The following is a 461,373-nucleotide window of genomic DNA, read 5'->3' as shown; positions in this document are numbered from 1 at the left end:
CTGTTTTAGTTTTGCTGGGTTACTAGAGCGTGGGGGGAACACCGGACCTCATAAGGACGGCTGGGGTATTACCTTTTATGAAGGCAAGGGATGTCGCACCTTTAAAGATCCAGAACCGAGCTGCCAGTCAGAAATCGCAAAACTGGTTAAAGCCTATCCAATAAAAAGTGTCTCAGTGATCAGTCATATTCGACAAGGCAATCGAGGTCGTGTGTGCCTAGAGAATACTCACCCCTTTACCAGAGAGCTATGGGGCAGAGAAATTACTTATGCCCACAATGGCCAACTCTCTAACTATAATGATTTGAAACCCCAGTTTTATCGTCCTGTGGGTAATACCGACAGCGAACTGGCTTTTTGTTGGTTGCTAGATAAAATTCGCCAGAAATATCCTAAACGCCCTTCAAATATGGCTGTGGTATTTAGATATGCAGCAAAGCTCGCTGATACCTTAAGAGCCAAAGGGGTGTTTAATATGTTACTGACAGATGGCGTATATGTGTTGGCATATTGCACTAATAATCTCCACTGGATCACGCGCAGAGCACCATTTGGCAAAGCAACGTTGATTGATGCGGATATGGTGGTGGACTTTCAAAAAGAAACTACGCCAAATGATGTGGTGACCGTCATCGCGACTCGCCCTTTAACTAATGATGAGCAATGGCAAAAAATGTCGGAAGGGGAGTTTGTGCTGTTTAAAATGGGTGAGAAAATTTAACTCTGTTAATGGATTTAAAAGCTGGGTAGCAAGGCTTCGGGACTTGCTACCCAATGAATTTACATTGCTGAGTGCTTTTCGTACTTGGTTAGCTGAACTTGGAATTGCTCAACGCCTTCTTTGCCTTTGTACATCTTCACAACCATGTAGTCGTATTCAGGGGCAAGCCAAACGGTTGCTTGACGCTTATCGTTGTCATATAAACGCTTAATTCGAACTGTTTCGACATTTCCTACAGGTAATGTAATGGTTTCCATGCCATCCACAACAAAGTTATAAATACGCTGGTTGCCTTTATTATCTATGATTGGATAGCTGAACTTCTTCTTGCCAGCTTTAAGCTCGCGGCGCAGTTGCAGTTGGTATGTGAGCAAATCTTGCTGGTCAGCTATCCACTTAACGTCTAACGGATATTTTTCATTACTTGATGTGATCACTTGGTTGATGCGATCAAAAGTGATTTGCTGGTTGATGTCTCTGCCAGTGCCTGTGCGCACCATGCTATAAGATAATGGAACGGGCTTGCCATCCTCAAGGGTAAACGTCGATACCTCTTCACGCTCATCAGAGAAAATGAAAATTTCGATATCACTTTGATATTTTAATTGATAGGTATTTTGATCGAGTAGCTTTAGCTCACGGTAAGCCGCACCTTTCACAGAGCCTTTACGAGAAACTTGGTATTCAGCATTGTAAGGAACAAGGGGATTGGCAATGATAGAGCAAGAGAAAATAGCGCTTAAGCCAAGTAGCCAAGCGCATATTTTATTATTTTGGGTAGGCTGCGCCTTGAGCTGGAAGGGGTTGGTTATCAAAAACGGCATAATCTGCTTCCATAGTTAGTCTGTGTTCGCTGAACCACTGGACCACCAAAGGATAGATAATATGTTCTTGTTCGTGAACCCGTTGTGCGAGCGTCTCTGCGGTATCATTAGCCAAGATTGGAACCTGTGCTTGTAATACTACCGGACCGCCGTCCAACTCTTCCGTCACAAAGTGTACGCTAACACCGTGTACGTCGTCCTTTGCATCTATCGCTCTTTGGTGGGTGTTCAGCCCTTGGTACTTAGGCAACAAAGAAGGATGAATGTTCAACATTTTTCCTTTAAATTTTTGCACTAAGCCAGGAGTTAGAATACGCATAAATCCAGCTAATACAACTAAATCTGGATTAAAAGAGTCAATTAAAGAAGCCAACTCGACGTCATAATCTTCACGTGTAGCAAATGCTTTGTGGCTTAACACCTTGGTTTCAATGCCAGCGTTCGCGGCACGTGTTAAGCCATAAGCTTGTTCTTTGTTACTGATAACAGCAACTACCTCGCCCTTTATTTGATTGCTCTGACAGGCATCTATGATGGCTTGCAGGTTTGAACCACTGCCAGAGATCAATACCACTAAGCGAGTGTTAGACATTAGGCCTTACCACCTAAGATCTCAACTTGCTCCTCACCAGAGACTGCGTCTTGAATCTCACCTATGTGCCAAGCTTGTTCACCTTGGGCTGATAGAATTTCAAGACTTTGTGCCAGCTTATCTGCAGGGACAACCAAAATCATGCCAACACCACAGTTAAATGTGCGATACATTTCGTGGGTACTGATATTACCGTTTTCTTGTAGCCAGTTAAAAATAGCTGGCCATTGCCAACTGTCGCCCTTAATAACGGCCTTTGCTGACTCAGGTAGTACACGAGGAATATTTTCCCAGAAACCACCACCGGTGATGTGAGAAAGTGCGTGAACGTCTACATCTTTAAGTAGCTCAAGGATTGATTTAACGTAAATACGTGTTGGCTCAAGTAAGTGATCACCCAGAGTTTTACCTTCAAACTGTGAGTTTGTATCAGCGCCTGATACTTCTAATACTTTACGAATAAGTGAATAGCCATTTGAGTGTGGACCGCTTGAAGCTAATGCAATCAACTGATCGCCTGCGGCAACTTTAGAGCCATCAATGATTTTCGACTTTTCAACGACACCAGTACAGAATCCAGCGATGTCATAGTCATCACCTTCATACATGCCCGGCATTTCAGCAGTCTCACCACCGATTAGCGCACAACCCGACAATTCGCAGCCTGTGCCGATACCTGTCACAACATCTGCGGCAACATCGACATCTAATTTACCAGTTGCATAATAGTCCAAGAAAAATAGGGGTTCAGCACCTTGGACGATTAGATCATTTACACACATTGCAACTAGATCGATACCTACTGTATCGTGTTTTTTCAAATCGATAGCGAGACGAAGTTTAGTGCCCACACCATCTGTGCCAGCAACTAATACAGGCTCTTTGTAACCAGTTGGAAGTTCGCATAGTGCACCAAAACCACCAATTCCGCCCATCACTTCTGGACGACGAGTTTTTTTCACTACGCCTTTTATGCGCTCTACCAATGCGTTACCCGCATCGATATCTACGCCTGCGTCTTTGTAGCTAAGAGACTGTTTTTGTTCGCTCACAGGTTTTCCTCAAAATTGCTTTATGGGTTGCTTAGAAACGCGCGTATTTTACAACAATTGCCTATATGGGGCTAGTTGAAATATCACTTAATCGTATGTGATAAAGATTAGCAGGGTGTGCAGGGGGTGACCAAAGATGGCCCCTGCACAGTTATGACGGACGGTTATGCTTTAGCTGTTAAAATTGCACGCAGTGGTGCAGGGTAGCCTTCAATGGTTTTAGTGGTATCTTTTGGGTCTAAGAAGTCAGCTAGCGATTCGGTTTGCATCCAAGGTGTACGACGTTGTTCATCAAGTGATGTCACATCCTCATTAACCACTTTAATGTCTTTGAAACCAACACGTTCAAGCCATAAAGTCAGTGCGGCGGTGCTGGGAATAAACCAGACATTGCGCATTTTTGCGTAGCGGTCAGTGGGTACAAGCACCGTATTGACATCACCTTCGATGACTAGAGTTTCAAGTACCAGCTCGCCACCAGCTCGAAGTTGTGCTCGAAGTTGTGCTAGAAAATCAATTGGTGAGCGGCGGTGATAAAGTACGCCCATAGAAAACACGGTATCAAACGCTTTTAACTGTGGTAGTTGTTCCACACCAAGTGGAAGAAGATGCACGTTAGGGTCTGGATTAAAATGCTTGATGGCCTGAAACTGAGATAAGAACAGATCCGAAGGGTCAATTCCCACTACAAATTCAGCGCCAGCTCCCCGCATACGCCATAAGTGATAGCCAGAGCCACAGCCGATGTCCAAAACGGTTCGACCATGCAGATCACTGATATGGGGCAAGAGTCGCTCCCACTTCCAGTCGCTACGCCATTCAGTATCAATGTGAATGCCATGGATATGAAATGGACCTTTACGCCAAGGCATCATACGCTGAAGTAAGTGAATAAGCTGTTTTTTATGACCTTCGGAAAGCTCATCCGCAAGTCCAAACTCTACCTTATCAACAATATTAATATGTTGAGTATTTGACTCAGGTAAATTTTTTAAGACTTTTTCCCATTGCGGCCAATCGCCATGTTGGGCCTCATTTTGCCAATGTGTTAACTGAGCGGGTAGGGTGTTTAGCCAGTGGCTCAGTTGGTTTTTTGCGATGGCAGCATAAAAGTCGGTAAACCAGTTGTTCATCTTTTCTCCGTTATTTAATGGCTATCATTGAACAAAAGTTAAAACACTGATACCAAACTTGTGTTTGTTTAAAACCAATGTCATTTAATCGAGTTAAATGCTTGCTCAAATTATCAGGACGCATGACATTTTCAATTGCGGTGCGTTTTTGGCTAATCTCAAGTTCCGAATAACCGTTGTGACGTTTGAAGTCATGATGTAAATCGATCAGCAGGTTATCTTGCTCATCATTTTCACCTTTGATTTTTTCACTTAACAACAATATGCCACCCGGTTTAAGGCCATTGTAAATATTTTGCAAAACGGCCAAACGTTGATCTTGTGGAATAAACTGTAGGGTAAAGTTCATCGCGACAACACTGGCATGGCTAATTTCTAGCTCGTTAATATCTCCCAGTTGTACATCCACCGGCACATCTGATTTGAAGCCACTGAGGTGCATTTTGCAGCGCTCCACCATGGCTTGTGAGTTGTCCACAGCGATGATCTGGCAGTTTTCTTTTACAATGTTTCGGCGCATACTCAGCGTTACGGCACCCAAAGAACAGCCAAGATCATATAAATTAGAGTTACTCTGGGCGAACTGCCCCGCGAGTTTACCCATGGTACTTACGATGGTGGCGTAGCCTGGAACCGAGCGCTGAATCATGTCCGGAAAAACTTCAACGACATTGGCATCAAAGCTGAAATCTTTTACCTGTTGCTCAGTGGCATAAATACTGTCTTTGCCAGTCACATTTTATCTCTCTTACCAAATAATCGTGCTATTTTACCATTTTATGCTGGATAGTCAGTGATAAATTGAGTAGCTTGGCTACTATTAATGATAAGAAGTAAAAAAGAGACAAATAATGGCGAGAAATAAAGTAGTTAGTACTGAAGACATATTATCGACTTTGTGTCGTTCTGTGACCGAGGTCCTCTCTTCGGCAAGTGGTAATCAAATTGCATATTCAGCGATGGTACAAAAAATTACCCGTACTTGTATGCGTCCAGATATTGGATGTTTTGTATTGTTTGACGGCGGGTTTACTGGTCTGGTTGTGACCAACTTTACCGCACAAGCTGCGATGGAAATCTATCAAGACTACATGCGCAATATGGGTATGCCAGAAGATGAGATAGCGAATAGTCACTTGTCTGATGATGTATCCAATGTGATGGGCGAATTGATGAACCAAATTGTGGGTGACTTTACCAGTAAAGTGCGCGAGCAGTTGCACACCTCAATTACTCAAAACCAGCCTAAGATGATGGCAATTAATAAGCAAGTTCAGATTTCAGTAGACACCACGATGGACCGCCCACAGGCACGTCGAGTCACGTTTACTACACAAAATCAAAATATCTTCTATCTTGAGCTGGCGATGGACAAAACCGAGTTCATTAAACTGCATGACTTTGATATTGCAGAGTCGGTGGACCCAGATACGATCATTGAGCGTCAGGCTTCGAAAAATGAAGAACAGAACAAGAGTCAAAAGCAAGCTGCGGATGAAGCAGATGCAGCAGATGATGATTTTATGTCGGAGCTAGGTCTTTAGCATTATTTTCCCAACATGGACGTTTTAAAACACGTTTTATCACTCGGCACCTTTACTGGGCTTAATCATATAAGTAGAGTTATCATGACTTTGCTGTTAGCTCGTTTTATGGGTGCCGAACATTTTGGCACGTTTGCGGCCTTACTGGCGTTGTGCGAAGTGCTACTATTACCTGCCAGTATGGGCTTTGTGTCATCACTCATGCGCATTGCGCACCCTCTTTATGAAAGCCAGCAACATGCACTATTACAAGGATTAAAACGGGTTTACTTTGCGGTAGCATTGAGTTTTGGGATCATTTTTGTGGCTGTTGTGTTGTTTGGATATGCGTTGTTTTCTCCACATGCGCTGGCCAATGAACATTTAGAATATTTGCTTTTTATCGTCCCGCTTGGTGCTCTTATGCAATGTCAGGCCAGCTTTTTGATTGCACTTGATGCGAAACGACGTGGCTTGCTAACACAGCAATCATTGTTCGAAATATTTACGGCCGCAAGCTGCGCGTACTTGTATTTTCAGCATGGGCCATTGCAACTTGAAATGGTCTGTCAAGCATTGATAGCTAGTATCAGTATTGTGGTTATCTTGCAGTTTGTATTGATATTTCCATTGCTCGAAAAAGACAAGCCAGCTTATCAAACCGCGCACTGGTGCAAATCATCCTTGCGGTTGCTTGCAAGTGGTGCGGGGGTTGCTTTGGTCGCGAAACTCGATGTCTTGCTCGTACATCATTGGTTAGGCCCAAAAGCTGTAAGCGTGTTTTATCCTGCTGTGGTAATTGCAGGATTAATGGCCATCTTATCCAATGCTTTTGGTTTGGTACTCAAGCCTATGTTACTAAAGAAACAGATAGATAGCTTCGAAATAGCCCGTGTTATGCGACTGTTTTGGGTATGTAACTTAGTTTTTGTGCTCGTGCTTGCTGTTGCGGCTTACCCGTTGTTAGCACTTTACCAAGAGCCTGAAATGGAGTCCGGTCATACGTTATTGTTAATATTACTACTGGCGCAGTTGATCACTCCCTTGAGAATATGTGCCAGCAGTGTGATAAACCTGATTGGTGAGCCACTGTATAATCTATGGGTATTACTGTTTGCAACGGCGGTCACGGTGTTGCTAGCGTGGTATTGTCAGGCTCAGTTTGGTTTGTTAGGGATAGCATGGGCATTTTGCTTTGGCTTTGTACTTGGCGCGGTGCTTCGCGCTTGGCTGGTGATCAAGCTTGGTTATCTTGATAGTATTGAACATCTGTTTGGACTTTTTAAGCCTTCAATAAAAGCTCAGTTGTAGCTGTTGAAGCACCAAAAACAACCGTAAATCTAATTCAAGCTGGTGATATTCAGGCTCCATATGACAACAAAGTTGATAGAAAGCTTTGTTGTGATCTTTCTCTTTAAAATGTGCAAGCTCATGTACAACTAACACCTTAAGCAATGCTTCTGGGGCGTTTTTCAGTTGTTCTGCAATGGCAATTTCATGCTTTGCTTTTAACTTTCCACCGTGTTGATGGCTTTTAAATGTATGGGTTCCCAAAGCATTTTTTACTAAGTCACTTTGTTTTTTATATCTTACACTGTTTAGTTTTGGCGCATTCTTTAAATAGCGTTGTTTGAGCGTATTGGTAAACTCATACAATGATTTTTCACTTTGTAGTTGATGTGCTTCTGGGTACTTTTTCTTAAAATACGGCTCAATCTGGCCCGATGCAATAAGTTGCTGAACCTGAGTTTGAATATGTTCAGGGTAATGAAAAAAGTAATGTGAAAAGTTCATATGGCTTAGTTTTTGGTACATACTACGGCGACTCATTATACTCACAATTGAGCAATAAACGCATCATAGCAAGGAGAATCAATGTATAAAGCCAGTTGTTTGTGCGGAACAATCCAATTGCGCATTACAGGGAAGATCAGTGACATCATTCATTGTCACTGTTCATTATGTCGGAAATCTACAGGTACGGCGTTTGCAACAAACGGCTTTGTGAACCGTGACGAAGTGCACGTTATTAGCGGCCAAGACGCCATCAAATACTTCGAGTTTAAGCCCGGGCGAAAGCGACATTTTTGTGTGCATTGTGCAAGTCCCTTATTTAGCTCCAACGCTGATTTGCCCAGTAAGTTGAGAATACGTTTGGGAATTTTGGACTCAGACATTGAAGAGCGGCCAATATCACATAATTTTGTGACCAGTAAAGCAAACTGGGAAGACCTGGATGCTACGCTCCCCAGATATGAAGGATTTGAGCCAAGCAGAGGCAAAGTCTGACTATAACTCCTCAATAAACGTCTACAACAGACTCGTTTGCTGTGGTTGCTGTTGAGCAGGAAAGACGCCTAGCTTAACATCTGGGCGTTTAAGGTCTTCAATAAATTGTTTGGCCAACAGCGGCGCGTCATAATTATCCGCAGTATGAAAAAACACATAGGGTGTTTTGCCTTCATCTAACCAGTGATTAATTTTTTTAAGCCAAGGAGCGTAAAACTGACGGTTAGCTTGCAAGTCAGAACATCCAACATAGCGTAGAATCGGCGCGTTACTTGTGGCGATAACATGCAATGGTACACGCGGCTTTTTTCTTTGCGCGTCAGCTATGGCTGGGGTTGTTGCGGCTTCACTGAACAAAGGTCGCGTATCCATCATAATTCTATTGTATTGATTTTGAATCAAAAACTGATTAAATCGGCGTTCGTTATCCGCTTTATCGAAAAATGCGAGATGACGGATTTCAATACCTAGTGGCAGCGCCTTTGGTAGTTGAGCACAAAACGCGGTGATGAGCGGTAAAAACTGCGGGCTACAGGCCTGGGGCAGTTGTAGCATCACCTGTCCAACTTTATCAAAAATTGGTTCAAACAAGGTCAACCAATGCTTGAGTTCACGCTGACAATTTTGAAGTGCCAACTCATGAGAAATACGCTTGGGAATTTTAAAGGTAAATCTAAAATCTTCGGGTACATCACTACGCCATTTCGCGATTGAGCTGGGTTTTGGGTCAGCGTAAAAGCTGGTATTGCCTTCAACAGAATTAAAAATTTGCGCATATTCTTGAAGCATCTGATTGTGTTGGCAATGGGAAGAAAAAAAACGACCCTTCCAATGAGAAGCACTCCACTGTGGGCAGCCAAGGTATAGCATGTTATCGAGTTTAATGTGTTTGTTGATGGTGACAGTGTAATAAAGATGGCGAATTTTAGAAACTAAATCGGATCTAGGATGACATTCAGACAAGGAATTTTATATAATCGCCGATAATTTTTCATATTAATGCCAGTTACCAGCCTTGTGTAACTGAGACACAGGAATACTATGCGCTCTATATACTGCGGAAATTTAAACAAAAGCCATGTTGGACAAGAAGTAGAACTATGCGGTTGGATCAATAAACGCCGCGACCTAGGTGGCTTGATTTTTATCGACCTGCGCGACCGTGAAGGGTTGGTGCAAATCGTTTTTGACCCGGAAGTTGAAGGGTTAATGGATACAGCAAACACGTTGCGTCAAGAGTTCTGTGTGCAAGTTAAAGGTACTGTTCGCGCTCGTCCTGATAGCCAGATAAATAAAGATATGGCTACAGGCGAGGTTGAGATCTTAGGCACGGCGTTGACCATTGTTAACCGCTCTGAACCGTTACCGCTGGACTTTAATCAGCAAAACTCTGAAGAGCGTCGCTTAAAGTATCGTTATCTTGACTTGCGCCGCTTGGAAATGAGTGACCGTATTAAATTACGTGCAAAAGCCAGTAGCTTTGTACGTCGTTTCTTGGACAACAATGACTTTTTAGATATTGAAACACCAGTACTGACCAAAGCTACTCCAGAAGGCGCGCGCGATTATTTAGTGCCAAGTCGAGTACACAAAGGTAGTTTTTATGCTTTGCCTCAGTCTCCACAATTATTCAAGCAATTGTTGATGATGTCGGGTTTTGACCGTTATTACCAAATCGTTAAGTGTTTCCGTGACGAAGACTTACGTGCAGACCGTCAACCAGAATTTACGCAAATCGATATTGAAACCTCGTTCATGACGTCTGATCAAGTGCGCGGAGTGACTGAAAAGCTAATTCGTGAAATGTGGCAAGAGTTGTTAAGTGTCGACTTGGGTGAATTCCCAGTTATGGCGTACAGCGAAGCGATGCGTCGCTTTGGTTCAGACAAGCCAGACTTACGTAACCCGATGGAATTGGTTGACGTTGCTGATTTAGTGAAAGATGTTGAATTTAAAGTACTATCTGGCCCTGCAAATGACGAGAAAGGTCGCGTTGCAGTGTTGACTGTTCCAGGTGGTGCATCGTTATCACGTAAGCAAATTGATGAATATACCAAGTTTGTTGGTATATACGGTGCTAAAGGCTTGGCATGGATGAAGGTTAATGATCTTGCCGCTGGTGTAGAAGGTGTGCAATCACCAATTGCTAAGTTCTTAAATGAAGACGTGATCAAAGCATTACTTACGCGTACCAACGCACAAACAGGCGACATCATTCTGTTTGGAGCTGACAAGCGAAATGTTGTTAATGAAGCAATGGGCGCTTTACGTTTGAAAGTGGGTCTTGATCTTGAACTAACAGACTTGAACAAGTGGGCACCGCTTTGGGTTGTTGACTTCCCAATGTTTGAAGAAGATGACGAAGGCACGTTACACGCGGTACACCACCCATTCACTGCGCCGAAAGATATTTCAGGAGCAGAACTGGAAGCAAACCCAGCAGGTGCAATATCTGACGCATACGATATGGTGTTAAATGGTTATGAAGTTGGCGGCGGTTCGGTGCGTATTCATAACAATGAGATGCAACAGGCTGCGTTTAGAATTTTGGGCATTAACGAGCAAGAGCAGCAAGACAAATTTGGGTTCTTACTGGATGCATTGAAGTACGGCACGCCTCCACATGCTGGTTTAGCGTTCGGCTTAGACCGTTTAGTCATGTTATTATGTGGTACTGATAATATTCGTGATGTTATCGCCTTCCCGAAAACAACTCAGGCGTCTTGTTTAATGACTAACGCGCCGAGCGTGGCTAACCCTGATGCTCTTAAAGAGCTAGCCATTAGTGTGGAACAAGCAAAAATTGACAGTGAATAATTATTGCGATTGTTGAAAAAGGCGGCCTTTAGGTCGCCTTTTTTATTTGTGTTGTGCAAGGTTCCTACGACAAATAACTGTTTACATATGTTCCTAAATAAGGTTCTGTTTTATTGCTAGATATTACTTGTATTAGTCATCAATTCATTATTAATATTTGTTATAAGAAAAGTGTTATCAAGTTATGACTTAGCGTGGTGACGTTTTGCCTTCACATTCTATAAGCGTACAAGGAGAGAGCGCATGAAATACCAAACTATTGACTCAACCAAATCTGAACAAATTGCGATGCTTGCAGTTTGTCTTACCAATGAAATTACTGAACGAACAGGCACAAAGCACTTCAGCGTAGATGTGCCGCTTGCGATTGATCTATGCAAAAACTATGTTTCCAACGGTATTTATCAGGTGATGGCAGCCTTTGATGCTGACCAGATTGTTGGCTTTGCATCGGTATGCCAAAGCTATTCGCTGTACGCAGAAGGTCAATTCGGTATTATTCAAGAATTTTATGTGATGCCAGAGTATCGCTCTAAGGGTATTGGACAGGAGTTGTTAAAGTCGGTTGTAAAACTTGCCAAGCAACAGGGATGGAAGAGGTTAGAGTTGTGCACACCACCGTTACCACAGTACAAAGGCACGGTAGAGTTTTACAAATCTAATGGGTTTGAAGTAACCGGTGGTCATAAAATGAAACATGTGATTGCTTAAACAGTGCTTACATTTTTAGGCCAGTTACACCGCAGAGTCTATGTTTGAGCATTCTCTGCGAGCGCAAAAAGTCACATCTATAACAGTTGAAATAATGGGTAACTTTAATGGTTATAAGGGAACTTTCACACGATGATTGCGATGAAGTCAGTAAAGTATGTATGTCATCATTTATGAATTCAGTGGCTGACACTTTATCTGAACAAGGAATTGTGACATTTAAACGAATAGCCAGTGGTACAGCGCTTTCTGAGCGCATGGCGCAGGATAACTTAATGTTGGTTGCCGTCATTAATGGCCGTGTGGCAGGCTACGTAGAACTTAAGCAAGGTCAGCATATCGCTATGCTGTTTGTGGCACCAGAATACCAAAAACAAGGGGTCGGTCGCAGGTTGCTGTCTTCACTCAAACGTGGCGCGTCAAATACTAAGCTTACGGTCCACGCATCCACGACTTCTGTGTCGGCATATGAGCGGTATGGTTTTATTAGTGTCGGCGATATTGCAGTATCTGAGGGGTTGGTATATCAGCCCATGGAAATCAATATTAACAATTTTAGTGAATAACGCGGTTATTTTAGACGTCGCGAAGGATAAGTAGTGTTTATTGGTGAAGTAGCAAGGCAAACAGGCTTGTCGGTAAAAGCTATCCGCTTTTACGAGCAAAAGGGCCTTATCAAAAAGCCCTTAAGACAAGGGCGGTATCGTGTATATACGGCAAGCGATGTGGAAGTATTAAAGCTGATCCGAGAAGCCAAGGAGCTTGGTGTGACGTTGGCGAAATTAAAAGGCGTGATTGTCTATCAAAATGATCAAGTAGACTGGGAACGGATCAATCTATTTTTACAACAGCTAAAAATAGAGATGCAAGAGCAAGTGCTACGTATTAGCAATAATATCGCTAAGGTGAGTCAATGTATTAGTGCCATAGAGTCATGTCCAAAAGTACTTGACTCTGCCGTTAAGGGGAGAGCTTAAACTCAGCATCGTTTTCTAATCTAAATAGAGAGTAACGATGAAACATATATTATTGCTAAATGGTAACCCAAAAGAAAAGAGCTTTTCAAAGCAGTTGAGCGACCGTTACGAAATAGCGGCAACAGAGTATGCACAAGTACGACGCTTTGATCTATCCACTATGGAGTTTAATCCCAACCTAGTAGCAGGGTATGATCAAAAGCAGTTTCTAGAGCCTGCTTTGGTGCAGTTTCAGCAAGCGCTATTATGGGCTGAACATATCGTAATCGTCTCACCAATTTGGTGGGGCGGTTTACCAGCAAAACTCAAAGGACTATTTGATAGGACCTTTTTACCTGGGTTTGCGTTTAGCTATGAGCAAGCTAATCCATTACCGACTCCACATCTTTGTGGTAAGTCAGCCCGTATAATTTTAACTATGGATGCACCGAGCGACTTCATGCAGGTGCAGGCCAAGCCTGTATTAGAACAACTAGATTTATTTACATTGCAATTTTGCGGTATTGAAAAAGCTGCGGTAAATTTGTTTGGTGGGGTGATAGTGGCAGATGAAGCGCAGCGTAATACTTGGCTGCAAGATGTGAGCAATTTTGCATCTCATGGGGGTTAAGTATCACTGATAAAAGGTGAAAATCACCAGATGTGGTTTTCACCTCAAAACATTGAAAGTCCAAAACGACAAGGAACAACAACGTGGATATTTTATTTTTAGCTGACAAGGTAGAGCTGAAGCCGCTGGTGGCCAAATGGTATTTTGAGCAATGGGGAGATATTATCGACAATGCATCAATAGCGTTATTTGAGCAACAACTCGATGAGTACCTCAATCGTGACTGTATGCCACTTATCGTTGTTGCTTTGGAAGGCGAACAAATGATTGGTGTTGCGCAGCTTAAGTACCGAGAAATGTCTATTTACCCAGACAGAGAGCATTGGCTCGGAGGGGTGTTTGTGGCACCCAAATGGCGCGGGCAAGCAGTGGCTACAGCCTTGGTTGATAGTGTTGAACAAGTAGCAAAATCATTTGGTATCAAAGAGTTATTTTTGCAAACAGAAGCGCTAGAGGGGGGCCTGTATAGGCGCGTGGGATGGCAAAGCTTGGAGCGCGTGACTTATTGCGGCGTAGATGTGCAAGTCATGTCTAAGAGATTAACACCCTAGTTTTAAGGTTTACAGCGAGCAGTTCTAGGCTCACAGCTGTTTAAGAATGTTTTTAGGAGTTGAAGTGAGTGAGCAGATTGTGATTGGCTTGGCACAGTCGCCGGTTGTAAAAGGTGATGTCACCGAAAATTTAAAGACTCACATGGCCATGATAGCGCAGGCATCAGAGCTCGGGTGCGATATTGTCGCTTTTCCTGAGTTATCGCTTAGTGGTTATGAATTGGAATTGTTGAATACGTTGGCTGTTGAGCCAGAGGCGGAAAATTTCAAGGGGCTATCACAGGCGGCAATGGCAAATAATATTATGGTGATTGCTGGCTGTCCGTTAAGTAGTCAGTCATCAGAAAAACCGACTATTGGTGCGGTGATTTGTTTTGCAAATGGTGACGTTGAGTTTTATTCGAAACAGTTTTTACACTCTGGTGAAGAGCGCTATTGCAGTGCAGGTTCTATAGACTATGTGTTTAATTGCAAGCAATATCGCATAGCTTTGGCCGTCTGCGCTGATTTTTGTGCGCCTGAACACAGTCAAAACGCGGCAAAAGCAAACGCCGATGTATATCTTGTGAGTGCGCTAATCTCTCAAGCGGGCTATATGCCAGACAGCAAACTTTTAGCGCAGATAGCTACAACAAATCAGTTTCCTGTACTGCTTAGTAATCATATTTCCGTTACAGGTGGATGGACTTGTGCAGGGAAGAACGCTATATGGGATGAGACGGGACGAATGTTGGCGTGCACGAACACCAAGATGCCAAGTTTATTAGTGTGCTCTATTTCTGACGAAGGTGTAAGCGCAATTAAAAAGGACGTTAAACTCTAAGACTTATAACTGGTAATTCATACAGTATTTTGGCATTATGCACAAAACCTAATGACTGAGTAAGTATATTGGCAATTATTTTAGGCATAGACCCTGGTTCCCGTTTTACTGGCTATGGTGTGATCTCTCACCAAGGTTCAAAGTTTCAGTATTTAGGCAGTGGTTGTATTAAACTTGGAGAGCATGAATTTCCTATTAGGTTGAAAATGATTTACCAAGGGGTAAGTCAGTTAATCGAACAATTCTCTCCAAGCAGCTTTGCTATCGAGCAAGTTTTTATGGCGCACAACCCCGATTCTGCTCTAAAGCTTGGCCAAGCCAGAGGCGCGGCGATTGTTGCCGCAACTATGCAAGATGTGCCTGTGAATGAGTATTCTGCTCGGCAGGTTAAACAAGCCGTTGTTGGTACTGGAAGCGCGCAAAAAACTCAAGTACAAGAGATGGTTAAGCGAATCCTCAAACTACCGGGTACGCCACAGGCGGATGCTGCCGATGCCCTAGCTATTGCAATCTGCCATGCTCACTCAGAACAAAATTTAATTCGTCTTGCTGGCAGTGCAACCAAAACGGTAAGGCGCAGACTTAGATAGGAAAACGCATGATTGGACGACTCAGTGGTACATTATTAGAAAAACAACCACCGGAAATCTTACTTGATGTTGCAGGAGTGGGCTATGAAGTACAGATGCCGATGACCTGCTTCTATGAACTGCCTGCTATAGGCGAGAAAACAGCAGTCTATACACATTTTGTGGTGCGTGAAGACGCACAGTTACTATTTGGTTTTAACCATAAAAAAGAGCGGGCATTATTTCGCGAGTTGATAAAGGCCAATGGGGTTGGCCCTAAACTAGGATTAGCTATTTTATCTGGTATGTCAGCCGAACAATTTATACAGTGTGTAAATAATGAAGATGCGACAACGCTGGTTAAAATCCCCGGAGTTGGGAAAAAAACCGCTGAACGTTTAGTATTAGAAATGAAGGATAGGTTGAAGAATTTTGGCCATGATCTGCTAACGCCATTTAGTGATGCTGCGGTACTTGAACCAATGCAAAACCCAACAGTTGCAGATACTCCAGCGGATGATGCGGTTGCTGCTTTACTTGCATTAGGCTATAAACAAGCACAGGCATTTAAAGCGGTTAAAAATGTATCGCAACCAAATATGAGCACTGAGACGCTGATCAAAGAAGCGCTCAAATCTATGATGTAAGCCATTATGATAGAAGCCGACAGATTAATAGAACCAGAAGTACAGGGCAATGAAGATGTTGTCGACAGGGCAATTCGTCCTAAGTTACTGGCTGATTACACCGGGCAAGCGCATGTAAAGAAGCAGATGGAAATATTCATTCAGGCTGCTCGCACACGTGACGAAGCGTTGGATCACTTATTGATATTTGGGCCTCCGGGACTGGGTAAAACGACCTTAGCTAACATCGTTGCCAACGAACTTGAAGTGAATATTAAAACAACCTCTGGACCAGTGTTGGAAAAGGCGGGAGACTTAGCCGCCTTACTGACTAACCTTGAAGAGGGGGATGTTTTATTTATAGACGAGATCCATCGCCTAAGCCCACAAGTAGAGGAAATTTTATATCCTGCGATGGAAGACTATCAGTTGGATATTATGATTGGTGAAGGGCCGGCAGCACGTTCAATTAAGCTCGATTTACCGCCTTTTACTCTAATAGGCGCAACAACTCGTGCAGGCTCGTTGACGTCACCCCTGAGGGACAGATTTGGTATCGTGCAGCGCCTAGAATTTTATTCGGTGGCAGATCTTGCCAAGATCATTTCCCGTTCTGCATTTTATTTAGACCTAAGCATTAGCCCAGAAGGTGCTGATGAGGTTGCCAGACGCTCAAGAGGCACTCCTCGTATCGCCAATCGCTTGTTAAGACGGGTTCGCGATTTTGCACAAGTAAAAGGGGATGGGAAGGTGTGTGTAGACATCGCGCAACAGGCTCTGGAGATGGTGGATGTAGATAAATGTGGGTTTGATTATATGGACCGTAAATATCTGTTGGCCATCATTGAAAAGTTTATGGGTGGCCCTGTCGGTTTAGACAACTTGGCTGCAGCAATCGGTGAAGAACGTGAAACGATAGAGGACGTTATTGAACCATTTTTGATCCAGCAAGGTTTTATACAAAGGACTCCCCGAGGTCGTATTGCTTCTAATGCGGCGTATCTTCATTTTAACTTAACACCGCAAGCCTAGTTCTTACCTAGGTTTGCAGCTTCTCTCTGTGCAATAAATCTGTTCACTTTCAGTCAAGGTTAAGGCTTTGCCGATACACTGTCACACAAATTCAAGACAAAAAAAAGCCCGCTAAGATAGCGGGCAAAACAACAAGTTGAAGGAAGTAATCCAGGGAACTGATAAATGAACAGTGGTTTTATCCAATATGCATTTATCAACAGTAATACGACAAATCAGAAATCATATTACTAACAACTGTGCTTGTGCATTCATCATGCTGTGTGCTCAGTACAGGGTGTATATTAAAGATGTTTTTGCATTTCATCAAACTAGAAAAATTTTATTTTCAGATAAAAAAAACTAATATCAGGTTTTGTTGTTATCTCAATGAGTGTTGTTTTTTTGTGCTTAATGAGTATGTAACATATTGTTTTTATTGGTATTGGCTTGTTTTTGCACAATTTGTGAGTATTAGTTTATTTGTTGTTAATTGGTCTTACCAATATAAATATGTTACTTTATTCGCGATTTATGCATAAAGCGTTTGATTTATGCATAAATTAGTAATAAATACGCATTTTATGTGTAGGCTAAAAATGCGTCTCTAATCCTTTAGGGTTGTTTTTTTTGAGAGGGAGAGAGAGTTGTTACATTTTTGCGCACTTTGTCGCCAAATAGCTGTAATTCACGGTAATGAGATTGTAAGCGCTGGCATGTGTGAGTAAACTAACTGAACATTTATAGTCGCTTACAGTCAATTGAGTGAAGTAGCAGGCCATCGGCCGAAACACAATCGTTAGGAGTATAAAAAAGTGGAATCGGGACTCAATTTTATTGATCTAATTTTAAAAGCAAGTTTATTAGTACAGCTTGTGATGCTAACACTGGTTGGGATGTCGATTGCCTCTTGGGCCATTATTTTTCAGCGTAAAGGAATTCTTGGCCGGGCTGTATCTGAAGCGAGAGAGTTTGAACGTAAGTTCTGGTCTGGTATGGACCTCAGTAAATTATACGGTGAAGTAAGTGCCAAAACAGTACCCGCATCAGGATTAGAAGCACTATTTGCGGCAGGTTTTAAGGAGTTTGCCCGTCACAAAAAAAGTAGTACACCTTCTGCGGTGATGGTGATAGAAGGCACACACCGTTCTATGCGCGTTGCCTTATCACGTGAAATTGAAAAACTAGAATCTGGTTTATCTTTTTTGGCAACGGTGGGTTCAATCAGTCCTTATATCGGTCTATTTGGTACTGTTTGGGGGATCATGAATGCGTTCATTGCTTTGGGCGAGGTAAAGCAGGCAACTTTACAGATGGTTGCGCCGGGTATCGCAGAAGCTTTGATAGCAACTGCAATGGGTTTGTTTGCCGCGATTCCAGCAGTTATGGCTTACAACCGTTTTGCGAAAGATGTAGAGCGAGCTGAAACTCAATACGTTAACTTTATGGAAGAGTTCTCAAATATTCTTCACCGTCAGACCGCAAATTCTGCAGAGGCGAAGTAATATGTATGTGCGGAAGAAACGCCGCCAAATGGCGGAGATAAATGTTGTACCCTACATCGATGTCATGTTGGTGTTGTTGATCATCTTCATGGCTACGGCACCGCTCATCACTCATGGGGTAAAAGTTGATTTGCCACAAATGCAGGAGTCTGATCTAGTTGAAACTAAAGATGCGCCCCCTATTATTGCTAGCATTGACTCACAAGGGCGATACTATGTGAGTGTGGGAACAGATCCCGAGTCACCGATGGATGCGGTTGAGGTTGCTGCGGTTATTAAGCTTAAGCTGCAACAAAACCCAGAAACTCCGGTGATGATTAAAGGCTCAGGCAAAGTGTCATATCAAGAAGTTCTACTTCTAATGGACTTTTTAAAGAATGCGGGTGTGCCGTCGGTGGGTTTAATGACGAAATCATTTGAGGAATAGCCATGGGCTCACTACAAAGCGGATTGTTAAAATCTTTACTTTTACACCTTGCGATTGCAGGTTTTCTTTTTGCCAGTGCAACTTTTAAAGTGCCCACGCCCACGGTAATGCAAGTCACGCTTAATGTGCCCGAAACACCCCAATCGGAAAAGGTGGTTTCGGCGATTTCAGTTGATCAAAATGCAGTAGAGAAGAAAATTGCAGAACTAAAGCAAAAAGAAGACGCGCAGAAGAAGGCGGAAGAGAAGCGTATTCGAGATCTCGAAAGACGTGCGCAGCAAGCTAGACAAGACCGTGAAGCGGAAGCTCGTCGGATTGCCAAGTTAGAGCAGCAACGTAAAGCAAAGGAAGAAGAAAAACGTCAAGCTGAAGCACAAGCCAAAAAAGCGCGTGAAATTGAGAAAAAGCAGCGTGAAAAAGCGCAAAAAGCTGAGCAGGAAAAACTAGCGGCTGAAAAAGCAGCTAAGGCAGCCGCCGATAAACGTAAAGCGGAAGAAGATGCGTTACGTAAAGCAGAAGAAGCCAGAAAACGTCGAGAGGCGGAAGAGAAGCGTAAGGCTGAAGAAGCTGAAGTTGCACGTCAAAAAGCCCTTGAAGAAAAAATGTTACAAGAGCAATTGGCTAAAGAGCAAGCGGCAAGAAACCGCATACGTCAGCAACAAGTGCTTACAGAGGTAGAGAAATATCAAGCATTGATCACACAGCGGATCCAACAGAATTTGCTAACGGATGAAAAGATGCGCGGTAAAGAGTGTCGAGTTAACATTCGCTTAGCGTTCAACGGTCTGGTGACGAGCGTCACCTCCTTAGGCGGTGATAAGCTAGTTTGTGATGCTGCACTTAGAGCGGTACGAATGGCCGATACGTTGCCGGTATCAAAAGAAAAAGATGTGTTTGAAGAACTAAAAAATATTAATTTAACCATTAAACCCAATTTATAAAGGAAACTTATGTTTAACCGATTGAGAAACTTGTTAATCATAGTTGCTTTTGGCATTCATGGTGTGGCTAACGCTGCACTTGAAATTGTCATAACGGAAGGCATAGACAGTGCCAGACCGATAGCTATTGTGCCATTTAAGTTTGACGGGGTTGGTCAGCTACCATCACAGCTCAGCGACGTGATTGCTGCTGACTTGATGCGCAGTGGTAAGTTCAAGCCTCTAGCGCTTGCAGACATGCCACAGCTACCAACCAGTGATGAAGATGTGGACTACAACGCCTGGGTAGAAAAGGGGGTTGAGGCCATAGTTGTTGGGTCTGTACAGCAGCAACCTGGCGGAAGATATTTAGTAAAGTATGAGTTAATTGATGTTATTCGTGCCCAGATAACAGGGGGCGAAACGCGCATGATGAGTAATGGCAAGCTGATGAAAAGCCAAGACCATATTCAAGAAGCCAGACAAAGTATCATTACGAGCGAAGGGTTTAGACGTTATGCACATCAAATCAGTGATGTGGTATATGAGTCGTTGACCGGCGAACGTGGCGCATTTCGTACCAAAATTGCGTATGTTATTGTACGTGATGGCGAAGATAAACCTTATCAATTAGTTGTAGCGGATTACGATGGCTATAACGAACAAGTTCTATTGCGTTCAAAAGAGCCGCTGATGTCGCCTGCATGGTCACCAGATGGTAACAAGTTGGCTTATGTGACCTTTGAAAACCGTCAATCGCAAATTATCATTCAAGATCTCTACACCGGAAAGCGAGAAGTGATGACTAGCTTTCCAGGTATCAATGGCGCACCTCAGTTTTCACCGGATGGGACACAGTTACTTCTTGTGCTATCAAAAGATTCTGGGGGCGCCACAGAAGTCTATCTTATGGACCTTAAAACCAAACAAACAAGACGTTTAACTAAGCACCGTAGTATAGATACTGAGCCATCTTGGCATCCAAATGGTAAAGAAATTGTGTATACGTCTGAAAGGGGTGGTAATGCCCAGATATATAAGTTAAATTTACAGACTGGTAGGTCAAAGCGTATTACCTTTGACGGCGATATGAACCTTGCTGGATCTATTAGCCCTGATGGTCAACAATTGATTATGGTGAATAGAACGCTTGGCAAATATCATATTGCTAAAAAAGAATTAGAATCGGGGCTGTTTCAAGTATTGACGAGAACGCGTTTAGATGAATCTCCCAGTATTGCACCAAATGGCTCAATGATCATTTATAGCACGCTACATAACAACGAGCAGGTACTGGCTTTGGTGTCTATGGATGGTCGATTTAAAGCGCGACTTCCCGTTTCGGATGGACAAGTAAAGGCTCCGGCCTGGTCGCCATTTTTATAACAATTTTGCTGGTTTGAATTTTACAAATAGGAATATACTCGATGCAACTTAATAAAACTTTAAAAGCGCTATTGGTGGCTTTACCAGTAATGACGCTAGCGGCATGTAGCTCTTCTTCAAGTGTTGATGAAGGTGCAGCAAATGAAAGCAACCAGGCTGCAACTAATGATGCGAACAATCAAGTAGACGTAAATACTATTTCTCGTGAAAAATCAGCAGAAGAGAAGTTACGTGAAAAGTATGAAGCGTTGCGTCAAGAGCAAATCGTTTATTTTGACTTTGATAAGTCAACGATTCAAAGCCAGTACGCTGAGCTATTACAAGCTCACGCAGATTTCCTAGTTAAGAACCCAAGCGTGAAAGTACTGATTGAAGGTCACGCGGATGAGCGTGGTACGCCTGAGTACAATATCGCACTAGGTGAGAGCCGTGGTAAAGCGGTTGAAAAATATCTACAAAGTTTAGGTGTTTCAGACAGCCAAATTTCTGTTGTTAGCTATGGTGAAGAAAAGCCAATGGTTAAATCACGCACAGAAGAAGCGTTTGCTAAAAACCGTCGCGCGGTGCTTGTATACTAATAAGTAAGAGAGATTATGAAGCCGAATAATATTCTGGCAGCTCTACTATTACTAAGCGGGAGCACCCAAGTCTGGGCTGCTCCCGCTCCTGTTTCTGAAGCTGCAAATAACCCAGGTTCTTTAGAGCAACGTATTGCGCAATTAGAGCGCATGATGCAAACACGTAATATGTTGCAAATAGAGTTACAACAACAGCTCAATTTATTGCAAGACGAAGTGAGTCAAGTTCGTGGTGTGACAGAAGAGCAAAGCTACAAGCTTGAGAAAGTGCTTCAGCGTCAACGTGAACTGTATCAAGAAATTGAAAATCGGGTATCTAAGGTATATGAGCAATCAAATAGTACTTCGGTTGCAACGACTGTAGACAGCTCACAAGCCATCAGCAATGACTTAAATGAGAATGAAGCATATGACCGTGCTGTAGCGTTGATCATGCAGGACAAGCGATATGATGCTGCGATCCCTGAGTTTCAGAACTTTTTAGCAACTTTCCCACAATCGGTGTATATTCCAAACGCACATTACTGGTTAGGGCAACTACAGTCGATAAAGAATGATGACGCAAATGCTGTGATACATTTTAAAACAGTTGTAGAGCAGTTTCCTGAATCGAACAAACGTCCAGATGCGATGTTAAAGTTAGGTGCCTTGTATCAAAAGCAGGGTAACTTGGATTTAGCTAAGCAAATCTTAAATACTTTGATCTCGGAATACCCAAGTACGACTGCTGCTAAATTAGCCACAGAACGTCTTGCGAAGATCTAAATGGCGTGATTTTTTGCCACAATGGTTTAAAATTAGGCGCTTAGACACAAAAACTGAAAAAAACTACGTATTTCAGTTGCACTCATTTTTTAAATAAGTATTATAAGCGCCCGCAGCAGGCGATTGGTTCAAATCAAACTGCTGCACTAAGTGGGTCATTAGCTCAGTTGGTAGAGCAGTGGACTTTTAATCCATTGGTCGATGGTTCAAGTCCATCATGACCCACCACTTATTTTGTAAATGTTATCCGAGCGGGTCATTAGCTCAGTTGGTAGAGCAGTGGACTTTTAATCCATTGGTCGATGGTTCAAGTCCATCATGACCCACCATTTACAGATATGTATTGATATTAGAGCGGGTCATTAGCTCAGTTGGTAGAGCAGTGGACTTTTAATCCATTGGTCGATGGTTCAAGTCCATCATGACCCACCATCAATGCAATATTTAGGATAACCCGAGCGGGTCATTAGCTCAGTTGGTAGAGCAGTGGACTTTTAATCCATTGGTCGATGGTTCAAGTCCATCATGACCCACCATTTACAAAATTAGTTTTGAATTCAGAGCGGGTCATTAGCTCAGTTGGTAGAGCAGTGGACTTTTAATCCATTGGTCGATGGTTCAAGTCCATCATGACCCACCATTCAAAACCTATTCTCTTTTTTTGAGCGGGTCATTAGCTCAGTTGGTAGAGCAGTGGACTTTTAATCCATTGGTCGATGGTTCAAGTCCATCATGACCCACCATTCAAAAAAACTATTCTCGATTTTAGAGCGGGTCATTAGCTCAGTTGGTAGAGCAGTGGACTTTTAATCCATTGGTCGATGGTTCAAGTCCATCATGACCCACCATTCCCAGATACTCCCCTTTTAATATATTCTTAATTATTCTTTCTTATGGTCGTCATTGACTAGGATTCTTGCGCTCGTTTACGTATAATTCGCTGCAATTATGCAATATGACTACAGTGGTCGAAAAATGAGTTTAGCTGAACAAATCATGCCCGAGGATTATATTTTTCCTCCTAAGCCTGCCCCTTTGTCTGATGACGAGAAGCTGGCATATAAAGCGCGCATCAAATCTTTGTTAAAAGAGAAAAATGCAGTTTTGGTTGCCCACTATTATACAGATCCAGAGATCCAAGCATTGGCTGAGGAGACTGGTGGTTGTGTGGCTGATTCGTTAGAGATGGCGCGTTTTGGTGCTAAGCACGATGCGGATATCATCGTCGTCGCAGGTGTGCGTTTTATGGGGGAGACCGCAAAAATCCTAACACCGAACAAAACTGTGGTGATGCCAACACTTGCCGCAACCTGTTCATTGGATGTCGGTTGTCCAATCGATGAGTTCTCAGCGTTTTGTGATCAACACCCAGATAGAAAAGTTGTGGTTTACGCTAACACATCAACAGCTGTTAAAGCTCGTGCTGATTGGATTGTGACCTCATCGTGTGCACTTGAAATTGTTGAGCATTTGGATGAACAAGGTGAGAAAATCATCTGGGGCCCAGACAAACATTTAGGGTCATATATCCAAAAGAAAACGGGCGCAGATATGATCATGTGGAACGGTGCCTGTATCGTTCATGACGAATTTAAAACCAAAGCGTTAAAAGACATGAAAGCGTTATACCCTGACGCGGCCGTGTTAGTACACCCTGAGTCGCCTGCGGAAATTGTTGAGTTAGCTGATGCGGTTGGTTCCACCAGCCAGTTGATTAAAGCTGCACAAACGATGGCAAACAACAAGTTCATTGTTGCTACAGACCGTGGCATATTCTATAAAATGCAACAGCTATGTCCTGAGAAAGAGTTTTTTGAAGCACCCACAGCTGGTGAGGGCGCGACATGTAAGAGTTGCGCACACTGCCCTTGGATGGCAATGAATGGCTTAAAAGCGATAGAAGAAGCCCTTGTTGACCCACAAGGAAAAGAAGTGTTTGTGGATATGGACTTGCGTGAAGGAGCATTACGCTCGCTGAACCGTATGCTGGATTTTTCAGCAAGCTTGCAAAGATAACGCTCGATAGTTGAGCAACTGATTGTTTAGAGCCAAAAACTGCTTGCTAAAGTGCGTTGCTTTTCATAGTATTAGCCCCGCACTTTAGGTGCGACGGAGAGGTGGCTGAGTGGCTGAAGGCGCACGACTGGAACTCGTGTATAGGCTAACCCCTATCGAGGGTTCGAATCCCTCCCTCTCCGCCATGCTTTCGTGCTATAACAGAATGACTAAAAAAAGCGCTCATAGGCGCTTTTTTTGTGTTTGAATTTTGGCTTTGTTAGTAGCCTAGCGAAGGACGTATTCCAGCAGTTGTTCGCTGAGGCGACTAAGTGCTTGTGTATCGTTGCCTGTGCTGGCATAGGTTCGTAAACCATAAATACCCATCACTAAAAACTGAGCGCGTTCTTTAGCGCTGGGTTTTGAGCTTATCTCACCTTTATCCATTGCTTTATTTAAAACACTTTCTAATGAACGTTCAAAGGCGCTTAGGTTATTTGAGAGTACTTGGGTGACTTCTTCATCTTGCCCATCGATTTCAGACAAAGTTCTAGTGAGTAAACATACTTTGGTCGCTTCACTGCTTGCGCATGGGTGTGCAATGTCGGCTAGAAATGCGTGTAAGGCCGACTTTATATTGTTGTGACTAGCACACAATTGAGCAAATTGTTCGTTCTTATCTTTTTGATACTGTTCAACAGACGCCAGCAATAGCCCTTTCTTATTGTTAAACGCACAGTAAATTGACCCTGGGTGTAATCCCGTGGCTTGTGTTAGTTTTTGCATACTCGTCTTGCTGTAACCATGCTGCATAAATGTTGTCATGGCCTGACGTAATACGTGTTCTCTGTCGAATTCAGCACTTCTCATAGGGGCGTGTAATCTAACTTAGGTCCGCAAATAGTAACCTAATTTGATTGGCTATTCAAAAATAGTTCTTGAATGTATGTTCAAGTATGTGTATCTTGAACGCATATTCAAGATTGAAGCTAAGCATACCAGAGAGGATTTATGACATCTATTTTATTTGAGCCACTGACACTCAATGACACACTGACTTTAAACAACAGAATTCTAATGGCACCTTTAACGCGTTGTATGGCTGATGATGAGCTTGTACCCACACAGGCAATGGCAGCTTACTATGCGCGAAGAGCTGATTCGGGCTTAATCATCAGTGAAGCAACAATTATTCGCCCCGATGCTCAGGGTTATCCTAACACGCCAGGGTTGTTCACTCAGGCGCAAATAGATGGCTGGAAAAACGTGACAACAGCTGTTCACAATGCCGGTGGTAAGATTTTTGCCCAGTTATGGCACGTTGGCCGCGTGGCCCATCCGTACTTTTTTGGTGAAGGCGACGTACTCGCGCCCTCAGCAATAGGCATCGAAGGAACGGTACCAAGAATGCGTGACTTGAGTTATCAAACACCAAAAGCTGCAACAATCGAAGACATTAAACAGTTGGTGGCGGATTACGCTCAAGCCGCTAAAAATGCCATTGAAGCAGGCTTTGATGGGGTAGAAATTCACGGCGCTAACGGTTATCTGATAGACCAGTTTATGCATTATGCTTCGAATCAGCGTCATGATGAATATGGTGAAACGCCTGAAAATATGTCGCGTTTTGCTCTTGAGGTGGTTGATGCAGTGGTTGCCGCAATTGGTGGTGAGCGTGTTGGTTTACGTTTGTCACCAGGCGCATATTTCAATATGGAGCCTGACGCACGAGATACACAAGTGTTTGATTATTTACTTGAGCAACTTAACACGCGAGAGTTGGCATTTGTACACGTAGGTATTTTTGACGATACCATGGAATTTGAGCACCTAGGTGGTCGAGTTTCGGATTATATGCGCAAGCACTACAAAGGAACTCTTGTTGGTGTGGGTGGTTTTACACCAGATACCGCGCAATTAGCACTGACAGAAAAGCGTTTTGACTTAGTAGCGATAGGGCGTCCATTTATTGCCAACCCTGACTATGTAAGTAGAGTAAGAAATCAGCAAGCGCTGGAACAATACACGGAAGAAATGCTGGCTGAATTGGTTTAATACACTCAAGCCGCTTCAGTGTTTATAAAGGGAGAGCTAAGTCTCCCTTTATAATGCCTGACATGTGAAAATTAACCAAAAACAATACTTACTTAACATCAGCAAGCTCAAAAAATCTGTCTATACTTGCCTTATGTCTAATTTGAGTTAACCCCAACTTAAACTAGTGATTAAACCGACGATTCTGTCGCCTAAGTTTTAGGGCAAACCATGCAAGAAGAGCTACTCAACTCTGTTGTTAAACTAACCAAAACACGAGATGTCGACTCCCTTGAGTCAAGCTTACTGTCTACTATTCACGAATTTATTGGTTGTCAGCAAGTGTCCATTTACAAGTCTGTAGCAGGAAAAGATGGGCTTGTGGTTGAATGTAGTTTAAGCCTTGAAGTGGTTGAAGAGAAACAATACCGCTGGAAAGAATCAGAGAAAGTAACAAGCCCAAGCTCAGAGCTTTTATCCTGCTTGCATTCTGCTTGTATCATTGCCATTCAAAGTCACGATGGCGTTGAAAAAAGGTGGATCCCAATTACATTATCCGATCAACCCATAGGTGCCATTACGATTGTCAGCCGGGGCCTCAGTAGTGCTGATCAGGTATTGCTCAATGCATTTTGTTGTATTTATGAAAATTACCTTACCATTCTTAATGAAAACGAAAGAGACAAGCTGACAGGGTTATTGAATCGGCAAACTTTTGATAAAAAGTTAAAGCAGCTAGTGGAAAAGCAGGTTATAAAGCACCACAAAACACTCAAGTCCAACAAAGACAGGAAAGAGCACAAAGAAACGGTTTCTTGGTTAGCGATGTTGGATATAGATCACTTCAAGCAGGTGAATGACAACTATGGTCATGTATGTGGTGACGAGGTGTTATTAATATTAGCGCAGACCATGGAACGATTTTTTAGCCCAACAGATTTATTATTTCGTTTTGGTGGAGAAGAGTTTGTGCTGGTGTTTGAGCCAGTTACATCTGAGGAGATTGAAAACTTACTCAGTGACTTCGTTGCTTTAATACGGCGAACAAAGTTTCCGTTTGTTGATAAATTAACGGTGAGTATCGGAGTATCCAAGGTGGGGCCTTATGATTTCCCGATCCATGTGCTAGAAAATGCGGATAGGGCGCTGTACGCAGCAAAAGACAATGGTCGCGATCAAATTTGTTTCTTTGATAGCCTCATACATAGCCATGAACAACCAAAAGACGATGGAGGTGATGGGGTGGACTTATTTTGAGTCTATCTTCAAACAAGTAAATATCTTACACTGTCCAGTGCATATAAAAACTCAAATTCAGCTGGTTCAATCGCTTATTCTGGTTGTAAAAAGCTCGGAAACACATAATGTTGCACATCATTCAATCTAACCGCATGGAAGTTCTACAGGCGCAGTTCCACACTTTGCTCAAAAGTGCGCCATTAAGTTCACCCTTTAGTAAAGAAGTGGTGTTGGTGCAATCGCCAGGGATGTCACAGTGGCTGAAAATAGGCCTGAGCGAAGCACTGGGAATAGCAGCACAAGTAGACTTTCCATTACCATCGAGTTTTATTTGGAAACTGTATCAACAGTTTTTACCTGATGTGCCTAGTGAATCACCTTATAATAAGCCCAACATGACATGGAAATTGGTGAGTATCTTACCTTCGTGCTTGGAAGAACCGAGTTATAGGCAGCTACAACAATATTTACAACACGACTCCGACGGCCTAAAACTGTTTGCGCTATGTGAAAAGATAGCCGATGTATATGACCAATATTTAATGTATCGACCACATTGGATTGCGCAATGGGACGATGGTGTGGACGAGCTAGATGATGTCGATGTAACAATCGCCCCTTGGCAGCCAGACCTTTGGCGGCGGTTGGTAAAGCACACTCAATCGCTGGGACAAAGTGACTATCATCGCGCAAATATGCACCAGTTACTCGTCAGAGCGCTTGAAGATGCAGATGTGGGTACATTACCGGAGCGAGTATGTATTTTTGGCTTATCTGCTATGGCATCAAGCCAGTTAGAAATATTCCAAGCGCTGGCAAAAAAAACCTCCGTACTGCTGTTTTTTTGTAATCCTAGTGAGCACTATTGGGGCGATCTCGTTGATGAAAAAACTCAGGCGAAAATCGCTGCTAAATACGTGAAAATGCCAGAAGTTGAAGCCCAACAGCAACAGCAGGACTACTATTTTATTGGTAATCCATTGCTATCATCTTGGGGTAAGTTAGGTCGTGATTATTTTGAGCAATTGGTACAAGTTGACGCTCAATGGATAGATGGTTTTGTTGAAGATTTTGATGATACTTTGCTTGGCAAGATTCAACAGGAAATATATCAACTCGCATTTAAGGGCAAGTCGTTAACACCTGATAAGCAATGGTTTATTAGTGAGCAAGGGAAGTTAGCGATTGACCTGAACGATAGGTCATTGCAGCTACAAGATTGTCATACGCCGCTGCGCGAAGTCGAATGTTTACATGACCATTTGTTGCGCTTGTTTCATGCCAACCCGAGCCTAACACCGAAAGATATTATCGTCATGATGCCTGATGTCGGTGCATACAGCCCATACATTGAGGCGGTATTTGGCTCTGCAACTGCACAGCGCTATATTCCGTATGCACTCGCTGACCTATCCATCGAACAAGAAAAACCAATACTGAGTTCTTTTGTTAGCTTAGTGAATTTACCCTTTAGTCGCTTTGGTGTGTCTGACATACTTGATTTATTAGCGGTGACGCCGATAGCAAGTCAATTTAATGTTGAAGAGCATGAGTTTACTCAATTGAAATACTGGCTGGAGCGAGTCGGGGTGAAGTGGGGACTCGATGCCAACCATAAGCTGGATCATGACTTGCCTGCATTGTCATTGAACACTTGGCAGCACGGCTTGAATCGATTATTGCTTGGTATTGCGTCAAGCGATGAACAGCATGAGTTCAATGATGTTTTTCCTGCTGACTTGGTTGAAGGAATGGCCGTAAATAGCTTGAGTAAACTGCTGATTTTGTCAGCACACTGGCCATATTTAAGCGCAAACTCAATAAAGAGGCGCGGTTATACGATAAAGCACAGTTACTTCGACAAATGATTGCCCAGTTCTATGATGCACAAACGGAACAAAGTTGGGATCTACTTATTCTTGAGCGTGTGATCGATGATTTGCAAAAGCATGATGACAATCTAGATATGCAATCAAATGTTTCGGCTAGAGTGTTAAGTTATTTAGTGAAGCAAGGCGTGCAAGAAAAAGGAGTTGGACAAAGGTTTTTAGTTGGGCCAGTTAACTTTTGTACATTGATGCCTATGCGTGCGGTACCTTTTAAGGTGGTATGTTTGCTCGGGCTCAATGACGCTGATTATCCAAGAACTGTACAACCAATTGGCTTTGATCTGGTTCAATACTCTAGACGTCAAAAAGGCGATCGTTCACGTAAGTTTGATGACCGCTACTTGTTTCTTGAGGCATTGCTCAGTGCGCGTGAACATCTTTATCTTAGCTACATTGGACGTTCATGTTTTAACAACGAGCCGCAGATGCCATCAATTTTGGTTAGCGAATTAATGGAATATGTCGATCGTAGTTTTTGTTATTCCGACCCCAAACTCAAGCCATCTGAGCATCTTTTGCAGCAAGCGTCTTTGCAGCCGTTTAACGCCAGAAACTATGATGAACATAACGCGCTACAGAGTTTTAATCCCATATGGTTGGTAGAGGATAGTGAGGTTGAGCTTACTCCAGCGACAGCGCTTGAAGTAGTGAGTGATCAAGAAATCGATATTACTCAGTTTATGTTTACCGTCCTCAACCCACAAAAAGCATTTTATACTCAAACGCTTGGCTTAAGGCTGCATGAGCAAGCCTTGATAGATAAAGATGAAGAGCCCTTTATACTCGATACGTTGGAACGTTACTTCTATCTTGACGAGTTGCTTGAGTGTCAGCTCAGAGGCGATACAGTGAACCTAAAACAAATGGTGCAGCGTGGTAACTTACCTCAAGCGGCGGTTGGTGAAATTCAGTTGGCCAAAATGCAACAACGTGTACAACCTATGGTTGAGCAACTACATCCACATCTTCAACAGCATAAAGAGCCCGTTGAAGTGCGCCTCAAGTTAGGTGAGCAAGTACTCCTTGGCTGGTTGGATAAGTTATACGACGATAAACAAATTTTTTATCGCAGCGCCAGTATTAAAGCCAAAGATAAAGTGAAGGGCTTTTTAATGCACTGTATTGCCCAGTGCACTCAACACCCTGTTTATACGCATATCTATGGATTAGACGAGCGAGTAAGTTTTGCGCCAATAGAAGAAGCAATTGCACGTCAATATCTGACCGACTGGCTTGGTTTTTATCAACAATGTTTATCTCAGCCAATGCCATTTTTTGTCAGTACCGCATATGAACTTATCGCCACTGGAGATATCAACAAGGCCGCTGCAAAGTTTAATGGCGGACAATACATCGGGTTCGGCGAAAGTGAAGACCCATATGTGGCATTAAACTTTAGCAATTTAGATGAGGTGATTGAGCAACTACAGGCGATTAGCGACCATTTACTTAGCGATATTATCGAGCTAGCACAGGAGCAACGTTATGCAGACGCTTAATCCGCAAAGTATGCCCTTGGTTGGTGCCAATCTTATTGAAGCGAGTGCGGGTACCGGGAAAACCTATACGATTACTGGTCTATATCTACGTTGTTTGCTTGGCTTACAAACACCATCACAGCAACAACCACCATTGAGCGTAGAGCAAATACTGGTTGTGACATTCACAGAAGCAGCAACTCAAGAAATTAAAGACAGAGTACGGTCAAGGATTTTGTTAGCCAGAGACGCACTATTGGGTGCCCAATGTGATGACTTGTTGATCAACAACGTTTTATCGCAAGTTGAAGACACTCATCAGGCGTTTACATTATTGGATGCTGCCGCGAAATCCATTGATGAGGCCGCTATTTTTACCATTCACGGCTTTTGTCAGCGTATGCTCAAACAGCACGCTTTTGAATCGAATGTTGCGTTTAATTTGGAGTTTGTCCTCGATGAGTCAGAACTCATTCTAGAGGCCATTAAAGATCATTGGCGCAGCTTTGTTTATCCGCTGGACAAAGACACCACTCAAGCGGTGATAGAACACTTTGCAAGCCCACAGGCGTTGGCAGCAAGTGTTATAAAGTTACTGAGCAAAGAGCAGGCTTTGATCACCCCTAAGTTTAACCTAAACGATGTGCTTCAAGCACGAGAGACTTATCAGCAGCAAGCAAGCTTATTCAAGCAATCATTACTAGAGAGCGATTTTTTCACTGTGTTGTCGCAAAGCGGCTTGGCAAAAAATAAAGCACCTGGAAGGGTTGCGAATATAGAAGCGTTGATAGCGTATTGTCAAAGCGAAGAGTGGTATTTCGAGTTTGGCAGTGCTAAGCATTCATTCTCTTTATGGGGAGAAGCCTCGTTATCGAATACCAGTCATTACAAAAAAGGGGCGGCAATCGTTGAGCATCCTCTGATCGCAAAGTTTGATGACATGGCCCGGTTGCATGACACGGTGAGTAAGGGGATGCCGCTGGCTATTTTACAACATAGTGTGACTGAGGTACGACAATTATTGCAAGCACACAAAGCGCAGCATGGATTGATTAGTCCAGATGATTTGCTAAGCCAACTATACAGGGCATTACAATCTGAACAAGGTGAGGTGCTAAGACAGAAGATAGCGCAGCTATTCCCAATTGCGATGATTGACGAGTTTCAGGACACGGATCCTGTTCAATATGGCATTTTTGATGCAATTTATGGTGAAAACCCTAATACCACCATGACCATGATTGGCGACCCCAAGCAGGCGATTTATGGTTTTCGTGGCGCTGATATATTCACTTATATCCATGCGAAGCAGCAGGTAAACACACAGAACCAATATACTCTAGGCACCAATTTCCGCTCTGCAACGGGTATGGTCAATGCGGTCAATGCGATTTTTTCATGTCACGAACACAGCTTTATTTACAATCAGGCAATTCCGTTTGTTGGAGTAGGAGCAAAAGGCAAAAGTGCAGAGCACAGCTTTTCACGCACTTCAACGGATCAGACATCACTGGTTTTTAGTGTTTACAAAGATGAGGCTGTTGTTACCAGTAAAGCTCAAGCATTACCCGTATTAGCGCGTGCCTATGCAGATAAAATCGTAAACTTGCTACTCGAAGCCGAAAATGGGGAGGCGAGAATTGGCGAGCACAAGGTTAAAGCAGGTGATATTTGCGTACTTGTGCGGGATCGAAATGAAGCCAGCATTATCAAATCGGCATTAGCGCAATGCGCAGTGCCCAGTGTTTATCTAGCCAGAGACAGTATATTTAGCCAGCCTATAGCGCATGCAATCCTTAACTTTTTGGAAGTGTTGCACGGTAAGTATGATGAAGCTGCGCTGCGAGGGATCTTAGTCAGCCCGTTGTTTGCACTCAATTATCAACAGATTTATCAGCTTCGTACACAGGAGCAACAGTGGCAAAACTATCTTGACCAGTTCAGTCAGTTGCAGAAGTTGTGGTCCAAGCAAGGTGCTATGGCCATGCTAGAGCAACTTTTAGTTCAGAATCGGCTACCAGCATTATGGAAAGCCAAAGGCTACAATGTTGAACGCTGGTTAACGGACTATCGACATTTGGCGGAATTATTACAGCAAAAGCAGATAGAGCTTGATGGTACTTTACGGGTGTTGCGATGGTTTGCAGGGCAGTGCCAACAAACGCAGCAAGACAGTGCTCAAGTGCGCCTAGAAAGTGATGCTGATTTAGTAAAAATTGTTACGATGCACGCGTCAAAGGGGCTAGAGTACCCTATCGTTTACATGCCTTTTGCTAGTAGCTATCGAGAAACCAGCGACGCCATATACCATCAAGATGGCCAGCTTATCTATAATCTTGATGCATCTGAGGATGAACAAGCTTTGGCGCAGCAAGAGCGTTTGGCAGAAGACATCCGCCTGTTGTATGTTGCCTTGACCCGAGCGATTCATTTTTGCGATGTTGGACTGTTTAACATTGCCGCAGGGCGTAGTAAAAAACCAGGTATGACACAAACGGCGATAGGTTACGTACTGTTCGGTAACCAGACTTTTGCAGATGCGCAAAGCTGGCACCAGAGGTTACAAACTTTTTGTGATGGGCATGAAGACATTGGACTAAGTTGGATATCTGCACAAAACAGTACATCGAGCATCATGAGTATTGAACATAATGAAGCATCTAGCATGGCGGTCAAGCCTGTCACTATCAAGATTGAGCGGGACTGGCGTACCACCAGCTTTAGTCAGTTGAGCTATCACAGTCATTCAGATGAGCGGCCTGCGGGTGCTTTGGATGAAAACCACCAACTTGATTTACCCGAGCATATCGCCAGTGTCACGCAGCAAGTGCTTAATTCATATACCTTTCCCAAAGGGGCAAAGCCAGGGAGTTGCTTACATGAAATCTTTGAATTGATTGACTTTAGTGCCCCTGATAAGCCAAGCATAGAGCAGCTCCCACTCCTTGAAGCAATTGCAAAAAGCTTGACCAAGTATCACATTGATGAGCAGTGGCAGGAGCCAGTTAAAGATTGGATCCTCGCTTGTTTAACATGTCAGTTAGATAAAGACAACGGGCTTAGTCTTTGCCAATTAGCGCCCGCAGAATGTTTGGTGGAGATGGAGTTTCATCTTCCACTTGAGCCGCTGCGCTCGGGACAATTGAATCGTCTGGTGAGCGACATAACAGGGCAACATAGTCAACTTCAGTTTGAGCAAGTTAAGGGGCTACTCAAAGGCTTTATAGACTTGATTTTTGTTTACCAAGAGCGGTATTACATTTTAGATTATAAGTCGAACTATTTGGGTGACAAGGCCAGCGATTATGATCAAAGCAACTTACAGTTGGCTATGGATGCGCACCAGTATCACTTACAGTACATGATCTATTCAGTTGCTTTACATCGACTGTTGTCACAGCGACTAAGTAATTACGACCCGAACAAGCACTTGGGTGGCGTATATTATTTATTCCTACGTGCGCTTCCTGATGGCGCTGGGGTGTATTTTAACCAGTTAACTCTGGAGCAGCTGTTAAAGCTCGATGCATTGTTCACACAAGGTAGCGTGTTATGAGCCAGTTAGACTTATTCGACGACACGATACAAAACAATTTTGATCATGAAGCGTTCATCGAGTTATTACTACAAGAGTCGAGAATTCGTCACGCTGATGTCGCATTAGCGAGATTGCTAAATAAACAATCTATTGATGATATCTTTTATCTCATTTTACTGTTACTCAGAGCTGAGCAGCAACAACATAGTTGCTTGGCATTTGAGGATGTAAATTGGCAAGACCCGTTTGCAATGCAGGCGCATTACCAGCATGGCAGTGCTGCGCCTTGGCAAGAGGAATTGCCTCATAAAGTCTGGCAAAAGTTGCAGCAACACCCAGCGGTAGGTGAAGATAAGCCACTGACACTATTTGCGCAAAGACTGTATTTGTCGCGTTTGGCAAACTATGAAGCGCTTTTAGCAGAGCGCTTCTTGGCTATGCAAAATCAACACTTAGTGGTGGATGAAAGTCGCTTGAGCGCTTTGCTAGATGAGTACTTTCCAACTCAGAATAATCAGAATACAGAAACACTTGATTGGCAAAAAGTCGCTTGTGCTATGGCTGCAACGAGAGGATTTTGTGTGATCACCGGAGGCCCCGGTACAGGTAAAACGACAACGGTGACTAAGCTATTGGCTATTTTACAGTCGCTTTATATCAAGGCACCATTGACCATAAAACTGGTAGCACCCACTGGTAAAGCCGCCGCTCGGCTAAGTGAATCGATACTCGGAGCCAAGGCCAAGCTTGGACTCGATACACAGCTAAGTGAACTGATCCCAGATCACGCACAAACCATTCATCGCTTGTTGGGCGTAATTCCGCAAAGCAACCAATATCGTCATAATCAGCATGATCCACTGCATCTTGATTTGCTGATCATCGATGAGGCTTCCATGGTCGACCTATCCTTACTTGCTAAGTTGGTACAGGCGCTGCCAAGCCATGCCCGACTTATTTTGCTCGGAGATAAAGACCAGCTTGCATCGGTAGATACTGGCAGTGTACTGAGTGACTTGTGTCAGGAGTTGACGTTGGGAGCCATACCTCGTTACAGCCAGACTTTGTGTGAGCGTTTAAATCGTCTTTGCTTTGCCTCGCAACCAAAGTTAGTAGGGCAGGAAAGTGATTTTGTATTAACAGACAGTGTGGCATTTTTGCAAAAAAGTCACCGTTTTGACAGTCAAAGTGGCATTGGCCAACTTGCATTGGCCGTGAATACCAATGATCGTAAATTGCTCGCCCAAACCCTACAAAATGGCTTTGAAGATATCGCGGTGAGACCTTTAAACAACGAGCAGTATCAAAGCTTGATTCAGCGTGTAGCACAGCACTACAGTCGTTACTTAACGCTTATGCATAACGGTGCATCCGTACAAGAAATACATCATGCTTTCTTAGAGTATCAGCTATTAGCAGCATTAAGAGAGGGCCCCTATGGAGTTGAGCAGCTAAATAAGCGTATAGAGCAGGCGCTTTACGCAAAAAATTTGATTCAGCCGCTGACTCGTCATTATGCTGGCCAACCTATTATGGTCGTAGAGAATGACTATCAGCTAAAGTTGTTTAACGGTGACATAGGTATTTTGCTTGTCGATGAGCAAATGCAGCTCAAGGCAACGTTTATTGATGAGCAAGGGAACTTACGTTCATTTTATCCAGCACGTTTACCAAGACACGAAAGTGTCTATGCGATGACCATACATAAATCCCAAGGATCAGAGTTTGCACATACCGCAATGCTCTTACCTCCGGTGCAGCGCGCTTCTGTAGGTATTAATAGACAGTTACTCTACACAGGAATAACAAGAGCTAAGCAATATTTCGAGCTGGTTGCGCAAGAACAAGTGTTATTCAATGCCATGGCTCGATCCGTATCAAGATGTTCAGGATTGAGAGAAAGGTTAATGAGAAATTAACAAGTTGGTGTTGTGTTGAATTTTTTGTAAACTACTCTATAGTTTTAAGGTAAGTTTTGCACATTGAACCTGTGACAAATACTTACCTTCCCTAAGTACTCCACTGCCCAGTGGTCAGCACGCCGCCACAATAACCTGTGGCGGCTTTTTCATTATAGGCTTAGTGATTGCTCGTGTAATCTTGTACTAAACTCGTCAGGGTTGATACGCCAACCGCCAGTGCGCTTTCGTCGACGTAAAATTTAGGGGAATGATTACTGGCAGCCTCGCTCAGAGGTTTATCCTTGGGCGTGACCCCAAGCATCAAAAATAAGCCAGGGGTTTGTAGGGCGTAATATGAGAAATCTTCAGCACCGGTGATCAAACTCAACTCTTTAAGGTTGTCTTTACCAACAATGCCCTCAAGCGTTGGTAGCATTTTTTGTGTGAGAGCGGGGTCATTAATGGTGACCGGATAGCCGGCATCGATATGTGTGACAGCGTGCGCGCCGGCAGACTCAGCAATCAGTGATGCTGTGCTTTGCAAGCGGGTCTTGATATCTGCGCGCATAGTTTGATCAAAACTTCTTATGGTGCCAATCAGTTCGACTTGTTCCGGAATGATATTCGAACGTATGCCGCCATTAATTGCACCAAAAGACAACACCGACGGGGCTTTGGTGACATCTATTTGTCGCGATGCAATGGTTTGTGCAGACATAATAATTTGTGCAGCAGTGACTATCGGGTCAACACCGTTCCATGGCCTTGAGCCATGGGTTTGTTTACCTTTGACAGTAATTGCAAATGAGTCTTCACTGGCCATCATTGGGCCACTGCGGTAACCAATCTGGCCTACTTTTAAATGGCTTGTAGAGTGCAGGCCAAAAATAGCTTCTGGCTTTTGCTTAGCAAATAAACCTTCTTTGAGCATTAGTTCTGCGCCACCCTCTTCACCATCCGGTGCGCCTTCTTCTGCTGGCTGAAAGATAAACAACACTGAGCCTGCAAGTTGTGCCTGATGTTGCTTTAATACCGCCGCAGCGCCCATCAGCATAGCCACATGGGTGTCATGGCCACACGCATGCATGACGCCAACTTCAGTGCCTCTGTATTGTGTAGTTTGCTTTGAGGCAAAAGGCAGGTCGACTTGTTCAGTAACTGGCAGTGCATCCATATCTGCACGTAGTGCCACCAGCGGGCCAGGTTTGCCACCAACCAGTTTAGCCACCACTCCTGTGTGTGCAATACCCGTTTCTACTTCAAGGCCAAGCGCGCGTAGATTCTCAGCGATATACTTTGCGGTTTTAAATTCTCTATTACTTAGTTCTGGATACTGATGAAGGTGACGACGCCACTCAATCACCTTTTGATTCACTTGTTCAATAGTGGCGGAAGTATCTGAGTTGGCCGCACTGATGAAGCTAAGAGGTAAGCTGAGGCAAGTTGCCAATACCGTGAGAATACGCATGAAAGACGTCCTTTTTTAGTTTCTTATTATCTTTTGGCTAGCCTAACTTAGTCAGAACGCTTATTCCATTGCTTTGAGATAAAGGTCGAAATTGACAAAATTTAGCCAATGTGGTTTAACAGGTTAAAGTAAATACTTTAATTTGGCGGTCGCGATGCAAACGTTAGAACAACAATTAGTCACCTATGCTAGATATCACCGTGATAGACGTAATATCGCCACACATTTTTTGGGTATTCCCCTTATTGTCTTTGCTGTTGCTTTGCTCCTATACGTCCCAATTACTCAGCTTAGTACCCTAATGCTGACCCCAGCTTTGTTTATTGCGGTGATTTTGAGCATATATTATCTATGCTTAGATTTTCGCTTGGGGGCATTAATGTCGCTACTTTTAGCCTTGTCTTACACGGGTGCGAAAAGTATCTATCATAGCTGGCCAATGGACTATGTTTGGTACTATATTGCTGGCATTGCGCTACTTTTAGTAGGGTGGGTGATTCAGTTTATCGGACATTACTATGAAGGTAAAAAACCAGCATTCCTTGATGACTTAAGAGGCTTAGTGACGGGTCCATTGTTCGTGGTTGTTGAGTTGCTGTTCTTGATGGGGCTATGTAAGTCGCTGGAGCAAACGATTGTCTCTCAAGCTGGTGAATATCGTTAACAGAAGTAGACCGAGCAAAAAACTCAGTCTACCTATTTCATTTATAAAGAGATTCGAGTCTCAAGTTTGTGACCTTTGATGATGGTAATATCTTGACTGTTTAAGCGTAATTTACCGTTATTTGTTTCAATCAGGTAACCAAGCTCTGGAAAGTCCTCTCCTCCGGCATCAGTCAATTGCTTGCGAGCTCGGTGAACCATAATATTCATATGATTCATCTGTACGCCTAACGCTTTAATTAGATCTTCTCGATAGATCCAACCTTGTTGGTCTAACTCTACACCATCGTCTTTATCTTGTATGCGAAGGCGTGCCAACAGCAATAATAAATAATGGTGGCTACGAACACCCAAATCAATCATATTTCCGTTAAGTGTAACGGACAGTTGTGTTGCTTCTTCGTCCTGACTCACTGAAAAGGATAAACCGCACGGTTTTACAATGGGCTGACTGTCTAGGTGCTTTGTCATTGGTGCTGCACCCGCCGAATAAAATACCCACTGATTATTGAAGATGCTGACCAAACCACCGTCAATAAGTGCTTGACGATCATTGTTGTTAAGATCTTCTAAAAACCAATAGTTAAGCATTTTATCAAAGTAGATAATGTGGGTTGGATTTTCTTCATCAGGAAGCAGCAATTGATCTGAGACTTCAATAACCTGCTGGTTATCGGATTGAGATACTAAGTATTGGCATTCAGCGTTTAAGTTACCAACAACAAATGAGTTTTGTCCGGGGGCTGCAAAGTCCAGCTTATCGTTTTCAGATAATTGATAAGGAAGGTTTTTATCAATTTTTTTATCGTTGAGCCAAATTCCGTTGGTGCTCACGTCTCTAATGAGCCACTTGCCTTGCGCAAGTTCAATAATAGCGTGATGACGTGAAACACCAGGCTGGTCAATCAGTGTATCGACATTAAATTTGTAACGGCCGATCGTATGATAGCTTTTCAAATATATTTTTGTGAGTTTCTGTTCATCAATAAGATAAGCCATGAATATGTCCTTACATTAACATTTACTGTTGTCATTAAGCGCGACACTAGTCTAAAAAGCTCAGATTCCTACTTCATTTTAACTGCGTCATTTACCAATACTAAAGTCCCTTTAACTTGAATTTTGGTTACTTCAACGGGTTCCGTGACAGGTTGTAACATAGCAGAAACAACTTCAAACCCTTGTGAAAAAAAATCAACGTCAGTTACTTTTAGAGAGTTAAAAATTATTGGCCAAACATTTATTTTAATCTTTACATTAAGTAGTTTAGAGAATTTAGGCATGCTCGCCAATTACACGGTATTACATACGCACCTTAATCCCGTCTTGCGCATTATTGCAGAGTAGACCATATTTTAAAACACAATTTGGCTTGTCATTTGCGAGGGTAAAATGGGCGAGTTCAGAAAAATGAATACGGTAAAGTTGGCGGGTGTGTATAACTTTTGCGACTACATTGATTGTGAGCGTTTAACATTGGACTCCAGTGCAGAAAATGTGGTGACAGATTTTACTCGCAGAGCGCCACAAGTGATCTTAAAGGATGTTGATATTGATCATGCGTTGTACATGATGATCAATGGACATGTCCGTTCAAAGTTAGTTATAGATCATGATGATACGTTTTTGGGTGTTGTTAATTCTCGTGATTTGACAGGCCGAAAAGTGTTGAGTGTCGCGCAAAAACGCAGTCAATCCAGAAGTGACCTAACCGTTGAAGATGTGATGACAAGTAAAGCTGATTTACATGCACTGCCATATAGTGCGATTGAAGAGGCAAAAATTGGTGACATTCTTGAAACGCTCAAAGAAATAGGGCAGCAGCACGTGCTATTAGTGGGCCAGGATGGGGGATTACGGGGGATGATCTCGGCCAGTGATATCGCAAAGGCACTCCATATACCCGTCAATATATTTCAGAAAGCTCATTCATTTAAAGAAATATTTGCCATTATTCACGAACATGAAGAAATGTCGGCGTAATCAGCACCATGAAACAACGGGCTCGCTGGTGGGCCAGCGCACCCGTTTAGCAGTAACTTGCTAGGCGTTGAGTTCAATTAGGTAGTCTAACGCGCCTTTTACCGCTGCAACTTGGCCATCAATGCAGTTTTGTGGGGTTGCCGAGCGCCCATCAGGGTAGACCTCAGTGGTTGTCACATAAGGTGCGTCGGTCATGCCCATACACAAACCCAGCGCAGTACCATCATAATTAATAACGCCAAACTGCTCTAATGGCACGCCGATAAGCTTACCTTCATCGTCCGCAGGTGCAATTTGTGTCACTTTAGCCACATTGTTAATAATTGCTGTTTGGAAGTCAGGCTGTGGCTTTTGTGTATGTCCAACCAAATAGAACCCATCTGGAATATTCCAGTTATGATTTTGCACACCATCTCGTGCTGCGAGCGCAGGCCTAAATTCACTGTTATCAGTGTCGGTTGTTTCATGCAAGTCAACGTGACAGAGGATGTTGTGGTTGTGCGCTTGAATGAAGTCCATCGCAAAGCGGGATTCGCGAGCTGGCGAATTTGCATAGAATGAGCGGTTCGGGTCTATCGCATCGGGGTTCCAGCGGTTAATTGTTTCATATCCCCATGGGCTAATACACGGTAATACTATGACGTTAAAGTGTTTTTCGTATTGCTGTGCGTCATGCTGTGCGAAGGCTAACGCGCCATGTACGCCACTTGTTTCATAACCATGTACGCCACCTGTAACTAATATTGTAGGCTTATGCTCTTGCCAGCTTTTGCTTTTAATGGCGAATAGAGGGTAGGTGTGATGGTCATATTCTAAAACGCCATATTCGACAATAGAAAATGCATCTGATAAGTGTTGGATCCTCGTTACAACATCATCGGCATAACTGCGTTTTATTTGTTGCTGAGCGAGCCACTGCTGTTTATGGTGCGCTTGCCAAGGTTGATTAGCTTCACCAATAGGATAGGGTTTTGACATAAGAGCCTCAAATAAGAGAACAAAACCCAATCCTAAGTACTTTATTTGTTGAGCGCAAACTACTGCGCCAGATAACCGAACTTTCTTAGTTTGTTTTCTTGATTGTTAGAAAACTGCATAGTTAAGAAGTGTACGTTACCTTCTATGGTCGAAACCTTAGTAATTTTAATCCCACAAAGTTTGCGAACCTGAATATGTGTTATTCCCTCAACAGGAATGTATACATGGCGACCAAACGTCGAGGTATAGTACAAGCCATTGACACACATACTCGCATGACGCTTTCCTGAAAGTGTCATTAGTAAGTTTAAGTTAATTGCGCCAATTAGGATAAAAGATAAAATCATTGCGCTTTTTAGTAAGCTGTCGTTGTGACCTTTTGTGACAAATAGCGAGATCGTTAGTAGACTCATCACCATAATAGCCACTGTTGCGTAGAAGGTCACATTAATTTGTAGCCTAAGCTCTCTCATTGTTCTATTTACCATTTTAATTTGCTGATGGGTTGTTATTAAGTTCGTTTAGAATAATGAAACAAAGTGGACGAAATATGGAGGTGGTAAAATTTATCATCCTTTTTGCTGAGAAAAGCACAATTGACCGCCCTAGAGCAGTAAATATGGGACATTAATAAAGTGTGATAGTGCTCGCTCATTCGCTCCAGAGCGATTATTCAGGCAGGTGTATCAACTGAGTGAGTTCTCTATGAAGCACATTTTCATCACCAACATTAAGCTGTATAAGACGTTTGAGGTGTGTGACGCTATCTAAGTCAATCTGGCTACAGTGTAAACCTAAATGATCATGTTCAACGTGTCTGACTTCTACTTCCATAGAGATGACAATGTCACTATCTGGCAAGGCAACTTTTATACTGGCCAGTTCGTCTTTGAGGGGTACATAACCCTTTGGCAGCGTAACCAAGGCTCCCTTAAGTGATAAATCAAGCAACTGACAATGATAGTCGCCACTTGCTGTCATTAATAACGCAGGTGTTGAAAATAGCACTCGTGTAAACTTTCTACGCTCTTCCATTACAACTCCAAAGTGACATGTTTATGCTAAGCATAGTTGCATATTGTAACCAATACCAAATATAAAAAAGCCCCGAATCATCGGGGCTTAAAGGTAAAGTTAGCCTATCTTTTTATATTTGATGCGTTTTGGTTCTGCAGCTTCAGCACCGTAGGTCTTTTTCAGCCACTCTTCATATTCTGTATAGTTGCCATCGAAGAAGTTCACTTGGCCTTCGTCACGGTAGTCAAGAATATGTGTTGCAATTCGGTCTAGGAACCAACGGTCGTGGGAAATACACATTACGCAGCCAGGGAATTCCAAAATAGCATTCTCTAATGCACGCAGAGTTTCTACATCAAGATCGTTTGTAGGTTCATCCAGTAGGATAACGTTACCACCCGCTTTTAATAATTTGGCTAGGTGCAGACGGTTACGCTCACCACCAGAAAGTTCTTTAACAAACTTTTGCTGGTCGTTACCTTTGAAGTTAAAGCGTCCTACATACGCACGGCTTGGGATCTCAAAGTTACCAATTTTCAAGATATCCTGACCATCAGCAATTTCTTGGAAAACAGTGTTATTCTCACCCATATTGTCGCGGAATTGATCAACGGTAGCCAGTTCAACGGTATCGCCAATGACAATTTCACCGGCTGTTGGTTGCTCTTGGCCACATAACATTTTGAATAGTGTTGATTTACCAGCACCGTTAGCACCAATGATGCCGACAATCGCCCCTTTAGGTACGGTAAAGCTTAAATCATCAATCAGTACACGGTCTCCAAAGCGCTTATTAAGATTACTTACTTCAATGACCTTGTCACCTAAGCGTGGACCAGGTGGAATGAATAGTTCGTTAGTTTCATTACGCTTTTGGTAATCAGATTGCTGTAATTCAGTAAACTGAGCCATACGTGCTTTAGATTTAGCTTGGCGACCTTTTGGATTTGAGCGAACCCACTCCAATTCTTTCTCAATTGATTTTTGGCGCGCTTTTTCTGATTTCTCTTCTTGCTTTAAGCGTGCATCTTTTTGCTCAAGCCAAGATGAATAGTTGCCTTCCCATGGGATCCCGTGTCCACGGTCAAGTTCTAATATCCAGCCAGCCACATTGTCTAGGAAGTAACGGTCGTGGGTAATCGCAACAACAGTACCCTCATAGTCATGTAAGAAACGCTCAAGCCAAGCGACAGATTCAGCATCCAAGTGGTTGGTAGGCTCATCCAGTAGTAACATATCTGGCTTTTCTAGCAATAGGCGACAAATCGCAACTCGGCGGCGTTCACCACCTGATAAATGCTCGATTTTTGCGTCCCACTCAGGTAGACGTAGGGCATCAGCGGCACGTTCAAGCACATTGTCAATGTTGTGACCATCGTGTGCTTGGATAATCGCTTCTAATTGACCTTGTTCTTTAGCTAGTGCATCAAAATCTGCGTCTTCCATTGCGTACTCAGCGTACACTTCATCCAATCGAGCCAGTGCATTTTTTACTTCGCTGACCGCTTCTTCAACGGTCTCACGTACCGTCTTACTTTCGTCTAGTACAGGTTCTTGAGGAAGGTAACCAATTTTAGTGCCAGGCTGCGGACGTGCTTCACCTTCAAATTCTTTATCAATACCTGCCATGATACGTAATAGGGTTGATTTACCCGCACCGTTCAAGCCTAGAACACCAATTTTGGCGCCTGGAAAAAAGCATAAAGAAATGTCTTTTAAGATAGTTCTTTTCGGTGGCACAACTTTGCTCACCCTTGACATTGTATAAATATATTGAGCCATGAGGTTCCAATTATTTGATTGTATTGTTTGGCGTTATTTTAGTGAATGCGAAGCGTTGGAGCAATGTTTTAGCTCAATTACTCTGCCAAAGGTATTACAGAGGCTGAGTAAATCTAAGTCAACATTATTATTTTACAAATGTGTATTAGTTGTGTGTTTTATCGCCAAGCATGAAAGCAGGGCGTTATAAGCTGTAACTTAATAATAATAGGTCATATTTGACCTGTTTTAGGGGCAATAAAACGGTAAGATTAGCCTACATTGAGAACAATTGTTTAGACAAATTGTAAATAAATACCAAATAGAGCAAAACGAAATTCAGACGGAAATAGCAGTAATTTATATTTATTAAATTTTGCGAATCATTTTCATATTTTTACGCTCCAAGGATTTGGTACACGGCCAATAGTAAATTCTGTTTAGTAGGCACTCAGGGATAGTGCTTAAAAGAGAAACGGCTTTTACTGAGGTTTGGCTACCGCTCAATTGTACGGTCTCGCTTTACGTACTCAGCTTGATGCACAGAACCGTAGCAAGCACACGTAGCCAGCGATGATTTAGTTAATTAAGAAATTAAAGGGAACAGTACAGTAATGAATCAATCACCTTCCAAGCCCGCAAGAATCTTTACAACCAGAAAAACCCCCCGTGGCGGAGAAATCTTGCGCTTTGCACGCCAATTGCGTGGGTACACCCAAGCGGAGTCTGCGGCGAGCTATGGTATTGAAGAACGTACATTAAGGCGTTGGGAGAACCGTGAGTTTGACCCCAAATGGAACGACGTTATTGGTCTTGTTGAAGACGTGTATTTACTAGATATTTTGGAAGTTATAGGAAAAATTAACCATGACGACACACATAACGATTAAACAAGTTCGCAGTGCTTTGAAACGTTGGGGTAAATTCTGGCAATCCAGAGAATATGGAAAAGGTTTTAAGCGCAGCTCGATGAGTGATTCGTCGGGTCGACCCACGGGCGGTGCTATGGGGGCTGATGCAATGTCAGTACCTCAGGAAATTGAGTTAATTACCCAGCTAATAGCAGCCCTTAGACCAGAGTGTATACGTGCCATTCGCGCACGCTACTTAATGTCTGGCACTTTGACCGAGGCTGCAAAGTTAGTTGGCTTTGACTCAAAACGTTCAGCAGAGTTTTGGTTAGTCAAAGCTGAACGCAGTTTGTTGGTTGAATTCTCGACCAACCTTAATAGTGTATAAGGGGTAACTATGTCGCTGATGATCACGGTCGAACAGATCAAAAAGCACGAAGGGTACAAGCAGTACCCTTATTATTGTACAGGAGGCAAACTGACTATCGGGTATGGTCGTAATCTTGATGATAATGGGGTCGGTGAGGAAGAAGCCGAACAGTTATTAGCACATGACGTACAAGAAGCCAGAGCGGGTGTAAAGCGTCGCATTGATGTTAGCAAGTGTAATGAAGCGCGTGTAGCGGTATTGATTAACATGGCATTTAACTTGGGGCTGAATGGATTAATGGGCTTTAAGAAAATGATTACACATGTTGAGCGAGGCAATTACGAGCAAGCGGCTTTAGAGATGCTTAACAGCCGCTGGGCAAATCAGGTGCCCAATAGAGCGAACGAACTTGCCAAGCAAATGTTGACAGGGGAGTGGCAATAATGGGGTTATTGGCAACGCTATTTGGCAGTACGACACAAGATCCTATCCAGACGGTCGGCAATATTCTTGATGAGCTGTTTACCAGCGAAGAAGAAGTGCTTAAACAAGATTTACTTAAGGCGCGATTAGTCGCTAAGTCAGCTCAGGTTCAAGCCAAGATAAACGCACTTAGTGCGTCTCACCGCAGTGTTTTTGTCGCTGGTGCAAGGCCTTTTTTACTTTGGGTCTGTGGCTTGGGCTTTTTGTTTTCATTTGTAATTAATCCAATATTGCAATGGCTTTGGCCTGATGTTGGCGCACCGCAATTGCCTTTAGACGTCATGCTTGAGCTGACTTTAGGGATGTTAGGGCTGGCTGGGTTGAGAACTTTCGAGAAGGTGAAGGGAGTTGCCAAGTGAGTCAACCAGAACATTGGCAAATGAAAAAGGAGCTCAATTTAGCCCATATCATTACGACGGTAACATTGTTGGTATCAGGAATTCTTTATCTGGGAGATTTAGATAAGCGTATTACCACCAACACGCAAGAACTGGCCCATTTAAAGCAGATCCGCAATGAAGACCAGAAACGGATTGAAAAACGATTAGATTCAATAGATAAGAAACTTGATACTTTGCTCGGTAGCAACCTGCGAAAAGACTAAGTATCTACTTGGTGTTCCACCACTAAACATCACCCTGTAATTTTTCTCACACTAGTGTGCAACACAAGCACACGGCACCGAGTTTTCCATTAAGGAGTAATCTGTGAACAATGCAATTGAGCTATCACACTTGGCGGTGCCAGATGTGATCGAAAGCTTAGAATTTGAAACTATTTATCAGCAAATGCAAAACGCGCTCCAAGAGGCGATACCAGAGTATACACAGTTGGAATCAGACCCAGCCACCAAGCTACTAGAAATAGCTGCAACCAGAGAGTTACTGCTGCGCCAACGCATTAATGATGCTGCACGTTCAGTCATGGTTGCTTATGCAACGGGCAAAGATCTTGACCACTTGGGCGTACTTTTTGGCGTACAGCGTTCAGACAATGAAAGTGATGAGCGCTACCGTGCTCGTATTCCTCTGTCGTTAGAAAGCCACAGTATGGCGGGCACCATGGGCGCTTATGAATATCAAACTATGGCCGCTACGCCGGATGTAAAAGATGTTTACGTGTACTCAAGTCAACCTGGAGTGGTGGATGTAAAAGTACTTGCACAGCAAGATACAGATCCCATCGAGGTGATCAGTCAGGTTCGAACGCATCTTAATGATGAAGATATCAGGCCGCTGACAGATTTGGTCCGTGTACACCAAGTTGTGCCAAAGAAATATCAGGTTTCAGCCCAAGTTTACCTAAATGAAATCGCCGACAAAGCAAAGGTAGACGAACAGATAAATAGCAAGTTAAAGACCTTTATCGTTGAACATTACAAACTGGGGCAAGAAGTGCCGCATTCTGGGATCATTGATACGTTACATCAAGACGGCGTTCGCAAAGTGAAGTTACTCGCCCCCTTTGATGACATCACATGCCAGATTGACGAAGCGGCGATTGCAGATTCAATCAATATTGAATATTTGTAGGAGTGACTGATGTCAAAAACGCAAACGGTTGATGAGTTTAAGTCTCTACTTCCGCCAAACGCCAGCAAGTTTGAACAAGCACATGAGCGTGCAAGTCACTTTGGAACCACAAAATCAATTCCTGATTATGTGGCAAAACATTGGCATCCGGCGACGTGTCCCCAATCGCTACTACCTTGGCTTGCTTGGAGCTTATCGGTTGATGAGTGGGATGAGCAATGGCCAATCGAGACAAAACGCACACTGATCCAAAACTCGGTGACTATACACAAGCATAAAGGCACGGTGGGGGCGGTAAAACGCGCTTTAGCATCACTGGGTGTGGTAATGGAGTTTTTCGAATGGTTTGAAGATGTTGATGATGCGGTACTGGTACCCATACACAGCAAAGAGCCCAATACTTTTACCTTCATTGCTTGGGCCAACGACAGTGCGTACACCAGCCAAAGCGTCACGCTATCGAAACAGCTGTATGACGACATTTATCGCGTAACGAATCATACCAAGCCTCAGCGTGCTCACTTTGACTTTTTAGTTGGCGTAAAGTTGAGCAGTGGTTTAGCCGTTGCATCAACCAGTAGTGCCTTACAAGTCGGGCGATTTAATTATGATACCGTTCCGGTAAAAGCTGCGCCTAGTGAAATAACGGCAGGTCTAACGGTGGCGAGCCAAAGACGCTTTGGCGTAAATCGACAACATGGATTCACGCAGGCCGTAGAAGGCAGACTAGGAGCTGAGCTACGAGCACACGTACATCTAAATAATCAGCGCATGAGCGTTGGGCGCTTTTATCTACATCCAACTAAGTAGTTACCACTTGGCAACAGACATTTGGTTTACTCACACACATCGCCTAGCGGCACTCAAATTCAGGTGTAATTGACCACAGGTCATGCCGTGTAACTGCTTTTATTTCTATCGTAAAAAGGAGTAAGTGCAGTGAGCACAATCTTACGGCCAACCATAACCACCGCAGGATTAGAGGCGGTGTTTAATTCAGACAAAAACGGCTTTCAAGCCAAAATTAGCAAAATCGGTTTAGGGACGGGTAATTATACCCCAGATCAAAGCCGCAGCGCGCTGCAAGCTGAGGTACACCGTATTTCAGTGGCCAGCGGTGAAGACAAAGGCAACGCGCAAATTCATATGAGCGTGATTGACGACACCAATCACAACTTTTGGGTGAATGAAGTCGGCTTCTACCTTGAAGACGGTACTTTATTTGCGGTGTATTCAAACCCAGACAAGCCCATCGCTTATAAATCTGCCGAAGTGGACTTACTGCTGGCGTTTGACTTGGTGTTAACTGGGGTACCAGCAGACTCGATTACCGTCATTGACCAAGGCGTTAATCTCAATATTTTAATAGCCCCAGAACTTGCCAAGTTAGGTGCAGCGCAAATCGGCAATATGGTCCGCCACCTCAAGCAAAAATTTGCTTTGATGGATGCGGGAATTTTGAAATAACAGGACTTTTAACATGGCATTAGAACAAGATATCGCAAAACTCGTCGACCGTGCCGACGAACTTACAAACATAGTTGATAACAAAGCAACCTTGATTGATAACAAAATGGTTGAACTGGATAACCGCGTCAAAGCAAAAGAAGCACAGGTAGATCAGTTTATTCAGGACGCAACCCCAGAAAGTCGCTATGTACAAACCATCACCATAGGCGGTTCAAAGGATTATTTATATCCAGTATGGTGGAGATTTCCTGATAACAGTTTTGGTACCGGAAAATTAACCATTCACAGAAACTACGCTTGGAACGGCGGTGTAAGTGAGCGGCCGCTTAATTCGACATCTGCTCACCAAGCAGCCTTGTTATTGGAACTAGAAGGTAATGCATCAGTATGGAGTGGTGACGCTAATTATATGAATATCAAGCGTTTTCACGAGAGGTACAATAACACTGTGAGCCATGTTGATTACCGTCTACAGTGTTATGCAGAAAAAATGGATCCAGCGAAAAGCTTTTATGGGGGCGGCGAAGATGGCAGTTTGGGCCCATGGCACTGTACACGAAGTGGCCTGTATCTGCGTGGTGGCGGTTTAACCTATCGCATTACTAAAAATTGGCAAGGTGATGTGGATTTCCACGATGGTAGTGATATGGAGCGCCGCGATACTTATTCAAGTGCGCAAGGTGACTGGACAGTACGATGGTTTGTAAAGCCAATAGAGTTTGCAGCACGTAAAGCACCAATCGCCAATACTATTCCATACGTAAACCATCCATACACACCACCAGTGACTGAATAATCAAGAGAAGGAAAAACAATGTTATTAGATAAATTAACCGTTGCAGGTAATGAGTTAGTGAATGTACCAGCGGACGAAAAAACGCTGCTAGATTTAGGGGTATCAAAAACGGATATCTCTGCGCTACTTGCACAAGCAAAACAAGCACAGCTTGAAGCACAGTGCCAACATGCCAGAACCTATGCCTACCACTGTGAATCAGATGGCTTAGCGTTTGATTATTTAGCCGCTCAAGCTGAGTTTGGTAAAGACAGCGCAGAAGCCGAAGCGACAAAAACAGCTTGGCTTGCAGCGCGAAACGCCATTAAAGCACGCTACCCAAAACCTGAATAATTCATTTTTAAACCGAACGAAACCCGCTTTATGGCGGGTTTTTTTATTTTAATCCTGCCAGTTTAGCAGTATGGCAAACCCATTAGTTGGAGAACAAAATGGCTTTAGAACAAGATATTGCCAAATTAATCGAGGCGTCAAATGACCTCACCACAGTTGTAGATAATAAAATCGTTGATATAGACGCGAAAGTTGCTCAATCAAAAACCAAAGTCGACGGCTATATCAATCAAGTAAACAACTACATTAACTCAGCTAGAGATAAGCAATCCCACTTTAGAGTGACTATGAATCAAGCACTGGTTCCAAATGATGAACAAACATTTCCTAAGTACTGGAGTGGTGGTTTTGTTAAAAATGCCAAAGTGATAGAGACTGTGACCACAGGTGTGGAACCCGAGCAACGTTCGGCGCTGGCTCGAGAGTTTCTGCAAGCGATAAACTCTGATCGCAAGTATTTTGCAAATAGCTTTCACATTTGGGAGTTGGAATATTATCCAAACAGACGTGGCGAACAAAGTAATTTAAGTGCGTACCTCATGTATCAATATTTTAGAGCGCCGACTTATATGACAAGTGCCGCGGTGGTTAAGCATATTAAAGGTATTGTGCCAAATGGCTGGTGGTGTCAAGGATTAAAAGCTGGAGAAGTTGCCAAGTTATGCGGTCAAGCTTTTAGTGTCGATAGTACTCGGAACATATATTCGCATTGCCATCCGTACGTGCATGGTGAAGATAAACCCGAAACCGAAACAGGTATTATTCAAGTCGCATTACCGGCGGTTGTAACCGGCGATGTAGATTTGTCCAAAGGGCAGTGGGGCCAGTTCCCATATCTTGGCGACGCTGACCAAAACGCATATGACTAAGGAGAGTAACCATGGCTAAATTAATCGTAAATAATCAACAAGTAGACCAGTTTTATAACGCAAACACCCCAGAGCATGTCACTGCACAGTTGGTGTTAGAGCAGTTTGGCGAGTCAGCAACATTTGAGGTGCAACTCACGGAAACTGAGCAGGCGGAGCAAACGCGTATAGCGTCGCGCCACTCAATTAACCAGCAAGTGGCTGATAACGCTTCATTACTTGGCACAACATCAGATACCACCCATGTTTTGCTCAACGAGCTAAGTGGCTTTATCAACAAGCTAAGCCAAGCGCAAAGCCTTGCGGAAATGCGCGCCTCGACCGAGTCGTTAAAAGCAGCCATTGGCAGCATTGAACAGCAAGTGACAGCTGGCAGCTTAGAGTTCCCTTATCAGGTGAAAGGGCAAGCTCAGGTTATGGATGAAATCTGCCAGCGTGCTCACGGCATAAGCCAAGTGCTTAAACAAAGCTAATTCTTCGTTGGTATATGGGCGGCAAGGTTATCACTTGCCGCAAATATCTAATACAACATACCTCTATTATTACCAACCTCCAAACCAACCCGTCTAGCAATTCTTGCCAACTTCGAGTGTTTTATGAGCTTAACGAATTTTAGCGCCATTGATTTTAAACAACTTCCCACACCAGAACTGATTGAACCCCTTGATTTTGAGACAATTAAATCGGCCATTTTGGACGATTTTAAATCTCGCTATCCAGCCTTTGCATTGGATATGCCCAGCGATCCGGTGATTAAGCTCATAGAGTCATTTGCCTATCGTGAGCTTTTATTACGTCAGCGAGTAAACGAAGCAGCCGAAAAAGTGTTGCTGGCTAAAGCAACAAACACTGAGCTTGATCATTTAGGTACACGTTTTGGCGTAATACGTGAGCAAAACGAGCACAATGAACGTTATCGTTCACGTATTCAGCTGGCATTAGAGGGATTTAGTACAGCAGGCCCCGCTGGAGCATATGTTTTTCACGCCTTGCAGGCTTGTGAACATGTAAAAGATGTGCATGTGGATGCACCTGAATTTGAATATCAGCCAGTACCGAGTGAACTTGTACAGCACGTGCCAAAAACGGCAATGCTACTGAACACCGTCAAAAGCGCAGGGCTTGAAAAACCGCAACCGGGTGATGTGGTGATCACGATTTTAAGTGATGAAGGTAACGGTACAGCGAGTGGACAAGTCATACATGAAGTTAAATCGCACTTAAGCAGTGACGACATTCGGCCATTAACCGACATTGTGAACGTTAAATCGGCCGCTATCAAAGAATTCAAAATTGACGCAAAGCTTACGCTTTACTCTGGGCCTGAAGAGCAAGCGGTACGAAGCCAAGTAGAGCAAGCATGTCGTGACTGGCTAAAAACCCAATATAGACTTGGCCACGATATTTCTCTTTCAAGTCTTTATGCCGTGCTGCATGGCGCGGGCGTACAAAGAGTTGAACTAATCAGTCCCACTAGTGACATTGTGGTTGCTGCCAACCAGGCACCATACTGCAATTCGCTGAAAGTGACGGTTGGAGGGCGTCATGTCTGATGACTTGTTGCCCTTCAACAGCAGCCAATTAGAGCGCACCATCATACAAAGCGCTGCGCGAATTGAACAAACACCTATTTTAAATGGCTGGCTGTGGAACCCTGATAAATGTCCTAAAGCATTTTTACCTTGGTTAGCCCATGGATTAAGCGTAGATAGTTGGAACAATCTCTGGAGCGAGCAAACTAAGCGCCAAGTGATCAAAGACAGTGTGCCGATGCATCGTATCAAGGGCACGGTCAAGTCCATTGTTTCGGCCATTGAGGTACTGGGAGTTGATGCCCAGCTAGATGAAGATTGGCAATCGGGAGGGGTGGCACATAGTGCAAAAATAGTGGCCTCAAACAAGGAAAACCGTGATGAACAAGGCCAGCCGTCACTTACCCCAGCATTACAAGCGCAGTTATGGCGTGCTATCGAAACAACAAAACCACTGCGCACACAGATGCGCTTTGAAATCACCAATAATCAGAAAAGTACCTCAGAAATCGCTGCAACCTCGTCGCATACGCAACTGCAACGTGGGCAATGGCAACAAAATCCAAGTTTTAACTTTGCACTCACGCAAATGACAGCGGTGGCATCGACACATTCGGTGTCAGTGCAGCGCAGCAAAGTAGCATTTGCGCCAGATATAGCGTTGGCAAGTGGCCTCAATGCGCAAAGCGCCCAATCCGTTATTTTTCTCAATCACACAACTATGGTATGTCAATGAACAACTACACACCCATCATCACGCAGGCGGGGCTAAATGCTGCCGTAAACGCTAAAACCAGCGACATAAAAATACAAATTTCCCATGTTGCGGTGGGCACGAAAGGGTATGAACCCACACGGGAACAAGTTGCCTTAAAAGCATTGAAAAACAAAGTGCCAGTAACAGGCGGTAAGAACATTGCAAAGGGCCAGCTACATGTCACCGCAAAGTTCAGTAGTGACGCTGAATATGCGGTGCGCGAGGTGGGCTTTTATCTTAGCGACGGCACCTTATTCGCGGTTTGGTCACACCCAAGCGATGTACTGTTTTACCAAACCCCACTTGCGCAAGTTATTCAAGGGTTTGATTTGGTGCTCAGCGCTGTGCCAATTGACAACATAACAGTGAACAACAGTGGCGACCTAAACCTATTTTTAGGTGAAGAGTTTATGGCAATCACGCTCTCTCAAGCACAAATTGCCCAAGCGCAAATTGCCGCCAACTATCGCCAATTACAATTCAACGACCGACTTTTATCACTAGGAGTATAATTTAATGCCAACTTTTGAAGAGCACTTGGTGAGCTTACAGCAAACCAATGCCGATTTGGTCACCTCAAACAATGAGTTGACAAAAAATGTTATCGATAAGCTCGCCCACATCAACCAACGGGTTGATAGCGCCGAACAGCAAATGAATGGTTTTGCCCAAGACTTGCTAAAACACCGAATCGTCGGGGGCAACCTGCTAATGGATCCGTGGCTGATGAATACCACGCTTGAAACGGTTGATGGGGTAGAGAAACTGGTGCCAGCAACGCCGCCATTCTTACCAAGTGGCGATGCCAAAATGGAAGTAGTGTCACAGGATACTTACGCTTTTGGTACTCGCTATGCGCATGCCAATGTAAAAGAGATGCAGTTGTCTCAACCTGACAATTACACAGATGATCCTTGGCAAGCAACGCCTGAAAAGCCAATTTACGCACATATGAGCGACAAGCACATTATGAGCTATGGAGCTTTATCTGCCCCTGAGTGGAGTGGACTTAAAAAGCGTGGTTACATCACAAAATTAAGTATTGATAAAAAAACAGAGCAAAGCGCAAAGCATGCATCACTTAATTTACATGTGGGGCAAAATCGTGCTTTTGCTGGTGGCTTGTTCTTATTTAGAGCTTGGGTTTATTTAAAGCAAGGCACACTGATTTTTGGTGATCATGCAGGTTATAACAGGAGCACCAATGGCCAGTTTAAGATTGATTCAGATAGTTTTAGCAAAGAGAATGCTAATCATCCATATCAGCTAATTGAATTCTTTGTGAAGCCATACAGATACTGTGGTAATGGGCTCGCTTCTTTAAACTTCGCCTCCGGTGACAACAACAGCTACCTGGAATGTTATATCGCATCCCCACAACTGTTTGCCCTTGATCACCCAGATGATAAGAAAAAGCCTATGAGTGGCGAAACCTTTGGAGGCCATTATGCTTAAAATTGGCGAATACGAATATTATGACATCACTAGCTTGCTTGATATTGAAACTCAACAACCAGTGGTTGACGGTGCGGTAAAAGGTTATGGCGTTCACCATGGCATTGACGCGCAATCTGTAGCACAGGCGCTTGAACAATACGCAAACTTACAAATTAAGCTAAAACGAAAAGCTGCTTACAAAGACGAGTCAGACCCACTTTATATGGAATACTTGTTTGATGAGTCAGAGCAAAAGCTTCAGCTATGGAAAGACAAAGTCGCTGAAATAAAACAGCGCTATCCATTTAACTAATCCCCTTTGCGCATTGGCGCACATCACGCCCCAAATTCTATTTCAAAGTTTTAATGAATTGGCTCAGCACCTTTGTGTTGGGTGGGCGTGCGTGCGCCAAAAAGCAATTAAACCGAGAGGGTTTACATGACTTACACAGTCGGAAAAATCACCTTAGCCAAAGGCAGTGACTTAGTAAAAGGCACCTCCACACGCTTTATCGATGCTGCTAAAGTGAAAAAAGGTGATTTGCTCTATCACCAGGCCGATAGCAAAGACACCCTGTTGCAAGTAGCTGAGGTGATAGACAACACCACTTTGCGGCTATCGCACCTAGATGGCAGCGCCTACAAACCGCTACACAATCACCGTCAAATTGCCTATGGCCTAGTACAAGACTTTGGTGAAGGACTCAGCAATGAACTTGCCGTTGACTTGGCTGATTTACAACGCAAATGGCACAAGCGTGAAGACGAGTTAACCGGTTGGTTTGCAAGCGATGAACATCAGCACATCATTACCAACTTTACAGGCGAGCAAACGCAGGTTCCCACGCCCAAAGGGTTGAAAAATCTAGCGCAAGTTGCAACTGATGCAAGTGAGCAACTTAGCCAGTTTGAGCAAGATATTGCTCGCAACGCTGCCAGCTTAAGCCAAGTATCCCCAAAGCTGGATGAGTTTGACGCCAATGTAGACCGTATGGCGCTTGCCCACAAAGAAGTGAGCGAAAAGCACCTAGATGTGGTGAAAAAGCATGAGCAGGTGGTCAATGCGGCAACGGTGGTTGATGAGCAAACCAAGCAAGTAGCGACACAAAGCGTACAGGTGGCAGAAGATACTTGGCATACTCACCTCGACCGCCAAGCCACGGATGCACAAGCGGCAGCGACGGCGATGTTAACGCGCCATGCGGAAGAAGCAGAGCAAGTAACGCAGGCGCACTTAGCTGAGTCAAAGCACATTGCCGTACAGGTTAAAAATGACAGCAGCAAAGCGCAAACGGCACAGGCTTATACCCAAGCACTTGCAGATAAAGTAAGTACGCAACATAAAGCCGTGAGTGAACACAGCCAAGTGGTGTCTGAGCACGCTTTTAACACCAAAATGGCTAAGAAAGCGGTGGATGCACAGGCAGCCGCGTCATCTATGCAGCTGTTTAATGCCGAACTTGCATCGAGTGCAGCTGAGCGGTTTAAATCTCAAGCTGAACTGTTAAAAGACCAAACCGCACAATATACGCAGCAAGCTGATGATGCTTGTGAGCAAGCAAAAACCGCAGCTGTCAATGCAGGCAATGCGAAAGATCTTGCCGGCGCTGAAGCGCTAATCGCAACGCAAGCTTCTTCACATGCAGCTGAACATGCCAGTCAAGCTCAGCAATCGGCCAACCTTGCAGCAAAGATAACCAGCGATTATGGCGCGACGACCATCCCTGAGGCCGGTAAGGTGCCAATTGCACTGGATGATGGGCAGATTGATGAGCAATGGCTCAATCTTGAGCGTAGCATGAGCCAACTGGCCAATGGTGTTTTGCACAACAACTTGAGCCGACATGAAAAAGGTCAGTTGATTAGCAACTTAAAACGCCAAGTTGAAACTCTGTCAAAAGACCTTGATAACACGAAAGCCCGTGTAGAAGAAGTGGCGAATACACCAGATAATTCGGTTAATCGCGACTATTTCGACGGTGTTCATAGTAAAAATGGCAGTCATGAATTGCCAGTATTTAACATGGTTGAGCGCGGTTGGCTGTCTGATGCCAGTTATCAAGAAGGCATGGCTGAGTTTGTACGCATGAACGGTGGTAGCGGTGTGGTAGGGACGCGCCAGTATCAGGCTGATAAAGGGTTTGAAGTGGGGCACCGTGTGGTGGATGCCAGCTATGCCACGCTGAATATTCACAACCATCCCAATTACAAAGCGATGCCGGGCATGGCGGAAATCGCCGCCTGTATCAACGGTTATTACTTTCGAACTCGTCACAACGATTACCGTTTAATGCATGCCACACCAGGTAACTATTTAGCGCGCATGCATTCGACTGCGGCGCAAATTCCAGCTCATGTGCAAGCCTTGCCAACGGGCTGTAATAATGATGGCAGTATTGATTTTAATAATACTCAAGCGGGTTATATGCGCGATGTAAAAACCCGAAATCCGCAAGACTGTATTTGGGAGCTAAGCTATTTAGAGTGCTGGATTGAAACCTTTCAAGATGAGCTAAATGACCCGACCGACAGCTTCCGTCATTCAAACGATGGTGCAAGGCTCAAGAATATTTTTGATAAAGGTCGCTATTTGAATTATTCGGGCCATAAGAACCGCTTAGAGAACATTCCTTATCACCCCATGCGTATCAGTTTTGTGGATGAAAACGGCGTGCCGCAGTATGGTTTATTGCAATTTAGAATTAGCAGCATGCCCGTGGCCACCTTAGCACCGCGCCTTGGCACTAGCGGTGCGAAAGTGATCATCGGCAATGCTGCTAGCCATTATCATAGTTTTGATGCAGGGCTTACTAGCGAGCAAGTGGAGCAGTTAAAAACGGGCGCAGTGAATGACATCATAGTACGCAGCTCAACCGATTTTAGACACGGTCATGACATTCGTATCACTTGGCAAAACAGCCAACTGGTAGGGGAAGATTTACATGCCTCACACCAGCATCCCATTACCATTATTTATGGTGATGCCAGTCAACTGCCATACGATGAAGAAAAAGCCTTAAAAGGGATCATTGATCATACCAACCGCTTTAAGTTAGTGAAAGATTTACGTTCGCGCGCCCGTGTTGGCAATAACCAAAAACTGATGCGTTCACGCATGGCTCGTTTTGAATGTGTTGACCTAGCTCGCCTTTGTGAACAGCTACCCGGTTTGGAAGGAGCAGGTGCCGTATTGGAAGAAAAATATGACCAATATGGCTTAGAGGATACCTTACAAAACTGGCAAGGCGGTAGCCTTAACGCGGCGTACTACAACCGTCGCTATCGTTTTGCCCGTAACGACGCGTCTGGTCGTGTCTCAGCTAACCGTGGTTTTAACGACCCAACATTGTTTAGCGCCAAAACCAGCCACCCGCAAGTGGTTGGGGGATTTAGCTGGATGATACCGCTGGAGCTAATATTGCGTACTCCGCGTGAGCATTGGAACCCCTATGGCTGCGAAACGGTTGAAAATAACCAACTGCGTACAGAAGATAGCAACAACGGCGGTACTAGTGCCGATAAAGCTTATTCTGGCATTCATGAACAGCACTTTTATTTTGGTACTCCAAAAGCGCTGTTAACCGAGCAAGTTTCTGGTTCAGACCCCGCTGACACCGCCAACACTGCATGGGTAAAAGGTGCAGATGGCACCCCAAGGCTACTGTATGGCAATGGTATTCGCGTTCATGACTATGATGGTCACCGCCAGCGCTTTCCTGTTTATCCGCTTTATTTTGAGCACAGTCACGATGCCAACCAGCAACATTGGTTGCGCGACAACTTAAAAACTCTTTTAAAACAAGCCGTCAGCGGCACGCTGACAATCAACGACATTGATGAAATGCTATAGGAGCAAATATGGCAACTAATACCGAGCTACTGGCTCAGGTGGTACAAACCAATACCGATTTAACCAACACCATTGAGCAAGAAGTGGGGAAGTGGCAGGGCGAGCGAGATAGGCTGGCAAATGAAGCAAATGAGATCTTATCTTCAGGCCTAGCAGGAGGTCACTTAGCTTTTTACCTTGATCAGAACGCAGCTGATGGAGGTAACGGACAACGAGATACGCCATTCAATACCTTCAAAGCGTTTAGGCACACGATTGGAAAAATTTCTACAGCTGGGTCAATTACGCTCGTACTCCTAAGTGATTATGAATTAGAAGTTGGAGATAGAGGTTACTTAGGACCTGAAAAGGTAATTTGGGCCAGTGCACATATCCCAATTACTCTGGACTTAGCAGGGCATACATTTAGATCGCCAATGCTGGCACGAAGTGCGACAAGTTCATCAGACTCAACCGGTTTAGTTTTGCATTATTTGGACGTTGATACAACGCTACTCAATGTTTACAACGGCGTTATTCAATTTTTTGCTGAAGGCGTTCATGATGACACCAGCAAGCATAATTGGTACTTGCGCAACGAAGCGGCAATGTTTCGAGCAATGGCGAGTTTGTATCGAAACCAAACATTTAGATTTTCAAGAGTGCGTTTCGAGCCAATTGATCAGGCTGGACAAATAAGAGATTTTGCTACCCAAAACAGACACCTTGTTGTGGGTAGTGCAAATAGTGTCCATTCGTATGCACAAGAGGCGCAGGATTGTCGAGTCATCTTTAGGGACTGTACGTATCGCCACTTGGATAGTGAGACAGGTGAAGTAAAACATTCCTACCTTAATGATGCTAGATATCATTCCCTAGGCCACTCGTTAATGCAATACCGAAACCATTACCATGGTGATGCTCTTAAATGGACCAAATTCGGTTTAACTGACTAACCCAATAAGGAGCTAATATGGAACAAGTAATTTTAAATAATGAGCAAATGGCGGCTGAGGCACAGGTACTGAAACTCGTTGAGTTACGTGCAGAACTTGAAAATCAATTTACACAATCAAGCATATTGGGTACAACTTCTGACACAGCACAGTTGGCAATTGTATTACTGCACAAACTGGGTCAGTCACTACAAGAGGCCAACAGTTTTGAAGAGTTTAAACAACAAGGTGGCGCGGTACTTGAGGGCTTATCGTTGTTGGAGCAACTGCGTAATGATGAGTTAACCGTTGATGTTAAACCAATGCACACGGTGTTAGCTGAGATGGTAGAGCGCAGCGAAGCTGTTGCAACATTACTCAAAAAATACCAACGTGTATAACTGGCTCTGACAAGTCTCATTTTTACAATGTTATTTTTTTAACCTGCCATTCTACAGAGCGGTCAAACTTGACCGTTTTCATTTCTAAATACTTGCTACTATTTCGCTAAATTTGAAAAAGTAGTCTTTCCCGTACTAAGTGGGCATAGGGTTAACACCTTATGCCCATTTTTTTGATCTGGTTTGATGGCCGATACGGTTTCTCTTTGTATCGAGCTTTGTGTCTTATGCTCACTAGATCACGAAAGATCCGTCGCGCTATTTTTTTGCGTATCGTTTTTTGTTATCCATTGTATCCGTTATCTAAGAAGACCTATGTCAAAATCTCAACTTATTGATTTATCTAAATTGCCGCCACCTGATGTGCTGGAAAAAGTAGATTATGAGCAGCTACTGAGCACACTCAAACAAGATTTAATTGCGCGTAGCCCTGAGCTTGAACAGGTATTGTCACTTGAATCTGAGCCTCTGACTCAACTGCTCAACAGCTACGCCTATCAGGCCATGTTATTGCGCGCGCGAGTCAATGATGCGGCTAAATCGACCATGCTAAGTAGTGCGACTGGCAACGACTTGGAGCATATTGCCAGCCGTTATCAGGTTGCTCGGTTAGCGGATGAGAGCGATCAACGTTTGCGTGAGCGGGTGCAATTGGCATTTCATAGTCTCAATACGGCTGGAACAGAAAAAAGTTATATCTATCATACTCTCACTGCAGACCCAAGAGTGAAGGATGTGCGTGTTAGTAGTCCATCGCCGTGCCATATTGTACTGACAATTTTGAGTAATGAATCACCTGACGGCCAACCCTCAACTGAACTAATAAATAAGCTGGAGTACACATTTGGCTTAAAACAGGGCGATCAAAGTTCAGTGTCTGAAATACTTGAAGCGCAAAAAGTCCGTCCTATTGGTGACCGAGTAGAAATTGTACCTGCGAAGGTCAGGGAGTTTAACTTACAAGCACACGTAAAATTGGAGTTAGGTCCAGGGCACGCACAGGTAAAACAGCAAGTCATTGATAAAGTCACTGACTATCTCGCTGAGCGCAGCGGTTTGGGTAAACACATTAAACGCTCTGCACTTTTTGCCATGTTGCACCAAGCGGGTGTGGAAGAAGTCGAGCTGGTTTCACCAGCAGACAATATTGTTGTCGCAGATGACGAAGTAGCTTGGTGCCAAAACGGTTTGGATAATCTCACCTTTGGGGTGTTGATATGAGTGAACTTCACCGCGGCAGCGAACTGCAAGATACCTTGCAACAGGCCTCAAATCGGTTATTGACGCCGCTCGACAGTGGTGTTGAGGATATAGCAAGGTTATGGACACCAGACACATGTCCGGAATCGTTATTACCTTGGCTTGCATGGAGTCAGGGGGTTCAGGAGTGGGATGAAACATGGCCAATTGACTTAAAGCGTCAGGTGGTTGCCAATAGCTTTGATCAGCATCGTCATTTAGGGACTCGCTATGCAATCACCAAAGCACTACAACCATTTAAGCTAGGCGCACAGATCACCGAATGGTTTGAACACAGTCCGATGCGTGAGGCTGGGACGTTTCATGTTGATGTGTACGTCTCTGAACAAGGCATTGATTTACCCTTAATTCAAGAAACCCGCAGAAGGATAGACAGCGTTAAACGCAAGTCTATTGATTACAGCATACAAATGCACTTGCAGGGGAATTTGGGGATAGCCACTTCAGGCGTATTTTGTTCCTCGACCATGACCACGATTTTTCCACTTTCTTAATCTTACAAGTAGTTATATATGTCAAATACACAATATTGGACCAAGCTCACCGCTGCTGGTCGTGAAAAAGTGCTGGCCGCCATTGCCAACAAGCAATCCATTCATTTGAGCGAATTTGCGGTAGGTCAGGGGAGTATTACTGAACATGACACTGACCTGCGTCAGCCTGTTTACCGTAGTGACCTTAATTATCTCAAACAGCTACCAGAGCAACCTTTGGTGGAAGTCGTGGGGGTAGTACCAGCTAGTGAAGGCGGTTTTTACGTTCGCGAAGCCGCTTTTTATACCGATGATGGTAAAGCCTTTGCCATCATCAAATACCCAGAAACTTACAAGCCGGCGGCAGCTGACAATGCAGCCGCAGAGTTGGGTATTAAAGCTGTTATTGATGTTATAGATGGTCAGGTTCTTAGCGAGAAAATCGATCCATCAATGATCTATGCCACCAAAGAGTGGGTGAGCGAGCAATTCTTTACCCATGTGATAATGCCGCTGGAGGCGCGCACGCATAGCAAACTATTGGTGTTGATTTAACTGGGCAACTGCAAAAAAAATCGTACAGACGAAGCGTAATCGCGTTGTGCGAATTGAAAGTTACGGAATGGGGCTGGGATTCATGGGCGCATTGCAGACTCTCATTTCATAGAGTTAATAACATCATAAGCCCTGTGATTGCAGATGTGGCGGTCGGCTATGTTCATAATTCACCAAAAATGCGAGGTTTCATAAAAACAATAGGGCATAAAAGCGCCGCAAGGTTGTGCACGTTCATGTACAACGGTAAAAAATATGGTGGGGTTGAGTTCTATTTTTCAGCATCAGAGCACAACAATGTTACGTGTAATGGTGTTGGAACGTTTACACCGTTTGGCCTAGATTACTTTGACACACAGAATAATGCGGCACTCAATGATGAAGTTGCGGATTCACTCGATTATGATAGTTCTATCATTTTTGAAAATAATATGGCGCTAAACGGCAGTAACATACTGACTGATAAGCGACTTTGCGAAGATGATGATGTAATCACAGGGGAAAATGCAGACTTAGTTGTCACACCTAAAGCCGCAGCAGCAGGAGACAATAAAGTTCGTGAAGAAATGGCACTTCACGGTGTGGGAAGTAGAGTTAGTCATCAGTCTGCGCACTTTTTGACGCGTTCATTTGACTTAGCAATGAATGCTAATACTCCGCGCGAGTTTCCAGATCTGCCGTCAGACGCATCGGACATACTGATCTTTGGCATGACTCAAGGGACGTATACTGATACAAATTTAGTTGCTCGATTCTATAAACAAAATGGCGAGTGGCAATCTCAGCATATTTATACGAATGATTTAGTATCGAATCGCCCCAGCGTTTCTATTATAAATGGTACGCCGCATTTTATAAGTTTTCATAGTTCAAATTATATTTACGGTTTTTATTGTCAAATAGCATTACAAACGTATGGCAGGGCCAAGCCATTTGAGTTTTATGCAAATGCTTACACTTCATACAACAAACCTGCACCGTCTGAAATAGGCGCATTAGCTGAAAATACAGACATCACCATCAACAAAAACAACCCATGGCTGACGTTGGATAGCCCCACTACTGGGACCGAAATAAACGAGCAAGCCGCAGGTATCTCTATGGGGGAGTCTGGTCGAGAGAGCGGTGGTGCGTCATTTCATCTTAGTTATATCGGTAATGGCTACTCCTATATCGGCATGGGCAGCTTGGGAAGTGACAACATACCCGATAACTGGGCCATGCAAATGCATTACCAAAGTAATTGGGTGAAGTTTCGAAGCAGCATTCATCTAGCAGACTCAAACACGCAGCTAGCAAAAGGGAATAATAATACACTTAAAGTACAAACAAACTTAGGCTACGTAGAAATTGGCCCGCACAACACAGATTTTTGTCACTTTTACACATCTCTACCCGCGTATTTTTTCAGTGCATCAGCGCACTTCAGAGGAGAGATTTACGCAGGTGCCGACTACAAGCAGCGCGTTTACCACACAGGAAATAAGCCAACCCCAAGCGAAATAGGCGCAGTAGCTGAAAATACAGACATCACCATCACCAAAAATAACCCTTGGCTGACGTTGGATAGCGCTAATGCTGGGAGTGATAACAGTGAACAGGCCGCAGGTATCTCCTTGGGTGAATCGGGTCGCACTAATGTTGGCGCATCACTTCACCTTAGCTATATCGGCAATGGTTACTCCTATATTGGCATGGGTGGTTTGGGTGAAGACAACATACCCGATAACTGGACGATGCAAATGCATTACCAAAACAATTGGGTGCGTTTTCGCAGTAGCATCTATTTGCAAGATTCTGGTACCCAACTATCCAAGGGAGACCATGACTCAGTAAAAATTCTAACTAATTCTGGTGCGCTTCACATTGGTTCGCGAAACCCTAGCTTCTGCCATTACGTTACGGACAGGCCGAGTCACTGGTTTAATACCAATGTAAAGGTTAGCGGTGAGCTATACGCAGGTGCCGACAATAACCAACGCGTTTACCACACAGGCAATAAGCCCAGTGCGGCAGAGGTAACGGGCGGCACTTTTCCAGATGACGTTTTTGCATCGCAAGCTCGTAGCTGGAACTGTAGCCTAGCCTCAGCTCAAAACGCAGTGGGTCTGCAAGTGTGGTCACACACAAAGCAGCAGCGTGTTGGGGGGATTGGTGTATACAGTAACAATGGCACCGAAAGTGGTAATGCATTTGCGTATATTGGATTGGGTGAAAGCCCATGGAATAGAACTGATGGGCTGCGCGTTAGTCGTCAAGAATTTACCTATTTAGGTCAGAATGTTTATCACAGCGGTAACATTGTCAGTGCCTTACAAACCGAGCGCCGTAGCTCTTCTTCATCTAATCAACTCAACGCTCATGAAAAACGTTATTTAACGTCTGAGGGGCCATTTACGCTACCCGCGACTACAGGCTTGGCCGCAGGCACAACGGTGTCACTGAATAAATGTAATGGTATTTGGCCCGTTATTAAAACCGCTGATGCGCAAATTCATGTGAGTAAACGCAATGGCCGAGCCGTACAAACCGGGAATGAGTTTATGTACAAAGCAAATCGTGAAATTTTAGTGGTGTTTAATGGTACACATTGGGAGGTCCAATAATGATAGCAGTATCTGATAGCGGAGCCGCAATAGGCTCGCTTGTTCTTTATCACAAAAGCCATGTAATGCCCGATAATGTGCTGCCGCTTGGCGGTGGCGTTGTTAATCGAGCAGACTATCCAGAATTATCAAATGTTATACCACGCCATTTGAGTTTTGGCATGTACGCCTTTTCTGATTTAAATAATACAAATGACATCCAGCCAATCGGTACGGCCACAGGCAAAGGAAATGAGGGGTACATCCGAGTCAAAAACAACGAGTACTACACAAGCGAAGACGGTCTGAATTATCAGCAACATACACTACCAAACGGCGTGACTGTATTAAACAATAATAATGGGGTTGCCAGTGATGGTGCCAGAACGTTTGTGAGCGTAGCACGTACTGACAGCGAGAAATACGGCATTGTTGTGACAAAAGACCATGGCAGTAGCTGGCAGTTTATCTCGATGCGTTCATTTATCCCGCTCGATCCCAAACGCGCTGAATCGGATGCGACATGGCAGCAACTTGTCGACAGATGTATACAGCGTTCACAGGTTTTGTATAGAAATGGCACGTTTTACATGTGTCTGATGGTTCCCCCTTTTGTTGATTACAGCTTTTTCAGAACAAACTTATTAAAAAGCACGGACGGTGTGAATTGGCAACAAGTGGGCGGGCATGGCTCAGCGGGTTTATGTCCCACTGGCACAAATCACTATGCGCCCAGTTTAACGATGTGTGAGAACAGCACAAAGCTTTATTTTATGCACTCTTACGACAATTTGTTTTATTACAAAACGATGGCGCTATCGAACGAGCTAATTTCCGACCAAGGCAGCTTTTCTCTAGATATCGGCGAAGATAACGTTAGCAGCGGTATTAGCGCTGTAACCGATGATTATTGCTGTATTGCGGTGCAGTATACAAACGGTAAAAGCCTATTAATGATGCCAATTCTGAGTGATTCAAGCATTGATCACACAAAAATAGGACGATGCGCAATCAACAGACTAGCAAACATAGGTTCGCTGGTTTCTAAAGGTGATGAGATTTTCTTTAGTTACAATACCCAAGGTAATTTATTTAGATTGTCTGATTCATTCATTCCGCCATCGAGCGATGGGATTCAAACCATTGTAAATGGGCTTGAAAACTATATCGGAGCGACTGTATCACCACTCACATTTATGCATTTACTGTTCGACGGCGACCTAATTCACACGAGCACAGGATTTCTTGATGTGCTGGTAAATCCAGACACAGAAATGGTACTTGAAAGGAAAGATTCGGGCGACCTAGATTTGAAATATGGAATTATTGCGGAGTAAAAATGCAAACAGTTTATTTATACGATGAGCAGCGCCAATATGCGGGGATGCAAGTTTTAGAGCATGATAATTTTCGCCCAGCCCGTTCAACACCTGTGGCCCCTCCCGAGCTAAACGAGCATGAAATAGCGGTATATGCGGGAAATGGCCGTTGGTGTAAGCACGTTAAACCTAGCGTATTGACAGCGGTGCTCTCCGATGTCGAGGTGGCCTGCGAACATGCGCAGTTGGTGGGTAACATCTGGTGGTTACCAAGAGGCGAGGCCTTCACGCTCAGTGCCCATGTGGGCGATTTACCAGACACTCAGCTAATGGTGATGGTAGAGCGGGTTGTTAACGCAGAGCAACCGGTGGATGACATGCGTTTTGTGGCAAATGTTGCCAATGGGGTGTTGACCATGCAGGGATGTTTTGAGCTCAGCGGCAACTACCTGATCACCGCACAGCGACTCAACGCGGGGCTTGAACGTATTGGAGCATCATACCGCTTCGCCTTTGATGCGTTAGAATTTGACGCTTATGTACCACAATAACCCAATTTAGTTTGCTTAAACACACAGTATTTCAACTCGTCACAATGGGTTGAATCAAATCTTAGGAGTCTAATCGATGAGTACCCATATCGATTTAAGCAAACTCCCTGCTCCCAACATCATCGAATCACTTTCTTTTGAAGATATTTACGAAACGCGCAAAGCGCGCTTTATCTCACTGGCGCCTGAATTTGCTCAGGCGCTTGAACTTGAAAGTGATCCCCTTAATGTTTGGTTGCAGGTAGAGAGCTATCAAGAACTATTGCTACGTCAGCGGATCAACGAAGCGGCGCAGTCAAATTTATTGGCGTTTGCTAAAAGCGCCGATTTAGAGCACCTCGGTGCGTTTTACGGTGTTGAACGTGTGGCAAACGAGCCTGACGATGGATATCGCACACGAATTCGTAACAATACCATCGCGTCCAGCACCGCTGGCAGTGCGGAGCACTATCGCAATCACGCAATCAATGCCGCGCCCAGCGACATTAACGATGTATCGGTATTTAGCCCTGGCAATGGCGTGGTGATCATCACCATCTTAGCCAAAGACCCAACCAAGGCTGCTGCAACGCTTGAGAAAGTAAAAACAGCGGTTACCGATGATGCGGTAAAAATGTTGACTGACAAACTCGAGATTAACTCGGCGCAATTGGTTGAGATTGACGTCACAGCAGATATCTATCTCCAAGATGACACGCCACGCTCGGTGTTTGATGAACTAGAAAGTGCCCTTCGTACCGCTTGGCAACAGCAAGCCCGCCTGGAGTGGGATTTAGCGCCCAGTTGGATAGCCGCTCAGCTACATAAAAAAGGGGTACGGCATGTTGATATTCACAGCCCTTCGGGTTTACAAAAAATGAGCCATGCCCAGTGTGCTGTGCCGGGGAATATAACGCTCACATTACGCACATGAGGTAGTGATGCAACAACTGTTACCCCCCAATCATAGCCCGCTGCAACTAAAAGGCTTGCAAAGCCAGTTTTCGGTCGATGAATATAGTAAGGCCATCAAGCAGCTTACCAGTAACAAAGCGCATCCACATGATGCGCAGCTCATGTGGTTAGTGTGGGAGTATGGCCTTGAAAGCATTTTGCCTTATAGTCAGGACTTAAGACAAACTCTCAAAGATGGTATCGCTTGGCAGCGAATTCGCGGTACACCGAAAAGTCTAACAACGGCGCTCGGTTGGCTAGAGCTAAATAACGCTCAGATTGAAAATACGCCTCCAGAGCGACATTACTATACCTATCAAATAAACAGCGGCGATATACCCGGTGATGATAGGTTAGCCAAAGTGGTTAAGCTCGCACAGTTGTCTGCGCCTGCACGTAGCCAGTTAACGCGTGTTTATCACGATTATGATGTGCGTAACCAGACACTTTCTGGACCACGGTGTGGATTTGGTCATATTCTCAGTGATTACTCTGGTGTGGTGTTTACTCATCAAGACAATCAATTGGTTAAGGCCAGCTTTGGTCGCACCTTGCAGGTAACCCATGATGCCAGCCCCGAGCAAATCGCTTTTGGTCATCAGCGCAAACGCAGCCAGATCAGTGAACACCTAGATAAGTTAGAAGAGGGTCGTTACTGCTTAACCACCAGCGAGCCTTCCAAATTACCGACTACTTTGGTGCATGGTCGCATTCATGCTTATCAGCGCACGCTTGCGCAGCGAGTGTGGCTTGGCCCTTGGCATGATCGTTGGCAAAACGCGCAGTGGCAATCGCAACAACTGTGTAGCGTACAGATTAACCACATACGCACATTAAATGTGCCATCTCTTGCCTTTTCTGGCGCCAGTACGGGGCGCTTAAACTTCGGTCGCTTAAACCTTAACGGCACGTCATCCAGTTAATTTCAACGGATAACCTATTCTCGCTGAGCTTAGCTAGCGCTTTCTTATCCTAGTCATCTTGCAACTGAATTAAGTTGCCAACCTTTATTGGAACAAACTATGAGCAACCCAACCACATTTACCCCTGTAGTGTGGACTGAGCAAGGCTTGAGTAAGTTACTCAGCGCCTCGCAACAGGGTATTAGCATGGCAATCACCCATGTATCTGCGGGTGATCAAAGCTATACCCCCAGTACCACCCAAACTGCGCTGCGCAACGAGCAACAAAGAGTGCTTATTGGTGGCGCGGAGATTTTAAACAACACCCAGCTGCGCTTTAGTGCGTTATTCGATGGCCCGAGTGAATATCCGGTCAAAGAGGTGGGTATATGGTCAGATTCCACCTTGGTGGCTCTCTACAGCGTCGCCAACGAGCAGTTGAACTACAAGGCCGCCGATGCGGCTTGGTTGGAAGTTTTTACCCTCAATGTATCGACTTTACCCAGCCAAAACGTGACCTGTTCGGTCGGGGTTAACAACGCCAATATCTTCTTAACCGAAGAGCTGCTTACCATGACCTACGCACAAACCCTGCAAAGTAAAAACCTCATTAAACAAGCACATCAAAATATGCTGCTCAATTTACGCCTTCGAAAAGCTGGCTTGTAAGGAATCAATATGACTTTAGAATCAAAAATTGCTGATATTAATAAGCTGGTGGCCGAGCAAACTGCCGAATACTCTAAGCTAACCAGTGAGATCACCGCAGGCTTAACGGAAATCGACACTGTTGCCCAAAATATGGCTGCGACCCATACCCTTATCAAAGACAATCATCAAGCGATTAATGATTGGCAAACCAAAACCGGTAAAGTCACCTTAAAAGACTTAAACGGTCAAAGCTATCAAGTTGATACTTTGCCAAGCCTGATTGGTGAGGCACAAAAAATCAATCCCCACCCTGAGGTGATGACTAAGGCCCAGTTTGATGCACTGCGTGAAATGCGTAAGCAGCAATATGCAGGCTCAGGGTTTGTGGAGTGGGGGTTTGGAGATTCTTCTTCAAATGCGATAAACAATGGCATGTGGGCATACCAAGAAAAGCTCAACTTGGGTCGTTCAGGAAAAACGAGTGGCTGGGTAGGACAAGATAAATCGTCAACCCCGTTCCCTAAAGTTGTGATGGATGGAGTATCACATGAGTTACAATCGGTTGATTATCCATATGGCATTGCAAGTACCAAGTTTCCACCAGCCCCCGATGGCACCAAAACCTATGACTCAGCAACCGGTATATTGACTGAGCATGACAGTCCAGCCAGTGCCTTTGAAGGGCGGTTCGTTAATGGCTCACTACGTCTAGGGGATACCACTGGATGGAAAACCTACAGTACATCTTCAGAGCTAAGTATTGTTGATGGTAGCTTAAAAAGTGTATCAACGGGCAACCAATATCCAGCGGCTGCCATTAATGAAGTAGGGCTTAACTTTCCTGTTGGTACTCGGGTGCGTTTTGAGTTTAGTGTGATATCAGGGCAGGTTAAAACACTTCGCTACTCATCATCAAACTTAGGCCATCAAAACATCAAAACCTTGCTGACAGATAAAGGAGTGGGGCGATACACGGTTGAGTATATTGTTGATCATAGTACTCACTACATCTGGTTTGAGCATGACAGTGCCCCAGGCAATGTACTACAGATCAATAATGTATCGGCAATGCCTGTAACCGAACAAGTTGTTACCTCACGCAAAGACTTGGTGTTTTTAGAGTCATGGCATGAAAAAATTGCTGATAAAGATGTGGTGTATCCGCTGGGCAATGTACAGTATGGCGCTAGCGCCTACGAGGGCATTACCCTTGCCAATACGCTTGTTGCTCAAGGTTATTCAGCGTTCGGCCAGTGGGATAGCATGACCAAAGGCTATGGCGTCAAATGGTCAACACTTTCTGATGCTAATCGCGTTAAGTTTTTAAAAAATCCTGAGCATAATATTTACTACGACCCAGAAGCCAAAGCCTATATTCAGGTGCGGTATCGTATTCGTGTCATTGAAGGGCATGGCGATAATTGGTACGGACCTACGGCTACGCAAGGGTCTGGCTACTTAGATTTTTCGCCAAGAGAGCACATTAGACCTCAAGGCATGAGAGTTGAAACAGCGAGCGACTGGCGAATGGGTTATCCGCTGTTTGCTAATGGTACGTTCTCCACCGCACGTTATCCGATGGAAAGCCAGGACGTTGGACTTTATGGTGCGGTTGCCGCACAGAATTTGAAAGATGTGAATTCGGGCCATGAAGGAAAGTGTTTTGCTACGCCAATTGCGCTAGTGCAACGTTTAAACCAAGGTGCTTATCATCCAACTTACAATCCTATGGGTTGTGCATTGTATGTTGAACAAGGGGTTGGGGTATACAAATGGTATGACACTAAGTTTCCTAAAATCGATGCAGCTCACCAGCTCTTCGAGATAGTTCCAAGTGGAGAGACAGGCTTTAGAAATGGCAGTATTGCAGCAGGAAGTAGTGGCCGTAGCGATCAATACAAGCACTACGACGCCATTTACGCAGGTCAAGTAGAAGACTTACGCTTAAACGCCAATAAGCAAGATGTAAATCAACTTCGTGAAGAAACAATACGTAAAGCGGTTGCTGGGGCTTTGCGTGGCAAGGAAAAGCTGCCGTTTACCCGAACTTATACTTATGTTAAATCAGGCGGCTTCTTTAACAACACAGGCTACTGGTTAGGTGAAAATGGCTCGGCACATCTGAATACTGAGAATTTGATTGCAAAATTTGGGAAAAGGCCGAGCCCGGTTCCGGTAGTCTCCTCACTAACGGGTTCGTACCACTGTGGCGCTGGATATATTTACCGTCATGATACTCAGCAGCTATTGCCAATTATTAACAAGTACTCTCCAGATGACTTGCTATATATTCGTACGGAGCAAGATGTACCGAATGGCACGCTACTGACTATGATATGGTCGTTTGATACACAACTAGAGATGCCCAGCGCAGAATTTGACTCACTCCCTTGGGTCGATATTATCGGTCACCCTGAGCGTATTGCTGCGACTTTCCCTGATGGTGTGATTGGTCAGTGGATCCCACAGTTACCAAATGGTGGCAGTCAAGACTTCAAGCTCAATCGAAAAGCAAGTCAGCCTTTAACTTGGGCAATGTCAATGGATGATGGCAGCAGTTGGAGTTCGGGTAGTTTGGCTATCAACAGTACAAAGAACGCTTATGTGTCTCCTGCTGAAGCGGCGCGTGTTCAACTTATTTATTATCATGCTGATGCTGGCTTTACTACGCCAGCAGTTAATTCACAAGTGTTAGGAGCAGTAGGGGATGTTTGGCTTGGCAATGACGCACGCAGCAATTTTGGCGCTCGATTACAGCAGTCATTAACGGCCAGTGTTGCCACAACAGTGTCGTATACCAGCAATACCTATGTTCCGCTCAACGCTAAAAACTTGCTTGATGAAAAGTTGATTAAGGATGAATTTCCACAGCACGCAGTGCCGCCTTCTCTGGGTGGTGTCAAAGGCGCTTATGCTTGCAAAGCACTGCCGACTATTACCAATTACAGAGGCTTATTATATATGCAGTTCCATGGTGCCCAGTTGCAACTGGATAACATCGAGCCCACGTTAGTTTTAGGCAGCGACAAGGTGGACCTTGTTGATAACAAAGCTTACATCAAGATAGCAACAGACCATATGCAAGGCGTGTATCAAAAGGTACGAAACTTCGGAACTTCAAGTTATGACAATTACTTACAAGCTGGTGATTTAGTGGCTGACCAGCATGGCAATATGGTCTCGGTCGCGACTGGTCTGGTGCATTATCGCAAAGTCACTATCACAAATTGGGGTGACGACCAGAGTATTCCAATCATAGATAACGAGAATGTCAAAACTGACCTTAACGGCAACACGGTGAAGGTATTTTGCCATCACACCCTGTTGCCACTGGGTATTGCGAGTCACTAACGAGCACAATTTCTTTCCACACTATGAGTCAAATAGAGACATAACCAAGCGCGTGGGCAGTACCAGCTGCCCACAGGGCAAACTTGACCGATATTATTTCCTTTATCTGGGTAAAGTGTCGTTATTGTGGGCAAAGCTAATAGCCTTTGCCCACAGTTTATGTCCGAACGCGCTCGCGTTTTGGTTCAATGGCTGAATTTCGTCTGTTGGAAGCGAGATTAAGCCCTCTATTTTACTCGTTGGATGCATGGTTTCTTAGTGATGGCTATAAAGCCATGCAAAGGAAAGGAAAATGACAATCGAAGCACAAATCGCTCAGTTGCAGCAAGCTGCCGCTGAGCAAACTGATGCCAGTTTAAAACTGGCCAATGATGTAGTTGAAAGTATCAATGAAATTGACCAAGTAAAGGTCGATATCAAGCAAACACATGAGCTTATTAAAAGTAATCACCAAGCCATTAATGATTGGCAAACCAAAACCGGTAAAGTCACCTTAAAAGACTTTAGCGGTCAAAGCTATCAAGTGGATACACTGCCAAGCTTGATAGGTGAAGCACAAAAAATTAATCCACATCCAGAGGTGATGAGCAAAGCCCAGTTTGATGCACTGCGACAAATACGTAAGCAGCAATTTGCGGGATCGGGATTTATTGAGTGGGGTAAGCACTATAATTCGAGTACGACAGGGTACGAACATGTGCAACATGGTATGTGGACGGCCTATTCAAAAGACTACCCTGCGGGCCTAAGGCTTGGTCGTGCGCAAACATTTAGCGGGGCAGTAGGTGAGTCGAGAAGTTGTTTCGCACATGCTTTAGCCGATGGTGTACAGCATCACTTATTTGGTACGTATGAGAGTGACGCGGCTGGTATCCATGTTAATTTCCCACCTGCCCCCGATGGTACTCAAACCTATGACTCAGCAACTGGCAAGGTAACGCAACATGCCAGTGCGGCTGAGGCGTTTGAGGGACTTGTCACAAATGGTAATTTCCGTACAGGGGATATAACTGGCTGGTCATTAAACGCAGCTAATGACACGGTTTCAGTAGATAATGGCGTTGTGACGCTAACCGATGTAGATAGCACCTATGCGTCATTGATCAACCAGAACCTACCTACAGAAGTGGGCAAGGAATATGTACTCAAAGTATCCATTCGAGTGCAAGAAGACAATCAAGTGTTTGCTTCATTTGGTGATACAGAGTTTATAGAGCCATCTCCCACCATTGGAAAGTGGTATGACATAGAACTAAAACACACCGCAACAGCCACAACGACACGAATCAATGTGGGCACAAACTCACCAACTATGGTTGGGGAGTCCGTGTCTATTCGTAATGTTTCTGTGATGCCTGTGACTGAGCAGGTGATCACCTCTCGTAAAGACTTAGTCTTTTTAGAATCTTGGCATGAAAAGATATCAGACAAAGATGTGGTTTACCCGTTAGGTAATGTGCAATTTGGTAAAGATAACTATGAAGGCATAAGTTTAGTCAGCAGCCTAGTTGCACAAAGCTACTCAGCATTCGGCCTGTGGGACACAAGTACCAAAGGTTTTGGCGTAAAGTGGTCAACACTTTCAGATGCTAACCGCGTTAAGTTATTAAAAAATCCCGAGCACAATATTTATTACGACCCTGAGGCCAAAGCGTATATTCAAGTGCGGTATCGTATACGCGTTGTTGAGGGTCTAGGGGATAATTGGGCGTGCTCAGTTCCGTACACCCCCCCTAAAGCACTGAGATATAGCGCGTTAAACCCTATTATTTGCAGAGGAAGCAAAGTTTCATTCAGAGATATTGCTACATTGGGTTCGCCCTATGACTTCTATATATCTAGCGGAAGAGCAGAAGTTAAAGGAAGCAGCACAGTGGGTCAGTTTGGCGTGCGTATTAATGAAGACACAAGGGTAGCTCATAACGGTGAGGTTTACGCATTTACTATTGCTCTAGTTCAACGATTAAACCAAGGGGCATATCATCCAACTTATAACCCAATGGGCTGCCGTTCTTGGAATCAGCAAGATAATGGTGGGGCAACATCTTGGTTTTCACCTGAAGCTGGGCATATTACATCCACACTACAGGCTTTTGACATTCAGTTTGGCATACCCAATAGAGTGGGGGCGCATTCCAATACGGGCAGTATAGAAAAGGGCCAATCTGGTCGCCCAGATCAATACAAATATTATGATGCTATCTACGCAGGCCAAGTTGAAGATCTGCGTTTAAATGCGAATAGACTCGATACAAACCAACTCTGTGATGAAACAATGCACAAGGCTGTGGCCGGCACGTTACGTGGGAAAGGCAAAGTACCTTATACCTTGGTAAACACAGACTATTGTCATGCCTCAGCAATGACTATCTATATGCAAATAATCGGTGATAACGCTAATCCACTGACAAAAAATCTTCCTTTATTCAATAATGAAGTTTATTTCAAATATCCAAACAATACGAAATTTGAAATGCCGCCGATTTTTATCAAGTTTTTAGACTATGGAGACACCGATCTGGCGACTTATGGTGGAGGGCACCCGCTCGATACATGGATAAAAATCGATAAAGGACAATTAATTAACAGCGCGACTCACATCTGCCTAGTAAATCCAAAGAATAATAGCGGAAACTGGATCAGTACTGGAGGAGCTCAAACAATAAAAGCACAAATTATCATGCCATCGGAGCTCAGTGGAGAGTTCGACTCTATACCTTGGATGGATATTGTGGGTAGCCCTGACAATATTGCAACAACTTTTCCATACGGTGTAGTTGGGCTGATAGCTTCTGGCACACAGGAAGAGCCGGGCTTGATTGCTTTAAATCGCAAAGCGGAATCAACCCCGACGGTGGTGTATACCAAGGACAACGGCTCATCTTGGTCAAACAGAGCGCAAGAGTATAATGCTACTGCTAACACACTTACGTTAGATACGACCACTCATCAGCCGCAAAGCGTGATCATGATAGGTTACGAGTCTTTGGCGGCTTTGACTGAACCTGCAAATAACCTGAGTGTAAAATCAAAAGTCAGCTCTGTCTGGGTATCAGCAGATAGATTTGTTTCTCAGGGCAATCGACTGATTAGTACATTGAGTGGTGTGATAGGCAAAGATAATCAAGATGGTAATCAACAGCGTAATCTATCGATACTTAACGCCCCTAAAAACACCAGTGGTGCCTTGTGGAGCGCGAATACAGTATCTCACACTCCAATGACATTACGTGCCCCTTTAGATCAATCTGGAGGTGTTAAAGCACTTCCTTCTATAGTAGAAAAAAACGGCTTACTTTATCTGCAATTTCATGGTGTTGAACTTAAGTGGAAAGCGTCGGTTCCGACAGTTATCGATAATACAAGTAAAGATACAGATTTTAGTGTTGGTACTTTATACACCGTGAGAGGCGAAGTATCAGGGGCACTTTCTGGTAAACACTTACTTTGTGTCAATAACGGTACGGCGTCATTTGATAGTCCAAAGTGGGTGCAAACATCCAAAGGCTTTGTCTATGACGATACGGGAGACCATGTCTACTTTATTGAAGCCATTGATTTGCAAGGTTCATGGGGCGATGACCAAACCGTCCCAATCATCAACGGTGAAAACACCAAAATCGATTTAAATGGCAACACAGTCAAAGTGTTTTGTCACCACACACAACTTCCGCTGGGCATTGCCAGCCACTAAGGACAATTTTATGGAACAAACAAACGAGCAGACTGCTTCAGCGGTCGAAACAACTGTGCCTGACACACAAGCGATTAATGAACAAGCAAGCACTGATGCAGAGCAAATGCTTGAGCTGCCAAGTATTAGTTATGACGATGTGTTAACTAAAATTGCCCTACGCCATGGGCAAGCGCAGGTTGAAGAAGCCTTAAAACTTGCTATTGCACAAGAGCAACAAGCCCATGTAGCAGCCTATCAAGAGTGGGAGCTTGAAGTGGTTGAAGTTGAAGCGCAGCGCCAAGAAGCACTGGCGCACAACGCCAACCTTGCTGCCGACAGTGACGAGCAAGTCGCAGTGCCCGAGCTGCCAGAACAACCGCAAATCGACATGTCGTTGCGACGCGCGTGTTATCGCAAAGAACACGTGGAGGTTGATTTAGCGCTGACTACAGAGCAACAGCCTGCACGCACTGAATATGACGACGAGGCCTTGGTGGCTTATATCTACCCTGCAACGCAAGCACACAGTGAAGCGCAAATCGCACAAGTTAAGCGTGAACGCTTTAAGCAAACTCGTAGGCAAGAACTTGCTCAACTGACGGTAGAAGTTGATGGCATGGTGTTTGATGCTGATGAGCTAAGCCAGCAACGCATGGCACGCAAGTTATTGGTGATGGAAGAACAGAGCTCTACCTCATGGGTACTGGCAAATAATGATGTCGTACAAGTAAGCAAAGAGCAATTGTTTAGTGCTTGCAAGCTCGCTTCTGAGCAACAAACCGCGTTGTGGATAGGCGAGTAACGCAGATAAAAACGCCATGATAAACCCGCTTAGGCGGGTTTTTTTATACATGTTACTTACACATTAATAAACATTGATAGGAGTACAGGGTGGCTATACTAACCCGCGCTGGGCGCATAGAACTCGCCAATGCGATAAAGCAAAAATCTATTTATTTAGCCTGGGGTCAAGGCGCAGCTGAGTGGGATACACAACTGCCCTCAGAGTCCAGTACGAGCACAGAGCTCACATCCATTCTTGGTTATCGCAAAGCCACACGAGTGCTCTATTGCGAAGCGGATGAACAGGGTGAAATTCAAGTGCCTAACGGTCGCTATAGAGTCGTTAATCATTCAACCCCTCATCTATATTGCCAATTTAACTATGACTTTAATGATGGGCTATCAAAATCAATTCGTGAATTGGGCCTGATGGTAGGGACAACACCTAAAGCAGGCACGCCTTCAGGGCAGTTGTATTTTCAACCAGAAGATATTGAACAAAAAGGCACCTTGCTGTTGTTAGAGCATCGCCCTGCGATTTATCGCGACCAAGGGGTACGTGAGTCTTTTGAATTTGTAATAAGCTTCTAAGGGAGCATTATGCAAGAACATATATACAATCAAATTGTCTCAGAGCATCCAGATTTTTATCAAAAGTTTGATGCCGCTAAACAATACGAGCAAATACTATTTCGAGCTGGTAAAGGGCTGCAAAGCCGTGAACTCAATGATGTGCAATGTCAGGTTAGTCATCAGCTAAAAGGCGTTGCCGATGCGCTACTTAAAGATGGTGATATTGTCGCAGGCGGAGGGGTCAGAATAGAAGCGCAACAAGCTCGTGTTGCGGCGGCATCCGTTTACATTCGCGGTGCAGTACGTCAGCTTGCGGAGCGATCATTTGATTTTGACACCAGTGGTGATGCGATCATTGGTGTATTGCTAGACAGTGAGGTTATCACTGAGCAAGAAGATGGTGAACTACGAGACCCTGCGGGTGTTAACTCGCCAATGCTAGCGCAAAATTATAATGAAGCGGGTGCTGCACGACTAAAAGTGACTGCACACTGGGGGTTATTAACTCAGGCGCAAAATACTAACACAGAGTTTTATCCTGTGTATCAAATTAATCAGGGCGTGTTGGTTATCAAGGAGGCTCCACCAGAGCAAGATTCGATTACACGTGCGCTGGCGCGTTATGATAGAGAGTCTAATGGCGGCAATTATGTCGTAGAAGGACTCGGTTTACACTACATTAAAACCGCCGAGGATCAGCAACACTTTAGCTTACAGGCTGGCAAAGCACACATCGCGGGTTATGAATTAAGTTACGCAACAGCACTGCCTGTTTCATTTGAGTTTGACCCAGACGTACAAAGCATCAAAACCGAAAAAGCCGAGTTAAGTGATGTACAAGATGCCAGTTCGCCAATCAAATTTGACTATCCTCCGGTAAAACAAGTTGAACGTGTCTATGCTGTGGTGCGTAAAGTAGCGATGCTCACGCGTAGCGACCAACTCCAAGACAGTTTTCCAAATACCAGTGTTGATACGGTCGAACAGATCTCTTATCAGGATAAAATCTATGTTGAACATGACGATTATGAGTTTGAGGGCAATCATATTGTTTGGAAACTAGCGGGTGAACGTCCGCCAGTGGGTAGCAGCTATCAGGTTACTTATACCTATGGCACCAGTGTGCCTGTCACATTCAACGCGACGCATTACAGTATTGATAAGTCATTTATAGACAGTGGTAATGAAGTTTTACCAGATCAAATCCGTGTTGATTATCAACGACATTCACCGCGTATTGATTTAATAGTCCTCAATGCGCAAGGGCAAGTAAAACGTATCAAAGGTGCATCTGTGCTAGAGCACCCTGAGCCTCCTCATGTACCTGAGCAGCATCTCCCTTTGGCATATGTCTATCAATATTGGGGTGAGTCAGTACCACGGGTGGAGTCTGTGGCGATTCATTCCCTGAGCATGCTGGATTTACAAAACATGCAAAGGCAGATCGGTGATCTGTACCAATTGCTAGCCATTGAGCGATTGCGAAATGATGCCAACAGTCAAGATCCAGCCAGCAAGTACGGGGTGTTTGTTGATCCATTTCTTGATGATGATCTGCGTGACCAAGGACGTGAACAAAGTGCAGCCATTATTGATGGTGAGCTAACGCTGCCAGTTGATGCCATCGTCAGTGCGCTCAATGCTAGTAGCACCGAGTTATTACCCTATGAGCTTGAAGATGTGTTGACTCAGCCAAAACGTACAGGACAAATGAAGGTTAATCCTTATCAGGCGTTTGAGCCTGTTCCAGCAGAGGTTACTTTATCACCCAATGTGGATCACTGGACAGTCACCACACAGCGCTGGAGCAGTCCGATTACTCGACGCTTCAATCGTGGCGGTGGTCGTATTCGCAGAATTAGTACGCGTGTTGAAACGCAACGAGTGGGGGTACAAACCCAGCAAGTGGAATTTTTACGACCAAGAACAGTACGCTTCTCTATTTCTGGATTTGGTCCAGGGGAAGAACTGGAAACCGTCTTGTTCGATGGCATTACACTAACTGCGGAGGAGATCTAATGGTTCAAGCCGATTCAAATGGTCAGTTAACAGGGCGCTTTACCATACCACCACAAAGCGAGGTACAGATCCCTGCGGGTACAAAATCCGTTATCTTTCAGGGCAAAGGTGGCTCAAGAGGGACTGCGACCTATACCAGCAGTGGTCAAATTCGTACAGAAACACTAGCACAGGTTACCACCATTACCACCGAGCGCTTTGACCCATTGGCACAAACTTTCACATTACAGCAAAGCCGATTTATAGCCGCGGTCGAGCTGTTCTTTACTGCCAAGGGAGAAGAGTCCGTACAGGTGCAAATTCGTGAAGTTGTACAAGGTATTCCAACGCAAACTGTGTTGGCGCAAAGCCGTGTTCAAAGCAGTGCTATTTCTTTGACTGATGCCACATTATTTAGCTTCACACCTGTGCTACTACAGTCTGGGCAAGAATACGCCATTGTGGTACTGACCGATGGCGCAGCCCATGAAGTGGCAATAGCCGAACTTGGAAAATATGACCAACAACATGGTTGGGTAACCAGTCAGCCTTATCAAGTTGGGGTATTACTGTCTTCAAGTAACGCCAGTACTTGGACACCACATCAGGATAAAGATCTGACCTTTAAGCTTAAGGCAGCCAAGTTTACCAGCACACAACGTACGGTCAATTTGGGTGACATATCAGTTACTCAAGCCTCTGATTTAATGGCGCTTGCCGTTGTGCAAAGACCAAGTTCAGACACATCGGTGAACTTCACTCTAACGGGCACGGGGGGCAGTAGTGCGGATAGTTTCACGCTAGAAAATATTCAAGAGTGGACGCCACAGCAGTTAACCAAGAAGTTTAACGGCAATGTTAATGTGCGCGCCACATTATCAGGTTCTAGCACATTGAGCCCGGTATTATTTGCGGGCAGCCAGTGCGCGGCGGGCGAAGTCATGCTTGGTGCTGATTACATCAGCCGTCAGATCAGCTACCGCGTTGGTGGGCGTTTTACCGTGAGTTTTGAAGCGGTATTGCAAGAAGGCGCTACCGTGGAGGTACAACTTGAACAGGACGATGGTAGTTGGTTAACCGTGCCGTTAAGTGCACAGCACAGCAGTGATAACGGCTGGCGACAGTATGATTACGTACATAGTTTTGCCCCATCTTCAGAGCAAGACCCAGCTGTAAAAGGCACACGGGTTAAGCTTCTGCTCGGTGGCACGGCTGCTAATCGTCCCCGCATCGCGAATCTGAGAGCATTTTCAACTTAAGGAGCGTTTATGAGTGTTGAAATTAACACACCTCACCGTTCGTACCCTCTGCCACACCAAAGCAACTTACTCGAGCAAGATGTTTTAAGGCTGATCAGCGCACTTGGTAAAATTGATGAGGATATGGCTGATCAGATACAGGCAATAGCTTTGCAACAAAGCGCGTTACAAGTACAGCAGCAGAAACTGGAGCAACAAAAACTCGATACCACCGAAGCTTTGGCGGCAATTGCACAAACCATGAGTGACCAGCAGGCAGAACATGCTCAGTTGCATCGCAAACAAAAAATCAATCACCTACTAGGTGAGTCTTTATACCCACTCTAAGAGGATATTATGGCAACCATCAATAACGCCATTCAGGAAATGGTCGACCATTTAGTGACCAAAATGCGCAGTAATGAAAAACTCAGCGCGGAAGAGCAAACCTTAGTCAGCAATGCTATTCAAAAATTGGGCAGCAGCGCTAACCTAGAAGCGGCCATTCTAGCTGTGGCAGAAGGGCATTTGGATGACGCGACCAATGCGCTACAACAAGTCACCGATGTAGTAAAAAGTGACATCACCGCGGCGAAAAACAGTGTTGTTGACGCTTCCTCCACATTAGTCAGTAACGCACAAAAGTTGGCGCAATTGGATGAAGTCACGCCATTGGTCAAGGAAATACAAGATAAACAAAAGTTACAAGAGGCGAAAAGAGAGAAATCACTTTTTGCGATACGGTCTATTGAAACGCCTGGCGGTAACGGTAACTTTTCCCGTTCAACGGCTGTAATGGCTATCTATGACAGTAATGGTGAGACATATCTGACTCGACCTAGCTACACATACAATAGCGCAGAACAAGCCAGCAAGTTGCAGCATGTAAAACTTGATGCTAGTGGTAATCAAACTGTACTACGTAGTAGCCTTGTTAATGCTAGTAATTTTCAGCAAAATCCTTCGTCGTATACTTACTATTACAGTACGAGTGCGCTGGTACCCTTAGGTTTGAAAGAAGAGCCAGATAATATTGCTTATGAAGTAGTTTACAGTAATCAAAAATCACAAAATGCGGCTATTACTGAGTATGCAGGTATATTTGTAAATGGTCAGGGTTATGAGACCAGAACCCTGCCAGAACAAAACCTAAATGCTACCGATCAGTTCGGTATTGAAACCATGACCAGCCATAAACATGATGAAGTTGCGGTACTGTACGACAACACTAAGCATTGCCTAGTGATGGTGGAAGCGACCACCAATCTGATTGTAGAGAAGTATCGCAATGGCAATATCATTACCGGTATCGGGATTGCCAACTCCAATGAGCTACAAGAATATGTAGATAGCGGCAATTTTACGACGCTGGTTTTTATGGACAATCATCTGCCTCATCCGGTGGGAGTTATTCGTGGTTCGCAAAACGAAGGGACTATGAGTTCACAAGCTCTCAACTATGAAGGGTTTTTTGGTGTAATTGATGGTGAGGTGAAGTTAGGAAAAGGTAGATACAGTGCACATTACCGCTTTACTGAAAATAGAACCCTTGAGCCACTGAACTACACGTTTGTTTCAAACTCCGATGATAGCTGGCAGCACGGTACCTACGGAACCACAAATGGTGAAGGGGAAGTCACAGTGTTATTGGAATCCGTCTCTGGTGAAATTTTAGGCACATATAGCTACCGCTCTAAATCGGATGTCGGTGGGAAAACTTCGGGACTTATGCCAACAGCCATTATGGCGATCAATCCATATTCGCATGTAGGCTTATTAAATGAGTTTACGGTGAGTGGTTACTATGGTCTTGGCAGAACGTTTAGAGCCATTTAAATTACAAGGAGTTTAATATGAACAGTTATTATGATGCTCAAAAAGGCATGTATATAGATGGTAGTTTTTGGCTGGTACACCCTGATACAGGTGAGCGCTGGAATGACAGTACAGCACAAGCGTATTTAGCTAATAGCCAGTCTAGTGACGCAGAGCAGCAAAAATTGCAATTCCTTAAAGAGCAAAAAGTGGCCGAGGTAAAACGTCTGACTTATCGTCGTTTAACTACCGAGCAATGGCAACTGGAAAGAGCACAAGAGCGTTTAGAAGTTGCCAAATTGGCTCAAGACAGTGCACGAGTCGCGTCTGCCACAGAGGTATTGTCTAACGTGCTGGCTTATCGAGAGTCATTACGCCAAGCCAGTAACGACGCAGAAGCACATATTATGCAGATGTCGTCGTTAGAGGAGCTAAGCAATTACCATTATAAGCTGGATGAGTTTGCCGAGGAATAAGGTCTAGAAACACTAATTAGTGTGAACCGGACAGCATTGACCTGTTTTAACTCCTAAAAATCAGTAAGATACACATATGCTGATTAATCAACTCAATTGAGAGATGAGTTACTTAGCAAACACAATCCCAACTTGCCCTAAAAGCCTGCTTCTTTAAGCAGGCTTTTTTATTAGCAAAAATAATGGGGCATGTTTACATACCTAGCGGCTGCTACAATGAAGTCTCTAGGTATGTGGCCAAGCAGCCTAACGATGAGCTGGGCTTGCTGAAACACTAAGTTATGAGCATAGTTTCTCGCTAAGCGATTAGTGACAGTGCGAGCCTTAATTTAAATAGTTCGTACCGGACAGCATTGACCTGTTTTAACTCCTAAAAATCAGTAAGATACACATATGCTGATTAATCATCTCAATGGCGAGATGAGTTACTTAGCAAGTACAGTCCCATTTTTGCATTAACAGCCTGCTTCATTAAGCAGGCTTTTTTATTGGCAAAGTGAAAAAGGTTGCGACAGTAAGCATTGAGGTTGGAATTAGTTTCACGTGTGATGAAACTTTTCTACCGTGTCATGCACTAACTTGTTATGAGTAACGAGATGAACACATTTAAGTGTTTTAAAGAGGGCAGCATTGACCTGTTTAAAACCATAAAAATCAGTAAGATACACATATACTGAATGATTAACTAAATGCTTCTCTACAGCGTTTGGTTACAACAAGCTCCATTATCCAAGCAAATTGGCCTGCACTTCGGTGCAGGCTTTTTTATTGGCCTCAGAGGTACTTTATGCGCGTTTTTAATTTATTAGATATGTCCAAGGTGCCACTACCTGACACCATTACAGAGCTGGATTTTGAACACAAGCTTGCAAAGCTTAAAGAAAAGCTATTATCGCATTACCCTCAGTATACAGAGGCATTGGGCCTTGAGTCTGAGCCGATGCTAGTGATGTTAGAAATGATGGCATATCAGCAGCTTCTGTTTGATGGCAAACTCAATGATGCCGTCAAAGGTAATATGCTCGCCAGTGCCAAAGGGAACGACTTGGACGCCATCGCCGCACGCTACAACTTAGCGCGACAAGATGACGAAACCGATGAGCGCTTTAAACGCCGTATTCAAATGGTCTTTGAAGGGCTAAACACAGCAGGTAGTAAGCAGGCGTATCAGTTTCATGCACTCTCAGCAGACTCCAGAGTAAAGGATGTTTACGTCGCAAGTCCTGAGCCGTGTGATATTCATCTCACGATTTTAAGTCATGAACAACACGGTCAACCATCCACCGAACTGTTAAATACATTGCATAAATACTTTGGGTTAAATGCGGATGGCAGTATGAGTAATCATGCTTCTAAAGTGAGACCGCTCGGCGACAGAGTAACAATAGCAGGCCCAGCAACGAAAGAATTTGCACTGGAAGTCGCCATAAATATTGCACCAGGCCCCGCCGCGTCGGTTGTGGAACAGACTGTGAAAACAGCATTAAATCAATATTTGGCTCAGCAAAGTTTACTGGGAAGAGATATTAACCAAATGGGACTGTTTGCAGCGCTTAACCAAAGCGGTGTGGAAAGTGGTCGCATTATAAGCCCAACTGAGGATATTCAGGTGGCAGCCAATGAAGTGGCACTATGCACAAGCATTACCGTTCATGCGGCGGTGGTTGAGGATGCGTAATGGATCATTTTGAAAACTTACCAAAGTTACTCCCAAGTAGTGCCAGCCAATTATTACAGGCTTTGACTCAGTTATTGACCTATCCGGATAAAACCGAGCTGTTGCATGACATTTGGCATCCGCAAAAATGTCCCGCGCAGCTATTACCTTGGCTGGCATGGTCGCTATCTGTCGATGATTGGAACGACGCTTGGAGTGAAAAAAATAAGCGCCAAGTGATTGCTGATGCTTTTGAAGTACATCGTTATAAAGCCACGCCCTATGCGCTTAAAAAAGCGTTAGATAGCTTAGGTATTGAAACGGATATTCAAGAATGGTGGCAAAGTGAAGGTGCCAAGCGCGGTACGGTAATTGTACACGCATTAGTGAACCAGAACTTGGACAGCAATGAGCAGGGATTGCTTACTAAAGCCATGTTGGAACAGGTCAAACGCATTGTTGATACGGCAAAGCGTGCCGCAGTACATGTTGAGGTTCAACTTGGTATTTCGTTAAAAGAATCTTTTGGAACTGGGTTGTTTAGTGGTGCAAGGATTGGACTCGCCCGCAAGGATGGGGCATTTAACGGGGTTCGTCCAGATAGCATTGCACTTAAAGCTGGCGCATCTATAGCGACCCAGCATGGTCTTGCAAGCTTAGATAAACACACTCAATTCCAAGGGGTTACACCGGAACAAGCGCATGGAAAAACAGCGGTTGTATTGGCAGGAAAAAGTGCTTTGGCTCGCTGTGAATATCAGGCCGGTTGGTTGGGGTTGGCACCAGAGCCCGCTGCAATTTCTCAGGGGATTTCTGCGCTATTAACACGTATTCAGTTTAACCATTTAACCTTACAAGGAGCGACTTAATGTCAGCACTAACCTTGCAGTTTACGCAAGCCGGTCTTGATGCTTTGCTCAGTGCCACGCAACGCGGATTCAAAGGCAAAATCAGTCACATGGCTTTTGGTGATGCAGCCTATACACCCACCAAAACACAAACCGCACTGAAAGGCGAAAAAGAGCGGGTCGCCATTGTTGATACCGATTACAGCGAGGGCGAAAGCAGCAGTTTGAAAATAGCCGCTAAATTCGATGCACCTTTGGAGTACGCCATTCGCGAAATTGGGGTGTTTATTGAGTCACCCGATTATAACGGTGAAGGTGAGCCCGAACTCATTTTGCTCGGTGTGTACTCACAAGAAAACACTACTTTAGGTTATCGCACCCCAGATGTAAAAGTGTTGCAGTGGCTCACTTTATCACTGGCGCAAATTCCATCAGACAGTGTGGAAGTCAAAGTGGGTGTCGATAACCTCAATATCATTGTGGACAGAGAGCTTGCCGATATGGCGTTGGTACAGCTTAACACCATGCAACGTCAAATCGAACAAGAGCTGCGTTTAGTGGCTTTAGAGCAAGCTCAATAACTTAGGAGTGATCATGTCAGAACAAGAGAAAACCATGACACAGCGTTTAACCGATGTGGTAACCGCTGCCGATAGTTTGACCCAAACTGTGCAAAACCAAATTGGGCAAATTAATAGTACCGTTAGTGCCAAGATGGGTGAGGTTGAATCTACCGTAACTTCCACGATTAACAAACTAGAAGAGAAGTCGTCTGCGCTTTCGAATGATATTGCAGGCTTTATTGATAGTCGATTTCGAACTGAGTTGCCTTTTTTCAGAGCAACACGCAATCAAGAGTTGAAAATTAATGGAAGTTTGACACCTGGAACTAAAGGGATCCCTGATGGTTTTGGTTGCCGTAATACCGCTCACTATGAGTGTGAAATTGTTGCTTATTCACAACATGGAACTGAAGCTGAAGACAAAGATCCTGAAATACAGGCTATGTATAGGGATATAAAAGGCGGTGTTCCTAAATATAATCAGCCTGACTTCGCAATAGTTAGAGTAAAAGCATTAGAAGTAGATGACTATCCAGATTTTTCTAATGCTTATTCGATTTACCAAGGAGGGCTACCACAGAATGTGCCTTTTACTCATGGCGGCTGGATAAAAGCTGAGCAAGGTAGGGTTCGCTTTACTTATCCTTTGGATCAGTATGAAGTCCCAGTCGATGGTAAGTGGCATGAAGTAACGCGGCACGAAAATATGCCTAATGGTGGGGCAAACTACAACTTTGGACCTCACATATACTTGGAAAAAGGAGCCAGCTGCTTGATTGCTCTTCCTGGTGTTACTTTTGGTAAGGTGCCAAAAGGTAAGTGGGGCTATTTTGAAAAACCACAATTTGAAAGGTGATTATAATGGTTGAACAATTAGTAAAAAAGACAGATGAGCTGGGAGGAGAGCGTTCTCAGTATGATATCGATAATGACTTACGTCACTATTTGTACAAAACCGATTGGTACGTAATAAGAGAAGTTGAAACTGGTAAAGCTATTCCAGCTGATGTTAAGCAACTTAGAGAGCTCGCCAGAGCTGAGATAAAAGTTCAAGCTATCTAACCCTCTTCGGGCACATCGTCCGCCGTTAATCCTCCAGCCATTGTTTATTTTAAAAGGCTGAGCATTTATATCAGAGAATCACTATGAATCATCGCAGTACCCTAGTTGAAAAGGTGCTTGAGTACCTGACGTCTGGATTACAGGGCGTCGCACAGGTGGGTTTGATAAAACCTGTTATGCCTTATCCAGACTTAACCCAAGTGGCGCAGCTGTGTGTCACACTGGTATCAGAACGTCAAGCCAGTGAGTTGCAAAGTACAGGTGCCGCCTCAGGTGTCACTTATGGGCCCACGTCAAATAAGAACTTAAGCCCAAATCCACTCGACAGACGAGTGCTGAAATTGCAACTAGATATCGAAGCTGAAGATGCCGATAACATCGCGCTACTAAAGCGGTTAGACGGGGTGATTGATAGCAGTGAAGCGCTGATGCAGGCAGACGATGTGCCCGTTCCTTGGCAACACTTTGTCGCTCATAGCGGCGAGTTTGCATTTACCAAACAAAGCGACACCACGATAGGTAAGGCTAAGCTGGTTTGGGAGTTTTACTATCAAGTTGAGCTTCCTGAAGAAGCACCAGGTCCTGTGATAACCGATGTATATCTAGGCCCACACGGTGGAGAACATCATCATGTGGCTACCGTGAATGCCGAAGGTGAAGTGGTCATCGCGGAGGTGGAAAATGCAGGCTAACCCTCTACAAGGTAATCTGGCACAGGCAGATATGCAAAGCCGTTTGGCTAAGCTTATCTCACTTGGCACTGTGAATGAGGTGGATTACGAAAAGGCCAAAGTACGTGTGAAAATTGGTAGCTGGTTAACAACTTGGCTCCCTTGGCTGACTAATCAGGCATTTAACGACTTAACTTGGCAAGCGCCAGAGGTGGGTGAACAGGTCATGGTACTTGCCCCTTGTGGTGATTTAGCACAAGGCGTGGTGCTTGGCAGCTTGTATCAAAATGGCCATAACTTAGAAAGTGTGGCCAGTGATGTGGGCAAGGATGAACGGGTCAATGTACAACGTACCAAATATCAGGATGGTTCCATGGTGGAATATGACCGCAAGAAGCACCAATACCTGATAGACGTTAAGGAAGATACCGCGGTTATCAAGCTCAAGTCTGCCAAAGACATTATTTTAGAATGTGATAACGACTTAAACATCACAGTCAAAAACAACGCCACCGTTAATGTAACGGGGAATGCCACGGTCAATGCTGACAAGAATATTGCAGTAACGGCCGCAGATAACCTCAGTTTAAAGGGTAAAACCCTTGACCTTGAAGCGACTGGTGGTGATTTAACGGTTAAAGCATCGGCTACGCTCAAACTCAACGGTAGTAAGATCAGCGCTCAGGAGTAAGTTATGCCGGCAATTTCAGTTGATGCCCACATCACAGACTTACACGTGGGCTTTTTACCCGGTTCCATCAGTGCGTCGCAAACCAGCTTTACCGTGGCGGGAAAACCGGTATTGCGACAGGGCGACTCAATAAGCACGCATAATCTAGCTGCTGATCCTAAAGTAAAACATGTCGGTGCGACGGTTGCGCAAGGAGCTGGCAGTTTTACTATCGCAGGGAAGGCGGTTGCGCGTCTTGGCGACCCCACCAGTTGTGGTGGCAAAATCGCACTAGGAGTCGGTAGTTTCACAGTCGGTGGTTAATGCAAAAGGTTACAAAATGATAGGCATGAATGCTCAAACGGGTCGGCCGCTCTCGGGCGTTGACCATCTAAAACAAAGTATTCGGGACATAGTCACAACGCCGCTTGGCAGTCGCGTCATGCGGCGTGACTATGGGTGTGGTTTATTCGACTTACTCGACAGCCCATTTTCCAGTTCTTTGGTGGGAGATATCACTCTGGCGATTTCAGAGGGATTGGAAAAATGGGAGCCTCGCTTTCGTCTTGAATCGGTTGCCGTGCATCCAGCCGGCAGCGGTAAGTTGTCTATAGATATTAATGGTTTGTATTTAATTAATGGCGAACCAGTAATCATTGAAGGCATACAAGTGTAACAACACAAAACTCTTATTTTTTAAATCTTAAAACCACGCTAAGCGTGGTTTTTTTGTTTCTAACTGACATACCCTTAAAGGAGAATCATATGTCACAATTTCTACATGGTGTAGAGGTGATCGAGGCGCAATCAGGCACTCGTCCAATCAAAACAGTAAAAAGCTCAGTAATTGGCTTAGTAGGTACAGCGCCATTCGCTGACGAAGAAGCGTTTCCACTTAATACACCTGTATTAATTGCAGGTAAACGAGCAGAAGCCGCGAAATTAGTAAGCCCAAGCAATGCTGATTTCAAAGCGCGTTTAGCGACATTACGTGCTGCTGCAGAAGCAGAAGCGGTTGCAGCTCACAAAGCGGCAAATGGTGATGTTGAACCAACGGCTGACGAGTTAGCAGCGATTCAGGAAAAAGTTGAGAAAACAGTCACCGACGTTGAGTATGGCCTTAAGGGTTCATTAGTTCCTGCGATTGACGGTATTTTCGACCAAGCTGGCGCTGTTGTGATTGTGGTACGTGTTGCTGATGGTGACGAAGCAACTGTGACTAACAACATCATCGGTGGTGTTGATAGCGATGGCGCTTACACAGGTATGCAGGCACTACTAGGTGCTGAGTCAGTCGTGGGTGTTGCTCCTCGTATTCTAATCGCCCCAGGTTACACGCACCAGAAGAACGGTACTGAGAAGAACCCAGTAGTTTCTAACATGGTTACAGTTGCAGAGCGTTTACGCGCTGTGATTATCGCTGATGGCCCAAGTACAGACGACAACGCAGCAAAAGCATATCGTAAAGACTTCGGCTCACGCCGTGTGTTTGTGGTTGACCCTGCGGTTAAAGTATTCCGTGACGGTAAATCTGTGGTTGAACCGGCTAGTTCACGTGTTGCGGGTATGATTGCAAAATCAGACAACGACCGTGGTTTCTGGTGGAGCCCAAGTAACACTAACATGAATGGTATCGTAGCGACTGAACGTCCAATCGACTTCCAGTTAGGTGATGCTAACGCTCGTGCTAACTTACTGAACGAAAACGAAGTTGCGACGATTATCCGTCAAAATGGCTTCAAGTTATGGGGTAACCGCACGTGTTCTGACGACCCTAAATGGGCGTTCCTGTCTGTGGTTCGTACAGCGGACATGATCAACGACTCATTACTACGTGCTCACATGTGGGCGGTAGACCGTAACATCACAAAAACTTACATCGAAGATGTGACGCAAAGCGTACAGTCATACCTTGATAGCTTAAAAGCGCAAGGTGCGATTATCGGCGGTCAAATCTGGGCTGATGCAGACCTGAACACACCTGAAAACATTCAGGCAGGTAAAGTGTACTTTAGCTTCGACTTTACACCACCAACACCTGCTGAGCACATCACCTTCAAGAGCATTCTTACCAACAACTACCTAGAGGAAATCGTATAATGGCAATGTCTCCTAAAATCTTAAAAAAATTCAAGCTATTCGTTGATGGTAAAGGCTACCTAGGTATTGCTGACGAAATCACGTTGCCAAAAGTAACAGTGAAAACACGCGAAGTAACCTCAGGTTTCCAAGCGCCAATCGAACTTGATGTAGGCCAGCTTGAAAAGCTTGAAGGCTCAGTAACACTACTTGAGTACAACGCTGACATGATGAAGCTACTAGGTGACTGGAGTGGTAAAACAACACCACTAACAGCACGTGGTGCGATTCAAGCACAAGGCGAAGAGCCTGTGCCAGTGAAAGTGACTCTAGAAGGCTTCTTCAAAGAAGTTGATATGGGCAACTGGAAAGACGGCGAAGAAGCGAAATTGACGCTTCAATACGCGGTTCAAAAATACAAGCTAGAAATTGGTCAGGATGTTATCTACGACATCGACCTACAAAACGACACTCGTATTATCAACGGTAAAGATCAAATGGCACTTCTACGTGCTGCAATTGGAGCTTAATAAATTATGACAGATATCATTAAACTGAACTTCCCAGTCACGGTCGATGCGCATGAGTATGCAGAACTAAAGATGAGACGACCAAAAGTACGTGATCGTTTAATGGTGGACAAAACAGATTTGAGTGAATCAGAGAGCGAAATTCGCTACTTCTCGAATTTGTGTGAAGTTTCTCCAGACGTGATTGAAGAACTTGACTGGAGCGACTTTGTCAAGTTACGAGAAAAGCTACAGGCTTTTCTCGTATCCCGCCCAAGCGCTTAAAAGCCATGGTTATTGCCCTCGCTAAATATACTGGGTGGGGCCTAAACGAGTTAAACGCGCTGACCGAGCCTGAGCTATGCGAATGGTTCGAGGCAGCCGTTGAATACAAACAATCCACAGAGGCAGGGTAACCCCTGCCTTTTTTGTACGGCAAATAACATTGCTTAGTGTTATTTGCCGTACAAAATACAAACACCACGCCTGTCACTGCACACCATCCCTCCTTTGGTAATCAATGCAGAGTTATCACAGGCACTTCGCTCACTTCTATGTATTTCTCAGGTATTGCTATGACATTTGTGGATCCTTCCGATCAAAATCGCGCCACACAACAGGGTGCATCAACTTTGCAGGGAACTGCTGAAAATAAAGTGAAAAACAAGCTGCCAAAAATTCAGCCATATGAAGATATTAGCGCCAGTGCCGAATTGCTTGGACAGGTGATGCAACAGCTTCAATCGCAAGCGCTGGCTTTTGACAGCAAACCCCTTGAATCACTACTTGGCTTACTTGCCACGTTCAACGTTAATGATTTGCTTGCAAACCATATTACCGACCTGCGTGCGCATTTGTTGGAGTTGAACGCGGCTTTAGAGGTGAGTGCAAGTTCATCAGCTGTAAATATCACGAGTCCTTCGCAACAAACACCGATTGCCAGCAATACAGGGCGTGATAACGCGGCAAATGTAGAAGCTGGTTTGTTGAATGTTGAAGAGTCCGTGGTACGCCAGCTTGGTACACAAAGTATCATGAGCGAGAACCTAGTTTCAGTACAAGCCAGTACGCTTGGTTTGCTCAAAGCGATAGATGTTGAATCTCTGGATGACAGCCTAACATCGTTGGACTGGTCTATCGGTGCAGTTACTCATTCGATTGAGCAGCTCTCCAATGAGTTACCAAGTGGCGTAGAGGAGGGGGTCGGCAATGCGATACGAGAGTTACTTGATACGGTTGCAAGCCTCAAAGTAAAAGGTGTTAGTACACAACAAATAAACAAGGTAACAAAGCAGGCTGCGGCAAGCACAACCGCTCAAAACCAGCAGATGGCTGACAATAAAGGCCCAGCGCCAGACAAACTTAAGCCGGCCGTGCCTTCTGCGAATAAGCTGATTGCCAAAACAGTGGCTAATCCAATTTTTGACAAGGGCAAAGCATCTAAAATTAGTACAGCGCTGCACGATAAGCCGCTTGGTAAAAACAAACGAGCTGGTAAAAAACGAGGCGCCGTACAAACACAAACTCAGGTGTCTAAAAAACAGGCATCCAGCAAGCTGCCAGCAGTCAATCAGCTGAATATGCAAGCTGTTGCTGAGGGCGATTTGGCTTCAATTTTAGAGCTGGCGCCACAGCTGTTAAAAGCCGCTAACCTCAAAGGTCCAGCAAAGGCGTTGAAAACCGCAATGCCGGCGCTTAAGCAATTAGATTTGCAAGGTATCGCATCCGGAGACTTATCTTCGGTATTGGATGCAGGTCCTGATTTACTTAAAGCGGCCAATTTAAAAGGCCCAGCTAAAGCGCTGAAAACCGCAATGCCGGCGCTTAAGCAATTAGATTTGCAAGGTATTGCATCGGGAGATTTATCTTCGGTATTGGATGCCGGTCCTGATTTACTCAAAGCGGCCAATTTAAAAGGCCCAGCCAAAGCGCTGAAAACCGCGATGCCGGCGCTTAAGCAATTAGATTTGCAAGGTATTGCATCGGGAGATTTATCTTCGGTATTGGATGCAGGTCCTGATTTACTCAAAGCGGCTAATTTAAAAGGCCCAGCTAAGGCGCTGAAAACCGCAATGCCGGCGCTTAAGCAATTAGATTTGCAAGGTATTGCATCGGGAGATTTATCTTCGCTATTGGATGCCGGTCCTAATTTACTTAAAGCGGCTAATTTAAAAGGCCCAGCTAAGGCGCTGAAAACCGCAATGCCAGCACTGAAGCAATTAGATTTGCAAGGTATTGCATCGGGAGATTTATCTTCGCTATTGGATGCAGGTCCTGATTTACTTAAAGCGGCTAATTTAAAAGGCCCAGCTAAGGCGCTGAAAACAGCGTTACCGGGCTTAAAACAATTAGACTTGCAGGGCATTGCGGCTGGAGACATGTCATCGCTGTTAGATGCAGGTCCAGATTTACTTAAGGCGGCAAACCTGCAAGGTCCAGCAGATGCACTTAAAAAGTCCATACCCGCACTGAAGCAGCTAGACATGAAAGGCATCATGGATGGTGACCTTCAATCATTGGTCAAAGCGGGCCCTGATCTTCTTAACTCGTTCGGTCTAAACGATGCGGCTTCCGTTTTTGAAAAACACGCTTCTGCCATTGGCAAGCTTGATTTCAAAGGGATCCTAAATGGTGACTTATCATCGATAGGCGATGCCGCAACTGACTTCTTTGAGAACTTAGGCAGCGATGACGCGCCAGAAGAGCAAAAAGATAAGCCAAAAAAAGGGAAAAAGCGTAATAGAAAACGCAATAAAGCAAAACGCAAAGGGACTAAAAATCGTCAGTCTCAGCCGCGTAGCAATACCCAACCATGGGTAAAAGACGCACAGGATGATACTGAACACAATTTGTCCAATAAGCATAAAGGTAAACCTGCACAATCACCAAAACCCGCGCTAAAGGTATTGGAAGGAGGCCGCAAAGATAACGCCAAGCAAGCCGCTGCGTCGAATAAGTCTCAGTCAGCGAGCCAAGCGAAACTAGGTAAAGGCGTCGCCGCGAATGACCCAGTTTTTGGTGGTAACAAGCAGGCTAAGCCTAAAGTGGGTGGTTTTGTTAAGAGATTAATGAAAAACCCGCTAGCCAAAACATTAGGTCGATTTACTGGCCCGCTTAGAGCCATTATGAGCGCTGCGGATATTGGCGGTACATTGGCCGATGATAGCCTAAGCAAACGCGAGAAATCGCAGCAAATTGGTTCTGCAGCAGGTGGTGCCGGTGGCGCGCTCGCAGGAGCTGCGGCAGGGGCTGCCATTGGTTCAATCATTCCAGGTGTGGGCACGTTGATTGGCGGTGCGATTGGTGGCGCAATTGGTTCGTTTGGAGGTGAGTCATTAGGTGGCTTCTTAGGCGATTGGTTTGGTAGCTCGCTCGAAGATAGTGATGCAAAACAATCAGCAGCTCAGCAAACTGATGCAGCGACAACGCACGCGTTAACGATTGCCAACGTAGATGCTTCTTTGGGCGGTGCGGCCAACGATCCAAGCTTTGAGCAGGGAAGTTCGCATAACGCTCTGGCGAAGAGTCGTTCTCATAGTGCAAAGGCAAGCCAAAAATTAGCGCCAGCACAACAACTTGCCGACGAACAGCAGGCGGATATGTTGGCGAGCAATCCAAGTGATCTCAATACGCTAGGGCAAAAAACGACTAGCGATAAATCACCAGCGCAGCATGTAAACAGTAGCGTTACCGTGAATGCCAATATTACGGTCAATGCGACACCAGAGATGTCGGCATTGGATATTGCTGAGCAAATCAAGCAAGTTCTTGAGGAAAAACAACAGCAAGCACAGCGTGATATGCGCTTGCGATATATTGATGAGGTAGCTAATGGCTAAAGTAAGTCACGCGTCACATATGATGCAACTGGGGGACTATAAGTTCTCGGTGAGCAGTGCGGCGTTTAGCAAATTATCTTACGCGACGGAGTATCGCTGGAAAACCCAAGACTCTCAAACAGAAGGTAAAAGCCCAGTCCAGCAGTTTGTTGGAGTGGGGGCACAGACTATCAATTTAGATGGCACGATTTATCCCCAGCTCGTCAAAGATGGGCTCCATCAAGTGGATAACATGAGAGCTGAAGCGGCGAAGGGCAAACCGCTTACGCTTGGCTATGTGAAAGTAAATGGTAAGTCTGATGCTTCCGTGGGCAGGATCTTAGGGAAATGGATCATTAAATCAATCAATGAGGAGCGTTCATTATTTCTCAATGATGGTATTCCCAGAGAAATCCAATTTCAAATGACCTTAGATCGTTACGACGGCAATACCAAGTAAGGAGATGAACAATGAGCGGGGTAACTTATATTACGCGTGATGGTGATTGCTTAGACAATATCTGTTGGCATCATTATGGTCGTAGCAGCACTATGGTTGAAATGGTGCTTGAAGCAAACCATGGTTTGGCTGAATTAGGGGCTATATATCCAGAAAATATCGCGATATTTCTTCCCGAGGTAATTGAAAAGCCAGTACAGCAGAACATTATCAACATCTGGGACTGAGGAACAAATCATGAATATTCAACCTCAGTTTTCTATCAAAACCAATGCAAAAGAAGTTGCACAACGCCTGATAGACCGCGTTGTTAACGTTACGGTCAAGCTCAAAACGGGCTTGGCCAGCGACAGTTGCTATGTGCGTTTTGACAACCTAGAAGTTGCGCCAATTCAACAACCTAAGCCTACTGATGTTATCGAGATTGCGATGGGATATAAAGAGGGCAATGAGGATAAAAGCGCTACGCTTCATCCTCTTGGCCGCTTTGAGGTGGGAGAGTTCAGCTTGACGGGCCCTGTGCGCTCACTGGAACTGTTTGGCAATAAACTGCTTTGGCACACAGCGCTCAAAGCCCCTAAGCAACGCTCTTGGCCTAAAGACCCTAAACAGCCGAAAAAGTTGGGGGAGCTGGTATCCGATATTGCTGGCGAGTACGGTCTTGATGCTAGAGTGGGCGAGGCGTTTATCAACATCGAGCTGCCGCATATTGAACAAAATGAAAGTGACGCTCAACTGCTCACATCACTTGCCGAGCAATTTGACGCCATCTTAAAAATCTCCCACGACAAATTGATTTTTATGGCCAGAGGCACGGGCCGAAGTTTATCTGGTCAGGCGTTAAAAGAAGTTGAGCTCACGACCTCTGACATTCTAAGTTGGCGATATGACAAAGATGCCTGTCGCGAGGTGGGGGATGTGACGGCATTCTACCACGATATTGACACGGCTGAGCGGGTGCCAGTTAAAGTGGGCAGTGGCAGTCCAAGTGTCGTACTGTCTTACGTATATGCCGATAAGGCAACCGCTACAAGAGCGGCTAAAGCAAAACTAAATCGTCTAAAACGCGCCAGCACCAGTAGTCTCATCTCTTGTATCGGTAATGCCCAAATCGTTGCTGGTGGCATTGTTAAAATATCTAACACTAAAAGCGACTTAGATGGTAGCTGGTTCGTCTGTGAGGTTGAGCATTGTATCAACAAACAGGGCTTCCGCTCTCACTTGGTTTGTGAGCAGCTCGCTTAATTCCTTCATTCATAGATGTATCGAATGAGTACCTATTTTACCCATTTTAAACTTGACGGGCGTATCTACAAAACATCGATACGTTCGTGACACTTCTTCTATAAATCCTACCAACGATTCCTTTCTCCAACTAAGGCCATCCTGTGCGCTAAGCGCAGGCTCTGGCCTCCTTCCTAATTTACCAAGCTCACTATCATTATTTAAAAATACATAGACTTACATTAGTACCCTTTTTAGTTACTTAAGAAACATGTATGATCGCTTTCGCTATAAAGCACAATCAAAAAAGGATTTGATATGAAAAAAGCGATTGCAATTTCTAGTTTATTACTACTTTCTAGCCCCGCGGTTTTTGCAGAATTAGATATTACGGCTTCTGCACATGAACAAAAGCCAGTGGTTAATGAAGAAGGAGGTAGGCTATATTTCTCCAGTTTATTGAAAAATAACGGCGAGCAAGTTAGAAATATAAAGTATTACGATTATATTGTTTTTCCAGATGGAAAAATAATGACGCGCTCGACACCTAAATCTATCACCCTGATGCCAGATGAAAGTATTGATAAGTCAAACGGCTACATCAATGTACCTCAAGCATATGGTTTGGGTATATATAAATATGTGTTATCAGCCTTTGATGAAGATACGGGTGAGATACAAAATACTAACTTTGAGTTTGCTAAACAAAGTGCTGAACCAAAATATAGTTCGTGTAAAGAGATTCTGCATGCTGGCAAAAGTATTGGTAATGGTTTTTATCACATAGATGTTGACGGACCTGGAGGCAATGCATTCGAAATATCTGTGTATTGTGATATGACCACGAATGGTGGTGGCTGGACTTTGTTTGCCAATGATCGACTGTCACAACCTTTAAATCCAACAAATTCAGTTAAGTATGATAGTGCAGGTGTGCTTGATGACGAATATTGGTTAGCCTTAAGAACGGACGCATATTCAATCATGGTTGAAGAATACCGAGGCTTTGACTCAAAACCTAGATATCAGAGTTTCATTAGTGTCAGCAAAATCCGAAAATCGCTTGCAGATTCTCTAAAAACAGATAGTGCAACGCTCAATTTATTTGGTTCGCCTTATTCAAACAACGCAGCGTTAGTATTATCGAATAGCTCTGAAGCTGGTTCACATTCAAAAATATTTACAGGTATTGAGCCTAATATAACTTTTGACCGAGCCTATTATCCAACCTCTTCATATGCAAGAACGATAAGTTATACGCGCGTATATATTCGCTAAATTTATGTGAGAGGCTTTATTTAAGCCTCTCACTTGTCCTTGAGAAGTTAAAATAGTATCTATATCGTTTAACTTTTTACTTATCATTGCTCCCACCTCTTAGAATTAACTGCTTCATCGGTTAATTACTTTCTTCTTTAAGTGCACATTGTTTGGATTTATCTTTGAGTAATGAAATGCACATATTAGAAAATTCTCCCGTGGCTAATTTTTTATTATTTACATAAAATGAAAACTTATGCGGCCACCATATCCCATTGATTTTTAGATAATCTGATTCTGCACCGAAACTTGAGTCATCATAGAGTAACTTCAATATTTTCTGATTATTTTTGTCAACAATTATGCTAAATGGCTCTATTTCTTGTGACTCAACACGATAAACAGTTTCATTCTCTAGATTTTCATTATATTGCCTGTATATCAACGTATCTCTTTGCTTTAGCAAGTCTAAGAAATTCATGCGTAGACTCTTAAGTTCCTTATTAATTTCATGGTCACTCATGGTAGTCGTAAGTTGTGTATTTAAGTCTATTTTAAGCCCTGATCCGTTATCAATTTGATATTTGATGTCGTCTCGTACGATCTTCAAACTAAAAGGGTGATAATCAACCAAAACATGTTGTTTTGTGAGTTTGCCAGAATTATTTAAAGTGAGCGTGTAAGCAAACTGAGTAATCGCTCGTATGGTCGATTTGTCGGCCAATAGATTGATGTCTTTTGGGGCAAAATGCGCCTCATACCAGTCCACAGGAAAGGCTTGCTTGGTGCGAACTCTGTGAATATTAAATAGATCATAACCGAGCTCTGGGCGTTCACTGCTAAAATAGAGCCACTTGCCATCCGGTGAAAATTGCGGGCTGATCTCATGATATTCTGAGTTGACGTCGGCCAATAATTTGATAGGCGTGCTCCATTGACCGGCATTAAACCGGCTCGCATAAATATCAGCTTGAGGTATAGTCTTCGAAAGCTGCCAAAAAACAGCTACTTTTCCATCTGGAGAAAAACTCAGATCACTGCGCATTTCTATATCTTGTGCTCTGGGTATGTTTGTCCATTGCATGGCTTGGCTACTGCTCTCATCTTTAGCCATGAGTGTGTAGTTTCGTCCTTTGCGTGTTGCGAAATAAAGTTTTCCTTGATGTATTTCTGGACCAAACTCATCGTCTCTAGAGTTGATGGTTTTGTCTAGTGCCATGATATTGCGAGCCGTTTGGTCCATGAGTGTTGCTCGCCAGATGTTGTAGTCTTGGCGCGTGCTTTGGTCTTCAATCGGCCTGTCGGAAATAAAATAAATTTCTTTACCATTAGGCGAATACATTGGATCTGAGTATTTAAATTCAGTTGGACCAAGGGTTATTTTATGTGCTTTGGTAAAGCTATCGCCCTGTATATGATACTGCCAAATCTCTGCATTTTCGAAATCTTGCTGTGAACGAGCCAGCACAGCACGACCAAACGAGGGGTGAAAGTTTAAATTATATTCACTCTTTTCGCTGGATAGCGAAGTGACCAATTCCGCATGGACAGAAAAAGCGACACATAACATAGTAACTATGCTCACAATAATCTTCATATAGATAGCTCCTTCAAACATCAGGATGTTGATCAGTAAGTGATAATTTTGCTGTTGATGAAGACCCTATAACAATCCAATGTATTTCATAAAATTTTAAGCGAATTAAAAAGTAGGCGTATTAACGAAGTATTTTATATCCGTAAAAGGTGCATTAGGAGTTCAGGTTAAGTGATAATATTGTTTTAAGTAATAAGGTGATAGCGTATTTAACTAGCGTTTTTTAGTGACGCTCTCTTATAGTTGTTCCCCAAATTGTACTTTGCACTTACCTCAGGCTTTTGCTAAGCCTATAAGACTCTGTCGCAAAGGGGTTGATAATATGAAAAAGCTTCTGCTCTGTTTGTTTGTTAGTTGGTTGTGTGTGGCGTGCTCATCTGATGACTCGTCCAATAATGAACAGCCTCAAGTACCAAGTGATAATAGTGATACGCCGGATCCTACTCCAGACCCAACACCTGACCCTGAACCCGATCCCACACCAGACCCATATCCAGATCCCACGCCAGACCCCGAACCGGATCCCACTCCAGACCCAACGCCTGATCCAGAGCCAGACTCACAGGTCGCGATGGTGTTTCCAACACAACTGATGACAACTTCTCCGTTTTCAAGACGACAGGAAAACCAGGGTCGTGCAGGTAGCTCGTTCACGGTGACGACGGTGCCAAGTTATTTCTCGGCGACAGAATTGATTGATGCTATTTTGAAAGGTGATACTTCCATCAGTGATACATTTGATGTAAATGCTTTTTATGTGACCGGTCACAACGCCAGTTGTTTCGGTCCAGTGGTCATGTATAGCGGTCACCCTGATGCACCCAGTCCTAGCAGTGCTAGTGGCAGCTTACCCAGTGGAGATCTTGGACTTTGGTTGGCATCAGATAGCAGCGGTGATGCCTGTGCTGTGGCGCAAACAAATGCGTTGTTGGAAGGTGTTGAATCTCAAACAACCATGTCATTGATGACTTTAGCCAGTATGGTTGCTGCCGCCACCGCCGATGGCAGTAGCCTTCCCGAAGTTGGCAGTACGCTTGATGTAACTGGATTGATGAATGATGCGGGGGTGACGGATGTCACGTTCAGCAATGCCAGTATCGAGCAAACAGCCACACAATGGGTGTATCAAGTTGAGCTAAGTTATCAAGTTGGTAGTGATGTGTATGCCATTACTTTGGACATGACACATGTACCGGGTTCAGACAGTGAACAGTACGAGGGTTATTTACGATATACCGTTGAGGGGGAGGTTGGAGTATCTGGTATTGAGTTCCCCGGTATGAACTGTACACAGAATGAGAGAACCCTGGCTGGTTCAATAGCTTATCAAAGAAACGGCGACAACATGGTATTACAATCACGCAGCGGAACTTTGTGTGGTCATGGTGTCGCCAACGTATTTAACAGCAACAATATTGTTGATGTTGACAATATCTACAACGCCGTATCTAACCCAGACGGCTGGAGTGAGAATTTTTCAATCTATGGTGCTGATTTTGACTTAACAACCTTAGCGGGTGATTATGCGCACGTTTGGCAAGCAGGTGCGGGAGACGGACACAGCAGAGTATTTAATATTGGCTTTAACGACGCCAGTCTTGATAACGGAGAGTCTCACTTTGGTTATGGCACGTCAATTGACAACACTGACGGTACTATATCAGGGTTTATTTGTAATTGGGCAGGCCCAGGGGCTGACCATACCTTAGTGAGCAAAACGCAAAGACAGTTTTTTGAGTTTGACTCCACCTCTGGCACTTACTTAGGGACTGATCATCGCGCCAATATAGAATACGCACCCACAGTAAGCTGTGACTATGATGGTTTAGGTTCTTTTGTGTTTGATATAGACGCCAGTGGTGTTCTTGGAGATATAGCATTGGAAGATAGTACGTTGGCTTTCACCAATGATCTATGGACCCCAACAGACTCAACCATGACAGTACCAGAGGCAATCGCTGCTAGGGGATTAAATGTTCCTGTAATTCCGTTTGGTTGGCCAGCAGAAGAATAGTGATTTGCATGGGATAGTGCTGAAAAATGTTCACTACTATCCCATCTTAACGATGTTTTAAAATTACTTAAGTTCTTGCGCCACTTCCGCAATTTTCTGTCTCAACCAAATATGGCTCGCATCACGGTGCAACAGCGGACTCCAGATCATGTCTAGCTCAAATGGTGGAATTGGGAAAGGCGGCTCCAAAATCGCGATAGTTGGGTCATTTTTGTAGATATTAGCTGCTTTTGACGGCAATGTAGCTACCAAATTTTGCTCTTTCGCAAGGTGTATAGCAACGTGATAGTTACGGGTAAAAGTTGCAATATTACGGTGTTTACCAAAGTGTGCCAGTGCCTCATCAACCCAACCTAGCTTTTGTACGTCTGCTGGGTCCATACCTACGCCGACACCAAAGCCGGTCTTACTCACCCAGATATGGCGTGCTTTCAAATACGCATCAAGATTAAAGTTATCGATAATAGGATTGTCAGATTTAATCAAACAGCAAAAGCTGTCTTTCCAAATTTGTTTGTGGTGAAACGATTGCGGTAAATTTTCAAAGCGATTAATCGCCATATCTACTTTGCCGTTTTCCACATCATGAAAGGTGACATCACTTGGTGTGAGAATATCGAGAGTGGTATCAGGAGCCTCTTCATGGAGTTTATTCAATAGCTTGGGAGCCAACGTGCTGGCAGCGTAGTCACTGGCCATGATCCGAAAAACACGATTACTTTGACTAGCAACAAATTCACGATTTGGGGCCAGCGTTTCTTCTAATGTCATTAGGATACCGCGTATGACTGGTTGCAGTTCAAGTGCACGCTCAGTGGGAACCATGCCTTCGCTGGTGCGAACCAAAATTGGATCATTGAATAAATTCCGCAACCTTTTTAGTCCATTACTCATCGCAGGTTGAGTGATACTTAGCTGATTCGCAGCTCGAGTAACATTGCATTCGCGCAGTAGGGTATCTAGATAAACTAATAGGTTTAGGTCAATTTTACTAATGTTCATGGCGTTCCTTTATGGTTTTATCTAAGTGGATAAAGCGCTGCTCTTGTGGATAAGGAAATATATGTTTTACAACCTTATTTTTAACATCTAGCTGTGCTTGTTGCCAGTAACTCGCTGATAAAAGCTCGGGATGAGCTTTTTCAAATATGGACCTGAGTGTAGGGTTTGTGAGAACAAATGTACACAGTTGCTCTGGAAATACGTCTTGTGGTGCGGCCGAATGTTCATCAATACCTGAATATAGGTCGGTCAAATCGGTTTTCGGCATGTCCCTAAAATTCATATCGGTAAGATACTGAACCTCATCATAATCATAAAAAATCACTCTTAAATGTTTACTGACACCGAAATTTTTTAACAGCATGTCACCGGGAAAAATATTTGCCTGAAGCATTTCCTTGATAGCATTACCATAATCCTTCATGACGACCTCGGTTTGCTCTGCTGTGGCATTGTGCAAGTATAAATTCAAAGGTGTCATACGTCGCTCAATATACAAATGTTTGATAACTAATGTATCGTCTTCTTCTAATAAGCTCTCAGAGATAGTGTTGCGTAGTTGAGTTAATAGCTCAGGAGCAATACGGGATTTAGGAATAACAACATTTGAATACTCAATCGTGTCAGCCATTCGACCGACACGGTCATGGTTCTTAACCAACTGATAGCGCGCCAATACGGTATCTCGTCCAAAAGGTTTACTTTCGGAAAACTTGTCTTTTATCACTTTGAATACATAAGGAAAGTTTTCAAGGGTAAATACCATCATTACCATCCCAGGGGTGCCAGGAGCAATGGTAAATAGATCTTGGCTGTTGTCTAAGTGGTGCAGGAACTCTCTGTAGAACTCGGTCTTTCCTTGTTTGTGAAAACCAATGGCATTGTAAAGCTCAGCCGGTGTCTTATTAGGCATGAGTTGATTCAAGAAGCGAACCAGAGCAGAAGGAGCATGCGTTTCCACCATAAAATAGGCTCGGGCAAACCCAAAGATCACCCTCATTTGCGATGAATTGGTTAACAAGGCATCAATGCATAAACCTCCTTTGCGGTGGTGAAGCACCGAAATAATAAATGGCTGTATACCACTTTTTGAAACGACACGACCAATGATATATGCACCTTTGTTCCGATAAAATGGAGCTTGTAGTATATCAAAGCGCATCATATGACTTCGGTGGTGTGTGTCTGGTGCTTGGCGGATAAAGGCTTTCATTAATAGTTTGATGTCTTTATCTAAATTCTGAAAGTCACACTTGAAGTCAATATGTTTGATAATCTGTTTTATGGTTGGTTTTAGCCCAGATACAACTGGAAAATAGCTACGGTATTCAGCCTCAACGGGCAGCGCTGGCGCATCTTTTAGCGTGGTTTCCACAAAGATGAAGTCATTATTGAAATAGCGGCGGTGGAACAGTCGGCAAAAAACGGAATTGTAAAAGGTTTCGGCCAGCTCGGCCTGAGGGTGGTAGCTGAGTAGTTCTAAGTAGTCTTGTTTAATTTGATACCAAAGAGGCTCGTTGAGCTTAGTGCAGGTGAGTGACGCTTTAAGACGGTCAACGGTTTCTTCAACTCGTTGGTCATAATGACTGATTCTGGACTTACTTATTTGCTGAATTTGCGACCAGTCCTGTTGTGAAAATGCTTGCCCAGTCAGTTTTGTAATGCTTTGAAAACGCTGATAATGCTCGGTAAATCCAGCCAGAATCAGCTCTGCAATGGTAAAAGAATGCACTCTAACACCCTAAGTGGTAAGACCTCTAGGTAGGTTAGCGCTTTTTAGCTCGCGTGTCACTCATTCATAACGCTTTAGTTTCTTTTCTAACTGAGCGATCTGTTTGTTCAGCTTTCTAGCCTGCTTATGGTAGTCTTTGTTGATCGCTTTGAGCTGGCGCTTGATATCATCCAGTGTTGCTTTGCGCTCGTTGTCATCCATAATGCGATTGACCCTCAATTGTTGATTGCGGGTGTCTTGATCTCGTTCACGAGTTAAAATGGCCGCCTCGTGTTTTTTCGCTCTTAACTCATTTTTTAGATTACGAATGATCTGCTTCTTCTCAAGCTTATTGAGCGTTTTGTAATGCTGGTCAGCGGATGAATTTGATTCTGGATCTATGTTGGTTAGAGTATGTTGAGTGCCATTACGCGCGCAAGGAAACTGACTGTAGACAGTTCCTCGTTCAGTGACACATTTGTAATAGTTAACTATCGTTTTAGCGTGGCTTGGAAGGGAAAGTAATAATGCCAGAACAAATATACCGCGTGTCATAGGTTTTCCTTTTGTTGTAATCTCCTAACACAAAGATAGACAAACATTAAGAAATGGCAAATTACGGAGTATGTTTCTGCGGTGAAAACGTTTTCAATACTTTGATATTATTGATTAAAAATGGAATATCCAACTTCTGATCAATTGCAAATCCTTCAGTGCCAGAAACGTTCTTATAACTACCGTCTTGACTCACGAGTGTTATACGGTCTTTACGAAAAGCAACGAGCACACCTTGGGTATAGTTAACCCCTTCGTTACTGTTAGAGTGTTTGAGATCTCTACCTAGCATTGAGCTGGTAGCAAGTTGAGGACAATTTAAATGATCTGCAACAAGTGTGTATGTGATGTCGTGCAATTGCTTAAACGTCAGTAAATCAGAAGAATCGAAGTAGTTGCTATAGAACACACTATTGTATACAACATCGGTACTGTGAGGTGCTAAGGAAAACGCAATAACAGGGCCCTCAATATTTTTTTCTTCATCGAACTGATCAGCGGCAATAATTTTAATCGGAGCGTCTGTAACGTCCATATCAGCAATTAAACTCAGGCCCATTACACTAACAAGTTGAGCTTCAGAGCTCCAAGGAGGAAGTGAATCTTGGGACATCGCTGATTTATAATAAGCAGGTAGCCCGTAAACCAGATTAAAAATGGCATCTTCATGATTTGAGGGCTGTAGTAATTGGGCTGTTGGCTGTAGCTGATGTTTGTCAGCAAAAGCAGCAAGTTCTGACTGTTGCTCAAATACAACAATCGTTGCAGACACAGTGCTTTGTGGCTGACATTGTGGTAATGGCTTATTAAATGTAAATTGGCTGTGTGCCTTTGCTAGGCTGATATCTCGCGCTTGTTCGTACTGTTTGATGTCTAATAAGTCATGACGAGCCAGCAATGTTTTTGCTGTGGTCGGGTATGACAGCGGGAGTATATTGTCTTGTTTAGTAACATCAAAATAGGCATTGGCATCAGCCCAGATATGGATACTATGGCTAGCAGCAAAGCAGCTGACGAGAATAGCCGTCGCATATCTTGGAAATCGGTATCCTTTTAATTCGGCTAAATGCCGCCAAGCACGATTACCCGCAAGTAACTCAAATACAAACACCGCTAAAATAAAACCAACCACTAACATGGTGACAATTAAAGGTGAGCCGCTAAACTTGCCCCATAGTAACGATATGATTTCTGGTAATGCTTGAATGTTCAAATGATAGCCAAGCTGAAAATACACAAAAGCATCAAGCGAGAGAATGGAAATCCCACCAGTAGCCAGTAGTGCCGCCATACCTCTTATATGTCTCGGATAAGGAAATACGAGACTCAGAGGGAAAATGGTTAAAACAAAGGCACAAAACGTAATAAAGCTGGTATGACTTAACCAAGTAATCAGCATGTAAAAACCGCCCAGCGCAGAAGCTGGTGGCTTATCTGCAAGTAAATAGCTGATACTGATCAGTAAGACTAAGCCAATGTTAGCAAAGGTAAACCAGTGCCCCCAACTAAGAAGTTGGCTCGCTTTAGAAGAAAATGGGCTTTGTGGGGTTAAATTCATCCAGTTATTTTACCGATTGTACGAGCGCTTTAGAGAAGTTTTGCGCAACTGATTGTCTTTTCGCCTCAGGCACATGTTCTTTTAAAATATGCGTGATAGAATTTCCCAAACACATAAGACTCAAATCAACCGGTGCCTGCGCTGAGGTGAGCACATCAATTAGTTGGTCAACAATTTGTTCAACTTGTTCGTTGGAATATTTAGATTGGATAGGCATCAGTTGGTTCAATATTAAAGAGTTATAATTTTTTCATTTTAACACCAGAGGCGTGAAAAACAAACATGAGCATAGAGGTGAATAAGCTAGTTGTACATTATGTCGACAAGCACGATGAAGATACGCAGATCCATTTACGTGAAGATGAAATGCAAGTTAACGAAAAAGTTAATGTATTCATCGAACAGTTACACCATGCTTACAATGGCAAACCAGGTAAGGGGTACTGCGCATTTAGTGGTGAAAAAAACAGCCAAGTTTCTGCTGCTATGCAGAGCTATCGAAATAATGAACTAGGGTTTTGGCATTTTACACAACAAGCCACAGAAGTTTTAAAAGAAGAACTTAATAAATATGCTTTTAATGAAGTAGGCTACCTAGTGTTTTGTCACTACCAATATGTAGCGACAGACTACGTCCTCATCGCATTAATCAATATTAAGGAACATTATTCGATTAACTCAGAACTGGATTTGTCGGCTTCTCGACACTTAGATATTTCACGCATGCAACTCGCCGCACGAGTGGATTTAACTGCGTGGGATACACAGCCAGATGATGCCCGTTATATCTCTTTCATCAAAGGTCGAGCTGGGCGCAAAGTTGCTGACTTTTTCTTAGACTTTTTAGGTTGTGAAGAGGGGATCGATCCCAAACAACAATCACAAGTGATGCTTAATGCGGTGGAAGACTATTTAAGCGAGCAGCAGTTTAACAAGCAAGAAAAGGATACCTTGCGCAAAGAAGTCTTTGACTATTGTAATGACTGTGTAGCTTCTGGGGAAGACGCAAATATTGAATCTTTATCTGAAACATTATCTAAGTCCTCGGATTCGCCTTTTGAAGATTTTTACAAGGATCAAGGTTACGATCTTGCAGAGTCTTTCCCCGTAGACAAGAAAACAGTTAGCACTATGGTGAAGTTTTCAGGTTTGGGCGGTGGCGTGAGTGTAGGATTTGAGCGCAAACATTTGGGTGAGAGAGTTATTTATGATGCCCGCAACGACACCTTGACGATTAAAGGGATCCCACCGAACCTGAAAGATCAGTTACAACGCTTTTACGAGGAAAGTGAATAAGTCTTGTTAGGAAATAGTGCCGCAGAGCTTAACCTGCGGCATTAAAGATTTTTCAGTGGCGAGCGGCTATATGCCGCCGTAGACGATAAAATGCGCAAGTTGTTCTGACAGTTTGTCAGCGAGTTTTTGCATAGCGTTGTTTCTAGCCGTTTGAGCATATGAAGAAGCCGCTTTCACCTTATCATTGAAATGCGCTTTTTCCATACCTTGCTCCTTAACCACCATAAAGCTTTCCGCAATGCTGTAGTGGGTGCCAGATTTGACTATTTGTTGCCAATTGACGCGAAAAGCCAGTTCAAAATCTGCGTCACTTTGACTTATTTGAATACCATTACTTGTTAAGGAGCTGGCCATGAGATCCCGGATATTTTCGTGTTCAGAAGAGTCGGCGACGATACTAAAACTTAGGGTATTGAGCACTTGAGCGCTGCGTGAAAGTTTTGATAGAACATCTGTAGGCAAAGGGAGCTTAGGACTTTGTAACATTTGCAAATAGTCATTTAGCTTTTGCCTTTTTATCGCGAGCGTACGCACAGAGATAGCCTGTTTAAGGCGCTGTGATTTGCTATTATCCGATAATGAAATTTGCATGATTTCTTCATCAACAGCGTTGATACTCAACTCTGTTTGCATAATAGCCTCAGTGCGATTAAACGAAGCTAAGGCATAAGCGGTGTTATTTTGCCAAAACTCGTCTTCAATCTTCACACCTTGCAATAAAATGTTAGGAACTTGGCTACTGATCAATTCATCCACATGATATTGCATCGATTTTTCGGTTGCCGATTGTGAAACTGTAGTGTGCGCAGAAATAGTGACATTGAGCTGCTTAGCCAAAGCCAATCGGGCAGACTCTTGGGCAGCAAGTTTTGCGTTTTGCATGTCTCCAACACTATCGGCATAACCAACACCATAGATCAGATAATCAGAGCTTGGGGTGGTCGTCAGCCATGCAGGCTTAGTCGCTGTAGTGGGCGTTTGAGCAGTGCTTTGGCAGCCACTGAGTAGTAAAGCGCCAATGCATAATATGCCTGTTAGTTTAGAAACCATAACCTGATCGCTCTTGCAGTTTTTGAATTTTTTTCTGACCATTCCATACTTCACGGTTGCTGGTCATATCGATAAGACGCAAATCCACTTGATAGAACGTAACACGCGTGCCACCTTGCTGGTCTACAAAAGAATTGATAGTGCCCGATAGCGCATAATCAGCGCCTTGCTCCTGTCCCATCTCATTCTGTGTCTCTAAACTGGCATTGAGTTCTTGATCTTTTCGCTCGTCTCTAATTTCTTCTCTGATCTCTTTATTAGCAACAAAATCAGCTTGCCCAGAACGTAAGATAGCGCGTTTTAGGTCATTCAAAAATGTATCCACCGCGATATGTTGATGCGATTTATTGCGAATAGACTGGATGATGATAGCGGGGCGAGTACCTTCTTTTTTAAGATGATCATTAACCCAAGGGAAGCTCAACATATCGCTGACCATCGCTTCGGACACTAGCTGAGAATCTTTACCATTCCATTTATCCGACAACGCCACTTCTTGATTTGCATCTATTCGTTGTACTTTGGTGCTTTGACAGGCACTCAGTGCAAGTGTCGAGATCACCGCAAAAGGGACTAGTTTCAGTAATTTGCGATTGTATTTCATACCATTATTCCATATTCAAAGTTGAGTTGGTGAGTGAGGTTTGCTCATTCGGTGCATTGGCAAAGGTGCGAGTATGCCAAAGGCTCATGACATTGTTAGCGGTGATATGTTCACTTTGTTCTACAACATGTCCTGAGCGAAAATAGGTTTTAATTGTTACGTCATGTTCACCCGGCGGTAGTGATATCTGTGCAACACGTATCTCTGCTGGCAATGTTTGCCATTGTCTAGTATCAGCGGAAGCCGTAATCGCATTGACTACCGTAGTCGTGAGTTTGGCTAGGTTCCCTAGTAGGTTATTTTGTTCTAATCCGGCTTTATGTAGTGCCTTGCGAGCAGATAATGCTTTGATAATTTCTCTGCTAAGCGCTGAGTGGATCTCGGCATTTGCCTGTTTTAGCGCATCTTGTAATGTGAGCAAGCTTACCGAATGATAGGGGAGTAAGGTCGTTATAGGCTGACCATTGAGCCAAACTTCACTATATTTCACTTGGTTGTCCAGCGGCTCAAGATAAGTAACAGAGATTCTGGCACCAAACTGCAGTGCGTCAACGATACCCAACCTAACTGCATCATCCCAAAGCGGCCCTAAAGGCAAGCGTTTGGTGAGGGCCCCCATCGCAACATCCCCCAAATCTCCTAGCATATAGTTTTGCATCATATCAAATAGGCTTGTATCTGCATGCAGCATCTGGAACCAACGCATTTGAGCCTGTCGTTCTTTATAGTTTCCAAGGAGAATCGGGGTCATTACCAATGCTTTTGACTCGGTGTTAGCCCGTAACATCAAGTTCAGTTGCTTTCGCTTTGGCGCTATCCCAATATTTTGTACTAGTGTTACATTGGCACTTTGCTTAGCCTCATCGTCGCGTGTTGGCTCAAACGCTCGTAACTCATTGTCATAACCACCGGCTTTGCGCATCATGCGGATTAGTCCAAAGCGGGCCTGTTCAGATATTTGTTCAGGTAGTTTGTATTGTTTTGCAAATCCATTTTCGTACATGAACATCGCTCGTTCATACTGCAGGCGAGCCGAGTCCCACTCACCGCTTTGTTCAAATAATACGCCACTAAGAAAATGAGCAAATGCGTCATCTTTATAGTCGATGTTTTCTAATAAATCGGTTGGTGCGAAAATGGGTTTGAGGATCTGATAAACTTTTTTCGCGAGAAAGTCGTCATGCTGCTCTTTATCGTATCCACCTGTTTGTTCTTTTAGCTGGCTCAAAAAAACGTCTAACTGGCGCATTTCGACAAGCGCAGCGTCATAGTAATGCTCAGAGTTGTCGGGGTGAAGCTTTGCCAGTGCATTATAGTTGAGCGCTTTCATGATATGAATTTGCGGCAGATAAAAAGCTTTGCCTTTATAGGTAGAATAAGTCGGGCCGCTAAACTGTACTAATGCCAATTCGGAAATGCTTTGTGTGTAAAAAGACTCAATCAATGTGAGGGCAAGTGCGAGTTGCTCGTTGCTTTGTAAGTAGTTTTTCTCTAGTTGCAATAGACTCGCCATCTCAAGATGGTACAGTAGTCTATCGTTACCGTTTTTATTGTAACTTTGAGTAACGTTTTGTTTAGCCTGTACAAAATTTCCTTGTTGCGCAAGTTGAGCGGGGGAAAGCTGGTTAAACTGTGTAATGCTACATGCACCGAGTAAGGAAGTTTGAACCAAAATGATAAACAATGTTACAGCTTTTTTAATGCGGGCACCCAATGACACATCCTATGTTTAGTCGTAAAGAGACGATTTGAACAAATACTGTAGTTAACTTAAATAAACACAAAGCATTTGAAAAGCAATAAATTGTTAAAAATCGTTTTTACAATTTATTACTGTTAGGTACATTATTGTCTGCTAGATTAGACCATAGTAAACACTTCGGGCCAAAAGGAAAGAAAATGAAAATTAAACCACTGATCACGACACTTGTACTTGCTGGGATGCTATCAGCCTGTAGTTCTACAAAAGACGACAGTGCATCAAGCTCAAGAGTGAATATTCCAGATTGGGTGCTTAACCCAGTCGTTGAAAATGGTATTGCCGCGGCGGATTGCATTAAATATTCAGGTAATATTTCAGTTGATCAAAAAATGGCTGTAGCAAACGCTCGTTTGGCTTTAGCACAGCAAATAGAAGTGCGAATTGAAGGCCTAGACAAAACGTTTGCGAATCGAACTGATGCTAACGAGGCTATGACGGTAGGCAGTACATTCAGCTCGGTATCAAAGCAGCTCACCAAGCAAACACTCAATGGCTCTCGCGTAGTAAAAGCAGATGTGGTTGATATCGCAGGAAAAGATTATTTTTGTGCACTAACTACTTTATCACCCGAGTTGACCAAAACATTGTTTAAAGATTTGATTAAAACAGCGAAGCCTTCTATCGACCCACGCGATGAGCAGTTCTTGTATCAAGAATTTAAAGCGTTTAAAGCTGAGCAAGACTTAGAAAAAGAGATCGAACGTTTGACCAATTAAGTCAAACTCATGGGGACGCGCAACTGCAACTGATCGTATCGTTTGCGTGTCATCCCTCGGTGGTCATTATTGCTATAAAAGGAGCGGCAATGGTGAAAAAAACTCTCATGCTTGGTGCCATCGGATACGCCACTTTGGCGACCATAAGTGAACCGACGTTTGCGACTCAATCACTGTTATTTAGTGAGTTGAATGAGGCAATGTCGCAATGGCAAAGCAGCTATCAAAACACAACTGCCAAGGATGAATTTGAGCAATTCAAATCCAATCATATACAGCAATTTAGTGACTTTGTTGAGCTACACTTCGCTGAATTCGATGAGTTTAGGAATGAGCTGATATCTAGCTGGGGTGAAGCGCAAATTTCAGAGCAAGCGCGTTTCGTACATTACAATCAAGAAAATAATGCACGACTAAATATTGATTTTGAAAGCAACACTCTTACCGTTAGTCTGCGTCACTCCGATGATCTAAAGCTGACACCTGAAGATGCCTACCGAGAGTTTCAGCAGCTTTTACCAGCTGTTGACAATGCAGTACTAGAGGTATTCTTTGGGGATTTTATTACTCAGATAAAGCAAGCTGATTTCAAACCCGTGACTGAATATGAGATAGATAATAGTCGTAGGGCTAAATCTCTACTTCAAGCCAAGCAGCAAATCAAGAAGCAAACTCAACAGCAGATCCAGCTGGTAGAACGTCAACTTGATGACAAGCTCGCACAGCCTACAGAACCTGAGCAAGAAGAAGAAGCAAAACTGCTGCTCAAACAGAAACGCCAACAGTTAGAGCGGTTGAAGACTAAGCGTCTTGAACGTTTAAAAACGAATATTAGAGAGTTAGCAAAAACGACGCCAAACAAAGAAAAGGTGAGTGAATTTACCTTTAAATTACCTGAGCACACTAAGCGTCCTGCCAGAGCTCAAACTTATATCAGTACGGTAGCAAAGCAAAGCAAACGATTTGACATTGTCCCGAGCCTTGTTTTTTCGGTCATGCATACTGAGAGTCATTTTAACCCTTTAGCTAAGTCAGCAATCCCAGCATATGGACTTATGCAAATTGTACCTACCAGTGCAGGTGTCGATGTTAACCGCTTTTTATACAGTCGCGATGAACCTATGCCCAGCACTTATTTATATATAGAAGACAATAACATCGAAGCGGGAACAGCATATCTTCATATACTAGATAAGCGTTACTTAAAGCATATTAATGATCCATTGAGCCGTAAGTACTGCATGATAGCAGCATATAATACCGGAGCAGGCAACGTGGCCAGAGTGTTTAACAGCGATGGTTCGAGAAATATTCGCAACGCCAGTCGTATTATTAATTCTATGACGCCTGAGCGAGTGTTAGAAGCGCTCGAGAGTGGTTTACCCTACGACGAAACTAAGCATTACCTCAAACGAGTCCTTGAGCGAGAGCCGCTTTATCAGGAAATTTAAGTTTAATAGCAAAAGCTATTTTTACTCGTGCATTACGTAAAATAATAAGAAACCGGGCTTAATAGCCCGGTTTTTTATGAAGTTTAGTTCTGTATTTTGCCTATGTTTTCAAAAAAGACATCTCGTTGCTCGTTGAGATCTTTGCTGTATATAATGCCAAGTGTCCCATCAGAAAGTTCAGTGACATGCGGCTCAAAAGAGTCGACATATCTAACATTAACTTTACTGGAAAAACGATCATCTTGTTCGAATTTTCTTGTATAGAGAATTTTAGAAGAATTTGTATAGAACAACCTTACGGCACCATTATGTTCGATCAATGATACACCAAACACGAAACTAGTTGGAAATCTCTGGATCTCTTCGAAATTTTCTCCATCATTGGAAATCGAAACGATCATAGACTGATGCTCACTAGAGTAATAGGTCATGAGTACTCTATTATCTGGCAATAGAATTGTGCGCACTTTGCTGTCAGAACCTTGGTAGCCTCCAACTTGTTTTGGCTCAGTCCAACTTCTAAGATTATACGAGGTTCTAATATAGACATTGCGATCTTCATAGTCTTCGCCCAGTGAAGCTGTAAAACTGAGGATGTACTTGCCACTTGGTAGTTGAAGCATTGAACCTGTTAAGAAAGGATGTTGGAAACATTCATGGTTGTCATTACACGTTTTGTACTCAGAAAAATCTATCTCAGATAGTTCGTACCATGTGGTGCCACTGTCATACTTAAAGACACATATAGATGACGCATTACATCTAGTGGTCAAAAACAAGTTATTGTTAGAGTCTTCATACAAAAAGCCAACTTTCACTGCTCGTGTTCTCGGAGTATGGAGATGTTGGTGATGAACTTAGAGGCCATGTTTGGCCATCGTCCGTTGAAGTGCTGACCACTGCATGCCTATTAGCTATACCTGAAACGTACAGTGCCAGTACATCACCATTGCGACGTGTAAATAATGACGAGGCTTGTGAAGACTCTTCACTATCTGAGATGTTCACAGCAGACTCTGGCTCTGGCTCTGGCAAATATTCGCAGTTGTCCCCAGATGTGCATTCTACGGTGTAAGAAATGTTTTGTTGCCAGCCATTAGAGTTGTATTGGCCACCACAGATGCTATCAGGTCTTGAGCAATACAAAGTGACCTGTGTTTCGAAATTACCAGAATATTCAACAGCAGGGAATGAGACGACCCATTCCTTAGTATCGGAGTCATAGACACCGTTGTAGTAGCCTTCATTTATATAGCGCTGAATATGATTCTCTGGAGATGCTTTATCGTAGGTATAATACGTAACATGCCAACCATTACTTGCCGACAGTACCTCGAAATATTTTCCAAAGCCTTTGATCCTAAGATTGATAAACTCACCTGTCGCATAACTACTCTCGGCACCATTCAATTGTATATGGTCTTCCGTATCTGGTTGACCATCATTATCATCGTCCGGGTCTTGGTTATTACCAACACCATCGCCATCTGCGTCATGTGACTCTGAAGGGTTGAGCGGGAATGCATCTTGGCTATCAACAACACCGTCGTTATCATCATCGGTATCGGCATTGTTGCCAATACCATCTAGATCTGTGTCGATCCACTCCTGACTGTTTAAAGGAAAAGCATCTTGATCGTCATGGAAACCGTCATTATCATCATCAGGATCAGCATTGTTACCTACACCGTCATTGTCGGTGTCTAATTGCTCATTAGGGTCTGTGGGGAATGCATCTGTTGAATCAGGCACATTGTCGTTGTCGTCGTCAGCATCAGCGTTATTGCCGATCCCATCTCCATCAGTGTCCAGCCACTCTTGAGCATTCAAAGGAAAGGCGTCATTCGTGTCTTCATGACCATCGTTATCATCATCTGTATCAGCATTGTTACCGATACCATCTAAATCTGTATCAAACCACTCGGAAGGGTTTAACGGAAATGAGTCGGTGGCATCGTCATAACCATCGTTGTCATCATCTGTGTCAGAGTTGTTACCTATACCATCATTATCGGTATCTAGCCACTCACTGCCATTGAGAGGGAAAACATCGTCTTCATCATTAACGCCGTCATTATCATCATCTGAATCTGCATTGTTACCTAATCCATCTGAGTCTGTATCTAACCATTCGGTAGGATCGAACGGGAATGCGTCTAGCGTGTCGCCATAACCATCGTTATCATCATCCGTATCATCAGTGTCGATGATTCCGTCATTGTCATTGTCTAGATCGTCAACATTGTTGATACCATCACCATCAATGTCAATGTTCATTAAGATATGAGCATTGTTTAGCACCAGCTCTGAACTACTCATTGCAGATGTATCTACTGTGCTATAACCAGTGGTGGTGGTTTCTTCTACCATGACACGACTTAGCTCCGAAACTAGCAGTATCTCAGTGCTAGGTATATTAAGAGCATGAACGGGCGTTAGTAATACCGAAATACTGTCTTCGTCGTACGAGAGGGTATCAGTATTCGATTGAGCATCTAACTTACCATCTTTTACGTCAGAAACGAGTTCATCAAGTAAGTGGTCAACAGAGAGTTGCTCATCTGCAATAGTAAGATGCAATTGATGTACTAATGCGGCGTTTATCTCATTGATAGTTCGCACGTACCAAGTGTTACGCTGTTGAACATTTTCTACGGTAGCGTCCGTTAATAGCGGAGGTGTAGTCAACAGACTGACATTGCTATCCATACCGAATGCAAAAAGGGACTTTACTTCCTTTTCTGCTGCGTCAATAGCTTGAGAAGTACTCAACCCAGATACAGTTTTATGTAGAGCAAGTTTGACTGTTAATGTTGATAGTGGTGTTGCATACAATGGCTGGTTTGCTTTGATTTGTTCTGCACTAAAAATACCACGCAACACGTTAAAAACAGGCGCTTGCCCTGTAGTAATATCAACAGTTAGCTCATTAGCCGTGTACTCGATGATAAAAAAGTCTTGTAGTTCACCTTTTAGCGATAAGCTTTTGATCTTTGCGGTACTATCTGTTTCAGCTGTCCCGAGTAGTTTACCTAGACCATTGGGTGATAGTTTATCGAACTGATATATTTTAACGTCCGCAAACTTTAGCGGCCCTTTTACCGCAACCCCATGAATAGGATAGCTAATTTCTGTAACTTTATCTGTCCCCACATCAGGAGTTGGTTTTGTTGAGCCGGACTCTCCACCGCCACATGCACTAAGTAGTGACATAGCCACCGCGATACAAACAAGCCTTTTGTTTGTATTCAAATGATCAAACATAACTTAAATATTCCAAATTTACTGCTAAGAAGAGCAGTTAAAGGTGTGTTTTTACTGACTTTAGGGAGGTGTCGATAATGACTTAAGCGACAGTATTTAATGCACTTTTCCCGCAAAATCTCCATTTTGGTGGAATTTTACACTAAATAATAGACTCTTGGAATGGTGCTGTTAGTGGAACACTGATGTTTTGAGTGAGAATTGCGAAAAAGGAAATAATAAACAAGGTGTTGAGGTACATACCCCACTGTAAATAAATGTAAAGTCAAATTTCTATATTGCGAACAAGCTCATAATTCCTTTGTATGGAGACTTTAATAAACTTGTGAGTTTCACTATTTTGTAAAGCAAAAAGGCCGCTAATGCGGCCTTTTTCATTTTTGAATATTGCTATTCAGCGTGGCTAGCTTGCGCTTCAGAGGGCATTGCCGATGAAGCTGCCATGGTCGAGGCCATCGCAGAGCTTGCTTTGCCTGTTGGTGCTTTTGAACCGGCAGATAAACCAGAGTTAGCCACCACTTCGCGTGCCTCATGAGGCATAGCGGAAGGTGTGATTACCTCTTGAGCTTCTTCTACACTTGAGGCTTTTGTCATTGGTGAACTCGCGGTGTTGGTGTAGCGTACGCGAGCTTTCTCTATGGCTTTAGCACCTTGACTGAGTGGGGCTTGTTTAGGCTCCACAATTTCTGGCACAGTTGCTTCTGGCTCTCCTGTATCAGAGGTATCAACAGTAGGCTCTGCGCTCTGCGTGCTGGTTTCAACTTCAGATTCTGTTGATTCAGTTACTGGTGTTTCAACATCTGTTTCTACAGTATCAGCAGCCACATCAGTTGCTGGTGTTTCAATAGCTGTTTCTACAGTATCAGCAGCCACATCTGTTGCTGGTGTTTCAACAGCTGTTTCTACAGTATCAGCAGCTACATCAGTTGCTGGTGTTTCAACAGCTGTTTCTACAGTATCAGCAGCTGCATCAGTTGCTGGTGTTTCAACATCAGCTTCTACCGTATCACTGGCCTGCATTTCAACGTTTGTTTCAGCTACTGGTTCTTTCGGCTGTGTTTCAACATCCGTTTCGCCAGCTGCACTATCAGTTTCCTGTACTACAGAGTGCTGTTCAGTGGCTTCGTCTACAGAGACTGTATCAACGGCTGCATCATCTTGAGCTGCTTGTTGTTTTGCATCTACTTCTGTTTCAGCAGTAATAGCTACATCAGTATGTGCAGACGTTTGCTGTTCTTGTGCCTTTAATTGCGCTTCATACTCAGCTGCGGCTTGGTCAGCAACGGGTATAAATGCTGGCTCCGCTTCTTTGTCGCCTTCAGGTTTACGACGACGTTGACCCGCAGCGCGAAGGTGACGAGGAGAGCGACGAGAGCGTGTTCTTGGCGCATCTTCTTTCGACTCATCATCTTTTTCTACTACTTGCTCATTAGACTCGTTTGCTGCAACAGGTTTATCTTGCTCCGCTACATTTTGAGTCACAGTCTCGTTAGTTTGAGACGCATTCACTTCAGCTTGTGAAGATTCAGTTGCGTGCTCTAATTCACTCGATACTGATGGTGCAGTCGTGTTTTCCTGCGCTTTTACATCTTGTGTTGTAGTAGTGCTGTCTTCTTTAACCGCATTACTCGCATCAACTTGATCGTCTAAGCGTACTTTTTTACGTAAGTTACGGCGTTGGCGACGAGGTTTAACCTTGACTTCTTTAGCTTCTACTTCAACGTTTTCTGGCTTGTCGACTTTTTCAACGTTCAGAGACTCACTTTGACTTTGCGTGTCTGACTTGTTGGTGTCATTACGCTTACGTTGATTTTGACGGCGGCGTTTATTACGACCTTCGCCTTTCTCACGGTTGTCATTTGCTGTGCGGTTATCTGAACTACGAGTTTCTTGCTCTGTATTACCGCTTGACGTTTGATCGTCTCTTTTCTTTGTATTACTACGGCGACGGTTTTGACCACGACGGCGATTATCATTATCGCGACGCGACCTGTGCTCAGACGATTTCTTCTTCTCTTGTTCTTTCTCTGTTTCTTTCTCTTCAGATACAGAACTAAATAAGCCTTTCAACCAATTACCAATTTTCGTTAGAAGTCCAGGTTCAGACTTGGTAGCAACAGGTTTGGCAGGTTTTTCAGCAACTGGTGCTGGAGCAGGGGCTGTAGGCATAACCACACCTTTAAGCACAGGCTCTTCTTTCACAACTGCAAGGGTACGAGAGACATCAAGCGCTTCTGGCTCAGGTACTGTTATTTGCTCATAACTTGCTGCTTGTGATGTTTCATCTTTACGTAGGCGCAATACTTCGTAATGTGGGGTTTCCATATGCTGATTTGGAATTATCACCACATCACAGTTGTGACGCTTTTCAATACGGTGTACAGATTTTCGCTTCTCGTTTAAGAGGAAAGCGCCAACCGCTACAGGCACTTGTGCATTGACTTGTGCTGTATTGTCTTTAATCGCTTCTTCTTCAATTAAACGTAAAATCGATAGGGCAATTGACTCATTCGAGCGTATCGTTCCTTGTCCGCTACAACGAGGGCAAGAATGCTGACTCGCTTCACCAAGGCTTGGACGTAATCGCTGTCGTGACATCTCTAATAGGCCAAAACGTGAAATTTTGCCGATCTGTACACGTGCTCGGTCAGGGCGAACAGCATCTTTCAAACGGTTTTCAACTTCTCGCTGGTGGCGCGGCGGTGTCATATCGATAAAATCGATAACTATCAAACCGCCTAAGTCACGTAGACGTAACTGGCGAGCAATTTCATCTGCCGCTTCTAAGTTAGTGTTTAGCGCAGTCTCTTCGATATCACCACCTTTAGTTGCTTTAGAGGAGTTGATGTCGATAGAGGTTAATGCTTCGGTAGGATCAATAACAATAGAACCACCTGAAGGTAGTCTTACTTCACGTTGGAAAGCGGATTCAATCTGACTTTCAATTTGGTAGTGTGTGAATAGTGGCACATCGTTTTGGTAAAGCTTAACACGACTCATGAAATCGGGTCTAAAACGTTCGATATGTGCTTTTGCCTCTTCAAACACGCGGGCCTTATCGATAAGAATTTCGCCGATATCACGACGTAAATAATCACGAATTGCGCGGAAAATAACGTTACTTTCCTGATGAATTAAGAACGGAGCCTTGCCACTGTTAGCGGCTTCTTGAATGGCTTGCCAGTGTACTAGCAGGGCCTTGAGGTCGTATTCAAGTTCTTCGTACGACTTGCCTACACCTGCGGTACGAACGATAAGTCCCATACCTTTAGGTAATTCTAAACGGCTCAAAGCTTCTTTAAGTTCAATGCGCTCATCACCCTCAATGCGACGAGAAATACCGCCAGCTCGAGGGTTGTTCGGCATTAACACCAAATAACTACCAGCAACGCTGATAAAGGTCGTTAATGCGGCGCCTTTTTGACCACGTTCTTCTTTATCGACCTGAACGATAACTTCCTGACCTTCTCTAATGACATCCTTGATATTTGGACGACCATTGAAGGTATAACCATTGGGGAAGTATGTTTTGGCTATTTCTTTAAGAGGAAGGAAACCGTGGCGCTCGGCACCATAATCAACGAAGGCGGCTTCTAAAGAGGGTTCGATGCGGGTAATTTTACCCTTGTATATATTGGCTTTTTTCTGTTCGTGACCTGGGCTTTCGATATCAAGATCGTATAGCCTTTGGCCGTCAACCAGTGCTACGCGCATTTCTTCTTGCTGCGTGGCATTGATCAGCATACGTTTCATATTGTTACTCTACTTTCAAATTTAGTCGAGCCTGACTGTCTCAGCGGGAGCCAATTTAGTGTTCCATTGGTTTTAATGCAGTCTCACGACTGGGGAAAATTAAGAACATTTCACAGTAACCTGCCTTGCAATACCAGATTTGGATTTTGCCAAACTCTGCTCTGTATTGGGCGATGCATTTGCATTTGGTTTTCGCACGGGCTAAATGGCTCGGCGTTGCTAACTATCAGACAAATATATTTATTTCTTGCTTTTTCTGTTTTTAATCGTGCTTAATCTCACTTACGATCTATTACGCGCATCGTAAGGGGCTAAACGCACGTGTTTGTTCGGGTGTGACAAAAGCTTTGGAAATCCCAGCTTCAATCTGTATGATCTGACACCCATGATGTGCTTCACGATTAGTATTTTGCGATTAAAAAAGCGGTTTCGCAAAATTGCGAGCCGATTATCCCACTAATACCCTCGTGATAGCAACTAAATTATTACTCAAATCAGTGATTAGGCAATGTCAGAAAAGTCCGGTTTAAAAGTTAGCTTCGTTACCATTACCGAAGATCAAGAGGGTCAAAGGGTTGATAACTTTTTGGTCACCCATTTAAAAGGTGTGCCAAAGAGTGCTGTGTACAAAATTTTGCGTAAAGGCGAAGTACGGGTAAATAAAAAACGTGTAAAACCGGTGTATCGTTTACAAATTGATGATCAGGTACGCATTCCGCCAATTAAAACCGCTGAGCGCGAAGAGTTTGTGCCACGTAATTTAGATAAGATATCGGCATTGGAAGATGCCATTATATTTGAAGACAAGTATTTGATAGTTATAAATAAGCCCTCAGGAATGGCTGTACACGGTGGGAGTGGGTTGAGTTATGGCTTGATTGAAGCTTTACGTGTGCTCAGACCTGATGAAAAGAGCTTAGAGTTAGTACATCGTTTGGACAGAGACACGTCTGGCTGTTTGCTTATTTCAAAACGTCGCTCCATTTTAAAAGGGCTGCATGAGCAGCTACGTGAAAAAACCATGGAAAAGAACTACTGGGCATTGGTGAGTGGTGAATGGGCGGCAAAAATAAAAAATGTTACCGAGCCTCTGCGTAAGAATACCTTACAATCCGGAGAGCGGGTGGTTCGGGTGGACGAAGAACAAGGTAAACCGTCTCACACACGTTTTAGAGTGTTAGAGCGGTTCAATGACTGTACTTTAGTTCAGGCATCACCTGTGACAGGACGTACCCATCAGATCCGAGTTCATACCCAATGTAAGGGACACCCAATCGCCTGTGATGATAAATATGGCGATCAGGTGTTTGATGCAAAGATGCGCGGACGTGGCCTGAGCAGATTGTTCCTTCATGCTCACGATTTGCGCTTTTTACATCCTAAAACAGAAACCACTGTGCATGTTGAAGCGCCTTTGGATAAGGCACTATTGAATTGTTTAAAGACCCTAAGGGAAGAGTAAATGCAATATAAGCTAGTTATTTTCGATTGGGATGGAACGGTAATGGATTCCGTGCCAAAAATCGTTAACACACTAAAACTTGCAGCGCATAGCGTGGGGGTTGCTATCCCCAGCGATGAAAAGGCTTCTGCAATTATTGGCTTATCTTTAGATACGGCTGTTGCTACCTTATTTCCAAACGACGAAGAACACTGGGCTTCACTTGCGCAAGCGTACCAGCACCAGTATAAGTACGGTGATAATACCGACACCCCTCTTTTTGATGGCGCACAAGACTATATTCGCAGTTTAAAAGCGCAAGGTGTTCTGTTAGCCGTGGCAACAGGCAAAGGCCGAGCAGGGCTTGAAAATATGTTTGCAAAAACGGGCTTAGGAGATTGCTTTGTGACGACTCGTACGGCAGATGAGGCGAAATCCAAACCAGACCCAGATATGATCTTGCAAATTTTGACCGAGCTAGATATTGAGCCCGAAGATGCTGTAATGATCGGTGACTCTTTACTTGATATGAAAATGGCCGAGAACGCTGGCATTGATGCGATTGCGATGAGCTGTGGTGCAGCCAGTGTCGAGCAGTTAAAGCAAAGCTGTGCACTGGCTATTTGTAATGACTATGCTCAGTTAGCAGTTAGACTGCAAACTCAAAACATCGAAACCGCGCTCTGCGAGTAACTGGTTCAGACGTATCAAAGGGAGACCAACCAAACTGTTTGGGTCGTCTCCCGCGAGCCTTTCGAACAAGCAAATACCTAGTCCTTCACTTTTAAAGCTGCCAGCACATTGATAAGGCTGCTCCGCATCACAATATGCTTCAATTTGCGCTTTTGTGAGTACTTTAAAATGTACGTGAAACGGCTCGACAATCGTCGTGGCGGTATCAGATTCAATGTCATACAAGCAAAGGCCCGTTAAAAATGTCACTTTATCGCCACTAAAACGACATAATTGCTTGATAGCGTTTTCCTTGTTATGTGGTTTACCTAAAATCACGTCATTGTGCAGCGCCACTTGGTCTGATCCAATCACAAGGCCTTTGGTAAAATGCTGTTTGGCGCTTTTTGCTTTTAATTCGCTCAGTCGCAAGACTAATTGCTCAGCGGACTCATCAGCCATTGGCGATTCATCAATGTTGGGCGAGAAACTGTTAAAGGGTAGATTGAGTTTTTTTAAAATAGACTGCCTAAATGGTGAACTTGAGGCTAGAATAAGAGGTATTTTCATAAATACTCACGGGTCAATTTAACAATGCCGGTAGGATAGGGCGCAATAACGCGAAAAACAAAGGAAAGTTTGATTTTTATTTTGACTAAGCCACTAACTATCTATATGATGCAGCCCCTATGCAAAAGGTGAAAATTCCCATCACCCTTGATCCTTGTAGAGCCGCTCAGCGTCGTTTAAGTTATGACGGAGTTGTTCAGCTTGAAGAACTTTCTCGTTTAGAGCAAGTTGTACAAGATCAATCAGGTGAAATAGCGGTAAACATTCATTGCAAAAATGATGAGCAAGGGTTAGTTGTTGTTAGCGGAAGTATTCGCGCACACCTTACTGTTATTTGTCAGCGATGTAATGATGAATTAGGGTTGGATTTGGTACAAGACTTTGCTTATTCTCCTGTTGGATTAGGTACAGAGTCGGATGATCTTCCCGAATGCTACGATGTGGTGGAGCTAAATGAAGAAGGTGAAATCAATCTTCGTCAACTAATAGAAGACGAATTGATTTTGGCGATTCCAATTGTTCCTACTCACGACGAAGCATCATGCGCCTATTCTGACGAGCCTGCCAGCTTCGGAGAAATAGAATCGCAAGAGAGCAAACCAAATCCATTTGAAATTTTAAAACAACTTAAGAAAGATTCTTAGGAGAAGGCTAATGGCAGTACAAAAAAGCAAAAAGTCTCGCGCACGTCGTGGCATGCGTCGTTCACACGATGCAATCAGTGGACCAGCTTTAACTGTAGATCAAGTTTCAGGTGAGACTCACCGTCGTCACCACGTGACTGCAGATGGTTACTACAAAGGCGTTAAAGTAATTTCTAAATAAGAGATTGCTTTATGCTGACTCATCTAACCATAGCGTTAGATATGATGGGGGGCGATTACGGCCCCCGTTCATCTATCCCCGCAGCAGTCAATGCTGTCAATAAGCATCCCAACTTAACGCTACTCCTATGTGGTAACGAAGTCGTTATCCGTGATGGCTTAAATAAATTAGATTCATTAAATCATCCTCGCCTGATCATCAAACATTGCCCAGAAGTTGTCACCAATAGCTGTGAACCTGCTTTGGCTTTACGAAACAAAAAAGCCTCTTCAATGCGTATTGCACTCGATCTCGTTAAAGAAGGCCAAGCTCAAGCCTGTGTTAGCTCTGGTAATACGGGAGCTTTGTTTTTTATGGCACATTATGTATTGAAAATGCTACCTGGTATCAAGCGCCCAGCTTTAATTTCTTCCGTACCCACCGAAAAGAAACAACCCGTTTATTTGCTCGACTTAGGGGCAAACGTTCACTGTGACGCGGAAACACTATTTCAATTTGGCATCATGGGATCCATTGTCGCAGGACAAGCATTATCTATTGAACGTCCAAAAGTTTGTTTGCTAAATATCGGCTCAGAAGACATAAAAGGTCATGAAGGCATTAAGCAAGCCGCGAAGATGATGAAAAGTACTGAGCACATTAATTATCAAGGTTATTGCGAGGGCAGTGATATGTTCTCGGGCAAAGCGGATGTAATTGTATGTGAAGGGTTTGTTGGTAACGTAGCACTGAAAACCTGTGAAGGAATAGCTAAACTTATAATGCATAAGTTTACAAAAGCGCTTAAAAAGCACGTTTTGTACCGAATATTAGCATTTGCTTTACGCCCAGTGATAAAAAAACTATATAAAAGGGTGAACCCCGACCAGTATAACGGCGCAAGTCTGGTAGGATTGCGGGGTATTGTAGTGAAAAGTCATGGAAATGCTTCGAATAAAGCGTTTCTTGCTGCGATTGAGGAAGCTGCCAGAGAAGTCGAACGCCGCATTCCAGAAAAGATTCAAGCAACTTTTGCGCAGATAGCAGCAAAATCAGAACATCCGCCATCGTCATTCGGCAAATAACAGTTTTGTCGTAACCGAATTTACGTGGCGTAATTATTATCTAGAAGAGCACAATATGTCACAAAAAATTGCACTTTTGTTTCCAGGCCAAGGCTCACAAGCCGTTGGCATGTTGTCAGAATTATTAGCGTCCTCAGACATAGTTAAGCACACATTTGCTGAGGCGTCAGAAGCACTAGGTTATGACCTCGCTGCATTGGTGTCCAACGGTCCAGAAGAAGAGTTAAATCAAACTCACCGTACGCAACCAGCGTTATTAACCGCAAGCGTGGCAGTTTATCGTCACTGGTTAAATGAAAACCAAGAACAAGAAGTAGTGATGGCAGGTCACAGTTTGGGTGAGTACTCCGCGTTAGTTTGCGCAGGTGTTATGTCACTGGCCGAGGCTGTTAAACTGGTCGAGAATCGCGGCTTGTACATGCAAGAGGCCGTGCCTGCGGGAGTTGGCTCAATGGCCGCTATTATTGGTTTAGATGATGCTGCGATTGAAGCTGCTTGTCGTGATGCGGCCGCTGAGCAAATTGTTGCTCCTGTTAATTATAATTCTCCCGGTCAGGTTGTGATTGCAGGACACAAAGAAGCGGTGGAGCGTGCATCTGAGGCTTGTAAAGAAGCTGGCGCCAAACGCGCGATGCCACTAGCTGTGAGCGTACCTTCGCATTGTGAATTGATGAAGCCGGCAGCACAAAAGTTAGCGTCGGATTTAGCAAATTTAAACTTTGCTGAAGCAAAATGTGATGTTATCAACAATGTGGATGTTGTCGTTGCGACAACAGAGCAAGAAATTAAAGATGCGCTTGTCCGTCAATTGTACAGCCCAGTACGTTGGACAGAAACGGTGCAATTACTTGCTAAACAAGGCATCACTCAAGCTTATGAATTTGGACCAGGGAAAGTACTCACTGGATTAACAAAACGTATTGATAAATCTGTTGCGTGCAGTGCGGTGAACGACATTGCATCTATATCAACAGCAAAATAATTAGAGAAGAAAAATACCATGAGTAAATTATTTTCATTAGAAGGCAAGGTCGTTTTAGTGACAGGCGCGAGCCGAGGTATAGGCAAAGCCGTTGCAGAAGCTCTAGTTGCACAAGGCGCTAAGGTTGCAGGTACAGCCACGAGTGAGTCTGGTGCAGGTAAAATCAGTGAGTATCTTGGTGCAAATGGTAAAGGTTATGCGCTAAATGTGACTGATGCAGACTCGATAGCTGCAACATTGGAAGCCATTAAAGCTGACCTAGGCGACATCGATGTACTGGTTAATAATGCGGGTATCACTCGTGACAACTTGCTGATGCGCATGAAAGATAGTGAATGGGACGATATTATTGACACCAACCTGAGCTCTATCTATCGTTTGTCAAAAGCTGTATTGCGCCCAATGATGAAGAAAAAGTCTGGTCGTATCATTAATATTGGTTCTGTTGTAGGAACTATGGGGAATGCCGGACAAGCAAACTATGCTGCGGCGAAAGCCGGTGTAATTGGTTTTTCTAAATCTTTAGCGCGAGAAGTGGCTTCTCGTGGTATTACTGTCAATGTCATTGCACCTGGTTTTATCCAAACAGATATGACCAACGAGCTAACAGATGAGCAAAAAGCAGCGACGCTTGCAAACGTACCAGCTGGCCGTTTAGGTCAACCAGAAGAAATCGCAGCGGCGGTTTGTTATTTAGCGTCTGATGCAGCAGCGTACGTATCGGGTGAAACATTGCACGTAAATGGCGCGATGTACATGGTATAAAATGGTACGGGTCACAATGCCTGTTTAATTTTTTGTGATCTTGCTGCAAACATACTTGAAATTGCTATTAAAATGAGCGATAAAAGTAGAAAATATTAACTAAGAGGTTTGACCAGATAAAAAATTCTGAGCAAATCCTTGAATCACAGTATTATGCGCCGTAAACTACGCCGCAATCTGAAAATAACGCAAATGCGTTTTAATAAAGGAAAGAAGAATGAGCGATATTCAAGAACGCGTAAAAAAAATCATTATCGAGCAACTAGGTGTTAAAGAAGAAGAAGTTAAATCAGAAGCGTCTTTCGTTGACGATTTAGGTGCTGACTCTCTAGACACTGTTGAACTTGTTATGGCTCTTGAAGAAGAGTTCGATACTGAGATCCCTGACGAAGAAGCAGAGAAAATCACTACTGTTCAAGCAGCGATCGATTACGTTACTGCTCACGCTGAGTAATTAGCGAACACTCAGGGCAGCACTCGCTGCCCTTAGTTTTTTATACCCCTCATAAAATAATAATCCCTTTTTGGAGGAAACCGTGGCTAAACGTCGAGTCGTAGTAACTGGCTTGGGTATGTTGACGCCGCTGGGTAACGATGTAGCGTCAACCTGGCAGGGCTTATTAGATGGCCGTAGTGGCATCGAAAACATCACTCACTTTGACACATCATCTTTCGGAACCAAATTTGCGGGCCTAGTCAACGACTTTGATGCAACCCTATACATGCCTAAAAAAGAAACCAAAAAAATGGATTTGTTTATCCAATATGGTATCGCGGCAGGGGTGCAAGCTATCCAAGACTCTGGTTTGGAAGTGACTGATGAAAATGCCCATCGCATCGGCGTAGCCGTAGGCTCTGGGATTGGTGGCTTAACATTAATTGAAGAAAACCACATCAAGCTACTAAATAGTGGCCCTCGTAAGTTATCGCCATTTTATGTGCCATCGACCATCATCAATATGATATCTGGTCATCTTTCAATTATGCACAATTTGCGTGGCCCTAATATTTCAATCGTTACAGCGTGTACAACAGGCCTACATAACATTGGTCATGCTGCGCGTATGATTGCGTATGGCGATGCTGATGCTATGGTAGCGGGTGGCGCAGAGAAAGCTTCAACACCGATTGGTATGGGTGGATTCTGTGCGGCGCGGGCTTTGTCTTCTCGCAATACGATCCTCAGGCTGCTTCTCGTCCGTGGGATAGAGATCGCGATGGTTTTGTATTGGCTGACGGGGCAGGTGTAATGGTACTTGAAGAGTACGAGCACGCCAAAGCGCGCGGCGCGAAAATCTACGCGGAACTGGTTGGATTTGGTATGAGTGGCGATGCCTACCATATGACATCTCCACCGGAAGATGGCGCTGGTGCAGCTTTAGCAATGACCAATGCATTGAATGATGCGGGCGTGAATGCACAGCAAGTTGGTTATATTAATGCCCATGGCACATCAACACACGCGGGTGACAAAGCGGAAACTCAGGCGGTTAAGTCTGTGTTTGGTGCAGCGGCACAGCAGGTAATGGTGAGTTCATCTAAATCTATGATGGGACACCTACTCGGCGCTGCGGGTTCAGTTGAGTCAATCATCACGGCCTTATCACTTGTCAACCAGCAAGTGACGCCGACTATCAATTTGGATAATCCAGATGAAGGGTGTGATTTAGACTATGTACCTCACACTGCACGTGACGCAAAGCTTGAGTATGCTTTATGTAACTCATTTGGCTTTGGTGGAACCAATGGCTCGTTGCTGTTTAAAAAGGTATAATGCTGTTTAGGCAGATAATAAAGAGCCTGGCGATGCCGGGCTTTTTTGTGGGTAGGATATGGAAATAATACAAGAAAAATCGGTATCCAGTTATGATCGTGGGCTACTATACGGCGATGGCTTTTTCACCACCGCCCGCGTTCAGCATGGTCAAGTTTTATTGTGGGATCTGCATTTGCAGCGACTGAAAACCTGCCAACAACGCCTAAGTTTTCCACTGCTGGACTGGCAATCTCTTGAAGACTACTGTCACAAGCAGTGTATGAGTATAGCCGAAGGTGTGCTTAAGATAGTGATCACACGAGGTGAAGGCGGGCGAGGATACTTACCACCAAAAAATGCCAATCCTAAGGTCATCGTTCAGACATCATCATACCCAGAGCACTATCATGCAATGCACAACAGTGGCCTGCGCTTGCAATATGCGCAAACCAAACTTGGTCATCAACCACTACTTGCCGGATTAAAAACGCTTAATCGTTTAGAACAAGTTCTTATCAAACAGGAAGCTCAGCAGTATGACTGCGATGATGTATTGGTTGAGGATATCGTCGGTAATGTCATTGAAACGTCGGTGGGTAATTTACTTTGCGTGAAGGAGGGTAAAGCCTATACACCGATACTGCATAATAGTGGTATTTTAGGTGTTTATTTACAGTATCTTGAACGAAATAATCATATAGAAAAGGTGGAACTAAAGCGCCAAGATCTACAAGCTATGGACGCCTTGTTTGTATGCAATAGTTTGATGGGCTGTATGTTTGTTCAGTCTTTAGCTGGCGACCAATTTAATTTATCCCTTGCACGGAAACTCAAATCTCAATTAGAGTCGGGGATGTTATGATAAAAAAGCTAACATTATTTTTCCTGCTGGTGCTGCTGGGAGCATCAGCCTATATTTATCACAGTTTTCAGGCGATCAAACATGAGCCGTTAACCATCACAAGCGAGATATATGAAGTATCTCAGGGCACTGGGTTTAATCGCTTGTGTAATGATTGGCAAATGAAAGGGTATCTAGAGTCGTGCTTGAAATATCAGGTTTACGCTAAATTTGTACCGGAGCTGTTTCACCTAAAGGCCGGTGTGTATGAGCTAGCAGGAATGACGGTATTAGAAGCGGTAGGCAAAATACATCGTGGCGAGCAAAAGCAGTTTAGCTTTACAATCATTGCGGGTGATACATTTCAAAATATCTTAAAAAAATTAAAAAACAGCCCGTTTGTTGTTTATCCAAGCGATGAGCAGGAGCTCATTGAAGCAATGCAGTTGGATGGTGCGCCTGAGGGGTGGTTATTACCTGAAACTTATCATTATGAGGCCTATACGAGCGCAAGCGCGGTGCTAAACAGAGCCAAAGAGAAGATGCAAACAGTATTGCACCAGGCATGGCAACAGCGTATGGACGCTTTACCTCTCAAAGAGCCTTATCAGGCTTTGATCCTCGCTTCAATCATCGAAAAAGAAACAGGGCACGCGCCAGAAAGAGCGACCATCGCATCGGTGTTTATTAATCGTTTAAATCGTAATATGCGTTTGCAAACAGATCCCACAGTGATTTATGGTTTGGGAGACGATTTTGATGGGGACATAAAACGTCGGCATCTAAAAGAGCATACGCCGTACAATACATATAGAATAAAAGGGTTGCCACCGACCCCAATTGCAATGCCTTCAGCAGAAGCGATTTATGCTGCTACGCAGCCGGAGCAGACACCATATTACTATTTTGTGTCAAAAGGTAATGGACAGCACCAATTTTCGAAGAGTTTGCGCGAACATAATCAAGCGGTAAAAAAGTATATTTTAAAGAGTAATAATGACAGCTAAATTTATTGTAATAGAAGGCCTTGAAGGTGCCGGAAAGTCAACGGCAATGGCCATATGTCAACAATTCTTGCAGCAGCATGAAATTGACTTTGTGCAAACTCGGGAACCGGGAGGCACACCTTTAGCTGAGTCTCTGAGAGAGCTAATTAAACAACAGCATGTTGAGGAAGTGGCAGCTGAATCAGAGCTGCTCATGATGTATGCTGCACGCGCTCAATTGCTACATAACGTTATTCGCCCTGCATTAGATAGCGGTCAATGGGTACTGGCAGATAGGCACGATATGTCTTCACAAGCATATCAAGGTGGAGGCCGTGGTTTGGCAACGAGCACCTTATCTTCTTTAGCAAATATCGTATTAAAGGGACTGAAACCTGATCTAACGTTGTATCTAGATATTCCTCCTGAGGTTGGATTGGCAAGAGCCAAAGGTCGAGGGGAACTGGACAGAATAGAATTGGAGGCGTTGAGCTTTTTTGAACGCACCAGAGCTCGCTACTTACAACTTGCTGAAGAAGATGAACACTGTGTGATAATCAACGCGGATCAGAGTATTGAGCGAGTACATGCTGATATTATTCAAGCTTTAAAGCAGTTTTTTGATCAGGTAACTGGATAATGTACCAGTGGCACGAAAGGCTTTGGCAAAATTTCAGGCTTAGCCAACAGCAAGGGCGCTTTCATCATGCTCAGTTGCTCCATGGTTCATCGGGGGTGGGTAAACAGGCTCTGGCGAAACAGCTCGCTCAGGCGATATTGTGTGAACAACATCTGCAGCTCATGGCGTGCGGTCATTGTAAGAGTTGTACACTGATCGCGGCGCAAACCCACCCAGACCTATTAGTTATCACTCCACAAGGGCAAAGTATTTCTGTTGATGTGATCCGAGGGCTTGCAGATTTTGTGCATCATTCGGCACAACAAGGTGGGCGCAAGGTTGCCGTGATAGCCAATGCCCATAAAATGACTCACTCAGCCGCAAATGCCTTATTGAAAACTCTGGAAGAACCTAATGCGGGTCGATACTTGCTGCTGACAACGGATGATATCAGTCAGCTTTCAGCGACGATTTTGAGCCGTTGTAGCAAGGTTCAAGTATCGGTAGAGGATATTCAGTATGCGCAAAACTGGCTGCAAGACATGCTTCCCAATGGCTTGACGTTTCCTTGGTTGACACATTTCTTCCATCAACCATTGAAGATTGAAGCATGGTTTAATGAAGGCGTATTTGAAAAAGTTGATGTGCTACACAGATTTGCATGTGATATCAAAGCAAGTCATAATTTCGGCCAAGTGCAGGGTATTTTAAATGAGCACCCTGAATTGCTTGAGGTGTTTTGTGTGTTTATACAACAAAGGCTCAAAGCAAAGCTGTTAGAGGGGCTTTCGTATCAGGCTTATAGCAAAGGGCAGGCGGCCCTCAATCAATTTATGTCTGATACGCGCCAGATATTGGGTTTAAATCAATCGCTTGGACTCAATAAGCTAATGAATACAATAAAAAATATCATTGAATAGGAAAGCCGGTGCAAGAATTGCTCTTAGACCTTCAAGAACCTGACGAGTTATACCGATGCTATATGGCGACATTAAAACAGGGCGGACTGTTCGTGAAAAGTAACGCGCGCTTTGAACTAGGCCAAAGTGTCGTTTTGCGAGTGACACTTCCCGATGAAATCGAAGAGCATCAAATCGTCGGTAAAGTCGTTTGGATCACACCTCAAGGCGCACAAAACTCCAACCCTCCGGGTGCTGGTGTGAGTTTTGTTGATGATCCTGACCGAGTAAATGACCGAATAATTAAACAGCTGGGAACGGCGTTAAATTCTGATAAACCCACCTACACCATGTAAGAGTAGTTATGATTGTAGATTCGCATTGCCATTTAGATAGACTTGATTTTGAAAAGCTTGGGCAACAATTACCTGAGATCCTTGCCGCAGCTCGCGCTAAACAAGTAGAACACTTTTTATGCGTCAGTGTTACGCTTGATCAATTTCCCACCATGCTAGAAGCTATCTCAATGTATGATGATGTGTCGGCATCATGTGGTGTGCATCCCCTTGACCAAAAAGATGTATTGGATAAATCCAGATTAAGTGCTTTGGCTACCCATCCCAAAGTTGTCGCTATAGGTGAGACTGGGTTGGATTACTATTATTCCAAAGATACCCACAAGGTGCAGCAAGACAGTTTTGTTGGTCATATTGATGTTGCGAATGAATTGCACAAGCCTCTGATTATTCATACGCGCGATGCTAAAGCTGACACAATAAATCTGATGAAGTCTCATAATGCGCAAAATTGTGGTGGCGTTCTACATTGTTTTACAGAAGACTGGGAAATGGCCAAGCAAGCTTTAGACTTGGGCTTTTACATCTCAATATCTGGCATAGTTACCTTCAAAAATGCCACTGAGTTGAAAGACGTAGTTAGAAAAATTCCATTAGATAGGTTACTGATCGAAACCGATTCTCCTTACCTCGCACCAGTGCCACATAGAGGGAAAACCAATCAACCCGCATATGTACAGGATGTTGCTTATTATATTGCAGAACTAAAAGGGATCAGTTACAAACAGTTGGCAGAAGCTACAACCAATAATTTCTATAACTTGTTTCAGTTGGCGCCGCGTTCGGATGCAAAGCGATAAGTTGCTACCAAAAGTTTTGCTTGGTCCAATGCTCAGAAGAGCGGAGCAAGCAGCAATTTGTTTGCAATTAGTCACCAGCAAACAATATGAAGTGACTGTGTTGGTTGAGGGTTATCAGTGCACGACTGAGCAAAAAACCTTAAGGTTGGGTGAGCACTGCTTTTTAAATGTACTTATTGTTAAACCTCTATCAGGGTTGTTCGATTCTGATACGCCGTTGAGTTATCAGTTACTCTTGGATAAAGACGCCTATTCGCTAGAAGATGTTAGTTACACGTCACAGTCGTCGGCGCAACTTGTGATACCAGTGCAGCTTGAACAAGTATTACATGGTTCTTGTCGCAATCCTCACCATCCCAGTCGCGATTCATTAGCCGCTGCTGATGACCTGTTTGCAAAAGCGATACAAGCCGGAGAACCTACGCCAAGCTTGCTTTTGATGTCCGGTGATCAAATTTATGCAGATGATGTTGCAGGTCCGATGTTACTGGCTATCAATCAGTTGGTAGCGGTCTTAGGTTTGTATAAAGAGCAGGCACATATTGCTGAACTACCCGATGACATTCAACAGCAGTTGTATAACCGACAACATTTTTTACCAAAAACACCGTGGCAAGATTGTTCAAAATTCAGCTTTAGTTACTGGTTTAAAAGAGGTGAAGCACATTTTACTAGTCTCAGTGCAGGTAATCACCTAGTTTATTTTCAAGAGTTTATTGCCTGCTATTTACTTAATTTCAGCGCTACATGCTGGCAATTAGTCGATCACGACCAGCTCAAGTATCTAGGCAGCAATACAAAGTTCCAAAAATCATTTGCTGCGCAGCTCGAGGCAATCACGCACTTTGTTGAAGATTTACCCAAAGCACAACGTTTGTTTGCCAATGTCTCCACTTTAATGATGTTTGACGACCATGATGTGACCGATGATTGGAATTTGACTGCACGATGGGAGCAGGCAATTGCGGCACATCAAAGCAGCCGCAGGATAATCAATAGTGGCTTATTGAGCTATTGGCTATTTCAAGGGTTGGGTAATGATGCCATGGCGCAAAGTGGCAGTCTATGCGCCGAATTTGAACGAAGTTTACTTGCCGACACTTGGCAGTTCAAAGCAATGGACAAAGCACTTAATCGCTTCACCCACTGGCATTATTGTTTAAATACGGTCCCTAAGGTTGTCGTGCTCGATACTCGTACTCATCGCTGGCGAAATGAGCAGAATTTTAATGAACCCAGTGGTTTGTTAGATTGGGAAATGCTTATGGAGCTTGAAGATACGTTACTTGATGAACGGGAAGTCATTTTGGTCTCACCTGCGCCAGTGTTTGGTGTTAAATCAATAGAAGCTATCCAATCTATCTTTAATTTCTGTGGCCAGCCGCTGTTGGTGGATGTCGAAAACTGGATGGCCCACGAAGGGTCCGCTCGAAAGCTGCTCGAAATATTTCGCCGAGCAGATACTCCCAAAGAGACAATTATTCTGTCTGGTGACGTGCATTACTCATTTTGTTTTTCTGTGCAAAGCCGCTTTGGTAAACATGACAATAGAATTTGGCAATTGACGGCATCAGGGATTAAAAACGAATTTCCTAAAACGCTGATAAAGTGTTTAGATAGACTTGATTCAATACTCTACGCACCGTGGAGCCCTTTGAACTATTTCACTAAACGCTGGCATATGGAAGTCAATAAGCATCCATTGATAACTGAGTCTACCAAGCAACCTTATCTGATTTCAGATAGTGCAATCAGTTTAGTGACGCTAGAGCAAGGTAAACTCGCCCGTTATCAGTTATTACATAATGACGGTAGGGTTAGGGAGTTTACCTTAGAGCTAGATTAACTAGCTCTAGAATCAGCATCTGTAGTTCAGCCTTACCTTTATAATGCCTAACTTTTGCTATATTTATAAAAAGTCCTGTCACTCGGTATCATATGCATTTCAGATGGTGTTTATGCTTCGCGCTGCTATTTAAGTTCGCCCATGCGGTACCGCAATTTACCGATACAGCTCAGATCATGCGTCATTACGACTACAGCAGCGGGCTCAGTCAAGTCACGGTAACAGCACTTGCACAAGATCAATTCGGCTATATTTGGATTGGCACGCAAGCGGGGTTGAACCGCTTTGATGGTCATGAATTTAAACAATTTACCCCTAAACAACAAGACTCCAATAGCCTTGCGGGTGGCTTCGTGACGGATTTATGTATTAGCGCTGATAAAGTTTGGATAGGCACTCGCACGGGTCTTAGCGTATATCACACAGGTAAAGGTACGTTTACTTCATTTTTATCTGAACAGCACGAGAATGTTCCATCAGACAGAGTTATTTCCCTTGATTGCAATGGCCCTAACGTTGTTGTTTCTTCCGAAGATGGGGTTGTTTATCAAATAAATCAAGGCACACTTGTGCCGAGCAAGGTTGTGCTGCCAGGACGTTTTATTCGCAATGTGATAGAGCGTACAGATGGTTATTATTACCTGAGCGATCAGGGCTTAATGAAATTCTCAAAGGAGTCTGGCGAAGTACAGTTATTGCTTGGTGGTGAATATGAAAAAATGAGCTTTTCGGCCCAACGTATTGTACTAATCAGTAAAATGCAGCAGTTGATTTACTTTGATACCTTATACGAAAGGGTTTTGTGGTCCAGAAGTTTTACCAATGACAATAGTGTGACTCTGCATAATGTAACTGTAAACGGTGACGAAGTGCTGGTGGCAAGCAGTAATGGTTTGTACTTACTAGATAGGCAGGGACAGCTTATCAACCATTGGTACAAACGGCCTCTCCAAGTAGGCGGGCTAATGGATAATAATGTCATCACTGTGATGCGGGATTTAAATCAGGACTTGTGGTTAGGCACTGAAACAAGGGGATTACATTTCTTCAGTAAACTCAGTGAGTCATTCGGTCATGTAAGTCACTTTAGCTACCCGCAAGCGCCATTGCTAAGCCCTGACATTAGAAGTTTTGCGATAGACAGTCAGGATAGGCTGTGGTTTGCCACCTCAAGTGGTTTGTATGCATTTGATGGCAAGGGGTTTCTTGCTGTTCATAAACTTTATCCGGCGCTTGATTTATTGGACAAAAGTTTTATCACTCAGGTTGCATTTATTGGTGGGCAGATGTGGGTGACGACAAGGGGGAATGGTGTAATTAAATTCGATGTGGCCAGCGGTCATGTGGATCACCTCAAGCCCGACTTTGGCAACGGACCAGAACTCACTTTTAATAGTTTAATTAAATACAATGGCGATATTTTGATTAGTTCGCGCACATCTGGTTTGCTCAAATATGTAGAGCACAAAAACGCGGTTGAACCTTATTTTTCAGCCGCAATTGAGGCTCCAAGCCATGTTTCTTCGATGAAGAATATTGATGGAGCACTGTGGTTTGGTTCTATTGGTAATGGTTTGTTCAAATATGAAGATGGCCAATTAGATAACATCAATACCCAAGCTGGGTTAGTGTCGGATTTGGTGTTTATGTTGGAGCGAGATCAATACGGCAATGTGTGGGTTGCCAGTGAGTTGGGGCTGTCGCTTGTTAATGCTGAGTTTGAGCTGGTTCGTACCATAGGCCAAGAAAATGGATTGGCGAATAACGCAATATGGGCGCTTGTCTACGATGGTTTTGATCATATTTGGGTTGGTAGTAGTGGAGGGTTGAGCCAAATTCATACTGCTAATTTTGAAATTCACAACTTCTCACCAATTGATGGCATTCAAGACAACGAATTTAACTACAATGCAGCGTGGTTAGCACCGGACGGACGTGTTTTTGTTGGCGGAGCTAAAGGCTTTAATCAGTTTTACCCACAAAAAGTCAACATAGATAAAAGCGAAAAGCCACTGCTTATAAGTAATATCGAGCTGCTTGGTAAAGCGCTACTCCCTAGTGTTGGTGGGCATTTGAATACTTCGGCAGAGCTTGCTAAGGAACTACAGCTTGCACATGATGAAAATATCGTTTCACTGCAATACTCAAGCCTAGATTACGGTTCGGAACAGCAACAGTTCTATTATCGAGTTTTAGGCTTAAGTAACAAATGGTTGAAGTTGGCCTCCGGTGTGAGGCAGGTGAACTTGCTGCGTTTAGAACCCGGTGACTATGTTGTTGAAGCGTATACATTGAATCGCTTCAATATCCAATCACCCAAGCACCGTTTTGTGATTAAAGTAAACGCTCCTTGGTGGTGGAATGTTTATTCTAAAGCCGCTTATGGTCTGAGCATACTACTTGTTGTGCTGTTTGTTGTTCAGGCACGACAGCGTCGCTATCGTCAAATTGTGCGGGCGAACAAAAAAATGCAAGACTTACAGCAACGTCTAGAACTGTCGTTATGGGCCAGTGGCGATGAATTATGGGATTGGCATTTAACAGATCACACTATTTATAGGCATAGTGTTTCGCCACGCGTAGATTATGGCGTCACACAAACTCGCATGACGTTAGATGATTTAGGGCAGTTTGTACACCCAGAAGACCGTCCACATTTACAGGATAAAGTCGAATTATGTATTCATGGCGACGCACAAAGTTACGAGATAGCAATTAGGGTCAAAGACTTAGATGGTCACTGGGCATGGGTACTCGATAGAGGGAAGGTGGTAAAGCGTGACAGTAGTGGCCAAGCAATACGCATAGCTGGGGCGCTTAAAGACATAGCCGAATTAAAGCAACATCAAAACGCACTGCAAGCACTTAATGAACAGCTTGAGATAAAAGTAGCGGTACGAACAGACGAGTTATATAAGAAAAATCAGAAGCTTGAACAAGCTATGTTGGAGCTTAAGCATACCCAAGATGAATTGATAGAAAGTGAGAAAATGGCGTCATTGGGTAGCTTAGTTGCGGGTATTGCCCATGAAATCAATACACCTTTGGGCGTTGCATTGACTGCGTTGACATACAATGAAGAGAGTATGCAGAAAATTGACAAAAAGCTGCAAAATAAAACGCTCAGTCAAAAAGATTTGAGTAAGGCTTTGGCAGAGCAGGCACAAGGATATCAATTAATCTTTAGAAATTTAGATAGAGCACAAAACTTAATTGGTAACTTTAAACAGGTGGCGGTAGATCAATCCAGTGAAATTTGTCGCCAAATCAACCTAAAAACCTATATTCAGGATGTTCTGACTTCCTTGGAGCCACTCATCAAAAAGAAAAATATTGATATCAAAGTCACTGGCAAAGATGACATCGAGATAAACACTTATGCAGGAGCGGTATATCAAATACTCACCAATTTACTAAATAACTCTGTTATTCATGGGTTTGACAAGCGTTCCAGTGGCGAGGTAAACATAGAGTTTTCCCTTGACGACAATTATTGGTACATGAATTATCAGGATAACGGAGAAGGCATGCCTCAAAGTATGCTTAAAACCGTATTTGAACCATTTGTGACAAGTAAACGCAGCCAAGGCGGTTGTGGTTTGGGTATGCATATCGTGTACAACTTGGTTACACAGCTATTGAAAGGAGAAATCCGTTGTTTTTCGGAACCAGAAAAGGGAATTGAGGTAAAGATAAAGGTGCCAATTATCGAATTTACAGAAACCGAAACTGACACCAAGGGCTAGTTAATTAAAACTGATAACTAATATGCTGAAAGAAACGCACATTCACATCTTGCTTAGCAGGATTAATGTGTAGCTTCGTGGCAAAGGAATGGATCACACTTTCTACGCTGTTCATGAATCGACCATAACCCATATCTTTTTTGTTGGATGCGTGTGCAACAATAACAAAGTTCATGGTATCAACCAGTTTGTCAGCATCCCATACTGATGTAATTTGTACCTTGTCACTTTCTGTATCAAAGCTGAGTTTTTGCAGCTCACTATTTTCGCTCGTTTTATCTATCTGGCTGTTACGGACTAATGGTAGACGACCATCGGCGACAAACGCACATAGCGACAGTTGTTTGTCAGCACATCCTGAGAGAAAAATATCCTCTATATGCTTGTAAAATTGGCTGTAGTCACCGGGACGTAGCATATGTTGGTACTCGGTTTTTAGTGCTCTAGTGACTGGCAAACTAAATGTGGCATAAGTCATTTCAGAGTGCTCATCGGGTAAAGAGCAGTTTCTAGCTTGATATCTGGGATACAAACTTCTTAATTTATAACCGTAGCTTTCTTTGATGCCCTTGGCCTTGGCGAAAATATCGTAAGTCAAATGCTGATGGTCTCTAACTCTGAGTGCATTTTCACCAATATTCTTTGATGTTTCTAACAAGGCTTCCAGCGTACGCTTTACTTTGCCGTGAAAGTTAGCCGCGTTGGCTCTAATGTCACTGCCAGTGGCTAAGAATAGCAGCGTAATTTTGCGTGCTTTGACCCCATCTTCCCAATATGATTTATGGGCTTCATGATACTTAGGGTTGTAGAAAAACAGCATCTGCTTTTGAGTTTGTAAGCAATACGACTCTTCATGAAAACGTACTACAGGTAACTTATCATTAGCGATTAAGTGGACGTTATGAAGTTCATACTCATCGCACAGCGCAAAGAGTTGACGCGCTAGGCGTTCGTAACAACTTTGCAAGTCATCAAAGCAATCATAAAATTCTTCGGTTGGTTTGAACTCTGCGAGGATATACTGATTGTTTCGCGCGTTAGTTGGAATGTAGACGCGATTAAGTGTCATTGAAGCCATTTATATTATCCTTGGATTACATCACTGTATGAGTGCACTATACAAAGTTTTTATGACTCTTTTATTGCGATAGAACAAAAAGTGTCATGAAATTTTAAAATCTGTGCTGAAATATTGTACAAGCAAAAAATAATTCTTCCAATCTAACGCAGGATTTGCTGTAAGTTCACGGTGGATTTTGTAATAATGCCGAAGTTATTCAGTGCTAAACATCAGAGGAATGCATGCTCATGGCGGAAATAGAAAATCGCCCAACGAATTTTATTAGAACAATTATTGATGCTGATTTGGCTAGTGGTAAGCATCAACAAACGCATACGCGTTTCCCGCCTGAGCCAAATGGTTTTTTACATATTGGCCATGCTAAATCGATCTGCCTTAATTTTGGCATCGCACAAGACTATAAAGGTCTTTGTAACCTGCGCTTTGATGATACTAACCCAGAAAAAGAAGACATCAATTATGTAAAGTCGATTCAGGAAGACGTAAGTTGGTTAGGCTTTAAGTGGGATGGCGAAATTTGTTATTCATCTAACTACTTCGAACAGCTGCATGGTTATGCTGTAGAGCTGATTGAGAAAGGCTTAGCTTACGTTTGTTTTCTGTCTCCAGAGCAGGCACGTGAGTATCGTGGCACATTAACCGAGCCAGGTAAAAACAGCCCTTATCGTGATACACCTGTTGAAGAAAACCTCGCTTTATTTGAAAAAATGCGCAAGGGTGAATTTAAAGAAGGTGAGTGTGTGTTGCGGGCCAAAATTGATATGGCAAGCTCATTCATGGTGTTGCGTGATCCTATCATTTACCGTATTCGTTTTGCTCATCACCATCAAACGGGTGATAAGTGGTGTATTTACCCGATGTATGACTTTACGCATTGTATTTCTGATGCGTTAGAGGGGATCACTCATTCACTATGTACGCTTGAGTTCCAAGACAACCGTCGTCTATATGACTGGGTATTGGACAATATTAGCATTGACTGTCACCCGCAACAGATCGAGTTTTCTCGCTTAAACCTTGAATACACGGTGATGTCAAAACGCAAGCTTAACGAATTGGTTGTCAATGGCCACGTTGAAGGGTGGGATGACCCACGTATGCCTACGATTGCAGGTTTACGTCGCCGTGGTTATACCCCTGCATCAATTCGTGAGTTTTGTAAGCGTATCGGTATTACGAAACAAGACAACATGGTCGAAATGGGTATGTTAGAAGCGTGTATCCGCGATGACCTAAACGATAATGCACCACGTGCTATGGCCGTCTTAGACCCAATCAAAGTTGTAATTGAAAACTTTGAAGAAGGTAAAGTGGAGCAATTGGTCGCCCCTAATCACCCTAGTGATGAATCAATGGGAACGCGCGAATTACCATTCACAAAAGAACTATACATCGAACGCGAAGATTTCCGTGTTGAAGCGAATAAAAAGTTTAAGCGCTTGGTGTTGGGTAAGGAAGTGCGCCTGCGTAATGCTTATGTGATTAAAGCGGAACGCTTTGATGAAGATGCACAGGGCAATATTACCACGTTATATTGTAGCTATGACGCCGACACCTTGGGTAAAAACCCAAGTGATGGACGTAAAGTTAAAGGGGTGATCCACTGGGTGTCTGCAACACACTGCGTGGAAGCTCAAGTGCGTCAATATGACCGTTTGTTTAGCGTACCAAATCCAGCTGCGGCCGAAGATTTTACGCAAACACTTAACCCTGAATCATTGGTTGTTATTAACCAAGCGAAGTTGGAGCCTTCTTTGGCTCAGGCCGCTGCGGAGCAGGGATTCCAATTCGAGCGCATGGGTTATTACTGCCGTGATAGCAAGTCGGCTGAATTGGTATTCAACCAAACCGTAGGATTAAGGGATTCTTGGGCGAAAATAGAAAACGCCTAAGTTCGTCATCATTAAAAAGGCCGATTAATTCGGCCTTTTTTCGTCAGTGAAAGGCACTATGAAAAACCCAGCCTCGGTCAAGCAAAGCGCCAAGTCCATTCATAACTTCTATATCAATGAGCAACAGTCAATTTATCTGTTGTCGCATCATGATGCCAAAAAGCATCGTCAATGGCTTAACATCTGTAAAAAGCAACTCACTATGCTGGGCTATCGAGATGTAGAAATTATAGGTTCAGGGGCGTTTGGATTTGTGTTTGCAGGGGTAAGTCCAGACAATCAACAATGGGTGTTCAAATTCTCTCGTATTACTTTATCTCAGGCGGTGCGTGACCGGCTTGAGGACGAAGCCTATATGCTTTCTCAGATCCGCAACCCGATGGTACCGAAGTTTTTTGCTTTTGAACGTGTTAAAAAGCAAGGCATCCTAATGATGGAACGTGCGCCAGGGGAAGATTTAGAAAAAATATCCCTAAAGCGTGGTCGGTTTTACGCGGATGAACTGGTCGCACTGGCTTTGAAACTGCGAAATGTGTTACGCGACTTACGTGCTCACCGCAATGGGATGTCTCCTCAACCTATTGTTCATGGTGACATCAAGCCGTCAAATATAGTCTGGGATGAACAGACTAAGTGTTTCTCGCTGGTGGATTGGGGAAGCTCTGTGTATGCACAAATAGATGAACATGGTGAGCCTGTTGCGAGCAATATCATGGATTTAATGTCCTCAGATGTCGCCAGTACCAATGCCAGAATGGGGGATGTCTATTTCATTGGCGATGAGCAAATGTCGGGGGCACAATCATCGCCTCGGTTTGATGAACAAGGGGTTGCATCAACGATATACGCGCTCGCCAGTGCCCAATCTTGTCGCTTTGGTGCTCAAGTTATCCCAGCTAAAAGCTTAGGCCTACCCAAAGAGTTTGCCGCCGTGATTGATGCGATGTTAAGTAAAGACAAGCAGACCCGAGATCAAGCCGGCGATTATTTTATGCGAAATATGCCCGCAATGGCACGCGCATACTTACCTCGTTTGACGCGTAAAGAGCCAAAAGCCAATATACCATTTTGGATCAGCAACACCGACGAACAACCTGATACCGTGGTGTACAGTTCGCGTAAAGAGTTTTTGCGTCGTGCTGATCATAACCAACAGCTACATGATGTAAACGATGCGCAGCTAGACAGATATTATAAAGAGTTTTTGTTTGATACAGGTGATATAGAAAAAGCCTTTCTTGCTTCAATCAGTCGTTTGGCCAAGTACCCAGTAGTGGGCGGCTTAAGTTTTCATTGGAAACAAGATTCGCTGTATATAGAATCGAGTTTAATTCTGCATGATAGTGAATTACAAAAAGCGCTGACTGATGCTATCAATGCCACTGTGATGTTGGCGCAGGGGATCACGCAAAAGGGTCTATTTAAGTGTTGTTTGTTTGATGCTAGGCAAACTATCCAGTTAGAGCGCGATGACACTGGCGCATTTATTTTCGACCAGCTACCACAATTGTCTTATTCCGTAGTGGATGTCTCCAGTAATGAATTGACTCGACCACACAGCTATTTTGAAGATGGTAAAGACCCCGATGAGCAATTGCAGTTACCAAAAAGTATCATTAAGTGCGTATTTGAATTAAACCAAATTCATCACACCGGTTGTATCATTTTTGAGTCGTTGGAAAATCGCCTCAAAATACACCACTACTATAGACTGTTGGATGCGAGTAAAGAGGAGCAATTCAAAGCGCTACTGGGTCGTATCATGCAATACGCAATGAGTATAGAAGACGTTGGTGTAGCAGGATTTATGAAGTTACCGTATAAAAATACCCGAGAGTTCAATTTATGCGCGCAACAAGGTGAGTACTATTACCCGAAAAATCCAAAGGTTGACACATTAGGTAGTTAAATTCATACGTATACTAGCGCCAATAAGTTGAATTATTCGCCATTGCACTTGCATGGTATTTTATTCAAAGTACAGAATATGAGAATTTTCAGGAGTCAAGGATATGGATAAACAACAACGACAAGACATTTTAACACTCAGCTGGAGCATTCATGATGAAGTTGAGCAGGCTGTGCTCCGTCATCCTGCTAGCAAATCAGACAAAGAATGGCCTGATAAGCAGCGCCTACTTCTGGCTGATATGGCTCTACACTTGTTACAGACAGCACTAAAACCTGGCGAGCTGCAAACCGAGAAATTAACCCATAATCTCAATGCCATTTTAACATTGAGCGACGATTTCATTAGTCATGTCGATCTCAAAGCCGTGTCAGACGCACTTTATCAGCTAGAGGCCGAGCATGAGTCGTAAAATAGATCTCACGTCAGAACAACATGATGCCTTAGTACTACAAGCACAAACTTACTGCAGAAAAAATCTGGATTTGGATTTGGAGCAATTTGATGCAGCGTTTCTGGTAGATTTCTTTGTTGAGCAAATTGGCAAGCAAGTGTATAACCGAGCAATAGAAGATGCTAAATCGCACTTAGAGCAGCACTTTGAAGTGCTGGCAGATAGGCTTTATGAGTTAGAGCAGTATTAGCCGTTCATTGTGCTTAACATGGAGTAATCAACATATGGATATGCCTAAATGGTTACACGAGATATTTGGTGTCCAACAAAGTAAAGTAGCCTTGCTTGGCGTGAGTACTTTTATGTTGCTCGGTTCGGCTGCGGTTTTCTTATTAATGTATTATCAAACTCCTGAGCATGCTTACGCTTGGTGGCAGTATCTATTTGGAGGTGTGGTAATCATTGATATTGTAGCTGGATGCGCCGCGAACTTCACATTCGGAACTAATCAATATTATGCTGCTAGTCGTCGCGCCCGTTGGATATTCATTGTAATTCATGTTCATTTATTGGTTGTTGCATTGCTATTTGAACAGCCACTTCTACCGTCTTTGTTACTTTGGATATATGTAATCGTATCGGCCAGTGTTTTAAATTTCCTTTTTGACAATTCGAAACAGCGAGTTTTAGCCTTATTGGTGGTATTTATTGGGCTTTACGTCATTAGCAGTTTAGATGTGCTGTGGTGGTATAAACTGGTTTGTGCATTATTTTTGATCAAAGTATGTTATGCGTTTGCAGTCGATCACTATGCAATAAAAAATCCGACCTGAGTCGGATTTTTTATTATCGTATTTGTGCTTATTCGTCGGGACGATAGGTTTTCTTCATAATGTAGACGTAAGCATTAACGAAAGCATTTTCCTGATATTTTCTAAGTCCAGTATCTTCAAAGTCGATAGGTAATGGATTGCGCTTAAGCTGCTCTTTCACTTCAGTGCTTGATAATAAGCGTACATCAAGCCCTTCAATTAGCTGTATTGCAGCTTCCATTTTAAATCCAGTCGCACTGCCTGCGAATTTACCTTTAGGTGCTCGTTGACGAATAGCTACAGAATCGACTTGATAATCAGCCATCAATTTTGCAAAGTCGAACTGGAACTTACGCATTTGATCCGTTTCTTGGCCAACGTTGTTTAGTGTAAAGCGTGTTTGGCGTACATCACGTATATCAAATACGTCATCTTCTTTCGTTAGCAGACACAAAAGCACTTCACTGCCAGTGATCTCAACGCCACATGTTCTCATTGTATATTTCCAATCAATTTAATTATCGACGCAGTATAGCAATCTCACCGATAAAGCAAAAGCTTACAACATAATCTCAATGGCAATAGCACTGTGATCCGAGTAACGAATATCTTCTTCATCGCGTTTTGGATCCAAGTGCGCATCGTAATTGTGATAGGTCAGAGATTTGACCAATGGTGTTTCGTTATTTGGGTTAAACTGCTGGGATGCCAAGATATAGTCCAAGATGTTGCCCTCACCTTGATAGTAATGACTAGCAGGTTTTTGAGCAAATGAATGTGCGTTGTCAGCAAAAGAGAAACTGTCAAATAACCCTACGCTATCAAAGCGGTTATGAGTGTTCACTTGGGGTGGAAATGCCTGCGTCATAAACGACAGCGCGGGGCTGGTTAGGTTGTCGTTAAAATCGCCCATAACTAGCGTTGCATGGCGTTGCTCTCGCTGAGTTTTTAACGCATCGTAATACACTATGGATGCCTCAAGAGAGCGGGAGATTTGTGATTGCATGGTGCCAACTGTCTTATGCAGTAATGCCAGCAAAGGATCATCCTGCTCTGAACCATCAATCATATGCGCCATTGAATGAACACGTTGAGATTTAAAATGCACGGCGTAACAGGTGATAGGCCCAAATCCGTCAAGTTCGATACAGCACTTGATAGGCGTGCGGTTAAAACGGAATTGGTGTTGATTATTGAGATATTCCAAAAGCTCTGGACAGGGTTCGAATGCACACGTCTGCTGAAAAGGGATTTTCGACGCCACAGCCACGACAGGGTTGAATAATACATTGGGGTAAACTGCGTCAAGCTGTGGCGTATCTACAGTTGCAAAATAGGGAAGACCCATCTCTTCACACAGTGATTTAAGGATATCGATACTAAATACTTCTTGAAAGACGATAAGGGTTGGATCGATATGTTCAATGAGGCCAGTAATAAATTGTGTTTTAGACTGCCATTGAGTTTCGTCATAGTGTTCATGAAGTTGGTAAAAAGAAAAGGGGGGCGCTGCAAAGTTCAACAGGTTCAAAGAAGCAAAGCAATAGCGCGTGGGTTTTGTCATGTTTTACTCACAGTGAGAAGCGTTTAGGCATATAAATTTACAATTTATTGGATCAATTTTAGTCTTTCCCTTGAATTTCGTCACGCGCACGGTCAAAATACCTCTCGGTTTGAAAGTCCCCAAGCACACGGTATGCTAAATCGCTGCCGGAGCCAATGCTTATTCGTAAAAGCGTTGTTGGGCACTCATTTTAAAAATTTATTAATTAGTACATGTGATGCGTTGTAGGTGTCACCACTGTAAATAGGATTTATCATGCCAATTATTACCCTTCCTGACGGTAGTCAGCGTGTCTTTGAAAACCCAGTTTCGACATTACAAGTTGCTCAAGATATTGGCCCAGGCCTAGCTAAAGCAACCATTGCTGGTAGAGTGAACGGTGTGCGCGTTGATGCGTGCGATATTATCAATGAAGATGCGCGTTTAGAAATTATAACAGCAAAAGATGAAGATGGTTTAGAGATCATTCGTCACTCTTGTGCGCACTTAATCGGTCACGCCATCAAACAACTATTCCCAGATGTAAAAATGGCAATTGGTCCAACGATCGATAATGGCTTCTATTACGATGTTGATTTAGACCACTCTTTAACGCAAGAAGACTTGGATGCGATTGAAAAACGTATGCTTGAACTTGCGAAAACGAACTATGATGTTGTTAAGAAAACAGTTTCTTGGCACGAAGCGCGTGAGACATTCGCGGCGCGTGGCGAAAGCTATAAAATAGAAATCTTAGACGAGAATATCGACAAAGATGATAGACCAGGCCTTTATCATCACGAAGAATATGTTGATATGTGTCGTGGTCCTCACGTACCAAACATGAAGTTTTGCCAACACTTTAAAATAATGAAAGTCGCTGGTGCATACTGGCGTGGTAATTCTGAAAACAAAATGCTTCAACGTATCTATGGTACAGCTTGGGCTGATAAGAAACAGCTGAAAGCGTATCTAAAACGTCTTGAAGAAGCTGAAAAACGCGATCACCGTAAAATTGGTAAAGCATTAGACCTGTGGCACTGGCAAGAAGAAGCGCCAGGTATGGTATTTTGGCACAATGACGGCTGGAGCATATACCGCGAGTTAGAAGACTTCGTACGTGAGAAGTTACGTGAATACAATTACGAAGAAGTAAAAGGCCCATTGATGATGGACCGCGTGTTGTGGGAAAAGTCTGGTCACTGGGACAAATACTCAGATGCGATGTTCACCACCGAGTCGGAAAAACGTGAATACGCGATAAAGCCTATGAACTGTCCGGGTCACGTGCAGATCTTTAACCAAGGCTTGAAGTCATATCGCGATTTGCCATTACGTATGGCTGAGTTTGGTTGTTGTCACCGTAATGAGCCATCAGGCGCATTACATGGTTTGATGCGTGTACGTGGATTTACTCAAGATGATGCGCATATCTTCTGTACAGAAGAACAAATCATGGACGAAGTGTCTGCGTGTATTAAAATGGTGTACGACACATATGAAACATTCGGCTTTGAGAAAATAGTTGTTAAGCTTTCTACCCGCCCAGAGAAACGTATTGGCGAAGATGAAATGTGGGATAAAGCAGAGCTGGCGCTAGCTGAAGCGCTTAAAGCAAACAACATTGAATTTGAATATTTACCGGGTGAAGGTGCGTTCTACGGTCCAAAGATTGAATTTACTTTGTATGATTGTTTGGAACGTGCTTGGCAGTGTGGTACCGTGCAGCTAGATTTTGCTCTACCAGGTCGTTTAGGTGCGACTTATGTTGCTGAAAACAACGAACGTAAGACACCTGTTATGATCCACCGAGCAATTTTGGGTTCAATCGAACGTTTCATTGGTATTCTTACCGAAGAATATGCTGGTCTATTCCCAACCTGGTTAGCGCCAAAACAAGTTGTGATTATGAATATCACTGACAAACAGGCCGATTACGTGCAAGAAATTGTACAAAAGTTAAATAAACTTGGAATTAGAGCCTGCGCTGACTTGAGAAATGAGAAGATTGGCTTTAAAATTCGGGAGCATACTTTAAAACGTATACCTTACCTACTTGTTGTTGGTGATAAAGAAGTTGAACAACAAGAAGTAGCAGTGAGAACACGCAAAGGTGAAGACCTTGGTAAGTTCTCAGTCGAAGATTTTATCGCTAAAGTCAGTGAAGAAATTAAACATCGACAGTAATACAACCTGTGTGTGGCATAAACACTTACGATTGCCACACACAACATATTTTGATTTTCTTGGAGGAACGTACCATTAGAGGCGGAAAAAAAGGGCAAACTACAGCTCAAAAAAATCGTATCAATGAAGAAATAACTGCGAAAGAAGTTCGCTTATCTGGCGTAGAAGGTCAGGAAGCGACCATTATGTCGTTGAAAGAAGCTCAAGCGATTGCTGATGAAGCCGGGGTGGATCTAGTTGAGATTAGTCCCAATGCTGAACCTCCTGTCTGTAAGGTGATGGACTACGGTAAGTTCCTTTTTGAAAAAGCAAAATTACAAAAAGAACAAAAGAAAAAGCAAAAGCAGATCCAAATTAAAGAGATCAAGTTCCGTCCTGGCACGGACGAGGGTGATTATCAGGTTAAGTTACGTAGCCTAAGAAAGTTCTTAGAAGCAGGTGACAAAGCTAAAATCACTATTCGCTTCCGTGGTCGTGAAATGGCTCACCAAGAAATTGGTATCGAATTACTAAACCGTGTTAAAACCGATTTAGAAGATTTGGCAGTTGTTGAATCATTCCCTAATCGTGTTGAAGGGCGTCAGATGGTCATGATGATGTCGCCTATTGCTAAAAAGTAATAAACACGGCATAATGCGCGCGAATTTAATGCAGGTCTAAAGTACCTTGAGGTCACCTGCATTAACCGGTTTTAAAGAAAAACGCGAGTTTTCACCGGATTTGGTTGTAAGTTAGGCCTTTAAAGTGATGTTTACATCCGCCTGCTTACATTGTTTAAAGCAATACATTTGGAGTTATTGCAATGGCTTATAAGCTAAAATCACACAGAGGCGCAGCGAAGCGTTTCAAAAAGACTGCTTCAGGCGGTTATAAGCGTAAACAGTCGCACCTTCGTCACATTCTGACTAAGAAGTCTTCTAAGCGTAAACTTCACTTACGTGCTAAGTCTATGGTTCACAAAAACGACATTGGTCTTATCGACCGTATGTTACCATTTGCTTAATAGGGGATATCAGAAATGGCAAGAGTTAAACGCGGTGTTATCGCACGTGCACGTCACAAAAAAGTATTAAAGCAGGCTAAAGGTTACTACGGAGCACGTTCACGTGTTTACCGCGTAGCTTTCCAAGCAGTAACTAAAGCTGGTCAATATGCATACCGTGACCGTCGCGCTAAGAAACGTACTTTCCGTCAATTATGGATCGCACGTATCAACGCTGCAGCACGTCAAAACGGCCTTTCTTACAGCCGCTTCATCAATGGCCTTAAAAAGTCATCTGTTGAAATCGATCGTAAGATCCTAGCTGATATCGCAGTATACGACCAAATCGCTTTTGCAGCACTTGTTGCTAAAGCAAAAGACGGTCTAGCTGCTTAATAAGCAATTAAGCTTATTCCCCGAAAAAGGAGCCATTGGCTCCTTTTTTTGATCTTAACGATTTTTGATCAGTAATTTATCTAACCAGCGAGTACTCAGAATACGCTTTAGATACCCCATTAAATAAGTGGGAAAGGTTACGTAATACCGTGGCTTAGCATGTTTTGCAGTCAGCGCATGTAACAGTTTTTTGTACACCGCTTCAGGTTCAAGTGTAAATGGTTGGGGAGCTGTTTGGGCTGCCAGTCTATCTAATTGAGCCAAATAATCCTGCTGGTGTGGGCTGGCTTCAATATTGATGTTATTAACAAAAGCTTGTTTTGCATTTTCTCTAAACTTGGAAGTAATGGGACCGGGCTCGATTAAGCTGATCTGAATATTGCTACCTTTAAGCTCCATACGTAGTGTATCAGTTAGACCTTCTAGTGCAAATTTACTGGCATTGTACGCACCTCTAAACGGCAAAGCGACAAGCCCTAAAACAGAAGAGTTGTGTATTATTCGACCAGAACCATGCGTACGCATATGTTTAATGGCGAGGTTGGTTAGGGTATGCCAAGCAAAAAAGTTTGTTTCAAACTGTTGCTTTAAGACCGTTGTGGGTAGGTCCTCAACTGCACCGGGTTGTCCGTACGCGCCATTGTTAAATAAGGCATCCAATTTTCCGTCACATAACTTGAGCGCTTGCTCAAACCCATCGATGATACTTTGTTCATCATTCAAATCTAGATGAATACAACTCAGACCCTCACGTGATAGCCTGTAAACATCCTCTTGTTTTCTACATGAAGCGATCACATGAAATCCAGCGTTGTGAAGTGCATGAGCGCAGTAGTAACCAATCCCTGTTGAGCACCCTGTAATTAGTATTGATGTCGTCATAAGTCTCTTCTTAAGGAAAATAAACCCTATTTGTGTGAGCGAAATGTTATTAGCTGCATATTTTTGTTGAATCACCGCACATTGTAAGATGTTAACTAAAATATTGATATAATTGTGCTATCTAGGCTGAAAATTGAGAAATAGAAATGATAGCAAGCATGATTATGTTGACCGCAAGCTTGTCATTAGACGCTCATTTACCACCATTGCTCCCTTGGCAGGGACAAAGTGAGCAATTGATGCAAATGAAGGGTCCTTTAACGACGGACTTTGAACTTAGCGCGGGTATGAATTCGCCCGACTATCAGCAAACCATGGCGTTTGTTGAGCGTTTGGTGGCCGCAAACCCAACTCAATTTAAAGCAATAAATATAGGCTATAGTAATTCAGGACGAGCTGTAAAGATGCTCATTGCTTCTGAACAAAGCCATTTCACAGCCTCAATGTTAAAGAATAACAACAAGCCGACTTTGCTGATCCAAGCGGGTATTCACGCAGGGGAAATTGATGGCAAGGACGCAGCATTTATGATGCTCAGGGATATAGCATTAGGCAAACGTAGAGATTTATTAAGCAAGGTAAATATCTTATTTGTGCCGATCTTAAATGTGGATGGCCATGAGCGACGTAGTCAGTTCAATAGGATTAATCAGCGCGGCCCATTAGAGATGGGGTTTCGCACTAATGCTAATAACTTGAATCTGAATAGAGATTACACAAAGCTTGATACACCCGAAGTACAAGCAATCTTAAAAGTGATTGATGAGTATCAACCAGATCTTTATCTGGACGTACACGTTACCGACGGCGCAGACTATCAATACGATATTACTTACGGGTTTAACCCTGAATTTGCGAGCGAGTCACCGGCTATTGCTCGTGTATTAGAGACACAAATCAAACCCGTTATTGATAAGACATTAGAGCAACAAGGACACATTCCAGGGCCGTTGGTGTTTGCGATGGACAAGCGTGATTTCAAAAAGGGCATTGCTGGGTGGGTCGCTACACCACGTTTTTCAAATGGCTGGGGGGATTTAGCTGGCGTTCCAACTATTTTAGTTGAAAACCATTCTTTAAAACCATACAAGCAGCGCGTACTGGGCACTTATGTATTGTACGACGGTTTGATCTCGGCATTATCGAAATATCAGGCGCAGCTGGGTGAAGCTGTCGCTATCGAACAAAATAGCAGACCCGCTCAGTTGGTTGTAAAAAGGGCATATGCTAAGCAACCAGATACGATCTCATTTAAAGGGATCGCGTATAAGCTTTTCCAAAGTGCGATTTCTGGACAAACAGAAGCTAAGTATCTTGGCGAGAAGATTCAGTATGATGCGTTACCGATTTACTGGCAAAAAGAGGTGGTTACTAAAGTTGATGTGCCAGAAGCTTTCTTTATTCCGCCAGCTTATCCTGAACTTGTGGAAAAATTAAAATTACATGGCATCAAAGTAACAAAGATTGAACATGTTCCTGAGTCAATCGATACCTTGATTAGTGCTAATATCTCTGATTATGAATTCGCCAAAACACCTTTTGAAGGGCGCTTTATGGTTGATGCATCATTTAGCTTTGATAAGGTAAAAGCGCCGGAACTTGCAGGCTGGTACCAAGTTAGTACTGAACAAATCCGAGGCAAACTTGCCACACATTTGTTACACCCACAGGCACCGGACTCATTTTTTAGTTGGGGTGAATTTAATACGATTTTTCAACGCACCGAGTATGTTGAAAATTATGCATTAGAGCCTTTTGCGCGTTCTATGTTAAAAGAGAACCCAACAATAGCCTTAGAGTTTGATAGAAAGATCCGTGAAGATAAAGTTTTTGCTGATGACCCGAGCGCTCGTATGGAGTGGTTGTATGCGCAAACACCTTTTTATGATCAAGCTTACTTAAAATATCCTATCTTAATGTTGTTTAAGGAGAATTAAGGTGCAAGTAATAACCATCCCAGTAACACCATTTATGCAAAATGCGAGGTTAATTACTTGTCCTGAGACAGGTAAAACAGCCATTGTAGACCCCGGTGGTGATGTGGATAGAATCCTAAAATGTATTGACGACGAACAGCTCAGTATAGAGTGCATATTACTGACTCACGGACACCTAGATCATGTGGGAGGGGCTGGCGAATTAAAAGAAGTGTTGGGTGTGGATATTATAGGGCCACAACAAGACGAGAAATTTTGGTTTGATGCGATGCCTATGCAGTGGCAAAGGTTTGGATTCGCGCCTAAAGCGGCATTCTATCCCGATCGCTGGTTATCCCATAAAGAGTCTGTTAGCGTGGGTAAAATGAAACTGGAAGTAAGGCACTGTCCGGGTCATACACCTGGTCATGTGGTGTTTTATCATAATAACTCTTCTCAAGTTCTGGTAGGGGATGTGTTGTTTAAAGGTTCGGTCGGTCGAACAGACTTTCCTAAAGGTGATGCAAGCCAGTTAAAGCAATCTATACTGGAACAGTTGTATACTTTACCCGAAGAAACCGTAGTGTTATCTGGGCATGGTGACAACACCACAATTGGCTATGAAAAGTATAATAACCCATTTGTGAGTGGGCAGTTTGGGTGATCATAGGGGCGGACAAATAGCTTGTCTGCATGTATAATTTTTTCCACTGACTAAAATTTAAAGAAAAAACAATGTCATTAAATCAGGTTGATCGCCAAATATTGGCACTATTACAGCAAGACGCGAGCCTTTCGACAGCAGAAATTGCGGATAAAGTGGGGCTTTCTCAATCACCGTGTTGGCGAAGAATTGCCAAGTTAGAACAAGATGGCTATATCAAGGGTAAGGTTGCTTTATTGGATGAGAAGCAACTCGGTTTTGATATGTTGGTGTATGCACATGTTCGTTTATCTAATCATGGGCGCAACAACTTGGCCGAGTTTGAAAAGCTTATCATGAGCTATGATGAGGTCACGGAATGCTACACTATGGCTGGTACCATGGATTTCATGCTCAGGATTATTTCTCGTGGTATTGAAGGCTATGAGTTGTTTGTGAGAGATAATTTGCTCAATCTTGAATACGTTCAGGAAGTACATTCAAATGTGACCATGACCTGCGTGAAAAGAACGACGGCTTTACCATTGTAATGAAACATGATTGAGCTGTGTCGTGATGCTGTCGTCAGTCAGCCCGATACCTTTTAATCCAATTTGTTAAAAGCGCTGTATTTTGTTAAAATCCAGCGCTTTTCTGTATGTTGTAAGAGGATGTGAATGTTTAATTTAATCAGCAAGGCGCCAAGCTCTGCTAAAAATGACATTTTATCTGGTTTGACTGTCGCACTTGCGTTAGTACCAGAAGCAGTTGCATTTGCGTTTGTTGCGCAAGTTGATCCGTTAGTTGGCTTATACGCTGCGTTTATTGTTGGTTTAATTACGTCAATCTTTGGCGGTCGTCCGGGTATGATATCTGGGGCAACTGGTGCACTTGCCGTTGTTATGGTGAGTCTCGTTGTGGAGCACGGTGTTGAATACCTGTTTGCTACAGTTTTACTCATGGGAATTCTACAGGTGCTGGCCGGGGTCTTTAAACTCGGAAAGTTCATTCGGATGGTGCCGCATCCAGTTATGCTGGGCTTTGTAAACGGTCTAGCGATCGTTATTTTCTTGGCACAGTTGGGACAATTTAAAGTCTCTGATGCTCAAGGGCAGTTGCAATGGATGCAAGGTAGTCAGCTGTACATCATGTTGGGCCTAGTTGCGCTAACCATGTTTATTATTCATTTTTTGCCTAAAGTGACTACTGCAATACCCTCTTCGCTAGCCGCCATCTTAGTCGTAACAGGCTTGGTTATAGGTTTAGATCTTGATGCTCGTAATGTATTAGATTACCTAAAAGATATGTCAGGTAATGCTGATGCTACGATTGCTGGTGGTTTCCCGCAGTTTCACATTCCAATGGTCCCTTTTAATTGGGAAACATTCGTGATTATTTTCCCTTATGCTTTAGTGCTCGCAGCCATTGGTTTAATCGAATCGTTATTGACCTTAACATTAATAGATGAAATCACTGAAACGCGTGGCAACAGTAACCGTGAGTGTATCGGTCAAGGTGCGGCGAATATGACCTGTGGTGTATTTGGTGCGATGGGTGGGTGTGCCATGATTGGTCAATCAATGATTAACATCAACTCTGGCGGACGTAGTCGCTTGTCTGGTATCACGGCAGCCTTGTTACTTCTGGGCTTTATTCTATTCGCTGCTGGACTCATTGAGATGATCCCACTTGCTGCACTGGTGGGTGTTATGTTTATGGTTGTGCTGGGAACGTTTGAATGGTCAAGCTTTAGATTAATGAACCGAGTACCAAAAACGGATGCTTTTGTTATTGTGCTAGTGTCAGGTGTCACGGTGATCACTGACCTTGCAATTGCGGTCTGTGTTGGTGTGATAGTGTCAGCTTTAGTGTTTGCATGGGAACACGCCAAGCATATCTACACAAATAACTATATCGATGAAGAAGGTTCAAAAGTTTATGAGCTTCACGGGCCTTTATTTTTTGGTTCGGTAAAGAATTTTGCTGATTTGTTTGATGTTAGCAATGACCCTGTAGATGTAATCATTGAATTTAAATACAGTCGTGTAGCTGACCACAGTGCAATAGAAGCCATTGATAATTTAGCAGAGCGTTACACCAAAGCTGGCAAAAAACTTCATTTGCGCCATTTAAGCCAAGACTGCCGAGATCTGTTAGAAAAAGCAAGAGATCTCGTCGAAGTAAATGTGATTGAGGATCCAAAATATAAGGTTGCCTCAGATAAGCTTGCATAAAGTTCGCATAGAAAATCAATAAAAAAGGCACTTAGGTGCCTTTTTTATTTGCGCTGGACAGTAAGAAAACTAAGACAATTTACAGTGATTATATCGAGAGCACTGGGATATAATTGAGACAGAACACGAGGAGTTTAATAAGCTTTTGAAATGGCAAGCACTGGTCGATAATCGACAACGATTTTTTTGGGTTTTACAAATAGCAGGCTGGCTGGGTTATGCGCTAGTTAACTATATAGGCTCAAAAGTATTTGAAATGCGCGATATTTATGTGTTTGTTATCGTGCTGAATGCTTATGCTGGCTGTTTAATGACGGTGCCATTGCGATATTTGTATCGCAAAATATGGAACGCTTCACCTTGGGTGCTGATATTGGTGGTGTTTGGTGCTTCTTACGTCACAGGTACCTTATGGGCGGTTGTTCAAAAGTTCAACCTATGGGAAATATACCGCCATGGTTATCGTCCTGAAGAGTGGTTTTATTACCTTCAGCAGGGGTTAGATTCCGTTTACATTGTACTGTGTTGGAGTGGCTTGTATTTCGGGATTAAATATTATCAGTTGCTACAAAGTGAACGTCAAAAGGCGCTCAAAGCAAATACTATGGCTCACGAAGCACAACTAAAGATGCTACGTTATCAGCTTAATCCCCACTTTTTATTTAATACACTCAATGCGATTTCAACATTGATATTGGTCGAAGAAAACAAGGATGCGAACTTGATGGTCGCAAGGTTAAGCGACTTCTTGCGCTACACCTTAAATACCGACCCCATCAAAAAAGTAGCACTTGAGCAAGAATTACATGCATTGCAACTGTATTTAGAGATTGAAAAAGTCCGTTTTGATGAACGCCTGTCTATCGATATTGATGTAAGCGAAGAAGCAAAACAGGCAATGGTGCCTAGTTTGATCTTACAGCCCATTATTGAAAATTCTATCAAATATGCCATTGCCCATTTAGCAGAAGGCGGTAAGCTAGAGATAAAAGCACAAGTTTTCGCCAACGAGTTGTTACTTGAGGTAGGAGATAATGGTCCTGGCGCTGAGTTAGATAACGGACAACTTAAAAATGCCCAAGGTGTGGGTATTGCTAACACTATAGATAGATTGAAAACACTTTACGAAAATAATTATTCATTTGTGTTGTCGCATAATGAACCTAATGGTTTGAAAGTGAATATTCGCGTTCCTTTTGAAAAGGCTAAGAAGTAATGAGCAAGATAAAAGCATTAATTGTCGACGATGAGCCCTTGGCAAGAAAAGGCCTAGCAGTGCGCTTACAGTCATTTTCGCAAATTGAAGTCGTAGAGTTATGTAGTGGTGGGCAACAGGCAATAGATGTTTGTCAGGCGCAAGACATAGATTTAGTTTTCTTAGATATCCAAATGCCCGGAATGAACGGTTTCGAAGTCGCAAGAGCATTAAGCGAGAGCATCAAGCCACTTCCTGCCATTGTATTCGTCACTGCATTTGATCAGTACGCAGTACAAGCGTTTGAAATTCATGCATTGGATTACATTTTAAAACCCGTTGATGACAACAGACTAAAACAGGCGGTGGAAAAAGTGCAAAGTTATTTAAAAACACAACAAGACAACGTGCATAAGAAAAAGTTAGCGAGCTTCGTGGCAGGCATTACAGGAAACAACTGCGAGGAGATTTTGAAGAAACTCGCAACTGGCGATACGCTAGTCGATAAAAAGTATCCTGAATCACTTGCTGTGAAGGAGCAGGGCGAAATTATTCGTGTATCGACAGCGACGATTCAGTGGATTGATGCTGCGGGTGATTACATGTGTTTGCATTGTAGCGACGGTCAAACACATATTTTACGAAAAACAATGAAAGAACTTGAGCAAGAACTTGATCCTGCACTGTTCGTTCGAGTTCACCGCTCGGCAATCGTAAATACAAAGCAGATTAGCAAATTAGTTACGCAAAGTAGTGGCGAGTACCTGTTAGTATTAGAAAACGGTCAAGAACTAAAAGTAAGCCGTAGTTACCGTGATAAAGTTAAGGCTGCACTGGCGAGCTAGTCTTGGGCGTTTTCGTACATGTTAGTTAAGCTTTGCAATCTATCGGGTAGTTAATACGCATTAAAAAGTGCGCGTTACGTATCGATAGTAATGGCAGTTTTCGTCTATTGTCATCATGTTTTCAAAATCTGATGGACAATGTTGCGGGATGGCTTTGCGACTTTGATTTCATATGGCTCAGTTGTGTATGACAGAGCTTATTGATGTTTACACTTAGCTTTTTATTTTTTGTGACCGGTTACATAACTTTTAAAAATAAGAGGGGCAGCATGTAAAGCCACCCCACAGGTAGTTTAAACGGTTACAATCTTCATGGTGTTGGTGGCACCAACTGTTTCCATTGCATCACCATGTGTCAGAATCACTGTATCACCTTTTGCAAGCGAACCAGAGGCAACAAGCGTGTTGAGGGCTTCACGAACCATGGTTTGGTCTGAGCACTTTGTCGAATCGAAGAACACAGGATATACACCACGATAAAGCGCTGTCTGGCCCAATGTACTCTTATGTCTTGATAGAGAATAAATTGGCAATCCCGAACTGATCCGTGACATCAGCTTAGCTGTTTTACCAGACTCTGTTAGGGCGACAATAGCCTTAACACAATCCAGATGGTTTGCAGCGTACATAGCTGATAGCGCAAGCGTTTCAGAGGTATCTGAGAACATGCTGTCTAGGCGATGCTTAGAAACGTGTATCTCTGGTTGTGATTCAGCACCAAGACATACGCGAGCCATAGTCGCTACTGTTTCTTCAGGATAATCCCCAGCAGCTGTTTCAGCTGATAACATCACTGCATCAGTACCATCCAATACTGCGTTCGCGACGTCCATAACTTCTGCTCGCGTAGGCATCGGGTTATCAATCATGGACTCCATCATTTGCGTGGCAGTAACAACGGTACGGTTCAAAGAGCGAGCACGGCGGATGATCAACTTCTGTTTACCAACTAACGCAGCGTCTCCAATTTCTACACCCAAATCTCCACGCGCAACCATCACTGCATCAGAAGCTAAAATAATATCGTCTACGGCTTCTTGCGTTTCAACTGCTTCAGCTCGTTCTATTTTGGCAAGTAATTGTGCATTTGAACCTGCCTGTTCAGCCAAAGAGCGCACGTAACGCATATCGTCACCACAACGAGGGAAAGATACGGCAATGTAATCAACGCCAATTTCTGCTGCGGTGATTAAGTCTTCTTTGTCTTTTTCCGTGAATGCTGGAGCGGTTAAGCCTCCACCAAGACGGTTAATACCTTTATTATTTGATAGCACGCCGCCTACAGTCACGGTGGTGTGCACAAGATGGCCATCTACACTGTCTACTGTTAGCTGTATTAGCCCATCATTGAGCAATAGTAAGTCACCTTTACTTACATCTTGCGGAAGTTCTTTATAGTCAATACCCACGGCTTCTACCGTTCCTTGACCTTTTTCCATTTTTGCGTCAAGCGTGAACTTAGCACCAACATTGAGTGTCACTTTACCATCTTTAAAGGTCGAAACTCGGATTTTTGGACCTTGTAAGTCAGCCAAGATAGCAACATGTTTACCTAGCTTTTGTGCGATGTCACGTACTGCCTGTGCACGATCTTTGTGATCTTGTGCAACACCATGGGAGAAATTCAGTCTGACCACATTGGCACCAGCTTGGATTATTTTTTCTAAATTGTTATCTCTGTCCGTTGCCGGTCCAAGTGTGGCTACGATTTTTGTGCGTCTAAGCATCAGGAGCTCCTGTAGGCCTATGTCGATAGGGTTATGTTATTTGTGCAAATCAATTACCAGACCACTTGTTTGCAAACAAGCTCAATTGTGAGCACATTTTCTGCAAACTAATCGCTATAAATAGAAAGATTTAACTCAAAACTCTTTTTAACAGCGAGATTAAATTATATGATCTGTATGACACCATTATGACACCGGTGTCAGTGTAGGTCAATCACTGATATTGTTGCCAAAAAGTTTACTTGTGAGTGTTTTTTATGCTTTCTTCGGCGAAAGTCGTTGGCAATGCGTTATTATAATAAGTCGAGTTCGCTCGATTGTCGCTGATTATTGCTGTGTTGATGTGTGAGATCGACAGTGTGTTGTGTAATAGTTAGCCCCTAGTATCTGATGAGTGCTAGGGTATAATGCTGTTTGAAGCATAAATACTCACTATATTGTAGTTACCGAGGAGGAAACTAAATGCAGGTTGCATTAGTTGGTTTGGGGGTGATGGGTAAAAACCTCGCGCTAAACCTTATTGAAAAGGGGTTAACACTTGTTGCCTATGACAAAAACCCTGACGCTGGCGCTGAGTTGATTAGCTGTGCTCAATCTTTGGGCTTAGCCGAGCGTTTACACATAGTTTCAGATCTCGGTGATATGGTACGACGCCTAGAATCACCTCGTTCGATTTTATTGCTGGTACCAGCTGGTGAGTTAGTTGATCGCGTGTGCACTGACTTGGTTGAAGCTGGGGTTGCCAAAGAAGATATTATCGTTGATTGTGGTAATAGCAATTATAAAGATGGTATTGCGCGAAAGCTGAAATATCAGAATAAATTTGAGTTCGCTACGATGGGGATCTCAGGTGGTGCCGAAGGAGCACGTCATGGTCCAGCCATGATGGCGAGTGGCTCTGAAGGTGGGTGGGAGCGTGTCGAACCATGGTTTGAAAAAGTGGCTGCGAGCTACAACGGCGAGTCTTGCTTCGCGCGAGTTGGGCAGTCGGCTAGTGGCCATTTCGTGAAAATGGTACACAATGGCATTGAATATGCGCTTATGCAACTAATTGCAGAAATGTACCAACTACTGCGTCACGGAACTGGGCGTTCGCCAAAGGAAGTTGCTGCAATATTCGATCAGTGGTCTCAAGACACGTTAAATAGTTATTTACTATCGATTTCAAGTCATATATTGAGCCTTGAGACAGAGCAATCAGAGCCTTTGGTAGATTTGATTGATAACAAAGTTGGGGCGAAAGGAACTGGCTTGTGGACGGCGCAAAACGCACTTGAGCTTGGTATTGCAGTGCCATCTTTAGTTGCGGCGGTTCAGGCGAGACACCTCACTAACACTATTGATACGCACGCGGCCAAAGAAATGACGTATGCAAATAAGACAACCATAAAAGTAGATGTTGATCTTGAGGAATTGAAAGACGCGTTCTATTTGGCGAGCTTGCTGTCTATCGTCAAGGTCTAGCACTTATCAAAGGCGCATCACGAGAGCATCAATGGAAAGTCGACCTAGCCAAAACACTGCAAACGTGGAGAGCTGGTTGTATCATTCGTGCCGATTACCTAGACGATGTTGCACAAGGTGTTGAATTTATTGATACTCTTGATAAAGAGGCGGCAGCACTTCGTAAAGTAACAGGGTTAGCAGTCGCAAGTGGTTTGGCGTTCCCTGTTTTGTCATCAACGCAAACTTATATTGCTACTTTGAGTACGCCAAGCAATGGCCATTTAGTGCAAGCGCAGCGTGACTATTTTGGTGAACATGGCATTAAAATCCACAGTGGTGAGACATGTCACATAACTGACTTGGTAGAGTTAGAAGCAAAAGTGCGTTAATTAGAGAACAATAAACAAAAAGCCGGCCTATGCCGGCTTTTTTGTTTAGCGAGTAAGTTCACCACGCAAATTATCTTGCATTAGGTGCCGCACAGTTTCTAATTCAAGCTTTTGACTAAACAAATAGTGTAGTTTTGCGATACATGCCTCAAGCGTCATATCAAAGCCACTCAGTACACCACTGTTGAGTAATGCATTACCAGTAGCATAACCTCCCATATTCACTTGTCCTTGAATACATTGCGTGAGGTTTATAATGACCACACCGCGCTCACTGGCCGCTTTCAAAGCTGCTAGAAATTCTCCCTGTTGTGGTGCATTTCCTACTCCAAAACTAAGCAAAATCAGTGCTTTGATATTGCTATTGATGACACTGTTAATGATTTCAATGTTAATCCCAGGGTACAGGTATAAAATACCGATTGGCTGAGAAACCACAGGGGTGACTTGCAACGCTTGGTCGACATAAGGGCTCAATTTTCCTTCTTTGAGCTGAATATTAATACCAGATTGGGCCAAAGGTTGTAGGTTCGGGGATGCAAACGCATCGAAACCATCTGCGTGTGCCTTCGTTGCTCTATTACCACGAAGTAACTTATTGTTGAAAAATAGGCTGACCTCGGCAATCGGGTAATTGGCGGCTAAGTACATGGCATTAAGCAGGTTAACCTGACCATCGGAGCGTAGTTGCGACAGCGGGATCTGTGAACCCGTAACTATCACAGGTTTGGTGAGGTTCTCGAACATAAAGGACAGCGCTGATGCGGTATAAGCCATAGTATCTGTACCATGTAGTACAACAAAGCCATCGTATTGCTCATACTTTTCTTGGATATCATCGGCTATCATTTGCCAATGCAATGGTGACATATCTGACGAGTCTATCAACGGGCAATATTCATGGATATCAAACAGAGGCATTTCATCACGGGTGAATTCTGCATTGTTTTTAACGGTTTCTGTCAGGTAACCCTCTGCAGGAATGTAACCACGACTAGATTGTTTCATACCTATAGTACCGCCAGTGTAAGCGATATAGATTTTTTTTCTTTTCATAAAAAAAGCCCAGAATAGTTTCTGGGCTTAGTATATCAATAGCTGACTTACTTTGGCAGGTTAGAAGCTTACTTCACACACTAAACAACGTACATACGTACCATTTGGGTCGTTAAATTGGTTAAGCAGCTCAAGATTTTGCTCAACCTGAGACGTAATCGGTGAGAGGTAACCATTGGCAAGTTTTACTATCGATGGCGTTGGCGCAAAGCCGGCCAGAGCTGATTTCACCATAGCAGAACCAAACAGTTCACGTAGTAATTGCTCTTTCTCTGATAGCTCTTGTTCAATAGTTATTACTTCATAAAAATCAAGATTCGCAAGCTTCGCTGCGGCCTCTATGGCATCTTTCTTATAGCCAAGGTTATCGATTAGACCGAACTCTTTTGCCTGTGTAGCCGTCCATACACGGCCTTGAGCAACTTTATCAACCGCTTCTTTGGTCATATTGCGTTCTTTGGCAACCAGTGAGATGAACTTGTCATAAGAGTTTTCAACGCTAAGTTGATAAATATCCACTATTTGCTTATCTATACCGCGGGTCAGAGACATGCTGTTGAGTTCAGTGGTCGATACGCCATCCGAGTATATGCCCAGTTCTTTCAATGAGTTCTCAAAAGTCAGAATCGCTCCAAATACACCAATAGAGCCGGTGATCGTACTTGGTGCAGCCCAAATTTCGTTGGTAGAAGCCGCAATCCAGTAGCCACCAGATGCTGCCACGGAGCCCATAGAAGCAACAACTGGTTTACCCGCAGCCTTAATTGCTAGAATTTCATTACGAATCGTTTCTGAAGCGAACATGCTACCACCGCCAGAATCAATACGTAGTACCACTGCTTTGACCTTATCATTTAGGCGGGCTTTTTTGAGTAGTGCAGCTGTGGAATCCCCCCCAATTTTACCTGCCTTTTGTTTACCATCAACGATAGTACCGCGCGCAACAATGACTGCTACTTTCTCAGTAACAGGGTTTTCAAACTGCACTGGTGGTTTAATCATTTCCAGATATTCATCGAATGAAATATGGTTAAAGGTTTTGCCACGCTTATCTAAACCAACTAGTTCGATAAATTCATTGTGAAGCTGCTGATCGGTTTTTAGCTCGTCGACCCAGCGATTGTTTAGAGCGTATTGCGCGAAATCTCCCTGAACAGCCTGTATTTTCATTTCATAGTCGTTGAGCGTTTCGTCAAAATTATCTAACCCGAATGGGCGAGCTTCAGCAACTTCATGCTTATATTGCTGCCAAAGTTCACCAAGCCATAAGCGATTAGCTTCTTTTGCAGCATCAGACATATCATTGCGAATTAACGGCTCTATGGCTGACTTGTAGGTGCCTACGCGGAAAATGTGCTGAGTGACCTTTAGTTTATCTAAAGCATCCTTGAAATACAGAGGATAAGACGCAAAGCCTTGAATTTTCACCGCACCATATGGGTGTAATGAAATTGAGTCTGCATGTGAGGCTAGATAGTACTGAGATTGTGAGTAGTATGAGCCATGAGCAATGACTTTCTTACCCGCGCTTTTAAACTCATCTATTGCTTGAGCAATGACTTCAAGCTTATCAAGGTGGCCTCCGTAGAGGTTTTCAAGATCTAGCCAAAGCACTTGAATTCGATCGTCTTTACGAGCACGATTAATGACTTCTAATACATCATCTAACAAGATTTCATGCGGTTGGTCATTTGACTCACTGAGATCTTGTAATGCTGCATCCAATGGGTCGATGTAGGTCAACTCTTCGACCAAATACCCGTTTAAGTTTAACCTGAGCACACTATTTTCAGAGACTGTAATTTCATCTTTACCACTAAATGCTGCAATAAGTGCTGCGACAATGATAATGAAAAAAATGATGTTTAAGACTAAACGGCGTGAAAAGTTTAAGCCGTGCCATAACGCTTTAAAAAATTTACCAATCAGATTCAAAACTAATCCTCATCAGAACAAACTGCTAACTATGATATGTGAATATCATAACTCAGTTTATATTTGGTTGTTACCTCAAAAACGTAACGAAGTATTTAACAAAACAAATTAGACTGAAAACTAAGCTGTTTACACACAGAAATAGCAAGTTAGCAATGATAGTCAGCCTATGAACAAAAAATTTACGTTAACCTATGCTTGCTAAATCACAAAAAATTGTTAATGTTGCACAGGTTAGACCAGTTAGTCGGGGCAAGTAATGTTAGAAAAACAATTAGAATTAAAACACACTGAGCTGCGTAATCGCTTGGTGATGGGGTCAATGCACACAGGCCTAGAAGAAGGATGGCATAATCGTAAGCGTTTAAGTGCGTTTTATGAGGCTCGTGCTAAAGGGGGGACAGGGTTACTCATCACTGGTGGGTATAGCCCCAATTTGCGTGGTAAATTGACGCCGATTTCGTCTTCGTTTAACACTTTGTACGATGTAATCAAACACAGAGCGTATACACAAGCAGTACATAAACATGGTGCTAAGATTTGCCTGCAGTTGTTACACGCTGGTCGCTATGCTTATCACCCTTTTAATGTGGCTCCAAGCGAGATAAAAGCGCCCATTAACCCTTATAAGCCAAAAGCTATGTCCAAGGGGATGATCAAAAGCACTATAAAAGACTTTGCTCATTCAGCTAAATTAGCTCAAAAGGCCGGCTATGATGGGGTCGAAATAATGGGGTCAGAGGGCTACCTGATCAACGAGTTTATGGCTAACCATACCAATAAGCGAGACGATGAATACGGTGGCTCATTAGAAAATCGTATGCGTCTAGCTGTTGAAATTGTTAAAGCGGTGCGCGCCGCCGTCAAAGACAGTTTTATTATTATTTTTAGACTCTCGGTGATGGATCTTATCCCAAATGGTTCGACCCCTGAAGAAGTGACCCAGCAAGCAAAAGCGTTGGAAGCGGCGGGCGTTGATATTTTAAACACAGGGATTGGCTGGCACGAAGCAAGAGTACCGACAATCGCCAGTATGGTTCCACCGGGTGCATTTAAGGAAGCCTCTAAACGCTTAAAAGATGTGGTAGAGATACCCGTCATTGCGGTTAATCGTATCAATACTCCAGAGATTGCTAATAGCATTTTGCAAAATCAGGAAGCCGATCTGATCTCCATGGCTAGACCGCTTCTTGCGGATCCAGAGTTCTTTAATAAATATGCCGCACAGCAAAGTGAACAAATAAATATTTGTATTGGCTGTAATCAGGGCTGTTTAGATCACGTGTTTAAAGGTAAAAGAGCAACCTGTCTAGTTAATCCACAGGCTGGTTTTGAATTGGATTACCCGTTGCTTCCTGCCACAAAGAAAAAGCGTGTGCTGGTGGTAGGGGCGGGGCCCGCTGGATTATCTGCAAGCTATTATCTCGCAAGCAAGGGACATGAGGTAAAACTCATTGACAAAAATTCTCAACCTGGCGGTCAGTTCAATCTAGCGATGAGAATTCCGGGTAAGGAAGATTTTAAGAAAACACTTGCTTATTACTTATCTGAGCTAACGCGATTGAACGTTGAATTGCAGTTAAACACCGAATATCAGACTGAAATGTCTAAACAGTTTGATGATGTGGTATTTGCCACAGGCGTTAGCCCAAGACTTTCAAACATTGAATGTAGTGATGGCAAACGTGTATTTGCTTATGATGAGGTGATCCGCAAAGAAGTAGAACTGGGCGACAAAATAGCTATATTAGGTGCCGGCGGTATTGGCTTTGACATGGTTGCGTTTTTAGCGGAGAAAAGCGAGCAATCCATCGAGGACTTTAAGCATCATTGGGGGATTGAATGTGAAGCTCAGCCACTTAGAGATCCTCGTAAGTTATATATGTTAAAGCGCAGTTCTGGACGTTTCGGTAGTGACTTAGGCAAAACTACGGGATGGATACATCGACAAGTGGCTAAGCAGCATCAAGTTGAGCAACTCGCTGAATGTGAATATCTAGCATTTTCTGATAAAGGTTTGCTCATCAGACAAGCCGGAGAAGAAAAATGGCTAGATGTTGATACAGTGATCGCATGTATAGGTCAGGTTTCTAATGACCAGTTGTTTAATAAAGAGGACTTGCCACACAATCACCATGTTATCGGTGGCGCAAAGTTAGCCAGTGCGATAGATGCGAAAAGAGCCATCTTTGAAGCATTACAGGCAGCTCGATTGATATAAAATTGTTTGTTCAGTTCCCTTTGCAACAAACTTAGCTTAAAAGCGGTCTAGACTAATAACTATAGTAATTATGGATTATTTTAAAGGCCGCTTATGCTTTGTACATTTCACAAAACCTACCAATATTTATTTGATAAAGCGCAAATACTCAATGGGTTCCCCGCCTTATTATTCAGACTCATCCTCGCTCCTGTGATGATAGTCGCCGGATATAGCAAGCTCAATTTAGCCAGTGACCAATATAGTTTTCCTAATAACTTATTGGCAGACCAAAACGTTGTAGATTGGTTTGGCAATGAACAATGGGGCCTTGGATTGCCTTTTCCTGATTTACTAGCATTTTTAGCAGGATGGAGTGAATTCCTAGGCGGTTGGTTACTGTTTATAGGTTTATTCACACGACTGGTGTCCATACCACTGTTGTTTACCATGTTTGTTGCCGCGACAACGGTACACTGGGACAATGGCTGGTTTTCTGTTGCGCCATCAAACCCGCAAACCAGCTCAGCATTAGCATTTAGTTGGTTAGGCATACCCGCTGCAGAAGCTAGTTTAGACAATAGCGTCGAGGTCGCAGAGCGTCTTGATAAAATAAAGTCACTGATAGAAATCCATGGTTATCCAGATTATTTATACGAAAAAGGCAGTGTGGTTATCTTAAACAATGGGATTGAATTTGCTGCAATTTACTTTGCTATGTTACTCAGCCTAATTTTTAGTGGTGGAGGTAGATATGTCAGTGTGGATTATTGGCTTAAGCGCGCTGTAAAAAACAAATGCCTTGAAAAGTAACAAAAAATCACATCATTGATAGATGATATGGGCAGACGATGGTATTCTCACTAGCAACAAAATACAGCAATTAAGGTACGGTTTTATGGATGCCATCGAGCTACTTACAACTCGTCAATCAGACAGTAATTTGTCATTTCCGGGCCCAACCGACGCCCAATTAGAAGTCATCAAAAAAGCAGCGCTAAAAGTGCCAGACCATGGTGGTTTAGCGCCTTGGAAGTTTATCGTGGTGCAGGGTGAGGGCAGAGATAAATTAGGTGAAATCTACCACCAAGCAGCGGTAAGTGAAAATCAGGATGAACGCACAATAAGCCGTGCAAAAGAACTCACTCAAAGAGCACCGATGATCATCATTGCTATTAGTCCATATCAAGAGCATCCAAAAGTGCCAAGAATTGAGCAAATAGAGAGCGCTGCATGTAGTGTTTTTGCCATGCAACAGGCAGCATTTGCACAGCATTTGTCAGGGGTTTGGAGAACAGGGTATTTTGCACAAAGTCCAAAAGTAAAATCTTTGCTAGGTTTAAATGAGCAAGATGAGATTGTAGGTTATCTATACTTAGGAACGCCAACCGTGGCTTGCACGAAACCTGTGCGCCATAAAGCTGAAACTTTTTTTAGTGATTTATAAGAGGTAGTCATGCCATTACACGTGATTGAGCATCCACTCGTACAGCATAAACTTGCACTGCTTAGAGAGTATGGGATTAGCACCAAAAGTTTTCGTGAATTAGTCAGTGAAATAGGCACTTTGCTTACCTACGAGGCGACCAAAGATATGCCCTTACAAGAACATTCAATAAAGGGCTGGCAGGGTAACGAGATCAAGGTGTTTAAACTACAGGGTAAAAAAATTACCGTAGTGCCTATTTTACGTGCGGGTCTCGGTATGATGGATGGTGTGATGGAGCTTATTCCATCAGCCAAAGTGAGTGTTGTTGGTTTACAACGTAACGAAGAAACTCTTGAGCCAGTGCCATATTTTGAAAAGCTAGTGGGTAAAATTGAACAGCGTTTGAGTCTTGTTATCGATCCAATGTTGGCAACGGGCGGTTCAATGATAGCCACCATAGATATGCTTAAAAAAGCTGGGTGTACGCACATCAAAGCGATTGTACTCGTTGCTGCCCCTGAAGGTGTAAAAGCGACACTGGATGCACATCCTGACATTGAAATATACACAGCGGCGTTAGACAGCCATTTAAATGAACATGGCTACATTGAAGATATTCGGCACGGTTTAAATGGTGATTCAGTTACAAAGCCTCACGGGTGATAACGATGCGATGCAAACTAGTTGATGTATTTAGTAAGCAAAGATTACAAGGCAACGGCTTGGCAATATTTTATGATTGCCAAAACCTAAGCAAAAGGCAAATGCAGGCGTGGACCAGAGAGATGCGCCAATTTGAGTCAATTTTTGTAGATACCAGTGTCACGCCTTATCGCGCGTGGATTTTCACCATGGAAGAAGAACTGGACTTTGCGGGTCACCCTTTAATTGGACTGGCCTACCATTTACATGAACTATTTGGTGCGCCAAATGAAACACATACTTGGTCAATTGAACTGAATCAAAAGGTGGTTGAATTAAGCAGTCGCTGGCGTGGCAAGCATTTCTTAGCGGCAATGCATCAAGGAGCGCCTGAGTTTATTAATACTCTGACCACCAAGCAAGCTGAACCTTTCTATGCTGCGTTAGGAATAGAGCAATTACAGCCTCAAGATTTGCCAGTACAAGTGATCAGTACCGGCTTGCCATATCTAATTTTGCCGATTGAACATGGCTTAAGTAAAGTCTCATTTTGTACCAACAAGTTGGAGTCAATGCTTGAACAATATCAGGCGAAGTTTTTATATCTTATCGATGTGAATAACTTCGAAGGCCGCACTTGGGACAACTTGGGTAGTGTTGAGGATATCGCAACGGGTAGTGCTGCGGGGCCTGTTGCCGCATATCTATATCAGCAAGGTCTGACAACACAGCAAGATATTTCAATTGGGCAGGGGCGCTTTGTAGATAGGCCCAGTGAAATTAAGGTGGACTTAAAGTGTGATGGCAATGAAATTGTAGATATTATTGTCAGCGGTTATGTAACCCATGTTGGTGATTTTGTATTAAGTGATTAACCACAATGAAAGTGATGTTGATCAAATATGTTCTAAGGATACTTATTTGGCCTGCCAGCTTTGGTTGGTTTGGCGTTAGCCTGATAAGTGTCTATGTATATCTACGCGACTTAGAAACCAGCTTCACGTCATTTATGAGCGTGATTGCAGCTCTAATGGGGCTGCTTTCCTTGTTAGTGATGTCAGTTACCGCAATGCGTTACCCTAACGTTAGTGTATATCATGTTCTAATTACCCAAGTTGGCAGTGGAATTCTTGGCTATGTGATGTATGTGGGTGTCTTCAGTGAGCCGTGGTTGCTTTGGAGTGGATTTAGCTTATTACTAGCGGCGTGTATTTTAACGTTTGATCACTTGTGTAATTTGAATAAATAGCAAGAGCGAATCCGTTCTTGCTATTTATTATTGTGATTATACTTTGAACTGCTCAAGCATACTTTCTTGTTCTGCGATTTTCTCAACCTGACTCTGCATGGTATGGTCGACAGTTTTTGCTTCATTAAATACCATATCTGAGATGTTTCTTATTTCCATGGCGTTGTTATTGACTTCACTAACCACCTGTCGCTGTTCATTTAACATATCTGCTATTTGCAGATTAAGTTGTACAATGTGTTCGATTGCTGAGCGGATGGCTTGCAACGAATCACTCGTTTCATCAGCTTTGCCGACTGTTTTTTCCACCACGCTTTGACTTTGTTTCATCACTTGAACCGCATTTACGGCACCCGCTTGTAGTTGGTCAATCATGGATTTTATTTCTGTAGTGGCTTCTTGTGTGCGTTGCGCCAATGTACGTACTTCATCAGCAACAACTGCGAAGCCTCGACCGGATTCACCAGCACGAGCGGCCTCAATGGCAGCGTTTAACGCTAATAGGTTAGTCTGTTCGGCGATACCATTGATAACCGATAAGATTTGTTCAATACCGCTAGTAGAGACCTCCAAGTCATTTACCACATCAACGGCGGTTGAAATTTGCTCTGAGAGATGAGCTATTGTATCTGTGGTTTGTGAGACAATTCTTTGTCCTTCAACCGCTGCACTATCTGTTTTTTGAATGGCTTCAGCTGCTTCTTGTGCTGAATTTGCAACTCGTTGTTCGGTTTCAGACATATGCTCCGTGGCTGCGGTGAGGGAGGTCAGAGATTGAAGCTGTCTTGAAATTGCAGTACTGGATTGATTTGCACCAGAAGATGTTTGCTTTGCATCTTCTAAAATTTCATGTCCTAGTACTTGTATATCAGCAATGAGTTGTTGCAAACGGGCGGTGAACAAATTGAAGTTCTCTGCAAGCGCTGCGAACTCAGGATCGCTGTTGGTATTGAGACGCACGGTTAAATCGGCGTTACCCTTGGCGATATTAGCCATTGCATCGTTGATGTCTGCGAGTGGTTTTAGCAGCAGGTTGATGACAAAAGATAGCACGATAATACTGATTATGACGAAAAGAGCTGTAAACATCACTGAGTCCTGTGTTAGCTCAGAGACAGCGGCAAAGACTTTGTCTTTTTCTAATGCAACACCCACTAACCAGTCAAAGCCATCGACTTTTTGAAAGTCAATAAGGTACTCTTTGCCATCCAGCTTTATGTGTTGTAACTCTTGACTGAAAGTGGTGTTACCCAAAAATTTGCTGGCTTTATCACCATTGAGTGCGACATCAGGGTGGGAGATGATGGTGCCGTCGGTGCTGACCATAAATGCAAAACCGGCGTTAAAAAGATTAAATGAATTAATCATATTGCCTAATTTCGCAAGGCTAACATCATAAAACAGCGCACCGTGAAAGCGGCCTTGTTTGGATACAGGGGTGCCGATTGAAACCACGATTTCTTTGCTGACTGAGTCAGCATATGGGGCGGTGACTATCAGCTTTCCAGCATTCTTAGCATCGGTATACCATGGTCGTTTACGGGGGTCCCACGTTGGTCCTGGGTTCCACGATGGATCGCTAGCGACATATTTACCGGTACTTTCTTCCCCATATCCGATAAGCAAAAATTGCTCGGTCAGTTTAGGTTGGGATAATATCGGGTATGCTTCTTGTAGTGAATCAGTGCCTGCAACCAATGAAGTTGCTAACGAAGCCAAATCAGTGCTGCCCTGCATTTGTGCTGTTACAGTGTTACTAATCCCTTGGATTATTTCATTTACGTTGTGACTGACTTGCTGTTCTAAATTCTCTTTAATTGAAAAGTATTGCTTAATGGATAAAACGCTGAGCGCTAGAAATAAGACTAACGAGGATACAATAACAATTTTGTGTTTGAACTTCACGGCACATCTCCAACACCCGACATCATATAAATGTAAAACATTAACAAAAACTTGCAATGTTAGTTTCAGTTTAATGTACCAGATATCGCAAAACTTTAAATAGCTAATTCCCAATAGATTAAACATAACTGTAATAACTTTGTTACGTTTTGCGCAAACGCGTATTGCGGGTTTTACTCTGGGCTATGCCTTAGTGAAGCGTTCTTATTTCTGCGCGATTAATCTATTTACTGTCGTTTGGTGAGCTGCGGACTAGCACCGTGTTAAAAACTGGTACTAAGTTCTGATTAAAGGTGGGTTCAGATTAGTTCTTTATACTTTAAAACAAGTTGTGTTTTTTAGAATAATTACAGAGGTTACCATGACTAAATTTAGAACGTTATTACCTTTAGCTGCTGCGGTTGCGTTGGCTGCATGTGGTGGTTCAGATAGTGGTTCGAGCACTACGCAGCCGAACCCATCAGATAAAACCACCATGACACTTGGGGTGTCTGATGCGGCGGTAAGTAATGTCAGCGCGGTAAACATTGTGATTGACGGTATCGTAATGAAAAAAGGCGATACTCAACAAACTTTTGAGACTAGGGATGAGGATGGAAACCCAATTTCAATTAACCTACTAGACTACACGGGCGATCAGGCTTTCCCATTGTTAGTTGATGTAGAGCTGGAAGCTGGTGAATATGAATGGTTGCGGGCCAACATTGTCAATGGCACGAGTGTTGAAAACCTGTCCTTGGGATCGCATCTTACATACGATAGTGATTTACAAGTTGCGTTGGATGTAAGAAGAAAAGGAAATGATGGTGTTGGCGAAATTCAAATTAATAATGTAGTTGTCAACGAAGGAGACAATGCATTTGTATTAGAATTTGATCTTAACCGTTCGTTAGTGCTACCTCAAAGTGGTACCACGGTGTATTTAAAGCCAACGACAATTCGTCTTGAAAACACCCAAACCACGTTTACAGTTTCCGGCACAGTTTCAGAGGCGTTGAAGCAAGCATGTATCGCCGATAATTCTGAACTTGCTCCTGCTGAAGGTGAGTACAAGCATGTCGTTTACTTGTACAGCGAACAAGCTGAGCAACCGAGTGATATCTTCGAGACAGACCCTGTGGATGTCAATTCTCCAATCGCTACCGCGACGTTGGACGCGAACAATGAGTTTGCTATCGGGTTTATTACACCAGCAAACTATCAGATTGGATTCAGTTGTTTAGGTCACGTTGATGATCCTGAAGTTGACGATCCTGACTTCTCAATTTATCAGCAACAATCTATCGAGGTGAATAGTGCTACCACGGTGACATTTGACAGCGCCTCTTAATCAAATAATTTACCCCCTTCGCTTCATTCTAGAACCCAAAGGAAATCATATCCTTTGGGTTCTTTTTTTGTTTGTTGATAGAGCGGACGTTAGTGCTTGTAAAGTAGTGTAAAATTCATTGTGACGCTAACCTTTAGTCAGTTATAAAACCGAACTGATAGATCTAAATCATTGTGTCACAGCGTATTAATACCTTTGGTGTTAGCGCGACACTCTGCCGAGTTACACTAAGCCGTGAACAATACGGCACGATTAAGCAAAGTTAAACGAAGGAATACCATGAAGTCTCGCTCATTATTAGCGTTGTTAGTATCTTGTATTGTAGTGACGTCAACCATGCTGCAAGCGAATGAAAAACGTCCCGCAACCGCGGTGATCACAGCACCTATCGAATTTGTAGCGACACATGACAGAATAGAAGCTGTTGGCACAAGTGACGCCCATCGCTCTGTTGTTTTGTTTCCCGCAGTGGCAGATAGAGTCACAAAAGTAAACTTTAAAAGCGCCCAGAGAGTGAACAAGGGAGATATTCTATTCCAGCTAGATGATAGAAAAGAGCAAGCACAAGCAAAGCATGCCCAAATTCAATTGGATAATGCTAAGCGCGATTTGCTTAGACTCCAGAACAGTATTAAAAATGGTGCAACAACACAAAGCGCGCTGGACGACGCACAGACAAAAGTAGCCCTTGCTGAAGTTGCTTTAACACAAGCTCAGAATGATATAGCGGATCATAAAGTAGTAGCAGCTTTTTCTGGCGTGGTTGGGCTCACTGATATCGAAGCAGGTGATTGGGTTACCAACCAAACCAAGTTAACTACCTTGGACGACCGCTCAATTCTATATATCGATTTTGATGCCCCAGAACAGGCGCTGGATTTACTCAAGGACAGCACACATGTGCGTGTATTTCCGTGGTACGGCAATACGGGGCCGATAGATGCTCAAATTGCCCATGTAGATTCACGTATAGACAGCCAGCGTCGTACCATTCGTATCAAGGCGGCAATAGATAATCAACAAGACAAATTTATTCCCGGTATGAGTTTTAAAGTTGCACTGATGAACTTTGGTCAACGATATGCTGCGATACCTGAGGCGGCGTTAATGTGGGGCCCTACAGGGCCTTATATTTGGATTGCGGAGCAAGGCATAGCAAAACGTGTCGACGTGCAGGTTATTCAACGTCAAAAAAACCATGTGTTGGTCGATGGGAACATAGCGCAGCAACAGATGTTAGTGGTTGAGGGCGTGCAGCGATTGCGCGAGGGACAGGCTATTAACCCACAATTAGCGAAGGTGAACTGATGTCTAATAGCCCTTTGTTATCTAATGCGCTCTCGGATTTACCTTCCCTCGCTATTCGTAGGCCAGTTTTGATTGTTGTATTAAATCTGCTGATCATCATTGCCGGTATCGCGGCGCTCGGTGGTGTTGAAGTTCGTGAACTGCCAGATGTAGATAGACCAAGGCTGACGGTTTCAGCTTCTTTTCCAGGAGGCTCTCCTGAAACAGTTGACACCGAAGTAACTAGTAGGCTAGAAGGTGCTACTGCGCGCGTGTCAGGGGTCAAATCTATCAGGGCTCAAAGCGAAGAAAATTCGAGTAGAGTGGTGGTAGAGTTTCGCCCAGGAACCAATATTGAAGATGCAGCAAATGAGACACGAGAAGCCGTTAGCCGCATACAACGGGAATTGCCTGAAGAGGTCGAGCGGGTATCTATCATTAAAGCTGATAATGACGCCCAAGCTGTTGTAAGTCTAGCCGTCAGTAGTGACAGCCTTGACTTAGAGTCTCTTACTGCGAGAGTTGAGCGCGATTTGGCTCCTCAGTTCTTGACCATCCCAGGGGTCGCTGATGTGCGCTTGAATGGTGACAGAGAGCGGGTACTGCGGGTCGCTTTAGAGCCAATTAAACTGACTAGCTACGGGCTATCTGTAGCAGATGTTGCTAGGGTATTAAAACAAGCACCATTCGATGTACCTGCAGGTAGTTTGAAGTCAGTAGATCAGCAACTTATCGTGAGAGCGGATGCTACATCGGTGACCGCTGAGCAAGTCAGTTCAATGATCATCAAAGACAATACACGTATTGGTGATGTGGCATCGGTTTATTTTGGCCCAGCAGATCCTCGCAATATGGTGAGATTGGACGGTAAGCCCGTGATTGGCGTTGAGGTGATACGTCAAGCGCGTTCGAATACCATAGAGATTTCTGATGAAGTTTTGAAGCTTATCGCCAGACAGAAGCTACGCTTTCCTGAGCTGCAAATAACCGTTACGCAAGATGATGCTCAGTTCATCCGAGGTTCGGTTGATGAAGTACTCCAATCGCTATTAATCACAATTATGTTAGTGGTGATCACCCTATGGGTATTTATCGGTTCTTGGCGTGCCACCATAGTGCCTGCCATTGCAATTCCAATGTCTTTAATGGGATCGGTGGCAATCATATGGCTGCTAGGGTTTTCGATAAATATACTGACTTTACTGGCGTTGGTACTGGCTACAGGGTTAATAGTGGATGATGCCATCGTGGTCAGCGAGAACATTCAAAGACGTAAAGCGCAAGGTTTAGCCAGCCGAGCTGCGGCGGTATTGGGAACTCGAGAGGTGTTTTTTGCGGTGATTGCAACGACAGCCGTATTGGTGGCCGTTTTTGTGCCCATTGCATTTTTGCCCTCTACCGCAGGACGATTGTTTAGAGAATTCGGAGGGGTACTGGCTGGGGCTGTGATTATTTCATCTTTCGTTGCTTTATCACTAGTACCTGCGTTGACGTCTCGTCTTCCGAAGAAAAAAACACAAAGGGCGAATCTCTTTAGCCGCTTAGGGCAAAAAAGTGTGGAGGTGTATGGCAATCTGATTGGCTGGGTACTTAACCACGCTTGGTTGACGTTATTGATTTGTATCGTAAGCGCGATTGGTTCTGGCTTGTTATACACGCAAATTGAAAGTGAACTATTACCCAACGAAGACAGAGGGAATATTCGCATTTTTGCCCGAGGTCCTGATGGTGTGGGGCTCAACTTTATGGACCGTCAGGCTAGAGCGATGGAGGATGTGTTACTGCCATATGTAGAGCAGCAAGAAATAGAGTCAATTTACACTGTGGTAGGTCAGTGGGACCCCAACATCGTGTTTATCACGGTGCCTCTTAAAGATTGGTCACAAAGGGAATTTTCACAGCAGCAGATCATCAACAGAATACGAGGTCCGCTTGGACAAATCCCAGGTGCACCCGCACGGCCTTTTGGTTCCAACAGTCTTAACTTACGTGGTCAAGGTGGTGGTATAGAGTTGGCGCTGTTAGGTGACGATTATTTGAAAATTTTTAGTGCTGCGGAGCAATTTAGTGCAGAACTTGAACGTGCTTACCCCCAGTTTGGTAAGGCGGATATTTCCTATCAGCCCTCACAGCCTCAACTGCGCGTGAACATTGACCGCCGCAGAGCTGAAGAACTGGGCGTTGAGCTTGAAGACATCGCTGTAACATTGCGTGCTGCCATAAATGGCGATGATGTTGCTGATTTGAATGTAGGCGACCAATCTATCCCAATTATTCTCCAAGCACAGAATTATTTGGTTCAGACCCCAGCTGATTTGGCTAATCTATATGTTAACAGTCGCTTCGGTAAGCTGGTCCCCTTAGCAAGCGTTGCGACTTTAAGTGAGGAAGGTGTGGCGGCAGAACTTGAACGTTATGCGCAGCGCAGAGCCATTGAAATGGATTTAGAACTACCTTCAGGCATGACGATGAGTGAAGCGGTCGAGATCTTGCGTTCCCTAGCACATGAGAAATTACCGATGGATATTGATCTAGCGTTCAAGGGGGAAGCGTTAACCTACGAAGAAACAGCCTATGAAGTGATGCTTACATATGTGCTCGCGTTTGTTATCGTATTGCTGGTTCTGGCTGCACAGTTTGAAAGTGTAAACAGTGCGGTAGTTGTGATGATAACAGTGCCGTTTGGTATAGCTGCCGCTATTTTGGCATTGAAGCTATCAGGCACGAGTTTAAACATTTATTCGCAAATAGGACTGGTGATGTTGATAGGATTATTGGCGAAAAACGCCATATTGTTAGTCGAGTTTGCCGATCAGTTACGAGATCATGGCCATGATGTAAGAACCGCAATCCAACGTGCAGCTATGGTCCGTTTTAGGCCTATAACAATGACTTTGTTTTCAACGTTACTCGGTGCATTACCTCTTATATTGTCAGAAGGAGCAGGTGCAGAAGCGCGGAATGCGATTGGCTGGGTTGTATTTGGTGGTCTCGGGATTTCGGTGTTTTATACCTTGTTTCTTACGCCTATTATCTACTTGGGCCTTGCTCGATTTGCCAAGCCAAGAGCTGATGAAACTAAACGGCTGCAAAATGAATTGGCGCAGGCACGAGATTATTAACAAGGCATTTCAAATTTAAGTAGTTCAACCGCGTTGGTGGTATTTTCACCCCCAGCGCGCTCCGCCCCACCTATTAAGTAAATTCCTTCATTTGTCGTCACAGCGCCCAGACCGTGTCTGGTACTGGTCATAGATAATGGCAGTGTTTGCCATTTGTCGAGTGTGAAATCATATTGCCAGATATGACGAAAGGTCTTGCTATACATCATTGGTTTGCCAAACTGGTTAGTAGTGTATTGATACTGCTCGCCTCCAAACACATAGACTTTGTGATCTTTCACCGCAGCCGCGATGCCCGAGCATGCTTGTGGGATGGGTGCTAATTCAAACCACTTGTCAGTGCGTTTGTCATAAAAGTCGACTCGCGACTGGTTTTCGTGTTGTTCATCTTGAATACGTCCGCCAATAAAAATACAGCCTCTATCTAGCTCAACACAGGCACCTGAGTTTCTAGCTACAGGAAGGGGGGCGGCGCTTTGCCAGTGTGTACCATCGAAAAATACATGGTCGTCTACATCGGTTAAATTGCCGTTGGAGATACCTCTACCTGATATCACATGTACATTACCTGCTATATTGGCGTATCCTGATTCGGCTTGCGGGTTGGGCAGTGGTTTTGCTTGATGCCAGTGATCATTCAAGTGAGAAAGCAAGAAAGTATCACTTCTAACTTGCCACGGATCTGCTTTACTGGCAGCAAACCCTCCAATCGCCATAATACCTTGTTTAGTGCTGACCAGCCCTAAATGATGGCGTTTTACTGGTAAGTTTGGGCCCTTACGCCAAGTTTGCTTTTGTAGATCAAATAAGTAGCAATCTTTTGAGGCATTCATAATACCCATTGTTGCTTGCTCAATAGAACTTTGTTCGAGGGCGCCAGCCACAATTAAATGGTTTTCATACAAGCAAGGATATAGTTCTTGTAAGCGTTTAGGTAGGTGTGGTTTGTTGACCCAGTTTGTTTTTTGTCGCACTGTAGAGGCAGACACAAGAGGCGCACCCACTAAAAGTCCTAAAAGTGCTAACTTGTTAATAAACGCCCGACGATCCATCTTTGTCCCTTAAAAATAAACACATAAAACATAACAAATATAGGATGATTAGCAATAAATTTTGCGCATCCTTGTAAATGAAAGTAAATAAATGATATTTTATTTGTTAAGGCTGGGGTTTTGACATAAAAAAACCCACGCCATTGCGTGGGTTCTATCACACTGTTTTATTAAGCGTTTTCAAGGGCTGTACGTGGGTCAACGTATTCCATGTTGAAGCCTTCAGCCACTTCTTTACAAGTAATTTGACCATTGATCACGTTTAGGCCATCCATGAAGTGTTTGTCTTCAAGTAGAGCCGCTTTATAGCCTTTATTCGCAAGTTTGATAATGTAAGGTAATGTTGCATTATTCAAAGCGAATGTTGAAGTGCGTGGTACAGCCCCTGGCATGTTGGCAACACAATAGTGAACAACCTCATCGACGATGTAAGTTGGTTCTGCGTGTGTTGTAGGTTTAGATGTTGCAATACAACCACCTTGGTCGATAGCAACGTCAACGATAGCAGCGCCAGGCTTCATTGCTTTGATATGCTCAGCAGTAACAAGCTTAGGAGCCGCAGCACCTGGGATCAGTACACCGCCGATCACAAGGTCAGCTTCTAGTACGTGCTTTTCTAGAGCGTCAGCAGTTGAGTATACCGCTTTTGCTTGACTACCGAATTGAGCGTTAAGTGAGCGTAAAACATCGATGTTACGATCAAGAATTGTTACATCAGCGCCTAAACCTACAGCCATTTGCGCAGCGTTACGGCCAACCATACCACCACCGATAACAACTACTTTTGCAGGTTCAACGCCAGGTACACCGCCTAGTAACATACCACGACCTTCACGAGATTTCTCAAGTGCCTGTGCGCCAGCTTGAATTGACATGCGGCCTGCAACTTCTGACATTGGTGCTAGAAGTGGTAAACCACCACGAGCATCAGTAACTGTTTCGTATGCGATACAGATTGCTTTACTGTTAACTAGATCTTCCGTTTGTGGCAGGTCTGGTGCAAGGTGAAGGTATGTGAATAGGATTTGACCTTCACGTAGCATTGCGCGTTCAACAGCTTGAGGCTCTTTTACTTTTACGATCATATCTGCTTGAGCAAATACTTCTGCCGCCGTGTTTAATACTGTAGCGCCAACTTCTACATAATCTTCATCAGTAAAACCGATACCAATACCTGCATTGGTTTCTACGATGACTTGGTGGCCGTGGTTAATTAGTTCACGAACACTCGCAGGAACCATACCTACGCGGTACTCGTGGTTTTTAATTTCTTTAGGTACACCGATAATCATAATAAATCGCCTCTAAAATAGAACGGGATAAAATTTTCGACTATTATATATATGCATATCCAGTGTGTCCTACCTTTTTACAATGGTTTGATAGTGTTATAAACTAATATAACTAACCAAACAGTAGAAAAAACTATACCAAATGCATCAACAATTAGATCGAATCGACAGAAAAATTTTAGTCGAATTACAAAAAGATGGTCGGATTTCTAACGTAGAACTCGCGCGGCGTATAGGTTTAAGCGCGACGCCTTGTTTAGAGCGAGTAAAAAAACTAGAGCGCGAAGGCTTTATTAGAGGTTATAAAGCGGTAGTGGATCCTGCTAAGCTTGGACAGGGGCTACTTGTTTACGTTGAGATCACGATAAATAAGAATTCACCCGATGTGTTCGATCGCTTCAATCAGGCTGTGCGGCAGCATGACGAGATAATAGAATGTCATTTGGTTTCGGGTAATTTCGATTTCCTTTTAAAAACTCGTGTAACAGATATGTCTGAGTACAGAGGTGTACTTGGTGAAATCCTATTGAAATTACCTAATGTCAGTGAGAGTCGTACCTATGTGGTGATGGAAGAAGTAAAAGGTGAAGAGGGTGAGGTGATAAAACCCTATGCACCATGAGCCATTTCTTGGTAAGGTGTGGCAATAAATTGTTAATAAAAGAACAAAAATGGGGAAAACGCCAGCATGCGTCTAAATGGTGTACAACGCCTCCTTGAAACTGGGTTAATTATTAGTACAGCAGCCGCAATTTTCATTTTGTGTGCTTTGATTAGCTTTGATCCAGCTGACCCAGCGTGGTCACAAACAAGTGAATATGTTCAGGTCAATAATATTACAGGTTCAGCGGGAGCTTGGGTCGCGGATATTTTACTAGTCAGCTTAGGTTGGCTGGCTTTTTTGGTGCCAGCAGCGATTCAAATTCTTGGCTATCTAGTATTCAAAAAACCACATAAAATTCTACAGCTAGATTATACGACATTGGGCCTACGTGTGATTGGGCTAACGTTATTCGTTACCTCAGCTAGTGCGATCAGTAGTATTAACTTTGATGATATTTTTAGCGTGTCCTCAGGTGGTGTCGTAGGGGATGTCGTTGCAGGAGCGATGATGCCCGCGTTCAATTTTACCGGCACATCTATTTTACTCCTGTGCTTTTTCTTCGCAGGTTTGACTTTGCTAACAGGCGTGTCTTGGGTTGAGTTTGTTGATTACTTAGGGGAAAAAGTTGTTCAACTGTTCCGCTGGTTATCGGCAAAGTTTGCACAGCGACAAGCGCGTATTACTTCTGAAAGTCAGCATGAGCCAGACGTAACAAATATTGCAGACATGGCAATAGAACAGCAGGACCTAGATGTTCATCCAGATGATGAATCAGAACAAAAGCAAAAACCTAAGTTACTAAGCTTAAAAGATAAGTTATTTTCCAAAAAAGCAGACTCTGAAGCACAGCCAAATGCTAGCCAATCACATACACAATCAAACGTGTTCGACGAGCTAGATGACATTTTAGAACAGGAGATTAACTTTTCAGCGATTGATGATGAAGGGTTTGATACAGCATCTGCGTTGAATGCACTGGATGAATCTGCGGCTTCTTCAACTTCCGAGCATGAAGTGAAACAAACGACTGTTGTCTCTCCGGCAAGACCGCTAAAACAAAGTCGATCAGAGCAATCACAGTCAACTTATACTCCACCGCCAACTGCCAAGGAAAAGTTTGAAGCGTTACTTGAAGAACGTCCGCCAATGGACCCTTTGCCTTCGTTGGACTTATTGGATAGGCCAGATAAGCAGAAGAATCCAATCTCAAAAGAAGAGTTGGATGCTGTATCGCGCCTAGTTGAAGTGAAATTACTCGACTTTAATATTCAAGCAAGTGTGGTCGGAGTGTATCCAGGCCCAGTGGTAACGCGCTTCGAACTAGATCTAGCACCTGGTATTAAAGTGGCGAAAATAAGCGGGCTTGCAAAAGACTTGGCACGCTCGTTATCAGCGGTCAGTGTGCGAGTTGTTGAAGTTATTCCCGGCAAAACTTATGTGGGTCTAGAACTGCCTAATAAGCATAGAGAGATTGTTCGCTTATCCGAAGTTATTAACGCCCCAAAATTTGAGCAAAATGCCTCCCCATTGACCATGGTTTTAGGTAAAGACATTGCAGGTCAACCGGTGGTTGCTGACTTAGCAAAAATGCCGCACTTACTGGTTGCAGGGACAACCGGCTCAGGTAAGTCAGTGGGCGTTAATGTTATGATATTAAGCTTGCTGTACAAGTCACCGCCTGAAGATGTGCGCATGATCATGATTGATCCTAAAATGCTTGAATTGTCAGTTTATGAAGGCATACCACACTTATTGTGTGAGGTTGTAACGGACATGAAAGAGGCATCCAATGCGTTGCGTTGGTGTGTTGGCGAGATGGAGCGTCGCTATAAGTTGATGTCCGCGCTGGGCGTACGTAATTTGAAAGGGTACAATCAGAAGGTGTTGGATGCCAAAGCGGCAGGTCATCCTATACTCGATCCATTATTTAAAGACACAGATGGTATGGCAACGGGTCCACAAGAGCTTGATAAGTTACCTAGTATCGTTGTCGTGATAGATGAATTTGCTGACATGATGATGATTGTTGGCAAAAAGGTAGAAGAGCTCATTGCGCGAATCGCACAAAAAGCCCGTGCCGCAGGTATTCACTTGGTATTGGCAACACAGCGCCCTTCAGTTGATGTTATTACCGGCTTGATTAAAGCGAATATCCCAACTCGTATGGCGTTTCAGGTATCCAGCAAAATAGACTCGAGAACAATCTTGGATCAACAAGGTGCCGAGAATCTCTTAGGTATGGGTGATATGTTGTATCTGCCACCTGGAACCAGTGTGCCAATACGTGTTCATGGAGCCTTTGTTGACGACCATGAAGTACATGCTGTGGTGAGTGATTGGAAGGCGCGTGGTAAGCCAAACTATATTGAAGAAATTCTCTGTGGCGATGCCGCAGAAGATATTCTCTTGCCCGGAGAAGCACCTGAGGGCTCAGATGATGAATCGGACCCTCTTTATGATGAGGCGGTGGGCTTTGTGATTGAATCGGGCAAAGTGTCGGTATCGAGTGTGCAACGCAAATTACGTGTTGGTTACAACCGTGCCGCGCGTTTAGTAGAACAAATGGAAGCTTCTGGTGTCGTGAGTGCACCGGGACATAACGGTGCGCGAGAAGTTCTTGTACCAAGAGGTGGAGCAAATTAATGAATTTAACAAAGTATGTATCTAAATCTGTTGTAGTTGCTTTAGGTTTAACTCTAAGCGCTAATTCAATGGCTGACGCTTCGAGCGAGCTCAAAGAAAAGCTCGCGCACATCAATACTTTTCAAGCGACTTTTTCTCAGCAAGTATCTGATGAGCACGGCAATATATTACAGCAGGGGTCGGGTAACATTGCGCTGGCTCACCCACTAAAAATACGTTGGCAGCAAACTCAGCCTGATGAGACTCTGTTTGTTTCTGATGGGGTTAAAACCTATTACTACGACATGTTTGCTGAACAAGTAACGGTCATGAACTCCGAAGGGCTGATTGATACAACGCCATTTGTGCTTTTGACGACGCGCGCAGATGAGCAATGGGCTAAGTATCAAGTTAGCCAATCTGGTTCTGGTTATCTAATAAAACCAAACGAGGGTGTTGAGTCACAAGTAGAAACGCTCGAAGTACAATTTTCACAGCAGCATAGTTTACACTCGGTGAGTGTCAAAGATGTCTCTGGACAAACGTCAACGTTTAGCTTTCATGATGGACAATTAAATAAGGAATTAGCAGACGCCTTATTTAGTTTCACAGTGCCTCAGGGCGTAGTTGTTGACGATCAAACTCAAGGCGAGTAACTATTTTGACGAGCCTTGGTTTTGACTTTGCACCAGATGTAAGACCTTTGGCCGCTCGAATGCGGCCAACTTGCCTAGCCCAATACATTGGGCAGTCACATATTCTCAGCCCAGAACAGCCGTTATACAAAGCCATTACAGCGGGCCATTGCCACAGTTTAATTGTCTGGGGTCCACCTGGGGTGGGTAAAACCACACTGGCTCAGGTGATAGCTCATCACGCCAATGCAGAGTTAACCCAGTTGTCAGCTGTTACATCTGGTGTAAAAGAAATACGTGAAGCCGTGAGTGAAGCAAAAGGGCGTTTGGCTCAAGGGCGCAGGACTTTACTGTTCGTAGATGAAGTGCATAGATTTAATAAATCTCAACAAGATGCGTTCTTACCACATATTGAAGATGGCACGTTTATCTTCATCGGTGCTACCACAGAGAATCCAAGTTTTGCTTTAAATAACGCAATTTTGTCTCGTACTCGTGTTTATACCCTAAAAGTGCTTACAGAAGATGAGCTTGTCACAGTATTAACAAGAGCAATTGAGCACGATGAGCAGCTCAAAAAGCTGGTAATCGACATACCTTCAGATGCCCTTTTGGCAATAGCCAAAGCGAGTACTGGAGATGCTCGCAAGGTTCTAAACTTGTTAGAGCAAGCGATAGACTTGGCTGAGCGTAATGGAAATCAGGTAGTCATCGACTCTGATGTATTAAGTCATGTGTTACCAAGTCATTTAGCGAAGTATGACAAGGGTGGGGATATTTATTACGATTTAATCTCCGCGTTCCATAAGTCAGTCAGAGGCAGTAGTCCGGACGCCGCTTTATATTGGTATTGCAGGATACTGGCTGGTGGCGGTGACCCACTGTATGTTGCAAGACGACTGCTGGCCATAGCTACTGAGGATATAGGTAATGCAGACCCTCGCGCCATGCAAGTAGCCTTAAATGCTTGGGATATTTATCAAAGAGTTGGCCCTAGTGAAGGTGAGCGCGCAATTGCTCAAGCGACGATTTATCTGGCCAGTGCTGCTAAAAGTAATGCAGTCTACATGGCTTTTAATCAGGCACAACAAGACGCGGCCAGTGATCCAGACTATGAGGTGCCATTGCACTTGAGAAATGCGCCGACCGCTTTGATGAAAGAACTAGGCTATGGTGAAGAATATCGCTATGCGCACAACGAACCAGGCGCTTTTGCCGCTGGCGAGAACTATTTTCCCGAACAGATTAAAGACAAGCAGTATTATCACCCAACGGATCGAGGCCTTGAAAAGCAGATCAAGTCTAAATTAGAGTATCTGCAGCAGCAGAACCTACAAAGCGATACTAAAAGATATCAAAATGATTAAAATGTATCTCACAATAGCGCTTGGAGGTGCCGCAGGCGCCTGTTTACGATTCTTCATAAATGATATGATGTTAAAACTGTTCGGTAAGGGATTCCCTTTTGGTACATTGACCGTTAATATTCTCGGTTCATTGTTAATGGGTGTTCTTTTCGGTTTAATAGAAAAACAAATTATTACCGTTAGCCCAGCCAAAACCTTGATAGGTATTGGCTTCTTAGGCGCATTAACGACTTTTTCTACATTTTCGATGGATTCTGTGCTGTTACTCCAGCAGGGACAGATCATGAAAATGGCTCTTAATGTCACACTCAACGTGGTTGTGTGTATTTTTATGGCTTGGTTGGGCCTTTGCTTGGTCATGCAAAAAGGTTAAATATAGCAAATGTTAGATTCAAAATACTTACGTCAAGACATTGCAGAAGCTGCGGAGCGCTTAGCAAAGCGTGGCTATGAACTGGATGTTGAAGCAATTACCGCGCTTGAAGAAAAGCGCAAAGCACTACAAACTCAAACCCAAGAATTACAAAGCGAACGCAATAGCCGTTCCAAAGCCATTGGTCAAGCAAAAGCAAAAGGTGAAGACGTACAGCCTTTAATGGATGCGGTTGCTAATTTAGGTGATCAATTAAGTGCAGCTAAAGCTGAGCAAGATAGTATTCTTGAACAATTGAACGATATCGCGATGGCGTTACCAAATTTACCGGCAGAAGATGTTCCAGCGGGTAAAGATGAGAACGATAACGTTGAAGTATTGAAATGGGGCGAGCCTAAGCAATATGATTTTGAAGTAAAAGATCATGTAGATTTGGGTGAAGCGCTAGGAAAAGGTCTGGACTTTGAAGCGGGTGTTAAGTTAAGCGGTTCTCGTTTTACTGTTATGCGTGGCGGTATTGCGCGGATGCACCGTGCGCTAGTTCAGTTTATGTTAGATACGCATACTGACAAAAATGGCTACACGGAAATGTACGTTCCTTATCTGGTTAACAAAGATAGTCTATACGGTACAGGTCAGCTACCAAAGTTTGCGGAAGACTTATTCCATACTAAAGGTCTGGTAAATGACGAAGGCGTAGAGCAGGATGGCTTTAGCTTAATTCCAACGGCTGAAGTACCTTTAACAAACTGTGCAAGAGATGAAATCTTCGACGAAAAAGAATTGCCAATTCGTATGACCGCACATACACCTTGTTTTAGAAGTGAAGCTGGCAGTTATGGTCGTGATACGCGTGGACTGATTCGTCAGCATCAGTTTGACAAGGTTGAGCTTGTTCAGCTAGTGAAGCCAGAGGATTCAATGGCTGCATTAGAAGAGCTAACAGGCCATGCTGAACAAATCTTGCAAGCGTTAGAGTTACCATACCGCAAAGTGGTATTGTGTACTGGCGATATGGGTTTTGGTGCAACAAAAACTTACGATTTAGAAGTTTGGTTACCGGCTCAGAACACGTACCGTGAAATTTCTTCTTGTTCAAATATGTGGGATTTCCAAGCACGTCGTATGCAGGCTAGATTCCGCCGTCAGGGTGAGAAAAAGCCTGAATTGCTGCACACACTAAATGGCTCTGGCTTAGCCGTGGGTCGTACGCTTGTGGCAATCTTAGAAAACTATCAACAAGCAGATGGTACTGTTGTAGTACCAAGTGTATTACGCCCTTATATGGGTGGTTTAGAAGTTATTAAATAACTTAACTTCGTATCAAAAAATTATAAAAACGCCCGATACAACTCGGGCGTTTTGTTTTGTATCGATAAAGGTATAATCTCAATCCAAATTGATCTGAAACTTTGCTTTTCCACATACTTTGTTAGTAGCTACCTCGATATAACCACATATGAGGTGGCTAGTCTGAGATGTATTGGATTTCAGTGTTAAATCACCAACCGAATGGCCCTGTTGCGCAATAGCATCATTAATCAACTTTGCTGGTACAAAAATTTCTTTAGTGCTTTTTGCTGCAACAGAAAATGTATTTAGTACCTCATTGTTCACGGTATAGAACTGCAAAGCCTGGCTGTGTTCTGCGCTATTTTTTATAATAACAGACACGCCGATAGGAGAAGGTTGGCAACCCATGAATGACATAGAAATTAGTAATACACTGACTAAATTAGTAACTTTCATTTTTTACCTCACGGGTTGCTTAGAGACTTAGTTAAGCCAATATAGCTGACCAGTAACTCTCTGATTTGATTTAACCTTATCGCGTACGCGCGCTATCAATGTATCATCTGAAGTATATACAATCGAGTCATTCCAATGCCAACAATCACGTCCTTCTTTGTTATTGTGCAAATCCATTTTTTGGTGCTCACTTTCTAAGTTTCCATCTCTGGCTACTTTATTTAGCTCTTCTTGTGATTTTTGTTCGTGCGCTGTGGCAAACTGATAGGCCCAAAACTCACTGATGTATTTGCTCATTAAGGCATTCCAAATAGCGTGTCTGAATGCATCGGACTCATCGCCGAGACCATTGAAGCCATACTCATTATTTGTATAAGTATACGCTTTGTCTTTAGTTATATCGGTTATGTATGCGTTTGCTGGACTTGCAACTACTAACGCTTTTTCATAGGTATTTAAGCTGTTCCATTGAGAACGAATGACTTCATAAGAAGCTTGAATGTTGACAGAGCCCTGATTCAAAGCGTGCATCTGTCCTTGTTGAAAACCGTTTGGCATGTTATCGATTAAAGAGACAATGTCTTCAACAGAAAGGTGTGGGTTTTGCTGTTTTGTTTGCTCAATAAATTCGTAGAACCGCGCCTTAGACTGAGAGTGTGGAAGTGATGCATACTTGGCGTTGCCCATTATTGAAGTTATATTGCTTTGCTGGAGTGCACTGCCCAGCTCGATGCTAGAGGATAAATTTTCTCCATTCGCAAATGTGTAGTTAGCGCCGAAAGAAAGTGCAACACTCATTGTAATTACTGTTAGTTTTTTCATTTTCATTCCTTGTTAGATTTAATAAGTCCCGATTACGGGTTTTTATGTTACAGTGTTGTGGTGTTTTTGGTCAATTATTTTAATTTTTTGTTTCTTTATGTGTTTGCCAATGGTTTTTGTGGCTTTCAGAGAGTGGATTTGTAGCGCTTAGTGTTAATTGTGTTTGCGTAGAGATGTGGCTATGAGTATTGAATGCAGTGACTTCACTGTTAGAAGCTTACCGTCTGGTTGGTAGGGATATTGGTAAAGAGTGTTAGGACGTGGGTCTAAAGCTTAAGGAATTAGCCCAGCCAGAGATTTTAAATCAAACGATCTCTTATTATCTCTTATATAGTTAATATAGGAGGCGGAATTATGAGTAAACATCCATATGGTGAAAATCAACCAGTAGAGTCGCCTTGTGTGAGGAACTGCTGTTTGAATGACAAAGATATATGTTTAGGTTGTGGCAGAACGTTAGCTGAAATCCTCGCATGGGGTAAGGCGGATACAGTGCAGCGGCAGCATATATTGGCGCGCGGTAAGCAACGGAAAGAAGCCATGGGGACGCCAATACACATAAGTAGCCGCTATATGAAAACGTGATACGGTGGGTCGTTATTAACTTATATCTCACCACCGTATCGAGCGTGTCGATTATTTGAATCGGCAGGCGTTCAAGGATGGAACACTGCCATCAAGAAGTTTTGAAAGAGTAGCAGCACCACCGGCAGGTGCACCGACCGCTAGCTTTGTGCCAGTTGTAGATACACTGGTGACAGAGCACATTTCATTGTAGTAATCCTTATCGCAGCACTCGTTGTTGTCGTTTGCAGCACCCGGTTCGCATAGCCATGGGCCTGCTATTTGAAAGCGTTTGGTCGGATTTTTACTGGGCGGGCAGGAGCAGACAATCTCATTGTCTTTAATATGACCAAGCCCTGGGAAATTAGAACCTTGGGTGCTATTAAAACACACACCGCCGTCGCACTGAGCGCTATAAGCGGCTTGGCTATCCTGCCCTGAGCAAGTGTAAAATCCGAGCGGTGGCCCTAATTTTTCGGTTTCGGGGTCATAGTCGGTTTCGATTTGTCTTGGTGTGGCATAGGTGCTCACTGTAAATTGGTTCTCTTTGCCTTGTAAGAGTAAGTCACAGATATTTTTATTTTTTCCATTTTCTAGGTAATCAAAGCTAATCGAAATACTTTGCTCGTTTAATACTTGGCATTTGCAATAGGCAACACCATCTAATGTCCAGCATGTGGCGGTTGCGCATAAAGCAAAGCGATTGTAATCATCGGGGTTGGTCGGGCATTTGATCACAGGTTGAGTTTTTTGATGATCTTCGGTTGTGGTGGGTTGTGGCGTAGCGAATATGTTCAAACTGGTTACGCTCAGCAAAAGAGTCAACCAGAAAATAGGGCTTATTGTTGTTCTTAACATATAGAGTTCCTTTGAATAGGGGTATGACAAAGCTGCAACTTCTGGCCTTGGATGGTAACGCCACTTAACTGTAGTTCATTAACGACCTACCAACATGAAAATAGCTCAAATGCTTTAGCATTACAGCGTATGTACTATACTTTTGAACAACCCCTTTCAATTAAGTGCTTTAGTGGTCTATGAACTATCCTCGCGCGCTTGTGTTTATTTTTCTTGCTATACCATTTTGTGTGATGGCGAATGTTGACGACGAACAGCACAGCTTATTTTCACTACCTGTTGAGGAGCTATTACAACTAGAGGTGACGGTTGCAGCGAGAAAAAATGAGTCTTGGCTATCTTCTTCCGGAACGGTATATGTTATTGGTAAAAGTGAAATTGAGAACTATGGTTGGCGCGATTTGAAGGAGATTCTCGCGAGTATTCCAAATATGGATTACTTCTATCAATGGAGTTGGCTACCGGGCGGGCAGAGAGGATTTACTGGCAATATGTCTGGTACTCTGATGCTAATTGATGGCAGGGAAGTACAAAACCTGCTAGCCAATGAAGCTTTTATTATGAACAATTTCCCCGCCAGCAGAATAGAGCGAGTGGAGGTACTGCAGGGGCCCAATTCTACGCTTTATGGGGGCAATGCGACGCAAGGTGTCATTAATGTTATCACGCGGTTAGGTCAAGGCGAGCGAGAACTTCATTTAATCGCTGGCGAGGTGGGCACCAAGCATGCTCACTTACTTGTTAATCATCAATATAACACCCTGTCGATGGCGTTAAGTGCCAGCTATTTTGAAAGCGACCAAGATTATGACGAATTAAGGTCGTTTGTCATGGATCCCAATGATTTTAGTCGTAATAGCAAAGATGCGTTGCGTGACCTTAATCCAAATAATTTCAGGAATGATGAGCAAAGTTATACATTAGATGGCAAGTTGGATTACCGAGGCTTCTATGTGGGGATGAATATTAGCCGCTCTAAAAATGTCAGTGGTATCGAGGCGGTTGCTTACGACTATATAACTGGAGATGATTCTCGGCGAGGCTATGAAAATTATTACCTTGGTAAACAAATAGAATTTAGTGATGCATTGCGAGGCAGCGTAGAGGTAAGCTATTTTCGAGAATACAAAGAAAAAGATCGTTTAACCACCATCGTGCCCGATGATGCCCAGACTTACCAAGCACTGATTCAATACAATGAAAGAGAAGACATAGGTCCATCAGATAGAGTGCGAGTCAATACGCAGTGGCAATACCAAGTTGATGAGCAAACTGATTGGGTATTTGGCTATGATGGTTGGCGCACACAAATCGGTCGAAAAGTTAAATATAGAGACATCGCTGGTCAAGTCGTACTTTTTACCCCCCCTGAGTGGGCAAAAGATAAAGAGAAGTCTGAAAAGCACGCGCTATTTGCCCAATATTCGAAAACGGTTAATTGGGGAAGTAAAAGTCTCAAAGCCAGTGCAGGGCTTAGATATAACCAACAAGATTTTACGAATTCAGCCTACTTGCCCCGAGCAAGCATTGTATTTCAGCCTAATGCTTCTGAGTCTTTTAAAATAACCTATGGTGAAGCATTTCGACCCCCCACAATTTTTGAGTTTGATTTGGTGGTTGACGATGAACTTGAATCGCAAACCATGAAAATGAGTGAACTAAATTGGAGTAAGAGCTTCAGTTGGAACGATATTAAACTGGCTAATATTGCCGCAGTTTACTCTATGAAAGCAGAGAATTTTTATGAAAAAATTCTCGATCCGATAGCTGGCACTTGGCAAACTCGTGTGACCGGCGAGCATACAATAATGGGCTTTGAGAATCAGTTAAAATTTCAAGCGCAGCACTGGCAAGGCCAAATTAGCTACCGATTCGTAAAGCCCGATGAGGCGCAAATTGGTGATATAAAAGAGGTGCTAGACATCCCAGTTCATAAATTGAAGTTAGGATTGGTCTATCGGTTAAGTGATACTTGGCGTGTCGCTGGCTTTGTTGATCATTGGTCAAAAGTGTATACGCAAGCAAATAATCTTTTGGGAGATGGTACAGAGGTTGAGCAAATTCCTCACTGGACTACGATGAACTTACATGTGTTTAGGCAAACTAAGCGATATTCCTTTGGTGTGTATATTGAAAATCTGTTCGACCGCAGCTATTACCACTCAAATGCACGAGGGACATCGCCTGTTAGGTATCTTCAAGCGCCAAGAAATTTACGCCTTCAGATCAGTTATAAATTTTAAATTGTCTAGAATTGAAATCGCACAGTGGTGGGAGGCAGCACAGCTCCTCCCATGATTAATATTATATCGATTTAGGATAGAGAGTTGCGTTGGCAATGGTGTTCTCATATATGTTGAACACACCAAACCAGTTCGCTGAGTCTACTTCAATTACGCCTTTGTCCTTTACTTTTGTTTTAAAGTTTTGCAACACATCTTGGTTATCGCCGTAATTGATACCTGAGTAAGACCAGTTTTGCATTGGCGCTAATAGGTTATCTAGGGCGTATAAAAAGCCATTAGCTTGGCTGATGGGTTCAAACAATTCTATAGAGTGGGCCTTGCCGGAATGATGGAGTTGAATACTCTCAGAGCAGCCAGTGATATAGGACACTTTATTTGCGAACCCAATCACCCGAAATAAAGAAGATTTATGGTCACGGATAAATTGATCAATGTTGGTTTTGCCTTCGAAACAAGGCATAGCATTAGCTTTCAGCTGAGCGTTGAGCTGAGTGCCGATAGAAAGGCCTTCTAGTTGTACCCGTATCGCTTGGTCACTCACTTTTATATTAACGGTGTGCACATTATCAAAATGTTTTTTAAGAGAGTCTAGCTGTTCGGCGTTGATAAACTTATCGATTATATGGTGCTCGCCGTTATGGCTAAAATTAAATATAGGCTGCTCCGAAATAAGTTCGATACGATTACGTAAATCGATAGGTAGCAATGAGCGGTTAAACTGATAGCCAATCAACTTATCATCTTGAAAAATGAATGCATTGTCTCTTCCAAGAAAAGCAATCTTAGTGCTGTCATTGGCAGGCCATACAGCGCTGAAATGACCAATCTTCTCTTCTGCTTCCATGTATGTCGTGCCAAGCTCTATACCGTAAGGTGTATTTCGGGTTACATGACTCGTTGGAATGGATAGAGGCTTAATAGCATATGGTTGGCCCGTAAATTTAAGAGTGGTCGAGGTATCTAACGCTAACTTGCTTTTAAAGTTGATGATCTTGCTATGTAATCTGTGGATATATTTTTTATTGATCACAACAGCATTTTCACATTTTTTAACTGGCAGCAGGGAAACATAGGAGCTCACAAACTCCTTTTCATCATATTTAAAAGAAACATGTTTAATCACATAGTCACTATTGTGCTCATTCATTTTAGCTTGAATTTTCTCTAGAGTGAGCAACTTAGCTTCTTCTTCTATCACTTTTTTGGACTTGCCTCTGATGTTAGTGTAAAGAGAGGCAACGCTTATAATGTCGAGTTTAGGGTCGAGAATGCAGTCACTACTTTGATGATACAAATTGGCTGCTTGAGAGGTGGCACACACAAATGGGAGACAGAAGATAAGAGACGTTTTTTGCATAAAAATAATCCTTTTTCTTTTATCCTATGCAATTGAATAGAAAATAACAATAATTACTTGGAAATGTGTGAGGGAATGTCAGAAGTGCTTGTTTTAAAAAGATAACAATTCAAGAGAGGGGAGTTGCAGCTCCCCAATGTTGTTACTTTTTCAATGAAATAGATTTGGCTTCGATGTCAATTTTACCTTGTTTAAACAGCCCGCCAATGGCTTTTTTGAAGTTGGCTTTGCTGGTAGCAAACGCTTTTTTGATTTGCTCTGGGTCTGATTTATCACCTAAAGGTAAATATCCACCATTATCGGTCAGGGCTTGCATAATTTGTTCACCTAAATCAACAACCTTACCCATGCCCGGCTTTTCCAGAACCACGTCTATCTTACCGTCATCACGCACAGACTTTATGTAACCCTTAAGCTGTTGACCGATATACATGCGTTTGTACACCGTGTTGAAAAACACCACACCAAAGTGTTGCTCGTTGATGATCACTTTATAGCCTAGATCAGTTTTTGCGGCGACGATTAAATCGACTTCTTCAAACTTACTGTAATTTGGCTCTGTTTTATTAACAAACTTGTTGAGATTACTAGAAGCACATAAACGTTTACTCGCATTGTCCAAATACAATCGGACAAGGTAGCTGTGACCTTCTCGCATTTTAGGCTTTTGTTCATAAATGGTGCTAATACATCCTTATCAATACCTATGTCCATGAACGCACCGACCGTAGAGAGCGCTTTTACTCGTAATAATGCGAACTGGCCGACTTGTGCTATCGGTGTCTTGGTCGTAGCTGTTGGGTGGCCCTGTGCGTCTTGAAAGATGAACACTTGTACGCTATCACCAGCCTCTAAATGTTCTTCTAATTCCTGTGCCGATAAAAATACTTCACCTAGTTCTTTGCCATCTAAGTACGCACCTTCGGCACAAATTTCCTTGATCATTAAAGAATTAATACTTCCTAACATGACTACTCCTCAGTTGGCTTTTGCTTACGGCGCAGCGGTGCATTACCGTCTACATCAAACGGTGCAGGGATGGCCTTTTTAGTTTTAGGCCTAGGCTTGGTGGTTTTCTTAGCCGCTTTTTTCACAACTGGCTTCTTACTTACAGGTTTAGTTACCTTTGGCTTTCTTGGCTTAAAGCCTTTGAACTTAGCTTCAAGGCCTTCAACATTGGCGAATTCCAGTTCGTCGTTTAAGTAATTTTTAATCGCAACAAAGCTGTTCCAATCTTTCGGACCAACTAAAGAAATAGCGGTGCCCTTAAAGCCTGCTCGGCCGGTACGGCCAATACGGTGTACGTATTCTTCTGCCTGTTTAGGTAAGTCGAAATTGATCACGTGCGTTACGCTTAATAAATCGAGACCACGAGAAGCGACATCTGTGGTGACGAGTACTTTAAACAAGCCGCGGCTGAAGGCATCCATGATATCTAATCGTTTATTCTGTGGCAGATCTCCTGCCAACGCTGTGGCCTTGATCCCTTTTGTATTAAGCTGCTCGCTAATACGAACCGTGTCGGTGCGTGTTGCGGTAAAAATAATGCATTGTCCAACTTCAGGTTGAGCAACAAAATGTTGCAGCAACGCATCCTTGTGATCTAGGTGATCAGCAAAATAGAGTGTTTGTTTGATATCACCATGTTGCTGGTGTGCATCACTTAGGATGATTTTTTTGGGGGCGCGTAGTAAGTTACGAGACGTTACTTCCACTTGTGCATGGTCAAGCGTCGCTGAAAATAAAAGGGTTTGACGTAAACGGTGATTCGCTTCGTCATTTATTTTATTGAGTTGCTCAGCAAAACCAAGATCGAGCATACGATCTGCTTCATCGAAAATCAGTAATTCTAAGCCGCCAAGTTGCAAAGAACGTTGCTCAAGGTGGTCGGCGATGCGCCCTGGTGTACCAATCACTATTTGCGGGTCTTTTCGTAGTGCCTTAATTTGATCATTAAAGTTTTCGCCACCTAACACTTTTACTACGCTGATGCTGGTGCCAGCAATCAATAATCGACACTGACTGAATACCTGAGTTGCTAATTCTCGTGTTGGAGCAATGATCAAAACACGTGGGTCGCGCTTGCTGAGTGCTTTTTGTTTCATCACGCGATGCACCGCCGGCAATAAGAAAGCCAAAGTTTTACCTGAACCCGTTTTAGATTGTGCAAATACATCGTGCCCAGCAATTGCTGTAGGTACCGCCTGACTTTGGATTGTCGTCGGTTCTGTGATCCCCTGATGTGCAAGTTGTTTTTCTAGGCGGGCCTCAATGCCTAATTCGGTAAAGTGCAAAGCGTTTTTCTCCAAAACTTAACTAATGATTAGCCGACCATTATAGCAAAGCTATGTACTGCTCCGATAGCAATAAAGCAGTTTGTGTATTGGGTTTTTGCAATTAACACAAAAATCCGTAAAATACGCGCTCTAGCGCCGGATTTACGGTCCGGTTTGTGTGCTTCTAGCGTTGTGCTTAATGCTTGAGGCGAAGTAAAAGCTGAAAATTAGGAAAATTTTATGTCTAAACCATTTGTGGTTTGTGCCATGTATAAGTTCGTGTCACTACCTAACTTCGAACAAATTCGTCAACCATTGCTCAATGTTATGGAGCAAAATGAAGTACGCGGTACTTTGTTACTGGCAGCTGAAGGTATTAACGGTACCGTAGCGGGCAAGCGAGAGAGTATAGATGCTTTATTGACTTGGCTTGACCAGCAGCCGGGTTTAGACAACATCGTATTTAAAGAGTCGTACGATGAGACTTGTCCTTTCTATCGCACCAAAGTAAAGCTTAAAAAAGAGATTGTTACTATGGGTGTTGAAGGTGTTGATCCTCTGAGGGTTGTGGGCAGTTACGTGAAACCTAAAGAGTGGAATGCGCTGATTTCAGACCCAGAAGTTGTTGTGGTTGATACGCGTAACGATTACGAGATTGAAATCGGTACCTTTAAGCACGCCATCGATCCGAATACTAAAACCTTCCGTGAATTCCCTCAATGGGCAAAAGAAAACTTAGACCCAAGCAAACATAAGAAAGTAGCTATGTTTTGTACCGGTGGTATTCGCTGTGAAAAATCAACTGCATACATGAAAGAGCAGGGATTTGAAGAGGTTTATCATCTTGAAGGTGGTATCTTAAAATACCTAGAAGACGTGCCAAAAGAAGAGTCATTATGGGAAGGTGAGTGCTTTGTGTTTGACAACCGTGTTGCGGTTGATCATGACTTGCAAAAAGGCTCTTACGAACAATGTCACGCTTGTCGTATGCCGATTACGGAACAAGAAATGCAGCGTGAAGAATATATGGAAGGCGTTTCATGCCACCACTGCCATGATTCATTGACAGACGAGCAGCGAGCTCGCTTCGCTGAGCGTCAAAAGCAAATGCAGCTAGCTCAGGCTCGTGGTGAAGGCCACATTGGTCACGAAGCACAAGAAGTACTGCGTCAGCGCAAAGAGGCTAAACAAGCGCAAAAACAAGCGCAACGAGAGAAGTCTGCTTAACCTTTTGTAAATTTGAATAAAAAAGCCCCTTACATTGTATGGGGCTTTTTTTTGTTGCTTTTGCAACCGAGTGTTCAGTTTTTGTATGGTTGTGCTCTTGTGTGAAAGTTTGCTAGGCTAATTGTGTCTCAAATAACAATAATAGATGGTGGGCATGGGCAATTTATTTTTAGAAGAACGCGAAAGCTGGTGGGTTTGGTGTATATGGGGAGTGATTGGCTGTGTGCTTAGTGCCTACGTGCTCGTATCTACTAAGCAGCAACACTTAGCCTTTGTCGTGCCCGGTCTATTGAGTGTTTTCATTACAGTCTGGATGAGTTATAGCAAGCGTTTTGAGTTTTTCAGAGCTTTTAAGGTTTTGTTATTGGTCGTCGCAATTTCATGTGTACCGTCACTGGCAGATATTTTTATACCCCTGAATGAATTAGCAGTAGCAGCATTTAAAGCGGCATTGGTTTTTGTTTTTGTCGTTATTTTGTGTGTAATTTGTGCTTGGCTCGCCAAGCGACCAAAACAATATTATTGAAATAAGCAAAAAATTTCCCTTGCCTCTTTACAGCTGCAATGAAAACCACTAATATGCGCGCCAACAACGGAGAGATGGCTGAGTGGTTGAAAGCACCGGTCTTGAAAACCGGCATACGTTAATAGCGTATCTAGGGTTCAAATCCCTATCTCTCCGCCACCTCATTCCCAAAACCGCCTTATCGGCGGTTTTTTTCGTTTGGAGGGCATTTATGTCAGCAGTCGTAGTTAAACACGCTAGTTTGTGGATTGTATTTGGCTTCTTTTACCTGAGCGGTTTGGAGATGGCATTGCGTTTGGCGATTGATGGTCAACAAGATCCAACTTTACTAAAAACCCTTGCTTTTACCTTTTTGTACAATTTGCTCGCAGCACATTTGGTGACAAAGTATGAAACCTTATGGCCAATGTTAGCCGCCATTGTCATTAGTCTGACTGGCATTGTGGGCTTTGGCTTATATTTTACTGACCGCCTTGTTGATTATAGTGTTGAGTTGGCCATAGGGCTTACGCTTAGTCTACCTTTTGCAACCTTTATAATTCAACAAGTAAAAAGGCGACATATGGATAATGCGACTTGATCGCGTTTAAACTCGCCTTTGGCTATGTTACACTGCGCCTCGTCTTTTAATAGAAACAAAAGTGAATTAACTTATGTCAGATTTATTTAATACAGATGCTGAAAAAGCAAGCTACGGTATTGGCTTACAAATGGGTGAGCAACTAAAAGCAAATCCATTCGAAGGTCTTAACTTGCATTCGGTGTTTGAGGGAATGAAAGACGCATACGCTGGAGACGCGTTCCGTGTTGAGATCCCAGAGATCCAAGCTGCATTTGAAAAAATCAATGCTGAAATTCAAGCTCGTCGTGAAGAAGAAGCGAAAGTACTAGCTGCTGAAGGCATTGCATTCTTAGAAGAAAACGCCAAGCGCGCTGAGATCACGGTTACTGAGTCAGGTCTTCAGTATGAAGTTATTGCAACAGGCGAAGGTGCAAAACCTGCGGCTGATTCAAAAGTACGTGTTCATTACCACGGCACACTAATCAATGGCACTGTATTTGACAGCTCATACGATCGCGGTCAACCTGCTGAGTTCCCAGTAAATGGTGTGATCAAAGGTTGGACTGAAGCGTTACAGCTTATGCCTGCAGGTTCAAAGTGGCGTTTATACATCCCACATGAGCTAGCTTACGGTGAACGTGGCGCAGGTGCTGCAATTGCACCATTCTCAACACTTGTGTTCGATGTTGAGTTGTTAGACGTTTTATAATCACGAGCTGATTAGCAAATGTTTGAAAAAACCCAGCCCAGAGCTGGGTTTTTTGTTTTTATCAGGTGGCTTAATTAGGCTATCTTTGACAATACAAACCTCAATACCCTATGAAATGAATCATGACTACAGAGTCAGCAGCCCAAAAGATGCCCTACAGCGTGTTCTTCAACACATGATTGCATCAGGTGTAAAAGTAACTATTGGAAACGACCTATATCGAGGTGGGCGGGTGACGGTAAAACGGGTAATCTGTAGCAATGAGCCGCCTAAAGGCTGTACGGCTGTTGAGTAGTTAATATCAGTTATTTATAAACTATATAAACGAACAGCCACTTTGAAAGAGTGGCTGTTTTTTTAATTATTTTTATGTTTAGATGCATCGAGCGGGTTTTGGCAAGCCCGCTATTTTTGTGGCTTGCTTGGCAGGCCCCTTAGGAAACAGTTTATACAGATACATACTATTACCTTTGTCTTCACCGAGTGCTTTAGCCATTGCCTTGACCAGCATACGAATGGCTGGGCTGGTATTGTACTCTTCGTAAAAATCCCTCACGAAATTGATCACTTCCCAATGGGCATCGCTCAATGTGATCCCTTCTTGTTCTGCAATGATTGGAGCAAGGTCTTTGTGCCACTGTGTATGGTCAAGTAAATAGCCTTGCTTATCGGTTGCTATGATTTGATTGTTAAATTCCAGCATATGTTACCAAGTAATTGATTTTTTTGCGTTATCGATTAGCTCTACCCATTCAATATCATTGATTAAATTGAATTCAGTATTAACGGTTATAGCACGTGCCAAAGCACAGTTTTCAAGCATATAGCGCTTATCAGACAAGGGGGTGTAAGACGCGTAGTCGTAACAGGCGTCACCAATAAGCAACAGTGCGTCATTGTGTGCTATCAACGCCTCTAACTGCAAAGCGTTATAGTATGAGAGTGGTTTTGAAAGTATATGTACAGTATTTATGCTCATAGGTTGACGACCATATCTTGTTGTTGCAGCAATGCTTGTTGCTGTGACTTACTCAATACCGTGACAGGAATACTTAATTGTTGCTGATCAAGCTGGTACTTTTGCATTGCAAGCTCACATACATACACCTGTTCAACGTCATATATTTCCAAGGTTTTTATGGTTTTGAAAAAGTCTTTTAACCCTAAATGAGCGGCTGACTGTGCGCTTTTTAGTGCAAGTAGGGCACTGTCGAGGAGTAGCCACGAAACATTTTGATCAATGGCGGCATAGATCAGTGTGGTATCTAGTGCATCACGGATATAAAGGTCATCAAAAGGACTTTTATGACTAATTATGAGTACATTTTTCATTTAAATTGCACCCATTTATCGGCAGTTGCGCTGAGCATGGCAAACTCAGCTAAACCTGCCACTTTAAACAAACCTGTATTATTGATATCAATGGCTCGTTTTTCCGCCGCGGTCACACAAAGCATTAAAGGGATCCCAAGTTTCGATAATGTTTGCCAAACTTTTTTCACGTTAAGTTCGTCGCTTGATAACTGTAAGTGATCAGATGCATGACTGACGGCGTCTTGATACAAGAAAATACAGCCTATTTGATGGCCACTTTGCAATGCGGCGTGCGCAAAGCGTGATAAGTTTTGCAAACAATGCTGATCTGCGACACCAGTATGCAGAGATAATACAAATTTGCTCAAAATACGCCTATAAAAAAAGCCCCATAATGGGGCTTAGTTTACCAGAACTTGCTGGTTAGTCATCACTTGCATCTAAAAGAGCATAACATCAATCACATGATGGTAATTCTCAATGCCATAAACGTAACACTACTACCGATGAATAGATAAACTAAATTTATAATCACAACTACGACTTTAAACTAGCGGTTAAGAAACAAGCTTAACTACATAGAAATATTAATTATTATAGGAATTTATAGTTTTTCCACTATTAAAAATTTTCCAATAGTGGTACAGTGGGTGTGGCGCAATGGATGGCGCAACTTTTCAGATACTTCATGATCTCAATTATTGACGTCCTGCGCTTTACAACACCTACTTATCGTAACGAAATAAAAGGATTATTTTTTATGATTACACTTAAAAATTTAATGCGTTCAAAACTTAACACTGTCACAGCGGCAGTATTACTCTCATTGCCATTAATAACACAAGCGGCTTTACCCACACCTGTTGGTAATGTATTTACAGTCAATACACAGACAGAAGGTGCTCAGACAACTCCAGTAGCTTTGAGCCTGACTAGCGGTGGTTATGTGGTTATTTGGAATAACGAAGCGACACCAGCCTCTAGTATTTATGCGCAATTATTCAATGCCGATGGCACGCGTAGGGGTAATGAGTTTCAAGTTAATACCGACGCAGTTAAACCTTACACTTACACGTCGATGGTTAAGCTAGGCAATGGCGGTTTTGCCGTTTTTTATGATTATGAGTCTGGTCTGGATGCTAAATTCCAACTGTTTGACGCCAGTGGTTCAAAAGTTGGTACTGAATCGGTGCTGCGAGAGAATGATGGAACGATTATTCCAATCCATGAGAAATCAGTAGCTGGGTTAAATGATGGTGGGTTTGTTGTTAGCTATAGCAAAGAAATAAACTCAGAAAAGCTTGTATACGCACGACGTTACAAGGCGGATGGTTCTCCAGATGGAGTGGAGTTCTTAGTCGCTGCTGAAGTGCCTGTTGTTCAAGATTTACCCTCCATTGCTAGACTGAATGATGGTGGTTACGTTGTTGGCTGGATAGGCATAGATAAAGACTCTGAATACGGTTTGTTTGTTAAGCGCTTTAATGCTGATAACACACCGGCCGGTGAACCCGTTAAAGTTATCGAGCCTGAAGTGGTTTATTACGGCCAAAATTTGCAAATGCATGGGCTCGCAGATGGAACCTACCTCGTAAGCTGGATAGCTGGTGCGGGTGAACTTTGGGCGCAACATGTCAATGCTAATGGTACGCTAAGCGGTCCTGAGTTTAGTGTATCGGGAAGAACAGCAAATTTAGCAAGCTATTATAGAGTGGACAGCTCTAGAACAGGTGGATTTACTTTTGCTTGGGAAGCTATGGCATTAGATGATATCGCTGTTTATGCAAAGCACTACGGTGCCTCTGCTAAAGTTATTAACGAGCGTTTTAATGTTGTTGTAGGGGGAGTCCCTGGCGCTGTCGCAAGTATGAGTGATGGTGACTTTACGGTATTTTGGGGAAACGTTTATGGTGATAATGCCGACATATTTGCTCAGCGTTTTGGTTCAGATTCACTAGCAGATAGTAATGCCCAAGTGCGATTGGATGGGTTGCCAAGTACGCTATACGTAGGGGAAGAGATTTCTTTTGACGTAAAAGTAAACGCCAGTAATGTATATGGTGTTGATACGGTATTAACCTTAGACAAAGCAAGTGCCATTGAATGGGTGAGTGCTGATTATGGAAGTTATTTCCCTGAAAGTCATAAAATTGAAGCACCAAGCTTGTTGAGTGAAGGTAAGTGGGAAGGTGCACAAAGCTTAACTGCACCTGCAAGCCCTAAAAGCGGTGTGGGAACTTTTGCTACTCTGACATTTAGCGCGCAGGAAGCTGGCAACGTTAACTTTGAGCTGGCGTCACAGGTTTCTGATCAACAAGGTGTTTTGGCTGTTGATGAAACAAAGGTATATTCAGTAACAATAAAACCAGCCGTGATCGTCTCGGGAGATCTAAAAGCTCTCGGTTTTGATGAGAGTACTTTTAGTCAAATATATTTATTTATTAATGGCCAACTTACGCAGATCAATGCTGATGGCACATTTGAGGCGCCAACTCGACCAGGCGAGGTCACTATTCGTATCGAGTTAGATGGTTTTCTACCTGCCGAAAAGACCGTGCAACTTACTGAAAACGGTGGAGACTTTGAACTTAAAGAACTGGTTCTTGTTGGAGGAAATGTACAGCCAGCTAATCCACTAGATCCAAATGATACTATTGAAAAAATTGATGTTGGTGATTTGACCAAGTTATTAGGTGCATACCGCAGTACACGTGAAGGAGGCGCTCCTTACATTGAAGAGGCTGACTTCAATCGTGATGGTAAAATTAATATCCAAGATTTATCTATTTTGGGTAGCAACTTCGGTAAATCAGGGCCTCAGAGCTTCTAAACCATTCATTTAACTTTTGAAGGTCTGGACACTCAATTGTTCGGGCCTTATTTGTCTACTAAAGAGAGCTTATGAAAAACATCGTATTTATGTTGTCAGTTATGATTTTTTCCAATTTATCATTTGCTAGTGACGGTCGTGTATATCTTTTTACGCCAAGCGAGCAAGTTAAATTGGGCAGCGAATTTTACGTGGATGTGTTAGTTGAAGGGTTGCCTAATGTTTATGGCGTTGACTTGTCACTTCAGTATGATCCCAAAGCCTTTCAACCGATTGACTCAGATGACAAACAGTCAGGACTACAAATCGAAAATGGTAATTTTTTTGACGATAGCAGGCTGTATGTACTGCGCAATTCAATCGATGCTGATTTGGGAAAAGTGTCCTACATTGCAAGTCAAATGTCACCAGCGGCAGAAGTCTACGGCAATGGGCGTATTGCGCGAATTAAATTCAAATCATTGGGTGAAAAAAACGAAGGAATGTTACGCATAATTAAAACTGAATTTGGGAAGCGTAATGGTCAAACGCTGGTGTTTGACACAGGGCTAGACCTAAATTTTGTGTTTGATGATGGTTATGAGGTACCTTCACAGCCAAGCCGATTTGAGTTGAGTGTTAGTTTATTATTGGTAGTGCTTTGTGTACTTTGTCTGGCGATAGTCGGCGTGTGGACTTTTTACAGAAGAACTCGACGCGCTTTATAGGAAAGAAACACCGCATGATATTTGTTGGTATGCCGCCACAAATATTTTTATGGCGGCATACTTGTTTATATACACCAACTGGCTTTCGAAAAGCTCTTGGCGCCATCGAGTATGAACTAGCAAGTAGCCTTATTTATCAGTTTCAATTGATATCAATTAATTTACCTGTGCTATCAATGAATTCCACCCATTTATCTGCGTCTGTGCTCAACTTGGTACATTAAGCAAGCCCAGCAACCTTGAAAGGTTTCGCATTGCTCACATCGATGGCACGTTTTTCAGTTGTAGTAACGCACAACGGTGACTAAGCCTGAGAGCGATTGCTGAGGTGCCTGAACAACTAGTTTATCGCATGGCGGTTAAGATATGTATTTCGATATAGAAAGATAAAGTCAATTGTGTAGCGGGCGGTATGTGCAAAATGAGATAAGCTCAGCAAGTTATGCCTGCTAGGCAACACCCGCATCCAGAGGTAATATAAATGTGCTTTAAATACTTCTATAAAAAAAGCCCCATTATGGGGCTTTTTTTAACCAGAACTAACTGGTTAGTCATCACTTGCACCTAAAAGAGCCAGTAATGAAGTGAATAGGTTGTAGATATTTAGGTAAAGACCAACAGTCGCTAACACATAGTTGGTTTCACCTCCGTTTACGATACGACTTGTATCATGAAGGATGAAGCCAGACATCAATAACACGATGGCCGCATTTAATGCCATAAAGGCAATGCTGCTACCGATGAACAGGTTAACTAAACTTGAAATCACAACAACGATTAAACCAACCGTCAAAAAGCCACCCATAAAAGAGAAGTCTTTTTTAGTGGTTAATGCGTAAGCTGACAAACCAAAGAAGATTAACGCGGTTGAGCCCAAAGCTTGTGTGATTAGCATCCCACCATTTGGCATAGCTGCATAGTGGTTAAGTAGTGGCCCTAAGCCAAAACCCATTATACCAGTGAATAAAAACACTAATCCAATCGCAGAAGAGGAATTAGCCTTCTTGTGAATAACGAAAATTAAGCCAAGACCAATTAGAGTACAAATAATCCCTGTAAAGCGCGGCAGCGCCATTGTCATTGATATTCCCGCTGTAACTGCACTAAATGCAAGTGTCATTGCAAGCAGAAAATATGTGTTCTTTAGTACCTTGTTAGTTTCAATGGTCGACATTACCGGCTTAGCGGTATCGTACGAATGATTGAACGCCATGGTTAAACTCCTTAATGAACGTATGTTCCAATAAATAAACTGGTTTAAGATTACCAAGAGTTATATGGTTCGGCAAACATTGTCGATCAAATAGAGTATATAAATCATTAAAAGTTCCCACGAACACGGGTTGTTGCTTTACATTTAAACAAATGTGAGGTTTTTTGAGCACTTAAACACTTTTATGAAAAAAAAGCTTCACATTGACGAAAGGATTCCCTATTATTCGCCCCGCTGCGGAGAGATGGCTGAGCGGTTGAAAGCACCGGTCTTGAAAACCGGCATACGTTAATAGCGTATCTAGGGTTCAAATCCCTATCTCTCCGCCACTAAATTTTATATATAGCATTGTTGCTGTATATCCGTTTTCGGAGAGATGGCTGAGTGGTTGAAAGCACCGGTCTTGAAAACCGGCATACGTTAATAGCGTATCTAGGGTTCAAATCCCTATCTCTCCGCCACTATTCATATGAATAGCAAGCCGCTGATGATTCAGCGGCTTTTTTATTTATTTCAGTTTCCCTTGCTTAGACCAAAGTCCACTTGTAGTTATGTATAGATGCGTCAAGCTCATTCAAAATGTTTGAATTGAGGCTGTTTAAAATATGAAACAACAACTTGCTAAAAGTGTCGCACTTTCATTCCTATCACCGCTACTTACTGGCTGTATACTTGGCTTATATTTTGTGATTACGAATCACGGTAGTGGGGTGAATGTTTTTATAAGCTTGCTTACAGGCGCGATTGTTAATGCCCATGTTGTCGGGCTATCTATGGCATTGTTTGTGGTGCCAGGCTATATATATCTTTTTAAGATAAATAAGATTCACTACAGTGCAATTTTGACATTAGGAATGCTCGGCGGCGGGATTTTTAGTTACCTGTTTGCAGCTCAAAGTGGCGCGGGACTCGTCATTAATTCATTCATGGCAACCATGGCCGCAGGGCTATTTTTGTATGGGCTAAGACGTTTTGCATAACCACTTGCTCTATATTTAGCCAAGTAGCACTATATTTACGGATATTTAATACTTTTTCTCCAGAAAAGGTTTCATTTAATTGCCTGAAAGAGTACCTTAGACTTTTGTATGTTGTAACCGTGATTTATTAAATGCAGAAGCAAGATTTTTATCAGTCACTCGTAAAACAAGCACAGGCGCTAACCAGCGGCGAGAGAAACGTAATTGCTAATATGGCTAACTTAAGTGCTTTGTTATTTACTTCTTTAGAGGACATTAACTGGGCCGGTTTTTATCTGGTTGATAGCCCTCAAGAGTTGGTTCTGGGCCCATTCCAAGGGAATCCGGCATGTATTCGCATTCCTATGGGTAAAGGCGTATGTGGGACCGCAGCTCATTCCAAAGAAACTCAGCTGGTAGAGGATGTACACGCGTTTGATGGACACATTGCATGTGATGCTGCATCAAACTCCGAAATTGTCATCCCAGTATTTAAAAATGGTGAGGTGTTTGCTGTTTTAGATATTGATAGCCCAAGTCTAGCGCGTTTCGACGAAGCAGATAAAGAAGGGCTGCAAGCTTTGGTTAGTTGTTTTGAGTTGACGTTATCGTGAAAGATCTGCTGAACGTACAAGACTACTTATTTTCGATCGCCGACGTGGGAGACTGGGAAGGTGAAGAGGAACATGTTGCTGAGACCTTGAATGAGCTCATTCACTTTGCTTGGCAGCAAATACCAGATGATCTCGAATGTGAAATCATCGATAATTTGATAAACGGTATATGGGAACATCTTCGTGGTGATTTAGCTTTGCTAGAAGCTGAGTTTGAAGAGTTAACAGACTGGGTAACACACTATATCCAATCATCGTTAGATGAACAGATGTCATAAATAGGTTCAAAAATGGAAACCACAAACAAGCTAAAAGATATTAATGAGGTACTGGATTTTCTATATTCAGAATTCCCTCAGTGTTTTAAACAAAAAGACGGCATAAAGCCACTGAAAGTCGGTATCTTCAAAGATATTGCTGAGCGCATTGAAGGCTCAGATAAAGTGAGCAAAACTCAGGTTCGCCAAGCATTACGTAAATACACTTCGAACTGGCGTTATCTCGAAGCTGTTACCAAACATGAGTTTCGTATCGACTTAGATGGAAAAGATGCTGAAAAGGTAGAGCAAGAACATATCGAACATGCTCAAAAAGCACTTGAAGAAAGTCGTGCAAAAATGGCTAAACGTAAGAAGCCACAGCGTCCTCGTCAGGATGGCGACACAAAATCTTACAAAAAGAAAGGTCCTGCGCATCCTCGTTCGGGCGATAAAAACGCTAAAGTTAACAAAAAACCAGCACCGCAACAGGCTAAACGCAGTTCAGGTAAAGTTGAACCATTGCCAGCCAATGAGGTCAAGGTTAATAACAAAGTAAAAGTTAAGTTAGGCCAAGCACTTGTTAACGCCACAATTACTGAAGTGAACAAAGATGAAGTTCATGTTGAGTTAGTAACTGGTATGCAAGTTAAAACCAAAGCAGATAGCCTATACATCGTTTAAGGAGTTGTGCGTATGAGTAAAAAGTTGACACTCATTCCTGTTATCGCCGCGTTATTATCTGGAGCTACATTTGCATCTTCAAATACCGTGACTGAGAAGGATATTCCGGTGCTCGCACCTGAAGTCCAACATACAACGGCAAGCAAAAGAGTGACCAACTATTTTACTCGACAGCACTATAAGCGATTTAGTTTTGATGACGCTTTGTCGGAAGAAATATTTGACCGTTATATAGATTCGCTCGACTATAACCGCTCGGTATTCCTACAAAGCGACATTGAACAGTTCAAAAAATACAGTAAGCAATTTGACGATGCGATAAAAAGTGGCAAGTTAGAATTTGCTTACGAGCTATTTAATTTAAGTATGAAACGTCGTTTTGAGCGTTTTCAGTTCGCGATTACCTTGCTTGACGGCGAGATGAAGTTCGATAAACCCGATGCATTTTTTTACGACAGGGAAGACATCGAATTCGCAAAGTCTAAAGATGAATTGGACGAATATTGGCGTCAACGTGTTAAGTCTGATGCGCTACGCTTGAAACTGACTGGCAAAGAATGGAAAGAAATCAAAGAAATTCTCACTAAGCGTTATAACAATACATTGAAACGTCTAGTACAAACCAACAGCGAAGATGTTTTTCAAGTAGTTATGAACTCCTTCGCGCGCAGTGTTGAAGCCCATACATCTTATTTATCGCCACGTCGTGCTGAACAATTTAAAATGGACATGGATCTTGAACTTGAAGGGATTGGTGCTGTTTTAGGTTACGATGAGGATTACACGGTTATTCGCTCATTAGTTCCGGGCGGCCCAGCAGACAAGTCTGAGAAAATTAAACCTGACGATCGTATTGTAGGTGTCGCTCAAGACCAAGAAGAGTTCGTTGATGTTATCGGTTGGCGTCTTGATGATGTGGTCGATTTGATCAAAGGTCCGAAAGGGACGAAAGTCAGATTGCAATACCTTAAAGGCTCGGACACACACGGTACGCCAAAAGTGGTAGAAATCGTTCGTGACAAAATTCGCTTGGAAGACCGAGCAGCGAAGTCGGAAGTATTCGAGGCTAAATACTCAGACTTAACCAGCAAAATTGGTGTGATTGAAATACCAAGCTTTTACAATAATCTATCTAAAGATGTGAAAGTGGAGCTTACCAAATTAAAAGAACAAAAAGTTGATGGCATTGTTATCGATCTGCGTCAAAATGGCGGTGGTTCTTTATACGAAGCGACCCAACTAACAGGCCTGTTTATTGACCAAGGGCCGGTAGTACAGATACATACAGCATATAACCGAGTAGAAGAGCAAAAGGACAGAGACGGTATTACGTTTTATGATGGTCCTATGACTGTATTAGTGGACAGATATAGCGCCTCAGCCTCGGAAATTTTCGCTGCTGCAATTCAAGACTATGGACGTGGTGTGGTTATTGGTGAACAGACCTTCGGTAAAGGCACAGTTCAGCAACACAGAGGGTTGAGTAAAAATTATGATTTATTCAGTAACGCGTTAGGCAGTGTTACCTATACAATCGCTAAATTCTATCGCATTAATGGCGGGAGCACTCAAAACAAAGGTGTAGTTCCTGACATTCTTTTACCTTCAGCGATTGACCCAGAAGAGTGGGGAGAAAGTCAAGAAGATAATGCTTTACCTTGGGATAGTATTAAACAAGCGCGATATAGCACTCTGGACAATTTAAAGCCTGTAGTCGAGTACATACAGTCTAAACACACCGCTCGTATTAAAAGCGAACCTGAGTTTAAATATGTATATGACGATATAGCCCGTTATAATGAACAAAAAGATGACAAGAAAATCTCTTTGGTCGAAGCTGAACGTTTAAAAGAAAGAGACGAAGCTGAACAGCGTTCTTTAGCACGAAATAATGAGCGCTTGAAAAGACTAGGTTTAGAGCCTGTTGACAAGCTAGATGACTTGCCCGAAGTTATCTCAGAGCTAGACCCATATTTAGAGGAAGCAGCATTGATAACTCAAGACCTGATTTCCTTTGGCCGTTTAGCGAAGAATGATGTATAAATATTATTCAACACGAAGTTAAAAGGCGCTTAGGCGCCTTTTTTGTTACGACTTCGCTGATGAATTTGCTATGATTCACGCCAGTTAATCTACGAATAACAATTTATTGCAATTATCACGACCTAAGGTTGTGCTTAAAATAATAATAAGCATGAGTATCATGCATAGGAGAGTTCAGTTTGAAGCAACCTAAACAACCCTCATTTTTTGACGCGTTTTTACCCATTTCAGTGTTAGTCTGTTTACTCGGCGCAGCTGTTTATCTTTATGGTGATAATTCATCATCCGGTCCTAACCAGATAGCTTTGCTGTTTGCGACCTTTACGGCTGCACTTATAGGTTTAAAAAATGGTTACACATGGAAAACCCTTGAAGAAGCCATGATCAAAGGGATCACTCTGTCACTTGGTGCAATCTTGATCTTACTTATGGTGGGCGCTTTGATTGGTACTTGGTTGTTGTCAGGCACTGTACCCACTCTTATCTACTATGGTTTGCAAATCATTAGCCCAAGCTGGTTTTATGCGGCAAGCTGCCTAATATGCGGCATTGTAGCAATGAGTATAGGAAGCTCTTGGACGACGGCTGCAACGATAGGTGTTGCTTTGCTCGGCGTTGCAACGGGTTTGGGACTTGATCAAGTGGTAACGGCTGGTGCGGTTATTTCTGGGGCATACTTTGGTGATAAGTTAAGTCCTTTGTCCGAAACAACGAACCTAGCTCCAGCTGTCGCCGGAAGTGATTTATTCGAACATATTCAGCATATGTTATGGACCACAGTACCGAGCTTTGTGATTGCGTTGATCATATTTACATTTATGGGCTTTAGCGCTGATGTTAGTAGCGACATTGGGCGTATCGAAGAAATTGTTAGTATTTTACAAGGTAATTTCAATATTAACCCCGTTATGTTGGTTCCTCTGCTGGTTTTACTAGGGCTTGCTTTTAAGAAAATGCCAGCATTTCCGGCCATTTCAATTGGTGCGGTTGTTGGCGCGGTATGGGCGATGTTATTCCAAGGCGAGCTTATCCAAAGCCAAATAGACGCATCGCAAGGTCAGTTGGTTGGTTATTTTAAGCTCGTTTGGGCAACCTTTTATGAAGGTTTTACTGTAACAACAGGTGATGCCAAGATGGACGATTTACTCAGTGGCGGTGGCATGTCGAGTATGTTAACGACGACTTGGCTGGTGATGACAGCACTGATGTTTGGCGCGATTATGGAAAAAACTGGGCTACTTGAGATTTTTGTACGCAGTATTTTAAAAGTTGCCAAGAGTACCGGTTCTCTAATTGCTTCAACAGTTGCAACCTGTATTGGAACCAACATTATCGCTGCTGATCAGTACATTGCCATTGTCGTTCCTGGTCGCATGTTTAAAGAAGAATATGCAAAACGTGGCTTAAAACCAGTAAACCTATCACGTACTTTGGAAGATGGTGGCACCATCACAAGTCCACTGATCCCATGGAACACCTGTGGTGCCTACATGCAAAGTGTTTTATTGATCAATCCATTTGACTATGCGATGTATGCATTCTTTAATTTAATAAATCCTTTGCTGGCCGTTGTTTATGCGTATCTTGGTATTAAAATATTGCGCATAAAGCCCAAACAAGCAGAGCAAAGCGCTTAATTGTACCGCCCCGTTAGCTCGGGGCGTTTTTTTGAGGACATACTATGGAAACTAAACCTCAAGCTAAGTATCTAAAAGACTACAAAGCACCTAGCCATCAGGTCGAGAAGTTAGAACTTACCTTTGACTTACACCCAACTCAAACTAAAGTAACGGCAAAGGCTAAATACCTTGCACTAGAAGCTTTGGACAGCCTCACTTTAGACGGCGTCGATCTAAAACTTATCTCTCTCAAAGTTAACGGCAATGTATTTGAAGACTATCAGTCTAATAGCACTACGCTTACACTTAATAACTTGCCAAGCGAATTTGAATTAGAAATCGTTACCGAAATCTCACCACAGACTAACACCGCACTAGAAGGGCTTTATCTTTCTGGCGGAGCGTATTGCACACAGTGTGAAGCAGAGGGATTTCGTAAAATTACTTACTTTTTAGACCGGCCCGACGTTTTAACAGTATACACTGTGACAGTAATTGGTGATCAGTCAATGCCCTCCCTGTTGTCAAATGGTAACAAGATAGCGCACGGGACGATGGAAGGAGGCCGTCACTATACAACGTGGCATGATCCGTTTAAAAAGCCGAGCTATCTATTTGCGCTTGTGGCGGGCGATTTTGACGAGTTGAAAGATGAGTTCATCACCCGTTCTGGTCGTAAAGTGGAACTTGTGCTGTTTGTGGATAAAGGCAATTTATCGAAAGCGCCCCATGCCATGGCCTCGTTAAAAAATGCGATGAAGTGGGATGAAGAGCGGTTTAACCTAGAGTATGATCTTGATATTTATATGATTGTTGCTGTCGATTTCTTTAATATGGGAGCGATGGAAAACAAGGGTCTAAATGTATTCAACAGTGCTTGTGTACTGGCTAATCAGCAAACAGCGACAGATAGAGACTATCACACTATAGAGTCGATCGTCGGCCATGAATACTTTCACAACTGGACGGGTAATCGAGTTACCTGTCGAGATTGGTTTCAACTTTCACTAAAAGAAGGCCTGACAGTATTCAGAGATCAAGAGTTTAGCAGTGATTTAGGATCGCGTGGTCTGAATCGTATTGATGCGGTAATGGCAATGCGAATGCACCAGTTCGAAGAAGATGCTGGACCCATGGCGCATCCTATTAGACCGAATAAAGTTATTGAAATGAATAACTTTTATACTGTCACTGTATACAACAAAGGTGCTGAAGTGATCCGTATGATGCATACTTTGTTAGGAGAACAGAACTTCCAAAAAGGCATGCAGCTGTATTTTGAACGCCATGATGGCCAGGCCGTTACTTGTGATGACTTTGTTGCGGCGATGCAAGATGCCAGCAAAATAGATTTGGCTCAGTTTAAACTTTGGTACGAGCAAGTTGGCACGCCAAGTTTGAAAGTTGTGACTTCATTTGATGAAGCGAACAGTCAGTATGTCTGTACGATTGCTCAACAAAATGCCAAACATGATCCAATACAAAGCCCATTACATATCCCATTTGCTATTGAGTTACTTGATAAAAATGGCAAAGCACTGCCACTTATTGTCGATGGTAAGAATGCCTCAAAAGTGATCAATTTGACTCAAAAGGAACAAACAGTCATTTTTGAACAGATAACAGAGCGACCAGTTGCAGTATTACTTGAAGACTTTTCTGCGCCTGTTATCGTTAATTATGACTATCAACTTGATGAGCTAATTCACATCATTGCACATGCAAGCAGTGATTACGCAAGATGGGAAGCAGCACAACAAGCATTTATATTGCAGGTGATTGCAGCTGTTTCGAAATTTGAGCAGGGGCAGTCGATCGCGCTTTCCTCAGAACTACTTGCTACATTTGAAGCGTTGTTACGTGAGCGCAAGGGAGATTTAGCGCTTTTGGCTGAACTGATAAGAGTGCCTAGCTTTGATACGTTAGCAACAGCATTTACGCAAGTGCCTGTCGATGCTTTGAATCAGAGCATCGCTCAGTTTGAACAAACCATCGCCAACACTTTGGCTGATGCGTTAAAAGATACATTCATGGCATGTGTTGAAAACGGCGAGCTTGGACATGGGGCTGTATCAGCTCGAGCGATGAAAAACACCTGTCTCTACTATTTGGCTAGATGCGCGGACGAGCAGGTCAATGAGTGGCTTGAAGCCCACAGAATGTCGGATAACATGACTTTAGTATTAGGTGCATTAAAGGCTGGTGTTAATGCACAACTGGCAGGCTCTGAGACTGCCATGGCTGAATTTGACTCGCGCTGGCGTCATGATTTACTAGTTATGGATAAATGGTTTGCGTTACAAGCAACTCGTAAAGGCAATGATGCGATAGATCACATCCATAATTTATACACACATCCATGTTTTGATAAGGCAAATCCCAACAGAGTACGTGCTTTGGTAGGTAGCTTTGCACGAAACAACCCAGAACAATTTCATCGTATTGATGGTAAAGGTTACGAACTATTAGGTGATTTATTAATTGAGCTTAATGCTATCAACCCGCAAAATGCGTCGCGCATGATAACGCCATTTATGTCATGGAAGCGATTTGATGCACAACGTCAACAGTTAATGAAAGCTCAGTTGGAACGGTTGGCTGCGATGGCTGATTTAAGTGACGATTTATATGAAAAAGTAGAAAAAGCACTGAGCTAAATGTACCAATGCAAGAGTATTTTTTTTCAATATACCTGACTTACGACGAGTGCATGAAATATTACGAAGGGTATTATAAATATATTCAGGTTACCGAGGATGGCGGAAAAACAATCCGCTTTCCTGCCGCACATATTCGTAAGTTTGTTTCATCGCTCGGTGTAAGAGGGCGCTTTAGATTATGTCTAGATGGCCAAAATAGCTTTGTTTCGCTTGAAAAAATTACTTAAACCGAAATTTTAACACTGTCATATTGTATTTTTGTTAAATGGGTTTGTTATAAACTTAAATTACGTGTTATAAATTATCTGGTAGGACGTCTTACCAAGAGTAAACTAGCGCCCTTGACGTTAAATATGCACCGATTGAACGCGTTCCATTTGTAATTTTGATAATTCGCTTCTATCGTTACGACAACAAAAAACAACAACTTGATTAGAAAATACCCGCCAGAAGGGGGAGAAATAATGATAAAAAGATCGCTTTTTGTGAAGAACAAAATCATGCTCGGTCTTAGTGCAGCTGCTATGTCGATGAGCAGTGCGCCTTTACTTGCTGCAAGCTTTCAAGTCGGTGATTTTGATATCACGTTTGATTCTACATTTTCTTACGGCCAGAGCATTCGTGTAGAAGATAGAGATTTTCAGTATATAGGTAAGAGTAATCACCCTAAGTTTGATTGGTCTGGCTATAACGCATTGACTGGTAATACAATTTATAGCTCAAGTGAGGTTTGGGCGAATCCAGGGGCGTATTCAAACAACGGTGATGCAGGTAATTTAAATTTTGATTCAGGCGAGACCTTTTCTCAGCTCGTCAAAGGCACACATGATTTAGCGATTAGTAAAGATAACTATGGTTTCTTCTCGCGTTTTATGTACTTCTATGACTTTGCAATGGAAGATGGTGATTTTGCCTACAACAACCCTGTATCTGGTAGAAAAGTCGATCCTTGTGCGTTTGATGAAACAAAAGAACAGGTTTGTTCTGATTTTCGTCTGCTAGATGCGTTTGTATGGGCTGACTTCGATTTAAATGATGGTAAAAACCCTTTATCAGTTCGTTTAGGTCAACAAGTAGTAAACTGGGGTGAAAGTACCTTGATCAGTCACGGTATCAACGTTAACCCTGTGGATATCGATCGCTTAAAAGCGCCCGGTTCTGAAGTTAAAGAAGCATTTATCCCTGTTGGTATGCTATGGGCATCATTGGGTATTACAGAGCACATTACGTTAGAAGGTTTCTACCAGTATGACTGGCATGAAACACGTTTGCCAGCTACGGGAAGTTACTTCTCAACTAATGACTTTGCATCAGCAAATGGTTTTTCTCAAAACGTACAGCTTGGTTTTACCTCTAACCCTGATATTGATCTACAGCATTTGACTGATTCGCTCAATGCTCTACAAACCACATGGTTAGGTGCCTTGGCTGCACAGGGCCTTGATGTAACGCAAGATGGTGTAACCACTAGCCAATCAGCGCAAAAGCTACTAGCACAAATGTACCTAGCTTACCCTACGAAAGTTGCCCTTAAGGGGAAAGGTGATGCAGGTAAAACTGAGCCGGAAGACGGTGGCCAATACGGTTTACGTTTAGGTATCTATTCTCCAGCGTTAAACGATACAGAGTTTGCGTTGTATTACATCAACTATCATAGCCGCAGACCGCTAATTTCCGGTAAAGCTTCAGATTTCACTAATGCGGGGGTTGCGCAAGATCTTGCCTATATCGCAACTAACACCATTACTGAAGATAACATCACAAATTTAAATGCTTTTACGCAGGCACAAATTGTTTATCCTGAAGACATTAAACTTTACGGTTTAAGCTTCAATACAGCGTTAGGTGAAACAGCATTTTCTGGTGAATTTGCATTCCGCGAAGATGAACCTCTACAAATCGATGATGTAGAGCTACTGTATGCTGGTATGGTTGAACAGCTTGCTTATGCAGGACGCCGTGATGACTTTGCTGGCTTATCTCAGTTGAGTGAAGGTGACACAGTCGCCTATGTAGACCCGGGCGAAGTTGCACAAGGTTACATTTTACGAGATACGCTACAGGCGCAGTTTACAGCGACTCATTTGTTTGGCCCATCGTTAGGTGCTGATAGTTGGGCAGTTGTTGGTGAAGTAGGTGCTGTTACCATCAAAGATATGCCTACATACGATCAACTTCGTCTAAACGTTTCAGGAACGGGGCGAAGCGGTACGATTGAGGGAATTTCAGGTAAGAGCTACGACTTGTTACATCAAGCGGTATCAAATGGACCTGAGGTTAATCCTTTCCCAACATCATCGGCATGGGGTTATCGATTAATCGCCAAAGGTGAGTATAACAACCTGTTTTCAGGCGTTAACTTTTCACCGAGAGTTGTTTTCTCGCACGATGTAAACGGTATTACACCTGATCCAATGTTCCTATTTATTGAGGATCGTAAATCATTAGGTGTGACTTTAAATTTCAACTATCAAAATGCGTGGTCGTTTGACGTAGGCTACAACACGTTCTGGGGTGGCGGCGCCACTAACACATTTGCAGACCGTGATTTTGTCTCTTTTAACATCAAGTATTCAATTTAAGGGCTTTCAGTATGTTTAGAAAACCTACACTCATTGCCGCAACAATGATAACAATGCTATCAGCTACGAGCGCGATGGCTAAAATGTCGGCTGAACAAGTAGCACGTTTAGGTGTTGACTTAACTCCAATTGGTGCTGAAAAAGCAGGTAATAAAGATGGTTCAATCCCAGCTTGGGACGGTGGCATTACTAAGCCGCCAGCCAATTACAAACCGGGTATGCACCATCCAGATCCGTTTGCGGATGATAAAGTGCTGTTTACCATTGATAAGTCAAATGTAGATAAGTACAAAGAGTTTTTGAGTCCGGGTCAGGTAGCAATGTTTGATACGTATCCTGATACGTTCAAAATGAACATCTACCCAACTCGTCGCAGCGCCTCATACCCTCAATTCGTTTATGACGCGACTAAGCAATATGCTTCAACAGCTGAGTTGATTGAAGGTGGTAACGGCATAAAAAATACGGCAATTGGTATTCCGTTCCCAGTTCCAAAAGATGGTTTGGAAGCGATTTGGAACCATCTGTTACGCTATCGCGGTCTTTCCATTGCGCGTTTTGGTGGTCAGGCTATGCCAACAGAGTCGGGTGCATACAACTTAATAGGCTTTGATGAGAAGTTATTGGTTAAATACTCTGCGACAGATGCAACGCCTGAAGAACTTAAAGAGTCGAATGTACTCTTTAAGTTTAAGCAAAAGGTAACCGAGCCAGCGCGACTAGCAGGCACAGCGTTGCTTGTTCACGAGACAATGGACCAAATTCTGACTCCACGTCAGGCGTGGACATACAATACTGGGCAACGTCGAGTTCGTCGTGCGCCTAATGTTGCATATGATGCACCGGGAACAGCATCGGACAGCCTACGTACTACAGATGACTTTGACATGTTTAACGGTTCACCTAACCGTTATGACTGGACATTAAAGGGTAAGCAAGAATTATATATTCCATACAATAGCTATAAACTTCACAGCGACAAGCTTAAGTATGATGATATTTTGAAGCCAGGTCATATAAACCCTGAACATGTTAGATATGAAAAACACCGTGTATGGGTTGTTGAGGCAAACCTAAAAGAGGGTACGCGTCACATCTATAAAAAACGTGTGTTCTACATTGATGAAGACAGCTGGCAGATCCATATCGCAGATTTGTATGATAATCGCGACCAAATGTATCGCGTAGCTATGGCTCATGGCCTTAACTATTATGAGGTGCCTACTCACTGGAGTACATTGGATGTTTATTATGATCTAAACTCACGTCGCTATCTAGCGATTGGTTTGGATAACGAAGAGCAGATGTACGATTTCAGTCAGTCATTCCAAGATAATGAGTTTACTCAAAGTGCGCTGCGCCGTGAGGGTAAACGCTAATCTGGTTCTCAGCCAACTATTGCTAGCGGTCTTAGGATCGCTAGCAATTCTGTATTTCCGACGAGTTCTCGTCACCTGTCACCTTTTTTTGAGTAGTTTCAGCATGTTAAAAACAACGATAGCGAGTGCGCTAATACTGTTTGGTGGCGTGGCCAGTGCACAAATCACACCCCAGCCAGCACTACAAGTTCAGCATCCGGAGAGGACATTGTTCACAGATATTGTGAACAGTGAGGGAACATTAATTGCTGTAGGCAAGCACGGTACTGTAGTAACCAGTAAAGATGGTTCAAATTGGCAGCAATCTGCTGTGCCAGTTCAATCTTTGCTAACAGCTGTTACATCGCTAGGAAGCGATAAATCATGGGCCTGTGGTCATGATAGCAGTATTTTATTTAGCAGTGATAATGGTCAAAGCTGGCAAATCCAACAATATTTACCACAACAACAAAAGCCCTGTTTAGATATAGAGTTTGTTGATCAGAATACCGGTTTTGCAATTGGTGCATATGGCATGTTTTATCAAACCAACGATGGCGGTAACAGTTGGGAAAAACGTTTTATAGATGATTTTGTGCACCCTGATGATAAAGAGTATTTGCAAGGCCTTAAAGAAGACGACCCCCAAGCTTACGAAGAAGAAACTAAATTTATTCTACCGCATTTTAATCGGTTGCTAATCCAGCGTGGTCAATTGTACTTGGCTGGCGAAATGGGTTTGGTTGCACATAGTGCAGATATGGGCAAAAGCTGGCAACGGTTAGATGAGTTCTATCCAGGGTCATTTTTTTCGATAGCCCCTTATGGCGATAAGCAAATTGTAGTTGCTGGGCTTCGTGGTAACGCCTTTATTGCAGATAGTGAAGAGTTAGAATTTAGCCAAATCAATGTGCCTGCAAAAGCGACAATCAACTCAATTGTGAGCTTCAATAGTAGCCTGTATCTGCTCGCGAACAGCGGTTTCTTATTTAACTATGACAAAGGACAAGTTAAACAGTCACAGTTAAGCAGCGGACATGCAATTCTTTCGGCCGTTACATTCGAGAATAAGTTAGTTTTAGCCACAGAGAAGGGGCTAAAAACTTGGGAGGCTAAGAAGTAATGAAAGCCGTTTTAAATAAATTAGAATATGTGGTGTTTCGCCACCGTTTAGCTGTGCTGCTGCTGTTCACTATTTTGACTTGCCTATTAGGGTACAAAGCAACACAAATTCAGCTAGATGCATCATTTAATAAGAACATTCCTCTACAGCATGAATACATGCAGTTGTATTTAAAGCATGAAAAACAATTTGGTGGTGCTAATAGTATTTTGATCTCTGTATGTGATAGGGATGGAGATATTTTTAACCCCGACTTTTTCAAACAATTGAAAGCGGTGCATGATCAATTGTATTTCATTCCTGGGGTGAATCGCCCACTGGTTAACTCTATTTTCTCTCCCAGTGCGCGCTTCGTAGAAGTGGTGGAAGATGGTTTTGCGGGTGGTCCAATTATACCAGCTAATTTTTCAGCGACAGAACAAGGTCTGGCAGTTGTAAAACAAAACATTGAAAAAGCAAACGTTGTTGGGCGCATGATAGCGAGTGACTACAGTTGTGCAATGGTGAGCGCTCAGCTCATGGAGATAGACCCGCAAACTCAAGAAAAGCTTGATACTTTGGCATTTGCTAAGAAGCTAGAGTCACAAATTCGTGAACCACTTAGCACAGATAAAGTCAGTATTCATATCATTGGTTTCGCCAAAATGGCGGGAGATATTGCTGATGGTGCAAAGGGAGTCGTGCTGTTTTTTGCCTTAGCGATAGCGTTTACATTTGTGATGGTTTGGCTGTTTTGTAAAAGCTTCAAACTCACTTTGTTACCGATTATGTGCTCAATTATTGCTGTAGTTTGGCAGATGGGTTTACTTGCTAGTCTTGGATTTGGCCTTGACCCGATGTCGATCTTAGTACCATTCTTGGTATTTGCGATTGGCGTTAGTCATGGTGTGCAAATGATCAACTCAATTGGCAAAAAGGTCGCGCAGGGAGTATCAAGTAAAGTTGCCGCTGAGGCGAGTTTCAAAGCGCTTTTAATCCCAGGTGGTATTGCTTTACTGTCAGACACGGTCGGCTTTTTAACATTACTAGCCATAGATATCGGCATTATAAGAGAGCTTGCAATTACAGCGAGTTTAGGTGTGGCTGTAATCATCTTTACTAACTTGGTTTTACTGCCAATTTTAGCATCTTACTTTAGCTCCAGTAAAATCAAACGCGTAGATGATGGTAACACGACTTCTCATGCCGTATTTACGCAACTACGAGAAGCATTGGTTTGCACTACGGATAAAAAGTGGGCGCGGATTATTCTGCTTGTCTCTGCCGTACTTTTCGCTGTTGGCTATTGGTACTCTCAGAGTATGCGTATCGGTGATTTACACGCCGGAGCACCCGCTTTGCATCAGGATGCGCGCTATAACCAAGATACCTTCTTGATCTCCGATCGCTACGCAATTTCATCTGATATTTTGAAAGTGATTGTGGAGGCTTATCCTGCGGCCTGTACTGAACACGATACCATGGAGCGTATCAGCCGTTTTCAGTGGCGAGTTGAGAACTTATCGGGCGTACAATCAGCCGTGTCACTAAGCTCAGTGGCGCAGGCTGTCAATGCAGGTTACAACGAGGGCAACCAAAAGTGGCAAATGTTACCTAGAAACAGCGCTTCTTTGGTACAGGCCACATCTCGTGTTGAGACCAGCACGGGATTGCTCAATGGTGACTGCTCAGTAATGCCAGTGATCATCTTTATGGAAGATCATAAAGCAGAAACAATAGACCATGTTATCTCTAACATTAAGCAATTTGCTGCAGAAGAAAATACGGAAAATGTAAAATTTAAGCTCGCATCAGGTCCAATCGGGGTGATGGCTGCGACCAACGAATCAGTGTCAGCCGCGCAATTACCTATGATGATCTATGTATATGGTGCGGTAATTATTTTGTGCTTATTAAGCTTTAGAAGCATAAAAGCAACGATAGCCGTTGTTTTGCCGTTATACATAGTTTCAACGTTGGCGCAGGCATTAATGGTAAAATTGGAAATTGGTCTGACGGTTTCCACGTTACCTGTGATAGCGCTCGGCGTTGGCATTGGTGTTGATTACGGTATTTATATTTTGTCATCAATGATGGGGCAGTTGAAGCAGGGCATTCCTCTGGCAATTGCGTATCGAAACGCGCTGGCCGAACGTGGTAGTGCGGTATTGTTCACTGGTATCACGTTGGCTATTGGTGTTAGTACCTGGATCTTCTCCGCGCTTAAGTTCCAAGTTGATATGGGAATTCTGCTCACGTTTATGTTTTTGGTAAATATGCTCGGTGCGGTATTGCTGTTACCAGCAATTGGTACTTTGCTCTGGACCGACCAGAGAAAAAATCGTGAATAAATGTGCTCCCAAATAGCCTTGATTGGTCATTTATATCTATATTTTGTGAATAGATGAGCAAATAGCTGAAAAGCTTAAAATGTTTTCATCGAAAAAGCTGTTTATTAGCGTCAGAAAGGTTAAAATTCAACTGACTCCACGCTAATAAACAGCTGTACAAATAATCTACCGTTCAAAGGTGGTATAGATTAAGGAACACATATGACACAAAATGAAGGTCCAGCATCAGTTATCCTAGATAACGTATGTAAGTTGATCCACAAGAAAGTTCATGCAGAGAACGTGTCACTCGTTGAAACATTTGCCAAAGCCTTGTACAGCAATATGTCTAAAGAGGACTTGGCTAATCGTAACGATAGTGACCTGTATGGTGCTGCACTTAGTCTTTGGAATTCTCTCGAAAAAAACAACTCAGATGATGCGGTTATCCGTGTATTCAATCCTGAAGTTGCAAAAGATGGCTGGCAGTCATCACACACAATCGTAGAGATCATCGCCAAAGATATGCCTTTCTTGGTTGACTCAGTACGTATGGCAATGAATCGTGAAAACATCGTTTCACATTTATTACTACATTGCCCGTTAAAGATTCAACGTGATGATGCCGGAAAAATCACTGCTATTTCAAATCTAAAGGCTGAACAGGAGTCGTCTTCGACAAAAACTGTGTTCTTTATTGAAATAGACCGTCAAACAGATAAAAAAGACATTGAGTCTTTCACAAAAGAACTTGAGTCTGTGTTACAAGACGTGTCTTTAGCTGTCGAAGACTGGTTGCCAATTCGCGACAAGCTTAAGTCAGTGATCAAAGAACTTCCATCTCGTCATTTTCAATGTGAAGAAAGTGAAGTAACCGAAGCACTAGAATTCTTAGAATGGCTGACACAAGATAACTTTACATTTATGGGTTATCGCCAATATGACTTGTGTCCAGTTCAGGGTGACTATGAACTTAAACACGTTGCCGATACGAGCCTTGGTTTAATGAAAAAATCAGCGGATGACCAAGGTCGTCTGTTGTCAGAACTTCCTGAAGTTGCACGTAAAGAAGCGCGCAGTAATAACTTGCTTATTCTTACAAAAACAAACTCGCTCTCACGTGTACATCGTCCAGCATATGTTGACTATGTTGGCATCAAACGCTTTGACGATAAGGGTAATGTGATCGGTGAAGATCGCTTTATCGGCTTATTCTCATCAAGCTTCTATAATAACAGTGCAGCCGATGTGCCAGTACTAAGAGGCAAAATTGACCGCATCATGCAAATGTGTGATTTTGCACAAGGAACGCATGCCTATAAAGCTGTGCTTAATATCTTAGAGACCTACCCACGAGATGAGCTTGTACAAGCTCGTGAGTCGGAACTTTTAGAAGTTGCAACAGGTGTATTACAGGTTCAAGAGCGCGACATGTGTCGTCTGTTCGTACGTAAAGACACTTATGGTCGTTTCTTCTCTTGTATGGTTTACGTACCAAGAGAGCGTTACAACACAGCACTTAGACGTGAAACTCAACAATTGTTGGCCAATGCGTTCCAATCAAAAGAAAAAGTTGAATTCACTACTTATTTCTCTGAGTCTACGCTTGCACGTACGCATTACACAGTGCGCGTAGCTGACAACAATATTGAATATAACGTGAAAGACATCGAAAATAACTTAGTTGAAGCCGCTCGTACATGGGAAGATAAATTACATGATGCGTTACTTGAAAGTGCAGGTGAAGCACGTGGTAATGAATTGTTTAGAAAATACTCAGCGGCATTTCCTGGCGCCTACAAAGATGTAGTTTTACCAAGTGCCTCAGTCGTTGATATTGAAAAATTAGAACAGCTTGATGATGACAATAAATTAGACATGTTGTTCTATCGTCCGCAAGAAGAAGCGAACTCACAAATCGTGCGCTTAAGCTTGTTCCACAAAGATGTGCCTATTCATCTATCCGATGTTATGCCAATGCTTGAGAACTTCGGTTTGCGAGTAATTGGTGAAACTCCGTACGCAGTGAAATCTAGTGACGGTCAGATTAACTGGATCATGGATTTCTCAATGCTGCTAGACAGTAAAGGCATCTCTGACTTTAATAAAGTGTCTGCACGTTTTCGTGCTGCGTTGACTAATGTATGGCACAACCGCCTTGAAAATGACGGTTTTAACCGATTAGTACTACTAGGTGGTTTAACAGGTCGTGAAGCGTCAATTTTAAGAGCGTATGCTAAGTACATGCGTCAAATCGGTGTAACTTTCTCACAAAGTTATATCGAGAGTACGTTTGATCATTATCCGCATATTGCCGCTCAAATCGTAGATTTATTCGTTAAGAAGTTTTCACCAACTAAGCCTGCGACACAAAAGGCTATTGATAAAACAATTGCGGAGATTTATGAAGAACTAGAAAACGTAGCTAACCTAGATGATGACCGTATCATTCGTCTATATGTTGATATGATCAATGCTACGTTACGTACCAACTTCTTCCAAAAAGAGCAAGACGGCAGCAACAAGTCTTATGTGTCATTTAAGATCAAGTCAAGTGACATTCCAGATATGCCACTGCCGCTACCAGCCTTTGAAATCTTTGTTTATTCTCCACGTGTTGAAGGTGTTCACTTGCGTGGCGGTAAAGTTGCTCGCGGCGGTTTGCGTTGGTCAGACAGACGTGAAGATTTCCGTACCGAAGTACTGGGCTTAGTTAAAGCGCAACAGGTTAAAAACACTGTAATTGTTCCTGTAGGTTCAAAAGGTGGTTTTGTTTGTAAACAGCTACCTACAGACCGTGAAGCGTTCTTTAAGGAAGGTCAAGAATGTTACAAGATCTTCATTCGCGGTCTATTAGACATTACGGATAACATCGTTCACGGTGACATAGTGCCGCCACTAAACGTTGTGCGTCATGACGAAGATGACCCGTATCTGGTTGTAGCTGCGGACAAAGGTACTGCGACTTTCTCAGATATTGCTAACGGAATTGCAGAAGATTATAACTTCTGGTTGGGTGATGCTTTCGCTTCTGGTGGTTCAATTGGTTACGACCACAAGAAAATGGGTATTACGGCAAAAGGCGGTTGGGAGTCTGTGAAACGTCATTTCCGCGAAATGGATATCGACTGTCAAACGACTGAGTTCACTGTCGTGGGTATTGGTGACATGGCCGGTGACGTATTTGGTAATGGTATGTTGCTGTCTAAGCATATTCGCTTACAGGCTGCCTTTAACCATATGCATATCTTTATCGACCCAACCCCAGATGCGGCAAGCTCTTATAAAGAGCGTGAGCGTTTGTTCGCGTTGCCACGTTCATCATGGGAAGACTACGACAAGTCATTAATCTCAGAAGGCGGTGGTATTTTCTCACGCGCGGCTAAGTCGATTACTCTGACGCCTGAAATGAAGAAAATGCTAGGCACTAAAAAAGCAAGCATGACACCTAATGAGCTTATTAAAGCTGTGTTGATGATGCCATCTGATTTACTTTGGAACGGTGGTATTGGTACCTACATCAAGCACTCTAAAGAAACAAATGCAGATGTTGGTGACCGTGCTAACGATGCTTTGCGTATCAATGGTGCTGAATTGGGTGCAAAAGTGTTCGGCGAAGGTGGTAACTTAGGTGCGACTCAGCTCGGTCGTATCGAGTTTGCTAGCAAAGGCGGCCGTATCAACACTGACTTTATTGACAACGTGGGCGGTGTTGCGTGTTCAGATAACGAAGTTAATATTAAGATCTTGTTGAATGGCTTGGTTGCTGAGGGTGACTTAACTAAGAAGCAACGTAATGAGTTACTTTACTCAATGACTGACGAGGTTTCTGAGTTGGTACTGGCGGATTGCTACCGTCAGACACATACTTTGTCGATCACCAAATCAAAAGGTCCCGCGACTTTAAAAGAAAAAGTACGCTTCATCCATGCATTAGAAAAAGAAGGTAAGTTAGACCGTTCTATTGAATTCTTGCCTACAGATGAAGAGCTTGCAGAGCGCGCAGCAGCTGGCAAAGATCTGACACGCCCTGAGCTTTCAGTACTTGTTTCATACTCGAAAATGGTATTGAAAGAGTCTTTAGTGGTTGATGATGTATCGGAAAACCCGTATTACCGTCAATTGCTAGTTAACTCGTTCCCTGTACCATTACGTGAGAAGTTTAATGCGGCTATGGATAACCACCCGCTGCGTAAAGAAATTATCGCGACTAAGTTAGCAAACAATATTGTTAACGATATGGGCCTGAACTTCATGGTGCGTATGAATGAAGAAACGGGTGCAACGGATAGCGAAATTGCACTATGTTACTCTATTGCTAGCGCAATCTTCGAAATGAAGAGCACGTGGGGCGCTATAGCAGCACTAGATAACAAGATCCCAGCGGCGGTACAGACTGAAATGTTGTATCAATTACGCCGTACAGTGCGTCGCGCTACACGCTGGTTCTTGCGTCATCGTAATAAGGCAATGACAATTGAACAGACTATCGAGTTCTTCGCACCAGTGTTTAAAGACGTCAGTAAAAACCTACACAGTTATATGGTTGATGCTGAAAGTGCTGCGATTTTGGCAAATGCCAAGAAGTTGGAAGAGCAAGGTGTACCAAGCGATATCGCAATGCGTATCGTATCGCTTTCAAGCTTGTTCTCAGTGATGGATTTGGCAGAAGTAGCTCACAACTCTGGCCGTAAAGTAGATGTGGTTTCACACACTTACTTCAAGCTTGGAGCAAGCATGGGCTTACATTGGTTCTTAGATCAAATTACGGCACAACCTGTGTCAAATCACTGGCAAGCTCTTGCTCGTGCATCTTATCGTGAAGAGTTGGATTGGCAACAGCGCTCATTGTCAGAAGTTGTATTAAACAGCTTTGATGGCGATGAAAGTGATGTTAATGCGCTTATTGAGCAATGGATGGACAATCAGACTGCATTGTTACATCGTTGGCAACAGATGTTGCAGGAGTTCAAGACTTCGCAGAGCCATGATTTTGCCAAGTTCTCAGTGGCATTACGTGAGTTGATGTTGTTAAGCCACAACTGTGACACTACCAAATAATTTTTAAATCGTTAAAATACCCCGGCCTTGCTGGGGTATTTTTTTATCTGTATATAACTGCAGACGTATGTTACTTAGGATCTTTTAAGGAGTTTTCATGTTTTATGATATTGCGCGCCGCTATATGTTTAGTCGTGATGCCGAGTGGGCACACGAATTTGCATTAGGTAATTTGCGCCGTTTTGCACACACACCACTAAGTATGGCGTGGTCGCAATCTGTTGCTGATAAACCAGTAAACTTCCTTGGTTTAGAATTTAAAAATCCAGTAGGCCTTGCTGCCGGACTAGATAAGAATGCTGAATGTATCGACGCATTTTCGCAGATGGGTTTTGGTTTTCTTGAGGTCGGTACGGTCACACCCAGACCACAAGCAGGTAATGATAAGCCGCGCATTTTTAGATTGCCGCAAGCCCATGCCATAATTAACCGCATGGGGTTCAACAATAAAGGTGTAGATAATTTAGTTGCTAATGTTAAAGCGTCTAAATACGACGGGATCTTAGGGATCAATATTGGTAAAAACAAAGACACACCGAATGAGCAGGGGAAGGATGATTATATCCACTGTATGCGCAAAGTATTTGAACACGCGTCTTATATAACCGTAAACATCTCTTCACCAAATACACCGGGACTTCGTGATTTGCAATATGGTGACGCGTTGGACGATCTACTACAAAGTTTGAAGAATGAACAAATGGACTTGATCGCAAAACATAGTAAATCAGTGCCAATGCTTGTCAAGATAGCGCCTGACATCGATGCAGTTCAAGTTGCACAAATAGCCGAATCGCTTGTAAAAATCGTATTGATGGGGTGATTGCTACCAACACTACTTTAGAGCGAGAGGCTGTGCAGGGGCTACAGCACGCACAAGAAGCAGGTGGTTTATCAGGGCGTCCAGTTCGTGAAAAATCAACGTTTGTGGTGAGCGAACTAAAGCGTATTACGCAAGGAAAGCTGCCTATTATTGGGGTGGGTGGTATAGATTCAGCCGAATCCGCAAAAGAAAAACTTGACGCTGGCGCTTCACTTTTGCAAGTCTATACTGGCTTTATATATGAAGGCCCAAGTTTAGTAAAAAGGATCGTTGAAGGTTTATAAGGATCAGTTATATAACCAAATGATCGTAAACAAATTGTTCTTATAAATATTTTTACTGTTGGTAATTTTTCGTTATACTCCTGCGTACTATTCAAAAAAAGAAAATAGTAGGCAGGAGGTCGATTTTGCAAGCATCTAAAGAGTGGCAATGGATTAGTTGTCGCCAAAGAAATCGTTTGCTTGTAGATTTAGGTGAAGAGTTGATTCTCTGCACCCCATTTCGCTTGCGTCAACTGACCCAAGATGCCTACTGTGACCCTCATCTTAGTATCAATGAAGCTGCTTATTACCAAAACGTATTTGCTTATTTGCGTAGCTTCAACATTTGGTCTGAACCGCAATGTTGTCAAATAGCCTTAAATGCTACAGCAGCCAAGTTTTACTTGTTGCCTGTTCAGGCGAAAAGCTGGTTTTTTGAATCGTATACGGGTGATCAGCCTTGCACAGAAGCAATTGTACGTTTGCGCTCAGCTCAACAAGAAGGCGACTTTTTTATCGTTGAACAAGTTGACGGTGCTTGTTTATGCATTAGTTTGAGTCCAAAGTTTGCTTTGGATGAGAATCTAGAGTTGGAACAATTCCAAGCTATCAAAGTTTTGAACAATCGCGTTCATCCACTCATAAGTTGCAATAAAATTTCCCAAATGGCGTGATCAAGCTCTCTCTAACCTATGTTATACTCGCGGGTAATTGAATATAAAGGGTTAGTACATTGCAATTTATCGCGCTCACATCTATTGGTATCGAACATCTCCTTGCAGAAGAACTTCAACAAGCGGGCCTGGAACTGGGCAAGCAAAGCGTTGGTTCAGTTAGGTTCAACGCCGATAACCTAGCAGCTCAAAAGTTTTGTTTAACAACACGCTTCGCTACACGAGTTATGTTACTGATTGACGAAAGCGAGGATATAAAAGACAAAGCAGCGTTGTATAAGTTTGCACGATTTCAGGCTTGGCAAGATTGGTTTGGCCCTACACAAACTTTTGCCATCGAATTCAACGGCACAAATAATGAACTTAAGAACACGCAATTTTCGGGTCTAGTGATCAAAGATGGCATTGTTGATTATTTTAATGATTTGTATGAACAACGTCCAAACGTCGATAAAACAGAGCCTAACATCCGTGTTATTGCCAAATTAAATAAACACAGTTGCTCATTATATATCGATTATTCAGGCCCGCGCTTATCCGATAGGGGTTACCGTACACGTCAAGGTAAAGCACCAATTCGCGAACATCTTGCTGCGGCGTTGGTAAAGCGTAGTGGTTGGTTAGAGGATACGTCTCGCCCTTTGTTTGATCCATGTTGTGGTTCTGGCACATTATTAATTGAAGCTGCGTGTATGGCGAATAATATCTATCCGAACACGAATAGAGAGTTTGCCTTCAAACGTTTACCGAGTTTTAGAAAAGCCAAATTTGACGAGATCAAAGCACAGGTGAAAGCGACAGAAGTTGATAATACGCTTTGGATCATCGGATCGGATCTAGAGGATAAAGTCATCGATATTGCTCAGCAGAACGCGCAAAGGGCAGGTGTCGCAGACCATATCAAGTTTTCAGCCAAAGATGCGAACGCGTTAAATAAGGTTGCAAAGCGCCCAGGTGTGGTTCTGAGTAACCTTCCATACGGTGAACGCTTGGGTTCGATGGCAGAATTAGTCAATTTATATCGTAATATGGGGATCGCGTTTAAGAAGCATTTCCAAGATTGGCGTCTGGCTTTGTTGGGTACTGATGATAGCTTGTTCAAATTACTCAAGCTTTCACGAGAAAAACGCTACAAGTTCAAAAACGGGCCTATCGACGTAGAGTTAAATTTATACCAATTGAACGAGCGCCAAGTCTCACAAAACGAGCAAAAAACGGGGCTAAATTTTGAAGGATCTCAAGCCTTTGCTAATCGTTTGAAAAAGAATAAACAAGCCCTTAAAAGCTGGCTTAAAAAAGAGCAAATTAACGCATACCGTGTGTATGATGCAGATATTCCTGAATACAATGTTGCTGTAGATATTTATAACAATTCAGCAGTGATTTTTGAGTATGCGGCACCGAAAGAGATCGATGATTTGGTGGCTCAGAAGCGCTTGCAAGATGTGATCACTTTGACCGCAGAACAACTTAATATTGCCCCTGAAGATATAGCTGTAAAAGTGCGCAAAAAACAAAAGGGCGAGTCTCAATATACGGCGATGGATAAACAACATCGTTACGATACGGTTGAAGAGTTTGGTGCCAAATTCAAAATCAACTTATTTGATTATTTAGATACTGGATTGTTTTTAGATCATCGCCTAGCGCGTCGTTATATTCAAGAACATGCTAAAGATAAGCGCTTTTTAAATTTATTCTCTTATACAGGCTCAGCATCTGTGCATGCGGCGTTAGGTGGTGCAAAGTCAGTAACGACAGTAGATATGTCAAAAACCTATTTAAAATGGGCTGAAGAAAACTTTGCTTTGAACAATTTGAAAAATCCACGCTACCGCTTCGAACAGGCTGATTGCTTAAAATGGCTGGAGCATGCCCAAGGCCAGTATGACTTGATTTTTTTAGACCCACCGACCTTTTCAAACTCCAAGAGAATGAAAGAGGTATTTGATGTTCAACGCGATCATATTCAGCTGTTGACTTGGATTAAAAAGATTTTAAGTCCAAAAGGTACCTTAATTTTTTCCAATAACAAACGCGGTTTTAAGATGGACGAAGTTGGATTGATGGGATTGGGTTTAAAAGCTGAGAATATTTCCGAGCAGACACTATCACCTGATTTTAAGAGAAATAAGCAAATTCATAACAGTTGGTTGATAACCCATGGCTAAGTATATTTTGTATTTTACACAAGGGTGTCATTTGTGTGAGCAAGCTGATGAATTAGCACGACAAGTTTTAAGTGCAGATGATATTGAGCATGTCGATATTGTTGACGACCCAATGCTTATGGAAGCCTATCAAACTTCGATCCCAGTTATAAAAAGAACACGTGACGGACAGGCTCTTTATTGGCCGTTCGAACTTGAACAAATTCAACTACTCGCAGAATAATATGGATTTAATCAGAATATCAAAAGCGCAATTAGCGTTTGGCACACACCCATTGTTGGATGATGCAGATGCCGTCATCGAAGCCGGAGAAAGGGTGTGTATTGTAGGCCGTAATGGTGCCGGTAAATCGACTCTACTCAAGGTCCTAGATGGCGCGGTACAGTTAGATGATGGTGAAATTAACCGAGTGGGAGAGTTAAAGGTTTCTCGCTTAGAGCAAGACCCACCAAAAGGTGCAGAAGGCTCGGTTTTTGACTATGTCGCTAATGGCTTACCCGATATCGCTGAGCTGCTTATCGAATTTAACCATATCAGCGAAGCGCTACAAACAGATCAATCTCCATCACTTTTAAATAAGTTAGAGAAGTTATCTAACAAAATTGAGGCTGCTGATGCTTGGCGCTTTGAAAGCCGTATCAAATTGGTTTTAAGCCAGTTGGAGTTGGTAGGAAGTATGCGTCTTGAAAAATTATCTGGTGGTTGGTTAAGAAAGGTTGCGCTCGCCAAAGCATTGGTCAGTGAGCCTGATTTATTACTGCTCGATGAGCCTACCAACCACCTCGATATGAATAGCGTTATCTGGCTTGAGCAATTTCTAAAAGAGTTCAAAGGCGGTATTGTCTTTATTTCACACGATAGGGCATTTATACGTGCAGTGGCTACACGTATTCTTGATTTAGATCGTGGCAAGCTGGTCTCATACCCAGGTGATTATGCCAAATACTTAGAGCAAAAAGCTCATGATTTAAAAGTTGAAGAGACACAAAATGCTTTGTTTGATAAAAAGCTAGCGGAAGAAGAAGCTTGGATCAGGCAAGGGATCAAAGCGCGAAGAACCCGTAATGAGGGGCGTGTCAGAGCACTTAAGGCTTTACGCAATGAACGTAAACAACGCGTAGAGCAAGTTGGTAAAACTGATTTCAATATTGAAACCGCTGAGCGCTCTGGAAAACTGGTCTTTGAGGCGCAGCATGTTCATCATGCTTTTAAAGACAAAGTCATTGCAAAAGACTTTTCAACGCTGGTTATGCGAGGTGACAGGGTTGGTTTGGTTGGGCCGAATGGCGTTGGCAAAACAACACTACTCAAATTATTGTTTGGTAAGTTAGACGCTGATCAAGGGAAAATAAAACAGGGTGTTAACCTTGAAGTGGCCTATTTCGACCAATATCGTGAGAAGCTTGACGAAGAAGCTACCGTTCAAGATAACGTTGCTGAGGGTAAACAAGAAGTAATGATGGGCGGTCGAAGCCGCCATGTACTGGGTTATCTGCAAGACTTTTTATTTCCACCGGCCAGAGCGAGAACACCAGTTAAGGCTTTATCCGGTGGTGAGAAGAACCGATTACTGTTGGCCAAACTATTTTTAAAGCCATCTAATGTTCTAGTTCTGGATGAGCCAACGAATGACTTAGATATTGAAACGCTTGAACTACTTGAAGATATTATCAATCAATACCAAGGTACGATATTAATAGTCAGTCACGATCGTGAGTTCATTGATAATACCTGTAACTCGGTGTGGGCTTTTGAAGGCAGTGGCCAGATCACAGATATTGTAGGTGGTTATTCAGACTATGAGCAGTATCTTGAACATCGTCAGGCACAAGCCAAAGAACTTGAAAAGCAACACAAACAAGAAGCTGAAAAGCAAGCCAAGCAAACGAAAGCTGGTAACAAAACAACCAAGTTGAGTTACAAATTAAAACTTGAATTGGAACAGTTGCCAAGTAAAGTAGAAGAGCTTGAGCAAGCATTAGAAACACAGCAAGAAGTTGTTAATGCTCCGGACTTTTTTAAACAAGACTCACAAACTACACAAACTGCGTTGAACGAATTGGCTGAGCTTGAGTCGAAGCTTGAGGCTGCGTTTGAGCGCTGGGAAGAATTAGAAGCATTACAGAATCAGTAGTAAGGATAAAAATGAAGCACACAGTTTTAGCTGCAAGTATTTTAGCCGGCCTCAGTGGTCAAGCTCTTGGAGCAACTTATACATTATCTGAACTCCCTCGCTATGAAGGGGCTAAATATACATTTATTTCAGATGTGAACGATAAAGGTGAAATCATCGGTGCAGCATCGAGTATTTTTAACCTACCCATAGATATATCTTATATTGACTTTGAAGATGCAGATCTTATAAGCGCCTATGACAATACAAAAGAAAGCTATGAAGCTATAGATGAAGAAATTTCTTTTACCTTAGAAGATATTAAAAATGGTGCTGCAGCAACGAATGCAGATGCAAATAGCTTCATGTTAGGTTTTTTAAACGCTAGGTCCAACAATGCTAAGTATCAAAAAATTCAGGACCGTATCGCATTGAATATAGATGCGGTGTCTGCTGATGAGCAAGTGTTGTTTGATGTAGAAACAGAAGACACTAACGGCTTAACGCGCTCGGTATCAAACTACTTAACTTCAATCAGTGAAGATGGAGTGATTGCTGGATGGGGATCTGCACCGTTCACTAAAACAACCTTTACCCCAGATGGCGAATCGGAAGCTGAGACGTTTTTTGTTCGAGATTGGGCTTCAAGAGGCATAGTGCTCACCACGAGCGGACAAAAAATAACTTTATCTCCGGAGTTTTCTGAGCATGGCGGTTTTAGCATCGCCACTGATATTAAAAAGTTGGACGATGGCAGTTATTTGGTTGTGGGTCAAAGCAGCATTGGGATACCTGAAAATCGCCAGACCAACTATGATGACAGCTGTGATGATAAAGACGAACCGCTAGCTGTGTGCGCGTGGCAACGACAGCAAGCAAGCCAATTTTATGATTTGCGAGCATTTCAGTGGAAGCTGGATGAGAATTTCAATGTTCTGAGCACTGCAAACCTTGGATTGGGTTTAACACCCAAAGACGATGAGAATGACGCTTTCGTTAGCGCAGCGTTGGCTGTGAATAAATCAGGCGTTGCGGTAGGTTATTCTCCTTATCGAGAGGGTGATGACCTTTACCCGTATGGTGTAGCTGGTTATTTTGAAGGTGGTGAATTCAAGCCTTTTAAAACACTAGAAAACTGGTACGAATTAGGTAAAGCGACAGATATTAATAACAATAATATTGCTATCGGTTACATGGCTGAGAACATCAGAGGTTCGGTGATTGACCAGTATGCGTTCTATTACGATTTAAATGAGAACAAGTACGTGCAACTACCTTACTTTTTTAAGGGGTCAAAAACGGTTGCCACAGATATCAATGATGCGGGCTATATTATCGGCCAAGCTGAGATCGAAAAGAACAGTAGTAACCGTCGTCGCGAAGGCTTCATCTATAAAATTGGTGATGAAAAGATTGTAAATATAAATGACTTATTACCATGTAAAGATAGCAATGGTGACAGCTACCCATACACAATTGCAGAAGCGATAAAAATTACTGAATCTAACCATATTTACGCGATTGCTACTAAAACGGTAGAACGTAGAGACAGGCTAGGTAATATTGAAAAAGACAGTAATGGTGAGATTGAGTATGAGTCAGTAACACTACCAGTGTTATTGACGCCAAACCCAAGCGGAGAAGTTGAAGATTGTGCTCCACCAGAAGCGGAAACTTATGAGCGTCAGTCAGGCAGCTGGTCGGTCTTAAGTTTACTGGCGTTACCATTTGTTTGGTTAAGACGACGTAAGCTAACGCTGGCTAGAACTTCATCTTAATCCCACAATAAAAAAGCCCGTACGGGCTTTTTTATTGTCTATCATTTATCAAGTATCAAGAACGCCTTGAAGACCAGGCTCTATTAACGGAGCGTCGCCATAAATAATCGATACCAAAATAGCCAATAACAGAGGCGATGCTCGCACAAATCAAGGACCCAACCATAAAGGCGGGACCAATGGTAGAAAGGCTTTGTGATAGCCATTCCCAACTTGCTTCAAAGTGAAATGGTTGGGTTTCTTGACCAAGAGCAAGTACACCGACTAGGTAAGAACAATAGAAAATAGGTGGCATAGTTAAAGGGTTGGTGAGCCAAACCAAAGCCACTGACAGCGGCAAGTTTACGCGAAAGGGAATTGCGAATGCAGCCGCTAGCACCATTTGAAAAGGAACAGGGATGAACGCAAAAAATAACCCTACGGAGAATGCTCCCCGTGCGGAGCGGCGATTCAAGTGCCATAAGTTGGCGTCATGTAACAAACGACCAAATATTTTCAATGACTTTTGCTGTTTGATCTTATTGTGATCAGGTAAAAAGCGTTGGATCGTTTTCTTAGCCATAGTGTGCAACCATATACTTCAGTTCTCTTGGGGTACGGGTTTACATTTGGCTGCATGCTCACCGTATTTTTTTATGGGCGATGGCAGTTTTATTGCAGCGTTTTGTTTCTTGTGGTCATTGCCCGTTATTTTAAGCCGTTTTGGTTAGTTTTGTTAGGGTTTATTTTCGCTATTTTTTCAGTTCAGGTACATTATTGCTTATTTTACAAGCCAATTGATGAAAAAGGTACAAATTCTCAACTAGTTAGCGTGCGTGGTGTGTTCGATAAACAACTCGGACGTGACTACTATCAGGTTCAATTTACTCAAGTTGGAGATAGCTCAATAGCATGGTTTCGCACCGTCAGGGCAAATGTTTCCATACCGTCTTTGCCTCACTCACCGGCCATAGGAGCGTCTTTTTCCGCCTCTGCAAAATTAAAACCTTATAGAAGTAGAGTGAATTTCGATAGTTTTAATAGCGAGTTATATGCATTTACCCGCCACGTTCAGTTTAAAGGGAAACTGATAGATTTGGTGGTTAGTAGTGAGGCGTCATTAAACAGCTCACAGTTGTATCGGGAGTGGTTGTGGCAACGTATAGGCCATTTTAAACTTGGTTGGCTGTATTACACTTTACTCAGTGGAGATAAATCTCATACTGATTATGAAGATAAGCTAATAATGCAACGTCTAGGTCTAAGCCATATGTTGGCCATTTCAGGCCTACATGTAGGGATTGTGTATGGCCTATTTTTTTATATCTCCAAGCTGCTGGTCTTTTTAATTAGCTTTTGTTTTAAAACGTGCGAGCAAAGAAAAGATATTAATGCTCTGTATGCAGTGTTCGGTTTGTTCGTCGCTGGCCTTTATGTATCGCTAAGTGGCTTTGGTGTTTCAGCATTGCGGGCGTTGGTTATGTTGGCCGTGCTGGTGGCTGCCTATTTGTATGCATGGCGTGTTGTAAATTACCGAACTTTACTTTTTGCGCTTTGTACCGTGCTATTGCTTGATCCGTTTTCGTTATTAAACCCTGGTCTGTATTTTTCATTTATTGCTGTTTACGCTATTTTCACCATCGCTAATTTACGCACTAGTCGCATAAACAACAGCGGCATAATCATTAAGTTGCTAGTTTTACAGGTGCTGCTCGGTGTTATTCTCGCACCATTAAGTAGCTTCTACTTTTATGGTGTGAGTCTTGGCGCTGTCATTACTAATCTGATTTTTATACCACTGCTGACTTTTCTGATTTTACCAGTTTTGTTACTGATGCTTGCTTGCCTGTATTTTAATCTCAATACAATTTGGTATTACGCTTTTGATCACCTTGTGAATTGGGTATTGCGGGTTTGTACGGAATTATTAGCTAGCTCAGGATGGCTTGAAACACTGCCATTTGACTGGCCCTTTTTAATTGCCTTTTATTTATCTCTAATGTTGGGCATACATTTTGTGCTGTGGCGCTGGATTGCGGTTATGCCTTTGCTTATCTCAGTAGGGCACAGCTATTTAAAGCCGAGTATTGAGTGGCAAGTTGATGTATTTGACGTAGGTCATGGCACCTCAGTTTTGGTTTCCCATAAGACACAGGCGTTACTCTATGATTTGGGGGCAAAATATTTTAATAGTTTCTCCTTGTTCGAACGTGTTGTACAACCATACATACTAAAGCATCAACTACGACTTTTTCACGTTGTTTTGAGTCATTCCGATCAAGACCATATTGGTGGCATCAAGGAACTGATTAGATTTAGCGGCTATAGCCCTTTGCAAGCATTTCATAATTTGCAATCAAATTCACAGTGTAGAATTAGAACAGTCACCATGGGAAAGCTAACGATTGAATCTTTGTGGCCATTACAAATGATGAACAGCGACAACAACACCTCCTGTGTGATAAGAATAACGGATGGCAAGTTTTCAGTGTTATTGCCAGGTGATATTGAGCAAGCTGCTGAGCGCAGACTGGTTGAGCTATATGGCCAAGAGTTACGTAGTGATATTTTGCTCGTCCCTCACCATGGTAGTAAAACGTCATCAGGTGATGCTTTTATCCAAGCTGTTGACCCACACATTGCGATTATTTCTCGAAGTTTCTATTCTATGTGGCACCTTCCTCATGACTCTGTCGTTGGACGCTATAAGCACCGAAACGTTAAATTGCTAGATACAGCACATGAGGGACATATCCGAATTCGATTTAGTCATTCGAGTATTTCTATAGAGTCTGCAAGAAAATCACGCGCATATTGGTTTTTATAATGCACTAAGAATTGGCTGAATGTTGACCAAAATGATGATAAGGCTATGCTTTTGAAGTTAAACAATTGATTTTAGCCACATACCATTTTGTTTTTGTACAGTGCACAAGTACAATGGGCGGGTTTTTCCAAATCAGAGAGTTCTTATGCAGCAAAGTGCCAAGCAGATCTACAAACGGCTACTTAAGTATACCTTCGATTATAAACTAGTCGCGATATTATCCATCGTAGGTATGTTGGGTTATGCAGCTATGGACGCTCTGTTTATCAAATTGATGCAGCCGTTTATTGATGAAGGGCTAACACAGCGTAATACCGAGGTGCTTACTTGGGCGCCTCTAATTGTTATTGTCTTAGTGCTTGGACGCGGCATTTTCAATTACATGGCTTCATACTGTTTGAGCTATGTCGGCTCACAGGTGGTACGTAAACTTAGGCAGCAACTTTTTGAGCATATGTTATTTCTGCCGGTGTCGTTTCATGATCAGCATTCCAATGGCGACATGATCTCAAAAATAACTTTTGATACTGAGCAGGTACAACAAGCAATAACCCGTGCATTGCAAGTGATGATCAGAGAAGGTGCATTTGTCGTCTTTTTGTTAGTGGTCATGTTTGACGCCAGTTGGCAGTTGTCATCCATTTTCCTGGTTATCATTCCTGTTGTTGCACTGATAGTGAATGTTGTCTCAAAGCGTTTTCGCAAGATATCTAAGAATATCCAAGATGCAATGGGCGAGGTAACTCGTGGCTCTGAACAAATGCTAGCAGGGCATAAAGTGATCCATGGTTTCGAAGGCCAAGATAAAGAAATTGGGCGCTTTGCTCAGGTCAACAACCACAATCGTCAGCAAAGAGTGAAAATGGATGCAACCAGAGCACTGAGTGTTTCTGTGATCCAAATATTAGCTGCCAGTGCAATGGCATTAATTCTCGCGATTATTGCAATGCCATCTATGATAGATACGATCACTTCTGGCACGTTTGTGGCGTTGCTGTCTTCTATGATGATGATGTTAAGGCCGCTTAAACAATTAGCAAACGTTAACGGTGAACTACAGCGTGGTATCGCTGCAGCGCAAAGTATCTTTGAAATACTCGATACTCCGCAGGAAAAGGACACTGGCACATTAGAGCTGCCATTTTGTGCAGGTGAAATAGAAGTAAAGAGCGTTACATTTTGTTATCCAACTAAACAAGAACCGGTGATTAGAGATTTATCTTTGCATATCAAGCCGGGTGAACGCGTCGCATTAGTTGGCCGATCAGGCTCTGGTAAATCTACGCTGTCTAATTTATTACCACGATTCTACGACATAGAAATGGGCAAAATTTTATTAGATGGTAAGCCAATTCAAGACTATAAACTCAAAGAGTTGCGTCGTCAGTTTTCGGTGGTCTCTCAACAGGTGGTATTATTCAATGACACAATAGCTAACAATATCAGCTATGGTTTAGACGTTCCGTTGACCGAACAACAGTTAATTGAAGTCGCCAAACAGGCCCATGTATGGGAATTTGTTGAGTCCTTACCTGAGGGATTAAATACTTTAGTTGGAGAAAATGGTGTCATGCTCTCAGGCGGGCAGCGGCAGCGTATTGCCATTGCTCGTGCGATTGTAAAAAATGCCCCAATTCTTATTTTAGATGAAGCAACCTCGGCGTTGGATACCGAATCAGAGCGTTTAATTCAAGATGCTTTGGATTCGTTGATGGCCGATAAAACTTCGATAGTCATTGCACACCGGTTGTCTACAATCGAGAAGTCAGATCGTATTTACGTACTCGAACAAGGACAAATAGTTGAACAAGGTACGCACCAGCAATTGCTTGCGTCTGAAGGTATTTATGCGGCACTTTGTAAAATGCAACATGGGGCCTGAGCGTGAACGTTATTGAACGGAGCTGGTACAGAAAAAAAAGCCTACTGACCTATTTTTTATTGCCATTGAGTGCCTTATTTTGGCTCATTAGCACCTATCGTCGTTGGCAGTTTAAATCGGGCCGCAGCAATACATTTAAAGCACATGTTCCTGTTATTATCGTGGGTAACATAGGTATTGGTGGTAATGGAAAAACCCCATTTGTATTGTGGTTGGTACCTTATTTACAATCACTTGGTTTGAAAGTTGCCGTGATCAGTCGTGGTTATGGTTCAAATGCGCCTTATTACCCGTATTCAGTTGAGCAATCCAGTTCGGTAAATGAGGCGGGCGATGAGCCGTTTCTGCTTGCATCTCGATTGAATTGCCCTGTTGTGATTGGCGCTGATAGAAAAGCGAGTTGTGACTATATAAAGCAAAACTGTGAGATCGACGTAATCGTTTCTGATGATGGTTTGCAGCATTATAAAATGCACCGAGATTTGGAGTTATGTATTGTTGACGCTGAACGTCGTTTTGGGAATGGTTGTTTGTTGCCGGCAGGTCCGCTACGAGAATTGCCAAGTCGCTTATCTGATGTAGATCTTGTTATTGAAAACGGTGGGCAAGCCGAAATTAGCTATCAGTTAAGTAGTTCGGGTATCTATTCGGTTAAAACTAACAAAAGCTGTCTGGAGTACCAAAAAAGAGGGGTGGCTGTTAGTGCCATAGGCAATCCGCGGCGCTTTGAGTCAAGTTTGCAAGGGCAAGGTATCGAGTTACAAGAGTGTATACACTTTAGGGATCATCATGCGTACAGTTGTGATGACTTTCGTAAATACCCAGACAGTCCAATTTTTATGACCGAGAAAGATGCGGTTAAATGTCAGGCTTTTTGCAAAGACAATTGGTATTATTTAAGGGTTGATGCTGTGCCAAGCGACGCATTGCAATCAAGATTAAAACAACTTCTACAACAAAAAGAGATTTATCATGGCGTTTGACAGAAAACTATTAGAGATATTGGCCTGCCCAGTTTGTAAAGGAAAGCTACAGTACGATAAAGAAAACAGTGAACTTATCAGCACCGCAGCCAAACTGGCTTATCCAATTCGTGATGACATTCCAGTATTGCTGGAAAATGAAGCGCGAGAACTTAGCTCAGATGAAGTTGAAAAGTGGCACGCATAGTTATTGTTTTTTGCAGATATAGCCGTTGTAATTGGTCTCGTTGTGATGTCTGATATTCAAGTCTTAGCGAACGAGCCTGACTACATTATTGCAATAAAGTCTGCGGATATTAGTTTTCATAGTGAAAGCGGTATTGGCTTTGTTGTTCAGCTAGAGCAACAACTTGGCATAAAGCTATATGCGGTTCATCGCTTGGACAAAGTAACGTCTGGTTTGCTGATCCTAGCTAAATCAAGCGTCGCAGCAAATAAGCTCAGTGAATTGTTTGCAAGTCGACAAGTTGATAAAGCCTATTTTGCTTTGGTTACAGATAAACCGAAGAAAAAACAAGGTTGGATTAAGGGTGATATGAGCAAGGCCAGAAGAGGGGCCTACAAGTTGCTAAAGTCTTCCGAAAACCCTGCTATCACGCGCTTTTATAGTATGAGTTTAGGCAGTGGTCTAAGAGCATGCATTTTGAAGCCATTCACAGGGAAAACGCATCAATTAAGGGTTGCTTTAAAGAGCTTATCTGCTCCTATATTAGGTGATGAGCTTTATGGCGCGCTCGAAAGCGACAGAGTGTATTTGCACGCCTACGCTTTGCGTTTTATCTGGCAAGGTGAAAGTAAAACTTATTATGCGATGCCTCAACCTATGGGGCTATTTTCAAAATTAATTAATCATGAGGAGTTTGCCAAATGGCGAAATCCTTGGCAGTTAGAGTGGTAATATGACTGATCAACAAACCCAGTTGCGTTTTGGTGGTATCCAACGTTTATACGGAGAACAGCAGTGTAAGTGGCTGGCAGAGGCAAACTTTTGTGTTGTTGGTATTGGTGGTGTAGGCAGCTGGGTGGCTGAAGCGTTAGCGCGCACCGGTGTTGGCAAAATTTGTTTGGTTGATCTTGATGATATTTGTGTGACCAATGTTAATCGTCAAATTCACGCGTTATCAGCAACGATAGGTGAACAAAAGATTGAGGCAATGGCTGAGCGCCTTAAGCAAATTAACCCTGCCTGTGAGGTCTCATTAATTGATGATTTTATCACCTTGGACAACATTTCAGAGCACATGGTGGACTTTGATTACGTTATCGACTGTATCGATGCTGTAAAAGAAAAGGCTGCGCTTATCGCTCACTGTAAACGCCGTAAGATCCCCATCATCACAACGGGTGGAGCAGGGGGACAAACAGATCCCAGTCAGATCCAATTTGGCGATGTGGCTAAGACGACTCAAGATCCCTTGTTGGCTAAAGTCAGATATCTACTTAGAAAAAACTACAATTATTCTACTAATCCAAAACGTAAGTTTGGTGTTGATTGTGTGTACTCGACAGAGCAACTAGTTTACCCAACTGAAAGCGGTGAAGTTTGTATGGCTAAACAGCAGGCCGATGGAAGCAAGAATATGGACTGTGCCACCGGATTTGGCTCTGCCACTATGGTTACAGGCACATTTGGTTTTTTCGCTGCATCAAAGGCTATCCGTAAGTATTTGGACAAAAAAGTGAAGCAAACCTGTGAGTGATTAAGTTGAAATCACTAGGTTGATTTTAATTTTTTTGGTGGGGTAATTGTACAAATAAACACAACAATGAGCGGTGTGCTATGATCTTATTTTCTTCAACGTTGCACCGCTAAGCAAATGCCATATTTCTTCATGTTGTTCATTGTATATTCTATGCTGGTTGTGTCGATGGCAAGAGCCGAGCACATCAGAGTAGTGACAGAACATTTGGAACCCTATCAGGTACATAAAAAGAACGGCGAATTAGGCGGTTTCATGACTGAGATCGTCAAGGCGATGTTTTCCTTGACTGGTGATAGTTACAACATCGAAGTTATGCCTTGGGCGAGAGCCTATGAAACGGCTTTACATGAGTCAAACGTTTTAATTTATTCTATTGTGCATACTAGGGCACGTGATCAGCGTTTTGAATGGGTTGGTGAAGTGCCTAGAGATACTATTTTTCTATGGGGGCTTAAAAGTCACTTTCCCGAAGAACGTAATTCAATCAGTTCACTTTATTCATTTAAGTACTTTGAAACTGTGGTGATCAGAGGCTCGAATACTGCGCAATATCTACAGTCACATTACTTTAAACATCTTGTCCCTGTCAGTTATGAAGAACAACTCTTAAAGTTGTTAGTACGAGAACGGGTAGCGCTTATTATGGGCACAGAACACTCAATACGAAATCACGCACAAAACGAAAGCGTCGATCCTGCTTCGTTAGTTAAAGTCGTAGAGTTGACAGAATTGAATGTGAGTATAGGCATTGCCTTTAATAAAAAATCCAACCCTTTGCTCATCCAGCGATACAAAGAGGCATTTCAACAACTGGATAGCACAGGAGCACTGCGTCGTATAAAAAGAGACTGGTATGCAAGGCAGTGAATGTCACTTTAAATTTAAAAACAAACGCGCGTTTGACACGCGCCGCTTCAGGTCAATTGCGCAATTTGCTTCTGAATTTTGTCTACAATTGCTTTAATGCCATTACCTCTGGATGGACTGAGGTGTTTAATTAATCCCAGAGACTCAAACTCTTGATAAGCGTCAATCTGTTTCGCTTCTGTAGGCGTTTTTCCATTGTACATAGCCAGTACAATAGCAAGCAGTCCCTTAACAATACGCGTGTCGGAATCGCCAACTAACAGTAGGTTTTGCTGCTGCTCGTCCAATTCAATGTGTAACCACACGTTACTTTCACAGCCAGTGACTTTGGCTTGCTCTGTTTTTAAAACTTCAGGCAAAGCAGGAAGCTGTTTACCAAGCAACATGATTTCACGATAGCTTTGTTGCCAGCCTGATGTGTTAGAGAGTGTGTTATATATTTCTTGATAAGTCACAAATTTTATCCTTCGATCAGTTCAATACTATTTTGTAATGCACTGATAAAACAATCAATATCGTCTTTGTTATTGTAAAAAGCTAAACTAACCCGTATGGTGCCATTTAAATTGAGTGCTTGCATAAGTGGTTGCGTGCAATGATGGCCACTTCTCACGGCAACACCATAACTGTTAAGCAACATCGCCAGATCATAGTGATGCTCTGATTTGTATGAAAAACTCACCGTACCAATGTTATTAACCAAGTCGCCATATAGCCTAACACCTTCAATCACGGATAATTGTTCGACTAAATATACGAATAATGCTTGTTCATATTGATGCATCTGTTGAAAATCGATGGCATTCAAATAATCTAATGCTGCACCAAACCCTAAAACAGCAGAAATGTTCGGCGTACCAGGCTCAAATTTAGCTGGAGCGTCTCGGAATGTGGTTTTTTCAAAACTGACATGTTGGATCATTTCTCCACCCGTTTGGTAAACGGGTAGCGCATTGAGCAACGCGTATTTACCATACAATATGCCCAGCCCTGTAGGGCCAAGTGCTTTGTGTGCAGACAGCACATAAAAATCACAATCCAGCTGACGTAAGTCAGGACGCAAATGCAAAAATGCTTGCGCGCCATCTACCAAGGTAATTGCTCCAAACTGTTTTGCTTGGGCAACAAAAGTTTGTACATCTTGGATATTGCCAAGTGTATTGGATGCATGTGAGCAGGCAAATACCTTTGGCTGCCACTTTTTTATCGTCGCCAATGCTACATCTGGCTCGACAACACCGAGCTCATTAATCGGGATGACTTCTAATCTGGCACCAGTGCGTGCAGCTAACTGCTGCCAAGGAACAATGTTTGCGTGATGTTCAAGCGCGCTGATCAAAATGACATCGCCTGCGTTCAGTTGTGAGGTTAAACCCGCAGCAACTAGATTTATACTCTGTGTTGCACCACTGGTCCAAACACATTCAGTTGCATTTACATTAAGAAAATGGGCCAATTTTTCACGCACGTTTTCGTATTCGGTTGTGGCGATTTCACTTAGAGTGTGTAAACCTCTGTGTACGTTTGCGTTGTTTTTAGTATAAAACAGGTTGATTGCGTCGATCACCGCCTGAGGCTTTTGGCTGGTGGCTCCCGAATCCAAATAGACTAAAGGATGACCTTCGATGGTCTGCTTTAAGGTTGGGAAGTCTTTTCTCAGCTGTGCGATATCACTCATGCAAAGGTCCTTAGCTAAATCGAGCGGCGATTTTAATTAGATTTTACATTAATGCCAATAAAAAAGGCCGCACAAGGCGGCCTTAATATAATAATCGTGTGATTATCTTTTCGATACAGGTGTGTAATCGCGGTTCGTGTAGCCAGTGTATAGCTGACGAGGACGACCAATTTTATGACCTGGCTGAGATAACATTTCATCCCAATGTGAGATCCAACCCACAGTACGTGACATCGCGAAGATAACCGTAAACATGCTGGTAGGAATACCAATCGCTTTCAAGATAATACCTGAGTAGAAATCTACGTTAGGGTATAGCTTTTTCTCAATGAAATATGGGTCTTCTAGTGCGATTTGCTCCAATTTCATTGCCACATCTAATAGCGGATCTTGGATATTTAGCTCTTTAAGAACTTCATGACATGTTTCACGCATTACCGTTGCGCGTGGGTCGAAGTTCTTATAAACACGGTGACCAAAGCCCATCAGACGGAACGGGTCGTTCTTATCTTTTGCTTTAGCAACGTATTCGTCAATGCGATCTACTGAGCCAATTTCTTCTAGCATGTTCAAACAGGCTTCGTTTGCACCTCCGTGAGCAGGTCCCCACAGAGAAGCGATACCAGCAGCAATACACGCGTACGGGTTTGCACCCGAAGAACCCGCTAAACGTACCGTTGAAGTTGATGCATTTTGCTCGTGGTCAGCATGAAGCATGAAGATTTTGTCCATTGCTTTAGCAAGGATAGGGTTAACTTCGTACTTTTCAGCAGGAACAGAGAACATCATATGTAGGAAGTTTTCTGCGTAGCTTAGGTCGTTGCGAGGGTAAACGAATGGTTGACCTACATTGTATTTGTAAGCCATAGCCGCAATTGTCGGAAGCTTAGCAACTAAACGAACCGCACTACGGTGACGTTGATCTGCGTCTGAAATGTCTAAATCGTCGTGGTAGAACGATGACAATGCACCAACTACGCCGCAAAGCATTGCCATTGGGTGAGAGTCAACGCGGAAGCCTTGGAAAAATACCGCGATTTTTTCATGCAACATGGTGTTGCGTGTGATCTCATCTGCAAATTCAGCATGTTGTTCAGCTGTCGGTAACTCACCTTTTAGTAAAAGATAACAAAGTTCGATGTAGTTAGAGTTTTCAGCTAGCTGTTCAATTGGGTAGCCGCGGTGTAACAATACGCCTTTCCCGCCGTCAATGTAGGTGATAGATGACTCGCACGAACCGGTAGACATAAAACCTGGATCATATGTGAAATGGCCGTGAGCACCAAGGGTACGAACATCAATTACATCTTGGCCCGCTGTGCCTGAGTATATCGGTAGTTCGATCGGATCGTGACCTTCAATATGTACTGTGGCTTTCTTATCTGCCATCTATTTATCTCCTATGAAATAACAATTCTGATTGTTATGTTGTGATTCTAATGTTAAGCAAATTCTGATCATTTTAACGTAAAACAGGGGTGCAAAGTCAATTTTTCTGAGAATTATGCAAATATGTATAATAAATATTCTGACCAGTTTAAATATTATACCATTGGCTAATTCGCAAGCGTCTCAATCTAAACAAGAATTGTAAAAGCACTCACGGCCTTATATACTGTCAAAGGTTTTATACCGTATCGTCTGTGGGTAAACCTATTTTTACGAAAAACGGATGAGTCTTTTGGAAAAACAGGTTTATTTAGAGTGTGCCATTTGTGCATGTCGTGCAAATGGGTTTTATAAAAACAAGTAGATGAGCTCCTTTGTGGGCAAGATGGGCAAGTAACTGTGAAAAAGCAAAGACCTGTAAATCTAGATCTTACGACTATATCTATGCCGGCAACGGCTAAAGCGTCGATTCTGCACCGTGTAACTGGTGTCGCATTATTCTTCGCTTTAACTTTTGTCATTTGGGCTTGGTCTGAGTCTCTTTCTTCTCCTGAAGGGTTTGAATTTGTGAAGGGCCTATTTAGCGGCTTTGTTGCAAAGTTCATTGCATGGGGCACCGTCAGTGTATTGGCATATCACCTAATTGGTGGTATCCGTCACATGATCCAAGACATGGGTCACTGGGAAGAATTAGAGTCGGGCAATAGCAGCGCTAAAATTGCAATTGCACTTTCTGTGGTTGTAGCAATTCTAGCAGGAGTGTGGATATGGTCTTAAATCAAGCAACTCTCAAGCGTGACGGCGTACAAGATTACGTTTCATTACGTACAACCGCATTAGTAATTGCAGCTTATGCAGTATTTATTGTTGGTTATTTACTTCTAACACCAGAACTTACATTCGAAGCGTGGCAAGGTTTGTTTTCAAATCTAGCTGTTAAAGCTGCGACAATCGTTACATTAGTGTGCATCATGGTACACACACGTATCGGCTTATGGCAGGTATTAACAGACTATGTAAAGTGCTCAACAATGCGTTCAGTACTTGGCTTCGTATTAAACCTAATGGCTCTTGCTTACGTAGCAATTGGTCTGTTTGTTCTGTGGGGTGTTTAAGTGAAATATAATACTCGTGAATTTGATGCTGTAGTAATCGGTGCCGGTGGTGCTGGTATGCGCGCAGCGCTTGCGATTTCTGAATCTGGTAAAACTTGTGCTTTGATTTCAAAGGTTTTCCCAACGCGTTCTCACACAGTTTCAGCGCAAGGTGGTATCACCGTAGCGCTAGGTAACTCTCATGAGGATAACTGGGAATGGCACATGTACGATACGGTGAAAGGTTCTGACTTTATCGGAGACCAAGACGCTATCGAATACATGTGTCAAACAGGTCCTGAGGCAATCACCGAACTAGAAAACATGGGTCTACCATTTTCTCGTTTCGAGAACGGTCGTGTTTATCAGCGTCCTTTCGGTGGTCAGTCTAAGAATTTTGGTGGTGAACAAGCTGCGCGTACCGCTGCGGCAGCGGACCGTACAGGTCACGCATTGCTTCACTGCCTATACCAGCAGAATGTTAAAAACAAAACTAACGTATTCTCTGAGTGGTATGCATTAGATTTGGTAAAAAATGACAATGGCGATGTAGTAGGTTGTACCGCTATTGATATCGAATCTGGTGAAGTGACTTACTTCAAATCTAAAGCAGTTGTGTTAGCAACTGGTGGTGCTGGTCGTATCTTCGCATCGACGACGAACGCGCACATCAATACTGGTGACGGTGTTGGTATGGCAACTCGTGCTGGTATTGCAATGCAAGATATGGAAATGTGGCAATTCCACCCAACCGGTATCGCGGGTGCAGGTACGCTTGTAACTGAAGGTTGTCGTGGTGAAGGTGGTTACCTACTAAATAAAGATGGTGAACGTTTCATGGAACGTTATGCTCCAAATGCTAAAGATTTAGCATCGCGTGACGTTGTTGCTCGTTCAATGATGACTGAAATTCGTGAAGGTCGTGGTTGTGACGGTCCTTGGGGTCCACACATCAAGCTGAAGCTGGATCACTTAGGTGAAGAGACATTGAACCTACGTCTACCTGGCGTTTGTGACTTGTCTAAGACGTTCGCACACGTTGACCCTGCTAAAGAGCCAATTCCAGTTATTCCAACATGTCACTACATGATGGGTGGCGTACCGACGAACGTTAACGGTCAAGTGTTGAGCGTAGATGAAAATGGTAACGGTAAGCTAGTAGAAGGTTTATTTGCGGTAGGTGAGATTGCGTGTGTATCTGTACATGGTGCAAACCGCTTAGGCGGTAACTCGCTACTTGACCTTGTAGTATTCGGCCGTGCGGCTGGTAACTTCTTGGGTCAATACCTTGCTGATGCGCAAATTTCTAAGCAAGCGTCTAGTGATGATGTTGATGCTGCTTTTGCTCGTTTCAATCGTTGGGAAAACTCAACAAAAGGTCAGGGCGAAGATCCGGTTCAGATCAAGAAAGACCTACAACAGTGCATGCAGCTTAACTTCTCGGTATTCCGTGAAGGTGATTCAATGGCCGAAGGCTTACAGCAGCTTAAAGAGATCCGTGAGCGCTTGCAGCACGCGCGTCTTGATGACAAGTCAACTGAGTTCAACACGCAACGTATCGAGTGTCTAGAACTTGATAACTTGATGGAAACTGCTTATTCAACTGCTGTTGCAGCTAACTTCCGTACAGAAAGTCGTGGCGCTCATTCACGTTTTGATTACCCAGACCGTGATGATGAAAACTGGTTATGCCACACGGTTTATAATCCAGTAACGGAAAGCATGAGCAAGCGTGAAGTTAATTACGCGCCAAAGACTCGTGAAGCATTCCCACCTAAAGCACGTACTTACTAGGAGCACAGCGATGGCAACTTTAGAATTATCTGTTTATCGTTACAATCCTGATGTGGACAACGCGCCACGCATGCAGGATTATAAGCTTGAAGTAGAAGAAGGCCGTGACATGATGGTGTTGGACGCGCTTTTACTTCTAAAAGAGCAAGACCCAACTCTATCTTTCCGTCGTTCATGTCGTGAAGGTGTATGTGGCTCTGATGGTGTAAACATGAATGGCAAAAATGGCCTAGCATGTATTACTCCAATTTCAGCCTTGCAAAAGAATGGTAAAGGCAAAATCATTCTTCGTCCGTTACCTGGTTTGCCAGTAATTCGTGACTTAGTTATTGATATGAGCCAGTTCTATACTCAGTATGAGAAGGTTAAACCTTATCTCATCAATGATAAGCCTACCGGTGGTGAAGAGCGTCTTCAAACAATTGAAGAGCGTGAAGAACTAGACGGCTTATATGAGTGTATTTTATGTGCGTGTTGTTCAACGTCATGTCCTTCGTTCTGGTGGAACCCAGACAAGTTTATTGGTCCTGCTGGTCTTCTTCATGCTTATCGCTTCTTGGCTGATAGCCGCGATACTGCAACAGAAGAGCGTTTGGCTGATCTTGACGATGCGTTCAGCGTATTCCGCTGTCACGGTATCATGAACTGTGTTAGCGTATGTCCAAAAGGCTTGAATCCAACTAAAGCCATTGGTCAGATTAAATCTATGTTGTTAAATCGTTCGGTTTAATACATATTTATATCCTTAGATGGCATGCCTACGCATGCCATCTTGTTATTAATTAAATTTCTGCGCTAGAGAAAAGGGCTAATAAATGCACGAAGGTGTGATGAAGGCATGGCTAGAATCTTCGCATTTGTACGGCGGAAACGTAGCTTATGTAGAAGAGCTTTATGAAGCGTATCTTGACGATGCGACTTCAGTGCCAGAAGAGTGGCGAGAAGTGTTTGATCAACTTCCAAAAGTTGATGGTGTGGATGTAGACGTAAAACATTCACAAGTAAGGCAGCAATTTGCTGATCTTGCTAAAAACAAACATAGAGAAGTAGTGGTTGCAGCAGATAGTACAAGTGATGCAAAACAAGTACGCGTACTGCAATTAATTAATGCATTTAGGTTTAGAGGCCACCAAAACGCCAACCTAGACCCACTTGGTCTGTGGAAGCGTGAGCGAGTTCGCGATTTAGAACTTGACTATCACGAGCTAACCGATGCGGATTTAGAAAAAGAATATAACGTTGGCTCTTTTGCTTGTGGCAAAGAGACAATGAAGCTTAAAGATTTATACTCAGCATTGAAAACCACCTATTGTGGTTCTGTTGGCGCCGAGTATATGCACATCACTTCTACAGAAGAAAAACGTTGGTTACAGCAGCGCCTAGAGTCAACCTTCTCAAAGCCTCAATTTAGCAAAGAAACTAAACTACGTATTCTCAAAGGCCTTACAGCGGCTGATGGCTTAGAAAAATACCTTGGAGCAAAATTCCCAGGTGCTAAGCGCTTCTCGCTAGAAGGGGGAGATGCATTAGTACCAATGCTTAAAGAACTGATTCACCGTGCAGGTGAAAGTGGTCAACAAGAAGCGGTTATTGGCATGGCCCACCGTGGTCGTCTTAATGTGCTTGTTAACGTATTGGGTAAGAATCCTCAGGTACTTTTCGACGAGTTCGCGGGTAAATATGGCGAATTAGCAGGCTCTGGTGACGTGAAATATCACATGGGTTACTCGTCTGACTTTGCTACTAAAGGTGGCGATGTTCACATGGCGTTGGCATTTAACCCGTCACACCTTGAGATTGTTAATCCTGTAGTTATGGGCTCAGTAAGAGCACGTCTTGACCGTTTAGGCTGTAAGACAGGTTCTAAAGCGTTACCAATTACTATTCACGGTGACTCAGCAATCGCTGGTCAAGGTGTTGTACAAGAAACGTTTAACTTGTCACAAACCCGCGCATTCGGTGTAGGTGGCACAGTACGTATCGTGGTAAACAACCAAGTTGGTTTTACAACATCAAAACAAGAAGATGTGCGTTCTACAGATTACTGTACTGACATTGCTAAAATGGTTCAGGCGCCAATCTTCCATGTTAATTCGGATGACCCAGAAGCAGTCGCATTTGTGACGCAAATTGCACTTGATTTCCGTAATCAGTTCCGTCGTGATGTGGTGATTGATTTAGTGTGTTATCGCCGTCATGGTCATAATGAAGCTGATGAGCCAAATGCAACACAGCCGTTAATGTACCAGAAAATCAAGAAGCACCCTGTGCCACGCCAGATCTATGCAGATCAATTGGTATCAGAAGGTGTTATCAGTGCGGATGATGTTAAAGCTTTAACAGAAATGTATCGTAATGGCCTAGACAAAGGCATGTGTGTGGTTGAGGAAATTAAGCCAGATACAAAACATTCATCGGACTGGTCTAAATTTGTCGGTCATGATTGGGATGTTGCTTACGATCCAAAACTGTCAGTTGAAAAGTTAAAGCAATTAGCTGATAAAGTATCGTCGTATCCAGAAGAGCACAAAGCACAGTCTCGCGTTAAGAAGATTTACGATGATCGTCAAGCAATGGCGAAAGGCGAGAAGCAACTAGACTGGGGTATGGCTGAAACGCTTGCCTATGCAACGCTAGTTGATGAAGGTGTAGATATTCGTATGACAGGTCAGGACTCTGGTCGTGGTACTTTCTTCCACCGTCATGCTGTTGTTCACAATCAAAAAGATGCGTCGACTTACCTGCCATTGCAAAATATCAGCGAGCAGCAAGGGTCGTTTGAAGTTTATGACTCAGTGTTGTCAGAAGAAGCTGTATTAGCGTTTGAATATGGTTACGCGACTGCAGAGCCTACCTCATTAGTACTTTGGGAAGCGCAGTTTGGTGACTTCGCCAACGGTGCTCAAGTAGTATTCGACCAATTTTTGAGTTCAGGTGAACAAAAGTGGGGTCGTTTATGCGGTCTAACTATGTTACTACCTCATGGTTATGAGGGCCAAGGACCTGAGCACAGTTCAGCGCGCTTAGAGCGTTATTTACAATTGTGTGCTGACCACAATATGCAGGTTTGTGTGCCATCAACACCCGCACAAGTTTATGCAATGTTGCGTCGCCAGTCGGTTCGTCCACTGCGTCGCCCGTTGATTGTTATGACGCCTAAATCGTTACTACGTCACCCGTTAGCTGTATCTTCACTCGAAGAGTTAGCGGAAGGTGTATTCCACAACATGATCGATGAAATTGATGACATCGATCCGGCAAATGTAAAGCGTGTGGTTTTCTGTAGCGGTAAAGTCTATTACGAGCTGTTGCAAGAGCGCCGTAAACAAGAACTGGATAATGTTGCGATTGTACGTGTAGAGCAGTTATACCCATTCCCACATCAGGAAATGGATGAAATTATGGCGCGTTACCAGCACGTTAAAGATTTTGTCTGGTGTCAAGAAGAACCGCAAAACCAAGGTGCTTGGTATTGTTCGCAGCACCATTTCTGGGATGCGATTCCAGCAGGGGCGAACCTAACATATGCTGGCCGTAAAGCATCGGCAGCACCAGCGTGTGGCTACATGTCAACACATACCAAAGAACAAAACGCGTTAGTTGCTGACGCATTAACAATTAAGAAATAAGGGATAAGAGATGACAACCGAAATTAAGGTTCCTGTTCTTCCTGAGTCAGTTGCAGATGCTACAGTAGCAACTTGGCACGTTAGCGTTGGTGATACTGTAACTCGTGACCAAAACCTTGTTGATATCGAAACTGACAAGGTCGTATTAGAAGTTGTAGCTCCTGAAGATGGCGTGATCACTGAGATCAAAGAAACAGATGGTGCAACAGTTCTGGGTGAACAAGTTATCGCAATTTTAGGTGCGGCAGATGCGAAAGCAAGCGCACCAGCTCAATCAAATGAACAACCAGCAGCGTCATCATCGGCGCCAGCAGCAGAAGGTAAAGAAGTGGACATTAAAGTACCTGTACTTCCAGAGTCAGTAGCAGACGCTACAATCGCAACTTGGCATGTTCAACCAGGTGAAGCGGTAAGCCGCGATCAAAATCTGGTAGATATCGAAACTGATAAAGTAGTATTAGAAGTTGTTGCACCAGAAGATGGTGTAATGGGTGAACATCTACACGCAGAGGGTGACACTGTACTTGGTGAGCAAGTGATCGGTAAGCTCAAAGCAGGCGCTGCTCCAGCTGCATCTTCAGGCGAAAAAGCGGAAGCTAAATCAGAAGCTCCAGCTTCTTCAGATGAGAACTCAGATGTGTTAACACCATCTGTACGTCGTCTTATCGCTGAGAAAGGCTTAGATGCTTCTAAAATTAAAGGTTCAGGTAAAGGCGGTCGCATCACTAAAGAAGATGTTGACGCGTTCTTGAAAGCACCAGCAGCTAAGCCTGCAGCTGCAACCGCATCTGCACCAGCAGCGCCAATGGGTGATCGTACACAAAAACGTGTTCCAATGACTCGCCTGCGTAAGACAATTGCAAACCGTCTACTTGAAGCTAAAAACTCAACAGCGATGTTGACGACGTTCAACGAAGTGAACATGAAACCAATCATGGACCTTCGTAAGCAGTATCAAGAAGTATTTGAAAAGCGTCACGGTATTCGTTTAGGTTTCATGTCTTTCTATGTGAAAGCGGTGACTGAAGCACTTAAACGTTTCCCTGAAGTTAATGCATCAATTGACGGCGATGACATTGTTTATCACAACTACTTCGATATCAGCATCGCGGTATCTACACCACGTGGTCTAGTAACACCAGTATTACGTGACTGTGACAAGCTATCAGTTGCTGAGATTGAAAAAGGTATCCGTGAGCTAGCGCTTAAAGGTCGTGACGGTAAACTAACAGTAGAAGACATGACTGGCGGTAACTTCACTATCACCAATGGTGGTGTGTTTGGTTCATTGCTTTCAACGCCAATCATCAACTTACCTCAGTCTTCAATCTTAGGTATGCATAAAATCCAAGACCGCCCAATGGCTGTTAACGGTAAAGTAGAAATCTTACCTATGATGTATTTGGCATTAAGCTACGACCACCGTCAAATTGATGGTAAAGAGTCAGTAGGTTTCTTAGTGACAATTAAAGAGCTATTAGAAGATCCTACGCGTCTATTACTAGACGTATAATCATAATTGATTAGATATTAAGCTGTATGTTCGTTCATACAGCTTTTTTTTTGCGCCTTTGGTCTAACTAGGGTTTTCATCGTAAGCCTTGGGATCTATACTAGGAGCGCAATTTGGGATAGCTGATTATTTGCATAAATATTCAGCTTTTTTAGTATAAGAAATTGGATAAAGCATCATGAATTTGCATGAGTATCAGGCAAAACAACTATTTGCCGACTATGGTTTGCCAGTATCTGAGGGTTTCGCTTGTGATACACCTCAAGAAGCGGTAGAAGCAGCTGCTAAAATCGGCGGCGACAAATGGGTAGTTAAATGTCAAGTACACGCCGGTGGCCGTGGTAAAGCGGGCGGTGTTAAGCTTGCCGATAGCAAAGAAGAAATTCGCGCATTCGCTGAAAACTGGTTAGGTAAGAACTTAGTAACTTACCAAACAGACGAAAAAGGCCAGCCAGTAGCTAAAATCTTAGTTGAGAGCTGCACAGACATCGCGAACGAATTATACCTAGGTGCTGTAGTAGACCGTGCAACTCGCAAAGTCGTTTTCATGGCATCTACTGAAGGTGGTGTTGAAATCGAAACTGTTGCAGAAGAAACACCAGAGCTAATTCATAAAGCTGAAATTGATCCACTAGTTGGCCCACAGCCTTACCAAGGTCGTGAGTTAGGCTTCAAACTAGGTCTAAACCCAGCACAGATTAAACAGTTTGTTAAGATCTTCATGGGTCTTGCAACGATGTTTAACGACCACGATTTCGCACTATTAGAGATCAATCCTCTAGTAATCACTGATCAAGGCAACCTTCACTGTCTTGACGGTAAAATCGGTGTAGACGGCAACGCATTGTTCCGTCAGCCTAAGATCCGTGAATTCCACGACCCTTCGCAAGAAGATGCGCGTGAAGCTCACGCAGCAAGCTTCGAGCTTAACTATGTTGCTCTAGACGGTAACGTAGGTTGTATGGTTAACGGTGCAGGCCTAGCGATGGGTACTATGGACATCGTAAACCTACACGGCGGTAAGCCAGCTAACTTCCTAGATGTTGGTGGCGGCGCGACTAAAGAGCGTGTAGCTGAAGCATTTAAGATCATCCTTTCTGATGACAATGTTAAAGCAGTACTTGTTAACATCTTCGGTGGTATCGTTCGTTGTGACATGATCGCAGAAGGTATCATTGGTGCGGTTAAAGAAGTAGGCGTTCAAGTACCAGTAGTTGTACGTTTAGAAGGTACTAATGCTGAACTAGGTCGTGAAGTTCTAGCTAACTCTGACCTTGACATTATCGCTGCAGAATCACTAACAGATGCTGCTGAGAAAGTTGTTGCTGCTGCGGAGGGCAAATAATGTCTGTATTAATTAATAAAGATACTAAAGTAATCTGTCAGGGTTTCACTGGCGGTCAAGGTACTTTCCACTCTGAGCAAGCTATCCAGTACGGCACGCAAATGGTTGGTGGTGTATCTCCAGGTAAAGGTGGTCAAACTCACCTTGGTCTTCCTGTATTCAACACTGTACGTGAAGCAGTAGAAGCAACTGGCGCAACAGCATCAGTTATCTACGTACCAGCACCTTTCTGTAAAGATGCAATCTTAGAAGCCATCGATGCGGGTATCGAGCTTATCGTTTGTATCACTGAAGGTATCCCAACACTAGACATGGTTGACGTGAAAGTTAAGCTAGACCAAACTGGTGTTCGTATGATCGGTCCTAACTGCCCAGGTGTTATCACTCCGGGTGAAACTAAGATTGGTATCATGCCTGGTCACATCCATAAGCCTGGTAAAGTAGGTATCGTTTCTCGCTCTGGTACTTTAACGTACGAAGCGGTTAAGCAAACTACTGATGCAGGTTTCGGTCAGTCGACTTGTGTTGGTATCGGTGGTGACCCAATCCCTGGTACTAACTTCATCGACGTACTAGAGATGTTCCAAAACGATCCTCAAACTGAAGCAATCGTAATGATTGGTGAGATCGGTGGTACAGCTGAAGAAGAAGCAGCAGAGTATATCAAGCACAACGTAACTAAGCCTGTAGTATCTTACATTGCTGGTGTAACTGCACCTGCTGGTAAGCGTATGGGTCACGCTGGTGCTATCATCGCAGGCGGTAAAGGTACTGCTGATGAGAAATTCGCAGCACTTGAAGCGGCAGGCGTTAAGACTGTTCGTTCACTTGCTGACATCGGTTCTGCACTTAAAGAGAAAGCGGGTTGGTAATCACCATCTAACTTTTTAAAGTGAGTATTAAATGCCAGTCCTTGTGACTGGCATTTTTGTTTTTATATACCTGTTCTTCTAAGCCCCATATTTCCCCTTTATTTAATCTTACTCAATTAACTAATAGGTAAGCAGGTTAGAGATCCTAGGTTTCGATCTTGCACATATTTTGATCTTGCAGTTTATGTCCTAACAATTATACTGTTTATATATACAGTATAGTTGTTTTTTGTATGAAATGAGCAAAATAATTGATTTATTACAACATCGGCAGTGGGTATGGCAGGGGAGTAGCCAAGTTCTTAAGTCTTCAGAGCGTATCAGTACGGGTATTCCATTATTAGATACTAAGCTACAAGGTGGTTTACCTAAGCAAGGAATGATTGAGATTCAGGCAGACAGTGGGATTGGAGAATTACAGATTTGGTTGTCTTATTTGCAGCAGCATCCACATCTGATTGTATTTATCAACCCTCCAGGAAGCGTTAATGCGCACCATTTTTATCATCTCGGGTTCGATCACAAACAGTTATTAATCATCAAGACGGATTCTGCAATTGATGCATTATGGGCTGCGGAGCAATGTTTGAAAAGTAGTGGATGTGGCAATGTGCTACTGTGGCATAACTCGTTAAGCATTTCTCAGGCAAAGCGTTTACAGTTGGCATCAGAACAGGGAACGAGCACTTTGTTCTTATACAGGCCAGTGTGTGAACAGCAATTTTCGCTACCAGTTTCACTGTGTTTACAGCTGACAGGGCACCCACAAGGTATTGCTATTCAAGTTAAAAAGCAAAAGGGAGGTTGGCCTCAGAAAAGCTTTATTCTGAGTTTGGCCGATTATTGGCCGCAATTAGTAGTAAAGCAAGGAGAAGCAAACAATGTGGCAGTGTTCCCTATGCCCATACGGTATGCAAAATGACACTTTGGTTATACCTACATTTTAAACACCTACAGCTGGACAGCCTAACATTATCTCATAAGGGTGAACCTGTGGTCATTGTGAATGGCAGCAGCAATAGAGTGGTACAGGTGTGCACATTAGCAAAGCAGTCAGGCATCACTGTAGGAATGGGTCTAGCCAGTGCTGCCTGCCTATCTGAGCATCTACAAGTAGTCGCCTATGATGCACAAGCTGAGCAGACGCGGTTGCAAGAGATTGCGCAGTGGTTGTATCTAGCGACAGCAGATATTAGCTTGTTTCCACCAGATGGTATTTTGCTTAAGGTGAGTAACATGCTGTCTTTATATCAGGATTTGGCGACCTACTGGCAGCACATACAAGCACATCTATCACATTTAGAGCTTAATTATCACTATGCTACTGGCTACTCGGCATTGGCCGCAAGGCTACTTGCAAGAGGGCGAGTAGATATCATAACGGACGATGCCGCTTTGCTACAAAGTAGCATAAACGGTTTTGACTTATTACAAACAGACTTGTCTGAACAGATTTGTGAGCAGTTAAAGAGAGTTAGAATCAGTAAACTATCGCAATTGCTGTGTATTCCAGTCAGTGAGCTGGCGAAACGCTTTGATATTGAGCTGGTGCATTATGTGGGTCGTTTACAAGGGCAACTAAAATATCCTTTAATATTCTATGTACCCGAGGAGCAGTTTTCCCGCCATCTTACATTATTGTTTGAGCTTGAAAATTTACAATGGCTCACGAAGCCGATGGCAAAGCTACTCAAGCAGCTAGAGTTGTTTTTACAGCAACGAAATAAACTGGCTCAGCAAGTATTATTAACGTTGCAATTGCGAGACGCCGAGCCGGTATCGATACAAGTCGCTATCTCTTCAGGAGAGAGCCGTGCTCATGCATGGCAGTCCTTAATCGAATTAAAGCTTTCCAATATATCACTTAATGCGCCCATTCAGGCAATTACTATATCTGCGGATTACTTGTTGGATAATCAATATGCAAATAACGAGTTATTTCAAAGCCAGCAAGGACAATCAGAAATACCCGCGTTAATTGCCAAGTTACAAGCGAAATTAGGCGGACGCTGTGTACAAGGAGTTGCCGTTGACTCGGATCATCGACCTGAGCGGGCATTTCACTTTGTTGATCCTTCACATGCATATATTAAACAAAAACGCATAACAGGCTTACAACGGCCCAGCATGTTATTACCTGAGGTTATTCCATTACAGGAAAAAGTGACTATCTATTTTGGACCTGAGCGGATCTGCACAGGCTGGTGGGATAACCAAGCGGTGGCTAGAGATTATTATATCGCTCGAAACGAGCAGGGGAAGTGGTTATGGGTCTACAAAGAGCCATCACAGCAATGGTTTGTGCAAGGGATATTTTGCTAGTGAATGCGGCTGCACCATAGGGCAGCCGCATAAAAGGTTAGTTTACTTTTCTAAAACTTCTGTAACTTTGAAAAGCATCACCCTCTGAGTTAAATGAATCTTGAAATAGATAGTAGTCACCATCGGCATACAATAGCTTGAGGTTACGGTAGTATAAAGAGACATGATCCTCATTATCTTGAGCCATTTGTTCACACTCAGCAATGGTATTGTAATGATGACAACCATCCACAAAGGTAACACTGTCATCTTGCTCCCAACGGCTTGGCAGCTCAGTTTCTCGATTTTCTGCATATCGAATTGTTACTTTGTCATAGCCTAAGTTGTAAGAGCTGGTTGATGAACCCGTAGAGATGAAAGTCCCCATACTGTCTTCCATATTAAACTCTTGTACAGCAATGAAAGGTCTGATATCAAATTTACTTTCATACTGATCCGCATAAGGCTCAGTGATGCCTGTTAAACCATTTGGTAATTTATAGAAGTGTCTTTGTGTTGTTTTACCATCATAGGAAATATTTATTGATGTTTCTGTCAACTCATAGGTAAACTCTTTGGTTTCTTGGGCTGAATGGTCAGCTAATTCGATGGTGAATGAACCTGTATTTTCGCTGGTGAGCGTAAAGGTGCCGCTGCCACTATGGTAATGAGTTCCATTGAGTTCTACATGAGTACTAGGATCTCTTAGCAGTATGCGGCCTGTATAGGTTTGGCCCACTTCAATACTGGGTCTAGCTATTTTCTCGATTTTTTTAAACTTTTCAGCATAAACAGAAGTATATTGTTGGTCTAAAAAGTTAGCTAGAAGTGGGAGTGCTCTTTTTTGAGTTTCTGAAAGGTCCGCTTCATAGTGGTGCGTTACGCTGTAAAACAAAGTATCGTTAAACACCCCCAGCACTTTGATTTTACTAAATTTGACACTTAAATTGGGACAGTTAAAAGTAAAAGGGTTTTCAATCCTCCAACAGTAACTAGTGGTAACTGGAGATATCGGTGTAAATTCTGCTGTTTCGCTATTATAAGAAGCTGTAACACTTACATTGTAGTCATATGGACTGTACTCCAGATGAGATAAAAGAGGAAGCGCTACCGCCACATGAATATTTGATTGTTCATTGCTATCTAAATCAATGTGGCCACCAGAGAACCAGGTATCATTACTAAACGTTGGAGTAAAAGAAAAGCTTTCAGTTATAGCTTTGTTGACTGGGCTAAAATTAAAAGCTTGCTTCTGGTCATTTACGTTTGCCACAAGTCGCAGTTTAGTATCACTTTTCGCAATGACTTCAAATTGTCTGGTGTCCTCTACCGTCGAGTAATCATATTCGTTCAATAAACCTAGATTAATACCATCAGACAATTGATAATTGACCATGTACTTTTTGTCACCCTCTATTAGATAACCGATGTTTGCACTACTAGTACTGACGTCTTCAGCAACAATAAAAGCAACATTGTGCTCTTCACTTTGCCAAGCACCAGCAAGCTCTTCAGCTGTAATTGGTAGTGGCTGCCATGCAGATGGGTCATCCGCGATGTTGATGTTTAATGAGTAACTTTGGCTTTGTTTACCATCGCTCAGTATAACTTTAGTAGTGTAAGTATCTACATCAATTAGCTTTGGTTCGCCTGATAATGTTAACTCATTGCCAGAAAAGGCATATTCCAGCCAGTCAGGTTGGTCTTCAAAACTGACTGTTAGTGCATCACCATCTAAGTCTTTTGCGTTAAAAGAGCCAGAGAATGAAACGTTTGCTTTGCCTGTTAAAGCGAATTCACCGCTTAAAGAGGGTAAGTTATTTTTTGGTGTTGTTGGAGAGCCATCTGAGTTAGTGTCAGAGCCACCACCACAGCCAGCTACATTGAGACAGCCAATGCTAAGAATGCATAGTTTTTCATTTTTTTCCTAGAGTTAACAATGTTCAGATTGTTTCAAAAGTCGGAATTATAGAGCGTTTGTCAGGTTTTAGAAAACACTAATTAATCGAGGGAGATTTAGCTACTCACAGCAGGCCCTTATCCTACAAGCGGTAAGAGTGGTTTTTATTACAGGTACAGATTAATCAAACTCTTCTGATGAAGAGGCTGTTATTTAATAAAAGGTGAGTTTAGTTGTCGAATTAGTTTTCCTGATTTGTCATACACAAAAATAGCGTCATCAGGACGCATGCGTACGTAGGCAGGGTTAGCTGGGTTCAACCACAAATATCTGTCAAATGGAATGGCATTGTTTATGTTTTTACCTACCTCAACATAGCATGGATAAGTGTTGTTACACCATGTTTCGTCTAACCTTCGGCTTTGATGATTAGCCATGTACCATGCGGGTCTATTAGCAATTTTTGCTTGCTTCGGCCAGTAAACGGCAATATCAAAATGACTGCCAGTTGGTTGCCAATATTGATCTGATTCAGATTTGAATACGACCGGTGCCACTTTAGTTATACCTGTAATGTGTGTAGATAGCAGCGCTGTTTGGTCAATGGTTAATGGGTCAATATTCAACTTTGCAGCCAATACGCTGGCTAGCTTGTGTTTTTCATCAATATGGCTATAGCCACAATGCACAATGACTTTGGCGTCAGGGTCGAGCGCAAATGTTTTGTTGATGATATTTTCCGCACCTTCCTTTTCTCTATCGTAAGTATATTTATCGTAGCTGACTAGAGTATAACCTAACTCTTTTGCAATGCTTATTAGCTCTGAAAATGCGGGATCACGCATATATATACCACTTTGATTAGTGGCATAACCTTGTTTATTGATACGTTGTTCGTCTTTTTTAGCCAATGCTTCAAGCGCTAAATACGAATAGCCCTCGCTTTTTAGGCGTATTAACAGCTCTTTGGTAAGCCATCGGTGCTTTGGAATATGATGCGCCTCGTTCACCATAAGTAATTTATTTTGCTTAGCAAGCGTTGTGATCTCATCCAGTGCATCGTACGCCGTAAAGTTGTCTAAAGCTTGCTGCTGTGAAATAGATTGACCGAACTGATACAGGCGTTCTGCCCGCTGATGTAAGCCAATAAAAGAAAAATACGTGGCAATAAATTGATGAATTAAATCTCGAGACTGCGTATCTAAATCGTTTTCAACAAGCACACTTTGATGACGCTCAAACACTTCCCCCACATTTTTATGTGTGCCTAAGTTAATTAAGTCAGTTTGAATCGCGACGACTTCAGGGTGCAACTCAATGGCACCTGCATCGTTTGTCGTAAATAATATCAAAAGCAGTAAAACGACTCTGTTCATTATTTTTGCTCTCTTATGCTTCTAGTTTGTAAGCAGTATTTGTAACAGGAGTGTCGTGCCAAACCCCTACTATTGGGTCATAAGTACAGTTCTTTGGTGCAGAACTTAAAACATCTTTATCTTGTCTATTCCATAAAGAATTCGTGCAACTTAGGCGATATTCGCAAATACGGCACTTATCTATTTTGTCTTTACTCATAAAGAAATAGGAATGCGCTTTGGGGCCATTAATCACTTGGCTTAAATTCAAACTGTTTTTTGCTCTACCAAGTAAATATAGATCAAAAGGGTGTGGGTAAATTGCTTTATTTTTATCGATAAAAATATTATCGGCGCGATAGGTACCAAGTTTATTGTGTCTACAGCTATATAAATTCGACTGTAAGTGACTGCCTTTGTGAACAATGTCTTTGGTGAGTGTAATGACTTCTACATGATTAATATGTGTGCTAGAAGCTGCATTTTGCTGGGCTAAAAAGAAATCCAAATCTCCGCTCATACCATCATAGATATTTTCATTCTTAATGTGTTGAGAAAGTAAAATACCACACTGGTTATAGCCAAGGTTTCGAGCACGCTTAATTATATCGGATGCGACTGACTGTGTTTTTTCACTTTCGTCACTTAGGCTAATAATCAAGCTATGAGTTGCCCTGTGTTTTCTAAGCCACAGAGCGATATCTTCAAACCAGCTTAGCGAAGTATTATCGCTGACTTCCAAATAGAAGTTTCTGGTTTTTAGAATGGCGCTGGGTTCGATGCTGATAGGCTGATAATCTACGAAGTCAGGAACTTCTAGCAACCATTGTTTTTGTAATAGAAAATCCAAATAGCCTTTGACCACATCAGCGTGTTCACTGAAGCGGATCAGTACGTCTTGGTAGTTTGTACTTTGACAGTGTGCAATGTACTCAATAACCTCAAGCACACTCAATGGAACGGACTGTACTTTTTCGTCATGTAGATGCATCAGCAGCGCATTTTTATATCCTTTACACCACGTTACAGCGGGACTTATGATCATTTTCACTATGATAACTCCCTCTAAAATGTGAACCGCTTTTTCTCTATTTTTCCCGCGTATAAACAATCATAGTAGGTAAGTGGATGTGCGAGGGAAATAGGCTTGGTTTGAAATAGTAATACAAATGGCATGTTAGTCCTCCTGCATAAGCCACTGGGCAACGGCTTCGGTAATTTTCAGGCCCGTAGCGCTTTCTACCCAACCCCATTGTCCGATGGGGTTCAATTCAATAAATACGTACTCATTATTTTTGGTCAAGATCATATCAATCGCACCGAATACTAAGCCCAGCTCTGTCATAAATAGCAGCAGCTTTTGTTGAATACTTTCGGGTAGTTGATAGGGAAAATAATTAACTTTCTGTAAATCAGATTCTCGAATGTCGACTTTGTAATTGTTATGTAAGTCAATTTCAGTGGCGGCGCTAAACAGCTTATTACCGACCACCGTTATTCTCAATTCAAGTAGCCGGTCGACTCTAGATTGGAGTAGTGTTGGGCATAGCTCTAAATTAGAAAAGTCTTGTGTATGTTCATCGGTCACTGGGCTAGTAAAAACCATGGAAAACCCATAGTGAGATATGGGGGCTTTCATAATTCGTTTGGTAATAACATCGCCATTACAAGCGCTGTAGAATTTATCTGCGATAGCCTTGCTTTGGGTAATGGTCGTATTGGGAATAGTGAGCCCGACTTTTTTTGCAATACGTAGTTGCACGATAGGGTTATTTGCTTTGTCATCACACCAAGGGTTGTTCATCCATCTCGCTGAGGTGAGACTTTCCAACCCTTTATATAAGGTTAAACATTCATCAACAACAAACCGTTGTTGATTCTCAGGTAATTGATTGTTGGGGGTAATAGCACCACGTCGGCGAGCCCAAACCGAGTTCACCTTATCGAGATCTAAAGTGTTTATATTGTTAATGCCTGAAACGTCCTCAATTTTTGAGCCGCCGTTTAAATCATATTCAAAGTGAATATTTGTGGGAACATCCTCACCATTTAAACGAAACCAAGGCTTATTATAGAAATTGAGAATATCTATAATCTCTGAGGTATTAGGTTCGATAAGCTGTGAAAGAATCAAGATCATAGCGTGTTATGCTCATTATCAGTATCAAAAGCAGTACGATAAATACTACTGGCATGGGAGTCGGCTTACTTATGAAAATTTTCGGTTGTTAAGCCTAGAATAAGAATGGAATCGTATGACACTAAACCGTGTGCTTTATCTTACAATCCCATTCTATAGGGTGTTTGAATTAACTAATCACCTACAGGTGTCCGTTATCCCATTCGGTATCGCAGACACTCTTATCACAACTATCTGTTAATGTTGCTGTATTTAAAGGCGCTAAATTGCCACCTGATACTTGAGCTAGGAGCTCTTCAGAATCAATGGGTTCAAAAGTAGTGGGCGTGGTTTTCTCTGTCATCTTAATATTCCTTATTAAAACTAATATGGTTGAAATGACACTCTTTGCTTGTCGCAAAGCTAGAGTAGGTGATTATCTAGTTGAAAAGATAAACACGATACAGCTATTTAGTGTCTGAAAGCGCAGCGCCGTGCTTTAAGATCAATTTAAGTATCAAGTTAACCTTTAGTCAACAAATTGGTAATTTAAATTTCACATTAATATTGTAGGGATTTGTTGGTGAACAGAGAAGATAACATCGATTTGAACTTGGTTGAATGCACTTTAATAGCTGGTGGAGTATGCACTTTGCAGCTAGTTCCAATAAAGGGGTTAAAGCAGCAGCGGTATACACCGCCGCTGCAAAGTGAGTTAAAAACTAAAATTCACCTTCGCGTAGTAGGTCATACCGTCAAAGCCATATGGCAATGCGCGCAGGGGATAGCGCATGGCGCCATTGGTGATAAAGTTAAGCACTTCGTCTTCACCCAGTTCATCTGGTGTTTCGTCAAAGAGGTTATCAATACCCATCGACAGGTTAATGTTGTCGTTCAGCTGATAGCCTACATTCACATCAACCAGCACTGCTGATTCAACCACACTGGTGTCTTGCCAGTCGTTGGTAGGTGATAAGAAATCAGGCAGCGCGATGTGTTTGCCAGCAAAGTAGCTGACTTCGGTTTCGCCAAAGTAGTTGAATCTTACTAAAGAACTCCATTTATCCTTTTGATAATCAAAAGTTAAGGTAGCACGCTCTTGTGGTTGTCCATGCGTTAAGAATGAACGACGCTGTTCATCTAATGCGATAGTCTCAGGGATCCCTGCTGGCGAATTAACACGATCGATTGTTGTCTTATTCTTGTTTGCAGCAAAGGCGATGTCTAAATCTCCCCCAGCCAACTCAAGGCTGTAAGAGGCAATAAAATCCACGCCCTTGGTTGTTGAGTCTAGCGAGTTAGAGAAAAAGTTACCTTGTACAGCACCTGTCGCCGCCAATGCAGTATTAGCCACTGGGAAGTTTTGTAACTCATCGCTATCAACACCAATGAAGCTACCTAGATTGATACGGTCATAGATTTTGATTTGATAGAAATCTAAGGTGATTGATAAATCACTGCTCGCATCCCACGCAAAGCCCAAGTTGTAGTTATCTGATGATTCTAGTTTTAAGCCATCGACGCCAAGTGCAGCTGGGAACGGCGAACCTGCTGTTGCTGTATAAGAGGTTGCCAGTGAGCCATCACCACCCAATGTGGTGGTAAAAGCCGTATACCCAGATTGTTGAAGAGACGGGGCTCTGAATCCAGTAGATGCCGCGGCGCGTACAGCAAAGTCTTCGGTTACTTCATAGCGAGTTGCGAGTTTCCAGATGGTATCGTCATTTGAGTTTGATACGTCTTCATAACGTAGTGCCGCACTCACCAACCAGTCTTCATTTAGCAGAGTCTCAGCTTCAACGTAGAGAGCATAGCTTGAACGGTCCGCTTTATTGGCAGCATCTGGTCTAAGCCCTTGATAGGCTTGAAAACCACAATCAGCAAATACCTCAGGGTCGATAACCGATGGGAATGAGCGGTCGGCATTGGCAATACCACAGGCATAAGATGCCACTTCACCGGGTACAATTTGGTAGTTTTCTTTGCGGTACTCAGCACCAATCGACAGGTAAATCGGCTCTGCGCCAGAGACATCAATAATACCATTGATGTCTAAATTTGTTGTCCATTGGTCAAATCTAAAACCACCTGAGTAACCGCCTGTTGGACCTGCGTTGTCGGCAATATCTTGCGCCGATGCATTAGGATTTTCTGCTAAGTACTGTGCAGCGTAAGAAGCATTGATGGTGTTTGACGATGAGTAATCATATTGGTTTTCACCGTATACGGTCGATAAGTCAAAGTTCCAATCTGGGCTTAGCTCACCTTTGAAACCTACCGCAAAAGAAATATCTTGTGCTTCATTGTCGATCCTAGGCAGGAAACCGTCCGGATAAACCTGTGGGACGTTTCTTTCAGCACGATTAAAATCGCGATAGAAGCCGTTACCAAAAGCGGTGCGGTTTGAGAACCCCGCGAAAGAGTAAAGCTCTTTGTTGCCAACAGGCAATGCGGCGTTATAGAACACAGAAACAAATTCGGTGTCTGAGTTACCCTGACGCCAACGTACTTCATCTGATAGTTCACCTGGGGCTATCGTTGATGATCCGCCTGTGTCACGTTCGGCTCGGTTGGTACCATCTCCGTCACGGTACTCTAATGAGAAGTTAATAAATCCGCCTTCGTTACCCAAGTCAAAACCACGGTTAAGACCGAAAGAGTAAGTATCGCCATCTCCTTCGCCAGTTGCGCCAGCTTGGAAAAAGCCAGTGGTAACGCCAGTACTGTCATTCAGTGATAAGTTGATAACGCCCGCAATTGCATCTGAGCCGTAACGAGCGGCAGCACCGTCTCTTAAAATTTCAACATTCTTTAGTGCCATTAATGGAATTGAGTTCATATCCGTACCCGCAGCACCAGCACCGACCGTGCCAGAAAGGCCAAATATAGCCTGCGTATGTCTGCGTTTACCATTGATCAATACCAATGTTTGATCAGGTTGTAGGCCTCTGAGTGTTGCAGGGCGAAATAAATCTGAGCCGTCAGAGACTTGAGTTCGGCTAAAATTAAACGACGGGGCAATGGATTGTAAGCTCTGGCCCAGTTCAGTAAAGCCGCCCTTGTTGAGCTGCTTCGTATCTAAAATATCGATTGGGGAGGTTGATTCTGTGGCGGTACGGTTTGACACTTTGGAACCAAGCACGGAGATGGTTTCAATTTTTTCGTCATTGGCCTGTTGGGCCATTGCGCAGGTGCTTGCAAATAACGCGAGCGCCACCGGAGAAAGTTTAATAGGTCCTGTCATAACTACTACTCTGTTGATTGTTATTAATCTAATTGCATTGTGCGACTGCACGTTGTCATAAAAAAAAATGCTGTGCAATGACTTTGTTTTTAAATCAGAAATATTTAATAATTTTTTCTGTGGTTTTAGCTATGGTCATTTAGGGCTCAGTGTACTTGTCAATGGATCATTGATATTTACCGCAAAATACCGAATACTGTATTTATGTACAGTATTTTTATTTTGTTCATCTATGCGCTATGCCGAATTATTTTGCCAAAGTAACTTTTCTTTTTTACAAGGCGCTTCTCACCCAGAAGAACTCATCAAACAAGCTGACTTTTTGGCCTATGATGCGCTGGCGATTTGTGACGAGTGTTCTGTCGCTGGAGTAGTACGCGCATACCGAGCCATAAAAGATAACAAGCTATCCATTAAGCTGATAGTTGGCAGCTTTTTCAAATATCAATCGCTACAGTTTGTTTTACTCAGTCCTAACCGTCAGGCCTATGCGGAGCTATGTCGCGTGATCAGTAATGCGAGAAAGCGCTGTGATAAGGGCAGCTATACATTGGAACTATGGGATATTTTGTCTGTAAAGCAGTGTTTTATTATTTGGCTTCCAGCTTATGATGAACAAGACGCTCATTGGGCTGCTTGGCTTAAGCAATATCATCAAGGACGGGTATGGCTGGGTGTGCAGCGGCATCTTAACCATCTTGATAAAGCGTATATTAATCACTGTTTGCAACTTGCAAAGCAATACTCGCTGACAGTTACAGCCTGTGGTGGGGTATTGATGCACGTTGGTGAGCGACAAAAGCTGCAACATACACTCACAGCGATCCGACATAACTGCGCTGTGAATGAATTAGGACAGAGGCTGCTATCAAATACCGAGCGTGCGTTGCGCAGTAAAGTTAAACTGAGCAAATTGTTTACTCGTCAGTGGTTAGACACCGCTTGTGATATTGCCGCGCAGTGCACTTTTGATTTAGGAAGTCTGCGCTATGAATACCCCAGTGAATTAGTCCCACAGAGTCACAGTGCAATGAGCTATTTACGCTATTTGGTGAATGAAGGTAAGCAACTTCGCTTTCCAGATGGTGTACCCGATGACATTGCTGCGCTGATAGAAAAGGAACTGTCGCTGATAGAGCAGCTGAATTATCCCTATTTCTTTTTAACAATTCATGATGTGGTTATGTTCGCCAAGCGACAGGGCATTTTATATCAAGGCCGAGGCTCTGCGGCCAATTCAGTGGTGTGTTACTGCTTGCAAATTACCGCCGTTGATCCTCGACAGATCTCGGTGCTATTTGAGCGTTTTATCAGTCAAGAGCGTAATGAGCCGCCGGATATTGACGTTGATTTTGAGCACCATCGCCGCGAAGAAGTGATCCAATATATCTACCAAAAGTACGGTCGAGAACGGGCTGCACTTGCAGCAACAGTGATCACCTATCGTTTTAAAAGCGCGGTGCGGGACGTGGGTAAAGCACTGGCGATGGACAGTACACAGCTAGATTACTTTATTAAGCAGGTTAATCGTCGAGATAAGCTTGTATCTTGGCAATCACAATTGAGTGAGCTGGGATTGGATGCTAATTCCTATCAGGGGCAGCTTTTTATTGAGCTGGTGGATGAGATTTTGGGGTTTCCTCGGCACCTTTCTCAACATGTAGGTGGGTTTGTTATTTCATCAGGGCCTTTGTATGAGCTGGTGCCTATTGAAAACGCAGCCATGGAAGCTCGTACAGTGATCCAATGGGATAAAGACGACCTTGAGAGTTTGTCGTTACTGAAAGTTGATATTTTGGCGCTGGGTATGTTGAGTGCAATTAGAAAGTCTTTTGACTCTATTGCGCAGCATTTTGGTTATGGCTGGAACATTGCGGATATCACGCGTTTAGGGGATGACCCACAAGTTTATGGTATGTTGCAACATGCGGATACCGTGGGTGTTTTTCAAATAGAATCTCGTGCACAAATGAGTATGTTACCGAGATTAAAACCAGCGTGTTACTACGACTTAGTTATTCAAATCGCCATTGTGCGACCGGGCCCAATTCAAGGCAAAATGGTACACCCATTTTTGCAGCGTCGCGCAGGTAAGCAGCCGGTGAGCTATCCATCCGATGATGTAAAGTCTGTGCTGTCTCGTACTTTGGGAGTGCCGATATTTCAAGAACAGGTAATTAAACTGGCGATGGTTGCTGCAGGGTTTAGCGGTGGCGAGGCAGATCAGCTACGCCGTGCTATGGCATCGTGGAAAAAAACCGGCGAGCTTTGGCAATTTAAAGATAAGTTACTAAACGGTATGCAACAAAGAGGGTACTCAAGAGGCTACGCAGAGCAGATCTTTGCTCAGATCTGTGGTTTTGGAGAATATGGCTTTCCAGAGAGTCATTCTGCTTCTTTTGCTGTATTGGCTTATAGTTCGGCTTGGCTGAAATATTACTTTCCGGCTTTTTTCTACACAGCCTTGTTAAATAGCCTACCCATGGGCTTTTATAGTGCCTCGCAGCTATGTCAGGATGCACAACGTCATGGAATTACCATTTTACCTGTCTGTGTGAATGCCTCAAATCGAGATCATGAAGTGGTAAAAGCAAAACACAGTTTTGCGATTCGCTTGGGTTTGAGAATGATAAAAGGACTAAAAGCAGATGCGATTAAAACGCTGCTAGCACATCGCCCTGAAGGGGGGTATCAAAATATCCAGCAATTAAGCAAGGCAGGGGTAAAATCATCCAGCATGGAGTTACTTGCTTCAGGAAACGCTTTGGCATGTTTTGCTGGTGGTCGCTACAGCGCACGATGGCAGTTGATGGACAAGGATATGGACTTACCTTTATTTGCTAATAGCGACATCTCTGACACGCCAACTTTAGCGCCGTTAGGTGAGGGCAGTGAACTAGATAACGTGCTTGAGGATTATGCAGTTATGGGCCTGACACTACATAAACACCCAGTTACGCTATTGGATGAAGCAGGACGCTTAGAGCGATTTACGCGTATGGCCCAGCTTGGCGAGATAGCGGACCAACAACTTGTTACTGTGATTGGTTTGGTAACGGGTAAACAAGCGCCAGGCACTGCTGCTGGAGTCACATTTTTTACCTTAGAGGATGATACAGGCAATATCAATGTGGTGGTGTGGTCAGCAACAGCACGGGCACAGAAACAGGCATATTTGAGCGCAAAAATATTAGAGGTTAAAGGGGTGTTAGAACGCAGCGCTGGAGTCACTCACATCATCGCTGGTAGATTGATCGATCGCAGTGATCTATTACAGGCTTTGAAAAGTGAATCTAGACAATTTCATTAGTTGACTAAAACCCACCTTATTGTTTTTAAAATGTAAATAATGGAGTGGCTTGTTCGGGACAAGTGAGCGTTTGTGTCTTTTTAATGGCACTGGCTTTTTGTGCATTTTTTAGCATCAGACATCAAATGTAACATTTTGGTCGTAAAAAAAATGATATTGGTCGTTAATTTGTCTGTATGAAAAAATTTTAGAAAAGCATTTGATGTAGTTAATAACTTGTTGATTTTCAATTTCTATTTTTTCTTTTGCTTGCGTAAATAAAAATTATGCGTTGAAAAATGTTAGAAAAGTGTCGAATTGTACACTGCGTAAATATGTGATAGAACAATGCAGGTTAATTAAAACAATAACTTACACTACAACAGGGAAAAGCAAACAATGAAACCAATATTTACATTAAGTGCATTGTCAGCGGCCATGTTACTAGGCCAAACACAACTGGCAGTGGCAGCGGATGAAAAAGTTGAGCGCATTGAAGTTACCGGCTCTCACATTAAACGTACGGACATGGAAGGCCCATCTCCAATTCAATCAATCTCAGCGGGCGACCTCGCAGCAACAGGTTCAACAGACTTAATAGGTGCGTTGCAAAAGTTACCAGTATCAGGCGCTGGTACATTTAGTACGCAAGGTAACTCAAGTGATGATACGGCGAACGGTGGTTCAAGTGTGGCACTAAGAGGTTTAGGCGCATCTTCAACGCTCGTTTTAATTAATGGTCGCCGCGTGGCAGTAAGCCCGTTTGCAAAAGACATTGAAACATCATTCGTGGACTTAAATACCATCCCAGTCTCTTCTGTAAAACGTATCGATATTCTAAAAGACGGTGCGTCGGCGACTTATGGTTCAGATGCGGTTGCTGGGGTTATCAACATCATTTTACGTAATGATATCGATGGCTTTGAATTATCAGGCAAAGTATCAGACACAGCTGATGGCGGTGGTGAAGAGCAAAACTTCACATTACTATGGGGTTCATCGACTGATAAAGGTCAACATAACTTCGCGTTGGATTATTTCAAGCGTGGTGACGTTTTTTACGGTGACAGAGACTATACCGCTACTGCGGATCAGCGTTTTAGAGGCGGTAACAACTCACTGAGCTCATCTGGTTTCCCAGGTAGCGTGGAAGTGGTTAGAGGTATGCTGACTGATGAGCAGTGGGCTCGATTACCAGTCACAGGCACAGCAGATGATGGCACGCCTATTCGCCAAACTATTTTTGCTGACGTATGGGGCAATGATACCTGTCCTGAAGAAATGATTATTGGTGATATCTGTCGTTACGATTATGCACCACACATGACTTTAATCCCATCAACAGAACGTGTTAGCTTTAGTTATAACGGCGTACAAGAACTGGCTGACGGCGTTGAAGGCTTTGCTGAGTTTGCAGCGCAGCACGCTTCTACCTTTATTCAAGGTGCGGGTAGCCCAAGCTTCACTGAATTAACCATGATGGGTGATAACCCTAATCATCCTTTAGCTGATGATCCTTCGCATTTCTTACATGGCGTTGATATTTCTATGCGTCGTCGTACCGTTGATATCGGTAACCGTAAAAAAGACGTAGATTCTGAGTACTACCGTGCTGTGATTGGTGCGCGTGGTAACTACAAAGACTGGGATTGGGAAGTTGCATACTCGACTATCCGTTCTAGTGCAGTTGAAAAAGGTTTTGATGGCTTCCCTAACAAGCGTTTAGCGCAAGAAGCAATTGATATGGGTTTATGGAACCCGTTTGAACCAAGTACAAATACCGCTGAAGGTTTAGCATATTTTGAGACAACAACCACGCGTTATGGCTCATCAACCATGCAATCGGTCGATGGTACGATTTCGGGTGAATTATTTGAGCTAGGTGCGGGTTATGTTGCTGCGGCATTCGGTTTTGAATCACGTCGTGAAAAAATCGAAGATAACCCTGATTCACAATACCTACGCGGTGAAATATTTGGTACAGAAGCGACTCAAGCAAACGGTGATAGAGATAACACCGCGGTATTCGCTGAATTCAGTGTGCCAGTGCTTGATACACTAGAACTACAATTAGCCGTTCGTCATGAAGATTACAGCGACTTTGGTACAACAACAGACCCGAAAGTGGCGTTCCGTTGGGCACCGATTGATTCATTGGTAGTACGTGGTTCATGGGGTACAGCATTTAGAGCACCATCACTTGTACAGCTGCACTTAGGTCGTACTGATGAGTCACCTTCTGTTATCGATAAAGAGCGTTGTCGTCAAACGGGCGCTGAGGCTGACTGTGAACCAACAGAGTACACAGCTGTGGTTGCAGGTAACAAAGAGCTACAACCAGAGACATCTGAAAACTACAACTTAGGTGTAGTATGGCAGGCGACGGATGATTTCAGTATTGGTGTAGATTACTGGAACTATGATCAAGACGACTTGATCAAGAAAATCGGCGCGCAGAAGCTAGTAGATTGTTGTGGTACCGATCCTAACTTAGTTGTTCGTGCTCCAATGCAAGGTAGCACTTTGGGTCGTATCTTAAGAATCAACGATACATTCGTTAACATTGGTGGTCGAGACACAGACGGTTTTGACGTAAACCTTGCGTATGCGCTGAACACACAAAGCATGGGTGAGTTCAAGTTTACCTACAACCTGACTTATGCTCTGAACTTTGAAGAGCAGTCTTTTGAAAGTGATGATGACGGTAACACCAGCATTGTGGTTGAAGACTTAAACGGTGAACATGAGCATCCACAATTCCGTTGGACGGCGGGTGTAGACTGGGCAAACAACGACTGGTTAGCAACGTTAAACATCAACTTCATTGATTCATACAATGACTTAGCAGACAGCGAAGGTAACAAGTACGAGATTGACTCTTGGACAACGTATGACGTAACTGTTAGCTACATTGGTTTTAAAGACTTAACCTTGACGTTAGGGGCAGCGAACCTATTTAACGAAGAAGCACCATTTGTGCCTTCTGACGCGATGGGTATTGACGCTAAAACACACAGTACCCTTGGCCGTCAGGCTTACTTCAAGTTTGACTACAAGTTCTAATTGCTAAACAACCAAAAGTAACAAGCCCGGTATAGCCGGGCTTTTTTGTATAAAAATAATAGGTATTGATATTGTTACATCTCTACAGACGTTGGAAGGCGCTGCGCTTTTCCAACCTACGATTATTAGTCAGCCATCCATGGAGCTTCTTCTGGACGCAGGGTGAGCACCTCAAAGCCTGTATCAGTGACCAAAATAGTATGTTCGGTTTGTGCAGATAGACGTTTATCTTTAGTCACTACGGTCCAGCCATCGGCTTTGGTGATGGTTTTTGCGCTGCCCTGATTGATCATAGGTTCGATGGTAAAGGTCATGCCAGATTGTAATTTTAAGCCCGTATTGGGTTTACCGAAATGAAGTACATCTGGGGCTTCATGCATCTGCTGACCAATGCCATGGCCACAATACTCTCGTACCACGCTATAGCCATTCTGGTGGGCTATTTTTGCGATGATATGGCCAATATCACCCAATCTGGCACCGGGTTTAACCAGCTTGATTGCTTGCCACATTGCCTGCTGCGTCACACTCACAAGCTGTTTTGCAGCGTCACTGGCATTGGGCATCACGTACATCTTACTTGAGTCTGTAATGTAGCCATTTTTCTCAAGAGTGATATCGAAATTAACAATGTCGGAATCAGTTAACACTTGAGCATCACTTGGCATCCCGTGACAAACCACGTCATTAATTGAGCTATTAAGTGCATATTGGTAGCCATATTGGCCTTTGGAAGCGGGGCGTGCATTAAGCTCGTGGGTGATAAATTGATCCACAAGGTTGTTGATCTTCATCGTTGACATACCGGGCTTAACTACCTCATCAAGCATCACAAATACCTGAGCCAAGAGTTTGCCCGATTCGCGCATCAAAGCTATTTGTTCATCGGTTTTAATGACCACATCACTCATCCGAGGCTCCCAGCTTGCTTATGTTTTGGGTTTGTTCTGCATGAACTTGCTCGGCATGAACTTGCTCGGCATGAATTTGCTCGGCATGAATTTGCTCGGCATGAATTTGCTCGGCTCGAACGAGCTCAGCTTGAATGAGTTGCACAAATGTTTTATCAGGATTGAGTTCAGCTAAGCGGCCCATTTTAATCCAAAACTCAGCTTGGGAGTTAATTGAACGGGACATCACATGCGATGTAGTACGTAATTCTTCATGAAGTTCATCGGAAATTTTAACAATACCCAAAATATACACCTTATATATGTTTTATATATAAAGTGTATATTTATAATTGAAAAAAGAAAAGGGGCATGTTTGCCCCCTTTTACAGTTATTTAATTATCTGACTAACCTAGTCCAAATGGGTCATCAATGCTGTGGCTTGGTTGTGTAAACCATTTTGGACCCTGTTCGGTCATATAGAAATGATCTTCAAGACGCACCCCAAACTCATCGGGAATAACTAGCATAGGTTCATTACTAAAACACATGCCCTTGGCCAGCGGCTGTGGGTTATCTTTAACCAAATACGGCCACTCGTGAATATCCATACCAATCCCATGCCCAGTTCTGTGTGGGCAGCCCGGTAAGTCGTAATCAGGGCCAAGGCCAACTGACGCTAAGTAGCTACGAGCTGCATGATCCACATCACCACACGGCTTGCCGACTTGAGCAGCTTCAAACGCAGCTAGTTGAGCGTTTTTCTCATGTTGCCACATGGTACGTTGACGCTCGCTCGCTTCACCAAACACATAAGTACGTGTAATATCAGAGAGATAACCTTCAAGTTTACAGCCGGTATCAACCAACACAATATCGCCTTTTTTCAGTACTTGCGGCTCTTTAACACCATGTGGGAACGAGCTGGCTTTGCCAAATAGCACGATGCAAAAGTAATTACCAGGTGCACCTACTTTTTTGTGAGCTTTGTTAATAAAGGCTTCAACTTCGGTGGTGGTGATCCCTTCATATAACATGCTTGCAGTTGCTTTATGGACCGCTAACGTCATATCCATGGCGCGCTGAATAAGTGCCAACTCGTTGTCTGATTTGTGCATTCGACAATGAGCCGTAACCGGCTGAGCATTAATTAAATTAAGTGTGGGTGCAGCTTTGCGAATGCCATCAGCAACAAAAAATGCGGTACTTTCATCAATACCAATGGTAGCGTTTTGGCTAATCCCCATTTTTTCAAGTACGTGAGCAAACAACGCATATGGACTTTGATGTTCTTGCCAGTCATTAATAGGGCCTTCAACGACTTGATAATCCAGTAACGAGCCGATTTCAAAAGTAGGCGCAATAAACTCAACAGCGCCAGATGCAGGTAAGATGGCACCAACCATACGCTCACTGGCATACCATTGCATTCCCGTAAAATACTTCAAGTTAGTGCCAGCATTGAGGTAAATGGCGTCAATACCATGTTGCTGCATGTAACTCTGTGCTTTTTCGATACGCTCCAAGTATTCATTATATTGAATGGCTTGCACCCCTTGAGTCATATCATCTAATGTATCGAGAGCTTGCTGCTGAGAGTGTGTACCTATACCTATTGTTGTCATATTTACTCCTAAAATCGATCGATTCTGTAGGGGGTTAAATCAAGATCGGGTTGTTCACCCATACATAGTTGGCCAACGAGTTTTGCGGTGATGGCTGCTTGTGTCAGACCTAAATGCTGGTGGCCGAACGCAAATAAAATACTGTCATGCTTTGGTGATTGGCAAATAACGGGCAGGGAGTCTGGTAACGAGGGACGACATCCCATCCACGTTTGTGTCACTTGGTTTTGCTCAAGTCCCTGAACAAGTTGCTGAGCGTGGGCAAGTAACATGGTTGCTCTTTCTTTTCGTTCTGGTGCATCTAGCCCTGCAAATTCAACAGTACCAGCTAATCGTAACCCCGATTGCATGGGAGTGATGATAAACTGTCTTTCAGCAGATGCAACTGGACGCGACAAAGCTCCGTGTGTGTTCAACATAGCATGGTAGCCTCGCTCGGTGTCTAATGGCACTTTGAAACCCAGCTGTTTCGCCAATGCTTTGCTCCAAGCGCCTGTACATAAAACGATTTTATCAAATGTTAGATGCTCGCCTTTATCAGTTAATAACGTCACTTGAGTGGATTGAGGTGTGACCTCTGTGATGTGGGTGCGAGCAAACATCCCACCACTTTGCGCAAAGCATTGATAAATATGCAGACACAACGCATGGGGGTCACTGCTATGGCCGACATCGCAAAACAATAAGGCATGGTTGACATTGTCACTTAGCGTAGGTTCAAGTGCCTGTATCTCTTTACCTTTTAACCACTCAACTGAAACGCCTTGTGCTTTAAACGCAAGATAGGTTTTTTCTACCTGCTCTGCAGAACTGGTTTCAAACGTGAGCAATGAACCATTTTTAGTAATGAGTGAACCATAGTCGCAATCAGCGAGTAGCTCTTGGTAAGCCGCAAGCGCAGATTCATTAAGCGCTCTAAGCGCCTGCGTATGTTTTTTAAATGGAGTGGGGCGCATATTCAATAGAAAGTTGAAAAACCAAGGCAGCATTTTCAATGCATAGCGCCAGTCAATTCTCAGAGGACCTAGAGGATTAAGCAACATGCTCGGTAGTTTGGGGAGCAATTTTGCGCTGGCAAGCGGAAATACTTGCTCTGATGCAAAGTGTCCAGCATTGCCTTTTGAGCAGCGCTGAGCAATGCCTGCTGGGTCAAATAAAGTAACTGAAAAGCCTAAATCTTGCAGCCTTTTTGCTGTACATAAGCCGACTATACCCGCGCCAATGACTGCTATATTTTGTTTTTTTGGGGCCATGCATTTTTCCTCTGCAGAACACACTTTGGAAGTGAAACGTGCGAGTTTTCCAAATTGTATCTGTCTATTTTAACCATCTGATAGATTTTATTTTACGCAGTGAATGATGATTTAATCATTAAAATTCAGATTGTTACATTTTGTTTTTCGTTTTTGTTAGGGTTAATAAAAATAAATTTCACATTTGAATATTGATTATTGTATACAATATACCTAAGATGGTAAACACAAAAACCAATGAGGAACAAATAAAATGATCGAATGGCAAGGGGTTTACCCAGCAGTTACCACTCAATTCAATGACGACGGTAGTATTAACTTTGAAACAACAAAGAGCATGATAGATGCACTGATTAACGAAGGTGTACATGGCATCATCGTATTGGGTACTGTCGGAGAAAATTGTTCATTACGTGCTGAAGAAAAGCGCGATGTTCTAAAAGCTGCAAAAGAAGTGGTAGCAGGCCGTGTTCCTCTACTTACTGGTGTTGCAGAAACAACCACTCAGTTTGCCATTGAGTTTTGCCAAGATGCGGAAAAAATCGGCATTGACGGCCTAATGGTGCTTCCAGGGATGGTGTACCGCTCAACAGAGCGAGAAGCAATTTATCATTATCAACAAATCGCGCGCAGCATGTCTTTGCCTGTGATGATTTACAACAACCCCGTCACTTATGGCGTTGATGTTTCAATCGAAGGCATGAAGGTACTGGCGAATGAGGAAAATATTGTAGCCATCAAAGAAGCGACGACAGACACGCGTCGTATCACTGAGCTACAAAGCGCGTTTGCGGATAGATTTATTATTTTCGGCGGAGTTGATGATATCGCGCTTGAGAGTCTGATGTTAGGAGCAACGGGTTGGATCTCGGGTTTAACCAATGTATTCCCAAGAGAATCAGTCGCTATCTATGAACTTGCGCGTCAAGGGCGTTATGAAGAAGCAAAAGAGATTTGGCGTTGGTTCTTACCTTTACTCCGTTTAGATACTATCCCAACGTTAGTACAGTGTATTAAATACGCAGAACAATTGGCGGGTCGAGGCTCAGAGGTAACGCGTGCGCCTCGTTTAAGCTTGCCTGAAGATGAAAAAGCGATGATCAATCGTCTATATGACGAAGCGATGACGACGCGTATTGATCTTAGTAAGTTCAAACTGGATTAACGTGTATGCGCAAAGGGACATTCTCATGTATTGATGGCCACACTTGTGGCAACCCTGTGCGCTTGATCACCAGCGGTCACCCCAATTTGCGGGGTGACACAATGAGTGAAAAGCGTCAGCACTTTATGGCCGAGTTTGATTGGATCCGTCAGGCATTAATGTTTGAGCCTAGAGGTCACGATATGATGTCAGGTTCATTTATCTATCCGCCCACAACCTGCGATGGTGATGCAAGTATCTTATTTGTTGAAACATCAGGCTGTTTACCCATGTGTGGTCATGGCACGATAGGCACGGTGACATTTGCTCTAGAGCAAGGTCTTATTCAACCAACCCATAACAGCCAATTAAAGCTAGATACGCCGGCAGGCCGAGTCAATGTCGAATATTTGATGGAAAATGGCTCAGTGCATTGGGTCAAAATATTCAATGTGCCCGCTTATCTTGCTTACGAAAGCGTGATGATTGAGGTGCCTGAGCTAGGTAGCTTAAAGGTTGATATTTCTTATGGTGGTAATTTTTACATCATTGTCGAACCTCAGCCTAATTTTCCCGGTATTGAGCACTGGAATGCGGCGCAGATATTAAAACACAGCCCCAAAGTACGCGAAGTGGTTAATCAAACCCTGCAGTGTATTCACCCGCTGGATGCTACGGTCAACGGCGCGTCACATGTACTTTGGACCGGACAGCCCAAACATGCGGATTCAAGCGCAGCCAATGCGGTATTTTATGGCGACAAAGCCATTGATCGCTCACCCTGTGGCACTGGTACCAGTGCGAGAATGGCCCAATTGTTTGCCAAAGGCCAGCTTCAGGTTGGTCAGTCATTTGTGCATGAAAGCTATATTGGCAGTCAGTTTGTTGGCTGCATAGAAGGTGTAACAGAAGTGGCTGGAAAATCAGCAATTTTACCCAGTATCCGAGGATGGTCAAAAGTAACAGGTACTAGCAACATTAGCGTGGATGACAGTGATCCTTATGCTTTTGGCTTCCAAGTGATTTAACCCAAACAAAATAACAGGAGCAAACCATGGAGATAAGCGGTGCAAGTTATATCGCTGGACAATGGCAAAAAGCCGAAAATGCACAGGCGTTTTTTGGCTTTTCTCCAAAGCACAATCAGCCGTTAACAACCCCAATCTATGAAGCCACACCGCAGATGTTAGATGATGCGATAGCGGCCTCAGAGCAGGCATTTGTTAGCTACAGACAAACCAGCTTTGCGCAACGTGCGACATTTTTATTTGCTATCGCAGATGAGATTGAAGCGCTGGGTGAGGCTCTTATCCATGTGACTCATGAAGAAACAAATTTGCCGGTTGCCCGATTACAAGGCGAAAGAGGGCGCACAGTTAATCAACTGCGTGCTTTTGCTCAAGCCTTGGAGCAAAGTAACAATGGTGTGCTCAACTTAAGTCAACAGGACGAAGCGGATCCAAATCGTACGCCTTTGCCTAAGCCGTATACTCAGTTGACTCATTTACCAGTAGGTGTGGTGGCAGTGTTTGGCGCATCTAACTTCCCTTATGCTTTTTCAACACTCGGTGGTGATACTGCGTCAGCGCTAGCGGCGGGATGTCCTGTGATCATGAAAAGCCACACGGCACACCCTGCTACCAGTGAATTGATGACCAAAGCGATAGATAGGGCAATCACTAATACCAATATGCCGGCTGGGGTTTTTTCAATGATCCAAGCGAAAAGCTATGATATTGCGCACCAGTTGGTCGCAGCGCCGCCAATCAAAGCGGTTGGCTTTACTGGGTCGTTCACAGTCGCCCAAAAATTGATGGATACCATCGCCAAACGCGACGAACGTATTCCATTTTATGGGGAACTTGGCAGTATTAACCCACAGTTGATTTTTACCCAGCGTGCGGCGCAGCAGAGTGAAGCGTTGGCTACGCAATTATGTCAATCTTTACTGATGGGGAATGGCCAATTTTGTACAAGCCCAGGATTGTGGGTGGTGCCTAAGGGCAGTGATGCCTTTGTTGAGACTGTGAAGCAGCAATTAAGTAGTAGTCTGTCAGATACGCTTCTATCACCAAACATAGTGAACAGCTTCAAACAAAGTGTGGCAACACTTGCGGCAACATCGGGTGTTACCCTGTTAGCGCAAGGGCAGTTGCAAGAGTCATTTCACGCCAATGCACATTTGTTCGCTACCGATGCAGACACCTATCTAGCTAACGAGATGTTGCATGAAGAAGTGTTTGGACCGTGCGCAATGTTGGTTACGTATGAAAACGAAGCACAACTGATACGGCTTGTGGATAACTTACAAGGGCAGTTAACGGCGTCAATACATGGTACAGATGGTGATTTTATCAATCATGCAAAAGTGATTGAGGCACTACAGTATAAAGTCGGAAGACTAATTGAAAATCAGATGCCTACGGGTGTAGAAGTCTGTCCTTCGATGAACCATGGTGGGCCATTTCCATCAAGCACAGATGTAAGGAGTACATCGGTTGGTCTCAATGCTATGCAGCGATTTTTAAGGCCATTATGCCGTCAACGGGCTGAATGATTGTTGATAAATGTTAAGCAAAAAAAGACCCAGAGCAAAGGGATGCTCTGGGTTTAGGGGATGGCTCATATGAGCCAATGCGTTACTTAAAAACACCTTCTATACATTAGGGAGAAGTAGAAAGTAACTTAAGTGTAGTTAACTATTCACAAAACTTACAAACATATGAAATATATTTAAAGTTAATATAAATCAATTGATTATCTTTTATATGCCGATTTAATCTAAAAATACCCAAAAGATATCTTCAAGTTATACCCAAGTTATCAACTGCGCATTACTCACTAAATCACGCGGTAAACTGTTTTTTATTTTATTCTTCTGCCATTTTCCTAAGCCAACGGGAGCACCACACAGAGTCAAAATAACTTCACCAGTCTTTGTTGTGGGTTGTGCAAGACGGATGTCCTTTCCTTGAAAGTAATCACAGGCTTGTTGTTGGCTCATGGCGAGGGTATTGTCATTCGCGTAATGGCCAAGAGCAGTGGCAAATTCATGCTCCAGACGTACGCCATTTTTGTGGGTCGTGCCAATCTGTATGCCCAATCTGGCGTACTTTATTTTATTTTGCAGCTGTTCCAAACCCTCAGGGAACAACCATAACTCCTTATCTCGGGTCATCAAAGTGCCATTTAACACTTTGATACCAAAATGCTTTTTGATGTAAGCATGGAACGTATTGTGCAATTTGCTGTCGGTAGGGGTAAACGGAAATACACCTTTCTTTATTTTTTGTTCTGGATTATCGACAGAGCCAGTCTTTTTAAATCTGGCGATAAAAAAGCCCTCACTATCAAAAATTTGTGGCCATACGTGCAAATACCCTTGCTCTGTGGTGGCTCTTTGCGCGCCTTCAAATAGCTTATCCAACGGCTCGATTTCGATGAACCCTTTAAACTGTTCTAGCAAATAAGCGCAGACGGCTTGGTTTTCTATCGGTGTGAGCGTACAAGTTGAGTAAACCAGTGTGCCGCCAGGTTTCAATGCGAAAAATGCGCTGCGGATCAGTTGTTTTTGAACATCGCTAATATCGATATTTGATTGGAGTGACCAGTTTTTTAGCGCATCAGCATCCTTTCTAACTGTACCTTCACCAGAGCAAGGAGCGTCTAGTAAAATGCTGTCGAAGCACTCAAACATATAGTCGCCAAAGATTGTACCGTTAAAATGAGATAACGCACAGTTGGCAACGCCCATTCGCTTCATATTAGCCGCCAGCACCTTAACGCGTGAGGATGAGAGTTCGTTGGCAATCAGAACACCTTGATTGTCCATCATCGCCGCTAATTGTGATGTTTTGGAGCCAGGTGCGGCTGCCATATCTAACACAAACTGACTATCCTCAAGTGCGTGAGCTAATGCCATAGGTGGCAACATAGAGCTCGCTTCTTGTACATAAATACAGCCACTGAGGTGTAGTTCGGTGTTGCCTATGGGTAACTTCTCTTCTTCTGCGTCAGGGCGTATTAACCAAAATCCATTATCGCACCAAGGAACAGGTTCAATATGCCAATCATTAGCGTGGCAATATTGTTCAAACTCTACAACCGACATTTTTAAAGTGTTGACGCGAACAGAACGTCGTAGAGGGCTTTGGCAAGCCTTTACGAAATCTTCTATCGTTAGGTGATCAGGAATATAGCTCTTAACGTCAGCTAAAAATGACTCTGGAATGTAGGTAGAAGTATTCAAAAATATGACCTAGGCGTTGAATTTATAGCAAGCCGCTATTTTATCATTGTTTAGGGCTGGGCTAAAAGTCCTTTTAAAACCCAGCATTTAACCTGCTCAAAGGTGTTAAGGTGAGACGATACCAGTGATATTGATATACAGGTATGCAAACCATGCGATAAAGAAACAACTACTAGCCAGTGCAAAAGCGATGGTTCGCATTAATAGGTTGCGACACACGATGTGTTCAAAGCAATGCCAGTAACGCGCAACTACAAAGAACGTACTCACCAAGAACCAAAAGTGCCCCTCGATGTTCTGTTGTTCTAGTAAACATAGCAACACAATAAAGAGCGTTGATTGCTGAAACTGATTGTCATAGCTATTACCTGCCAGTGTAGTTGTTTGCGCAAAGTTACGCTTTTCTACAAATTGGATGTCATAGGCGGAAACTCGTTTCCGCCTAAAAGCGGAAATACGTAAGCCCGCTGTCAGCAACCATAAAAAGCACATCAATAAAATCAAAAACATAATTGGATAGTGAACCCACATAACTACAACCTCTTGTTGATAACTTAATTTACTTTACCTCAGATGCTAATCAAGCTAACGTGTCATTAATGACACTTTAAATGGTAAAACTGACACATGTATCACGTAGCGATTATTTGCCCTGACCGTGCGTTAGCAACCGGTATCACGGGCGTAATTGACATCTTTAATGTTGCTAACACCTTGGCGAAAAAGCCGTTGTTTAGTTGGCAATTAGTGGGTATTGAGACCAACAAGGTAAGGACGAGTCAGGGCTTGGAAATGACTTGTGATGTCAAATTGGCTGATCTGCATCACGCTGACGTTATGCTGTGGATTGGCAGCCAATTCGAAGGTCAACAAAAGTTGTGGCATGCATGTCAGGTATTTGCACCTTATCGAGAGCAAATCCACAGGCTCGCTCAGAACAGTGAATATACGATTGCGACTTGTACATCGGTGTGCTACTTAGCAACCAGTGGTTTTTTAGACCCATATCATGTAACCAGTAGCTGGTGGCTGAAGGCTTTCTATCAGCGTTATTTTCCGCAGTTGAAAGTCAGTCAGGAGAAAGTGTATTTGCAAGATGGTAAGGTGATCACATCAGGGGCCGCACAGTGCTACTTTCCCATGATGCTTCATTTTATTCGTCAAACCTGTGGCATTGAGCTTGCGGATGAATTAGCGTCTTGGTTGGCCATTCCCGAACTTACAACATCGCAGCAACCTTATATGCAAATAGGTGCATTTGAGCTACATCAGGATGAGCGGTTGCTGGCCTTACAAAATTACATCAAAAATAATTTATCCGAGACATTAACGGTGGACTTGATGGCTAAGCAACTGAGTGTGAGTGAACGAACGTTAATCCGCCGCTTTCAAAAACAAATAGGTCTCACGCCTGCAAATTATGTGAGATTAGCCAGATTGGAAAAAGCAAAACAGCTGTTGCGTACTACACGCATGAATACGAATGACATAGCGTGGCAGCTAGGGTATCAGGACATCGGTTCTTTTAATCGCATCTTTAAAGAACAATATGGAAAAACGCTCAATGAGTACAGGGCTCAGTTTGGTTAAAAATGCAGTGATTATTATTGAGCTTTGTTGGCTTGGTGGTGATATATTATCTCGTGATATTTCGCGAGGTGCATAATGACAAGTATAGTCAATCATTTTTTAGGCGATTCTGAACTGCTATTAAATGCAGTTGGAGAGGGGATTTACGGGTTTGACCTGTCAGGTAATGCAGTGTTCGTGAACCCTGCTGCAGAGCGTATGACAGGATGGCGAGCAGAAGAGCTACTTGGTAAAAAAATACATCAATATCATCATCATAGCCATGCTGATGGCACGCCTTATCCCGCTGATCAATGTCAAATTTATTGCACTATGTTTGATGGCATACGCCGTCAGGTGAAGGACGAAGTTTTCTGGCGCAAGGATGGCTCAAGTTTTCCGGTCGAGTACACTTCGACGCCCATTTACAGAGAGGGTAAGCTGATTGGGGCTGTTGCGATATTTCGAGATGTATCTAAACAGCACGAAACCGAGCAGGCCTTGCGTAATGCTCTAGATAAAGTTCAGCTATTGAGTCAACAACTTCAAGATGAAAATGCTTACTTGCTTGCTGAGCTTAATCAGGATTGGCAAGAATCTGGTTTGGTGGGCAGTAGTCACATTTTTAAAGCAATGCTAGCGCAAATAGAGCTTGTGAGCCAAACCAACAGCACGGTGCTTATTCAAGGAGAAAATGGTACGGGCAAAGAACTGGTAGCGAGAAACCTACACCGGTTGAGCACGCGTTCAAAGCAATCCTTTGTTCGAGTTAATTGTGCCGCATTTACACCTAGCTTACTAGAATCTGAGCTATTTGGTCACGAAAAAGGCGCTTTTACTGGCGCCAATGAACGTCGCAAAGGGCGATTTGAACTGGCAAACAATGGCACCTTATTTCTAGATGAAGTTGGTGAGTTGTCTCAAGAAGCACAAAGTAAATTGTTGCGCGTGCTGCAAGAGCAAGAGTTTGAGCGGGTCGGTGGCAGTCAAACTATTTCTGTAGACATCCGTATTATCGCTGCAACTAATAGATCATTATGGCAGATGGTAGAGCAGGGAAGCTTTCGTATGGATTTGTATTACAGGCTAAACGTGTTTCCCATCCATGTGCCCGCGCTAAGAGAGCGCAAAGAGGATATACCTGTACTATGTGCCAATATAACAAAGCAGTTGAATAAGCGATTGGGTAAGCATTTTACAGGAGTGTCGAAAAGCGCACTGAGCAAACTTCAGCGCTACGACTGGCCCGGTAATATTCGTGAGTTACAGAATGTATTAGAACGAGAGGCCATTTTAAGCGCGTCTAAATTAATACAGTTGTCCCAACCCTTATCATCACAAGCAACAGTGCCATGGCATGAGCCGAAACAAGATCTATCATTAGAGCAGGCGCAACGAGCGCATATTTTATTGGTGTTGGAATCCTGTAGCTGGAAAGTGGCAGGGGTCAATGGCGCAGCAAATAAGTTAGGATTGAATGAAAGTACCCTACGTTCAAAAATGAAGAAGCTTGGTATAGAAAGAAATCGTGATATATAACGTATATTCGTGATATTTAACGAGTTCACTTTCTTTGTGTTATTATAAATTATTTTAATTCAGTATCTTATATTAAGTTTCACTCTGGTCTGAAAGTTGCAAAAACGCTTGTATTCGATATTAACAAATACAAGCAGACGTACTATGAAGTTTGACATCAAAGAAGAAGATCTCATCATCAAGCCCTATAAAACCTCAGGGCCGATTTATATCCGTGAACAAAAGGGATATTTTCAGCGTATCAGGCGCTATTTAAGCTGGTTTCTGATATTGATCTTTGTAGGTCTCCCTTGGCTCAACTATCAAGGGCAGCAAGCTATCCTATTCGATGTTGCACACCAGCAATTTCGGATTTTTAGCGCCACATTTTTGCCTCAAGATTTTATGTTGCTAGCCTGGTTGTTTATGGCTGGCGCTTTTGCACTCTTTTTTGTTACCAATTGGTTGGGCCGAGTTTGGTGCGGGTTTATTTGTCCACAAACGGTTTGGATGTTGATGTTTACATGGGTCGAACACAAAGTGGAGGGCACCCGTAATCAGCGCATTAAGATGGATAAAGGCGATTGGGATTTGAGCAAAATACGAAAGAAGCTTACTAAGCACAGTATTTGGCTGTTTATGTCCTTGTTCAGCGCAACATCTTTCATGGCTTATTTTGTGCCTGTAACGACCCTATATGGCGATATGCTTTCCTTGCAGTGGTCGGGATTAATCTGTTTCTGGGTATTCTTGTTCACACTGTGCACTTATGGCAATGCAGGGTTTTTAAGAGAAAAAATGTGTACAGTGGCATGTCCATATTCACGTTTTCAGTCTGTCATGTTTGATAAAGACACGCTGGTGGTAAGTTATGACGCCCTGCGTGGAGAGCAGCGTGGTCGTCGTAAAAGAAAGGATAACCCGTCGTCACTCGGTTTAGGAGATTGTGTGGATTGCAATCTATGTGTCGAAGTCTGCCCAGCGGGGATCGATATCCGTAACGGCCTGCAATATGAGTGTATTAACTGCGGGTTATGCGTTGATGCATGTGATCAAACCATGGATAAATTTGGCTATAAAAAAGGCCTGATCAGCTACAAAAGTGAGAATCAGATAGCGGGAAAACAGACCAAACTATTTCGCTTTAAACTGATTGGGTATGCCATGCTAACTTTGGTCGTCATTGCCACAATGGCGTTGTGGCTAGTACTTAGAACGCCACTAGAAGTATCGGTAATTAGAGACCGAAATGTACTGTATCGCTTGGATTATAGAGGAATCGTCGAGAACCCATACACTTTGAGTATTATTAATAAAAGCCAACAGACCTTGCACTATAACATAGGGCTAAATGGTTTCTATGGGGCAAATCTCGTTGCACCGAGTAATATCAAAATTGCAGCAGGTCAGATGTTATTGGTTCCTGTAACCATTAGCGCAGATCAGTATTACCTCAAGCACAAAGTTCACAAAGTCACTTTTATTGTTAGCTCAGTTGAAGACAGTACCATTCAACTTGACAAGACAAGTTATTTTTACAGTGAATAAGTGAAAGGAGCGCGTGTTTTTATTACGTTTCTAAGTTCCCACTAAGGGCTTAATGCGGTGGTGTTTGACATAGCGAAAACACCACCAAAAATGTTTTAAAACAGTCATATTTTAATCATTAATCGGCATGTAAAATATTCATTTTAAAAGTGTGTACAAATGTGTTCGCACTGCTAGATTTAAAGAGCCAGCTAAAAAAATTGATAAGATATATGAGCCCGTTGACAATGGATATGCAAGCAATAATGGGTACTCGGTTTGTTATACATTGATATCTTTATCATGTAAAATAAAGAGTTGGCGTAACATTTCATCTTATAAGCAATACCTACTTATAAAAAAGGATAGATCGATATGGTAACGCTAATAGTCAGTGATATATTTGGCCATACGGCCAATTTGGACGCCTTTGCCAATGAACTAGTCGGTGACATTGTCATTTGTTCCCCATATGAAACAAAACAATCTATACGCCAGCGCAACGAAGAAGAAGTGTATGCGCAATTCGTCAATACGGTTGGTCATGATAATTATATGAGCAAAGTTGAAAGGGCGATTACATTACACTCTCCACAGCTTGTTATTGCTTTCAGTGCCGGTGCTTCTGCTGCATGGCGTGCTATCGCAAATATGAAAAGTAATCAGCCAGCCAAACTTATCGGATTTTACCCCGGACAAATCAGAAACTATGTGGATGTACAGCCAAAATGTCAGGTAGATCTATTGTTTCCGCAACAAGAAGCGCATTTTGAACTCACGCCAGTAATACAAACGCTGAAGAAAATGACGAATGTTAGTTGCACTAGAACACGGTACAACCACGGTTTTATGAACGCATTATCCAATCAGTTCAACAAATATGCATACCTTCACTATACTCATTTGTGCGAACAACAAATTGTCATGCTTCAGCACTCACTTGAACAGGAGAAGCTAGAAGTGGATTAACAGGTACAAATTGAAGGAATAAACAATGAGCGAAGAGCAATACGGCACCTATCAACACTTTTTCGGAAACCCAATCGCCAAACCGCCTTGCAGAATGATTAACGCCATGATGTATGGATTCTTTATTAAGGGCACATATGTTTCTATACAGAGTTACGTCGATAAAACTCTTAATAGTATAAGTAATAGCGAGTTTCATTTTAGAGCGTTGTCCTCGTATTGCTTGCTCACATTCACCGATATTGAAAATATAGCGTCCAAGGTAGAGCCGTTTAGAAGTTACGGCTGGATGCAAGAAACAGACATCATTGTCTGGTTACCGGTTGCTCAAATAGACAGTGCAACCAATAAAATGACCCACCTTTATTGGTACCCTGCATTTATCACTGTTAATAATATAAATGCTTTAGTAAATGGGCGCGAAACATGGGGGTATAATAAATATCAATGTCGTTATGATATGCCGGATTCTCATAAGAAAGCAGATTATTTTTCGTTGAGCATGGAAACCTTCAACCCCTTCAGCCCAGATACGAAAATGGCGTGGCATGAGCTACTAAATATCAAGCGGCATACAGATGACGACAACTGGTTTGAAGAACTATTCGAAATAGGCCATGAAGTGGCTGATTTACTGCATTCAAGCTGTGATGAAATTAACATTAGCGCTGATTTACTCAAACAGTTTCTCTCTGGTTTTACACACCCTCAAATGGATCAAATTCTGTTTAAACAGTTTCCTGATGGCTTCGCCGAAAACGCTGTCTATAAAGCGGTTGTACATTCCCCCTCAGAAATAAAGCGCATTCATAAAATGGGCTTTTTGAAGGACGAGTTTAAAGTGACTATCAACCGTCTCGATGCTTTTCCGTTAAACGATATGTTTGGTATCGACATCGGGGAACAAATGGCCAAACTTCCATACTATGTGTGTATGGACTTTGACCAAGACGGCGCCTATGAAATCGTCAGTGGTGCATAATTGTTGAACAAGGATAAGAATCATGAGTCAAGAAAAAATCGCGATACTCGGCGGTGGAGTATCGGCAATGACGGCTGCGGTTTATTTAACGGAGCAACCTGATTGGCAACAAAAGTATGACATCACTGTATATCAATTAGGGTGGCGTCTAGGGGGGAAAGGGGCCAGCGGCCGTAATTGTGACTTAGGGGAGCGTATTGAGGAGCATGGCTTGCATGTGTGGTTTGGGGCTTATGTCAATTCATTTCGTGCCATTGAAAACGTGTACAACAAGTTAAACAGGCCGAGTGATATGCCAATGAGCACATGGCAAGATGCATTCAAACCGCATAGTTTTGTCGTGCTCCAAGAGTACATAGACAATGAATGGGAAACTTGGCCAATTGATTTTCCTGTGATTAACGGAAATCCGGCCCAAGGCACACTGGACTTGCACTTTTGGCAGTTCATAGAACTTGCGGTCGCGTGGCTAAGAAAATTTATAGGCACGTTGGAGTCGGAGATTTCTAAGCATCATAAGCAAACCAAACTACAAACCAAAAAACGTCGAGATCGAAGCTTGCTGCAACATCTCGCATCGCAAGTTAGTCACGCCTTTGATGACATCGAAGAAGACGTCCATGACTTTTTTCAAAGTGCCCATGATGAACTTAGGGAAATTTGGTCGACGCCGGGGCTTTTGAGTCAGCAACTGTTGCGCTTGGTTACTTTACGTGCATCAGATAAAGACCTGAGTAATAGCAAAGATAGGCTCGTTGTATGGTATGTGGTTCGAAAACTAAAACGTTGGCTAAATAGCGAAGCGCTGGAACTATTGGATGAAAATCCTAATATCCGTAGAGCATACGTCTGTGCCGACCTTGGAATTGCTGTGGTTATTGGTCTTTTAAAAGATCGAGTATTTGAAAATGGATTTGGCAGCATCAATGATATCGACTTTAAAGCGTGGCTGGCAAAAAATGGTGCCAATGAACAGTACACCGTAGAGTCTGCGCCTATCAGAGGGTTCTATGACCTTGTTTTTGGTTATGTTGATGGCGACTTCTCAAAAGGTGATGTAGAAGCGGGTGTGGCTACTTTAGCGATGTTAAGACTAATGCTTTGTTACCACGGCGGAGTGATGTGGAAGATGCAAGCTGGCATGGGAGATGTAATTTTTGCGCCAATTTATGAGTTGCTAAAAAGCCGCGGCGTGAAATTTGAGTTTTTTAATGAGGTTAGTGCACTGCGCCCAGGCCTCGATGAGCACGGAAAAGATGTCGTAGAGCAAATTCACATTACAGAACAAGTGACTTTAGTCGATCAGTCCTATCAGCCTTTTGTATTCGTTAAGGGCCTTCCTTGTTGGCCTAGCAAACCTTTGTTAGATCAGGTTGTCCCAGAACAGGCACAGTTGATCCGTGATCATGATATTAACTTAGAATCCTACTGGTCAGATTGGCCAAGCGTCTATCAGCAAGAATTTGGTCAGCCATTACCCACTAAAACCCTGCAACGAGGCGTTGATTTTGACAAAGTGATTTTTGGCATTTCAGTGGCAGCCTTGGAGCATCTATGTCCTGAGCTGTTGCAATTGGATGACAAGTTAAAAGAGCAAGCGACAAAGGTTAAAACAGTTGCAACGCAGGCATTTCAATTGTGGCTGAATAAAACGGATGAACAACTGGGTTTCAACTATGCCCCACCTAGTGAAGAACGGCCAATTTTAAGTGCGTTTTCACAACCATTCGATACGTGGGCAGCGATGTCAAATTTATTGCGTGTCGAAGATTGGTCGGGTGATGGTCCTGATAACATTGCTTATTTTTGTAGTGCGTTTACATGTTCAGATTATCCCCCACGCAGTGAACACAATTTTGTTCATGAGCAGAGTGCAAAAGTCAAAGCTAATGCGATTGAGAAATTACATAGTGAAATGCAACCACTTTGGCCAAATGCGTATAACCATAACAATCAATTCGATTGGTCCGTATTGTATGCCCCAGCGGGAGAGTTAAATACCGCTCGATTTAACTATCAGTACTGGCGTGTCAATGTTGACCCTAGTGAGCGCTATGTGTTGTCGGTAACAGGGAGTAGTCGATATCGATTACCCACAGATGGTAGTATTTTTGAAAATCTTTATCTGACAGGGGATTGGATAAAAACAGGCGTCAATGCAGGTTGTGTTGAAGCCGCAGTGATGGCTGGCATGCAAACATCGCGTGCAATATGTGGGTTACCTAATGAAATATCAGGAGAAAATGGTTTTGAACCAGATGGTGCATAGAAAGTAAATATGTACCCCATATATTCTTGGTGGGGGATCTGTAAATGGACTATACTTTTTTGCACTAACTTAATGAATTGTATAAAAGAGTAAGGATATGAAACAGACTCTCCCATTGAGCCTTGTATGTAGCGCAGTGTTAGGCGCGTTTAACTTATCTGCTTTTGCCGCAGATGATCAGCAAATTGAAGTGATTGAAGTTTATGCGCAAAAACGAGCGCAATCCCTTGACGATGTGAGTGTGTCTATAACGCCAGTAAAAGGAGAGGAGTTAGCCCTAGCTGGAGTTAAGGATTCTACCGAATTAGGTAGCTTTGTAACCAACATGAAGGTCAGTCAAAATGCCGCAGAGGGAACACCGCCTGCAATAAATATCCGTGGTGTTGGCTTGCTGGACTACAACACAGCGAATACTTCTCCCGTTGCTATGTACGTAGACGGTGCTTCGGTTGGGTCAGCAAATAATCAACTCGTTAACTTTTTTGATATTGAACAAGTTGAAGTTTTAAAAGGTCCACAGGGTACTTTGTTTGGCCGTAATAGCACAGGTGGTGCTGTTCTGATCCGCAGTAAGCGTCCCGACGCTGGTACTTATGGTGAGTTAACGCTGGGTATAGGCAGTGACCAGTGGGGGAAATTACAAGGCGTGTACAACACCAGTATCAATGATGAGTCAGCGGTTCGTGTTGCGCTCAGTCATGTTAAATATGATTACACCACCTACAACCTTCATCCAACAGCACCAGAAGCCAATATGGAACAATCAGACCTTAGATTGAGCTACTTTGGGCAATGGGATTCGTTCAGTGTTTACCTAAAAACAAATTACAGCCATTGGAGCGGGATAGTCCAGCCAGTGGGTAACATTGGAGCTATAAAGAATCCCGCGACTCTCGAATTTTGTTCAGCGCAAGAGGCTGCATCAGGACAGTGTACCGATGTGTTTGGATTCAATGATGGCAGTGATGATTTTTGGGCGGTGAATGTTAATAACGACTCTCCACATCACAGTATCGGTAAAGGATGGACTGCGGAAGTTGAGTATCAGTTAAGTGAACAGTCTCACTTAGTATGGATCAACGCTTTTAGCCGCCTAGATAGGGAGCATGCTTTCAACTGTGATGGTTCACCTTTGCAGGCATGTGAAGGGAATCTGGGACTAAAAACGGAGTTACTCAATAATGAGCTTCGTTATCATCGAGAATATGAGCAAGGTTATTTAACCTCGGGCTTCTTTCATTTAGATGAACGCATCTATCAGGATAACTACAATGATATTCTCCGTGTACTAAGAGGTGGCGAAAATGGCCAAAACTCGGCAACTTTCATGTATGACAATGACATAAGAACTAAAGTGTTAGCTGCATTTGCGCAATATGAATGGCAATGGCGGTCTGATACAACATTGACGTTTGGGCTCAGATATAGCGATGAAACCATAGAATATGATTCACTTTCGCACATTAGTGTGTTTGACCCAAATAGCGCAACTGATGTGGTGTTACCGTTTTATCATGTGATTGGACGCAACGATGACAATGGTTTATCGGGTAAGGTCGCTATTAATTACACACTAGCGCCAAATAAAATGGTTTATTACAGCTTTGCCAACGGTTTTAAAAGTGGTGGATACAACGGCGGATATTTGTCTAGTCCAGAGCAAGCAGAACAAGCGATTATGGTGCTGAGAAGCTTAATGCCCATGAGCTAGGTACTAAGTTGTTATTTGCTGAGCAGTCACTTAGGTTCAATGCCGCATTGTTCTATTATGACTACAAAGATCAGCAAGTATTTATGAATCAGCCTTCTAAAGTGCCAGGTGCCGTGCCATTACAGCTGCTAGAAAACGTCGCTGATTCCAAGATTTATGGTGCTGAGGCTGATATGTTCTATGCGCCAACAGAGCAACTAGAGATACAGTTTGGTGTTGGCTATATCCCTCATGCTGAATTTGAAGAATTTGTTGATCCGGTGGGTGTTTCACTTACTAATAATCGGCTGCCATTTACTTCAAAGTGGAATATTAATGGTGAACTTTCCTACTCTTACAACATAGCGTCAGGTACTTTGAAAACAAGTCTTGGTTTTGATTACCAATCAGAATATTACTTCGATCAGTTGCAGACTGATTATGCAAAGCAAGATGGCTATGTATTGTGGCGAATGAATGCCCAATATGAAGCCGAACAATGGCAGGCGAATATATGGGCAAAAAACTTGTTTGATGAAGAATACAGTCACTTAAAGTTCGATTTACGAAATTTTTTAGGTATGCTTGAAGACTTCAAAGGAGAAGGTCGTCGGGTTGGGCTTGACGTGAGCTATCGGTTTTAAGGGGTTGATTGAACAGACCTCTGTTTAACTGTGCTCGATCTGGGGCACTTAAAAAGCTAAGGCATCTTATGCGTTCATTGATACGAATACTGATTTTCATTGTCGGTTCTATGTTTGCGAACTATAGCACCGCTGATGTTTTTGAGTATTCGGTAGATAAACAAGATGTTAATTTGCATGATCACGCACGACTCCTTGTTTCGCAGGAGAGTACTCGCTTTCCTGCCGATTTCTTTGCGGTGGATGAGTGGGCGAATAGCTTGCAGCCCTTACCATCTAGGGCGTTGTTTTCCGGTCGCTATTGGCTGGTTACACAGATAACCAATGAGTCTAATCTAAACGATTTGGTGTTGTATCCCTACAATACTGTATTGGCAAACATCGAGACAAGAATATACAGCGAGTATGGTGATGTTCAGCGTTATTTTTCTGGTGGAAAAAATCAGAATGAATTTGCATTTCATTATGGTAATACCATACACCTTAAGCCTAATACAAAATATTACTTAGTTACTGTATTTGAAAGTGACTTTTTTTATACACCGACTAAGTTAGTCATCAAACCTACGAAAGATTTTAATCAGTTAGTTATTAAAGAAAACCTGCTCATGACGCTGTGCTTCAGTGTTGGTATTATTCTAGGTTTATACAACTTATTGATTTACATAGGTTCAAAGGATCTAACCCATTTATATTTTGCGCTATTTGCTGCTGTTTGGGTCTATAGTTGGAGCCATTTCTTTCATATCTCTGACCAATTATTTGGTTTGTACTCTGCACATTTGCATTGGCTTGGTTTTACGTTAGCCCCAATCACTAACATTCTCTTTTACAATAGCTTGTTAAAATTAAGGGAAACGCATCCAAATCTGTCAGTTACATCAATTTGGTTAGGTATAATTTCAGCTTTAGGTTTACCGTTTAGTATATTATTTCCAGGCTTTGGCTTTTTGTGGGCTACGGTGATGACTGGGAGCGCATTGTGCTTAGGCATGTATGTTGGCGTGTTGCGTTTACTCGAAGGGTTTAAACCAGCTAGGTACTTCGTACTTGCGTACATAGCTATGATGGTGCCTAACATGATTGGCAATTTAACTAACCTAGGTATTTTGCCACCGTCTACGCTGAATTTATATTTACTGGGTCTTGTTGGTACAGCGCTGGATGCAATGTTACTTGCGTTTGCTGTTGCAGATAAATTCAGGCTCACAAATGAAGAAAACGTTGAGTTGAATAAAAACCTTGAAACCAAGGTGCTGAAACGTACCTACGAATTAGAGCAACTCGCATCTCAGCTGAGGGATGCCAGCGAGTCCAAAAGCCGCTTTTTAGCCAATATGAGTCATGAGATCAGAACCCCAATGACGTCCATCATTGGCTATGCTGATGGCATAATACTTGGCGACATCAAACCTCATGAGAGAAATCACGCCATAAATGTGATTTTGCAAAACTCTCGGCATGTTTTGGGTCTGATAAATGATATTTTGGATATGTCTAAAATAGAAGCTAATAGGTTGGAAATTGAACTCATAGAAGCCAATTTGTTTAAATCTATTGCTCATGTTGAGTCTTTATTAGGCAAACAGATAAGAGATAAAGGGCTTGAGTTTGAGCTGCATTATACTTTTCCGTTGCCAGATTTCATTGTGATCGACCCTACTAGATTAAGACAAATTTTGTTGAATTTAACTTCTAATGCATTGAAATTTACTTCTGTTGGAAAAATTACCTTAGATGTGGCGTGTTCAGAAGATGTGTTGAAAATATCAGTAAAAGATACCGGGATCGGTATGACTTCAACAGAACAAAAAGAGCTTTTTAGTGCTTTTTATCAAGCCGATTCATCGACCTCTCGTAAGTATGGGGGGACGGGTCTTGGACTCAACATTTCTAAAAACTTAGCTAACAAACTCAACGGCGATATAACCGTAGAAAGTGAAGTGGGCTCCGGCACTACATTTACGCTAACGCTAGGGTTATTCACAACGGAAAATACACGCTGGGTGAACAGTTTGGAAGAAGCTATTCTAAGTCAATCTCCTGTATGCGACATTCATCAGAATGAAAACAACCGTGAATTAAAAGGGGATGTATTACTTGCTGAAGATCATAGTGATAATAGTCGATTGATACAACGTATTTTAGAAAGAATGGGTTTAAATGTAACGGCTGTAGAAAATGGCCAATTGGCAGTTCAAGCTGCTTTAGACAAAGATTTTGACTTGATCTTGATGGATATACAAATGCCCGTAATGGATGGAGAGCAGGCGTTGAACTTTATACAAGCAACAGGGTGTACTGCTCCTATTCTGGCGTTGACCGCAAATACCATGCAACACGAAGTAGAGCGATACCTCAAGCTTGGGTTTACCGATCATTTAGCCAAGCCAATAGACAGGGATGAATTTAGTAAAAAAATCAGCCACTATCTTAATATTTCTGTGTCGGATGATATTGATATTCCAAATGAGGAGTTTGAACAGCTTAAAAGTAAATATATTTCAGGCCTTTATGAGCAAAAAGTGCAGATACAGAATCAGATGAAATATCATGATATCGATGGCTTAGGGCGCTCTGTACACGCAGTTAAGGGGACTGCGGGGATGTTTGAGTGCACTGAAATTCAGAATATTGCATCAAAAATTGATAAAATGCTCAAAGAAAGAATTGACAATGATGCGCTTGAGCAACAAGTAAGTGAACTGATCCTAGCAATGGACCGCGCTATTCACATAACGGATAATAGCAAGTTGGTTATCTAGCGCCTGATACTAATGATGAGTGTAATCGCTCACCAGTTTGTTTATTTCGCTCTGCAGTTTGGCTATTGCCTGATTTATCTCATTCATTAGCGCCTTATTCTCTGGCGTTCGTCTAAGTAAAATATGTACTTCATTATCATGAACAACGTATGGCCAAGGTTTGATTTGGCTGTGGCCCTTGATTTTAGTAATGTACAAGCCAGTTATTAGATCATCGATAATAAAATCGACACGCTTTCTTACCAGCATATCTGAACGCCGACTCGCACTAGAAATTCCAACTAGTTGTTGTTGATACTTGGGGTTGCGCGCTAATGCAGCCAGTTCTTCACCATAAAACGAGCCAATACTCAGGCCCACGGAATTTGCTTCATCAAGCAACTGCGCGAGACTACCTAGAGGTCGGGGAGGTGCTAGACTAAATAACCTCATCTTTTCTTGGCGGTACGGTATTGAAAAGTAGCCATATTTCGCTCTGTGTGGTGTGTAGCTAACCATGACTGCCACATCGATTTGACCACTTTCCATTTGCTCTAACGCCCGAGCACTGGATGGAAGCTTTACGTAGGTTAAGCATACATTGATACGATTGAATACTTTTTTGGCAATTTCTATATCTAGTCCAGCGGCCTCACCGTTATGAAAATAAGTAAGAGGTGGCCAATCATCGACCAAGCCAAGTTTGACGGTTTGTCGACATTGTTGTGCCTGAGTGATAGGCGGAAGCAATAGCAAAAAGACGATAAATAGGTAGTTATGTACCGACACATTAAGTACTCGTATTGTAGAGATGGTAAACCTAAGTCTAGCGTGTAATTTTATAAAAATCATAAATTTAGTGGGTTAAAATGTGAGTATACTGAGGGGGGGGCTTATCGGCTCAGCGGATTTACTTGTAATCACTGCTAGCACCTTCATAATTGCCTAAAAATTGAATATAGATATTTTTCATGGGTGTTGGAGAGGTTGCGGCAATATTAGCCGCAGGAGTGTGGGCAAGCTCCACTATTTTATATAAACGCTTTAGTCATCATTTGTCACCGCTGGAATTAAATCTTTGCAAAGGATTAATCGCCGGTCTGATGATGTTGGTTGCCATTTTAGTATTAAGAGACGGGCTGCTGCCCCAACAAATAACTAGCTGGTATTGGCTAATAGCCAGTGGCATATTCGGCATTGCGATAGGTGATAGTGCTTATTTTGCGGCACTACGTAATATTGGCGCCGCAAGAACGCTAATTATTGAATCTTTTGCCCCAGCCATTGCAGGACTGCTCAATATTTTTATGCTGGGGGTACATTTATCACTACAAGCGTGGATGGGCATAGTAATTACTACGTTGGGTGTACTTATTGCTGTTAAGCCAAGACAGCTTTTACCAGCAGTGGAAAAGCAGCTATATTACAAGGGGTTAGCTTTCGCATTATTAGCAGCACTATGCCAAGCCGCAGGAATGGTAATGTCAAAAGGCGCTATGCAAGAGGAAGGGGTTAGTAGCCTGTGGGCTGCGCTTATCAGGTTGTTAAGTGGTACGTTAGCGGTTGCCGTAGTTGTAGCTTGGATGAGAGATCAAAGCTTTAGCAAAGCGATGCGGATGACGGGAGTTGATGGTAGGCGTTGGTTATTTACAGCGATCTTTTTTGGGACCTTTATTGGTCTGTGGTTACAACTGTTATCGGTTAAATATACCGATCCAGCCATTGCCCAAACTATTTTTGCGACTGCACCGTTGATGGTCATGACGATAGGCTTTATAAAACGAGAGCCCATTACATTTAATATGCTAATGGGCGGTTGTATTGCGCTTGTTGGTGTAGCGGTATTATTACTTAGCTAAAATCAGGATTAGCACACTATTGTTCTCAACGAGCACTCCATGAACTCGTTGAGAACCGCTTCAAAGTACCTGATTGGTTAACTGTGAGTTGCCTTGTGCTACTTCATTTAAATTTGCTAATGTTATTGCTGCGATTTGCTCCAATGCTTCTTGTGTGAAAAAGCCTTGATGACCTGTAACAAGTACATTTGGAAAGCTGATTAACCGTGAAAATATGTCATCTTGAATAATTTCATCACTGCGATTTTTAAAAAATAGCTCAGACTCCTGTTCGTACACATCCAAGCCTAAATAACCTAAAGTTTGGTTTTTTAATGCTCGAATACAAGCCTGAGTATCGATCAGTGCACCTCGACTGGTGTTTATCAACATAACGCCCTGTTTCATTTTAGCAAAAGCGTTGTCGTCAATCATATGATGGGTACTATCTGTCAGTGGGCAATGTAGGGTAATAATATCACTTTGTTCTAAAAGCATATCCAAAGTGGTGAGGGTATATGAACCTTCACCTACGTTTGGGTCATAAACCAATACATTTGCACCAAAGCCATTAAGAATCGATATTAATGCTTGGCCAATCTTGCCTGCACCAATGACACCAACAGTTTTATTATGCAAGTTAAAACCCAACAAACCGTTTAAATCGAAATTATCTTCGCGCACGCGATTATAGGCTTTATGTGTTTTGCGACTTAGCGTGAGCATCAGTGCAATACAATGTTCCGCCACTGCTTCTGGGCTATATGCTGGCACTCTAACGACCTTAATTCCAAACGATTTAGCCGCTTTTAAATCCACGTTATTAAATCCAGCGCAGCGCAGTGCAATGGCTTTAATACCAAGTTCAGCCAACTTTGAAATGACAATCTCATTTAAGATATCGTTAACAAAAACACACACAGCATCAAAACCCAGACACAATGCCACAGTTTGCTCGTTTAGCGATTCAGTAACATAATGAAGCTCTATATCTGAGTGTTCACTCAATGCTTGCTTGAAAAAAGGTTTTTCATAGTTTTGCGAACTGAATAGGGCTACTTTCATCATTTATTTGGCTCTCAATCACGGGTTTTAGGGTATCTGGTTTGGTTCTCGGCGCATATCGAGAAACTAACTCTCCCTGAGAGTTTACTAAAAACTTGGTAAAGTTCCATTTAATTGCGCGGTTTTGTGCGATTCCTCTTGTGTTAGATTTCAGATAGTTAAAAAGAGGGTGCGCATCAGGACCATTAACTTGAATTTTGTCACAGACCTTAAATGTTAAACCGAAATGACTTTTATAGAACTCGTTTAGCATTGCGCCTTCAAGAGGCTCATTGCGGCCAAATTGGTTGCAAGGAAACGCCAAAATCTCGAAGCCATAGGCCTTGTATTGTCGATATAGCTTCTCCAATGCACTGAGTTGACCTGCAAAACTGCATTTACTGGCGATGTTCACGATCAATACTGTTTTGCCTAGTAGTTGTTTTAACGCGAGCGTTTCGCCATTAATAAGCTGAACGCTGTAACGATGTATAGTTTCCATAGCGTTAGACTCCTTGCTCGCTAATTATAATGTTAATATCTTTCATGGATAATGTTGCTTTTTATTTGCTATATCTGTTTGACTTAGGTATAAAAACTCCATTCTCGATACCATATCAGTCAAATAGGACAGAATTATGTCAATGAAATTAGCATTCATCGGATTAGGTGTAATGGGCTACCCAATGGCTGGCCATTTAGCTAATGCGGGTCATCAAGTATGTGTTTATAACCGCACTACAGCCAAAGCCGAGAATTGGGCCGTTCAGTATGGCGGGGACTACGCAACGACACCTGCGCTCGCAGCCAAAGGTGCGGACATTGTATTTTTATGTGTAGGCAACGATGACGATTTACGCTCTGTGGTTTATGGCGAGTCGGGCGTGTTAACTGGGATGAATGCTGGCGCTGTTTTGGTGGATCACACAACTACATCCGCTAAAGTTGCGATTGAAGTTGCAAATAAAGCTGCTGAGCAGGGGGTCGCTTTCTTGGATGCGCCAGTATCTGGTGGTCAAGCAGGAGCAGAAAATGGCGTACTCACAGTGATGGTTGGTGGAGAACATGCAACATTTGAGCGTGTCCAACCAGTCATGTCTGCTTACAGTCGTTTTTCACAGTTACTTGGTAAAGTCGGCAGCGGACAGACTTGTAAAATGGTAAATCAAATTTGTATTGCAGGTGTGGTACAAGGATTGGCCGAAGGGTTGCATTTTGCAAAGCAGGCGGGTCTAGACGGTGAAAAAGTGATAGAAACTATCTCAAAAGGTGCTGCTGGATCATGGCAAATGGAAAACCGTTATAAAACCATGTTGGCTGGGGAGTACGAGTTTGGTTTTGCGGTAGATTGGATGCGTAAAGATTTGGGGATTGCCCTTGATGAAGCACGCAACAATGGCGCTTCTCTTCCTCTCACGGCTATGGTTGATCAATACTACGCAGATGTTCAAGCCTTGGGCGGTGGACGTTACGACACATCTAGCCTACTTGCGAGACTAGATGCCATACATGACAAAAAATAATCACTACCTTCGCCGAACTTAGTTCGGCGTTTTATTATAGGCTTTGAGCGTAGTGGTACAAAGCTTTTAAGATACCTAGATTCCGTTCATTACCTTCATTTTCATGGACCAGATTTTCCAGTGTTAACATAAAGTCTTCGGCGTTAATTGACGGGTTATCTTCACCATGCATTAACTTATTTTGGCAATACTTACGCCAATTATCCAACTCTTGCGGGGAGAGCGTCTCAGGCCAGTTACGTGCTCTGTAGCGAAACAGCATAGGTACAAATTTAGCATCATCAAAACTCAAATTTAAAGAGCCAAGTGCTTGTGGTTGAGCATCGCGAATAATGGCAAACTTTGCCTTGTCAGCTTTACTAGTAAAACCGTTGTACAATTGATAATCAGGATTGGTTGTTGCACTAAAATCACCTTGTTCAGCGAATACTTGCGCAACCTTATCTCTTAGCTCAGGATGTGCTTTTAGTATTTTTAGGTGCTCAAGACATTGCTCTCTGTCTATGCCTAAACGCGCTGCGTTTTCAGGGAGTAGTGTTTTGGCTGGCGCCAAAATAGGGCACTTATTAACGTGTACCAGCTTTAAACCTGTCGGTAATTCACCTTCTACCAAGTCGCTGTGTTTGGTATAGAGTCGCTCGCGAAGTTGTTCAACAGATAGGTCAAGCAATACCTGAGGGTTATGAGTTAGATTGAAACAGACTACGGCATTTTTATTCACCGGATGAAAACTCATCGGAGCCACCCAGGTTGTACACCCTTGTGTTGCTGGAATACGAGACGAGGTGTGTACCAGAGGTTGCATATTGTACACATCAATCATATCAAGTAGGGCCTTTTTATGTCTTAGGCCGAAGAAAAACTGGAATAATTTGGGCTGTTTTTCTTTAATTAATTTGGCCAAGGCAATCGTGGCAGTGACGTCACTCAATGCGTCGTGGGCAGCGCCGTGTTCAATGCCATTGGCCACGGTCAGATGTTCAAGTTTAAAACTTGGTGTGCCATCTTCTTTTAAAGGCCATTCGAGACCTTCAGGGCGCAATGCATAACAGGCGCGCACTAAATCGATAATATCCCAGCGACTATTTCCGTTTTGCCATTCACGTTCATAGGGGTCGTAAAAGTTACGATATAAGCTGTAACGTGTTACTTCATCGTCAAAGCGAATACTGTTGTAACCTGCAACACAGGTATCCGGACGACTAAATTCAGCATGAATTTTTGCCATAAACTCGGCCTCAATTAGACCGTGTTTTAGCGCGTGTTGTGGTGTGATACCCGTTATTAAACAGGCTTCTGGATGTGGTAAGTAATCAGGTGCGGGCTTACAGTACTCAATGAGCGGCTCACCAATAATGTTTAAATCCAAATCAGTGCGGATGCCTGCAAATTGGCTTGGGCGGTCTTTTTGCGGCGATGCCCCCCAAGTTTCATAATCATGCCAAAAGATGGTTGGCATAGTTGAGTCACTGTTTAAATTCCCTTGGTTGTTATTATTCATTGTAATTAAAGGGCCTTTGAGCTGAATTGAGTTTGCCTTTGGCGAGTAATAAAAACACTAAGTGTGTTCAACAAGTGCGATAAATGTACATTTGTATTTTTAAAGTGTGTATTTGGCGTTAACCAAGACTGTGTCGGATGCAAAACGAGAAACCCTGTAAACAAAAAGCGACCAGAACATATTATCACACACTCAAGAGGAGTGGTAAAACGCGGTGTAAACTGACGGCAATTGAGGAGCTTCTTTACTAAACAAGTGTTGCAAATTACACATACATTGAAAAACTGACTCTGAGTGATGGTTATTTTTTTGGGACGAGCACTCACGGATAAATTTTTTTGCTAAAAGTACCAGTGAGTTGTAAATAGCCCATATTAGATCGTTCAGTGATATACAGGGTTTGAATTGCTCAGTACAGAATTAAGTAGTAAAAATTTTACAAATTAGAGATCCCAACAATACTTAGTAACGTAATGTTGTATAGCCCTCATCCGAAAATATTAAGGCTTACCACATGTTAAACACTGTTTCGCGTTGGATTTCAAAGTACCTGACCCTTGTCGTGTTATTACCTTGTATGTTGTTGGGAATTGTCATTGCTTATGATGCGTCGGTTGCGGTGGGTGAAATGCAAGATGCATCAATAACTGAAAACAATGCATTAATGAGCAAAGTAGTGCTTGAACTCGTTCATGAAAGCCAAAAAGAACGCGGCCTGTCAGCTGGGTTTATTGGCACACAGGGAGCGAAATTTTCCAATCGGCTGTCGCAACAACGAAGTGAGACAGACAAGTTTTTAAGTCGATTAAACGAGCAGGCGAAAGATTGGGATCTGGAACCTGATACTCGACAATCACTCAATAGGTATCTGGCTAAACTAACGAGTTTGTCATCAATGAGAACACGAGTAAGTAGTTTATCTGTATCGCTACCTGAAGCTATCAAGTTCTACAGTGATGCGAATGCTGATGCGCTTGGTTTAGTAAAGCTAGCAGCACAGACAACAGATAACCCCAAGATGGTTGCAAAGCTGACCTCTCTTTACAATTTTAGCAGTGCGAAAGAGTCCGCTGGCATAGAACGAGCCGTGCTTTCTAATGTTTTTGGGCAAGATAAATTCACCAATCAACTCAGATCAAAATTTGTTGAATTACTTTCAAAGCAGCAAGTTTATTTGCATGAATCTCTCTCTGCGGCACCTAGCGATATTCGCGCGGTGTTTGATACTGCACTCAGAGAGCGTGCAATGCAAGAAGTCGATGAGTATAGAAATATAGCATCAGCCAATGACAGCAACTTTGGGGTGATTCCCGAGCAATGGTTTGACAAGGCAACACAGCGAATTAATGCATTAAAAAGCGCAGAAGAACAGGCTTTGTCGTTGATCAATGAAACCGCGCGAGAAATTCAGTATAACGCTTTGATGATGTTGGTATTTGAGCTTGGGATTTTATTGGTTGGGGTAATCGTTACGTTAGGCTTATATCTGTCTATCCAAGTTCGTTATAATCAGTCGAAAATGATTGCTGAAGGCATAACAATCGCTATTACCAAGAAAGATCTGATGCATGAAATTGGTGTCATTAGTTTGGATGAGTTAGGGCAATCTGCGCAGCAGATCAATCAGCTGACCAGTGAAATAGAAGCCGATTTAATATCATTTAGCCGAGCGTCGAAGAAAATTGCCACATCAACACATGAAACAGCAGTGGCAATAAGTCAAAGCCAAATGAATTTAATTGAACAGCAAACAGGGATCCAAACAATCGCGTCCGCTGCTGAGCAAATGAGCGCCAATGTTCAGGTTATTGCTAACTCGATGACTGAAAACGCTGATTATGCGAAGCAGGTTCTTGCAGAGTCTTTGTCTGGGCAGCAAGTCGTATCGAATGCGGTAGAGATTATTCAACAAGCGTCTGAGGACATGGCAAGATCAGCGCAGACAGTGGATGATTTAAATGAACGGGTTGGTAGTATCTCAGGCATGGTTGATATGATAAAGAGTATAGCTGAACAGACTAACTTGTTAGCGCTAAACGCCGCCATCGAAGCCGCTCGCGCCGGAGAGCAAGGGCGAGGATTTGCTGTTGTGGCTGATGAAGTAAGAAGCTTGGCAAGCAGAACACAACAATCAACCGAAGAGATTTCAGCGTTGGTTTCTGAGTTACAAACTAGCTCAAAACAGGCTTCTAATGTTATTACACAAGGTAAAGACAATGCTATGAGAGGTGCGGCGCAAGCGGAGGAAATCAAGTTTGCGCTGAGTAAAATTGTTGATCAGGCAAAACAAGTAGAATCAGTTACTGAGTCTGTTTCTATCAGCACCAAGCAGCAGAGCGATGCTATCGAAGAGGTGAGTAAAAATATCACTGATATTTTTCAAAAAGCCACTGAAAATGTCGCAGGTACTGAACAAATTGCCATTGCCGCTTCAAGCATTGCAGAGTCAGCCATGGACATGGACGAGTTGATCGACAGATATAAAGTAAAGCGTGTTGAAGGCGAAGACATGTTTTAATGCCATGTTGTCGCCAGCCTGTTGTAGTCGCTTGGTAAACTTATCTAATTTGCATCGAATGAATGTTGCAGCTTGGATTGCAAAAGCGACTTTGGCACTTGCACAACACAGAGCACCGATGTGTCATACTCAACCGAGAAAACAAACTTCCACAAAAACCTATCAAAAAAGCGATAAATTGAAGCTTTTTTTAATAAACCCAAGACTATTGAAGCGAAAAAGCAGATAATTGGCGTCATAAGATTTTAATGAATGACGTATCAATGATTAATGCCTTGCGCACGTCAGCACGAAAACATGGGATCCTGTAATGGAAATTAAAGTAGATTTTCTCGATAACCTGAGATTAGAAGCAAAGTTTGACGACTTTTCAGTTATTGCCGATCAACCAATTCGCTACAAAGGGGATGGCTCTGCGCCAAGCCCTTTTGATTACTTTCTAGCGTCTTCTGCGTTGTGTGCCGCTTATTTTGTGAAGGTATACTGTAATGCCCGTGACATCCCAACCGAGGGGATTAGACTGTCTCAAAACAACATTGTCGATCCTGAAGACCGCTACAATCAGATCTTTCAGATCCAAGTTGAGTTACCAGAAAGCCTCTCTGATAAAGACCGAGAGGGTATTTTACGTTCAATAGACCGTTGTACGGTTAAAAAAGTGGTGCAAACTGGCCCTGAATTTAAAATTGAGACGGTTGAAAGTTTAGACCAAGATGCTCAGGCTATGTTGATGGTTAAACCAGATGAACAGTCGAGTACCTTTATCGAAGGTAAAGATTTACCACTTGAGCAAACTATCGCAAATATGACCGAGATTTTGGCCGAGCTAGGCATGAAAATCGAGATCTCATCATGGCGTAACATAGTGCCAAATGTGTGGTCTTTACATATTCGTGACGCTGCTTCACCAATGTGCTTTACCAACGGTAAAGGTGCAACTAAAGAAAGCGCTTTGTGTTCCGCGTTGGGTGAGTTTATAGAGCGTCTGAACTGTAACTTTTTTTACAATGATCAGTTTTTGGGCCAAGACATTGCAAACGCAGAGTTTGTTCATTATCCAAACGAAAAATGGTTTAAGCTAACTGACGATGATTCATTGCCAGAGGGGATTTTAGATCAATACTGTCGTGAAATTTATGACCCTGAAGGTGAGTTACGAGGTTCGCATTTAATTGATACCAACTCGGGTAATACGGAGCGAGGTATTTGTTCTATACCTTACACGCGCCACTCTGATGGTGAAACGGTTTACTTCCCATCAAATTTGATTGAAAACTTGTTTCTAAGCAACGGAATGAGTGCGGGTAATAACCTCAACGAAGCAAAAGTACAGTGTTTGTCTGAGATCTTTGAGCGGGCGGTTAAACGCCAAATCATAGAGCAAGAAATAGTACTTCCAGATGTTCCTAAGTCAGTGTTAGATAAATATCCAAGCATTGTTGCTGGCATTAAAGGATTGGAAGAACAAGGCTTCCCTGTGGTGGTTAAAGACGCCTCTTTAGGTGGGCAATTTCCGGTAATGTGTGTCACCCTGATGAATCCTAAAACGGGCGGGGTATTTGCTTCTTTTGGTGCACATCCAAGTTTTGAAGTAGCGCTAGAGCGCAGTTTAACAGAGCTATTACAAGGCCGTAGTTTTGAAGGGCTAAACGATGTGCCAAAGCCTACTTTTAACAGTATGGCGGTATCAGAGCCTGAGAACTTTGTTGAGCACTTTATTGATTCAACCGGCGTGATTTCGTGGCGTTTCTTCAGTGCGAAGCATGACTATGAATTCTGTGAATGGGACTTTTCGGGTAGCAATGAACAAGAATGCGAAACATTATTTGGCATTCTAAAAAGTTTAGGTAAAGAGTGTTATGTGGCTGAGTTTTCAGACATCGGTGTGGCTTGTCGAATTTTGGTGCCAGACTACTCGGAAGTGTACCCAGTTGAAGACTTGATTTGGGATAATACCAACAAAGCGCTGCAGTACCGCTCAGACATCCTAAACCTTCATAGCTTGAATGATGACCAACTGGTCAGTTTGGTTGAACGTTTAGAAGAAAGTCAGCTTGATAACTACATTGATATCATCACGCTCATTGGTGTTGAATTCGATGAGAACACGGTTTGGGGCCAATTGACCATTCTTGAATTAAAAATCTTGATATATTTGGCGTTGGGAGAGCTTGAAGAAGCCATTGATTTAGTAGAGTCTTTCTTACAATACAACGATAACACCGTACAAAGAGGGTTATTTTATCAAGCCGTTCATGCCGTGCTTGAGGTTGTACTGGATGAAGAACTTGAGCTTGAAGATTTTATCGTAAACTTTGAACGCATGTTTAGTAAAGAAGTGATGGACAACGTTGTGGGGTCGGTAAATGGAGAGGTTCGCTTCTTCGGCCTGACGCCAACAAATATGAACTTGGATGGTCTGGATAGGCATCAGAGACTTATCGACAGTTATAAAAAACTTCATCAGTCACGTGCTGCAAAAGCCAAAGCATAGTTTTCTAACTAGATATATAAGCCCGAAGATAATTACTTCGGGCTCATATATATCAGATCTATAAAGTTAGAGAATTCAAAATACACCCTATCTTAAAAATCGATCGGACGTTAACGTCCAATTACCGCAAAAATTGCACCCAGCCTATCAAGATCACAACGCTGCGTTATACTTAAAAGAAAGTACAGCGGTAATTCCAGACGATGAAATCTCTTATTTGGGCTGTATTAGGGATGATTTCGGCATATTGTGGCGCGTTTGTGCCAGATAAAATCGATATTTACACTGAGCACTTTCCGCCATATCAGTTTTTGGGGGAACGTGGTGAAGTTGTTGGCAGAGCGACAGCTATGGTACAACTGTTGATGGCTCAGACACAAATAGACTATCAAATACATGTACTACCTTGGTATAGAGCCGTTCAACAAGCTCATGAGTCTAACACTGCACTTTTATACTCACTGGCCCGTTCAACTGACAGGGAAAAACACTATCAATGGATAATGCCGCTTTGCGAGTTAAAAGTTGGCTTTTATCAGCGTTCAGGCAATGTTACTCCTGCTCCCCATTATTCGTTGAATAATCTCAAGCATTACATTGTGGGGGTAGGAACGGGCCAACCGTCAGAACAATATTTACAAAATGAAGGGTTTAAAAAATCAAATTTGGTGTCATTAAGTAGTTTAAACCAAGCTGGTGGTTTGCTGGAAAAAGGCAGAATAGATTTTTTATTTGGTGCACAAAGTTTTGTGGAGCAAATGGCGCAGGCTATGGGGACTGAACACAAGTGGAAGTTGGTTTTAAGTGTCCCAACGTTGAGTGCTCAACTGTATTTAGCAGCACATAAAAATGCACCAAAAAGCTACGTTAAAAAATTAAAAGAAGCCGCACAAGCTGTACAAAGTGCTCACTTGAATAGAATTACGACATGTTATAATAGTCAGTATATTCAATAGCAAGCTTTAATTGTGTGACGTTTGAACAGATATAAAATAATTTATAGGGTCAAACATGCAAGCAGAACTCTCTTTGAACACAAGTCAAGCACCGTGCCCTGAGCAACAGAAATTTGCGTTGGTTGCAGAGGGTGGAGGACAAAAAGGTATTTTCACCGCTGGTGTATTAGATGCTTTTCTTGAAAATAATTTTTGGCCATTTCATTTAAAAATAGGTGTTTCGGCTGGGGCGCAAAATTTGGCGGCCTATTCAGCGCGAGCGCGTCAGTGCGCACGAAACGCGATTCAAGAATTAACAACAGCTGATACCTTTTTTAAGCCGAGTAAGTTTTTAACAGGCGGTAAAGTAATTGATTTAGATTGGTATTTTACTCAGGTCAATCATACTCCTAAATTAAAGATGATCACCAATGCTACTTATCTTGCCAAAGACAATCACTTTTATGCTGTAGCCACCGACGCTCAAACACTTGAGGCAACTTATCTGCACACTTGGCACGACAACATGCTCGACCATTTAAAGGCGTCAAGTGCAATACCGTTTTTATATCAAGGGGGCGTCAATATTGCGGGGCGCAATTATATGGATGGGGGCGTAGCAGATCCATTACCAGTAGAGTGGGCTTACAAGCAAGGGGCACGAAAAATTCTTGTGATCCGGACATTTGAACAACACCATAACGGTACTATGCCAATATTAGACAGGTTGAAGCCAGTAATAAGCCGCCTTAAACAGTCAAAGCGTATGCTTGACTTATATCATTATCATCAAAGCAGATATTCTCAAGCGCTAGAATTCATTAACAATCCTCCGAGTGATCTGGAAATTATTCAAATAGCACCAAATGGCCCGTTACAAAGCATGGTGTTGGGATCGTCTGTTGCAGTGCTACAACATGATTATTTATTAGGCCTGCGACAGGGGAAAAACTTTCTACGTCGTTGGCACGGTCAATTTGAATAATAAATAAAGTGAAAAATTTACTTTTAACTTTGTTGTAACTGTTCGCAAAATTCTTTGCTGTTTTGTTGTGGTTTTTCCTTTTATAGGTAATCGTTGTTAACGAAAAGGGTACTCGAATATACTTTTATTAGTGTGTCGAGTATTTATTCTAGTCCCAAATACTGCAATGTAAAAAATTCAACCCATTGTAAATCATATGTTTTTTATATTTTTATGAAGGAATCATTAACAATTCTTTACAAAGCATTGTTGCTAGCTATGTTAATTATTTTATTTTTTGATACATTTCATTACGAAAATAATAACAAGCATGGATTATTCCTATGAAGAAAGTAACCACTAATAAAGCACTGTTTGCTACTACGATGTTATCGCTTGCGGTATCTGCATCATTACAGGCATCTCCACTTAAACTTACTGCAGAAAAAGCAGAGTCTCCATTACCAAAGCGCTACATCATTAAATATAAAAACAATGATATCGCAATCGCGTCAGGAATGGGCACTATGGCTACTGAGCATATGCCTCAAACAGCTGCTAACCGTATGGCCACACTAGGTATACAAAATGCTAAGTTTAAAGCGAGCTTGAATGCTGTTGTTGCACAATTAAGCGAAGCACAATTAGCAACACTGAGTGCTGATAGTCAGGTTGAATATATCGAAGAAGATTTACCTCGTCGTCTAATGTCACAAACTCAACCATACGGTATTGCAATGGTTCAGGCTGATCTAGTAGACGATTCTGTAGCTTCTGCTGCAAACGGTGGTAAAAAAATCTGTGTGATCGACTCAGGTCTTGACCTACCTCATGAAGATATGGGTGCACGTGGTGACACTATCTCTGGTACAAGTGATTCAGGCACAGGTAACTGGTTTGATCACGGTGGTCCACACGGTACTCACGTTGCAGGTACAATTGCTGCGTTGAATAATGGTATCGGTGTTCGTGGTGTTATCGGTACAGATCCTTCTATGCATATCATCAAAGTATTTAACGACGATGGTTGGGGTTACTCTTCAGAATTAGTTGATGCAATCAACAAATGTCAGGCTGCTGGCTCTGACGTTGTGAACATGAGTTTAGGTGGTGAAGGTTCTAGCATCACTGAACGTAACGGTATTCAAGCTGCTGCAGACGCAGGTATGTTACTTATCGCTGCGGCAGGTAACGATGGTGTACCAACAAACACAACTGACGTAGAAAGCTATCCAGCGTCTTACGATTCAGTAATGTCAGTTGCTGCTATCGATAGCAATAAAGACTTGGCAGACTTCTCGCAAAAGAACAGCCAAGTAGAGATTGCTGCACCAGGTGTAGATGTAAATTCAGCATACCCTGAAGGCTTAGGCTCAGTTGTTTCTCTAAGCGTTGCGGGTCAGTCTTATGACTCAAACGGTATGGAAAACCAAGGTAATGCGAATGCGCCACTTTATAACTTCGCAACAGGTGAAGCGATTGATACTGGTGCAAGTGGTAAAGTATGTTTGATCGAACGTGGTAACATTTCTTTCCATGACAAAGTTAAAAACTGTGAAGACAGTGGTGGTGTTGGCGCAATTATTTACAACAACGCGGCTGGCTCATTTGGTGGTACTTTAGGTGACACTAACCAAACAACGATCCCAGCTGTAACTGTAACAGATACTGATGGCGCACAAATGCTAAACAACATCGGCATGACAGCTTCAGTTAACCTTGATCCAAGTAACTACGGCTTAATGAGCGGTACTTCTATGGCTTCACCTCACGTTGCTGGTGTAGCTGCATTGGTGTGGAGTCACCACCCAAGTTGTACAGCTCAGCAGATCCGTACTGTATTAACAGCGACGGCGCAAGACCTAGGTGCTGCTGGTCGTGATGTTAAATTCGGTTACGGTCTAGTGCAAACTAAAGCTGCTATCGACTACATCACTGAAAAAGGCTGTGCTGGTGACGGTGGTCCGGTAACAGGCAACGAGCTTGAGAATGGCGTAGCAAAAACTGGCCTTTCAGGTTCTAAAGGTGAAGAGCTGCTTTACACTTTCGAAGTACCAGCTGGTGCAACGGATGTTAAAGTAAACATGAGCGGCGGCACAGGCGATGCTGACCTGTATGTACAGTTCGGTTCTAAGCCTAGCGATTCAAACTTCGAATGTCGTCCTTACGCTGGTGGAAACAATGAGAACTGTTCATTGACTCAATCTGGCGGTACTTACCACGTAATGGTAAAAGGTTACAGCGCATTCTCTGGCGTATCACTGGTAGCTAGCTACACAGACGGTGACACGACGACGCCTGGTGCGCAGCCTATCAACCTAGTTGAGAGCAACATCAGCGTGGCTCGCAGAAGCTGGACACGTTACACGCTAGACCTAGTTGAAGGTTATGCTGACCTGAATGTTGCAATCTCAGGTGGCAGCGGTGATGCTGACCTATATGTAACTCATGGTGCTCAGTCAACGACTTCAAGCTATGATTGTCGTCCCTACGAGAGCGGTAACAACGAGTCATGTAACTTCCAAAATCCACAATCTGGTACTTGGTATGTTGACCTTTACGGTTACTCGGCAGCAAGTGGTGTAACACTAACGGTAACTGCAACACCTAAATAATTATTTAATTAACCTTAACAAAGGTCGCCTTGTGCGGCCTTTTTTATTATTGATAAACATACCAATAACTTCGTGGTTGATTTCTTGGTATTTAATTATTTTAAATGAATGGTTTGAGGTTGCTTTTATATTTACATACTTTGATATAAAAGTTGCATATATAGGAACAAACTGTTCTATTAACACCCATAAATATAGGGTTTCAATTATTGATAAACTGTGCTTTTGGTGTTAAAAATATGTTTCTATCAACCGTAATAGGAACACAACATGTATCGATTTACTAAACTCGCGATTGCGCCCTTAGCTTTAATTTCTTGCTTGAGCTATTCAGCGATCCCTTATAAAGATCATCACTACAGCTATACACAACCCAATGGCGAAGTGGTGAACATTAGTCTAGATGGTAATGATTATTTTGCTTTGCAACGCTCAGCCGATGGTCGTTTGGTCGTGTTTGATGAGAATCTCAATGGGTTAGCCTATGCCAATGTTTCTGACGATGGGGAAGAACTGGTATCCACAGGCGTACTGGTGAGTAACAAATTGAAGAAGGCGGTGTCTATACGCTCAGCGCAACGTAGTTTAAGTTCGAAAGCGATTGCTAGAAAAGTCGAATCAGCAAAACTCAGAATGCTTGGTCACGGACTGCACACCTCAAATGATTTGATGCAAACGCATAGTGAAATGTCGACACAGGATGATTTTTCGACTCAATCTAGTGGAAATATCAAAGGCTTGACCATCATTATTGATTTCCCAGACTTCGCAGGCACCATCAGTAAACAACAAGTGGAATCATTCTTAAATGATTTAGACTACCGTGATTTTGGTAATGCCCAATCTGTGAGAGGTTATTTCAGAAGCGTTTCCGGTGGCAAGCTGGATTATACCAACACCGTCACAGCGTATTACACTGCGAAGAAAAACAAGTCCTATTATACGGATGATAGATATACTTCTACCGTTCGCTCACAAGAGCTCATTAAAGAAGCACTTAATTGGCTTGAAAACACTCAGGGTTTTGATTTTTCGACATTATCTGTAAACGGTAACCGTCAAATCAAGGGGCTGAATATTTTTTACGCTGGTAATTCAGATAGCAGTTGGTCGAAAGGCTTATGGCCTCATATGGCAAGTTTGAGTCCTCGGTTTTGTGCTGACGGTGTATGTACAGATCGTTATCAAATAACAGATATGAGAGACAGTTTAGCGATAGGTACCTTTGTTCATGAATCAGGACACTTGATCACAAACTGGCCTGATCTCTACGACTATGACGGCAGTTCTCAGGGGTCCGTTGCCAGCTTTGGCGTGATGGGTTTTGGCGCAATCGGTGAAACCAACAAATATAGACCAACACCACCTGTGGCGCACTTTAGAAATTTGGCTGGCTGGGACACAGTCACAGAGCTTAACCCTGCAATCAATGCTAATGCACCTAAGGGCACGTTGACTCATACATCAGGTAGCAATGCGTCTTATAAATGGACAAACCCAAGTAACCGCAATGAGGCATTTTATATTGAGACGATTCATCGCTCAGGTCAAAACTCAGAGCAATTGGATGAAGGTTTGGCAATTTGGCACGTTGATAGTGCGGGTAACAACTCAGACGAATGGCATCCATATGTGCAAATGGAGCACGCAGATGGTAACCGCGATCCTGAAAACAAAGTAAATAGAGGTGATAGTAGCGATTTATATAACGTCGCTGGTGAGTTTTCGGCGACCTTTCCAAATAGCTTGAGTAGTCGTGGGACAAACGCACTTTGGTGGAATGGTAGCGATTCAGGCTTATCTATCAGTAATATCAGCGATGTTGCTCAAACTATGTCTTTTGAAATCGGTCAGACAACACCTCCCAAAGGGGACGTGTACACGGGCTATTTGGCAAATGGTCAACAAGCGATTGTTCCTAATGGCACTTGGTTCCAATATGCCGGAGGTACGTTGGATATGACGTTGGAAGGTCCAAGTAATGCTGATTTTGATTTAAAACTAGAAGTTTGGCAAGGTGGACGTTGGGTCCAAGCGGCGATATCTGAATCACCGACATCCAATGAATCTATTAATTACCAAGCGGCAAGTGGCTATTATCGTATCACCGTGTATTCGTACTCGGGTGCGGGTAACTACAGTTTGACTTTGAGTAAGTAATAGAGAGTCACACAAAGCATGATGTGTGCGTGAAAACGTGCACATTGTGCATTATCTAAGTGTCTGAATAACAATTTTATAAGAAAAGATGGTACAACCGAGTGGATTCGAACCACCGACCCCTACCATGTCAAGGTAGTGCTCTAACCAACTGAGCTACGGTTGTATTGAAGATTTGGTACGACCGAGTGGATTCGAACCACCGACCCCCACCATGTCAAGGTGGTGCTCTAACCAACTGAGCTACGGTCGTACTACATTGCAAGGCAACGGCGGCTAATATATAGCGACTCGCCTATCGGATCAAGCGCGTTTGCTAAATTTTTGTTTGTTTGCAGTTTTTTTGTCCATCAAGGTTGTATTTTGCACGTTTTGTAAAATGTTTGCCACCATCTAACATGCTCCACTGTACTTATCTTAAGTCGTTGATAATAAGAGTGTGGGTGTTCAATGTTAAATAACGTCGTTAATTCCTCACTGCTTTGCCAAAGGACGTGTAAATGTACTGACGTGCTTTGTAGCATATTAGCCAGTTTAGATTGGTAAGCCTGTAACTGAGACAAATAAAATCGATTGAATACATTACTCATAATATTAGCTTGTTGATGGTTTCTACCTGGCTTACACAGCTCATTGTCAACGTCTAAGGTATGGAGCCAAAGTGTGGTTGCTTGATTCAAAGCGATTTGTTTTCGTACTGAATTGATCAAGCGCGATACAAAGTAGTTGTTGTTGAGTTTAGCTAATGAGCGCGTAAATTCGTCTGGTTCATCTAGTTGATTAATATCAAACCCCTCTGTGCGTATCTGCTGATAGGCATTTGCAAGCTGGCTGAGCGCCTCTAGTGACTCATTCATTGCATCTTTATGATCTTCTAATTCAATTTCTTGGCTGCCAAGCAAAGACATTTTTGCTAATTCTCGTTCATGGAATATCATGCGTTTGAAATATTGCGGCAGTTGCATGCGCTTTTCGGTCAATGCGTTATTGAGTTTGGTTTTTAAGTCGGGCGCTAGGCTAGGAGAGTCAGCCAAGCAGTTTTGTGTTTGCTTGATAAATCTTACTGCGTATTTTAATTGTTCACTGGGTTGCCTGACTTTTCCAAGCTGGTTGTTGTTCTCGGCGATGGTTTTCATGAGCTTACAATGGTCTAAGGCAGCAAGCTCCAAAAAAGAAATCGTTGTGTTGGAAATTGGCTTATCAAGCTTAGGGGTTTCGAGAGGCTTTAAAGTAACATTCTGACTTGCAGCTGTTTTTTCAACAACGTTAGCCAGTCTTTGTTGATATTCGTTATAGATTTCACTGGGCGCGGGCGTACAGCCCGCGGCCAAAATTATACTACTGACTATCAGACAAAATATACGCAAGACGAGCCCTCACACTTAGTAATAAAAATACAGCTGCAACAGTTAAGCCGACGATGATGCCAATCCAAAAGCCGATAGGTCCCATAGCAGGCAAAATAAAGTCTGTTTTAGCAAGTATATACCCGAGCGAGAAGCCAACCAGCCAATACGAAACAAATGTGATGTAAGTAATGGGCTTTGTGTATTTTAAGCCTCGTAGAACACCGTGTGCAGCCACTTGCAATGCATCAGGTAGCTGGTAAATACAAGCTAACACTATGATACTGGACGCTAATAACGCAACATCTTCGTTATTAGTATATAGCCACGCTATGCTGTCTCTGCCAATGAGCGTGATGAAAGCGATAAACACGGAAATGATAGCAGCTAGACAAAAACTCGTAAAAATAGCTGTTTTTAATTGCTCGTGCGCCTGTTGGCCAGCTAAATTACCGATACGTATCGCAATCGCCATAGATAAACTTAAGGGCATCATAAATAACATTGATGTGACATTAGCCGCAATTTGATGTCCGGACACGGCAATTGCACCTAAGTCAGCTATAAACAAAGGAATGCAAGCAAATAGAGTCACTTCAAAAAATGTAGCAAGGCAAATAGGGATGCCCAGTCTCGCGATGTAACTGACCCCTGACAACTGCGGTTTTGTAAATTCGCTAAGTAATGAAAGCGTACGCATTGTTCTGCTGCGGTTACAATAGACCCATTGTGAGATGGCCATGGCCCAGAATACCAAAGCGGTTGCCAGACCGCAGCCTGCGCTACCATAAGCTGGCATACCAAACTTTCCGTAAATAAACACATAGTTGGCAAAGACATTGACGATAAGACCAACAATGCTGATATAAAATGCTGGTTTGGTGAAACCAACTCCTTCGGTCACATTACGATAAATAGAAAATAGCAAAAACCCAAGTACACCCCATTTTACAAAGTCGATGTATTGCTGCGAAAGGGAGGTGATAGATTCGCTAGTACCAAGGCGCTCGAATACTAGAGGGGTAAACTCGGCTAAAGCAAATCCTACGCTGGTAAGTAAGAGCGCCAAATAGATGCTTTGTTGGAAGTAGTACTTGATGCCACTGTGGTCATTGGCTCCATGACAGTGAGCAACGATACCTGTGAGAGCGAGTAACAGGCCTTGCAGGGAAAATGTTAGCGGATTCCAAACCCCAGTTGCGATAGAAAGCGCGGCAAGGTCATTAGCACTGACTTGACCTGCCATCATGGTATCAACCACAGACATTAAGACTAGCGTAATTTGCGCAAAAAATACGGGGGTTGCAAGTTGTAAAAGGCGCTTACTTTCCCAGTGACTAAACTTCATAATTATCACCGATAAAAATACTATTGTAACCAATAGAGCTAAGGTATAGCGAGCGATCGAGACGAATTAGATTAAAAACATTTGCTTTGTGCTACTGAGGCGCTTCTGAGTGTCTAATTAATACTGTATGATATGCGCGATTTTAAATGTGAAGGTCGAATATGTTTACAGGTATTGTACAAACGCAAGCTACGGTAATCAGTACAGCACATAAAGAAGGTGTGCTGCGATTGGGAATATCTGTTGGGATTGAATATTTAACGCATTTAGACATAGGTGCGAGTATTGCAATCAACGGCTGCTGTCTTACCGTTGTTAAATACGAAATTCATCGACAAGATGTGGTTGGTCAGGTTTATTTTGATGTGATTGATGAAACATTGAAGTTAACCAATCTCGGTTTGCTCAGAAGGGGCGCGCGGGTTAACTTAGAACGCTCCGTGACATTCGGTACTGAAATTGGTGGTCACATAGTGTCTGGGCACGTGCATTGCACCGCAGTGGTTCAGCGTATTATTAACGAAGAAGATAACTGTAAGATCTATCTAAAGTTGCCCGAGCAGTGGCTAAAATTCATTTTGTACAAAGGCTTTATTTGCGTTAATGGGGCGAGTTTAACCGTGGGGGCAATTGATGATGAAGGCTTTTGGTTGCACCTAATCCCAGAAACTTTAAACATCACAAATTTAGGACGCCTGCGCGAAGGGAATAAAGTAAATATTGAAGTGGACCAACAAACTTATACGATTGTCTCCACGGTAGAAAACTACTTGCGTAAACAAAATACCAAATAAACTACTCTGAATCTCTGACTAATGCGGGATGTATGTAAAGAAAACATCTGAGCTAGAATATTTGTTCGTCATCACTGTCTATATGCAGCTCCAATTTATTTCTAGATTGATCTATATGCATATTAAAATGAATCGAATTGCAGCACGCTGCACAGTCTTCATAAAAGTCTTGGTCGCCCTCGCTGGCATCAAGGCTTACATAAACATGGTGACCACAGTGTGGGCATGTGATTCTTTGTTCATATAGCGCTTTCATTTAGCTCTCCAAAAGGCAAATGCCTATCGCCATTGCACTCGCTTTATTATAGCAGCTAATGCAATTATGAAAGCGATATTAGCGCTATTTTAATATTTCATTTACTCGTTTTTGAACCTGATTTAGATAGTCACCAGCATATAAATTAGCGTGTAACAGTAAAGGGTAAAGTTGATAAATCGGACGCCTTATTTCGTAACCCACTGGTAACTCGAAAACATTTTGATATGCGTCATAAAAGGATTCTGGTAACGGTGCGAATAATTCACTCATCGCGAGATCCACTTCTCGATCTCCATAATAGCATGCCGGGTTATCGACACAGGGTTTGCCATCACTGAAATAAATATTTCCTTTCCAAAAATTACCATGAAGTAGCGACGGTTTACTGTGGTGTGGTAACAGTGACTTAATGGTTATAACGAAATCGTCAATATCAACATACTCAATGCCTTTTTCTTTGAGCAGTTGCAACTGCCAACCGATGCGCTCTTCCGCAAAAAATGTCTCCCACTTTTTGTGCCATTGATTGGGCTGAACCAGGTGATGAATGTAACTGTCTTGCTCTAACCCAAACATCTCTTGTTCGAATCTGTTATGCATTTTTGCTAACAATACGCCACATTCCTGCCAGTTCTCTTGTTCACTTTGTTTTGGGATAACTTCAAGCACCATAAAGCAGAACTCCAATGTGGTGCCTATGGTCACGGTGTCTGCGACCAAGAAGTCGCTGTCTCTGATTAATAGATCGCGAACTTTTGACTCAGACTCAAATCGCTCTAAGGCACTGAGCAAATCAACTTTGACGATATATCGGTGATCGTCATTGGCAATATAAAATCGCTTTTCATTGTCACAACCACGAAGTTGCTCTTTGTGATTAAATGAAAAGGGTTGATGTAAAGCTTCAGATATTTGTTGATTAACGGCGTTCCACATCGCAGACATCCTGATCAGAAAAACATACCTAACTCAAACTATGGTTGAAATACGGGGGATCTCAACTGTTAGCGAAGAATTATATGGTTTTTTACTGTCTGACATCATTAAAGAAAGTAGTACAGCGCTATATTTTGTCGGGCACAGAGTATAAAATGCTGCGGTTCGTTAATCAGGAGGTTGTAGTGAACAAAAGTTACATCACCAATTCACTGGCATTGCTTTTAGTTATTATTGGCCACTTTTCATCGCTTCCCATTATTTTTTCAATTGGTATTTTTGCTTTGTCCGGCGCCATGACAAACTTACTGGCGATTCATATGCTGTTTGAAAGAGTGCCTTTTTTGTATGGCTCAGGAGTTATTAAACTCAAATTTCAACATTTTAAAGAGTCAATTAGCGTACTCATCTTACAAGAGTTTTTCAGCCAAGAAAAAGTGTCGGCGTTACTTGAAAAGCAGCAAAACTCGATAGACTTGAGTCCAGTAATAAAAAAAGTCGATTTGAGCCCTGCATTTGACAAGCTTGTGCAGGTGATTGAGGCGTCGCAATTCGGTGGTATGCTCGCCATGTTTGGTGGTAATGAGGCATTACAGCCAATGAAGTCGTCTTTTGTAGAAAAAATGCAAGATGCACTCGTTGAAATTACAGAAGAAGATAAATTCAAAAAGTTAATGAGTGACGAGCTAAGCAGTGGTCATAGTGCAGATATGGTGTTTTCAACCATCGAAAAAGCGGTAGAACAGCGTTTGGAAGAACTAACTCCAGACATGGTTAAAGACATTGTCCAAAACATGATACGCACGCATTTAGGCTGGCTGGTGGTTTGGGGCGGTGTATTTGGTGGTTTGTTTGGTTTAGTCGCAGCGTTGATCGCTTAGGGAGAAGAACACTGTGCAATTAAGAAACGAGCACAGTGCTCATTGAAATATAATCACCATTATTTAGATCCAGACACAACCAATACATCTGCCTGTGATGCTTTTGCAGATAAATCGTGGATCTCAGTGTGAGTTGTAAGGTCTAAGCGCAGTAGCCTAGCGGTATTGTTCAGCTCATGCAGAGAAGCAAATTTTGTCGTGGAGTGGCCGTTACAGGCGAGCTTATTTTGCATCACGTTCACGCTAACGTGGTGTTCATCCATGGTTTTTCTCAATGATAAGGAATGGTTGCTGGCAATTGCCATGCATAATTCTGTTGCTAATGAGTCGTCCGCAGCGACGAACTGCTTTGCTTGCGCTGTTGTAGCGAGCAAACCACTTAGCAATGCGGTGGTACATAATGTGGCTAGTTTGTTCATTGTATTTCTCCGTTCAATGAGTTTAAGTGCTTATTAAGTATTGACCATAAGTTTGTAAGGAGTTGTTAAGTAACCTCGCAACAATGTAAGCAAGTATTATGGTGTTGCAATTCATATTTAACCAATTGAAATTTAATGAAATGAAAGTTGTTAAAATGGCGTTTTTTGAGCTGGATTTTGTGATGATTTTTGGCGTTTACATTCTGTTTTCGCGCACATAATTAACGGTTTTCATTTAAGTGTTGAATGTTAAGAATACGAGAGTCCAATGGCGGTAAATAAAAACACGCTCAAACATTACTACAAGCAAGGATTTGCCAAACAAGTTCAGGACGCAAATCGTTGTTACTATTGTGGGTGTGAAGCAACCGACACAGATTACTGCCCACCTTTAGAGCATGCTGAGCTAGTACTAGAGTTTTCTGAAAATGCCGACTTTATCAGTGTTCCGGCATGTTATGAGTGTTACGCACTGCTGCACAACGAGCGGGTATTAACACTCGCAGAGCGAGTCGATAAGCTCAAAAACAAGTTGGCAGGGAAATATGCTAAGGCGCTTAAAGTTTATCATATGTGGCACGAAGCAGAACTTGATGAGATGAGCCCTGAGTTCCAGCACAGTATTAGCGCAGGCATGCGCCTAGGTAGTGAAGCAGCCTCACGTTTAGCATTTATACCATTTATTTTATCTAGTGAAGATGCAAGTGAAATCAGGCCCGCAGCAAAAGATTGCTTTATTGTTGGCGAGCAGGAATTTACAAGCTTTGATGACGCATTGAATCACTGTTTTGACGTGTTTGGCGTACAAAGGAGTCGTTTTTACGATTTGCTAGTGAAAGAATGTGCAGGTAATTTTGACAAGGCTTTGAGTCAGTATCATCACAGATACAATGAACCCAAGGTATTAGATATTGGCAAAGAGAAGATCAAAGCATTTGCCAAGCAGCACAAGCAAAATTCAGATTTTGTCGCGCGAGCAACTGAGCGCCTGATGAAACAAGACACAAAGTTAGACATCGACGCCGCGCTTGCTAAGCTTTATCGAGAGTACATCGCACGTTAGTGTAAAAAAACAAACATTCGTCGCGTATAAATGCAATTTGAGGTTTTTACTTCGCATTTTTCGTCGCGTTTAGGTACAGTTTAATAGAAATAAAAACAATAGAGATAAAACAATGCAAAAATTTGCCCCTTCCATATTGGTGCTGGCATTGAGTGCTGCACTAGCGGGCTGCCAAGATAAAGGCCCGCAAAAAGACAAAGTAAATATCGATAAAAACCCATACCCAAGCACATACAAAGCTATGCCTTCAAGCGCAACTTTGATTACCAATGCAACGGTATTAACTGGTACGGGTGAGCGTTTAGATAATGCCGATGTTTATATTGTTGACGGTAAAATAAGCCAAATAGGTGTTGATCTTAATGTACAAGCAGATACGACCGTTGATGCACAAGGTAAGTGGGTAACACCTGGTATTATTGATGTGCACTCACACTTGGGTGCGTATCCAAGTCCGGCGGTTGAATCACACCAAGATGGCAATGAAATGGTGAGCCCAAATACTGCACAGGTATGGGTTGAGCACTCTGTATGGCCTCAAGATCCTGGTTTCAATAGAGCGCGTGAAGGCGGGATCACCACGTTACAAATTTTACCAGGTTCAGCAAACTTATTTGGTGGCCGTAGCGTTACATTGAAAAATGTCCCAGCACATACCATGCAAGGTATGAAGTTTCCAGATGCACCTTATGGTTTAAAAATGGCCTGTGGCGAAAACCCTAAGCGTGTATACGGTGGAAAGGGTGTAGCACCTTACACTCGTATGGGTAATATGGCGGGTTATCGCCAAGCGTGGATCGAAGCGACAGAATATAAACGTGCTTGGGAGCGCTACGAACAAGAATATGCAGCGGGAATGAACCCAGATGCACCAAAGCGTGATATTAGGCTAGATACGCTCAGAGGTGTATTAGATGGTGAGATCTTAATTCACAACCACTGTTATAAAGCCGAAGAAATGGCGATGATGATCGACTTAGGTAAAGAGTTCAATTATCACTCGGGCACGTTCCATCATGGTATCGAAGCATACAAAGTTGCAGACTTACTTGCTGAAAATGGCAACTGTGCTGCACTTTGGCCAGATTGGTGGGGCTTTAAGATGGAAGCCTATGACATGGTTCAAGAGAATGTCGCAATTGTTGATGCGGTTAAAAATTCATGTGCTGTGGTTCACTCTGACTCGGACACAACCATTCAGCGTCTAAATCAGGAAGCTGGTAAAGTGATGTATACCGCGAACCAAAAGGGCTTCAATTTAAAAGAACAAGATGCGATTAAATGGATTACCTACAACGCGGCTAAGTCGTTAGGGGTTGCTGATAAAACTGGCTCATTGGAGCAAGGTAAGCAGGCAGATGTAGTCATTTGGGATAAAAACCCGTTTAGCGTGTATGCAAAGGCTGAGCATGTTTACATCGACGGTGCAAAAGTTTATGACCGTAAAGATGAAAAATATCAAGCTGTTAGTGATTTCATGTTAGGCCAACGATAAGGAGCGTACACCATGACAAAATTTAAGTTATCTATGATCACGGGCGCGTTGCTGGCAAGTTCGGCAGCTTTTGCACAAGTTACAGCCATTACCGGCGCTACTGTTCACACCGCAACAGAGCAAGGTACATTAAACAACGCTACCGTATTGATTGAAGATGGTAAGATCAAAGCAATCAATCCTGAGAATGTCACTGCGAACGAGACAATCAGAGCAAATGGCTTGGTACTTACACCGGGGTTCATCGGGTCGATGAACCAGCTGGGTTTGGTAGAAGTCGGTGCGGTAGCAAATTCTCGTGATGCCTCTGATGAAAAGGCCGGTTTAGACTTTGATCCAAGCTACGCTTTTAACGCTCGTTCAAGTTTGATCCCATATGCTAGAAAAGGCGGGATCACGCAGAACGTGGCGACGCCATTAAATTATGATGGTGCATACCAAGGTCTTGCGTTCACAGCAAATTTAAGTGGTGAGTTTGATAGCGTTACTGATAAACATACCGCATTTGTGATTTATCTTGGTGCAAAAAGCAAAGGCTCAAGAGCACTGTCGTTCCAACAATTTGTTGAAAAGCTGGAAGGTCAAAAGGCTAAATTAGCTAAAAAAGACGATAAAAAAGATGCTGACAAACCTAGCGGCGAAGAGCGTGTTCTCACTCAATTATTAAACGGTGAAATGCCAGTTGTGATCGGCGCAAGCCGTGCAGCGGACATCACTCAAATCATCAAACTGAAATCTGATTTTGGACTAGATGTCATCATAAGCGGCGCTGCGGATGCGGTGTTACTGGCTGACGAGTTAGCAAAAGCCGAGATCCCAGTGATTGTTAGTGCAGTAGCTAACTTACCATCAGATTTTGATGCGATGCATGCTACGTTAGAAAACGCCGGCAAGCTTGAAAAAGCAGGTGTGAAAGTGTTACTGACGATAGCGGGTGACAGCAGCCACAATCTTTATCAGCTTCGTTTTGATGCGGGTATCGCTGTGTCTAATGGTATGAGCTACGACAGTGCTATCAAGGCAGTCACTAGCAATGTTGCCGATGCTTTTGCCATTGATGGTGGTAAGATTGCAGTTGGCCAGCCAGCGGATTTAGTACTTTGGAGTGCTGACCCATTTGAATTGAGCACAACGGTAGAAAAAATGTGGATCAATGGTGAAGAAGTAACGACCGAGTCTCGTCACGACAAACTGCGTGAGCGCTACACCACGGATTCTGAATTACCACGCGCTTACACTAAATAGTAAGCCGTTAAACATAGTTTGTAAGAAAAAGCCCAGCGGCGAACCCGCTGGGCTTTTTATTTTTCATCGCAGGATTAGCGTGTAAATAGTACCGCTTTCATCAAAAATTCGTGATTACGTCATAAATCCATAAAAAAATAATTTACAATGTTCACATTAAAAAAACAAAAGGAATAGTAAGTGAACATACTCTCTAAACTACTCGCAGTTTGCTGTGTCTCAGTCAGTTTGATAAGCACATCATTTGCACTCGAAAGAACCATATTAACAAGTCGGAATCCTGAGCTGGCACTTGAGTTGCCCCAACTTATTCACCAAGAACAACAGAATATATTTGCACCTAGATGCAGCGAAGTACCGACAGGTGTTGACTATATAGAAGTGAGTCCTGGTCAACTCTCTAATAATTATATTCGCAGCTTTGCAGACAACACGGTGTTTGTCATAAAAGCGGGGGTTCATTATCTCAGCACACCTATCGTGCCAAGAAAGGGCATGCAATTTTATGGTGAATTCGATTCGCAATGTAAGCACCTTTCAATCATAAAAGGCGCTCAGAAAGTCACCAACTGGATAGCTGTTGGCGACTACTTCAAGGCATCAATTAACAACGCACCGGATGTAGAGCGAGTAATCTACAAAACACCACAAAGTTACTGTAAGCGTGATGAGGCTGGAGAATATATAAACCCTCGCTGTCATCTGCCTGAGGATTTGTATCGTAACGATTCACCATTGATGCATGTTGCTTCGTTAGAGAGTGTGACACCCGGAACTTGGTTCTTTGACTACCAAACTGGTGAAATTTATATACATAAACAAGATTCAGTAGATGCTCTGTGGGAATTGTCTTTAGCATCAGCAGCTTTTGAGTGGCGCTATTTGTTTAACGGCTTATACAAGCCAAAGCCGGTTTCTAGCGGTGCCACAGAAAATACTGATGTGGGTGTTTATGGTTTAGTTATTGAAAAATTCGCGACACGTCTTCAGCATGGTGCAATTGGTGGACAGTGGCCACCGGCTGGTTGGAAAATAGAAAATAATGTTGTCAGGCACTCTCATGGAGTCGGCATAAAAATTGGGGCGGAATCCATCATGCGATACAACCATGTATTCAATAATGGCCAACTAGGAATAGCGGCGACTCACGCAATGCACTCTTTAATCGATGCCAACCATATTCATGATAATAATATTTTGGGGATCAACTGGCACGCAGAGGGCGGCGCAAGCAAATTTTATAAGAGCTATGGTTTGAGAGTCAGTCGTAACTGTGTATACGAAAATAACGGACCAGGGCTTTGGACAGATGTGAACAATGAGCAGGTGGAATATAAGTGGAATATTGCTTGGAACAACTTAGGTCCGGGGATTTTTCACGAAATCAGCTTTGATGCAGTGATCGAGGGGAATTTACTGGGCGGTAATGGAATTGAGTCTGGTGGGCAAATTTACCTGTCAAATTCTGGCTATACTCAGGTTTATGGCAATTATGTTGAGGAAATACCATCGCGCGAAGGTGCGTCAGTCAATGTTAACTGGAAGAATCGTGGAGACAATCGAGGCGAGCGTTTTGCGCCCGCTCTAGTTGACAGTCAAGGTGCTTTACTTAGCGGCAGTGAAGCACAATGGGATGCAATCAATAATGTTATTCGTCATAACAGTTTTATGAACTCAGGCGTTGATAACAACGATGTATTCGTAAGGCTAAAAGGTGATACCTCTGAGCAAAAAACGAAAATAGAACAACTAACCGAACTTAATCACAATTATTATGTTTCCAACAACCCACAGGGCGCTTTGTGGCAGATTAACTCCCATAATGATACGACTGGCAGCTTACCAAGAATAGGCTGGCAAACGTTGCAAAGTATGGGGTTCGAGTCACAAGGAAGTTACATCCAACGCCAATTTGATACGACACAGTTCCAGTGTGAACTGGTGTCAAAATTAGTGAAAGGAGAAAACCCAAGGCCGATATCAAAGCTGCAAAAGTACGCATAGAAGCTAAGGGCAGTCTCGCAAACGATGAGTATGCCCGCTTTGAGTTATTCGTCAATGGGCTGTTAGTGGCACAACAGTTGACCTCGGGACAATATCAATACTATGAATTTGACGTAGATTTTTCAGTCACACAAATTGACAAGATAGAAGTCCATTTTATTAATGACTATTATGGTAACGGACAGGATAGAAACCTGTATATACGCGCAATTACTATCGAAAACCAACTTAATGGTGACAGTAAACACTACGACTATCAGGATGAAAACTTCAATTTGATCCGCTCAGGGCAGTTATTAGAAAAGCCTAACATGCTACCTATCATTCCTTGGGATGTGGGGCACGTTGAACTGTCGCTATGATGCATCAATGTGGCATGTTGATTAACAGCATGCCTTCAATCTACTTGCGATTATAGCGTGTTACAGCTTGAGCAAACTTTCTGTCTTACTTTGGGCATAACTTAGTTTGTATTGTTTCTTAATATTCAATAAACCTCCCGTTGATGCTTAGATTGGATATGCTCAACGGCACTAGTCTCTTAGTGTCATTGATTTAGTGAATAAAAAACCTCTTAAGTTTTAATTGGTTAATTGCAATAATGGCGTTTTGGGCTGCAATCTTTCGTTCAACTGATCTTGCATAATCTTCGCTCTAGATAAGTGGTTAAAGCAAAGGCGTGTTGCCGCTTGTCACAGCACTGAGTAACTCCTCGAGCAACCAACCCTAATTTGTATGCACAAGGAATTTAGTCGGTGCAGTAAAAAGCGATAAAACCACATAAATTCACGTTATAAATTTATTTATATCCGACAATGAATATTTACATACTGTTAATAATGTGTTTCCATATGCGCGCCATAAAAACAACAAATAGTATTTGGTGTGTTATCACTGTGTTTACAAATAACTTAGGGGAAATCTATGTTCAACTCAACGCTATGTAATGCGATTAGGCTAGCTTTAATGGGTGGTCTGGCATTATCTGGTCAAACGGTCATTGCTGCCCAAAACGACGGTAGCGAAGTACAAGAAGACAAACAAATCGAACGCATTGTTACTACAGGTTCACGTATCGGCCGTGCGCAAATAGAAGGGCCATCACCCGTTGTGGTAATGACTGCAGAAGACATTGAAGCGAAAGGCTTCGCAAATGTATTTGAAGCGATTCAATCGCTTTCATCGGCAACTGGCGACACGCAGGGGCAGGGGTATACTAACTCCTTCACACCGAATGCTGAAACGGTCAACCTCCGAGGTATGGGAGCGAACCGTACTCTGGTATTGCTCAATGGCCGTCGCGTTGCAAACTACCCACGCGCGTTCAATGGCGAAAACAATGTTTTTAACCTATCGACTATCAGTGCCGCTGCAATCTCAAGAATCGAGATTTTGACGGGCGGCAGCTCAGCAGTTTATGGTTCTGACGCAATTGCAGGTGTAGTTAATATCATCACCAAAACCAATGTTGAAGATACCACAGTACGCTTACGCCACAGCACAACCGATCAAGGTGGCGGTGATAGCAACAAATTCTCAATTACCGGTGGATTAAGTGAAGGTGACCTTAGCCTGACTTATGCGCTTGAGTATAGCCAACAAGATATGTTGCGTGGTTATGAGCGTGATTGGTTAGATGATTTTAACGATGGTCCTGCAACTGAAAATGAGCCAGAATATCAGAGAGTTAATTCACGCTCAATCATGCTTGGAACAGTTGTTGATGGTGATTTTAAATACGTTCATCCTCAAGACTTTGGCACGAATGTATGTGATCAATGGAGTGGCTATGAACTATCTGAAAGACCGAGTAGAGGGTTTTACTGTGGGCGCGATAGCACAGGGGATGGTTCATACATCAATGACCGTGAACATCTGTCTTTATACACAAATTTGAGCTGGCAACTTAACTCAAACCATGAGTTTTTTGCAGAAGCACTCTACTGGGATAGCGAAGCAGAAAACCGTGGTGGTTACGGTATTAGTTGGGGGACTGACAGATTACCAGAAGGTATAGCCATTGGCGATCAGTGGGTGTGGGATGCAACGAATGACCGTTATTTGTTTATGCAGCGTACCTTCACCGAAGAGGAAGTGGGTGATGTAAACAAACACTTTAAGGATGAAATGCTCTATGCTGCGGCAGGTTTTAGAGGAACTGTGCTGGATGATTGGAACTATGAATTGTCAATATCTCATAGTGCCTCAGACAACTTTGAGCATCAAAATCTAATTGCATCAGATAAAGCGATGGATTACTTCCTAGGGCAACCGCTTGCGGGTACGACCGTTGAGTTTAATGCGGACTTTGATCGTTTCTGGCGACCATTAGATGCGCAAGGCAGAGACGCGATTGTTGAAGTGAACGACTCGAGAGCCGATGCGTCTGTAACAACGGTTAATGCGTCGTTGACAGGCGCTGTATTTGAACTACCTGCTGGTGTTGTTGATTTTGCCTTGGCCTTTGAGTGGTCATCAGAAGATTACTCAATTAAATTGGACCCACGTACGTTAGATAAGACCACGGGTTGGGGCAATGGCTTAACTGGCACCGAAGGGGAAGGTGAGCGTGACCGTTACGGTATGGCCGTCGAGTTCCGAGTACCCATTACCGAGCAGGTACAGGCTAATATCGCAGGTCGTTACGATTACTATGACGATGAAACCGCGGTAGATGGCGCATTTACCTATCAACTGGGTTTAGAGTACCGTCCATTAGATGAATTACTGGTACGTGCTAACTATGGTACAACCTTTAGGGCGCCAGATATTCACCAAGTTTACGCTGGGCCATCGGGCTTTTACCAGCCGTTTACTGACTACTGGTTGGAGAGTAAATGTGTGCAGATAGTGACGGGCCAAGATACTGGCTTATCGCAAGCAGAAATCGACGCCATTACTTATCAGTGTGATATGGACAGTGCGGGTAGGCTCAAAGAAGGTCAAAGTTATCAAGGCACTAGAACGGGTAACAAAGATCTCAAAGAAGAAACCGGTTACTCTGCTACGCTTGGCTTTGTGTGGAGCATTACAGAAGAGATTGATTTGATCACCGATGTATACCGTATCCGCATTGAAGATAAAGTAGAAAGCTGGGATACCGATCACTTCTATAGAACTGAAGCGGCTTGCCGTAATGGCCAATCTGATAACGAAGCATTATGTGCTGATGTGCTCAGTCGTATCAAGCGTTTTGATGCTACTGCGCCTAATGTTGGCTTAACAGTGAATACCGCGCATACCACCTATATTAACCAATCACTGAGTGAACAAACTGGTTTTGATATGAACCTTAAAGCGGGCTTCGATTTAGGTGACTACGGATTAATCGATATCGATTTGAAATATACCCATGTGCTTGAAGTTGTTAATCAAGAGTTCCCTGGTGATGAGATAGACAAAGAATATCGTGACAGTTGGTTAAACAACGATTTCCGTTCACGCTGGGATAACAAATTTGGCTGGCGTAACGACAACTGGATTGTTCAACTGCAACAAACACGCTTAGGTTCAAGCTGGAACTATGAAGATCCAGATCCAGAGCGCAACCCATCTGATGATCATCGAGCATTAGCAGCGCGCATGGCGCCTTGGCTGGTTTACAACCTAGGTGTGACCTATGTGATTAATGATGATCACAACGTGAAGCTTGGGGTTAATAACCTACGTGATTCAAAAGCGCGTAATGATGAAAGTTACACTGGTGGCCGCCCTTGGTTTAACCGCGCGAGATACCCTGTTACTACCGCAGTAATGGGTCGTACCTTCTCAATAGAGTGGGTAGCGCGTTTTTAAAGTTTAACAAATAAAGTTAGATAACTTATAAATACCCAGCAATTAGTTGGGTATTTCTTTGTTTTTGAACACTTTGCTCAGGAGTGAAAACTTTTGAATATTGCCTGATACAGGCACAGTAGTATTTTAGGATTTATAGATCAATTTAGTAAGGAAAACTTAATGAATTCAACTCTAAAAGCAATTAGCTTATCATTGGTTATAGGTTCGGTTGGCGCACATGCAGCCGGTGGTAATAGTACAAATTGCAGGAATGTTGTTTCTGAATATGAAAAAATATATTCAGGGCCAGCATCATGTACAGGTATATTTTGGTATGCTACATATGAAAATGGAAGTCTTGTCCGTAAGCGTGGATCTCATACCCTTTCACAGGATGTTTCGGAAACCAACCGCTCTACAACTGTAATATCTGGTTTAGCCACGATTCAAGTAGAATCTATAACCGGTGGAACTCTCACAGAAAGACATGCCGTTAGTTGTGTGGCGAGTATACCGTTTTCTCATGAAGAGCCCATTTACAAAGAAGTATGTGATAAAACTCCTTACGCATACATTAGCACTTATGAAATACCATACCAAACTGAAGTTAGAATGTCGGCAGATGATTCTGATGGCCATATTGTAAAAAAAGAAGCATGGATTGATGGACGTCGGGTTAGCTTTGGCAAACATTTTCTTGAAGCTATGAGTATTGATCGTACAACTTATTACAACGTACGAATTAAAGTGACGGACAATGATGGTTACGTAACTGAAGTGTCTAAGACAGTAAAAGCATCACCTAATGCTAATTGTCCTGGCGGTCCCAATGATTACACTTGCCTTTGATACTACCCTTGGCGAAGATAATTCCCATCTCCTAGATTGAGGAGCTGGTCAGGATATTTAGCTAACTTCTTTTTAGTAATGACTTTTATAGGCTATTCAAGCAGTGCTAATTATTTAGATACTTGATACTAAGCGAGCCGTAATTAAACTTATAAGGCTTGCCAATACAGTAATTATTTTAAAAATTGAGCTAAAAAGAACCAAGGTTATTACCTTGGTTCTTTTTTAATTTAACCCTGAGTTCGTTAGTAAGTCGCACTGCCTTTAGTACGTGGGAAAGCGATAACGTCACGTACGTTACCCATACCCGTTACGTAGGCAACTAAGCGCTCAAAACCAAGACCAAACCCTGAATGTGGTACTGTACCGTATCGACGTAAATCGCGGTACCAACTGTAGTCTTCTTTATTTAAGCCCATTTCTTCTAAACGCGCATCTAACACGTCTAAACGTTCTTCACGCTGAGAACCACCGATGATTTCACCGATACCCGGTGCAACGACGTCCATCGCAGCGACGGTTTTGCCGTCTTCGTTTTGACGCATGTAGAAAGCTTTGATGTCACGTGGGTAGTTTTTAATAACCACAGGGGCTTTGAAGTGTTCTTCTGCTAAGTAACGCTCATGCTCAGATTGAAGGTCAACACCCCACTCAACAGGGAACTCGAACTGCTTACCGCAACCTTTAAGAATGTCGATAGCATCGGTGTAATCCACCTGAGCGAAGTCTTTTTCAACGAACTCTTCTAAACGTGAAATAGCGGTTTTTTCGATACGTTGAGCGAAAAACTCCATATCGTCACGGCGCTCTTCCAATACTGCTTTGAATACATATTTAAGCATGTTTTCAGCAAGTTTTGCGATGTCTTCAAGATCAGCAAACGCAACTTCTGGCTCAACCATCCAAAACTCAGCCAAGTGGCGTGAAGTATTTGAGTTTTCTGCACGGAAAGTTGGACCAAAAGTATAAATCTTTGACATGGCGCTGGCGTATGTTTCGCCGTTAAGCTGACCCGATACGGTAAGAAACGCTTCTTTACCAAAGAAGTCTTCACTGTAATCCACATCACCTTTGTCTGTGCGAGGTAGGTTATTCATATCTAGTGTAGAAACACGGAACATTTCACCAGCACCTTCACAGTCACTGGCTGTGATAATTGGTGTACTGATCCACATATAACCTTGCTCGTGGAAAAAACGGTGAATTGCCTGAGATAGGCAGTTACGTACACGCGTTACAGCACCAATCACGTTAGTACGTGGGCGTAAGTGAGCGTGCTCACGCAAATATTCAATGCTATGACGTTTGGCTGCCATAGGATACGTGTCTGGATTTTCGACCCAACCTAATACTTCAACCGAGTTAGCTTGAATTTCGAATGCTTGACCTTGACCTTCAGATTGTACTAACACGCCTGTTACTTTTACAGAGCAACCAGCCGTTAAGCGGGTAACTTCATCATAATTATTGAGCGAATTAGGAACAACCGCTTGGATAGGATCAAAACAAGAACCGTCATGAACGGCTAAGAAAGAAATACCTGCTTTTGAATCGCGGCGTGTACGGATCCAGCCTTTGACTGTTACCTGGCTGTCGACCGCAACGGTGCCCTTGAGTAGCTCCGTTATCGCTATGTGGCTCATCTTCACTCCAATGATATAAGTTACCTAATAATTATTCGATTGTACCTGTAAAAATTATACAGGCACGTGAGCCGTATCTTACCTTTGATAAAGCAATAAAAAAACACTCAATTGCAACTCTTTTACAAGTTAATGGGTGTTTGGTCGTTCAAAAGCGTATTTTGTGCTTTTTTTGAGCAATCTCCAGTGACTCTGATGCTGGATGAATATAGGTGTACGTACATTGTTCATGTAATTCATGATTAAATTTTAAAAGTGTGGCATGATACGCGTTTATTTATGCTGATCTCTCACGACTTAGGTAACGTTAATTGTCGATGAAACAAGTTTTTATTTTAAGGGGCTTACCCGGATGTGGTAAGACACATTACGCGCAAACGCTGGCCGATGAATTAGTCGCTGGCGATGAAAGCCAATATTTGATCTGCTCAACGGATGATTACTTTTATAATGATGAAGGCGAGTATCATTTCGAAAAGTTTAAGCTGCCACAATTTCATAATCTGAATCTAGCTCGTTTTATAAATGGCTTGAGCGAAGGGATCCCACTGGTGATCGTTGATAATACCAACATCAAAAAGTGGGAATTTGTTGCCTACAGTGCAGCAGCAAGCGCATTGGGCTATCAGGTAAAAGAAGTCATTGTTGGCGAAGTAAAAGATAAATCAATGCAGCACCTTTATGCGAAGCGTAACACGCATGGTGTGGCGCTTAGAACCATTAGCAAAATGGCGTATATTTTTGAGTGGTAAAACTTACCACCAATAAAGTGTATAAGCGACCAATAACGCAGGCATCGTAGAATAGCAGGTCGCTAACAGCGCAGCTTTTGGTGCTAATGCGATTGCAGGAAATAGCGCATCGCCATCGTTAGAAATCGCGTTTCCTGCCAATGCACTGAATGGGATCACACCCTGTATGTAAAGTGTGGTCACCAAAATCTGCGCACCACAGCCAGGCACTAGGCCAATCAACACGGCTATCAAAGGGGCTAAGATGGCGTAATCGCTGAACCAATTAGCCAGCTCAAACCCCATACTCATCGTTATTAGCTCATAAAGCATAAAGCTGATGATCACCCAAACACTTACAAAATGGGTGTCTTTTATCACCGTGGTAAACGTATCTATTCTATCTGAATTTTGCGCATTAGCAGTCGATGTCGTTGCGTTATCAAATGCCCAACAAAGGGTACCTAAAAAGGCCATAGTACAGCCAAATATCGTAGCGAATTGTGTAAATGGGCCTAAATCTATGTTGGCAGCCAATAATAGCGACACTATCAGGCAAGGCGCTAACATCAGTTGCCATATATGATAGGCAACACGATGAAAGTAATTCTGTTTGTGTGATGTTGCTTTGTAATCGCTGCTAAGTTGCTTGCTAGCAAACTCGGGCTCGGGGAGGGTATTGACGACTAAACCACAGATAAAACCCACTGCGATGCCAAGGGTTATGATCAGCAGACCGTCAAGAGGGCGTGTCGCCAGCAGAAGAAAAGCGGCGTCGCCCATGGTTGATGTTAATACCGCAACCAGTGAGCCAAAGCTGGCCTGACGTTGGGTGTATTGAGTAACCACAATAATTGCACCTCCGCAGCCAGGTAATGCGCCGAGTATCGAGGCAAATATAACCTCAAGTGCTGGAGATTTTGCTCGCAAATATTGCAATTCAAGTTGGGGAAGCTTAGCAACGATTTTATGGTAGACATATAAGGTCACAGCAACAAATACGGCGACTTGAAAGAAAGCATCTGCCAGTGTTGTTATCGCCATTACACTTGTTGGCGAGTAGATGAGCGTGCACAACAGTAGAAATGGCAATATTAAGCGTTTGTTATAAAGTTGATGCAGCGCCAGCGAGCGCCAATAATTGTTGTACTTTAAAGTAGATGAAAACATATAGCGTAACCCAGTAGCGGAACTAGGTTACACTATATTTCAGATCTAAATGATAATCAATATCATTTAGATCTATTTGCGTTGGAACTCTGAGGTTGCATTCCAAGTAGGCCAATCTGATTGCTGTGAAATATCGTAACCAACTTGATAGAACAGCTGCAAATCTTGCACGGCACCGCTTAAGTCCCACTCGTCGCGGTAACGGTCGCAAGGTTGGTGATAGCAGCCACGTAATACTAGGCTCATACGTTTACGATAATCCGCGGTTTGCTCATCAATAGCTTCAGTGCCACCACCTGCATACATTGCTGGCACGCCCATGTTGGCAAATGCAAAGTGATCAGAGCGGTAGTAGCCGCCAGAAGCAGGCTTAGGATCGCCAGAAACAACGCGACCTTGCTGTTTTGCCGCATCGGCTAGCATAGTATCTAACGATGATTTACCAATACCGACAACACTAATGTCTTTTACTTTACCTAATAGGTTTAAGCTGTCCATATTGATGTTGGCAACGGTCTTGTTTGCAGGAATAACTGGGTTCGCAGCATAAAACTTAGAACCTAAAAGCCCTTGCTCTTCGGCGGTGACGGCTAAAAAGGTAATAGAGCGATCAGGACGAGTTGGTAACTTTGCAAATGCCTCAGCTACTTCAATCATACCGCCAGTTCCGGTAGCGTTATCGTGCGCACCATTGTAGATTTGGTCGCCTTTACGATTTTTATCTGTTCCTAGGTGATCCCAGTGAGCTGAGTAAATCACGTGCTCATCAGGCTTTTCACTGCCAGGCAGGGTGGCGATGAAGTTGTAAGACGTTGAAGTTTTAATTTTACTTTTAACGGTGACAGAGGCTGTTAAGTCACCCATATCAACGTGATAAGCACCTTTTGCCGCATTGGCTTTGGCAGTGTCAAAGTCCAGACCCGCTTTTGTGAATAGCTCTTTGGCTACATCTACCGTGACCCAGCCTTCAACAGCAACTCTGTCCATGTTGTTATTGGCTTTTTGGAAACCAAATTGTTCACCACTCCAAGAGTTTTCAACCACGCTCCACGGGTAAGATGCCGGAGCTGTTTCATGAACTATAATTGCGCCAGCTGCACCTTGGCGGCTTGCTTCTTCAAACTTGTAGGTCCAGCGACCATAGTAGGTCATCGCTTCACCGGTAAACATACTTGGGTCTTTGGTTGCAAAACCGGGATCGTTAACCAGCATAACGACGGTTTTACCTTTAACATCTAAGCCCTCATAATCATTCCAATTGTATTCAGGGGCGTTTACGCCATAACCAACAAATACCAATTCTGAATCTTGAATCGACTCTAGTGGACTGATACGGCTTGTGCCCATTACCATGTCGGTTTTGTACTGGTATGCTTTACCACCAATATCTAAAGTCATGTTCGCATCAGCTTCGATAGAAACTAAAGGGACTTCTTGAAAGAAGCTGTCACCGTTACCGGGTTGAAACCCTAACGCTTTAAATTGATCGCTTAAATAAGCTAACGTCAACTCTTCACCTTTCGAAGACGGCGCACGGCCACCAAATTCGTCTGAAGCGAGAGTTTTGATATGTTGAGCAAGTTGCTGAGCATTAATGCTGTTATAAGCTGCTTGTACATCAGCGTTGGTGTTAGTAGTTGTACTTGCACATCCAGCAAGCACCGCAACAGCCAAAGCGCTGAGAGATATTTTTAATTTCATAGCTGTTCTTTTGTTATTAAGTTAAGACGCATAAGTATAAACATAAAAAACTATAACTTTCGAGCAACTGCGATAGTTGTCAGGATCGGGCGTTGGCGCTTGGAGCAACATGGGGTAAACTGGCACAAAGAATTTTTATGTAGTTATTAATGAAAAAGTTTACGCCGCCTGAAACCTTCGACCCACAATTGCTCAGTGGCGGAGCGTTTGAGCACTTAAACCATATATTCACACTAAATGAACATACAAATTGGCCTACTTTTGCGTGGTTAAATTCGTTGACTGTGATTCAAAACAGCAAGGGAAACACCCTAGAATTTGTACCAGATGCACAGCTACAAGATGAAACGCGTTACTACGAGCAAATCATATACGAAACAGGGCAAGTGCCGACTAGAGAGCAAAATTGGCATGACTTGTTTGGCGCTATGATCTGGTGTTTGTTTCCAAAAACTAAGGCGTTGTTAAATAAACAACATATAGTTGAAATCGACAAACATGGCTTAAAACAGCGTAGTAAACACAGAAACGCATTAACGCTGTTTGATGAATGTGGTGTGGTGTTAGCTATGACAAATGACAAGTTTGCTAAACAACTTAAAAACCATCAATGGGTAGATGCATTTGTTACTCATCGAGCAAGTTGGGATCAAGAAATTAAAGCTTTTATATTCGGTCATGCTAATTATGAGATGTTGACTCAACCATACATTGGTTTGACGGGAAAAGCTTTATGCGTTCAGGTTGATGACGCGTTTTTTGCACTAGATTTGCGCTCACAATATACATTTTTAGACACACAGTTAGTTGCAATGATAGAAAATCATGGAGCACTGAATGATAACTCGCAGTTATCACCTTTACCTTTATTAGGCGTACCAAATTGGTTCGCTGATAATCTGTCTCCAGATTTTTACGACAATACTGACTATTTCAGAGCTAAGCGAAGGAACACACATGATAGAAGTCAAGGCGTTACAAAAACGCTTCAAACTGACCAAAGCACATCGACAAAAGGGTAAATCGACAGACGAAAGAGAGCGCGACGGTTATTTTCATTCTGTACAAGATGTGAGTTTTACTTGTAACCGAGGAGAAGTGCTCGGCTTGCTCGGTCCCAATGGTGCGGGTAAAACCACTACATTGCGTATGCTCTCGACGGCACTTAAACCAGACAGCGGTCAGATCCATATAAATGGTCAAGATGTTGTAGCCAAGCCGCTCATAGGTAGACAATCAATCGGTTTCCTATCTGGCTCGACGGGTTTATATGGACGGTTAAGCGCTAAAGAAAATATAGAATACTTCGCTCGGCTTCATGGTTTACGGGGTCGCGCACTAAAAACACGCTGTGACGAGTTATTTGAAGTGCTTGATATGGGGTCATTTTTGAATAAGCGCGCGGAACATCTATCAACAGGTATGAAACAAAAGGCGAACATTGCCCGAGCCGTTGTTCACCAACCTGATGTGGTGGTGTTAGATGAGCCCACAACAGGGTTGGACATTATGACCACACAAACGGTAATCAACTTTATTCGCGAGTTAAAAAATAAAGGTACGCCCGTTATTTTTTCTACACACCACTTAGATGAGGTGGCGCTGTTGTGTGACAGGGTATGTGTTATTGATAGAGGCGTTAGTTGTTTTGACGACAGCGTGGAAAATTTCAAGGTTAAAGGCCAAAGCCAGGAGCTCAATCAGGCATTTCTGAATTTGTTACAAGGAGTGGGGCATGTTTGAGGTATTCAAAAAAGAACTACTTGAGTTGGTTAGGGATAAAAAGACGCTGTTCTTCGTTTTAGCGTTACCCATGTTGGTGTTTCCGGTGATCATGGCATTGGTTGTTTTTATGAGTTCGCAAGCGACCTTAGATGCGCAACAGAAAGTACACACCTATTACATAGTTAACGAGCACCATGGAGAAAACTACGCTGAGCGTGTGTTTTACCACAAGAGCTTTAAAAAATATGATGGAGATCAGCGCTTTTCTTCCGTTGAAGAATTAAAGCAAGCAGTACGAAATGGCACCATTGATGTCGGGATTTACTTAGATAGTGATCCGAAAAAAGCGTTAATAGAAGGCAAGCAAGCTAACTGGCAAATGGTATTCAACGATGCGCAAAGTATTAATTTCATCTATGAAAGATTGCGGTCGCTGGCACATGAATTATCAGATAACCTGCGTGAGCAAACGTTAACGGCATTAGGTGTTGAAAAAGAAAAGCAAAAAGCCATTGTACAGCCTATTTTAGTCAGTAAAGTTGATACCGCCGATAAACGTGAAAACATGGGCGAAAAGTTGGGGGCATTGATCCCTTATTTATTGATCCCACTGGTATTAATGGGCGCCAGTTATCCTGCAATTGATTTAGGCGCAGGTGAAAAAGAACGTGGCACGCTTGAAACACTATTGTTAACCCCAGTTACTCGCACTCAATTAGTCTTAGGTAAGTTTCTAACCGTGTTACTGAGTTCCTTAGCCTGTGCAACAGTAACTGTGCTGAGTATGGCGTTATGGGTGTCAGTGGCGATAAGCTTTGTACGGCTAGACACGGTGACATCCGTATTTTCAACTGTAACAGGGACTGACTTTTTACTGATTTTTGCGTTGCTTGTGCCGATTGCTGCGATATTTTCGTCCTTGGTATTAGCGATTTCAATTTATGCTCGTACTTTTAAAGAAGCGCAAAACTATATGGCCCCATTGAGTATGGGGGTGTTTTTACCCATCGTGGTGTCTTTAATGCCAAATATGGAACTCACGGCAAAAACCGCTGTGATCCCAGTAACGAATGTCGCGTTGGCGATTAAAGAAATCGTTAAAGGAACGGTTGATTATGGGCTACTTAGCATGATAGTGATCGCGTCAATTGCTTTGGCTGTCGTGTTATTAGCGTTTTGTGTACACTGGTTCTCAAAAGAAGAAGTGTTGTTTAGATAGGCTCTAAAAGCGCAAAACAGTCTGTTTTGCGCTTTCTAATTGGTTATGCAGCTTTGGGGTCAGCAGACTTAACTTCACTTAATTCAACTACGTTTACAACATGTTGAATATCAGACCAGTGCAATAGCTCGATTCGACCGTTTTTATCTTCAACCAAAGCAGTACAATTCTCTATCCAATCACCATCATTGCAGTACACAATCCCGTCTTGAACTTTGATTGCAGGCTGGTGGATATGGCCGCAAATAATACCATCCACGCCTTGCTTTTTAGCTTCATGAATCGCTGCAGATTCAAATGCATTGATCGCAGCACGTGCCTTGTGAACGCGATTTTTCAGCCACGATGCTAATGACCAGTAATGGCCACCATACAGACGTCGTATGCGATTGGTCCAGCGGTTTAAAAACAATAAAAAATCGTAAGCTGCGTCACCCGCAATACTGATTAATTTGTTATAGCGGGTGGCAGAATCAAAGTCGTCGCCATGTAGTAACAGAAACTTCTTACCCAAAGAGGTGGTGTGGATATAGGTTCTGTGTACTTCAACGTTAAACAAACTTTTACCTACATAGTTGCGGAACGTTTCATCGTGGTTGCCGGGAATATAAACCACACGGGTACCGGATTCGGCTTTTGCTTGGATACACTCAAGCACTTTATAATGAGAAGGTTGCCAATAAAATTGACGCTTCATTGACCACAAGTCAACAATATCGCCTACCAAATAGAGTACATCACAGCGGGTGCTGTTCAAGAAATCTAGCAAGTAGTCGGCTTTGCAATCCTTGTAGCCTAGATGAACATCCGAGATCCATATACTCGGGTAGTACGTTGTAGTCATGGTCCGTAGCCTCAAGCGTAATAAAATCTAAATTAATGCGCTTAGATGAACAAACCATGACACTAGTGCGACAGATTAGAGAAGGTTGTGACTATTTTTGCTCCATTGACGAAGCTAATGTTGAACTTACAACAAACCTCGTGCAATGGTGAACTTGAATACAGTCACTTGAGTAAACAGCGCATGCTATATGTGTGAATATCCACAATGACTGTTTGCATCAATTTTGTTTGTAGAGCCTTGGATCATAAAATCCATTTGGATAGTGGTCAGAACTGGCTGCTTATCATGATTATTCTCTGCAGCCTCCCAGCGCCACTTGGAAAGCGCTACAAGCGCATACTCATCAAAAACCCCTTGAGGGTAAGATTGATGTACTTTATAGGTGCTTAATTTGCCGTTACTGTTGATACCTACAATAAAGTCTACACAACCTGATAGGCCTTTCTTAGCGGCATCGATAGGGTATATCGGTTCTCTTCGTATTTTTGAGACCCAATACTTTTCAAGTAATTTATGATTATCATCGGCGGTCAGGTCGATGTATTTAACCTGCTCTTTAGGTGGGATCTTCGCTGTGTCAGTTGTTGAACAGGCACCTATTAGAAAAAGGCTCAATAGTGGTAATGATACGATCTTATGCATGCTAAATCCTTATAGCTTATTTTTGTTAAAACAAAGATGTTTTCACTGATCATATTTATATCAGTAAAGAAGTCAACGGAATAATTAAGGATTGAACTGGTTTGACATAGCTCCATATTGACATGGAACTCTGAAAATAGAATTTCAATAAATATAATTATTAACAATAAAAATTGGCAAAGCTTTTTTGCTGCTTACAATGAGGTGTCGTTAGCTCAAAACCTTGGGTCAAGAGGCGAGTTATGCTGTATCTATGTCGTTATTTGCAAGTGATAAAAAGCCGCATCGCGCGGCTTTTTTTATAGGCGACTGAGGTTATTTTTTATATTTTTCAAACCATGCGAGTGTGTGTTCGATTTTGCTGATCATCCTTGATGGCTTACCCGCAATGCCATGTGGTGCACCGGGGATTTTAACCAATACCGAATCAATTTTACGATGCTTTAATGCCTGATAAAATTGTTCTGTTTCAGCCATGGGTGTACGCAAATCTTCTTCACCTGTCATCAGCATCGTTGGGGTGGTTACATTGCCTACCAATGAAAGGGGGGAGCGCTGCCAGTAGTGATCTACATGTTCCCACGGCATGCCTGGAAATTGTGTAGGGATCTGTAATAGTCCACTGTCGGCGGTAAGCACTTTACTCAACCAGTTGATAACGGGTTTTACCACCACAGCGGCATTAAAACGATTGGTCAAACCTATTGCATAGGCGGTGGCGATTCCTCCGGCTGAACCACCGGCAATAAACAGGTTGTTTTCATCAATAAAGCCTTTGCTCAACATCGCATCTACGCCAGAGTTGTGATCGGCAAAGTCTTCTTTGGAGCTGTATTTATATTTCAATAACATGGCAAAGCGTTCGCCGTAAGAGCTGCTGCCTCGATGGTTGTCATAAAATACCACATACCCTTGGGCTGCATAGCGCTGTAACTCAGCTGAGAAATGAGGGCCATAAGCTAGGTGCGGTCCGCCATGTATCTCAAGTAGTAAAGGATACTTCTTGGCAGGGTCAAAATTTGGTGGGGTTATATACCAGCCCTGAATTTTTTCACCATCGAAAGAAGAAGCATATGTAATTTCGTGTACTTTACCCAGTTGTTTATGAGCGAGTAGATCTTCATTTAATGTTGTAAGCTGTTTTACTTTTCCCTTGTTGGTAACCAGTGCGACATCGGCAGGGCGCTGACTACTGCCTTTAGTAAACGCTATTTGCCCATCGTAATTAGCACTAAACTGGCCACTCAAATAGGGGCGTCCCAATGTGGTACCAGAGAGGCTATCGCTGAGGTCGGTTATTTTTCCTTTTGTGGTGATAGTCGCCAGCTTCTTTTTACCATGGTCATCGTATGAAATAGCTAATTTGGCGCTGCCTATCCAAGTCGGATCTTGAATGGAACGGTCAAAGTCTTTTGCCACAAGTCGGCTTTGTTTAGTTTGCCAATCCATAATGTTTAGTTTGTGGTTACGATAAGGGTTAAGCTCACCTGATGCGCTTAGATAAACGAGCTGTTTGCCGTTTTGTGAAAAACTTGGTGAATGTTCTTTACCGGGGGCTGTGGTTAATTGCGTAATTTGACCGTCAAAATCCACTTCAAATAAATCGCCCTCAAGGCCTTTGTATTCCCAATCATTAACGCGGTTTGCGGAGAAAACAATCCCTTTCGAGTCTGCGCGCCAAGCCAATTTACCGCTATGGTGATAATTCCCTGATGTAAGCTGGCGGGGAGTTCCGCCCTCACTGGGTAATACAAATATTTGACGGTAGCCGGGTTTTACTAAACCACGGCCATCGGCTTGATAGTAGGCTCGGTCAATTACTATCGCAGGCTCCGACCAAGAAGCACCTTTTGGTGGGGGAGGCATTTTGGCGATAACACTTGGTTTTTCTTCTACTTTTTGGCTGAATGCGAGCCATTTACCATCTGGTGACCAAGTTAAATCGCTCACTCCGGAACCTTTCTGAGTAAGCAAAGCTGTGCGGTTTTGTGTTAGATAATGTACGTGGATTTGATTGCTACCTGAGACATTACTGACAAAGGCAATTTTGCTTCCATCTGGCGACCACCTCGGCTGATTGTAACTATTTTCGTCAGAAAATAGGGGAGATTGCACGCCTGAACTACTATCAACCAGCCATAAGTTCTGTCTTTTGGTGTCTTTCATGATGTCGTTGGAATTTCGAACATATATAATTTGCTCGCCATTAGGTGAGATCTGAGGATCGCTTGCGTACTCTAGTTCAAAAATATCCTTTGCTTGTAACCCTTCGCTGGCTTGTGCAAATACTGGCAACACAGTACACGCAAAGAATGTGCACTGTAAGGCTGTTTTTAACCTCAAAGACATATTAAGTTTCCCATATAAACAGTTATTCAAATAGATATGACATAGTTATTCAGCTCGACGAGAATGTCACCCCAGATACGATAAAGCTAAATAAAAATCGGATATGTGTAATAGCCACCAGTATGGGTTTTCGAGATAGCTTGTAAAATGATTAATAGCGGATGCTCAGTGAAAGGTTTGAAACCAGTATTGGCGTTTGCTTGTGCCTTATTGATAGCGCTAAGCAGGTAAAATTACTGGAAAATAAATATGACGGTTTGAACTGCGTTGGCTATACATTAATGAGGGGGTCATTTTCAATTTGACGGAAACAAATTATGGCGATCACACTTACCCAAGAAGAAAAGAGCATACTAAAGAACGTATCGATTCCGCCTCGTCCTGAGGTGTTAATAGAGTTTTCGCAAGAGGCAAAAAAACCAGAACCAAATATTAGTACAATCGCAAAAATTCTACATTCTGATGTGGGTATTTCCGCTGCGGTTCTTCAAGTCGTCAATTCCGCTGCTTTTCGTCGTGCGCGCGAGATTGATTCGATCGATCAAGCGATTATGACTTTGGGGTTAAAACGATTAGTGCCGCTTGTTAAAGCTGTGGCCTTAAAAGCGACAGTTGGGCAAGATTCACAAATGGCAGAGTTTTGGGATAGTCAAACCGAAATCGCACAATGTGCATCAGTCGTTGCAAACGCGCTGAAAAAACCGAGTCTTGCAAATCATGCGTATATGTTAGGGTTGTTCCATTTTGTTGGTGTGCCTATTCTCAAGCAACATTTTGATAATTATGATCAAATCCTCAGTTTAGCTGAGGAAAGTGGCTGGGATTGTGCTGCTACAGAAGAAATGAAGCTATACAAAACCAATCATACGACTATCGGCTCCTTGCTGGCTGCCCAGTGGGGGTTACCTAAAGTGATGGTCTATGTGATTTACTATATGCATGACGTAGAGGGCATTTTTAACTCAGGTGAGCTTGATCAGTCGGGCTTGGATTTACTCTGTATTTTAAAAATTGCCAGACATATCGTGTTTTTAAAAAACAACTCAGGTGAAGTAGATAGTGAATGGCAGGCAGTACAAGAAGATATTATGGATTTTCTTGAAATGGAGTATGAGGAAATGTCAGATTTAATGCTGTCTGAGTTTGACTAGCGTCTTATACAACTTTATAGAACAAAAAAGCAGTACCGAAGTACTGCTTTTTATGGTTTTAGACTGTATCTATTAGCCACGAATTTGCGCTGTAATTGCAGCAACAGCTTGGTCAATATCTAACATCAGCTTTTCACCTGTGCGGCGGTTTTTAAGCTCAACTTGGTTATTGTCTAAGTTGCGTTCGCCTATGACTAATGTGAAAGGCACACCAAGTAGTTCCATATCGTTGAACATTACCCCTGGGCGCTCTTTACGGTCATCAAACAATACGTCGATACCGGCAGCTTTAAACTCGCTATACAATCGTTCTGCGATATCAGGAATACGGTGAGACTTGTGCATATTCATCGGTACAATAGCCAGCTCGAATGGCGCAAGCGCTGTTGGCCATTTGATGCCATAATCATCATTGTTTTGCTCAATGGCGGCGGCAACAATACGCGACACGCCGATACCGTAGCAACCCATAGTCATGATCTGATTTTTACCGTTTTCGCCCAGTACACCCGCATTCATAGCTTCCGAGTATTTAGTACCCAACTGGAAGATATGACCTACTTCAATACCACGCTTGATTTGTAGTACGCCTTTACCACACGGGCTAGGATCGCCCTCTACGACATTGCGCAAATCAAATACTTCATATTCGGCGACATCTCTATCCCAGTTAATCCCGCTGTAATGTTCACCATCTTTGTTTGCGCCAGCAACAAAATCAGCCATAACCGCTGCGCTTCTATCAACGATGATTGGCATGTTTAGGCCCACTGGGCCGAGTGAACCTGGGTGAGCACCAATCGCGGCAAAGATATCTTCTTCTTTGGCCATTTCAAGCGGAGAGTCCACCAACGGGTGTTTCTCTGCTTTTAATTCATTTAGCTCATGGTCGCCGCGCAGGATTAAAGCAACTAAGCCGCGTTGTTCATTTTCATCTGGTGCGCCGTAAACTATCAGAGTCTTAACACCACGGTGAGGCTTTACACCATGATGTGTTTTTAGATCAGCAATGGTTTTCGCTTCAGGGGTCGCAAACGTGTTTATCTCTTTGCTTGGCTCTGGGCGTGCTTCGGTTGGTGCAAGCGCTTCTGCTTTTTCAATGTTCGCCGCATAATCACTCTCAGTGCTAAACGCAATCGCATCTTCACCCGATTCAGCTAAGACGTGGAACTCATGAGATACGCTTCCGCCGATAGAACCTGTGTCAGCTATTACTGGACGGTAGTCAAGGCCCAAACGTTCAAATACGTTGCAGTAAGCTTGATGCATGCGCTGATACGTTTGCGCTAAACACTCTTCGGTCATGTGGAAAGAGTAGGCATCTTTCATGGTGAATTCACGCGCACGCATCACACCAAAACGTGGACGTACTTCGTCACGCACTTTGGTTTGTACTTGATATAAAGTCAGTGGTAACTGCTTATAACTGCTGATCTCTTTACGAACAAAATCGGTGATCACTTCTTCGTGTGTTGGACCAAGTGCAAATGGACGGTTGTGTCTGTCATGAATACGCAACAGCTCAGGGCCAAACTGCTCCCAACGTCCCGACTCTTGCCAAAGGTCTGCGGGCTGGATAACAGGCATCAGCATTTCAATGGCACCGGCTTTGTCCATTTCTTCACGCACAACTTGCTCGACTCTGCGTAGCACTTTTAATCCAGATGGCAGCCAAGTGTATAAACCTGAAGCCAGTTTGCGGATCATGCCCGCACGTAACATTAGCTGGTGGCTGATAATTTCAGCATCTGATGGCGTTTCTTTTAAAGTCGCCAAGATATATTGACTGGTACGCATGATGGTTCCGTTCGTAATGTAATTGTTTTTGGTAATAATGGCGCGTAGTTTATCAGCGCCAGAGCGCTAGACAAAGCGTTTATTCTCGGGTTATCTCAATCACTTGATTGTGTTCACCGTCCACTTGCCAGCGAATATTAAATTCGTACAAGCTCATACCGTAAAATTGCGTGTGCTGCTTCTGCTTTTTATAGGCAGGACGCGGGTCTTGCTTGAGCACGTTTATGATAAACTCTTTTAATTCAGGATAGCGTGTTTGTCTAGCAATAAATTGCTCGGCCTGTTCGCTAAAACTCACTGTCATCAAAGTCTCAGGGCGAGTATCAGCAAACCCAGCACTGGCATCTATCATGGCATCTGAATAGGGTAAATAGGGCTTAATATCAACAATCGGCGTACCATCGAGCAGATCGATACCCGAGAGCAATAGCGCTAATTGACCATTTTTGTATTCTACACCTTCAAGCTTTACCGCGCTCATGCCAATACCGTTTGGTCTAAAGGTGGCTCGGGTTGCAAATACCCCTTTGCGTTCATTGCCGCCAAGGCGTGGCGGGCGAACCAGAGCTGAATAGCCTTTATCAGCGGTTTCATGAAAGCGAAACAGCAACCATAAATGGGTGAACTCTTCAATTCCGCGTACAAATTCTTCACGACTAAAGTCTTCGCAGAATACCAGTTTTGCTCTCGCTTGAGGCACCAGTCTTGGCTGACGTGGTATAGCAAATTTTTGCTTGTAAGGGGATTGAATAAAACCTATGGGCTGGATCTGATAGCTCTGCACTGTATCTCTTATGTTTCGGTTGTTTTAGGCGCTCGGGATTGTAGCGCGTTAATGGGCGTTTATCCACGACCAGCGTGTTGTGATTTTGGTTGATGATTTGCTTAGCGAGTGTGAATTTACAGCGCTAGTCGTCTATCGTGCGTTGCAATAACGACTCAGTTTCTATGGCGATTTCTTTCATCTTAATAGCGTAAAGCTCGAGTTTCTTTTGTTCTTGCGTCTTAGCTTTAAACTGGGGGACTGGTACGGGATAACCAGCTTTGTCCATGGCAATAAAACTGATGATACAATGGTTACTCTCAACTAAAGACTGCTTTTGTGGGTCGCCACAGCGTACGCGAATAAATATCTGCATACTGGTTTTGCCAGTATGCGCGATTTGTGCGGACACTTCGACAATTTGCCCAACTAAAATAGGGCGCTTAAAACGAACGCCTGCCACGGACACCGTGACACAATAGCTACCGCTCCATCCTGCGGCACAAGCGTAACCAGCCTGATCTATCCATTTCATAACAATACCGCCATGAACTTTGCCACCGAAATTAACATCGGTTGGTTCGGCTAGAAATCTAAATACCACTTCAGAGTGTCCACTCATTGCCCGCTACTCTTCGCTGTTTCTTTTGATTAAGTATATGCAATATCTGAGGTTTTGCTGAACTAAGCGAAGCGCAAGAAAAAGGGGCTCTTTAGCCCCCAGCAATTTAGGTTGGATTATAGACCTGTAGCGTAGCTACATGTTCGGGTAGTTTGGCCCACCAGCGCCCTCTGGTGTGACCCAAGTAATGTTTTGGCTAGGATCTTTAATGTCACAGGTCTTACAGTGCACACAGTTTTGTGCGTTGATCACAAACTGCTTCTCACCCGCATCATTTTCGTTTATTTCATACACTCCGGCTGGGCAGTATCTTTGAGCAGGCTCTGCATACTTTTCCAAATTGACCGTAATTGGAATACTGGCGTCAGTCAATTTCAGGTGACATGGCTGAGATTCTTCATGGTTAGTATTTGAAAGAAACACCGATGAGAGTTTATCAAAACTTAATTTACCATCCGGTTTTGGATAGTCTATTTTATGACACTCTGAAGCAGGCTTTAATGCAGCATGGTCATGATGTGTGTCTTTAAAGGTAAAGGGTAGAGAGCCTGAAAAAATATTCTGATCTAACGTGTTGTAAGCTCCGCCTAGAATTCTACCAAACTTATGGATCACCGGACCAAAATTACGTGATTGGTATAACTCGTCATATAGCCAACTTGCTTTAAACTTCTGTGCGAAACTGGTTAGATCAGCGTTAGGCTGTTCACCACCCAAGGCTTCGATAATGCAATCGGCGGCTAGCATGCCTGACTTCATGGCGGTGTGGTTGCCTTTGATTTTGGCAAAGTTAAGCGTACCTGCATCACAGCCGATCAATAAGCCGCCAGGGAAGTGCATTTTAGGCAATGAATGGAAGCCGCCTTTTGCGATAGCCCTTGCACCATATGCAACGCGCTCTGCTCCTTCGAGTACTTGTGCGAAAATAGGGTGGTGTTTCATGCGTTGAAATTCATCGAACGGGCTCAGATAAGGGTTGCTGTAGTTAAGATCAATGATCAAGCCTACAACGACTTGGTTGTTTTCCGCGTGATACATGAAAGAACCACCATGGGTGTCACTTTCAAGCGGCCAGCCTGTACCATGTACCACGGTGCCTTCTTTATGTTTACTTGGGTCAATTTGCCAGATTTCTTTAAAACCTATGCCATAGTGTTGTGGTGTTGCATCTTTATCAAGGTCGAACTGTTTGATAAGTTGCTTGCCCAAATGGCCCCGACATCCTTCTGCGAATACGGTGTACTTTGCGCGCAGTTCCATACCTGGCATATAACTGTCTTTTGGCTGACCATCTTTGTCTACCCCCATATCGCCAGTTACGATGCCTTTAACTTCGTCATCTTCAACTATTAATGAATGAGCGCTAAAACCTGGGAATATTTCCACACCTAGCTGTTCTGCTTGTTCTGCTAGCCAGCGACACACATTACCCATAGAAACAATATAGTTACCATGATTTTTAAATGTTTTTGGTACGGCAATATGCGGAATAGTGGTGGCTTTATTTTCATCCTTGAACAGATAAATTTCATCGCCTGTCACTTGTGTGGTGATAGGTGCGCCTTTGTCTTTCCAATCGGGTAAAAGCTCATCGAGTGCTTTAGTCTCAAATACGGCACCTGACAAAATATGTGCGCCCACTTCAGAGCCTTTCTCAACGACACAGATCATCAGTTCTTTTTCTTGTTGCTGTGCCTGTTGTGCGAGTCGGATTGCGCAAGATAAGCCCGCAGGCCCTGCACCAACCACAACTACATCGAATTCCATGGTTTCGCGTTCAACCATTTTAACCTCACTATGTTTTGACGGTGTATTAACTAAAAAGAGGCTTTAGTTTTGATTACGTTAAAGTAAGGTTATTTTAGGTTGACGTTTACGTCAACAGGAAGTAGTCTGATTCCATAAAATAATTATGTTGACGTATACGTCAGCTTTAAGAATATAACCAGATGATGGAGTTACCATGAAAGTACTTGTGCCAATCAAGCGAGTGATTGACTACAACGTCAAGGCGAGAGTAAAGCCAGACAACAGTGATGTTGACTTAAGCAACGTAAAAATGGCAATGAACCCATTTTGTGAGATTGCTGTTGAAGAGGCTATTCGTTTAAAAGAAGCTGGTACTGCCAGTGAAGTTGTTGCTGTGTCAATTGGTGACAAAGCATGTCAGGAGCAGTTACGAACAGCATTAGCGCTGGGTGCTGATAAAGCTATCCACATTGAAACGGATGCTAAGCTTGAGTCATTACATGTTGCTAAGTTATTGGCTAAGCTGGTTGAGCAGGAAAACCCTGAGTTGGTGATCCTTGGTAAACAGTCAATTGATTCAGATAACAATCAAACAGGCCAAATGCTCGCTGCACTGACTAATCGCAGCCAGGGCACATTTGCATCAAAAGTAGTCATCGAAGGGGGCAAAGCACAAGTCACTCGTGAAGTTGACGGGGGGTTGCAAACTGTATCGTTGACTTTACCTGCCATTGTAACCACAGATCTACGTTTAAATGAGCCACGTTATGCCTCTTTACCAAATATTATGAAGGCAAAACGTAAACCTCTGGATGTCGTTGCAGCAGACAGCTTAGGTGTCGATCTTGCGCCACGTATCGAGTTGTTGAAAGTTGAAGAGCCTGCAAAACGCGAAGCGGGTATTATCGTGGAAAGTGTAGAAGAATTGGTAACAAAACTAAGAACTGAAGCAAAGGTGATCTCATGAGCGTATTAGTTATTGCAGAACATGAAAATGGCCATTTAAAGCCTGAAACCGCAAAAGTGGTTAATGCGGCGGTAGCGATAGACGCTAATGTTGAAATTTTGGTTGCCGGTTCTAATGTTGCTGAAGTAGCCAATAGCGCGGCTCAGATTGCTGGTGTAAGTAAAGTACGAGTTGCAGATAGTGCGACATTCGAACATCAGTTGGCTGAAAATACTGCGGATCTAATTGTTGAACTGGCTAGTAGCTACAGCCACATTCTGGCGAGTGCATCGACAACGGGTAAGAACATTCTTCCACGCGCAGCAGCATTGTTAGACAAATCACAGATTTCAGAAATCATTGCGGTAGTTGATGCAGATACTTTCAAACGTCCTATCTATGCGGGTAACGCCATTGCTACTGTGAAGTCGAATGAGTCACAAAAAGTGATTACCGTGCGTGCAAGTGCATTTGACGCACAAGGCGAGCGGGGAGCATGTGAAATTGAAACGCTATCAATGTCACTTGATAACACGCTAAGTTCATTCGTTGGTATTGAACAAACTGAATCAGAGCGCCCAGAGCTTAATGCGGCACCTGTGGTGATCTCTGGTGGTCGTGGTATGCAAAATGGTGAAAACTTCGCATTGCTAAATGGTATAGCTGACAAACTAGGAGCTGCCATCGGTGCTTCTCGTGCTGCGGTAGATGCGGGCTTTGTACCAAACGATATGCAGGTAGGACAAACAGGTAAAATCGTTGCACCTGATTTGTATATCGCAGTGGGTATTAGCGGTGCGATTCAACATTTGGCTGGTATGAAAGACTCGAAAGTGATTGTTGCTATCAACAAAGACCCAGATGCGCCGATTTTCCAAGTAGCTGATTATGGTCTAGTGGCCGACTTATTTGATGTGTTACCGGAGCTCGAAGCCGCATTATAAAAGAATAATAAAAATTCTGGTTGTTAAAGCCGTTGTGCCGTATGGCCGCGGCTTTTTTTATAGTGGGTAGTAAGCGTCTTAGGCGTCATATCAGGGAGATTAGCCTTGTCTTACGTTAAGCTGGGATATTAACCGCCGGTTGGAAAGCTACAATCGTCGCTTTGCAAGCCTAGAAAGCGCAGAACTGCTCAACGTAGCGATGGTACAACCTACAGATTATCCCTTCCAGAGCACTGAGCGTTTTAATAATCTTTTCTAAATATAAAACATTTAAAACACTTATATAGCAAACCCTGCAGGTAATGCTGAGCGTTTTCACTTCGTGCTATAAGGTAACATCTCTCTATCTGATTGTTTATTAAAATAAAATGGTTTGATATATTGTTTCCGTTTTGGGTGAACTTAACCTAAAACAGGGTTTTGCTTACAACGGCAAAGTTCTTAATCATCTCATATTTTATAAAGGACATAGATGAGAAAAATTATACTTTCCATATTTTGTATTGGATTAGCCGGCTGTGGTGGCTCGAACAATACAACGGCCACCCCAAACAACACAAAAGGCCAACCAACGATGGTTTTTGGTGAAGGGAAACTAAACGAGTCTGAGTTAGGATAACAAGATGAAATTAAATAAAATTATTAGCGCTATGTGTTTACTATCGAGTTGTAGCAGTATGGCCCAGGAGTTAATTACTTTTAAAGCAGGTGACGTGGCTACGGCAGAGGCATTTAACAACAACTTTAAAGTAACCCACGATGCTACGCTTGAGAATGCGCAACAGATTGAAGCAGCGTCACAAAAAGCTGATAGCGCAGAGCAAAATGTAGAAGCGTTAACACAACAAATCCAGTCGCTTACAAAGACTATAGAAAGCTTAACGAACAATCGCTTTGAAGTGTATATGGATGACTATGGTTTGTTAGGCGAGGTTATATCGTTTGGTGGTGGCATTAATACGCGTGCGGTGGTAAAAAAGGGCGATTTAATTTTTAATATTAATGGCAGTATGATCAGTACAAAAGCAGCTTATTACACGGATGAGCAATGTACTCAGCCGGTTGTCGAAGCAAGTGCTTCAGCACAACGAGGGCTTGGTAATGTATTAGTAGCCCATGATAAAGATGGCGGGCTATACACCGTAAATGAGCAATCAACTAAGGTAGATGGCCAAAGCGTATATAGTTTTTCTCCCTATTTTGAGAGTCCCGAGACGCCTATGGAACTTAGATGTATGGAAGCATACCAAGGTGGAAACTTTACAGGCTTTGTGCCGACTAAAATTGATACGCCTGATTTTGTTAAGGTCGAAGTAGGACAACTTATTACATATGCTAGCCTTCTAAGAGCCATATCTATAAAGCACGCACAGTAGATTAAGGGTAACGAATAGCCAACTTATGGCTATTCGTTACGTCACGGCAACTTAGCATACAAATGTACTTGAACATGCTAAAGCTGTACTTGGGCTTTTTGCTGTAGGAACTGTTCAATGCTTAAGCTGCTAGATTGACACTGTTCAATTGCCTTAGCAGAGAATACCCAAACCAAACTCTGCGGTTGCTCATCTTTGCTGTCAGGCCAGCTATTGAGAGTCACCGCCACTGACTCGTCGAATGGCATGTCGAATGACGCTATCAAATCAGACTCAGTTTCACTACATAAAACATCCGCTGCAATTTGCTCTACGGCTACAATTAATTGAGCCCGTTGATGCTGACGAGCGAGCTTGTTGGTCAGTGCGTGATATTGCTCAGTTAACTCAGCTTTTTGTTGGTTTGCCTGAGCCAGTTCTTGTTTAAGTTTGGTCATTTGATCCGCTGAGGCTTTATCGGTAATCATGGTTTGTCGTTTTTCAAGACTAAAAAGCTGATGTGACAAGCTACGCAGCAGCTGTTTGAGTGCCATAAACTCGTCATTTTGATTGAAGCTATGAGCGATGTGTGGTGCAGGTACTTCATCGTCATCAATTTTAAATTCAAACGCGATGTGAACGCCTTGAGTAGGCGCATAAAGTGTATGAATATCATCAAGCTTTACTCGAGAGTCTTGAATGCTTTGAGTCACTTTATTGTTTAGTAAATTAGACAGTTGAATGAGTTCGCTATGTTTCGGTAGCGCGACAGCTTTAAAACCAAATAATAATGTAAGTAACAACAGTGGTTTGCACATGTGGTATCCCCATTGAAAAGCAAAGAATCAAATGTGTGAACAATGGGCCTTGCATAGCTTGGCCCATTTACATTTAGAGTTGGCTAACTGTTATAAAGACACCAGCCAGGTTTGCCACTCACTTTCATAGGCGCTGCTCCACTGCGACAGCTGCTGCTGATAGGCTGACCAATCAGCTTCTCTGGTATTGCTACGAAGCTCACGCACATCCTCCATATGACGTTCCATCATGAAGCGCGCGGCTAAATAACCCCAGCGATAGATCTGATCTGTACTATCACTGTAGGTTGTGTTTAACACAGTATTTAACGATAGGTTAGAGCCTGAACGGTTGATCAAGGCAATTGCATCAGAGTTGTTGTGTTTCAAAGAGATATATTCTGCTAGCCCTTCACTCCACCATACGGTGTTTTGTGGGTAATCAGAAAAGTTACCTTTGAGGTTGAAGCGACCGTCTAAGTAGTGCACGTATTCATGCTCTAGGTTCCAAATTGCGAATTCAGGGCGTAACCAATCAGCTTCGTGGGCATAAAAAGTGGCCTGGTTATTTGGGTCTGTAGCATTTCCTTCGATATACATACCGCCATTATTGGTACTGATGCCAAAAAAGCGAGATCCATAACGGTTGTATTGGGTGTAATCATCAAAGATCACCATCAATAAGTCGTCATTTAAATCATTGCTTACTGGCTGCCATGCGGTTTCCAATCGCTGATGAAAATAGGTTTCTTCTGCTCCGACGATAGCACATGAGTCGTTGAATTGAGCATTGGTCATATCTTGTGCTTGAAACCTTAATGTGTCACTACAGGTGTGGCGTAGAGGTAAAATATTATCGGGAGTTGGTTTTCCTTTTGCTACAACGGATGTTGCTGAAGCGGCAAGTAATGCACTGATTATTATTGTGTATTTCATGTTGGTTGTTCCTCCGGTTATTGTTTTTTTGTAATTAATCCGGCCAGATTATTGAATTAATGTATAGCACATTGTGAATAATGTATACAATATACTTTAAATATTTTGTGCGGAGTTTGTACGAATGGCTTACTTGTCGATGGTAGATATTTGCACAATTGCCAATATCGGCTTTACTCAGTAGTTAACAATTTCGCAAAAAAGGCTGTAAAACGATGAATAGTAAACTTATTGGTATTATCCTCATTATCGCTGGAGTTGCTTTGGTTGCTTGGGGCTACAACATTTATGATTCAGCGGAATCACAACTAGGTAGAGCGTTGAGTGGGGAAACTCCCGTTGAAGCTTGGGTTGGTATGGTCGGAGGAGCGATTTGTCTCGCTCTCGGTATTTTCAAAATTAAGTAGCGTACAAAACCGACTATTGTGGTGTTATGACTAAAATTTCAAAATTACCTTAGCTGATAGTGACATCTGATGGATTAGACCTTCCTAGCATTGAAGTATGCTTGTTGTAAAAATGAGTGCTGTTACTTTTGCTTTCGCCGAATGTGACAAGACGGCAATTCAGTAATGTAGTTTAGCACCCTTGAAACTCGAGGGTCTTTCACAGACCCAGTATACCTTGTTGAATTTTCTGAAGATAAACGATCAGCGATGAACTTATTAATCGATATGAAGAGTTCAAGCATGATGTTGATTACTATTAAAAATGTTGAGATATGATTAAAGACCTACAATCCCTCGTTCTTCAGAAAGCGTACCGCCTTTATTGGCGTTACTAAAACAGCTTCTGTGATTACCCTTTTTGTAATCGATGTAAACCTCATCCTGCTCTAACGCTCGGTGGTGTATTGCCACTTCGCCAATTGCACCTTTAAAAAGCCCAGTTAGATAGGAAGAGCGGCTGCCTATTCTTAAGGGCATATCGTTAGCTAAAGACCCTGTGCGCTTGGTTGGATCGTGGATACAGCTGGGTTGTCCGTCAATATAAAAACGCAGGCCATTTGCTTCATCTCTATCAACAGAAACGGCGACATGATGCCATAAACCATCAGCAACAGAAGAGTTAGAAATATAAGTAGTACAAGCAGCATTAGATTGATCACAGTACCAACTGCCAACACCATCAGCTAGTTGGAAGCCGAGCTTACCATCATCAACAAACATTACATATCCCTTTACAGTATCCATTTGATTTTCATATCTTTTATCAACGATTACTCGTTGTTCAAATGAGTTTGTTTTGATCCAAGCGGTGACAGAAAAATCGCCCGTAGTTACATCCAAATCATCATCATCAGGTAGCTCAATATAATCATCAAAGCCATCAAGGCAAAAGGCTAAGTCTTGCTGTGACGTGGTTAACCGAATGGCGCTTTCTTGATTCAGGGCAACCTCGGGAATTTTTGCAACCAGATTTGTAGGATTGGAGAGCGCCCATAGTGTTATCCCGACAGTGGAGACGGACATAACAGAAATTGCACCTAATGCTTTGTTTTTATCGCAGACTAATTTCCTATTTCTAGGTTTGAAGCGTAGTTTCCCATCAATATAGTAGCCTTTTCCACGAACGTTTTTAATGTACTCATTGTGCTGGTTTTGACCCAAAGATAGACGGAGGATCCGAATGCGTTGTTTTACATTTTCATCACCCGTAATGACATTTTTCCACACCATGGCCAGCAGTTGTGCACTTGAAAGCGGGTAAGGAGAATGCTCAATCAAGGTTACAAGCAAATTAAAAGATAGTTCGGGTAAAGCTATCTCTTGTTGCTGCTTATAGACTTTATGGGTCTCAAAACATACGAATAAATCGTTCAACCAAACGCCACTGTATTTGTTCTTTATTGTGTCAGGTTGCACTGTCTTACTGCTGGCTAGCATCGCAAAATATCCCTGTTTTTTCCAAATTGGGTAAATTTATTTTACGCATTGTTTAACCATATTTTCCATAGTAATAACGAAATTAATTTTAAAATCACTTTTTTCTCACCCAATTTCACTGTTTTTTTGCAAATTTTGCCGTTGCCAGTGAATGAAAATGCCTTGTAAAAGGAAGGTTGTCGGAATATTTGTGATCATATATTTAACGCAGAATTGCAAAAGTTAGTGGTGATACTCGACACGAGTGCCTTTTAGTACAAAATTTATTAGCACGCAAAAAGTTCAGTTAACTAAATATATGGGCTGTATATTCAATCGGTTACTCTGATGATTTAATGGTTTTTGCTGGGGGAGCAGAAGAGGACTTAAAACACGGTAGGCACCACAGAGCGGTGTCCTACCGTGAAGTGCTTAAAGAGTTTTCATATATTCAATGACTTGCCACTTTTGTTCTTCATTTAGGTTGGTACCGTAGCTATGCCCACGATTTGAATTTCCAGGCATAATTTTTCCATCGCTACCATTAACGTTGAACTTGCTCAGTCCTGTTGTTGTATCAAAACCAACATGAATCGGATCAAACTCGCGATTACCGACCCAGAACTCAGTAACACGCTGTTCCGGCTTTTTCATTAGTTCATACAAGTTAGGTACGGAGCCATTATGCAAATAAGGAGCGGTAGCCCAAATACCGTTCAATGGACGGCCTTTGTAAACCCCTCCGTCTAAAACGCCATCTGCGCAGTCTGCTTCCACAGCATCCGCCGTTTCACCGCGGTTTTTCAGGTGTTGAATCAGTAAGTTTTCTAATTCTTTTACCACGCTAATTTTATTGCCATTTGCGTCGGTACGCTCTGGAATATTACCCGCCTTTAAAGCAAGAGGTAAGTCATTCAATACCAAGCCCACAACGCCGGTTGACTGGGATATCGCTCGCATTGTCTACTGCTTGAAACTTTGAGCCGATCAGAATGCGCTCTTTAGTGCCCTCTAAGAAGAGTGTTTTTGCCATGTGGCATGATGCGTTGTTGGCCGTGACAGGATCTGTGCCCAATTCGCTTATCAAGGTTTGATTTGCCACATAATCTAAATGCTCTTGATCTCTAGGCACTACTTGGTGGCAACTAGCACACTCTTGTTTATAAAGTAATGCTCCTTGGGCGGCTTTTTCTGTATCGATTGCAGGGAAGTACTCAAGAGGCCATTGTGGTGATTTGAGTGTTTTAACCCATGATTCAAGATTTCCTAGGCCAATCATATCAACGGTTGAGCTGTAGCGCGCATGTTTACCAAATACACGTTGCCAAAACGGTGCTTCTTTGATTTCTAGTTCTCCAAATACCCCAACTACCTCACCTATATTTCTCACCAGTGGGCCGACAATTGGAGTATTAGGGGCAGAAGCGTTCCACTGAACCACGTCAGACTGATGGGTTCCCCAGAGAAACGGATAAGAAACGGGTCCGGTGGGGGCGTTTTTATTGGTCAAATCATTGAGGGCAAATGCCGTGCCTGCGTTTTGAATATTGCCAAACGCATCAAGGCGTGCATAACTGGTGAAGTCTTTAGGGTAGTTATCGGGTAATGAATTAACCACTTGACGTTGTGCAGTTTGCAGTGCGATATCTTGTAAGCGTTGCTTCAAGTCATTTTTACTTGAAGTGTTGTAATTTGACCCGAGTACATTGCGAGCGAAACGTTCGAATTTTGCCTCTTCGTTGAGTGTTTTGTTTAGTGCTGCAACAAGGCGGTCAAAAAATAGTACGAAGTTAGCGAGGGTTGGGGCACCGTCTACTAATATTTTAGTGCCTTTATAATCAATCTGATTGGTGTGACACGCAGCGCACGTCATACCTACCCAGTTTTCACCAGTGGTTTGATTGGCGTGTTTAGCAAAGCCTATAGGCAGACCGCCGGGGTTTTTCTGGCTCGCTTTGCTTGGTAGATAGCGCAACGACTCCATATGTTCACTGTGACGGAATAACTGTGTACTATCCGCTTGCTCTAACCAAACGAACCAAGAGTATGGAATGATCTGTGAACCTTGGTTGGTAAACCAGAAATTTTCACTCACTTCCTGACTCCAGCCTTGATCTAACCACGTACGGTCGGGAACTTGGCCTTGTTCAGGCGTAACGGCGATGGGATCGGGTGGCGCAGTGTGACGATTGGCTGTACAGCCTACGACGGTTAGAAGGCCAGCGACACTCAATGCCGCAGCGAAATGCAACTTGCTCATTATTATGTTTTCCTTGCAACTGTGGATTGTAAAATAATAGTTATATTTTGTTACAATTGCTATTACAGATAATTACAAGCAAATAAAAAATGCAATGTTAACTGACACATACAACGTGACAGTCAACATTGCATGGAGCGTTAGAAGTAAGCGCGAATACCTAATTTGATGTTTCGGCCAGGCAGAGGAGCCTGATCTTTTATAAACGAGCTGTGTACAAAGCCAAGTTCATCGGTCAGGTTATCCAGATTTAGATAGCCAACAAAGTCGATGCCTTGGTGGCTGAAGTCATACTGCATACTTGCATCAACAATGGTGTAGCCAGCCGTAGATGTTTCATACGCTGTGATGTCATCTTGTTTGGTATAACGAGTCACGGTCATGTTGGTTTTGAACCCTTCATATGCGAACTCGTACTTAACCCCTAACTTGTCACTTGGTATACGAGGTAGCGCACCACCATTTTTAAGCTCAGCATTGAGCTTATCAGCAAATACTTTGACGCGATTTTTGTCATCAATCTTATAATGAGCGTCAATTTCTATGCCGTATAGCCGTGCGTCTTGGCTATTGAACTGGAACACTGGCAAAGCACCTTCATGCTCGTGTTCAGCCATTTCAAGACCGTGTTCATCGCTAAACATCAGCCCTGTACTCTGTTGGTAGTAATAGTTATCTATGTCGTTGTAAAATAGATTTATGGTATAGCCAAAATCACCGATAAAACGACGCAGACTTAAGTCAACATTGGTCGCGGTTTCTTGTTTGATATCTTCTGGCTCAAAGTGAACTTCTCCATCTTCAAAATGGTAACCAAGGCCAAGTTCATAGGTGCCTGTCGCAATATGTACACCATTTGCTAGAAGCTCTGCGGTTAATGGCGCACGCTCTGAAGTGAAATATTCATGGCAATGTTGTGTCCGTCTTCGAGTTGATAGACGCCACCTACTGATGCACTAATGTTGGTTAGATCAAGCTGGTAATCAATGCTTTCAAAATCATGTTCATCTTCATGAAGGTCCTCGTCGTGGTCACCGTGGTTGTCATGACTCGTTGCACTAATATGACTGCTGAGTTGGTAGTCCTCAATTCGAGCGCCGAGCTCTAGCGTAAAATCACCAAAAGATCGTTCTTCGAGCAGATAAATTGCATGTGATTTTGTCGTCGTCGATGGCGTGAATGCCTCTTCGCCCTGAGCTGCGTAGTCACTATCACTGTAGTGATAACCGATAATACCATGCCATTGACCAAACTTATGCTCTATGTTTGTTCTCAGCTCTGTAGATTGATTGCTAAAAGTTGTGCCAACAGCATCACCTTCAATTTCGCTATGGGTATAGTCTGTGTATCCTGCTCGCAGACTAACAGATTCAATCCATTGGTTATGTAACGCGTAGTTGAATAGGGCTTGCCATCTATCTTGCTTGACGCGAGCAAAGACATTCTCTTGCTCAAGTTCTTCATGGGGTTCTTGGTTATGAACGTCATCATGAGCATCATGTTCATCACCATGCTCGTCGTGCTCATCATGGTGTGCGTGACTGTGGCCTGGCACACCATAGTCAGTGTCTATGCGCCCAAATGATAAACCAACGGTAACATGCTCATTCACGTAGCTAGTACCAAAATTCATTTGTTGAGAGTCAATGAAGGTATTATCCACATGGTTTGCAAACTTTGTATGCTCTTCGTGCTCGCTTGGTGACTCTTCGCCATGTTCGTCGTGTTCATCTGAAGGGAGTTCAAAGGTCGGTGTTTCGTAGTCTCCACCTTTACGGTTAACGCCATCAAAATGAAAATTAAAGCCGTTAGAACCTGTTTCTAGCAGCGCTGAATAGGTATTGGTATTGGAAACACTATCGTGTGAATATTCCGCAGCGCCAGTTAATGATTCAATCACATCACTTGGGATGCGATTGTCTACAACGTTGACTACACCGCCAATTGCGCCCGAGCCGTAAAGCAATGTGGCAGGACCACGTAAAACTTCTATCTGTTGAGCTGATAAACTGTCGTTAGTATTGGCGTGATCTGGGCCGACGCGAGATGCATCGCTACTATCTAAGCCATTTTGCGTAATCTTCACGCGTGGGCCATCCAGGCCTCGAATGATAGGGCTTGAAGAAACCGGCCCAAAATAACTAGCATTGATACCAGGAATGCCTTTTAAGGTTTCGCCCAGTGTTGGTTTGGCTGCGTTCTTTAATTCATCCCCACCAAGCACAGAGACTGGAGAGGCCATTTCGACATTATTTTTGTGCAAGGCTGAGGCAAATACAACAATACTTTCTACTGAGCTAGGTTTAAGTTGTACGGTAACAAAACGGTTATCTGAAACAATGTTGATACGTTCGTCAATATAGTTATTTTTGGTAACGTGTAGTTGAGAATCTGAATCCACAGCAATGGTGAATTGTCCATTTTTATCGCTGGTTACAGATTGAGTTTTACCGTGTAAATGAATTTTAGCACCGCTTACTGGCTGGTTGTTATGGTCTACGACTTTACCTTTTACATCGCCTGCAAGTGCATAGGTTGAAAACAAAGCGGAAACAATGGCACTACTTATTAGGGACTGCTTAATCATGATCTTCGACTTGTATTAGAATGAGAATGTTTGGTGTTGTTATAATATAACACTGCCTTATTTGAGATTCAATAATGTTATATTATAACTTTTAATTTTTATTGCGATTGTGATCATAACTCCTATAGTTAGAGTGAATTAAGGACTAGGGTACCTGTTATGGCTAAACCATTTGTATTCAAGGCGCGCTTGAATGTAGCGGATTTATACCATCATGCTAATCACCAGGAAGTATTTACAACGGCATTACAAAAAGCAGAGACATTAGAGCATTTTGTGTTAAAGCTGTTAGGCTACTGTGCGTTGTCTTATGAACAGAGTGCACATCTAAATAGTATGTCAGAAAAACAAAAACCTGATGTATGGCTTGAAGATGAGCAGGGTTATATTACCGTCGCCCTATATGCATGCCCAATAGAGCTAGATGAGATCATTCGTTTAGCAAAACAATTCCAAAAACTAGTACTGCTAATCAAAGAGGACCACGAGTGGTTTGAAACAGTTAAAGAGCGCTTAAGCTATGCGGACAACGTGAGTATATTTGCACTTGAATCAGATTTTGTTGACTCTTTAAGCTCTGCACTTAGTAGGAGCTTACATTGGGATATCGTAATCGAGCAAAATCAAATTAGTGTCAGTGATAAACATGAGTACTATGAAACTCATGCGTTGAAGTTGCTTTAATAAAAGGCCATTTGGGGCAACACAAAATATGTTTACCCCAAAATCTAGTACTACTTAGAAGCTGTATGAGTAGCTTACACTTACAGATGTAATTTCTGTACCATCAAAATCATAGCTCTCAAAACCTAGAGTGTATTCATGACGGTTGTTTTGGTAACCAACACCAGCACCAAAGCTCAAATCAGATCCCGATACTTTGCCTGCACCAGAATAACCTGAGTATGAGGCTTTGGCATCCGCGTCCCATGAATTAAACGCTAAATCAGCAAACACCATGAAGCCATTCTCGAAAGTATTTTTTAATCTCGATTTAATGTACAACGCGCTTAGGTCGATATCTAAATCCACAGCGCCACAGCCAAAGCATACACCCGATAGTTCATAACTAGGTGTGCCAAACTTTTTATAGCCACCCATAACTGATAAGTGTTTGTTAAACTGTTTACCCACAAACAGCCCATAGCCAGTTGCTTTATCAGAGCCCATACCACCAATTTCAGGATCAATACTATCAGAGCTGATGTTTACGCCCCAAAGCCATTGGTTATCGGCTTGCTCTGCGTTTACGGTTGATGCGAAAGATAAAGCGGATAGAATGACCGCGGACAATACAGATTTTTTCACGTGTGAATCCATAGTTTACATAAAAGGAGTTGCATTTTAATTCCTGTATCGGAAACATCAACTAATTTGACTGTTTTTTTGTCTTTCTGGCGTATAAGTCAACTAAATCAACAGCTTGTTAACGTTTTGCTGTCAAAATAGCCTTATAGTTTTCGTATCTTTAACCATATCTAGAAGCTTGAACCGGGTTGTGTGAGAAAATCAATTTCTTCTTTAGTTGATTGGCGACCTAAAACCGAGTTTCTATGTGGGTAACGCCCAAATCTATTGATAATAGCTTGATGCTTTAACTCAAAATTGAGGTTTTGCTTGTTACCTAGTGCTTCATATAATTTCACGGCTTCGGTATGTATGAGTGGTGATTCGCTATGCATAAAAGGTAGATAGATGAAGCTACGTTGCTGGCTAGGTAATTGTTGATCAAAGCCCTTATCAATTGTTGTTTGAGCGAGTGCGAGGGCTAGTGGATCCGAGGCAAACGCCAAGGGAGTGTTTCGATAAATATTTCTAGAAAATTGGTCGAGAACGATGATTTCAGCAAGGCTGCCTTGGGGGGTTGTACGCCAGCTAAAAAGCTCCGAGCGACTCGCTTGAGTATGTAAAGCGCTAAAACGGTGTGTGATCAACAAATCGAATTCTGCGCTTTTTTGCCACCACATTTTAGGCTCAATTTCTTCAAACCAAAATGCTAATACGTCTTCAATCATAGTGGCTATCCATCTTGCTTTACCCAGAGCATTTGGGCCTTTAAATACCTAACGATACTAGTTGGACAACATTGTTAGCCATTGCTCTGGCTCGGCGAGAATGAACTCATAGCTGTGCTTATCATCCAGTATCACCCTTATGGCGCTCTCTGTGATTGGTAAGATACCGGCACCCAGTCCTTGGCATTTTTCAACCTTTACAATTTTCGCTCGGTCAATTGCGTATGGGCCCATACCAATTTGTTTATTGAACGGTTCAAACGTCAATTGCTGATCTGTGACCGATAACATTCCATCGGCTTTTGCGACACCATTTTGAACAGAGGCGTTAGTAAGCTTGATGATTTGTTGTTGCATGTGAAGTTCCTTGTCTTTGCTACAAGAATCATCATACGCTTAAAATTTTGATTGATGAAACAAAATTTAGCATCTAGTCGCGATATAACTTCACGTTAGGTGTGTTTGCTTGTGGCATGCATTGCCGCGTTGTATAGGCTAGCAAAGTTAGGTTAGCTCGACAGTATTTAGATCAGCGTAAGTTTTATGTCAGTTAACGGCTTAGTGCAACAAAGTAAGATTTCGCCATCTCTTACAAAAGCTAATGGCTCTTGATTGTAAGCAACTTCACCTGCATCTAATTTAGCTCGACATGCTCCACAGAAACCTTCTCGACATTGATAGGGGACTTCTATGTTTGCCTGTTCAAGTGTTTCTAACAGGGAAGACGACTGAGCCGCAAATTCAAGCGGCTCAGTTACATTACTCACGTTAATTTTTCGACTTGGTGTATCACCCATTACAAGTCAAAATCACCAAAGTCCGAGGCATCAACTTCTGAGTCGATTTGACCAACAAGATAAGAGCTAATCTCTGCTTCTTGAGGCGCAACTTGTACATTGTCGGAAACCAACCATGCATTGATCCAAGGTATAGGGTTAGATTTATTGGCAAACTGTGCTGGTAAACCAACAGCTGTCATACGAACGTTAGTGATATACTCAACGTACTGACACAAGATGTCCTTATTTAGCCCGATCATTGAACCATCTTTAAACAGGTACTCTGCCCATTCTTTTTCTTGCTCGGCAGCCTCAACGAACATTTGAATAGCTTGCTCGTGGCACTGAGCAGCAACAATTGCCATTTCTGGGTCATCTTTGCCATCTTGCATGATGTTCAAAATATGCTGCGTGCCTGACAAATGCAATGCTTCATCACGAGCGATAAGCTTGATAATTTTTGCATTGCCTTCCATTAACTCACGTTCAGCAAATGCAAATGAACATGCAAAGCTTACATAAAAGCGAATGGCTTCAAGGATATTAACTGACATGATGCACAGGTATAGCAGCTTTTTGAGTTCAAACAGGTTGATAACAACGGTTTCACCGTTGATCTCATGCTTACCTTCACCATATAGGTTATATATAGAGACTTTCTCAATTAATTCATCGTAATAGCGAGTAACAGCGTCCGCACGTTGATTAATACGATCGTTGGTAACGATATCGTCGAAGATTACTTCCGGAGATTGCGTTACATTGCGTATGATATGGGTATACGAACGACTGTGAATAGTTTCACTGAATGCCCAAGTTTCGATCCACGTTTCAAGTTCTGGTAACGACACAATTGGCAGTAATGCAACATTTGGTGAACGGCCTTGGACGCTATCAAGCAAGGTTTGATATTTCAGGTTGCTTAAGAAAATGTGTTTTTCATGCTCGGGTAGGCCCTGAAAGTCGAGCCTATCTTTACTGACATCAACTTCTTCTGGACGCCAGAAAAAAGACAGCTGTTTCTCAATCAACTTTTCGAATATCGGATATTTTTGTTGGTCATAACGAGATACATTGACGGTTTGGCCAAAGAACATGGGTTCTTTTAACTGATCATTGTGATTTCTGCTAAAAGTAGAATAAGACATAGATTTTATACTCAATACCAAAAATAGCGGGTCAAACGACCCGCCAAAAACTTATATTTTACAAGCGCCGCCTGCACAATCGTCATCTTCTGCTTGAGCCTTAAGCTCATCTTGTGCATCGGATGCTCCATCACGAGTGTTGTGATAATAAAGTGTTTTTACACCCAACTTGTACGCTGTGAGTAAATCTTTAAGTAGCAGCTTCATTGGTACTTTGCCGCCGTCAAACTTGTTAGGATCGTAGTTTGTATTAGCTGAGATAGTTTGATCAACAAACTTTTGCATAATCCCAACTAATCCTAAGTAACCATCATTCGATGGAATATCCCATAACAACTCATAGTTGTCTTTCAGGCGTTCGTACTCAGGTACTACTTGTTTCAAAATACCATCTTTACTGGCCTTAACACTAATGTGGCCTCTCGGCGGCTCAATACCATTGGTCGCATTGGAAATTTGCGATGATGTTTCTGATGGCATTAATGCTGATAGCGTTGAGTTACGCATGCCATGCGCTTTAATGCTTTGGCGAAGTGCATCCCAATCTAAGTGCAAAGGCTCTTCACATATCTTGTCAAGATCGCGTTTGTAGGTGTCTATTGGCATGATACCTTGAGAGTAGGTTGTCTCGTTAAATAGTGGACAAGCGCCACGCTCTTTTGCCAGTTCATTTGACGCTTTCATTAGGTAGTACTGAATCGCCTCAAATGTGCGGTGGGTTAGGCCATTTGCACTACCGTCAGAATACTTAACACCATTCTTCGCCAGATAATATGCGTAATTGATTACGCCAACACCTAATGTACGACGGCCCATTGTGGCACGCTCAGCGGCAGGAACCGGGTAGTCTTGGAAATCCAGTAAGTTATCTAACGCACGTACAGCAAGTTCAGCTAACTCTTCTAGTTCGTCGAGTGACTCCAACGCACCAAGGTTAAATGCCGAAAGTGTACACAATGCGATTTCACCATCTGGGTCGTTAACATTGTTCAGCGGTTTAGTCGGTAATGCTATCTCTAAGCACAGGTTAGACTGGCGAATTGGTGCGACCTTTGAGTCAAATGGACTGTGCGTATTACAGTGGTCAACGTTTTGTAGGTAAATACGGCCTGTACTCGCGCGCTCCTGAGCAAACATAGAGAACAACTCGATTGCCTTTATACGCTTCTTACGGATTGACTCGTCTTGCTCATATTGAACGTACAAAGATTCAAATTTGTCTTGGTCTTCAAAAAAAGCATCGTATAAACCAGGAACGTCCGAAGGGCTAAACAACGTGATGTATTCATCTTTAATCAAGCGAGAGTACATCGTTTTATTAAACTGTACGCCGTAATCAAGATGACGAACACGGTTTTCCTCTACACCACGGTTGTTTTTAAGCACAAGTAGATTTTCTACTTCAAGGTGCCAAAGTGGGTAGAATAGTGTTGCTGCACCGCCACGTACACCGCCTTGTGAACAGCTTTTAACTGCCGTCTGAAAGTGCTTATAAAAAGGAATACAACCTGTGTGGTAGGCCTCGCCATTTCGAATAGGGCTACCTAAAGCGCGGATTCGACCAGCGTTGATACCAATACCTGCACGTTGACTGACGTATTTAACGATTGCAGATGAGGTGGCGTTAATTGAATCAAGGCTATCACCACATTCAATTAATACACATGAGCTAAACTGGCGTGTTGGCGTACGAACACCTGCCATAATAGGCGTAGGCAATGAAATTTTGAATAATGAGATCGCATCATAAAAACGTTTGATGTAGTCAAGACGCGTCTCTTTTGGATAATCAGAAAACAGGCTGGCGGCCACTAAAATATACAAAAACTGAGCACTTTCATATATTTCACCGGTTACACGGTTCTGAACCAAGTACTTACCTTCAAGTTGTTTAACCGCCGCGTAGCTGAAATTCATGTCACGGCTATGATCAACATAGCTGTCTAACTCATCCAGTTCTTGCTCTGTGTAGTCAACCAACAAATGCGGGTCGTAACGTTTGTCTTCTACTAACTTAGTTATGTGGTCGTAAAGGCGTGGTGGCTCGAAACGGCCATACGCTTTTTTACGCAAATGAAAAATGGCTAGGCGCGCGGCTAGGTACTGATAATCTGGAGAGTCTTTATCTATTAAGTCTGCAGCTGCTTTAATAATCGTTTCATGAATGTCTTCGGTGCGAATACCGTCATAAAACTGAATATGGGACTTTAACTCAACTTGTGATACAGAAACATTACTGAGGCCTTCAGCGGCCCAAGTGATCACGCGATGGATTTTATCTAGATCAAGCGGCTCTTTGCGGCCGTTTCTTTTGCTGACAGATAACTGTTGGTTCATAGTTGCGCCTGTATTCCTTCGGAATTGTATTTTTATGGTAAACGCACGGTTCACACTTTTGTTTATCTATTCACCACTATATATGGTGATAGGCTTACCGTGGATCACAAGATAGTGTGGATGAGCCAAATTTGCAATAGAACAACTCAGCCACAATTGTGGATAACTTAGGGATAATCTACTCCTGTTAGTGGCTATTAACCTTTGAGGTTTTATAGCTAAACACGTCATAAAAAAATCAACCAAGATGTTTTGTTTTTTTATCAAATTCAAAAAAAATTCTAACTGATTTTTTTATATTCAACTTGTGGGGGTTTTGGTTACAAGACACAAGATATAGTGTCTTGCAACACAATTTTGCACTATATATGTGCAATGAGCGATTCTGGGTTAGTTAAATTCAGATCCGCATTCCAACTTAGTGCAACTTCATGGCTAGGTACGTATCCCCACAGAGCTGTTACAGAGCGCATGTTGGCAGCTTTTGCGGCTTCAATATCTCTGGCTGCATCGCCAACGTAAAAACATTGCTCTGGATTGACGGCTAATTGTTGAGCAGCATGCAATAACGGTTTCGGTGACGGCTTTGCCTCATCCAAGGTGTCTCCACACACGACAACCTCAATATTTTTTAGCTCATCTATACGCTCAAGCAGAGGTAGAGTTAAGAAGGTTGGTTTATTGGTCATTATGGCAACTTTGATCCCGCGGTTACTCAGCGCGTCAAGCAGTTGCCCAATACCCGCAAAACAATGACTGTGTACGGCGATATTTTGCGCATAGTAATCTAGTACGCTTTGGCGAAGGTTTTGCTCATCATGCAAGGCCAGCGCATCTTTAAACCCTACCTCAAGCAGTGCTTTCACACCATTAGAAATTGCCGGGCTATATATCTCTTTACTCACGGGAGGCAAACCATAAGTCGCAAGTGTATGGTTCAATGCGGCACCTAAGTCATCACAGGTATTGAGTAAGGTGCCATCTAAGTCAAAAATTACAGCTTGGATCATGCGAGTTTCTCAAAATGGAGCAGGTAATTCACACTCACATCGTCGCTGAGTGTAAAAGTCTTACTAATTGGATTGTAGCTAATTCCAGCACTAGCTCTGACTTTCAATCCAGACTGTTCTGCCCAATTAATCAAGGTAGATGGTCGGATGAACTTTTCGTGATCGTGAGTGCCTTCGGGAACCAGCTTAAGTAGCTTCTCGGCGCCTACGATTGCCATCAAATAAGCTTTAGTCGTTTTATTTAGTGTTGAGAAAAATACGCTAGCGCCAGGTTTTGCTAATTTAGCTACTGCTGCGATGATAGAAGCAGGGTCTGGAACGTGCTCTAACATTTCCATACAGGTAACAACATCAAAAGAGTCTGGGTTTTGTTCCGCGAACTCTTCAACAGGAATTTTTTGATACTGTACTTTCACACCAGCTTCTAGGCTATGAAGTTTCGCGACATTAAGTGGTTCTTGCCCCATATCAATACCATGTGCGTGCGCACCAAGCTTTGCCATACTCTCGGTTAGAATCCCTCCACCACATCCTACATCTAATACTTTTTTATCGAATAAACCCTGACATTTATCATTAATAAAGTCTAAACGCAGCGGGTTGATATCGTGCAGTGGTTTAAATTCGCCCTCTTGGTCCCACCAACGTTCTGCTATTTCTTCAAACTTGGCTATTTCTTGTGGGTCTACATTTTGATGTTCGGTCATAAAAAACTTCCTCGTTAATCTGAGCGCATTATAAGAGGGGTCAGATTAAAATCACTAAAACTTTGCGCCTGTAAATTGTTTAAAAGTGTGTTAGCATGGCGATTCAGAATTAATAATAACTCAACCTCTTCGCCACGCGATAGTGTGACATAAAAGAGGTAGACGATGAAGGAAAGTGGAATCAAATGACTGATCTCGCCAATGAAATCCTGCCAGTCAATATCGAAGATGAACTCAAAAACTCGTATTTAGATTACGCAATGAGCGTTATCGTTGGCCGTGCATTACCCGACGTTCGTGATGGCTTAAAGCCAGTACACCGCCGCGTATTGTTCGCCATGAACGAGTTAAAAAATGACTGGAATAAGCCTTATAAGAAGTCGGCGCGTGTTGTCGGTGACGTAATTGGTAAATATCACCCACACGGTGATAGTGCGGTTTACGACACTATAGTACGTATGGCCCAACCCTTTTCTTTACGTTATATGTTGGTTGATGGTCAAGGTAACTTCGGGTCTGTTGACGGTGACTCAGCTGCTGCGATGCGTTATACAGAAGTTCGTATGGCGAAAATGTCACATGAGTTGCTGGCCGATCTTGAAAAAGAAACCGTAGACTATGTGCCAAACTATGATGGCACTGAACAAATTCCTGATGTACTACCAACCAAAGTACCGAACCTGTTAGTTAACGGTTCGTCAGGTATTGCGGTAGGTATGGCAACTAACATTCCACCTCACAATTTAACTGAGGTTGTTAATGGTTGTTTGGCTTTGATCCAAAACCCAGACTTGACCATTGAAGAATTAATTGAATACATCCCCGGTCCAGACTTCCCGACGGCAGCTATTATCAATGGCAAAAAAGGCATTGAGCAAGCGTATAAAACAGGTCGTGGTAAAGTCTATATTCGTGCCCGTGCGGAAATCGAAGTAGACGAAAAAACGGGTCGTGAAACTATCATCGTTCACGAAATCCCGTATCAAGTGAACAAGGCTCGATTAATTGAAAAAATCGCAGAGCTTGTAAAAGAGAAGAAAATAGAAGGTATTAGCGCGCTACGTGACGAATCTGATAAAGATGGTATGCGTATTGTAATTGAAATTAAGCGCGGTGAAGTAGGGGAAGTGATTCTTAACAACCTCTATGCACAAACTCAGTTACAGACAGTGTTTGGTATGAACATGGTTGCGCTTGATAACAATCAGCCTAAGTGTTTCAACTTAAAAGAAATGCTTGAAGCCTTCATTGTCCACCGTCGCGAAGTAGTAACACGTCGTACGGTATTTGATTTACGTAAAGCACGTGATAGAGCGCATACCCTAGAAGGTTTAGCGATTGCGCTTGCAAACATTGACCCTATCATTGAACTGATCCGCAAATCTCCAAGCCCAGCAGAAGCTAAACAGGCGTTAATTGATCGCCCTTGGGAGCTAGGTACAGTCAAAACAATGCTTGAAAAAGCGGGTGAAGACAACGTTGCACGTCCTGATTGGTTAGCGGCTGAACTCGGTATCCGCGATGGCCAGTATTATCTGTCAGAGCAACAAGCACAGGCAATCTTGGACTTACGCTTACATAAGCTAACGGGTCTAGAGCATGAGAAGATCCTAGCTGAATATCAAGAACTGTTAGACCTTATCGCTGAGCTACTTTACATTCTTTCTTCACCAGAGCGCTTGATGGAAGTGATCCGCGATGAGTTGGTTATCATCAAAGAAACATACGGTGATGAACGTCGTACAGAGATCAGCGCTGCTGCGCATGACATTAGTCTTGAAGACTTAATCAACGAAGAAGACGTTGTTGTTACTTTATCGCATGAAGGTTATGTGAAGTACCAGCCGCTTAGCGACTATGAAGCACAACGTCGTGGTGGTAAAGGTAAAGCTGCAACGCGAATGAAAGATGAAGATTTCATTGAGCGCTTATTAGTTGCCAATACCCATGACACGATTTTATGTTTCTCAACTGCTGGTCGCATGTACTGGTTGAAAGTATATCAGTTGCCTTTAGCATCACGCGCTGCGCGTGGTAAGCCTATCGTCAACTTGTTGCCGCTTGAAGCTGATGAACGTATTACGACTATCTTGCCTGTACGTGAATACGAAGAAGATAAATATGTATTAATGGCGACCGCAAACGGTACCGTTAAGAAGACACCACTTACAGCATACAGCCGCCAGCGTGCAAGCGGTATCATTGCAATCAACCTAAACGAAGGCGATTGCTTGATCGGCGCAGATATTACTGATGGCAGTAACGACATCATGTTATTCACTGATCACGGTAAAGTAGTGCGCTTCAATGAGAAGCTACGTGACTCAGAAACTGGTGAAGTTAAAATTGATCCAGAAACTGGTGAAGAGATGTTAGCGTTACGTCCAATGGGCCGTACTGCAACAGGTGTACGCGGTATTAAGATGCCAGATGATGTAAAAGTGGTATCTCTTATCGTGCCTAAGACGGATGGTGCAATTCTTACTGTGACCGAAAATGGTTATGGTAAACGTACGCCATTGGCTGACTACCCTGCGAAGAGCCGAGCTACACAAGGTGTTGTGTCGATTAAAGTAAGCGAGCGAAACGGTGCCGTAGTTGGAGCTGTTCAGGTTGATGATAGTAACGAAATCATGCTGATTTCAAACCGTGGTACATTAGTTCGTACCCGAGTCAGCGAAGTTTCAACTGTCGGTCGTAACACCCAAGGTGTTATTTTGATCAGAACTATTGACGACGAGCAAGTAGTTGGTTTACAACGTATCGAGGAAATAGCAGTTGAAGAGCTTCCCGAAGGTGAAGGAGCTGAGCTACCAGCACCTGAGGGCACACCAGTGAGCACTGATGACTCACCGAGTGAATAAAGTTAACTAAAGCGGCTTCGGCCGCTTTTTTTATTGATAAATTTTATGTTGTTTAGGAATGAGGAAAATGACGGTATATAACTTTTGTGCGGGTCCAGCGATGTTACCACCAGAGGTAATGAAAAAAGCACAACAAGAGTTTTTAGATTGGCAGAATCTGGGTGTGTCAGTCATGGAAATAAGTCATCGCTCTGCGCCATTTTTGGCAATGGTTGAACAGTGCGAAGCCAGTCTTCGTCGTTTGATGAATATATCGGACGAGTTTGAAGTTCTGTTTATGCATGGTGGCGGACGAGGACAGTTTGCAGCAGTGCCGCTTAACCTACATCTTGATGGTCTACCCGGTGTGTACGTAGAAAACGGTATTTGGTCCAGCGGTGCAAGCCAAGAAGGAGCAAAGTTTACAGCTGTTGAAAGCATTAATATTCGTACTGATAAAGACGGGCTATTTGATATTCAAACAGTTGATAAGTGGCCGTTACCTGAAAAGGCTTCATTTATTCACTATTGTCCTAATGAGACCATAGATGGCATTGAAATTTTTGATGTACCAAAGCACAGTAGCGCACCTATCGTTGCGGATATGTCGTCAGTCATTCTCTCTCGTGAAATTAACGTAGATGACTTTGATATTATTTATGCTGGCGCACAGAAAAATATCGGCCCGTCAGGTTTATGTATCGTTATTGTGAGAAAAACCTTACTTGAGCGTGAGGGCTTACCTCGTCCATCAATTCTTGACTATACGATAGAAGCGAAGCAGGGCAGTATGTATAACACACCGCCAACGTTTGCTTGGTATCTAGCCGCTGAAGTGTTCAAACATCTTGAAGCGATGGGTGGCGTGCCAGCGATGGCGGCACATAACCAAGCCAAAGCCGCAATTCTTTACGATTATATCGATAGCTCAGATTTTTATAGCAACAAGGTTGCTAAGCATTGTCGTTCTTTGATGAATGTACCGTTTTGGCTAAAAAGTGACAGCCTAAACGGATTGTTCTTAGAGCAAGCTGAGCAGGCTGGACTTGTGGCCCTTGAAGGTCACCGCTTAGTTGGTGGGATGCGTGCAAGTATTTATAACGCGATGCCAATCGAAGGCGTTCAAGCGTTGGTTGAGTTTATGGATAAGTTCGCCAAGGAGCACAGTTGATGGAACAGTTATCACTTAAACCGATTTCCAAAGTGTCTGGTAGCGTGACGTTACCAGGCTCTAAAAGTTTGTCGAATCGAATTTTGTTACTTGCCGCTTTGTCTGAGGGCACCACAGAAGTACATAACCTGCTTGATAGTGACGACATACGCCATATGCTCGGTGCGTTGAAGCAAATGGGTGTGAATGTCACATTAAATCAGGATAAAACTGTCGCCACAGTAAAAGGCTGTGCTGGCGTGTTAAAAACACCGGAACAACCTTTATTCCTTGGTAATGCTGGTACTGCCTACCGGCCGTTAACAGCTGTACTTGCAGCAACTCAAGGAGTGTTTGAGTTGGTAGGTGAGCCACGTATGGAAGAGCGACCGATTGGCCATTTGGTAGATGCTATGCAAGCGCTGGGTGCGGATATTGAATATCTTAAGAACCAAGACTATCCACCATTACGTATCAATGGCAAAAGTTTAAGTGGTGGAGAGGTTGAAATAGATGGCAGTATATCGAGCCAATTTTTAACCGCTTTGCTTATGGCTTCTCCCTTATTCGCGGGCGATACTCGCATCAGGATAAAAGGCGAGTTGGTTTCTAAGCCTTACATTGATATAACGATTGGCGTTATGGCGCAGTTTGGCATTGAAGTTATCAATGATAACTACCAAACTTTTAGCATCACAGGTGGACAAACCTATCAATCTCCCAAACGTATAATGGTAGAAGGTGACGCGTCGTCAGCTTCTTATTTCATCGCTGCTGCTGCGATAGCGGGTGGTGAAGTTGAAATAAATGGTGTCGGCAAACAGAGTGTTCAGGGGGACATCGGTTTTGCACACGTCATGGAACAAGTGGGTGCTAAGATTGATTGGTACGATGAAAAATTAGTCGTGCGCAAGGGCGAACTAAAAGGCGTAGATATCGATGCCAACGCGATCCCAGACGCCGCTATGACGCTGGCAACTGTTGCACTGTTTGCGGATGGACCAACTGCAATTAGAAATATTTACAATTGGCGAGTCAAAGAAACTGACCGTTTGTCAGCAATGGCGACAGAGCTAAGAAAAGTAGGTGCAGAAGTTGTTGAAGGCCATGACTTTATTGAAATAACCCCACCGGTCAAGATCAACCTTACAGATATTGATACTTATAATGACCATCGTATAGCTATGTGCTTTTCAATGGTTGCGGTAGGTGGCCATGAAGTCATAATCAATGACCCAGGATGTACCGCTAAGACCTTTCCTACCTACTTCGACGTGTTAGCGTCAATCAGTGATTAATCAAGGTTTTTCAATGTTTAGAGCTGTTTCTAAAATAGCTCTAAACATCATGTTTTAGTGCCTATCTAACAAAAAGTTACATGTAACTAAGGATAAATTCATTTAACTTGCGTATAATACTCGCGATTTATTTCAGGTGAGCATTTCAGGAGGTTTAAATGCCGGCATCTATGCCAGTTATCACCGTTGACGGCCCAAGTGGATCAGGCAAAGGAACCGTTTGTCGCTTGTTAGCTGAAAAACTAAATTGGGATGTTTTGGACAGCGGCGCTATTTACCGCGTATTGTCCCTTGCTGCACTTCACCACCAAATTGCTTTGGATAATGAAGAAGCGTTGGTGCCTCTTGCAGCCAATTTAGACGTACAGTTTCTCATCGACCCTTCGACTAAGAAGAGTAAAGTTATCTTAGAAGGAGAAGATGTAAGTAATACAATTCGTGACGAGAAAGTAGGTTCTGCAGCGTCGAAAGTAGCGGCGCTCCCGCGCGTTCGAGAAGCATTGCTTCGTCGCCAGCGAGCTTTTAGAAGTGAGCAAGGCTTGATTGCTGATGGCAGAGATATGGGGACCGTAGTATTTCCTGATGCAGAAATAAAACTGTATCTGACTGCTAGCGCAGAAGAGCGTGCTAACAGGAGATACTTAGAGTTGAATGCTAAGGGGCTAGATGTTACACTAAGTGGTCTGCTCCAAGACATTATGGCCCGTGATGATCGTGATATGAATCGCGAAGTTGCGCCACTTGTTCCAGCAGACGATGCAATCGTGATTGATACGACCGAACTGGATGCTCAACAAGTATTTGCAAATGTAATGGCAATACTTAACGATGCAGTGGTTTCAGGTAAGCTCGAAAAATCGCGCTTAGCCTAATATTTGTAATGCACTGGCAGGATGCCGGTGTTTTTTTAACTACCCCATGCAGCATGGTTGCTAATTGGAATATTAATTTATGAGACGTATTTAGTATGTCAGAAAATTTTGCGCAGTTATTTGAAGAAAGCCTAAAGGGTTTTGAAGCAGAGCAAGGCTCTATCGTAAAAGGTACTGTAATTTCAATCGAGAACAACATCGTTCTTGTTGATGCTGGTTTGAAATCAGAAAGTGCCATCCCTGCAGAGCAATTCAAAAATGCTGCTGGTGAACTAGAAGTTGCTGTTGGCGACGAAGTAGATGTAGCACTAGATGCAATCGAAGATGGTTTCGGTGAAACAATCCTTTCTCGTGAGAAAGCGAAGCGTCACGAAGCTTGGATCCGCCTTGAAAAAGCTTGCGAAGAGCAAGAAACCGTTATGGGTATCATCAACGGTAAAGTTAAAGGTGGTTTCACTGTTGAAGTCGATTCAATCCGTGCTTTCCTACCTGGTTCACTTGTTGATGTTCGTCCAGTACGTGACACAGCACACCTTGAAGGTAAAGAGCTTGAGTTCAAAGTTATCAAGCTTGACCAGAAGCGTAACAACGTAGTTGTTTCACGTCGTGCAGTTATCGAATCAGAAAACTCACAAGAGCGTGAAGAACTTCTTGCTAACCTTGTTGAAGGTCAAGAAGTTAAAGGTATCGTTAAGAACCTTACTGATTACGGTGCGTTCGTAGACCTAGGTGGTGTTGACGGTCTACTACACATCACTGACATGGCGTGGAAGCGTGTTAAGCACCCTTCAGAAATCGTTAATGTTGGCGACGAAATCGCAGTTAAAGTACTTAAGTTCGACAAAGAGAAGACTCGTGTTTCTCTAGGTCTTAAGCAGCTTGGTGAAGATCCATGGGCAGCTATCGCTGGTCGTTACCCAGAAGGTGCTAAACTTTCTGGTCGTGTAACTAACCTTACTGACTACGGTTGTTTCGTTGAAATCGAAGAAGGCGTTGAAGGTCTAGTACACGTTTCTGAAATGGATTGGACTAACAAGAACATCCACCCTTCAAAAGTTGTTAGCCTAGGCGACACTGTTGAAGTTATGGTTCTTGAAATCGACGAAGAACGTCGTCGTATTTCTCTAGGTCTTAAGCAATGTATCGCTAACCCTTGGCAAGAATTTGCTCGTCTTCAAAACAAAGGCGACCAAGTTACTGGTAAGATCAAGTCAATCACTGACTTTGGTATCTTCATCGGTCTTGACGGTGGTATCGACGGTCTTGTTCACCTTTCTGACATCTCTTGGAACACTCCAGGTGAAGAAGCTGTACGTGAGTACAAGAAAGGCGACGAAATCACAGCTATCGTTCTTCAAGTTGATCCAGAGCGTGAGCGTATCTCACTTGGCGTTAAGCAAATCGAAGCAGATCCTTTCAATAACTACCTAGACGCAAACAAAAAAGGTGCTATTGTTAAAGGTAAAGTGACTGAAGTTGACGCGAAAGGCGCAACTGTTGAGCTTATCGAAGGTGTTGAAGGTTACATCCGTGTAGCTGACATCGCTCAAGAGCGTATCGAAGATGCAACAACTGTTGTTTCTGCAGGTGACGAAATCGAAGCTAAATTCGTAGGTGTTGATCGTAAGAACCGTACTATCAGCCTATCAGTTAAAGCTATGTTCGAAGCTGAAGAGAAAGAAGTTCTTGAGAAGTTGAAGAAAGAAGAGCCAGCGTTCGAAAACGCAATGGCAGCAGCTTTCAAAAACGCTCAAAAAGACTAATATATAAGTCTATACAGGAAGGGCACTTTAGCCCTTCCTTTTTATATCTAAGGAAACATTATGACAAAGTCAGAATTGATAGAACAACTTGCAGAGCAACATGCACATATTCCTGTAAAGGATGTAGAGAACTCAGTTAAAGAAATTCTTGAACAAATGGCAGGCTCATTATCAAGCTCTGATCGTATCGAGATCCGTGGTTTTGGTAGTTTCTCATTACATTATCGTTCACCTCGCACTGGCCGTAACCCAAAAACAGGCGAAACAGTTGAGTTGGATGGAAAATACGTTCCACACTTTAAGCCTGGTAAAGAGTTGCGCGATCGTGTAAACGATAGCCTTAAATAATACCGAATACATGGAGTAACACTTGATCAAGGTAGCTAAAAAAGGATTGGCACTTGTTTTTATATTGTTGGCATTTGTGATAGGCACTCAAAACCCTAATCTAGTCGACGTAAATTACATAGTAGCCAGTAGTACTTTACCGTTATCAACCTTAATGAGTGTTTGCTTTGTTGTCGGTGTATTTGTTGGGTGTGTGGTAAGCGTTTCGGTATTTTCGAAGTTGAAGTGGCAAAACTATCGGCTTAAGAAAAAAAATCGTCAAATGACACCTAATACTGAACGCTGACCATGACTGAGCTGTTGTTCTTATTGCTTCCTGTAGCTGCTGCGTATGGCTACGTTATGGGAAAAAACAGTGCTAAAAACCAAGCTCACGAACTCAATAGACAAATTACCTCACAATACAGCAAAGGTCTGAAGTTTTTACTTGATCGTGAAGAAGATCAGGGCCTTGAACACCTTATTCAACTTCTTGAAGTATCAGCAGATTCTGTTGAGCATTATCTCACGCTCGCAACCTTGTTTCGCAAACGAGGTGAATTGGACCGAGCAATAAAAATTCATGAATTACTACTCAATCAGCCCAGCTTGAGCAGCACGGATATGGCATCATGTCGTCTAGAGTTAGCTCAGGATTATATTTTGGCTGGTTTGTTGGACAGTGCCGAAGAACACCTCGTTATTTTAGTTAAAGACAGCTATGTTGAGGCGCTAGACCCTATCATAAACCTCTATTCTCAGATGCGTGAATGGCACAAGGGTATCAGTATGTTTGAAGCCCATAGTGAACTGTTCACCAAAGCCCAGCATTGTGCAGCGATCGCAAATTTTTACTGTGAGGCGGCTTTGATTGATGATACGCCCAAGCTTATGGAAAAGGCCTGCGCACTCGATCACATGACTATTCGCCCATACTACGAGTTAGGTAAAGATGCATTTGAGAAGCAAGATCATGTTAAAGCCATCTATTACTGGCGTAAACTTGTGGTCAGTAAGACCAATACCGCGCCTTTGTATATCAAAGAGTTAGAACAAAGTTATATACAACTAAACCTTAAAGACCAATTTGATGAGTTAGTAGAAGAGCTGCTTAGTCAAGGTGGTGTACTGATCAGAATTAAGCATTGCCAAGCATTACTTGAAAAAGGTGAACAGCAGCAGGCAGTAGAATTTCTTACGGATAGTTTAAAGCGCGAGCCGTCTATTCGTGGCTTTAGTTTCTTATTGCAATTGCTTGGTAATAATAACGGCAAGATTAAAGCGGCATTGACCGAGATAGACAAGTTGGTGACATCCTATATCGCAACGAAACCAGAATATCAGTGTAAGCATTGTGGCTTTAGCAGTCACAAGCTGTATTGGTTGTGCCCATCATGTAAGCATTGGGAAACGATTGGTCCCAGCAAAGGCCTTGATGGCTATTAATCGAAAATTAATAAAAGCTCAGGCCAACTGGCAAACTTTTGGTATAATATCGCCCACTCATAGCCTTAACTTATTTTCAAACCTCAGGGTAACTTAGGAATACTATGTCTCAAACAGATTCAAAAAAAGTACTTATCGCTCTAGATTATGACGACAAGCAAGCGGCATTAACGTTTGTTAAACAGCTTTCTCCCTCTCAGTGTCGTTTGAAAGTAGGTAAAGAGATGTTTACTTACTTTGGTCCTGAGTTCGTAAAAGAATTGGTCGCGCTTGGGTTTGATGTATTTTTAGATTTAAAATTTCACGATATTCCAAATACAGTTGCCAAAGCTGTAACTGCTGCGGCAGAGCTTGGTGTGTGGATGGTTAATGTGCACGCCAGCGGTGGTTTTGAAATGATGCAAAAGGCCAAAGAAGCGCTTGAAAAGTACGGTGATAAAGCGCCATTACTGATTGCAGTGACGGTACTGACCAGCATGGATCAGGGCCAACTGTTACGTTTAGGTATTGAGAAAACCCCTCAAGAGCAAGTGGTTTATTTAGCGAAGTTGGCGAAAGAAGCTGGGCTTGACGGCGTAGTGTGTTCAGCGCAAGAAGCGCAGTTGTTAAAGTCTCAATTAGGTGAAGAGTTCAAACTCGTGACACCAGGTATTCGTCCAGCTGGAAGTGATGCAGGTGACCAAAAACGTATTATGACCCCACAAAAAGCCGTAGCGGCTGGCAGTGATTACTTAGTCATAGGCCGACCAATTACACAAGCGCAAGACCCTGTTCAAACATTGAAAGAAATCAACGAGTCAATTGCTTAAAAAGCACCTCAAGCAATAAACAGGCTTCATTTTTTTTTAGGCATACTCCATACGTACCGACAGTTACCGATTTGAACGGTGGCTGTCGGAGCAGCCTTTTGCTGGGGTAATAAAGACAGAACTTAACAGCCAACTGTTAGAAAGTCGAATGGCGCTTCGCTTATGCCGACTTACTGAACAGAAGGGCTGATTGTGCTAGAAGTAGACCTACGTAATGCCCGCTTAAGTAGTGAGTGACACAGCTACAACACCCTATTATTATATCGTAAACGCTAAAATCAATTCTAACCAAAACCGACGAGCGTTGCGAATCCATCTTAAAGTACTTGTTATACCCAGCTCAAATTATCAAGTTTTTTATTGTTCCCTAATAGTTTTTGGAGTCGGATATGTATTGTTTTATCTAACTCTAACCCGCGAGTATCAACTTGATCTTTAAGGTAGTCTGCTGTTTTATCTAATAACCATGAAGTAAAGCCCTTAGACTCTTGCTCTAAAAGTCTTGTAATAGATAACCCCAATGTATCTTTACTTGGGTCAATTACCTCTTTCGTCGTTGCATCATAGCCCAAAATTTTTAATTTAGATTTATCACTTATAGTAATAACACCATGGTTATGAGAAAGAGTATGCCTCACCTGAAATATTGCCTGTAAAGCTAAATTTAATTCTCGAAGATTAGATCTTGGACTGTTCTTATTGTATCTTTTGGAGCCTATAAGCGCGAAGCAGGCCTTATCCACATTATCGAGGTCATGATAAAGTTGATGTTCAAATACTAATTCAGGAACTGAAGCTTTGGTGAGGCCCCATAGGACTTTCACGTCGACTGCTCCACTTAGTTTTTCTGCGGGAACATAATGCCTAATAATTTTTGCCAAGTTGATTAGACTGTTTTTATAAAATACTTCAAAGCCATTTATAGCTTCGAGTAAAGCATTGTGCTCGGCGTACCACTTGTACTTTCTATATGTATCATCTTTTGGTCCGCGATAACTCTGTGATTTGAGTTCAGCAAGTTCTTTTCTTGCTTCGTTGAGAGCAGTATGCCTACTTTCCAACCAATTTAGATAATTCTTCTGATGCTTTAGTAAAGCCTTAAACTGATCTAAAGCACTCGATTTACTAGATTGAGCTAAGTGCTTAATCTTCTTACTACTTGTTGAACTAACCTCTTTTCTATTTTCAAATTTTTGTATGTTTTTTGCGCCAGACGTCCGAGCCATTATTGATTTCTCCTTAAAATTATTATGCTGAATGCGGCTAGTTTGGAGCGCAGCGGAAAACCAATCCGACAACAGCGCTTTGTCAAGTTTACTTTCGTCGGGATTTATTTATCCAGCTATCCCAAGACTCAACTCGTATAGACGGCGAGTTTCCTCGCTCATAGTCATGTCGAAGACGACTTTCTTTAAGATCGTCGTTGCTTCTCCCGCCTATGACGATTGTATGTAAGTTGATATCTTTATTTGGGTCTACTTGTAAGTTTCTCTGGGGCCCTATAAATGAGTTGTACTTGGTTCCCCCTGATTCGACGGCCTGTCTAATCTCATTGTAACTGCACCAGTTTTAGTACAGTATATATAGTATTGTCATTCGCAACGAACAATCTAACACGACAAATTGCATCATTCCTTGTCAATCCGCACGTAGGAAACCGAAAAATGAAATCACTAATTTTCAATACACTCTCCCTAAAAACTTAACAGCGTATTACCGAGAATTCCTGTTAACACTCAATATGTCAATTGCCAAAATTCTCAAAATACGACTTTTAATAATCGAATTTTAGTAACTTACTCATAGCTACAAGGAATTACAATTGGTTAGACTACTTTATAACCGAGAATTTACTTAATCGAGAATGAGTAAAATTACATAACGAGAACGCATATTAAAAATAGTATGAAAATTAATAGCTTGAATGCTTATAAAAGTTTTAACGTCAATACTTTGAATGTCGGCTGTTCGCTTGCAGCAGCCTGTCACGTAGAAAACGAGAAATCCTTCTTAAACATCATTCAAAATAGCTGTCTCAGAAATGCGGCTACCACCTCGCGATATAGCAATCTAATGAATGGCGTTGCTGAGCGTAGACGCGATTTTTGCAACACAGCACAATGTGAGCTGTAGGTTGGAAAAGCCAGCGACGCCTTCCAAAAAAGGTGCAAAAAGGTCAACATCATTAGCGAAAGTCAAAGCAAGCGGCAGCGACTAATTTACCTAATACCCAGACTCCAAAGGCAGTACCTTGCTGGCATTAACCCTCTGGAATTTGTTTTAACCCCCTCTTAACCGCTCAAAGTTTAAACTGCCTGCATTCAGATTTACAGAAGCGCATTATGTTTAACAATTCAAATAGTTGTCATTTCTTAGGTTTCAATCGCATTAGCGGAATAGGGGTTAAATCAGCATGTTTACACAGCAATCATTTAATGTTGACTTGGGTTTAGGGCGTTATGATGAAGTTTAAATTACTAAGTGTCATGATGAGCGTGACGGCGTTTGGATGTGTATTTATTTATAACAAAGCGCACAGTGTGACAGACAAGCCAGAAGCGATGCAGCAAATAATACAGCAGACTGTAGTTAAGCAAGCAAACTTACCGCAAGTTGGCGTTATTAGTGTTAACGCCGATACTTATCGGGCGAGCGTAACAGGGCTTGGTGAAGTCACACCTCGCTATAAATTAAACCTCACCAGTGACGTCAGTGGCAAAGTGGTTTCTTTGAGCGATAAATTTTCGTCTGGTCAAATACTTAAAAAAGGCGACATCTTAGCAACGATTGAAGATAGCACTTACCAAGCACAACTGGCTCAAGCACAGGCACAAGTAGCTCAGGCAGAACTTGAATTAGCACAAGAGAAAAGGCAAGGTGAAGTAGCCTATCAAGAGTGGTTATTGGGTAAAGATGGCGGCCAAAAAGCAACGCCACTGGTACTTAGAAAACCTCAGTTAGCTGCGGCAAAAGCGAATCTTGCTTACGCACAGCAAGCCCTCAATAAAGCACAAGTGGCGCTTGATAACACGATCATCAAAGCGCCTTTTGATGCGCTCGTCGTCGCGCGTGACATTCAGCTTGGTAGCTATTTAAGTGCAAATACCAGCATCGGAGTGTTATACGATATCGAACGGGTAGAAATTTCAATCCCGTTATCAGAGCGTCAATGGCAAGAGCTAAACGTTAAAATTAACGGTGAGTTAGAAAAAGATCTTTGGCCCGTTGGTGTTGAGTTGGCTAACAATAACTTAGCACAATGGCGTGGTTATGTTTCGCGCATTGAAAGTCACATTGATACTAATACGCGTCAACGTTCGGTTATCGTTGTTGTTGAACAGCCCCTTGCGCACAACGAGCCGCTTTTTGCGGGCAGCTTCGTCAAAGTCACGTTGCAAGGTGTACAAGACGAACTCTTTAAACTTCCTGCGTCTGCCATATCGCAATCAGGAGATGTTTGGTTTGTTGACGAACAAGGTCAACTGCATAAACAAAGTGCCAATAAAGTCTTTTCAAAAGATTCATCGGTGTATGTAAAGCCACTGGCAACACAACCGTTAAAAATCGTGAAAAGACCTTTAAGTCATTTTGTTGAAGGCATGATGGTCAAAGCGGTTGATGAGGCGCTCTTATGAGCAATTTAACCAAACAATCAGGTATCATCGCTTGGTTTGCACAAAACTCGGTCGCCGCCAATTTACTATTTATAGCGGTGATCCTCGTTGGTCTTTTATCGGTTAACACCTTACGCAAAGAGGCGTTTCCGAGCCTTGAACCTGACACGGTATCGGTGTCAGTGATTTATGACAGCGGTGAGCCGGTGCAGGCTGAGCAGGGCGTTGCTATAAAAGTTGAAAATGCGCTGCAATCGGTTGGGGGTATAAAAAATATCACCTCCACCTCCAATGCCAGTGGTGCGCATGTCAGTATTGAAATGCAAAGCGGCTATGATATTGACACGCTTTATCAAGATGTTAAAGCACAGGTCGATGCTATCAATAATTTGCCACAGCGAGCGGAACCTGCCGTAATTACCAAAGCTAAACGTCAGGATCACGTTTTGTGGGTGCAACTGTATGGTGATGCCGACAGGCAAAGCTTGAACGATTGGGCCGTTAAGTTAAAAGCACAGTTGCTTGCAAAAAGCGATATCAAAGATGTACAGATCAAAGCCAAAATGCAAGCCATGATATCTGTAGAAGTCCAAGAGCAAACACTACAAGCCTACGGCTTAACGCTCAAGCAAGTTGCAGAGGCAATCAACAAAGAATCTTCATACGCGATCGGAACGAGCCTAAGGCACGAAGATAAATCGGTTCGCCTTAAGGTCCTTGATCAAGCGTTTAATGTGAGCGACTTTGAGTCAATCGTTATAAAGAGCTTTGCCTCCGGTGGTGCTATTGTATTGAAAGACATTGCAACTGTTACGCGCATTATTGAAGATGACAGTTTTGCTGTATCGCGCTACAACGGTAAAACCGCGGTGGCGCTAGAAATCGTTATGGATGACTTTGGTGACGTGGTCACTATGGTTGAGCAGGCTAAAGAGGTTGTCAGTGATTGGCAAAATTCGGCCATGCTGAGCGAAAACATCCACATTGAAAGCTGGCTAGATAAAAGTACTTTGATCACCGAACGTCTGTCATTGCTGATTAAAAACGCGCTTACGGGAATCGCACTGGTCTTCATAGTGTTAGCACTTTTTCTGAATGTGAGAGTGGCACTCTGGGTTGCTATGGGTTTGCCATTTGTGTTCTGTGGTACGTTATTCTTTATGACCGAGAGCTTCGCAGGCCTCACGCTCAACGAAATGACTACATTTGGTTTTATTATGGCGTTGGGTATTGTGGTCGATGATGCGGTAGTCGTTGGTGAAAGCATCTATCACACTCGAGCGCAATACGGCGATACCCATGAAAACACCATTTTGGGCACGCAAAAAGTTGCCGCAGCGACCATCTTTGGCGTGTTAACCACGGTGGTTGCATTTGTGGCCTTGAGTAACGTTCAAGGTCGCTTAGGGCAGGTATATGCACAGTTTGGTACGGTTGTTGCGATTGCTTTATTGTTATCTCTTGTTGAGTCCAAGCTAATACTCCCTTCGCACCTAACGCACATTAATACGCGTAAACCTGCACAATCACAGGGGTGGTGGGCAAAGCTCAGTGCATGTGCAGATAACGGCCTTAACTATTTTAACGAACACCTTTATCAAAAAGGCTTAGCTTACGCGTTAAATCATAAAGCGAAAGTAATCGTAGTATTTATCGCGTTAATGATCGGTGTGATTTCATTACCATTTACTGGACAAGTACGCGTGGCATTTTTCCCCGAAGTGCCGGGGGATACGGTTAGTGCCGATATAACTTTATATAATGATGCAAGCTTTGGTCAAACTCATAAAAACTTACTAGCTTTAGAAGAGTTAGCGATTCATAGCGATAATATGCTGCGCAGGAAATATGACCAAGGCAGCGAAACCGAAGACAGTTTTATCACCAGTATACAAGTATTGGCTGAGAGCGATACCCAAGGCACTGTGACCGTTGAGCTGGACAAAAATAGCAGCTACAGCGCGTATGAATTTGCACAGATGTGGCGCCAGTCAGCAGGTACGCTTGAAGGGGTTAAAAAGACCAAAGTACTCGCTAAAAGAGGGATGATTGATAACTTTAAGGTACTTTTAAAGTCATCAAATAGTGAAGCGCTGAACAGTGCGGGCAATGAATTGTTAGAAGTGGTGAAAAGTCATCAGGGCGTCAGCGGCGTTGACCATAACCTAGACTTAGGAGAGCCTCAATATTACTTTGAACTAACTGACTACGGTAGAGCACTGGGCCTTGATAGTGCTGAGCTATCTAAGCAAGTATTACAGAACTTTGGTGGTGATATAGTGCAACGTTTTCAGCGTGGTGAAGATGAGATCAAAGTGCGAGTGCGCTATCCAAAAACGCAAAGACAGACACTCGCTGATGTCCTCAAAGCTTATATCACCACACCCAGCGGCGTGCGGATGCCGTTAAGCGATGTTGCCAAGGTGACAAGTCAGTATCAAAGTGCCGAAATCAAACGAACCAATGGACAAAGGTCGGTGTTTATTAGTGCCGTACTCGATAAAGCAACCATCGCCCCACATGAATTGATCAAGCAGCTGCGCGACACATCATTAGCAGAGTTGACTTCACGTTATCCTGATGTGAGTTTTGAATTTGCAGGTGAGGCACAGCAGCAACAAGAAACGGGCAGTTCTATGGTACATATGTTTGTACTTGCGCTGGTGGCGATATTCGCACTACTCGCAATTCCGTTGAAATCATACTTACAGCCCTTGGTTATCATGAGTGCTATCCCGTTTGGCGTGGTTGGCGCTATCTTAGGGCATTGGATCAACGGTCTCACACTTAGCATACTGTCACTTAATGGTATCTTGGCGCTAAGTGGCGTGGTTGTAAACGACAGCTTATTGCTAGTGAATCGTTATAACCAGTTGAAAAAAGAAGGGGAATTATCAATTAAGGAAGCTGTCAGCGTGGCTGCACACTCTCGGTTACGCGCAATATTACTGACCTCAATCACCACTTTTGCGGGCTTATTTCCACTTTTAAGTGAAACATCATTGCAGGCTCAGTTTTTGATCCCCGCAGCGGCGGCATTGGGTTACGGTATTTTATTCGCATCATTAATTACATTATTTCTGACGCCAACTCTATTATTAATATTGGAACAAACAAAAAATGCACTTAGAAATCAAAAGCGAAGTGGTGGGGTTTTTAAAAAACGAAAACATGTAACTGTTGGCAACACAGGTCAAGCAAAAGGTATACACCATGAATAATACACAGCTAAGTGTTTTACTCGTTGAAGATGATAGAGATCTTGCTGCTGCGATTGTGGATTATTTCGCTTTAGAGGATGTTTATTGCGATCATGCCAGCGATGGCGCACTGGCTATCAACTTAATTGAAAGACATCACTATGAGGTGATCATCTTAGATTTGAACCTCCCAAGAATTAATGGCTTAGAGGTATGCGAGCAAATACGTCATAAAGGGGTTGATACACCGGTACTTATGCTCACCGCACGAGATACTTTAGAAGATAAGCTTACAGGATTTGAAAAAGGCGCAGATGATTACTTAATCAAACCATTTGCCATGGAAGAACTTGTCGTAAGAACTAAAGTTTTGGCCAAACGTAAAAGTGGTCAGGCTATGCGCTTAACAGTAGAAAATCTGCACCTAGATGTTAAGCGTCAAGAAGCATATCGAGGTGACGAGCTGCTCAGTTTATCACCCATTGCCACTAAAATACTGGAATTGTTGATGCGCGAGAGTCCTAATGTGGTTTCGCGAAGGAGAATCATAGAGGCAATATGGGCCGACGATCCCCCAGATAGCAACAGCCTAAAGGTACATATGTTCTATATTAGAAAGCAAGTTGATGCAAACCACGGGGTGAAGCTGGTACATACCATTGGTGGAAAAGGCTTTGCAATAAAGAAAATGGGCAGTTGATGAAAATCAGGATCAGTTTACGTATTTACGTGTTAATCGCCATGCTGCTCACTGGAATAAGCAGTATTGTGCTGTTATCCGCTCTGAGCATGCATTACTTTGCAACGGGGATGGATGTTGCGATGCGAGGCATTATGTATGCACAGGCAAAGCAGTTTGATGTTAGTAAAGTGGACTTGGCTGACAATATTAAGCAAATATCAAGTGGCAAAACAAAGCAAAACCAGCAGTATATTATTGCGTCGCGATGGCAGGATATGCCAAAGCCAATACAACTAAACATCAATGAATCTCAGATGGAATTTAACGAGTTGAACAAATATATGGTTGGAGGCGGGTGGTTTTCGCCTCCAGTAGAAGGATATTTCGCCATGAAAGTTCAAAATGAAACGCAGACCGTTTATGTTGCCACTATTTTTAGTTCCAAAGATGAGACGCTATTAGAGTCTCCAAAAGTTCCCCACTTTGTGGTTATCATCGCTACCGCTATCGCTGCAATAGCGGGGTTTGTGATTGTGCTAGTGTTGGTGCTAAGAAAAGTCACGCGGCCTGTCGAGCGTTTAAAAAACTGGGCTGGCCACTTGGATGAAGCAAAGTTAGAGCAACCGGTACCTGAGTTTCGCTTTAGTGAGCTTAATACATTGGCGAAAATGATTATCGAGAGCATGCGCAGCGTTAAACAAAGTGTTGAGCGTGAGAAACGATTTTTAGCGTATTCAAGCCATGAGTTACGCACACCAATCGCTGTAACTCGCAGTAACGCTGAGTTACTAAAGAAAATGCTCGAAAGCGACCTATCAAAAGAGAAACTACTTATTTGCGTAAATAGAATAGAGCGCGCAGCGTTAACCATGGCCTCCCTTATGGACACGCTGTTGTGGCTTAATCGTGATGTGATGAAAAAAGTACCAACCACACAGGTATCTTTGGCTGAGCTCATCAACGAGCTGATATCACAGCTTAAGTATTTGCTTAATGACAAGGCTGTTAAGGTTGCCATTAAAACCGATGAAGACACATTTGCCTTACCCGAAACCGTATGTAGGATTGTATTGAGCAATATTATTAGAAATGCTTTTGTGCATACCAATGAAGGGGTGGTAGACATTGTTCAAAATGGGCGACAAGTGACGATAAGCAATGCGGATAAAACAATGCAGCACAGCAGTAACGAGTTAGGCTTTGGTCTGGGACTCGAACTAACCCAGAGACTAACCACTCAGTATCAGTGGCAGTATCATAGTGAAGACACAGGGCATGGCCGCACAGTGACCATCTATTTTCATGATGAATTGGTTAAAACCTCAGCATGTTGAGTTGCGTTTGGGTGATCAAGGGAAAGTCTTTGCGCATAGCATAAGTGTTGAAAAGATTAGAAAAAATAGCGCTTTTTGACAGCTTGTCTAAAGTTGTCAAAAACTGCTTTGCAGTGTGATTAGCGTGTTTACAGCATTGTTGATATTGTTTTATCAGTTGCGCAATTGAAGTATAAGGGCCGGTTTGCTCTTTCAGGGCTAGTTCGGCTTCAATAAAAAACGCGGTACCGCTCCAGTATACCCTCTGTTGCGCTCCCAGCTGCCACATATCATCGGCAACCTCACTAAGTGGCCCTTTAACAGAATAACTCTGTTGACGACCTCTGTTGAGCCCCGCACTTAGTCGCTCTTTGAATTCGTTGTAACTAATGATCCCATTGTCTAACATAATGATATTCTGCAAGTAGGTAGCGAGGCCTTCGCTAAGCCAAAAATGCTCATAAGCAAACAAAGGGTGATATAGGTGTGATAGTTCGTGATAAAGCGTCCAGTCTTTAATCAAAGAAGACTCACTTGCATAGCGATGAAAATGTAGTTCGATACCATCAAATCTACCACGTTTAACACTGGCCCATGGCACGGGCTCAAACGCAAAATATCTGGGACGTAGCTCAATGGGTAACACGCTTTGTTGCAAGACTCCGAGCGTTTTGAAGGTGCTTTTTAGACCGTTATCAATCCAGTTTTCTACCTTTTGTTGATGCGCTTCATTGAGACTCGACAAGTTAGTATATTGCACTTCCACGGCGTTAGTCGTTGTCGAGAACAATAACACCAAGCAGAGCATAGCTTTTAATAAAGGCGTACACATAAATATGATTCCAGTTTGGGTATGCAATAATAGACCGCTCAAATGAAAAACAATTACACAAAAATTGTATTTAGCATACTAGCTTAGCGCGAAGGCTAGTGTTTATCTGTGGCTATAATGTAGCATCATGGGTGAATGAATAATTGTAAACGTTGGAGCACACTACATGGTGACAGAGCAACATAAAGCAAAAATGAATTATATCAGCTATGACGACTCAGGAAGGTTACACATAGCACAAACCCATATTCCGACACCTAAGACACATGAAGTATTGCTCAAAGTCGCTGCTTTTGGAGTTAATCGTGCTGACTTGCTGCAAAAGCAAGGCAAATACCCAGCTCCAAAAGGTGACAGTGAGATCCTCGGATTAGAAGCGGCAGGAACGGTCGTTGCATGCGGTGACTCGCAATGGCAGGCGTTGCTCGGCAAGCGGGTGTTTGCGATTACCGCGGGCGGCGCATATGCAGAATATGTTTGCGTAGACGCTGAGCAGTTATTTGACATACCAGATGGCGCGAGTTTTGAAACCGCCGCGAGCTTGGCCGAGGTTTACTTAACAGCGTTTGATGCAGCGATAAGGGTTGGTGGTTTACACAAAGAGCAAACACTGCTCATACATGGCGGCGCATCAGGGGTTGGCAGTGCGGCCATTCGCTTAGCAAAACAGCTAGGTGCTTACGTAGTCACAACGCAAAGTAGTGAAGAAAAATGTCAGTATGCTCGTCAACTAGGCGCTGACTTGGCAATTAACTACACTCAAGATGACTTTGTAGCCGTGATGAAAGCAGGCGGGATCACTGCGAATGTGATCATAGACCCAGTAGCTGGAGAATATATTAGCAACAACATCAAAGTTGCAGCGATGGATTGCCACTGTATTACCATTGCGATGTTAGGTGGGCGTACAGTTGAGCTTGACATGGCACACGTTCTAGCAAAACGCTTTAATTTACATGGTTCTACGTTACGTAATCGAGACCAGGATTATAAAAGAGCACTTGTTAAAGCGTTCAAAGAGCAGTTTGCCAGCTGTTTGTTTACAGACGTCCTGCATATTCCTATTTTTAAAACAGTGACGTTCTCAGAAATTGAGTTGGCACATGCAATTTTGCACAAAAATGAGAACTTAGGTAAGGTGGTAGTGAAGATCTCATTGTAAATATGGCGATAATCAATAATCTATGTATAATGTATGCTAAATGCAATTTGAGAGAACATTATGGCCATCGAGCATAAAACACGTACGCAACTGGTTGCTGAAGCAATCAGAGAAAAGATTTTATCTGGCGAAATCAAAGCGGGCGAACCGTTGCGTCAAGCAGCACTTGCCGATGAGCTCAATGTCAGTCGTATTCCGGTCCGTGAAGCGCTTTTGCAATTAGAGTCGGAAGGGCTTGTGAATTTTGAGGCACACAAAGGTGCAACTGCGACACAGCTAAGTGCGGAGCAAATTGATGAAATATTTGATTTGCGAGCCTTGTTAGAAGCTGAATTACTTAGCCATTCAATTGAAAATCTTACACCAAGAGACTTATTAGAGGCAGAAGCAATACTTTTTGATCTCGAAGAAGCGACGGCAGCCGGTGACACAGAATCTGCTACCGGCAAACTCAATGCTCAGTTTCATGCCAAGCTGTACAGCAAAGCTCAGCGTCCTCAAACCGCTGAATTAGTTGATGTATATAGTAAAAACTCCGAGCGCTACGTACGTATGCATATTTTGCTAGCTGGTGGTATTAACACCGCACCAGAGGAACACCGAACCTTGCTTGAGTTATGTAAAAATAAAGATGTTGAGCAAGCATGTGCATTTTTGAAAAAGCACATTACTGGTGCCAAAGATGATATCAAGCAGCTATTAATCAAGATGGAACAAAATCATAATTAGCATATATGGTTTTGAATATTTAATATTGTATACAATTTAAATTTGCGTTATGTTATTGCTCAAGAATTAGAGCAATAACAATTAACGCCATGAATGCTATCTACCTACGTCGACAACTTCAGATCAAGCAACAGCTTAAAGCTCAACAAATTGATAACCTACTGGTTTTTGGTTTTGAAAATATTCGCTACCTCAGTGGGTTCAGTGGCAATGCAGCTTATTTACTGATTACCCCAGCCAACAATTACCTGATCACTGACTATCGATATTTTGAACGTGCAAAAGAAGAGTCATACCACTGTGAAGTGATCTGCCGTGATAGAGACAACCAAACACTTGGCGAATGTATTAAGCAACTATTACCAACTGGCGCAACAGGGTTTGATGCAGCTTATGTAACTGTGCCCGTTTGGCAGGAAATCCACTCACAATTACCACATCTAGAGATTTCTCCGGTACTAGGACTAATTGAAGCGCAACGTGCCAGCAAAGATGAGTGGGAAATAAACTGCATTAGAAAGGCGGCAGCAATTGCGGATATTGCGTTAGCTGACGTGTTAAAGCAAGTATCGCTTGGTGTGACAGAAAAAGAGCTTGCCACTGAGCTTGATTATAAAATGAAAAAGCTCGGCTCAGACGGCGTCAGCTTTGAGACCATATTGCTGTTCGCAAAACGCAGCGCCTTACCTCACGGTAAGCCTGGCGATACTAAGCTTCATCATCAGGATTTAGTATTGATTGATTTTGGCGCGGTAGTTAACGGCTATCGGTCTGACATGACAAGAACTTATGTATTTGGTGAACCAACAACGCAGCAACAACATATGTTTGATACGGTGTTAAGTGCTCAACAGGCAGCACTTGGAGAAGTTAAGGCCGGAGTGGATTGCAAGTACCTGAATAGTTGCTCTGAACAAGTATTGTTTTCAGCGGGTTACCAAGATTATGCTGGTAAAGGCTTAGGTCACGGAGTGGGACTATTTCTTCATGAAGTGCCTTTTATTAACAGCAAAACGGATTATACATTGCGGCTGCGAATGTCATTACCATAGAACCTGGCGTGTATTTACCTCATATAGGCGGCGTGCGTATCGAAGATGATATTTTAGTGACCGATACAGGTTTTGAATACCTAACCAACGCACCAAAATCGTTTATTTTGCCTTGTTAAGTAAGGACCACATCTATGAGAGTTATTTCATCTGATCAAGTTCATCAAACGCTTAGTTTTAAAAGCGTGATAAATGAACTCCAGCAGGGTTTTGCCAAACCAGCAGGAACTCCTCCACGGCATGTTTATCCACTGGCTGAGTCTTCAGCAGATGCGTTTGCGGTATTACCAGCGTGGAACGATGAATTCATTGGAGTAAAAGCTTTTACATACTTTCCAAACAACGCCAGTGAAGGATATGACAGTTTGTATTCAAAGATAATGTTGTTTGAACGTTGTCATGGTGTGCCACTTGCGTTGATAGACGGAACCAGTGTTACCCTTTGGCGTACTGCGTCTGTATCTGCTTTGGCCAGTCAGTACCTGTCTCGTAGAGACGCAAAGCACTTGGTGTTTTTTGGTACAGGTAAGTTAGCACCGTATATGATTAAGGCGCACCTAGCTGTGAGAGATCTTAATAAAGTGACTGTGATAGCAAGAAATAGTACCAAAGCTGCGAAGCTTATAGAGCGACTCAGAGCCGAGTGTCCAGACGTTGAGTTTGTCATTGGACAGTCAAATGAAATAACCATAGCCAGTGCTGATATTGTCAGCTGTGCTACGGGGTCTCATGTGCCTTTGTTTGACGGAAGTTGGTTAAAAGAGGGCGCTCATGTGGATTTAATTGGCAACCATCATGCTGATTGTTCTGAATGCGACATAGCGACTATCACGCGCGCGACCGTATTTGTTGATAGTAAAGTGAATGTGCTTAAAGAAGCTGGGGAACTACTGATCCCAATTGCACAGGGCGTGTTCAATGCAAATAATGTCGTTGCTGAGCTCAGTGAAATGCATAACATGACATGGCAGCGCCAGAGTCACGAAATAACGGTATTTAAATCGGTAGGTATGGCGTTGAGTGATTTAATTACTGCATCGTTAGTTTATCGGTTAAATAGCTAATGATTATGTGGTCGATATTGGTGGCTTTGAGCATTGCCATAATTGTTTTGGCGATAGCTCTGAGTAAAAAGAAAAGGCTTTGGCGTCAAGTTCAGGTAGAGGGGCTGACGAAAGTTAAACAGCATACAGCGGGACCGATTGAGGTGCTAGGTGCATCAAGCTTACTTGTTGAATTTACCTATGATGACAGAAAATACAGTTGTCAGACCGCATTTAAACAGTCGCTTTATGACTCTTTTAATGCAAAAGAACCAACCTTCATTTTTATCGACCCAGATAACCCATCACAATGTTTAGACAACGCATATGAAAAGTCACGCTACGTGAAACTATGGTTGCTGTTAACTCTGCTGATGATAATTTGTATTGCGTTAAGCTAACTATAATGAGCATATTGATTTGCGCAACGTTCACTTTGGGTTACGCTAAGTAGTAATTAAATAATTTATTCTTAGCTTAACCCGTGTTATGAAAATACTCTGTGTGTTCATCGTTTTATTCATTACGCAGTTTGCATATGCAACTCAAAGCGAAATAGCACAGCTGCGATTTTGTTTTTCAAGGTGGTGGCCTTACAACTACACTGAAAGTGGTGAAGTAAAAGGTATGCAAATTGATATATTGAAGGCCGCATTTAAAGGCAGCGATGTGGTGTTAACCTTCTTAGAGTTACCCTTTAAGCGTTGTAAGGATCAAGTAAAGCTGGGTAAGTACGACTTTATTTTAGATATAGACGAGTCAGATAACCTGAACATGGTTAACTACTCGATTTCTTCATGGCAGCTGGCATTCGCAGTCGCGCGAGATCAGAATTTAAAATCCATTAATGACGCTCAAAACCTTCCAACTTTTAGGGTGATACTCGCCCAAGAGTATGACTATCCTCAGGAGGTGTTTGACAAGTTGCAGCAACTCAAAGCTCAGATTGCTAGGCGTTCTTACTACGAAGCGTCAGATGAAGACGCAAAAGTCTTATTTAGTATTCTAAAAACATCCCACGTAGAAGCGTTGTTGGTTGATAGATATTGGGCAAAGCAGGTTGTAGCAAAACATCAACTTCCGGTATACGTATTTGATGAGCCTTTACATATCGAGCCGCAGTATATAGGTTATAGCGCCCAGCATAGCGCTGATAAATCGCAGCTACTGGAGCAAAAATTACATGCGCTAAGCACTAGAGAGTTAAGCCAAATTAGAAAACGTTATCGTTAGCTAAAACGATTTATAAGGATTATTTTGCGGTTAGATAAGTTCACAAAGTTATCTGTCATTGCAGTGATGTTTGCTGGTATAGATTCTGGCGGCGCGTTACTTGGCTTTTGGTCGGTCACCGACGCCCACACACAACATTATATCTTGCTATTTGAATTTATGACACTCAGTGTATTGATGCTAAACAGTCTATTGATTTTGAGGGCTGTGCAAAGCGTGCCTTGGCGTCGTATGTTGGCTACAGGATGTAGTACGTCATTGCTATTGTGTATATTGGGTGATGTTGTGAATTTCAATCTAGGCAACCAATATTTTGCTCATAGCGATGTCATAAAGCATGATTATTTACTCGATTCAGTGGCGTTTTTTGCTCCGGGCTATGCATTGCTGCTGTTGGTTATGGTTTACGTTTTAAAACACTATTACAGCAACAAGAGCTTGCTGTTGGCAGCTTTGTTATCATGCAGTGTTGCAACGCTAAGTTACATCAGCATGGTCAATCTCGAGGCAGAGCTGTATGTTGTTTCGGTGTCGTATTTTTATAGCTTACTAATTTCACTGATTGCAACCAGCGGTATATTACTTTGGTATAAATACGGTATGTCTGCGCCGCTGCGTATTTGGCTGTGCGCAATAGGCTTGGTTTTTGCGACCATTGCAGATAGTCTCATTGGTGTGCTGTGGTTATTTGGTAATGATGGGCAGGGGTTTTATCCGCTGGCTAGAGAGTTAAATTGGCTGCTTTATATAGGCTCGCAAAGCTTAGTGATCCACTTGCCTCGTGTGATTGAATTAAACCAGCGAAAATGGCAAAGCACGCCAAACATGGTTAACCCAATGAGCTGATAATAAGAATTTTAAGGGAGCGTAGGTTATATGGAGTATTTGTTCGCAGTATTATTATTTGCTATATCATCTTCGGTTACACCTGGGCCAAATAATGTTTTGGTAATGACATCAGGCGTTAACTTTGGGATCAGAAAAAGCTTGCCGTTACTTTGTGGTATATGCATTGGCTTTACCATAATGCTATTTTTGGTGGGTGTTGGTTTTATGCAGTTGTTCATGCTTTATCCGCAATTCCATTTAGGCATCAAAATAATAGGTGTGGCATATCTACTATATTTGGCGGTGTTAATTGCAAAATCTGCGGCGTCTTACAGCGCTAAACAACACAGTTCACCTCTGACCTTTTTAAATGGTGCTTTATATCAATGGGTAAACGCTAAGGCTTGGGTTGTGGCATCAGGGGCCATTGCTGCATTTACCACGGTTGGAACTGTTAATTTGGAACAAAACATACAAATCGCAGCGGTGTTTTTATTTGTGTCATTTCCATGCGTTGGTGTTTGGCTAGTGTTTGGTTCAGTACTGAAAAAATACCTTACTCACCGAAACTACCGACAATGGTTTAACTACTCAATGGCGCTGTTATTGGTATTGTCGGTGCTTCCTGTACTACAGGAGATTAAGCAACAACTTTTCCCTACATAGCATTCAATGCACAATAAATTAAACAAGTTTAAGATTAAATCACACTAAGAGAGCACGATATGAAAACCTTCTCTACGCTAGCACTTATAACATTATTCACGTCTCCTTTTATTAGTCATGCACTGAACCTATCAAGTACAGATATTGCACAAGGTAAACATATGACTAAAGCACATCTCTTCAATGGGTTTGGTTGCGAAGGCAAGAATCTTTCACCACAGTTGGCTTGGTCTAATGCGCCCCAGGGAACGAAAAGCTTTGCGTTGACAGTATATGACCCTGATGCGCCAACTGGCAGTGGCTGGTGGCATTGGCAAGTGATTAACATACCAGCTAATGTTAGCGAGTTAAAAGCGGGCATTGGTGCTTCTGGGGGCGCACAGCTACCAAGTGGTGCACTGCAAGTTAAAAATGATTATGGGATTGAGAGTTTCGGTGGTGCCTGTCCTCCAAGTGGCCACGGTGTTCATCGTTACCAATTTACTGTTCATGCTTTATCTGTTGAAAAGTTATCATTGCCGGAGGATCCATCTTCAGCTCTAGTGGGTTATATGATCAATGCAAACAGTTTAGCCTCAGCAACGATTGAAGCACTATACAAACGAGATTAGGGAACTAGCACAAAATCGGCCATGCTTTGGGGAAACTAAAAAGGGCGGGCAATAGTTTGCTCGCCCTTTTACTTGTTATACGCTTAGAACTTATATGAGATCTGTGCGTAGCCGAAACGGCCGATATTATCGTATGAACCACTTGCGTCAGTCGTTCCCGTTACGTATTTTATTGGTGCTTTATTAAATACGTTATCAATGCCGAATTTAACGGTGACACCCATATCAAAATGATAACCTACAGTAATATCACTAACCACATAAGATGGGTAAGCCATAAAGTTAGAGAAATTTGGATTCTTTGCTAACTCATCGGCTCTAAAACGATTTGTTCTCTCAAGATAACGAACTCTCAACGATGCGAAATAACTTTCAAAGTCATAGTTTAAGTCAAATGTACCTTGCCAAACAGGCTCTGAGTCTACACCAGCGTATTCCTCAAAGGTATGGCTTTCTTCTTGGAAAGGAAAGCTCTTACGCTCAATTAGACGAGTTGCCATTAATCGCGTTTTGAAATTACCCACATCCGTCTTGATATCATAATTAACTTCGAAATCAATACCAGATGCTTGTTGGCTCGCAATATTAAGAACGATATCTCTTAGGTCTGTGATTTTACCTTCGTTGTTACGCGTAATTAAGGCGCAATACTGGTTGTTAATGCTGTCTGCATCTACACAACGCTCTACAATCTGTTGAGCAAGTATTGTGTCAATCGCGTCATCCAACTGGATATTCCAATAGTCTACAGTGATGCTTAAGCCATCAATGTATGTAGGGGTGAATACTGCACCAATGGTGTAACTCGTTGACTCTTCGCCTTTAAGCGCTCTGTTACCGCCAGAGGTGCCTTTTATGCGAGACTCATCGTAAGGATTGTCAAAGCCAGAAGGTACACCTAAAGCTGCACAGTTAGCTACTCGTTTAGCTTTGGCATCACCCGTGACTTCGTTTAAGTACTTAACGCGACATGGGTCGTCAATACTATAGAAGTTTTCGCCAAGCGCACCGTATAGTTCGCCAATATTAGGGGCACGAAGCGCTTCAGACAATGTAGAGCGAACTCTCAGCTCATCGTTGACCTGCCAATCCAGTCCTGCTTTCCAACTAACCACATCACCAATGGTGCTGTAATCAGCGTAACGAGCGGCAACTTCAAGTGTTAGGGTATCAACGAATGGTAAATCACCAAGCAAGGGCAGGGATGTTTCAGCGAATACTTCTGCGACTTCGAACTGACCTACATCTTCACCAAGCGCATTGAAGAATGTGTCACCACTTTTGGCATTATCGTCTTCACTAGTGCGGCTCTTTTCTTCTCGATACTCCAAACCAAATGCCACGCCTACCGGCCCAGCTGGTAACTCGTATATTGCTGCATTAGCAAGCGTTCCACCGACATTCAATTGTTCAATTTTACTATGGCCAACAGACACTGTGTTGACATAGTCGATAGATGCTTGGCTTGGACGATTAATACCCATGATGTCCATTGCAACACAGCCGTTGGCTCTGGCAATTTCGTCGCGACAAATGATATTGCCTTGGGCGTCTTTGATGGCATCTGTTGCAGCTCTAAAGTTTGGCTTTATCAAGTTATTGTGATTAGCACGTTCTAGTTCGGTAATACCAGAGTTAACATACACTTCATAGTCCCAGTACTGTGCTACTAGCCCTTTAATACCGCCAACAAATCGAGTTGTTTCACGGGTGTTGAGCTCAAATCGTCGCCCTATATCTGTATTGAAACGATTAACGGTAATTGAGTCTAATGAATTTCTATCCATCAATGCGGCGGTTGTAGGATCTAAAAATGCGTTATCTCGAGTGATCTCAATCCCTGAACCAAAATAAAAGAAGCTTGGCTGTCCCCAATCTTCTGATTCGGTCTTTGCATATTTACCTTCAAAGTAGACCAAGGTGTCATCATTAATTTCATAATTAGTTTTGAAGTTAACGATATGTCGGTCAAACTCGGGTTGAACGTCGGTAAACTTGCGTAAGTTTACATATTCACAATTCGAACAGCCAATACCGTCGACTACACCGTCAATTTGAATTGGACGTGTCGCACCATTTTCATCAAATGTATACCAATTTCCAGCCAGTTTATAAGCGCCAGCTTCATTGATTGCAAAGATCCCAGCGTTTTCAAACATCAGGCGGTCTGGATTGTCCAAGGCATCCTTGTTTGATGCGTCTTGATTAGGGTTACTTAGCTCTCGGTAAGCACCGTTGGTAAATTCATTATCTAGTGCATTGAGTCTGTTTTGCGAAGCGTATTCGTATGAAATACCAAAATTACCACGGCCATCCATAAAATCACGACCGAAAGAAATCGACAGCTTGTCGTTGGCATAATCTGAGTGCTGAGCTTCACCACGAGTGGCTGAGGCAGTAAAACCATCAATATCTTCTTTAAGAATAAAGTTTACCACACCTGTAACCGCGTCAGCGCCGTATACAGCTGATGCGCCCCCTGTGATAACTTCAACGCGCTCTACCCAAGCTGTGGGGATTGTATTCGTGTCAACTGACGCAGTGCCTGCGTTGCTAGAGACGTGACGTTTACCATTAACCAGTACCAATGTGCGGTCAGTTCCCATGCCTCTCAGGTCAAGAATATTTAGACCTGAAGTACCAATATAACGTCCTGAGTTTTGCATCCCATATGTAGGCTTGAGACTGGGCATTTTGTTTAATGCTTCACCGATATTAAGTGCACCAGTGTTGACTAATTCTTCACCAGTAACAACAGATACAGGGCTCGGAGCGATGGTGCCTTCACGTAATATACGAGAACCTGTAACTTGAATCTTCTCAACAGCATTATCTTGAGCGACAGCGATATGTGTTGGCGCGCTAAGCGTTGCTCCCAAACAAAGTAATTTAACTGATTTACTAATTGGACTTAATTTGTTCAATTTTTTGATTTCCTAACAGTGCTATAAAAACTTAGCACGAAAATAATTGTTATAAAATGACTGCTCATTTTTGAGCGGGCGACATCATAATGCTTGATTTTAATGTTTGCAAATAGGGTAATAATTATGTATTTATTATATATACCAACTGTTTTAAGTTGTGTATTTGATGTTTTGTGATATTTATAAAAAGGAGTAATGTATGAAAAATAAGTTACCACTATTAATAGCTGCGCCGGTTATGTTAGCGAGTGTAAAGGCTTTGGCGGTTCCACATGAAGGTGCACCAGAGCAGTGGAATGGCTACTTTAAAGGCCAGTGTGAATTGAGCTCTCCTAAAAGAGGCGTGTTCTACACTTTCCCAATGGCACTTGAGATTAATGATGTAACTAAGAAAAAAGCTGATTGGATCATTACCTACGGGGAGGGAGAGACGCAGCAAGTAAGGAACTATAGCCTGCTTACAATTGATAGCGATCTTGGTCATTATGCGGTTGATGAAAACAACGGTATTGTGATTGACCAATATTTGATTGGTAATGAGTTTATGAGTCTATTTGAAGTAGCCAGCACGAAAATTCAAACTACATACACGCTGGACTCAAATGGTACTATGGATGTTTCAATGGAAAGCTTTACATTTGACCCAGTGAGAGAAAATGATATAGGGTCATATACAGTATCTAGCTACGCATTAAAATCTAAGCAAAAGTGTAAATTATATAAGTGGTAATTTTGGTTTTGTAAAAATTATTATATATTAATTTACTACAATGGCTTGGATTTTGTTAGAAAATATAACTCTCCAAGCTCTTTATTAATAATCATTTTATATAATGTAATAAGTGAGGCTCACTTAAAAAGTTTACATGAAGTTACATTATAAATGCTGATAAAATAGTGATATGGCAAAGGCCATATCACTATTTAAATACCATAAACTATAACTGTGATTAGTTCATTACGTTAGTAAATGAAATACCCTTGTGAGTTACTGTCTCGCCTTCTTTAGCAGATGGACGAGAGTGCTTAACCACAAGCTGCATTTTTCTAGGGTGGAAGAAGCCAGGATCGTCATAGGTTAACTTCAACTCATACATACCTGCACCCAATTGACGCATCGATACTGTGCGTTTTTCTACAAGCTCTTTAAACTCAATTGGAAGCGATTCATCGCTAAGCTTCGCTGATACAAACTCAATGTTTACAGGCTCACCATCCAGTTTTGCATGAAGCATGAAGTAATACTCGTGCACACGGCCTTTTAACCTTCTGTCGATATAGTCTGTACTTAGCTGGATCTCTTTTTTAGGGGTATAATCTGACTGCTGTAAACCGACCACTTCGTACAGGTAATCACGATGCATTTTGCCTTTACATTCGGCGATACCTTGTCGATACCATTTGATTGTTTGCCAATGTAGCTTAAGTAACTGTGCGGCAGCAACGGCACCAATTTTTAATGGATTTGGTACACCACCGCCATTACCAGCTGCAACGGTAACTATGCTAGGGCTTAAAGCATTGGCAACACCATCGGCTGCAATACTTAAAATACCGATAACGGCTTCGTCCGGTAATACGAACACTGCGAATGGGAATTCTTCCAAAAGGTCTTCGAAAAAGTCACAGTGCGCTTCGTTGTAGTCGTCGTATGTTTTAGCTTCTTCAGATGCTGTGTTGGCAGTCATCACGGTGTACTGCTTATACTTTGGAGACGATTCAAACTTATCAATAGACCTTTGTAGCTGAGCAACTTTACTCAGATGATTGGGTAGCTCCCAAAAACTAGGGTTTAGCTCCATGGCTTGATAAGTTTCGCGTAATTGCTGTTGTGTCATCTGATTAATCATGCTTTTTGCGAGTTCAAGCTGATTAATAGTTTCTTGACCATTTTGAAGTTGTGCGACCGCGTAAATTGAGTCATCGAAGTAGTCATGCAAATCACTACGAAAATCATTGAGTTCACTGCTTGTAAGAGTTGTAGTAGCTGCGTTTGAATAAAATGGCAAAGCTGCTGAACATGCAAGTCCCAAAGCTAATGCACATCCTTTTAAATTATAAGTCATAAGTTTTCCTAGTTAGAGTTTTAATAAAAAACATGAAATATACATTTCGAAACGCATTATTAACTAATGTTTACTAAAAGTGAGGTCCGACCAGATAAATACCCCAATTAAGGCACTGAAATGAAAATTATTATACATAAATTATGTTGTTGATTAAATTTATATTATTTTGTTTTTGTGAATTAAATAATTCCGTTTAAACTCGTCCTAGTGTGGAATTGTTCACACGCAATTAATATATCAAAATATTTACATGCATTTGCTGGTGGATATTAGAAAGCTTATTGCGCTTATTGGTTGGGTGTAATTGGCTGTAATTCATTATGCCTTTAATATTTGCTGGTTTTTTGATAAAGAAGCTATCACCACGCATTGGCATTTAATAGGTCGACTATTCAAAAATAATAAAAAAGGGCCATCAGGCCCTTGGGAAAGTAACACATGAAACATTAGTTATTACAGCTATAGTACTCATCGTGATCAGTGTGTTTGTTGAACGCAATATCTGACACCGTAAGGCTTACCGGGCCCTGGCTAGCAATTGCAAAGGGGCTATATACTTTTGCCATATTTTCTGTGTCATGCAAAAAACAGTTGGTGGCTATGCTAATAGTCTTCCACATTCCTTTATCTTTAGCACTTAATACATTAGCCAATGAAACACCTTGAGAACATGCCGCATCACAATTAATACCTACTTTGGTGCTCGTATGCAGGTCGCTATTTAGCTTTATATCGAAAGTTAACGTGCTCGTAGGCGCATTGAAATGACGCATGTCGTTAGGAAATGCGTGTCCTATTTGTACTTTTGCGACACTGCTTGTTTTAAACGCTATTTCACGCGCATCTTCTTGAATATTACGATCGGTAGTGCGTACGGTTAGGTTATTCAATGACGCAGTATTGCTATCCATAGTAATTGCCTGACCATCACTGTGTAAACTTAACGTCCACGGACTCTTTACGCTTCCTTGCATTACGGCCAACGATTGCTGCAGCTGTGATTGAGAAGAAGCATCCTCATTGAGATTTTCCAACTGTGTATCGTCTTGATATGTCAGGCCATAACCATATGCAAACAGGGGAGCATACTCAGGGTCATTGATATTCAGGTTCGTATCATCGGGCGAAGCTGGCCAAGAAAATGACAACTTACCTTTAAAATCATGGTTAACTTCGCCATTGGCTTTACTAAATAACACATCAGCGACACCATTACCTTCAGAACCCAACAGCCAAGCGACAACGAAAGCGTCTGACGCATTGAGTTCAGGGTTAACCCAAAGAGGGCGGCCCGTGATGAACACAGACACCACAGGAATACCTTGTGCGCGTAATCTTTTTAGTAGCGTGAGGTCTTTAGCGTCGCCTCTTTGATAATCTAAGTTGTCTAAGTCGCCGTTACCTTCAGCGTAAGGCTCTTCTCCAAACACGACAATGGCAACATCAGGTTTGGTTTGGTAAGAGCCATCCACGCTTAATATCGCCTTTCCACCATTTGCGGACACAACTTGATTGATACCCTCGTAAATAGAGCTCCCACCAGGGAAGTCTTCATTTCGGTTGCCCGTTCCCTGCCAAGTAATGGTCCAGCCACCAGATTGTTTGCCAATGTTGTCTGCACCGTCGCCAGCTACCAACACATTAATGTTAGGAGACAAGGGGAGAAGCTGTTTGTTGTTTTTGAGTAACACAAGTGACTCGCGAACCGCTTGGCGGGCGACAGCTCGGTGCTCAGGATGGCCGATAAGTTCCGTTTTACCTGATAGGGCTCTGTTAGCAGGGCTTGGCTTATCAAACAACCCTGCGCGGAATTTTACGCGCAGTATCCGTGAAACGGCATCGTTGATGCGTTGCTCACTGATCTCGCCACTTTTCACTTGCGCGATGGTATTTTCTAATAAAGGTTTCCAAGCTTTGGTTGGCACCATGAAAATATCTAGACCAGCATTAATACTTTGACTACAACTCTCATTTGAACATCCCTTAACTTGACCATGTCCATTCCAGTCACCAACAACAAAGCCGTCAAATCCCATTTGGGTTTTTAACACGTCGGTAAGAAGATATTTATTGCCGTGAATTTTTTCACCATGCCAGCTATTAAAAGAGGCCATCACAGACTGCGCTCCCGCACTAAGCCCTTGTACGTAGCCTTGCGCGTGAATTTTAAATAAGTCTTGTTCAGAATCTATGTTATTGCCTTGGTCATCGCCACCAACGGTGCCACCATCTCCAACAAAGTGTTTAACTGTGCTGATCACGCGGTTGTCAGCCAAAAATTCGTCACCTGGGCGACCTTGCAAACCTGACACTATCGCTGCTGCATATTTACCGACAATCTCAGGGTCCTCTGAATAACCTTCGTAGCTTCTTCCCCAGCGATCATCACGTACTACAGCTACGGTTGGTGCAAATACCCAGTCTATGCCCGTTACCATTACCTCTTTAGCGGTGATGGCGGCGATTTGTTCTATTAATTCTGGGTTATTAGCGGCACCTAAACCGATGTTGTGGGGAAACAATGTCGCACCGATCACATTATTATGGCCATGAACTGCATCCGTGCCCCACATAGTAGGAATGCTGATGCCATCTAAGCTGTCATCTATAGAGGCCTGATACATTTGCTCTGCAAGCGTTATCCAGTCAGCTGGTGTTGCATGTTTATCGTTGTTTGGAAAGGCACCGCCACCGTTTAGGTAGGAACCAAAACCATAACGACGCATATCTTCAACTGTGACATCGCGGATCTCCGGTTGAATCATTTGCGCAACTTTTTGTTCTAGCGTCATCGTGCTAACGAGCGCTGACACTTTATCTTCGATTGTCGGATCGTTTGGCGCGACAGTCGCAATCTTAGGCCATATTTGTTTATCGACCTTGACTTGACCTTCCGTATCTTGTGCGCATCCAACTGCACCAAACAGTGCAATACTTAACGTGATGAATGAAGCGTTATTTTTCATAGTTTTTCCGGTTGCATCTCAAATCGTTTGAATTTCTTAGGTGTAGTTCCGAACATGCCGTAAAAGGCAATGTAGACAAAGCATAGTGCTGGCAATATAAATGACGCCTGTAACCCGATACTATCTGCTAACATGCCCTGTAACAAAGGCACAATCGCGCCTCCAACTATCGCCAGACAGAGCAGACCTGAACCTTGCGCGGTTTGCGATTTTAGTGATTGAATCGCCAAGCTAAAAATGGTAGGAAACATGATTGAATTGCACAATCCCACTAGAAGTAGCGACCACATCGCTAATTTTCCGTCGCCCATGATGGCGAACATCACTAATAAAGTACCTGAGAATGCGTTAAATACGAGTACATGTGCCGCGTTTACTTTTTGCATGACAGCAGCACCGATAAAACGCCCAACCATGGCTCCACCCCAATAATAGGTAATTAGATGCGCCGCATGCGCCTCTTCAAGGCCGGCAATATTTTCAAGTCCAATATAGTTTATTAGGAAACTGCCAATAGCCACTTCACCACCAACATATAAAAATAAGGCAATTGCGCCTAAGGTCAGATGTTTATGGTGTAGTACAGAGAATAAGGTATTTGACGTTGTTGTCTCTGCCTCTGCGCTATGCGAGGAATGTTTCTGGTCAATGACAGGCAGTTTTAAAAAAGAAAATAGAATAGCTAATACGATGAGCATGGCACAAAGTAATAGATAAGAAAACTGTACGCCGCTGGCATCCGTTTGCTCACCTTGGGATACAACACCAGCAGACAGAATAAGCATACTTCCGAAGGCGGGAGCTACTGTGGTGCCCAAAGAGTTGAACGCTTGGGTCATGGTCAAACGAGATGATGCTGTTTTGGCATCACCAAGAATACTCACGAAAGGATTCGCTGACACTTGGAGTATCGTTATACCGCTGGCAAGCACGAATAGTGCGCCTAAAAATAAATGATACTGGCGTAGCGCCGCAGCTGGGTAGAATAGCGCGCAGCCAATCGCCGCGATGACTAAACCAAGGACGATCCCTCTTTGAAAGCCAAGCCTGCTGACCAGTTTTCCCGCGGGCAGAGACACCACGAAATATGCGCCAAAAAAGCAAAACTGAATTAGCATTGCTTGCGTGTAGCTGAGCGAAAACATGGCTTTTAAGTAGGGAATCAGAATGTCGTTCAAGCAGGTAATAAAGCCCCACATAAAAAACAGTGTAGTAAGAGCACTTAAAGCAAACATATGATTTGTGTTGGGTGCGTGTTCGGCTTGACCTGTAGGTGGCAATGCCGTGGGTGAACCTGCCATGTTATTACCTCAGTTAAATTAAAGTGTTTTTATATTAGTTAGTTACATTATTAAATAATTAAACAACTTGACCTATTGCTGGTTTGCAATTAACGTTTATTTAAAATGTAAGCGCTTTCATTTATAGCATAATCATCTCGTAAAGCAACACGCAAGTATTTTTTATCAAGCGTTGATACTGCTAAGAGCGCCGGCAACACCACAATAAGCAAAGAGCATAACTAATGACATCACTGAGACTTAAGAGCGATTCACCGTTAAATAACCCACAATTTATCTTTGGAGTCGCAACATCTTCTTTTCAAATAGAAGGCGCGCGCGAAGCAAGACTCGAAACGATTTGGGATAAGTTTTGCGAGGGTGAAGGGAACATATCGGATGGATCCAACGGGGATATTGCTTGTGAGCACATTAAGCTTTGGCACCAGGATGTAAAAATGATAGCCGAGCTAGGAGTGGACGCATATAGATTCTCAGTTGCTTGGGGTCGAGTGTTAAACCAAGATGGTAGTATCAATGAGCTGGGACTTAAGTTTTATGTAACTTTGTTAGATAAATTAAATGAACTAAACATAAAAGCATTTGTAACACTCTATCACTGGGATTTGCCGCAGTATCTTGAGGACCAAGGAGGGTGGTTAAACAGAGAGACAGCACTGGCATTTGCCAATTATGTTGATGTCGTTTCACGTGCATTTTCAGGCAGGGTGCATTCATACGCGACACTTAACGAACCTTGGTGTAGTGCGTATTTGGGTTATGAAACCGGCATTCACGCGCCGGGCTTGAAAAGCAAGCAATTTGGTAAGCAGGCTGCACATCATTTACTACTAGCCCATGGATTAGCCATGCAGGTGTTAGAAAAGAACAGTCCAAACAGTAAAAATGGGATCGTCCTTAACTTTAGCCCGTGTTACGCTGCCAGTACCAGCGAGCAGGATATTACAGCGGCAGGATTAGCGGATGATCACTTTAACCATTGGTATATCAGACCCTTGCTCGAAGGTCGTTATCCAGATTTAATTGATGATATGCCCGATGCACACAAACCGATTATTGAGCCCGGCGACCTGAGTGTAATTTGTCATCCAGTTGATTATATTGGAGTCAATTATTATAGCCGTGCTATATACCAGCACTGTGACGTCGATGGTTTTAAGCTCAAGCCACCTCACGATGTGCCTTTGACAGATATGGGGTGGGAAATTTATCCAGATGGCCTCTATAAGTTATTGACGGACCTTAATGACCGTTATCAGTTACCCGAGGTGATGATCACTGAAAATGGCGCTGCAATGAAGGATAAACTGCTCGAAGGCAAAGTTGACGATCAGGACAGAGTTGATTACATACAAACACACTTAGCTGCAATAGAACAAGCAATTGCTTCGGGTGTTGATGTACGAGGCTATTTTGCTTGGAGTTTGATGGATAACTTTGAATGGGCTGAAGGCTATAAAAAGCGTTTTGGTATTGTTTATGTGGATTACAACACTCAAATACGCACACTAAAGCAAAGCGCAATAGCATATCGGAATATGTTGCTTGGGCGAACGCATAAATAGAGAAAATGATGCTGACAAAAAAAGAAAAAATAGCATACGGGTTGGGAGATACTGCCAGTAACCTGATTTTCCAGACAGTAATGATGTTTTTGTTGCTGTTTTATACCGATGTAATGGGCTTAGAGCCAGCGCTGGTAGGGACATTATTTCTTGTCGTACGTATTTTTGACGCGGTTACCGATCCGTTGATGGGGGCGATTGCGGATAGAACTCATAGTAAATACGGTCAGTATCGTCCCTATCTTTTATGGTTGTGTGTGCCATTTGCACTTATCAGTGTATTGGCGTTCACAACACCACAGTGGCCTTATAACCTTAAAGTTGCATACGCATTTGTGACATATGCGTTGTTAATGCTGGTTTATACAGCCATTAATATCCCTTATTCGGCGCTCGGAGGGGTGATGACCAAAGACCCACAACAGCGTGTATCTTTGCAGTCATACCGTTTTGTTTTTGGCATGTTAGGGGGTCTTATTATTGCTGCGGGGACTATGCCGTTGGTAGAAGTATTAGGTAAAGGAGATGTGCAAAAGGGTTATCAACTTACCATGGCGTTCATGGGGCTGCTTGGTATGATATTGTTTCTACTGTGCTTTTTAGGAACAAAAGAGCGGATTAAGCCTAACCCGAGTTTATCGGCACCCGCTATTAGCAGTGACTTCAAACTACTTTTTCAAAACTCCCAATGGCGTATCCTTTCACTCGTTGGGCTGTTTTTACTTACCGGGCAAGTACTGAAAGCTTCGTTAGCTGTATATTATGTAAAATACTATTTGCAACTACCAGAGCTGTTAACACCATTCGTTACTGTCGGTATGGTTGCAAGCATATTAGGGTGTGCTTGTTCCAGTTGGTTGGCCAGTCGAGTTTGTAAGGTTAAAGCATACATCAGCCTACAAATCGTAGCGGCATTGTTGTGTGCTTTAGCATTTTTTGTGGACCAACATCAATGGCAGTGGGCTTTTGCACTGTTTGCGCTATGGAGTTTCTTTTTACAAATGGCGACACCTTTGCTTTGGGCTATGATGGCCGACACCATAGATTATGGTCATTTGACCAGCAAACGACGTGTTACCGGCATGGTGTATTCTTCCGTGGTATTTTTTATAAAATTGGGAATTGCGCTTGGCGGTGCGATTGCGGGTTGGCTGCTTAGCTATTTTGGTTATCAGGCAGATATGGCACAATCACCGCAAACTCAGTATGGTATTTCACTCAGTTTTAGCGTGTTACCAGCGTTGGGTTCTATTGTTGTGGCTTATTTGATGCGTAGTTATTTACTTGATGGTCCCTATATGATCTCAGTTCAAGCGCAGTTGAGTGAGCTAAAAAGCCACCAAAGTTAACCAGTTTTTAAAGGAAGGGTATGGCCACTATTTATCAAGTGTCAGAGCTTGCAGGAGTATCGCTTGCTACCGTGTCGCGTGTTATGAACAATAATACGAAGGTTAGCGATAAAACCAAACAAAAGGTGCTTAAGGCGATGGCAGAGCTTGGTTATCAGCCAAATTCAATCGCGCAATCTCTGGCTTCAAATCGTTCAAATAGTGTTGGGGTCTTGGTATCTGAACTACATGGTCCATTTTTTGGGGATATGATGAGTGCAATTGAAGATACCTTAAGGCTTGAAGGAAAGCATACCATAATCACATCTGGTCACTCAGATGAAGAACGTGAACGCGCCAGTATTGAGTTTTTGATTGGTCGTAAATGCGATGCGTTAATCCTTCATGCTGAGGCTGTAACCGATGAGTACCTTTTGGAACTCGAAGTCAGAGGTATCGAATTTGTACTGATCAATCGTTACATACAGCAAATAGAAAACCGTTGTATTCGGTTGGATAATAAACAAGGTGGTTATCTTGCAACACAGCATTTGATAAAACTCGGACACCAAAAGCTGGCCTATATTTCTGGGCCAAAATGGAAGCAAGATGCGCAGGAGCGTTTGCAAGGCCATAAACAAGCCCTCGCTGACGCCAAAATAGAATTTGATGATGCTTTATGTTTTGAAGGGGATTATCAGCAAAGTTCAGGGGCGAAAGGCTTAGATTGGCTTTATGAACATGCCCCCCAATTTACGTGCGTGGTGTGTGCTAACGATGAAATGGCCTCAGGGGTTATGACCCGTGCAAGGCAGTTAGGGATTGACGTGCCGTCAGAACTGTCAGTAGTAGGGTTTGACAACATTATCTATGCGAGTTACCTGTATCCGACACTGACCACAATTGATTATCCTATCTATGAGATGGGCAAAATGGCGGCAAAGTACATTCTTAAGCAAGTTTATGAGAAAAAGAATTTAGATATTAAGTCGGTATTTGTACCTAAACTTGAGGTGAGAGACTCAAGTATTGAATGTGCTTGATTCGATATCTAACTAATTTATAAGGTTTTAAAATAAGAATTCGGAGTATATAACATTTTATTTGACTATAACTTAGATATACTCTAATTTAAATGTAAGCGCTTTCATTGTTGCGTTTATCAATGTAAGCGCTTACATTGTGTGTGACTCAAAAATTTACTCTATGTTTTTTGAGGAGCAATAAACAATCGTGTGGTCCGGGGATCAATATGACAACAAAACAATTTAACAAATCCATGCTGGCAACGAGTTTATCGCTTATTTTAGCGGGTAACTTGGCACCGTACGCAATGGCGCAAGAACAACAAGAAAATATAGAAGTAATTGAAATTACAGGTATCAAAGGTAGCTTGATTAAATCAATGGATGTCAAGCGCAGCGCTACAGGTGTTGTAGATGCAATCACCGCAGAAGATATCGGTAAGTTTCCTGATTCGAATTTAGCAGAGTCATTGCAACGTATAACCGGCGTGTCGATTGACCGAAGTAACAATGAAGGTAGTAAGGTAACTGTACGTGGTATGGGGCCAGAGTTTAACTTGGTCACACTCAACGGTCGTCAACTGCCAACGGTGGGCGGACGCTCCTTTGATTTTGCCAATATCGCGACTGAAGGCGTAAGCGCTGTTGAAATCTATAAAACCACCAAGGCCGATTTACCAAGCGGTGGGATAGGTGCCACGGTTAACATGTTAACCGCTAAGCCGCTAAACTCTCCTGGGTTGAAAGCATCACTAGGCGTTAAAGGTGTACTTGAGACCTCAAATGAAGCGGGAGATGATATTACTCCTGAGGTGTCAGGTATCTACAGCAATACCTTTAATGATGATAAATTTGGTGTGCTACTGTCAGGTTCATACCAAGACAGAAACAACCGTGAAGAAAAGGCTGCGATTGACAACTGGATCCCCAATGTCGACATTAGCGCTTCACCAAACCTGGAGTTAACCGATAATAACACACGTGAAGATGGTGCTACTTGGTATCCGCAAAACTCTGGCTACTCGATTAATGATAATGAGCGTACACGTATCAATGGTCAGTTGGTGTTGCAATATGCTATCAACGATGATGTTACCGCGACGGTTGATTACACCTATTCAAAACTAGAGTTTGAATCTAACCGCAATGCGTTTGGAGTTTGGTTTAACAATGGCGGTAACGTTAAAAGTGCCACTATCAATGAAAACGGAACGTATACCGATATTGCCGAAATTGGTGGCGACTACGCGACTAATTTGAGTCGAGCGCAATACCAGAACGAGAATAAATCTCTCGGATTTAACCTCCAATGGCAAGCGTCAGACGCCTTGAGTTTCGAGTTTGATGCCCATGACTCAACAGCCTTAAGTGAAGGGGCTGGGCTAGGTAATGACGCATTCCTAATCATAGGTAATACATCTTGCGGATTCTGCGAAGATGCGGGTGCGGCGTTTGGCCCTAATACCGCCAATATCAATGTAAAAACCAACATGGTTGACGCTAACGGGATCCCGCTGTGGGGCTTTGATCTAATTGATGGTCAGGGCAATCCTCAGGATGAGCTAACAGGTGCCGATATGGGCTCTTTATTTGGCGCGGTGACTCAGGATATGAGTGAGAATGATATGACTCAGTTCCAACTTAAAGGGGAGTGGGTTAATAACAACAGCGGCTTTGTGAATAAAGTGTCTTTTGGTGCGTCTCGTACGCAAATGGAATTCAGACAAACCCAAGCTTACTCGCAAAATTTACCAGCTGGTTGGTGGACATGGTCAGCAGTTCATTTCCCAGATGACATGTTTAGCCGTGTTGGCATCGATAGTGTACTAGATGGGTTCTCAAATGCGGGCAATAAACCGGTTGATTACTACATGACAGCAGACTTTGACCAAGTTTTGCACCTGTTTGAGACCATTGAAGACACTATTGCGCCAGATATATACAATGATGGATGGCCTGAAGAAGTTAATGGTCAATTCCAAGCCGGTCCAATTGACACTGACAGTCGCGTAAAAGAAACCACAACTGCTTTGTACACTCAGGCAAACATGTCGTTTGAAGTCGCCGACAGACCACTAAATGTGGTGGTTGGTGTACGTTATGAGAAAACGGATGTTGAATCCGCGGGTCTAGAGCGTCCAGCTATCGCAATGGAATGGGTTAATGGTAATGAGTGGGAATATGTTTATGCGAGTGAACAGACCTTCTCATCGGGTACTGGTGAAACTGAGGAGTTTTTACCTAGCATCGACATCGATTACGAAATCATGGACGATGTTATCGCTCGTGCATCGTATTCTCGTTCATTAACACGTCCGCCAATTGGGGCTTTGGGCTCAACTAAAAACTTCTTAGGTAACCCAAAAGTTGGCCAGCGTAAGGTGTCAGTGGGCAACCCGCAGTTACAGCCATATGTGGCGGATAACTACGATGTGTCTTTTGAATACTATTACGACCAAGGCAGCTATGCCTCTATCGGTTACTTCAACAAAAAAGTAGACAACTTCTTGGTGAATGTGACAACCGACGAGACCATTGAAGGCTTACGTGACGTGTTTATCGGCCCTCGTGCTGATGAAGCGCGTGAACAATTGATAGCCGAAGGAATTCAACCGTCTGATCAAGCCATTCATGACCGTATTAATGAGAACATGGGGCAAGAAACGGGTACTCGCATTGGTGCGAACGAAAATGACCCGCTAGCCACCTTTGCGGTTTCCCGTGACGTAAACTTACGTGCTTCACGTTTATACGGCTGGGAACTGGCAGTACAACACATGTTCGGTGAAAGTGGTTTTGGTATTCAGGCTAATGCCACCATCGTTAACGGAGACGTAAGCGTCAACCGTGATATCACAACCGCACAGTTTGCGCTTGTTGGTATGAGTGATTCCGCAAACTTATCAGCCATTTATGATAAGGATGGTTTATCTGTTCGTGTGTCGTACAACTGGCGTGATGAGTTCTTGTCGGGCTTCGATCAGCATTCGTCGCCGGTATTTACTGAGGCTTATTCACAAATTGACCTTAACGTAAACTACCAAGTAAACGAGCAGCTCACCATCTTCTTTGAAGGCTTGAACATCACAGAAGAAACGCAAAGGGTATATGTTCGCTACCCTGAGCAATTCCTCAATGGTGCGCAATATGGTGCCCGCTATAACTTAGGTGCACGCTATACTTTCTAAGACTAGTATTATTATAAAGCCGCTGAAAAGCGGCTTTATAATAGCTGCTTGGTAAGAGAAACCTATGAGTCATAATACATATACAAAGCGCATTTTAATTGTTGGTGGAGGCAGCGCTGGCTGGCTAACTGCTGGTCTGTTAGCATCGCAACGCCGTGATTGGCAAGTAACACTCGTTGAATCTAAGCATATAGCAACCATAGGTGTAGGCGAAGGGACTTGGCCGACAATGCGCACCACACTCCAAAAAATTGGCATCAATGAAGACGAGTTTATGCACCAGTGTGAGGCGTCTTTTAAGCAGGGCTCTGAGTTTATCAACTGGGCTAAAAGTGAAGGTCATCGTTACTATCATCCGTTTTCGTTACCAGTTGGATATACAGAGCAAGTTGACATTGTTTCACCTTGGTTAGGGATCAAGGATAAGGTCGACTTTGCCCATGCATCGTGTGCGCAAAGTTATTGGTGCGATAGAGCACTTGCACCTAAAACTGCCAGTGACCCTCAATATCAAGGTAGAGCTAATTACGGATATCATTTAAATGCGGATAAATTCGCTCAGCTACTGAAACAACATTGTACAACTAAGCTGGGTGTAACTTTAATACTGGATGATGTTATCTCAGTTAATGGTGCCACTGAGGGTTATATCAGTTCTGTGAGTACGCGTGACAATGGTGAGCTCGCTGCTGAGCTGTTCGTTGACTGTACGGGTAGTCGCGCGTTATTGCTGGGGGAACACTATGGTGTGCAGTGGCTATCCAAAAAGCATATATTGAAAAATGACCGTGCTGTAGCGCTACAAGTTTCGCACAATACTTTGCAATGTGAGGTAGCATCTTGTACCAAATCCACTGCGCAAGCGTATGGTTGGATATGGGATATTGCGCTAAAAAGCCGACGTGGGATAGGTTACACCTTTGCCAGTGAATACTGTGATTTCGAGAAAGCATCCAAACAGTTACGTCAATACATTAATGACCAAGGGTTATATGTACATCAAGAAGCTCAGGTAAAAGAGATAACATTTAATCCTGGCTATCGAGAACAGTTTTGGCATAAAAACTGTGTCGCTATTGGTATGTCTGCGGGATTTATTGAACCTCTAGAGGCTTCGGCATTGGTCATGATCGAGCTTGGCGCTCAATATTTATGCGATAACTTACCCGAAAGTGACAACATGATGGATGTTGTAGCCCAACGCTATAATGATAAATTTAAGTACCACTGGGCACGTATTATCGACTTTTTGAAGCTTCATTATGTACTCAGTGAGCGTGACGATACGCCGTATTGGCAGAGCATGAAATCCGACCAAGTCCCACAAAGTTTGACTAATTTAATGACCCTTTGGCGCCATCGTCCACCAAAACATGGAGATTTGGATCATATTGATGAGGTGTTCTCTTCAGCCAGTTACCAATATGTGCTTTATGGTATGGGTTTCAATACGTTAGTTGATAACCCCAGTATAACACCGCACATTAACAGCCTTTTCAAGCAAGTAACACAAGTAGCTCAGCAAGGGTTAGACGCTCAGCCAACAAACAGAACGCTGCTAGACAATATCGCAAAATACGGCATTGCAAAGGTTTAATTAAGGAGCCCTTATGTCTCAAGAACAGTTGCTGGACAACATTACCCATAAAGATATCAAAGTAATCACAAGTTATAGTGCGCAACTTGGCGATAGTGTGAGCGTTGCCAGAGTGTTTCCAAGTGAATATGCACAATTGCAAAGCGAATATCCAATATTTTTTAAAAAAGACGCAGCAACAGGCCAATTTCAGTCTGTGGTATTACTGGGTTTCAATGATAAAGAAAATTTATATCTACAGGATGATAAATGGGATGCTGACTACATTCCTCTTAGCATTCAACGTCAGCCATTTCTGATTGGCTTTATCGAGAAACAGAAAAATGGCATCCCGGTTCAAGAGCCGGCAGTGCATATCGACATGGCACATCCCAAGGTAAATACAACCCATGGCGAGCCGTTATTTACATCTCAAGGGGGAATGACCGAGTACTTACAAAAGGTAAATAGTATCTTACTGAGTATTCATCATGGCCATGAAGACAACCAGGCCTTCTTAAACGATTTGGTAGATCATAATTTACTCGAAAGTGCTTTGATCAATATTGGTACGCAACAGCTAAATGGTTTGTACACTATCAATGAAGATGCGCTGAACAGCTTAGCGGATGAAGCGGTGCTAACCTTGAATAAAAAAGGCTACTTGCAACATATTTATATGGTTTTGGCATCGCTTGGACAGCTTAGGTCTTTGATTAACAAAAAATCACGTTAGGGAGTGTAATTGGCTGATGGAACACATTAAACAGCACCACGGTTTGGCACCTCAAGACATGGTTGAGTTGGTTCAAGCACAAACGCAGTTAGATAACCCACAGCCATTAGTGTTCAAAGGTGTTGTTTCACATTGGCCCGTTGTTGCGGCTGCGCTAGATTCGGATGCTGAACTGTGCAACTATCTTACGCGTTTTGATGTTAATGCCAGTGTTTATGCGTATTCGTGCGAGGCTAAGTATCAAGGTCGGTTTTTCTATGATGAGACTCACACCAAGAAAAATTTCAGTCAGATAAAGACGCAACTTAGTGAAATACTGTTACAACTTCAAAACCAACAATTAGACAATCAGCCCAGTATCTATATGGGCTCGACCACACTCGGATATTGTTTGCCTAACTTTGCACAAGAAAATAGCTTACCTATGTTGGACTACTCGCCGCTAATTAGTCTGTGGCTTGGTAACCAAAGTGAAGTCGCAGCCCATTATGATATCCCACAAAATATAGCTTGCGTTGTGGCGGGTACAAGGCAATTTACCTTGTTTAAACCTGATCAGATTGATGCTTTATATCCTGGACCAATTGATTTCACCCCAGCGGGCCAAATAGTGAGCATGGTCGACTTTAACGCGCCTGATAGTCAAAAGTTTCCTAAGTTTAAAAGTGCACTAGAGCAAAGTCTGTATGCTGAGTTAGGCCCCGGAGATGCTATCTATATTCCGAGTATGTGGTGGCATCATGTTAAAAGTACGTCTTCAATCAACGCACTGATCAACTATTGGTGGCGAGAAACCGACGCATACTTAGGGTTACCCACGGATGTTTTAAATCACGCTGTTATGTCTATTGGACACTTACCAGCAGCACAGAAACAAGCTTGGAAAGCGATATTCGACCACTATGTATTTTCTGATAACGCACATGAGCATATTAACAGTGATGCGTTGGGAAGTCTTGGTGAAGTTGATGAAGTGCAAGCAAGGAAAATTCGTTGGCAGCTTCTACAACAGCTTAATAGATAAAGTGAACGCAACGCCATCATTCGTTAGATTTTTTATTGCGTTCAAGCAAACAAAACAGCAAGTCTATACTGATAAGTATGGGTCATTATGATGGCCTCATCTGAGTTACCAGCAGCGATTAGATACAAGAATATTATTGGTTATTGAAAATCAAAAAGATTTTTATGTTTCAAAATTATGAATGTTTTTTTAAATCTTGATTTTGAATTTCTATCTACTATTTTAGGTTGGTGGGAATAAATTTGCTCTATATGGTTTGATGAGGCAATTACTGATTCAAGTGTTAACGCGCTTTAAAAAAAGCTTGATAAATATCATTGCAAGGGCTGGGCGAATATGATTTATTGAAGATGAAGGTTTGGCCAATCCTGCTCTGTACTGACTTGCTAGCAAGTAAAATGACCTCGCTATTGTGCGTGGTAAACTCGCTGAGGTCAGTTGTTCTCAATAATTCAATAGTGCGTGATGTGCGCATGAAACACATCAGTTAAAAAACAATTTCTGTGTTATCAAGAGGGTGATACAAAACACGCCTTTAATAGCAAAATTTAAGTGTGCTATGAGTTGATAACAACGGTTTTATTAACTAATTATTAAATGTCAGAGGCCAACTCGGTCACTGCATCATTGAAAAAGAAAAGGTGAGGATTTTACCTATGAAGAGACAGAAAAGAGATCGCTTAGAAAGAGCACATTCACAAGGATTTAAAGCTGGACTAGCCGGCAGATCAAAAGATTTATGTCCATATCAACAAGTAGAGCCCAGATCAGAATGGCTGGGTGGATGGCGTGAAGCGATTGAAAATCGTAATACCTTCAAAACCTAAATCACATACACAGTTTACAAACAACAAAGCCCCTGTTTAGGGGCTTTGTTGTTTGTACCAGTTATTCGCTTTAGAACGCACTGGTATCTTGGAAAAGACCTACTTTTAGGTCTTTTGCTTCATATATCACGCGACCGTCTACTTCAACTGTGCCATCAGCCATACCCATGAATAATTTGCGTTTGATTACACGTTTCATATCGATGCGATAAGTTACTTTTTTGGCTGTAGGAAGAATCTGACCGGTAAATTTTACCTCACCTACACCAAGTGCGCGACCAAGGCCCGGGCCGCCGGACCATCCTAGGAAAAAGCCAACAAGCTGCCACATAGCATCCAAGCCTAGACAACCTGGCATAACTGGATCGCCTTTGAAGTGACAATCAAAGAACCAAAGTTCTGGATTGATATCAAGCTCAGCAATAATGTGACCTTTTCCAAACTCACCGCCATCATCATTGATCTCGACGATACGATCCATCATTAACATGTTGTCACTTGGCAAGCGGCAATTGCCTTCGCCAAACATTTCACCGCGACCACATTGGATTAATTCTTCTTTTGTATAGCTATTTTTTGGTTCCATAGTTCACAATCTTTGCTGAAAATTTCGCAGTTACTTTAGCGTACAGATGTACGCTAAACAACTCTGAACAGTTAAATTTGTGTCTTATGTAAGAATAATTCTCATTAAAACGCAATTCTCTTACGGTTAGACGCGATATTTGTCGTAAAAAACTTTATAATAACGACAGTATTTGACTAGATTATCGGAAGTTTATGATCCTTTTTGTAGATTCACTGACAGTTATTGATTTTTCTTACCTTTGTAATCAGCGTGGCGCAGTGGGTGAAAGCTGGATAGTTGATTTGACGTTACACGGTCAGCTTAATGACGAGTCTATGGTGCTAGATTTTGCGCTGGTTAAAAAACAGATCAAACGCATTATTGATGACACGATAGATCACAAGCTTGCTATCGCAAAAGGGTTGAACGGTACAGTCGATATCAAAGATGGTCGGGCTGATTTGGATTGCATGTTTGGCGAAGGCCATCATTTGGCAATGAGCGCACCCGAGCAAGCGGTGTGCTTACTCGCAGGTGACACAGTTAACGAGCAATCGGTTGTAGAGTTTCTTAAGACTGTGATCATGCCAAAAATGCCTGAAAACGTAAAAGATATTGGCATTGAGTTGCGAGCAGAACAAGCTGAAAGTTTTTACTATCACTATAGCCATGGTTTAAAGAAACACGATGGCAATTGTCAACGCATCATTCATGGTCATCGCTCACAGATTGGTGTATTCGTTAATGGCATGAAACACCCTCGCTTACAAAAGCAATGGGCTAGTAAATGGCAAGACATCTATCTTGGTACCGAAGAAGATTTAGTGCAGCCACAGCAGCTTGTTAACGTAAAACCGCAAGATGGTGATGTGTGTTTTGCCTATGACGCAACTCAGGGCTATTTTGAGTTGGCCATTAGTCGTGAGCGCTGTGACATATTACCTTGTGACACCACCGTTGAGTGTATCGCTGAGTATTTAGCGCAACAAATCAAGCAAGAGTCCGCAGACAAAGAAATCATGGTTAAAGCCTACGAAGGAGTGGGTAAAGGAGCTATCGCATATGCTTAAAAAAGGGATAGTGCTCGCATTGTCAATGTTCGCATCACTCAATGCCAACGCACTTGAACTAATAGGTAACCTGACCCAAGGTGGTATGGTGATTGGTAAAATAGCCAATGTGAAACAGGTTAGCTTAAACGATAAACAACTAAAATTAACGAATGACGGTGAGTTTGTATTTGGTTTTGGCCGTGATGCACAAACTTCGCATACATTAAGCTGGGTTGATAATGATAATAGACAACACAGTAAAGAGCTCGTGATAACAGAGCGAGAATTTAAGATTGACCGAATTACGGGCGTTGAAAAAAAATACGTGTCTCCTCCTGATTCGGTATTAAAGCGTATTCGCGAAGAAGCTAAGGCTGTACGAGAAGCTCGCGCAACAGAATCAAAGCTAGAGTATTTCAAAGAGCCTGTATATCGACCTGCTGAAGGTAGAATATCCGGTGTATATGGTAGCCAAAGGTATTTCAATGGTGAGCCGCGTAACCCACACTATGGATTAGATATAGCAAATAAAACGGGTACACCTGTATTGGCTCCGTTACCGGGTGTAGTAACCTTTGCTGATCCTGACTTGTATTACAGTGGCGGTACTATCATTGTTGACCACGGCTATGGTATTAGCTCTACATACATTCATTTGAGTAAACTTCATGTCAAAGTGGGCGACAAGTTAAACACTGGCGACCACTTTGCCGACATAGGCGCAACGGGTAGGGTAACCGGCCCACATTTGGACTGGCGTTTTAATTGGTATAATGAACGACTAGATCCACAGTTATTAATGCAAGACACATTGGCGAGCAACAGTAGTAAATGACACAATCAGATAAAGATGCAATTATTGCGAAACGTATTGAAGACTCCGTAACTTCGGTAACAAAAACCGTATTTCCAGGTAGAACAAACCACCATAACACCTTGTTTGGTGGTGACGCGCTAGCATGGATGGATGAAGTCGCTTTCATCGCTGCGACACGATTTTGTCGAAAACCCTTGGTAACTATTTCATCAGACAGAGTCGACTTTAAAGAGGCTATCCCAGCCGGTACGTTTGCAGAGCTTGTATCTCGAGTTGTACACGTTGGTAACACCAGCTTAAAAGTTGAAGTGGAGATCTATCTAGAGCGTATGCACAAAGATGATAAGCACTTAGCGATATCGGGGAGCTTCACTTTTGTAGCAGTTGACGATAATCATAGGCCAACCCCAGTGGTCTGTGAGAAGATGCTAAATGGCTTCAAATAACTAAAGTCACAGATAACTAAAAACAAAGGGCGATTTGATATCGCCCTCTATACCCACATAGAACACATCATACATGTGCTTGCTTTAAGTCTAACCTCATCATTACCGCTATAAGTAAAACTTTCTTAACCAAAGAAGGGTTATAAATACTAAGGTCGTATAGCCCCTTAGTATTTATATACGTTAAAAGTCTACTTTACAGGAAATATAATGATCGCCATCTACGAGTTCCAAACTTGCTTCACTGGCATTGTTTGGAATGTAGGTAGGTAGTCGTTTTATATCTCCACTTCGCGATAAAAAGAATAAAGGTGATGCAGCCATATTTTTATTGACCGTTGATGGTTCAAAACGATAAGGGTTTGCCCCTGAGAAAATTCCAATGATGTCATCACTGCCATGCAACACACTGCGCATATAGTTGAACTCACACAGATTCTTATAGTAGTCTTTTTTATATGGTTCACGCGAGGCAATATTGACTTCTAAGAATGACTTAGACGAAGATATGGCGGTAATATATTCCGTTACGCGAGATACATAGCCACCTGCTAATGCATTATTTCTTGAATCTATTGTTCTTGGATAGAATACATCATAACGTTTACCATCTAATGAGCGAGAGACCATCCCTGTAGAGTAGTTATGGTCAACATTGTCTGTAAGCTTTGTTGTGCTCCATGATACCCCGTTGAAAAAGCTTCTGTGCATACTATGAATTGGCTGAGTTGTTGGTAAGTAGCCTTGACCATTGGTACATGCAGTCAACGTGCTTGAGTCACATGATTTAACCGTCAAGATGTATACTTTTTTTAGACTGCCATTTTCAACATACACGTCAATATCTTTCATATAAGTACGAGTTATAACTGTTTCGGAGTTACTATAATCAATATCATGATCTTTAAATACTTCAGCTTTTGTAAAGTCGCTGATAGCTGTAAGCGGTAATGCTAGCGCTTTTCTATTGCCAAACCTATCAATGTACTGCCAGTTGTAACCGCCATCTTCTGAGAAAATATGATACAGGTTTATACGGTCATCTCCATGGGCATTTTTATGTAAGTTAAATGCCAGTGAAATAACATTGCCTTTAGCTTTAGCAATGGCGTAATGCCCACCATATGCTGCGATTGTTTGATGATCAGACACAACCATTTTTCTAGTAAAAGTATCGTACTGTAAAACCGCAGTATGGAGTTGTCGCGCTTGGTAGCCACCACTTGGGCGGTTGCAAGAAATATGATTAATCACAGGAGTTTGATCACCATATCGCCCTTTGCAATACACGTTATAAATAATACGGTACTTATTAGAACTATTTGGCAGCGCAAACAACTTAGGGTAGGCCATGCCTCTGTACTGTTTACTATTTTTTTCAAATAGTGTTTTCCCAGCAGTCTGGTTTAATACGCTTGCGTAATCAAAGTTATCAGGCGTTACATCTTCAAATGACTTTATGTCACCTGCAACTTTGGTTCGATACATTATCGCGCCTCGACGAGGGCCTCGTGCTGCTACCACAATAAGAATATTATTGTCTTCGTCAACATTAATCACAGCGTTATCATGCGGGTCATCGGTATATTTGGCATGAACAAGCACAGGCCGAGATACTTTCTTTGTTACATGGTTATACTTGCCAACGTAAATCCCCAGAGCATTTGAACGATTACATTGTATGTCGCCATCAGGATCAAACTGATTGCTAAGATGGTTTTTATACTCTGTTTCGTAGTAGTTATCTGGTGTATTCGGGTCATAAAAGCTCCCCAGATAGTTTGTTGTAGAAAAATAACAGCGCGCTTTATTTGGAGTATAAGTGCCAGAGCTTAAATAATACGCATGACCAAACGGGGAGTCGCCTTTATTGATACCAGCTGCTGAATTTATGCTACCGTTAATGTCCCCCATTGAATAGGGAGTTTGTACAGTTGCCATTGCAATTTCTGACTCGCTGGGGCGGCCACCATTAATATCAGGTGTAAAAGGACCTGAATACACAAAATATGTGTAGCTTCCTGATTTTACCGCAACAGGGTAATGTTTTGCCGTGTAAGTCGACACTGGACCACTGTATTTGGTAATTGAATCATCTATGCCATCCAAGTCTAAATCTTGACTGCCACCAAAATCGTCGTTGACATGTGAATTAGAACCTTTACGCGCTTTTGTTCCCCACACATGACCTAGATAACCAAACACTTCCGTATTTTTTGTCACGGCAGTGGTTTTCGATTCACAGCGGTTCTTTGACAGAGGCTCTTGCGTAACGCAGTTACCTTGAGAATCTCTTAAGTATTTATAAACATTAAAGATATCGGACTTTGGGTCGTCGGTTATAGCATATGCAGCGGGTGCGATACACAATAACGATAGGATGATTTTTTTCACTAGCATTTCCTTGCAAATTAGTTAAATCAAAGTTAACGGAGTAGGGATGATACTAACTTGAATCCAAATTTTAAACAGGCGTTCGAATATTTAAAAATCTATTCATAACACTAAAACAAAAAAGGCTTACCAATTAACTGATAAGCCTTGTGAGTGTTGCATTTAATATTGACTAACCTACAGTACCATTGCCGCTATCCAACCGAAGATAAGTAGCGGAATATTAAAGTGAATAAAGGTAGGCACAACAGAGTCCCAAATATGGTCGTGCTGACCATCCGCGTTTAATCCTGACGTTGGTCCAAGAGTTGAGTCGGAAGCAGGGGAGCCTGCATCGCCTAACGCGCCAGCAGTACCAACAAGCGCGGCGGTTGCCATCATAGAAAAACCAACTTCCATACATAAAGGTACAAATAGGGTGGCGATGATAGGCACGGTCGAAAATGAGCTGCCAATTCCCATGGTAATTAGCAAACCAACCAGTAAAATCATTGCTGCAGCTAACGGTTTGTTATCGCCAATAAACTGCGAACAAGCTGCAACTAAACTTGCCACATCTCCGGTAGCTTTCATTACAGATGCAAAGCCTTGCGCCGAAATCATGATAAAGCCAATCATGGCCATCATAGCAACGCCGCGACTGAAAACATCTGAACTTTGTTCCCACTTGACGATGCCGAAAACGCTAAACATCATGACACCCACTAAGCCACCCAAGATCATCGAACCACTAATGTTTTGGGCCAGTAATGAACTGATAACCGCTATTGCGCCGATTATCATCACCTTTTTGGGGTTTTCAATTTGTTTCGCGGCGGCAACTTCACTTGCTTCGTTGTGTTTGTATTCTCGACCTTTACGGTAGCTCACAAAAACGGCGATGACTAAGCCTACCAGCATTCCTATTGCAGGGATTATCATTGCCATAGGAACTTGAGTATTGACCATATCTAAGCCATTATCCGTTAGGTTTTTATGTAAGATTGAGTAAAGGTAAATACCACCAAAACCGTAAGGAAGTACCATATACGAGGTTGCTAAACCAAAGGTTAGAATACAGGCAATAGCTCTTCTGTCTAGAGAAAGCTTATTTAAAATTGTCAGCAACGGGGGGATCAAAATAGGAATAAATGCGATATGAACAGGGATCAAGTTTTGCGAAGCGACGGCACACAATAGGATAATACTCATAATGGTGAAGCTGAGCACCCGAGTATGAGCTTCGTCTGAGTTGTCGACCAAACTCAATAGTTTCTGAGCCAGAATGTGGGTTAATCCTGATTTTGAAATCGCCACTGCAAATCCACCTAACATGGCATAACTGAGCGCTATTTCTGCCCCACCTGAAAGGCCACTGTTAAAGGCATTCATGGTCTCGTTTAGCCCTAGACCGGCACTTAACCCAGCCACCATTGCACTGACAGTCATTGCCACAATAACATTAACGCGAATTAGCGCCAGACTGAGCATTAATAAAACGCCTATAATTACTGCATTCATACTTATCTCTTTGCTTTTGTTTTTATTGAATTTATCAAATTTTTGGCATGTTTGTTCTGGTTTTTGCCAAAAGATTTGCCCTGATATCTATTTGCCGCAAAATCCGCGTAAAATTGTAGCAACATTTCTCGCTGCTCCGAGTATTGCCGAATTAACTCATCTATCGCTCGTTTGGGGGGAAGGGCAGACAAGTCTTTGTCACAGAAGCCAATGAGCTGTCGATAACGCTTAATGACAGTCGGCTCCTTAACTTTCACGATTCGCTGTACGTAAAAGAACAATATGGTTAAAACCAATGATATGACTAATACCACCAGTGCACCGGCCCATTGCTTACCTTTATTACCGAATAAAGTTTGTAAAAGAGATGTTTGCTTGTCTTGATCAAAATTTAAAACCCATCGTGTCCATTGATAGTCTAGTTGTTCTAACCGTAATCTAAGCCAATTAATAGCTTTAAAATCTTGCCAAGCAACGAGACTCAAGCCTAGGTTCTGTTGAAATTCACCAGCTAATGTTTGATGTTCGGACAATGACCCCAAGAGGCGTCCAGGAGAAACCCAAGCGGTTGGGTCTAAACGTTTCCAACCTTCATTTGGAACAAAATATTCAACCCACGCGTGGGCATCGTATTGGTAAACGCTGAAATATCCTTGTTGAATATTATACTCAGCCCCTAAATAACCGGAAACTAAGCGTGCTGGAATTCCAGCACTTCTTAGCAAAACAGCAACACTAGAGGCATAGTGTCCGCAAAAACCGTTTTTATATTCAAATAAAAACTGGTCAATCCTATGGCTGGATGTGGTGACATCGGGAGTGAGTGTATAACTAAACCCCTGTGTCGAAAAGTACCGCTGCATTAACTCGATATACTGTTTGGTTGTTGTGGAATTAAGGTCCCACTGCTTGGCGAGTTCTTGAGCTTTTGGGTTCAGCTGTTCCGGCAACGAGGTATATAATCGATATTGCCAGCTGGGTAGTTGTGTTTGTTGGCGTATGTCAGCAGGCTGTACCTGATATTCGAAAGTTGAGGTAATCTTATCGTTCTATAAAGCGTACCAAAGTAATTATAGTTGACAGATTTTGTTGGGCTCATTGCGAAATCAAGCGCATAGAGCCATGGCAGATTACTCGCTTCAGCGATGATCTTATAGGGTGATTGCAATGAGTTTGGGGTTAAATTACTCGCAACATTTTGCAAGTTTGACATACGCCACTGCGTACCATCAAATCTATCATGAATGATGGCGCGCCAGTATAGTGGGGTGTTTACCTGCGGTTGCGTCTCGTCGTTAAACAAGGCTCTAAATGCCAGCTCATCAGACTTCACCAATTCCACGATGTTAAAAGGGTCAACGTCTTCAGTTAGGCCTGTTTTTGCGAGTGTTGGCCCTGGCATTTGCCAAAATGCTGGTAGTTTAGGCATAAATATCAATAGCAGTATGCTTAAGCTCATACTTAACAAAACTTTTGAGAGCGTGAACTTTCCTGCAAATGCTAAGGAAACTCTGTGCTGTACTTGCAGCATAAACGTCAAATTTATACCCAATAAGATCAGCACGATAAGTGCAACATATAAACTCTGAGAGAATAAGAAAACACTAGGTATAGTGAAAAAGTTCAACACATAGATCTGTTGCCATTGTCTACTCGTTGTTGCTTGTAGCACTTTTAATTGACAGGCCAGTAGCATTAAGGCGACGAATAACTCAACAGTGTTTTTCGCTCCGACGGAGAACCCCGTTATGAGCATTCCGACAATAGCGATTAGGTTTAACAGCGCGTTTTTTACTCCTGGCTTATTCTTAATGACTAACACGACGTGCCAGAGTGCTAACAACAGCATTAAAATACTAAAAGGGGTGCCAAATGACATAGTTGGTAAAAAGGTAAGGAGTAAATAGCTGAGCGTGATAACAAAATGATTAGTAATCACTGAGCGCCTCCAAACATCTGATTTTATGCAGCTCCCCTTGCCCAGCTTCTATCAAACGGGGACCTAACTTTAATGCATAGCTGAGGTTATTTTGGTGTGCTTGGAGCACAAGGTAGCATAACTTTTCAAGGCGCTCTTCGACAGTGCCCTGAAGGCTGTCAAAATCAAAACCTAAGGTATGTGTACCAGCTTCTCCTTCATAATCCTTTACCAAAAGTTGTTGTGTTTTGGCAAAATGTCGCCAAGATATACGATGCATGTTCATACCAGACTGATAAGGCGCGAGCTGCTTAAATTCATCGCTTAAATGTGACGAGGTATATATATACTGCTTATCATCACTATGACTTATAAATTCAAGTCTATTACTCGTATCCACTTTTGGGTCTGGGTAAGCGTATATATATTTATTACAGTAAAGGTAACTCCAAACGCAAACCAAACCAAAAGGGAAATGACTCACAAATTTAAAACGGCCAAGCGCATGCTTACCTCTAGGGAACATAAATCCGATACTAGCTAGCTCTCTAGTCTGTACCAACGGTAAATCAATTTGTTGTTTTATAAGATTATGTTCAATTGATAGTTGTAGGAGCTTTGCCTTGGTGCTGAGCTCAAAAGTAACCGTAGGAGGGGTAGAGCGATGCGCTGATTGAATGGATATTAACCTGACTTGCGCACCACTCATATTTATATAGCCATAGATAATAGACACGACTAATAACATGACCATCAAATAAGCGACACCGAGTAGTAAGTTGTTTTGATAATTAATACCAAGTACAAAATTCAAAGCACTAACAGCAACAAAACCCATGCCGGTCATTGATGGAAGAACATAAATTGTATTGTGTTTGAATGTGATCCGATCGCCTTCGTGTTTTTTTTTGATCACACGAGAGAAAAACTGCTTCACATATCCTTCGCTCAAAGCGGGATCACCACGTCGGCTAAAATGTCCGATATCGCTTGCTCTTGCATATGACATGGAATATTAAGTCGATGAGCAGCAATACTTCCAAATACCGACTGGACGTCGTCTTGAGTTGCATAATCTCGACCATCCATTAGCGCCCAGGTTCTGGCGGCTTGGCCTAGAGCAATACTGGCTCGTGGCGAAAGCGGGTCGGTAAATAATCCTGATTCGCGTGTATATTTGACCAGTGCAAGAATATAATCGAGTACACTTTCCGCTAACGTAACATCTTTTGCTTGTGCCTGAAGACGAAATAATTCTTCAATATCAATTACTTTATTTACTTCCGAGGGGACATTTTGCTTTATCCCCAGAATCAACTTGCGCTCAGCATCATCGCTTGGATAGCCTAAGCTAATGCGCATGAAGAAGCGATCTAATTGAGATTCGGGTAGGGGATGTGTACCAGACTGATGTATCGGGTTTTGTGTGGCAATAACAAAAAATGGCTCTGGTAGCGGATGACTTATACCATCAACAGTCACCTGACGTTCTTCCATTGCTTCTAACAGCGCACTTTGAGTTTTTGGACTCGCACGATTAATTTCATCACCAAGTAAAACTTGGCTAAAAATTGGGCCCGCATGAAACGTAAATTTGTGCTCATTACTATTAAATATGGCTGAGCCAATAACGTCTGCGGGCAGTAAATCACTGGTGAACTGAACTCGCTGATAGCTAAGGCCTAAAACATCAGCTAAACCATGAGACAAGGTAGTTTTGCCCATACCTGGCAAATCTTCGATCAACAAGTGACCGCGACAAAGTAAACAACACACTGCTAACTTTATTTGTTGTTCTTTACCAAAAATAATATGCGAGAGTTGTTGCGTGATTTTTGCTATCGGATGACTCATGCAATCATTTCTATGCGCTTTAATACCGTATCAACTTTTTTGGCATTGAAGGGTTTTGCAATAAATCCTTTAGCGCCAAGTTCCCAAGTGTTTTGCACATTTTCAAGACTATTGTGACCAGAGCACATGATGACATGGGTACTTGGATAGTGGTCATTGATAAACTCTAGAATTTGGGTGCCGTCGGTGTCAGGCAATTCAATATCTAAAAAGATAACATTGGGTGGGTTGTTGATTAGTAAAGCTTTAGCGGACTCAAAATTTTCAGACTCAAAAATTTCTTCGAAACCTAACTCAACCAATATATTGCTGAGATAATCTCGGATCTCTTTGGAGTCATCGATAATCAATATCGGCTCCAGCGGTTTTACAAATTCCATATAACGATACTTCATATTGTTTGTCTGAAAACATACTAAGTCATCAGCACAGCAAGCTCAATAACTTTGGGCGTATAATCACAAGATAGCGCAGAAAAATACAAAATGTCCGATACCGTCTAGTATTGGACATTTTGAAGGTTCATGAGAATCGATCGATAGGACGTTAGAATACTTAAATTACTCACAGCCTATAATTTATATTATGTTAAATTGAATAAATAAGCTAGGTATCCTATCAGATGTGTTCGTTTATTTGCGATATTCTGTATTCATTACAACTGACCTTCGTTTATAAAATAACGAAAATATCAGCCTTTGAAATTTACATTATCATGACTTGGATCTCGACAACGACCAGTAACTCTTTTAGTTTCTACCTAAACGCCCTAGCATTTCATTTACTGATTTATCCGCCACCAATCCATATTTATCTCAGATTGCTATTCCTACGTTAAACATTCTGTAGGTCGGACAAGCTAAGTGCCATCAGACGTTTTACAATATCGGTAATATGGAAATGTCATCGCCAAACACTTTTTCTAGCTAAATTGGTTCGAGCAATATATTGTCAAATGTTGAATAAATACCGTTTTTTAGATTAACCGGCTTGCCACAATGTTAATCAAAGCTAGCGCTATCAGTGCTACTTGAACTTGAAGCACCATCTGATTCAGATGAACTGCACGAATCATTTTCTGTAACGTGAACCGTCACAAAAGATTCAAACCCGCTATTGCACAAAGCTGTGTGGCTATTATCGTACGTAGTACGTTTAGTTCTATCAGTCAGCGCATGGTGTAAGTCTGTTTCATTAACTAATTCCCCCGATTCATCAAATACGTCGCCCACAATTTCATACCAAGCCATCCACTCATTGTTGCCTTTGTGATAAACCTGGACTTGATCATTGTAAATGCGACGAAAGGCAAACTCTGAGAGTGTGTACTGTTTTTTGGGCTGTTTTTTAAAAAGCTTGAACATATGGCTAACTCCTTTTAAGTACTTATGTGCTCCAGCGTTGACACTGTGCGTTAAGAGCACATTTCAGCCCTCAGTTTGAGTGTAAAGAAAACACTATGTTTGCTCAACCTCTGTCACAAATATCCTTGCCAGCTCATGAGCGACTTTAGCAAAATCCCAAAATACTTTGGTTCTGACGTTTGCGTTAACAGCAATGGACAGTTTGTATCTTGGCACTACCATCAAGAAGCTCTGTGCCCCAGCTGATACTCCGCCATGGTGCATATACTCCGTTGGTATAATCCCTTCACCTAAATTTAGGGTATGAATGCGCCAACCTAAGCCATATTTCTGTGGGTTTATCTCTGTGTTGTTTAACACTTGCGGCGTTCAAAATAAGGTTCTAACAGACGGCGGTAAAAAACTTTATTCATAAACCCCTGCCCCAATTTTGCTAAATCTTTTGAGGTTGAAAACCAGCTGCCCCTAGCCAACACAGCTGGACCAGATTACTTTGCCACTGCGGCGGTGTAACCCACCGAAAATATTTAAGCTTGTTGCTTTATCAGAGCAGTAATAGCTTTTCGTGCCGCTCGTCAAATGTATAATTTAATCATGCAGTTAAACAACCGAAAATATGCTCTCCAGACCTTAAAGCGCACTTACATCATTTTTGGAACATTCTAAAAGATACAAATTTGTTTCTATTTTATTAACTTATGTTATTGACTGTAACAAAAAAACATCTTAGGATTAAGTTCCCAATAAAGATACACGTCAAGGATGTATACAATGACAAAAACAATAATCTCGTCATGCATTACGCTCGCTTTGGGCGTAGGTTTTACAAGCTCTGCTTTTGCAAAAGTATGTAATACCAAAACAGTTGTTACTGACAAGTGCACCATTTTCAAAAATGATCCTTCGCTTAACAGAAAAATAAACAAATTCTTAGGTGATATGCACAGCAGTTGTAACAAGCATGACAGAGCTTATAATACTCTGGGTGCAGATAGAGGCGCGGCAGATAGACGTCTTCAACGTGATTTACGTAAAGACTGTTTAGACAACCCACTAACAATGGGCGCGTGTTTGCCTGCTGTAGAACTGGCCATGGCATTTGTGCGCAAAAGTGGTAAGGAGCTTTATCTAGCAAGACAAAATGAGATGTTACAACATGTCCAAGGAGTGAATAGTAAAATGGCCGCAGACCAATGTGTCGCCACTCCTGAGCACCAAGGATATATTGACCAAGCACTACTAGATCACATTGCGAGTAAATTTAAATCAATTGTTAGTCGTCCTCCGACTGCTTATGAAAAATACGAAATGTTAAGTCGATATAATCCAAGTGAAGGACGCCAAGCAAGTGCGTTCAATAACGCAATTACATCTTACGCATACAATCGACGCGGCATCAATGCACCTGTTATAACGTCAATCAGCCGATATGAAAGTGTTTTCCCTGAAGTAGATTACACGTGGACTCCGCATATTTTAAATAGCAACTATCTGCAATACGATTGGTCGACATCTCAAACATGGGGTGTTCAGGCAGACAAACAGCTGACTATTAACTTTGGCAATCAATTTGATATGAGAGCTAACGTTAACGGCTTCTTGAAAGTTAGACGCTCTGTTGACGAAAGAGATGTGTTCTTTTTCAACCATAGGTTTACCGCGCGAGGTTCTTGTGCTCCGAGCCCAGATCAGTTTTGCACAATCTTACAGCCTGGGCCTTAATGTAAAGCTCGCTGACTAACATAGTTATGATAATAACGTGATAAAAGCCACTAAGTGGCTTTTATCTCTTCGACACGGTTCAACCTGCGCGAAAGAACGAATCTATTGCCTGTTTAAAGCTTTTCTCTGACTCTTGAGTTAAAGCACAGTAATTCCAAGCATTGTCTCCTAATCGAAATCTAACCTTAGCCTTGTATACCGTGTCTTTGTGCGCGTTTAAAAATCTCCAATCTGCTTTACCTGTGGTAGCACATGACTCTTTAGCGTAAAGATTGATACCTTTTGGCTGTACCAAGCTAAAAATATATACATCGCCATATATTGATGTGAGTTTGACTTCTTGTTGTTGTGTTTTGAATAACACCTTTGACAGCAAAAAAGCACTTATAGAAACACCTACCAGCATTGCCAAGTACGGCCATTTATGTTGTTCAAGCATTCAACCTGTTCTCTCCCCTCCTAAAGAACTAAACTTTAATGATGATTAAATTCAAAATAAATAGGTTGAAAGTATTGTTTATTTTAAAGCTGAACAGGCTTGCCCATGCATTTAACCTTAATATGTGCTGACATCATTCCTTCTGCGTCGCGCGCTTTTTTACGTCAGATTATGATCCCCATAAAATAGAAAACTCGCCTAGGTGAGCGAGTTTTTTGTTTACTGCGTTAAGGTTCTTCTAGAACTCTTTAACTACTTTTACATCACCTGTTACTGAACCAGAAGAAACAAACCCTATCGTGTCGGGATTAGATGATACACTTTGGATAACCTCTGCGTCATTCGCAGCCTCTTTGGGAGGCGTTCCTTTTCCAGTAAAGATTAGCTTTGACCAGTAGGCTTTCAGTTGAGCCGATGATTTATTCAGCACTTTGGTGTTGAATTCTTCGGTCACTGGGTTACCTGCGTCTTGACCTATCGGAATTGCCTTATTGCCATTGCTAAATGACTTCTCTTTACCGGTATAAATGCGATTTATTACAGAATCATCAAACGTGCTGTTGTTACTTGGGTGAACAATCACCGCAACACCAGCATATGACTGAGCGCAAAGCAGCATAAATGCTATATAAATTAAATTTTTCATCACTTAAGCTCCTTAAAATACTACATCAACGCCAAATGTGAGCGCTTTACTGTCACCGGCAACGGCAAAGTCAAACGAATCATCTTTAACGCGGTCATATTGCACTTTAAATGCTGCTGAAGGATGGAAGTTCCAACGCACGCCCACTGCAGTTGTATCATGTTTCTCAACATCACCATCACCACTTTGTTCGTAGTCTGAATACATGATATACGGTGTTATCTCATCAAAGCGATATCCGATACTGATCATATAAGTATCAAAATCAGAGTCCAGCTCCAGACGATTTAGCTCGGACAATACAAAAAGGTTACCAAAGTCCGCATTAACCGCTAAACCATAAAACTTACCATCACGCTCGTCTTTACCATTCCACATTGAAGGCTCACCATCAATAAAGCGCTTGTTGGTATAGCGCATATGGGTTAAACGAATTTCTAGCCAATCATGGCTTAAGTTAACAACGCCGCCGAGAATATCTTCCCAAATTTCGCGTGTAGGCGCCCTAAAAAAGAAGTCTGATAACAACTTGTTCTCGGTGTCATCTTCTCTACCTGTGTAAATATTTGCGGACAGTCCCCAATCTCCTACCGAGCCATTGTAGAGTAAATTGACCCCTTCATAGTTGAAAATCTGCCATGTATAGTTGTCTGCTGGCGGCCGCATCCATACATAGGCATATCCAACATCATAGAAATCCGAGTAGTAAAAAAGCGGCAAACGCTTCTTACCAGCTTGTAGTGTCCAATTATCATTGAGTTCATAGGAAATGTAAGCCCACTCAAACTCAGCATCAAAATCATTTGCACCACGTGCTACGATTTGCCCAGTTACACTGAGTCCTTCGCCAAGCTCCCCTGTCACCTGCAAACCTATAAGTGATTCAGGTGAAAAGGAAAAATCTTCTGTGTATGTACTTACAATTGGATAGTCAGCAAGAAATGACGGTTCAATACCGTATTGCGGTGCGCCCGTACCACTGAGCACTTTACCGCCATTCACACTTGCAAACCCTGAAATATTTATCTCTGCATGAGCTGTCATTGAAGTGAGAGCAGCGATCAAGAGAGTCATTTTTAGTTTCATAGATAGCTCCGCCTAATTTATAAGTTATTGGCAGGCTAAGTATAGTTAAACCTCCGAAAAAGAAAGTTTTATTGATAAAAATTGGAATATGGCTAAGCTTAGATGCAGGGGAAAGTGCCAATCAACTAGCGCTGTGCCTAAAAAAGGCAAAAAGCAGGGATTAACACAACGTAAGGTTGTCACATTGTTATATTACAAGGTGTTATATGTCGAATTTATTGCATTTTAAGAATATGAGTATTTCAAAAAAAATCCATGCGATAACCATAGTTGCTGTAGCAGCATTTATTGTCTTGGTAATGATTAACTATAACTCTCTATTGGAGAACCAGCGCTCACTTGATGAACTAGAAAACCAAACCTATAAATTGTTAATTTTGACGTCAGAAAACGTCACTGCAATGCAAAACCTCGACGAGACCTATACCCAATCTGTAACCTTCGGTGATGCGGAGCTTATAAGTAAAGCCGCCGCAACTCAGAAGAAGCTCGCAGAAAATTTAAGACTAGTGCCAACACTAAACTCTAACTTCCCAACGAGTGACACTGTACGTGACCTGCAAGAATACGGAAAAATTGCGAAGCAAATCGCTACTAGCATGATCGACGGCACAGCCGATTTTGCCAAGCTTCCACAAATTGCAAAACAAAAAAGCGATTTATTTGAGGGATTAGTGGCCGATTTGAACGATGATAAAAAACGCGCCAACGAACGTTTTTCTGAATTGATTAATAACACCAAGTCCAACGCTGATGATGCCTTAACAATGATGTTTATTGTTGCGGTTATTTCATTGGCATTGGTTATCGTGTTAGCTGTAATGATAGCCAGAGGGATCAGCTCCTCTGCAGGAGAAGCAGCAAGTAACCTTCATCTATTAGCCGAAGGCAAAGGCTCTTTGAGTTCGCAGTTAACTGTTTCATCGGCAGACGAAATCGGTCAGGTATCTAAAAACTTTAACGCTTTCATTAATCTGCTCAGAGGAACAGTTGAAGATGTAATCGCTGTGGTTGAGCCATTAATGGAAAACTCGACCAGACTGGTACAAGGAATGGAATCGGCAGAACGCGCCACACAACAGCAATCGAGTGATGCAGAAGTCGTGCGCAACTCAATGGAAGAGATGAAGCAAAGCGTGGGTGATATTTCTCAGTCAGCGGCCTCCGCTTTCCAAGCTGCTGAACTTGCTGAAAACGCAGTAGATGAGAGCTTAAAACAAATTAATGTCTCGGTTGCCCAGTCTCAAGACTTAAGTGAAGAGATTAATAAAGCTGCCGTTACCATCAACAAGCTTGCTGATGACACCCAAAACGTTACGCAAATTCTTAACGTAATTACTTCGATAGCAGAACAAACCAACCTACTGGCGTTAAACGCTGCGATTGAGGCAGCCCGAGCGGGAGAACAAGGGCGCGGTTTTGCGGTGGTAGCGGATGAAGTACGAGAGCTTGCGTCACGCACCGCCAAATCAACCAATGAGATTCGAGAGCTTATTAATATACTGACTGTAGCGGCGTCAGATTCTGTAAACGCGATGAATACCGCCAGAGATATGGCAACCAATAACGCTCAAGCTGCTGAGGCTACGGGTAATTCGATTCAGGAAATATCAGAACAGATTTTAGCAATCAATGGGATGAACTCTCAGATAGCAACGGCGACTGAGCAGCAAACATCTGTTGCAGCAATGGTTGTTGATAACGTTTCTAATATGCACAGCTCATTTGAAGAAACTATGAAAGCGTTAGAGCAAGTAAGAGATGTGGCGCAAAATCTACATAAGTTGTCTGATAACTTACTGGATTCAACTTCCAAATTTAAACTGTAATTTGCGGGTAAATTACAGGCATTAAAAAAGGTAGCCATTGGCTACCTTTTTTTGTTTCACTTAATTTTAAAAATTAAAGTGCAACGATGTTCTCAGCTTGAGGACCTTTTTGGCCTTGAGCAAGAGTGAATTCAACGCGTTGGCCTTCAGCTAGAGTTTTGAAGCCATCACCTTTGATTGCGCTGAAATGAGCGAATACGTCCGCGCCATTTTCTTGAGCGATAAAACCAAAACCTTTAGATTCATTAAACCACTTAACGGTACCAGTAACTGTGTTAGACATAATATCTATCCTGTAAATTAAAATTTAAAATGCTGACTATCATCAAAGTCAGACGGAATAGCACAAAAAATAAATGATATTTAAAAACTACAGGACGGAGGTACTAACGTTAACGCTTCGAAATGGAGTGTATAAAAAGTCTTACTTTTAAGCTGATGCTCACTATATAGAGTTTAACAGCTAAGTCAACATAATTTTTTGTTTATTATCTGGAGGGTGTTATTTTTTAACCAATCAGGCGAGAGCACAATGTGCCCTATTTCGCCTGATCCATAATGAACAGAATTGGCAATCAATGCAGTGCTGCGGTAAATGGGATTTCTTGGCAGATCTTCGCTTCTGCAATTAAGATTTCCTCCAAGCGCTGGTCGATAATTTGTTTGTCAAAATACTCGTACGCAAGCTCAACAAACAGGTTTTTATGTTTTTCTTCTGATTTGGCAATGGTCACATAAAAATCTTTCTCTTTGCCCTCTGGTAGTGCTTCAGCAACCAGCGAAAATCGTTCATGGCCACGCGCTTCAATTACTGCGGCTACAAGCAAGCGATCAATTAGAAACTCATCTCGCCCGTTTCTAAACACCGCACGAATTTTTTTAACGTATGGGTCTTTTTGATCATTGCCCAAGGTGACACCTCGCTCGGTTAATAACTTGAGTACCTGTTTGAAGTGGATCATTTCCTCAATCGCCAAGTCTGCCATAGCTTTAACCAGCTTAATTCTATCGGGATAATGACTTAACATTGATACAGCCATGCCCGACGCTTTTTTTTCTGCGGCAGCATGATCTTGTAAAAACGTGTCAAAATCTTCGAGTACTTTATGTGTCCATTCAAAAGGCGTGTGGTATTTAAGTTCAAACATTGCGAAATACTTACTGAGTTCACTGAAAAAAATTGTGGGCATTCTATCTTATTGTCGCGTCATGGCAAAGTATCGATTAGCCAGCATATTTAATACAATGAGGTATCCTTATCTACCTTACCATTTCTAGTCGATGATATTTTTAATGGGTGACGAATGTTATTCCAAGCGGTCACCTTTCCTGCTTTATTGGTATAAGGCATCGTGGTTATATTATCAGTCTCTGTGTTTAGAAAAGCTTTTAATTTTGACAATGCGTTCGTTTCCGCCACATTGAGTACGAGGTACGGTAATTGTTTCGCCTCGAAAAAAGCAATTGCTTGTTGCTGATGCCTAACGTAGCAGCCACGCAGAAAATCATGGTTATTCACCGAATTCTCGGTTAATCCAGAAAAAGTAGTTAAAAAACATCGCTTGATGGTGTCATTGAATCCGCCATCGCTGCGCATTAGATTACCCGCCATACGTTCTAAAAGCTGAGAAATAGATGGCAACCAAGTGTCTATATCGCGCTCAAGATAAATAAAACGGCTGTTTGGGTATGCTTCAGCTAAGCGTTGGTAGTCATTAAATATCGGCGTATCGGCAATCACTTGCGCGTCTTGAAATGTTTTTCTTGTGTAGGCAGTGTGCGCGGTCTTAAACCCCAATTCTAGACACGCAATACACAAGCTTGTGGTGCCTGTTCTTGGTAAACCGACTACAAATACTTTACTCATGCGACTTTGGGCCACAATTTAATATACACAGGGGAGCGATTATACGTTACTTGCTACAAATGCGGTAGGCGCCAGTGACAGCGCCTACGCTCGGTGAGGTTACTTAATAAGATATACCGCAAAAACCTGCGCTGTAATGGTGATAGCACCTGTGTTGTACGCTTCTTTGTAGCTTCCTGATTCAGCATCCATCATTCTCATTGATGCTGCCTGTCTAACATAAGGAACAGATGGCACATTCATAGGAGCAAATGACACGGAATAGAGTTTATCCAGATCAACATCAAATTCATCGGCTAACTCGCTAGCAGCAGACTTAGCATCTTTTATCGCTTCTTTTTTGAGTTTATCAGCCAGCTCATTGTGATTGCTTACACTAAATTCGGTATTGTTGAATTCAGTAATTCCTGCATTCACTAATTCTTGTAACAACTCAGGGTAACTGTCGATTTTTTCAAGGGTAAGCGTTAGGCTGCGAGTGATTCTAAAGCCCTCAAACTCTTCTTCGTTGGTGTTTCGGTTATAGCGAGTTTGGCGATGTATATTCAGTTGCTCGGCATGAATATCATCTTTTTTGATCCCAAAACGTTTCGCCAATTTGATGGCATTAGCAACCACAGTATCAACTTGTTTCTTAGCTTCAACTAACTGTTTGCTCTTTTCGCTAATTGCCACGCGAATTGTCGCTCTATCAGGTTGTACCTGCATTTTCGCAGTGCCTTCGACATAGAGGTGAGGTTCATCTGGTAGCGCAGCGGCAAATGAACCGGCACAGAATAATGTCGCTATTAATGAGGAGATCATACGCATAATGGTGTTCCTTTTATAGATTATCGCGAGTATTGAAGCACATTGCCCTTAATCATCACTGAACGCTTTTACGCACTAAGGGTATATGAGTTATAAGAGCGCTTTTAAAGCGAAAAAACAAGTGATAAAAAGTGTAGATACAAAAAAGCCAGCAACGGCTGGCTTTTCAATCTATCGTATCGTCGTTAAATGCTGCGACGTTTGTAATTACGGTACTCTGGTAACCAGTAATTTTTCTCGATAGCAGCCCAAATTGCATCATCAGGCATCTCAAGCGCTACACCCTCTTCCATCGCCTTTTTAGCTACCGCGAAAGCAATACGCTTACTGAGTGCTTCGATTTCTATCAAAGCCGGTAGCAAGCTACCTTTACCGGTATTAGCCCAAGGCGAGGACTCTGCAAGCGTCTCACTAGAGACCATTAACATCGCGTCAGTGATTCGTGTCGCTTTCGCAGCGATAACACCCAAACCTATACCTGGGAAGATATAACTGTTGTTACATTGTGGGATTGGGTAAGTCTTGCCGTTTAGCTCTACAGGAGCGAATGGACTTCCTGTAGCAACAATTGCTTCACCATTGGTCCATTCAATAACATCTTTAGGATGCGCTTCAACCTGACGAGATGGATTACTTAGTGGGAAAATGATCGGGCGCTGACAACCATTGTGCATCGCGCGTATTACTTGCTCGGTGAACAAACCCGGCTGCCCAGAAACACCGATTAGAATGTCTGGCTTCGCACAATGCATCACATCAAGTAATGATGCATAGTCACCGCTGTAAGTCCATTCGCTTAACGCATCTTTACTTTGTACCAGTGCAGCTTGGAAATCGCGTAAATCAGACATACCTTCGGTTAACAGACCAAAACGGTCAACCATGTATACCTGAGAGCGAGCTTGTTCATCAGAGATACCCTCAGCAACCATCTGGCTAATGATTTGTTCTGCAATACCACATCCCGCTGAGCCAGCCCCTACAAAAACCACTTTCTGCTCAGAAAGCTTTGCGCCTTTGACTCGACAAGCTGCCAGCAATGACCCCACCGTAACAGAAGCGGTACCTTGAATATCGTCATTAAAGCTACAAATTTCATCACGATAGCGCTTAAGAAGTGGCATCGCGTTGGGCTGAGCAAAATCTTCAAATTGTAGCAACACGTTAGGCCAACGGCGTTTTACGGCGTTAATGAATAACTCAAGAAACTCGTCATATTCTTCTTGGCCGATACGCTTATGACGTGCTCCCATATACATAGGATCCGCCAGTAACTTTTCATTATTGGTCCCTACATCGAGCATTACAGGTAATGTGTAGGCTGGGCTTATTCCGCCACAGGCGGTGTACAGCGATAATTTACCAATCGGAATGCCCATACCGCCAATGCCCTGATCTCCAAGACCCAAGATACGCTCACCGTCGGTTACTACGATGACTTTTACTTTGCCTTTGGTCGCGTTACGTAAAATATCATCCATTTGATGACGTTCTTCATATGAAATGAATAAGCCGCGTGAGCTACGGTAGATATCAGAAAACTTTTCACACGCATCACCAACGGTTGGTGTGTAAATGATAGGCATCATTTCTTCGAGATGATCACGCACTAAACGGTAATAAAGCGTTTCGTTGTTATCCTGGATAGCGCGCAGATAAATGTGCTTGTTCAAGTTGTCACTAAAGCTTGAATATTGCTGGTAGCAACGCTCTACCTGCTCTTCAATGGTCTCATAACGTGGCGGAAGCAAACCAGATAGGTTAAAGCTCTCACGTTCACGTTGGCTAAATGCACTACCTTTATTTAACAAAGGTGTTTCTAAAAGATTTGGACCAGAGTAAGGGATGTATAAATAATTTGGATCAGTTTGTTTAGTCATATTTACAAGTTTTGACACATTTATATAGGCTGAGAGTTCATTATTGCCTAAAGTGATTAAATTTCAATGAAATTCACGCACATCAGACCAATGTAAAAGGCCCTGTAACGCATTAATATATGCGTAAACAGGGCCGTACAGTATACCTTAATGTAAAGTTCAATCCTATGGTTATTGTGTGATTTCGCTCAACGCAACACCCTCTCTTCTTGGATCCGCGCCGCCATACAACATGCCATTTTTAACTTCGATAACGTGTAAACCGGAATTCAAGTCTCTTAGCTGCACGTTATGCCCTTTTTCTTCGAAGAAAGTTACAAACTGTTCAAGCTCAGTCCCTTTTTCCAAGGTCGTATATTGATTTCGATTGGTTATATTCGGCAAGTTTACGGCTTGCTGTGGTGTTAACTGCCAATCAAGCACCGCTATAATGGTTTGTGCCACGTAATTAATAATGCGACTGCCACCGGGTGAACCAACGACCAAGCGCAAACTACCATCGGGATTAAAGACCATTACAGGCGACATGGAACTGCGCGGACGCTTATTTGCTTCCACACGATTTGCAACCCACAGGCCGTCTTTTTTAGGACTGAGAGAAAAATCAGTTAACTGATTGTTTAACAGGTAACCGTTCACCATAACCGTCGAACCAAAAGCCATTTCTATTGAACTCGTCATTGAAACAGCATTGCCATTTTGATCAACAATAGACACATGGGTCGTTGATGGTAACTCATATCCATCGTCTATCGCATAGGCAAGCTTACCCTGTGTTGGATCCCCCACCGTTACGTTGTGGTTATCAAACTCAGTTATTAATTTGGCGCGTTGTTCAAGATAGTCGCTTTGCAAAAGAGCGTCAGTGGGCACCGTAACGAAATCGGGGTCTGCCACATAGTGGTTTCTGTCAGCAAACGCCAGACGAGAGGCTTGAGTAAACAAATGCAGGCTGTTAGGGTCATTGGGCTGATATTGACTCAGGTTTTGCCCTTCCAGTAGTTTAAGAATCTGTAAAACTGCTATACCACCGCTGCTAGGTGGCGCCATCGAACACACTTTGTGTTTATGATAATCGATACAAATCGGCTCACGCATCTTACTTTGGTATTGCGCTAAGTCAGACTCGGCTAACTTACCAGGCGCTATCTCTGACGTTTGCACTGCATCAACTAGTTTCTTAGCATTGTCTCCTTGATAGAAGGCTACAATACCCTGCTGCGCTACTTGTTTGTAAAGCGCTGCAAGCTTAGGGTTTTTCTTAACTGTCCCTGTTTTTAGTGGCTCACCATTCGGATAAAAGTAGTCTTTTGCGGGTGCTAATTGCTCAAGTCCCGGGTTATAACGTTTCTCCAACAACATGGTGAGTCGAGGAGATACAACAAAACCGTCATCTGCCAACGCAATAGCGGGTTTAAATAACTCATGCCAAGGCAGCTTACCGTATTTATCATGAGCTTGTTTAAAAGCATGTAAAATACCGGGTACGCCGACGGAACGACCACCAACGACGGCTTTAATCCATGGTACTGGTTGACCCTGTTGGTCTAAAAACAAAGTATGGTCAGCTTCGCTAGGAGCGGTTTCTCTGCCATCAAATGTTACTAGTTCATTGTTTTTATTGTCATAGTATAAAATGAACCCACCGCCACCAATACCTGATGATTGTGGCTCTACCAGCGTTAATACCAGCTGTGTGGCAATGGCTGCATCAATAGCACTGCCGCCTTTGGCCAACATCTGCCGACCCGCTTTTGACGCGTAAGGATTTGCAGCGGCAATCATATATTCATGACCCATAGCCTGTTGCTTAATTTGCAGTCCTGTTGCGGCTTCGGGTTCTCTGGTTTCTCGTTGTTCTACTTTTGTCACTGAGTTGCTGTCAGAGGCACAACCACTGAGTAACAAAACACCGATCAGCGGATAGGCATAATTCATAATATTCACTTTTATCTGTTCTCATCGTTGGCATGATAAAAGTAAAGAGGCACAATATGCAAAAAATAAAGCATAAACAACATGATTGATTTACCAATACAAAAGCAATACATACTGCCCCCTTTATTATTGATTTCAATAAGTACCTTGTTGATGTTGTTTGACGCAAACACTTGGCTTGCATTCGACCGTAGCCAAGTTGAACAGCAATGGTGGAGAGTGTTCACAGGCCAGTTTATGCATACCAACTGGGCTCATTTGCTCCTTAACGCACTGGGTGTCATGTTTATTTGGGTTTTGCATGCTGAACACCGTTCAATGCAAACCTATTTTTTTCACATCATGTTTTTGGCGCTGTGGACTGGTTTGGGGATTTGGTTGTTTTGCCCTGACATCAGAATTTATACCGGTTTGAGTGGATTGCTTCACGGCGTGATAGTCTGGGGCGCGCTCAAAGATGTTCAAATGGGAATGAAAAGTGGAATTTTACTGTTTGTCGGTGTTTGGGCAAAATTGATTTGGGAGCAAATTCAGGGGCCGAGTCCAGAAGTTGGCGCTTTGATAGATTCTAGAGTCGCGATAGAAGCTCACCTCATTGGGGCAGTCGGCGGGCTGGTTTTGTCGTGTAATTTGTTATTTTCGAAATTTAGAAAAGAGACTTCGAGCTCTGATTAATCCTGAGCAAGAATGAGTTTATGTATCGGCGACAAGACTCGCCGATACCACTTAGCTGTATGTAAACGATTTATTCTTCGTCTTCATCCAGCAATGGCGTTCTGTAGCCCGGTTTGGCCAAGATCTCTAAATAAAATGATGGCAGTTGTCCATCTACTGCATGGTCAATATGTTTGTTGATTTGCGCCACTTTGATCACATCGGCTTGAGATTCAGTTGCGCCAAATCTGCAGTCAAAATCCCAAAAATCTGCGTCTGCTGGTAAGCTTTTGTTTCGTTCTCTGCGAAGATATTTTTTCACTTCATATTTAATGGCATCTACCAAGCGTGCAGGCTTAAGTTTAGGATGTGTTAACGCAAAGGTTTTTTTCATGGTGTTCTCAATGTCAGGATACCCATCACTAGATGATTATCGAGTTATAGGAAAGTAATACGTCATTTTAACGTATTTCATCACCGTGTGCGATGAAAAGCATCAATCGAGCGTACAAAATTATTAATTTATTCACGATGTATACGCAGCGTACTCGTCCAGTAAGTCTATAAAGCGCCGGACTTTCGGAGATAAATGCTTTTTACTGGGGTAAATCGCATACACATTGACCTGAGGCTGAGGAAATTCATCAAACAGCGTCACCAAACTCTTGCTTTCAAGCGCCTGTTTTATATAAAACTCAGGTAAACGACAAATACCAAAGCCTGCCAACGCCATACTTGCTTGCATATTGCCGTTGTTGGTTTTTATTTTCTGCCGGACGTTGACTGCAAACTGCTCACCATTTTTATGAGTGAATTCCCAGCGGTCAGGAACTTTATGATTGCTGTAGCAAATACAGTGATGGTTTTGCAATTCCCTCGGGTGATATGGCTTACCATGGCATTCAATATAGTTCGGTGACGCTACGACATACGTTGGGCACGAAAACAGCCTTTTACAGATCAAACTCGATTCTTCCAACATCGGAGCCGCGCGAACCACTAAGTCAAAACCATCGGCAACCAAGTCAATGCGCTTATCGCTCAAGTCTAAGTCAAGCTTTACATTTGGATAACGGCTCAAATATTGTTCGATAACCGGTTGAATATAACTTTGACTGATCCCCACAGGGCAGCTTATTTTCAGCTCGCCTTTTGGGTTTTCATCATTTTGCGTTAACAGGGAGAAGGCTTCCTGTGCGTCATTGACTAACTGCTCACAATAAGTGAAATACATTTGTCCTTCAGGGGTTAAAGCGATTGAACGCGTGGTCCTGTTGAGTAATCTCACGCCCAATCGAGCTTCAAGCTTATTGATTTCTTTGCTGATATGGGAATTAGAGTGACCCAAAACCTGCGCCGCAGCGCCAAACCCGCCGCTTCTAACCACTTGGGTAAAGATCAACACACCATCAAACAGATTATTATTAGTCATATGGAAATAGTAATTTTACTTTTAGGATATTAATGATTATTGAAGCCTAATATATACTTCTAATCAACAAATAAAGACAACGAGTTGGTAGGCGTGTGACGTTTGATGTTTAGACTCGTATATATGGTTAAGAATTAGGAGAGTATTATGAAAGTTTTAGCATTTGCAGCAAGCAGTAGCCGTCAGTCGATCAACAAACAACTGGCAAGCTATGCCGCTTCTTTGCTTGAAGGCGCACAGGTAGAGGTACTAGATCTGAACGATTTTGAAATGCCAATTTATAGCGCAGACCGTGAAAACGAAAACGGCATCCCTGCTCAGGCGCAGGCGTTTTACAGCAAAATTGGCGAAGCTGACGCAATTATTATCTCTTTTGCGGAGCACAATGGGTCTTACACCGCAGCTTACAAAAATATTTTCGATTGGACATCGCGAATTAGCCAAAAAGTTTATCAAGATAAGCCTATGGTGTTACTGGCAACATCACCAGGCCCCGGTGGTGCGCAAAGCGTATTAAACAGTGCCAACGGTTCTGCACCATTTTTTGCAATGGACGTAAAAGGCAGTCTGTCAGTTCCAAGTTTCTACGATGTGTTTGACGCCGATAAGGGCGAATTAACAGACGAAGAACTTAAACAACAGCTCAAAGAATCGGTATTTTCTTTGCAATCATAAGAAATAATCAGAGCCAAACACATTGTTTGGCTCTTGACAAAAATTATTGATCACAAAAACGTATATTTTCACACTTTGTTACCCTTCTCACTATTGATTAGTGACACAAACTCCCCCATTTTACGTATTAGGATTTCGATGCTGCATCATTTGCAGAATTTATATTTTTTCACTGAGGTGACTATGAAACGCGTTGTGTTATTTCTACTAACTAACCTTGCAGTAATGCTGGTGTTAGGAGTGGTTTTATCTGTATTGATGTCTGTACTGGGGATCTCCAGTAGAAGCTATGGCGGTATCATGCTCATAGCATTGGTATTTGGTTTTGGTGGCTCATTCATTTCGTTGTTTATGTCAAAGTGGATAGCCAAAAAATCAACCGGTGCCGTGGTAATTGAACAAGCTCGTAACGAAACAGAACATTGGTTGCTGCAAACTGTTGCCCGTCAAGCACAGCAAGCGAATATCAAAATGCCTGAGGTGGCGATTTATGACAGCCCTGAAATCAACGCCTTTGCGACAGGTCCGAGTAAAAATAATAGCTTAGTCGCTGTCAGCTCTGGGCTACTACATAACATGAGCCAAGATGAAGCCGAAGCGGTACTTGCCCATGAGGTGTCACACGTTGCCAATGGTGACATGGTTACGCTAACGCTAATCCAAGGTGTGGTGAATACCTTCGTGATATTCCTAGCCAAGGTACTAGCGGGTATCGTTGATAACTTCTTCCGCGGTGAAGATGAAGAAGGTACTGGTTGGGCGTATTTTGTGTTTGACCTGATTTTCCAAATGCTGTTTGGTATTTTAGCCTCTATCGTGGTGGCCTACTTTAGCCGTAAACGTGAGTTTGCCGCCGACAAAGGCGCAGCCGACTTAGTGGGAGCGCATAAAATGCGCGCAGCCTTAGAGCGCTTAAAACACAATCAGGAGTCACAACTTGAAGGGTCGATGATGGCATTCGGTATTGCCTCAGGTAAAAGCATCGCTGATTTCTTTGCTTCACACCCACCCCTTGAGCAACGTATTCAAGCGCTAAGATAATTTATTACTAGCCCAAAAAAGCGCCCTCGGGCGCTTTTTTATTGGTTCAACCACTCACTCAAGGCAAACAACTGGCGTTGGTGAAGAAGTATCTCACTTCATAGTCTTCACAGGTGGTATAGCTTGAGTTACCCCCATTGCTTGAGTTCCAACACGCAAACCCTGAACCATTGTTAACTAAGTTTTGCCCTGTTAGGCTTGAATCAAGCTTGGTATCAACGACACGGGCGATAATCGCTGCGATATCAGATGACTCACAACTCGCTGAAATGTTGCCTGATGATTTGTGACCATTGAATAGTTCGTTATCACCACTTTGTGGGTCATCTCTGTCTAGCCAATCAGTGGCATATAAACCACCGTTAACCAATGAGTTGTCGATTTTGTAAATACCGATTGAGTTAAGCTCGCTGCCCTCAGAGCCGTGGAATGAAAATATTTGCTGAGTAGAGGTTGATGAATAGGTGGTACAACTTCCCGTTGTAGCGCCGCCAGAGATAGTACTGCCAGTACTGGAGGTAAACTTTAAAAAGTAAACCGTATCGTAACCGTATCTAGCATCTTCTTTACAGATTTTGATGTCTTTTAGGTATTGGCCGTTGCTGGCGTCAAATGTCAGTTCGTTGCCCCAGCTGCCACCGCTACCTCCATAGGTGAAACACAACTCTGATGTACCCACGCTGGCATGACTCACACTTTGACTGGTTTCGTAGCAAGCTTTGAACCCATCAATACGACTACCTGAACGGATCTGGACTGAACTTAAGTTAAACGCGCCCCCCACCAAGGCTTTGCGCTTGAGTAGGCCAATGTCATCGAATACATTCCCCTTGCTGGTTGAACCCACCGCTGCCTTTTCAACAAATTTCCAATCGATATAGTTATCCGAGTTCGACAACCAAAAGTCATCAAATGCATTGTAGTAGTTCACCCAGTAATTTTCTGTGCTAGTGCCTATTTTACTCAGTAGCTGCACTTGTTCATAGGCGTTAAATGGCATACCGAACGCGTACGTACCGCCAAGGTTTTTACAGTATTCAAACCCCATATGCCAAGTGCCTTTAGTCGTAGAGAGCTTCCAGTTTCTGTCTTTATCTACACACGCGTGATATTGGAACGCGGTACAGGCTTTGTCAGCAATAGATTCGTCACTCTCAAGGCTGGCACAGTCTCCCGTACCATTGGGCCGATCAGATTTCCACGACCAAATATAATCTTCGATTTGTACTTCATTGGCACCATAGCCACTGGCTGCGCTGGTATTGTTCGCCTCGACTAACGCTAGTTCGAGTATTTGCGAGCCCTTTTTACCCCACTTATCAAGCACATTACTGCCGGTTTTAGTTGAAGATGGTCCATCAACATTCAGTTGTGTAGCGTCATCAATTACAACGGTCATATTATTGGCATTGTAATGGGCAGTTTGGTCGTTACTCACGCATTCGTCATTGCCGTTTTGACAAAACGGCTGATTGCTTTTCAAATTACCACTTGAGTCAAACGCATCGACACCAATAAATACCGTATTCCAGAATTTTGAGTAGTTCCCCGAGCTATGATAAGAGCATAGATCACTGTGATCTCTGGGTGTCTGTACCACGGCAACCAATTGTTTACCCGCAGCTAAAATGTCACGTTTAGTGAGTTTTGATACTGGCAAAGATGCACAGCTTTTGTCTGCGTACCCCCAATCCGATGGCAATAGCAGATAGTCACTTATGTCATTTTGCAATCGTTCCCCTATTTTGTTGTGCCAATTATTGTGGTCGTTGTGCTTGTAAGCTTCGATTTTAAGCAAAATCACTTCATCAGGGTTATCTTGTAAAAATTCTCTAATGTCATCTAACCCTTCTGAGAGTTTGGCATGAAAACTTGAGCACAGCGCTTTATTCTCAAGCGAGTTGTGACACAGCATGGGGGTTGAGTCAAAAGTACCCTCAGGGTAAATATCAAATTCCATCACCCGTATGCCGCGTTTGAGCAAGCTCTTAGGTGAGTAATATTGGTTAACATCAGTGTAGGTGCCTGCGCTCCAAGAGTATGAAGCATAAGCGTTATGTGCACCCGCCCAGAGTGTTTTAGAAAATGGCGCAAAGTTATCTATTTGCCCTTGTAGGTCTAATCGGGTGACTTTCTCATCGTCGGTGTCTATGGCTGCATAACTGCTATGTGGCATAAGTGAAGCGGTTAAGCTACCTGCCAACAGAAACGCAATTTTATTTAACTTGTTCATGGTAAATTCCTCTCCTTTTACATTCATTTGGTCCTTAAATCTGAGCATACTTAGTGACACTCAGTACCAGCAACCTGAGGAAAATGTAGGAGTGAAAAGTGCAAACAATGAGGAAGTGAAAAGCACAGCAATTCCAATAATAACAACAGTTAATATCTAAACAATCATGACCAAGCTAGTTAAAACAAAAGTAGAGTCTATTAATTATCAATAGTTAATAGGAATGTTCACAGCAAAACCTAACCCTAAGCATAGATAGCGCGCACATAAATTCCCTCCAAATATCGAAACAGTTGTAATCTCTTGTAATCACACCACCGGTATTGCCAACTCGTTTAGACACAAAAAAGCTGACCAATGTCAGCTTTTTTTTTGAGATATTCACTATTGCGTTATGTTAAGCATGGTGTAGACGTTTGCTTATCATCACCGTAAACAATAGTAATAAACTAGATAGCCACAAACAGGCTTCCAGACCAAAAGTCTGATAGATGACTCCAGAGAGCACGGTACCAAACAATCTACCCATCGCGTTGGCCATGTAGTAGAAGCCAACATCCAGTGAGACACCATCACTGTCTGCAAATTTCACGATTAGATAACTGTGCAATGATGAATTAATGGCAAATATGCCACCAAAACACAACAGACCAATCACTATGACCCAAGTCGCTGCAATATGTTGATATAGCGCTAAAGCGATTATCGCCGGAATAACTGTGAGCAACCCAGCCCAAAATGTCAGTTGTTTGGTAGGTGCTGTTTGGTTGCGGGTAATTTTTGGTGCATTCGCCTGAACGATGCCATAAAAAATGATCCAGCCCGCCATAAAGCTACCAATAAGAGTATGCTCCCAGCCTAAAGTTGAGCTTAAAAACACCGGTAACGCCACCACAAACCAAACATCTCTAGACGCGAATAAACACAGGCGTGCCGCTGACAAAATGTTTATTTGTCGGCTTTTAGAGAACAGCTCACTAAATTTTGGCTTGAACTTTTTCTTACCTAAATCTTGTTTCAGTAACACTAGGCTGCTTAGCCAAGCGAGTATCAGAAGCCCGGCCATCGCCCACAGCGCCCCCTGAAACCCAAACACTCCAAGTAGCATGCCGCCCAAGAAAAAGCCCACACCTTTGAGAGCATTTTTTGAACCAGTAAGTCTTGCGACCCACTTATACAACGTGCTGTCTGCGTTTTCTGGCACCAGTAACTTAATGGCACTTTTGGCGCTCATTTTATTGAGATCTTTGGCTATACCCGAAAGCGCTTGAGCCGCCATCACGTATGCCACGCTGAGCCACTGTGGATTTACCGCCAACATTACCAACGACAAGATTTGCAGTGACAATCCAAGATTCATGGTTTTGTTCAGGCCAAGGCGAGCCCCTAGCCAACCACCGAGTAGATTTGTTACTACGCCAAACAGTTCGTAAAACAAAAACAACATGGCAATGCTTAAAGGGCTATAGCCCAACTGATGGAAATACAGCACCACTAACATTCGCAGTGCACCATCAGTTAGGGTAAACGCCCAGTAGTTGCCGGTTATAACCAGATACTGTTTAATTTCGCTAGAGAGATTACTGAGCAACATAGTCGTTACGCAAAGCGCTCCGCTACCACATATCTCACTAAATCAGCCGTGCGATTCGCATAGCCCCACTCATTGTCATACCACAAGTACATTTTAACCTGTGTGCCATTAACGACCATCGTTGATGGTGCGTCGACGATACAGCTACGAGGGTCAGTGCGATAATCAATCGACACCAATGGGCGTGTCTCAAAGCCCAAAATACCTTTTAACTCTCCGTTTGCCGCATCTTTCATCCAGCCGTTGATTTCCTCTATGCTGGTAGGCCTACTTAATTCAAACACACAGTCTGTAATAGAAGCATTGGCCAGTGGGACACGAATAGCGTGGCCATTAAGCTTTCCTTTTAGCTCTGGGAAGATATGTGTGATCGCTGTCGCTGAGCCGGTAGTGGTTGGAATTAAGCTCATTCCACAAGCGCGAGCACGACGCAAATCTTTATGAGGTGCATCGAGAATTGTTTGTGTATTGGTAATGTCATGAATGGTGGTCATCGATCCATGTTCGATGCCAATTTTGTCTTGTAATACCTTAACAACGGGCGCTAAGCAATTAGTGGTGCAAGAGGCTGCGGTGACAATGTTGTGCTCTGTTTTATTATAATCTTGATGGTTAACGCCATAGACAACGTTTAGCACTCCGTCTTCTTTGACTGGCGCAGTAACCACAACTTGCTTTACCCCTTGGTCCAGATACGCTTGAAGCAACGCTTTGGTTTTCATTTTACCTGAAGCTTCAATGACTAAATCACAGCCCGACCAATCAGTTTGCGCAATTTCTTTATTGTGAGAGACAGCAATTTTATGGCCATCGATAAGCATGTGTTGCTCATCAGCGTCCACCTCAAAACTCCAACGGCCATGCACAGAGTCAAAATTCATTAAATGAGCCAATGTGGGTGCATCGCCCGCTGGGTCGTTGATGTGAACAATTTCGATATTGTTGCTTGCGTATAATGCACGCATAGTCAGACGACCCATGCGGCCAAATCCATTAATTCCTACTTTGATAGTCATTTGAGTGATCCTTGGTTAATTGTCACAACAAGAGGCAACACGCTCTGGACGCGAGCCCATGCTGTTGAGCTTGTCTGTAGCGGTTTGTAAAAATGTTTGGTTATGTTCATATGTTTGGGTAATGATATTTCGCACCCAATCAGCGAGCTGTTCATTAATGCGATAATAAACCCATTGCTTATGTTTTCGGTCAGTTAAAATCCCCACCTTTTTAAGTTGCGCAAGGTGGCGTGAAATTTTTGGTTGACTTAGTTCAAGGGCGGCTATTAGTTCACACACACACAATTCCTGCTCTTGTTCAATTAATAACAAGCATTGCAATCGGGTGTTATCGGCAAGCGCTTTATAAAAGGTCAATAAATCCATTCTCGGCCCCAATGTTAAATATATGGTAAATCATATATTCGAAATTTCATATGTTCAATATTTTGTTATGAAATCGAATGGCAATTGCCATTACATCTACACTTGTCATACTAACGTTTACATCATCAAAACAAGAACAGGATCTAACATGAATAATAACGTACCCAGCTTTGAGGTGAATTTTGATGGTCTAGTTGGACCCACACATAATTATGCTGGATTATCTTATGGCAATGTTGCATCGCTGAACAATGCCGATGCCGTTTCCAATCCAAAACAGGCTGCACTTCAGGGCCTTGCAAAAATGAAAGCCATGCACGACATGGGCCTAAAACAAGGAATATTTGCGCCTCACGCCAGACCTGATATTGACGCACTGAGAAGACTTGGCTTTAGTGGGAATGATACACAAGTGCTTAATAAAGCAGCAAAAGAATCCCCTATTCTACTTAGAACCGTCTATTCTGCCTCGGCCATGTGGACAGCCAATGCAGCCACGGTTTCGCCCTCAAGCGACACATTAGATGGCAAAGTTCACTTCACCAGCGCCAATTTAAATAATAAGTTCCATCGTTCTTTAGAGCCAACCACCACCACAAACCTGCTAAAAGCGATGTTCTCAAACAATGCCCTGTTTACCCACCATACGCATTTGCCTGAGCAACCGTTTTTCGGTGACGAAGGCGCAGCAAATCATACAAGGTTATGTGATAGCCATAGCACAAAGGGGTTAGAGGTTTTTGTTTATGGTGCTAGCAGCTTGAATCATAGCATCAGAGGCCCTGTTAAATACCCTGCTCGACAAACACTAGAAGCCAGCGAAGCAATTGCGCGCTTGCATGGGATAAACGACAATCAGGTATTATTTTTACAACAAAACCCCGACGTGATTGATCAAGGAGTGTTTCACAATGACGTGATTGCGGTGGGCAATGAAAATGTATTGTTGTGTCATGAGCAGGCCTTTATCGACCAAGCTAATTCGATTAATCAAATTAAACACGCTTATCTTGGTGAAAAGCCACTACATATCATTGAAGTTCCAACAAATGAAGTTAGTGTTCAAGATGCGGTAAGCAGCTATTTGTTTAACAGCCAATTAGTTACTTTAACAGACGGCTCGATGATGTTAGTTGCACCTGAAGAATGTAAAAATAATACCAGCGTGAGTCGCTATATCGAAAGTATGCTCAGCGCAAATAACCCTATCAACACTGTAAAATTTTTCGATTTAAGGCAGAGCATGCAAAATGGTGGGGGCCCGGCGTGTTTACGCTTGCGTGTTGCTCTGACACAGGATGAACTCAATGCTGTAAATCCTGATGTGATGATGAGCGATGAAAAATTTGCGACGCTGATCACTTGGGTAGATAAGCATTATCGAGATAGATTAAGTGATGTCGACTTGGCTGATCCTCAGCTGTTACATGAAAGCCATGCAGCATTAGATGAATTGACCAAAATACTAGCCCTTGGCAGTGTTTATCAATTTCAGCGCTAACGGAGATAAATCATTAGAAAAAAGCCCAGCAAGGCTGGGCTTCACAACTCAGGGAAAATAATAACTAAACACTTTGCTTACACAAAGCAGTTCGCTTCACAAAATTAGCAATAATCGACATTATATTTTGGTCGCTATAACCATTTCATTTTTACAACTATTGTCAATCATGTAATGCACCACCACCTTACACTGTATATTGTATGCAATCAATATCTAGTTGATTGAATTTTGCACTTTTTAAGGGCTCGGCTGCGATAATGCATAGCCATGTTTAGTGGTATAGGTTCTAAACAGAAGCATCAGCGCGCATGCGATTAACGCAATCAACGCGAACATCCCCCACATTAACTCGGGCTTTTGAGCTTTTAAGGCCAGTTCACTATAACTCCACCCCGATAAGAAACCTGCGAACAAAAAACCCAGCGCCATAGACACGAAGTAATATCCCATATACAAAGCGCTTTGCTCACGAGGTGCGATAAACGCAACGTACTCTTGGCTTTTGGGCGAGGTAAACATCTCCCCCATCGCGATAAGTAGAATAACTATCGTCACAACAACGCCGCTGATCACAGTTCCCCCCTGACCTAACAATAAAAACGCGCAAGCGATGATCACAAGACCGACCGCCAATATGGATATTGGTCTAAATCGTTGACAAAAATAGCTCACCGCGATTTGCAATATCACGATTGCGGCGAAGTCTAAATTGATTAGATATTCAGGATTTATCTGCCTAAATGCTAACAATGTTTGGATAAAACCGCTTAACTGGTCGCTAGTTAAACTGCTTTGAGTCACGGCTAACGCTTGTATTTGTTTAACTAACTCGCTGAGCTGCTCAAGCGGAACATTGACCTTTAAATGGACCCATTCTAGGCGAAGCGCGGCAATGTCAATGCTCTGACCCGAGTGTAGCTTGCTAAACAACTCTTTGAGGGCCTCATTTAGCGCGGATTGATCAACATATGCGAAAAACTCCACAGCGCCACTCCCAAATAAGCCAACAAATGCGACTAAATCACGGGTATCGACAAAATCTCGAATAAATAAGGGTAAGGTGTAAAACAGCTGATTATAGACGGTCCAAAACAACGATAAGATGAGTAAATAGACCGTGAATTTACCATTACTGATCACTATTTTTTGTTGCCACCAATGGCGTGAGTTTTGCCTCGCCATCATATGCCAAACTAAATTAAAAACCAGCCAAACGCCTATGCCTATAAAGCTTTGCGTATAGCTCAACCAACCCACTCCTGCGGCCATTAACAGCGCGATGGCAGCAAACATAAGTAACGCAAACCGACTGTTCCCTAACACCGTTTGCGCTTCCTTTAATACCTGTTTCAAATTAGTGGTCGAGCGCTTTAACGTTGCAGGGTCGCGATAAAACAGTAGCACGGGGATAAAGTTGATGGCTATCCAAAAAGCCGACATCATAAACACCGCATCCCAACTAATAGCACGCATAGCCCCAGCTATCAGAGGCCCCAAAAAACCACCAATGTTGACCATTGTGTAAAAGATGCCAAAACCCAATCCACGGTTTTTGTCATTTGTACTATGAGCAATGGTTCCGACCACAATCGGCTTAAAACAAGCCGCGCCAAATGCCACCAATCCCATAACAATAAAAAACAAACTGAATGAAGTCACTTGCCCTAATAAAAAGTAGCTAGGTGTCATAATACAAAATGACAAAATAAACATGCGCCGATAACCAAATTTATCGCCTAGCGCGCCGGTGATGACCGGAAGTAGATATAAAAAGAAGGGAATAATGCCTTGAATTGCGCCTCGCTGGGTATCAGTAAATCCAACACCTCCCTGGCTAACTGGGGTAGTCATATAGATAGAAGATACTGCAAAAAATCCATACCACGCCAAACGCTCAAAAATCTCCATCAGATTTGCAACATAAAATAGCGAGCCAAATTTTTCGCGCTGCCCTGTATTGTTATTTTTCATTTTGATTATCGCGCCTCAAAAAGTTAAAGTATATTTTATACAATATACTTTAACCATAATAATGAGAAGATAAAATGCGAATAATATTGTTAATCTGTACTCTGGTACTCACTGGATGCGCACATACTAATTCCCACGAGCAAAGCAACAAAGTCGATATTAATCTAGATAACTTGCAGGTCGATATTTCCGTCACCGGCCGTACTAGTACTCTTAATCATATTGATATCGCGTTTCTTGGTAAAACGGTGCCACGAACATACAGCGAAGGAAAAATTGGTAATAGTCGAGGCTACAATTGGTGGGCAAGTAAGCATTTTGCGTTAAAAAGTGACTTACCAGAGGAAAAGGTCAAACTGTACTTAGAGCTGTTGGAAATGTCCTACCCCCATTATGTTGAGCTGTTTTCCATGGCACCTAAAAATATCGATAAACAACGCATTGCTGTGGTGTATGGCAGCTCACGAATGCGTGTGCAAGAAGCCATGTTAGACGATGGCTTTCTGCGCGGTATCCACGAAAATGCGGGGGGTGAAACCATGTTCTACAACCGAGCTGGCTACAACTTTCCAAGCCACCGTGAGCACCATCAACGATATATCGTGATCCATGAAACCATGCATGCATTTCACATGGCCCTAAATGGTCATTCCACTTGGGCACCAAATTGGATCACTGAGGGACTGGCAGACTCAATAGCAAGCCATGTTTACGACCCTGAGAAAAAACAGCTTACTGTGATGGTCTTTGACCGAGCACCAATGAACTACATCACAACCGGACTTGAACAATATCAACAAGGTAACGCCCCTACCATCGAACAAATTAATGATGATCCGGCATTAAAACGCGGCCTCAACTTTTTCATCATTCATTTTCTAATGAACGACCCGATACGCCAACTGCAATTCAAACGCTACCTAACAGAGCTCATGCGGCTCAACCCACATTCAGACCAAACGTTACCAGTTGCCAATAAGCTCCTAAAAGCCGTATTTAGTGATTGGCAAAAGCTAGAGCGAGAATTTGCACAGTTTGTTGCTAACATCAAACCTACTTTTAATATTGTATCTGGCCCTTGGGAACAAAATGGTAATGCCTACTGGTTGCGCAGTGACAACTCTCAGACACGGCATCAGCTAGACATTTTTCCTAGTTCACAAGTAAACCACCCAATCATGGATTTTCCAAAGCCAACTCTGCCCGTTGCTTTACAAGATAAAGACTGGGACTTAGCGGCAAAGATTGACTTTGAATCTTCACAGCTTAACCGAGGAGAAATAGGCTTATCACTATATGATAATGCCTCACGCGCGTCCCTTACGTTAGTAGATGGCAACAGACTAACGCTGCGCTTTGATGATACAACTCAACAGGCGCAAACTCTGGCACTTACCCCACAGTTACGTGAGGATATATTTGCAGGCTCTTCGCTATCCCTTGCTCTACAACAGCATGCCAATCAATTGCGAGTGCAACTTAAGACTCGAACCAAAACACAGGCAATGATTTTTACCCTCCCTGCTAACTTTACTGTTAACCGTAACAAACTTAGCCTATTAGGTCTGGGAATGAATCACAAGCTCACGCCTTATATGCAAGCGCATACCTTTGAGCTCCCCGTGTTGCAAGCCAACAACGCCAACCCATGGTATTTCAATGCTGCTGATGAGTTGCTCGCTTTGGTAAATCAATGTGCGCGACATCAAAAAATTATCAATGATTGTCAAGCGCAACTAGAGGAAGTTGTGCCACAGCTAAAAAACCGAGAACAGCATCCTCAACTAGTACAAAACATACAAGGTCTATCCGCATCTTGGCGTAAACAGTTTCCAGATGACGCTAAAATTACCGCCAATACCGCAATGCAAAACGAGTCACAGCGTTTTGATGGCGTTTATATGCATGTTAGCCAAGACGATACCCTAACAATCAATATCACCGGCCCTTATTCTGGTAGCACACACGGTACGCTGGACGTGTCTTTTTATTCATTTCAAGATTCGACACACAGCCAGCAACTGTGGTCAGAGAAAATAGAAATTGCGCCATATGAAGCTAAATTATGGCAGCCGAACATTCAAGAAATGACTAATTTAAAACAGGGATTATTAATAATAAGCGCTGTTATGGATGTAGATGGAGAGCCAATTAAGCTACAAAAATCACTTGTTCTATAACGTATCTATAATGTTGAATCTACGCGATGTGGATTCAACACTCCCCTTGCACTTCCATCAAAGTTGAGTCAGTTTATATGGGGTGTAAAAATCTTGACTAGCTTTAGGTTTAACACCAGTTAATATAACTCTGGATGAGTATTAACACTACAATTGCAACAATATGATATTAAAAAGCTTATGAAATTTGCTTTTCACACCTATTTTAAAAAGGATATTTATGAAACTAAAATTCGCTCTGTTAGCGCTCGCTACCAGTACTTCTACACTCGCAGCAAATATTGAAGTTAACGACAGTGGTTACCAGTCAAGCTCCTTTTGTTTAAACAATCAACTGTATAATGGCGTTCCAAAATACTGTGGAGCCACTGGGACATACAGTTATAAGCACATTCCCGTTGCTGTCGAAAAAAACAACACCCACTTTGAAGTTTATTCAGCAAATGAAGGCGGTAATTTAGTTACCTATATCATTAAGAACTACAATACTCGCGTAAAAGTTCATACTGAAGAAAACTGGGATGACCCGCACACGAATGCCGTTGTAGACATTGATCGTAACGGCTATGTTTACGTACAGTTATCTTCTCGCGGGCTAGCTCACAAGTTCCGTAGTGGGCACCTATATAAATCAACAACGCCCTACGGTACTGACTTTGTAAAACTTAAAGGTACCCCTTCTCACGGCAGTTTAAATCAATCATATCCGCAACTCCACCTAGACAATACGTCTAAAAGACTCGCAATATTTTCACGTTATGAATACGTTGGTCAAAAGTCTGTTCGTACTCTTTGGGTAGATAATAACGGCTCTGAAATTAAACTAGCACAGGGCGGACACTATGCCGTAAGTGACACCAATGATGATGGCGCACTATATGTAGCCTATAACTATCACCCGGGCTACAACTTAGATAGACGTGCAAATATTCACGTTATCAAATCCTACACTTGGAACCCATCCGTTTGGTATAACATTAAGGGTGAAAAACTGACCTTGCCACTGGCTGAAAATGACCCTCGCACATTGGTATATGACTCCGAAGCCAAAGGCACCTACATCTACATGAAAGATATTGTTGTTGAAGAAAGTGGCACCGGTGGTGGTGTGCATGTACTGTTTACAGAGAGTAGTTCTTATGACCCAACACAAGGAAGAAGATTTACCAAGGATCTTGATATCCAAAGACATGACAATATAAAACTATCGTCCATCACAGAGGTAAATCACAACTACTCCGCTGCAACTTATATCACTGACAGATTCGGTTGGGCGATAAGAGGCGTATTAGTTAATGGCAATAATACAAAGCCCTATTTTGGTGGTGATATTAACTACTACTCTCGTACTAATGGCGCTTGGAAATACGATAGCACAGTTAGCGGCGACTACGCGTACATTAGAAAAGTTAGAGGCGCAAACTATAAAGCGGTCGCATCAAAAGGCAGCGTAGACATTCCAAATGATAACACCCAAGTAAGAATAGAAATCAAATAAAGCTTATGCTGTGGAGATATCACCAACTATCCACAACACATAGAAAAAAAAGCCCTACGTTTCAAGTAGGGCTTTTATTGTCAGAGCATTGTTATCTTTTTGATTTAGAACTCATAACGAACTGTAAGCTGAGCACTACGTGGCGCTTGGTATTCTTCAACCAAACGATAGTTTGGATTATCGACTCCTTGTTCCAGCTCCGCTTGATCGTAGTAAGATGTAGGAGATGCCAAGTTGAAGACATTAAATATCGTTGCCGAGATAAATAAATCTCCGCCAGCCACTTGGGATTGTAGCTTGCGCTTAAATCAAGATTGTAAATCCATTTGCTGTGACCATGAGAACCACGAGGTGAAGGCTCACCATTGTAATAGAAGTCAGTACCGCGTATGTCAGTACAATCTGTTACCGCATTTGGGTTAAACTGGGTTTTGTCAGCATCAAGCCACATGGGTTCTGAACATGCGCCCACGCCCTGTGGATGATAACCAAACTTATTGATTGGACGACCTTGTTGAGCCTGCGCATTGAAGCCAATTGCAAATTCATCATTGATCTCGTAAGAGCCAAATACTTTAATTTTGTGCGGAATATCGTTTGATGTCGGGCCATAGCTATGATCTGTAAGCTCTGGTGCATCATAAGAACCAGACCAACCTGGGTCTGCTTGTGAGTGCGCACCACTAACCAATCCTTCAGTTGTCCCTTCATTTTTCGACCATGTATATGACGCGTTAATGGTAAAGCCGTCTGAGATTTGACCTTTAGCAGTGAACTCCAAGGCGTGGTACTTACGTTCAGCCTTTGGAAGACCAAGATAGTCAGCATCCCATTGCACATATTCATCATCGCCAACCACACCGTCTTGGTTTTTATCGTACGCAAGTTTAATCGGGTTACCCGGATTGATAACCAGTGCCAACCAGTTCACATTGGTGTTTAAACCTAATTCTTGTAGTACAGCCAACTGTTCTGGGTTTTCGCGACCCCACTTTTCAACCAAGGCAAAGCGTAAGTTGGTATCCTCGATTGACGATTTAAGATCACGATAGATATAACGCGCGCCAAGCACCCAATCATCATTAAGCTCATGCTGAATACCCAACACAAACTCATCGCTGTACATAGGCTCTAAGTCTTTGTCTACGTAGGTTGAAACTGGCTGTGCTAACTCACCATCGCTCGCGACTTCAACAGCAAACAGCTCTCCAATTCGATTCGGCGTGTTGTTTTCTTCGTTAAATGTACCGTCAAACAAACCATAACCTGTGATATTCACTTCAGGCAGTGTCATACGTGCACTCGTGTTTGGCGAGATTGGCATGTAATAGCGGCCATAGTTTGCAAATAGCTTAGTCGCGCCATCTGCGAACAAGTCATAGTTAATACCCAACCTTGGTGCCCATTGATTTTCCATGGAAACATATTCTTCATTTGTTCCCGTGAAAGCATCAAAGGCACTGTTACGAACACCAAGGTTAAGGGTCAGTTGGTCGGTCACTTCCCAAGTATCTTCTAGATAGATCGAACGGTAATTTTGCTCAGTGCTACCACTTTTTTTGTATTGCTTGGTCCAAAAATACGCATCCCCAACTTCTAGCGGCGACGGCTGATAGGGGATCCCCTGACGATTGGCCTGAAGCTCAATAATTTGATTAATATTCTCTATGCGTGATTCCGTAGCAACATAAATATCATAGCGCCAGCCATCACCTGAATACTCTGACAAATCGGTTGTCTCGACTTTTTCATGACTGTAGCCGAATGAAATTGTGTGGTCACCAACCACCCAGTCAAAATCTATTCTTGCTTGAGTGCGTTTATCTTCACTTATCGCGCCCTTTGACCAACCTTGCCAGTCGCCTCTGCGCTCCCAACTACCGCTTCGGTTGTCCCATACTCGACTTAGGTGCGCAACAGGGTTAGCCTCTAGCGTATCTTGCTTAGTCACACCGTATACCGCTGAAACACTCAGTTCATCGGTGATATACCCGTTATAGTTAGCGGTGAATACTGACCCACCCCATTCACTTTTCGTAGGTTCACCAAACTCACCTGATTGATAAGATTGCTGTCGCCCTATAGGACTGAAATGATAGTCGGCGTGATATTCGTTACGCTCCCACTCATTATTCATCGCTGTAAATGAAATACTATGATCTTCAGTGACATACCAATCCACATTGGCTAGCCAGAAATCGGCTTCATCTACTCGTTGGGTCAGTGTGGTTTTATCCGCATAACGTTTAGTGACTTTTTGCGGATTATATAGCGCGTAGAAGAACAATGTATCTTCGATAATTGGACCACTGGCCCAGATGTTATAGCGGGAGTCTTTGACGGAATCTTCACCATTGTATGTTTTTATTGCATACGGGTAGCCTGTAACATTCCCTTCATCGTCAGTTTCAGGGTGTCCTGTATCATACCCCCAAATGTCGGGGCTACGGCTACGTAAAAAGTTGCCTGGCTGATAGTCAAACTTTGCGCCAAATTTAAATTCATTGTCACCAGATTTAGTCACAACATCGGTCACACCACCAATAAAATTACCATATTCAGCAGGGACACCACCGGTTACTACGTTTGTTTGAGCGATTGCTTCCCACGGAAATTCAAGGTAGCCCAAACCTTTACGAATATCAGTAATATTTAAACCATTAAGAAAGTAACCATTTTCAGCAACGGAAGCACCACTGAAAGATACACCGCGACCATAGTCTTGGTCAGGGTCAGCTGCCAATGATGCTGCTGGTGAAAGTAGCGCGATAGAAGACAAATCTTGTGCGACAGGCAATCTATCCAGTTCAGACGCAGTGAATGTCATTTGCGCCGTTGAACTTTGCATATCAATGTTGCGAATAGCTGTACCACTTACTTGAATGGTTTCTATATCACTGCTGAACATTGATACGTCAAACGATGCAGTATTGCCCGCAACTATCTCCAACTCAGATTCAGAAACACTATGGTAGCCATCTTTTGTAAAGGTGACTGTATAAGTACCAATTGGTAAGCCTTTTAGGTCGAATTCACCTCTGTCATTTGTGGACGTTGTTTTAACAAAGCCTTTTGTATTGTGCTTTAGCGTTAACTGTACGTTTGCCAAAGTCTGACCACTTTGCACTAGCACACTTCCCTCAATACTACCTGTAGTTTTACCTTGAGCGATGGCGACTGGTGAGCTTAAACAGCCTGCTACCGCTGCGGCAATTAAACTTCTTTGCCACATTCTGTTGGTGTTTTTGTTCATTTGGGTTCCCCTTGAACTTTTATTGTTATTAAAACTCACCGCTATAGTAACGCCTCAATAGATATAAATTCAATATATTGTATACAATATATTTGTAGTTTTTTTATTAATAACTTCAAAACAACGGAAAGATCTCTTCAGTTACTCGGACACCTATACCCATAACTGATTGAAAGTTAACTATTTCATAATGAGAATAAAAGTATAAGAATGCTTGAGAGAACCAAATAAAGACGGGCTTGACCTATCATGGTGAATATCAAACCAAGGTCAGTTTTTTATAATTTGCAATAAATATCAGGCCATTGTTGTTTTCAACAATGGCCTGATCATGTTAATTCTCAAGCGAGAGTACATAATGGCGTGTGTCTAAGTCTTGATGCTCACTGTTGGCTAACTCAAAACCTGACTTGGTTAACACTTTGATGGAGCTGATATTATCCTTGCTAACTCCTGCCCAAAGCGTTTTTACGGTGGCTTGTTCTTTGTAGCAAGCAACTAAAGTTTGCAACGCTTCGCTTGCATAGCCCTTACCCCAATGTTCTTTCGCAATAACATAGCCAATATACGCTTCCTCGCCCTGCTCGTGCACCACAGCTACACCTAATAACTCACTAGTTGTTCGATGAACTACCATGTAAATCTGCGCTTCAAGCAATTGCGTACGCAACCATCTATGTGCATCTGCAAGCGTATTGATGTTCTGCCAGCTTTGCGGTAACGCAACACATGTTTGTGGCTGCAATACCTGTTGGATTTTTTGCGCCACGGCATCTGGATGTTCATCATATTGCGGTCGCGCCAGCGTAAGAATCAGCCTTGAAGATTTAACTTCGCCATTAACGTTCGATATTGCCATAACCTACTCTTCACTTGTTACACTACGAAATGCTTGTGTCATCTCATACCCTTTTATCGCGGGTCCTGCGAGAGCATTGATAGTTAAACTACCCAACATAATTAACAATGCAGTTGCCAAAGAGTCTAGCAGCCAAGCAATTGGTACTGACATAACATCTAAATATAAAGGCATATCTTTGAGACTTTCTAGGGTATACACACCGGTCAATCCATGAAGCAACAAAGCTACCCAAAAACCAAAACAATATGGACAACGCCATGCATCGTAGAGGTATCTTAGTGGTTTTGGCAAACGCTCAACTATCCTATTGAACCAATTTCCCCAGTCCGGTAATTTTTCCCAAATCAAGATATGTAGTGATAGGCCTATTATAGCTAAAGTTATGTTCATATATTCTCCAAGTCTATCAATTGTCAACCCGAATAATCGGCTTATTGTTTCATTTTCTAATTATCACTTGGAAATATGAGCTTTTGGAGAGCGTATAATTAGCTATAATCGGCTTATTATTCTTTTTGATGCTTTTTTATGGATTCGGATCATATCATGAGTGTCGGCCATGAGTTTCATGACCACATTGGCTACGAAGCACATGGCTCACAAACTCAGTATATTCTCTGTTTACTTGTTGGCGGTTCTTTGACCATGCAACATAAAGAGCCGATAACGCTCCAAGAAAATATGTTCACGTTGGTGCCCGCAGGTATCCCCCACAGTTTAGTTGACGGTGAAAACCTAGAAATCAGATGGGTGAGTTTTTGCCCAACTTGCTTAGGGATGAATGAACAAGACCCATTAATGACACCGTTTAGGCAAGTAAGATTGGGCGCAATACCTGCTCTAGAGCTTTGTAAAACCCGAGTCTCTTGGACTATCTCATTGTTTACACAGTTACAGCGTATGATGACAAATTATCAACCAAGTAATGCCGTGGTACTTAAAAGCCTGTTAAATTTGCTGTTATATGAAGTACAGCAAGCCAACCAACTACCGCTTTTAAAGCAGGTTCGTTCAAATAAAGTGACTGCTGCCTTGGACTATATTCAGCTTAATTATATGCACAGTATTTCACTCAAAGACGTTGCTAAGGCCGTTCATACTAGCCCGTCCTATCTCGCAACAAAGGTCAAAGCGCAAACAAACTATTCTGTTGGCCAGTGGATCATAAAAACCCGTCTCACACAGGCATGTGCAAAATTACTGCATACAGACAAGGCCATCAATACGATTGTTTACGAGCTTGGCTGGGGCGACACAACGCATTTCATTCGTCAATTCAAGAAAACCTACGGCGTAACACCTGCTTCATGGCGTAAACAACAGCGCAGTGAATAGTCACTAAGAGTACTGCTATTCTGTCACTAATCAATCGATAAACACCAATTAATATAAGCGCTTATTCGCACATATCGAGCAATATTGTAAATTCTACCCCGCCTAACTGAGCGTGCTGAGCCGTGATGTTGCCGCCATGCGCCAGCACGATTTGACGGCAAATTGCGAGCCCAAGTCCAGACCCTCCCAAATCTTTGCTTCTTGAAGCTTCTGACCGATATAAGCGCTCAAATATTTTATCCAGCTCCTCGCTGTTCAAACCAGGCTCTGAGTCTGATACACATAGTTTGACCTGTTGCTCCATTTCTAGTATTTCCAACGAAACCTGTGTTGTGCCATTCTCATACGTGTAATTGAGGCTGTTATTTAATAAGTTAATGATGATCTGCTTGAATCGCTCTGGATCGACATGACAAATAACGGCTTGTGAAGGGCGCTGAACCAATAAATTCTGAGGTTTCTCTTTAAAGCGCTTATCAAAGTCACTCACTACATCATCAAGTAATTCAACTAAATCACAATCTGACTTTTGTAGCTGCATCACGTTGTTGTCATACTGCGCGGAGCGATATATATCGCCAATAAGGTTATCTAACTGAGCTATTTTTCCATGCACTCTTGCATATGCTTTATCTTTATCTGGCTCAATATTGTATTCCAACAGTTCTACAGAGAGTTTTAGCGCAGCCAGTGGTGTGCGTAATTCATGCGATACATCCGCGAGCAATTGGTTTTTATCTTCCAAATTTGCCGCCAGCATTCTGGTCATTAAATTCGCCATTCGCTGTTTTGCCATTTGCCTAAAGTAGATCATCAATAGCAAACCTATCAATAACAGCATGGCTAAGATCACTACTTTTCTTTGCAACTCTAAATTATCAAGTTT

Annotated in this window: 392 protein-coding genes, 13 tRNA genes and 8 pseudogenes (2 of these 413 only partly in view); 277 read left to right on the top strand and 136 right to left on the bottom strand. The window is 42.8% G+C overall.

Annotated features, from left to right (window positions below):
- Positions 1-721 carry the 3' portion of a class II glutamine amidotransferase gene (locus C2M32_RS11845; protein WP_105168608.1) on the top strand. It extends 44 nt beyond the left edge of the window, so 721 of the gene's 765 nt are visible here — the last part of the coding sequence; its start codon lies off the left edge, out of view; the stop codon is at positions 719-721.
- Between the two features lie 59 nt (positions 722-780).
- Here the strand turns inward: C2M32_RS11845 and C2M32_RS11840 are convergent, their stop codons facing one another.
- The 5 genes from C2M32_RS11840 to cmoA all read right to left on the bottom strand — a co-directional run bounded on the left by C2M32_RS11840 (position 781) and on the right by cmoA (position 5,058).
- The gene (locus tag C2M32_RS11840) at positions 781-1,545 is read right to left on the bottom strand and encodes a DUF3108 domain-containing protein (protein ID WP_105168607.1); all 765 of its coding nucleotides are present in this window, start codon (positions 1,543-1,545) and stop codon (positions 781-783) included.
- Entirely contained in the window at positions 1,490-2,137 is a 648-nt protein-coding gene (purN, locus tag C2M32_RS11835; RefSeq protein ID WP_105168606.1) for a phosphoribosylglycinamide formyltransferase, read from the bottom strand. Before purN ends, C2M32_RS11840 begins: the two co-directional genes overlap by 56 nt.
- Positions 2,137-3,189 carry a phosphoribosylformylglycinamidine cyclo-ligase gene (gene purM, locus C2M32_RS11830; RefSeq protein ID WP_105168605.1) on the bottom strand — a complete coding sequence of 351 codons (1,053 nt, stop codon included), beginning with the start codon at positions 3,187-3,189 and terminating at the stop codon, positions 2,137-2,139. Before purM ends, purN begins: the two co-directional genes overlap by 1 nt.
- A 164-nt stretch (positions 3,190-3,353) precedes the next feature.
- Positions 3,354-4,322, bottom strand: coding sequence for a tRNA 5-methoxyuridine(34)/uridine 5-oxyacetic acid(34) synthase CmoB (gene cmoB / locus C2M32_RS11825; protein ID WP_105168604.1), 969 nt, complete (start codon positions 4,320-4,322; stop codon positions 3,354-3,356).
- A 10-nt stretch (positions 4,323-4,332) separates the two neighbouring features.
- Positions 4,333-5,058 (bottom strand): carboxy-S-adenosyl-L-methionine synthase CmoA, encoded by a 726-nt coding sequence (gene cmoA, locus C2M32_RS11820; RefSeq protein ID WP_105168603.1) that lies wholly within the window; start codon positions 5,056-5,058, stop codon positions 4,333-4,335.
- A 115-nt stretch (positions 5,059-5,173) separates the two neighbouring features.
- On the opposite strand from cmoA, the gene C2M32_RS11815 reads away from it, so the two are divergent.
- Both C2M32_RS11815 and C2M32_RS11810 read left to right on the top strand, forming a co-directional pair.
- Positions 5,174-5,866 carry a DUF3334 family protein gene (locus C2M32_RS11815; RefSeq protein ID WP_105168602.1) on the top strand — a complete coding sequence of 231 codons (693 nt, stop codon included), beginning with the start codon at positions 5,174-5,176 and terminating at the stop codon, positions 5,864-5,866.
- 15 nt (positions 5,867-5,881) lie between these two features.
- Complete coding sequence (locus C2M32_RS11810; protein ID WP_158678211.1) at positions 5,882-7,156, top strand: lipopolysaccharide biosynthesis protein; 1,275 nt, start codon at positions 5,882-5,884, stop codon at positions 7,154-7,156.
- Here the strand turns inward: C2M32_RS11810 and C2M32_RS11805 are convergent.
- A complete protein-coding gene (locus tag C2M32_RS11805; protein ID WP_105169287.1) occupies positions 7,136-7,639 on the bottom strand; it encodes a M48 metallopeptidase family protein in 504 nt (167 codons plus the stop codon). The two genes, C2M32_RS11810 and C2M32_RS11805, sit on opposite strands and share 21 nt — an antisense overlap.
- 81 nt (positions 7,640-7,720) lie before the next feature.
- On the opposite strand from C2M32_RS11805, the gene C2M32_RS11800 reads away from it, so the two are divergent.
- The gene (locus C2M32_RS11800; protein ID WP_105168600.1) at positions 7,721-8,134 is read left to right on the top strand and encodes a GFA family protein; all 414 of its coding nucleotides are present in this window, start codon (positions 7,721-7,723) and stop codon (positions 8,132-8,134) included.
- 21 nt (positions 8,135-8,155) lie between these two features.
- Here C2M32_RS11800 and C2M32_RS11795 read toward each other — a convergent pair whose 3' ends face one another.
- Entirely contained in the window at positions 8,156-9,004 is an 849-nt protein-coding gene (locus C2M32_RS11795; protein ID WP_105168599.1) for a DUF72 domain-containing protein, read from the bottom strand.
- 171 nt (positions 9,005-9,175) lie between these two features.
- Here C2M32_RS11795 and aspS point away from each other — a divergent pair, with 171 nt between their 5' ends.
- The 25 genes from aspS to C2M32_RS11665 all read left to right on the top strand — a co-directional run bounded on the left by aspS (position 9,176) and on the right by C2M32_RS11665 (position 24,611).
- Positions 9,176-10,951 carry an aspartate--tRNA ligase gene (aspS, locus tag C2M32_RS11790; protein WP_105168598.1) on the top strand — a complete coding sequence of 592 codons (1,776 nt, stop codon included), beginning with the start codon at positions 9,176-9,178 and terminating at the stop codon, positions 10,949-10,951.
- 243 nt (positions 10,952-11,194) lie between these two features.
- On the top strand, positions 11,195-11,662 hold the full coding sequence (locus C2M32_RS11785; protein ID WP_105168597.1) for a GNAT family N-acetyltransferase: 468 nt from the start codon (positions 11,195-11,197) through the stop codon (positions 11,660-11,662).
- A gap of 107 nt (positions 11,663-11,769) precedes the next feature.
- Positions 11,770-12,228, top strand: a complete 459-nt coding sequence (locus C2M32_RS11780; RefSeq protein ID WP_105168596.1) for a GNAT family N-acetyltransferase — start codon at positions 11,770-11,772, stop codon at positions 12,226-12,228.
- A 33-nt stretch (positions 12,229-12,261) separates the two neighbouring features.
- Positions 12,262-12,639, top strand: a complete 378-nt coding sequence (locus tag C2M32_RS11775; RefSeq protein WP_070984927.1) for a MerR family transcriptional regulator — start codon at positions 12,262-12,264, stop codon at positions 12,637-12,639.
- Between the two features lie 37 nt (positions 12,640-12,676).
- Positions 12,677-13,249 (top strand): NAD(P)H-dependent oxidoreductase, encoded by a 573-nt coding sequence (locus C2M32_RS11770; RefSeq protein ID WP_105168595.1) that lies wholly within the window; start codon positions 12,677-12,679, stop codon positions 13,247-13,249.
- Positions 13,250-13,332: 83 nt separating this feature from the next.
- The gene (locus C2M32_RS11765) at positions 13,333-13,800 is read left to right on the top strand and encodes a GNAT family N-acetyltransferase (protein WP_105168594.1); all 468 of its coding nucleotides are present in this window, start codon (positions 13,333-13,335) and stop codon (positions 13,798-13,800) included.
- Positions 13,801-13,864: 64 nt separating this feature from the next.
- The gene (locus C2M32_RS11760) at positions 13,865-14,623 is read left to right on the top strand and encodes a carbon-nitrogen hydrolase family protein (RefSeq protein WP_105168593.1); all 759 of its coding nucleotides are present in this window, start codon (positions 13,865-13,867) and stop codon (positions 14,621-14,623) included.
- Between the two features lie 68 nt (positions 14,624-14,691).
- Positions 14,692-15,213 (top strand): crossover junction endodeoxyribonuclease RuvC, encoded by a 522-nt coding sequence (gene ruvC / locus C2M32_RS11755; RefSeq protein ID WP_105168592.1) that lies wholly within the window; start codon positions 14,692-14,694, stop codon positions 15,211-15,213.
- Positions 15,214-15,221: 8 nt separating this feature from the next.
- On the top strand, positions 15,222-15,839 hold the full coding sequence (ruvA, locus tag C2M32_RS11750) for a Holliday junction branch migration protein RuvA (RefSeq protein ID WP_105168591.1): 618 nt from the start codon (positions 15,222-15,224) through the stop codon (positions 15,837-15,839).
- A gap of 6 nt (positions 15,840-15,845) precedes the next feature.
- Positions 15,846-16,850 carry a Holliday junction branch migration DNA helicase RuvB gene (gene ruvB / locus C2M32_RS11745; RefSeq protein WP_105168590.1) on the top strand — a complete coding sequence of 335 codons (1,005 nt, stop codon included), beginning with the start codon at positions 15,846-15,848 and terminating at the stop codon, positions 16,848-16,850.
- A gap of 794 nt (positions 16,851-17,644) precedes the next feature.
- Complete coding sequence (gene tolQ, locus C2M32_RS11735) at positions 17,645-18,334, top strand: protein TolQ (protein WP_105168588.1); 690 nt, start codon at positions 17,645-17,647, stop codon at positions 18,332-18,334.
- 1 nt (position 18,335) lies between these two features.
- Complete coding sequence (gene tolR, locus C2M32_RS11730; protein WP_070991600.1) at positions 18,336-18,761, top strand: protein TolR; 426 nt, start codon at positions 18,336-18,338, stop codon at positions 18,759-18,761.
- Between the two features lie 2 nt (positions 18,762-18,763).
- Positions 18,764-19,702, top strand: coding sequence for a cell envelope integrity protein TolA (gene tolA / locus C2M32_RS11725; RefSeq protein WP_105168587.1), 939 nt, complete (start codon positions 18,764-18,766; stop codon positions 19,700-19,702).
- Between the two features lie 9 nt (positions 19,703-19,711).
- On the top strand, positions 19,712-21,067 hold the full coding sequence (tolB, locus tag C2M32_RS11720; protein WP_105168586.1) for a Tol-Pal system beta propeller repeat protein TolB: 1,356 nt from the start codon (positions 19,712-19,714) through the stop codon (positions 21,065-21,067).
- Positions 21,068-21,108: 41 nt separating this feature from the next.
- Positions 21,109-21,645: a peptidoglycan-associated lipoprotein Pal gene (pal, locus tag C2M32_RS11715; protein ID WP_105168585.1), complete on the top strand. Its 537-nt coding sequence runs from the start codon at positions 21,109-21,111 to the stop codon at positions 21,643-21,645.
- Positions 21,646-21,660: 15 nt separating this feature from the next.
- The gene (gene ybgF / locus C2M32_RS11710; RefSeq protein ID WP_105168584.1) at positions 21,661-22,410 is read left to right on the top strand and encodes a tol-pal system protein YbgF; all 750 of its coding nucleotides are present in this window, start codon (positions 21,661-21,663) and stop codon (positions 22,408-22,410) included.
- A 152-nt stretch (positions 22,411-22,562) separates the two neighbouring features.
- Positions 22,563-22,638 (top strand) — tRNA-Lys (locus tag C2M32_RS11705).
- Between the two features lie 25 nt (positions 22,639-22,663).
- Positions 22,664-22,739: transfer RNA gene (locus C2M32_RS11700), tRNA-Lys, on the top strand.
- Between the two features lie 27 nt (positions 22,740-22,766).
- Positions 22,767-22,842 (top strand) — tRNA-Lys (locus C2M32_RS11695).
- Between the two features lie 28 nt (positions 22,843-22,870).
- Positions 22,871-22,946 (top strand) — tRNA-Lys (locus tag C2M32_RS11690).
- Positions 22,947-22,974: 28 nt separating this feature from the next.
- Positions 22,975-23,050 (top strand) — tRNA-Lys (locus C2M32_RS11685).
- Between the two features lie 27 nt (positions 23,051-23,077).
- Positions 23,078-23,153 (top strand) — tRNA-Lys (locus tag C2M32_RS11680).
- A gap of 29 nt (positions 23,154-23,182) precedes the next feature.
- Positions 23,183-23,258, top strand: a tRNA-Lys gene (locus tag C2M32_RS11675).
- Between the two features lie 127 nt (positions 23,259-23,385).
- Entirely contained in the window at positions 23,386-24,426 is a 1,041-nt protein-coding gene (gene nadA / locus C2M32_RS11670; RefSeq protein WP_105169286.1) for a quinolinate synthase NadA, read from the top strand.
- Positions 24,427-24,521: 95 nt separating this feature from the next.
- Positions 24,522-24,611 (top strand) — tRNA-Ser (locus C2M32_RS11665).
- An 82-nt stretch (positions 24,612-24,693) separates the two neighbouring features.
- On the opposite strand, the gene C2M32_RS11660 is transcribed toward C2M32_RS11665, so the two are convergent.
- Positions 24,694-25,275, bottom strand: a complete 582-nt coding sequence (locus tag C2M32_RS11660; RefSeq protein ID WP_105168583.1) for a TetR/AcrR family transcriptional regulator — start codon at positions 25,273-25,275, stop codon at positions 24,694-24,696.
- 141 nt (positions 25,276-25,416) lie between these two features.
- Between C2M32_RS11660 and C2M32_RS11655 the strand changes: the two genes are divergently transcribed.
- The 5 genes and pseudogenes from C2M32_RS11655 (at position 25,417) to recD (ending at position 36,502) form a co-directional block, all read left to right on the top strand.
- Positions 25,417-26,460, top strand: coding sequence for an alkene reductase (locus C2M32_RS11655; RefSeq protein WP_105168582.1), 1,044 nt, complete (start codon positions 25,417-25,419; stop codon positions 26,458-26,460).
- Between the two features lie 210 nt (positions 26,461-26,670).
- On the top strand, positions 26,671-27,696 hold the full coding sequence (locus C2M32_RS11650) for a GGDEF domain-containing protein (RefSeq protein WP_105168581.1): 1,026 nt from the start codon (positions 26,671-26,673) through the stop codon (positions 27,694-27,696).
- Positions 27,697-27,803: 107 nt separating this feature from the next.
- Positions 27,804-31,066 (top strand): annotated as a pseudogene (gene recC, locus C2M32_RS11645) (exodeoxyribonuclease V subunit gamma).
- On the top strand, positions 31,053-34,601 hold the full coding sequence (gene recB, locus C2M32_RS11640; RefSeq protein WP_105168580.1) for an exodeoxyribonuclease V subunit beta: 3,549 nt from the start codon (positions 31,053-31,055) through the stop codon (positions 34,599-34,601). The pseudogene recC and the gene recB overlap by 14 nt, the downstream one beginning before the upstream one ends.
- A complete protein-coding gene (gene recD / locus C2M32_RS11635; RefSeq protein WP_105168579.1) occupies positions 34,598-36,502 on the top strand; it encodes an exodeoxyribonuclease V subunit alpha in 1,905 nt (634 codons plus the stop codon). Before recB ends, recD begins: the two co-directional genes overlap by 4 nt.
- A gap of 160 nt (positions 36,503-36,662) precedes the next feature.
- Here the strand turns inward: recD and C2M32_RS11630 are convergent, their stop codons facing one another.
- Complete coding sequence (locus C2M32_RS11630; RefSeq protein WP_105168578.1) at positions 36,663-37,952, bottom strand: amidohydrolase; 1,290 nt, start codon at positions 37,950-37,952, stop codon at positions 36,663-36,665.
- Between the two features lie 154 nt (positions 37,953-38,106).
- On the opposite strand from C2M32_RS11630, the gene C2M32_RS11625 reads away from it, so the two are divergent.
- Positions 38,107-38,616: an Mpo1 family 2-hydroxy fatty acid dioxygenase gene (locus tag C2M32_RS11625; RefSeq protein ID WP_105168577.1), complete on the top strand. Its 510-nt coding sequence runs from the start codon at positions 38,107-38,109 to the stop codon at positions 38,614-38,616.
- A gap of 41 nt (positions 38,617-38,657) precedes the next feature.
- Here C2M32_RS11625 and C2M32_RS11620 read toward each other — a convergent pair whose 3' ends face one another.
- On the bottom strand, positions 38,658-39,614 hold the full coding sequence (locus C2M32_RS11620; RefSeq protein WP_105168576.1) for an FHA domain-containing protein: 957 nt from the start codon (positions 39,612-39,614) through the stop codon (positions 38,658-38,660).
- Positions 39,615-39,682: 68 nt separating this feature from the next.
- Positions 39,683-39,898, bottom strand: a complete 216-nt coding sequence (locus tag C2M32_RS20835) for a hypothetical protein (RefSeq protein ID WP_105168575.1) — start codon at positions 39,896-39,898, stop codon at positions 39,683-39,685.
- Between the two features lie 127 nt (positions 39,899-40,025).
- Here C2M32_RS20835 and C2M32_RS11610 point away from each other — a divergent pair, with 127 nt between their 5' ends.
- Positions 40,026-40,598: a CBS domain-containing protein gene (locus tag C2M32_RS11610; RefSeq protein WP_234401283.1), complete on the top strand. Its 573-nt coding sequence runs from the start codon at positions 40,026-40,028 to the stop codon at positions 40,596-40,598.
- Between the two features lie 60 nt (positions 40,599-40,658).
- Here C2M32_RS11610 and C2M32_RS11605 read toward each other — a convergent pair whose 3' ends face one another.
- The 4 genes from C2M32_RS11605 to ettA form a co-directional block, all read right to left on the bottom strand.
- A complete protein-coding gene (locus C2M32_RS11605) occupies positions 40,659-41,576 on the bottom strand; it encodes a M14 family metallopeptidase (RefSeq protein ID WP_105168573.1) in 918 nt (305 codons plus the stop codon).
- 59 nt (positions 41,577-41,635) lie between these two features.
- Entirely contained in the window at positions 41,636-42,064 is a 429-nt protein-coding gene (locus C2M32_RS11600) for a hypothetical protein (RefSeq protein ID WP_158678210.1), read from the bottom strand.
- 181 nt (positions 42,065-42,245) lie between these two features.
- The gene (locus C2M32_RS11595) at positions 42,246-42,611 is read right to left on the bottom strand and encodes a PilZ domain-containing protein (protein WP_105168571.1); all 366 of its coding nucleotides are present in this window, start codon (positions 42,609-42,611) and stop codon (positions 42,246-42,248) included.
- 99 nt (positions 42,612-42,710) lie between these two features.
- Entirely contained in the window at positions 42,711-44,375 is a 1,665-nt protein-coding gene (gene ettA / locus C2M32_RS11590) for an energy-dependent translational throttle protein EttA (RefSeq protein ID WP_105168570.1), read from the bottom strand.
- Between the two features lie 593 nt (positions 44,376-44,968).
- Between ettA and C2M32_RS11585 the strand changes: the two genes are divergently transcribed.
- The 55 genes from C2M32_RS11585 to C2M32_RS11315 all read left to right on the top strand — a co-directional run bounded on the left by C2M32_RS11585 (position 44,969) and on the right by C2M32_RS11315 (position 97,927).
- The gene (locus C2M32_RS11585; protein WP_199886155.1) at positions 44,969-45,244 is read left to right on the top strand and encodes a helix-turn-helix domain-containing protein; all 276 of its coding nucleotides are present in this window, start codon (positions 44,969-44,971) and stop codon (positions 45,242-45,244) included.
- On the top strand, positions 45,222-45,593 hold the full coding sequence (locus C2M32_RS11580) for a hypothetical protein (protein ID WP_105168569.1): 372 nt from the start codon (positions 45,222-45,224) through the stop codon (positions 45,591-45,593). The genes C2M32_RS11585 and C2M32_RS11580 overlap by 23 nt, the downstream gene beginning before the upstream one ends.
- 9 nt (positions 45,594-45,602) lie before the next feature.
- Positions 45,603-46,019, top strand: coding sequence for a glycoside hydrolase family protein (locus C2M32_RS11575; RefSeq protein WP_105168568.1), 417 nt, complete (start codon positions 45,603-45,605; stop codon positions 46,017-46,019).
- Positions 46,019-46,417, top strand: a complete 399-nt coding sequence (locus C2M32_RS11570) for a 3TM-type holin (RefSeq protein ID WP_199886154.1) — start codon at positions 46,019-46,021, stop codon at positions 46,415-46,417. Before C2M32_RS11575 ends, C2M32_RS11570 begins: the two co-directional genes overlap by 1 nt.
- Positions 46,414-46,662 (top strand): hypothetical protein, encoded by a 249-nt coding sequence (locus C2M32_RS11565; RefSeq protein WP_105168566.1) that lies wholly within the window; start codon positions 46,414-46,416, stop codon positions 46,660-46,662. The genes C2M32_RS11570 and C2M32_RS11565 overlap by 4 nt, the downstream gene beginning before the upstream one ends.
- 103 nt (positions 46,663-46,765) lie before the next feature.
- Positions 46,766-47,590, top strand: a complete 825-nt coding sequence (locus C2M32_RS11560; protein ID WP_105168565.1) for a baseplate assembly protein — start codon at positions 46,766-46,768, stop codon at positions 47,588-47,590.
- A 9-nt stretch (positions 47,591-47,599) separates the two neighbouring features.
- Positions 47,600-48,400 (top strand): phage tail protein I, encoded by an 801-nt coding sequence (locus C2M32_RS11555; protein WP_105168564.1) that lies wholly within the window; start codon positions 47,600-47,602, stop codon positions 48,398-48,400.
- Between the two features lie 129 nt (positions 48,401-48,529).
- Positions 48,530-49,057, top strand: coding sequence for a phage tail-collar fiber domain-containing protein (locus C2M32_RS11550; protein ID WP_105168563.1), 528 nt, complete (start codon positions 48,530-48,532; stop codon positions 49,055-49,057).
- Positions 49,058-49,070: 13 nt separating this feature from the next.
- Positions 49,071-49,856, top strand: a complete 786-nt coding sequence (locus C2M32_RS11545; RefSeq protein WP_105168562.1) for a phage tail protein — start codon at positions 49,071-49,073, stop codon at positions 49,854-49,856.
- An 18-nt stretch (positions 49,857-49,874) separates the two neighbouring features.
- Positions 49,875-50,189 carry a hypothetical protein gene (locus C2M32_RS11540; protein ID WP_105168561.1) on the top strand — a complete coding sequence of 105 codons (315 nt, stop codon included), beginning with the start codon at positions 49,875-49,877 and terminating at the stop codon, positions 50,187-50,189.
- A gap of 98 nt (positions 50,190-50,287) precedes the next feature.
- Positions 50,288-51,058 carry a hypothetical protein gene (locus C2M32_RS11535; protein WP_105168560.1) on the top strand — a complete coding sequence of 257 codons (771 nt, stop codon included), beginning with the start codon at positions 50,288-50,290 and terminating at the stop codon, positions 51,056-51,058.
- Between the two features lie 11 nt (positions 51,059-51,069).
- The gene (locus tag C2M32_RS11530) at positions 51,070-51,531 is read left to right on the top strand and encodes a hypothetical protein (protein ID WP_105168559.1); all 462 of its coding nucleotides are present in this window, start codon (positions 51,070-51,072) and stop codon (positions 51,529-51,531) included.
- A 123-nt stretch (positions 51,532-51,654) separates the two neighbouring features.
- Positions 51,655-52,611 carry a baseplate assembly protein gene (locus C2M32_RS11525; RefSeq protein ID WP_105168558.1) on the top strand — a complete coding sequence of 319 codons (957 nt, stop codon included), beginning with the start codon at positions 51,655-51,657 and terminating at the stop codon, positions 52,609-52,611.
- Positions 52,604-53,326, top strand: a complete 723-nt coding sequence (locus C2M32_RS11520) for a phage tail protein I (protein ID WP_105168557.1) — start codon at positions 52,604-52,606, stop codon at positions 53,324-53,326. Before C2M32_RS11525 ends, C2M32_RS11520 begins: the two co-directional genes overlap by 8 nt.
- Positions 53,323-53,859, top strand: a complete 537-nt coding sequence (locus tag C2M32_RS11515) for a phage tail-collar fiber domain-containing protein (protein ID WP_105168556.1) — start codon at positions 53,323-53,325, stop codon at positions 53,857-53,859. Before C2M32_RS11520 ends, C2M32_RS11515 begins: the two co-directional genes overlap by 4 nt.
- A gap of 4 nt (positions 53,860-53,863) precedes the next feature.
- Entirely contained in the window at positions 53,864-54,802 is a 939-nt protein-coding gene (locus C2M32_RS11510; protein WP_105168555.1) for a hypothetical protein, read from the top strand.
- On the top strand, positions 54,795-55,097 hold the full coding sequence (locus C2M32_RS11505; protein WP_105168554.1) for a hypothetical protein: 303 nt from the start codon (positions 54,795-54,797) through the stop codon (positions 55,095-55,097). The genes C2M32_RS11510 and C2M32_RS11505 overlap by 8 nt, the downstream gene beginning before the upstream one ends.
- Positions 55,098-55,223: 126 nt before the next feature.
- Positions 55,224-58,634, top strand: a complete 3,411-nt coding sequence (locus C2M32_RS11500) for a hypothetical protein (RefSeq protein ID WP_105168553.1) — start codon at positions 55,224-55,226, stop codon at positions 58,632-58,634.
- 8 nt (positions 58,635-58,642) lie between these two features.
- Positions 58,643-59,569, top strand: coding sequence for a hypothetical protein (locus tag C2M32_RS11495; RefSeq protein WP_105168552.1), 927 nt, complete (start codon positions 58,643-58,645; stop codon positions 59,567-59,569).
- Positions 59,570-59,586: 17 nt separating this feature from the next.
- Positions 59,587-59,949 (top strand): hypothetical protein, encoded by a 363-nt coding sequence (locus tag C2M32_RS11490; RefSeq protein WP_105168551.1) that lies wholly within the window; start codon positions 59,587-59,589, stop codon positions 59,947-59,949.
- A gap of 315 nt (positions 59,950-60,264) precedes the next feature.
- Complete coding sequence (locus tag C2M32_RS11485) at positions 60,265-61,170, top strand: baseplate assembly protein (protein WP_105168550.1); 906 nt, start codon at positions 60,265-60,267, stop codon at positions 61,168-61,170.
- Positions 61,167-61,703 carry a phage tail protein I gene (locus C2M32_RS11480; protein WP_105168549.1) on the top strand — a complete coding sequence of 179 codons (537 nt, stop codon included), beginning with the start codon at positions 61,167-61,169 and terminating at the stop codon, positions 61,701-61,703. The genes C2M32_RS11485 and C2M32_RS11480 overlap by 4 nt, the downstream gene beginning before the upstream one ends.
- Before the next feature lie 18 nt (positions 61,704-61,721).
- Complete coding sequence (locus C2M32_RS11475; protein ID WP_105168548.1) at positions 61,722-62,237, top strand: phage tail protein; 516 nt, start codon at positions 61,722-61,724, stop codon at positions 62,235-62,237.
- Positions 62,238-62,473: 236 nt separating this feature from the next.
- Positions 62,474-64,843 carry a hypothetical protein gene (locus C2M32_RS11470; RefSeq protein ID WP_105168547.1) on the top strand — a complete coding sequence of 790 codons (2,370 nt, stop codon included), beginning with the start codon at positions 62,474-62,476 and terminating at the stop codon, positions 64,841-64,843.
- A complete protein-coding gene (locus C2M32_RS11465; protein WP_105168546.1) occupies positions 64,843-66,159 on the top strand; it encodes a hypothetical protein in 1,317 nt (438 codons plus the stop codon). Before C2M32_RS11470 ends, C2M32_RS11465 begins: the two co-directional genes overlap by 1 nt.
- A 2-nt stretch (positions 66,160-66,161) precedes the next feature.
- Positions 66,162-66,692 carry a hypothetical protein gene (locus C2M32_RS11460; RefSeq protein WP_105168545.1) on the top strand — a complete coding sequence of 177 codons (531 nt, stop codon included), beginning with the start codon at positions 66,162-66,164 and terminating at the stop codon, positions 66,690-66,692.
- A gap of 76 nt (positions 66,693-66,768) precedes the next feature.
- Complete coding sequence (locus C2M32_RS11455; protein WP_105168544.1) at positions 66,769-67,605, top strand: baseplate assembly protein; 837 nt, start codon at positions 66,769-66,771, stop codon at positions 67,603-67,605.
- 7 nt (positions 67,606-67,612) lie between these two features.
- Positions 67,613-68,548 (top strand): phage tail protein, encoded by a 936-nt coding sequence (locus tag C2M32_RS11450; RefSeq protein ID WP_105168543.1) that lies wholly within the window; start codon positions 67,613-67,615, stop codon positions 68,546-68,548.
- 99 nt (positions 68,549-68,647) lie between these two features.
- Positions 68,648-69,196, top strand: a complete 549-nt coding sequence (locus C2M32_RS11445; protein WP_105168542.1) for a phage tail-collar fiber domain-containing protein — start codon at positions 68,648-68,650, stop codon at positions 69,194-69,196.
- Positions 69,197-69,205: 9 nt separating this feature from the next.
- Positions 69,206-72,529 (top strand): hypothetical protein, encoded by a 3,324-nt coding sequence (locus C2M32_RS11440; RefSeq protein ID WP_105168541.1) that lies wholly within the window; start codon positions 69,206-69,208, stop codon positions 72,527-72,529.
- A 292-nt stretch (positions 72,530-72,821) separates the two neighbouring features.
- Positions 72,822-76,223: a hypothetical protein gene (locus tag C2M32_RS11435; protein WP_105168540.1), complete on the top strand. Its 3,402-nt coding sequence runs from the start codon at positions 72,822-72,824 to the stop codon at positions 76,221-76,223.
- Between the two features lie 10 nt (positions 76,224-76,233).
- The gene (locus C2M32_RS11430; RefSeq protein WP_234401282.1) at positions 76,234-77,007 is read left to right on the top strand and encodes a DUF4376 domain-containing protein; all 774 of its coding nucleotides are present in this window, start codon (positions 76,234-76,236) and stop codon (positions 77,005-77,007) included.
- Between the two features lie 89 nt (positions 77,008-77,096).
- On the top strand, positions 77,097-77,579 hold the full coding sequence (locus C2M32_RS11425) for a hypothetical protein (RefSeq protein ID WP_105168539.1): 483 nt from the start codon (positions 77,097-77,099) through the stop codon (positions 77,577-77,579).
- A gap of 9 nt (positions 77,580-77,588) precedes the next feature.
- Positions 77,589-79,580 (top strand): DUF4815 domain-containing protein, encoded by a 1,992-nt coding sequence (locus C2M32_RS11420; RefSeq protein WP_105168538.1) that lies wholly within the window; start codon positions 77,589-77,591, stop codon positions 79,578-79,580.
- Complete coding sequence (locus C2M32_RS11415) at positions 79,580-80,818, top strand: hypothetical protein (protein WP_105168537.1); 1,239 nt, start codon at positions 79,580-79,582, stop codon at positions 80,816-80,818. Before C2M32_RS11420 ends, C2M32_RS11415 begins: the two co-directional genes overlap by 1 nt.
- Positions 80,819-80,827: 9 nt before the next feature.
- A complete protein-coding gene (locus C2M32_RS11410) occupies positions 80,828-81,145 on the top strand; it encodes a hypothetical protein (RefSeq protein ID WP_105168536.1) in 318 nt (105 codons plus the stop codon).
- Positions 81,146-81,154: 9 nt separating this feature from the next.
- Positions 81,155-82,633 (top strand): hypothetical protein, encoded by a 1,479-nt coding sequence (locus C2M32_RS11405; protein ID WP_105168535.1) that lies wholly within the window; start codon positions 81,155-81,157, stop codon positions 82,631-82,633.
- Between the two features lie 17 nt (positions 82,634-82,650).
- A complete protein-coding gene (locus C2M32_RS11400; RefSeq protein WP_105168534.1) occupies positions 82,651-83,088 on the top strand; it encodes a hypothetical protein in 438 nt (145 codons plus the stop codon).
- A 787-nt stretch (positions 83,089-83,875) separates the two neighbouring features.
- A complete protein-coding gene (locus C2M32_RS11395; protein ID WP_105168533.1) occupies positions 83,876-84,766 on the top strand; it encodes a baseplate assembly protein in 891 nt (296 codons plus the stop codon).
- Positions 84,766-85,614 (top strand): phage tail protein I, encoded by an 849-nt coding sequence (locus tag C2M32_RS11390; protein ID WP_105168532.1) that lies wholly within the window; start codon positions 84,766-84,768, stop codon positions 85,612-85,614. The genes C2M32_RS11395 and C2M32_RS11390 overlap by 1 nt, the downstream gene beginning before the upstream one ends.
- Positions 85,614-86,174, top strand: a complete 561-nt coding sequence (locus C2M32_RS11385) for a phage tail-collar fiber domain-containing protein (protein ID WP_105168531.1) — start codon at positions 85,614-85,616, stop codon at positions 86,172-86,174. Before C2M32_RS11390 ends, C2M32_RS11385 begins: the two co-directional genes overlap by 1 nt.
- A gap of 13 nt (positions 86,175-86,187) precedes the next feature.
- A complete protein-coding gene (locus C2M32_RS11380) occupies positions 86,188-87,012 on the top strand; it encodes a hypothetical protein (protein WP_105168530.1) in 825 nt (274 codons plus the stop codon).
- 5 nt (positions 87,013-87,017) lie between these two features.
- The gene (locus C2M32_RS11375) at positions 87,018-87,218 is read left to right on the top strand and encodes a hypothetical protein (protein WP_105168529.1); all 201 of its coding nucleotides are present in this window, start codon (positions 87,018-87,020) and stop codon (positions 87,216-87,218) included.
- Between the two features lie 83 nt (positions 87,219-87,301).
- Positions 87,302-87,910 (top strand): hypothetical protein, encoded by a 609-nt coding sequence (locus C2M32_RS11370; RefSeq protein ID WP_105168528.1) that lies wholly within the window; start codon positions 87,302-87,304, stop codon positions 87,908-87,910.
- Positions 87,900-88,580 carry a phage baseplate assembly protein V gene (locus C2M32_RS11365; RefSeq protein ID WP_105168527.1) on the top strand — a complete coding sequence of 227 codons (681 nt, stop codon included), beginning with the start codon at positions 87,900-87,902 and terminating at the stop codon, positions 88,578-88,580. Before C2M32_RS11370 ends, C2M32_RS11365 begins: the two co-directional genes overlap by 11 nt.
- A 3-nt stretch (positions 88,581-88,583) precedes the next feature.
- Positions 88,584-88,883: a PAAR domain-containing protein gene (locus tag C2M32_RS11360; RefSeq protein ID WP_105168526.1), complete on the top strand. Its 300-nt coding sequence runs from the start codon at positions 88,584-88,586 to the stop codon at positions 88,881-88,883.
- Positions 88,884-88,899: 16 nt separating this feature from the next.
- On the top strand, positions 88,900-89,235 hold the full coding sequence (locus C2M32_RS11355; protein WP_070990891.1) for a GPW/gp25 family protein: 336 nt from the start codon (positions 88,900-88,902) through the stop codon (positions 89,233-89,235).
- Positions 89,236-89,324: 89 nt separating this feature from the next.
- On the top strand, positions 89,325-90,659 hold the full coding sequence (locus C2M32_RS11350; RefSeq protein ID WP_105168525.1) for a phage tail sheath subtilisin-like domain-containing protein: 1,335 nt from the start codon (positions 89,325-89,327) through the stop codon (positions 90,657-90,659).
- Positions 90,659-91,168, top strand: a complete 510-nt coding sequence (locus tag C2M32_RS11345; RefSeq protein WP_083330482.1) for a phage major tail tube protein — start codon at positions 90,659-90,661, stop codon at positions 91,166-91,168. The genes C2M32_RS11350 and C2M32_RS11345 overlap by 1 nt, the downstream gene beginning before the upstream one ends.
- A gap of 6 nt (positions 91,169-91,174) precedes the next feature.
- Positions 91,175-91,432, top strand: coding sequence for a phage tail assembly protein (locus C2M32_RS11340; RefSeq protein ID WP_105168524.1), 258 nt, complete (start codon positions 91,175-91,177; stop codon positions 91,430-91,432).
- A 290-nt stretch (positions 91,433-91,722) separates the two neighbouring features.
- Positions 91,723-94,986 (top strand): hypothetical protein, encoded by a 3,264-nt coding sequence (locus tag C2M32_RS11335; protein ID WP_105168523.1) that lies wholly within the window; start codon positions 91,723-91,725, stop codon positions 94,984-94,986.
- A complete protein-coding gene (locus C2M32_RS11330) occupies positions 94,979-95,425 on the top strand; it encodes a phage tail protein (protein WP_070990887.1) in 447 nt (148 codons plus the stop codon). Before C2M32_RS11335 ends, C2M32_RS11330 begins: the two co-directional genes overlap by 8 nt.
- A gap of 11 nt (positions 95,426-95,436) precedes the next feature.
- Positions 95,437-95,652, top strand: coding sequence for a tail protein X (locus tag C2M32_RS11325; RefSeq protein ID WP_070985079.1), 216 nt, complete (start codon positions 95,437-95,439; stop codon positions 95,650-95,652).
- A 10-nt stretch (positions 95,653-95,662) separates the two neighbouring features.
- Complete coding sequence (locus C2M32_RS11320; RefSeq protein ID WP_105168522.1) at positions 95,663-96,670, top strand: phage late control D family protein; 1,008 nt, start codon at positions 95,663-95,665, stop codon at positions 96,668-96,670.
- A gap of 297 nt (positions 96,671-96,967) precedes the next feature.
- Complete coding sequence (locus tag C2M32_RS11315; protein WP_105168521.1) at positions 96,968-97,927, top strand: fibrinogen-like YCDxxxxGGGW domain-containing protein; 960 nt, start codon at positions 96,968-96,970, stop codon at positions 97,925-97,927.
- Between the two features lie 121 nt (positions 97,928-98,048).
- Here C2M32_RS11315 and C2M32_RS11310 read toward each other — a convergent pair whose 3' ends face one another.
- Positions 98,049-99,506 (bottom strand): PD40 domain-containing protein, encoded by a 1,458-nt coding sequence (locus C2M32_RS11310; RefSeq protein WP_199886153.1) that lies wholly within the window; start codon positions 99,504-99,506, stop codon positions 98,049-98,051.
- Between the two features lie 322 nt (positions 99,507-99,828).
- On the opposite strand from C2M32_RS11310, the gene C2M32_RS20665 reads away from it, so the two are divergent.
- Positions 99,829-101,520 carry a hypothetical protein gene (locus C2M32_RS20665; protein ID WP_199886152.1) on the top strand — a complete coding sequence of 564 codons (1,692 nt, stop codon included), beginning with the start codon at positions 99,829-99,831 and terminating at the stop codon, positions 101,518-101,520.
- 63 nt (positions 101,521-101,583) lie between these two features.
- On the opposite strand, the gene C2M32_RS11295 is transcribed toward C2M32_RS20665, so the two are convergent.
- The 5 genes from C2M32_RS11295 to C2M32_RS11275 form a co-directional block, all read right to left on the bottom strand.
- Entirely contained in the window at positions 101,584-102,522 is a 939-nt protein-coding gene (locus tag C2M32_RS11295) for a LysR family transcriptional regulator (RefSeq protein ID WP_070990882.1), read from the bottom strand.
- Positions 102,512-104,254, bottom strand: a complete 1,743-nt coding sequence (aceK, locus tag C2M32_RS11290; RefSeq protein ID WP_105168518.1) for a bifunctional isocitrate dehydrogenase kinase/phosphatase — start codon at positions 104,252-104,254, stop codon at positions 102,512-102,514. The genes C2M32_RS11295 and aceK overlap by 11 nt, the downstream gene beginning before the upstream one ends.
- Before the next feature lie 60 nt (positions 104,255-104,314).
- Positions 104,315-104,788 (bottom strand): DUF4124 domain-containing protein, encoded by a 474-nt coding sequence (locus C2M32_RS11285; RefSeq protein ID WP_105168517.1) that lies wholly within the window; start codon positions 104,786-104,788, stop codon positions 104,315-104,317.
- Between the two features lie 61 nt (positions 104,789-104,849).
- Positions 104,850-106,346, bottom strand: coding sequence for a DUF3413 domain-containing protein (locus C2M32_RS11280; protein ID WP_105168516.1), 1,497 nt, complete (start codon positions 106,344-106,346; stop codon positions 104,850-104,852).
- Positions 106,347-106,350: 4 nt separating this feature from the next.
- On the bottom strand, positions 106,351-106,563 hold the full coding sequence (locus C2M32_RS11275) for a DUF1414 domain-containing protein (protein ID WP_105168515.1): 213 nt from the start codon (positions 106,561-106,563) through the stop codon (positions 106,351-106,353).
- Positions 106,564-106,628: 65 nt separating this feature from the next.
- Between C2M32_RS11275 and yejK the strand changes: the two genes are divergently transcribed.
- Positions 106,629-107,642 carry a nucleoid-associated protein YejK gene (yejK, locus tag C2M32_RS11270; RefSeq protein ID WP_105168514.1) on the top strand — a complete coding sequence of 338 codons (1,014 nt, stop codon included), beginning with the start codon at positions 106,629-106,631 and terminating at the stop codon, positions 107,640-107,642.
- Between the two features lie 66 nt (positions 107,643-107,708).
- Here yejK and C2M32_RS11265 read toward each other — a convergent pair whose 3' ends face one another.
- From C2M32_RS11265 to C2M32_RS11255, 3 genes are read right to left on the bottom strand one after another with little or no spacing between them, the layout of a single operon-like run.
- A complete protein-coding gene (locus tag C2M32_RS11265; RefSeq protein WP_105168513.1) occupies positions 107,709-108,692 on the bottom strand; it encodes an LPP20 family lipoprotein in 984 nt (327 codons plus the stop codon).
- Positions 108,682-109,296 carry a penicillin-binding protein activator LpoB gene (locus C2M32_RS11260; protein ID WP_105168512.1) on the bottom strand — a complete coding sequence of 205 codons (615 nt, stop codon included), beginning with the start codon at positions 109,294-109,296 and terminating at the stop codon, positions 108,682-108,684. The genes C2M32_RS11265 and C2M32_RS11260 overlap by 11 nt, the downstream gene beginning before the upstream one ends.
- A gap of 4 nt (positions 109,297-109,300) precedes the next feature.
- The gene (locus C2M32_RS11255; RefSeq protein WP_105168511.1) at positions 109,301-111,010 is read right to left on the bottom strand and encodes a hypothetical protein; all 1,710 of its coding nucleotides are present in this window, start codon (positions 111,008-111,010) and stop codon (positions 109,301-109,303) included.
- A 185-nt stretch (positions 111,011-111,195) separates the two neighbouring features.
- Here C2M32_RS11255 and C2M32_RS11250 point away from each other — a divergent pair, with 185 nt between their 5' ends.
- Positions 111,196-111,774, top strand: coding sequence for an LPP20 family lipoprotein (locus tag C2M32_RS11250; protein WP_105168510.1), 579 nt, complete (start codon positions 111,196-111,198; stop codon positions 111,772-111,774).
- 89 nt (positions 111,775-111,863) lie between these two features.
- Positions 111,864-113,225 carry a transglycosylase SLT domain-containing protein gene (locus C2M32_RS11245; protein WP_234401281.1) on the top strand — a complete coding sequence of 454 codons (1,362 nt, stop codon included), beginning with the start codon at positions 111,864-111,866 and terminating at the stop codon, positions 113,223-113,225.
- Positions 113,226-113,308: 83 nt separating this feature from the next.
- Here C2M32_RS11245 and C2M32_RS11240 read toward each other — a convergent pair whose 3' ends face one another.
- The 3 genes from C2M32_RS11240 to rne form a co-directional block, all read right to left on the bottom strand.
- Positions 113,309-113,998, bottom strand: coding sequence for a sialidase family protein (locus tag C2M32_RS11240; RefSeq protein WP_158678209.1), 690 nt, complete (start codon positions 113,996-113,998; stop codon positions 113,309-113,311).
- A gap of 22 nt (positions 113,999-114,020) precedes the next feature.
- Entirely contained in the window at positions 114,021-116,438 is a 2,418-nt protein-coding gene (locus C2M32_RS11235; protein WP_234401280.1) for a thrombospondin type 3 repeat-containing protein, read from the bottom strand.
- A gap of 441 nt (positions 116,439-116,879) precedes the next feature.
- Positions 116,880-120,242, bottom strand: a complete 3,363-nt coding sequence (rne, locus tag C2M32_RS11230; RefSeq protein ID WP_105168508.1) for a ribonuclease E — start codon at positions 120,240-120,242, stop codon at positions 116,880-116,882.
- Positions 120,243-120,750: 508 nt separating this feature from the next.
- Here rne and rluC point away from each other — a divergent pair.
- Together rluC and C2M32_RS11220 are read left to right on the top strand one after the other, a co-directional pair.
- Positions 120,751-121,704 (top strand): 23S rRNA pseudouridine(955/2504/2580) synthase RluC, encoded by a 954-nt coding sequence (gene rluC / locus C2M32_RS11225; RefSeq protein ID WP_105168507.1) that lies wholly within the window; start codon positions 120,751-120,753, stop codon positions 121,702-121,704.
- Positions 121,705-122,376, top strand: coding sequence for an HAD-IA family hydrolase (locus C2M32_RS11220; protein ID WP_105168506.1), 672 nt, complete (start codon positions 121,705-121,707; stop codon positions 122,374-122,376).
- On the opposite strand, the gene C2M32_RS11215 is transcribed toward C2M32_RS11220, so the two are convergent.
- Positions 122,326-122,925: a Maf family protein gene (locus C2M32_RS11215; RefSeq protein ID WP_105168505.1), complete on the bottom strand. Its 600-nt coding sequence runs from the start codon at positions 122,923-122,925 to the stop codon at positions 122,326-122,328. The two genes, C2M32_RS11220 and C2M32_RS11215, sit on opposite strands and share 51 nt — an antisense overlap.
- A gap of 119 nt (positions 122,926-123,044) precedes the next feature.
- Here C2M32_RS11215 and yceD point away from each other — a divergent pair, with 119 nt between their 5' ends.
- The 15 genes and pseudogenes from yceD (at position 123,045) to C2M32_RS11140 (ending at position 138,410) form a co-directional block, all read left to right on the top strand.
- On the top strand, positions 123,045-123,569 hold the full coding sequence (gene yceD / locus C2M32_RS11210) for a 23S rRNA accumulation protein YceD (protein ID WP_105168504.1): 525 nt from the start codon (positions 123,045-123,047) through the stop codon (positions 123,567-123,569).
- 10 nt (positions 123,570-123,579) lie between these two features.
- Positions 123,580-123,750, top strand: coding sequence for a 50S ribosomal protein L32 (gene rpmF, locus C2M32_RS11205; protein WP_010374010.1), 171 nt, complete (start codon positions 123,580-123,582; stop codon positions 123,748-123,750).
- Positions 123,751-123,761: 11 nt separating this feature from the next.
- Positions 123,762-124,814 (top strand): phosphate acyltransferase PlsX, encoded by a 1,053-nt coding sequence (plsX, locus tag C2M32_RS11200; protein WP_105168503.1) that lies wholly within the window; start codon positions 123,762-123,764, stop codon positions 124,812-124,814.
- Between the two features lie 55 nt (positions 124,815-124,869).
- Complete coding sequence (fabD, locus tag C2M32_RS11195) at positions 124,870-125,796, top strand: ACP S-malonyltransferase (RefSeq protein WP_105168502.1); 927 nt, start codon at positions 124,870-124,872, stop codon at positions 125,794-125,796.
- A gap of 18 nt (positions 125,797-125,814) precedes the next feature.
- Positions 125,815-126,561, top strand: a complete 747-nt coding sequence (gene fabG / locus C2M32_RS11190; protein WP_105168501.1) for a 3-oxoacyl-ACP reductase FabG — start codon at positions 125,815-125,817, stop codon at positions 126,559-126,561.
- 217 nt (positions 126,562-126,778) lie between these two features.
- Positions 126,779-127,015, top strand: a complete 237-nt coding sequence (acpP, locus tag C2M32_RS11185; RefSeq protein ID WP_070985135.1) for an acyl carrier protein — start codon at positions 126,779-126,781, stop codon at positions 127,013-127,015.
- 82 nt (positions 127,016-127,097) lie between these two features.
- Positions 127,098-128,335: pseudogene (fabF, locus tag C2M32_RS11180) on the top strand (beta-ketoacyl-ACP synthase II).
- 58 nt (positions 128,336-128,393) lie between these two features.
- Positions 128,394-129,179, top strand: a complete 786-nt coding sequence (pabC, locus tag C2M32_RS11175; protein WP_105168500.1) for an aminodeoxychorismate lyase — start codon at positions 128,394-128,396, stop codon at positions 129,177-129,179.
- Positions 129,179-130,165: an endolytic transglycosylase MltG gene (gene mltG, locus C2M32_RS11170; protein ID WP_442792715.1), complete on the top strand. Its 987-nt coding sequence runs from the start codon at positions 129,179-129,181 to the stop codon at positions 130,163-130,165. The genes pabC and mltG overlap by 1 nt, the downstream gene beginning before the upstream one ends.
- Positions 130,155-130,784 carry a dTMP kinase gene (gene tmk / locus C2M32_RS11165; RefSeq protein WP_105168498.1) on the top strand — a complete coding sequence of 210 codons (630 nt, stop codon included), beginning with the start codon at positions 130,155-130,157 and terminating at the stop codon, positions 130,782-130,784. The genes mltG and tmk overlap by 11 nt, the downstream gene beginning before the upstream one ends.
- Positions 130,784-131,683, top strand: coding sequence for a DNA polymerase III subunit delta' (gene holB, locus C2M32_RS11160; protein ID WP_105168497.1), 900 nt, complete (start codon positions 130,784-130,786; stop codon positions 131,681-131,683). The genes tmk and holB overlap by 1 nt, the downstream gene beginning before the upstream one ends.
- A gap of 8 nt (positions 131,684-131,691) precedes the next feature.
- Positions 131,692-132,018, top strand: coding sequence for a PilZ domain-containing protein (locus C2M32_RS11155; protein ID WP_105168496.1), 327 nt, complete (start codon positions 131,692-131,694; stop codon positions 132,016-132,018).
- Positions 132,019-132,026: 8 nt separating this feature from the next.
- Positions 132,027-132,818 carry a TatD family hydrolase gene (locus C2M32_RS11150; protein WP_105168495.1) on the top strand — a complete coding sequence of 264 codons (792 nt, stop codon included), beginning with the start codon at positions 132,027-132,029 and terminating at the stop codon, positions 132,816-132,818.
- Positions 132,805-134,664 carry a metallophosphatase gene (locus C2M32_RS11145; protein WP_105168494.1) on the top strand — a complete coding sequence of 620 codons (1,860 nt, stop codon included), beginning with the start codon at positions 132,805-132,807 and terminating at the stop codon, positions 134,662-134,664. The genes C2M32_RS11150 and C2M32_RS11145 overlap by 14 nt, the downstream gene beginning before the upstream one ends.
- Positions 134,665-134,756: 92 nt before the next feature.
- Positions 134,757-138,410 (top strand): sensor histidine kinase, encoded by a 3,654-nt coding sequence (locus C2M32_RS11140; protein ID WP_105168493.1) that lies wholly within the window; start codon positions 134,757-134,759, stop codon positions 138,408-138,410.
- A 4-nt stretch (positions 138,411-138,414) separates the two neighbouring features.
- Here C2M32_RS11140 and C2M32_RS11135 read toward each other — a convergent pair whose 3' ends face one another.
- Complete coding sequence (locus C2M32_RS11135) at positions 138,415-139,488, bottom strand: DUF3083 family protein (protein ID WP_105168492.1); 1,074 nt, start codon at positions 139,486-139,488, stop codon at positions 138,415-138,417.
- Between the two features lie 230 nt (positions 139,489-139,718).
- Between C2M32_RS11135 and glnS the strand changes: the two genes are divergently transcribed.
- The 5 genes from glnS (at position 139,719) to C2M32_RS11110 (ending at position 144,519) form a co-directional block, all read left to right on the top strand.
- Entirely contained in the window at positions 139,719-141,383 is a 1,665-nt protein-coding gene (gene glnS, locus C2M32_RS11130) for a glutamine--tRNA ligase (protein WP_105168491.1), read from the top strand.
- Between the two features lie 58 nt (positions 141,384-141,441).
- Positions 141,442-143,292 carry a protein kinase domain-containing protein gene (locus C2M32_RS11125; protein WP_105168490.1) on the top strand — a complete coding sequence of 617 codons (1,851 nt, stop codon included), beginning with the start codon at positions 141,442-141,444 and terminating at the stop codon, positions 143,290-143,292.
- Between the two features lie 103 nt (positions 143,293-143,395).
- Entirely contained in the window at positions 143,396-143,704 is a 309-nt protein-coding gene (locus C2M32_RS11120; protein WP_105168489.1) for a hypothetical protein, read from the top strand.
- Complete coding sequence (locus C2M32_RS11115) at positions 143,694-143,936, top strand: DUF2164 domain-containing protein (RefSeq protein WP_105168488.1); 243 nt, start codon at positions 143,694-143,696, stop codon at positions 143,934-143,936. Before C2M32_RS11120 ends, C2M32_RS11115 begins: the two co-directional genes overlap by 11 nt.
- Before the next feature lie 34 nt (positions 143,937-143,970).
- Positions 143,971-144,519, top strand: a complete 549-nt coding sequence (locus C2M32_RS11110) for a hypothetical protein (protein ID WP_105168487.1) — start codon at positions 143,971-143,973, stop codon at positions 144,517-144,519.
- Between the two features lie 28 nt (positions 144,520-144,547).
- Here the strand turns inward: C2M32_RS11110 and C2M32_RS11105 are convergent, their stop codons facing one another.
- Both C2M32_RS11105 and C2M32_RS11100 read right to left on the bottom strand, forming a co-directional pair.
- Positions 144,548-144,994, bottom strand: coding sequence for a DUF3010 family protein (locus tag C2M32_RS11105; protein WP_105168486.1), 447 nt, complete (start codon positions 144,992-144,994; stop codon positions 144,548-144,550).
- A gap of 63 nt (positions 144,995-145,057) precedes the next feature.
- Complete coding sequence (locus tag C2M32_RS11100) at positions 145,058-146,062, bottom strand: endonuclease/exonuclease/phosphatase family protein (RefSeq protein WP_105168485.1); 1,005 nt, start codon at positions 146,060-146,062, stop codon at positions 145,058-145,060.
- Between the two features lie 255 nt (positions 146,063-146,317).
- Between C2M32_RS11100 and thrS the strand changes: the two genes are divergently transcribed.
- The 4 genes from thrS (at position 146,318) to rplT (ending at position 149,606) form a co-directional block, all read left to right on the top strand.
- On the top strand, positions 146,318-148,228 hold the full coding sequence (thrS, locus tag C2M32_RS11095; RefSeq protein WP_105168484.1) for a threonine--tRNA ligase: 1,911 nt from the start codon (positions 146,318-146,320) through the stop codon (positions 148,226-148,228).
- A gap of 59 nt (positions 148,229-148,287) precedes the next feature.
- The gene (infC, locus tag C2M32_RS11090) at positions 148,288-148,848 is read left to right on the top strand and encodes a translation initiation factor IF-3 (RefSeq protein ID WP_105168483.1); all 561 of its coding nucleotides are present in this window, start codon (positions 148,288-148,290) and stop codon (positions 148,846-148,848) included.
- 182 nt (positions 148,849-149,030) lie between these two features.
- Positions 149,031-149,231 (top strand): 50S ribosomal protein L35, encoded by a 201-nt coding sequence (rpmI, locus tag C2M32_RS11085; protein ID WP_070985175.1) that lies wholly within the window; start codon positions 149,031-149,033, stop codon positions 149,229-149,231.
- A gap of 15 nt (positions 149,232-149,246) precedes the next feature.
- Complete coding sequence (rplT, locus tag C2M32_RS11080) at positions 149,247-149,606, top strand: 50S ribosomal protein L20 (RefSeq protein ID WP_105168482.1); 360 nt, start codon at positions 149,247-149,249, stop codon at positions 149,604-149,606.
- Positions 149,607-149,660: 54 nt separating this feature from the next.
- On the opposite strand, the gene C2M32_RS11075 is transcribed toward rplT, so the two are convergent.
- Entirely contained in the window at positions 149,661-150,488 is an 828-nt protein-coding gene (locus C2M32_RS11075; RefSeq protein WP_105168481.1) for an SDR family oxidoreductase, read from the bottom strand.
- A 146-nt stretch (positions 150,489-150,634) separates the two neighbouring features.
- Between C2M32_RS11075 and C2M32_RS11070 the strand changes: the two genes are divergently transcribed.
- The 6 genes from C2M32_RS11070 to C2M32_RS11045 all read left to right on the top strand — a co-directional run bounded on the left by C2M32_RS11070 (position 150,635) and on the right by C2M32_RS11045 (position 157,321).
- Complete coding sequence (locus tag C2M32_RS11070; protein WP_105168480.1) at positions 150,635-152,425, top strand: M14 family metallopeptidase; 1,791 nt, start codon at positions 150,635-150,637, stop codon at positions 152,423-152,425.
- A gap of 1 nt (position 152,426) precedes the next feature.
- A complete protein-coding gene (locus C2M32_RS11065; protein WP_105168479.1) occupies positions 152,427-153,068 on the top strand; it encodes an MBL fold metallo-hydrolase in 642 nt (213 codons plus the stop codon).
- Positions 153,069-153,139: 71 nt separating this feature from the next.
- On the top strand, positions 153,140-153,598 hold the full coding sequence (locus tag C2M32_RS11060) for an Lrp/AsnC family transcriptional regulator (RefSeq protein ID WP_070985187.1): 459 nt from the start codon (positions 153,140-153,142) through the stop codon (positions 153,596-153,598).
- Positions 153,599-153,724: 126 nt separating this feature from the next.
- Positions 153,725-155,281: a SulP family inorganic anion transporter gene (locus tag C2M32_RS11055; RefSeq protein ID WP_105168478.1), complete on the top strand. Its 1,557-nt coding sequence runs from the start codon at positions 153,725-153,727 to the stop codon at positions 155,279-155,281.
- 145 nt (positions 155,282-155,426) lie between these two features.
- Positions 155,427-156,497, top strand: a complete 1,071-nt coding sequence (locus tag C2M32_RS11050; RefSeq protein WP_070985191.1) for a sensor histidine kinase — start codon at positions 155,427-155,429, stop codon at positions 156,495-156,497.
- The gene (locus tag C2M32_RS11045) at positions 156,497-157,321 is read left to right on the top strand and encodes a LytR/AlgR family response regulator transcription factor (RefSeq protein WP_105168477.1); all 825 of its coding nucleotides are present in this window, start codon (positions 156,497-156,499) and stop codon (positions 157,319-157,321) included. Before C2M32_RS11050 ends, C2M32_RS11045 begins: the two co-directional genes overlap by 1 nt.
- Before the next feature lie 293 nt (positions 157,322-157,614).
- Here C2M32_RS11045 and pyk read toward each other — a convergent pair whose 3' ends face one another.
- Entirely contained in the window at positions 157,615-159,048 is a 1,434-nt protein-coding gene (gene pyk, locus C2M32_RS11040) for a pyruvate kinase (RefSeq protein WP_105168476.1), read from the bottom strand.
- A 462-nt stretch (positions 159,049-159,510) separates the two neighbouring features.
- Between pyk and gndA the strand changes: the two are divergent.
- A pseudogene (gndA, locus tag C2M32_RS11035) lies at positions 159,511-160,883 on the top strand (NADP-dependent phosphogluconate dehydrogenase).
- 45 nt (positions 160,884-160,928) lie between these two features.
- Here gndA and ansA read toward each other — a convergent pair.
- Together ansA and sppA are read right to left on the bottom strand one after the other, a co-directional pair.
- On the bottom strand, positions 160,929-161,939 hold the full coding sequence (gene ansA, locus C2M32_RS11030; RefSeq protein WP_105168475.1) for an asparaginase: 1,011 nt from the start codon (positions 161,937-161,939) through the stop codon (positions 160,929-160,931).
- 60 nt (positions 161,940-161,999) lie between these two features.
- Entirely contained in the window at positions 162,000-163,868 is a 1,869-nt protein-coding gene (gene sppA / locus C2M32_RS11025; protein WP_105169280.1) for a signal peptide peptidase SppA, read from the bottom strand.
- Positions 163,869-164,133: 265 nt separating this feature from the next.
- Here sppA and C2M32_RS11020 point away from each other — a divergent pair, with 265 nt between their 5' ends.
- From C2M32_RS11020 to C2M32_RS10995, 6 genes are all read left to right on the top strand, one after another.
- Entirely contained in the window at positions 164,134-166,095 is a 1,962-nt protein-coding gene (locus tag C2M32_RS11020; RefSeq protein WP_105168474.1) for an FAD-dependent oxidoreductase, read from the top strand.
- A 93-nt stretch (positions 166,096-166,188) separates the two neighbouring features.
- Positions 166,189-166,887, top strand: a complete 699-nt coding sequence (locus tag C2M32_RS11015; protein WP_105168473.1) for an HvfX family Cu-binding RiPP maturation protein — start codon at positions 166,189-166,191, stop codon at positions 166,885-166,887.
- Positions 166,888-166,972: 85 nt separating this feature from the next.
- The gene (locus tag C2M32_RS11010; RefSeq protein ID WP_105168472.1) at positions 166,973-167,521 is read left to right on the top strand and encodes an NAD(P)H nitroreductase; all 549 of its coding nucleotides are present in this window, start codon (positions 166,973-166,975) and stop codon (positions 167,519-167,521) included.
- A gap of 9 nt (positions 167,522-167,530) precedes the next feature.
- Positions 167,531-168,166 (top strand): uracil phosphoribosyltransferase, encoded by a 636-nt coding sequence (gene upp / locus C2M32_RS11005; RefSeq protein ID WP_105168471.1) that lies wholly within the window; start codon positions 167,531-167,533, stop codon positions 168,164-168,166.
- Positions 168,167-168,171: 5 nt separating this feature from the next.
- Positions 168,172-169,020, top strand: coding sequence for a PhzF family phenazine biosynthesis protein (locus C2M32_RS11000; RefSeq protein ID WP_105168470.1), 849 nt, complete (start codon positions 168,172-168,174; stop codon positions 169,018-169,020).
- Positions 169,021-169,025: 5 nt separating this feature from the next.
- Complete coding sequence (locus tag C2M32_RS10995) at positions 169,026-169,394, top strand: hypothetical protein (RefSeq protein WP_105168469.1); 369 nt, start codon at positions 169,026-169,028, stop codon at positions 169,392-169,394.
- A 36-nt stretch (positions 169,395-169,430) separates the two neighbouring features.
- On the opposite strand, the gene C2M32_RS10990 is transcribed toward C2M32_RS10995, so the two are convergent.
- The gene (locus C2M32_RS10990; protein WP_158678207.1) at positions 169,431-171,299 is read right to left on the bottom strand and encodes a methyl-accepting chemotaxis protein; all 1,869 of its coding nucleotides are present in this window, start codon (positions 171,297-171,299) and stop codon (positions 169,431-169,433) included.
- Positions 171,300-171,660: 361 nt separating this feature from the next.
- Here C2M32_RS10990 and C2M32_RS10985 point away from each other — a divergent pair, with 361 nt between their 5' ends.
- The 3 genes from C2M32_RS10985 (at position 171,661) to C2M32_RS10975 (ending at position 177,038) form a co-directional block, all read left to right on the top strand.
- Positions 171,661-172,629, top strand: a complete 969-nt coding sequence (locus tag C2M32_RS10985; RefSeq protein ID WP_105168467.1) for a DUF4382 domain-containing protein — start codon at positions 171,661-171,663, stop codon at positions 172,627-172,629.
- 279 nt (positions 172,630-172,908) lie between these two features.
- Positions 172,909-173,937 (top strand): efflux RND transporter periplasmic adaptor subunit, encoded by a 1,029-nt coding sequence (locus tag C2M32_RS10980; RefSeq protein ID WP_234401279.1) that lies wholly within the window; start codon positions 172,909-172,911, stop codon positions 173,935-173,937.
- On the top strand, positions 173,937-177,038 hold the full coding sequence (locus tag C2M32_RS10975) for an efflux RND transporter permease subunit (RefSeq protein ID WP_105168466.1): 3,102 nt from the start codon (positions 173,937-173,939) through the stop codon (positions 177,036-177,038). The genes C2M32_RS10980 and C2M32_RS10975 overlap by 1 nt, the downstream gene beginning before the upstream one ends.
- Here the strand turns inward: C2M32_RS10975 and C2M32_RS10970 are convergent.
- On the bottom strand, positions 177,035-178,090 hold the full coding sequence (locus tag C2M32_RS10970; RefSeq protein ID WP_105168465.1) for a Kelch repeat-containing protein: 1,056 nt from the start codon (positions 178,088-178,090) through the stop codon (positions 177,035-177,037). The genes C2M32_RS10975 and C2M32_RS10970 overlap by 4 nt on opposite strands.
- 170 nt (positions 178,091-178,260) lie before the next feature.
- Positions 178,261-179,382, bottom strand: coding sequence for an alanine dehydrogenase (gene ald / locus C2M32_RS10965; protein ID WP_105168464.1), 1,122 nt, complete (start codon positions 179,380-179,382; stop codon positions 178,261-178,263).
- 142 nt (positions 179,383-179,524) lie between these two features.
- Between ald and lrp the strand changes: the two genes are divergently transcribed.
- From lrp to serS, 6 genes are all read left to right on the top strand, one after another.
- The gene (gene lrp / locus C2M32_RS10960; RefSeq protein WP_070990825.1) at positions 179,525-180,004 is read left to right on the top strand and encodes a leucine-responsive transcriptional regulator Lrp; all 480 of its coding nucleotides are present in this window, start codon (positions 179,525-179,527) and stop codon (positions 180,002-180,004) included.
- Positions 180,005-180,070: 66 nt separating this feature from the next.
- Positions 180,071-182,629 carry a DNA translocase FtsK gene (locus C2M32_RS10955; protein ID WP_105168463.1) on the top strand — a complete coding sequence of 853 codons (2,559 nt, stop codon included), beginning with the start codon at positions 180,071-180,073 and terminating at the stop codon, positions 182,627-182,629.
- A complete protein-coding gene (gene lolA / locus C2M32_RS10950; protein ID WP_105168462.1) occupies positions 182,629-183,264 on the top strand; it encodes an outer membrane lipoprotein chaperone LolA in 636 nt (211 codons plus the stop codon). The genes C2M32_RS10955 and lolA overlap by 1 nt, the downstream gene beginning before the upstream one ends.
- 5 nt (positions 183,265-183,269) lie before the next feature.
- A complete protein-coding gene (locus C2M32_RS10945; RefSeq protein ID WP_105168461.1) occupies positions 183,270-184,610 on the top strand; it encodes a replication-associated recombination protein A in 1,341 nt (446 codons plus the stop codon).
- Positions 184,603-184,983, top strand: coding sequence for a fluoride efflux transporter CrcB (gene crcB, locus C2M32_RS10940; RefSeq protein WP_105168460.1), 381 nt, complete (start codon positions 184,603-184,605; stop codon positions 184,981-184,983). The genes C2M32_RS10945 and crcB overlap by 8 nt, the downstream gene beginning before the upstream one ends.
- Positions 184,984-184,992: 9 nt before the next feature.
- Complete coding sequence (gene serS / locus C2M32_RS10935) at positions 184,993-186,294, top strand: serine--tRNA ligase (protein ID WP_105168459.1); 1,302 nt, start codon at positions 184,993-184,995, stop codon at positions 186,292-186,294.
- Positions 186,295-186,372: 78 nt separating this feature from the next.
- On the opposite strand, the gene C2M32_RS10930 is transcribed toward serS, so the two are convergent.
- A complete protein-coding gene (locus tag C2M32_RS10930; RefSeq protein WP_105168458.1) occupies positions 186,373-186,732 on the bottom strand; it encodes a hypothetical protein in 360 nt (119 codons plus the stop codon).
- Positions 186,733-186,759: 27 nt separating this feature from the next.
- Positions 186,760-187,554: a DUF6973 domain-containing protein gene (locus C2M32_RS10925; protein WP_105168457.1), complete on the bottom strand. Its 795-nt coding sequence runs from the start codon at positions 187,552-187,554 to the stop codon at positions 186,760-186,762.
- Between the two features lie 354 nt (positions 187,555-187,908).
- Here C2M32_RS10925 and C2M32_RS10920 point away from each other — a divergent pair, with 354 nt between their 5' ends.
- A complete protein-coding gene (locus C2M32_RS10920) occupies positions 187,909-188,139 on the top strand; it encodes a DUF1289 domain-containing protein (RefSeq protein ID WP_105168456.1) in 231 nt (76 codons plus the stop codon).
- 51 nt (positions 188,140-188,190) lie between these two features.
- On the opposite strand, the gene C2M32_RS10915 is transcribed toward C2M32_RS10920, so the two are convergent.
- Positions 188,191-188,976, bottom strand: coding sequence for a hypothetical protein (locus C2M32_RS10915; RefSeq protein ID WP_105168455.1), 786 nt, complete (start codon positions 188,974-188,976; stop codon positions 188,191-188,193).
- A 179-nt stretch (positions 188,977-189,155) separates the two neighbouring features.
- Here C2M32_RS10915 and C2M32_RS10910 point away from each other — a divergent pair, with 179 nt between their 5' ends.
- Positions 189,156-191,219: a TonB-dependent receptor plug domain-containing protein gene (locus C2M32_RS10910; protein ID WP_105168454.1), complete on the top strand. Its 2,064-nt coding sequence runs from the start codon at positions 189,156-189,158 to the stop codon at positions 191,217-191,219.
- 61 nt (positions 191,220-191,280) lie between these two features.
- Here C2M32_RS10910 and C2M32_RS10905 read toward each other — a convergent pair whose 3' ends face one another.
- From C2M32_RS10905 to C2M32_RS10895, 3 genes and pseudogenes are all read right to left on the bottom strand, one after another.
- Entirely contained in the window at positions 191,281-192,579 is a 1,299-nt protein-coding gene (locus C2M32_RS10905) for a hypothetical protein (protein ID WP_105168453.1), read from the bottom strand.
- Positions 192,580-192,721: 142 nt separating this feature from the next.
- Positions 192,722-193,548: pseudogene (locus tag C2M32_RS10900) on the bottom strand (CvfB family protein).
- 2 nt (positions 193,549-193,550) lie between these two features.
- Positions 193,551-194,873 carry a DEAD/DEAH box helicase gene (locus C2M32_RS10895; protein ID WP_105168452.1) on the bottom strand — a complete coding sequence of 441 codons (1,323 nt, stop codon included), beginning with the start codon at positions 194,871-194,873 and terminating at the stop codon, positions 193,551-193,553.
- Between the two features lie 222 nt (positions 194,874-195,095).
- Here C2M32_RS10895 and trhO point away from each other — a divergent pair, with 222 nt between their 5' ends.
- The 6 genes from trhO to C2M32_RS10865 all read left to right on the top strand — a co-directional run bounded on the left by trhO (position 195,096) and on the right by C2M32_RS10865 (position 198,174).
- Positions 195,096-196,082, top strand: a complete 987-nt coding sequence (gene trhO / locus C2M32_RS10890) for an oxygen-dependent tRNA uridine(34) hydroxylase TrhO (RefSeq protein ID WP_105168451.1) — start codon at positions 195,096-195,098, stop codon at positions 196,080-196,082.
- 154 nt (positions 196,083-196,236) lie between these two features.
- Entirely contained in the window at positions 196,237-196,608 is a 372-nt protein-coding gene (locus C2M32_RS10885; RefSeq protein WP_158678206.1) for a hypothetical protein, read from the top strand.
- Between the two features lie 68 nt (positions 196,609-196,676).
- Positions 196,677-196,767: transfer RNA gene (locus C2M32_RS10880), tRNA-Ser, on the top strand.
- A 52-nt stretch (positions 196,768-196,819) separates the two neighbouring features.
- A complete protein-coding gene (locus C2M32_RS10875; protein WP_105168449.1) occupies positions 196,820-197,188 on the top strand; it encodes a hypothetical protein in 369 nt (122 codons plus the stop codon).
- 73 nt (positions 197,189-197,261) lie between these two features.
- Positions 197,262-197,879 carry an FKBP-type peptidyl-prolyl cis-trans isomerase gene (locus tag C2M32_RS10870; protein WP_105168448.1) on the top strand — a complete coding sequence of 206 codons (618 nt, stop codon included), beginning with the start codon at positions 197,262-197,264 and terminating at the stop codon, positions 197,877-197,879.
- 22 nt (positions 197,880-197,901) lie between these two features.
- Complete coding sequence (locus C2M32_RS10865; RefSeq protein ID WP_105168447.1) at positions 197,902-198,174, top strand: hypothetical protein; 273 nt, start codon at positions 197,902-197,904, stop codon at positions 198,172-198,174.
- A 78-nt stretch (positions 198,175-198,252) separates the two neighbouring features.
- On the opposite strand, the gene C2M32_RS10860 is transcribed toward C2M32_RS10865, so the two are convergent.
- The 4 genes from C2M32_RS10860 to tusD are packed head-to-tail and all read right to left on the bottom strand — an operon-like array spanning position 198,253 to position 199,561.
- Entirely contained in the window at positions 198,253-198,582 is a 330-nt protein-coding gene (locus C2M32_RS10860; RefSeq protein ID WP_105168446.1) for a TusE/DsrC/DsvC family sulfur relay protein, read from the bottom strand.
- A 3-nt stretch (positions 198,583-198,585) separates the two neighbouring features.
- Positions 198,586-198,858: a tRNA 2-thiouridine-synthesizing protein gene (locus tag C2M32_RS10855; protein ID WP_105168445.1), complete on the bottom strand. Its 273-nt coding sequence runs from the start codon at positions 198,856-198,858 to the stop codon at positions 198,586-198,588.
- A complete protein-coding gene (locus tag C2M32_RS10850) occupies positions 198,855-199,211 on the bottom strand; it encodes a DsrE family protein (RefSeq protein ID WP_105168444.1) in 357 nt (118 codons plus the stop codon). The genes C2M32_RS10855 and C2M32_RS10850 overlap by 4 nt, the downstream gene beginning before the upstream one ends.
- Positions 199,208-199,561 carry a sulfurtransferase complex subunit TusD gene (tusD, locus tag C2M32_RS10845; RefSeq protein WP_105168443.1) on the bottom strand — a complete coding sequence of 118 codons (354 nt, stop codon included), beginning with the start codon at positions 199,559-199,561 and terminating at the stop codon, positions 199,208-199,210. The genes C2M32_RS10850 and tusD overlap by 4 nt, the downstream gene beginning before the upstream one ends.
- Before the next feature lie 392 nt (positions 199,562-199,953).
- On the opposite strand from tusD, the gene C2M32_RS10840 reads away from it, so the two are divergent.
- Both C2M32_RS10840 and C2M32_RS10835 read left to right on the top strand, forming a co-directional pair.
- Positions 199,954-202,023 (top strand): hypothetical protein, encoded by a 2,070-nt coding sequence (locus C2M32_RS10840; protein ID WP_158678205.1) that lies wholly within the window; start codon positions 199,954-199,956, stop codon positions 202,021-202,023.
- A 71-nt stretch (positions 202,024-202,094) separates the two neighbouring features.
- Positions 202,095-202,730, top strand: a complete 636-nt coding sequence (locus C2M32_RS10835) for a cohesin domain-containing protein (RefSeq protein ID WP_105168441.1) — start codon at positions 202,095-202,097, stop codon at positions 202,728-202,730.
- 547 nt (positions 202,731-203,277) lie between these two features.
- Here C2M32_RS10835 and C2M32_RS10825 read toward each other — a convergent pair.
- The gene (locus C2M32_RS10825) at positions 203,278-203,943 is read right to left on the bottom strand and encodes a Bax inhibitor-1/YccA family protein (protein ID WP_105168439.1); all 666 of its coding nucleotides are present in this window, start codon (positions 203,941-203,943) and stop codon (positions 203,278-203,280) included.
- Between the two features lie 238 nt (positions 203,944-204,181).
- On the opposite strand from C2M32_RS10825, the gene C2M32_RS10820 reads away from it, so the two are divergent.
- The 21 genes and pseudogenes from C2M32_RS10820 to C2M32_RS10720 all read left to right on the top strand — a co-directional run bounded on the left by C2M32_RS10820 (position 204,182) and on the right by C2M32_RS10720 (position 233,035).
- Positions 204,182-204,272, top strand: a tRNA-Ser gene (locus C2M32_RS10820).
- Positions 204,273-204,313: 41 nt separating this feature from the next.
- A tRNA-Ser gene (locus C2M32_RS10815) sits at positions 204,314-204,404 on the top strand.
- 144 nt (positions 204,405-204,548) lie between these two features.
- Entirely contained in the window at positions 204,549-204,923 is a 375-nt protein-coding gene (locus C2M32_RS10810; protein WP_105168438.1) for a hypothetical protein, read from the top strand.
- 131 nt (positions 204,924-205,054) lie between these two features.
- Positions 205,055-205,516, top strand: coding sequence for a GAF domain-containing protein (locus C2M32_RS10805; protein WP_105168437.1), 462 nt, complete (start codon positions 205,055-205,057; stop codon positions 205,514-205,516).
- Positions 205,513-205,794: a hypothetical protein gene (locus C2M32_RS10800; RefSeq protein ID WP_070990801.1), complete on the top strand. Its 282-nt coding sequence runs from the start codon at positions 205,513-205,515 to the stop codon at positions 205,792-205,794. The genes C2M32_RS10805 and C2M32_RS10800 overlap by 4 nt, the downstream gene beginning before the upstream one ends.
- A 12-nt stretch (positions 205,795-205,806) precedes the next feature.
- The gene (proQ, locus tag C2M32_RS10795) at positions 205,807-206,457 is read left to right on the top strand and encodes an RNA chaperone ProQ (protein WP_105168436.1); all 651 of its coding nucleotides are present in this window, start codon (positions 205,807-205,809) and stop codon (positions 206,455-206,457) included.
- Between the two features lie 12 nt (positions 206,458-206,469).
- Positions 206,470-208,500, top strand: a complete 2,031-nt coding sequence (prc, locus tag C2M32_RS10790; protein WP_105168435.1) for a carboxy terminal-processing peptidase — start codon at positions 206,470-206,472, stop codon at positions 208,498-208,500.
- A gap of 179 nt (positions 208,501-208,679) precedes the next feature.
- Complete coding sequence (gene nhaC / locus C2M32_RS10785) at positions 208,680-210,137, top strand: Na+/H+ antiporter NhaC (protein WP_105168434.1); 1,458 nt, start codon at positions 208,680-208,682, stop codon at positions 210,135-210,137.
- Positions 210,138-210,181: 44 nt separating this feature from the next.
- On the top strand, positions 210,182-212,776 hold the full coding sequence (pepN, locus tag C2M32_RS10780) for an aminopeptidase N (RefSeq protein ID WP_105168433.1): 2,595 nt from the start codon (positions 210,182-210,184) through the stop codon (positions 212,774-212,776).
- Positions 212,777-212,784: 8 nt separating this feature from the next.
- Complete coding sequence (locus C2M32_RS10775) at positions 212,785-213,006, top strand: DUF2835 domain-containing protein (protein ID WP_105168432.1); 222 nt, start codon at positions 212,785-212,787, stop codon at positions 213,004-213,006.
- A gap of 237 nt (positions 213,007-213,243) precedes the next feature.
- The gene (locus C2M32_RS10770) at positions 213,244-215,361 is read left to right on the top strand and encodes a DUF1302 domain-containing protein (RefSeq protein ID WP_105168431.1); all 2,118 of its coding nucleotides are present in this window, start codon (positions 213,244-213,246) and stop codon (positions 215,359-215,361) included.
- Positions 215,362-215,372: 11 nt separating this feature from the next.
- Entirely contained in the window at positions 215,373-216,740 is a 1,368-nt protein-coding gene (locus C2M32_RS10765) for a DUF1329 domain-containing protein (RefSeq protein WP_105168430.1), read from the top strand.
- A 103-nt stretch (positions 216,741-216,843) separates the two neighbouring features.
- Positions 216,844-217,842 (top strand): WD40/YVTN/BNR-like repeat-containing protein, encoded by a 999-nt coding sequence (locus C2M32_RS10760; protein WP_105168429.1) that lies wholly within the window; start codon positions 216,844-216,846, stop codon positions 217,840-217,842.
- Positions 217,842-220,172: an efflux RND transporter permease subunit gene (locus C2M32_RS10755; RefSeq protein ID WP_105168428.1), complete on the top strand. Its 2,331-nt coding sequence runs from the start codon at positions 217,842-217,844 to the stop codon at positions 220,170-220,172. The genes C2M32_RS10760 and C2M32_RS10755 overlap by 1 nt, the downstream gene beginning before the upstream one ends.
- 201 nt (positions 220,173-220,373) lie before the next feature.
- Positions 220,374-225,212, top strand: coding sequence for an NAD-glutamate dehydrogenase (locus tag C2M32_RS10750; protein ID WP_105168427.1), 4,839 nt, complete (start codon positions 220,374-220,376; stop codon positions 225,210-225,212).
- Between the two features lie 97 nt (positions 225,213-225,309).
- Positions 225,310-226,319, top strand: a pseudogene (gene pyrD, locus C2M32_RS10745) (quinone-dependent dihydroorotate dehydrogenase).
- A 122-nt stretch (positions 226,320-226,441) separates the two neighbouring features.
- Entirely contained in the window at positions 226,442-226,972 is a 531-nt protein-coding gene (locus C2M32_RS10740; protein WP_105168426.1) for a cell division protein ZapC domain-containing protein, read from the top strand.
- 59 nt (positions 226,973-227,031) lie between these two features.
- The gene (gene rlmKL / locus C2M32_RS10735; protein ID WP_105168425.1) at positions 227,032-229,143 is read left to right on the top strand and encodes a bifunctional 23S rRNA (guanine(2069)-N(7))-methyltransferase RlmK/23S rRNA (guanine(2445)-N(2))-methyltransferase RlmL; all 2,112 of its coding nucleotides are present in this window, start codon (positions 227,032-227,034) and stop codon (positions 229,141-229,143) included.
- Positions 229,136-229,366, top strand: a complete 231-nt coding sequence (locus C2M32_RS10730) for a glutaredoxin family protein (protein ID WP_105168424.1) — start codon at positions 229,136-229,138, stop codon at positions 229,364-229,366. The genes rlmKL and C2M32_RS10730 overlap by 8 nt, the downstream gene beginning before the upstream one ends.
- Position 229,367: 1 nt before the next feature.
- Positions 229,368-231,278 (top strand): ATP-binding cassette ATPase Uup, encoded by a 1,911-nt coding sequence (uup, locus tag C2M32_RS10725; RefSeq protein WP_105168423.1) that lies wholly within the window; start codon positions 229,368-229,370, stop codon positions 231,276-231,278.
- A gap of 11 nt (positions 231,279-231,289) precedes the next feature.
- Positions 231,290-233,035 (top strand): DUF3466 family protein, encoded by a 1,746-nt coding sequence (locus C2M32_RS10720; RefSeq protein ID WP_105168422.1) that lies wholly within the window; start codon positions 231,290-231,292, stop codon positions 233,033-233,035.
- Between the two features lie 55 nt (positions 233,036-233,090).
- Here the strand turns inward: C2M32_RS10720 and C2M32_RS10715 are convergent, their stop codons facing one another.
- The gene (locus C2M32_RS10715; protein WP_105168421.1) at positions 233,091-233,597 is read right to left on the bottom strand and encodes a DUF2062 domain-containing protein; all 507 of its coding nucleotides are present in this window, start codon (positions 233,595-233,597) and stop codon (positions 233,091-233,093) included.
- A gap of 258 nt (positions 233,598-233,855) precedes the next feature.
- Here C2M32_RS10715 and C2M32_RS10710 point away from each other — a divergent pair, with 258 nt between their 5' ends.
- From C2M32_RS10710 to C2M32_RS10680, 7 genes are all read left to right on the top strand, one after another.
- The gene (locus tag C2M32_RS10710; RefSeq protein ID WP_158678204.1) at positions 233,856-235,841 is read left to right on the top strand and encodes a DNA internalization-related competence protein ComEC/Rec2; all 1,986 of its coding nucleotides are present in this window, start codon (positions 233,856-233,858) and stop codon (positions 235,839-235,841) included.
- 145 nt (positions 235,842-235,986) lie between these two features.
- Positions 235,987-237,723, top strand: a complete 1,737-nt coding sequence (msbA, locus tag C2M32_RS10705; RefSeq protein ID WP_105168419.1) for a lipid A export permease/ATP-binding protein MsbA — start codon at positions 235,987-235,989, stop codon at positions 237,721-237,723.
- A gap of 2 nt (positions 237,724-237,725) precedes the next feature.
- Positions 237,726-238,706: a tetraacyldisaccharide 4'-kinase gene (gene lpxK / locus C2M32_RS10700; RefSeq protein WP_105168418.1), complete on the top strand. Its 981-nt coding sequence runs from the start codon at positions 237,726-237,728 to the stop codon at positions 238,704-238,706.
- Positions 238,696-238,893 (top strand): Trm112 family protein, encoded by a 198-nt coding sequence (locus tag C2M32_RS10695; RefSeq protein ID WP_105168417.1) that lies wholly within the window; start codon positions 238,696-238,698, stop codon positions 238,891-238,893. Before lpxK ends, C2M32_RS10695 begins: the two co-directional genes overlap by 11 nt.
- Before the next feature lie 45 nt (positions 238,894-238,938).
- Entirely contained in the window at positions 238,939-239,604 is a 666-nt protein-coding gene (locus C2M32_RS10690; RefSeq protein WP_105169278.1) for a TIGR01621 family pseudouridine synthase, read from the top strand.
- Between the two features lies 1 nt (position 239,605).
- Positions 239,606-240,406 (top strand): tRNA cyclic N6-threonylcarbamoyladenosine(37) synthase TcdA, encoded by an 801-nt coding sequence (tcdA, locus tag C2M32_RS10685; RefSeq protein WP_105168416.1) that lies wholly within the window; start codon positions 239,606-239,608, stop codon positions 240,404-240,406.
- Between the two features lie 132 nt (positions 240,407-240,538).
- Positions 240,539-241,276 carry a substrate-binding periplasmic protein gene (locus tag C2M32_RS10680; protein WP_158678203.1) on the top strand — a complete coding sequence of 246 codons (738 nt, stop codon included), beginning with the start codon at positions 240,539-240,541 and terminating at the stop codon, positions 241,274-241,276.
- 47 nt (positions 241,277-241,323) lie between these two features.
- On the opposite strand, the gene C2M32_RS10675 is transcribed toward C2M32_RS10680, so the two are convergent.
- From C2M32_RS10675 to C2M32_RS10665, 3 genes are all read right to left on the bottom strand, one after another.
- Entirely contained in the window at positions 241,324-241,731 is a 408-nt protein-coding gene (locus tag C2M32_RS10675; RefSeq protein ID WP_267894528.1) for a SufE family protein, read from the bottom strand.
- A 5-nt stretch (positions 241,732-241,736) separates the two neighbouring features.
- The gene (locus tag C2M32_RS10670; RefSeq protein WP_105168414.1) at positions 241,737-242,954 is read right to left on the bottom strand and encodes an aminotransferase class V-fold PLP-dependent enzyme; all 1,218 of its coding nucleotides are present in this window, start codon (positions 242,952-242,954) and stop codon (positions 241,737-241,739) included.
- 102 nt (positions 242,955-243,056) lie between these two features.
- Positions 243,057-244,343, bottom strand: coding sequence for a citrate synthase (locus tag C2M32_RS10665; protein WP_105168413.1), 1,287 nt, complete (start codon positions 244,341-244,343; stop codon positions 243,057-243,059).
- A gap of 399 nt (positions 244,344-244,742) precedes the next feature.
- Here C2M32_RS10665 and sdhC point away from each other — a divergent pair, with 399 nt between their 5' ends.
- The 10 genes from sdhC (at position 244,743) to C2M32_RS10615 (ending at position 256,912) form a co-directional block, all read left to right on the top strand.
- On the top strand, positions 244,743-245,120 hold the full coding sequence (gene sdhC, locus C2M32_RS10660) for a succinate dehydrogenase, cytochrome b556 subunit (protein WP_105168412.1): 378 nt from the start codon (positions 244,743-244,745) through the stop codon (positions 245,118-245,120).
- Complete coding sequence (sdhD, locus tag C2M32_RS10655; RefSeq protein WP_070990766.1) at positions 245,111-245,458, top strand: succinate dehydrogenase, hydrophobic membrane anchor protein; 348 nt, start codon at positions 245,111-245,113, stop codon at positions 245,456-245,458. Before sdhC ends, sdhD begins: the two co-directional genes overlap by 10 nt.
- Positions 245,459-247,231, top strand: coding sequence for a succinate dehydrogenase flavoprotein subunit (gene sdhA, locus C2M32_RS10650; RefSeq protein ID WP_105168411.1), 1,773 nt, complete (start codon positions 245,459-245,461; stop codon positions 247,229-247,231).
- Between the two features lie 10 nt (positions 247,232-247,241).
- Complete coding sequence (locus C2M32_RS10645) at positions 247,242-247,961, top strand: succinate dehydrogenase iron-sulfur subunit (RefSeq protein WP_070985309.1); 720 nt, start codon at positions 247,242-247,244, stop codon at positions 247,959-247,961.
- Positions 247,962-248,046: 85 nt separating this feature from the next.
- Positions 248,047-250,860 (top strand): 2-oxoglutarate dehydrogenase E1 component, encoded by a 2,814-nt coding sequence (locus C2M32_RS10640; RefSeq protein WP_105168410.1) that lies wholly within the window; start codon positions 248,047-248,049, stop codon positions 250,858-250,860.
- Between the two features lie 10 nt (positions 250,861-250,870).
- The gene (gene odhB / locus C2M32_RS10635; RefSeq protein WP_105168409.1) at positions 250,871-252,373 is read left to right on the top strand and encodes a 2-oxoglutarate dehydrogenase complex dihydrolipoyllysine-residue succinyltransferase; all 1,503 of its coding nucleotides are present in this window, start codon (positions 250,871-250,873) and stop codon (positions 252,371-252,373) included.
- Between the two features lie 178 nt (positions 252,374-252,551).
- Positions 252,552-253,718, top strand: a complete 1,167-nt coding sequence (gene sucC / locus C2M32_RS10630; RefSeq protein ID WP_105168408.1) for an ADP-forming succinate--CoA ligase subunit beta — start codon at positions 252,552-252,554, stop codon at positions 253,716-253,718.
- The gene (gene sucD / locus C2M32_RS10625; protein WP_105168407.1) at positions 253,718-254,590 is read left to right on the top strand and encodes a succinate--CoA ligase subunit alpha; all 873 of its coding nucleotides are present in this window, start codon (positions 253,718-253,720) and stop codon (positions 254,588-254,590) included. Before sucC ends, sucD begins: the two co-directional genes overlap by 1 nt.
- A gap of 238 nt (positions 254,591-254,828) precedes the next feature.
- Positions 254,829-255,512, top strand: a complete 684-nt coding sequence (imuA, locus tag C2M32_RS10620) for a translesion DNA synthesis-associated protein ImuA (protein ID WP_105168406.1) — start codon at positions 254,829-254,831, stop codon at positions 255,510-255,512.
- Positions 255,509-256,912 (top strand): Y-family DNA polymerase, encoded by a 1,404-nt coding sequence (locus tag C2M32_RS10615; RefSeq protein ID WP_105168405.1) that lies wholly within the window; start codon positions 255,509-255,511, stop codon positions 256,910-256,912. Before imuA ends, C2M32_RS10615 begins: the two co-directional genes overlap by 4 nt.
- A 37-nt stretch (positions 256,913-256,949) precedes the next feature.
- On the opposite strand, the gene C2M32_RS10610 is transcribed toward C2M32_RS10615, so the two are convergent.
- The gene (locus C2M32_RS10610; RefSeq protein ID WP_105168404.1) at positions 256,950-258,287 is read right to left on the bottom strand and encodes a hypothetical protein; all 1,338 of its coding nucleotides are present in this window, start codon (positions 258,285-258,287) and stop codon (positions 256,950-256,952) included.
- A 31-nt stretch (positions 258,288-258,318) separates the two neighbouring features.
- Between C2M32_RS10610 and C2M32_RS20830 the strand changes: the two genes are divergently transcribed.
- The gene (locus C2M32_RS20830; protein ID WP_234401278.1) at positions 258,319-258,468 is read left to right on the top strand and encodes a hypothetical protein; all 150 of its coding nucleotides are present in this window, start codon (positions 258,319-258,321) and stop codon (positions 258,466-258,468) included.
- 90 nt (positions 258,469-258,558) lie between these two features.
- Positions 258,559-258,822, top strand: a complete 264-nt coding sequence (locus tag C2M32_RS10605) for a hypothetical protein (protein ID WP_105168403.1) — start codon at positions 258,559-258,561, stop codon at positions 258,820-258,822.
- Between the two features lie 178 nt (positions 258,823-259,000).
- Here the strand turns inward: C2M32_RS10605 and C2M32_RS10600 are convergent, their stop codons facing one another.
- The 5 genes from C2M32_RS10600 to C2M32_RS10585 all read right to left on the bottom strand — a co-directional run bounded on the left by C2M32_RS10600 (position 259,001) and on the right by C2M32_RS10585 (position 265,509).
- The gene (locus C2M32_RS10600; RefSeq protein WP_105168402.1) at positions 259,001-260,167 is read right to left on the bottom strand and encodes a hypothetical protein; all 1,167 of its coding nucleotides are present in this window, start codon (positions 260,165-260,167) and stop codon (positions 259,001-259,003) included.
- A gap of 13 nt (positions 260,168-260,180) precedes the next feature.
- Positions 260,181-261,191: a hypothetical protein gene (locus tag C2M32_RS10595; RefSeq protein WP_442792714.1), complete on the bottom strand. Its 1,011-nt coding sequence runs from the start codon at positions 261,189-261,191 to the stop codon at positions 260,181-260,183.
- Between the two features lie 132 nt (positions 261,192-261,323).
- A complete protein-coding gene (locus C2M32_RS10590) occupies positions 261,324-262,286 on the bottom strand; it encodes an ATP-grasp domain-containing protein (protein ID WP_105168400.1) in 963 nt (320 codons plus the stop codon).
- A gap of 181 nt (positions 262,287-262,467) precedes the next feature.
- Positions 262,468-262,629 carry a hypothetical protein gene (locus C2M32_RS20525; protein ID WP_158678202.1) on the bottom strand — a complete coding sequence of 54 codons (162 nt, stop codon included), beginning with the start codon at positions 262,627-262,629 and terminating at the stop codon, positions 262,468-262,470.
- Between the two features lie 351 nt (positions 262,630-262,980).
- Positions 262,981-265,509, bottom strand: a complete 2,529-nt coding sequence (locus tag C2M32_RS10585) for a TonB-dependent receptor plug domain-containing protein (RefSeq protein ID WP_105168399.1) — start codon at positions 265,507-265,509, stop codon at positions 262,981-262,983.
- 232 nt (positions 265,510-265,741) lie between these two features.
- Here C2M32_RS10585 and C2M32_RS10580 point away from each other — a divergent pair, with 232 nt between their 5' ends.
- On the top strand, positions 265,742-268,819 hold the full coding sequence (locus tag C2M32_RS10580; protein ID WP_105168398.1) for an error-prone DNA polymerase: 3,078 nt from the start codon (positions 265,742-265,744) through the stop codon (positions 268,817-268,819).
- Between the two features lie 378 nt (positions 268,820-269,197).
- Positions 269,198-271,861, top strand: a complete 2,664-nt coding sequence (locus C2M32_RS10575) for a TonB-dependent receptor plug domain-containing protein (protein WP_105168397.1) — start codon at positions 269,198-269,200, stop codon at positions 271,859-271,861.
- A gap of 125 nt (positions 271,862-271,986) precedes the next feature.
- On the opposite strand, the gene map is transcribed toward C2M32_RS10575, so the two are convergent.
- The 4 genes and pseudogenes from map to C2M32_RS10555 all read right to left on the bottom strand — a co-directional run bounded on the left by map (position 271,987) and on the right by C2M32_RS10555 (position 275,630).
- Complete coding sequence (gene map, locus C2M32_RS10570; RefSeq protein WP_105168396.1) at positions 271,987-272,772, bottom strand: type I methionyl aminopeptidase; 786 nt, start codon at positions 272,770-272,772, stop codon at positions 271,987-271,989.
- 121 nt (positions 272,773-272,893) lie between these two features.
- A pseudogene (locus C2M32_RS20825) lies at positions 272,894-273,058 on the bottom strand (ParD-like family protein); the annotation flags it as partial.
- Between the two features lie 101 nt (positions 273,059-273,159).
- Positions 273,160-274,377 (bottom strand): M24 family metallopeptidase, encoded by a 1,218-nt coding sequence (locus tag C2M32_RS10560; RefSeq protein WP_105168394.1) that lies wholly within the window; start codon positions 274,375-274,377, stop codon positions 273,160-273,162.
- 8 nt (positions 274,378-274,385) lie between these two features.
- Positions 274,386-275,630: an NAD(P)/FAD-dependent oxidoreductase gene (locus C2M32_RS10555; protein ID WP_105168393.1), complete on the bottom strand. Its 1,245-nt coding sequence runs from the start codon at positions 275,628-275,630 to the stop codon at positions 274,386-274,388.
- A 253-nt stretch (positions 275,631-275,883) separates the two neighbouring features.
- Here C2M32_RS10555 and C2M32_RS10550 point away from each other — a divergent pair, with 253 nt between their 5' ends.
- The 3 genes from C2M32_RS10550 to C2M32_RS10540 are packed head-to-tail and all read left to right on the top strand — an operon-like array spanning position 275,884 to position 279,331.
- A complete protein-coding gene (locus C2M32_RS10550; RefSeq protein ID WP_105168392.1) occupies positions 275,884-276,795 on the top strand; it encodes a dihydrodipicolinate synthase family protein in 912 nt (303 codons plus the stop codon).
- Between the two features lie 5 nt (positions 276,796-276,800).
- A complete protein-coding gene (locus C2M32_RS10545) occupies positions 276,801-277,802 on the top strand; it encodes a 4-hydroxyproline epimerase (protein WP_105168391.1) in 1,002 nt (333 codons plus the stop codon).
- A gap of 26 nt (positions 277,803-277,828) precedes the next feature.
- Positions 277,829-279,331, top strand: coding sequence for an aldehyde dehydrogenase (NADP(+)) (locus tag C2M32_RS10540; protein WP_105168390.1), 1,503 nt, complete (start codon positions 277,829-277,831; stop codon positions 279,329-279,331).
- Between the two features lie 252 nt (positions 279,332-279,583).
- Here C2M32_RS10540 and rsmF read toward each other — a convergent pair whose 3' ends face one another.
- The gene (rsmF, locus tag C2M32_RS10535) at positions 279,584-281,023 is read right to left on the bottom strand and encodes a 16S rRNA (cytosine(1407)-C(5))-methyltransferase RsmF (protein WP_105168389.1); all 1,440 of its coding nucleotides are present in this window, start codon (positions 281,021-281,023) and stop codon (positions 279,584-279,586) included.
- A 105-nt stretch (positions 281,024-281,128) separates the two neighbouring features.
- The gene (locus C2M32_RS10530) at positions 281,129-281,554 is read right to left on the bottom strand and encodes an MAPEG family protein (protein ID WP_105168388.1); all 426 of its coding nucleotides are present in this window, start codon (positions 281,552-281,554) and stop codon (positions 281,129-281,131) included.
- Positions 281,555-281,650: 96 nt separating this feature from the next.
- Between C2M32_RS10530 and C2M32_RS10525 the strand changes: the two genes are divergently transcribed.
- The 9 genes from C2M32_RS10525 to C2M32_RS10490 all read left to right on the top strand — a co-directional run bounded on the left by C2M32_RS10525 (position 281,651) and on the right by C2M32_RS10490 (position 294,956).
- On the top strand, positions 281,651-282,613 hold the full coding sequence (locus C2M32_RS10525; protein ID WP_105168387.1) for a GlxA family transcriptional regulator: 963 nt from the start codon (positions 281,651-281,653) through the stop codon (positions 282,611-282,613).
- Positions 282,614-282,688: 75 nt separating this feature from the next.
- Positions 282,689-284,131, top strand: coding sequence for a sigma 54-interacting transcriptional regulator (locus tag C2M32_RS10520; protein WP_105168386.1), 1,443 nt, complete (start codon positions 282,689-282,691; stop codon positions 284,129-284,131).
- Between the two features lie 144 nt (positions 284,132-284,275).
- On the top strand, positions 284,276-285,658 hold the full coding sequence (gene ccoG, locus C2M32_RS10515) for a cytochrome c oxidase accessory protein CcoG (protein WP_105168385.1): 1,383 nt from the start codon (positions 284,276-284,278) through the stop codon (positions 285,656-285,658).
- Between the two features lie 354 nt (positions 285,659-286,012).
- Positions 286,013-286,606: a hypothetical protein gene (locus C2M32_RS10510; protein WP_105168384.1), complete on the top strand. Its 594-nt coding sequence runs from the start codon at positions 286,013-286,015 to the stop codon at positions 286,604-286,606.
- A gap of 25 nt (positions 286,607-286,631) precedes the next feature.
- Complete coding sequence (locus tag C2M32_RS10505; RefSeq protein ID WP_105168383.1) at positions 286,632-287,588, top strand: acetoacetate decarboxylase; 957 nt, start codon at positions 286,632-286,634, stop codon at positions 287,586-287,588.
- Positions 287,589-287,610: 22 nt separating this feature from the next.
- Entirely contained in the window at positions 287,611-289,857 is a 2,247-nt protein-coding gene (locus tag C2M32_RS10500; RefSeq protein ID WP_105168382.1) for an NAD(P)-binding protein, read from the top strand.
- Positions 289,858-289,954: 97 nt separating this feature from the next.
- Positions 289,955-291,568, top strand: coding sequence for a TonB-dependent receptor (locus C2M32_RS21025; RefSeq protein WP_158678201.1), 1,614 nt, complete (start codon positions 289,955-289,957; stop codon positions 291,566-291,568).
- A gap of 8 nt (positions 291,569-291,576) precedes the next feature.
- On the top strand, positions 291,577-292,191 hold the full coding sequence (locus tag C2M32_RS21020; protein WP_158678240.1) for a TonB-dependent receptor domain-containing protein: 615 nt from the start codon (positions 291,577-291,579) through the stop codon (positions 292,189-292,191).
- 68 nt (positions 292,192-292,259) lie between these two features.
- Entirely contained in the window at positions 292,260-294,956 is a 2,697-nt protein-coding gene (locus C2M32_RS10490; RefSeq protein WP_105168381.1) for an ATP-binding protein, read from the top strand.
- Between the two features lie 9 nt (positions 294,957-294,965).
- On the opposite strand, the gene C2M32_RS10485 is transcribed toward C2M32_RS10490, so the two are convergent.
- On the bottom strand, positions 294,966-295,724 hold the full coding sequence (locus C2M32_RS10485) for a substrate-binding periplasmic protein (protein WP_158678200.1): 759 nt from the start codon (positions 295,722-295,724) through the stop codon (positions 294,966-294,968).
- 182 nt (positions 295,725-295,906) lie between these two features.
- On the opposite strand from C2M32_RS10485, the gene C2M32_RS10480 reads away from it, so the two are divergent.
- Positions 295,907-296,794 (top strand): DMT family transporter, encoded by an 888-nt coding sequence (locus tag C2M32_RS10480; protein ID WP_105168379.1) that lies wholly within the window; start codon positions 295,907-295,909, stop codon positions 296,792-296,794.
- Between the two features lie 60 nt (positions 296,795-296,854).
- Here the strand turns inward: C2M32_RS10480 and C2M32_RS10475 are convergent, their stop codons facing one another.
- Together C2M32_RS10475 and C2M32_RS10470 are read right to left on the bottom strand one after the other, a co-directional pair.
- Entirely contained in the window at positions 296,855-297,838 is a 984-nt protein-coding gene (locus tag C2M32_RS10475; protein WP_105169276.1) for a 2-hydroxyacid dehydrogenase, read from the bottom strand.
- Positions 297,804-298,319 (bottom strand): glutathione peroxidase, encoded by a 516-nt coding sequence (locus tag C2M32_RS10470; RefSeq protein WP_105168378.1) that lies wholly within the window; start codon positions 298,317-298,319, stop codon positions 297,804-297,806. The genes C2M32_RS10475 and C2M32_RS10470 overlap by 35 nt, the downstream gene beginning before the upstream one ends.
- A gap of 136 nt (positions 298,320-298,455) precedes the next feature.
- Between C2M32_RS10470 and C2M32_RS10465 the strand changes: the two genes are divergently transcribed.
- Positions 298,456-299,340, top strand: coding sequence for an NAD(P)-dependent oxidoreductase (locus tag C2M32_RS10465; RefSeq protein WP_105168377.1), 885 nt, complete (start codon positions 298,456-298,458; stop codon positions 299,338-299,340).
- 34 nt (positions 299,341-299,374) lie between these two features.
- On the opposite strand, the gene sbcB is transcribed toward C2M32_RS10465, so the two are convergent.
- The gene (gene sbcB, locus C2M32_RS10460) at positions 299,375-300,841 is read right to left on the bottom strand and encodes an exodeoxyribonuclease I (protein ID WP_234401277.1); all 1,467 of its coding nucleotides are present in this window, start codon (positions 300,839-300,841) and stop codon (positions 299,375-299,377) included.
- Positions 300,842-301,355: 514 nt separating this feature from the next.
- On the opposite strand from sbcB, the gene C2M32_RS10455 reads away from it, so the two are divergent.
- The 6 genes from C2M32_RS10455 (at position 301,356) to C2M32_RS10425 (ending at position 312,527) form a co-directional block, all read left to right on the top strand.
- A complete protein-coding gene (locus tag C2M32_RS10455; protein WP_105168376.1) occupies positions 301,356-303,359 on the top strand; it encodes a methyl-accepting chemotaxis protein in 2,004 nt (667 codons plus the stop codon).
- Positions 303,360-303,669: 310 nt separating this feature from the next.
- Positions 303,670-305,853, top strand: coding sequence for an OsmC domain/YcaO domain-containing protein (locus tag C2M32_RS10445; protein WP_105168374.1), 2,184 nt, complete (start codon positions 303,670-303,672; stop codon positions 305,851-305,853).
- A gap of 203 nt (positions 305,854-306,056) precedes the next feature.
- The gene (locus C2M32_RS10440) at positions 306,057-306,809 is read left to right on the top strand and encodes a substrate-binding periplasmic protein (protein ID WP_105168373.1); all 753 of its coding nucleotides are present in this window, start codon (positions 306,057-306,059) and stop codon (positions 306,807-306,809) included.
- A 55-nt stretch (positions 306,810-306,864) separates the two neighbouring features.
- Positions 306,865-307,773: a patatin-like phospholipase family protein gene (locus C2M32_RS10435; RefSeq protein ID WP_105168372.1), complete on the top strand. Its 909-nt coding sequence runs from the start codon at positions 306,865-306,867 to the stop codon at positions 307,771-307,773.
- 323 nt (positions 307,774-308,096) lie between these two features.
- Positions 308,097-310,367: a S8 family serine peptidase gene (locus C2M32_RS10430; protein ID WP_105168371.1), complete on the top strand. Its 2,271-nt coding sequence runs from the start codon at positions 308,097-308,099 to the stop codon at positions 310,365-310,367.
- Positions 310,368-310,637: 270 nt separating this feature from the next.
- The gene (locus C2M32_RS10425; protein WP_105168370.1) at positions 310,638-312,527 is read left to right on the top strand and encodes a M6 family metalloprotease domain-containing protein; all 1,890 of its coding nucleotides are present in this window, start codon (positions 310,638-310,640) and stop codon (positions 312,525-312,527) included.
- 89 nt (positions 312,528-312,616) lie between these two features.
- On the opposite strand, the gene C2M32_RS10420 is transcribed toward C2M32_RS10425, so the two are convergent.
- The 4 genes from C2M32_RS10420 to C2M32_RS10405 all read right to left on the bottom strand — a co-directional run bounded on the left by C2M32_RS10420 (position 312,617) and on the right by C2M32_RS10405 (position 315,221).
- Positions 312,617-312,693: transfer RNA gene (locus C2M32_RS10420), tRNA-Val, on the bottom strand.
- A 10-nt stretch (positions 312,694-312,703) separates the two neighbouring features.
- Positions 312,704-312,780: transfer RNA gene (locus C2M32_RS10415), tRNA-Val, on the bottom strand.
- Between the two features lie 97 nt (positions 312,781-312,877).
- Complete coding sequence (locus C2M32_RS10410) at positions 312,878-313,894, bottom strand: DUF3080 family protein (RefSeq protein ID WP_105169274.1); 1,017 nt, start codon at positions 313,892-313,894, stop codon at positions 312,878-312,880.
- A complete protein-coding gene (locus C2M32_RS10405; protein WP_105168369.1) occupies positions 313,866-315,221 on the bottom strand; it encodes an MATE family efflux transporter in 1,356 nt (451 codons plus the stop codon). The genes C2M32_RS10410 and C2M32_RS10405 overlap by 29 nt, the downstream gene beginning before the upstream one ends.
- Positions 315,222-315,382: 161 nt before the next feature.
- On the opposite strand from C2M32_RS10405, the gene C2M32_RS10400 reads away from it, so the two are divergent.
- Positions 315,383-316,015: a riboflavin synthase subunit alpha gene (locus C2M32_RS10400; protein WP_105168368.1), complete on the top strand. Its 633-nt coding sequence runs from the start codon at positions 315,383-315,385 to the stop codon at positions 316,013-316,015.
- Positions 316,016-316,067: 52 nt separating this feature from the next.
- Here C2M32_RS10400 and C2M32_RS10395 read toward each other — a convergent pair whose 3' ends face one another.
- Complete coding sequence (locus tag C2M32_RS10395; protein ID WP_070990701.1) at positions 316,068-316,271, bottom strand: CPXCG motif-containing cysteine-rich protein; 204 nt, start codon at positions 316,269-316,271, stop codon at positions 316,068-316,070.
- 84 nt (positions 316,272-316,355) lie between these two features.
- Positions 316,356-317,210 (bottom strand): fructosamine kinase family protein, encoded by an 855-nt coding sequence (locus C2M32_RS10390; protein WP_105168367.1) that lies wholly within the window; start codon positions 317,208-317,210, stop codon positions 316,356-316,358.
- A gap of 185 nt (positions 317,211-317,395) precedes the next feature.
- Between C2M32_RS10390 and C2M32_RS10385 the strand changes: the two genes are divergently transcribed.
- Positions 317,396-318,091: a DUF445 domain-containing protein gene (locus tag C2M32_RS10385; RefSeq protein ID WP_105168366.1), complete on the top strand. Its 696-nt coding sequence runs from the start codon at positions 317,396-317,398 to the stop codon at positions 318,089-318,091.
- A 59-nt stretch (positions 318,092-318,150) separates the two neighbouring features.
- On the opposite strand, the gene C2M32_RS10380 is transcribed toward C2M32_RS10385, so the two are convergent.
- Positions 318,151-318,510, bottom strand: a complete 360-nt coding sequence (locus tag C2M32_RS10380) for a DUF3718 domain-containing protein (protein WP_105168365.1) — start codon at positions 318,508-318,510, stop codon at positions 318,151-318,153.
- Between the two features lie 268 nt (positions 318,511-318,778).
- On the opposite strand from C2M32_RS10380, the gene C2M32_RS10375 reads away from it, so the two are divergent.
- From C2M32_RS10375 to C2M32_RS10345, 7 genes are all read left to right on the top strand, one after another.
- Positions 318,779-319,573 carry a hypothetical protein gene (locus C2M32_RS10375; protein WP_105168364.1) on the top strand — a complete coding sequence of 265 codons (795 nt, stop codon included), beginning with the start codon at positions 318,779-318,781 and terminating at the stop codon, positions 319,571-319,573.
- Positions 319,574-319,685: 112 nt separating this feature from the next.
- Positions 319,686-321,068 (top strand): amidohydrolase, encoded by a 1,383-nt coding sequence (locus tag C2M32_RS10370; protein ID WP_105168363.1) that lies wholly within the window; start codon positions 319,686-319,688, stop codon positions 321,066-321,068.
- A gap of 12 nt (positions 321,069-321,080) precedes the next feature.
- Positions 321,081-322,313 carry an amidohydrolase family protein gene (locus C2M32_RS10365; protein ID WP_105168362.1) on the top strand — a complete coding sequence of 411 codons (1,233 nt, stop codon included), beginning with the start codon at positions 321,081-321,083 and terminating at the stop codon, positions 322,311-322,313.
- 180 nt (positions 322,314-322,493) lie between these two features.
- Positions 322,494-324,317, top strand: a complete 1,824-nt coding sequence (locus C2M32_RS10360) for a right-handed parallel beta-helix repeat-containing protein (RefSeq protein WP_105168361.1) — start codon at positions 322,494-322,496, stop codon at positions 324,315-324,317.
- The gene (locus C2M32_RS10355; RefSeq protein ID WP_105168360.1) at positions 324,263-324,679 is read left to right on the top strand and encodes a carbohydrate-binding domain-containing protein; all 417 of its coding nucleotides are present in this window, start codon (positions 324,263-324,265) and stop codon (positions 324,677-324,679) included. The genes C2M32_RS10360 and C2M32_RS10355 overlap by 55 nt, the downstream gene beginning before the upstream one ends.
- Before the next feature lie 562 nt (positions 324,680-325,241).
- Positions 325,242-328,112 (top strand): TonB-dependent receptor plug domain-containing protein, encoded by a 2,871-nt coding sequence (locus C2M32_RS10350; RefSeq protein WP_105168359.1) that lies wholly within the window; start codon positions 325,242-325,244, stop codon positions 328,110-328,112.
- Between the two features lie 162 nt (positions 328,113-328,274).
- Positions 328,275-328,943 carry a hypothetical protein gene (locus C2M32_RS10345; protein WP_105168358.1) on the top strand — a complete coding sequence of 223 codons (669 nt, stop codon included), beginning with the start codon at positions 328,275-328,277 and terminating at the stop codon, positions 328,941-328,943.
- 245 nt (positions 328,944-329,188) lie between these two features.
- On the opposite strand, the gene asnS is transcribed toward C2M32_RS10345, so the two are convergent.
- Complete coding sequence (gene asnS, locus C2M32_RS10340) at positions 329,189-330,586, bottom strand: asparagine--tRNA ligase (RefSeq protein WP_105168357.1); 1,398 nt, start codon at positions 330,584-330,586, stop codon at positions 329,189-329,191.
- A 317-nt stretch (positions 330,587-330,903) separates the two neighbouring features.
- Between asnS and C2M32_RS10335 the strand changes: the two genes are divergently transcribed.
- Positions 330,904-331,338: an AAA family ATPase gene (locus C2M32_RS10335; protein WP_105168356.1), complete on the top strand. Its 435-nt coding sequence runs from the start codon at positions 330,904-330,906 to the stop codon at positions 331,336-331,338.
- A gap of 3 nt (positions 331,339-331,341) precedes the next feature.
- On the opposite strand, the gene C2M32_RS10330 is transcribed toward C2M32_RS10335, so the two are convergent.
- Together C2M32_RS10330 and C2M32_RS10325 are read right to left on the bottom strand one after the other, a co-directional pair.
- Positions 331,342-332,361 (bottom strand): putative manganese transporter, encoded by a 1,020-nt coding sequence (locus tag C2M32_RS10330; RefSeq protein WP_234401276.1) that lies wholly within the window; start codon positions 332,359-332,361, stop codon positions 331,342-331,344.
- A gap of 198 nt (positions 332,362-332,559) precedes the next feature.
- A complete protein-coding gene (locus C2M32_RS10325) occupies positions 332,560-334,188 on the bottom strand; it encodes a M28 family metallopeptidase (protein WP_105168354.1) in 1,629 nt (542 codons plus the stop codon).
- Between the two features lie 149 nt (positions 334,189-334,337).
- On the opposite strand from C2M32_RS10325, the gene C2M32_RS10320 reads away from it, so the two are divergent.
- The 3 genes from C2M32_RS10320 to C2M32_RS10310 are packed head-to-tail and all read left to right on the top strand — an operon-like array spanning position 334,338 to position 337,132.
- Positions 334,338-335,210, top strand: a complete 873-nt coding sequence (locus tag C2M32_RS10320; RefSeq protein ID WP_105168353.1) for a DUF3025 domain-containing protein — start codon at positions 334,338-334,340, stop codon at positions 335,208-335,210.
- Positions 335,146-335,931, top strand: coding sequence for an ABC transporter ATP-binding protein (locus C2M32_RS10315; RefSeq protein ID WP_105168352.1), 786 nt, complete (start codon positions 335,146-335,148; stop codon positions 335,929-335,931). Before C2M32_RS10320 ends, C2M32_RS10315 begins: the two co-directional genes overlap by 65 nt.
- Positions 335,924-337,132 carry an ABC transporter permease gene (locus C2M32_RS10310; RefSeq protein WP_105168351.1) on the top strand — a complete coding sequence of 403 codons (1,209 nt, stop codon included), beginning with the start codon at positions 335,924-335,926 and terminating at the stop codon, positions 337,130-337,132. Before C2M32_RS10315 ends, C2M32_RS10310 begins: the two co-directional genes overlap by 8 nt.
- 43 nt (positions 337,133-337,175) lie before the next feature.
- Here C2M32_RS10310 and C2M32_RS10305 read toward each other — a convergent pair whose 3' ends face one another.
- From C2M32_RS10305 to C2M32_RS10295, 3 genes are all read right to left on the bottom strand, one after another.
- Positions 337,176-337,976, bottom strand: coding sequence for a UDP-2,3-diacylglucosamine diphosphatase (locus C2M32_RS10305; RefSeq protein ID WP_105168350.1), 801 nt, complete (start codon positions 337,974-337,976; stop codon positions 337,176-337,178).
- Between the two features lie 186 nt (positions 337,977-338,162).
- On the bottom strand, positions 338,163-338,621 hold the full coding sequence (locus tag C2M32_RS10300; protein ID WP_105168349.1) for an energy transducer TonB: 459 nt from the start codon (positions 338,619-338,621) through the stop codon (positions 338,163-338,165).
- 315 nt (positions 338,622-338,936) lie between these two features.
- Positions 338,937-340,970, bottom strand: coding sequence for a S9 family peptidase (locus tag C2M32_RS10295; protein ID WP_105168348.1), 2,034 nt, complete (start codon positions 340,968-340,970; stop codon positions 338,937-338,939).
- 317 nt (positions 340,971-341,287) lie between these two features.
- Here C2M32_RS10295 and C2M32_RS10290 point away from each other — a divergent pair, with 317 nt between their 5' ends.
- Positions 341,288-342,121 carry an HDOD domain-containing protein gene (locus C2M32_RS10290; protein ID WP_105168347.1) on the top strand — a complete coding sequence of 278 codons (834 nt, stop codon included), beginning with the start codon at positions 341,288-341,290 and terminating at the stop codon, positions 342,119-342,121.
- A gap of 72 nt (positions 342,122-342,193) precedes the next feature.
- Here the strand turns inward: C2M32_RS10290 and C2M32_RS10285 are convergent, their stop codons facing one another.
- The 4 genes from C2M32_RS10285 to C2M32_RS10270 all read right to left on the bottom strand — a co-directional run bounded on the left by C2M32_RS10285 (position 342,194) and on the right by C2M32_RS10270 (position 347,088).
- On the bottom strand, positions 342,194-343,918 hold the full coding sequence (locus C2M32_RS10285) for a proline--tRNA ligase (RefSeq protein ID WP_105168346.1): 1,725 nt from the start codon (positions 343,916-343,918) through the stop codon (positions 342,194-342,196).
- Positions 343,919-343,997: 79 nt separating this feature from the next.
- Positions 343,998-344,702 (bottom strand): tRNA (N6-threonylcarbamoyladenosine(37)-N6)-methyltransferase TrmO, encoded by a 705-nt coding sequence (gene tsaA / locus C2M32_RS10280; protein ID WP_105168345.1) that lies wholly within the window; start codon positions 344,700-344,702, stop codon positions 343,998-344,000.
- Positions 344,703-344,826: 124 nt separating this feature from the next.
- Positions 344,827-345,303: an acyl-CoA thioesterase gene (locus tag C2M32_RS10275; RefSeq protein ID WP_105168344.1), complete on the bottom strand. Its 477-nt coding sequence runs from the start codon at positions 345,301-345,303 to the stop codon at positions 344,827-344,829.
- A gap of 135 nt (positions 345,304-345,438) precedes the next feature.
- Positions 345,439-347,088 (bottom strand): electron transfer flavoprotein-ubiquinone oxidoreductase, encoded by a 1,650-nt coding sequence (locus C2M32_RS10270; protein WP_105168343.1) that lies wholly within the window; start codon positions 347,086-347,088, stop codon positions 345,439-345,441.
- A 178-nt stretch (positions 347,089-347,266) separates the two neighbouring features.
- Between C2M32_RS10270 and C2M32_RS10265 the strand changes: the two genes are divergently transcribed.
- The 3 genes from C2M32_RS10265 to C2M32_RS10255 all read left to right on the top strand — a co-directional run bounded on the left by C2M32_RS10265 (position 347,267) and on the right by C2M32_RS10255 (position 350,318).
- Complete coding sequence (locus C2M32_RS10265) at positions 347,267-348,019, top strand: electron transfer flavoprotein subunit beta/FixA family protein (RefSeq protein ID WP_105168342.1); 753 nt, start codon at positions 347,267-347,269, stop codon at positions 348,017-348,019.
- Positions 348,016-348,942 carry an electron transfer flavoprotein subunit alpha/FixB family protein gene (locus C2M32_RS10260; RefSeq protein WP_105168341.1) on the top strand — a complete coding sequence of 309 codons (927 nt, stop codon included), beginning with the start codon at positions 348,016-348,018 and terminating at the stop codon, positions 348,940-348,942. The genes C2M32_RS10265 and C2M32_RS10260 overlap by 4 nt, the downstream gene beginning before the upstream one ends.
- 623 nt (positions 348,943-349,565) lie before the next feature.
- A complete protein-coding gene (locus C2M32_RS10255) occupies positions 349,566-350,318 on the top strand; it encodes a hypothetical protein (RefSeq protein WP_105168340.1) in 753 nt (250 codons plus the stop codon).
- A gap of 77 nt (positions 350,319-350,395) precedes the next feature.
- On the opposite strand, the gene C2M32_RS10250 is transcribed toward C2M32_RS10255, so the two are convergent.
- Together C2M32_RS10250 and C2M32_RS10245 are read right to left on the bottom strand one after the other, a co-directional pair.
- Positions 350,396-351,115, bottom strand: coding sequence for a hypothetical protein (locus C2M32_RS10250; RefSeq protein ID WP_105168339.1), 720 nt, complete (start codon positions 351,113-351,115; stop codon positions 350,396-350,398).
- A 90-nt stretch (positions 351,116-351,205) separates the two neighbouring features.
- On the bottom strand, positions 351,206-352,030 hold the full coding sequence (locus C2M32_RS10245; RefSeq protein ID WP_105168338.1) for a collagenase: 825 nt from the start codon (positions 352,028-352,030) through the stop codon (positions 351,206-351,208).
- Between the two features lie 215 nt (positions 352,031-352,245).
- Here C2M32_RS10245 and C2M32_RS10240 point away from each other — a divergent pair, with 215 nt between their 5' ends.
- The gene (locus C2M32_RS10240) at positions 352,246-352,437 is read left to right on the top strand and encodes a DUF3185 family protein (protein WP_105168337.1); all 192 of its coding nucleotides are present in this window, start codon (positions 352,246-352,248) and stop codon (positions 352,435-352,437) included.
- A 318-nt stretch (positions 352,438-352,755) separates the two neighbouring features.
- Here the strand turns inward: C2M32_RS10240 and C2M32_RS10235 are convergent, their stop codons facing one another.
- The 4 genes and pseudogenes from C2M32_RS10235 to C2M32_RS10225 form a co-directional block, all read right to left on the bottom strand.
- The gene (locus C2M32_RS10235) at positions 352,756-353,853 is read right to left on the bottom strand and encodes a LamG-like jellyroll fold domain-containing protein (RefSeq protein ID WP_234401275.1); all 1,098 of its coding nucleotides are present in this window, start codon (positions 353,851-353,853) and stop codon (positions 352,756-352,758) included.
- Between the two features lie 474 nt (positions 353,854-354,327).
- Complete coding sequence (locus tag C2M32_RS21015; protein WP_199886149.1) at positions 354,328-354,855, bottom strand: di-heme-cytochrome C peroxidase; 528 nt, start codon at positions 354,853-354,855, stop codon at positions 354,328-354,330.
- On the bottom strand, positions 354,806-356,155 hold the full coding sequence (locus C2M32_RS10230; protein ID WP_199886148.1) for a di-heme-cytochrome C peroxidase: 1,350 nt from the start codon (positions 356,153-356,155) through the stop codon (positions 354,806-354,808). Before C2M32_RS10230 ends, C2M32_RS21015 begins: the two co-directional genes overlap by 50 nt.
- 140 nt (positions 356,156-356,295) lie before the next feature.
- A pseudogene (locus C2M32_RS10225) lies at positions 356,296-358,742 on the bottom strand (TonB-dependent receptor).
- A 159-nt stretch (positions 358,743-358,901) separates the two neighbouring features.
- Here C2M32_RS10225 and C2M32_RS10220 point away from each other — a divergent pair.
- On the top strand, positions 358,902-359,426 hold the full coding sequence (locus C2M32_RS10220; protein WP_105168335.1) for a YaeQ family protein: 525 nt from the start codon (positions 358,902-358,904) through the stop codon (positions 359,424-359,426).
- Between the two features lie 54 nt (positions 359,427-359,480).
- Here the strand turns inward: C2M32_RS10220 and C2M32_RS10215 are convergent, their stop codons facing one another.
- The 8 genes from C2M32_RS10215 to ubiG all read right to left on the bottom strand — a co-directional run bounded on the left by C2M32_RS10215 (position 359,481) and on the right by ubiG (position 366,738).
- Positions 359,481-360,050 carry an outer membrane beta-barrel protein gene (locus C2M32_RS10215; protein WP_158678198.1) on the bottom strand — a complete coding sequence of 190 codons (570 nt, stop codon included), beginning with the start codon at positions 360,048-360,050 and terminating at the stop codon, positions 359,481-359,483.
- A 170-nt stretch (positions 360,051-360,220) separates the two neighbouring features.
- The gene (locus C2M32_RS10210) at positions 360,221-360,757 is read right to left on the bottom strand and encodes a DUF924 family protein (RefSeq protein WP_199886147.1); all 537 of its coding nucleotides are present in this window, start codon (positions 360,755-360,757) and stop codon (positions 360,221-360,223) included.
- 57 nt (positions 360,758-360,814) lie between these two features.
- Positions 360,815-361,114, bottom strand: a complete 300-nt coding sequence (locus C2M32_RS10205; protein ID WP_105168332.1) for a hypothetical protein — start codon at positions 361,112-361,114, stop codon at positions 360,815-360,817.
- Positions 361,115-361,281: 167 nt separating this feature from the next.
- Entirely contained in the window at positions 361,282-361,554 is a 273-nt protein-coding gene (yfaE, locus tag C2M32_RS10200) for a class I ribonucleotide reductase maintenance protein YfaE (RefSeq protein WP_105168331.1), read from the bottom strand.
- Positions 361,554-362,684 carry a class Ia ribonucleoside-diphosphate reductase subunit beta gene (gene nrdB, locus C2M32_RS10195; RefSeq protein WP_105168330.1) on the bottom strand — a complete coding sequence of 377 codons (1,131 nt, stop codon included), beginning with the start codon at positions 362,682-362,684 and terminating at the stop codon, positions 361,554-361,556. The genes yfaE and nrdB overlap by 1 nt, the downstream gene beginning before the upstream one ends.
- A gap of 51 nt (positions 362,685-362,735) precedes the next feature.
- The gene (gene nrdA, locus C2M32_RS10190; protein ID WP_105168329.1) at positions 362,736-365,021 is read right to left on the bottom strand and encodes a class 1a ribonucleoside-diphosphate reductase subunit alpha; all 2,286 of its coding nucleotides are present in this window, start codon (positions 365,019-365,021) and stop codon (positions 362,736-362,738) included.
- A gap of 362 nt (positions 365,022-365,383) precedes the next feature.
- The gene (locus C2M32_RS10185; protein WP_105168328.1) at positions 365,384-366,031 is read right to left on the bottom strand and encodes an HAD family hydrolase; all 648 of its coding nucleotides are present in this window, start codon (positions 366,029-366,031) and stop codon (positions 365,384-365,386) included.
- Entirely contained in the window at positions 366,028-366,738 is a 711-nt protein-coding gene (gene ubiG, locus C2M32_RS10180) for a bifunctional 2-polyprenyl-6-hydroxyphenol methylase/3-demethylubiquinol 3-O-methyltransferase UbiG (RefSeq protein WP_105168327.1), read from the bottom strand. The genes C2M32_RS10185 and ubiG overlap by 4 nt, the downstream gene beginning before the upstream one ends.
- A 185-nt stretch (positions 366,739-366,923) precedes the next feature.
- Between ubiG and gyrA the strand changes: the two genes are divergently transcribed.
- From gyrA to pyrF, 9 genes are all read left to right on the top strand, one after another.
- Positions 366,924-369,602, top strand: coding sequence for a DNA gyrase subunit A (gene gyrA / locus C2M32_RS10175; protein WP_105168326.1), 2,679 nt, complete (start codon positions 366,924-366,926; stop codon positions 369,600-369,602).
- Between the two features lie 67 nt (positions 369,603-369,669).
- Positions 369,670-370,752 (top strand): 3-phosphoserine/phosphohydroxythreonine transaminase, encoded by a 1,083-nt coding sequence (gene serC, locus C2M32_RS10170; RefSeq protein ID WP_105168325.1) that lies wholly within the window; start codon positions 369,670-369,672, stop codon positions 370,750-370,752.
- Positions 370,752-372,029, top strand: coding sequence for a 3-phosphoshikimate 1-carboxyvinyltransferase (aroA, locus tag C2M32_RS10165; RefSeq protein WP_105168324.1), 1,278 nt, complete (start codon positions 370,752-370,754; stop codon positions 372,027-372,029). The genes serC and aroA overlap by 1 nt, the downstream gene beginning before the upstream one ends.
- A gap of 158 nt (positions 372,030-372,187) precedes the next feature.
- Entirely contained in the window at positions 372,188-372,901 is a 714-nt protein-coding gene (gene cmk, locus C2M32_RS10160) for a (d)CMP kinase (protein WP_105168323.1), read from the top strand.
- 95 nt (positions 372,902-372,996) lie between these two features.
- On the top strand, positions 372,997-374,664 hold the full coding sequence (gene rpsA / locus C2M32_RS10155) for a 30S ribosomal protein S1 (RefSeq protein WP_070985413.1): 1,668 nt from the start codon (positions 372,997-372,999) through the stop codon (positions 374,662-374,664).
- Positions 374,665-374,724: 60 nt separating this feature from the next.
- Positions 374,725-375,012, top strand: a complete 288-nt coding sequence (ihfB, locus tag C2M32_RS10150; protein ID WP_105168322.1) for an integration host factor subunit beta — start codon at positions 374,725-374,727, stop codon at positions 375,010-375,012.
- Positions 375,013-375,034: 22 nt separating this feature from the next.
- Positions 375,035-375,298, top strand: coding sequence for a lipopolysaccharide assembly protein LapA domain-containing protein (locus C2M32_RS10145; RefSeq protein ID WP_105168321.1), 264 nt, complete (start codon positions 375,035-375,037; stop codon positions 375,296-375,298).
- 2 nt (positions 375,299-375,300) lie between these two features.
- Positions 375,301-376,437 carry a lipopolysaccharide assembly protein LapB gene (lapB, locus tag C2M32_RS10140; RefSeq protein ID WP_105168320.1) on the top strand — a complete coding sequence of 379 codons (1,137 nt, stop codon included), beginning with the start codon at positions 375,301-375,303 and terminating at the stop codon, positions 376,435-376,437.
- 104 nt (positions 376,438-376,541) lie between these two features.
- On the top strand, positions 376,542-377,246 hold the full coding sequence (gene pyrF / locus C2M32_RS10135; protein ID WP_105168319.1) for an orotidine-5'-phosphate decarboxylase: 705 nt from the start codon (positions 376,542-376,544) through the stop codon (positions 377,244-377,246).
- A gap of 329 nt (positions 377,247-377,575) precedes the next feature.
- Here pyrF and C2M32_RS20810 read toward each other — a convergent pair whose 3' ends face one another.
- Complete coding sequence (locus tag C2M32_RS20810; RefSeq protein WP_234401274.1) at positions 377,576-378,472, bottom strand: hypothetical protein; 897 nt, start codon at positions 378,470-378,472, stop codon at positions 377,576-377,578.
- Positions 378,473-379,708: 1,236 nt separating this feature from the next.
- On the opposite strand from C2M32_RS20810, the gene C2M32_RS10120 reads away from it, so the two are divergent.
- Genes C2M32_RS10120 through C2M32_RS10105 form a run of 4 tightly spaced genes read left to right on the top strand, consistent with a single transcriptional unit; the run spans position 379,709 to position 386,076 of the window.
- Positions 379,709-380,881, top strand: coding sequence for an efflux RND transporter periplasmic adaptor subunit (locus C2M32_RS10120; protein WP_158678197.1), 1,173 nt, complete (start codon positions 379,709-379,711; stop codon positions 380,879-380,881).
- On the top strand, positions 380,878-384,081 hold the full coding sequence (locus C2M32_RS10115) for an efflux RND transporter permease subunit (RefSeq protein WP_105168317.1): 3,204 nt from the start codon (positions 380,878-380,880) through the stop codon (positions 384,079-384,081). The genes C2M32_RS10120 and C2M32_RS10115 overlap by 4 nt, the downstream gene beginning before the upstream one ends.
- On the top strand, positions 384,074-384,760 hold the full coding sequence (locus C2M32_RS10110; RefSeq protein WP_105168316.1) for a response regulator transcription factor: 687 nt from the start codon (positions 384,074-384,076) through the stop codon (positions 384,758-384,760). Before C2M32_RS10115 ends, C2M32_RS10110 begins: the two co-directional genes overlap by 8 nt.
- Positions 384,760-386,076, top strand: a complete 1,317-nt coding sequence (locus C2M32_RS10105) for a sensor histidine kinase (RefSeq protein ID WP_105168315.1) — start codon at positions 384,760-384,762, stop codon at positions 386,074-386,076. Before C2M32_RS10110 ends, C2M32_RS10105 begins: the two co-directional genes overlap by 1 nt.
- Here the strand turns inward: C2M32_RS10105 and C2M32_RS10100 are convergent.
- A complete protein-coding gene (locus tag C2M32_RS10100) occupies positions 386,057-386,887 on the bottom strand; it encodes a M61 family metallopeptidase (RefSeq protein WP_199886146.1) in 831 nt (276 codons plus the stop codon). The genes C2M32_RS10105 and C2M32_RS10100 overlap by 20 nt on opposite strands.
- A 193-nt stretch (positions 386,888-387,080) precedes the next feature.
- Here C2M32_RS10100 and C2M32_RS10095 point away from each other — a divergent pair, with 193 nt between their 5' ends.
- The 9 genes and pseudogenes from C2M32_RS10095 to C2M32_RS10055 all read left to right on the top strand — a co-directional run bounded on the left by C2M32_RS10095 (position 387,081) and on the right by C2M32_RS10055 (position 394,211).
- A complete protein-coding gene (locus C2M32_RS10095; RefSeq protein WP_105169271.1) occupies positions 387,081-388,049 on the top strand; it encodes an NAD(P)H-quinone oxidoreductase in 969 nt (322 codons plus the stop codon).
- A 60-nt stretch (positions 388,050-388,109) separates the two neighbouring features.
- A complete protein-coding gene (locus C2M32_RS10090; protein ID WP_105168314.1) occupies positions 388,110-388,778 on the top strand; it encodes a GntR family transcriptional regulator in 669 nt (222 codons plus the stop codon).
- A gap of 89 nt (positions 388,779-388,867) precedes the next feature.
- Positions 388,868-389,835, top strand: a pseudogene (locus tag C2M32_RS10085) (M24 family metallopeptidase); the annotation flags it as partial.
- A gap of 129 nt (positions 389,836-389,964) precedes the next feature.
- Entirely contained in the window at positions 389,965-390,894 is a 930-nt protein-coding gene (locus C2M32_RS10080; RefSeq protein ID WP_105168313.1) for an ornithine cyclodeaminase family protein, read from the top strand.
- Positions 390,895-390,899: 5 nt separating this feature from the next.
- The gene (locus tag C2M32_RS10075; RefSeq protein WP_158678196.1) at positions 390,900-391,274 is read left to right on the top strand and encodes a hypothetical protein; all 375 of its coding nucleotides are present in this window, start codon (positions 390,900-390,902) and stop codon (positions 391,272-391,274) included.
- An 88-nt stretch (positions 391,275-391,362) separates the two neighbouring features.
- A complete protein-coding gene (locus tag C2M32_RS10070) occupies positions 391,363-392,106 on the top strand; it encodes a transporter substrate-binding domain-containing protein (protein WP_105168311.1) in 744 nt (247 codons plus the stop codon).
- Positions 392,107-392,130: 24 nt separating this feature from the next.
- On the top strand, positions 392,131-392,952 hold the full coding sequence (locus C2M32_RS10065; RefSeq protein ID WP_105168310.1) for a hypothetical protein: 822 nt from the start codon (positions 392,131-392,133) through the stop codon (positions 392,950-392,952).
- 30 nt (positions 392,953-392,982) lie between these two features.
- Positions 392,983-393,600, top strand: coding sequence for a LysE family translocator (locus C2M32_RS10060; RefSeq protein ID WP_105168309.1), 618 nt, complete (start codon positions 392,983-392,985; stop codon positions 393,598-393,600).
- A 59-nt stretch (positions 393,601-393,659) separates the two neighbouring features.
- Complete coding sequence (locus C2M32_RS10055) at positions 393,660-394,211, top strand: YbhB/YbcL family Raf kinase inhibitor-like protein (RefSeq protein WP_105168308.1); 552 nt, start codon at positions 393,660-393,662, stop codon at positions 394,209-394,211.
- An 83-nt stretch (positions 394,212-394,294) separates the two neighbouring features.
- Here the strand turns inward: C2M32_RS10055 and C2M32_RS10050 are convergent, their stop codons facing one another.
- Complete coding sequence (locus C2M32_RS10050) at positions 394,295-397,135, bottom strand: TonB-dependent receptor domain-containing protein (protein WP_105168307.1); 2,841 nt, start codon at positions 397,133-397,135, stop codon at positions 394,295-394,297.
- A 202-nt stretch (positions 397,136-397,337) separates the two neighbouring features.
- Between C2M32_RS10050 and C2M32_RS10045 the strand changes: the two genes are divergently transcribed.
- Complete coding sequence (locus C2M32_RS10045) at positions 397,338-397,868, top strand: hypothetical protein (RefSeq protein ID WP_105168306.1); 531 nt, start codon at positions 397,338-397,340, stop codon at positions 397,866-397,868.
- A gap of 220 nt (positions 397,869-398,088) precedes the next feature.
- On the opposite strand, the gene C2M32_RS10040 is transcribed toward C2M32_RS10045, so the two are convergent.
- From C2M32_RS10040 to C2M32_RS10030, 3 genes are all read right to left on the bottom strand, one after another.
- The gene (locus C2M32_RS10040) at positions 398,089-399,204 is read right to left on the bottom strand and encodes a hypothetical protein (protein WP_105168305.1); all 1,116 of its coding nucleotides are present in this window, start codon (positions 399,202-399,204) and stop codon (positions 398,089-398,091) included.
- Between the two features lie 449 nt (positions 399,205-399,653).
- Positions 399,654-402,173, bottom strand: coding sequence for a glycoside hydrolase family 3 protein (locus C2M32_RS10035; protein ID WP_105168304.1), 2,520 nt, complete (start codon positions 402,171-402,173; stop codon positions 399,654-399,656).
- On the bottom strand, positions 402,170-403,474 hold the full coding sequence (locus tag C2M32_RS10030) for a sugar MFS transporter (RefSeq protein ID WP_105168303.1): 1,305 nt from the start codon (positions 403,472-403,474) through the stop codon (positions 402,170-402,172). Before C2M32_RS10030 ends, C2M32_RS10035 begins: the two co-directional genes overlap by 4 nt.
- 224 nt (positions 403,475-403,698) lie before the next feature.
- On the opposite strand from C2M32_RS10030, the gene C2M32_RS10025 reads away from it, so the two are divergent.
- The 8 genes from C2M32_RS10025 to rmf all read left to right on the top strand — a co-directional run bounded on the left by C2M32_RS10025 (position 403,699) and on the right by rmf (position 414,743).
- Positions 403,699-405,039 carry a GH1 family beta-glucosidase gene (locus tag C2M32_RS10025; protein ID WP_105168302.1) on the top strand — a complete coding sequence of 447 codons (1,341 nt, stop codon included), beginning with the start codon at positions 403,699-403,701 and terminating at the stop codon, positions 405,037-405,039.
- 8 nt (positions 405,040-405,047) lie between these two features.
- Positions 405,048-406,388, top strand: coding sequence for a glycoside-pentoside-hexuronide (GPH):cation symporter (locus C2M32_RS10020; protein WP_105168301.1), 1,341 nt, complete (start codon positions 405,048-405,050; stop codon positions 406,386-406,388).
- Between the two features lie 20 nt (positions 406,389-406,408).
- Positions 406,409-407,410 carry a LacI family DNA-binding transcriptional regulator gene (locus C2M32_RS10015; RefSeq protein WP_105168300.1) on the top strand — a complete coding sequence of 334 codons (1,002 nt, stop codon included), beginning with the start codon at positions 406,409-406,411 and terminating at the stop codon, positions 407,408-407,410.
- Positions 407,411-407,619: 209 nt separating this feature from the next.
- On the top strand, positions 407,620-410,580 hold the full coding sequence (locus C2M32_RS10010; protein WP_105168299.1) for a TonB-dependent receptor: 2,961 nt from the start codon (positions 407,620-407,622) through the stop codon (positions 410,578-410,580).
- A 64-nt stretch (positions 410,581-410,644) separates the two neighbouring features.
- Complete coding sequence (locus tag C2M32_RS10005; protein ID WP_105168298.1) at positions 410,645-412,177, top strand: tryptophan halogenase family protein; 1,533 nt, start codon at positions 410,645-410,647, stop codon at positions 412,175-412,177.
- Positions 412,178-412,190: 13 nt separating this feature from the next.
- A complete protein-coding gene (locus C2M32_RS10000) occupies positions 412,191-412,892 on the top strand; it encodes a SapC family protein (RefSeq protein WP_105168297.1) in 702 nt (233 codons plus the stop codon).
- Positions 412,893-412,908: 16 nt separating this feature from the next.
- Positions 412,909-413,916: a cupin-like domain-containing protein gene (locus tag C2M32_RS09995; protein ID WP_105168296.1), complete on the top strand. Its 1,008-nt coding sequence runs from the start codon at positions 412,909-412,911 to the stop codon at positions 413,914-413,916.
- A gap of 656 nt (positions 413,917-414,572) precedes the next feature.
- The gene (gene rmf, locus C2M32_RS09985; RefSeq protein WP_070985445.1) at positions 414,573-414,743 is read left to right on the top strand and encodes a ribosome modulation factor; all 171 of its coding nucleotides are present in this window, start codon (positions 414,573-414,575) and stop codon (positions 414,741-414,743) included.
- Positions 414,744-414,813: 70 nt separating this feature from the next.
- Here rmf and fabA read toward each other — a convergent pair whose 3' ends face one another.
- Positions 414,814-415,329 carry a 3-hydroxyacyl-[acyl-carrier-protein] dehydratase FabA gene (gene fabA / locus C2M32_RS09980; protein ID WP_105168294.1) on the bottom strand — a complete coding sequence of 172 codons (516 nt, stop codon included), beginning with the start codon at positions 415,327-415,329 and terminating at the stop codon, positions 414,814-414,816.
- A gap of 194 nt (positions 415,330-415,523) precedes the next feature.
- Between fabA and C2M32_RS09975 the strand changes: the two genes are divergently transcribed.
- From C2M32_RS09975 to C2M32_RS09965, 3 genes are read left to right on the top strand one after another with little or no spacing between them, the layout of a single operon-like run.
- Complete coding sequence (locus C2M32_RS09975) at positions 415,524-416,381, top strand: 6-carboxytetrahydropterin synthase (RefSeq protein ID WP_105168293.1); 858 nt, start codon at positions 415,524-415,526, stop codon at positions 416,379-416,381.
- The gene (locus tag C2M32_RS09970; RefSeq protein ID WP_105168292.1) at positions 416,374-417,198 is read left to right on the top strand and encodes a M23 family metallopeptidase; all 825 of its coding nucleotides are present in this window, start codon (positions 416,374-416,376) and stop codon (positions 417,196-417,198) included. Before C2M32_RS09975 ends, C2M32_RS09970 begins: the two co-directional genes overlap by 8 nt.
- The gene (locus C2M32_RS09965) at positions 417,195-417,626 is read left to right on the top strand and encodes an acyl-CoA thioesterase (RefSeq protein WP_105168291.1); all 432 of its coding nucleotides are present in this window, start codon (positions 417,195-417,197) and stop codon (positions 417,624-417,626) included. The genes C2M32_RS09970 and C2M32_RS09965 overlap by 4 nt, the downstream gene beginning before the upstream one ends.
- A 183-nt stretch (positions 417,627-417,809) precedes the next feature.
- On the opposite strand, the gene C2M32_RS09960 is transcribed toward C2M32_RS09965, so the two are convergent.
- The 9 genes from C2M32_RS09960 to C2M32_RS09920 all read right to left on the bottom strand — a co-directional run bounded on the left by C2M32_RS09960 (position 417,810) and on the right by C2M32_RS09920 (position 427,016).
- Positions 417,810-420,020 (bottom strand): hypothetical protein, encoded by a 2,211-nt coding sequence (locus tag C2M32_RS09960; RefSeq protein ID WP_105168290.1) that lies wholly within the window; start codon positions 420,018-420,020, stop codon positions 417,810-417,812.
- Positions 420,021-420,197: 177 nt separating this feature from the next.
- On the bottom strand, positions 420,198-421,520 hold the full coding sequence (locus C2M32_RS09955) for a Na+/H+ antiporter family protein (protein ID WP_105168289.1): 1,323 nt from the start codon (positions 421,518-421,520) through the stop codon (positions 420,198-420,200).
- 2 nt (positions 421,521-421,522) lie between these two features.
- A complete protein-coding gene (locus tag C2M32_RS09950; RefSeq protein ID WP_158678195.1) occupies positions 421,523-422,470 on the bottom strand; it encodes a transglutaminase-like domain-containing protein in 948 nt (315 codons plus the stop codon).
- Positions 422,455-423,459, bottom strand: a complete 1,005-nt coding sequence (locus tag C2M32_RS09945) for a DUF3488 domain-containing protein (RefSeq protein ID WP_105168287.1) — start codon at positions 423,457-423,459, stop codon at positions 422,455-422,457. The genes C2M32_RS09950 and C2M32_RS09945 overlap by 16 nt, the downstream gene beginning before the upstream one ends.
- Complete coding sequence (locus C2M32_RS09940; protein ID WP_105169270.1) at positions 423,449-424,447, bottom strand: DUF58 domain-containing protein; 999 nt, start codon at positions 424,445-424,447, stop codon at positions 423,449-423,451. The genes C2M32_RS09945 and C2M32_RS09940 overlap by 11 nt, the downstream gene beginning before the upstream one ends.
- Positions 424,387-425,292 carry an AAA family ATPase gene (locus C2M32_RS09935; RefSeq protein ID WP_105168286.1) on the bottom strand — a complete coding sequence of 302 codons (906 nt, stop codon included), beginning with the start codon at positions 425,290-425,292 and terminating at the stop codon, positions 424,387-424,389. Before C2M32_RS09935 ends, C2M32_RS09940 begins: the two co-directional genes overlap by 61 nt.
- Positions 425,289-425,672: a response regulator gene (locus C2M32_RS09930; protein ID WP_105168285.1), complete on the bottom strand. Its 384-nt coding sequence runs from the start codon at positions 425,670-425,672 to the stop codon at positions 425,289-425,291. The genes C2M32_RS09935 and C2M32_RS09930 overlap by 4 nt, the downstream gene beginning before the upstream one ends.
- Positions 425,673-426,293: 621 nt before the next feature.
- Positions 426,294-426,656, bottom strand: coding sequence for a hypothetical protein (locus C2M32_RS09925; RefSeq protein WP_105168284.1), 363 nt, complete (start codon positions 426,654-426,656; stop codon positions 426,294-426,296).
- A gap of 93 nt (positions 426,657-426,749) precedes the next feature.
- Positions 426,750-427,016, bottom strand: a complete 267-nt coding sequence (locus tag C2M32_RS09920) for a serine hydrolase (RefSeq protein ID WP_105168283.1) — start codon at positions 427,014-427,016, stop codon at positions 426,750-426,752.
- A 411-nt stretch (positions 427,017-427,427) separates the two neighbouring features.
- On the opposite strand from C2M32_RS09920, the gene C2M32_RS09915 reads away from it, so the two are divergent.
- The gene (locus tag C2M32_RS09915) at positions 427,428-428,378 is read left to right on the top strand and encodes a hypothetical protein (RefSeq protein ID WP_105168282.1); all 951 of its coding nucleotides are present in this window, start codon (positions 427,428-427,430) and stop codon (positions 428,376-428,378) included.
- A gap of 79 nt (positions 428,379-428,457) precedes the next feature.
- On the opposite strand, the gene C2M32_RS09910 is transcribed toward C2M32_RS09915, so the two are convergent.
- From C2M32_RS09910 to C2M32_RS09900, 3 genes are all read right to left on the bottom strand, one after another.
- Complete coding sequence (locus tag C2M32_RS09910; RefSeq protein ID WP_105168281.1) at positions 428,458-428,817, bottom strand: hypothetical protein; 360 nt, start codon at positions 428,815-428,817, stop codon at positions 428,458-428,460.
- Between the two features lie 238 nt (positions 428,818-429,055).
- On the bottom strand, positions 429,056-429,463 hold the full coding sequence (locus tag C2M32_RS09905; protein WP_105168280.1) for a phosphate ABC transporter substrate-binding protein: 408 nt from the start codon (positions 429,461-429,463) through the stop codon (positions 429,056-429,058).
- 12 nt (positions 429,464-429,475) lie between these two features.
- Complete coding sequence (locus tag C2M32_RS09900; protein ID WP_105168279.1) at positions 429,476-430,549, bottom strand: porin; 1,074 nt, start codon at positions 430,547-430,549, stop codon at positions 429,476-429,478.
- 206 nt (positions 430,550-430,755) lie between these two features.
- On the opposite strand from C2M32_RS09900, the gene C2M32_RS09895 reads away from it, so the two are divergent.
- Positions 430,756-432,378 carry a methyl-accepting chemotaxis protein gene (locus C2M32_RS09895; protein WP_105168278.1) on the top strand — a complete coding sequence of 541 codons (1,623 nt, stop codon included), beginning with the start codon at positions 430,756-430,758 and terminating at the stop codon, positions 432,376-432,378.
- A gap of 73 nt (positions 432,379-432,451) precedes the next feature.
- Here C2M32_RS09895 and cspE read toward each other — a convergent pair whose 3' ends face one another.
- The 6 genes from cspE to ggt form a co-directional block, all read right to left on the bottom strand.
- Positions 432,452-432,661: a transcription antiterminator/RNA stability regulator CspE gene (gene cspE, locus C2M32_RS09890; RefSeq protein WP_070985466.1), complete on the bottom strand. Its 210-nt coding sequence runs from the start codon at positions 432,659-432,661 to the stop codon at positions 432,452-432,454.
- Positions 432,662-432,953: 292 nt separating this feature from the next.
- Positions 432,954-433,526 (bottom strand): tRNA-(ms[2]io[6]A)-hydroxylase, encoded by a 573-nt coding sequence (locus C2M32_RS09885; protein ID WP_105169269.1) that lies wholly within the window; start codon positions 433,524-433,526, stop codon positions 432,954-432,956.
- Positions 433,527-433,615: 89 nt separating this feature from the next.
- Complete coding sequence (locus C2M32_RS09880; RefSeq protein WP_105168277.1) at positions 433,616-434,245, bottom strand: sulfotransferase family protein; 630 nt, start codon at positions 434,243-434,245, stop codon at positions 433,616-433,618.
- Between the two features lie 99 nt (positions 434,246-434,344).
- A complete protein-coding gene (locus tag C2M32_RS09875) occupies positions 434,345-435,055 on the bottom strand; it encodes an SIMPL domain-containing protein (protein ID WP_105168276.1) in 711 nt (236 codons plus the stop codon).
- 185 nt (positions 435,056-435,240) lie between these two features.
- Entirely contained in the window at positions 435,241-436,935 is a 1,695-nt protein-coding gene (locus C2M32_RS09870; protein WP_105169268.1) for an NAD-dependent malic enzyme, read from the bottom strand.
- Between the two features lie 171 nt (positions 436,936-437,106).
- Entirely contained in the window at positions 437,107-438,873 is a 1,767-nt protein-coding gene (gene ggt, locus C2M32_RS09865; RefSeq protein ID WP_105168275.1) for a gamma-glutamyltransferase, read from the bottom strand.
- Positions 438,874-438,954: 81 nt separating this feature from the next.
- On the opposite strand from ggt, the gene rrtA reads away from it, so the two are divergent.
- Positions 438,955-439,548, top strand: coding sequence for a rhombosortase (gene rrtA, locus C2M32_RS09860; RefSeq protein ID WP_105168274.1), 594 nt, complete (start codon positions 438,955-438,957; stop codon positions 439,546-439,548).
- A gap of 70 nt (positions 439,549-439,618) precedes the next feature.
- On the opposite strand, the gene C2M32_RS09855 is transcribed toward rrtA, so the two are convergent.
- Together C2M32_RS09855 and C2M32_RS09850 are read right to left on the bottom strand one after the other, a co-directional pair.
- Positions 439,619-439,921 carry a DUF6172 family protein gene (locus C2M32_RS09855; protein ID WP_105168273.1) on the bottom strand — a complete coding sequence of 101 codons (303 nt, stop codon included), beginning with the start codon at positions 439,919-439,921 and terminating at the stop codon, positions 439,619-439,621.
- Between the two features lie 132 nt (positions 439,922-440,053).
- The gene (locus tag C2M32_RS09850; RefSeq protein ID WP_105168272.1) at positions 440,054-440,959 is read right to left on the bottom strand and encodes a LysR family transcriptional regulator; all 906 of its coding nucleotides are present in this window, start codon (positions 440,957-440,959) and stop codon (positions 440,054-440,056) included.
- Between the two features lie 147 nt (positions 440,960-441,106).
- On the opposite strand from C2M32_RS09850, the gene C2M32_RS09845 reads away from it, so the two are divergent.
- On the top strand, positions 441,107-441,634 hold the full coding sequence (locus tag C2M32_RS09845; RefSeq protein ID WP_105168271.1) for an NADPH-dependent FMN reductase: 528 nt from the start codon (positions 441,107-441,109) through the stop codon (positions 441,632-441,634).
- A 183-nt stretch (positions 441,635-441,817) separates the two neighbouring features.
- The gene (gene htpX, locus C2M32_RS09840; RefSeq protein WP_105169267.1) at positions 441,818-442,675 is read left to right on the top strand and encodes a protease HtpX; all 858 of its coding nucleotides are present in this window, start codon (positions 441,818-441,820) and stop codon (positions 442,673-442,675) included.
- A 58-nt stretch (positions 442,676-442,733) separates the two neighbouring features.
- Here the strand turns inward: htpX and C2M32_RS09835 are convergent, their stop codons facing one another.
- From C2M32_RS09835 to C2M32_RS09820, 4 genes are all read right to left on the bottom strand, one after another.
- The gene (locus tag C2M32_RS09835) at positions 442,734-444,908 is read right to left on the bottom strand and encodes a phosphatidylinositol-specific phospholipase C domain-containing protein (RefSeq protein ID WP_105168270.1); all 2,175 of its coding nucleotides are present in this window, start codon (positions 444,906-444,908) and stop codon (positions 442,734-442,736) included.
- Positions 444,909-445,305: 397 nt separating this feature from the next.
- Positions 445,306-446,502: an organoarsenical effux MFS transporter ArsJ gene (arsJ, locus tag C2M32_RS09830; protein WP_105168269.1), complete on the bottom strand. Its 1,197-nt coding sequence runs from the start codon at positions 446,500-446,502 to the stop codon at positions 445,306-445,308.
- Between the two features lie 5 nt (positions 446,503-446,507).
- Positions 446,508-447,518, bottom strand: a complete 1,011-nt coding sequence (locus tag C2M32_RS09825) for an ArsJ-associated glyceraldehyde-3-phosphate dehydrogenase (RefSeq protein ID WP_105168268.1) — start codon at positions 447,516-447,518, stop codon at positions 446,508-446,510.
- A 15-nt stretch (positions 447,519-447,533) separates the two neighbouring features.
- Positions 447,534-447,884, bottom strand: coding sequence for a metalloregulator ArsR/SmtB family transcription factor (locus C2M32_RS09820; protein WP_105168267.1), 351 nt, complete (start codon positions 447,882-447,884; stop codon positions 447,534-447,536).
- Between the two features lie 148 nt (positions 447,885-448,032).
- On the opposite strand from C2M32_RS09820, the gene astB reads away from it, so the two are divergent.
- Positions 448,033-449,385 (top strand): N-succinylarginine dihydrolase, encoded by a 1,353-nt coding sequence (astB, locus tag C2M32_RS09815; RefSeq protein ID WP_105168266.1) that lies wholly within the window; start codon positions 448,033-448,035, stop codon positions 449,383-449,385.
- A gap of 240 nt (positions 449,386-449,625) precedes the next feature.
- Here the strand turns inward: astB and C2M32_RS09810 are convergent, their stop codons facing one another.
- Complete coding sequence (locus tag C2M32_RS09810; RefSeq protein WP_105168265.1) at positions 449,626-451,359, bottom strand: MFS transporter; 1,734 nt, start codon at positions 451,357-451,359, stop codon at positions 449,626-449,628.
- A gap of 74 nt (positions 451,360-451,433) precedes the next feature.
- Between C2M32_RS09810 and C2M32_RS09805 the strand changes: the two genes are divergently transcribed.
- Positions 451,434-453,539: a hypothetical protein gene (locus C2M32_RS09805; protein ID WP_105168264.1), complete on the top strand. Its 2,106-nt coding sequence runs from the start codon at positions 451,434-451,436 to the stop codon at positions 453,537-453,539.
- 220 nt (positions 453,540-453,759) lie between these two features.
- The gene (locus C2M32_RS09800; RefSeq protein WP_105168263.1) at positions 453,760-455,037 is read left to right on the top strand and encodes a hypothetical protein; all 1,278 of its coding nucleotides are present in this window, start codon (positions 453,760-453,762) and stop codon (positions 455,035-455,037) included.
- 91 nt (positions 455,038-455,128) lie between these two features.
- On the opposite strand, the gene C2M32_RS09795 is transcribed toward C2M32_RS09800, so the two are convergent.
- From C2M32_RS09795 to C2M32_RS09785, 3 genes are all read right to left on the bottom strand, one after another.
- Positions 455,129-458,290, bottom strand: coding sequence for a TonB-dependent receptor (locus C2M32_RS09795; RefSeq protein ID WP_105168262.1), 3,162 nt, complete (start codon positions 458,288-458,290; stop codon positions 455,129-455,131).
- Between the two features lie 334 nt (positions 458,291-458,624).
- Complete coding sequence (locus C2M32_RS09790) at positions 458,625-459,149, bottom strand: GNAT family N-acetyltransferase (protein ID WP_105168261.1); 525 nt, start codon at positions 459,147-459,149, stop codon at positions 458,625-458,627.
- A gap of 3 nt (positions 459,150-459,152) precedes the next feature.
- A complete protein-coding gene (locus C2M32_RS09785; protein WP_105168260.1) occupies positions 459,153-459,542 on the bottom strand; it encodes a hypothetical protein in 390 nt (129 codons plus the stop codon).
- Between the two features lie 138 nt (positions 459,543-459,680).
- On the opposite strand from C2M32_RS09785, the gene C2M32_RS09780 reads away from it, so the two are divergent.
- Positions 459,681-460,487, top strand: a complete 807-nt coding sequence (locus C2M32_RS09780; RefSeq protein ID WP_105168259.1) for an AraC family transcriptional regulator — start codon at positions 459,681-459,683, stop codon at positions 460,485-460,487.
- Positions 460,488-460,548: 61 nt separating this feature from the next.
- Here C2M32_RS09780 and C2M32_RS09775 read toward each other — a convergent pair whose 3' ends face one another.
- A protein-coding gene (locus C2M32_RS09775; RefSeq protein ID WP_234401272.1) for an ATP-binding protein crosses the window boundary here: on the bottom strand, positions 460,549-461,373 show its end. Its footprint extends 1,332 nt past the window's final position; only the last 825 of its 2,157 coding nucleotides appear in the window; the start codon falls outside the window, past its right edge; its stop codon occupies positions 460,549-460,551.

Source organism: Pseudoalteromonas sp. T1lg23B, assembly GCF_002964665.1.
GTDB lineage: Bacteria > Pseudomonadota > Gammaproteobacteria > Enterobacterales > Alteromonadaceae > Pseudoalteromonas.
Note: the sequence above shows the minus strand (reverse complement) of the source record. Positions and strands in the feature narration are given on the sequence as shown.

What these genes read in the sequence shown, in the direction of transcription:
- C2M32_RS11840 (WP_105168607.1), bottom strand. Translation starts at nt 1,545, where the DNA reads ATGCCGTTTTTGATAACCAACCCCTTCCAGCTCAAGGCGCAGCCTACC.
- purN (WP_105168606.1), bottom strand. Translation starts at nt 2,137, where the DNA reads ATGTCTAACACTCGCTTAGTGGTATTGATCTCTGGCAGTGGTTCAAAC.
- cmoB (WP_105168604.1), bottom strand. Translation starts at nt 4,322, where the DNA reads ATGAACAACTGGTTTACCGACTTTTATGCTGCCATCGCAAAAAACCAA.
- C2M32_RS11815 (WP_105168602.1), top strand. Translation starts at nt 5,174, where the DNA reads ATGGCGAGAAATAAAGTAGTTAGTACTGAAGACATATTATCGACTTTG.
- C2M32_RS11810 (WP_158678211.1), top strand. Translation starts at nt 5,882, where the DNA reads ATGGACGTTTTAAAACACGTTTTATCACTCGGCACCTTTACTGGGCTT.
- C2M32_RS11805 (WP_105169287.1), bottom strand. Translation starts at nt 7,639, where the DNA reads ATGAACTTTTCACATTACTTTTTTCATTACCCTGAACATATTCAAACT.
- C2M32_RS11800 (WP_105168600.1), top strand. Translation starts at nt 7,721, where the DNA reads ATGTATAAAGCCAGTTGTTTGTGCGGAACAATCCAATTGCGCATTACA.
- C2M32_RS11795 (WP_105168599.1), bottom strand. Translation starts at nt 9,004, where the DNA reads ATGCTATACCTTGGCTGCCCACAGTGGAGTGCTTCTCATTGGAAGGGT.
- aspS (WP_105168598.1), top strand. Translation starts at nt 9,176, where the DNA reads ATGCGCTCTATATACTGCGGAAATTTAAACAAAAGCCATGTTGGACAA.
- C2M32_RS11785 (WP_105168597.1), top strand. Translation starts at nt 11,195, where the DNA reads ATGAAATACCAAACTATTGACTCAACCAAATCTGAACAAATTGCGATG.
- C2M32_RS11780 (WP_105168596.1), top strand. Translation starts at nt 11,770, where the DNA reads ATGGTTATAAGGGAACTTTCACACGATGATTGCGATGAAGTCAGTAAA.
- C2M32_RS11770 (WP_105168595.1), top strand. Translation starts at nt 12,677, where the DNA reads ATGAAACATATATTATTGCTAAATGGTAACCCAAAAGAAAAGAGCTTT.
- ruvA (WP_105168591.1), top strand. Translation starts at nt 15,222, where the DNA reads ATGATTGGACGACTCAGTGGTACATTATTAGAAAAACAACCACCGGAA.
- ruvB (WP_105168590.1), top strand. Translation starts at nt 15,846, where the DNA reads ATGATAGAAGCCGACAGATTAATAGAACCAGAAGTACAGGGCAATGAA.
- tolR (WP_070991600.1), top strand. Translation starts at nt 18,336, where the DNA reads ATGTATGTGCGGAAGAAACGCCGCCAAATGGCGGAGATAAATGTTGTA.
- tolA (WP_105168587.1), top strand. Translation starts at nt 18,764, where the DNA reads ATGGGCTCACTACAAAGCGGATTGTTAAAATCTTTACTTTTACACCTT.
- tolB (WP_105168586.1), top strand. Translation starts at nt 19,712, where the DNA reads ATGTTTAACCGATTGAGAAACTTGTTAATCATAGTTGCTTTTGGCATT.
- pal (WP_105168585.1), top strand. Translation starts at nt 21,109, where the DNA reads ATGCAACTTAATAAAACTTTAAAAGCGCTATTGGTGGCTTTACCAGTA.
- ybgF (WP_105168584.1), top strand. Translation starts at nt 21,661, where the DNA reads ATGAAGCCGAATAATATTCTGGCAGCTCTACTATTACTAAGCGGGAGC.
- nadA (WP_105169286.1), top strand. Translation starts at nt 23,386, where the DNA reads ATGAGTTTAGCTGAACAAATCATGCCCGAGGATTATATTTTTCCTCCT.
- C2M32_RS11660 (WP_105168583.1), bottom strand. Translation starts at nt 25,275, where the DNA reads ATGAGAAGTGCTGAATTCGACAGAGAACACGTATTACGTCAGGCCATG.
- C2M32_RS11655 (WP_105168582.1), top strand. Translation starts at nt 25,417, where the DNA reads ATGACATCTATTTTATTTGAGCCACTGACACTCAATGACACACTGACT.
- C2M32_RS11650 (WP_105168581.1), top strand. Translation starts at nt 26,671, where the DNA reads ATGCAAGAAGAGCTACTCAACTCTGTTGTTAAACTAACCAAAACACGA.
- recB (WP_105168580.1), top strand. Translation starts at nt 31,053, where the DNA reads ATGCAGACGCTTAATCCGCAAAGTATGCCCTTGGTTGGTGCCAATCTT.
- recD (WP_105168579.1), top strand. Translation starts at nt 34,598, where the DNA reads ATGAGCCAGTTAGACTTATTCGACGACACGATACAAAACAATTTTGAT.
- C2M32_RS11630 (WP_105168578.1), bottom strand. Translation starts at nt 37,952, where the DNA reads ATGCGTATTCTCACGGTATTGGCAACTTGCCTCAGCTTACCTCTTAGC.
- C2M32_RS11625 (WP_105168577.1), top strand. Translation starts at nt 38,107, where the DNA reads ATGCAAACGTTAGAACAACAATTAGTCACCTATGCTAGATATCACCGT.
- C2M32_RS11620 (WP_105168576.1), bottom strand. Translation starts at nt 39,614, where the DNA reads ATGGCTTATCTTATTGATGAACAGAAACTCACAAAAATATATTTGAAA.
- C2M32_RS20835 (WP_105168575.1), bottom strand. Translation starts at nt 39,898, where the DNA reads ATGCCTAAATTCTCTAAACTACTTAATGTAAAGATTAAAATAAATGTT.
- C2M32_RS11610 (WP_234401283.1), top strand. Translation starts at nt 40,026, where the DNA reads ATGAATACGGTAAAGTTGGCGGGTGTGTATAACTTTTGCGACTACATT.
- C2M32_RS11605 (WP_105168573.1), bottom strand. Translation starts at nt 41,576, where the DNA reads ATGTCAAAACCCTATCCTATTGGTGAAGCTAATCAACCTTGGCAAGCG.
- C2M32_RS11600 (WP_158678210.1), bottom strand. Translation starts at nt 42,064, where the DNA reads ATGGTAAATAGAACAATGAGAGAGCTTAGGCTACAAATTAATGTGACC.
- C2M32_RS11595 (WP_105168571.1), bottom strand. Translation starts at nt 42,611, where the DNA reads ATGGAAGAGCGTAGAAAGTTTACACGAGTGCTATTTTCAACACCTGCG.
- ettA (WP_105168570.1), bottom strand. Translation starts at nt 44,375, where the DNA reads ATGGCTCAATATATTTATACAATGTCAAGGGTGAGCAAAGTTGTGCCA.
- C2M32_RS11585 (WP_199886155.1), top strand. Translation starts at nt 44,969, where the DNA reads ATGAATCAATCACCTTCCAAGCCCGCAAGAATCTTTACAACCAGAAAA.
- C2M32_RS11580 (WP_105168569.1), top strand. Translation starts at nt 45,222, where the DNA reads ATGACGACACACATAACGATTAAACAAGTTCGCAGTGCTTTGAAACGT.
- C2M32_RS11575 (WP_105168568.1), top strand. Translation starts at nt 45,603, where the DNA reads ATGTCGCTGATGATCACGGTCGAACAGATCAAAAAGCACGAAGGGTAC.
- C2M32_RS11570 (WP_199886154.1), top strand. Translation starts at nt 46,019, where the DNA reads ATGGGGTTATTGGCAACGCTATTTGGCAGTACGACACAAGATCCTATC.
- C2M32_RS11555 (WP_105168564.1), top strand. Translation starts at nt 47,600, where the DNA reads ATGTCAAAAACGCAAACGGTTGATGAGTTTAAGTCTCTACTTCCGCCA.
- C2M32_RS11545 (WP_105168562.1), top strand. Translation starts at nt 49,071, where the DNA reads ATGGCATTAGAACAAGATATCGCAAAACTCGTCGACCGTGCCGACGAA.
- C2M32_RS11540 (WP_105168561.1), top strand. Translation starts at nt 49,875, where the DNA reads ATGTTATTAGATAAATTAACCGTTGCAGGTAATGAGTTAGTGAATGTA.
- C2M32_RS11535 (WP_105168560.1), top strand. Translation starts at nt 50,288, where the DNA reads ATGGCTTTAGAACAAGATATTGCCAAATTAATCGAGGCGTCAAATGAC.
- C2M32_RS11530 (WP_105168559.1), top strand. Translation starts at nt 51,070, where the DNA reads ATGGCTAAATTAATCGTAAATAATCAACAAGTAGACCAGTTTTATAAC.
- C2M32_RS11525 (WP_105168558.1), top strand. Translation starts at nt 51,655, where the DNA reads ATGAGCTTAACGAATTTTAGCGCCATTGATTTTAAACAACTTCCCACA.
- C2M32_RS11520 (WP_105168557.1), top strand. Translation starts at nt 52,604, where the DNA reads ATGTCTGATGACTTGTTGCCCTTCAACAGCAGCCAATTAGAGCGCACC.
- C2M32_RS11515 (WP_105168556.1), top strand. Translation starts at nt 53,323, where the DNA reads ATGAACAACTACACACCCATCATCACGCAGGCGGGGCTAAATGCTGCC.
- C2M32_RS11510 (WP_105168555.1), top strand. Translation starts at nt 53,864, where the DNA reads ATGCCAACTTTTGAAGAGCACTTGGTGAGCTTACAGCAAACCAATGCC.
- C2M32_RS11505 (WP_105168554.1), top strand. Translation starts at nt 54,795, where the DNA reads ATGCTTAAAATTGGCGAATACGAATATTATGACATCACTAGCTTGCTT.
- C2M32_RS11500 (WP_105168553.1), top strand. Translation starts at nt 55,224, where the DNA reads ATGACTTACACAGTCGGAAAAATCACCTTAGCCAAAGGCAGTGACTTA.
- C2M32_RS11495 (WP_105168552.1), top strand. Translation starts at nt 58,643, where the DNA reads ATGGCAACTAATACCGAGCTACTGGCTCAGGTGGTACAAACCAATACC.
- C2M32_RS11490 (WP_105168551.1), top strand. Translation starts at nt 59,587, where the DNA reads ATGGAACAAGTAATTTTAAATAATGAGCAAATGGCGGCTGAGGCACAG.
- C2M32_RS11485 (WP_105168550.1), top strand. Translation starts at nt 60,265, where the DNA reads ATGTCAAAATCTCAACTTATTGATTTATCTAAATTGCCGCCACCTGAT.
- C2M32_RS11480 (WP_105168549.1), top strand. Translation starts at nt 61,167, where the DNA reads ATGAGTGAACTTCACCGCGGCAGCGAACTGCAAGATACCTTGCAACAG.
- C2M32_RS11475 (WP_105168548.1), top strand. Translation starts at nt 61,722, where the DNA reads ATGTCAAATACACAATATTGGACCAAGCTCACCGCTGCTGGTCGTGAA.
- C2M32_RS11470 (WP_105168547.1), top strand. Translation starts at nt 62,474, where the DNA reads ATGTACAACGGTAAAAAATATGGTGGGGTTGAGTTCTATTTTTCAGCA.
- C2M32_RS11465 (WP_105168546.1), top strand. Translation starts at nt 64,843, where the DNA reads ATGATAGCAGTATCTGATAGCGGAGCCGCAATAGGCTCGCTTGTTCTT.
- C2M32_RS11460 (WP_105168545.1), top strand. Translation starts at nt 66,162, where the DNA reads ATGCAAACAGTTTATTTATACGATGAGCAGCGCCAATATGCGGGGATG.
- C2M32_RS11455 (WP_105168544.1), top strand. Translation starts at nt 66,769, where the DNA reads ATGAGTACCCATATCGATTTAAGCAAACTCCCTGCTCCCAACATCATC.
- C2M32_RS11450 (WP_105168543.1), top strand. Translation starts at nt 67,613, where the DNA reads ATGCAACAACTGTTACCCCCCAATCATAGCCCGCTGCAACTAAAAGGC.
- C2M32_RS11445 (WP_105168542.1), top strand. Translation starts at nt 68,648, where the DNA reads ATGAGCAACCCAACCACATTTACCCCTGTAGTGTGGACTGAGCAAGGC.
- C2M32_RS11440 (WP_105168541.1), top strand. Translation starts at nt 69,206, where the DNA reads ATGACTTTAGAATCAAAAATTGCTGATATTAATAAGCTGGTGGCCGAG.
- C2M32_RS11435 (WP_105168540.1), top strand. Translation starts at nt 72,822, where the DNA reads ATGACAATCGAAGCACAAATCGCTCAGTTGCAGCAAGCTGCCGCTGAG.
- C2M32_RS11430 (WP_234401282.1), top strand. Translation starts at nt 76,234, where the DNA reads ATGGAACAAACAAACGAGCAGACTGCTTCAGCGGTCGAAACAACTGTG.
- C2M32_RS11420 (WP_105168538.1), top strand. Translation starts at nt 77,589, where the DNA reads ATGCAAGAACATATATACAATCAAATTGTCTCAGAGCATCCAGATTTT.
- C2M32_RS11415 (WP_105168537.1), top strand. Translation starts at nt 79,580, where the DNA reads ATGGTTCAAGCCGATTCAAATGGTCAGTTAACAGGGCGCTTTACCATA.
- C2M32_RS11410 (WP_105168536.1), top strand. Translation starts at nt 80,828, where the DNA reads ATGAGTGTTGAAATTAACACACCTCACCGTTCGTACCCTCTGCCACAC.
- C2M32_RS11405 (WP_105168535.1), top strand. Translation starts at nt 81,155, where the DNA reads ATGGCAACCATCAATAACGCCATTCAGGAAATGGTCGACCATTTAGTG.
- C2M32_RS11400 (WP_105168534.1), top strand. Translation starts at nt 82,651, where the DNA reads ATGAACAGTTATTATGATGCTCAAAAAGGCATGTATATAGATGGTAGT.
- C2M32_RS11395 (WP_105168533.1), top strand. Translation starts at nt 83,876, where the DNA reads ATGCGCGTTTTTAATTTATTAGATATGTCCAAGGTGCCACTACCTGAC.
- C2M32_RS11390 (WP_105168532.1), top strand. Translation starts at nt 84,766, where the DNA reads ATGGATCATTTTGAAAACTTACCAAAGTTACTCCCAAGTAGTGCCAGC.
- C2M32_RS11385 (WP_105168531.1), top strand. Translation starts at nt 85,614, where the DNA reads ATGTCAGCACTAACCTTGCAGTTTACGCAAGCCGGTCTTGATGCTTTG.
- C2M32_RS11380 (WP_105168530.1), top strand. Translation starts at nt 86,188, where the DNA reads ATGTCAGAACAAGAGAAAACCATGACACAGCGTTTAACCGATGTGGTA.
- C2M32_RS11375 (WP_105168529.1), top strand. Translation starts at nt 87,018, where the DNA reads ATGGTTGAACAATTAGTAAAAAAGACAGATGAGCTGGGAGGAGAGCGT.
- C2M32_RS11370 (WP_105168528.1), top strand. Translation starts at nt 87,302, where the DNA reads ATGAATCATCGCAGTACCCTAGTTGAAAAGGTGCTTGAGTACCTGACG.
- C2M32_RS11365 (WP_105168527.1), top strand. Translation starts at nt 87,900, where the DNA reads ATGCAGGCTAACCCTCTACAAGGTAATCTGGCACAGGCAGATATGCAA.
- C2M32_RS11360 (WP_105168526.1), top strand. Translation starts at nt 88,584, where the DNA reads ATGCCGGCAATTTCAGTTGATGCCCACATCACAGACTTACACGTGGGC.
- C2M32_RS11355 (WP_070990891.1), top strand. Translation starts at nt 88,900, where the DNA reads ATGATAGGCATGAATGCTCAAACGGGTCGGCCGCTCTCGGGCGTTGAC.
- C2M32_RS11350 (WP_105168525.1), top strand. Translation starts at nt 89,325, where the DNA reads ATGTCACAATTTCTACATGGTGTAGAGGTGATCGAGGCGCAATCAGGC.
- C2M32_RS11345 (WP_083330482.1), top strand. Translation starts at nt 90,659, where the DNA reads ATGGCAATGTCTCCTAAAATCTTAAAAAAATTCAAGCTATTCGTTGAT.
- C2M32_RS11340 (WP_105168524.1), top strand. Translation starts at nt 91,175, where the DNA reads ATGACAGATATCATTAAACTGAACTTCCCAGTCACGGTCGATGCGCAT.
- C2M32_RS11335 (WP_105168523.1), top strand. Translation starts at nt 91,723, where the DNA reads ATGACATTTGTGGATCCTTCCGATCAAAATCGCGCCACACAACAGGGT.
- C2M32_RS11330 (WP_070990887.1), top strand. Translation starts at nt 94,979, where the DNA reads ATGGCTAAAGTAAGTCACGCGTCACATATGATGCAACTGGGGGACTAT.
- C2M32_RS11325 (WP_070985079.1), top strand. Translation starts at nt 95,437, where the DNA reads ATGAGCGGGGTAACTTATATTACGCGTGATGGTGATTGCTTAGACAAT.
- C2M32_RS11320 (WP_105168522.1), top strand. Translation starts at nt 95,663, where the DNA reads ATGAATATTCAACCTCAGTTTTCTATCAAAACCAATGCAAAAGAAGTT.
- C2M32_RS11315 (WP_105168521.1), top strand. Translation starts at nt 96,968, where the DNA reads ATGAAAAAAGCGATTGCAATTTCTAGTTTATTACTACTTTCTAGCCCC.
- C2M32_RS11310 (WP_199886153.1), bottom strand. Translation starts at nt 99,506, where the DNA reads ATGAAGATTATTGTGAGCATAGTTACTATGTTATGTGTCGCTTTTTCT.
- C2M32_RS20665 (WP_199886152.1), top strand. Translation starts at nt 99,829, where the DNA reads ATGAAAAAGCTTCTGCTCTGTTTGTTTGTTAGTTGGTTGTGTGTGGCG.
- C2M32_RS11295 (WP_070990882.1), bottom strand. Translation starts at nt 102,522, where the DNA reads ATGAACATTAGTAAAATTGACCTAAACCTATTAGTTTATCTAGATACC.
- C2M32_RS11285 (WP_105168517.1), bottom strand. Translation starts at nt 104,788, where the DNA reads ATGACACGCGGTATATTTGTTCTGGCATTATTACTTTCCCTTCCAAGC.
- C2M32_RS11280 (WP_105168516.1), bottom strand. Translation starts at nt 106,346, where the DNA reads ATGAATTTAACCCCACAAAGCCCATTTTCTTCTAAAGCGAGCCAACTT.
- C2M32_RS11275 (WP_105168515.1), bottom strand. Translation starts at nt 106,563, where the DNA reads ATGCCTATCCAATCTAAATATTCCAACGAACAAGTTGAACAAATTGTT.
- yejK (WP_105168514.1), top strand. Translation starts at nt 106,629, where the DNA reads ATGAGCATAGAGGTGAATAAGCTAGTTGTACATTATGTCGACAAGCAC.
- C2M32_RS11265 (WP_105168513.1), bottom strand. Translation starts at nt 108,692, where the DNA reads ATGGTTTCTAAACTAACAGGCATATTATGCATTGGCGCTTTACTACTC.
- C2M32_RS11260 (WP_105168512.1), bottom strand. Translation starts at nt 109,296, where the DNA reads ATGAAATACAATCGCAAATTACTGAAACTAGTCCCTTTTGCGGTGATC.
- C2M32_RS11250 (WP_105168510.1), top strand. Translation starts at nt 111,196, where the DNA reads ATGAAAATTAAACCACTGATCACGACACTTGTACTTGCTGGGATGCTA.
- C2M32_RS11245 (WP_234401281.1), top strand. Translation starts at nt 111,864, where the DNA reads ATGGTGAAAAAAACTCTCATGCTTGGTGCCATCGGATACGCCACTTTG.
- C2M32_RS11235 (WP_234401280.1), bottom strand. Translation starts at nt 116,438, where the DNA reads ATGTCACTACTTAGTGCATGTGGCGGTGGAGAGTCCGGCTCAACAAAA.
- rne (WP_105168508.1), bottom strand. Translation starts at nt 120,242, where the DNA reads ATGAAACGTATGCTGATCAATGCCACGCAGCAAGAAGAAATGCGCGTA.
- rluC (WP_105168507.1), top strand. Translation starts at nt 120,751, where the DNA reads ATGTCAGAAAAGTCCGGTTTAAAAGTTAGCTTCGTTACCATTACCGAA.
- C2M32_RS11220 (WP_105168506.1), top strand. Translation starts at nt 121,705, where the DNA reads ATGCAATATAAGCTAGTTATTTTCGATTGGGATGGAACGGTAATGGAT.
- C2M32_RS11215 (WP_105168505.1), bottom strand. Translation starts at nt 122,925, where the DNA reads ATGAAAATACCTCTTATTCTAGCCTCAAGTTCACCATTTAGGCAGTCT.
- yceD (WP_105168504.1), top strand. Translation starts at nt 123,045, where the DNA reads ATGCAAAAGGTGAAAATTCCCATCACCCTTGATCCTTGTAGAGCCGCT.
- rpmF (WP_010374010.1), top strand. Translation starts at nt 123,580, where the DNA reads ATGGCAGTACAAAAAAGCAAAAAGTCTCGCGCACGTCGTGGCATGCGT.
- plsX (WP_105168503.1), top strand. Translation starts at nt 123,762, where the DNA reads ATGCTGACTCATCTAACCATAGCGTTAGATATGATGGGGGGCGATTAC.
- fabD (WP_105168502.1), top strand. Translation starts at nt 124,870, where the DNA reads ATGTCACAAAAAATTGCACTTTTGTTTCCAGGCCAAGGCTCACAAGCC.
- fabG (WP_105168501.1), top strand. Translation starts at nt 125,815, where the DNA reads ATGAGTAAATTATTTTCATTAGAAGGCAAGGTCGTTTTAGTGACAGGC.
- acpP (WP_070985135.1), top strand. Translation starts at nt 126,779, where the DNA reads ATGAGCGATATTCAAGAACGCGTAAAAAAAATCATTATCGAGCAACTA.
- pabC (WP_105168500.1), top strand. Translation starts at nt 128,394, where the DNA reads ATGGAAATAATACAAGAAAAATCGGTATCCAGTTATGATCGTGGGCTA.
- tmk (WP_105168498.1), top strand. Translation starts at nt 130,155, where the DNA reads ATGACAGCTAAATTTATTGTAATAGAAGGCCTTGAAGGTGCCGGAAAG.
- holB (WP_105168497.1), top strand. Translation starts at nt 130,784, where the DNA reads ATGTACCAGTGGCACGAAAGGCTTTGGCAAAATTTCAGGCTTAGCCAA.
- C2M32_RS11150 (WP_105168495.1), top strand. Translation starts at nt 132,027, where the DNA reads ATGATTGTAGATTCGCATTGCCATTTAGATAGACTTGATTTTGAAAAG.
- C2M32_RS11145 (WP_105168494.1), top strand. Translation starts at nt 132,805, where the DNA reads ATGCAAAGCGATAAGTTGCTACCAAAAGTTTTGCTTGGTCCAATGCTC.
- C2M32_RS11140 (WP_105168493.1), top strand. Translation starts at nt 134,757, where the DNA reads ATGCATTTCAGATGGTGTTTATGCTTCGCGCTGCTATTTAAGTTCGCC.
- C2M32_RS11135 (WP_105168492.1), bottom strand. Translation starts at nt 139,488, where the DNA reads ATGGCTTCAATGACACTTAATCGCGTCTACATTCCAACTAACGCGCGA.
- glnS (WP_105168491.1), top strand. Translation starts at nt 139,719, where the DNA reads ATGGCGGAAATAGAAAATCGCCCAACGAATTTTATTAGAACAATTATT.
- C2M32_RS11125 (WP_105168490.1), top strand. Translation starts at nt 141,442, where the DNA reads ATGAAAAACCCAGCCTCGGTCAAGCAAAGCGCCAAGTCCATTCATAAC.
- C2M32_RS11120 (WP_105168489.1), top strand. Translation starts at nt 143,396, where the DNA reads ATGGATAAACAACAACGACAAGACATTTTAACACTCAGCTGGAGCATT.
- C2M32_RS11115 (WP_105168488.1), top strand. Translation starts at nt 143,694, where the DNA reads ATGAGTCGTAAAATAGATCTCACGTCAGAACAACATGATGCCTTAGTA.
- C2M32_RS11110 (WP_105168487.1), top strand. Translation starts at nt 143,971, where the DNA reads ATGGATATGCCTAAATGGTTACACGAGATATTTGGTGTCCAACAAAGT.
- C2M32_RS11105 (WP_105168486.1), bottom strand. Translation starts at nt 144,994, where the DNA reads ATGAGAACATGTGGCGTTGAGATCACTGGCAGTGAAGTGCTTTTGTGT.
- C2M32_RS11100 (WP_105168485.1), bottom strand. Translation starts at nt 146,062, where the DNA reads ATGACAAAACCCACGCGCTATTGCTTTGCTTCTTTGAACCTGTTGAAC.
- thrS (WP_105168484.1), top strand. Translation starts at nt 146,318, where the DNA reads ATGCCAATTATTACCCTTCCTGACGGTAGTCAGCGTGTCTTTGAAAAC.
- rpmI (WP_070985175.1), top strand. Translation starts at nt 149,031, where the DNA reads ATGGCTTATAAGCTAAAATCACACAGAGGCGCAGCGAAGCGTTTCAAA.
- rplT (WP_105168482.1), top strand. Translation starts at nt 149,247, where the DNA reads ATGGCAAGAGTTAAACGCGGTGTTATCGCACGTGCACGTCACAAAAAA.
- C2M32_RS11075 (WP_105168481.1), bottom strand. Translation starts at nt 150,488, where the DNA reads ATGACGACATCAATACTAATTACAGGGTGCTCAACAGGGATTGGTTAC.
- C2M32_RS11070 (WP_105168480.1), top strand. Translation starts at nt 150,635, where the DNA reads ATGATAGCAAGCATGATTATGTTGACCGCAAGCTTGTCATTAGACGCT.
- C2M32_RS11060 (WP_070985187.1), top strand. Translation starts at nt 153,140, where the DNA reads ATGTCATTAAATCAGGTTGATCGCCAAATATTGGCACTATTACAGCAA.
- C2M32_RS11055 (WP_105168478.1), top strand. Translation starts at nt 153,725, where the DNA reads ATGTTTAATTTAATCAGCAAGGCGCCAAGCTCTGCTAAAAATGACATT.
- C2M32_RS11045 (WP_105168477.1), top strand. Translation starts at nt 156,497, where the DNA reads ATGAGCAAGATAAAAGCATTAATTGTCGACGATGAGCCCTTGGCAAGA.
- pyk (WP_105168476.1), bottom strand. Translation starts at nt 159,048, where the DNA reads ATGCTTAGACGCACAAAAATCGTAGCCACACTTGGACCGGCAACGGAC.
- ansA (WP_105168475.1), bottom strand. Translation starts at nt 161,939, where the DNA reads ATGAAAAGAAAAAAAATCTATATCGCTTACACTGGCGGTACTATAGGT.
- C2M32_RS11020 (WP_105168474.1), top strand. Translation starts at nt 164,134, where the DNA reads ATGTTAGAAAAACAATTAGAATTAAAACACACTGAGCTGCGTAATCGC.
- C2M32_RS11015 (WP_105168473.1), top strand. Translation starts at nt 166,189, where the DNA reads ATGCTTTGTACATTTCACAAAACCTACCAATATTTATTTGATAAAGCG.
- C2M32_RS11010 (WP_105168472.1), top strand. Translation starts at nt 166,973, where the DNA reads ATGGATGCCATCGAGCTACTTACAACTCGTCAATCAGACAGTAATTTG.
- upp (WP_105168471.1), top strand. Translation starts at nt 167,531, where the DNA reads ATGCCATTACACGTGATTGAGCATCCACTCGTACAGCATAAACTTGCA.
- C2M32_RS11000 (WP_105168470.1), top strand. Translation starts at nt 168,172, where the DNA reads ATGCGATGCAAACTAGTTGATGTATTTAGTAAGCAAAGATTACAAGGC.
- C2M32_RS10995 (WP_105168469.1), top strand. Translation starts at nt 169,026, where the DNA reads ATGAAAGTGATGTTGATCAAATATGTTCTAAGGATACTTATTTGGCCT.
- C2M32_RS10985 (WP_105168467.1), top strand. Translation starts at nt 171,661, where the DNA reads ATGACTAAATTTAGAACGTTATTACCTTTAGCTGCTGCGGTTGCGTTG.
- C2M32_RS10980 (WP_234401279.1), top strand. Translation starts at nt 172,909, where the DNA reads ATGAAGTCTCGCTCATTATTAGCGTTGTTAGTATCTTGTATTGTAGTG.
- C2M32_RS10975 (WP_105168466.1), top strand. Translation starts at nt 173,937, where the DNA reads ATGTCTAATAGCCCTTTGTTATCTAATGCGCTCTCGGATTTACCTTCC.
- C2M32_RS10970 (WP_105168465.1), bottom strand. Translation starts at nt 178,090, where the DNA reads ATGGATCGTCGGGCGTTTATTAACAAGTTAGCACTTTTAGGACTTTTA.
- ald (WP_105168464.1), bottom strand. Translation starts at nt 179,382, where the DNA reads ATGATTATCGGTGTACCTAAAGAAATTAAAAACCACGAGTACCGCGTA.
- lrp (WP_070990825.1), top strand. Translation starts at nt 179,525, where the DNA reads ATGCATCAACAATTAGATCGAATCGACAGAAAAATTTTAGTCGAATTA.
- C2M32_RS10955 (WP_105168463.1), top strand. Translation starts at nt 180,071, where the DNA reads ATGCGTCTAAATGGTGTACAACGCCTCCTTGAAACTGGGTTAATTATT.
- lolA (WP_105168462.1), top strand. Translation starts at nt 182,629, where the DNA reads ATGAATTTAACAAAGTATGTATCTAAATCTGTTGTAGTTGCTTTAGGT.
- crcB (WP_105168460.1), top strand. Translation starts at nt 184,603, where the DNA reads ATGATTAAAATGTATCTCACAATAGCGCTTGGAGGTGCCGCAGGCGCC.
- serS (WP_105168459.1), top strand. Translation starts at nt 184,993, where the DNA reads ATGTTAGATTCAAAATACTTACGTCAAGACATTGCAGAAGCTGCGGAG.
- C2M32_RS10930 (WP_105168458.1), bottom strand. Translation starts at nt 186,732, where the DNA reads ATGAAAGTTACTAATTTAGTCAGTGTATTACTAATTTCTATGTCATTC.
- C2M32_RS10925 (WP_105168457.1), bottom strand. Translation starts at nt 187,554, where the DNA reads ATGAAAAAACTAACAGTAATTACAATGAGTGTTGCACTTTCTTTCGGC.
- C2M32_RS10920 (WP_105168456.1), top strand. Translation starts at nt 187,909, where the DNA reads ATGAGTAAACATCCATATGGTGAAAATCAACCAGTAGAGTCGCCTTGT.
- C2M32_RS10915 (WP_105168455.1), bottom strand. Translation starts at nt 188,976, where the DNA reads ATGTTAAGAACAACAATAAGCCCTATTTTCTGGTTGACTCTTTTGCTG.
- C2M32_RS10910 (WP_105168454.1), top strand. Translation starts at nt 189,156, where the DNA reads ATGAACTATCCTCGCGCGCTTGTGTTTATTTTTCTTGCTATACCATTT.
- C2M32_RS10905 (WP_105168453.1), bottom strand. Translation starts at nt 192,579, where the DNA reads ATGCAAAAAACGTCTCTTATCTTCTGTCTCCCATTTGTGTGTGCCACC.
- trhO (WP_105168451.1), top strand. Translation starts at nt 195,096, where the DNA reads ATGTCTAAACCATTTGTGGTTTGTGCCATGTATAAGTTCGTGTCACTA.
- C2M32_RS10885 (WP_158678206.1), top strand. Translation starts at nt 196,237, where the DNA reads ATGGGCAATTTATTTTTAGAAGAACGCGAAAGCTGGTGGGTTTGGTGT.
- C2M32_RS10875 (WP_105168449.1), top strand. Translation starts at nt 196,820, where the DNA reads ATGTCAGCAGTCGTAGTTAAACACGCTAGTTTGTGGATTGTATTTGGC.
- C2M32_RS10870 (WP_105168448.1), top strand. Translation starts at nt 197,262, where the DNA reads ATGTCAGATTTATTTAATACAGATGCTGAAAAAGCAAGCTACGGTATT.
- C2M32_RS10860 (WP_105168446.1), bottom strand. Translation starts at nt 198,582, where the DNA reads ATGCTGGAATTTAACAATCAAATCATAGCAACCGATAAGCAAGGCTAT.
- C2M32_RS10855 (WP_105168445.1), bottom strand. Translation starts at nt 198,858, where the DNA reads ATGAGCATAAATACTGTACATATACTTTCAAAACCACTCTCATACTAT.
- C2M32_RS10850 (WP_105168444.1), bottom strand. Translation starts at nt 199,211, where the DNA reads ATGAAAAATGTACTCATAATTAGTCATAAAAGTCCTTTTGATGACCTT.
- C2M32_RS10840 (WP_158678205.1), top strand. Translation starts at nt 199,954, where the DNA reads ATGATTACACTTAAAAATTTAATGCGTTCAAAACTTAACACTGTCACA.
- C2M32_RS10835 (WP_105168441.1), top strand. Translation starts at nt 202,095, where the DNA reads ATGAAAAACATCGTATTTATGTTGTCAGTTATGATTTTTTCCAATTTA.
- C2M32_RS10825 (WP_105168439.1), bottom strand. Translation starts at nt 203,943, where the DNA reads ATGGCGTTCAATCATTCGTACGATACCGCTAAGCCGGTAATGTCGACC.
- C2M32_RS10810 (WP_105168438.1), top strand. Translation starts at nt 204,549, where the DNA reads ATGAAACAACAACTTGCTAAAAGTGTCGCACTTTCATTCCTATCACCG.
- C2M32_RS10805 (WP_105168437.1), top strand. Translation starts at nt 205,055, where the DNA reads ATGCAGAAGCAAGATTTTTATCAGTCACTCGTAAAACAAGCACAGGCG.
- proQ (WP_105168436.1), top strand. Translation starts at nt 205,807, where the DNA reads ATGGAAACCACAAACAAGCTAAAAGATATTAATGAGGTACTGGATTTT.
- prc (WP_105168435.1), top strand. Translation starts at nt 206,470, where the DNA reads ATGAGTAAAAAGTTGACACTCATTCCTGTTATCGCCGCGTTATTATCT.
- pepN (WP_105168433.1), top strand. Translation starts at nt 210,182, where the DNA reads ATGGAAACTAAACCTCAAGCTAAGTATCTAAAAGACTACAAAGCACCT.
- C2M32_RS10775 (WP_105168432.1), top strand. Translation starts at nt 212,785, where the DNA reads ATGCAAGAGTATTTTTTTTCAATATACCTGACTTACGACGAGTGCATG.
- C2M32_RS10770 (WP_105168431.1), top strand. Translation starts at nt 213,244, where the DNA reads ATGATAAAAAGATCGCTTTTTGTGAAGAACAAAATCATGCTCGGTCTT.
- C2M32_RS10765 (WP_105168430.1), top strand. Translation starts at nt 215,373, where the DNA reads ATGTTTAGAAAACCTACACTCATTGCCGCAACAATGATAACAATGCTA.
- C2M32_RS10760 (WP_105168429.1), top strand. Translation starts at nt 216,844, where the DNA reads ATGTTAAAAACAACGATAGCGAGTGCGCTAATACTGTTTGGTGGCGTG.
- C2M32_RS10755 (WP_105168428.1), top strand. Translation starts at nt 217,842, where the DNA reads ATGAAAGCCGTTTTAAATAAATTAGAATATGTGGTGTTTCGCCACCGT.
- C2M32_RS10750 (WP_105168427.1), top strand. Translation starts at nt 220,374, where the DNA reads ATGACACAAAATGAAGGTCCAGCATCAGTTATCCTAGATAACGTATGT.
- C2M32_RS10730 (WP_105168424.1), top strand. Translation starts at nt 229,136, where the DNA reads ATGGCTAAGTATATTTTGTATTTTACACAAGGGTGTCATTTGTGTGAG.
- uup (WP_105168423.1), top strand. Translation starts at nt 229,368, where the DNA reads ATGGATTTAATCAGAATATCAAAAGCGCAATTAGCGTTTGGCACACAC.
- C2M32_RS10720 (WP_105168422.1), top strand. Translation starts at nt 231,290, where the DNA reads ATGAAGCACACAGTTTTAGCTGCAAGTATTTTAGCCGGCCTCAGTGGT.
- C2M32_RS10715 (WP_105168421.1), bottom strand. Translation starts at nt 233,597, where the DNA reads ATGGCTAAGAAAACGATCCAACGCTTTTTACCTGATCACAATAAGATC.
- msbA (WP_105168419.1), top strand. Translation starts at nt 235,987, where the DNA reads ATGCAGCAAAGTGCCAAGCAGATCTACAAACGGCTACTTAAGTATACC.
- C2M32_RS10695 (WP_105168417.1), top strand. Translation starts at nt 238,696, where the DNA reads ATGGCGTTTGACAGAAAACTATTAGAGATATTGGCCTGCCCAGTTTGT.
- C2M32_RS10690 (WP_105169278.1), top strand. Translation starts at nt 238,939, where the DNA reads ATGTCTGATATTCAAGTCTTAGCGAACGAGCCTGACTACATTATTGCA.
- tcdA (WP_105168416.1), top strand. Translation starts at nt 239,606, where the DNA reads ATGACTGATCAACAAACCCAGTTGCGTTTTGGTGGTATCCAACGTTTA.
- C2M32_RS10680 (WP_158678203.1), top strand. Translation starts at nt 240,539, where the DNA reads ATGTTGTTCATTGTATATTCTATGCTGGTTGTGTCGATGGCAAGAGCC.
- C2M32_RS10670 (WP_105168414.1), bottom strand. Translation starts at nt 242,954, where the DNA reads ATGAGTGATATCGCACAGCTGAGAAAAGACTTCCCAACCTTAAAGCAG.
- C2M32_RS10665 (WP_105168413.1), bottom strand. Translation starts at nt 244,343, where the DNA reads ATGGCAGATAAGAAAGCCACAGTACATATTGAAGGTCACGATCCGATC.
- sdhD (WP_070990766.1), top strand. Translation starts at nt 245,111, where the DNA reads ATGGTCTTAAATCAAGCAACTCTCAAGCGTGACGGCGTACAAGATTAC.
- C2M32_RS10645 (WP_070985309.1), top strand. Translation starts at nt 247,242, where the DNA reads ATGGCAACTTTAGAATTATCTGTTTATCGTTACAATCCTGATGTGGAC.
- C2M32_RS10640 (WP_105168410.1), top strand. Translation starts at nt 248,047, where the DNA reads ATGCACGAAGGTGTGATGAAGGCATGGCTAGAATCTTCGCATTTGTAC.
- odhB (WP_105168409.1), top strand. Translation starts at nt 250,871, where the DNA reads ATGACAACCGAAATTAAGGTTCCTGTTCTTCCTGAGTCAGTTGCAGAT.
- sucC (WP_105168408.1), top strand. Translation starts at nt 252,552, where the DNA reads ATGAATTTGCATGAGTATCAGGCAAAACAACTATTTGCCGACTATGGT.
- sucD (WP_105168407.1), top strand. Translation starts at nt 253,718, where the DNA reads ATGTCTGTATTAATTAATAAAGATACTAAAGTAATCTGTCAGGGTTTC.
- imuA (WP_105168406.1), top strand. Translation starts at nt 254,829, where the DNA reads ATGAGCAAAATAATTGATTTATTACAACATCGGCAGTGGGTATGGCAG.
- C2M32_RS10615 (WP_105168405.1), top strand. Translation starts at nt 255,509, where the DNA reads ATGACACTTTGGTTATACCTACATTTTAAACACCTACAGCTGGACAGC.
- C2M32_RS10610 (WP_105168404.1), bottom strand. Translation starts at nt 258,287, where the DNA reads ATGGTCAATTATCAATTGTCTGATGGTATTAATCTAGGTTTATTGAAC.
- C2M32_RS20830 (WP_234401278.1), top strand. Translation starts at nt 258,319, where the DNA reads ATGTTTGCACTACTAGTACTGACGTCTTCAGCAACAATAAAAGCAACA.
- C2M32_RS10600 (WP_105168402.1), bottom strand. Translation starts at nt 260,167, where the DNA reads ATGAACAGAGTCGTTTTACTGCTTTTGATATTATTTACGACAAACGAT.
- C2M32_RS10595 (WP_442792714.1), bottom strand. Translation starts at nt 261,191, where the DNA reads ATGATCATAAGTCCCGCTGTAACGTGGTGTAAAGGATATAAAAATGCG.
- C2M32_RS10590 (WP_105168400.1), bottom strand. Translation starts at nt 262,286, where the DNA reads ATGATCTTGATTCTTTCACAGCTTATCGAACCTAATACCTCAGAGATT.
- C2M32_RS20525 (WP_158678202.1), bottom strand. Translation starts at nt 262,629, where the DNA reads ATGACAGAGAAAACCACGCCCACTACTTTTGAACCCATTGATTCTGAA.
- C2M32_RS10585 (WP_105168399.1), bottom strand. Translation starts at nt 265,509, where the DNA reads ATGACAGGACCTATTAAACTTTCTCCGGTGGCGCTCGCGTTATTTGCA.
- C2M32_RS10580 (WP_105168398.1), top strand. Translation starts at nt 265,742, where the DNA reads ATGCGCTATGCCGAATTATTTTGCCAAAGTAACTTTTCTTTTTTACAA.
- C2M32_RS10575 (WP_105168397.1), top strand. Translation starts at nt 269,198, where the DNA reads ATGAAACCAATATTTACATTAAGTGCATTGTCAGCGGCCATGTTACTA.
- map (WP_105168396.1), bottom strand. Translation starts at nt 272,772, where the DNA reads ATGAGTGATGTGGTCATTAAAACCGATGAACAAATAGCTTTGATGCGC.
- C2M32_RS10560 (WP_105168394.1), bottom strand. Translation starts at nt 274,377, where the DNA reads ATGACAACAATAGGTATAGGTACACACTCTCAGCAGCAAGCTCTCGAT.
- C2M32_RS10555 (WP_105168393.1), bottom strand. Translation starts at nt 275,630, where the DNA reads ATGGCCCCAAAAAAACAAAATATAGCAGTCATTGGCGCGGGTATAGTC.
- C2M32_RS10550 (WP_105168392.1), top strand. Translation starts at nt 275,884, where the DNA reads ATGATCGAATGGCAAGGGGTTTACCCAGCAGTTACCACTCAATTCAAT.
- C2M32_RS10545 (WP_105168391.1), top strand. Translation starts at nt 276,801, where the DNA reads ATGCGCAAAGGGACATTCTCATGTATTGATGGCCACACTTGTGGCAAC.
- C2M32_RS10540 (WP_105168390.1), top strand. Translation starts at nt 277,829, where the DNA reads ATGGAGATAAGCGGTGCAAGTTATATCGCTGGACAATGGCAAAAAGCC.
- C2M32_RS10530 (WP_105168388.1), bottom strand. Translation starts at nt 281,554, where the DNA reads ATGTGGGTTCACTATCCAATTATGTTTTTGATTTTATTGATGTGCTTT.
- C2M32_RS10525 (WP_105168387.1), top strand. Translation starts at nt 281,651, where the DNA reads ATGTATCACGTAGCGATTATTTGCCCTGACCGTGCGTTAGCAACCGGT.
- C2M32_RS10520 (WP_105168386.1), top strand. Translation starts at nt 282,689, where the DNA reads ATGACAAGTATAGTCAATCATTTTTTAGGCGATTCTGAACTGCTATTA.
- ccoG (WP_105168385.1), top strand. Translation starts at nt 284,276, where the DNA reads ATGAAGTTTGACATCAAAGAAGAAGATCTCATCATCAAGCCCTATAAA.
- C2M32_RS10510 (WP_105168384.1), top strand. Translation starts at nt 286,013, where the DNA reads ATGGTAACGCTAATAGTCAGTGATATATTTGGCCATACGGCCAATTTG.
- C2M32_RS10505 (WP_105168383.1), top strand. Translation starts at nt 286,632, where the DNA reads ATGAGCGAAGAGCAATACGGCACCTATCAACACTTTTTCGGAAACCCA.
- C2M32_RS10500 (WP_105168382.1), top strand. Translation starts at nt 287,611, where the DNA reads ATGAGTCAAGAAAAAATCGCGATACTCGGCGGTGGAGTATCGGCAATG.
- C2M32_RS21025 (WP_158678201.1), top strand. Translation starts at nt 289,955, where the DNA reads ATGAAACAGACTCTCCCATTGAGCCTTGTATGTAGCGCAGTGTTAGGC.
- C2M32_RS10490 (WP_105168381.1), top strand. Translation starts at nt 292,260, where the DNA reads ATGCGTTCATTGATACGAATACTGATTTTCATTGTCGGTTCTATGTTT.
- C2M32_RS10480 (WP_105168379.1), top strand. Translation starts at nt 295,907, where the DNA reads ATGGGTGTTGGAGAGGTTGCGGCAATATTAGCCGCAGGAGTGTGGGCA.
- C2M32_RS10475 (WP_105169276.1), bottom strand. Translation starts at nt 297,838, where the DNA reads ATGAAAGTAGCCCTATTCAGTTCGCAAAACTATGAAAAACCTTTTTTC.
- C2M32_RS10470 (WP_105168378.1), bottom strand. Translation starts at nt 298,319, where the DNA reads ATGGAAACTATACATCGTTACAGCGTTCAGCTTATTAATGGCGAAACG.
- C2M32_RS10465 (WP_105168377.1), top strand. Translation starts at nt 298,456, where the DNA reads ATGTCAATGAAATTAGCATTCATCGGATTAGGTGTAATGGGCTACCCA.
- sbcB (WP_234401277.1), bottom strand. Translation starts at nt 300,841, where the DNA reads ATGAATAATAACAACCAAGGGAATTTAAACAGTGACTCAACTATGCCA.
- C2M32_RS10455 (WP_105168376.1), top strand. Translation starts at nt 301,356, where the DNA reads ATGTTAAACACTGTTTCGCGTTGGATTTCAAAGTACCTGACCCTTGTC.
- C2M32_RS10445 (WP_105168374.1), top strand. Translation starts at nt 303,670, where the DNA reads ATGGAAATTAAAGTAGATTTTCTCGATAACCTGAGATTAGAAGCAAAG.
- C2M32_RS10440 (WP_105168373.1), top strand. Translation starts at nt 306,057, where the DNA reads ATGAAATCTCTTATTTGGGCTGTATTAGGGATGATTTCGGCATATTGT.
- C2M32_RS10435 (WP_105168372.1), top strand. Translation starts at nt 306,865, where the DNA reads ATGCAAGCAGAACTCTCTTTGAACACAAGTCAAGCACCGTGCCCTGAG.
- C2M32_RS10430 (WP_105168371.1), top strand. Translation starts at nt 308,097, where the DNA reads ATGAAGAAAGTAACCACTAATAAAGCACTGTTTGCTACTACGATGTTA.
- C2M32_RS10425 (WP_105168370.1), top strand. Translation starts at nt 310,638, where the DNA reads ATGTATCGATTTACTAAACTCGCGATTGCGCCCTTAGCTTTAATTTCT.
- C2M32_RS10405 (WP_105168369.1), bottom strand. Translation starts at nt 315,221, where the DNA reads ATGAAGTTTAGTCACTGGGAAAGTAAGCGCCTTTTACAACTTGCAACC.
- C2M32_RS10400 (WP_105168368.1), top strand. Translation starts at nt 315,383, where the DNA reads ATGTTTACAGGTATTGTACAAACGCAAGCTACGGTAATCAGTACAGCA.
- C2M32_RS10395 (WP_070990701.1), bottom strand. Translation starts at nt 316,271, where the DNA reads ATGAAAGCGCTATATGAACAAAGAATCACATGCCCACACTGTGGTCAC.
- C2M32_RS10390 (WP_105168367.1), bottom strand. Translation starts at nt 317,210, where the DNA reads ATGTGGAACGCCGTTAATCAACAAATATCTGAAGCTTTACATCAACCC.
- C2M32_RS10380 (WP_105168365.1), bottom strand. Translation starts at nt 318,510, where the DNA reads ATGAACAAACTAGCCACATTATGTACCACCGCATTGCTAAGTGGTTTG.
- C2M32_RS10375 (WP_105168364.1), top strand. Translation starts at nt 318,779, where the DNA reads ATGGCGGTAAATAAAAACACGCTCAAACATTACTACAAGCAAGGATTT.
- C2M32_RS10370 (WP_105168363.1), top strand. Translation starts at nt 319,686, where the DNA reads ATGCAAAAATTTGCCCCTTCCATATTGGTGCTGGCATTGAGTGCTGCA.
- C2M32_RS10365 (WP_105168362.1), top strand. Translation starts at nt 321,081, where the DNA reads ATGACAAAATTTAAGTTATCTATGATCACGGGCGCGTTGCTGGCAAGT.
- C2M32_RS10350 (WP_105168359.1), top strand. Translation starts at nt 325,242, where the DNA reads ATGTTCAACTCAACGCTATGTAATGCGATTAGGCTAGCTTTAATGGGT.
- C2M32_RS10345 (WP_105168358.1), top strand. Translation starts at nt 328,275, where the DNA reads ATGAATTCAACTCTAAAAGCAATTAGCTTATCATTGGTTATAGGTTCG.
- asnS (WP_105168357.1), bottom strand. Translation starts at nt 330,586, where the DNA reads ATGAGCCACATAGCGATAACGGAGCTACTCAAGGGCACCGTTGCGGTC.
- C2M32_RS10335 (WP_105168356.1), top strand. Translation starts at nt 330,904, where the DNA reads ATGAAACAAGTTTTTATTTTAAGGGGCTTACCCGGATGTGGTAAGACA.
- C2M32_RS10330 (WP_234401276.1), bottom strand. Translation starts at nt 332,361, where the DNA reads ATGGCGATAACAACACTGGCAGATGCTTTCTTTCAAGTCGCCGTATTT.
- C2M32_RS10325 (WP_105168354.1), bottom strand. Translation starts at nt 334,188, where the DNA reads ATGAAATTAAAAATATCTCTCAGCGCTTTGGCTGTTGCGGTGCTTGCT.
- C2M32_RS10320 (WP_105168353.1), top strand. Translation starts at nt 334,338, where the DNA reads ATGAAAAAGTTTACGCCGCCTGAAACCTTCGACCCACAATTGCTCAGT.
- C2M32_RS10315 (WP_105168352.1), top strand. Translation starts at nt 335,146, where the DNA reads ATGATAGAAGTCAAGGCGTTACAAAAACGCTTCAAACTGACCAAAGCA.
- C2M32_RS10310 (WP_105168351.1), top strand. Translation starts at nt 335,924, where the DNA reads ATGTTTGAGGTATTCAAAAAAGAACTACTTGAGTTGGTTAGGGATAAA.
- C2M32_RS10305 (WP_105168350.1), bottom strand. Translation starts at nt 337,976, where the DNA reads ATGACTACAACGTACTACCCGAGTATATGGATCTCGGATGTTCATCTA.
- C2M32_RS10300 (WP_105168349.1), bottom strand. Translation starts at nt 338,621, where the DNA reads ATGCATAAGATCGTATCATTACCACTATTGAGCCTTTTTCTAATAGGT.
- C2M32_RS10295 (WP_105168348.1), bottom strand. Translation starts at nt 340,970, where the DNA reads ATGTCTTTGAGGTTAAAAACAGCCTTACAGTGCACATTCTTTGCGTGT.
- C2M32_RS10290 (WP_105168347.1), top strand. Translation starts at nt 341,288, where the DNA reads ATGGCGATCACACTTACCCAAGAAGAAAAGAGCATACTAAAGAACGTA.
- C2M32_RS10285 (WP_105168346.1), bottom strand. Translation starts at nt 343,918, where the DNA reads ATGCGTACCAGTCAATATATCTTGGCGACTTTAAAAGAAACGCCATCA.
- C2M32_RS10275 (WP_105168344.1), bottom strand. Translation starts at nt 345,303, where the DNA reads ATGAGTGGACACTCTGAAGTGGTATTTAGATTTCTAGCCGAACCAACC.
- C2M32_RS10270 (WP_105168343.1), bottom strand. Translation starts at nt 347,088, where the DNA reads ATGGTTGAACGCGAAACCATGGAATTCGATGTAGTTGTGGTTGGTGCA.
- C2M32_RS10265 (WP_105168342.1), top strand. Translation starts at nt 347,267, where the DNA reads ATGAAAGTACTTGTGCCAATCAAGCGAGTGATTGACTACAACGTCAAG.
- C2M32_RS10260 (WP_105168341.1), top strand. Translation starts at nt 348,016, where the DNA reads ATGAGCGTATTAGTTATTGCAGAACATGAAAATGGCCATTTAAAGCCT.
- C2M32_RS10255 (WP_105168340.1), top strand. Translation starts at nt 349,566, where the DNA reads ATGAAATTAAATAAAATTATTAGCGCTATGTGTTTACTATCGAGTTGT.
- C2M32_RS10250 (WP_105168339.1), bottom strand. Translation starts at nt 351,115, where the DNA reads ATGTGCAAACCACTGTTGTTACTTACATTATTATTTGGTTTTAAAGCT.
- C2M32_RS10245 (WP_105168338.1), bottom strand. Translation starts at nt 352,030, where the DNA reads ATGAAATACACAATAATAATCAGTGCATTACTTGCCGCTTCAGCAACA.
- C2M32_RS10240 (WP_105168337.1), top strand. Translation starts at nt 352,246, where the DNA reads ATGAATAGTAAACTTATTGGTATTATCCTCATTATCGCTGGAGTTGCT.
- C2M32_RS21015 (WP_199886149.1), bottom strand. Translation starts at nt 354,855, where the DNA reads ATGCGAGCGATATCCCAGTCAACCGGCGTTGTGGGCTTGGTATTGAAT.
- C2M32_RS10230 (WP_199886148.1), bottom strand. Translation starts at nt 356,155, where the DNA reads ATGAGCAAGTTGCATTTCGCTGCGGCATTGAGTGTCGCTGGCCTTCTA.
- C2M32_RS10220 (WP_105168335.1), top strand. Translation starts at nt 358,902, where the DNA reads ATGGCTAAACCATTTGTATTCAAGGCGCGCTTGAATGTAGCGGATTTA.
- C2M32_RS10210 (WP_199886147.1), bottom strand. Translation starts at nt 360,757, where the DNA reads ATGATTGAAGACGTATTAGCATTTTGGTTTGAAGAAATTGAGCCTAAA.
- C2M32_RS10205 (WP_105168332.1), bottom strand. Translation starts at nt 361,114, where the DNA reads ATGCAACAACAAATCATCAAGCTTACTAACGCCTCTGTTCAAAATGGT.
- yfaE (WP_105168331.1), bottom strand. Translation starts at nt 361,554, where the DNA reads ATGGGTGATACACCAAGTCGAAAAATTAACGTGAGTAATGTAACTGAG.
- nrdB (WP_105168330.1), bottom strand. Translation starts at nt 362,684, where the DNA reads ATGTCTTATTCTACTTTTAGCAGAAATCACAATGATCAGTTAAAAGAA.
- nrdA (WP_105168329.1), bottom strand. Translation starts at nt 365,021, where the DNA reads ATGAACCAACAGTTATCTGTCAGCAAAAGAAACGGCCGCAAAGAGCCG.
- C2M32_RS10185 (WP_105168328.1), bottom strand. Translation starts at nt 366,031, where the DNA reads ATGATCCAAGCTGTAATTTTTGACTTAGATGGCACCTTACTCAATACC.
- ubiG (WP_105168327.1), bottom strand. Translation starts at nt 366,738, where the DNA reads ATGACCGAACATCAAAATGTAGACCCACAAGAAATAGCCAAGTTTGAA.
- gyrA (WP_105168326.1), top strand. Translation starts at nt 366,924, where the DNA reads ATGACTGATCTCGCCAATGAAATCCTGCCAGTCAATATCGAAGATGAA.
- serC (WP_105168325.1), top strand. Translation starts at nt 369,670, where the DNA reads ATGACGGTATATAACTTTTGTGCGGGTCCAGCGATGTTACCACCAGAG.
- aroA (WP_105168324.1), top strand. Translation starts at nt 370,752, where the DNA reads ATGGAACAGTTATCACTTAAACCGATTTCCAAAGTGTCTGGTAGCGTG.
- cmk (WP_105168323.1), top strand. Translation starts at nt 372,188, where the DNA reads ATGCCGGCATCTATGCCAGTTATCACCGTTGACGGCCCAAGTGGATCA.
- rpsA (WP_070985413.1), top strand. Translation starts at nt 372,997, where the DNA reads ATGTCAGAAAATTTTGCGCAGTTATTTGAAGAAAGCCTAAAGGGTTTT.
- ihfB (WP_105168322.1), top strand. Translation starts at nt 374,725, where the DNA reads ATGACAAAGTCAGAATTGATAGAACAACTTGCAGAGCAACATGCACAT.
- lapB (WP_105168320.1), top strand. Translation starts at nt 375,301, where the DNA reads ATGACTGAGCTGTTGTTCTTATTGCTTCCTGTAGCTGCTGCGTATGGC.
- pyrF (WP_105168319.1), top strand. Translation starts at nt 376,542, where the DNA reads ATGTCTCAAACAGATTCAAAAAAAGTACTTATCGCTCTAGATTATGAC.
- C2M32_RS20810 (WP_234401274.1), bottom strand. Translation starts at nt 378,472, where the DNA reads ATGGCTCGGACGTCTGGCGCAAAAAACATACAAAAATTTGAAAATAGA.
- C2M32_RS10120 (WP_158678197.1), top strand. Translation starts at nt 379,709, where the DNA reads ATGAAGTTTAAATTACTAAGTGTCATGATGAGCGTGACGGCGTTTGGA.
- C2M32_RS10115 (WP_105168317.1), top strand. Translation starts at nt 380,878, where the DNA reads ATGAGCAATTTAACCAAACAATCAGGTATCATCGCTTGGTTTGCACAA.
- C2M32_RS10110 (WP_105168316.1), top strand. Translation starts at nt 384,074, where the DNA reads ATGAATAATACACAGCTAAGTGTTTTACTCGTTGAAGATGATAGAGAT.
- C2M32_RS10105 (WP_105168315.1), top strand. Translation starts at nt 384,760, where the DNA reads ATGAAAATCAGGATCAGTTTACGTATTTACGTGTTAATCGCCATGCTG.
- C2M32_RS10100 (WP_199886146.1), bottom strand. Translation starts at nt 386,887, where the DNA reads ATGTGTACGCCTTTATTAAAAGCTATGCTCTGCTTGGTGTTATTGTTC.
- C2M32_RS10095 (WP_105169271.1), top strand. Translation starts at nt 387,081, where the DNA reads ATGAATTATATCAGCTATGACGACTCAGGAAGGTTACACATAGCACAA.
- C2M32_RS10090 (WP_105168314.1), top strand. Translation starts at nt 388,110, where the DNA reads ATGGCCATCGAGCATAAAACACGTACGCAACTGGTTGCTGAAGCAATC.
- C2M32_RS10080 (WP_105168313.1), top strand. Translation starts at nt 389,965, where the DNA reads ATGAGAGTTATTTCATCTGATCAAGTTCATCAAACGCTTAGTTTTAAA.
- C2M32_RS10075 (WP_158678196.1), top strand. Translation starts at nt 390,900, where the DNA reads ATGTGGTCGATATTGGTGGCTTTGAGCATTGCCATAATTGTTTTGGCG.
- C2M32_RS10070 (WP_105168311.1), top strand. Translation starts at nt 391,363, where the DNA reads ATGAAAATACTCTGTGTGTTCATCGTTTTATTCATTACGCAGTTTGCA.
- C2M32_RS10060 (WP_105168309.1), top strand. Translation starts at nt 392,983, where the DNA reads ATGGAGTATTTGTTCGCAGTATTATTATTTGCTATATCATCTTCGGTT.
- C2M32_RS10055 (WP_105168308.1), top strand. Translation starts at nt 393,660, where the DNA reads ATGAAAACCTTCTCTACGCTAGCACTTATAACATTATTCACGTCTCCT.
- C2M32_RS10045 (WP_105168306.1), top strand. Translation starts at nt 397,338, where the DNA reads ATGAAAAATAAGTTACCACTATTAATAGCTGCGCCGGTTATGTTAGCG.
- C2M32_RS10040 (WP_105168305.1), bottom strand. Translation starts at nt 399,204, where the DNA reads ATGACTTATAATTTAAAAGGATGTGCATTAGCTTTGGGACTTGCATGT.
- C2M32_RS10035 (WP_105168304.1), bottom strand. Translation starts at nt 402,173, where the DNA reads ATGAAAAATAACGCTTCATTCATCACGTTAAGTATTGCACTGTTTGGT.
- C2M32_RS10030 (WP_105168303.1), bottom strand. Translation starts at nt 403,474, where the DNA reads ATGGCAGGTTCACCCACGGCATTGCCACCTACAGGTCAAGCCGAACAC.
- C2M32_RS10025 (WP_105168302.1), top strand. Translation starts at nt 403,699, where the DNA reads ATGACATCACTGAGACTTAAGAGCGATTCACCGTTAAATAACCCACAA.
- C2M32_RS10020 (WP_105168301.1), top strand. Translation starts at nt 405,048, where the DNA reads ATGCTGACAAAAAAAGAAAAAATAGCATACGGGTTGGGAGATACTGCC.
- C2M32_RS10015 (WP_105168300.1), top strand. Translation starts at nt 406,409, where the DNA reads ATGGCCACTATTTATCAAGTGTCAGAGCTTGCAGGAGTATCGCTTGCT.
- C2M32_RS10010 (WP_105168299.1), top strand. Translation starts at nt 407,620, where the DNA reads ATGACAACAAAACAATTTAACAAATCCATGCTGGCAACGAGTTTATCG.
- C2M32_RS10005 (WP_105168298.1), top strand. Translation starts at nt 410,645, where the DNA reads ATGAGTCATAATACATATACAAAGCGCATTTTAATTGTTGGTGGAGGC.
- C2M32_RS10000 (WP_105168297.1), top strand. Translation starts at nt 412,191, where the DNA reads ATGTCTCAAGAACAGTTGCTGGACAACATTACCCATAAAGATATCAAA.
- C2M32_RS09995 (WP_105168296.1), top strand. Translation starts at nt 412,909, where the DNA reads ATGGAACACATTAAACAGCACCACGGTTTGGCACCTCAAGACATGGTT.
- rmf (WP_070985445.1), top strand. Translation starts at nt 414,573, where the DNA reads ATGAAGAGACAGAAAAGAGATCGCTTAGAAAGAGCACATTCACAAGGA.
- fabA (WP_105168294.1), bottom strand. Translation starts at nt 415,329, where the DNA reads ATGGAACCAAAAAATAGCTATACAAAAGAAGAATTAATCCAATGTGGT.
- C2M32_RS09975 (WP_105168293.1), top strand. Translation starts at nt 415,524, where the DNA reads ATGATCCTTTTTGTAGATTCACTGACAGTTATTGATTTTTCTTACCTT.
- C2M32_RS09970 (WP_105168292.1), top strand. Translation starts at nt 416,374, where the DNA reads ATGCTTAAAAAAGGGATAGTGCTCGCATTGTCAATGTTCGCATCACTC.
- C2M32_RS09965 (WP_105168291.1), top strand. Translation starts at nt 417,195, where the DNA reads ATGACACAATCAGATAAAGATGCAATTATTGCGAAACGTATTGAAGAC.
- C2M32_RS09955 (WP_105168289.1), bottom strand. Translation starts at nt 421,520, where the DNA reads ATGAATGCAGTAATTATAGGCGTTTTATTAATGCTCAGTCTGGCGCTA.
- C2M32_RS09940 (WP_105169270.1), bottom strand. Translation starts at nt 424,447, where the DNA reads ATGTCATATGCAAGAGCAAGCGATATCGGACATTTTAGCCGACGTGGT.
- C2M32_RS09935 (WP_105168286.1), bottom strand. Translation starts at nt 425,292, where the DNA reads ATGAGTCATCCGATAGCAAAAATCACGCAACAACTCTCGCATATTATT.
- C2M32_RS09930 (WP_105168285.1), bottom strand. Translation starts at nt 425,672, where the DNA reads ATGGAATTTGTAAAACCGCTGGAGCCGATATTGATTATCGATGACTCC.
- C2M32_RS09925 (WP_105168284.1), bottom strand. Translation starts at nt 426,656, where the DNA reads ATGTTCAAGCTTTTTAAAAAACAGCCCAAAAAACAGTACACACTCTCA.
- C2M32_RS09915 (WP_105168282.1), top strand. Translation starts at nt 427,428, where the DNA reads ATGACAAAAACAATAATCTCGTCATGCATTACGCTCGCTTTGGGCGTA.
- C2M32_RS09910 (WP_105168281.1), bottom strand. Translation starts at nt 428,817, where the DNA reads ATGCTTGAACAACATAAATGGCCGTACTTGGCAATGCTGGTAGGTGTT.
- C2M32_RS09905 (WP_105168280.1), bottom strand. Translation starts at nt 429,463, where the DNA reads ATGAAAAATTTAATTTATATAGCATTTATGCTGCTTTGCGCTCAGTCA.
- C2M32_RS09900 (WP_105168279.1), bottom strand. Translation starts at nt 430,549, where the DNA reads ATGAAACTAAAAATGACTCTCTTGATCGCTGCTCTCACTTCAATGACA.
- C2M32_RS09895 (WP_105168278.1), top strand. Translation starts at nt 430,756, where the DNA reads ATGTCGAATTTATTGCATTTTAAGAATATGAGTATTTCAAAAAAAATC.
- cspE (WP_070985466.1), bottom strand. Translation starts at nt 432,661, where the DNA reads ATGTCTAACACAGTTACTGGTACCGTTAAGTGGTTTAATGAATCTAAA.
- C2M32_RS09885 (WP_105169269.1), bottom strand. Translation starts at nt 433,526, where the DNA reads ATGTTTGAACTTAAATACCACACGCCTTTTGAATGGACACATAAAGTA.
- C2M32_RS09880 (WP_105168277.1), bottom strand. Translation starts at nt 434,245, where the DNA reads ATGAGTAAAGTATTTGTAGTCGGTTTACCAAGAACAGGCACCACAAGC.
- C2M32_RS09875 (WP_105168276.1), bottom strand. Translation starts at nt 435,055, where the DNA reads ATGCGTATGATCTCCTCATTAATAGCGACATTATTCTGTGCCGGTTCA.
- C2M32_RS09870 (WP_105169268.1), bottom strand. Translation starts at nt 436,935, where the DNA reads ATGACTAAACAAACTGATCCAAATTATTTATACATCCCTTACTCTGGT.
- ggt (WP_105168275.1), bottom strand. Translation starts at nt 438,873, where the DNA reads ATGAATTATGCCTATCCGCTGATCGGTGTTTTGTTACTCAGTGGTTGT.
- rrtA (WP_105168274.1), top strand. Translation starts at nt 438,955, where the DNA reads ATGATTGATTTACCAATACAAAAGCAATACATACTGCCCCCTTTATTA.
- C2M32_RS09855 (WP_105168273.1), bottom strand. Translation starts at nt 439,921, where the DNA reads ATGAAAAAAACCTTTGCGTTAACACATCCTAAACTTAAGCCTGCACGC.
- C2M32_RS09850 (WP_105168272.1), bottom strand. Translation starts at nt 440,959, where the DNA reads ATGACTAATAATAATCTGTTTGATGGTGTGTTGATCTTTACCCAAGTG.
- C2M32_RS09845 (WP_105168271.1), top strand. Translation starts at nt 441,107, where the DNA reads ATGAAAGTTTTAGCATTTGCAGCAAGCAGTAGCCGTCAGTCGATCAAC.
- htpX (WP_105169267.1), top strand. Translation starts at nt 441,818, where the DNA reads ATGAAACGCGTTGTGTTATTTCTACTAACTAACCTTGCAGTAATGCTG.
- C2M32_RS09835 (WP_105168270.1), bottom strand. Translation starts at nt 444,908, where the DNA reads ATGAACAAGTTAAATAAAATTGCGTTTCTGTTGGCAGGTAGCTTAACC.
- arsJ (WP_105168269.1), bottom strand. Translation starts at nt 446,502, where the DNA reads ATGTTGCTCAGTAATCTCTCTAGCGAAATTAAACAGTATCTGGTTATA.
- C2M32_RS09825 (WP_105168268.1), bottom strand. Translation starts at nt 447,518, where the DNA reads ATGACTATCAAAGTAGGAATTAATGGATTTGGCCGCATGGGTCGTCTG.
- C2M32_RS09820 (WP_105168267.1), bottom strand. Translation starts at nt 447,884, where the DNA reads ATGGATTTATTGACCTTTTATAAAGCGCTTGCCGATAACACCCGATTG.
- astB (WP_105168266.1), top strand. Translation starts at nt 448,033, where the DNA reads ATGAATAATAACGTACCCAGCTTTGAGGTGAATTTTGATGGTCTAGTT.
- C2M32_RS09810 (WP_105168265.1), bottom strand. Translation starts at nt 451,359, where the DNA reads ATGAAAAATAACAATACAGGGCAGCGCGAAAAATTTGGCTCGCTATTT.
- C2M32_RS09805 (WP_105168264.1), top strand. Translation starts at nt 451,434, where the DNA reads ATGCGAATAATATTGTTAATCTGTACTCTGGTACTCACTGGATGCGCA.
- C2M32_RS09800 (WP_105168263.1), top strand. Translation starts at nt 453,760, where the DNA reads ATGAAACTAAAATTCGCTCTGTTAGCGCTCGCTACCAGTACTTCTACA.
- C2M32_RS09795 (WP_105168262.1), bottom strand. Translation starts at nt 458,290, where the DNA reads ATGAACAAAAACACCAACAGAATGTGGCAAAGAAGTTTAATTGCCGCA.
- C2M32_RS09790 (WP_105168261.1), bottom strand. Translation starts at nt 459,149, where the DNA reads ATGGCAATATCGAACGTTAATGGCGAAGTTAAATCTTCAAGGCTGATT.
- C2M32_RS09785 (WP_105168260.1), bottom strand. Translation starts at nt 459,542, where the DNA reads ATGAACATAACTTTAGCTATAATAGGCCTATCACTACATATCTTGATT.
- C2M32_RS09780 (WP_105168259.1), top strand. Translation starts at nt 459,681, where the DNA reads ATGGATTCGGATCATATCATGAGTGTCGGCCATGAGTTTCATGACCAC.